General features: G+C 70.4%; 429 protein-coding genes, 14 tRNA genes, 1 other RNA gene, 4 pseudogenes and 1 CRISPR repeat array. Of the genes and pseudogenes, 272 read left to right on the top strand and 176 right to left on the bottom strand.

Annotated elements, in window-relative coordinates:
- Positions 1 to 88 precede the first annotated feature (88 nt).
- The gene (locus ACFFBG_RS09955; protein ID WP_375478139.1) at positions 89 to 424 is read right to left on the bottom strand and encodes a hypothetical protein; all 336 of its coding nucleotides are present in this window, start codon (positions 422 to 424) and stop codon (positions 89 to 91) included.
- Between the two features lie 113 nt (positions 425 to 537).
- On the opposite strand from ACFFBG_RS09955, the pseudogene ACFFBG_RS09950 reads away from it, so the two are divergent.
- Positions 538 to 713: pseudogene (locus ACFFBG_RS09950) on the top strand (tyrosine-type recombinase/integrase); the annotation flags it as partial.
- Between the two features lie 122 nt (positions 714 to 835).
- Here ACFFBG_RS09950 and ACFFBG_RS09945 read toward each other — a convergent pair.
- The 4 genes from ACFFBG_RS09945 to ACFFBG_RS09930 form a co-directional block, all read right to left on the bottom strand.
- Positions 836 to 908 (bottom strand) — tRNA-Arg (locus ACFFBG_RS09945).
- Positions 909 to 956: 48 nt separating this feature from the next.
- Positions 957 to 1046, bottom strand: a tRNA-Ser gene (locus ACFFBG_RS09940).
- 74 nt (positions 1047 to 1120) lie between these two features.
- Positions 1121 to 2509 carry an L-serine ammonia-lyase gene (locus ACFFBG_RS09935; RefSeq protein WP_375478137.1) on the bottom strand — a complete coding sequence of 463 codons (1389 nt, stop codon included), beginning with the start codon at positions 2507 to 2509 and terminating at the stop codon, positions 1121 to 1123.
- A gap of 29 nt (positions 2510 to 2538) precedes the next feature.
- Entirely contained in the window at positions 2539 to 2961 is a 423-nt protein-coding gene (locus ACFFBG_RS09930; protein ID WP_375478135.1) for an organic hydroperoxide resistance protein, read from the bottom strand.
- A gap of 18 nt (positions 2962 to 2979) precedes the next feature.
- On the opposite strand from ACFFBG_RS09930, the gene ACFFBG_RS09925 reads away from it, so the two are divergent.
- Positions 2980 to 3681 carry a siderophore-interacting protein gene (locus tag ACFFBG_RS09925; protein ID WP_375478133.1) on the top strand — a complete coding sequence of 234 codons (702 nt, stop codon included), beginning with the start codon at positions 2980 to 2982 and terminating at the stop codon, positions 3679 to 3681.
- Positions 3682 to 3695: 14 nt separating this feature from the next.
- On the opposite strand, the gene purB is transcribed toward ACFFBG_RS09925, so the two are convergent.
- The 7 genes from purB to fbaA form a co-directional block, all read right to left on the bottom strand.
- Entirely contained in the window at positions 3696 to 5135 is a 1440-nt protein-coding gene (gene purB, locus ACFFBG_RS09920; RefSeq protein ID WP_375478131.1) for an adenylosuccinate lyase, read from the bottom strand.
- Positions 5136 to 5198: 63 nt separating this feature from the next.
- Entirely contained in the window at positions 5199 to 6098 is a 900-nt protein-coding gene (locus ACFFBG_RS09915; RefSeq protein ID WP_375478129.1) for a hypothetical protein, read from the bottom strand.
- Between the two features lie 70 nt (positions 6099 to 6168).
- The gene (gene purD, locus ACFFBG_RS09910) at positions 6169 to 7401 is read right to left on the bottom strand and encodes a phosphoribosylamine--glycine ligase (protein WP_375478127.1); all 1233 of its coding nucleotides are present in this window, start codon (positions 7399 to 7401) and stop codon (positions 6169 to 6171) included.
- 100 nt (positions 7402 to 7501) lie between these two features.
- A complete protein-coding gene (locus ACFFBG_RS09905; protein WP_375478125.1) occupies positions 7502 to 8956 on the bottom strand; it encodes a PQQ-binding-like beta-propeller repeat protein in 1455 nt (484 codons plus the stop codon).
- Between the two features lie 3 nt (positions 8957 to 8959).
- Positions 8960 to 10258 (bottom strand): adenylosuccinate synthase, encoded by a 1299-nt coding sequence (locus tag ACFFBG_RS09900; RefSeq protein ID WP_375478123.1) that lies wholly within the window; start codon positions 10256 to 10258, stop codon positions 8960 to 8962.
- Positions 10259 to 10328: 70 nt separating this feature from the next.
- A complete protein-coding gene (locus ACFFBG_RS09895) occupies positions 10329 to 10769 on the bottom strand; it encodes a DUF3151 domain-containing protein (protein WP_375478122.1) in 441 nt (146 codons plus the stop codon).
- A 141-nt stretch (positions 10770 to 10910) separates the two neighbouring features.
- Positions 10911 to 11948 (bottom strand): class II fructose-bisphosphate aldolase, encoded by a 1038-nt coding sequence (gene fbaA / locus ACFFBG_RS09890; RefSeq protein ID WP_375478120.1) that lies wholly within the window; start codon positions 11946 to 11948, stop codon positions 10911 to 10913.
- 342 nt (positions 11949 to 12290) lie between these two features.
- Between fbaA and ACFFBG_RS09885 the strand changes: the two genes are divergently transcribed.
- Entirely contained in the window at positions 12291 to 13268 is a 978-nt protein-coding gene (locus tag ACFFBG_RS09885; RefSeq protein WP_375478118.1) for a sigma-70 family RNA polymerase sigma factor, read from the top strand.
- A 221-nt stretch (positions 13269 to 13489) separates the two neighbouring features.
- On the opposite strand, the gene ACFFBG_RS09880 is transcribed toward ACFFBG_RS09885, so the two are convergent.
- Entirely contained in the window at positions 13490 to 14140 is a 651-nt protein-coding gene (locus ACFFBG_RS09880; RefSeq protein ID WP_375478116.1) for an NAD(P)H-dependent oxidoreductase, read from the bottom strand.
- Positions 14141 to 14223: 83 nt separating this feature from the next.
- Here ACFFBG_RS09880 and ACFFBG_RS09875 point away from each other — a divergent pair.
- Positions 14224 to 14595, top strand: a pseudogene (locus ACFFBG_RS09875) (winged helix-turn-helix transcriptional regulator); the annotation flags it as partial.
- A 96-nt stretch (positions 14596 to 14691) separates the two neighbouring features.
- Positions 14692 to 15342 carry a DedA family protein gene (locus ACFFBG_RS09870; protein WP_375478114.1) on the top strand — a complete coding sequence of 217 codons (651 nt, stop codon included), beginning with the start codon at positions 14692 to 14694 and terminating at the stop codon, positions 15340 to 15342.
- Positions 15343 to 15349: 7 nt separating this feature from the next.
- On the opposite strand, the gene ACFFBG_RS09865 is transcribed toward ACFFBG_RS09870, so the two are convergent.
- A complete protein-coding gene (locus tag ACFFBG_RS09865) occupies positions 15350 to 15646 on the bottom strand; it encodes a hypothetical protein (protein WP_375478112.1) in 297 nt (98 codons plus the stop codon).
- 24 nt (positions 15647 to 15670) lie between these two features.
- Between ACFFBG_RS09865 and ACFFBG_RS09860 the strand changes: the two genes are divergently transcribed.
- The 6 genes from ACFFBG_RS09860 to map all read left to right on the top strand — a co-directional run bounded on the left by ACFFBG_RS09860 (position 15671) and on the right by map (position 19791).
- Positions 15671 to 17371, top strand: a complete 1701-nt coding sequence (locus ACFFBG_RS09860) for a ribonuclease J (RefSeq protein WP_375478111.1) — start codon at positions 15671 to 15673, stop codon at positions 17369 to 17371.
- A gap of 50 nt (positions 17372 to 17421) precedes the next feature.
- Positions 17422 to 17652, top strand: a complete 231-nt coding sequence (locus tag ACFFBG_RS09855; RefSeq protein WP_375478109.1) for an antitoxin — start codon at positions 17422 to 17424, stop codon at positions 17650 to 17652.
- Positions 17649 to 18077: a TA system VapC family ribonuclease toxin gene (locus ACFFBG_RS09850; protein ID WP_375478107.1), complete on the top strand. Its 429-nt coding sequence runs from the start codon at positions 17649 to 17651 to the stop codon at positions 18075 to 18077. Before ACFFBG_RS09855 ends, ACFFBG_RS09850 begins: the two co-directional genes overlap by 4 nt.
- A gap of 121 nt (positions 18078 to 18198) precedes the next feature.
- Entirely contained in the window at positions 18199 to 18459 is a 261-nt protein-coding gene (locus ACFFBG_RS09845) for a CopG family transcriptional regulator (protein WP_375478105.1), read from the top strand.
- The gene (locus ACFFBG_RS09840; protein WP_375478103.1) at positions 18456 to 18833 is read left to right on the top strand and encodes a type II toxin-antitoxin system VapC family toxin; all 378 of its coding nucleotides are present in this window, start codon (positions 18456 to 18458) and stop codon (positions 18831 to 18833) included. Before ACFFBG_RS09845 ends, ACFFBG_RS09840 begins: the two co-directional genes overlap by 4 nt.
- 85 nt (positions 18834 to 18918) lie before the next feature.
- Complete coding sequence (map, locus tag ACFFBG_RS09835) at positions 18919 to 19791, top strand: type I methionyl aminopeptidase (RefSeq protein WP_375478101.1); 873 nt, start codon at positions 18919 to 18921, stop codon at positions 19789 to 19791.
- Between the two features lie 77 nt (positions 19792 to 19868).
- On the opposite strand, the gene ACFFBG_RS09830 is transcribed toward map, so the two are convergent.
- Positions 19869 to 21167 carry a UDP-glucose dehydrogenase family protein gene (locus ACFFBG_RS09830; RefSeq protein ID WP_375478099.1) on the bottom strand — a complete coding sequence of 433 codons (1299 nt, stop codon included), beginning with the start codon at positions 21165 to 21167 and terminating at the stop codon, positions 19869 to 19871.
- A gap of 116 nt (positions 21168 to 21283) precedes the next feature.
- Between ACFFBG_RS09830 and ACFFBG_RS09825 the strand changes: the two genes are divergently transcribed.
- Complete coding sequence (locus ACFFBG_RS09825) at positions 21284 to 22522, top strand: ATP-binding protein (RefSeq protein WP_375478097.1); 1239 nt, start codon at positions 21284 to 21286, stop codon at positions 22520 to 22522.
- 21 nt (positions 22523 to 22543) lie between these two features.
- Here ACFFBG_RS09825 and ACFFBG_RS09820 read toward each other — a convergent pair whose 3' ends face one another.
- The 3 genes from ACFFBG_RS09820 to ACFFBG_RS09810 are packed head-to-tail and all read right to left on the bottom strand — an operon-like array spanning position 22544 to position 24912.
- Entirely contained in the window at positions 22544 to 23191 is a 648-nt protein-coding gene (locus tag ACFFBG_RS09820; protein WP_375478095.1) for a TrmH family RNA methyltransferase, read from the bottom strand.
- Between the two features lie 50 nt (positions 23192 to 23241).
- The gene (locus ACFFBG_RS09815; RefSeq protein WP_375478093.1) at positions 23242 to 23991 is read right to left on the bottom strand and encodes an SDR family NAD(P)-dependent oxidoreductase; all 750 of its coding nucleotides are present in this window, start codon (positions 23989 to 23991) and stop codon (positions 23242 to 23244) included.
- A gap of 6 nt (positions 23992 to 23997) precedes the next feature.
- Complete coding sequence (locus ACFFBG_RS09810; RefSeq protein ID WP_375478092.1) at positions 23998 to 24912, bottom strand: hypothetical protein; 915 nt, start codon at positions 24910 to 24912, stop codon at positions 23998 to 24000.
- Positions 24913 to 25067: 155 nt separating this feature from the next.
- Here ACFFBG_RS09810 and ACFFBG_RS09805 point away from each other — a divergent pair, with 155 nt between their 5' ends.
- On the top strand, positions 25068 to 25709 hold the full coding sequence (locus ACFFBG_RS09805; protein WP_375478090.1) for a hypothetical protein: 642 nt from the start codon (positions 25068 to 25070) through the stop codon (positions 25707 to 25709).
- A 13-nt stretch (positions 25710 to 25722) separates the two neighbouring features.
- Positions 25723 to 26391, top strand: a complete 669-nt coding sequence (locus ACFFBG_RS09800) for a hypothetical protein (protein ID WP_375478088.1) — start codon at positions 25723 to 25725, stop codon at positions 26389 to 26391.
- Here the strand turns inward: ACFFBG_RS09800 and ACFFBG_RS09795 are convergent, their stop codons facing one another.
- The 12 genes from ACFFBG_RS09795 to ACFFBG_RS09740 all read right to left on the bottom strand — a co-directional run bounded on the left by ACFFBG_RS09795 (position 26392) and on the right by ACFFBG_RS09740 (position 40220).
- Positions 26392 to 26652 carry a hypothetical protein gene (locus tag ACFFBG_RS09795; RefSeq protein WP_375478087.1) on the bottom strand — a complete coding sequence of 87 codons (261 nt, stop codon included), beginning with the start codon at positions 26650 to 26652 and terminating at the stop codon, positions 26392 to 26394.
- On the bottom strand, positions 26649 to 29240 hold the full coding sequence (gene clpB / locus ACFFBG_RS09790; protein ID WP_375478085.1) for an ATP-dependent chaperone ClpB: 2592 nt from the start codon (positions 29238 to 29240) through the stop codon (positions 26649 to 26651). The genes ACFFBG_RS09795 and clpB overlap by 4 nt, the downstream gene beginning before the upstream one ends.
- Before the next feature lie 180 nt (positions 29241 to 29420).
- Positions 29421 to 29591, bottom strand: coding sequence for a hypothetical protein (locus ACFFBG_RS09785; protein WP_375478083.1), 171 nt, complete (start codon positions 29589 to 29591; stop codon positions 29421 to 29423).
- Positions 29592 to 30115: 524 nt separating this feature from the next.
- Positions 30116 to 30514 (bottom strand): heat shock protein transcriptional repressor HspR, encoded by a 399-nt coding sequence (locus ACFFBG_RS09780; protein WP_375478081.1) that lies wholly within the window; start codon positions 30512 to 30514, stop codon positions 30116 to 30118.
- Entirely contained in the window at positions 30507 to 31724 is a 1218-nt protein-coding gene (gene dnaJ, locus ACFFBG_RS09775) for a molecular chaperone DnaJ (protein WP_375478079.1), read from the bottom strand. The genes ACFFBG_RS09780 and dnaJ overlap by 8 nt, the downstream gene beginning before the upstream one ends.
- A 92-nt stretch (positions 31725 to 31816) precedes the next feature.
- The gene (locus ACFFBG_RS09770) at positions 31817 to 32536 is read right to left on the bottom strand and encodes a nucleotide exchange factor GrpE (RefSeq protein ID WP_375478077.1); all 720 of its coding nucleotides are present in this window, start codon (positions 32534 to 32536) and stop codon (positions 31817 to 31819) included.
- Positions 32533 to 34383, bottom strand: a complete 1851-nt coding sequence (gene dnaK / locus ACFFBG_RS09765) for a molecular chaperone DnaK (RefSeq protein ID WP_375478075.1) — start codon at positions 34381 to 34383, stop codon at positions 32533 to 32535. The genes ACFFBG_RS09770 and dnaK overlap by 4 nt, the downstream gene beginning before the upstream one ends.
- Positions 34384 to 34559: 176 nt before the next feature.
- Positions 34560 to 36239, bottom strand: a complete 1680-nt coding sequence (locus ACFFBG_RS09760; protein WP_375478073.1) for a hypothetical protein — start codon at positions 36237 to 36239, stop codon at positions 34560 to 34562.
- 188 nt (positions 36240 to 36427) lie between these two features.
- A complete protein-coding gene (locus ACFFBG_RS09755; protein ID WP_375478071.1) occupies positions 36428 to 37423 on the bottom strand; it encodes a glycine betaine ABC transporter substrate-binding protein in 996 nt (331 codons plus the stop codon).
- Positions 37424 to 37507: 84 nt separating this feature from the next.
- Positions 37508 to 38293 (bottom strand): ABC transporter permease, encoded by a 786-nt coding sequence (locus ACFFBG_RS09750; RefSeq protein WP_375478069.1) that lies wholly within the window; start codon positions 38291 to 38293, stop codon positions 37508 to 37510.
- Positions 38290 to 38931 carry an ABC transporter permease gene (locus ACFFBG_RS09745; RefSeq protein WP_375478177.1) on the bottom strand — a complete coding sequence of 214 codons (642 nt, stop codon included), beginning with the start codon at positions 38929 to 38931 and terminating at the stop codon, positions 38290 to 38292. Before ACFFBG_RS09745 ends, ACFFBG_RS09750 begins: the two co-directional genes overlap by 4 nt.
- Before the next feature lie 38 nt (positions 38932 to 38969).
- Positions 38970 to 40220 carry an ABC transporter ATP-binding protein gene (locus tag ACFFBG_RS09740; protein WP_375478067.1) on the bottom strand — a complete coding sequence of 417 codons (1251 nt, stop codon included), beginning with the start codon at positions 40218 to 40220 and terminating at the stop codon, positions 38970 to 38972.
- 415 nt (positions 40221 to 40635) lie between these two features.
- Here ACFFBG_RS09740 and ACFFBG_RS09735 point away from each other — a divergent pair, with 415 nt between their 5' ends.
- The 3 genes from ACFFBG_RS09735 to ACFFBG_RS09725 all read left to right on the top strand — a co-directional run bounded on the left by ACFFBG_RS09735 (position 40636) and on the right by ACFFBG_RS09725 (position 47009).
- Entirely contained in the window at positions 40636 to 42909 is a 2274-nt protein-coding gene (locus tag ACFFBG_RS09735; RefSeq protein ID WP_375478175.1) for a (Fe-S)-binding protein, read from the top strand.
- Between the two features lie 89 nt (positions 42910 to 42998).
- A complete protein-coding gene (locus ACFFBG_RS09730; RefSeq protein WP_375478065.1) occupies positions 42999 to 45434 on the top strand; it encodes a transglycosylase domain-containing protein in 2436 nt (811 codons plus the stop codon).
- Between the two features lie 93 nt (positions 45435 to 45527).
- Complete coding sequence (locus ACFFBG_RS09725; RefSeq protein ID WP_375478063.1) at positions 45528 to 47009, top strand: glycosyltransferase family 87 protein; 1482 nt, start codon at positions 45528 to 45530, stop codon at positions 47007 to 47009.
- Here the strand turns inward: ACFFBG_RS09725 and ACFFBG_RS09720 are convergent.
- Complete coding sequence (locus ACFFBG_RS09720) at positions 46985 to 47761, bottom strand: deoxyribonuclease IV (RefSeq protein WP_375478061.1); 777 nt, start codon at positions 47759 to 47761, stop codon at positions 46985 to 46987. The genes ACFFBG_RS09725 and ACFFBG_RS09720 overlap by 25 nt on opposite strands.
- Before the next feature lie 129 nt (positions 47762 to 47890).
- Between ACFFBG_RS09720 and ACFFBG_RS09715 the strand changes: the two genes are divergently transcribed.
- From ACFFBG_RS09715 to ACFFBG_RS09660, 12 genes are all read left to right on the top strand, one after another.
- Positions 47891 to 49102 carry a hypothetical protein gene (locus ACFFBG_RS09715; RefSeq protein ID WP_375478059.1) on the top strand — a complete coding sequence of 404 codons (1212 nt, stop codon included), beginning with the start codon at positions 47891 to 47893 and terminating at the stop codon, positions 49100 to 49102.
- A 226-nt stretch (positions 49103 to 49328) separates the two neighbouring features.
- Positions 49329 to 49619: a 30S ribosomal protein S6 gene (gene rpsF, locus ACFFBG_RS09710; protein ID WP_375478057.1), complete on the top strand. Its 291-nt coding sequence runs from the start codon at positions 49329 to 49331 to the stop codon at positions 49617 to 49619.
- Between the two features lie 5 nt (positions 49620 to 49624).
- Positions 49625 to 50134, top strand: coding sequence for a single-stranded DNA-binding protein (locus ACFFBG_RS09705; protein WP_375478055.1), 510 nt, complete (start codon positions 49625 to 49627; stop codon positions 50132 to 50134).
- A gap of 93 nt (positions 50135 to 50227) precedes the next feature.
- Positions 50228 to 50464: a 30S ribosomal protein S18 gene (rpsR, locus tag ACFFBG_RS09700; RefSeq protein WP_375478053.1), complete on the top strand. Its 237-nt coding sequence runs from the start codon at positions 50228 to 50230 to the stop codon at positions 50462 to 50464.
- Positions 50465 to 50478: 14 nt separating this feature from the next.
- Entirely contained in the window at positions 50479 to 50925 is a 447-nt protein-coding gene (gene rplI / locus ACFFBG_RS09695; RefSeq protein WP_375478051.1) for a 50S ribosomal protein L9, read from the top strand.
- Between the two features lie 386 nt (positions 50926 to 51311).
- Positions 51312 to 54776 carry a replicative DNA helicase gene (dnaB, locus tag ACFFBG_RS09690; protein ID WP_375478049.1) on the top strand — a complete coding sequence of 1155 codons (3465 nt, stop codon included), beginning with the start codon at positions 51312 to 51314 and terminating at the stop codon, positions 54774 to 54776.
- Between the two features lie 316 nt (positions 54777 to 55092).
- On the top strand, positions 55093 to 55359 hold the full coding sequence (locus tag ACFFBG_RS09685; protein WP_375478047.1) for a hypothetical protein: 267 nt from the start codon (positions 55093 to 55095) through the stop codon (positions 55357 to 55359).
- Between the two features lie 62 nt (positions 55360 to 55421).
- Complete coding sequence (locus tag ACFFBG_RS09680) at positions 55422 to 55703, top strand: hypothetical protein (protein ID WP_375478045.1); 282 nt, start codon at positions 55422 to 55424, stop codon at positions 55701 to 55703.
- A 258-nt stretch (positions 55704 to 55961) separates the two neighbouring features.
- Positions 55962 to 56354: a hypothetical protein gene (locus ACFFBG_RS09675; RefSeq protein WP_375478043.1), complete on the top strand. Its 393-nt coding sequence runs from the start codon at positions 55962 to 55964 to the stop codon at positions 56352 to 56354.
- Positions 56355 to 56452: 98 nt separating this feature from the next.
- A complete protein-coding gene (locus ACFFBG_RS09670) occupies positions 56453 to 57574 on the top strand; it encodes an acyl-CoA dehydrogenase (protein ID WP_375478041.1) in 1122 nt (373 codons plus the stop codon).
- Positions 57571 to 58911, top strand: a complete 1341-nt coding sequence (locus ACFFBG_RS09665) for a PIG-L family deacetylase (protein ID WP_375478039.1) — start codon at positions 57571 to 57573, stop codon at positions 58909 to 58911. The genes ACFFBG_RS09670 and ACFFBG_RS09665 overlap by 4 nt, the downstream gene beginning before the upstream one ends.
- On the top strand, positions 58908 to 59654 hold the full coding sequence (locus ACFFBG_RS09660; protein ID WP_375478037.1) for a glycosyltransferase: 747 nt from the start codon (positions 58908 to 58910) through the stop codon (positions 59652 to 59654). Before ACFFBG_RS09665 ends, ACFFBG_RS09660 begins: the two co-directional genes overlap by 4 nt.
- Before the next feature lie 208 nt (positions 59655 to 59862).
- Here the strand turns inward: ACFFBG_RS09660 and ACFFBG_RS09655 are convergent, their stop codons facing one another.
- The 3 genes from ACFFBG_RS09655 to ACFFBG_RS09645 are packed head-to-tail and all read right to left on the bottom strand — an operon-like array spanning position 59863 to position 61092.
- Entirely contained in the window at positions 59863 to 60537 is a 675-nt protein-coding gene (locus ACFFBG_RS09655; RefSeq protein ID WP_375478035.1) for a glycerophosphodiester phosphodiesterase, read from the bottom strand.
- Positions 60534 to 60686, bottom strand: a complete 153-nt coding sequence (locus ACFFBG_RS09650) for a hypothetical protein (protein ID WP_375478033.1) — start codon at positions 60684 to 60686, stop codon at positions 60534 to 60536. The genes ACFFBG_RS09655 and ACFFBG_RS09650 overlap by 4 nt, the downstream gene beginning before the upstream one ends.
- A 25-nt stretch (positions 60687 to 60711) precedes the next feature.
- Entirely contained in the window at positions 60712 to 61092 is a 381-nt protein-coding gene (locus ACFFBG_RS09645; protein WP_375478031.1) for a hypothetical protein, read from the bottom strand.
- A gap of 115 nt (positions 61093 to 61207) precedes the next feature.
- Here ACFFBG_RS09645 and ACFFBG_RS09640 point away from each other — a divergent pair, with 115 nt between their 5' ends.
- The 4 genes from ACFFBG_RS09640 to ACFFBG_RS09625 all read left to right on the top strand — a co-directional run bounded on the left by ACFFBG_RS09640 (position 61208) and on the right by ACFFBG_RS09625 (position 64342).
- Positions 61208 to 62137, top strand: coding sequence for a hydroxymethylglutaryl-CoA lyase (locus ACFFBG_RS09640; RefSeq protein ID WP_375478029.1), 930 nt, complete (start codon positions 61208 to 61210; stop codon positions 62135 to 62137).
- A 97-nt stretch (positions 62138 to 62234) separates the two neighbouring features.
- Positions 62235 to 63026 (top strand): DUF2786 domain-containing protein, encoded by a 792-nt coding sequence (locus ACFFBG_RS09635; protein ID WP_375478028.1) that lies wholly within the window; start codon positions 62235 to 62237, stop codon positions 63024 to 63026.
- On the top strand, positions 62996 to 63982 hold the full coding sequence (locus ACFFBG_RS09630; protein ID WP_375478026.1) for a carbohydrate kinase: 987 nt from the start codon (positions 62996 to 62998) through the stop codon (positions 63980 to 63982). Before ACFFBG_RS09635 ends, ACFFBG_RS09630 begins: the two co-directional genes overlap by 31 nt.
- Before the next feature lie 201 nt (positions 63983 to 64183).
- The gene (locus ACFFBG_RS09625; protein WP_375478024.1) at positions 64184 to 64342 is read left to right on the top strand and encodes a hypothetical protein; all 159 of its coding nucleotides are present in this window, start codon (positions 64184 to 64186) and stop codon (positions 64340 to 64342) included.
- A gap of 73 nt (positions 64343 to 64415) precedes the next feature.
- Here ACFFBG_RS09625 and ACFFBG_RS09620 read toward each other — a convergent pair whose 3' ends face one another.
- Positions 64416 to 64880, bottom strand: coding sequence for a hypothetical protein (locus ACFFBG_RS09620; protein ID WP_375478023.1), 465 nt, complete (start codon positions 64878 to 64880; stop codon positions 64416 to 64418).
- Between the two features lie 101 nt (positions 64881 to 64981).
- Here ACFFBG_RS09620 and ACFFBG_RS09615 point away from each other — a divergent pair, with 101 nt between their 5' ends.
- The 4 genes from ACFFBG_RS09615 (at position 64982) to ACFFBG_RS09600 (ending at position 71610) form a co-directional block, all read left to right on the top strand.
- Positions 64982 to 66445 carry a hypothetical protein gene (locus tag ACFFBG_RS09615; protein WP_375478021.1) on the top strand — a complete coding sequence of 488 codons (1464 nt, stop codon included), beginning with the start codon at positions 64982 to 64984 and terminating at the stop codon, positions 66443 to 66445.
- Between the two features lie 75 nt (positions 66446 to 66520).
- Complete coding sequence (locus ACFFBG_RS09610) at positions 66521 to 68008, top strand: TldD/PmbA family protein (protein ID WP_375478173.1); 1488 nt, start codon at positions 66521 to 66523, stop codon at positions 68006 to 68008.
- Positions 68009 to 68178: 170 nt separating this feature from the next.
- Positions 68179 to 69606, top strand: coding sequence for a metallopeptidase TldD-related protein (locus ACFFBG_RS09605; RefSeq protein WP_375478019.1), 1428 nt, complete (start codon positions 68179 to 68181; stop codon positions 69604 to 69606).
- Positions 69607 to 69780: 174 nt separating this feature from the next.
- A complete protein-coding gene (locus tag ACFFBG_RS09600) occupies positions 69781 to 71610 on the top strand; it encodes a phosphoenolpyruvate carboxykinase (GTP) (protein WP_375478017.1) in 1830 nt (609 codons plus the stop codon).
- An 86-nt stretch (positions 71611 to 71696) separates the two neighbouring features.
- On the opposite strand, the gene ACFFBG_RS09595 is transcribed toward ACFFBG_RS09600, so the two are convergent.
- On the bottom strand, positions 71697 to 72086 hold the full coding sequence (locus ACFFBG_RS09595; protein WP_375478015.1) for an MmcQ/YjbR family DNA-binding protein: 390 nt from the start codon (positions 72084 to 72086) through the stop codon (positions 71697 to 71699).
- Between the two features lie 248 nt (positions 72087 to 72334).
- On the opposite strand from ACFFBG_RS09595, the gene ACFFBG_RS09590 reads away from it, so the two are divergent.
- Together ACFFBG_RS09590 and ACFFBG_RS09585 are read left to right on the top strand one after the other, a co-directional pair.
- Complete coding sequence (locus ACFFBG_RS09590; protein ID WP_375478013.1) at positions 72335 to 73735, top strand: hypothetical protein; 1401 nt, start codon at positions 72335 to 72337, stop codon at positions 73733 to 73735.
- A complete protein-coding gene (locus ACFFBG_RS09585) occupies positions 73711 to 75177 on the top strand; it encodes a hypothetical protein (RefSeq protein ID WP_375478011.1) in 1467 nt (488 codons plus the stop codon). The genes ACFFBG_RS09590 and ACFFBG_RS09585 overlap by 25 nt, the downstream gene beginning before the upstream one ends.
- A 15-nt stretch (positions 75178 to 75192) precedes the next feature.
- Here the strand turns inward: ACFFBG_RS09585 and ACFFBG_RS09580 are convergent, their stop codons facing one another.
- Positions 75193 to 75738, bottom strand: a complete 546-nt coding sequence (locus ACFFBG_RS09580) for an NUDIX domain-containing protein (RefSeq protein WP_375478009.1) — start codon at positions 75736 to 75738, stop codon at positions 75193 to 75195.
- Positions 75739 to 75846: 108 nt separating this feature from the next.
- On the opposite strand from ACFFBG_RS09580, the gene ACFFBG_RS09575 reads away from it, so the two are divergent.
- The 9 genes from ACFFBG_RS09575 to ACFFBG_RS09535 all read left to right on the top strand — a co-directional run bounded on the left by ACFFBG_RS09575 (position 75847) and on the right by ACFFBG_RS09535 (position 87017).
- Entirely contained in the window at positions 75847 to 77880 is a 2034-nt protein-coding gene (locus ACFFBG_RS09575) for a HelD family protein (protein ID WP_375478007.1), read from the top strand.
- Between the two features lie 128 nt (positions 77881 to 78008).
- On the top strand, positions 78009 to 79145 hold the full coding sequence (pdhA, locus tag ACFFBG_RS09570; RefSeq protein WP_375478171.1) for a pyruvate dehydrogenase (acetyl-transferring) E1 component subunit alpha: 1137 nt from the start codon (positions 78009 to 78011) through the stop codon (positions 79143 to 79145).
- A gap of 38 nt (positions 79146 to 79183) precedes the next feature.
- A complete protein-coding gene (locus ACFFBG_RS09565) occupies positions 79184 to 80140 on the top strand; it encodes an alpha-ketoacid dehydrogenase subunit beta (RefSeq protein ID WP_375478169.1) in 957 nt (318 codons plus the stop codon).
- 6 nt (positions 80141 to 80146) lie between these two features.
- A complete protein-coding gene (locus tag ACFFBG_RS09560) occupies positions 80147 to 81724 on the top strand; it encodes a dihydrolipoamide acetyltransferase family protein (protein ID WP_375478005.1) in 1578 nt (525 codons plus the stop codon).
- Between the two features lie 123 nt (positions 81725 to 81847).
- Positions 81848 to 83653, top strand: a complete 1806-nt coding sequence (locus ACFFBG_RS09555; protein ID WP_375478003.1) for a thioredoxin-like domain-containing protein — start codon at positions 81848 to 81850, stop codon at positions 83651 to 83653.
- A gap of 24 nt (positions 83654 to 83677) precedes the next feature.
- Complete coding sequence (locus ACFFBG_RS09550; protein ID WP_375478001.1) at positions 83678 to 84451, top strand: LLM class F420-dependent oxidoreductase; 774 nt, start codon at positions 83678 to 83680, stop codon at positions 84449 to 84451.
- A gap of 23 nt (positions 84452 to 84474) precedes the next feature.
- Positions 84475 to 84726, top strand: a complete 252-nt coding sequence (locus tag ACFFBG_RS09545; RefSeq protein WP_375477999.1) for a DUF2630 family protein — start codon at positions 84475 to 84477, stop codon at positions 84724 to 84726.
- A 152-nt stretch (positions 84727 to 84878) separates the two neighbouring features.
- Entirely contained in the window at positions 84879 to 85553 is a 675-nt protein-coding gene (locus ACFFBG_RS09540; protein WP_375477997.1) for a response regulator transcription factor, read from the top strand.
- Between the two features lie 6 nt (positions 85554 to 85559).
- Positions 85560 to 87017 (top strand): sensor histidine kinase, encoded by a 1458-nt coding sequence (locus ACFFBG_RS09535; RefSeq protein ID WP_375477995.1) that lies wholly within the window; start codon positions 85560 to 85562, stop codon positions 87015 to 87017.
- On the opposite strand, the gene pknB is transcribed toward ACFFBG_RS09535, so the two are convergent.
- Genes pknB through ACFFBG_RS09505 form a run of 6 tightly spaced genes read right to left on the bottom strand, consistent with a single transcriptional unit; the run spans position 87006 to position 94652 of the window.
- Complete coding sequence (pknB, locus tag ACFFBG_RS09530; protein ID WP_375477993.1) at positions 87006 to 88829, bottom strand: Stk1 family PASTA domain-containing Ser/Thr kinase; 1824 nt, start codon at positions 88827 to 88829, stop codon at positions 87006 to 87008. The two genes, ACFFBG_RS09535 and pknB, sit on opposite strands and share 12 nt — an antisense overlap.
- Positions 88830 to 88831: 2 nt before the next feature.
- Positions 88832 to 90541 carry a penicillin-binding transpeptidase domain-containing protein gene (locus ACFFBG_RS09525; RefSeq protein WP_375477991.1) on the bottom strand — a complete coding sequence of 570 codons (1710 nt, stop codon included), beginning with the start codon at positions 90539 to 90541 and terminating at the stop codon, positions 88832 to 88834.
- Positions 90538 to 91983, bottom strand: coding sequence for an FtsW/RodA/SpoVE family cell cycle protein (locus ACFFBG_RS09520; protein WP_375477989.1), 1446 nt, complete (start codon positions 91981 to 91983; stop codon positions 90538 to 90540). The genes ACFFBG_RS09525 and ACFFBG_RS09520 overlap by 4 nt, the downstream gene beginning before the upstream one ends.
- A complete protein-coding gene (locus tag ACFFBG_RS09515) occupies positions 91980 to 93221 on the bottom strand; it encodes a PP2C family protein-serine/threonine phosphatase (protein WP_375477987.1) in 1242 nt (413 codons plus the stop codon). Before ACFFBG_RS09515 ends, ACFFBG_RS09520 begins: the two co-directional genes overlap by 4 nt.
- A 2-nt stretch (positions 93222 to 93223) precedes the next feature.
- Positions 93224 to 93700: an FHA domain-containing protein gene (locus ACFFBG_RS09510; RefSeq protein ID WP_375477986.1), complete on the bottom strand. Its 477-nt coding sequence runs from the start codon at positions 93698 to 93700 to the stop codon at positions 93224 to 93226.
- A 37-nt stretch (positions 93701 to 93737) separates the two neighbouring features.
- Positions 93738 to 94652 carry an FhaA domain-containing protein gene (locus ACFFBG_RS09505; protein WP_375477985.1) on the bottom strand — a complete coding sequence of 305 codons (915 nt, stop codon included), beginning with the start codon at positions 94650 to 94652 and terminating at the stop codon, positions 93738 to 93740.
- Between the two features lie 242 nt (positions 94653 to 94894).
- Here ACFFBG_RS09505 and ACFFBG_RS09500 point away from each other — a divergent pair.
- Positions 94895 to 94977: transfer RNA gene (locus tag ACFFBG_RS09500), tRNA-Leu, on the top strand.
- 3 nt (positions 94978 to 94980) lie between these two features.
- On the opposite strand, the gene ACFFBG_RS09495 is transcribed toward ACFFBG_RS09500, so the two are convergent.
- A complete protein-coding gene (locus tag ACFFBG_RS09495) occupies positions 94981 to 96204 on the bottom strand; it encodes an acyltransferase family protein (protein WP_375477984.1) in 1224 nt (407 codons plus the stop codon).
- 226 nt (positions 96205 to 96430) lie between these two features.
- Here ACFFBG_RS09495 and ACFFBG_RS09490 point away from each other — a divergent pair, with 226 nt between their 5' ends.
- The 7 genes from ACFFBG_RS09490 to ACFFBG_RS09460 all read left to right on the top strand — a co-directional run bounded on the left by ACFFBG_RS09490 (position 96431) and on the right by ACFFBG_RS09460 (position 106779).
- Positions 96431 to 99172 (top strand): CDP-glycerol glycerophosphotransferase family protein, encoded by a 2742-nt coding sequence (locus ACFFBG_RS09490; RefSeq protein ID WP_375477982.1) that lies wholly within the window; start codon positions 96431 to 96433, stop codon positions 99170 to 99172.
- A complete protein-coding gene (locus ACFFBG_RS09485; RefSeq protein ID WP_375477980.1) occupies positions 99169 to 99774 on the top strand; it encodes a hypothetical protein in 606 nt (201 codons plus the stop codon). Before ACFFBG_RS09490 ends, ACFFBG_RS09485 begins: the two co-directional genes overlap by 4 nt.
- Positions 99771 to 100952 (top strand): glycosyltransferase, encoded by a 1182-nt coding sequence (locus ACFFBG_RS09480; RefSeq protein WP_375477978.1) that lies wholly within the window; start codon positions 99771 to 99773, stop codon positions 100950 to 100952. The genes ACFFBG_RS09485 and ACFFBG_RS09480 overlap by 4 nt, the downstream gene beginning before the upstream one ends.
- On the top strand, positions 100949 to 102508 hold the full coding sequence (locus tag ACFFBG_RS09475; RefSeq protein ID WP_375477976.1) for a Stealth CR1 domain-containing protein: 1560 nt from the start codon (positions 100949 to 100951) through the stop codon (positions 102506 to 102508). Before ACFFBG_RS09480 ends, ACFFBG_RS09475 begins: the two co-directional genes overlap by 4 nt.
- 63 nt (positions 102509 to 102571) lie before the next feature.
- A complete protein-coding gene (locus ACFFBG_RS09470) occupies positions 102572 to 104152 on the top strand; it encodes a stealth family protein (protein ID WP_375477974.1) in 1581 nt (526 codons plus the stop codon).
- 109 nt (positions 104153 to 104261) lie between these two features.
- Entirely contained in the window at positions 104262 to 104987 is a 726-nt protein-coding gene (locus tag ACFFBG_RS09465; RefSeq protein WP_375477972.1) for an NTP transferase domain-containing protein, read from the top strand.
- A gap of 46 nt (positions 104988 to 105033) precedes the next feature.
- Positions 105034 to 106779: an AMP-binding protein gene (locus ACFFBG_RS09460; RefSeq protein WP_375477970.1), complete on the top strand. Its 1746-nt coding sequence runs from the start codon at positions 105034 to 105036 to the stop codon at positions 106777 to 106779.
- 12 nt (positions 106780 to 106791) lie between these two features.
- Here ACFFBG_RS09460 and ACFFBG_RS09455 read toward each other — a convergent pair whose 3' ends face one another.
- A complete protein-coding gene (locus tag ACFFBG_RS09455; RefSeq protein ID WP_375477968.1) occupies positions 106792 to 107355 on the bottom strand; it encodes an adenylate kinase in 564 nt (187 codons plus the stop codon).
- Positions 107356 to 107825: 470 nt separating this feature from the next.
- A CRISPR array of direct repeats spans positions 107826 to 107952; the repeat unit is 23 nt; unit sequence CCGGTGAATCCCCCGCTCACCGG.
- A 119-nt stretch (positions 107953 to 108071) separates the two neighbouring features.
- The gene (locus tag ACFFBG_RS09450; protein WP_375477966.1) at positions 108072 to 108332 is read right to left on the bottom strand and encodes a DUF6191 domain-containing protein; all 261 of its coding nucleotides are present in this window, start codon (positions 108330 to 108332) and stop codon (positions 108072 to 108074) included.
- 115 nt (positions 108333 to 108447) lie between these two features.
- Here ACFFBG_RS09450 and msrA point away from each other — a divergent pair, with 115 nt between their 5' ends.
- From msrA to ACFFBG_RS09425, 5 genes are all read left to right on the top strand, one after another.
- Entirely contained in the window at positions 108448 to 109107 is a 660-nt protein-coding gene (gene msrA, locus ACFFBG_RS09445; protein ID WP_375477964.1) for a peptide-methionine (S)-S-oxide reductase MsrA, read from the top strand.
- A 9-nt stretch (positions 109108 to 109116) separates the two neighbouring features.
- Entirely contained in the window at positions 109117 to 110010 is an 894-nt protein-coding gene (locus tag ACFFBG_RS09440; protein WP_375477962.1) for a DNA-formamidopyrimidine glycosylase family protein, read from the top strand.
- A 109-nt stretch (positions 110011 to 110119) separates the two neighbouring features.
- Entirely contained in the window at positions 110120 to 110464 is a 345-nt protein-coding gene (locus ACFFBG_RS09435; protein ID WP_375477960.1) for a rhodanese-like domain-containing protein, read from the top strand.
- 84 nt (positions 110465 to 110548) lie between these two features.
- Positions 110549 to 111484, top strand: a complete 936-nt coding sequence (locus ACFFBG_RS09430; RefSeq protein ID WP_375477958.1) for a glycerophosphodiester phosphodiesterase family protein — start codon at positions 110549 to 110551, stop codon at positions 111482 to 111484.
- Positions 111485 to 111573: 89 nt separating this feature from the next.
- A complete protein-coding gene (locus ACFFBG_RS09425) occupies positions 111574 to 111969 on the top strand; it encodes an ATP-binding protein (protein ID WP_375477956.1) in 396 nt (131 codons plus the stop codon).
- Between the two features lie 74 nt (positions 111970 to 112043).
- Here the strand turns inward: ACFFBG_RS09425 and ACFFBG_RS09420 are convergent, their stop codons facing one another.
- The gene (locus tag ACFFBG_RS09420; protein WP_375477955.1) at positions 112044 to 112553 is read right to left on the bottom strand and encodes a DUF664 domain-containing protein; all 510 of its coding nucleotides are present in this window, start codon (positions 112551 to 112553) and stop codon (positions 112044 to 112046) included.
- Positions 112554 to 112596: 43 nt separating this feature from the next.
- A complete protein-coding gene (locus ACFFBG_RS09415) occupies positions 112597 to 117408 on the bottom strand; it encodes an NAD-glutamate dehydrogenase (protein WP_375477953.1) in 4812 nt (1603 codons plus the stop codon).
- Between the two features lie 126 nt (positions 117409 to 117534).
- Between ACFFBG_RS09415 and ACFFBG_RS09410 the strand changes: the two genes are divergently transcribed.
- On the top strand, positions 117535 to 118974 hold the full coding sequence (locus ACFFBG_RS09410; protein WP_375477951.1) for an NAD-dependent malic enzyme: 1440 nt from the start codon (positions 117535 to 117537) through the stop codon (positions 118972 to 118974).
- Between the two features lie 109 nt (positions 118975 to 119083).
- Here ACFFBG_RS09410 and hisC read toward each other — a convergent pair whose 3' ends face one another.
- The 3 genes from hisC to ACFFBG_RS09395 form a co-directional block, all read right to left on the bottom strand.
- Positions 119084 to 120148: a histidinol-phosphate transaminase gene (gene hisC / locus ACFFBG_RS09405; protein ID WP_375477949.1), complete on the bottom strand. Its 1065-nt coding sequence runs from the start codon at positions 120146 to 120148 to the stop codon at positions 119084 to 119086.
- A 114-nt stretch (positions 120149 to 120262) separates the two neighbouring features.
- Positions 120263 to 121990, bottom strand: coding sequence for a DEAD/DEAH box helicase (locus ACFFBG_RS09400; protein ID WP_375477947.1), 1728 nt, complete (start codon positions 121988 to 121990; stop codon positions 120263 to 120265).
- Between the two features lie 51 nt (positions 121991 to 122041).
- Positions 122042 to 122644, bottom strand: a complete 603-nt coding sequence (locus ACFFBG_RS09395) for a TMEM165/GDT1 family protein (RefSeq protein ID WP_375477945.1) — start codon at positions 122642 to 122644, stop codon at positions 122042 to 122044.
- A gap of 144 nt (positions 122645 to 122788) precedes the next feature.
- Here ACFFBG_RS09395 and ACFFBG_RS09390 point away from each other — a divergent pair, with 144 nt between their 5' ends.
- Positions 122789 to 123310, top strand: coding sequence for a DUF4446 family protein (locus ACFFBG_RS09390; RefSeq protein WP_375477943.1), 522 nt, complete (start codon positions 122789 to 122791; stop codon positions 123308 to 123310).
- 169 nt (positions 123311 to 123479) lie between these two features.
- Positions 123480 to 124403: a prephenate dehydratase gene (gene pheA, locus ACFFBG_RS09385; protein WP_375477942.1), complete on the top strand. Its 924-nt coding sequence runs from the start codon at positions 123480 to 123482 to the stop codon at positions 124401 to 124403.
- A gap of 192 nt (positions 124404 to 124595) precedes the next feature.
- Here the strand turns inward: pheA and ACFFBG_RS09380 are convergent, their stop codons facing one another.
- The 5 genes from ACFFBG_RS09380 to ACFFBG_RS09360 all read right to left on the bottom strand — a co-directional run bounded on the left by ACFFBG_RS09380 (position 124596) and on the right by ACFFBG_RS09360 (position 127404).
- On the bottom strand, positions 124596 to 124913 hold the full coding sequence (locus tag ACFFBG_RS09380) for a GroES family chaperonin (protein ID WP_375477940.1): 318 nt from the start codon (positions 124911 to 124913) through the stop codon (positions 124596 to 124598).
- A gap of 68 nt (positions 124914 to 124981) precedes the next feature.
- Positions 124982 to 125386 (bottom strand): hypothetical protein, encoded by a 405-nt coding sequence (locus ACFFBG_RS09375; RefSeq protein ID WP_375477938.1) that lies wholly within the window; start codon positions 125384 to 125386, stop codon positions 124982 to 124984.
- Between the two features lie 8 nt (positions 125387 to 125394).
- The gene (locus tag ACFFBG_RS09370; RefSeq protein WP_375477936.1) at positions 125395 to 126744 is read right to left on the bottom strand and encodes a hypothetical protein; all 1350 of its coding nucleotides are present in this window, start codon (positions 126742 to 126744) and stop codon (positions 125395 to 125397) included.
- A 5-nt stretch (positions 126745 to 126749) separates the two neighbouring features.
- Positions 126750 to 127040 carry a WXG100 family type VII secretion target gene (locus ACFFBG_RS09365; RefSeq protein ID WP_375477934.1) on the bottom strand — a complete coding sequence of 97 codons (291 nt, stop codon included), beginning with the start codon at positions 127038 to 127040 and terminating at the stop codon, positions 126750 to 126752.
- 61 nt (positions 127041 to 127101) lie between these two features.
- Positions 127102 to 127404, bottom strand: a complete 303-nt coding sequence (locus ACFFBG_RS09360) for a WXG100 family type VII secretion target (protein ID WP_375477932.1) — start codon at positions 127402 to 127404, stop codon at positions 127102 to 127104.
- Positions 127405 to 127522: 118 nt separating this feature from the next.
- On the opposite strand from ACFFBG_RS09360, the gene serS reads away from it, so the two are divergent.
- Positions 127523 to 128782 carry a serine--tRNA ligase gene (serS, locus tag ACFFBG_RS09355; RefSeq protein ID WP_375477930.1) on the top strand — a complete coding sequence of 420 codons (1260 nt, stop codon included), beginning with the start codon at positions 127523 to 127525 and terminating at the stop codon, positions 128780 to 128782.
- A 24-nt stretch (positions 128783 to 128806) separates the two neighbouring features.
- Positions 128807 to 129622, top strand: coding sequence for an HAD family hydrolase (locus ACFFBG_RS09350; RefSeq protein ID WP_375477928.1), 816 nt, complete (start codon positions 128807 to 128809; stop codon positions 129620 to 129622).
- A 69-nt stretch (positions 129623 to 129691) separates the two neighbouring features.
- Here ACFFBG_RS09350 and ACFFBG_RS09345 read toward each other — a convergent pair whose 3' ends face one another.
- From ACFFBG_RS09345 to ACFFBG_RS09335, 3 genes are read right to left on the bottom strand one after another with little or no spacing between them, the layout of a single operon-like run.
- Positions 129692 to 131134, bottom strand: coding sequence for an acyl-CoA synthetase (locus ACFFBG_RS09345; protein WP_375477926.1), 1443 nt, complete (start codon positions 131132 to 131134; stop codon positions 129692 to 129694).
- Complete coding sequence (locus ACFFBG_RS09340; RefSeq protein WP_375477924.1) at positions 131135 to 131749, bottom strand: bacterial proteasome activator family protein; 615 nt, start codon at positions 131747 to 131749, stop codon at positions 131135 to 131137.
- A 38-nt stretch (positions 131750 to 131787) separates the two neighbouring features.
- Positions 131788 to 132774 (bottom strand): NAD(P)H-quinone oxidoreductase, encoded by a 987-nt coding sequence (locus ACFFBG_RS09335; protein WP_375477922.1) that lies wholly within the window; start codon positions 132772 to 132774, stop codon positions 131788 to 131790.
- A 24-nt stretch (positions 132775 to 132798) separates the two neighbouring features.
- Here ACFFBG_RS09335 and hutH point away from each other — a divergent pair, with 24 nt between their 5' ends.
- Positions 132799 to 134385 carry a histidine ammonia-lyase gene (hutH, locus tag ACFFBG_RS09330; RefSeq protein WP_375477920.1) on the top strand — a complete coding sequence of 529 codons (1587 nt, stop codon included), beginning with the start codon at positions 132799 to 132801 and terminating at the stop codon, positions 134383 to 134385.
- A 7-nt stretch (positions 134386 to 134392) separates the two neighbouring features.
- Here hutH and ACFFBG_RS09325 read toward each other — a convergent pair whose 3' ends face one another.
- On the bottom strand, positions 134393 to 135862 hold the full coding sequence (locus tag ACFFBG_RS09325) for a cryptochrome/photolyase family protein (RefSeq protein WP_375477918.1): 1470 nt from the start codon (positions 135860 to 135862) through the stop codon (positions 134393 to 134395).
- A gap of 126 nt (positions 135863 to 135988) precedes the next feature.
- Between ACFFBG_RS09325 and ACFFBG_RS09320 the strand changes: the two genes are divergently transcribed.
- Positions 135989 to 136552 carry an HhH-GPD-type base excision DNA repair protein gene (locus ACFFBG_RS09320; RefSeq protein WP_375477916.1) on the top strand — a complete coding sequence of 188 codons (564 nt, stop codon included), beginning with the start codon at positions 135989 to 135991 and terminating at the stop codon, positions 136550 to 136552.
- Between the two features lie 85 nt (positions 136553 to 136637).
- Here ACFFBG_RS09320 and ACFFBG_RS09315 read toward each other — a convergent pair whose 3' ends face one another.
- From ACFFBG_RS09315 to ACFFBG_RS09300, 4 genes are read right to left on the bottom strand one after another with little or no spacing between them, the layout of a single operon-like run.
- Positions 136638 to 137297: an aminodeoxychorismate/anthranilate synthase component II gene (locus ACFFBG_RS09315; RefSeq protein ID WP_375477914.1), complete on the bottom strand. Its 660-nt coding sequence runs from the start codon at positions 137295 to 137297 to the stop codon at positions 136638 to 136640.
- Between the two features lie 33 nt (positions 137298 to 137330).
- Positions 137331 to 137492, bottom strand: coding sequence for a hypothetical protein (locus tag ACFFBG_RS09310; protein ID WP_375477912.1), 162 nt, complete (start codon positions 137490 to 137492; stop codon positions 137331 to 137333).
- Positions 137492 to 138319: a class E sortase gene (locus ACFFBG_RS09305; RefSeq protein WP_375477910.1), complete on the bottom strand. Its 828-nt coding sequence runs from the start codon at positions 138317 to 138319 to the stop codon at positions 137492 to 137494. The genes ACFFBG_RS09310 and ACFFBG_RS09305 overlap by 1 nt, the downstream gene beginning before the upstream one ends.
- Before the next feature lie 10 nt (positions 138320 to 138329).
- Positions 138330 to 139100: a DUF881 domain-containing protein gene (locus ACFFBG_RS09300; RefSeq protein ID WP_375477908.1), complete on the bottom strand. Its 771-nt coding sequence runs from the start codon at positions 139098 to 139100 to the stop codon at positions 138330 to 138332.
- Between the two features lie 128 nt (positions 139101 to 139228).
- Here ACFFBG_RS09300 and ACFFBG_RS09295 point away from each other — a divergent pair, with 128 nt between their 5' ends.
- Both ACFFBG_RS09295 and ACFFBG_RS09290 read left to right on the top strand, forming a co-directional pair.
- The gene (locus tag ACFFBG_RS09295; RefSeq protein WP_375477906.1) at positions 139229 to 139513 is read left to right on the top strand and encodes a cell division protein CrgA; all 285 of its coding nucleotides are present in this window, start codon (positions 139229 to 139231) and stop codon (positions 139511 to 139513) included.
- 75 nt (positions 139514 to 139588) lie between these two features.
- Positions 139589 to 140011 carry a PH domain-containing protein gene (locus ACFFBG_RS09290; protein ID WP_375477904.1) on the top strand — a complete coding sequence of 141 codons (423 nt, stop codon included), beginning with the start codon at positions 139589 to 139591 and terminating at the stop codon, positions 140009 to 140011.
- A gap of 31 nt (positions 140012 to 140042) precedes the next feature.
- Here the strand turns inward: ACFFBG_RS09290 and ACFFBG_RS09285 are convergent, their stop codons facing one another.
- The 6 genes from ACFFBG_RS09285 to ACFFBG_RS09260 form a co-directional block, all read right to left on the bottom strand.
- Positions 140043 to 140810: a rhomboid family intramembrane serine protease gene (locus ACFFBG_RS09285; protein ID WP_375477902.1), complete on the bottom strand. Its 768-nt coding sequence runs from the start codon at positions 140808 to 140810 to the stop codon at positions 140043 to 140045.
- A 130-nt stretch (positions 140811 to 140940) separates the two neighbouring features.
- Complete coding sequence (locus ACFFBG_RS09280) at positions 140941 to 141468, bottom strand: peptidylprolyl isomerase (RefSeq protein WP_375477900.1); 528 nt, start codon at positions 141466 to 141468, stop codon at positions 140941 to 140943.
- A gap of 92 nt (positions 141469 to 141560) precedes the next feature.
- On the bottom strand, positions 141561 to 142256 hold the full coding sequence (locus ACFFBG_RS09275) for a hypothetical protein (RefSeq protein ID WP_375477898.1): 696 nt from the start codon (positions 142254 to 142256) through the stop codon (positions 141561 to 141563).
- Complete coding sequence (locus ACFFBG_RS09270) at positions 142253 to 142978, bottom strand: type 1 glutamine amidotransferase (protein WP_375477896.1); 726 nt, start codon at positions 142976 to 142978, stop codon at positions 142253 to 142255. Before ACFFBG_RS09270 ends, ACFFBG_RS09275 begins: the two co-directional genes overlap by 4 nt.
- Entirely contained in the window at positions 142975 to 144237 is a 1263-nt protein-coding gene (locus ACFFBG_RS09265; protein ID WP_375477894.1) for a MurT ligase domain-containing protein, read from the bottom strand. The genes ACFFBG_RS09270 and ACFFBG_RS09265 overlap by 4 nt, the downstream gene beginning before the upstream one ends.
- 97 nt (positions 144238 to 144334) lie before the next feature.
- Positions 144335 to 146242 (bottom strand): protease pro-enzyme activation domain-containing protein, encoded by a 1908-nt coding sequence (locus ACFFBG_RS09260; RefSeq protein ID WP_375477892.1) that lies wholly within the window; start codon positions 146240 to 146242, stop codon positions 144335 to 144337.
- A 390-nt stretch (positions 146243 to 146632) separates the two neighbouring features.
- Here ACFFBG_RS09260 and ACFFBG_RS09255 point away from each other — a divergent pair, with 390 nt between their 5' ends.
- Complete coding sequence (locus tag ACFFBG_RS09255; protein WP_375477890.1) at positions 146633 to 147691, top strand: EAL domain-containing protein; 1059 nt, start codon at positions 146633 to 146635, stop codon at positions 147689 to 147691.
- A 203-nt stretch (positions 147692 to 147894) separates the two neighbouring features.
- Here ACFFBG_RS09255 and ACFFBG_RS09250 read toward each other — a convergent pair.
- The 10 genes from ACFFBG_RS09250 to dnaA form a co-directional block, all read right to left on the bottom strand.
- Positions 147895 to 147967 (bottom strand) — tRNA-Ala (locus ACFFBG_RS09250).
- A gap of 7 nt (positions 147968 to 147974) precedes the next feature.
- Complete coding sequence (locus tag ACFFBG_RS09245; protein ID WP_375477888.1) at positions 147975 to 148100, bottom strand: DLW-39 family protein; 126 nt, start codon at positions 148098 to 148100, stop codon at positions 147975 to 147977.
- Positions 148101 to 148169: 69 nt separating this feature from the next.
- Positions 148170 to 148243 (bottom strand) — tRNA-Ile (locus ACFFBG_RS09240).
- A gap of 79 nt (positions 148244 to 148322) precedes the next feature.
- On the bottom strand, positions 148323 to 149027 hold the full coding sequence (locus tag ACFFBG_RS09235) for a DUF3566 domain-containing protein (protein WP_375477887.1): 705 nt from the start codon (positions 149025 to 149027) through the stop codon (positions 148323 to 148325).
- 257 nt (positions 149028 to 149284) lie between these two features.
- Complete coding sequence (gene gyrA, locus ACFFBG_RS09230) at positions 149285 to 151762, bottom strand: DNA gyrase subunit A (protein WP_375477885.1); 2478 nt, start codon at positions 151760 to 151762, stop codon at positions 149285 to 149287.
- Entirely contained in the window at positions 151762 to 153783 is a 2022-nt protein-coding gene (gene gyrB, locus ACFFBG_RS09225; protein ID WP_375477883.1) for a DNA topoisomerase (ATP-hydrolyzing) subunit B, read from the bottom strand. Before gyrB ends, gyrA begins: the two co-directional genes overlap by 1 nt.
- Positions 153784 to 154051: 268 nt before the next feature.
- Positions 154052 to 154657 (bottom strand): DUF721 domain-containing protein, encoded by a 606-nt coding sequence (locus ACFFBG_RS09220; protein WP_375477881.1) that lies wholly within the window; start codon positions 154655 to 154657, stop codon positions 154052 to 154054.
- Between the two features lie 91 nt (positions 154658 to 154748).
- Positions 154749 to 155897 (bottom strand): DNA replication/repair protein RecF, encoded by a 1149-nt coding sequence (gene recF / locus ACFFBG_RS09215; RefSeq protein WP_375477879.1) that lies wholly within the window; start codon positions 155895 to 155897, stop codon positions 154749 to 154751.
- A gap of 7 nt (positions 155898 to 155904) precedes the next feature.
- A complete protein-coding gene (gene dnaN, locus ACFFBG_RS09210; RefSeq protein WP_375477877.1) occupies positions 155905 to 157065 on the bottom strand; it encodes a DNA polymerase III subunit beta in 1161 nt (386 codons plus the stop codon).
- A gap of 352 nt (positions 157066 to 157417) precedes the next feature.
- Positions 157418 to 158962, bottom strand: coding sequence for a chromosomal replication initiator protein DnaA (gene dnaA, locus ACFFBG_RS09205; RefSeq protein WP_375477875.1), 1545 nt, complete (start codon positions 158960 to 158962; stop codon positions 157418 to 157420).
- A gap of 481 nt (positions 158963 to 159443) precedes the next feature.
- Here dnaA and rpmH point away from each other — a divergent pair, with 481 nt between their 5' ends.
- From rpmH to ACFFBG_RS09165, 8 genes are all read left to right on the top strand, one after another.
- On the top strand, positions 159444 to 159581 hold the full coding sequence (rpmH, locus tag ACFFBG_RS09200; protein WP_331925413.1) for a 50S ribosomal protein L34: 138 nt from the start codon (positions 159444 to 159446) through the stop codon (positions 159579 to 159581).
- A gap of 37 nt (positions 159582 to 159618) precedes the next feature.
- Positions 159619 to 160011, top strand: a complete 393-nt coding sequence (gene rnpA, locus ACFFBG_RS09195) for a ribonuclease P protein component (RefSeq protein WP_375477873.1) — start codon at positions 159619 to 159621, stop codon at positions 160009 to 160011.
- A complete protein-coding gene (gene yidD, locus ACFFBG_RS09190) occupies positions 160008 to 160340 on the top strand; it encodes a membrane protein insertion efficiency factor YidD (RefSeq protein WP_375477871.1) in 333 nt (110 codons plus the stop codon). Before rnpA ends, yidD begins: the two co-directional genes overlap by 4 nt.
- A gap of 10 nt (positions 160341 to 160350) precedes the next feature.
- Complete coding sequence (gene yidC, locus ACFFBG_RS09185) at positions 160351 to 161508, top strand: membrane protein insertase YidC (protein WP_375477869.1); 1158 nt, start codon at positions 160351 to 160353, stop codon at positions 161506 to 161508.
- Between the two features lie 59 nt (positions 161509 to 161567).
- The gene (locus ACFFBG_RS09180; RefSeq protein WP_375477867.1) at positions 161568 to 162119 is read left to right on the top strand and encodes a protein jag; all 552 of its coding nucleotides are present in this window, start codon (positions 161568 to 161570) and stop codon (positions 162117 to 162119) included.
- A gap of 145 nt (positions 162120 to 162264) precedes the next feature.
- Positions 162265 to 162915, top strand: a complete 651-nt coding sequence (gene rsmG, locus ACFFBG_RS09175; protein ID WP_375477865.1) for a 16S rRNA (guanine(527)-N(7))-methyltransferase RsmG — start codon at positions 162265 to 162267, stop codon at positions 162913 to 162915.
- A 22-nt stretch (positions 162916 to 162937) separates the two neighbouring features.
- Positions 162938 to 163966 carry an AAA family ATPase gene (locus tag ACFFBG_RS09170; protein WP_375478167.1) on the top strand — a complete coding sequence of 343 codons (1029 nt, stop codon included), beginning with the start codon at positions 162938 to 162940 and terminating at the stop codon, positions 163964 to 163966.
- Positions 163963 to 165129, top strand: coding sequence for a ParB/RepB/Spo0J family partition protein (locus tag ACFFBG_RS09165; RefSeq protein ID WP_375477863.1), 1167 nt, complete (start codon positions 163963 to 163965; stop codon positions 165127 to 165129). The genes ACFFBG_RS09170 and ACFFBG_RS09165 overlap by 4 nt, the downstream gene beginning before the upstream one ends.
- On the opposite strand, the gene ACFFBG_RS09160 is transcribed toward ACFFBG_RS09165, so the two are convergent.
- On the bottom strand, positions 165111 to 165707 hold the full coding sequence (locus ACFFBG_RS09160; protein WP_375477861.1) for a nitroreductase family protein: 597 nt from the start codon (positions 165705 to 165707) through the stop codon (positions 165111 to 165113). The two genes, ACFFBG_RS09165 and ACFFBG_RS09160, sit on opposite strands and share 19 nt — an antisense overlap.
- Before the next feature lie 88 nt (positions 165708 to 165795).
- Between ACFFBG_RS09160 and ACFFBG_RS09155 the strand changes: the two genes are divergently transcribed.
- On the top strand, positions 165796 to 167016 hold the full coding sequence (locus ACFFBG_RS09155; RefSeq protein WP_375477859.1) for a pyridoxal phosphate-dependent aminotransferase: 1221 nt from the start codon (positions 165796 to 165798) through the stop codon (positions 167014 to 167016).
- A gap of 29 nt (positions 167017 to 167045) precedes the next feature.
- Here ACFFBG_RS09155 and ACFFBG_RS09150 read toward each other — a convergent pair whose 3' ends face one another.
- The 6 genes from ACFFBG_RS09150 to ACFFBG_RS09125 all read right to left on the bottom strand — a co-directional run bounded on the left by ACFFBG_RS09150 (position 167046) and on the right by ACFFBG_RS09125 (position 174783).
- Entirely contained in the window at positions 167046 to 168164 is a 1119-nt protein-coding gene (locus ACFFBG_RS09150; RefSeq protein WP_375477857.1) for an N-acetylmuramoyl-L-alanine amidase, read from the bottom strand.
- A gap of 206 nt (positions 168165 to 168370) precedes the next feature.
- The gene (gene trxA, locus ACFFBG_RS09145) at positions 168371 to 168700 is read right to left on the bottom strand and encodes a thioredoxin (protein WP_375477855.1); all 330 of its coding nucleotides are present in this window, start codon (positions 168698 to 168700) and stop codon (positions 168371 to 168373) included.
- 84 nt (positions 168701 to 168784) lie between these two features.
- A complete protein-coding gene (gene trxB, locus ACFFBG_RS09140; protein ID WP_375477853.1) occupies positions 168785 to 169768 on the bottom strand; it encodes a thioredoxin-disulfide reductase in 984 nt (327 codons plus the stop codon).
- 112 nt (positions 169769 to 169880) lie between these two features.
- A complete protein-coding gene (gene murJ / locus ACFFBG_RS09135) occupies positions 169881 to 171899 on the bottom strand; it encodes a murein biosynthesis integral membrane protein MurJ (RefSeq protein WP_375477851.1) in 2019 nt (672 codons plus the stop codon).
- Complete coding sequence (locus ACFFBG_RS09130; RefSeq protein ID WP_375477849.1) at positions 171896 to 174142, bottom strand: DUF6049 family protein; 2247 nt, start codon at positions 174140 to 174142, stop codon at positions 171896 to 171898. Before ACFFBG_RS09130 ends, murJ begins: the two co-directional genes overlap by 4 nt.
- Positions 174139 to 174783, bottom strand: a complete 645-nt coding sequence (locus tag ACFFBG_RS09125) for an NUDIX hydrolase (RefSeq protein WP_375477848.1) — start codon at positions 174781 to 174783, stop codon at positions 174139 to 174141. Before ACFFBG_RS09125 ends, ACFFBG_RS09130 begins: the two co-directional genes overlap by 4 nt.
- Positions 174784 to 174869: 86 nt before the next feature.
- Here ACFFBG_RS09125 and ACFFBG_RS09120 point away from each other — a divergent pair, with 86 nt between their 5' ends.
- On the top strand, positions 174870 to 176267 hold the full coding sequence (locus ACFFBG_RS09120; RefSeq protein ID WP_375477846.1) for a CCA tRNA nucleotidyltransferase: 1398 nt from the start codon (positions 174870 to 174872) through the stop codon (positions 176265 to 176267).
- On the opposite strand, the gene ACFFBG_RS09115 is transcribed toward ACFFBG_RS09120, so the two are convergent.
- Positions 176230 to 177513: an MFS transporter gene (locus ACFFBG_RS09115; protein ID WP_375477844.1), complete on the bottom strand. Its 1284-nt coding sequence runs from the start codon at positions 177511 to 177513 to the stop codon at positions 176230 to 176232. The two genes, ACFFBG_RS09120 and ACFFBG_RS09115, sit on opposite strands and share 38 nt — an antisense overlap.
- A gap of 128 nt (positions 177514 to 177641) precedes the next feature.
- On the opposite strand from ACFFBG_RS09115, the gene ACFFBG_RS09110 reads away from it, so the two are divergent.
- Positions 177642 to 178220 (top strand): YqgE/AlgH family protein, encoded by a 579-nt coding sequence (locus ACFFBG_RS09110; RefSeq protein ID WP_375477842.1) that lies wholly within the window; start codon positions 177642 to 177644, stop codon positions 178218 to 178220.
- Between the two features lie 27 nt (positions 178221 to 178247).
- On the opposite strand, the gene ACFFBG_RS09105 is transcribed toward ACFFBG_RS09110, so the two are convergent.
- The 3 genes from ACFFBG_RS09105 to ACFFBG_RS09095 form a co-directional block, all read right to left on the bottom strand.
- Complete coding sequence (locus tag ACFFBG_RS09105; protein ID WP_375477840.1) at positions 178248 to 178859, bottom strand: hypothetical protein; 612 nt, start codon at positions 178857 to 178859, stop codon at positions 178248 to 178250.
- Positions 178860 to 179004: 145 nt separating this feature from the next.
- On the bottom strand, positions 179005 to 180102 hold the full coding sequence (locus ACFFBG_RS09100) for an inositol-3-phosphate synthase (protein ID WP_375477838.1): 1098 nt from the start codon (positions 180100 to 180102) through the stop codon (positions 179005 to 179007).
- A gap of 68 nt (positions 180103 to 180170) precedes the next feature.
- A complete protein-coding gene (locus ACFFBG_RS09095; RefSeq protein ID WP_375477836.1) occupies positions 180171 to 180779 on the bottom strand; it encodes a PadR family transcriptional regulator in 609 nt (202 codons plus the stop codon).
- Between the two features lie 147 nt (positions 180780 to 180926).
- Between ACFFBG_RS09095 and ACFFBG_RS09090 the strand changes: the two genes are divergently transcribed.
- On the top strand, positions 180927 to 181655 hold the full coding sequence (locus ACFFBG_RS09090; protein ID WP_375477834.1) for a class I SAM-dependent methyltransferase: 729 nt from the start codon (positions 180927 to 180929) through the stop codon (positions 181653 to 181655).
- 16 nt (positions 181656 to 181671) lie between these two features.
- Here ACFFBG_RS09090 and ACFFBG_RS09085 read toward each other — a convergent pair whose 3' ends face one another.
- Both ACFFBG_RS09085 and ACFFBG_RS09080 read right to left on the bottom strand, forming a co-directional pair.
- The gene (locus ACFFBG_RS09085) at positions 181672 to 183669 is read right to left on the bottom strand and encodes an acyl-CoA dehydrogenase (RefSeq protein WP_375477832.1); all 1998 of its coding nucleotides are present in this window, start codon (positions 183667 to 183669) and stop codon (positions 181672 to 181674) included.
- Complete coding sequence (locus tag ACFFBG_RS09080) at positions 183666 to 184484, bottom strand: TetR family transcriptional regulator (protein ID WP_375477830.1); 819 nt, start codon at positions 184482 to 184484, stop codon at positions 183666 to 183668. The genes ACFFBG_RS09085 and ACFFBG_RS09080 overlap by 4 nt, the downstream gene beginning before the upstream one ends.
- Before the next feature lie 22 nt (positions 184485 to 184506).
- Here ACFFBG_RS09080 and ACFFBG_RS09075 point away from each other — a divergent pair, with 22 nt between their 5' ends.
- The 3 genes from ACFFBG_RS09075 to ACFFBG_RS09065 all read left to right on the top strand — a co-directional run bounded on the left by ACFFBG_RS09075 (position 184507) and on the right by ACFFBG_RS09065 (position 188129).
- Positions 184507 to 185808, top strand: a complete 1302-nt coding sequence (locus ACFFBG_RS09075; RefSeq protein WP_375477828.1) for an acetyl-CoA C-acetyltransferase — start codon at positions 184507 to 184509, stop codon at positions 185806 to 185808.
- A gap of 121 nt (positions 185809 to 185929) precedes the next feature.
- On the top strand, positions 185930 to 187270 hold the full coding sequence (locus ACFFBG_RS09070; protein WP_375477826.1) for a 3-oxoacyl-ACP reductase: 1341 nt from the start codon (positions 185930 to 185932) through the stop codon (positions 187268 to 187270).
- Positions 187271 to 187277: 7 nt separating this feature from the next.
- On the top strand, positions 187278 to 188129 hold the full coding sequence (locus tag ACFFBG_RS09065; protein ID WP_375477824.1) for a MaoC/PaaZ C-terminal domain-containing protein: 852 nt from the start codon (positions 187278 to 187280) through the stop codon (positions 188127 to 188129).
- A gap of 43 nt (positions 188130 to 188172) precedes the next feature.
- Here the strand turns inward: ACFFBG_RS09065 and ACFFBG_RS09060 are convergent, their stop codons facing one another.
- The 3 genes from ACFFBG_RS09060 to ACFFBG_RS09050 form a co-directional block, all read right to left on the bottom strand.
- The gene (locus ACFFBG_RS09060; RefSeq protein WP_375477822.1) at positions 188173 to 188334 is read right to left on the bottom strand and encodes a hypothetical protein; all 162 of its coding nucleotides are present in this window, start codon (positions 188332 to 188334) and stop codon (positions 188173 to 188175) included.
- A gap of 79 nt (positions 188335 to 188413) precedes the next feature.
- On the bottom strand, positions 188414 to 189310 hold the full coding sequence (locus tag ACFFBG_RS09055) for an SDR family NAD(P)-dependent oxidoreductase (protein WP_375477820.1): 897 nt from the start codon (positions 189308 to 189310) through the stop codon (positions 188414 to 188416).
- Positions 189307 to 190935, bottom strand: a complete 1629-nt coding sequence (locus tag ACFFBG_RS09050) for a flavin-containing monooxygenase (protein WP_375477818.1) — start codon at positions 190933 to 190935, stop codon at positions 189307 to 189309. The genes ACFFBG_RS09055 and ACFFBG_RS09050 overlap by 4 nt, the downstream gene beginning before the upstream one ends.
- A 78-nt stretch (positions 190936 to 191013) precedes the next feature.
- Here ACFFBG_RS09050 and ACFFBG_RS09045 point away from each other — a divergent pair, with 78 nt between their 5' ends.
- Positions 191014 to 191661 carry a TetR/AcrR family transcriptional regulator gene (locus tag ACFFBG_RS09045; RefSeq protein ID WP_375477816.1) on the top strand — a complete coding sequence of 216 codons (648 nt, stop codon included), beginning with the start codon at positions 191014 to 191016 and terminating at the stop codon, positions 191659 to 191661.
- Here ACFFBG_RS09045 and ACFFBG_RS09040 read toward each other — a convergent pair.
- Entirely contained in the window at positions 191658 to 191945 is a 288-nt protein-coding gene (locus ACFFBG_RS09040; protein ID WP_375477815.1) for a hypothetical protein, read from the bottom strand. The genes ACFFBG_RS09045 and ACFFBG_RS09040 overlap by 4 nt on opposite strands.
- 400 nt (positions 191946 to 192345) lie before the next feature.
- On the opposite strand from ACFFBG_RS09040, the gene ACFFBG_RS09035 reads away from it, so the two are divergent.
- The gene (locus ACFFBG_RS09035) at positions 192346 to 197802 is read left to right on the top strand and encodes an RHS repeat-associated core domain-containing protein (RefSeq protein ID WP_375477813.1); all 5457 of its coding nucleotides are present in this window, start codon (positions 192346 to 192348) and stop codon (positions 197800 to 197802) included.
- Positions 197803 to 197829: 27 nt separating this feature from the next.
- A complete protein-coding gene (locus ACFFBG_RS09030) occupies positions 197830 to 198156 on the top strand; it encodes a hypothetical protein (RefSeq protein WP_375477811.1) in 327 nt (108 codons plus the stop codon).
- Between the two features lie 156 nt (positions 198157 to 198312).
- Here ACFFBG_RS09030 and ACFFBG_RS09025 read toward each other — a convergent pair whose 3' ends face one another.
- The gene (locus ACFFBG_RS09025) at positions 198313 to 198873 is read right to left on the bottom strand and encodes a hypothetical protein (RefSeq protein WP_375477809.1); all 561 of its coding nucleotides are present in this window, start codon (positions 198871 to 198873) and stop codon (positions 198313 to 198315) included.
- A 319-nt stretch (positions 198874 to 199192) separates the two neighbouring features.
- On the opposite strand from ACFFBG_RS09025, the gene ACFFBG_RS09020 reads away from it, so the two are divergent.
- The 4 genes from ACFFBG_RS09020 to ACFFBG_RS09005 all read left to right on the top strand — a co-directional run bounded on the left by ACFFBG_RS09020 (position 199193) and on the right by ACFFBG_RS09005 (position 203671).
- On the top strand, positions 199193 to 200299 hold the full coding sequence (locus tag ACFFBG_RS09020; RefSeq protein ID WP_375477807.1) for a branched-chain amino acid aminotransferase: 1107 nt from the start codon (positions 199193 to 199195) through the stop codon (positions 200297 to 200299).
- Positions 200300 to 200536: 237 nt separating this feature from the next.
- Complete coding sequence (locus ACFFBG_RS09015; RefSeq protein WP_375478165.1) at positions 200537 to 201715, top strand: peptidase S8; 1179 nt, start codon at positions 200537 to 200539, stop codon at positions 201713 to 201715.
- Positions 201716 to 201883: 168 nt separating this feature from the next.
- The gene (locus ACFFBG_RS09010) at positions 201884 to 202372 is read left to right on the top strand and encodes a beta-class carbonic anhydrase (protein ID WP_375477805.1); all 489 of its coding nucleotides are present in this window, start codon (positions 201884 to 201886) and stop codon (positions 202370 to 202372) included.
- 282 nt (positions 202373 to 202654) lie between these two features.
- On the top strand, positions 202655 to 203671 hold the full coding sequence (locus ACFFBG_RS09005) for a glycoside hydrolase family 26 protein (protein WP_375477804.1): 1017 nt from the start codon (positions 202655 to 202657) through the stop codon (positions 203669 to 203671).
- An 82-nt stretch (positions 203672 to 203753) separates the two neighbouring features.
- Here the strand turns inward: ACFFBG_RS09005 and ACFFBG_RS09000 are convergent, their stop codons facing one another.
- The 3 genes from ACFFBG_RS09000 to ACFFBG_RS08990 form a co-directional block, all read right to left on the bottom strand.
- Positions 203754 to 204692 carry a glycoside hydrolase family 6 protein gene (locus tag ACFFBG_RS09000; RefSeq protein ID WP_375477802.1) on the bottom strand — a complete coding sequence of 313 codons (939 nt, stop codon included), beginning with the start codon at positions 204690 to 204692 and terminating at the stop codon, positions 203754 to 203756.
- Positions 204693 to 204892: 200 nt separating this feature from the next.
- Positions 204893 to 205729, bottom strand: coding sequence for a glycoside hydrolase family 26 protein (locus ACFFBG_RS08995; RefSeq protein ID WP_375477800.1), 837 nt, complete (start codon positions 205727 to 205729; stop codon positions 204893 to 204895).
- A gap of 11 nt (positions 205730 to 205740) precedes the next feature.
- Complete coding sequence (locus ACFFBG_RS08990) at positions 205741 to 207072, bottom strand: protoporphyrinogen/coproporphyrinogen oxidase (RefSeq protein WP_375477798.1); 1332 nt, start codon at positions 207070 to 207072, stop codon at positions 205741 to 205743.
- Between the two features lie 125 nt (positions 207073 to 207197).
- Between ACFFBG_RS08990 and ACFFBG_RS08985 the strand changes: the two genes are divergently transcribed.
- The 18 genes from ACFFBG_RS08985 to ACFFBG_RS08900 all read left to right on the top strand — a co-directional run bounded on the left by ACFFBG_RS08985 (position 207198) and on the right by ACFFBG_RS08900 (position 225077).
- Positions 207198 to 208382 (top strand): PIG-L deacetylase family protein, encoded by a 1185-nt coding sequence (locus ACFFBG_RS08985; protein WP_375477796.1) that lies wholly within the window; start codon positions 207198 to 207200, stop codon positions 208380 to 208382.
- Complete coding sequence (locus ACFFBG_RS08980) at positions 208379 to 209713, top strand: PP2C family protein-serine/threonine phosphatase (protein ID WP_375477794.1); 1335 nt, start codon at positions 208379 to 208381, stop codon at positions 209711 to 209713. The genes ACFFBG_RS08985 and ACFFBG_RS08980 overlap by 4 nt, the downstream gene beginning before the upstream one ends.
- A complete protein-coding gene (locus ACFFBG_RS08975) occupies positions 209710 to 211851 on the top strand; it encodes a glycosyltransferase (RefSeq protein ID WP_375477792.1) in 2142 nt (713 codons plus the stop codon). Before ACFFBG_RS08980 ends, ACFFBG_RS08975 begins: the two co-directional genes overlap by 4 nt.
- Complete coding sequence (locus tag ACFFBG_RS08970; RefSeq protein ID WP_375477790.1) at positions 211848 to 212186, top strand: STAS domain-containing protein; 339 nt, start codon at positions 211848 to 211850, stop codon at positions 212184 to 212186. Before ACFFBG_RS08975 ends, ACFFBG_RS08970 begins: the two co-directional genes overlap by 4 nt.
- Positions 212167 to 212682 (top strand): ATP-binding protein, encoded by a 516-nt coding sequence (locus tag ACFFBG_RS08965; RefSeq protein WP_375477788.1) that lies wholly within the window; start codon positions 212167 to 212169, stop codon positions 212680 to 212682. Before ACFFBG_RS08970 ends, ACFFBG_RS08965 begins: the two co-directional genes overlap by 20 nt.
- Positions 212683 to 212812: 130 nt before the next feature.
- Positions 212813 to 212883, top strand: a tRNA-Gly gene (locus ACFFBG_RS08960).
- 162 nt (positions 212884 to 213045) lie between these two features.
- Positions 213046 to 213276 (top strand): ribbon-helix-helix domain-containing protein, encoded by a 231-nt coding sequence (locus ACFFBG_RS08955; RefSeq protein WP_375477786.1) that lies wholly within the window; start codon positions 213046 to 213048, stop codon positions 213274 to 213276.
- On the top strand, positions 213263 to 213613 hold the full coding sequence (locus ACFFBG_RS08950) for a type II toxin-antitoxin system PemK/MazF family toxin (RefSeq protein WP_375477784.1): 351 nt from the start codon (positions 213263 to 213265) through the stop codon (positions 213611 to 213613). The genes ACFFBG_RS08955 and ACFFBG_RS08950 overlap by 14 nt, the downstream gene beginning before the upstream one ends.
- Before the next feature lie 9 nt (positions 213614 to 213622).
- Positions 213623 to 215113, top strand: a complete 1491-nt coding sequence (locus ACFFBG_RS08945; RefSeq protein WP_375477782.1) for a CoA-acylating methylmalonate-semialdehyde dehydrogenase — start codon at positions 213623 to 213625, stop codon at positions 215111 to 215113.
- Positions 215110 to 216474: an aspartate aminotransferase family protein gene (locus tag ACFFBG_RS08940; protein WP_375477780.1), complete on the top strand. Its 1365-nt coding sequence runs from the start codon at positions 215110 to 215112 to the stop codon at positions 216472 to 216474. Before ACFFBG_RS08945 ends, ACFFBG_RS08940 begins: the two co-directional genes overlap by 4 nt.
- A 127-nt stretch (positions 216475 to 216601) precedes the next feature.
- Positions 216602 to 217450 (top strand): nitrilase-related carbon-nitrogen hydrolase, encoded by an 849-nt coding sequence (locus tag ACFFBG_RS08935; protein ID WP_375477778.1) that lies wholly within the window; start codon positions 216602 to 216604, stop codon positions 217448 to 217450.
- Entirely contained in the window at positions 217447 to 218877 is a 1431-nt protein-coding gene (hydA, locus tag ACFFBG_RS08930; RefSeq protein ID WP_375477776.1) for a dihydropyrimidinase, read from the top strand. Before ACFFBG_RS08935 ends, hydA begins: the two co-directional genes overlap by 4 nt.
- 14 nt (positions 218878 to 218891) lie before the next feature.
- The gene (locus ACFFBG_RS08925) at positions 218892 to 219953 is read left to right on the top strand and encodes a TIGR03842 family LLM class F420-dependent oxidoreductase (protein WP_375477774.1); all 1062 of its coding nucleotides are present in this window, start codon (positions 218892 to 218894) and stop codon (positions 219951 to 219953) included.
- Positions 219950 to 220927 carry an ABC transporter permease gene (locus tag ACFFBG_RS08920; RefSeq protein WP_375477772.1) on the top strand — a complete coding sequence of 326 codons (978 nt, stop codon included), beginning with the start codon at positions 219950 to 219952 and terminating at the stop codon, positions 220925 to 220927. Before ACFFBG_RS08925 ends, ACFFBG_RS08920 begins: the two co-directional genes overlap by 4 nt.
- The gene (locus ACFFBG_RS08915) at positions 220924 to 221814 is read left to right on the top strand and encodes an ABC transporter ATP-binding protein (protein ID WP_375477770.1); all 891 of its coding nucleotides are present in this window, start codon (positions 220924 to 220926) and stop codon (positions 221812 to 221814) included. The genes ACFFBG_RS08920 and ACFFBG_RS08915 overlap by 4 nt, the downstream gene beginning before the upstream one ends.
- Positions 221811 to 222650, top strand: a complete 840-nt coding sequence (locus ACFFBG_RS08910; RefSeq protein WP_375477768.1) for an ABC transporter permease — start codon at positions 221811 to 221813, stop codon at positions 222648 to 222650. Before ACFFBG_RS08915 ends, ACFFBG_RS08910 begins: the two co-directional genes overlap by 4 nt.
- A gap of 95 nt (positions 222651 to 222745) precedes the next feature.
- On the top strand, positions 222746 to 223939 hold the full coding sequence (locus ACFFBG_RS08905) for an ABC transporter substrate-binding protein (RefSeq protein WP_375477766.1): 1194 nt from the start codon (positions 222746 to 222748) through the stop codon (positions 223937 to 223939).
- Positions 223940 to 224036: 97 nt separating this feature from the next.
- On the top strand, positions 224037 to 225077 hold the full coding sequence (locus tag ACFFBG_RS08900) for a putative zinc-binding metallopeptidase (RefSeq protein WP_375477764.1): 1041 nt from the start codon (positions 224037 to 224039) through the stop codon (positions 225075 to 225077).
- Between the two features lie 42 nt (positions 225078 to 225119).
- On the opposite strand, the gene ACFFBG_RS08895 is transcribed toward ACFFBG_RS08900, so the two are convergent.
- Positions 225120 to 225389 (bottom strand): STAS domain-containing protein, encoded by a 270-nt coding sequence (locus tag ACFFBG_RS08895; RefSeq protein ID WP_375477762.1) that lies wholly within the window; start codon positions 225387 to 225389, stop codon positions 225120 to 225122.
- A 268-nt stretch (positions 225390 to 225657) separates the two neighbouring features.
- Between ACFFBG_RS08895 and ACFFBG_RS08890 the strand changes: the two genes are divergently transcribed.
- On the top strand, positions 225658 to 226686 hold the full coding sequence (locus ACFFBG_RS08890) for a peptidoglycan-binding protein (protein ID WP_375477760.1): 1029 nt from the start codon (positions 225658 to 225660) through the stop codon (positions 226684 to 226686).
- 100 nt (positions 226687 to 226786) lie between these two features.
- Here the strand turns inward: ACFFBG_RS08890 and ACFFBG_RS08885 are convergent, their stop codons facing one another.
- Positions 226787 to 227242: a MarR family winged helix-turn-helix transcriptional regulator gene (locus tag ACFFBG_RS08885; protein WP_375477758.1), complete on the bottom strand. Its 456-nt coding sequence runs from the start codon at positions 227240 to 227242 to the stop codon at positions 226787 to 226789.
- Between the two features lie 185 nt (positions 227243 to 227427).
- On the opposite strand from ACFFBG_RS08885, the gene ACFFBG_RS08880 reads away from it, so the two are divergent.
- The 3 genes from ACFFBG_RS08880 (at position 227428) to ACFFBG_RS08870 (ending at position 231136) form a co-directional block, all read left to right on the top strand.
- Positions 227428 to 227724, top strand: a complete 297-nt coding sequence (locus ACFFBG_RS08880) for a GlsB/YeaQ/YmgE family stress response membrane protein (RefSeq protein WP_375477756.1) — start codon at positions 227428 to 227430, stop codon at positions 227722 to 227724.
- Positions 227725 to 227833: 109 nt separating this feature from the next.
- A complete protein-coding gene (gene serA / locus ACFFBG_RS08875; protein ID WP_375477754.1) occupies positions 227834 to 229045 on the top strand; it encodes a phosphoglycerate dehydrogenase in 1212 nt (403 codons plus the stop codon).
- Positions 229046 to 229297: 252 nt separating this feature from the next.
- Positions 229298 to 231136, top strand: a complete 1839-nt coding sequence (locus ACFFBG_RS08870; protein ID WP_375477752.1) for an acyl-CoA dehydrogenase — start codon at positions 229298 to 229300, stop codon at positions 231134 to 231136.
- Positions 231137 to 231160: 24 nt separating this feature from the next.
- Here the strand turns inward: ACFFBG_RS08870 and ACFFBG_RS08865 are convergent, their stop codons facing one another.
- The 4 genes from ACFFBG_RS08865 to allB are packed head-to-tail and all read right to left on the bottom strand — an operon-like array spanning position 231161 to position 236388.
- Positions 231161 to 232360, bottom strand: coding sequence for a DUF6986 family protein (locus tag ACFFBG_RS08865; protein ID WP_375477750.1), 1200 nt, complete (start codon positions 232358 to 232360; stop codon positions 231161 to 231163).
- Positions 232360 to 233919, bottom strand: coding sequence for a malate synthase A (aceB, locus tag ACFFBG_RS08860; protein WP_375477748.1), 1560 nt, complete (start codon positions 233917 to 233919; stop codon positions 232360 to 232362). The genes ACFFBG_RS08865 and aceB overlap by 1 nt, the downstream gene beginning before the upstream one ends.
- Positions 233920 to 233929: 10 nt before the next feature.
- Positions 233930 to 235009 carry an allantoicase gene (gene alc / locus ACFFBG_RS08855; protein WP_375477746.1) on the bottom strand — a complete coding sequence of 360 codons (1080 nt, stop codon included), beginning with the start codon at positions 235007 to 235009 and terminating at the stop codon, positions 233930 to 233932.
- Positions 235006 to 236388 carry an allantoinase AllB gene (gene allB, locus ACFFBG_RS08850; RefSeq protein WP_375477744.1) on the bottom strand — a complete coding sequence of 461 codons (1383 nt, stop codon included), beginning with the start codon at positions 236386 to 236388 and terminating at the stop codon, positions 235006 to 235008. The genes alc and allB overlap by 4 nt, the downstream gene beginning before the upstream one ends.
- Positions 236389 to 236456: 68 nt before the next feature.
- On the opposite strand from allB, the gene uraD reads away from it, so the two are divergent.
- The 10 genes from uraD (at position 236457) to ACFFBG_RS08800 (ending at position 247173) form a co-directional block, all read left to right on the top strand.
- Positions 236457 to 236966 (top strand): 2-oxo-4-hydroxy-4-carboxy-5-ureidoimidazoline decarboxylase, encoded by a 510-nt coding sequence (uraD, locus tag ACFFBG_RS08845; RefSeq protein WP_375477742.1) that lies wholly within the window; start codon positions 236457 to 236459, stop codon positions 236964 to 236966.
- A gap of 96 nt (positions 236967 to 237062) precedes the next feature.
- Positions 237063 to 237383 carry a hydroxyisourate hydrolase gene (uraH, locus tag ACFFBG_RS08840; protein ID WP_375478163.1) on the top strand — a complete coding sequence of 107 codons (321 nt, stop codon included), beginning with the start codon at positions 237063 to 237065 and terminating at the stop codon, positions 237381 to 237383.
- Between the two features lie 72 nt (positions 237384 to 237455).
- Positions 237456 to 238802, top strand: a complete 1347-nt coding sequence (locus ACFFBG_RS08835; protein ID WP_375477740.1) for an 8-oxoguanine deaminase — start codon at positions 237456 to 237458, stop codon at positions 238800 to 238802.
- Positions 238803 to 238807: 5 nt separating this feature from the next.
- Positions 238808 to 239632 carry an FAD binding domain-containing protein gene (locus ACFFBG_RS08830; protein ID WP_375477738.1) on the top strand — a complete coding sequence of 275 codons (825 nt, stop codon included), beginning with the start codon at positions 238808 to 238810 and terminating at the stop codon, positions 239630 to 239632.
- Positions 239629 to 242271: a molybdopterin-dependent oxidoreductase gene (locus ACFFBG_RS08825; protein WP_375477736.1), complete on the top strand. Its 2643-nt coding sequence runs from the start codon at positions 239629 to 239631 to the stop codon at positions 242269 to 242271. Before ACFFBG_RS08830 ends, ACFFBG_RS08825 begins: the two co-directional genes overlap by 4 nt.
- 49 nt (positions 242272 to 242320) lie before the next feature.
- Positions 242321 to 243187 carry a factor-independent urate hydroxylase gene (pucL, locus tag ACFFBG_RS08820; RefSeq protein ID WP_375477734.1) on the top strand — a complete coding sequence of 289 codons (867 nt, stop codon included), beginning with the start codon at positions 242321 to 242323 and terminating at the stop codon, positions 243185 to 243187.
- Between the two features lie 147 nt (positions 243188 to 243334).
- Positions 243335 to 244501: an ABC transporter substrate-binding protein gene (locus tag ACFFBG_RS08815; RefSeq protein ID WP_375477732.1), complete on the top strand. Its 1167-nt coding sequence runs from the start codon at positions 243335 to 243337 to the stop codon at positions 244499 to 244501.
- Positions 244502 to 244529: 28 nt separating this feature from the next.
- On the top strand, positions 244530 to 245378 hold the full coding sequence (locus ACFFBG_RS08810) for an ABC transporter ATP-binding protein (protein ID WP_375477730.1): 849 nt from the start codon (positions 244530 to 244532) through the stop codon (positions 245376 to 245378).
- 2 nt (positions 245379 to 245380) lie between these two features.
- Positions 245381 to 246256 carry an ABC transporter permease gene (locus tag ACFFBG_RS08805; RefSeq protein ID WP_375477728.1) on the top strand — a complete coding sequence of 292 codons (876 nt, stop codon included), beginning with the start codon at positions 245381 to 245383 and terminating at the stop codon, positions 246254 to 246256.
- A complete protein-coding gene (locus ACFFBG_RS08800; protein ID WP_375477726.1) occupies positions 246253 to 247173 on the top strand; it encodes an ABC transporter permease in 921 nt (306 codons plus the stop codon). The genes ACFFBG_RS08805 and ACFFBG_RS08800 overlap by 4 nt, the downstream gene beginning before the upstream one ends.
- On the opposite strand, the gene ACFFBG_RS08795 is transcribed toward ACFFBG_RS08800, so the two are convergent.
- The 6 genes from ACFFBG_RS08795 to ACFFBG_RS08770 form a co-directional block, all read right to left on the bottom strand.
- A complete protein-coding gene (locus ACFFBG_RS08795) occupies positions 247093 to 247872 on the bottom strand; it encodes an urease accessory protein UreD (protein ID WP_375477724.1) in 780 nt (259 codons plus the stop codon). The genes ACFFBG_RS08800 and ACFFBG_RS08795 overlap by 81 nt on opposite strands.
- Positions 247873 to 247885: 13 nt before the next feature.
- Positions 247886 to 248596, bottom strand: coding sequence for an urease accessory protein UreG (gene ureG, locus ACFFBG_RS08790; protein WP_375478161.1), 711 nt, complete (start codon positions 248594 to 248596; stop codon positions 247886 to 247888).
- 4 nt (positions 248597 to 248600) lie between these two features.
- Complete coding sequence (locus tag ACFFBG_RS08785) at positions 248601 to 249320, bottom strand: urease accessory protein UreF (RefSeq protein WP_375477722.1); 720 nt, start codon at positions 249318 to 249320, stop codon at positions 248601 to 248603.
- 113 nt (positions 249321 to 249433) lie between these two features.
- On the bottom strand, positions 249434 to 251173 hold the full coding sequence (locus ACFFBG_RS08780) for an urease subunit alpha (protein ID WP_375477721.1): 1740 nt from the start codon (positions 251171 to 251173) through the stop codon (positions 249434 to 249436).
- Positions 251166 to 251492 (bottom strand): urease subunit beta, encoded by a 327-nt coding sequence (locus ACFFBG_RS08775; protein WP_375477719.1) that lies wholly within the window; start codon positions 251490 to 251492, stop codon positions 251166 to 251168. Before ACFFBG_RS08775 ends, ACFFBG_RS08780 begins: the two co-directional genes overlap by 8 nt.
- The gene (locus ACFFBG_RS08770) at positions 251489 to 251791 is read right to left on the bottom strand and encodes an urease subunit gamma (RefSeq protein ID WP_375477717.1); all 303 of its coding nucleotides are present in this window, start codon (positions 251789 to 251791) and stop codon (positions 251489 to 251491) included. Before ACFFBG_RS08770 ends, ACFFBG_RS08775 begins: the two co-directional genes overlap by 4 nt.
- Positions 251792 to 251852: 61 nt before the next feature.
- Between ACFFBG_RS08770 and ACFFBG_RS08765 the strand changes: the two genes are divergently transcribed.
- A complete protein-coding gene (locus tag ACFFBG_RS08765) occupies positions 251853 to 252671 on the top strand; it encodes a tyrosine-protein phosphatase (RefSeq protein WP_375477715.1) in 819 nt (272 codons plus the stop codon).
- A 22-nt stretch (positions 252672 to 252693) separates the two neighbouring features.
- Here the strand turns inward: ACFFBG_RS08765 and ACFFBG_RS08760 are convergent, their stop codons facing one another.
- From ACFFBG_RS08760 to ACFFBG_RS08750, 3 genes are all read right to left on the bottom strand, one after another.
- Complete coding sequence (locus ACFFBG_RS08760; protein ID WP_375477713.1) at positions 252694 to 253410, bottom strand: TetR/AcrR family transcriptional regulator; 717 nt, start codon at positions 253408 to 253410, stop codon at positions 252694 to 252696.
- A gap of 4 nt (positions 253411 to 253414) precedes the next feature.
- A complete protein-coding gene (locus ACFFBG_RS08755; RefSeq protein ID WP_375477711.1) occupies positions 253415 to 254932 on the bottom strand; it encodes an MFS transporter in 1518 nt (505 codons plus the stop codon).
- 128 nt (positions 254933 to 255060) lie between these two features.
- The gene (locus ACFFBG_RS08750) at positions 255061 to 256221 is read right to left on the bottom strand and encodes a zinc-binding dehydrogenase (RefSeq protein ID WP_375477709.1); all 1161 of its coding nucleotides are present in this window, start codon (positions 256219 to 256221) and stop codon (positions 255061 to 255063) included.
- Positions 256222 to 256331: 110 nt separating this feature from the next.
- On the opposite strand from ACFFBG_RS08750, the gene ACFFBG_RS08745 reads away from it, so the two are divergent.
- The 8 genes and pseudogenes from ACFFBG_RS08745 to ACFFBG_RS08710 all read left to right on the top strand — a co-directional run.
- A tRNA-Ser gene (locus ACFFBG_RS08745) sits at positions 256332 to 256419 on the top strand.
- A 176-nt stretch (positions 256420 to 256595) separates the two neighbouring features.
- The gene (locus ACFFBG_RS08740) at positions 256596 to 256856 is read left to right on the top strand and encodes a ribbon-helix-helix protein, CopG family (RefSeq protein WP_375477707.1); all 261 of its coding nucleotides are present in this window, start codon (positions 256596 to 256598) and stop codon (positions 256854 to 256856) included.
- Complete coding sequence (locus ACFFBG_RS08735; RefSeq protein WP_375477705.1) at positions 256853 to 257248, top strand: type II toxin-antitoxin system VapC family toxin; 396 nt, start codon at positions 256853 to 256855, stop codon at positions 257246 to 257248. Before ACFFBG_RS08740 ends, ACFFBG_RS08735 begins: the two co-directional genes overlap by 4 nt.
- A 76-nt stretch (positions 257249 to 257324) precedes the next feature.
- Positions 257325 to 258083 (top strand): MerR family DNA-binding transcriptional regulator, encoded by a 759-nt coding sequence (locus tag ACFFBG_RS08730; protein ID WP_375477703.1) that lies wholly within the window; start codon positions 257325 to 257327, stop codon positions 258081 to 258083.
- On the top strand, positions 258080 to 258943 hold the full coding sequence (locus ACFFBG_RS08725; RefSeq protein ID WP_375477701.1) for an ABC transporter permease: 864 nt from the start codon (positions 258080 to 258082) through the stop codon (positions 258941 to 258943). The genes ACFFBG_RS08730 and ACFFBG_RS08725 overlap by 4 nt, the downstream gene beginning before the upstream one ends.
- Complete coding sequence (locus ACFFBG_RS08720) at positions 258936 to 259793, top strand: ABC transporter ATP-binding protein (protein WP_375477699.1); 858 nt, start codon at positions 258936 to 258938, stop codon at positions 259791 to 259793. The genes ACFFBG_RS08725 and ACFFBG_RS08720 overlap by 8 nt, the downstream gene beginning before the upstream one ends.
- 5 nt (positions 259794 to 259798) lie before the next feature.
- Positions 259799 to 262576, top strand: a complete 2778-nt coding sequence (locus ACFFBG_RS08715) for a UPF0182 family protein (protein WP_375477697.1) — start codon at positions 259799 to 259801, stop codon at positions 262574 to 262576.
- 60 nt (positions 262577 to 262636) lie between these two features.
- A pseudogene (locus ACFFBG_RS08710) lies at positions 262637 to 262897 on the top strand (helicase-related protein); the annotation flags it as partial.
- 106 nt (positions 262898 to 263003) lie between these two features.
- On the opposite strand, the gene ACFFBG_RS08705 reads toward ACFFBG_RS08710, so the two are convergent.
- Together ACFFBG_RS08705 and ACFFBG_RS08700 are read right to left on the bottom strand one after the other, a co-directional pair.
- Entirely contained in the window at positions 263004 to 265871 is a 2868-nt protein-coding gene (locus tag ACFFBG_RS08705; protein WP_375477695.1) for a fibronectin type III domain-containing protein, read from the bottom strand.
- 87 nt (positions 265872 to 265958) lie between these two features.
- Positions 265959 to 267146 (bottom strand): DUF371 domain-containing protein, encoded by a 1188-nt coding sequence (locus tag ACFFBG_RS08700; RefSeq protein ID WP_375477693.1) that lies wholly within the window; start codon positions 267144 to 267146, stop codon positions 265959 to 265961.
- A 23-nt stretch (positions 267147 to 267169) separates the two neighbouring features.
- Here ACFFBG_RS08700 and ACFFBG_RS08695 point away from each other — a divergent pair, with 23 nt between their 5' ends.
- Positions 267170 to 267817, top strand: a complete 648-nt coding sequence (locus ACFFBG_RS08695; protein WP_375477691.1) for a class I SAM-dependent methyltransferase — start codon at positions 267170 to 267172, stop codon at positions 267815 to 267817.
- Between the two features lie 139 nt (positions 267818 to 267956).
- On the opposite strand, the gene ACFFBG_RS08690 is transcribed toward ACFFBG_RS08695, so the two are convergent.
- On the bottom strand, positions 267957 to 268466 hold the full coding sequence (locus tag ACFFBG_RS08690; protein WP_375477689.1) for a TrmH family RNA methyltransferase: 510 nt from the start codon (positions 268464 to 268466) through the stop codon (positions 267957 to 267959).
- A 43-nt stretch (positions 268467 to 268509) separates the two neighbouring features.
- On the opposite strand from ACFFBG_RS08690, the gene ACFFBG_RS08685 reads away from it, so the two are divergent.
- Positions 268510 to 270099 (top strand): MFS transporter, encoded by a 1590-nt coding sequence (locus ACFFBG_RS08685; RefSeq protein WP_375477687.1) that lies wholly within the window; start codon positions 268510 to 268512, stop codon positions 270097 to 270099.
- Between the two features lie 26 nt (positions 270100 to 270125).
- Here the strand turns inward: ACFFBG_RS08685 and egtC are convergent, their stop codons facing one another.
- The 3 genes from egtC to egtA are packed head-to-tail and all read right to left on the bottom strand — an operon-like array spanning position 270126 to position 273422.
- Positions 270126 to 270824: an ergothioneine biosynthesis protein EgtC gene (egtC, locus tag ACFFBG_RS08680; protein ID WP_375477685.1), complete on the bottom strand. Its 699-nt coding sequence runs from the start codon at positions 270822 to 270824 to the stop codon at positions 270126 to 270128.
- 8 nt (positions 270825 to 270832) lie between these two features.
- A complete protein-coding gene (gene egtB, locus ACFFBG_RS08675; protein WP_375477683.1) occupies positions 270833 to 272128 on the bottom strand; it encodes an ergothioneine biosynthesis protein EgtB in 1296 nt (431 codons plus the stop codon).
- Positions 272121 to 273422: an ergothioneine biosynthesis glutamate--cysteine ligase EgtA gene (egtA, locus tag ACFFBG_RS08670; protein ID WP_375477681.1), complete on the bottom strand. Its 1302-nt coding sequence runs from the start codon at positions 273420 to 273422 to the stop codon at positions 272121 to 272123. The genes egtB and egtA overlap by 8 nt, the downstream gene beginning before the upstream one ends.
- A 227-nt stretch (positions 273423 to 273649) precedes the next feature.
- On the opposite strand from egtA, the gene ACFFBG_RS08665 reads away from it, so the two are divergent.
- Positions 273650 to 275005 (top strand): amidase, encoded by a 1356-nt coding sequence (locus tag ACFFBG_RS08665; RefSeq protein ID WP_375477679.1) that lies wholly within the window; start codon positions 273650 to 273652, stop codon positions 275003 to 275005.
- 112 nt (positions 275006 to 275117) lie between these two features.
- Here the strand turns inward: ACFFBG_RS08665 and ACFFBG_RS08660 are convergent, their stop codons facing one another.
- Together ACFFBG_RS08660 and ACFFBG_RS08655 are read right to left on the bottom strand one after the other, a co-directional pair.
- On the bottom strand, positions 275118 to 275603 hold the full coding sequence (locus ACFFBG_RS08660; RefSeq protein WP_375477677.1) for a hypothetical protein: 486 nt from the start codon (positions 275601 to 275603) through the stop codon (positions 275118 to 275120).
- Between the two features lie 55 nt (positions 275604 to 275658).
- Entirely contained in the window at positions 275659 to 276669 is a 1011-nt protein-coding gene (locus ACFFBG_RS08655; RefSeq protein WP_375477675.1) for a LuxR C-terminal-related transcriptional regulator, read from the bottom strand.
- Between the two features lie 446 nt (positions 276670 to 277115).
- Between ACFFBG_RS08655 and ACFFBG_RS08650 the strand changes: the two genes are divergently transcribed.
- From ACFFBG_RS08650 to purM, 8 genes are all read left to right on the top strand, one after another.
- Positions 277116 to 278027 carry a phosphoribosylaminoimidazolesuccinocarboxamide synthase gene (locus tag ACFFBG_RS08650; RefSeq protein ID WP_375477673.1) on the top strand — a complete coding sequence of 304 codons (912 nt, stop codon included), beginning with the start codon at positions 277116 to 277118 and terminating at the stop codon, positions 278025 to 278027.
- 97 nt (positions 278028 to 278124) lie between these two features.
- Positions 278125 to 278688, top strand: a complete 564-nt coding sequence (locus tag ACFFBG_RS08645) for an NADPH-dependent FMN reductase (protein ID WP_375477671.1) — start codon at positions 278125 to 278127, stop codon at positions 278686 to 278688.
- Positions 278689 to 278809: 121 nt separating this feature from the next.
- Complete coding sequence (gene purS, locus ACFFBG_RS08640) at positions 278810 to 279043, top strand: phosphoribosylformylglycinamidine synthase subunit PurS (RefSeq protein WP_375477669.1); 234 nt, start codon at positions 278810 to 278812, stop codon at positions 279041 to 279043.
- Between the two features lie 14 nt (positions 279044 to 279057).
- The gene (gene purQ, locus ACFFBG_RS08635; RefSeq protein WP_375477667.1) at positions 279058 to 279729 is read left to right on the top strand and encodes a phosphoribosylformylglycinamidine synthase subunit PurQ; all 672 of its coding nucleotides are present in this window, start codon (positions 279058 to 279060) and stop codon (positions 279727 to 279729) included.
- Positions 279729 to 282059, top strand: coding sequence for a phosphoribosylformylglycinamidine synthase subunit PurL (purL, locus tag ACFFBG_RS08630; protein WP_375477665.1), 2331 nt, complete (start codon positions 279729 to 279731; stop codon positions 282057 to 282059). Before purQ ends, purL begins: the two co-directional genes overlap by 1 nt.
- Positions 282056 to 282832, top strand: coding sequence for a sterol carrier family protein (locus ACFFBG_RS08625; RefSeq protein WP_375477663.1), 777 nt, complete (start codon positions 282056 to 282058; stop codon positions 282830 to 282832). The genes purL and ACFFBG_RS08625 overlap by 4 nt, the downstream gene beginning before the upstream one ends.
- 60 nt (positions 282833 to 282892) lie before the next feature.
- Entirely contained in the window at positions 282893 to 284440 is a 1548-nt protein-coding gene (gene purF / locus ACFFBG_RS08620; RefSeq protein ID WP_375477661.1) for an amidophosphoribosyltransferase, read from the top strand.
- Between the two features lie 76 nt (positions 284441 to 284516).
- Positions 284517 to 285578 (top strand): phosphoribosylformylglycinamidine cyclo-ligase, encoded by a 1062-nt coding sequence (gene purM, locus ACFFBG_RS08615; protein WP_375477659.1) that lies wholly within the window; start codon positions 284517 to 284519, stop codon positions 285576 to 285578.
- Positions 285579 to 285829: 251 nt separating this feature from the next.
- On the opposite strand, the gene ACFFBG_RS08610 is transcribed toward purM, so the two are convergent.
- Entirely contained in the window at positions 285830 to 286027 is a 198-nt protein-coding gene (locus ACFFBG_RS08610) for a DUF3073 domain-containing protein (protein WP_375477657.1), read from the bottom strand.
- Positions 286028 to 286352: 325 nt separating this feature from the next.
- Here ACFFBG_RS08610 and ACFFBG_RS08605 point away from each other — a divergent pair, with 325 nt between their 5' ends.
- The 5 genes from ACFFBG_RS08605 (at position 286353) to ACFFBG_RS08585 (ending at position 291180) form a co-directional block, all read left to right on the top strand.
- A complete protein-coding gene (locus ACFFBG_RS08605; protein WP_375477655.1) occupies positions 286353 to 286562 on the top strand; it encodes a BldC family transcriptional regulator in 210 nt (69 codons plus the stop codon).
- A 125-nt stretch (positions 286563 to 286687) separates the two neighbouring features.
- Positions 286688 to 288346 (top strand): AMP-binding protein, encoded by a 1659-nt coding sequence (locus tag ACFFBG_RS08600; RefSeq protein ID WP_375477653.1) that lies wholly within the window; start codon positions 286688 to 286690, stop codon positions 288344 to 288346.
- A 76-nt stretch (positions 288347 to 288422) separates the two neighbouring features.
- The gene (locus ACFFBG_RS08595) at positions 288423 to 288968 is read left to right on the top strand and encodes a MarR family winged helix-turn-helix transcriptional regulator (RefSeq protein WP_375477651.1); all 546 of its coding nucleotides are present in this window, start codon (positions 288423 to 288425) and stop codon (positions 288966 to 288968) included.
- A complete protein-coding gene (locus ACFFBG_RS08590) occupies positions 288969 to 290735 on the top strand; it encodes an MDR family MFS transporter (RefSeq protein WP_375477649.1) in 1767 nt (588 codons plus the stop codon). It abuts the gene before it with no gap.
- 40 nt (positions 290736 to 290775) lie between these two features.
- Positions 290776 to 291180, top strand: a complete 405-nt coding sequence (locus ACFFBG_RS08585; protein ID WP_375477647.1) for a Crp/Fnr family transcriptional regulator — start codon at positions 290776 to 290778, stop codon at positions 291178 to 291180.
- A 44-nt stretch (positions 291181 to 291224) separates the two neighbouring features.
- On the opposite strand, the gene ACFFBG_RS08580 is transcribed toward ACFFBG_RS08585, so the two are convergent.
- The 5 genes from ACFFBG_RS08580 to ACFFBG_RS08560 form a co-directional block, all read right to left on the bottom strand.
- Positions 291225 to 291301 (bottom strand) — tRNA-Phe (locus ACFFBG_RS08580).
- A gap of 17 nt (positions 291302 to 291318) precedes the next feature.
- Positions 291319 to 292008, bottom strand: a complete 690-nt coding sequence (locus tag ACFFBG_RS08575; protein WP_375477645.1) for a sirohydrochlorin chelatase — start codon at positions 292006 to 292008, stop codon at positions 291319 to 291321.
- Positions 292008 to 292084 (bottom strand) — tRNA-Asp (locus ACFFBG_RS08570). The genes ACFFBG_RS08575 and ACFFBG_RS08570 overlap by 1 nt, the downstream gene beginning before the upstream one ends.
- 44 nt (positions 292085 to 292128) lie before the next feature.
- Positions 292129 to 292201, bottom strand: a tRNA-Glu gene (locus ACFFBG_RS08565).
- Positions 292202 to 292246: 45 nt separating this feature from the next.
- Entirely contained in the window at positions 292247 to 293314 is a 1068-nt protein-coding gene (locus tag ACFFBG_RS08560) for a prephenate dehydrogenase (RefSeq protein WP_375477643.1), read from the bottom strand.
- A 145-nt stretch (positions 293315 to 293459) separates the two neighbouring features.
- On the opposite strand from ACFFBG_RS08560, the gene ACFFBG_RS08555 reads away from it, so the two are divergent.
- The 8 genes from ACFFBG_RS08555 to ACFFBG_RS08520 all read left to right on the top strand — a co-directional run bounded on the left by ACFFBG_RS08555 (position 293460) and on the right by ACFFBG_RS08520 (position 296828).
- Entirely contained in the window at positions 293460 to 293951 is a 492-nt protein-coding gene (locus ACFFBG_RS08555) for a tRNA adenosine deaminase-associated protein (RefSeq protein WP_375477641.1), read from the top strand.
- The gene (locus ACFFBG_RS08550) at positions 293948 to 294439 is read left to right on the top strand and encodes a tRNA adenosine deaminase-associated protein (protein ID WP_375477639.1); all 492 of its coding nucleotides are present in this window, start codon (positions 293948 to 293950) and stop codon (positions 294437 to 294439) included. The genes ACFFBG_RS08555 and ACFFBG_RS08550 overlap by 4 nt, the downstream gene beginning before the upstream one ends.
- Positions 294440 to 294501: 62 nt before the next feature.
- A complete protein-coding gene (locus ACFFBG_RS08545) occupies positions 294502 to 294945 on the top strand; it encodes a nucleoside deaminase (protein ID WP_375478159.1) in 444 nt (147 codons plus the stop codon).
- 25 nt (positions 294946 to 294970) lie between these two features.
- Positions 294971 to 295055, top strand: a tRNA-Ser gene (locus ACFFBG_RS08540).
- A gap of 567 nt (positions 295056 to 295622) precedes the next feature.
- Positions 295623 to 295979, top strand: coding sequence for a DUF6247 family protein (locus ACFFBG_RS08535; protein WP_375478157.1), 357 nt, complete (start codon positions 295623 to 295625; stop codon positions 295977 to 295979).
- Positions 295980 to 295986: 7 nt separating this feature from the next.
- Positions 295987 to 296217 (top strand): hypothetical protein, encoded by a 231-nt coding sequence (locus ACFFBG_RS08530; protein WP_375477637.1) that lies wholly within the window; start codon positions 295987 to 295989, stop codon positions 296215 to 296217.
- Between the two features lie 19 nt (positions 296218 to 296236).
- Entirely contained in the window at positions 296237 to 296632 is a 396-nt protein-coding gene (locus tag ACFFBG_RS08525) for a type II toxin-antitoxin system VapC family toxin (RefSeq protein ID WP_375478155.1), read from the top strand.
- Between the two features lie 58 nt (positions 296633 to 296690).
- Positions 296691 to 296828: a hypothetical protein gene (locus ACFFBG_RS08520; RefSeq protein WP_375477635.1), complete on the top strand. Its 138-nt coding sequence runs from the start codon at positions 296691 to 296693 to the stop codon at positions 296826 to 296828.
- Positions 296829 to 297094: 266 nt separating this feature from the next.
- Here ACFFBG_RS08520 and ACFFBG_RS08515 read toward each other — a convergent pair whose 3' ends face one another.
- A complete protein-coding gene (locus tag ACFFBG_RS08515; protein ID WP_375477633.1) occupies positions 297095 to 297607 on the bottom strand; it encodes an ester cyclase in 513 nt (170 codons plus the stop codon).
- A 51-nt stretch (positions 297608 to 297658) separates the two neighbouring features.
- On the opposite strand from ACFFBG_RS08515, the gene ACFFBG_RS08510 reads away from it, so the two are divergent.
- Positions 297659 to 298330: a TetR/AcrR family transcriptional regulator gene (locus ACFFBG_RS08510; RefSeq protein ID WP_375477631.1), complete on the top strand. Its 672-nt coding sequence runs from the start codon at positions 297659 to 297661 to the stop codon at positions 298328 to 298330.
- Positions 298331 to 298618: 288 nt separating this feature from the next.
- Here ACFFBG_RS08510 and ACFFBG_RS08505 read toward each other — a convergent pair whose 3' ends face one another.
- From ACFFBG_RS08505 to glnT, 6 genes are all read right to left on the bottom strand, one after another.
- The gene (locus ACFFBG_RS08505; RefSeq protein WP_375478153.1) at positions 298619 to 299218 is read right to left on the bottom strand and encodes a helix-turn-helix domain-containing protein; all 600 of its coding nucleotides are present in this window, start codon (positions 299216 to 299218) and stop codon (positions 298619 to 298621) included.
- A gap of 97 nt (positions 299219 to 299315) precedes the next feature.
- Positions 299316 to 300506 carry an NAD(P)/FAD-dependent oxidoreductase gene (locus ACFFBG_RS08500; protein WP_375477629.1) on the bottom strand — a complete coding sequence of 397 codons (1191 nt, stop codon included), beginning with the start codon at positions 300504 to 300506 and terminating at the stop codon, positions 299316 to 299318.
- Entirely contained in the window at positions 300503 to 301813 is a 1311-nt protein-coding gene (locus ACFFBG_RS08495; RefSeq protein ID WP_375477627.1) for an FMN-binding glutamate synthase family protein, read from the bottom strand. The genes ACFFBG_RS08500 and ACFFBG_RS08495 overlap by 4 nt, the downstream gene beginning before the upstream one ends.
- Positions 301810 to 302514, bottom strand: a complete 705-nt coding sequence (locus tag ACFFBG_RS08490) for a protein glxC (protein WP_375477625.1) — start codon at positions 302512 to 302514, stop codon at positions 301810 to 301812. Before ACFFBG_RS08490 ends, ACFFBG_RS08495 begins: the two co-directional genes overlap by 4 nt.
- Complete coding sequence (locus ACFFBG_RS08485) at positions 302511 to 303386, bottom strand: glutamine amidotransferase (RefSeq protein ID WP_375477623.1); 876 nt, start codon at positions 303384 to 303386, stop codon at positions 302511 to 302513. Before ACFFBG_RS08485 ends, ACFFBG_RS08490 begins: the two co-directional genes overlap by 4 nt.
- 73 nt (positions 303387 to 303459) lie before the next feature.
- Positions 303460 to 304830 carry a type III glutamate--ammonia ligase gene (glnT, locus tag ACFFBG_RS08480; RefSeq protein WP_375478151.1) on the bottom strand — a complete coding sequence of 457 codons (1371 nt, stop codon included), beginning with the start codon at positions 304828 to 304830 and terminating at the stop codon, positions 303460 to 303462.
- 293 nt (positions 304831 to 305123) lie between these two features.
- Here glnT and ACFFBG_RS08475 point away from each other — a divergent pair, with 293 nt between their 5' ends.
- Genes ACFFBG_RS08475 through ACFFBG_RS08450 form a run of 6 tightly spaced genes read left to right on the top strand, consistent with a single transcriptional unit; the run spans position 305124 to position 310358 of the window.
- Positions 305124 to 306755, top strand: coding sequence for an amino acid permease (locus ACFFBG_RS08475; RefSeq protein ID WP_375477621.1), 1632 nt, complete (start codon positions 305124 to 305126; stop codon positions 306753 to 306755).
- Positions 306752 to 307471 (top strand): M24 family metallopeptidase, encoded by a 720-nt coding sequence (locus tag ACFFBG_RS08470; RefSeq protein WP_375477619.1) that lies wholly within the window; start codon positions 306752 to 306754, stop codon positions 307469 to 307471. Before ACFFBG_RS08475 ends, ACFFBG_RS08470 begins: the two co-directional genes overlap by 4 nt.
- A gap of 7 nt (positions 307472 to 307478) precedes the next feature.
- On the top strand, positions 307479 to 307859 hold the full coding sequence (locus tag ACFFBG_RS08465) for an ethanolamine utilization protein (RefSeq protein ID WP_375477617.1): 381 nt from the start codon (positions 307479 to 307481) through the stop codon (positions 307857 to 307859).
- The gene (locus tag ACFFBG_RS08460; protein ID WP_375477615.1) at positions 307856 to 308350 is read left to right on the top strand and encodes a dimethylamine monooxygenase subunit DmmA family protein; all 495 of its coding nucleotides are present in this window, start codon (positions 307856 to 307858) and stop codon (positions 308348 to 308350) included. The genes ACFFBG_RS08465 and ACFFBG_RS08460 overlap by 4 nt, the downstream gene beginning before the upstream one ends.
- The gene (locus tag ACFFBG_RS08455; RefSeq protein WP_375477613.1) at positions 308347 to 309312 is read left to right on the top strand and encodes a PDR/VanB family oxidoreductase; all 966 of its coding nucleotides are present in this window, start codon (positions 308347 to 308349) and stop codon (positions 309310 to 309312) included. The genes ACFFBG_RS08460 and ACFFBG_RS08455 overlap by 4 nt, the downstream gene beginning before the upstream one ends.
- Before the next feature lie 41 nt (positions 309313 to 309353).
- Positions 309354 to 310358 (top strand): DUF3445 domain-containing protein, encoded by a 1005-nt coding sequence (locus ACFFBG_RS08450; RefSeq protein WP_375477612.1) that lies wholly within the window; start codon positions 309354 to 309356, stop codon positions 310356 to 310358.
- Between the two features lie 28 nt (positions 310359 to 310386).
- Here the strand turns inward: ACFFBG_RS08450 and ACFFBG_RS08445 are convergent, their stop codons facing one another.
- On the bottom strand, positions 310387 to 310947 hold the full coding sequence (locus tag ACFFBG_RS08445) for a YceI family protein (RefSeq protein ID WP_375477610.1): 561 nt from the start codon (positions 310945 to 310947) through the stop codon (positions 310387 to 310389).
- Between the two features lie 85 nt (positions 310948 to 311032).
- On the opposite strand from ACFFBG_RS08445, the gene ACFFBG_RS08440 reads away from it, so the two are divergent.
- The 12 genes from ACFFBG_RS08440 to pyrE all read left to right on the top strand — a co-directional run bounded on the left by ACFFBG_RS08440 (position 311033) and on the right by pyrE (position 322195).
- Positions 311033 to 311560 carry a MarR family winged helix-turn-helix transcriptional regulator gene (locus ACFFBG_RS08440; protein WP_375477608.1) on the top strand — a complete coding sequence of 176 codons (528 nt, stop codon included), beginning with the start codon at positions 311033 to 311035 and terminating at the stop codon, positions 311558 to 311560.
- Between the two features lie 110 nt (positions 311561 to 311670).
- Positions 311671 to 312861, top strand: coding sequence for a PP2C family protein-serine/threonine phosphatase (locus ACFFBG_RS08435; RefSeq protein WP_375477606.1), 1191 nt, complete (start codon positions 311671 to 311673; stop codon positions 312859 to 312861).
- A complete protein-coding gene (locus ACFFBG_RS08430; RefSeq protein ID WP_375477604.1) occupies positions 312858 to 314432 on the top strand; it encodes an ATP-binding protein in 1575 nt (524 codons plus the stop codon). The genes ACFFBG_RS08435 and ACFFBG_RS08430 overlap by 4 nt, the downstream gene beginning before the upstream one ends.
- Before the next feature lie 31 nt (positions 314433 to 314463).
- Positions 314464 to 314871, top strand: a complete 408-nt coding sequence (locus tag ACFFBG_RS08425; protein WP_375477602.1) for a response regulator — start codon at positions 314464 to 314466, stop codon at positions 314869 to 314871.
- Between the two features lie 152 nt (positions 314872 to 315023).
- Positions 315024 to 315284, top strand: coding sequence for a hypothetical protein (locus tag ACFFBG_RS08420; RefSeq protein ID WP_375477601.1), 261 nt, complete (start codon positions 315024 to 315026; stop codon positions 315282 to 315284).
- A gap of 191 nt (positions 315285 to 315475) precedes the next feature.
- Positions 315476 to 316387: an anti-sigma factor RsbA family regulatory protein gene (locus ACFFBG_RS08415; RefSeq protein WP_375477599.1), complete on the top strand. Its 912-nt coding sequence runs from the start codon at positions 315476 to 315478 to the stop codon at positions 316385 to 316387.
- Positions 316388 to 316451: 64 nt separating this feature from the next.
- Positions 316452 to 317315 carry an alpha/beta fold hydrolase gene (locus tag ACFFBG_RS08410; RefSeq protein ID WP_375477597.1) on the top strand — a complete coding sequence of 288 codons (864 nt, stop codon included), beginning with the start codon at positions 316452 to 316454 and terminating at the stop codon, positions 317313 to 317315.
- A gap of 52 nt (positions 317316 to 317367) precedes the next feature.
- Positions 317368 to 318537 (top strand): MFS transporter, encoded by a 1170-nt coding sequence (locus ACFFBG_RS08405; protein ID WP_375477595.1) that lies wholly within the window; start codon positions 317368 to 317370, stop codon positions 318535 to 318537.
- A gap of 132 nt (positions 318538 to 318669) precedes the next feature.
- Complete coding sequence (locus ACFFBG_RS08400; protein WP_375477593.1) at positions 318670 to 318879, top strand: RGCVC family protein; 210 nt, start codon at positions 318670 to 318672, stop codon at positions 318877 to 318879.
- A gap of 98 nt (positions 318880 to 318977) precedes the next feature.
- Complete coding sequence (locus tag ACFFBG_RS08395) at positions 318978 to 320195, top strand: 2'-deoxycytidine 5'-triphosphate deaminase (RefSeq protein WP_375477591.1); 1218 nt, start codon at positions 318978 to 318980, stop codon at positions 320193 to 320195.
- Positions 320196 to 320275: 80 nt separating this feature from the next.
- Positions 320276 to 321493 (top strand): DNA cytosine methyltransferase, encoded by a 1218-nt coding sequence (locus tag ACFFBG_RS08390; protein ID WP_375477589.1) that lies wholly within the window; start codon positions 320276 to 320278, stop codon positions 321491 to 321493.
- Between the two features lie 123 nt (positions 321494 to 321616).
- Positions 321617 to 322195, top strand: coding sequence for an orotate phosphoribosyltransferase (pyrE, locus tag ACFFBG_RS08385; RefSeq protein WP_375477587.1), 579 nt, complete (start codon positions 321617 to 321619; stop codon positions 322193 to 322195).
- A 1123-nt stretch (positions 322196 to 323318) separates the two neighbouring features.
- Here the strand turns inward: pyrE and ACFFBG_RS08380 are convergent.
- Positions 323319 to 323406: transfer RNA gene (locus tag ACFFBG_RS08380), tRNA-Ser, on the bottom strand.
- Between the two features lie 65 nt (positions 323407 to 323471).
- On the opposite strand from ACFFBG_RS08380, the gene ffs reads away from it, so the two are divergent.
- From ffs to ACFFBG_RS08350, 6 genes are all read left to right on the top strand, one after another.
- An RNA gene (gene ffs, locus ACFFBG_RS08375) (signal recognition particle sRNA small type) lies at positions 323472 to 323568 on the top strand.
- An 86-nt stretch (positions 323569 to 323654) separates the two neighbouring features.
- The gene (locus ACFFBG_RS08370) at positions 323655 to 325484 is read left to right on the top strand and encodes a DNA polymerase III subunit gamma and tau (protein WP_375477585.1); all 1830 of its coding nucleotides are present in this window, start codon (positions 323655 to 323657) and stop codon (positions 325482 to 325484) included.
- A gap of 98 nt (positions 325485 to 325582) precedes the next feature.
- Positions 325583 to 325945 (top strand): YbaB/EbfC family nucleoid-associated protein, encoded by a 363-nt coding sequence (locus ACFFBG_RS08365; RefSeq protein ID WP_375477583.1) that lies wholly within the window; start codon positions 325583 to 325585, stop codon positions 325943 to 325945.
- A gap of 11 nt (positions 325946 to 325956) precedes the next feature.
- Complete coding sequence (recR, locus tag ACFFBG_RS08360; protein WP_375477581.1) at positions 325957 to 326553, top strand: recombination mediator RecR; 597 nt, start codon at positions 325957 to 325959, stop codon at positions 326551 to 326553.
- Positions 326554 to 326560: 7 nt separating this feature from the next.
- On the top strand, positions 326561 to 327583 hold the full coding sequence (locus ACFFBG_RS08355; RefSeq protein WP_375477579.1) for a hypothetical protein: 1023 nt from the start codon (positions 326561 to 326563) through the stop codon (positions 327581 to 327583).
- Positions 327580 to 328983 carry a S8 family serine peptidase gene (locus ACFFBG_RS08350; protein WP_375477577.1) on the top strand — a complete coding sequence of 468 codons (1404 nt, stop codon included), beginning with the start codon at positions 327580 to 327582 and terminating at the stop codon, positions 328981 to 328983. Before ACFFBG_RS08355 ends, ACFFBG_RS08350 begins: the two co-directional genes overlap by 4 nt.
- A gap of 32 nt (positions 328984 to 329015) precedes the next feature.
- Here the strand turns inward: ACFFBG_RS08350 and leuA are convergent, their stop codons facing one another.
- Positions 329016 to 330758, bottom strand: coding sequence for a 2-isopropylmalate synthase (gene leuA, locus ACFFBG_RS08345; RefSeq protein WP_375477575.1), 1743 nt, complete (start codon positions 330756 to 330758; stop codon positions 329016 to 329018).
- A gap of 208 nt (positions 330759 to 330966) precedes the next feature.
- Between leuA and ACFFBG_RS08340 the strand changes: the two genes are divergently transcribed.
- From ACFFBG_RS08340 to ACFFBG_RS08305, 8 genes are all read left to right on the top strand, one after another.
- The gene (locus ACFFBG_RS08340; protein ID WP_375477573.1) at positions 330967 to 332397 is read left to right on the top strand and encodes an amidase; all 1431 of its coding nucleotides are present in this window, start codon (positions 330967 to 330969) and stop codon (positions 332395 to 332397) included.
- 119 nt (positions 332398 to 332516) lie between these two features.
- Positions 332517 to 333953 (top strand): gamma-aminobutyraldehyde dehydrogenase, encoded by a 1437-nt coding sequence (locus tag ACFFBG_RS08335; protein WP_375477571.1) that lies wholly within the window; start codon positions 332517 to 332519, stop codon positions 333951 to 333953.
- 26 nt (positions 333954 to 333979) lie between these two features.
- Positions 333980 to 334255, top strand: a complete 276-nt coding sequence (locus ACFFBG_RS08330; RefSeq protein WP_375477570.1) for an antitoxin — start codon at positions 333980 to 333982, stop codon at positions 334253 to 334255.
- A gap of 10 nt (positions 334256 to 334265) precedes the next feature.
- A complete protein-coding gene (locus tag ACFFBG_RS08325; protein ID WP_375478149.1) occupies positions 334266 to 334652 on the top strand; it encodes a TA system VapC family ribonuclease toxin in 387 nt (128 codons plus the stop codon).
- Between the two features lie 10 nt (positions 334653 to 334662).
- A complete protein-coding gene (locus ACFFBG_RS08320) occupies positions 334663 to 334884 on the top strand; it encodes a biotin/lipoyl-binding carrier protein (RefSeq protein ID WP_375477568.1) in 222 nt (73 codons plus the stop codon).
- A gap of 17 nt (positions 334885 to 334901) precedes the next feature.
- Positions 334902 to 336239 (top strand): 4-aminobutyrate--2-oxoglutarate transaminase, encoded by a 1338-nt coding sequence (gene gabT, locus ACFFBG_RS08315; RefSeq protein WP_375477566.1) that lies wholly within the window; start codon positions 334902 to 334904, stop codon positions 336237 to 336239.
- Positions 336240 to 336380: 141 nt separating this feature from the next.
- Complete coding sequence (locus ACFFBG_RS08310) at positions 336381 to 337649, top strand: aspartate kinase (protein WP_375477564.1); 1269 nt, start codon at positions 336381 to 336383, stop codon at positions 337647 to 337649.
- Positions 337646 to 338668 (top strand): aspartate-semialdehyde dehydrogenase, encoded by a 1023-nt coding sequence (locus ACFFBG_RS08305; protein WP_375477562.1) that lies wholly within the window; start codon positions 337646 to 337648, stop codon positions 338666 to 338668. Before ACFFBG_RS08310 ends, ACFFBG_RS08305 begins: the two co-directional genes overlap by 4 nt.
- Positions 338669 to 338676: 8 nt before the next feature.
- Here the strand turns inward: ACFFBG_RS08305 and def are convergent, their stop codons facing one another.
- Entirely contained in the window at positions 338677 to 339180 is a 504-nt protein-coding gene (gene def / locus ACFFBG_RS08300) for a peptide deformylase (protein ID WP_375477560.1), read from the bottom strand.
- A gap of 464 nt (positions 339181 to 339644) precedes the next feature.
- Between def and ACFFBG_RS08295 the strand changes: the two genes are divergently transcribed.
- The 3 genes from ACFFBG_RS08295 (at position 339645) to ACFFBG_RS08285 (ending at position 343309) form a co-directional block, all read left to right on the top strand.
- Positions 339645 to 342491: an IPT/TIG domain-containing protein gene (locus ACFFBG_RS08295; protein WP_375477558.1), complete on the top strand. Its 2847-nt coding sequence runs from the start codon at positions 339645 to 339647 to the stop codon at positions 342489 to 342491.
- Positions 342492 to 342616: 125 nt separating this feature from the next.
- Complete coding sequence (locus ACFFBG_RS08290) at positions 342617 to 342748, top strand: hypothetical protein (protein WP_375477556.1); 132 nt, start codon at positions 342617 to 342619, stop codon at positions 342746 to 342748.
- Positions 342749 to 342934: 186 nt separating this feature from the next.
- Positions 342935 to 343309 carry a hypothetical protein gene (locus ACFFBG_RS08285; RefSeq protein WP_375477554.1) on the top strand — a complete coding sequence of 125 codons (375 nt, stop codon included), beginning with the start codon at positions 342935 to 342937 and terminating at the stop codon, positions 343307 to 343309.
- On the opposite strand, the gene ACFFBG_RS08280 is transcribed toward ACFFBG_RS08285, so the two are convergent.
- Entirely contained in the window at positions 343306 to 343491 is a 186-nt protein-coding gene (locus ACFFBG_RS08280) for a hypothetical protein (RefSeq protein ID WP_375477552.1), read from the bottom strand. The two genes, ACFFBG_RS08285 and ACFFBG_RS08280, sit on opposite strands and share 4 nt — an antisense overlap.
- 55 nt (positions 343492 to 343546) lie before the next feature.
- Here ACFFBG_RS08280 and ACFFBG_RS08275 point away from each other — a divergent pair, with 55 nt between their 5' ends.
- Together ACFFBG_RS08275 and ACFFBG_RS08270 are read left to right on the top strand one after the other, a co-directional pair.
- Positions 343547 to 343930: a hypothetical protein gene (locus tag ACFFBG_RS08275; protein WP_375477550.1), complete on the top strand. Its 384-nt coding sequence runs from the start codon at positions 343547 to 343549 to the stop codon at positions 343928 to 343930.
- A gap of 254 nt (positions 343931 to 344184) precedes the next feature.
- Positions 344185 to 344415, top strand: coding sequence for a hypothetical protein (locus tag ACFFBG_RS08270; RefSeq protein ID WP_375477548.1), 231 nt, complete (start codon positions 344185 to 344187; stop codon positions 344413 to 344415).
- 69 nt (positions 344416 to 344484) lie between these two features.
- Here the strand turns inward: ACFFBG_RS08270 and ACFFBG_RS08265 are convergent, their stop codons facing one another.
- Together ACFFBG_RS08265 and ACFFBG_RS08260 are read right to left on the bottom strand one after the other, a co-directional pair.
- Positions 344485 to 345246: a hypothetical protein gene (locus ACFFBG_RS08265; RefSeq protein ID WP_375477546.1), complete on the bottom strand. Its 762-nt coding sequence runs from the start codon at positions 345244 to 345246 to the stop codon at positions 344485 to 344487.
- On the bottom strand, positions 345243 to 346115 hold the full coding sequence (locus ACFFBG_RS08260; protein ID WP_375477544.1) for a hypothetical protein: 873 nt from the start codon (positions 346113 to 346115) through the stop codon (positions 345243 to 345245). The genes ACFFBG_RS08265 and ACFFBG_RS08260 overlap by 4 nt, the downstream gene beginning before the upstream one ends.
- Positions 346116 to 346688: 573 nt before the next feature.
- Between ACFFBG_RS08260 and ACFFBG_RS08255 the strand changes: the two genes are divergently transcribed.
- The 6 genes from ACFFBG_RS08255 to ACFFBG_RS08230 all read left to right on the top strand — a co-directional run bounded on the left by ACFFBG_RS08255 (position 346689) and on the right by ACFFBG_RS08230 (position 352687).
- Complete coding sequence (locus tag ACFFBG_RS08255; RefSeq protein ID WP_375477543.1) at positions 346689 to 347765, top strand: DNA sulfur modification protein DndB; 1077 nt, start codon at positions 346689 to 346691, stop codon at positions 347763 to 347765.
- 198 nt (positions 347766 to 347963) lie between these two features.
- Positions 347964 to 349220 carry a DNA cytosine methyltransferase gene (locus tag ACFFBG_RS08250; protein WP_375477541.1) on the top strand — a complete coding sequence of 419 codons (1257 nt, stop codon included), beginning with the start codon at positions 347964 to 347966 and terminating at the stop codon, positions 349218 to 349220.
- On the top strand, positions 349217 to 350443 hold the full coding sequence (locus ACFFBG_RS08245) for a hypothetical protein (RefSeq protein ID WP_375477539.1): 1227 nt from the start codon (positions 349217 to 349219) through the stop codon (positions 350441 to 350443). The genes ACFFBG_RS08250 and ACFFBG_RS08245 overlap by 4 nt, the downstream gene beginning before the upstream one ends.
- 237 nt (positions 350444 to 350680) lie before the next feature.
- A complete protein-coding gene (locus ACFFBG_RS08240; protein WP_375477537.1) occupies positions 350681 to 351160 on the top strand; it encodes a glycine-rich domain-containing protein in 480 nt (159 codons plus the stop codon).
- Positions 351161 to 351275: 115 nt separating this feature from the next.
- Positions 351276 to 352106 carry an HNH endonuclease gene (locus ACFFBG_RS08235; protein ID WP_375477535.1) on the top strand — a complete coding sequence of 277 codons (831 nt, stop codon included), beginning with the start codon at positions 351276 to 351278 and terminating at the stop codon, positions 352104 to 352106.
- A gap of 167 nt (positions 352107 to 352273) precedes the next feature.
- A complete protein-coding gene (locus ACFFBG_RS08230) occupies positions 352274 to 352687 on the top strand; it encodes a helix-turn-helix domain-containing protein (RefSeq protein WP_375477533.1) in 414 nt (137 codons plus the stop codon).
- A gap of 1879 nt (positions 352688 to 354566) precedes the next feature.
- Here the strand turns inward: ACFFBG_RS08230 and ACFFBG_RS08225 are convergent.
- On the bottom strand, positions 354567 to 356813 hold the full coding sequence (locus ACFFBG_RS08225; protein WP_375477531.1) for a protein kinase: 2247 nt from the start codon (positions 356811 to 356813) through the stop codon (positions 354567 to 354569).
- A gap of 76 nt (positions 356814 to 356889) precedes the next feature.
- Between ACFFBG_RS08225 and ACFFBG_RS08220 the strand changes: the two genes are divergently transcribed.
- Positions 356890 to 358398, top strand: a complete 1509-nt coding sequence (locus ACFFBG_RS08220; protein WP_375477529.1) for a recombinase family protein — start codon at positions 356890 to 356892, stop codon at positions 358396 to 358398.
- Between the two features lie 51 nt (positions 358399 to 358449).
- Positions 358450 to 359250: a DUF2971 domain-containing protein gene (locus ACFFBG_RS08215; protein ID WP_375477527.1), complete on the top strand. Its 801-nt coding sequence runs from the start codon at positions 358450 to 358452 to the stop codon at positions 359248 to 359250.
- A gap of 233 nt (positions 359251 to 359483) precedes the next feature.
- Here the strand turns inward: ACFFBG_RS08215 and ACFFBG_RS08210 are convergent, their stop codons facing one another.
- Complete coding sequence (locus tag ACFFBG_RS08210) at positions 359484 to 359765, bottom strand: helix-turn-helix domain-containing protein (protein ID WP_375477525.1); 282 nt, start codon at positions 359763 to 359765, stop codon at positions 359484 to 359486.
- A 322-nt stretch (positions 359766 to 360087) separates the two neighbouring features.
- Between ACFFBG_RS08210 and ACFFBG_RS08205 the strand changes: the two genes are divergently transcribed.
- Positions 360088 to 361176, top strand: a complete 1089-nt coding sequence (locus ACFFBG_RS08205) for a hypothetical protein (RefSeq protein ID WP_375477523.1) — start codon at positions 360088 to 360090, stop codon at positions 361174 to 361176.
- Between the two features lie 19 nt (positions 361177 to 361195).
- Here ACFFBG_RS08205 and ACFFBG_RS08200 read toward each other — a convergent pair whose 3' ends face one another.
- Positions 361196 to 361375: a hypothetical protein gene (locus tag ACFFBG_RS08200; RefSeq protein ID WP_375477521.1), complete on the bottom strand. Its 180-nt coding sequence runs from the start codon at positions 361373 to 361375 to the stop codon at positions 361196 to 361198.
- A gap of 666 nt (positions 361376 to 362041) precedes the next feature.
- Positions 362042 to 362560, bottom strand: a complete 519-nt coding sequence (locus ACFFBG_RS08195) for a hypothetical protein (RefSeq protein WP_375477519.1) — start codon at positions 362558 to 362560, stop codon at positions 362042 to 362044.
- Positions 362561 to 363017: 457 nt separating this feature from the next.
- Between ACFFBG_RS08195 and ACFFBG_RS08190 the strand changes: the two genes are divergently transcribed.
- Positions 363018 to 363227 carry a hypothetical protein gene (locus ACFFBG_RS08190; RefSeq protein ID WP_375477517.1) on the top strand — a complete coding sequence of 70 codons (210 nt, stop codon included), beginning with the start codon at positions 363018 to 363020 and terminating at the stop codon, positions 363225 to 363227.
- A gap of 68 nt (positions 363228 to 363295) precedes the next feature.
- Here ACFFBG_RS08190 and ACFFBG_RS08185 read toward each other — a convergent pair whose 3' ends face one another.
- Positions 363296 to 364246, bottom strand: coding sequence for a hypothetical protein (locus ACFFBG_RS08185; RefSeq protein ID WP_375477515.1), 951 nt, complete (start codon positions 364244 to 364246; stop codon positions 363296 to 363298).
- Between the two features lie 173 nt (positions 364247 to 364419).
- Between ACFFBG_RS08185 and ACFFBG_RS08180 the strand changes: the two genes are divergently transcribed.
- From ACFFBG_RS08180 to ACFFBG_RS08130, 11 genes and pseudogenes are all read left to right on the top strand, one after another.
- Positions 364420 to 364551: a hypothetical protein gene (locus ACFFBG_RS08180; protein WP_375477514.1), complete on the top strand. Its 132-nt coding sequence runs from the start codon at positions 364420 to 364422 to the stop codon at positions 364549 to 364551.
- Entirely contained in the window at positions 364552 to 364881 is a 330-nt protein-coding gene (locus ACFFBG_RS08175; RefSeq protein ID WP_375477512.1) for a hypothetical protein, read from the top strand. It begins immediately after the preceding gene.
- Positions 364882 to 364884: 3 nt separating this feature from the next.
- The gene (locus tag ACFFBG_RS08170) at positions 364885 to 365097 is read left to right on the top strand and encodes a hypothetical protein (RefSeq protein ID WP_375477510.1); all 213 of its coding nucleotides are present in this window, start codon (positions 364885 to 364887) and stop codon (positions 365095 to 365097) included.
- A complete protein-coding gene (locus ACFFBG_RS08165; protein ID WP_375477509.1) occupies positions 365094 to 365258 on the top strand; it encodes a hypothetical protein in 165 nt (54 codons plus the stop codon). Before ACFFBG_RS08170 ends, ACFFBG_RS08165 begins: the two co-directional genes overlap by 4 nt.
- Before the next feature lie 153 nt (positions 365259 to 365411).
- Positions 365412 to 365579: a hypothetical protein gene (locus tag ACFFBG_RS08160; RefSeq protein ID WP_375477507.1), complete on the top strand. Its 168-nt coding sequence runs from the start codon at positions 365412 to 365414 to the stop codon at positions 365577 to 365579.
- Entirely contained in the window at positions 365576 to 367867 is a 2292-nt protein-coding gene (locus ACFFBG_RS08155; protein ID WP_375477506.1) for a type IV secretory system conjugative DNA transfer family protein, read from the top strand. The genes ACFFBG_RS08160 and ACFFBG_RS08155 overlap by 4 nt, the downstream gene beginning before the upstream one ends.
- Positions 367868 to 367997: 130 nt before the next feature.
- Positions 367998 to 368768 carry a replication-relaxation family protein gene (locus tag ACFFBG_RS08150; RefSeq protein ID WP_375477504.1) on the top strand — a complete coding sequence of 257 codons (771 nt, stop codon included), beginning with the start codon at positions 367998 to 368000 and terminating at the stop codon, positions 368766 to 368768.
- Positions 368769 to 368810: 42 nt separating this feature from the next.
- Positions 368811 to 369398 (top strand): antirestriction protein ArdA, encoded by a 588-nt coding sequence (locus ACFFBG_RS08145; protein WP_375477502.1) that lies wholly within the window; start codon positions 368811 to 368813, stop codon positions 369396 to 369398.
- 92 nt (positions 369399 to 369490) lie between these two features.
- Positions 369491 to 369862 (top strand): multiprotein-bridging factor 1 family protein, encoded by a 372-nt coding sequence (locus ACFFBG_RS08140; RefSeq protein WP_375477500.1) that lies wholly within the window; start codon positions 369491 to 369493, stop codon positions 369860 to 369862.
- A 95-nt stretch (positions 369863 to 369957) separates the two neighbouring features.
- Positions 369958 to 370497, top strand: coding sequence for an ImmA/IrrE family metallo-endopeptidase (locus ACFFBG_RS08135; protein ID WP_375477498.1), 540 nt, complete (start codon positions 369958 to 369960; stop codon positions 370495 to 370497).
- A gap of 11 nt (positions 370498 to 370508) precedes the next feature.
- A pseudogene (locus tag ACFFBG_RS08130) lies at positions 370509 to 371528 on the top strand (recombinase family protein); the annotation flags it as partial.
- Between the two features lie 655 nt (positions 371529 to 372183).
- Here ACFFBG_RS08130 and ACFFBG_RS08125 read toward each other — a convergent pair.
- Together ACFFBG_RS08125 and ACFFBG_RS08120 are read right to left on the bottom strand one after the other, a co-directional pair.
- Positions 372184 to 372260 (bottom strand) — tRNA-Pro (locus ACFFBG_RS08125).
- 51 nt (positions 372261 to 372311) lie between these two features.
- Positions 372312 to 373199 (bottom strand): metallophosphoesterase, encoded by an 888-nt coding sequence (locus ACFFBG_RS08120; protein WP_375477496.1) that lies wholly within the window; start codon positions 373197 to 373199, stop codon positions 372312 to 372314.
- 170 nt (positions 373200 to 373369) lie between these two features.
- Here ACFFBG_RS08120 and ACFFBG_RS08115 point away from each other — a divergent pair, with 170 nt between their 5' ends.
- Positions 373370 to 373828: a GatB/YqeY domain-containing protein gene (locus ACFFBG_RS08115; RefSeq protein ID WP_375477494.1), complete on the top strand. Its 459-nt coding sequence runs from the start codon at positions 373370 to 373372 to the stop codon at positions 373826 to 373828.
- 141 nt (positions 373829 to 373969) lie between these two features.
- Here ACFFBG_RS08115 and ACFFBG_RS08110 read toward each other — a convergent pair whose 3' ends face one another.
- Genes ACFFBG_RS08110 through ACFFBG_RS08100 form a run of 3 tightly spaced genes read right to left on the bottom strand, consistent with a single transcriptional unit; the run spans position 373970 to position 378722 of the window.
- Positions 373970 to 376471 (bottom strand): transglycosylase domain-containing protein, encoded by a 2502-nt coding sequence (locus ACFFBG_RS08110; RefSeq protein WP_375477492.1) that lies wholly within the window; start codon positions 376469 to 376471, stop codon positions 373970 to 373972.
- Positions 376472 to 376527: 56 nt separating this feature from the next.
- Positions 376528 to 377688, bottom strand: a complete 1161-nt coding sequence (locus tag ACFFBG_RS08105) for an ArsA family ATPase (RefSeq protein ID WP_375477490.1) — start codon at positions 377686 to 377688, stop codon at positions 376528 to 376530.
- The gene (locus ACFFBG_RS08100) at positions 377685 to 378722 is read right to left on the bottom strand and encodes an ArsA-related P-loop ATPase (RefSeq protein ID WP_375477488.1); all 1038 of its coding nucleotides are present in this window, start codon (positions 378720 to 378722) and stop codon (positions 377685 to 377687) included. Before ACFFBG_RS08100 ends, ACFFBG_RS08105 begins: the two co-directional genes overlap by 4 nt.
- An 84-nt stretch (positions 378723 to 378806) precedes the next feature.
- Between ACFFBG_RS08100 and ACFFBG_RS08095 the strand changes: the two genes are divergently transcribed.
- From ACFFBG_RS08095 to ACFFBG_RS08085, 3 genes are read left to right on the top strand one after another with little or no spacing between them, the layout of a single operon-like run.
- Positions 378807 to 379274, top strand: a complete 468-nt coding sequence (locus tag ACFFBG_RS08095) for a RidA family protein (RefSeq protein ID WP_375477486.1) — start codon at positions 378807 to 378809, stop codon at positions 379272 to 379274.
- Entirely contained in the window at positions 379271 to 380074 is an 804-nt protein-coding gene (locus tag ACFFBG_RS08090) for an NUDIX hydrolase (protein WP_375477484.1), read from the top strand. Before ACFFBG_RS08095 ends, ACFFBG_RS08090 begins: the two co-directional genes overlap by 4 nt.
- Positions 380074 to 380853 (top strand): MBL fold metallo-hydrolase, encoded by a 780-nt coding sequence (locus tag ACFFBG_RS08085; RefSeq protein WP_375477482.1) that lies wholly within the window; start codon positions 380074 to 380076, stop codon positions 380851 to 380853. The genes ACFFBG_RS08090 and ACFFBG_RS08085 overlap by 1 nt, the downstream gene beginning before the upstream one ends.
- A 100-nt stretch (positions 380854 to 380953) precedes the next feature.
- Here ACFFBG_RS08085 and ACFFBG_RS08080 read toward each other — a convergent pair whose 3' ends face one another.
- Together ACFFBG_RS08080 and ACFFBG_RS08075 are read right to left on the bottom strand one after the other, a co-directional pair.
- Positions 380954 to 381628: a Crp/Fnr family transcriptional regulator gene (locus tag ACFFBG_RS08080; RefSeq protein ID WP_375477480.1), complete on the bottom strand. Its 675-nt coding sequence runs from the start codon at positions 381626 to 381628 to the stop codon at positions 380954 to 380956.
- Positions 381629 to 381699: 71 nt separating this feature from the next.
- Positions 381700 to 381972, bottom strand: coding sequence for a hypothetical protein (locus ACFFBG_RS08075; RefSeq protein WP_375477478.1), 273 nt, complete (start codon positions 381970 to 381972; stop codon positions 381700 to 381702).
- On the opposite strand from ACFFBG_RS08075, the gene nth reads away from it, so the two are divergent.
- Genes nth through ACFFBG_RS08055 form a run of 4 tightly spaced genes read left to right on the top strand, consistent with a single transcriptional unit; the run spans position 381971 to position 385155 of the window.
- Positions 381971 to 382756 carry an endonuclease III gene (gene nth / locus ACFFBG_RS08070; RefSeq protein ID WP_375477474.1) on the top strand — a complete coding sequence of 262 codons (786 nt, stop codon included), beginning with the start codon at positions 381971 to 381973 and terminating at the stop codon, positions 382754 to 382756. The two genes, ACFFBG_RS08075 and nth, sit on opposite strands and share 2 nt — an antisense overlap.
- A gap of 52 nt (positions 382757 to 382808) precedes the next feature.
- The gene (locus ACFFBG_RS08065; RefSeq protein ID WP_375477472.1) at positions 382809 to 383459 is read left to right on the top strand and encodes an NUDIX hydrolase; all 651 of its coding nucleotides are present in this window, start codon (positions 382809 to 382811) and stop codon (positions 383457 to 383459) included.
- A 42-nt stretch (positions 383460 to 383501) separates the two neighbouring features.
- Positions 383502 to 383939 carry a cupredoxin domain-containing protein gene (locus tag ACFFBG_RS08060; RefSeq protein ID WP_375477470.1) on the top strand — a complete coding sequence of 146 codons (438 nt, stop codon included), beginning with the start codon at positions 383502 to 383504 and terminating at the stop codon, positions 383937 to 383939.
- 4 nt (positions 383940 to 383943) lie between these two features.
- Positions 383944 to 385155 (top strand): MarP family serine protease, encoded by a 1212-nt coding sequence (locus tag ACFFBG_RS08055; protein WP_375477468.1) that lies wholly within the window; start codon positions 383944 to 383946, stop codon positions 385153 to 385155.
- A 28-nt stretch (positions 385156 to 385183) separates the two neighbouring features.
- Here ACFFBG_RS08055 and ACFFBG_RS08050 read toward each other — a convergent pair whose 3' ends face one another.
- Together ACFFBG_RS08050 and ACFFBG_RS08045 are read right to left on the bottom strand one after the other, a co-directional pair.
- A complete protein-coding gene (locus tag ACFFBG_RS08050; protein WP_375477466.1) occupies positions 385184 to 386086 on the bottom strand; it encodes an alpha/beta fold hydrolase in 903 nt (300 codons plus the stop codon).
- Between the two features lie 45 nt (positions 386087 to 386131).
- The gene (locus ACFFBG_RS08045; protein ID WP_375477464.1) at positions 386132 to 386620 is read right to left on the bottom strand and encodes a phage holin family protein; all 489 of its coding nucleotides are present in this window, start codon (positions 386618 to 386620) and stop codon (positions 386132 to 386134) included.
- 156 nt (positions 386621 to 386776) lie between these two features.
- Here ACFFBG_RS08045 and ACFFBG_RS08040 point away from each other — a divergent pair, with 156 nt between their 5' ends.
- The gene (locus tag ACFFBG_RS08040) at positions 386777 to 387517 is read left to right on the top strand and encodes an oxidoreductase (protein WP_375477462.1); all 741 of its coding nucleotides are present in this window, start codon (positions 386777 to 386779) and stop codon (positions 387515 to 387517) included.
- Between the two features lie 336 nt (positions 387518 to 387853).
- Here ACFFBG_RS08040 and ACFFBG_RS08035 read toward each other — a convergent pair whose 3' ends face one another.
- On the bottom strand, positions 387854 to 388657 hold the full coding sequence (locus ACFFBG_RS08035) for an HAD family hydrolase (RefSeq protein ID WP_375477460.1): 804 nt from the start codon (positions 388655 to 388657) through the stop codon (positions 387854 to 387856).
- A 133-nt stretch (positions 388658 to 388790) separates the two neighbouring features.
- On the opposite strand from ACFFBG_RS08035, the gene ACFFBG_RS08030 reads away from it, so the two are divergent.
- From ACFFBG_RS08030 to ACFFBG_RS08000, 7 genes are all read left to right on the top strand, one after another.
- The gene (locus ACFFBG_RS08030) at positions 388791 to 389477 is read left to right on the top strand and encodes a hypothetical protein (protein ID WP_375477458.1); all 687 of its coding nucleotides are present in this window, start codon (positions 388791 to 388793) and stop codon (positions 389475 to 389477) included.
- Positions 389474 to 390619, top strand: a complete 1146-nt coding sequence (locus ACFFBG_RS08025; RefSeq protein WP_375477456.1) for a TadA family conjugal transfer-associated ATPase — start codon at positions 389474 to 389476, stop codon at positions 390617 to 390619. Before ACFFBG_RS08030 ends, ACFFBG_RS08025 begins: the two co-directional genes overlap by 4 nt.
- On the top strand, positions 390619 to 391461 hold the full coding sequence (locus ACFFBG_RS08020; protein WP_375477454.1) for a type II secretion system F family protein: 843 nt from the start codon (positions 390619 to 390621) through the stop codon (positions 391459 to 391461). Before ACFFBG_RS08025 ends, ACFFBG_RS08020 begins: the two co-directional genes overlap by 1 nt.
- Positions 391458 to 392150, top strand: a complete 693-nt coding sequence (locus ACFFBG_RS08015; protein WP_375477452.1) for a type II secretion system F family protein — start codon at positions 391458 to 391460, stop codon at positions 392148 to 392150. Before ACFFBG_RS08020 ends, ACFFBG_RS08015 begins: the two co-directional genes overlap by 4 nt.
- A 141-nt stretch (positions 392151 to 392291) precedes the next feature.
- A complete protein-coding gene (locus ACFFBG_RS08010; protein WP_375477450.1) occupies positions 392292 to 392555 on the top strand; it encodes a hypothetical protein in 264 nt (87 codons plus the stop codon).
- 60 nt (positions 392556 to 392615) lie between these two features.
- Positions 392616 to 392873 (top strand): type II toxin-antitoxin system Phd/YefM family antitoxin, encoded by a 258-nt coding sequence (locus ACFFBG_RS08005; RefSeq protein ID WP_375477448.1) that lies wholly within the window; start codon positions 392616 to 392618, stop codon positions 392871 to 392873.
- A gap of 1 nt (position 392874) precedes the next feature.
- On the top strand, positions 392875 to 393135 hold the full coding sequence (locus tag ACFFBG_RS08000) for a Txe/YoeB family addiction module toxin (protein ID WP_375477446.1): 261 nt from the start codon (positions 392875 to 392877) through the stop codon (positions 393133 to 393135).
- Positions 393136 to 393229: 94 nt separating this feature from the next.
- On the opposite strand, the gene ACFFBG_RS07995 is transcribed toward ACFFBG_RS08000, so the two are convergent.
- The 4 genes from ACFFBG_RS07995 to ACFFBG_RS07980 form a co-directional block, all read right to left on the bottom strand.
- The gene (locus ACFFBG_RS07995) at positions 393230 to 395440 is read right to left on the bottom strand and encodes an AAA family ATPase (protein ID WP_375477444.1); all 2211 of its coding nucleotides are present in this window, start codon (positions 395438 to 395440) and stop codon (positions 393230 to 393232) included.
- On the bottom strand, positions 395335 to 396459 hold the full coding sequence (locus ACFFBG_RS07990) for a BTAD domain-containing putative transcriptional regulator (protein WP_375477442.1): 1125 nt from the start codon (positions 396457 to 396459) through the stop codon (positions 395335 to 395337). Before ACFFBG_RS07990 ends, ACFFBG_RS07995 begins: the two co-directional genes overlap by 106 nt.
- A gap of 90 nt (positions 396460 to 396549) precedes the next feature.
- Positions 396550 to 396765, bottom strand: a complete 216-nt coding sequence (locus ACFFBG_RS07985) for a hypothetical protein (protein WP_375477440.1) — start codon at positions 396763 to 396765, stop codon at positions 396550 to 396552.
- Positions 396766 to 396852: 87 nt separating this feature from the next.
- Complete coding sequence (locus ACFFBG_RS07980) at positions 396853 to 398250, bottom strand: FAD-binding oxidoreductase (RefSeq protein ID WP_375477438.1); 1398 nt, start codon at positions 398248 to 398250, stop codon at positions 396853 to 396855.
- A gap of 561 nt (positions 398251 to 398811) precedes the next feature.
- Between ACFFBG_RS07980 and ACFFBG_RS07975 the strand changes: the two genes are divergently transcribed.
- The 6 genes from ACFFBG_RS07975 to topA all read left to right on the top strand — a co-directional run bounded on the left by ACFFBG_RS07975 (position 398812) and on the right by topA (position 405828).
- Complete coding sequence (locus ACFFBG_RS07975) at positions 398812 to 399069, top strand: DUF4244 domain-containing protein (protein WP_375477436.1); 258 nt, start codon at positions 398812 to 398814, stop codon at positions 399067 to 399069.
- A 67-nt stretch (positions 399070 to 399136) separates the two neighbouring features.
- Positions 399137 to 399466 (top strand): TadE family type IV pilus minor pilin, encoded by a 330-nt coding sequence (locus ACFFBG_RS07970; protein ID WP_375477434.1) that lies wholly within the window; start codon positions 399137 to 399139, stop codon positions 399464 to 399466.
- Positions 399463 to 399879 carry an Rv3654c family TadE-like protein gene (locus ACFFBG_RS07965; RefSeq protein WP_375477432.1) on the top strand — a complete coding sequence of 139 codons (417 nt, stop codon included), beginning with the start codon at positions 399463 to 399465 and terminating at the stop codon, positions 399877 to 399879. Before ACFFBG_RS07970 ends, ACFFBG_RS07965 begins: the two co-directional genes overlap by 4 nt.
- 155 nt (positions 399880 to 400034) lie before the next feature.
- Entirely contained in the window at positions 400035 to 400379 is a 345-nt protein-coding gene (locus ACFFBG_RS07960; protein WP_375477430.1) for an STAS domain-containing protein, read from the top strand.
- A gap of 174 nt (positions 400380 to 400553) precedes the next feature.
- Positions 400554 to 402896 (top strand): sodium-translocating pyrophosphatase, encoded by a 2343-nt coding sequence (locus ACFFBG_RS07955; RefSeq protein WP_375477428.1) that lies wholly within the window; start codon positions 400554 to 400556, stop codon positions 402894 to 402896.
- 157 nt (positions 402897 to 403053) lie between these two features.
- Positions 403054 to 405828, top strand: a complete 2775-nt coding sequence (gene topA / locus ACFFBG_RS07950) for a type I DNA topoisomerase (RefSeq protein WP_375477426.1) — start codon at positions 403054 to 403056, stop codon at positions 405826 to 405828.
- 481 nt (positions 405829 to 406309) lie between these two features.
- Here topA and ACFFBG_RS07945 read toward each other — a convergent pair whose 3' ends face one another.
- Positions 406310 to 406669: a VOC family protein gene (locus ACFFBG_RS07945; RefSeq protein ID WP_375477424.1), complete on the bottom strand. Its 360-nt coding sequence runs from the start codon at positions 406667 to 406669 to the stop codon at positions 406310 to 406312.
- A complete protein-coding gene (locus ACFFBG_RS07940) occupies positions 406666 to 407439 on the bottom strand; it encodes a trans-aconitate 2-methyltransferase (RefSeq protein ID WP_375477422.1) in 774 nt (257 codons plus the stop codon). The genes ACFFBG_RS07945 and ACFFBG_RS07940 overlap by 4 nt, the downstream gene beginning before the upstream one ends.
- 120 nt (positions 407440 to 407559) lie before the next feature.
- Here ACFFBG_RS07940 and ACFFBG_RS07935 point away from each other — a divergent pair, with 120 nt between their 5' ends.
- The 9 genes from ACFFBG_RS07935 to ACFFBG_RS07895 all read left to right on the top strand — a co-directional run bounded on the left by ACFFBG_RS07935 (position 407560) and on the right by ACFFBG_RS07895 (position 416550).
- Positions 407560 to 409056 carry a metallophosphoesterase gene (locus ACFFBG_RS07935; protein ID WP_375477420.1) on the top strand — a complete coding sequence of 499 codons (1497 nt, stop codon included), beginning with the start codon at positions 407560 to 407562 and terminating at the stop codon, positions 409054 to 409056.
- The gene (locus ACFFBG_RS07930; protein WP_375477418.1) at positions 409053 to 411176 is read left to right on the top strand and encodes a bifunctional MFS transporter/dTMP kinase; all 2124 of its coding nucleotides are present in this window, start codon (positions 409053 to 409055) and stop codon (positions 411174 to 411176) included. The genes ACFFBG_RS07935 and ACFFBG_RS07930 overlap by 4 nt, the downstream gene beginning before the upstream one ends.
- A 9-nt stretch (positions 411177 to 411185) precedes the next feature.
- Positions 411186 to 412067 carry a class I SAM-dependent methyltransferase gene (locus tag ACFFBG_RS07925; RefSeq protein WP_375477416.1) on the top strand — a complete coding sequence of 294 codons (882 nt, stop codon included), beginning with the start codon at positions 411186 to 411188 and terminating at the stop codon, positions 412065 to 412067.
- Between the two features lie 13 nt (positions 412068 to 412080).
- Positions 412081 to 412707: a dTMP kinase gene (gene tmk, locus ACFFBG_RS07920; protein ID WP_375477414.1), complete on the top strand. Its 627-nt coding sequence runs from the start codon at positions 412081 to 412083 to the stop codon at positions 412705 to 412707.
- A gap of 127 nt (positions 412708 to 412834) precedes the next feature.
- Entirely contained in the window at positions 412835 to 413362 is a 528-nt protein-coding gene (locus ACFFBG_RS07915; protein ID WP_375477412.1) for a MarR family winged helix-turn-helix transcriptional regulator, read from the top strand.
- Positions 413363 to 413459: 97 nt separating this feature from the next.
- Positions 413460 to 414722, top strand: a complete 1263-nt coding sequence (locus ACFFBG_RS07910) for a DNA polymerase III subunit delta' (protein WP_375477410.1) — start codon at positions 413460 to 413462, stop codon at positions 414720 to 414722.
- Positions 414723 to 414786: 64 nt separating this feature from the next.
- Entirely contained in the window at positions 414787 to 415635 is an 849-nt protein-coding gene (locus ACFFBG_RS07905; RefSeq protein ID WP_375477408.1) for a stage 0 sporulation family protein, read from the top strand.
- A gap of 16 nt (positions 415636 to 415651) precedes the next feature.
- The gene (locus tag ACFFBG_RS07900) at positions 415652 to 416425 is read left to right on the top strand and encodes a VOC family protein (protein WP_375477406.1); all 774 of its coding nucleotides are present in this window, start codon (positions 415652 to 415654) and stop codon (positions 416423 to 416425) included.
- Positions 416426 to 416476: 51 nt separating this feature from the next.
- Positions 416477 to 416550 (top strand) — tRNA-Thr (locus tag ACFFBG_RS07895).
- 7 nt (positions 416551 to 416557) lie between these two features.
- Here ACFFBG_RS07895 and ACFFBG_RS07890 read toward each other — a convergent pair.
- The 4 genes from ACFFBG_RS07890 to ACFFBG_RS07875 all read right to left on the bottom strand — a co-directional run bounded on the left by ACFFBG_RS07890 (position 416558) and on the right by ACFFBG_RS07875 (position 419377).
- Positions 416558 to 417394: a L,D-transpeptidase family protein gene (locus ACFFBG_RS07890; RefSeq protein WP_375477404.1), complete on the bottom strand. Its 837-nt coding sequence runs from the start codon at positions 417392 to 417394 to the stop codon at positions 416558 to 416560.
- Positions 417391 to 417933, bottom strand: coding sequence for a cupin domain-containing protein (locus ACFFBG_RS07885; protein WP_375477402.1), 543 nt, complete (start codon positions 417931 to 417933; stop codon positions 417391 to 417393). Before ACFFBG_RS07885 ends, ACFFBG_RS07890 begins: the two co-directional genes overlap by 4 nt.
- Positions 417930 to 418628, bottom strand: coding sequence for a DUF2993 domain-containing protein (locus tag ACFFBG_RS07880; RefSeq protein WP_375477400.1), 699 nt, complete (start codon positions 418626 to 418628; stop codon positions 417930 to 417932). Before ACFFBG_RS07880 ends, ACFFBG_RS07885 begins: the two co-directional genes overlap by 4 nt.
- A 191-nt stretch (positions 418629 to 418819) precedes the next feature.
- Positions 418820 to 419377: a GNAT family N-acetyltransferase gene (locus tag ACFFBG_RS07875; protein WP_375477398.1), complete on the bottom strand. Its 558-nt coding sequence runs from the start codon at positions 419375 to 419377 to the stop codon at positions 418820 to 418822.
- Between ACFFBG_RS07875 and ACFFBG_RS07870 the strand changes: the two genes are divergently transcribed.
- The 18 genes from ACFFBG_RS07870 (at position 419355) to ACFFBG_RS07785 (ending at position 439057) form a co-directional block, all read left to right on the top strand.
- The gene (locus ACFFBG_RS07870) at positions 419355 to 419720 is read left to right on the top strand and encodes an FKBP-type peptidyl-prolyl cis-trans isomerase (RefSeq protein ID WP_375477396.1); all 366 of its coding nucleotides are present in this window, start codon (positions 419355 to 419357) and stop codon (positions 419718 to 419720) included. The genes ACFFBG_RS07875 and ACFFBG_RS07870 overlap by 23 nt on opposite strands.
- A gap of 301 nt (positions 419721 to 420021) precedes the next feature.
- Positions 420022 to 421347 carry a geranylgeranyl reductase family protein gene (locus ACFFBG_RS07865; protein WP_375477394.1) on the top strand — a complete coding sequence of 442 codons (1326 nt, stop codon included), beginning with the start codon at positions 420022 to 420024 and terminating at the stop codon, positions 421345 to 421347.
- 154 nt (positions 421348 to 421501) lie between these two features.
- Positions 421502 to 421864, top strand: a complete 363-nt coding sequence (locus tag ACFFBG_RS07860) for an NADH-quinone oxidoreductase subunit A (protein ID WP_375477392.1) — start codon at positions 421502 to 421504, stop codon at positions 421862 to 421864.
- A 6-nt stretch (positions 421865 to 421870) separates the two neighbouring features.
- Positions 421871 to 422410 (top strand): NuoB/complex I 20 kDa subunit family protein, encoded by a 540-nt coding sequence (locus ACFFBG_RS07855; protein ID WP_375477390.1) that lies wholly within the window; start codon positions 421871 to 421873, stop codon positions 422408 to 422410.
- Entirely contained in the window at positions 422410 to 423192 is a 783-nt protein-coding gene (locus ACFFBG_RS07850) for an NADH-quinone oxidoreductase subunit C (RefSeq protein WP_375477388.1), read from the top strand. Before ACFFBG_RS07855 ends, ACFFBG_RS07850 begins: the two co-directional genes overlap by 1 nt.
- Positions 423189 to 424511 carry an NADH-quinone oxidoreductase subunit D gene (locus ACFFBG_RS07845; protein ID WP_375477386.1) on the top strand — a complete coding sequence of 441 codons (1323 nt, stop codon included), beginning with the start codon at positions 423189 to 423191 and terminating at the stop codon, positions 424509 to 424511. The genes ACFFBG_RS07850 and ACFFBG_RS07845 overlap by 4 nt, the downstream gene beginning before the upstream one ends.
- Complete coding sequence (nuoE, locus tag ACFFBG_RS07840) at positions 424511 to 425461, top strand: NADH-quinone oxidoreductase subunit NuoE (protein WP_375477384.1); 951 nt, start codon at positions 424511 to 424513, stop codon at positions 425459 to 425461. Before ACFFBG_RS07845 ends, nuoE begins: the two co-directional genes overlap by 1 nt.
- Entirely contained in the window at positions 425458 to 426765 is a 1308-nt protein-coding gene (gene nuoF / locus ACFFBG_RS07835; protein WP_375477382.1) for an NADH-quinone oxidoreductase subunit NuoF, read from the top strand. The genes nuoE and nuoF overlap by 4 nt, the downstream gene beginning before the upstream one ends.
- Positions 426766 to 426767: 2 nt before the next feature.
- Positions 426768 to 429248 (top strand): NADH-quinone oxidoreductase subunit G, encoded by a 2481-nt coding sequence (locus ACFFBG_RS07830; protein ID WP_375477380.1) that lies wholly within the window; start codon positions 426768 to 426770, stop codon positions 429246 to 429248.
- 26 nt (positions 429249 to 429274) lie between these two features.
- A complete protein-coding gene (nuoH, locus tag ACFFBG_RS07825) occupies positions 429275 to 430585 on the top strand; it encodes an NADH-quinone oxidoreductase subunit NuoH (RefSeq protein ID WP_375478147.1) in 1311 nt (436 codons plus the stop codon).
- A gap of 151 nt (positions 430586 to 430736) precedes the next feature.
- The gene (nuoI, locus tag ACFFBG_RS07820; RefSeq protein ID WP_375478145.1) at positions 430737 to 431288 is read left to right on the top strand and encodes an NADH-quinone oxidoreductase subunit NuoI; all 552 of its coding nucleotides are present in this window, start codon (positions 430737 to 430739) and stop codon (positions 431286 to 431288) included.
- A complete protein-coding gene (locus ACFFBG_RS07815) occupies positions 431285 to 432091 on the top strand; it encodes an NADH-quinone oxidoreductase subunit J (protein ID WP_375477378.1) in 807 nt (268 codons plus the stop codon). The genes nuoI and ACFFBG_RS07815 overlap by 4 nt, the downstream gene beginning before the upstream one ends.
- Positions 432088 to 432387: an NADH-quinone oxidoreductase subunit NuoK gene (nuoK, locus tag ACFFBG_RS07810; protein WP_375477376.1), complete on the top strand. Its 300-nt coding sequence runs from the start codon at positions 432088 to 432090 to the stop codon at positions 432385 to 432387. The genes ACFFBG_RS07815 and nuoK overlap by 4 nt, the downstream gene beginning before the upstream one ends.
- Before the next feature lie 16 nt (positions 432388 to 432403).
- Positions 432404 to 434329, top strand: coding sequence for an NADH-quinone oxidoreductase subunit L (gene nuoL / locus ACFFBG_RS07805; RefSeq protein ID WP_375478143.1), 1926 nt, complete (start codon positions 432404 to 432406; stop codon positions 434327 to 434329).
- Positions 434330 to 434360: 31 nt separating this feature from the next.
- Positions 434361 to 435947: an NADH-quinone oxidoreductase subunit M gene (locus tag ACFFBG_RS07800; RefSeq protein ID WP_375477374.1), complete on the top strand. Its 1587-nt coding sequence runs from the start codon at positions 434361 to 434363 to the stop codon at positions 435945 to 435947.
- Positions 435944 to 437530, top strand: a complete 1587-nt coding sequence (nuoN, locus tag ACFFBG_RS07795) for an NADH-quinone oxidoreductase subunit NuoN (protein WP_375477372.1) — start codon at positions 435944 to 435946, stop codon at positions 437528 to 437530. Before ACFFBG_RS07800 ends, nuoN begins: the two co-directional genes overlap by 4 nt.
- A complete protein-coding gene (locus ACFFBG_RS07790) occupies positions 437527 to 438561 on the top strand; it encodes a polyprenyl synthetase family protein (protein WP_375477370.1) in 1035 nt (344 codons plus the stop codon). Before nuoN ends, ACFFBG_RS07790 begins: the two co-directional genes overlap by 4 nt.
- Positions 438562 to 438709: 148 nt before the next feature.
- A complete protein-coding gene (locus tag ACFFBG_RS07785; protein ID WP_375477368.1) occupies positions 438710 to 439057 on the top strand; it encodes a hypothetical protein in 348 nt (115 codons plus the stop codon).
- A 33-nt stretch (positions 439058 to 439090) separates the two neighbouring features.
- On the opposite strand, the gene ACFFBG_RS07780 is transcribed toward ACFFBG_RS07785, so the two are convergent.
- The 4 genes from ACFFBG_RS07780 to ACFFBG_RS07765 form a co-directional block, all read right to left on the bottom strand.
- A complete protein-coding gene (locus tag ACFFBG_RS07780; RefSeq protein WP_375477366.1) occupies positions 439091 to 439222 on the bottom strand; it encodes a hypothetical protein in 132 nt (43 codons plus the stop codon).
- Between the two features lie 96 nt (positions 439223 to 439318).
- Positions 439319 to 439777: a hypothetical protein gene (locus tag ACFFBG_RS07775; protein ID WP_375477364.1), complete on the bottom strand. Its 459-nt coding sequence runs from the start codon at positions 439775 to 439777 to the stop codon at positions 439319 to 439321.
- The gene (locus ACFFBG_RS07770) at positions 439771 to 440295 is read right to left on the bottom strand and encodes a YdcF family protein (protein WP_375477362.1); all 525 of its coding nucleotides are present in this window, start codon (positions 440293 to 440295) and stop codon (positions 439771 to 439773) included. The genes ACFFBG_RS07775 and ACFFBG_RS07770 overlap by 7 nt, the downstream gene beginning before the upstream one ends.
- A 104-nt stretch (positions 440296 to 440399) precedes the next feature.
- Entirely contained in the window at positions 440400 to 440717 is a 318-nt protein-coding gene (locus tag ACFFBG_RS07765; protein ID WP_375477360.1) for an ANTAR domain-containing protein, read from the bottom strand.
- Positions 440718 to 441125: 408 nt separating this feature from the next.
- On the opposite strand from ACFFBG_RS07765, the gene ACFFBG_RS07760 reads away from it, so the two are divergent.
- A complete protein-coding gene (locus tag ACFFBG_RS07760; RefSeq protein ID WP_375477358.1) occupies positions 441126 to 445994 on the top strand; it encodes a beta strand repeat-containing protein in 4869 nt (1622 codons plus the stop codon).
- An 11-nt stretch (positions 445995 to 446005) separates the two neighbouring features.
- Here ACFFBG_RS07760 and ACFFBG_RS07755 read toward each other — a convergent pair whose 3' ends face one another.
- Complete coding sequence (locus ACFFBG_RS07755) at positions 446006 to 446566, bottom strand: hypothetical protein (RefSeq protein ID WP_375477356.1); 561 nt, start codon at positions 446564 to 446566, stop codon at positions 446006 to 446008.
- A 1-nt stretch (position 446567) separates the two neighbouring features.
- Here ACFFBG_RS07755 and ACFFBG_RS07750 point away from each other — a divergent pair, with 1 nt between their 5' ends.
- Complete coding sequence (locus tag ACFFBG_RS07750) at positions 446568 to 447704, top strand: hypothetical protein (protein WP_375477354.1); 1137 nt, start codon at positions 446568 to 446570, stop codon at positions 447702 to 447704.
- A 29-nt stretch (positions 447705 to 447733) separates the two neighbouring features.
- Here ACFFBG_RS07750 and ACFFBG_RS07745 read toward each other — a convergent pair whose 3' ends face one another.
- Together ACFFBG_RS07745 and ACFFBG_RS07740 are read right to left on the bottom strand one after the other, a co-directional pair.
- Entirely contained in the window at positions 447734 to 449473 is a 1740-nt protein-coding gene (locus ACFFBG_RS07745; RefSeq protein WP_375477352.1) for a PKD domain-containing protein, read from the bottom strand.
- A 166-nt stretch (positions 449474 to 449639) separates the two neighbouring features.
- Positions 449640 to 450197, bottom strand: coding sequence for an acyltransferase (locus ACFFBG_RS07740; protein ID WP_375477350.1), 558 nt, complete (start codon positions 450195 to 450197; stop codon positions 449640 to 449642).
- A 327-nt stretch (positions 450198 to 450524) separates the two neighbouring features.
- On the opposite strand from ACFFBG_RS07740, the gene ACFFBG_RS07735 reads away from it, so the two are divergent.
- The 4 genes from ACFFBG_RS07735 (at position 450525) to ACFFBG_RS07720 (ending at position 456261) form a co-directional block, all read left to right on the top strand.
- Positions 450525 to 453428, top strand: a complete 2904-nt coding sequence (locus ACFFBG_RS07735; RefSeq protein ID WP_375477348.1) for a protease pro-enzyme activation domain-containing protein — start codon at positions 450525 to 450527, stop codon at positions 453426 to 453428.
- Between the two features lie 362 nt (positions 453429 to 453790).
- Positions 453791 to 455233, top strand: a complete 1443-nt coding sequence (locus ACFFBG_RS07730) for an O-antigen ligase family protein (protein WP_375477346.1) — start codon at positions 453791 to 453793, stop codon at positions 455231 to 455233.
- Between the two features lie 35 nt (positions 455234 to 455268).
- Positions 455269 to 455835, top strand: coding sequence for a YdcF family protein (locus ACFFBG_RS07725; RefSeq protein WP_375477344.1), 567 nt, complete (start codon positions 455269 to 455271; stop codon positions 455833 to 455835).
- Between the two features lie 24 nt (positions 455836 to 455859).
- Entirely contained in the window at positions 455860 to 456261 is a 402-nt protein-coding gene (locus ACFFBG_RS07720; protein ID WP_375477342.1) for a hypothetical protein, read from the top strand.
- Positions 456262 to 456300: the final 39 nt, after the last annotated feature.

The following is a 456300-nucleotide window of genomic DNA, read 5'->3' as shown; positions in this document are numbered from 1 at the left end:
CCAATCGCGCCTGCTCCCACTGAACATCCGACACCAGTGGCGCACGCAATCGCACCTCCGACCGCCCCAACTACTCCGATCACAGGCCCTAGCCATCCCGGGAGTCGATATCCGTCGCCTGCGCTCGGACAACAATATATTGGCGTAGTTCCTGTGGGGGCGCGGAGCGTTGAATAACTGTTCCATTCGGTCCAGGTTCGGCCTGCGGTGATGGTTCCAGCGCGAGTACGGGAATTGGGTCGGGCACAGGTGAAGGTGGAGCGTTTTCGTGTGGATGACACATAATGGATACCGCGCGGACCCCACCCAACGACATCGTCTCCATATTGACCTTGGCGGCCAGCCAGCGCGGCGCCCAGTCGCCGAACTTGATCCGCGAGCCCTTCGGATCGACGTAGCTGCCCGTCCTGACCGAGGTCGTCACCGACTCGATCCAGTTCTGGGCGTCGATCTTGCGGGCGAAGTGGCGAGCGTGCTCCGTGCCGCGGGTGTCGCGGTCGCGCGCGCCAGCTGCCCTCGGCTCGCTTAGCGATGTAGGCCGTGACGGCTGCCGGCCTGGCTGGCATCACGCCGCATTCGCTGCGGCATACGGCCGCATCGCTGGCCATTGCGGCAGGCGCAAACGTGAAGGTCGTCCAGACGATGCTCGCCACAAGGCGGCCACGATGACCCCCGATCTATACGGACACCTGTTCGACGATCAGCCCGATTGAGTGGCCGATGCGATGGATCCGGCTCGAGCCGCTGCGGACTCTTGCGGACCAAACCGGCTGTTGTCCACTCGATCAGTAGGGAAGAACTGGCTACAGGCCGGTAAATACGGGGGTTTCTGGAGCGCGCCCGGCAGGACTCGAACCTGCAACCTCTTGATCCGTAGTCAAGTGCTCTATCCGTTGAGCTACGGGCGCTGGTGCCAACAAGACAGTTTAGCGACTGCTCGTGAGCGGACTTTTTCGCGGAGGCTCCGGGATTCGAACCCGGGATGGGCGATTAACCCAAACCGCATTAGCAGTGCGGCGCCATAGACCAGACTAGGCGAAGCCTCCAGCGCGGCCGCGTCACACAGCCACCCGGGCGAAGAGCCTACAAGGTGGGCGCCCGACGCCTCCACCGCGTTCGCTCAGCACTCGATGACGTTGACGGCTAGCCCGCCGCGGGCCGTCTCCTTGTACTTCGCTTTCATGTCCGCGCCGGTCTCGCGCATCGTCTTGATCACCTTGTCCAGGCTGACGATGTGCGAGCCGTCGCCGCTGAGCGCGATCCGCGCGGCGTTGATCGCCTTCACCGCGGCCATCGCGTTGCGCTCGATGCAGGGGATCTGGACGAGCCCGCCGACCGGGTCGCAGGTCAGGCCGAGGTTGTGCTCCATGCCGATCTCGGCGGCGTTCTCCACCTGCGCAGGCGTCCCGCCGAGCACCTCGCACAACGCTCCGGCGGCCATCGAGCAGGCCGAGCCCACCTCACCCTGGCAGCCGACCTCAGCGCCGGAGATCGACGCGTTCTCCTTGTACAGCACGCCGATCGCGGCCGCGGCGAGCAGGAAACAGACGACGCCGTCGTCGCTCGAGCCCGGGCAGAAGCGGCGGTAGTAATGCAGCACGGCCGGCAGCACGCCGGCCGCGCCATTCGTCGGCGCGGTGACGACCCGCCCGCCGCCGGCGTTCTCCTCGTTGACCGCCAACGCGAACAGATCGACCCAGTCGAGGACCTGCAGCGGGTCAGCCGCGACGTCCGGGGCGACCGTCGCGCCGTCACCGCCGAGGCGGCGGTGCAACTCCGGGGCCCGCCGCGGGACGTGCAGGCCGCCGGGCAGCGTCCCCTCGTGCGACATGCCGTGCCGCACGCAGCCCTGCATGACCGTCCAGATCTCGAGCAGCCGCGCGCGGATCTCCGCCTCCGACCGCCACGCACGCTCGTTGGCGAGCATGACCCCGCTGACCGGCAGGCCGGTCTCCACGCAGCGCGCGAGCAGCTCCGCGCCGGAGCGGAACGGGTACGCGAGCGGCGTCTCGTCGACGGTGATCCGGTCGGCGCCGGCTGCGGTCTCGTCCACGACGAACCCGCCGCCGACGGAGTAATACGTGCGCTCGCACAGCAGGCCGTCGTCAGCTCCGAATACCGCGAACCGCATGCCGTTCGGATGAAACGGCAGGCTCTCGCGCCGGTGCAGGACGAGATCGTCACGGCGCAACGCCGCCGGTTGGCGGCCGAGCAGGCGCACCTGTCCGGCGGCCAGCACGGCGGCGGCGCGAGTCGGGACGCTGGCGGTGTCAACCGTCTCCGGTTCCGCGCCTTCGAGGCCGAGGATCACCGCGCGGTCGCTGCCGTGGCCGCGCCCGGTCGCGCCGAGCGAGCCGAACAGCTCGGCCCGCACCCGGCGCACGTCGGGCAACACGCCGTCGTCGGCCAAGCCCTGCGCGAAGGTGTGCGCGGCCCGCATCGGCCCGACCGTGTGCGACGACGACGGGCCGATGCCGATAGTGAACAGGTCGAACACGCTGATGGCCACGCCGTCATTGTCCGCCGGGCGGGCAGCCGTCAGCCGACGGTGAGGGTGACGTCGATGTTGCCGCGGGTCGCCTTGGAGTAGGGGCAGAACTCGTGCGCGAGCTCGATCAGCTCGCGAACCTGCTGCGGCTCGACGCCCGGGATGGCGACGACGAGCTCGACGGCGAGGCCGAACCCGCCGTCCTCGGACGGCCCGAACGACACCTCGGCGGTGACCGTCGACTCGGACGCGTCGACGCCCTTCGTCTTGGCCCGGTTCGTGAGCGCGCCCTGGAAGCATGCGGCGTAGCCGGCGGCGAACAGCGTCTCCGGATTGGCCTTCGGCTCGGCGCCGGCGCTCGGCTGCGCCAGCTCGAGATCGATGACGCCGTCCTTGCTGGTGACGTGTCCGGTGCGGCCACCCTTGGCGGAGGCGGCGGTGGTGTAGGCGACCTTGGTCAGCGCGATAGTCATACCAGCCACACTAGGCCGATGACCGCGCCGCTCGTCCGCCGCTCGCCGGCCCACCGCGGGGTGGTGACCGCCGCCGCCGCCCTGACTCCGCGGATGCGCCGGTTGACGGTGCGGGCCGACGCCCTGCTGGGGCTCGCGATCCGGCCCGCCCAGGACGTCGAGCTGCTCCTGCGCGAGCCGAGCGGGCGCCGGGTGAAGCGCCGCTACACGATCCGGCACTCTCGGCCCGAGGTCGGCGAGATCGACTTGGACGTGCTGCTGCACGGCGCCGGGCCGGGCTCGGCGTGGGGCGCGCAGTCGGCGCCCGGCGACGAGGTCGAATTCCAGGGCCCGCGCGGCAAGCTCGAGCTGCACCCCGCGCCGTGGCACCTGCTGGCCGGGGACGAGGCAGCGCTGCCGGCGATCGGGGCGATCTGCGCGAGCCTGCCGCCCGGCGAACGGGCGCTGGCCCTAGTCGAGGTACACGACGCCGCCGACCAGCTGCCCGTCGACGCGGACGTCCGCTGGCTGTGCCGCGGCGACACCCCACCCGGCGGCGCGGCCCTGCTGACGGCGGCGCTGCGCGAGCTCGAGCTGCCGCCCGGCGCGGGCCGATGCTATTTGCTCGGCGAGACGCGCGCGGCCATCGCCCTGCGCGCGGTGCTGGAAGACATGGGCGTCCACCACGAGTCGATCTTCGTGAAGGGCTACTGGAACCTGGGCCGCCCAAAGACCGTCTGACCCCCTGGCTGGGGCTACAGGATTGGCTCGGGGCGGTAGTCGGCGGCGGCGGGCTCGTCGGCGAGCAGGGCGTCCACCCGGGCCACCACGGCCGCCACCTGCTCGCGCGCCGCGCCGGTGAATGTCAACGGCGACGCCAGCAGACCCTGCAACGTCTCCGCCGAGAGCCCCAGCCGGGAGTCGGCGGCGAGCCGGTCGAACAGGTCGTTGCGGTCGGCGCCCTTCTCGCGCATCTCCAGCGCCACGGCCACCGCGTTGTCCTTGATCGCCTCGTGCGCGCCCTCTCGTCCCCCGCCGGCGCGGACGGCCGCCATCAGGACCTTGGTCGTCGCCAGGAACGGCAGGTAGCGCTCCAGCTCGCGCTCGATCACGGCCGGGAACGCGCCGAAGTCGTCCAGCACCGTCAACGCCGTCTCCAACAGCCCGTCGAGGGCGAAGAACGCGTCCGGCAGCGCGACCCGGCGGACCACCGAGCAGGACACGTCGCCCTCGTTCCACTGGTCGCCAGCCAGCTCGCCGACCATCGAGGCGTAGCCGCGCAGCACCACCGCGAAGCCGTTGATCCGCTCGGCCGAGCGGGTGTTCATCTTGTGCGGCATCGCCGACGAGCCCACCTGCCCGGGCCGGAAGCCCTCGGTCACCAGCTCGTTGCCGGCCATCAGCCGCAGCGTCGTGGCGAACGACGACGGAGCGGCGGCGACCTGGACGAGCGCGGACAGCACGTCCCAGTCCAGCGAGCGCGGATAGACCTGCCCGACGCTGACCAGCGTGCGGGCGAAACCGAGGTGCGCGGCGACCCGCTGCTCGAGCTGCGCCAGCTTGTCGACGTCGCCGCCGAGCAGGTCGAGCATGTCCTGCGCGGTGCCCACCGGCCCCTTGACGCCGCGCAGCGGATAGCGGGCAACCAGGTCCTCGAGCCGCTCGAACGCGATGAGCAGCTCGTCGGCGGTCGTTGCGAATCGCTTGCCGAGCGTCGTCGCCTGCGCCGCGACGTTATGCGAGCGGCCGGCCATGACCAACGCGTCGTACTCGGCGGCGCGCCGGGCGAGCCGGCCGAGGACGGCCAGCACCTTCTGCCGGACGATGATCAGCGCGGACCGCACCTGCAACTGCTCGACGTTCTCGGTGAGGTCCCGGCTCGTCATGCCCTTGTGGACGTGCTCGAAGCCGGCCAGCGCGGCGAACTCCTCGATCCGGGCTTTGACGTCGTGCTTGGTCACCCGCTCGCGGGCGGCGATCGAGTCGAGGTCGACGGCGTCGACGCCGCGCTCGAGCACCGCCTGATACGCGTCGATCGCCTCGGCCGGCGCGTCGACGCCCAGCTCGGCCTGCGCCCGCAGCACCGCCAGCCACAGCGCGCGCTCGAGCACCACCTTGTGCGCCGGCGACCAGATCTGCGCCATCGGCGCAGAGGCGTACCGGCCGGCGAGGACGTTCGGAATGACGGGCTTCATGGCTGCATTGTCCCTGGCGGCCGGGCCGGACCCGAGCGCCGAGCCCGCTTGGCGAGCGCCGGTTCAGACCGAGAGCAGCCGAGGGTCGCGGGCCAGCGCTTCGACGCGGCGCAGCGAGGGCGCGTGGCCGGACGCCCCGATGGCTTGGACGAAGACGAGCTTGCCGCCGGAGCTCTGTTCGCTGAACACCCGTGTGTGGGCGCCATCATCGAGGACGCCTGCGATCCCATTGTCGAGATGCAGGGCCAGCACGGTCACCTCGACGGTCACTCCGTTGGCGCGCGCGACGTAGCTGCGCGACCACACTCCCGGCAGCGACATCGGGGGCGCGTCGCGCACCTGCACCGAGAGCGCGGACCGCTGCCGGGCGCGGGGGAACGCCGCGTGCACCGCGGCGGTGAATGCCGCCGGCACGGCGTGCAGCGTGTTGCAGGCCGACTCCGCGTCGCCGGCCGACGGGCACGGCGGCATGCTTGGCAGCACCGGCAGCAGGGAGACGCCGATGTTGCGGTCCGTGCCGCTTGGCCCGAGGCTCGCCGTGACCTCGGGGCGCACGGGTATCACGAGCACCGGGGTCGTGGCCGGGGCGCTGCTCGCCGGGCTCGACGTGGGGCCGTTGGTGGGGGCGCCAGTCGGGGCGTGCTGGCCGCGGCCGTGCACGGCTGCCACGACCACAGCCGCGACGAGCGCGCCGGCCGCCAGCAGCCGTCGGCCCCACCGCGGGCCCGATGGCGACGCCCCGTCGACGCGATCGGGCCGCTCGGGCAGCTCGGGCGCGTTGGGGTCGGCGACCCGCGCTCCGCTGGGTCCGCTAGCAGTGGGTCCGCTGGGTCCGCCGGCATTGGGTCCGCTGGGTCCGCTGCCCGGGTCGCCGGTGCGGCCGCCGAACCGCTCGCCGGTGGCGCCGTCGAACGGCTCGCCGACGACGAAGTCGACGGACGGCAACTCCTCGTCCCGGCCCACCAGGTCAAGGGTAGGCGGGGCAGTGGTAAGTGGGGCAGGGGTAAGTGGCTCAGCGCCGCATCGCCCCGGGTCAGCGCGCGCGGGCGGCGGCGAGGGCGATGTCGGTGCGGTGCTGCGCGCCGGCCAGCCCGATGCCGGCGATCAGCTCGTACGCTCGCTCCCGGGCAGCGGCGAGATCGGCGCCGGTCGCCGTCGCGGAGACCACCCGACCGCCAGCTGAGACGATCGCGCCGTCGTCACGGCGCCGGGTGCCGGCGTGGATCACGCCCGCCGCCTCGGCGCCGGTAAGCACGTCGCCGAGTCGGGGCGTTCCCGGGTAGCCGGCCGCCGCGACGACCACGGTGACCGCCGCGCCCGGCCGCCAGCGCAACGGGGGGTGCTGCGCCAAGCCGCCGGTCGCCGCCGCCTGCAGCAGTGCGCCAAGCGGGCTGTCCAGCAGAGCCAGGACGACCTGCGTCTCGGGATCGCCGAACCGGGCGTTGAACTCGACCACCCGCGGGCCGGCGGAGGTGATCGCGAGCCCGATGTAGAGCAGGCCGGCGAACGGCGTCCCGCGCGCGGTCATCTCGCGCACGGTGGGCTCGGCGACCGTCGCGACGATCTCCTCGACGAATCCGGCGGGCAGCCAGGGCAGCGGGGCGTAGGCGCCCATGCCGCCGGTGTTCGGCCCGGTGTCGCCGTCGCCGATGCGCTTGAAGTCCTGCGCCGGCAGCAGCGGCCGGATCACGGTGCCGTCGGTGATGCAGAAAACCGACACCTCCGGGCCGTCGAGGTACTCCTCGACCACGACCCGGCCGCAGGCCGCGGCGTGCGCGAGCGCCTCTGCTCGGTCCGTGGTGACGACGACGCCCTTGCCCGCGGCGAGCCCGTCGTCCTTGACGACGTAGGGCGGCCCGAACGCGTCCAGCGCGGCGGCGACGTCGGCGCGGTCCGCGCACACCCGGGCGCGCGCGGTGGGCACCCCGGCCGCGGCCATGACCTCTTTGGCGAACGCCTTGCTGCCCTCCAACCGGGCCGCCGCCGCCGACGGGCCGAAGCAGTCGACGCCGGCTGCGCGGACCGCGTCGGCTACTCCGGCCACCAGCGGCGCCTCGGGTCCGACGACGACGAGGTCGGCCCGCACGTCGGTCGCGAGCGCGGCGACCGCGCCCGGATCGAGGGCGTCCACGCCGCGCTGCTCCGCGACCGCGGCGGTGCCGGCGTTGCCGGGCGCGCAGATCAGCGCGGTGACCGTCGGATCCGCGGCGAGCGCGAGGCACAACGCGTGCTCGCGCGCGCCGGACCCGACGACGAGGACGCGCACGCCGCAACAGCCTACGGAACTCCTCGGCGTCGGAAAGTTGTCCGCGCGTCGTCGGGCGATAGGCCGCCGCAGCGAGGACAAGTTGCGATGAGGCGGGCGGTCAGCTGGTGCGCACGACTGTCAGGCCGGCGAGCGTCGGCACGAGCACGTCCGGCCCGGCGATCGCCGGCGTGGCGAACCGGCTCGTCGGGCCGACTGACACCCGCTCGCGGACTCGGCCGGTCGTCGGGTCGAGCGCGTAGAGCACCCCGCCGTCCGCGCCAACCGTCCACACCCGGCCGCCGCCTACCACCGGGGAGCCGGCCGCATCCGAAGACGCGTGCCACAGCACGCGCAACGTCCCGGCGGCCGAGATCCGCACCGCGCGCACACCGTCTGTGCACGGCACGTAGACGAGGTCGCCGACGACAGCCGTCCCGCCGAAGGATTTGCAGACGTCGGACTTGCTCACCTGCCCGCCGATGCCTCCCAGCCGGTCGCGGCGCAGCACGTAAGCGGTGCCGGCCTTGCCGGCCGTGAACACCCACGGCCCGACCAGGGCAGGCCCCTGGGAGCCGAGGTCGAGGTCCTGGTCGTTGTCGGTCGGCCACGTCGTCGGCGAAAAGGAGTCGGCCAGCCGGCCGGTGGGCGAGATCTTCAGAACGGAGTCGCTGTGGTCGTAACGGTCGCCGACGCCGGACGCGCCGTTGCCGACGGCGACGAACAGATCGCCGGCGGCGTCGACGGCCGGCCCGGGCGGCGTCCAGATGCCCGCCTCTCGACTGGTCGGGACTGTGTAAGCGACGGGCGCCCCGCTGCCGTCGAGCCGTAGGCCAACCACCCGGCCCTTGTAACCGCCGCAGTCGCCGGCGAGCCCACCGAAGGGCACCCAAACCCGACCACCGCTCACGGTCAACGCTCCGCGCTCCTGCATCGCCTTCGTCTCGACGCCGGGCAGGTCGAGGCTGCGGCTCCAACGCACTGCGCCGGTTGCCGGGTCGAGAGCGATCAACTCGTGGCGCGGCGGACCGCCGAGTTCGGGCGAGACGTACACGAGCCCGGACGTCGCGTCGTAGACGGGCGTGCCGGTGATGCCCAGCGGGTCGATGTTGCCGCACGGCCGTTCCTGCGCGGGTGATGGCTTGCCTAGGCGAACCTTCCATACCTGTCGGTATGCCGAGTCGAACGCGTAGACGGTGTCGTTCTCGGTGGCCACGATCGTGCGGCCGCCGACGACGATGGGCGAGGCGTACACCGACCCGTCGAGCTTCAGAGTCGCGAGCCGGCGCACGGCCCGGACCGCGGGCATGGCCGGGTCGTTGCCGGCGCGGTCTGGCGTGCGGTGGTACGTCGGCCAGTCGGCGACGGACGCGGTCGGCGCGGGCGCTGTCGAGCCAGCCGACGCGCTAACCGACCCGGTTCCCGACACAGAGGCCGACGCCGGCGCCGGCTGCGGCGCGCTTGCCTTCGGCCGGCTTGGGCTGCTGCTGGTGCAGGCGGCGACCAGCAGGACGCCGGCCGTGGCCGCCGCGAACGCGCCGCGGCGCAGCACCCGGCGCGAGCCCACAAGCGCCACCCGTCAGTCCAGCAGGTCGTGGATCGCCACTGTCTCGTCCCGGCCCGGCCCGACGCCGACGGCCGAGATCGGCGCCTTGATCATCTCTTCGAGCGCGGCGATGTAGTCGCGGGCGTTGCGCGGCAGGTCGTCCAGCGTGCGGGCCTTCGAGATGTCCTCGTCCCAGCCGGGGAAGGTCTCGTAGATCGGGACGGCGCGGGCGAATTCCGCCTGGGTCATCGGCAGCTCGTCGTGCCGGACGCCGCCCACGTCATAGGCGACGCACACCGGCACCTCGTCCATGCCGGTCAGCACGTCGAGCTTGGTGAGCACGAAGTCGGTGACGCCGTTGACGCGATTGGCGTAGCGCGCGATCACCGCGTCGAACCAACCGCAGCGGCGGGGGCGGCCGGTGGTGGTGCCGAACTCGGCGCCGGCGTCGCGCAGCAGCTCGCCCTTTGCGTCCAGCAGCTCGGTCGGGAACGGGCCCTCGCCGACGCGGGTCGTGTACGCCTTGACCACCGCGATCACCCGGGTGATCCGGGTCGGCGGGATGCCGCTGCCGGTGCAGGCGCCGCCAGCGGTCGCATTGGAGGACGTCACGAACGGATACGTGCCGTGGTCGACGTCGAGCAGCGTCGCCTGGCCCGCTTCGAGCACGATGGTCTTGCCGTCGTCGAGCATCTGCTCGAGCAGCAGCGCGGTGTCGGCGACCATCGGCGCCAGCCGTTCGGCGTACGAGGCGAGCTCGTCGGTGACGGCGTCCACGTCGAAGCCCTTGCGGTTGTAGATCTTGACGAGTATCTGGTTCTTCAACGCGAGCGCGCCGGACACCTTCAGGTGCAGGACGTCGCGGTCGAACAGGTCCTGCACCCGGATGCCGACGCGTGACATCTTGTCGGCGTAGGTCGGCCCGATGCCCCGGCCGGTGGTGCCGATCCGCGAGTTCCCCAGGAACCGCTCGGTCACCTTGTCCAGCGTCCGGTTGTACGGGGGGATGACGTGCGCCGAGCCGCTGACGACGAGGCCGGAGGTGTCCACGCCGCGGGCCTCAAGGCCGTCGATCTCCTCGAACAGCACGCCGAGGTCGATCACGACGCCGTTGCCTATCACCGGCGCGCAGCCGGGCGTGAGGATGCCTGAGGGCAGCAGGTGCAGCGCGTACTTCTCGCGGTGGTCGCCCTCACCGATGACGATGGTGTGCCCGGCGTTGTTTCCGCCGTTGAACTTGACGACGGCGTCGACCCGGCTGCCGAGCAGGTCGGTGGCCTTGCCCTTGCCCTCGTCGCCCCACTGCGCGCCCACGAGCACCACTGCCGGCATGCGCCTCACCTCGTCCCGGTCGGCCCGTCGGGCGGGAGCCACCGAGAAGGGTAGACGGTCTCGCAGCCGGTCAGCCGCCGAGCGCGGCGGCCGCCGCCGGGTCGCTGTCGCGCAGCAGCTGCGCGCACCGGTGCGCCTCGTCCGTCTCGCCGATGCGGTCGGCGGCGACGGCGAGGGCGTGCAGCGCGCGCAGGAACCCGCGGTTCGGCTCGTGCGACCACGGGATCGGGCCCTGGCCCTTCCAGCCGGCGCGCCGCAGCGCGTCGAGCCCGCGGTGATAGCCGGTCCGCGCGTACGCGTAGCCCTCCACGTCCCGGCCGCCGCCGGCCGGGACGCCGTCGGCGAGCGCGGCGTCGGCGAGCGCGGCGTCGGCGAGCGCAGCCCACGCGGCCGAGGACGTCGGATGCGCGGCCGCCACGGACGCCGGCGCCGCGCCGCTGTCGAGTAGCGCGACCGCCGGGTCGATGGGCAGCCGGGTGGGCGGGGCAAGCAGATTGCCGAAGCCGGTCATACCAGCGATTGTGCCCGTGCCCGGGTTGAGTGGCGCGAAATGGCTTGAGTGGCGCGGCATATCCCGCCACTCAAGCGGTTATGCGTCACTAAACGAGAAGGGCCCGGGAGCGACACGGCGGAGCGCCAGCTGGCTGGTTGGTCAGGCGGACTGGGACGTGCCTGCCGACTGCAGGGCCTCGCACGCCTGCACGACGCGCTCGGCCATGCCCTGCTCGGCCAGCTTGAGGTACGAGCGCGGGTCGTAGGCCTTCTTGTTGCCCACTTCGCCGTCCACTTTGAGCACGCCGTCGTAGTTCGTGAACATGTGGCCGGCGATCTCGCGGGTGAACGCGTACTGGGTGTCGGTGTCCACGTTCATCTTCACCACGCCGTAGCCGACCGCCTCGCGGATCTCATCGAGCTCGGAGCCGGACCCGCCGTGGAAGACGAGGTCGAACGGCTTGTCCTTGCCGACCTTCTTGCCCACCTCGTCCTGGATCTCCTTCAGGATCTCCGGCCGCAGCTTCACCGAGCCGGGCTTGTACGAGCCGTGGACGTTGCCGAAGGTGGCCGCGAGCAGGTAGCGGCCCTTCTCGCCGGCGCCCAGCAGCTCCGCGGTGTGCATCGCGTCGCCGGGCGTCGTGTACAGCTTCTCGTTGTCCGCGCCTCCTGAGCCGCCGTGCACGCCGTCCTCCTCGCCGCCGACGACGCCGATCTCCAGCTCGAGGATGATCCGCGCTTTCGCCGCCTTCGCCAGCAGCTCCTGCGCGATGTGCAAGTTCTCCTCGAGCTCGATCGCCGAGCCGTCCCACATGTGCGACTGGAACAGCGGCGGCTTGCCCGCGTCGACGCGCTCCTGCGAGATCGCGATCAGGGGGCGGACGTAGCTGTCCAGCTTCTCCTTCTGGCAGTGGTCGGTGTGCAGGCCGACCTGGATGTCGTACTTCGCGGCGACCACGTGCGCGAACTCGGCCAACGCGGCCGCGCCGACGACCATGTCCTTGACGCTCAGGCCGGATGCGAACTCCGCGCCGCCGGTGGAGACCTGGATGATCCCGTCACTGCCGGCCTCGGCGAATCCGCGCAGCGCGGCGTTCACCGTCTCCGACGACGTGCAGTTGATCGCGGGGTAGGCGAAGCCGCCCGCTTTCGCGCGGTCGAACATGTCGGCGTAGCTCTCGGGCGTGGCGATCGGCATGGGCCCCTCCTCGACGCTGGTCGGATGCCGTCGAGTATTGCGTACCCGCTCAGGCGTCCCCCAGGGTCGCCGACCGGCTGGAGAGACGTCGAATGCAGAGGCACATGCGGAAATCTAAGGGCCGAAAGTCCTGATAAGAAGATCTTTTCGCGGAGACCACTTGCAACCTCTCTCACAGCGTGCAACCATGACTTCACGCAGAGCTAACACTCTGTCCGGTGCTGGGGAGCATCGAGGTTCCAGGGGAGAGCCGCCCTCTTCGTCGGGCCGGTCGGCTGACCGGACGTGGCGCGGAGGCACGAACGCCAACGTTTCGGTCGTCCCTCTCAGCAGGAGCCCGCCATGACGCTCGCCGCCTACCTCGAACTCGGCATCGAGCCGCACTGCCTCGAGCCTGAGGCCGACATCGCCGCCGCGCCAGCTTCTCGTTCCGCCGCTGTTCCGCGCTCGGCAGCGGCCGGCCAGCGTGAGGACGCGCTCGTCCGCGACCACCTGCCGCTCGTCGGCCACCTCGTGCGCGAAGTCCTCGGCCGGGTGCCGGTGCACGTCAGCCGCGACGACCTCATCTCCGCGGGCATGTACGCCCTGGCAGCCAGCGCCCGGTCCTGGGAGTCGGAGCGCGGCGTGCCGTTCGGCCGCTTCGCCGCCATCCGCATCCGCGGGGCCATCACCGACGAGCTGCGCAGCCGCGACTGGGCGAGCCGCAGCGTGCGCGGCAAGGCCCGCGAGGTCGAGGACACCCGCAGCAACCTGGCCGCCGCGCTCGGCCGATCCCCCTCGCGCGCCGAGGTCGCCTCGGCCATGGGGGTCGACGCCCGCGACGTCACGGCCGTCGAGGCCGATGTCCGCCGCGCCGCGGTGCTCAGCCTGCAGGCGCTGACGCCCGAGGCGAGCGACGAGCTGCTGCCTGCCACCGGCGACCAGCCCGACGGGCTGTTGCTGCGGCGCGAACAGCTGGGCTACCTCCGCGACGCGGTCGCCGAGTTGCCCGAGCGACTGCAGACCGTCGTGATCGGACACTTCTTCGAGTCCCGCAAGATGACCGACATCGCCGCCGAGCTCGGCGTCACCGAGTCGCGCATCTCGCAGCTGCGCACCGAGGCGCTGGCGCTGCTGCGCGACGCGCTGCGAGCCGTCGAGAACGCCGAGCCTGTCGACACCGTCAGCGCGCCGCAAGCCCGTCCGGGCACCCGCGCCGCACTCCGCAACGCGTACTGCGCGGCCGTCGCCGCCCGCTCTGACGTGGCCGGCCGGCTGGCCGCGACAACCGTGCTCGGCGAGACCCGGGACGCCGTCGCGACGCTGAGCCGCGCGAACTAGCCAACCCTCCCCCGCACCCGCCTCCCCCGGTTGCGCCACCTCGCACGAACCAGCCGCTCAAGTCTGGGCCGCGCCGGCCGATCAACCTGACATCGATAGCGGGCCGCCCGGCCCGTGCCGAGGAGGTTCGATGTCCGGGGCACAGCCGGTCCGTCGGCGGCCGCCATGCGGCGAACAGCCGGCGTGCGTCTCCCGGCAGCCGGGAACAGCCGTGGGCGAGCTCAGGCCACGAGCCGGCCGGCGAGCGCCCGGCCGTGCTCGCGTGCGACCCGCTCGGCCTCGGCCCGCAGGCCGTCAGCCAGCTCGGTGAACTGATCGAGCGCCGGGTTCACCCCGACGAGCGTGAACTCCCGCTCGACGACCTCGAGCTCGAACTGCCAGACGTCTTCGAGGATCCGTCGCATCCAGGACGTCGCGTGGTCCCAGCCCTCACGCGGGGTGCCCGCGGCGTAGCTGCCGCCACGCACCGTGGCGAGGACGGCGGGCTTGCCCGCGGTCGCCGGGGTGGCGCCGGCGGCCATCCGCGGGTCGGTGACGATCAGGTCCACCCAGGTCTTGAAATGCTGGGACACGCCGAAGTTGTACAGCGGCACCGCGAACAGGGCCGCGTCCGCGGCAACCAGCGCGTCGGTCTCCTGCCGGGCAAGCTCGACGGCGGCGCGCTGCTCGGGCGTGCGCTCGTCCTGCGCGACGTAGGCGGCGCTGACGGCCGCGGCCCACGCGGTCGCGGGCACCGGCTCGGTGCCCACGTGCCGGCGCACGATCCGGGCGGCCGGGTTCGCTTGGCGCCACTCGGCTTCGACGAGGTCGGCGATGGCTCGGCTGTGCGAGCCCTCGGCGCGGATGCTGGCGTCCAGCCGGAACAGGGTCATGGGAACTCCAAACGCTCGGGTTTCTGATGCAACTCGTAAAACCCTAGCAGCTTGTGATTTCAATGCGCGACTAGTCTGGCGTGATGCACACGTCGACCGGCGCCGGGTCGGCCGCCGGTCCGGCGGGCGAACCCAGCGAGCTCCCGCTGAGCTGCGACACGGCCCTCGTCGCCGCCTTCGACCTGCTCGGCAAGCGGTGGAACGGCGTCCTGATCGGCACCCTCGCCGCCGGCCCGGCGGGCTTCGCCGAACTGCGCCGCGGGGTCGGCGCGATCACCGACTCGATGCTGTCCGACCGGCTCACCGAGCTGGCCGCGGCCGGCATCGTGCAGCGTTCGGTGCGCGACGGCCGTCCGCCCGGCGTGCGCTACCAGCTGAGCGCGCGCGGCGAGGCCCTGCTGCCGATCCTGACTCAGCTGGCCCGCTGGGCCGGCGAGCACCTGCCCGAACGATGCCCCGGCGCGGCAGCGGGGCCGAGCGCGGGGGGGCGGGCCGTGAGCGCCGGTCCCGCCGCACATCCGACGGCAACACCCGCTTCGTAGACTGCGCTGATGCTGCTGGCCAACCCGCTCAGCCCCGACACGCTGCTGTCGGGCTCCGGCGCGCTGCTGGTGCTCGCGATCATCCTGTTCGCCGAGTGCGGGCTGCTGATCGGGTTCTTCCTGCCCGGCGACACCATCCTGTTCGCCGCGGGCATTGGCATCGCCACCGGCGCGATCACGACCTCGCTGGCCGCGTTCCTGGTCGTCGCGCCGCTGGCCGCGATCGCCGGCAATCTCGTCGGGTACGCGATCGGCTGGCGCGCCGGGCCGGTCGTGTTCGACCGGCCGAACTCGCGGATGTTCCGACCGGAGCACGTCGAGCGGTCGCACCGCTTCTTCGAGCGGTTCGGCTCATGGACGATCCTGGTCGGCCGGTTCGTCCCGATCGTGCGCACCGTGGCCACCGTCATGGCCGGCGTGGGGCGCATGCGGTTCGACTTCTACGCCCTCTACAGCACGATCGGCGGCGTCGTCTGGGCTGACGGCGTGCTGCTGCTCGGCCACCAGCTCGGCAAGATCGAATGGGTGCGCGCCCACAAGGGTTGGATCGACTACCTCGTGATCGTGGTCGTGGTCCTCGCCCTGCTGCCGGCCGCTGTGCACTACCTGCGGGGCCGGCGCCCGGCGCGCGGCGGACCGCGGCCGCCGGCGGAACGCTGAGCCCCGGTCAGCCCTTGCAGGCCTGCCGCACCGAGGCCGGCGGGTCCAGGTGGATGCCGAAGAACGTCGCGTTCAGGTCGCACGTCTGTTTGTCGAAGCTGTCCTTGACGTGCCCGCGCTGCTGCCACACCACCACGGCCAGCACGATCACCACCACGGCGATGAGCAGCCGACCGATGATCGCGGTGATGACCAGCGACAACAGCACGCCGAGCACGAGGAGCACCACGACGGTGATCACGCCGATCTTCGTGACGTCCCCGGCGTTGATAGCCGTTGCGTTGAGCGCATCGACGGTGGCCATGAGCGCAGACGATAGCCTCGGAGGATGACTTCGGCCGGGCACGACGCGAAGGCCGGCCTGTCCTCGCCGCCGAAACTCCCCGCTGGCGCGCTGCGCATCGTGGCGCTCGGCGGCATCAAGGAGATCGGCCGCAACATGACGATGTTCGAGCACCAGGGCAGGCTGCTCGTCGTCGACTGCGGCATGCTGCTCGGCAAGACCAACTCCCCGGGCGTCGACATCACGCTGCCCGACTGGTCGGCGTTTCGCGACCGGCTGGACCGCATCGACGCGGTGGTCCTCACCCACGGCCACGAGGACCACATCGGCGCGCTGCCCTACCTGCTGCGCGCGCGCCGCGACATCCCCGTCTACGGGTCCCGGCTGACGCTCGCGCTGGTGTCGGCGAAGCTCGAGCAGCACCGGATCAAGGCCGACCTGCGCCTCGTGGTCGAGGGCGAACGGGTCGATGTCGCCAGCTGGGGGCTGGAGTTCTACGCCGTCAACCACTCGATCCCGGACGCGCTCGCGGTGGCGATCCGCGTCGGCGGACAGACCGTGCTGCACACCGGCGACTTCAAGATGGACCAGACGCCGTTGGACAATCGGCTCACCGACCTACCGGGCTTCTCCCGGCTCGGCGACGAAGGCGTGGACCTGCTGCTCGCCGACTCCACCAACGCCGAGGTCGGCGGGTTCATCCCGTCCGAGCGCGACGTCGGCCGGGTCGTCACCGACGTGATCCACAAGGCGCGCGGGCGAATCATCGTCGCCTGCTTCGCCTCGCACGTGCACCGCGTCCAGCAGGTGATGGACGCGGCGAGAGCGGCCGAGCGGCAGGTCGCGCTCGTCGGGCGCTCCATGGTGCGCAACATGCAGATCGCCCGCGAACTCGGCCTGCTCAACGTCCCGGACGGCCTGCTGATCGACCTCAAGGTGGCCGAGGAGCTGCCGTCGCGCCGGGTGCTGCTCATCTCGACCGGCTCGCAGGGCGAGCCGCTGTCCGCGCTGTCGCGGATGGCGAACCGCGACCATCAGACGGTGCGCATCGTCCCGGACGACACGATCCTGCTCGCGTCCTCGCTGATCCCCGGCAACGAGACGTCGGTCGGCGAGGTCATCAACGGGCTGTCCCGGCTGGGCGCGACGGTGATCCACAAGTCGATGGCGCTGGTGCACGTCTCCGGCCACGCGCCCGCCGGCGAGCTGCGCTACCTGCTCAACGCCGTCCGCCCGCGTAACCTCATGCCGGTGCACGGCGAGTGGCGGCACCTGCGGGCGCACGCCGCGATCGGCCGGTCCATGGGGCTGCCGGACGAGCGGATCATGCTGGCCGAGGACGGCACGGTCGTGGACCTGGTCGACGGCAAGGCGTCGATCGTCGGCCGGATCCCGGTGGGCTACGTCTACGTGGACGGCCTCGAGGTCGGCGACATCGGCGACACCACGCTCAAAGACCGCCGCATCCTCGGCGAGGACGGCTTTTTGTCCATCCTGGTGGCCGTCGACCTCGAGGCGGGCAAGGTCGTGTTCGGCCCGGAGATCACCGCGCGCGGCTTCAGCGACGACCCGGCCGCCCTCGACCCGATCACCGCCGAGCTGATCGAGGCGGTCGAGAAGGCGCTCGCCGACGGCACCCGCGACGCCGGCGCGCTGCAGCACCTGATCCGCCGGACGGTCGGCCGCTGGGTCGACCGCGCCTACCGGCGGCGGCCGATGCTCGTCCCAATGATCGTCGAGGTGTGACCCCGCCGAGATCATCATCGCAAGGCGGGTGATGCACTAGCATCAGATGCATGCGCACCACGTTGAGCATCGACGACGATGTGCTTGCCGCCGTGCATGAGCGGGCTCGTCGTGAAGGCAAGACGGCGGGAAAGGTGCTGTCCGACCTCGCGCGCAGCGTGCTCACCGCTCCCGCGGACGCAACCGACAGCGAGTTCCTCGGGTTTCGTCCATTGCCCCGGCGCGGCGGCTTGGTCACGACCGAGCTGATCGAATCGATCCGCGACGAGCTCGCTGAGTGAGCCGAGCGCTGCTCGACGTCAACGTGCTCCTCGCTTTGCTCGACCTCGACCATGTGCATCACGAGACCGCCCGGCATTGGCTGACGTCCGAACAGGATCCGTCCTGGTCGTCGTGCGCCATCACGCAGAACGGACTGGTCCGAATCATGTCCTCGCCCGCATATCCGAGCGGGGTCTCCGTGGCGGCGGCCCGCGAGCGGCTCAGCCAGGCGTGCGCCACCCGGCTGCACGAATTCTGGCCGTGCGACGTTTCGGTGCTCGATGCCGGCATCGGCAACGACTCGATTCTCACCTCGCGACAGGTGACCGACGTCTATCTCCTGGCGTTGGCCGTCGCGCACGGCGGCCGGTTGGTGACATTCGATCGATCCATCCGCATCGACGCGGTCGTCGGCGCCGGCCCGCACCATCTGGTTGCGCTGTAGTCGCGAGAGGCGGCCGTCAGGCCATCAGATGTCGCCGACCGCAGGGCGTCGCCGCTGCCGGACGATACGGCGCCCTGTTCTCACCGCCGCGATCTCGCACCTAGTGATGTAGCGTTACATCATGCAGCGCACGCAGATCTCGCTGACCGAAAGTGAGCGCGCGCTCTTGGACGTCGAGGCAGCTCGCACCGGCAGATCCATCTCCGCGCTCATTCGCGACGCGGTGAATCGCGTGTACGGCGGTGAGCGCTCCCTAGTCGATGATCTTGCCGCGATCGACGCCGCTACCGGGGCGTGGGCTGACCGCTCCGACGACCTGGCCGGCGGTGGCTACGTCGACCAGCTGAGGTCAGGCAGACGGTTGGCCGCAGATCGTTCATGACGGTGGTCATCGACACCTCCGTCTTGATCGACGTGTTGCGCGGGCTGCCCGCAGCCGCTGAGCTGTTGCGCAGAGAGCGGCAAGCCGGGCCGTTGTGGGCAAGCGAGATGACCCGGCTCGAGCTGCTGGCCGGAATGCGGCCAAACGAAGAAGCCCGTACGCGCCAGCTGATGACGAGCCTGCGCTGGGTGCCGGTCGACGAGGACGTCGCCGAGTTGGCAGGCAAGCTCGGGCGGAAGTGGCTGCCAAGTCACCGAGCGATCGATGGTGCGGATCTTGTCATCGCGGCGACCGCCTTACAGCGCAATGCGCGGCTGGAGACCAAGAACGTCAAGCACTTCCCGATGTTTCCTGGGCTCACCGCGCCCTACTGACGCTCAGGTCGCGATCTTGTGCTGTATTACCGGGCGATAGGCCGGTAAACAGCACAAGATCCGTCTTCGGCGGCAGAATGGACGGATGCTGACCGTCGACAAGCCGATCGAGCCGGGCATCGTCTCGTCGCGCCGCTCGGTGCCCGCGTCGATCGCCCGGCCGCACTACGTCGGGACGTGGCCCGGAACGAAAGCGGACCGCGACGACCCGATGGTCAAGGACGCCGACACCATCGCCCGGATGCGCGTCGCCGGCCGGATAGCCGCGGACGCGCTGGTCGAGGTCGGCCGGCACGTCGCGCCCGGCGTCACCACCGACGAACTCGACCGCGTCGGCCACGAGTACCTGATCGCGCATGGCGCCTATCCCTCGACGCTCGGCTACAAGGACTTCCCGAAGTCGCTGTGCACGTCGGTCAACGAGGTCATCTGCCACGGCATCCCGGACTCCCGCCCGCTCGACGACGGCGACGTCGTGAAGGTCGACATCACCGCGTATGTCGACGGCGTGCACGGCGACACCTGCGGCACCTACTTCGCCGGGGAGCCGGCGCCCGAGGTGCGCGAGCTGGGCGAGCGCACCCGCGAGGCGATGCTGCGCGGCATCCGCGCGGTGCGGCCCGGCCGGCCGGTGTCGGTGATCGGCCGGGTGATCGAGTCCTACGCCAAACGCTTCGGCTACGGGGTCATCCGCGACTACACCGGGCACGGCGTCGGGCCGTCGTTCCACACCGATCCGACGATCCTGCACTATGACGAGCCGCGCGCCACGACCCTGATCGAGGCGGGGATGACGTTCACCATCGAGCCGATGCTCACCCTCGGCGGCCACGGCTGGCTGATGTGGGACGACGACTGGACGGTGCTGACGAAGGACGGCTCCTACGCCGCGCAGTGGGAGCACACCATCGTCGTCACCGACGACGGCGCCGAGATCTTGACGCAGCCCAGCGATTGACCCGTCGGTGGTCACTTGCGGCGCTCAGTGGTCGCGCGGACGCGACCACTGACCGGGCCAAATGACCACTCACGACATCACGGGCGGCCGAGCGCGCGGAAGTGCCATCCTTCGGCCCGCCAATGCTGCGGATCGAGCACATTTCGCCCGTCGAGCATATTCTTCGCGCGTACCACCGACGCCAGATCGTCCGGCTGCAGGCTGCGGAACTCGGCCCACTCGGTGAGATGCAGCACGACGTCGGCGTCGTCACACGCGTCCAAGATCGACGGCGCGTACGCGAGTGTCGGATAGCTGTCTTTCGCGTTGCCCATCGCCTGCGGGTCGTACACCCGCACCGCCGCGCCCGAGCGCTGGATCGCGAAGGCGACGTCGAGCGCCGGCGAGTCCCGGATGTCGTCGCTGTCCGGCTTGAACGCAGCGCCGAGGATGCCGACCCGTCGGCCGGCCAAGGAGTCACCGCACATCTCGCGGGCGAGGTCGACCATCCTGGCTCGGCGCCGCTGGTTGATCTCGTCGACGTTCTTCAGGAAGGCCACCGCCTGATCGACGCCGAGCTCTCCGGCGCGGGCCATGAACGCGCGGATGTCCTTGGGCAGGCAGCCCCCGCCGAAGCCGAGCCCGGCGCGCAGGAACTTCTTGCCAATGCGGTCGTCGTGGCCGATCGCCTCCGCCAGCTTGGTGACGTCGCCGCCGGTCACCTCGCAGATCTCCGCCATCGCGTTGATGAACGAGATCTTGGTCGCGAGGAACGAGTTCGCGGCCACCTTCACCAGCTCGGCGGTGGGGAAATCGGTGACGACCAGCGGGGTGCCGGTCGCGAGGATCGACTCGTACGCCCGCTCGAGCACGGCGCGCGCGTCGTCGTCCTCGGCCCCGATGACGATCCGGTCCGGACGCAGGGTGTCCTCGACCGCGAAGCCTTCGCGCAGGAACTCGGGATTCCACACGAGCGCCCCGCCGGCGGCTGCGCACTGCTGAGCCAATCGGGCCGCGGTGCCGACCGGCACGGTCGACTTGCCCACCAGCACCGCGCCGGGCCGGACGTGCTCGAGCAGCGCGGTGAACGCCGCGTCGACGTAGGTCATGTCCGCGGCGAGCTCGCCCGGCTTCTGCGGGGTCCCGACGCAGACGAAGTGCAGATCGGCGAACTCCCCCGCCTCCGCGATCGACGTGCCGAAGCGCAGCGCGCCTGACTCGACGTGCTTGCTGAGCAGCTCCGGCAGCCCGGGCTCGTAGAACGGCACCTGGCCCGCGGACAGCCGGGCCACCTTCGTCTCGTCGACGTCGATGCCGAGCACCTCGTGCCCGAGTTCTGCCATCGCGGCAGCGTGCGTCGCGCCGAGGTAGCCAGTGCCGATGACCGATAGCTTCATACATCCTCTTTCGGCTGGTCGAACGGCCGATGTTAGAGGACTGTTGTTTCGCGACACGATTGCGGCGTATTCGGAAATCTCGGAAGCGCCCTAGACATCGCCATACAGTCTCCAGCGTGGATCCGGTCCGTAACCCTTATGCGCCCGGCGCGGGGCAGCGGCCGCCCGAACTCGCCGGCCGCGACGGCGAGCTTGCGTCCTTCGACGTGCTGCTCGAGCGGGTTGCTCGAGGCCGGCCCGAGCGCTCGGTCGTGCTCACCGGTCTGCGCGGCGTGGGCAAGACGGTGCTGCTCAACGCGCTGCGCTCGGCGGCGGTGCGGCGCGGCTGGGGCACCGGCAAGCTCGAGGCGCGGCCGGACCAGTCGATTCGCCGACCGCTTGCCGGCGCGTTGCATCTGGCCGTGCGCGAGCTGGCCGGCCGGCATCCGGACGAGGCCGCGCATGTGCTGGGCGTGGTGAAGTCCTTCGCCCAGCGCGCGCCGGGCGCCAAGGGCCGGCAGTGGCAGCCGGGCATCGACGTGCCGGCCGTCGTGGGCCGTGCGGACTCGGGCGACATCGAGATCGACCTGGTGGAACTGCTCACCGACGTCGCCGGGCTCGCCGGCAGCAGCGGGCACGGCGTCGCGCTGTTCCTCGACGAGATGCAGGATCTCGCCGCGGACGACGTCTCCGCGCTGTGCGCCGCCTGCCACGAGATCTCCCAGCAGGACCTGCCGCTGGTCGTGGTCGGCGCCGGGCTGCCACACCTGCCGACGGTGCTGTCCGCGGCGAAGTCGTACTCCGAGCGGCTGTTCCGCTACGCCCGCATCGACCGGCTCGACCGCGCGGCGGCCGAGATCGCGTTGCGCGCGCCGGCCCGCGGCGAGGACGCCGACTTCACCGACGACGCGCTCGACGCGATGTACGAGGTCACCGGCGGTTACCCCTACTTCGTGCAGGCGTACGGCAAGGCGGCGTGGGACGCAGCGCCGCGATCGCCGATCACCGCGCGCGATGTCGCCGTCGCCGCGCCCGAGGCCGACCACGAGTTGGCGGTCGGCTTCTTCGGCTCACGCTACGAACGGGCGACGCCGGCCGAACGCGAGTACCTGCGGGCGATGGCGGACCTCGCGGCGCACGACGGCCAGGGCGCCGACGCCGGGTCGGCGGACGCCACGATGGACAGCTCGCACACGGGGGACGCCGCCGGCGGGGTGCCGACGGCCGCGGTGGCCGAATCGCTGGGCCGGCCGGCGCAGTCGCTGTCGCCAGCGAGGGACGGGCTGCTGAAGAAGGGCCTCGTCTACTCCGGCCAGCGCGGCAAGATCGCGTTCACGGTGCCGCACTTCGGCCGATACCTGCTCGCCCGCGAATGACCTGTCGACGACCCACGGAGCTCACTGCGGCGGGTCGGCGTGCTGGCGGATCCAGGCGTGCATGGCGATGCCGGCCGCGACGCCGGCGTTGATCGAGCGCGTCGAGCCGTACTGGGCGATCGAGCAGACCAGCTGCGCCGCCTCGCGCGCTTGGTCGCTCAGCCCGCTGGCCTCCTGGCCGAACAGCAGCAGCGCCTCGCGTGGCAGCGGCGTCGTCTCCAGCGGCGTCGAGCCCGGCAGGTTGTCGACGGCGACGATCACGTACCCGGCCTGCGACGCGTAGTCCGCCAGGTCCGCCGCCGTCGGCACGTGCCGGATGTGCAGGTAGCGGTCGGTCACCATCGCCCCGCGCCGGTTCCACCGCCGGTTGCCCACCACGATCACCTCGCGAGCGTTGAAGGCGTTCGCCGTGCGCACCACCGTGCCGATGTTCAGGTCGTGCCGCCAATTCTCGATCGCGACGGCGAACGGGTGCCGCCGAGTGTCGAGCTCGGCGACGATCGCCTCGACCGTCCAGTAGCGGTAGCGGTCGCCGACGTTGCGGCGGTCGCCGTCGCGCAGCAGTTCCGGGTCGAGGCGCGGGTCGTCCGGCCATGGCTGGGGATGCGGTCCGACGCCGACCTCGGCCGCGGCGTCGTCGCTGCCGCCGTCATGCTCTGCGCGCGTCATGCTCTGGGGCCGTCATGGCGTCCATGCGGCATGACGGGCCGGACCCGCCGCTACAGACCACGCCGGGCCGCGACCGCCCGCAGCACCGGCCTCGGCAGGGTGCGCGCGGCGGCGACCAACGCCTGATACCGCCTACTGGGCACCGACACGGGCTTGCCCACCAGGGTGTCCGCGAGACCGTCGCGCACGACCTGATCGGCCGACAACCACATCCGGCCGCCGACGTTCGACATGTCCGCGCCGGCGCGTTCGTGGAACTCGGTGTGCGTGAACCCGGGACAGACGGCGGTGACCGTCACGCCGGTGCCCTGCAGTTGGATGGACAGCGCCTCGCTGAACATCGTCACCCACGCCTTGCTCGCCGAATACGTCGCGTTGCCGCCGCGCGGGACGAAGCCCGCCACGGACGACACGTTGAGGATCCGGCCCGAGCCGCGGTCGGTCATCGCCCGCACCGCGGCATGGGTGAGCCGCAGGACGGCGCGCACGTTGAGGTCGAGCTGGCGCTCCTCCAGCGCGAGATCGGCGACGCCGAACGGCCGATAGGTGCCGATGCCGGCGTTATTGACGAGCAGGTCGACGTCGCCCTTGCCCAGCCGTGCGGCTACCGCGGCGCAGCCGTCATCGGTGGCGAGGTCGGCCGGCAGCACCTCGACGGAGGCGGGCAACGCGTTCTGGGCGGCAGACAGCCGGTCGGCGTCGCGCGCGACCAGCACGAGGTGGTAGCCGCGGCCGGCGAGCTGCCGCGCGAACTCCGCGCCCAGCCCAGCCGAGGCGCCGGTGACCAGCGCGGTCGGCATGGCCGCTCAGCCGTCGGTGCGGCGCGACTTGCTGGCGGCCTTCGCGCGGGTTCGGGCCAATTCCGCGCCTTTGGCCACGGCCGCGTTGTTCGCGCGCTTCTTGGTGCGCGAGCGGTCGACCGGCGCGGTCGTCGCGAAGTCCTTCGTCGGCGAGTTCCCGCTGGACGTCTTCGACGCGCCGCGATCGCGCGACGGGCCGCCGGCCGCAGCGCCGCCGGCCGCGGGCCGGGGCGCGAACAGCCCGCGCCGGGCCGGTTGCCCGGGCCGCGGGGCCGGCCGGGAAAGCGCGAAGTACTCCGCGCTCGGCCGCAGGTTCGTGAGGATCACGGCGGCCAGCAGGAATAGCGCGGCGAGGAACGACGGGGCCTTGTAGGCGGCGGGCACGTCGCTGCCGACCGACAGCAGCGAGGAGATGCCGTAGATCGTGCCGGTGAGCGTCGCGACGAACCAGACGCCGAGCACGCCCCACCGCGCCCAGTACCGCCCGCGGTAGGCCGCCCAGGCGACCAGGGCGAGCACCAGGCCGAAGACGATGGTCGAGATCAGCAGGCCCTTCTGCGCCTGGCCGATCTGACCGTGGATGTGGTCGAGGAACTGTTGCGTCGTCAGCTTCTTGGACTTCGTGGCCTTGTTGTTGGCCTTGTTCTCCGTGTTGCACAGGCCCTTGTACAGCCAGCCTTTGACGCCGCTGCCGCCGGTGACCTTGCAGTCGTCCTGCTTCGCGACGGGCGTCGCTTGGCCGATCGTGCCGGTCAGCAGCGTGAGGGAGGCGATGACCGCCGCGAGCGCGGACAGCGCGATGGCCGAGCAGGCGAGCAACACCTGCCGTGGCGGCGTGCGTCGCGCAGGACTCGCGCCGCCGCCGGCGCCGTTCTTGCTCATGGACACTGTCCGGGGCGGTTCGGAGCTCGCGTCGGTCACCGGGGGAGTGTACGTGCGAGCTCACGACTCGGCACTCGTCGCCCACAAGCAGGCGGCAGCCGGCTGCCGCACGCATTAGAGTCCGCGGACGAAGCACATCAGCGGGTGCAGCGCCGCGAACCGGGCTGGCGAACTGGGAAGGGGAGGTCCGCCCCATGACGACACCGTCAGACCGGGACAGCGGCGCCGAGCGCCCTGGCGGCGAGGACCTGCCCGGCGTCGACCTGGGCAAGTCCGGCGGCCAGGAGGCCCCGTTCGACCCCTACCGGTTCGGCAAGCCCGACCGGCCGATCCCGCCGGAATACGCGCCGCCGGGCTACGTGCCCGAGCCGGTGCCGCCGGTCCCGCCGGCCACGCCAGCCGGCCCGGGGCCAGGCGCGCCGCCCTACGGATCGCAGCCCGGCCCGTACGGAGCGCAGTTTCCGCCGCCGTATCCGGGGGGTTACGGGGCCGCGCCGCCGCCCTACTACACCGGCTATCCGCCGCCTGCCGGAAACGGCAAGGCCACGGCCGCGCTGGTGCTCGGCATCGTCTCGATCCTGTTGTCGTGGTTCGTCTTCTTCGACGCGATCTTCATCATCCTCGGCTTGATCTTCGGCCTGCTCGGGCTGTCGGCAAGCAAGCGGCGCCAGGGCGCCGGCCGAAGCCTCGCCGTCGCGGGGCTGGCCTGCACGGCCGTGGGCCTGGTGGCCACGATCGCGTTCACCGTGTTCGCGTTCCACGTCGCGGGCAAGTGCGGCGGCTTCGACAACGGCAACGATCCGAATTTCCAGACGTGCATTCGCGACCACGTCTGACCCGGAGCGAAGAGTGACCGATCCCGAGTTCCGCGATCCCGGCCAGCAGCCGTACGCCGGGCCGCCGCCAACGGCCCCCTACGTCGGCGATCCGTACGCCCAGAATCCCTACGTCGGCCCGCACGCGCAGAATCCTTACGCCCAGAATCCATACGCCGGGCCGTATCCGGGCGGCGCTTACCCGGGCTATCCACCGCCGCCGGGCAACCCGTACGCCTATCCGAGCGCGAATCCGTACGGTTACGCCAACCCCGGCCCCGGCCGGCCTGGGACGCTGACCGCGGCCGCCGTCCTCGGCTATGTCACCGGCGGGCTGCTCATCCTGGCCGCGATCTTCGTGTTCGCGGGCGCGTCGGTGGTGAACGACGCCGAGCTCTCGACCGGGACCACGTCGTTGGGCGGCGAGTTCGTGGTCGCCGGCATCGCCAATCTGCTGGCCGCCGGCCTGTTCATCGGCGGCAGCGTCGCGATGTCTAACCGCAGCCTGACCGGGCGGGCGCTGTACGCAGTCGCGGCGGGGATCACCGTAGTCGCGTCGCTGTACTGGGGCTTCCGGTTCGCCGGACGCTACGACGGGCTCGCCGCGTTGATGTTCTACGCGTTGCTGTTCGCGGCGCTCGCCGTCGTCGGCGCGAGCCTGGCGTTCACGCCCACCGGCGGCCGCTGGCTGGCCGGGCGCTGATCAGCCGGCCCAGGCCGGCAGGTTGAAGCGGAAGTGCAGGACGAGGAACACGATCCCGTCGAGCACGGCCAGGCCGAACGCAAGGTAGGCGTTGTCGAGCGGCCGCTTCTCCTCGCGGGCCTTCGCGCCTGCGGCCGAGGCCAGCACCGCGGTCACGATGGCCAGCACGAAGCCGAACACCACGATGCCCACGCACCCGACGACGATCGCCAGCACGCCGAGCGGGTCGGCCGGCCGGGCCTGACCTGGCTCGTCGGTCACCCGGCGGTGTTCGGCGCGGGCGTGGCGTCGATGTGCAGCCCGGACCGGTCGTCCAGCGCGTCCACCCGCACGGTCTGGCCGTCCCGGATCTCGCCGCTGAGCAGCTTCTTGGCCAGGGCGTCGCCGATCGACGTCTGCACCAGCCGGCGCAGCGGCCGCGCGCCGTACAACGGGTCGAACCCGTTCAGCGCCAGCCACTCACGGGCGGCGGGCGTGACATCAAGCGCCAGCCGGCGCGCGGACAGCCGCGCGGCGAGGCCGGCGACCTGGATGTCGACGATCCGGGTCAGGTCCTCGGTGGTCAACGCGTCGAACACCACGATGTCGTCGAGGCGGTTGAGGAACTCCGGCTTGAAGTGCTCGCGCACGACCGCAAGCACCGCGTCCCGCTTCACCTCGCCGGGCAGCTCGGCGACCAGCGCCGCGGAACCGAGGTTGGACGTCAGGATCAGCATCGTGTTGCGGAAGTCGACGGTGCGACCCTGCCCGTCGGTCAACCGGCCGTCGTCCAACACCGCGAGCAGGATGTCGAAGACGTCCGGATGCGCCTTCTCGACCTCGTCCAACAGCACGACGGTGTACGGCCGACGGCGAACGGCCTCGGTCAGCTGGCCGCCCTCGTCGTAGCCGACATAGCCCGGCGGCGCGCCGACGAGCCGGGCCACCGAGTGCTTCTCGGAGTACTCGCTCATGTCGATGCGCACCATCGCGCGCTCGTCGTCGAACAGGAAGCCGGCGAGCGCCTTCGCGAGCTCGGTCTTGCCGACGCCGGTGGGGCCGAGGAACAGGAACGAGCCGGTCGGTCGGTTCGGGTCCGCGATGCCGGCCCGCGCGCGGCGCACCGCGTCGGACACCGATTGGATCGCCGGCCGCTGCCCGATGACGCGGTTGCCGAGCGCGTCCTCCATGTGCAGCAGCTTGGCGGTTTCGCCCTCCAGCAACCGGCCGGCGGGGATGCCGGTCCAGGCGGACACGACGTCGGCGATGTCGTCGGCGGTGACCTCTTCCTTGACCAGCGCGTCGGTCTGCGTCTCGGCCGCGCTCGCCGCCTCGACCTCTCGTTCGAGCTTCGGCAGCTCGCCGTACTGCAGCCGGGACGCGGTCTCGAGGTCGCCGTCGCGCTGGGCGCGCTCGATCTGGCCGTGCAGCTCGTCAAGCTGCTTCTTCAGCTCGCCGACCCGGTTCAGCCCGGACTTCTCCCGCTCCCAGCGCAGGTTGAGCGCGTCGAGCTCCTCCTGGTCGTCGGCCAGCTCGGCGCGCAGCCGGGCGAGCCGGTCGACCGACGCGGGGTCGGTCTCCTTGCTCAGCGCGAGTTCCTCCATCGTCAGCCGGTCGACAGCGCGTTGCAGCTGGTCGATCTCGACCGGTCGCGAGTCGATCTCCATCCGCAGCCGGCTGGCCGCCTCGTCCACCAGGTCGATCGCCTTGTCCGGCAGGAATCGGGAGGTGATGTAGCGGTCGGCGAGCGTCGCCGCCGCGACGAGCGCGCCGTCGGCGATCTGCACCTGGTGGTGGGCTTCGTAGCGGGCGTTCAGCCCGCGCAGGATCGCGACGGTGTCCTCGACGGACGGCTCGGCCACCAGCACCTGCTGGAAGCGCCGCTCCAGGGCGGGATCCTTCTCGATCCGCTCGCGGTACTCGTCGAGAGTCGTGGCGCCGACGAGCCGCAGCTCGCCGCGGGCCAGCATCGGCTTGAGCATGTTGCCGGCATCCATTGCGCCTTCGCCGGTCGCGCCCGCCCCCACGACGGTGTGCAATTCGTCGATGAAGGTGATCACCTGACCACCGGAGTCCTTGATCTCGGTGAGGACGGCCTTCAGCCGCTCTTCGAACTCGCCGCGGTACTTCGCCCCGGCGATCATGGCGCCGAGGTCGAGGGAGATCAGCCGCTTGCCCTGCAGCGAGGAGGGCACGTCGCGCGCGACGATCCGCTGGGCGAGGCCTTCGACGACGGCGGTCTTGCCGACGCCGGGCTCGCCGATCAGCACCGGGTTGTTCTTGGTGCGCCGGCTGAGCACCTGCACGACCCGCCGGATCTCCGAGTCGCGGCCGATGACCGGGTCGATCTTGCCCTCGCGCGCCGCCGCGGTGAGGTCGTTGCCGTACTTCTCCAGAGCCTGGAAGGTGCCCTCGGGGTCGGCCGTGGTCACCCGCGCAGAGCCGCGGACGGAGGCGAGCGCGTCGTCGAGCGCGGCCGGGGTGGCGCCTCGATTGCGCAGCACTGCCGCGACCTCGGCAGTGCTGCCGGCTAGGGCGAGCAGCAGGTGCTCAGCCGAGACGAACTCATCCGACCGGTCGCGTGCCTCTTTCTCCGCCGCGCTGAGCACGGCGAGCATGGCGCGCGAGGCCGCCGGCGCGGCGACGGAGGCGCCGGTGGCCGAGGGCAGCCTGTCGAGCAGCGCGGACAGCTCGGCTCGAACCGCGAGCGGGTCGGCGCCCACCGCCTGCAATAGCGGCCGGGCGAGGGTCTCGGCGTCGTCGAGCAGCGCGACCGCGAGGTGCGCGGGCTCGACGGCGGGGTTGCCACGCTCGGCGGCTGTCCGAACGGCGCTGTTCACCGCCTGCGTGCTGCGCGTGGTCAGGTCCATGTGTCCAGTCCATCCATCAGTGCGATTGTGTCGCCGGGACGCCAGGAGCGGCAGCCGGCCATCAGCACAACGGATGAGAACTTGAGTGTGTTCCGCTCAGGTTTGCCCGACCGCGGGCACGGCGACAGCGGCGGTGATCGAGGCGGGCGGCGCGAACGCGGTGGAGTCGAACGCCGCCAGTCAGGCCGTGACGCGGGCGCGGACTGCCTGCGGGTGGGACTTCGACCAGTTGTTGTCCAGGTCGACGGCCGGGCGGCAGCGGCCAGCGGCCCGGCGCAGCAGGTGGCCGAAGCCGACCGCGAGCACGAGATCGCCGGCCAGGACGGCCAACACGATCGCGGCGATGATCACATCCCAAGCATCGGCAATTGCGGCCCAGATTTAACGAGATCGACCCGAATGTTTCACCAGCATGGCGCGTGGACGTCGACTCTTGATCTTGGCGCAACCCCACGCGAACGCCGACCGCGACGCCGTCGACCCTGGACGGCGACGGCCCGTGCGCAACGTCAGGACCGATCTCCCGCGCTGCGGCGTGTTCGACGGGCAACAGGTGTGTCAGTCGCCGTCGTCAAACGACACGCCGGACATTACGTTCCCCATACACCCGCAGCCGGCAATGTCCGAAAAGCCCGGTACTGCGTTTGATCTTGGTGAGAATCATCGGACGCTGCGATCTGCAAGGCACGTGCTCCTCGCGCCGATGAACGCGCGCGGATCCCATGCTCATGAGCTCGGGAAACCAAGCTCAGTGTGTGGCAGGAGTTATCCGAGCCTCCGGCCGACGGTGAGACGGTCGTGTCGCGGCGAGCTACAGCCGGCACGGCACTGATTAGCCGGGTCGTGTGACTTGGGACACCTGGCAGTCGACGCGGTCAGCGTCGACGGGCCTGTGGCTGCCACACCACGAGCGCGGTCGATGGCCCTCGCCGCACCCCGAGCTCGGCCTGCGCGTGGTCCAGCTCGGCCGCCAGTTCCGCGACCTTGGCGCGCAGCGCGTCGACCTGCGACTCGAGTTCGATGATCCGCTTGATCCCGGCGAGGTTGACGCCCTCGAGCTGGGACAGCCGCTGCACCTCGCGGAGCAGCGCGACGTCGCGCGCGGAGTAGCGGCGCCCCCCGCCGCCGGTCCGGCCGGGCGTGACCAGACCGAGCCGGTCGTACTGGCGAAGGGTCTGGGCGTGCATGCCGGCGAGCTCGGCGGCCACCGAAATCACGAAGACCGGCGCGTCTTCCGGCACGTCCGACGACGGCGTCCGGCGGCGGTCAGCCATGGTGGGTGCTCCGCGCGGCGGCCGCGGCGACGGCGGCGGTGATCTGCGGTCGAGGATCGTCGGCCTGCGTGGCCGCGTACTTCTCCAGCGCGTCGCGGGCGTCGGAGCTGAGGTTCTGCGGCACCGCGACCTCGACGGTCACCAGCAGGTCGCCGGTGCGGGATCTGCCGGGCACGCCGCGTCCTTTCACCCGCAGCGTCCGGCCGGACGGCGTGCCCGGGGTGACCCGCACGGCGACCGAGCTGTCGAGCGTCGGCACCCGCAACGTCGTGCCGAGCGTGGCCTCGGCATACGTGATCGGCACGGTGAGGGTCAGATCGTCGCCGGCGCGGCCGAACAGCTCGTGGCCGGTGACATGGACCGTGACGAACAGGTCGCCTGCGGGCGCACCCACCGAGCCGGGCGCGCCCTGGCCGGCGACGCGGATCTTCGCGCCGTCGCGCATGCCGGCCGGGATGCGGACGTGCACCGTGCGGGTCTGCGTCGTCACGCCGCTGCCGGCGCACTCAGGGCACGGGTCGTCGATCAGCCGACCGGTGCCGCGGCAATCGCGGCAGGGCTCGCTGAATCCGAAGGCGCCCTGGTTGCGGTTCACATGGCCGGCGCCGCCGCAGGTGGGGCAGGTGCGGGGGGACGTTCCCGGCCGGGCGCCGCTGCCGTGGCAGGTCGAGCAGGCCGCGGGGCCGGACAGCCGCAGCGGCAGCGTCGTGCCGCGCACCGCCTCGTCGAAGCCGAGGGTGATCTCGGCTGTCATGTCGGCGCCCTTTGCCGGCGCGCTCGCCCGGCCGCCGGTCCGGCCCGCGCCGGCGCCGAAGAGGCCGTCGAAAAGGTCGTTCAGGTTGCCGCCAGCGCCGCCGGCGCCGCCGCCGCCGAACAGATCGGACATGTCGAAGCGGCCGCCGGCGCCGGCCGGGCCGCCAGGCGTGCCGAAACCGCCGAAGCCCCCGAAACCGCCAGCGCCCGGCCCCCCGCCGGCGAACAGCGCCTGCGCCTCGTCGTACTCCTTGCGCTTCGCGGGGTCCGCAAGCGTGTCGTAGGCCTCGGAGACCTCCTTGAACCGAGCCTCGGCCTTCGCGTCGCCCGGGTTCTTGTCCGGGTGCAACTCGCGGGCGAGCTTGCGGTAGACCTTCTTGATCTCCGCGGCAGACGCGTCCTTGGCGACGCCGAGGGCCCGGTAGTAGTCCTTCTCGTAGTAGTCCTTCTGGCTCATCCGGGTCACCTGCCTCTCGGGTCGTCGCTTCGGGCGCGCTGGTGGTTCAGCGGGCGGCGGTCTAGCGGTTCGGCGGTCTAGCGGTTCGGCGGTCAGCCCTGTTGGGCTGCGTCAGCGGCGGGGTCGGAGACAGCGTCGCTGTCCACCGTCGAGCCGCCGTCCGCGGCGGACACGCTGTCGACAGGCGAGGCGACCGGGGTGGTCGGGGTGGCCGGGTCCGTCACGCCGACCATGGCGGGGCGGAGCAGGCGTTCGTGGTGCTTGTAACCGGGCCGCAGCACCGTCGTGCACGTCGGAAGAGCGACGTCGTCGCTTTCGTCGTGCATGACGGCCTCGTGCAGCGCGGGGTCGAACGGGTCGCCCACCTCGCCGAAGGCCACCAGGCCGAGCTTCGCGAACGCGGCCTCGAGCTTGTCGGCGACCGCCTTGAGCGGGCCGGTCAGGTCGCCGTGCGCCTCGGCCCGGTCGAGGTCGTCGACGACCGGCAGCAGCTCGGCCAGCGCGCGGCCGATGGCGAGCTCGCCGGCGGCCAGCCGGTCGCGCTCGGCGCGCTTGCGGTAGTTGGCGTATTCCGCCGACACCCGCTGCAGGTCGCGCGTGCGCTCCTCGAGCAGCAACGCCTCAGCCTTGGGCACGGTCTCGTCCTCTGCTGGCGACGCCGCGGCCGGCTCGGCGGGCGGGGCCGACCTGTCGCCAGCCGTCCCGCCCGCCGCTGGTGTGGCTGCCGCGGCGTCTCTGTCGATCTTGCGGTTGTCCCGGATCACGACGCGTTCCGGTTCGAACTCGGTGTCCGGTCGCGATTCGGAACTCACTTGTCGTCGCCCTCGTCCACCACTTCGGCGTCCACGACACCGTCGTCAGCGGCGGTGCCGTCAGGACCCGCGCCAGGGGCGCCGGTCTCGCCGGTGGCCGCCTGAGCCGCGGCGTACATGGCGCCGCCGGCCTCGGAGGCGATTCGGGAGACGTTCTCCTGGGCGGCCTTGATGGCCTCGAAGTCGGCGCCCTCAAGCGTCTTCTTCAGCTCCTCGACCGCGGTCTGCAGCTCGCCGCGCTTGTCCTCGGGCAGCTTGTCGCCGTTGTCGGCCAGGAACTTCTCGGTGGTGAACTGCAGCGACTCGGCGGTGTTGCGGATCTCCGCCTCGTCCCGGCGGCGGCGGTCCTCTTCGGCGTGCGACTCGGCGTCCTTCATCATCCGGTCGATCTCGTCCTTCGACAGGCCCGAGCCGCCGGTGATCGTCATGCCCTGTTCCTTGTTGGTCGCAAGGTCCTTGGCCGAGACGTTCACGATGCCGTTCGCGTCGATGTCGAAGCTGACCTCGATCTGCGGGACGCCGCGCGGCGCCGGCGGCAGGCCGGTCAGCTCGAACATGCCGAGCTTCTTGTTGTAGGCCGCGATGTCGCGCTCGCCCTGATAGACCTGGATCTGCACGCTGCCCTGGTTGTCGTCGGCGGTCGTGAAGATCTCCGAACGCTTCGTCGGGATCGTGGTGTTGCGCTCGATCAGCTTCGTCATGATCCCGCCCTTGGTCTCGATGCCGAGGGACAGCGGGGTGACATCGAGCAGCAGGACGTCCTTCACGTCGCCCTTGAGCACGCCGGCCTGCAGCGCGGCGCCGACGGCGACGACCTCGTCCGGGTTGACGCCCTTGTTCGGCTCCTTGCCGCCGGTGAGCTCCTTGACCAGATCGCTGACGGCCGGCATGCGGGTCGATCCGCCCACCAGCACGACGTGGTCGATCTGGCTCAGGCTGATGCCGGCGTCCTTGATGACGCTCTGGAACGGGGCCTTGGTGCGCTCGAGCAGGTCGCCGGTGATGCGCTGGAACTCCGCGCGGGACAGCGCCTCGTCGAGGAACAGCGGGTTCTTCTCGGCGTCCTGGGTGATGTAGGGCAAGTTGATCGAGGTCTGGTTGCTGCTGGACAGCTCGATCTTGGCCTTCTCGGCGGCCTCGCGCAGCCGCTGCATCGCCATCTTGTCCTTGGTCAGGTCGATGCCGTGCGCGGCCTTGAACTTGTCGGCCAGCCAGTCGATGATCCGCTGGTCCCAGTCGTCGCCGCCGAGGTGGTTGTCACCGCTGGTGGCCTTGACCTCGATGACGCCGTCGCCGATCTCGAGCAGGGACACGTCGAAGGTGCCGCCGCCGAGGTCGAAGACCAGGATCGTCTGCTCGGTCTCGCCCTTGTCCAGGCCGTAGGCCAGGGCGGCCGCGGTCGGCTCGTTGACGATCCGCAGCACGTTCAGGCCGGCGACCGTGCCGGCCTCCTTGGTGGCCTGCCGTTCGGAGTCGCTGAAGTACGCGGGGACGGTGATCACGGCGTCGGTGATCGTCTCGCCGAGGTAGGACTCCGCGTCGCGCTTGAGCTTCTGCAGCACGCGCGCGCTGATCTCCTGGGGGGTGTAGGACTTGCCGTCGATGTCGACCTTCCAGCTGGTGTCGCCCATGTGGCGCTTGACCGAGCGGATGGTGCGGTCGATGTTGGTGACGGCCTGGCGCTTCGCGACCTCGCCGACCAGCACTTCGCCGTTCTTCGCGAACGCCACGACGCTGGGCGTGGTCCGCGAGCCTTCCGAGTTCGCGATGACCTCCGGCTCGCCGCCGGTGAGGACCGCGACGACGGAGTTGGTAGTGCCGAGGTCGATGCCGACCGCTCGTGCCATGGGAAGCTCCAATTCCTAGATCTAATGGTTCTTGGTTCGCCTGGCTCGTCCTCGATGGTGCGTCCTGGAGGAAGCCACTGTCAAAAGAACTGAGTCAGGGGCGCTCAAGTTCCCGACATTGGCTGTGACCCGAGTCACTCCACCCCGGGAAGGTTCGCAACCTGCGATGGGGCCGGTCAGCGGACGATGCCGCTGATGCTGCCGCTCATCGTGTAGACCCCCGGCTGGGTGGTCGTGAGCTGCGTCCAGCCGAAGCCGTCGTCGGACACCTTCGCAACGATCGGCTCGGGCGGCGGCAGCGTGGCCTGCGAGGGCTGCGCGGTGCTCGTCCGGCGCTCGGGCGCCGGCTGGGTGGCCGCGTCCAAGAATTTCGACCAGCGCACCCGCACCGCGACCCGGCAGGCGCACGGGATCGAGATCGTCATGGTCGACTGGCTGTGCGCCACCAACCGGGCTGGCGCGCCCACGATCGCGGTCGGGTGCCGCACCGTGAACAACTGCCAGTCCGCGTCCTGCCAGATTTTGTGCAGGTAGGGCGCGCCGGCCTGCACCAACCGGTACTCCGGAGAGCCGCCGACCATGGCCGACGGCAGCGCCACATAGCCGACCGCGTTGTTGTCCAGCCACACCTTGTAGGTCGTCGGCGGCAGTGGGTCAAGGTTCAACGCCTTGTTCAGCGACAGGTCCGCCTGCGTCTCCCAGCCGCGGGCGAGCGAGGCGTACGGCAGCAACGCGTCATAGCCGGCGTGCGCGCCATGATTGACGACCTCGACGCGGTAGTTCTGCAGGTTCGGGATAGCGGCCAAGCGGGTCGCGAGCGGCTTGTAGTAATCGACTGAGGAGACTGGGCGCGCAGCATTGCGCAGATCCACGACCGTCTGCCAGCTGCCGTATCCGACCAGCGGCGCCACGGTCAGCAGCAGCACCCAGGCGCGTCGGCGGCTCGTCGCCACGACCGCGACCGGCAGGCAGAACCAGACGAAGCGGGCGAAGTTCGAGCCCATTCCGTTCGGCACGAGCCACAACGCGACGCCCGCGAGCGCGGATACCAGCAGGGTGGTGCGCAGATGGTCCGGCGGCCGGGCGACCCACATCAGGGCCAGGCCGGCCAGGATCTGCACGGCCAACGTCACGGAGTACGGCTCCGGGCCGGGCGCGCCGAACGCGAGGGCCACCGCGATCAGCGCGAAGGCCGCCGTGCCGGCCGCATAGCCGACGATCGGCCGCCAGCTCTTGGTGCGGGTGGTGAGGAACGTGCCCGAGACGCCGAGCAGGAGAAACGCCCCGGCCACCGGCGAGGCGAGGATGCTGAGCAGCGTCAAGGCGATGGTCGGCGTCCGACGCCGCGCGCGCAGGGCCAGCAGCGCGCCGACGGCCAGCGCCGAGCCGAGCAGGAACGGCACGCGGCCGCTCCAGAGGTTCGCCGCCGCGGCGACGCACACGACCGCACCGGCCGCCGCCGGGTGCCGCAGGTCGCGGACGAGCAGCATGACGAGCGCCGTGACCGCCACGGCGGACAGCGCGCCCACCAGCTCGGTGCCGATCCACGCGCACAGGTACGGGCTGACGACCGAGTAGTTGCCCGGCGTCGCGCCACCGCCGAACCAGCTGAACCAATACGTCAGGCCGACACCGTGATTGACGGCCGACGCTCGGGCGCGAGCGGCCCACAGGTCGTTGACGTCGGGGCGCACCAGCACGAACGCCGCCGCGTTCAGCACCGCGACCAACAGCGGGGTCAGCCCGATGAGGCGAGGCAGGCGCAGACCCGACGCCGCCCGTCGGGCCGGGAGGCGCGCCAGCCGCGCGTCGGCGGCGGGTGCGGCGGTGGACGCGACAGCCATGACGCCGGTCATCGTCGCACAGCCCGCCCGCGCGCCGCCCTGCCGCTCAGTGGTCACTTCCGCGGATCAGTGGTCGTGTGCAGACGACCACTGAGAGGCGAAAGTGACCACTCACGGGCGGTCACGCGCGCGCGGGAGGCTTAGAGCCAGCCGCCCCACGCGCCAGCGGCGCGCGGGGCGGACAAGCGGTTGCGGGTCGGTCAGGACGTCTTGGCGAGGTCCGCGATCGACTTCAGGCCGTACTTCGCCGCGGTCGCGGCGGTGACCACGATCGCGTCCTTGTCCTGCGCCTGAGACTGGGTCAGCACCTCGAGCTTGCTCGGCAGCGCCTTCTGCAGCGCCGCGAACACGTCCGCGGAACTGGCGGCAGTCGAGGTCTTGTCGAAGTACTGCAGCAGCACGCCGCTGTACTCGGGGATCAGGTTGATGTCGCCGCTCTGCAGCGCCGGGATGTACTTCTCCCGGCTGCCGATGTTCAGCTTCTTGCTGACCGTGGCGCCGGCGGCGGACAGCGCGTCGGCGTAGATGTCGGCGAGGGTCTCGTTCTCCGGGAAGTTCGCCGACCCGACAGTGATCGTGACGCCCTTGGCCGGTGTGGTGGTCGGCGGGTTCAGGGTCTGCAGGTACGCCCGAGCGGCCTTGTCCGGGTCCACCTTGTTGAGCTGGACCTGGGTGTCCAGGTCGAGGAGCGCCTCGGTCGTCAGCTTGGACGAGATGAAGTCGAGAACCTGCTTCACGCCGGCCGTCGCCTTCGACTTCTCGATGAGCGGCAGCACGTTCTGCGCGTTGAAGTTGCTCTTCGGGTCGGCGAGGGCGACGAAGTTGTTCGCCTTGATCGACGGGTCGGTGGTGAACAGGTCGGCGGCGTCCACCTGGCCGTTCTTCAGCGCGTTGACGGTGATCGGTCCGCCGACGTCGGTGACGGTGAACTTCTGGAACGTGACGCCGTAATTCTTGGCGAGCCCAGGCAGGCCGTCGACTCGGGTCTTGAACTCCGGCGGGCCGCCCAGAATGAGCTTGGACGCGATCGTGCCGGTCTTCGCCGCCGGCGCCGAGGCGGTGTCGGACGAGCCGGAGCTGGAACTCGGGCCGGAGCCCCCAGAACTCGAGCCGGAACTGCCGCAGGCGCTGAGTAGCAGCGCCGAAGCTGCGGCCGCCGCGGTGGCGACCGCCAGTCGGGTGAACGTGCGGGTCAATGTGTCTCCTCATTCGTCAGCGCGGACGTCGTCGCGCGCTCATGCAGGTAGTCGGTCGTGCGGGTAGTCGGTCGTGCGGACGGATCAGGTGGTCGCAACCTCCTCGCGGCGAATGGCGGCGGAGGCCGGGTCGCTCGACTGCGTGGCCGGCGCGCCGCGCTTGCTGCTGCTGAAGCGTCCGGACACTCCCCGGGATACGGCCACGCGCTGGACAAGTGACAGGAGGAGATCGACCAGCACGGCCAGCAGCGCGACGAGCACGCCGCCACTGACCATTTGCGGGAAATCCTGCTGCGCGAAGCCGTCGTAGATGAAGCGACCGAGACCGCCGAGCGGGAAATAGGCCGCGATCGTGGCGGTTGCGATCACCTGCAGCGTGGCGCTGCGGAAACCGGAGAAGATCAACGGCAGGCTGTTCGGGAACTCGACGCGCCACAGCACCTGACTGCCCGTCATGCCCATGCCGCGGGCGGCGTCGCGCACCCCCGGCTCGACGCTGTCCACGCCCGCGTAGGTGTTGGCGAGGATCGCCGGAATGGCGATCAGCACCAGCACGATTTCGGTCGGGATGAGGAAGCCGAGGTCCGTGCGACCGAAGAAGTGCGGCGAGATGATCACTGCGAGCAGGACCAGCAGGCCCACGGTGGGGATGGAGCGCACCGCGTTGACGAACGACACGACCGGCGAGCCGCGGCCGGTGTGCCCGATCGCCAAGCCGATCGGCAGCGCGATCGCCAGCGCGATCGCCAGCGCGATGCCCGAGTACCGCAGGTGCGCGAACAGCTGGGACGGAATTCCGACGAAGGAGTCCGCGGGCCGGTCGTGCCAGTGGGCAGGGTCGTTCAGCCAGGTGAAAACGTTGGCGCTCACCGCGCCACCGCCCGTCGCCACGGCGTCAACAACCGGTTGCCCACGACGATCGCCGCGTCGAAGACGAGCGCAAGCGCCACGCACAGCACGATGCCGAGCACGATCGGCGGGTAGTACGGCACCGGCGTCGACAACTGCTTGCCGATGTCGAACAGCCGGCCGAGGTTGTCCATGCCGATCGTGCCGGCCACAGCGACCAGGCTGACATTGGACACCGTCGCGACGCGCAGCCCGGCGGCGATGACCGGCGCCGCGATCGGCAGCTCGACCCCGAATAGGCGCCGCAGCCGGCCGTACCCCATCGCGGTCGCGGCGAGCAGCGTCTCCTCCGAGACCGAGGACAGCCCGTCAGCGACCACCCGGGTCAGCAACGCGACCGAATAGATCGTCAGCGCGATCGGCACCTGTTTGGGGTCGAGCGGGCTGAGTCCGAACACCGGCGGGATGACGACGAACAGCGCGATGGACGGGATCGTGTAGAGCAGCCCGGTGATCGAGATGATCGGCGGATAGGTCCACCGGTACCGGCGGGCGAGATAGCCCAACGGCAGCGAGATGATCAGCCCGAAGACAACTGGCAACAGCGACAGATAGACGTGGTCCCAGAGGAAGCGCAGGTCGTCGGACCGGTGGTCCATGAAGTAGCCCCAGACGTGCCAGGGCGAGCTGTCGGCGCTCACGTCGCCGGATCGGCGCTCTGCGCGGCGCTGGCCGCGTGCGCGCCGCCGCCAGCGTGTTTTCCGACCTCGACCGGAGCACCGCTGTCGGCGCGCTGCAGCTCGGCGTACCTGGCGCCGGCCGTCTCGACGGCTTCTCGGCGGGTCTGCGCTGAGCGCTCTTCGATGCGGGCGAGCACCTCGGCGGCGGTCACCGTGCCGGCGAACGAGCCGTCGTCGTCCACCACCACGCCGCGCCCGCTGGGTGAGGACAGCGCGGCGTCGAGGGCCTCGCGCAGCGTCCCGCCGACGCCGGCCAGCGTGCCGCCCAGGTTGAGCAGATCGGGCGTGATGTCGCCGAGCGCTGCGTCGCGGTCGCCGCCGTCGACTGCCAGCCAGCCCTGCGGCCGGCGCCCGCCGTCGACGACCAGCGCCCAACCGTCGACCGCGACGTCGCGCGCGGCGCGGATCGAGCTGCCGAGCGCCACTGCCTGCTCGTCGGACAGCGGCAGGACGCCGCTGCGGGCGAAGCCGAGTGCGCGATAACCGCGGTCGCGGCCGACGAAGCCGGCGACGAACGCGTCCGCCGGCTGCGACAAGAGCTCAGCCGGGCTGGCGAATTGCGCGAGCGTGCCGCCGACGCGCAGCACGGCCACCTTGTCGCCGAGCTTGATGGCCTCGTCGATGTCGTGGGTGACGAACACGATCGTCTTGCCGAGCTCGCCTTGCAGGCGCAAGAACTCGTTCTGCAGCTGCTCGCGCACGACCGGGTCGACGGCGCTGAACGGCTCGTCCATCAGCATCACCGGCGGGTCGGCGGCAAGGGCGCGGGCGACACCGACACGCTGCTGCTGGCCGCCGGACAACTGGGCCGGGTAGCGCTTGGCGAACGCCGGATCGAGGCCCACGCGCTCGAGCAGCTCCTGCGCGCGGGCACGGGCCTTCTTCTTGTCCTGGCCCAACAGCAGCGGGACGGTGGCCACGTTGTCCAGGACGGTGCGGTGCGGAAACAGCCCAGCGTGCTGGATCACGTAGCCGATGCCGCGGCGCAGCTCGGCGGGCTTGACGCTGGCGGCGTCGCGGTCGTCCAGCCAGATCCGCCCCGACGTCGGCTCGATCATCCGGTTGATCATGCGCAGCGACGTCGTCTTGCCGCAGCCGGACGGTCCGACGAAGACGGTGATCTGCCCGGACGGCGCGGTCAGGTCCAGCGAGTTCACGGCGATCGTGCCGTCCGGGTAGCGCTTGGTGACCGATTCGAGACGGATCACGGGCGATCTCCTGGATGACCAGGCGTGCAGGTGTAGACGGTCGCGCTCAAGACGTCCTCCGGTGCTTGTTCCGTGGGAATCCGATGACCCCAGGGCGTCTGGATGGATTAGGCAATCACACCGCCGATGGCAATGGCCACCCAGCCAGTAGGAAAAGCGAAAATCGACACCTTGCCGTGACCGAGCCGACGGTGAAATACGCGTGATTTGCCCGGTTCGCCAGGCCGCCATCCGGCAGGCCGCGGCCGCCGAGTGCCGCGAGCCACATCCAGCGACCTCGGGTTCGGTTACTTGGACGTAATAACGAATACGCTCGCACTCGATCACGCCCGCCCACTCGCACCTGGGAGCGCACGTGCAGCACACCGTCGCCTACGGACGGATCCTCGACTGGGATTACACCTTTCCGGGCTGGCTGCGGATCGGATTGGCGCTGGGCATGCTGTTCGTCACCGTGGCGATCGCCGGGCGCCGCATCGCGTGGCTCGTGCGGCTGATCCGATCCGGACGGCCGGTGCTCGGGCGCACCGACGACATCAAGGAACGCGCCCGCGACCAGGTCATCGAGGTCTTCGGTCAGAAACGGCTGCTGAAGTGGAACGCGCCGGGCATCGCGCACTTCTTCACGTTCTGGGGCTTCGTCGTCCTCGGCCTGACGATCGTCGAGGCCTTCGGCGCGCTGGTGATCAGCCAGGACTTCGCGTTCCCGTTCTTCGGCCACGCCCGCTGGCTTGGTTTCTTCGAGGACTTCTTCGCCGTCGCGGTGCTGCTCGGCATCTCCTACTTCGCCGTGAACCGGGTGCGCAACGCGCCCCAGCGCAAGCACCGTGGCAGCCGTTTCTACGGCTCCCACACCGGCCCCGCGTGGGCGGTCCTCGGCATGATCGGGCTCGTCGTGATCACGCTGCTGCTCTACCGCGGCGCGCAGTTCAACACCGGTCATCTGCCCTTCGGCCAGTCGAAGTGGGCGTTTGCGTCCTATCTCGTGGCGAAGGCGCTCGGGACGGGGGCCTACAACCAGGGCGTCGAGACGTTCTTCCTCCTGGCGCAGATGGCCGTCATCTTCGGGTTCACAATCCTGGTGACGTATTCGAAGCACCTGCACATCGCGACGGCGCCGCTGAACGTGCTGACCAAGCGCGAGCCCGACGCGCTGGGAGGGCTGCTGCCCGTCACCGACGCAGAGGGTCAGCCGATCGACTTCGCCGACGTCGAGAACCTGTCCGAGGACACCGTCTTCGGCAAGGGCAAGATCGAGGACTTCGGCTGGAAGGGCTACCTCGACTTCGCGACCTGCACCGAGTGCGGCCGCTGCCAGTCGCAGTGCCCCGCCTGGAACACCGACAAGCCGCTGTCCCCGAAGCTCGTGATCATGAACCTGCGCGACCACCTGTTCGCGAAGGCGCCGTACATCTTCGGCAAGGAGGTGCCCGAGGGCGCCACGCCTAGCTTCACGGATGAGGGCGTCGAGCACCTCCACGGCGTGCCGGAGTCAGGCTTCGAACGCGTCCAGGGCTCCGGCATCGAGCAGGCGCTGCGCCCGCTGGTCGGCACGGCCGAAGAAGGCGGCGTGATCGACCCCGACGTGCTGTGGTCGTGCACCACCTGCGGCGCGTGCGTGGAACAGTGTCCGGTGGACATCGAGCACATCGACCACATCGTCGACATGCGCCGCTACCAGGTGCTGATCGAGTCCGCGTTCCCGTCCGAAGCCGGCGTCATGCTGCGCAACATCGAGAACAAGGGCAATCCGTGGGGGATGGCCAACAGCGGCCGGGACGAGTGGATGAACGAGCTCTCCTTCGACGTGCGCCGCGCCGAGCCCGGCACCAGGCTCGACGCCGACATCGACTACCTGTTCTGGGTGGGCTGCGCCGGCGCGCTCGAGGACCGCTCCCGCAAGGTGACGGTGGCCTTCGCCGAGCTCATGCACACCGCGGGCGTCGAGTTCGCCGTCCTGGGCCAGGCCGAGTCCTGCACCGGCGACCCGGCGCGCCGGCTCGGCAACGAATTCCTGTTCCAGATGCAGGGGATGCAGAACGTCGAGACGCTCAACTCGGTCGAGCGCGCCGGGCCGCTGAAGATCGTGGCCACCTGCCCGCACTGCTTCAACACCCTGGCGAACGAGTACTCCCAGCTGGGCGGGCACTACGAGGTCATCCACCACACCCAGCTGCTCGGCCGTCTCGTCGCCGACGGCCGGCTGACGCCGGTCGAGCCGATCGACAAGTTGGTCACCTACCACGACCCCTGTTACCTCGGCCGGCACAACAAGGTCTACACGCCGCCGCGGGAGGTGCTCGGCGCCATCCAGGGCCTGAGGTCGCAGGAGATGCATCGCTGCAAGGAACGCGGCTTCTGCTGCGGCGCCGGCGGCGCGCGGTTCTGGATGGAGGAGAAGATCGGCAAGCGGATCAACGTCGAGCGCACCGACGAGGCCCTCGGGCTCGACCCGGACGTCATCTCGACCGCCTGCCCGTTCTGCATGGTCATGCTGTCCGACGCGGTCGCGGCGAAGGTCGGCGAGGGCGAGGCGCGCGAGGACGTGCAGGTGCTGGACGTCGCGCAGCTGCTGCGCCGGTCGCTGGGCAGCCCGCCGCCCCCGGCCGACGAGGCGGCGGCCGCCGATCCCGGGCCGTCGCCCGACCCGGCGCCGGAACCCGACCCCGAGAAGGTCGCCTCGCCCTGACCTCCCTTTGGTCAGCTGGTGTGGCCCCGCGGCGGGGCCAAGACGGACGGGGCGCTTGATCCTCAGAACCGACCAGTAGCCTCGCCCGGATGGACGAGGGGCAGGGGACCGGGGATCCCGGCGACCGGCCGGCGCCGCGGCCGCGGCCCACGCCCATAGGCCCGCCAGGCGGCGGACCGGCTGATCCTGCCGGCGCGGCGCACCCGGGCGGCGCGGCCCACCCGGCAGGCGCGGCGCACCCGGGCGGCGCGGCGGAACGTGCGGAACCGGCGGGCGACGGCCTCGCGGCGCGCTACCTGCGCCGCCGGCGGCGCAAGCGGCGGGCGAAGAAGCAGCGCCTCGCCGCGATGTCGCGCAGGCGGCGGGTCGGTCGCCGCGCCATGATCAGCGGGACCTGGCTGCTCGGCGCGTTGGCCGCGTTGCTGGTGACGACGATCATCTTGTACTTCACCGTCGCCGACGTGCCGCGCCCCGAGTCGCTGCCGCTGCCGCAGGTGGCCACCATCCAGTACTCGGACGGGTCGACGATCGCCCGGATCGGGTCGGTCGACCGCAAGGTGGTCGCGCTGACCCAGGTGCCGGCCAACACACGCTGGGCGGTGCTCGCCGCCGAGGATCGCAACTTCTACAGCGAACCGGGCGTGTCGATCACCGGCACGATGCGCGCGGCCTGGACGGACCTGACCGGCGGCGACACCCAGGGCGGCTCCGGGATCACCCAGCAGTACGTCAAGAACGCCTACCTGAACAACGAGCAGACGATCACCCGCAAGCTCAAGGAGTTGATGATCGCGGTCAAGCTGGCTCGCGAGTACAGCAAGGACCAGATCCTCGAGTTCTACCTGAACACCGTCTACTTCGGCCGGGGCGCGTACGGCATCCAGGCGGCGGCGCAGGCGTACTTCGGCGAGAATGTCGAGAAGCTGACGGTTGCGCAAAGCGCCTTGCTCGCCGGCCTGCTGCGCGCGCCCGCCTACTACGACCCGGCGGCGGGCAACCGCACGGTGAGCGAGCAGCGGTGGAAATACGTACTCGACGGTATGGTCACCACCGGCCATCTCAGCGCGGCGGACGAGGCGAAGCTGGCCTTCCCCGTGACGAAGCCGCCACGCGGCACCGGGCTCGGCACCAGCGGCTGGAAGTACCTGCTGGTGCAGCGCGTGCTGGCCGAGCTGGCGCAGCACGGCATCTCCGCCGACGAGGTCAACCAGCGCGGGCTCACGATCCGCACGACCATCGACCGCAAGGCGCAGGCCGCCGCGGTGAGCGCGATCAAGACGACGTTCAAAAATCTGACGAAGAAGCAGCGCAACCTGAAGAACTCGCTTGTCGCGGTGAACCCCGCGACCGGCGGCGTCATCGCCTACTACGGCGGATCCGGCCCGGGCGTGCCGGGCTACGACGGCAAGGTCGACTTCAACGACTGGGCCGGGGTGAACGCCAACCCGCCGGGCTCGTCGTTCAAGCCCTACACGCTGGCGACCGTGCTGGCCCAGACGCTGCAGCAGAAGACCGGCGCCGACCACTTCGCCATCAACAGCGACGTGGACGGCAGCTACTGCCGACTGATTGACGGCACGAAGATCTGCAACGACCCGGGTGACAAGTCGGTGAGCCGGTCGAAGATCAAGCTGGCGCTCGCGATGAAGTACTCCTTGAACACCACGTTCGACCTGCTGGCGCTGGACGCCGGGCCGGACGAAGTCGCCACGACCGCCCACGCCATGGGCGTCGGCGCCACCGACAGCGCCGGGCACAAAACCCTCGCCGACAGCGACGGCACGACCAACTTCGGCATCGGCATCGGCGACTACCCCGTCACCCCGCTCGACCAGGCCGTCGGCTACGCGACGCTCGCCAACGACGGCATGCGCAACGTCGCCTACCTGGTGCAGCAGGCCGTCGGGTCGGACGGCTCGATCGTCTACCGGCACGCCGCCAAGGCGACCCGGGCGATCGACGCGAAGGTCGCCAACGACGTCACCCTCACGCTCGAGCCGATCGCCGCGTACTCCGGGGTCCCGCTCGCGAACGGCCGCAAGTCCGCCGCCAAGACCGGCACCGAGGGCATCGGGCCCAAGACCACCGACAACTCCGACGCCTGGATGGTCGGCTTCACGCCACAGGTGAGCGCCGCCGTGTGGGTCGGCACCGGCAAACACGAGCCGATCTTCGACGCGAGCGGCAAGCCGCTCTACGGTTCGGAGCTGCCTGGCAAGACCTGGCAGCTGTTCATGGACACGTATCTGCACGGCGCCAAGCACGAGAAGATGCCGAGCAAGCAGCTGATCTCCGCCGACGGCTCGACGCCGAAGAACACCCCGTCCCCAACGAAGACGCGAACGACGTCGTCGACGCCGGCGACGTCGTCGGCGAAGCCGAAACCGACGTTCTCGATCACCACCGGCTTCCCGACGCCGCCCGCCACCAGCAGCGCGCCGAGGACCACCTACTCGCCGCCGCCGCCTCCGCCGCCGACGACCACCGCGGCCACGTGCACCCCGACGGTTCTGCAACCCTGCTGACGCCCTGACGCGCTCTCGCTACGCCGCGCGCGCCCTCGCTACGCCGCGCGCGCACCGCCGGGGACGGGCGACGCCACATGCCAGGATGGCGCGGTGACCCGCCCGGCCCCGGTGACCCGTCCGGCCCCGCTGCCCAGCCGCGCCGACCCGACCGCGTGGCGCGCGGCGCGGGCGCTCGGCGGCGCATGGGGCCGGCACGCCGGCGTGGCGCGCTACTCGTGGTGGACGCCGCTGCGCTGGCTGATGGCGCTGACGCTTGCCACCCTGGTGCTCGGCTTCGTGCAGAAGTCGCCGTGCGCGAACGGCGACTGGACCGGCAACAAGCAGTACACCCACTTCTGCTATTCCGACGTCGTCCCGCTCTGGTCGGACGAGCGGCTCGACGTCGGCGCGGTGCCCTACCGCGACACGAGCGTGGAGTACCCGGTGCTGACCGGCGCGGTGATGTTCGTGACGGCGGACCTGACCCGCGGCGTGCACGCACTGACGTCGAGCGCGAACGAGCTGGTGACCTTCGGCGCGCTGACCGCGCTGATCCTCGCCGCCTGCGGCCTGGTGGTGACCGCGGCAACGGCGCAGGCGCAACGCCGGCGCCCCTGGGACGCCGCGATCTTCGCGCTGTCCCCGCTGCTCGTGTTCCACGCGTTTTCCAACTGGGACCTGCTGGCGATGGCGTTCACGTCGGCCGCGATGTGGGCGTGGGCAGCGCGGCGACCGGTGCTGGCCGGGGCGATGATCGGGCTCGGGACCGCGGCGAAGCTCTATCCGGTGTTCCTGCTGGTCGCGATCGGCATTCTCGCCATCCGCACGCGCAAGCTCGGCGAGGCGGCGTGGACGACCGCCGCCACGCTCGGCGTGTGGCTCGCCGTGAACCTGCCAATAGCGATCGCGTACCGGCACGGCTGGGCCACGTTCTACACCTTTAGCATCGACCGGCCGACCGAGCGTTCGACGTTGTGGGCCATCGGCCGCACCCTGGCCGTCAGCTCGTTCAACGACTCCGACGCACCGTATTGGCAGCCGCCGAGCGTGGCCGTCGCCATCGCGCTGCTCGCCGCGCTGCTGTTCGTCGGCTATCTGGGACTGGCCGCGCCGATCCGGCCTCGGCTGGCGCAGCTGGCTTTCCTGTGCGTGCTCGCCTTCCTGCTGACCACCAAGGTGTGGAGCCCGCAGTACTCGCTCTGGCTGGTTCCGCTGCTGGCCCTCGCCCGGCCGCGCTGGCGATTGAACCTGATCTGGCAGTTCAGCGAGATTGCCGTGTGGATGCTGACGCTGACCCTTCTGCTCGGGGTGAGCGTGCCGCCGCACGGCGTCGCCTACGGCTGGCTGGCGCTGGCGCTGCTGGTCCGCGACGGGCTGCTGCTCGCCCTGGCCGGGCTGGTGGTGCGCGAGATGTGGCATCCGGAGCTCGACGTCGTCCGCCTCGACGGCGTCGACGACCCGGGTGGCGGCGTTTTCGACGGCGCCCCCGACGCGCTAGGCGGATGGTCGGCTGCTTCCGGCGGATCCGCCGGAAGCCGCTGGGCGGCAACGCAGGTGGGGCCCGAGGTTCAGGTCAGCGCGGATCGCAGGTAGGCGATGTCGGCGCCCTGGCCGGCCGGGCCGCCCGGCGTCTCGACGATGACGTCGCTGCCGGCGGCGCGGCAGATTTCGGCGATGACCGCGGCGTCGATCTGGCCGGCGCCGAGGTTGGCGTGCCGGTCGGCGCCGGAGTCGAACGCGTCGCGGCTGTCGTTGGCGTGCACGAGGTCGATGCGCCCGGTGATCGCCTTGACCCGGTCGGCGATGTCAACGAGGTCCTCGCCGCCGGCGTGGGCGTGGCAGGTGTCGAGGACGAAGCCCGGGCCGTAGTCGCCGATCACGTCCCAGAGCATCGCGAGCCGGTCGAAGCGGCGCGCCATCGCGTTGTCGCCGCCGGCCGTGTTCTCGATCAGGATCGGCAGCGGAAATCCGCCGGTCTCGCCCGCTCGCTCGAAGGTCTTGCGCCAGTTGTCGACACCGACGCCCGGATCGTCCTTCGCCGTCACGTGCCCGCCGTGCACGATGAGCGCCTTCGCGCCGATGCCGGCAGCGGCTGCGGCGTGCTGGTCCAGGATTTTGCGGCTGGGGATGCGGATGCGGTTGTTCGTGCTGGCGACGTTGACGATGTAGGGCGCGTGGACGTAGACCGTCAGATCGGTCGCGCGGATCGCGTCGGCGTGCTCGTGCTCGACCGGTTTCTTCCAGCCCTGCGGATCGGCGAGGAAGAACTGCACGGCCGCGGCGCCGCTCGCCTCGGCCGCGGCGAGCGGGTCGGCGGAGTCGACGTGCGCCCCGATCACCGCCATCCGGCCACCCTACGGCGGGAGCCTCGGGCCTCGGGGCCGCCCGTAACCTGAGCTGCCGCGAATCGTTTAGTCCCGCAGAGCTTGGATAAACTAGACATGATGTCTCGTCCAACGACGGACGTGCGGGGAATGGATGAGGGAACCATGGCCGGTCGGCATGCACTGGGCTCGACGACGAGCGGGCCTCGCCCCCGATTGGCCGGCTTTGCCGGGCTTCTCGTCGCGCTGCTGGCCCTGCTGCTGATCGCGCCGAACGCAGCCTCCGCCGCGACCACCGACAACGCTCAGCTCTCCCTCACCGGCCCGGTCGACGGCAACAACCCGGCTGGCGGCTCCCAGCTCGGGGTCCACCCCGGCGACTCGATCAAGTTCACCGCCTCGGCGGCGCCCACACAGAAGGTCAAGGACGAACTCAGCAAGGTCGGCGCCGGCGGTCTGCTGAACACGCTGCTCGGCACCGTCAAGTTCCAGGTCAAGGCGGACTTCTCGCACTTCCCCGGCGGTTCCAGCAAGCCGGTCACCCTGACCGACTCCGGCTCGAAGACCTTCAAGTTCAGCAAGGCCGGTACATACTCGTTCACGTACGAAGCGCAGAAGGTCACCACGAGCATTAATCTGCTCGGCCAGAAGATCTCGAACCCCCCCGTCAACATCGACCTCAAGGGCAATCAGGCCAAGCAGGCCGGCGTCAAACTAAACGCCTCCAACCAGTACGTCGCCACGATCGTGGTCGCGAAGAAGGTGTCCGGCGGCATCTCCATCCAGCTGCCCAAAGTGAACGTCGCGCCCAGCGTCCCGGTCGTCGGCAAGCTGCCGAAGGTGTCGGTGCCCGGCGTCAACATCCCGACCGTGCCGGTCAGCGTCCCCAACCTGAACGTGCCGAACGCGAATCTGCCGAAGGTCAACATCCCGACCGGCGGGGCGAAGGGTGGAACCGGCTCGACCGGCGGCAACTCCGGCGGCCTGCCGCTGACCGGCGGCACCGGCGCGCTGCCGGTGCCGGCCAGGGTCGTCCCGAACGGCGACGGCAACGTCGAATATGGCGGCACGACCGGCGGCGCCGGCGCCAACCACTACGCCGCGCTCCCCGGCGCCGGCTCGGCCAACACCGGCTACAACGCGCTGTCACTCGGCCCGGCCACCGGCGGCGCTGCGAACAGCGGCGCCACCAACGCGGCCGGATCGGGGGCGAACGGCCAGTCCAACACCGTGGACCTCGCCGCGAACAAGACGCCGACGGCCGAACTGCCCGTGCTCCTCGCGATCATCGCAGTGATCGCCCTCGCGCTGGTCGGGGCGACGTACGCGCGGCTGTTCCTGCTTCGCCGCAACGCCTCCTGACGCTGGCTGCGGGCTTGCCCGTTGGCGGCGGCCGTCCACAGGCGTTCGCCGATTGGGAGCAGCGGCCGCCCGCCCGGTAGCCTGGACGAGTTCGACGTCTGATTCGCGGCCGGCAAGGGTGCTGCGGAGCCGGCTGGCGCTCATCACCGTGCGCGGGCCGCAGGGTCGGACGCCTCCTGCCGCGGACCGTCCGCGGCCGACAGTCCACAGGAGGACGCGCTCTCCCATGCGCCATTACGAAGTCATGGTCATCCTCGACCCCACCCTCGAAGAGCGGACAATCGCCCCGTCGCTCGACGCCTTCCTCTCGGTGGTGAAGAAGGACGGCGGCACCGTCGAGAAGGTCGACGTCTGGGGCCGCCGCCGGATGGCATACGAGATCGACAAGCACGCCGAGGGCATCTACGCCGTCGTCGACCTGCAGGCCAACCCGGCCGCCGTCCAGGAACTCGACCGGCAGCTGAACCTCAACGAGTCGGTGCTGCGGACCAAGGTCCTGCGCCCGGACGAGCGGTAAGGACGATGGCAGGCGAAACCGTCATCACCGTCGTCGGCAACCTCACCGCAGACCCGGAACTGCGTTTCACTCCGTCGGGTGCGGCCGTCGCGTCCTTCACGATCGCGTCCACGCCGCGGCAGTTCGACCGCAACTCGAATGAGTGGAAGGACGGCGAGGCGCTGTTCCTCCGCTGCTCGATTTGGCGGCAGGCGGCCGAGAACGTGGCCGAGTCGCTCCAGCGGGGCATGCGGGTCGTCGCCCAGGGCCGGCTCAAGCAGCGCAGCTATGAAACCCGCGAGGGTGAGAAGCGCACCGTCGTCGAACTCGAGGTCGAGGAAGTCGGCCCGTCGCTGAAATACGCGACCGCGAAGGTGAACCGCACCCAGCGCGGGTCCTCCGGCGGCGGCTTCGGCGGATCTGGCGGCTCGGACGCCGGCCCGTCCGGCGGCGGCCCCTCCGGCGGCGGCAACGACGATCCGTGGGGTTCTGCGCCGCCCGCGTCCGGCGGCCTCTCCGACGAACCGCCCTTCTAACCCATCTTCCTCGCGATCTTGATGCCGAGGGCGCGTCATCGCGCCGGCTGAGTATCAAGATCCATTCCTCTTCATGATCACGGAGCCAGACACATGCCCAAGCCACCACTGCGCAAGCCGAAGAAGAAGTCCAACCCGCTGACCGCGGCGAAGATCAGCTACATCGACTACAAGGACACCGCGCTGCTGCGCAAGTTCATCTCCGACCGCGGCAAGATCCGCGCTCGTCGGGTCACCGGCGTCAGCGCCCAGCAGCAGCGGCAGATCGCCAAGGCGATCAAGAACGCGCGCGAGATGGCGCTGCTGCCCTACACCTCGACCGCGCGCTGAGCCGGGAGGATCTCATGAAGCTCATTCTGACTCGCGAGGTTGCCGGGCTCGGGCTCGCCGGCGACATCGTGGAGGTCGCCGACGGCTATGGCCGCAACTTCCTCGTCCCGCGGGGCGCCGCAATCGCTTGGACGAAGGGCGCGGAGAAGCAGATCGCGCAGATCAAGCGGGCGCGCGACGCCCGCGAGATCCGCGACCTAGGCCACGCCAAGGAGATCAAGGCCGACCTGGAGAAGCTGTCCGTCTCGCTCGGCGCGCGCGCCGGAAAGGACGGCCGTTTGTTCGGCTCGATCACCGCAGGCGACGTCGCCTCCGCGGTGAAGGACGCCGGCGGTCCCGTGCTGGACCGCAAGCGCATCCAGATCGACGGCGCGATCAAGACGGTCGGCGCGCATACCGTCACCGTCGATCTGCACCCCGACGTCGTGGCGTCGGTGCCGGTCACCGTCCAGGCGGTCTGACCCCGGTTCGCCCCTTCGCCACGTTGTCCTCGCCGTCGCGGCCGCCAGCCCGCTTCGGCGAGGACAACTCGCGGCAGGGCCCGACCAACACGCCCGGCGTCGGGTTTGCCGTCCACAGCGTCCGAGGTGGTCACCGCCCGGACCCAGCGGCCCCGAAAGCGGCCGGCGGCTGAAATCCACAGCCTCGCCCACACCTGTGTCTACAGGCCGGGCGGCGATTCCCACAGCTTGCGCACACCGCCGTCAACAGGACGGCTTGGTGACCGGGGCCGCTGCCCCTAGCGTCGGACAGGCCGCCCCCGCCTTGCCTGATCCGGTTCTGTCAGACCCTTTCGGTAATTGTGGATGCGTGCGATTAGCAGGTATCCGCGGGGAGGGCGGCGTCGATGACGCTGATTGACGAGGGGTCGGCCGCGCCGCGCCCAGCGCCGAGTGCCGGGCGCGACTTCGACCGAACACCGCCGCAAGCGGTCGAGGCCGAACAGTCCGTGCTCGGCGCGATGATGCTGTCCAAGGACGCGATCGCCGACGTCGTCGAGGTGATCAAGCCCGGCGACTTCTACCGTCCGGCGCACCAGCTCGTCTACGACGCCGTCCTCGACCTCTACGCGCGCGGCGAGCCGGCGGACGCCGTCACCGTCTCCGCCGAGCTGACCCGCGCCGGGCAACTCGCCCGCATCGGCGGCGCGCCGTATTTGCACACGCTCATCTCCGGCGTGCCGACGGCGGCGAACGCCGGGTACTACGCGGCGATCGTGGCCGACCGCGCCACGCTGCGTCGCCTCGTCATCGCCGGCACCCGCATCGTGCAGTGGGGCTATGACGCGTCGTCCGGCTCGAACGACGTGCTGGGCAGCGTCGACGACGTCGTCGACCGCGCGCAGGCGGAGGTCTATGAGGTCACCGAGCGCCGCACGTCGGAGGACTACGTCCACATCGGCACGCTGCTGGAGGGCACGCTTGACGAGATCGAGCGGATCTCCGCCTCCGGTGGCGTGGGGCTCGGCGTCCCGACCGGCTTCCAGCAGCTGGACGAGATCACCAACGGCCTGCACCCGGGGCAGATGATCACCGTCGCCGGCCGGCCGGGCAGCGGCAAGGCGCTGGCGCTGGACACGCCCCTGCCGACGCCGACCGGCTGGACCACGATGGGCGAGGTGCAGGTCGGCGAGCTGTTGCTCGGCGCCGACGGCCGCCCGACCCAGGTCGTCGCCGCCACCGACGTGCTGAACGGCCGTCCTTGCTTCGAGCTCGAGTTCTCCGACGGCACGGTCATCACCGCCGACGCAGAGCATCAATGGCTCACGACGACCCGCGCGAGCCGCCGCCGACCGCCGCCCTCGCCGGCCCTGTGGCACACCCCGGTGTATTCGCGGCGCGAATCGAGTGTGGCTGTCGCCGAGCGCGTCGCCGCACCGGTCGGGCCCGGTGCCAGCCCAGCACCCGCCGTGGTGACGACCGTCGAGATCGCCCGCACGCTGCGCTGCCCAACGGCCGACGGCCGGCCCAACCACGCAGTCGCATGCGCGGCCCCGCTCGAGCTGCCGGACGCCGACCTGCTCGTCCCGCCGTACACCTTGGGCGCCTGGCTCAGCGACGCGACGAGCGCCGCGGAGGACAAGCACATCCCTGCCGAGTACCTGCGCGCGAGCGCAGCGCAACGGCGGGCTCTGCTCGCGGGCCTGCTCGACACCGACGGGCACGCGACGCGCAGCGGTTGCGTGGAGTTCGGCGTGCCGAACCGCCGTCTCGCCGAGGACGTCTTCGAACTCGTCGTCAGCCTCGGTTATCGCGCCGCGATGCGGGCCAAGCGAGTGGCTGGCCGGTCGGCCGCCACCTCGACAACGTGGACCGTGACGTTCACGCCCGCCGACCGGGTGTTCGGCCTGGACCGGAAAGCCGAACGCCAGGTCGACCTGCTGCGCGCGGAAACTCGCAGCCGGCACATCGTCGACGCCCGCCCGGTGCCCTCGGTTCCGGTCCGCTGCGTCCAGGTCGACAACGCCGACCACATGTACCTCGCCAGCCGCGCGATGGTGCCGACGCACAACTCGACGCTCGCCTTGGACTTCGCGCGGTCGGCGGCGGTGAAGCACCAGAAGCCGACGGCCATCTTCTCTCTCGAGATGGGCAAGCTGGAGATCATGATGCGGCTGTTCTCCGCGGAGGCGGGGGTCGCGCTGCAGAACATGCGCTCGGGCCACATGAACGACCAGGACTGGACGCGGCTGGCCCGTCGATCCTCCGAGCTGGCCGAGGCGCCGCTGTTCATCGACGACTCGCCCAACCTGACGATGATGGAGATCCGGGCGAAGGCTCGGCGGCTGCGGCAGCGGCACGATCTGCAGCTGATCGTCATCGACTATCTGCAGCTGATGACCAGCGGCAAGCGGGTCGAATCCCGGCAGCAAGAGGTCAGCGAGTTCAGCCGGTCGATGAAGCTGCTGGCCAAAGAGCTCGACGTGCCGGTGGTCGCGCTGTCCCAGCTCAACCGCGGCCCCGAGCAGCGCACCGACAAGAAACCGTTGCTGTCCGACCTGCGCGAGTCCGGATGCCTGCCGGCAGCGACGCGCGTGTGGCGTGCGGACACCGGCGCCGAAGAGGCCATCGGCGACCTGTACGCCCGCGGCGAGCGCAACATCGTCGTCTGGGCGCTCGACGGCCGGCTGCGGATGGTCCCGCGGATCATGACGCACGTCTTCCCGACAGGCGTCAAGCCGGTCTACCGGCTGCGCCTCGCCTCCGGCCGCACCGTGGACGCGACGGCGAACCACCCGTTCTACACCTACGACGGCTGGCGCGATCTCGGAGATCTCGCCGTCGGCAACCGGGTCGCCATCGCCCGGCAAGCGCCCGAGGCGCGCGACGCCGTCGCGTGGCCCGACCATGAGATCGTGCTGCTCGCCCACTTGCTCGGCGCCGGCTCCGACGTGTCGAACCACCCCTCGACGGATGCCGCCTGGCTCGACGGACTCGGGCTGTTCGGGCTGCGCAGCCATGAGAAGTTCATTCCGGCCGGCGTGTTCGGGCTGCCCGACCACCAGCTCCGCTCGTTCCTGCGGCAGCTGTGGGCCGCGGACGGCGGTGTGGACGTCAGCGCCGCCGAAGTGGTGCGCGTGTACTACGCGTCCACCAGCCGCCGGCTCGCCGACGACGTCGCGCGCCTGCTCACCCGGGTCGGCGTCACCGCGCGGATCACGACGACGAAGAAGGCCGGCTGCCGCGACAGCTATCACGTGCACGTCGTCGGCAGCGATCAGCAGACGATCTTCCTACGCGACGTCGGCGTGCATGGCGCTCGCGGCGCGATCGTCGAGCGCGCGTTGCCGATCGTGTCCGGCCGCGCCGACACGAATCTCGACACGGTCCCGCACGGGGTTTGGGAGCGCGTCCGCGCTGTCCTGCACGGGCAACGGGTTACACACCCCGAGTTTGCGGCGACGACGTCCACGCAATCCGGCGGCGGCACGCTGGCGCAGCACTCCCCCGGCCGGGCTCGTCTCGCCCGGGTCGCCGACGTGCTCGACGACGCCGAGCTGGACATGCTGGCGACCAACGACGTGTTCTGGGACGAGGTCGTCGGCATCGACCCGCTCGGCGAGCAGCCAGTCTTCGACGCGACGGTGCCGGGCGAGCACAACTTCCTCGCCGACGGCGTCATGGTGCACAACTCGATCGAGCAGGACTCCGACCTCGTGCTGCTCGTCCATCGGCCCGACCTGTACGAGCCGGAGACCGAGCGCGCCGGCGAGGCGGACCTGATCATCGCCAAGCACCGCAACGGCCCGACCGCCACGGTGGCCGTCGCCTTCCAGGGCCGCTACAGCCGCTTCGCCGACATGCCCAGCTGATCTCGTTTCTGGTAGGCATGAACGCCAGGCCTACGAGGCGGCGAAGATCGCCGACCGGACCCGCGAGGCGCCAAGCGCCTCGATGAGTCGCGGTCAGTTGATGCAGCGACGGATCCGGTGTCGAGTGCGCTCACGAATAGTTGTCAGCACACTCGCGATCGCCACTCCGCGACAGGACACTCGCCCCATGAGCAGCACTTCGGAACCTCCGTCCGAGAGCGCGCGCCTCGCTGCTGACGATCGTGCAGAGCCTGTCGATCCGACGGACCACGACATCGACTCGGGCGAGGTCGATGCCGGTGCGACGCGCCGTCCGATGCCCGGTCCGGGCGAGCCGCGAGCCAGCCGGACCGTCGCGGCGTGGAACGCGACGCGTGCCTGGCGCCGGCGCGCGACGCTGCCGTTGCTGACCGTCGGCGTCTTCCTCGCTATCGCGATGATTCTGTGGGCGAACGCGGCCGCCAACCGTTACCGCTTCAACCTGGCGATCGCCGTTCTCGGCTCGGTGCCGCTCGCGATCTTGTTGATCCGCGGAGTGAAGAAGGCCCAGCACGCCGAACGCGGTGCACAGCCGCACCACTGATCCCGCGCTCCTGCAGGACAACGTTTGTCGGTGCCTCTCCTGCGCTCCGAGCATGACGACAAGTGGTCACACTCATCGGCGGGGAGACAGTCGCCGATCTGGTCGAAGCTCTGCAGGAACTCGAGGTGTATCCCGAGGACGGCGGCATGGCGCAGATGGGCGGGCCGGTCGGTCCGCCTGCGGTACGGGCCCTCATGCGGCTCGAGGCCGATCTGCTGCTCGCCGATGCCGACGCGCTGGCTTCGATGTCAGGCTCCGGTCGGACGGCCGGTCAGCGGCGCCACGACGCCTTCCACCAGTTGGTCAAGCAGTTGGCCGAGCGGGTTGCCTCGCCACCGGAGTAGGCGTATCACTGCGCCATCTTCGACCGACTTCAATATTGACCGCCGCGGTCCGTCGCCATGTTCGACGACACGGCGCGGGGCGACGACCGAGCTTCCCGCCGGGTGCTGTGGCCGTGATCCCCGGGGCGCCGGCGTGACCCGCGAGCGGCCCGCGGGCGACTTCGACTACGAGGCCAACGGTCAGACGTACGGTTAGCTGCGCCGCACGGACCCGCGCATCGCCGCCCTGGTGCACAACGCCTCGGCGACGCGCGCACGGTGATCAACGTCGGGGCGGGCGCCGGCTCATATGAGCCGGTCGACCGCGAGGTGGTCGCGGTCGAGCCTTCGGCGGCGATGGCCACCGTGACGATCCATCAGTGGACCGACACCGTGCAGGGGTTGCGCGAGCTGCGTCGCGTGGCACGCGGACCGGTCGTCGTGCTGACCTTCGACGGCGACGCGCTGGACCGGTTCTGGTTGGCCGACTACGTCCCGGAGCTGATCGCGGCCGAGCGGCGCCGCTACCCGCCGATCGCGCGGATCGGCGAGGTCCTCGGCGGAGTGTGCGACGTGCTCGAGGTGCAAATCCCGATCGAGTGCGTCGACGGGTTCACCGGTGTTCGGGCCCGACCGCACGATGCGCTTGGGCCCGAACGACGTCGACGCTAGCAACGACGTCTGCTGGCGAAGTCGTCCGCGCGTCGTCGGCCTCCCACCCGACCAAGCGAGGACAACTTCCAGACGGTCGGGCTACTGTCGGGTAGCGGGTGAAACCAATCGCCTTCCCACGGCTGTCCGGAGCGCAGGTGCCCTCGCAAGATCCGGTCCTCGCCCGCCTCCCATCGTGGGCGGCTCCGTTGATCGACGCGGCGTACGCCCGGGCTGGCCGTGGCGAGGACAACGGTCACGAGAGCGACGTCGACGACGTGCTGAAGCTCTGCGCCGAGCACGGCGCCCGCCTCGCGCTGCCCGGCGGCGGCCGGACGGCTGAGCGGTTCGCCGTCCTCGCCGCGTTGGGCCGCGCCGACCTCACCACCGCCCGAGTCTTCGAAGCGCACACCGACGCGCTCGCGATCATCGCGGAGAGCGGCGCTCCGCTGGACTCGGGCAAGACATGGGGGGTGTTCGCCGCAGAGGCGGCCGGCACCCGGTTGACCGCCGCCCCAGCCGAGCAGACCAGCGCCGGCCCCGGCCCCGGCCCCGGCCCCGGCCCCGGCGACACCGTCTCGCTCACCGGCGAGAAGCCGTGGTGCTCGCTCGGCGGTGTGCTCGACGCGGCCCTGGTCACCGCGCACATCGGCGAGCAACGAGGGCTGTTCGCGGTCGACCTGCGGCGCGACGACGTGCGCGCCGACCCGCCGCACGGCTGGGTGGCCCGCGGGCTGCGCGCTGTCCCGAGCGGTTCGGTGCACTTCGCCGGGACGCCGGCCACCCCCGTCGGCAATCCAGGCTGGTACCTGCGGCGAGCCGGCTTCGCCTGGGGCGGCATCGGCGTGGCAGCCTGCTGGCACGGCGGCGCCCGCGGCGTCGCCGACACCCTGACCCGCGCCCCGCGCCGCCGCGACGGCGACGACATCGGCGCCATGCACGTCGGGGCGGTCGACGCCGCGCTCCACGCGTCGGCCGCGGCCCTGACCAGCGCCGCGCACGCCATCGACTCAAGCGCCGTCGCCGATCCGGCGATGCTCGCGCTGCGCACCCGCGCGGTCGTGGCGTCCGCCGCCGAGCAGGTGCTGCGGCACGCCGGCCACGCGCTGGGGCCCGCGCCGTTGGCCTTCGACGCGGCGCACGCCGCGCGGGTCGCAGACCTCACGCTGTACCTGCGTCAGCATCACGGCGAGCGCGATCTGGCCGCGCTCGGTCGCGCCGTGCTTGCCGCGAGCGAATGACGCGCCCCTATGACCACCTGGCGCCCGGCACCCCGGCACGCGCCTGGGACGCGCTCGTCGACGCCGCTGCCGAGCTCGCCGCGCCGTCCGCCGGCGACCGCGTCGTCGTGCTCGCCGCGCACCCCGACGACGAGACGCTCGGCGCCGGTGGACTGCTCGCCTCGTGCGCGCGGCGCGGGGTGGACGTCGCCGTCGTCGTCGCGACGGACGGCGAGGCGTCGCATCCGCGCTCGACCACCCACCGTCCGGCGGAGCTCGCCGCGATCAGGCGCCGCGAGGTGACCGCCGCGGTCGCGCTGCTCGCGCCGCGTGCGCAGCTGAGCTTCCTCGGCCTGCCGGACGGCGGTCTCGACGCGGCGCGCGGCGCGCTGCGGGCGCGGCTCGACGACCTTGCCGCCGGCGCGAGCCATCTGGTGAGCCCGTGGTTCGGCGACCGGCATCCCGACCACGACGCGGTCGGCGCAGCCGCAGCCCACGTCGCCGAGCGGCACGGCGCGCGGCACTGGCAGTACCCGATCTGGTTCTGGCACTGGGCGAGCCCCGGCCGCGACGAGTTGCCCCTCGGTCGGCTGCGCGGGCTCGCGCTCGCCGAGGACGATCTGCGCGCCAAGCGCGCCGCGATTGAGCAACACGTGTCGCAGCACTCGCCGCTGTCCCCGTTGCCGGGCGACGAGGCGATCCTGCCGGCGCCGCTGCTCGCCCACTTCGACCGCGATCGCGAGGTCTTCGTGGTCGCCGAGCCGCTCGACGCGGCCGACGCCGGCTACTTCGACGCGCTCTACGCCGGCGACGACGACCCGTGGCGGTTGCAGGAGCGCTTCTACGAGCAGCGCAAGCGCGAGGTGACGCTGGCGGCGCTGCCGCGCCGCCGATTCCGGCGAGCCTTCGAGCCCGGCTGCGCGACCGGTCTGCTGACGGCTCGGCTGGCCGAGCGCTGCGACGAGGTGCTCGGCTGGGACGTGAGCGAGCGGGCCCTCGAGCTGGCCCGGCGGCGTATCGCCGACGCGGACGGCGCGCGCGTCGAACTCGGCCAGATCCCGGCGCACTGGCCGAGCGGTGAGTTCGACCTCGTCCTGCTCAGCGAGGTCGGCTACTACTGCCGCGACCTCGACCTGCTCGCCGACCGCGTCCTCGCCGGGCTGTCGGCCGACGGCGTGGTGCTCGGCTGCCACTGGCGCCGGCCAGCGACCGATCATCCGCACACCGCCGAGGCCGTGCACCAGGTGTTCGACCGGCGGCTCGCGACGGTGGTCGACCACGTCGAGGCCGACTTCCTGCTCCGGGTCTGGAGCCGAACCGGACGCTCGGTCGCGGCCGAAGGCGGGATCGTCGCATGATCGCCGCGGTGTCGGTCGTCATCCCCGCCAGGAACGAGGAGGCAGAGATCGCCGGGTGCCTGCGGTCGGTGCTCGCGGCCGCGGCGCACCTGACCGGCGCGCGCCCGGACCTGCGGGTGCGCGTCGTCGTGGTGCTGGACGACTGCCGCGACGCCACCGCGGCGATCGTGGCGCGGACGCCCGGTGTGGACGTCCTCGCCGGGGTGCTCGGCTGCGTCGGGGGCGCCCGGCGCGCCGGCGCGCAACACGCGCTGACCGGGCTGACTGGGCTGACCGCGCAGAACCGCGCGGGCGCCGGAAGCGCGACCGTCCCGGCCGAGGCGCACTGGCTGGCGAGCACGGACGCGGACTGCCGGGTGCCGATCGACTGGCTGACCCGGATGGTCGCGCACGCGGACACCGGCGCCGACCTCGTGCTGGGCACCGTGCGGCCGCGTCCCGGGCTCAGCCCGGCGGCCCGCCGCGCATGGCTCGCCGCCCACCGATCCGACGACGGCCATCCGCACGTGCACGGCGCGAATCTCGGCATCCGCGCGAGCACGTATTCGCGCATCGGCGGGTGGAGCTCGCTGACCCACGGCGAGGACGTCGACCTGGTGCGGCGTGCCGAGGCGGCCGCCGGCGTCCGCGTCCAGCGCAGCGGCGACCTGATGGTGCGCACGAGCGCACGGCTGGTCGGCCGCGCCCCGCACGGCTTCGCCGCGTACCTGCGCGACCTCGTCGCCGAAGCGCCGCCGGCCTAGGCCGTCTTACCGCGTGACGAGATTCTGCGGCCCGCGCCGGCGATCGCGCCGAGGCGGATCGAGCGCTCGAAGGTCGCCAATCGGATAGCGCTTTCTAGGCCCGTATACGTAGAGCGCAATAGCGGGCCAGAGAACGCTACCGACGTGCTGAGCCCGGCCCGTCCACCTCGACGATCACGTTTTCCGGTCGCCGAGACGCTGCGGACGCTCAGCCGCGTCCCCGGGACCGGAAAACGTGATCGGTCGGGGAACTTGAGGCGCGCACGGCGACGGCGAGTGCGGGATCATCCGTGATCACTCCGGTGACGGCGGACTGGGCGAACAGCCGCGCGAGGCGCTCGGCGTCGTTCACCGTCCACACCCAAAATGGCAGCTGCGCCTCGCCCGCGCGGCGCAGCAGCTCCGGCGTCGCGAGCTCGTCCTCGACGAGTGTCACCGAGGCGCCGCAGCCGGCCGCCGCGGCCAGCGGATCGCCGTCGAACGGCGCCACCGCGACCAGCCCGGTGTCGATTCCCTTCGACAGCCGACGCAGCTCGACCAGCACCTGCGGGAACTCCGACGTCACGATCAGCCATTGGTCGAACCCGTCGACGGCGTCGAGCAGCGGCCGCCCCAGGCCGGACTCCATGATCTCGAGATCCAGCCCGACGCGGCCGGCGGCCAGCTCGAGCAGGGCGGCCAGCTCGACGACGTCCGGATCGTCGAGGTCCGCCAGGTCGTGCGCGAGCACCAGCCGGCCGTGCCGGCCCATCCGGACGTCGGTCTCGAGCACGTCGCAGCCGGCGGCGATCGCCGCGGTGAACGCCTCGATCGAGTTGTCCTTCAGCGTCAGGCTGGCGCCGCGGTGCGCGCACACGAGGCCGCGGTGAGCCGGATCGGTCACCCCCGACCGCCGCCAGCCTCGAGCCGCGGGGCGTCGGCGAGCAGCCGCCGGGCGTGGTCCGCGGCCGGGTGGCCGAGCACCTGGCCGGTCGGCCCGGCCTCGACGACCTCGCCGTCCAGCACGACCACTCGCTGTGCGATAGCCCGCACCAGCGGCAGGTTGTGCGTGATGCGGTCAGTCGTCGCCGTCGGACTCGCCGTCGCCGTCGCCGTCGCCGTCGCCATCGCCGTCGCCGTCGCCGTCGCCGTCGTCGTTAGCGCCCTCGCCCTCGGCCTCCACGTCGTCCTGCCGCTCGTGCGGGCCGGGGATCGAGCTGGTGCCGTCGACCGCGGTGCCGTTGTACATGCCCTTGTCGACGTCGAAATCGAGGCTGTCGCGGTCGACGTAGCTCTGGTCGTCCTGGCCGTAGTCGCCGTCGGCGTCGACGTCGATGTGCACCTGCTCCTGGTCGTCCTCCTGCTTGGCGGCGCCGCCGTCAGCGTCCTCCTGCGCGTCCTGTTCAGCGTCCGGTTGCGCGTCCTGCGGCTTCGTCTCGCTGCGCTCGGTGTCCGGCACGACGGCTCCGTTCGGTCGAAGATGGGCTCCTCAGCTCGACCGTAAGCGACGAGCGCCAAACGTCAACCGCTGGCGCCGCGACGCCGCGCACGGCGTGCGGACTAGCGTCTCGATCGTGAGCGCACTCGACCTCCCCGACCGCATCGACATCCGCGAGGTCGGCCTGCGCGACGGCCTGCAGCTCGAGGCGCCCGTGCCGACCGACGCGAAGCTGGCGATGCTCGCCGCGCTGGCGGCGACCGGCGTGCGGCGGATCGAGGTGACCAGTTTCGTCTCGGCCCGGGCGGTGCCGGCGCTCGCGGACGCCGACGAGGTCGCCAAGCACCTCGACCGCTGGCCCGACGTCCGCTTCTCCGCGCTGGTCGCCAACGTGCGCGGCGCCGTTCGGGCGATCGACGCGGGCGTCGCCGACCTCGAATACGTCGTGTCGGCGGCAGACTCGCACAGCCGCGCGAATGCCGGCCGGCCCACCGCCGAGGCCGCGGCGGTCATCGACGAGATCGCCGCGCTGGCGCACGGCGCGGGCGGCTCGTTGGAGGTGATCATCGCAACCGCGTGGGACTGCCCCTTCGACGGCCCGACCGATCCGACGCGGACGCTCGACGTCGTCCGGGCGGCGCTCGCCCAGGGCGCGGACCAGCTGTGCCTCGGCGACACGATCGGCACGGTGACGCCCCGGCGCGTGCTCGCCCTGCTGGACGCCGTGCGCGCCGCCGCGCCCGGCCTCGAGGTCGGCGTGCACTTCCACGACACCCGCGGCACCGGTCAGGCCAACGCGCTCGCGGCGGTCCAGCACGGCGTCCGCCAACTCGACGCGAGCGTCGGCGGTCTCGGCGGGTGCCCGTTCGCGCCCGGCGCGAGCGGCAATATCGCCACCGAGGAGCTTGTCTACTGGGCCGAGGACAGCGGCGTGGCGACCGGGCTCGATCTCGACGCGCTGCTCGCCGCCGCCGCGGTGACCGAGAAGGCGATCGGCCACGAGCTGCCGAGCTCGCTGTACCGCGCCGGCGGCCGCTCCCGCCCACGCGGGCCGTACCCCGGCTGACGCCGCGACCGACTGAGCGGGCCGACCGGCCGCGTCCCGCGTCGCTTGCAGGGAGTGTCTGCGCGCCACGACGGCGCCCACCCACGACACTCGAGGCATGGTCGCCGCGCATGCCCGCCCGCTGCCCGGGCCGCGCGCGCAGACTTCGGCCGCAGCGTTCGGCGAGGCGATCCGTCTGTTGCACGCGGCCGCCCGGGAGCGCGCCGACGAGCCCACCGACCTGCGCCGGCTCGAGCCGCTGCTGCGCGGAAAGACGGCCCTGCTGCCGCGCACCGTCGACCTCGCCGCCGAGAGCGCCGTCGGCGAGGTGCTGCACGCGTTGCTGACCCACGGCTGGAGCCCCCGGGAGCTGCACTCGTTCGCGGCGCGCCGCCTCGATCCGCGCGCATTGGACTACCTCGCCGACGCGCTCGCGGCGACCACGCAATGGGCCGCGCGGGTGCCCTGGGCGGACCAGTTGCGCGAGCTGCGCTTTCGGTTCTGGTGGTCGGCGGCCGAGCCGCACCTCTCCCAGTGGGCGGTCCGGCACTGCGCCCTGCGCGCGGAGGCGTTGCGGGTGGTCGTCGACGTCCTCGCACTACTGACGTCCCTGCCGCGCACCGACCTGCAGCTGCTGGCCGTGCCGGCTGCCGCGGCGGCGCGGCCCGGCGCGGTGGTCCGCGACGCGCGGATCGTCGCCCGCATCGACGCGCTGCTCGCCCGGGCGAACGCCAGCACGTTCCCCGCCGAGGCCCAAGCCTGCGCCGCGAAGGCGCGGCAGCTGCTCGAGCGGCACGCGGAGCCGATGGCCGAGCGCCGCCCGAACGGTGTCGCCGAGCTCACGCGCAGCGTCACCCGCACCGTCGGCGCGGCGGTGGGATGGCTGCGCCGGTTCGCGCCGCAATCGTGAAGCCGCGCGGCGGGCTCGTGGTCATCGGCGAGGCGCTGATCGACCTGGTGGAGACCGGCGATGACGACCCCCGGCTCGCGCGCCCCGGCGGCAGCCCGTACAACGTCGTCCTTGGCCTGGCCCGGCTCGGCCGGGCCGTCCAGTTCGCCGGGCGGCTGTCCGGCGACCCGCTCGGCGTCGTGCTGCGCAATCACGCGCTGCGCTCGGGCGTCGACCTGTCGCTCGCCGTCGACGCGCCCGAGCCGACGACGGTCGCCCTGGTCGAACTCGACGCCGCGGGAGTGGCCGCGTACCGGTTCGGCGTCGAGGGGACCGCCGACTTCCGCTGGACCGACGCCGAACTCGCGCGCGTCCCGGACACGACACGGCTGGTCCACTTCGGCTCGTTGGCCTCGTGGCTACCGCCTGGGGACGCGGTGATCGAGCGCCGGGTCGGCGAGCTGCGCGCGGGCGGGGCGCTCGTCACCTACGACCCGAACGTCCGACCCCGCCTGCAGCCGGACGCCGGCGCGGCACGGGCGCAGGTCGAGCGGGCGGTGCGGCTCGCACACGTCGTCAAGACGAGCGAGGAAGACCTCGCCCACCTCTACGGGCCGGACGCCGCGCCGGCCGAGGTGGCCGCCGGCTGGCTGGCGCTCGGCCCGGCGCTCGTCGTCGTCACCCGTGGCGGGGACGGCGCCGTCGGCGTCACCCGCGACGGCATGGTCGAGCGGCCGTCCGTGCCGGTGGAGGTCGTGGACACCGTCGGCGCGGGCGACGCCTTCATGAGCGGGCTGCTCGACGAGCTGGTCGGCGGCCGGCTCGACCGTCCGGCTGAGCTGGAGCGGCTGTCGCGCGAGGCCGTGGCGGCGCTGCTCGACCGGGCGGCGTTGGTGGCGGCGGCCACCTGCGCCCGGGCCGGCGCGAACCCGCCGCGCCGGGCCGAGTTGGAGCGCTGGGCGGAGTCGAGGGGCTGAGTCGCGCCGAACCGCAGCGCGCGCAGCCAGCGGACCGGCAGCACCCCAACTCTAAAGAAGTCTAAAAACTCTAAAGGACTCTAAAATCTCGGTTGCTACGGAAGCGGTGTTCCGTGAACCCACCGAAGCGGCCGGCCGGCACATCGGGGCAGCCGCGCTCGAGGTGATGGTCGAGGGCGCGGGCCGTCGAAGATGGCAGACGTGCAGCAGCGGCTCGACGTGGACGTCAACTACGCCAGCCAGTACCGCTTGCGGCTGATCGCCGCCGAGTTGATCTACCCCACCCGCCGCGGGTATGTGGATTTCGCGTTGCCGTACCTGCGCGAGTACCTGCGCGACCACGCGGCCACGGACGTCTGACGGTTGATCATGAGGATGACCGGTGCTGCGGGCTCGACGGGTGAGTCCGGACAACCCGCCGTCGGCCGTGGCGTCACTCGGTCGGCGGAGGGTCGGCGAGCGGCGCTCCGTGGCGCCGGTGCCCCGCGTCGAGCACTGCGCCAAGCGACACCCCTGCCAGGATCAGCGGGATGAAGATCCACAGGGCGTAGGCGACCCCCTTCGCGCCAAGGACGAGCAGCACGACCGCGTAGAGGACGAACGGCGTCACCAGCGCGGCCACGCACCGCGCCCGCACATCGCTGTGTCCGCGGACGAGCGCGAAATCGGCGGCGCTGGCCCGCCGCGGACGCGGCTGCAGCGGCGGCAATTGCAGCACCCGCGGCGCTCCGACGGCCGCGTCTGGCGAGCCGCCGGAGGACTCCTCGGTCGGTCGGGGACTGGGACGAGCGCCGGAATCAGCGTGTCGACCGCGCGGAACGTCCTCGGTGAGCACCGCGGCCGGCGCGTCGGCGACGTCTGGGTCCTCGTCCGCGCCGGGTGCCGAGTGCCGTCCCATCCGCCCAGTGTCGCAAACAGCGCATGCTCAACCGGCGCAACGAAACGCCGTCTACACTCCGGCGGCACATTTCCGCCTTGCGTTGACGAGCAGGAGACGCCGTGTCCAAACGCCTGCGCTGGCGGGTCCGGCCTTGGGCCGTGCTCGTCTGCCTCTCGCTCGCGTTGACGGCGTGCGCGACGACGATCAACGGCAAGCCGAGCGTCGGCAACGCGCCCAACGCGCACCTGAACGTGAAGGGCACCGACGGCGGCGCGTTCGACACCACCGTCCAGAACGCGCTCGCCGACATCGAGTCGTTCTGGCGGACGGAATACCCGAAGATCTCCGGCGGCAAGAGCCTGCAGCCGTTGCGCGGCGGGCTCTACTCAGTGGACGGGTTGAAGGTCGCTGAGACCAAGCAGCTGAGCGGCCCCGCGGAGCAGAACGCGTGCGCGCAGAAGAGCATCGCCTTTGTCATCGACAACGGCGCCTTCTGCACCCTGGACGACTCGATCTCCTGGGACCGCTCGCCGACCCATCTGTTCGCCCGGCTGGCGCAGAAGTACGGGCCGCTCGTTGTCGCGTTGATCTTCGCCCACGAGTTCGGCCACGCGATCAGCTACCGGCTCGGAGTGTTCAACAAGGACCTGCCGACGATCGACACCGAATCCCAGGCGGACTGCGCGGCCGGGGCGTGGGCGGCGTCGGCGCTCAAGGGCCAGGACCCGCACTTTCGCAACGTGACAGCGGCCAAGCTTGACAACGCGCTCGAGGGCTACCTCGACGGTCGGGACGGCACGCCGACCACGCTGCAGGACGTCTCACACGGCAATGGGTTCGACAGACTCTCAGCCGTCGCCGACGGCCTCGACAACGGCCCGACCTACTGCTTCTCCAGCCGTTACTTCGATCGCACTTTCACCGAGCGCCCGTACTCGGATCCGCAGGATTACAGCCAGGGCGGCAACAGCCCGCTGAGCGAAGTGCTTGCACCAGAGTCGTCCAACTACTTCGCGCAGGACCTCAACCGCTTCTGGGTCAAGGAAGCCAAGACGGTGTCAAAGACGTTCACGCCGGTGAAGCTGGCCGCAGCAGAGCATCCGAAGTGCGGCGCGGCGGCACAGAGCGAGTTTGGCTACTGCGCCGCCGACAACACCGTCTACTACAGCGCCGCGTTCGCCAAGACCATCTACGACAGCCTGCCGGGCGTCGACATCGACGACACCAACGGCGACGTGACGCTGGTCGACAACCAGCCCGGCGACTTCGCGGTCGGCGTCATGATGGCGATTGGCTGGGGACTCGCGGTACGTCACCAACTGTTCCAACGCTCCACCGAGGACAAAGCAGCGCTCATCGCCGCGATCTGCTACAGCGGTTCGTATGCGAAGGATGTCAACATCCGCCAGGATCAAATCACCGATCAGAAGATCTACCTCTCGCCCTCTGATCTGGACGAAGCCGTGTCCGCAATGCTCGACCAGGTGGGCAAGCCCGAGGCGTTCGGCGCACGCGGCACCAGCGGGCTCGACCGGGTCCAGGCGTTCGTGAAGGGTTACAAGGACGGCTTGTCCAGGTGCTGAACAGCGCGACGGCGAGGCTCGCAACCGGACGGTACATTCTGCCTCGTGCCTGTGCTCGACCCCTTGTTTCTTGCCATGCCGTTGCGCGGGCTCGCCGGCGCCGCCCTGGAGCGGGCTCGTGAGCTTGGCGCGGCGCACGCCGACTTCCGCCTCGAGCGCATTCGCACCGGCGCGCTGCGGGTCCGGGACGCCCGGCTCGACTCCGCCAGCGACACCGAGGAGGTCGGGCTCTGCGTGCGGGTGGTGCACGAGGGCACCTGGGGCTTCGCCAGCGGCATCACCCGGACCCTGGAGGCCGCCGTCGCGCTCGCCGAGCGGGCCGTCGAGACAGCCAAGATCAGCCGGGTGCTGCGCGGCGCGCCGGTCGAGTTCGCCGACGAGGACGTGCACACCGAGGTCGAGTGGGTGTCGGCCTATGACCTCGACCCGTTCGCGGTTTCGGAAGGCGATCGCATCGGTCGGTTGATCGAGCTGTCCGAGCGGCTGCTTGCCGCCGACGGGGTGGATCACGTCGACGCGTCGGTGCAGTACGTGCTGGAGAACAAGTTCTACGCCGACACCGCCGGCACCGTCACGACCCAGCAACGCGTGCGCGTCGACCCCGACTTCACCGCGGTGCATGTCGATCGCGGGGCCGGCACCCTCAGCACGATGCGGACGCTCGCCCCGCCGGCGGGCCGCGGCTGGGAGTACCTCGCCGGCTCGGGCTGGGACTTCGACGCCGAGATCGCCGAGCTGCCGGGCCTGCTCGCCGAGCAGGCGAAGGCGCCCAGTGTCGACGCCGGCCGCTACGACCTGGTCATCGACCCGACCAATCTCTGGCTCACCATCCACGAGTCCATCGGACACGCGACCGAACTCGACCGCGCGCTCGGCTACGAGGCGGCGTATGCCGGCACCAGCTTCGCCACCCTCGACAAGCTCAATACCTTGAAGTATGGAAGCTCGGTCACGAACGTGGTCGGCGACCGTACCGTGCGGCACGGTCTGGCGACGATCGGCTGGGACGACGAGGGCGTGGCCGGGCAGCAATTCGACATCGTGCGCGACGGCGTCCTCGTCGGCTATCAGCTCGACCGCCAGATGGCCGCCGCGAACGCGGGCGCGCTCGGCAACGACCGCAGCAACGGGTGCGCGTTCGCCGACTCCGCCGGCCACATCCCGCTGCAGCGGATGGCGAACGTGTCGCTGCAGCCGGCCCCGGACGGCCCGTCGGTCGACGAGCTGGTCAGCGGCGTCGAGCGCGGCATCCTGGTGCGCGGGGACAAGTCGTGGTCGATCGACATGCAGCGCTTCAACTTCCAATTCACCGGCCAGCAATTCCACCGCATCGAGAACGGCCGGCTGGCGGGCCAGCTGCGCGACGTCGCCTACCAGGCGACGACCACGGACTTCTGGGGCTCGATGGAGGCGGTCGGCGGCCCGCAGACCTATTTGCTCGGCGGCGCGTTCAACTGCGGCAAGGGGCAGCCCGGCCAGGTCGCGCCCGTCTCACACGGCAGCCCGGCGGCGCTGTTCCGCGGCGTCAACGTGCTCAACACCCGCAGCGAGGCCGGCCGGTGAGCGAGCGTCTGCGAGCGAGCAAGTGTGGCAGCGCGGGCGAAGCCAATCACCGAGCGCAGCGAGGTCAGCGGTGAGCGAGCGTCAGCGAGCGAGCCAATGTCGCAGCGTAGGCGAAGCCAATCACCGAGCGCAGCGAGGTCAGCGGTGAGCGAGCGTCAGCGAGCGAGCCAATGTCGCAGCGTAGGCGAAGCCAATCACCGAGCGCAGCGAGGTCAGCGGTGAGCACCGACCCGCGCGAGCTGGCCGAGGCAGCGCTGGCCGCGTCCACCGCCGACGGCTGCGTGGCCATCGCCACCGAGCACACCGAGGCCAACCTGCGCTGGGCCGCCAACGCGCTGACGACGAACGGCCAGATGCAGACGCGCTCGGTCACCGTCGTGGCGACCTTCGGCGAGCGCGCAGGCGTGGTCACTCGGGCGATCAGCAGCCTCGAGGAGGTCGACGACCTCGTCCGCGCCGCCGAACAGTCGGCCCGCGACAGCGAACCGGCCGAAGACGTCGCGCCGCTGGTTGCGCCCTACGACCACCCGGACGAGTGGGCCGCCGATCCGCGCGGCACCGGAGTCGAGGTCTTCGGCGCCTTCGCCGGCGAACTCGGCGAAACGCTCGGCCAGTGGCGTGCGGCCGACCGCCTGCTCTATGGCTTCGCCGAGCACCGGCTGGACAGCACCTTCCTGGCGACGTCGACCGGCCTGCGCCGGCGCGTCGACCAGCCGGACGGCCGGCTGGAGCTGAACGGCAAGTCCGGCGACCTCGCGCGCTCGGCCTGGGCCGGCGTGTCGACCCGGGACTTCGCGGACGTGGACGTCGTCGCGGTCGCCGACTCGTTGACGCGCCGACTCGACTGGGCGCGGACCTCGCTCGACCTGCCGCCAGGCCGCTACGAGACGATCCTGCCGCCCACCGCGGTGGCCGATCTCATGATCGACGCCTACTGGAGCATGTCCGCGCGCGACGCCGAAGAGGGCCGCACGGTCTTCTCGGGGCCGGCCGGCGGCACCCGGGTCGGCGAGCGGCTGTCGTCGATGCCGCTGACGCTTCGCTCGGATCCCGGCGCCGTTGGACTGCAGTGCGCGCCGTTCGAGATCGCGCGGGCGTCCTCGACGGGCGTGCAGTCGGTGTTCGACAACGGCGCGCCGGTGCCGGCAGCGTCCTGGCTGACCGACGGCGTGCTGACCGAGTTGGCGCGCAGCCGCGCGTCGGCGCTGCCCTGTGGCGCCGCGGCCCGGCCGTACGTCGACAACCTGATCCTCGAGGCCCGCGGCGCCGAGGCGTCGCTCGAGCAGATGATCGCCGACACGGAGCGCGGCCTGCTGCTCACCTGCCTTTGGTACATCCGCGAGGTGGACCCGCAGACGCTGCTGCTCACCGGCCTGACCCGCGACGGCGTGTACCTCGTCGAGAACGGCCAGGTGCGCGGCGCGGTGAACAACTTCCGGTTCAACGAGTCGCCGGTCGACCTGCTCGGCCGGGTGACCGAGGCGGGCGTCACCGAGCGGACCCTGCCGCGGGAGTGGAGCGACTACTTCACCCGCGCCGCGATGCCTGCGCTGAGGGTTGCCGACTTCAACATGTCAACGGTGAGCCCTGCCTCCTGAGCGGGCGGCCGGACACGCGCGAGACACCGCAGATGTGAGCAGTCTTGCATTTCGCCGATTAGTTCTGTAAACGCTCCCGGCGTTACGGTTGGGAACACCCTGCTGCGGCCCGCACGGGTATGCCCACGCTCGACTCGCGCGCCGCGTGGTTCACCGGCGAGGAGACATCTGCAGATGACGGCCAGCACCATTCCCGGTCTCGATAGCGCGCCGACCAGCCACAAGGGCCTGCTGGCCTGGGTGCGCGAGACGGCGGAGCTCACCCAGCCGGAGCGCATCGAGTGGGTGGACGGCTCGCCCGAGGAGTGGACGCGGGTCACCGACGCGCTCGTCGAAAGCGGCACGTTCGTCCGGCTGAACGACGACAAGAAGCCGAACTCGTTCTGGTGCGCCTCGGACCCGACCGACGTCGCGCGCGTCGAGGACCGGACGTTCATCTGCAGCCGGGACCCGAAGGACGCCGGGGCCACCAACAACTGGATGGACCCGGACGACATGAAGGCCATCATGATCGAGCGCTTCCGCGGCTCGATGCGTGGCCGCACGATGTACGTGCTGCCTTACTGCATGGGCCCGCTCAACGCGGACGAGCCGATGCTCGGCGCCGAGATCACCGACTCGGCCTATGTGGTCGCCTCGATGCACATCATGACCCGGCTCGGCACGAAGGCGCTGGAGCTGTTCACCAAGGACGGCGTCGAACAGGGCTTCGTCCCCGGCCTGCACACCGTCGGCGCGCCCCTGCAAGACGGCGCAGCCGACGTCCCGTGGCCGTGCAACGACACGAAGTACATCGTCCACTTCCCCGAAGAGCGGCTGATCTGGTCCTACGGGTCGGGCTACGGCGGCAACGCGCTGCTCGGCAAGAAGTGCTACTCGCTGCGGATCGCCTCGGTGAAGGCGCGCGACGAGGGTTGGCTCGCCGAGCACATGCTCATCGCCAAGGTGACGAACCCCGAGGGCACGGCGCGTTACATCGCCGCGGCGTTCCCGTCCGCGTGCGGCAAGACCAACCTCGCGATGCTCGAGCCGACGCTGCCTGGCTGGAAGGTCGAGACGATCGGCGACGACATCGCCTGGATCCGGATCGGCGACGACGGCCGGTTCTACGCCGTCAACCCGGAGAACGGCTTCTTCGGCGTGGCGCCCGGCACCGATTACCACACCAACCCCAACGCGATGCGCACAATCGCGAAGGGCGGATCGATCTTCACCAACGTCGCGATGACTGACGACGGCGACATCTGGTGGGAGGGCATGGGCGAGCCGCCGGCGCACCTGACGTCCTGGAAGAAGCAGGATTGGACGCCCGACTCCACCGAGCTGTCCAGCCACCCGAACTCGCGGTACTGCACGCCGATCTCGCAGTGCGACACCCGCGCGCCGGAATGGGACGACCCGCAGGGCGTGCCGCTCGACGCGATCTTCTTCGGCGGCCGCCGACGGGACACCGTCCCGCTGGCGACCGAGGCCCGCGACTGGCAGCACGGCGTGTTCATGGGCGCGACGCTGTCGTCCGAGACGACCGCCGCCGCCACGGGCGCCGTGGGCGTCGTGCGGCGTGACCCGATGGCGATGCTGCCGTTTATCGGTTACAACGCCGGCGACTACTTCGCGCACTGGATCGCGACCGGCAAGAACGCCGACGCCGACAAGCTGCCGAAGATCTTCTACGTCAACTGGTTCCGCCGCGACGCCGACGGCAAATTCACCTGGCCGGGCTTCGGCGAGAACATCCGGGTGCTGAAGTGGGCGCTCGAGCGCATCGACGGCACTGCGGCCGCGGTCGACACCCCGATCGGGCGGGTGCCCACCCCCGAGTCGATCGACACCGCCGGCCTCGACATGGACGACGAGGCCCTGCGCACCTCGCTCGCCGTCGACGCCGAGGAGTGGAAGGCGGAGATCCCACTCATCGAGGAGTGGTTCGACAAGATCGGCGCGGCGCTGCCGTCGTCGATGCGCGACGAGCTCGACGCCCTCAAGCAGCGCCTCGGCGGCTGAGTTCACGTCTCTGCGCCGCGTCAGTGGTCACTTACGCGGGTCAGTGGTCAGTCCTAGGCGACCACCGTCGCGGTAAATGACCACTGTCACCCGGCGAGGAACTGGGTCGCCAGCTTCTTCGGCGCGCGCAGCAGCCATGAGTCGGTGATCAGCTCCTCGAGTTCCGGGAACTCGATGCGGTCGAGCAGGACGAGCACCGCCGCGTAGCCGTTGAAGTGCGGGATCGTGAAGATCGCGTCCGGATTGGCCGCGATCAGCGCGTGCTTGACGCCCTCGTCGGCGACCCGGACGCCGAGGATGTCGCCCTCCGGCGCGGCCGTGCCGAGCTCGACCAGCGCCGCGAGGTCGCTGGGCCGCAACGGCCGTTCCCAGGCGAACAGCTTGTTTCGCACCTGCCATTTGGTCGTCCGACCGGCCTGCTCGACCGTCTCGGGCAGTTCCGACGCGATCCGCCGGACGTCGTCCCAGGTCGCCATGGACGGCAGCCTAGATCCGAAGCCTGACCCGGTGGTGGTGCCGGGTGCGAGGGTTAGTGTGGGACGGCTGGAGCGGTCGACAACGTCAGGAGCGGACCACCCGTGAACGAAGCCGGCACCGCGATCGACGTCGTCGTCGTTGGCGATTGTGCACACGTCGGCCTGCCACCGGCTGCCGCGGAAGACGGGCGACTCTGACGGCATCCGGCTGGGCTGCCCACCCCCATGCTGACCCGCCCGACAACACCATGACCTCGTCGCGCCCAGCTACCCGCCCGGCCCGGCTCGTCAACAGCCTGCGGCGGCAGTTCGTGCCTGGCGGCGGCGTCCGTGTGACGCCGCTCGAAGCCGCACTGGTAGTCATGCTCGCCGCGCCGCTTGCCTTCTTCCGGTTGGGCGCCGCCGCCGTGCACGCCAGGGTCTGGGCTGAGGACGGCCGGATCTTCCTACAACAGGCCGACATCGACGGGCCTTTTCGCGCCGTGACCATCAATTACGCCGGTTACCTGAACGCGGTTCCCCGGTTGGCCGCGGCGTTCGTCCACCCGTTCCCGGTTCGTTGGTGGGGAGCGGGCATACACGTCGCGGACGCGCTCGTCGTGGCGTGGGTTGCTCTCGTGGTCTACGCAGGCCTGTCCGACCATGTCCGATCCCGGTTCGGGAGAGGACTCGCTGCGCTCTATGTCGTCCTCGTGCCGGTCGGACCGGAGATCACCGGTTCAATCGCCAATATCCAGTGGTACCTCGTGGTGGGCGCGGTGGTTGCGCTGCTTTGGACTCCGCGCAGCTGGTGGGGCTGGTCCGCGATCTGCGTCACGACCTTGGCCGTCACCACCACCAGCCCGCTCGGCGCCGTGGTGTTCGGCTGCGCACTAGTGCGGTGGGGCCTGCAGCGTGGACGGGGTTCGCTGGTCGTCCTCCTGGTGACCGCAATCGGTTTCGCGGCCCAGACGGCGGAGATGCTGCACAGCCCGCAGCGCGAAGTCGCCAACCTGCTCCACGAGTACGGCGCGTCGGGCGTGGCGCGCGGGTACCTGGCCCGCGTCGCCGGTGACGGAGTGCTCGGTATGGACCGCCTGCCGGCTGGGATGGGCACGAGCGTCGTCGCGGGCGCCATCGTCGTGCTCGTACTGGCCGCCATGGTGCTGGTCGGGCTAACACGCCGCTGGTCCGGCCCTTGGGCGGTGGCGGCGCTGCTGCTCGCCCTCAGTGTCGGCACCTACCTGCTTGGCGTTCTTCTCCAACCACTCCCGCTGCCGCTGGGCAATGCGATAGTGGCCGGCCGTTACTACTCACTGCCAGCCCAGTTCCTCGTCCTCGGGCTCGTTGTGCTCGGCGTCGGAGTTCTCGAGCGTCGTCCGATTTCGCCGAAGGCGGGGCCTATGGGCGTCGGCGAGCGGGGCGCTCGCACCGCGCTGCAGCTGGCCGTTCTCGCCCTCGTCGGCGCTCTGGGATTCGGGATGATCACGACCTACAACGAGGCCGACCTCCGGGGGCGCAACAGCACGCCGACGTGGTCCCACTCGGTGCGGCTTGCGGCGCGCACGTGTCAGGAAAGCCCGCAGCGGCAGCGTGTCACGGTGCCGATCCTGCCGGTCAGCCCGATGTGGGTCGTCCGGCTGCGGTGCAGTTCGCTTCGCTCGGGATGATCATGGGACGGCACAACGCCGAGCTCCCGGCAGGCGCAGATCCCGCCGACACCGTCGCCCCGCTCACGTGGCGACGGCGGGTCGAACGCCACGTGCTGCCACCGGCCCGGGTAAGGGTGAGCGCGACAGAGCTGGCGGTCGTGCTAGCAATGGCCTCGCTCGCGGCCTTCTTCCGTCTGGGCACTTCCGCCCTGCACGGGCGGCTGTGGGCCGAGGACGGCGCAATCTTCTTGCAGCAGGCTGTGCGTCACGGCCCCCTCGCGCCGTTCAGCTACCGCTACGGCGGGTACTTGAGCACAGGACCGCGCCTCGTCGCCGCGGCCCTTTACCCGCTGCCGTTGCGTTGGCAGGGCATCGGCATGCACCTCGGCGCCGCGGTCTTTGAGGGCGCGCTGGCCGCGCTGTGCTACCTGGCCCTGCGCGGCCACGTCCCGTCGCGAGCGCTGCGCGCCGCCGTCGCCCTCTGCCTGGTGGCTGTCCCGGTCGGCTCCGAGGCCGTCGGCTCGGTGACGAACCTGCAGTGGTTCCTGATGCCCGCCGCCGTGATCACGCTGTTGTGGACCCCACGGCGTGCTCTCGGGTGGGCGGCGATCGCGGCGTGTTGCTTTCTCGCCGTCACCACCAGCCCGTTCGGGGCCATCGTGCTGGTCGCGGCGCTCGCCCGCCAGGTCCTGCAGCGCCAGGCCGGCGCCACCTGGGTGCTCGTGGTGACTGCCGTGGGGGTGGCGATCCAGTCCATCGCCATGGCCGGGGCGCCGCGGACGGGCGCGGCGGCGCAACTGCACTTCGGCGTGCGGCCGGGCTCGCTCGTGGCCGGTTATCTGCGCCGGGTCCTCGGCGACGGCGTGCTCGGCGAGGCCCGTCTGGCTCCGCAGTCGACCCAGACTTCGGTCACCGCCGGCATCGTGGTGCTGGTCGGGATTCTCGCGCTCGCCCTGCTGACGTGGCGACGGGGCCGGGACCCGGCCGGGCTGTGGGTCGTCGGCGTGCTGCTGACGTTCAGCGCGGTGACCTATGCGGTCCCCGTCATCACGAGCGGGGTCTCCACCGCGTTGCCCTACTACGGTGCCCGGTACTACGTGACCCCCGCCGTGCTCGTCGAGGCCGCGATACTGATCCTGGTGGGCCAAGTCCTGCCCCTGCGACGGCGGCAGTCGCCGGACGCGCGACCCGGCTCGGGCGCTCGGCACGTCCGACCCGTGCTGGCGGTGGCCCTGGCGGCCGCCGGCGTCGTGGCTCTCGGATACGGACTGATCTCGTCGTTCGACCAGTCGAGCGTGTTCGACCGCGACCGCGGGCCGTCCTGGTCGTCGAGCTCGCGCCTGCTCCTCCGCCAGTGCGTCGGCCGCCCGGACACCACCCGCGTCACGGCCGAGGTGCTGCCGATCGGGCACGGCTGGTTCGTACGTCTGTCCTGCGCCGAGGTCCGCGCACGCAGCTGACCGTCGGCCCGCCGGCTACCGTGCCTGCACGGTGTCGTAAAGGCACAGCGCCGCCACGCTGTGTCCGTCGGTGAGGTCCCCACGGCGCACCATGTCGCGCAGCGCGGTGTCCGAGCGCCACTCGTGCACCATGTCGGCCTCGGTCGACTCGCGCGCCGGCTCGCCGGGCGTCAGCCCGGTGGCCAGGAAGACGTCGTAGCCCTGCGAGCAGAAGCCGTAGGCCGTGTGGAGGCGGCCGAGGTGGGTGAGCCGGTCGGCGCGCAGGCCGGTCTCCTCGCGCAGCTCGGCCGCCGCCAGCTCCGCCGGGCTGCCGTCGTGCCCGGCGGGCCAGCCGCCCTGGGGGAACTCCCATTCGCGACGCCCGACCGGGTACCGGTATTGCTGCACCAGCCAGAAGCCGTCGTCCTCGCGCGCGAGCACCACCACGAAGTCGGGCTTGTCGACGACCGAATACAGTCCGCGCGAGCCGTCGGGGAACTGCACCTCGTCCTCGCGGAGGCGCAGCCACGGGTTGCGGTAGACCTCGCGGGTGGACAGCTGGCGGATCTCGTCGGTCGGCACCCGCCCAGCCTGCCCGACCGCGCCGGCCCGGCGCGCCGGCGACAGCCTGCTACTGCGGAGCGGCCGGCCCACGAATCCGCTTGCGCGCGCCCGTAGCGTTGACTGACCGTGGCCGCCGATCCCGCACTGCTCGCCGAAGTCACCCACCTCGAGCTGGCCCGCGAGTGCCTCGCCGCGATGCGCGAGTCCGCCGACCGCATCGCCGACTACGGCGTCGACGAGCTGGCCTCGCACGCGCTGGGCAAGCTGCGCGCCAGCCGGCTCGCCGCGCTCACCGCCGAGCCGGACGCGCCGCCGTTCTTCGGCCGAATCGACTGCGACCCCGACGCTGGCACCGACGGCAGCGCCGGCGTCGACGGCCACCAGGCAGAAGTGCTGCACATCGGTCGCCGACACGTGCGCGACGAGGTCGGCGACCCCGTTGTCGTCGACTGGCGCGCCCCTATCGCCCGCGGCTTCTACCGCGCTACCGCCGACGATCGCATGGGCGTGCGGCTGCGCCGCCGATTCGGTTTCCACGAGGGCGTCCTCACCTCCATGGAGGACGAGCACCTCGAGCGCGGCCAGGCGCTGGGACTGGCTTCTGACCTGCTCCGCGCGGAGATCGAGCGTCCGCGAGTCGGCCCGATGCGCGACATCGTCGCGACGATCCAGCCCGACCAGGACGAGCTGGTGCGCGCCGAGCTGGACACTTCGCTGTGCATCCAGGGCGCGCCCGGCACCGGCAAGACGGCGGTCGGCCTGCACCGCGCCGCGTACCTGCTCTACACCTATCCCGATCGGCTGCGGCGTTCCGGCGTGCTGGTCGTCGGACCCAACGCCGCGTTCCTGCACTACATCGCCCAGGTGCTGCCGTCGCTCGGCGAAGGCGGCATCACGCAGAGCACCGTGCCCGATCTGCTCCAGTTCACGGCGACGGCCGCGGAATCGGCCGATCTCGCCGTGCTCAAGGGCGACGCCCGGCTGGCCGACGTGCTGCGCCGCGCGGTGCTGGCTCACATCGCGAAACCGGCGCAGGACGTCGTCGCCATCGTCGGCACCCGGCGCTACCGGGTCGGCGCGCACCATCTGCGCCGGTATGTCGACGACGCCCGCCGAGCGCTCGACAACGGGCTGCGCTGGACGACGGCCAGAGAGCGGCTGCGGATGCAGGTCGCGGAGGACGTCCGCCGTCAGCGTGAAGACGCCGGCGGCGCGCCGTCCGACGCGGAAACCGCGAAGATCGCGCGCTCGCCGGCTGTCAAGGACTGGGTGGACGCGGTGTGGCCGGCGCTTGCTGCGCCTGCGCTGCTGGCCCGCCTCTACGACGAGCCGGGCTTCCTGCGGCGCTGTTCGACAGCCACCTTGACCGACGACGAACGCGCTGCGCTCTACCGCCGCGCGCCGACGTCGCTGCGCTCGGTGAAGTGGACGAGCGCGGACGCGGTGCTGCTCGATGAGCTGCACGGCCTGCTGCACGGCGTAGACACCTTCGTGCACGCCGTCGTCGACGAGGCGCAGGACCTGTCCGCGATGCAGTGCCGCGCGGTCGGCCGGCGCTGCCCGCTCGGCTCGGTGACCGTGCTCGGCGATCTCGCGCAGGCGACGACGCCGTGGGCGCCGGGCGATTGGCGCCGCACGCTGGAGCTGCTCGGCCACCACGCGACGATCAGCCCGCTGACCACCGGCTACCGCGTCCCAGGCGAGGTGCTCGAGATCGCCAACCGGCTGCTGCCGCACATCGCCCGCGACGTGCCGCCGGCGACGTCGGTCCGGGCCGGGGTCGCAGCGCTGCGCTTCGCGCCGCGGTCGGACCTCCTCCCGGCGACGCGCGAATGCCTCTTGGCCGAGGGCTCGCTCGGCGTCCTCGTCCCGGACGCGCAGGCCGACGCGGTGCTCGCCGAACTGCGCGCCGCCGGCGTCGACGCGCATCCGCTGGCCGACGGCGACGACCCTCGGGTGGCGGTCGTGCCGGCGTCCGCGGCGAAGGGCCTGGAGTTCGACTCGGTGATCGTGGTGGAGCCCGCCGCCATCGTGGCCGCTGAGCGGCACCGCGTCGACGGGCTGCGCCGGCTCTACGTGGTGCTCACCCGCGCGGTGTCCCGGCTGCGGGTCGTCCACGACGAGCCGCTGCCATCCGAGCTCGCCGAGGACGCCCAGTGACGGCGGTCACGGATATGGTAGGAACCCCTGCGTAGTTCGGCGGCGCCACACCCCCGGTACCAAAGACACTGCACAGACGTGTACGACCGCGGTGGCGACCCCGCCCGGCGTCCGACGCGAGGAGCGCGCTGTTGTCCGCACCCGATGCCGAGGTAGGGGCCGAGGTAGGGGCTGTCGCGCCGGAGCCGGACCTCGTCCAGCTGCTCACGCCCGAGGGCCAGCGCGTCGAGCGCGCCGACTACCCCCTCGACGTCACCGACGAGCAGATCGGCCGGCTGTATCGCGACCTCGTGCTCGTCCGGCGCATCGACACCGAGGCGATCGCGCTGCAGCGGCAGGGCGAGCTCGGGCTCTGGGCCAGCCTGCTCGGGCAGGAGGCGGCGCAGATCGGCGCCGGCCGCGCGCTCCGCACGCAGGACATGGCGTTCCCGACCTACCGCGAGCATGGCGTGGCCTGGTGCCGCGACGTCGACCCGCTGACGTTGATGGGGCTGTTTCGCGGCACCAACCTCGGCGGCTGGGATCCCGGCGTGAACAACTTCAACCTGTACACGATCGTCATCGGCGCCCAGACCCTGCACGCGACCGGCTACGCGATGGGCGTCGTGCGCGACGGCGCCGTCGGAACCGGCGACCCGGACCGCGACACCGCGGTGCTCGCCTTCTTCGGCGACGGCGCGTCCAGCCAGGGCGACGTCAACGAGGCGTTCGTCTGGTCCGGGGCGGCCAACCTGCCAGTGGTCTTCTTCTGCCAGAACAACCAGTGGGCGATCAGCGAGCCGGTCGAGCGGCAGAGCCGGGTGCCCCTCTACCGCCGGGCCAGCGGGTTTGGGTTCCCCGGCGTCCGGGTCGACGGCAATGACGTCCTCGCCTGCCTGGCCGTCACCCGCAAGGCGCTCGACGACGCCCGCAACGCCCAGGGCCCGACGCTGATCGAGGCGTTCACCTATCGGATGAACCCGCACACCACCAACGACGACCCGCGTCGCTATCGCCTGGACACCGAGGGCGAGACCTGGAAGCTGAAGGACCCGCTCGAGCGGGTGCGCGCCTACCTCGCTCGCGAGGCCGGCGTGGGACAGGCGTTCTTCGACGACCTCGAGGCCGAGGCGCGGGCGCTCGCCGAGCAGGTGCGCGCTGGCTGCCGGGCGCTGCCCGATCCCGACCCCGCCTCGGCGTTCGACAACGTCTACGTGTCGATGCCCGACGAGCTGCGCGAGCAACGGGACGAGTTCGTCCGGTTCGTCGCCGAGGTGTCGTCGTGAGCGAGCCCGTGGCAACGTCGCCCGCCCGGCAGATCACCATGGCGAAAGCGCTCAACGAGGGCCTGCGCAAGTCGATGGAGGACGATCCGAAGGTCGTGCTCATGGGCGAGGACGTCGGCAAGCTCGGCGGCGTCTTCCGGATCACCGACGGCCTGCAGAAGGACTTCGGCGAGGACCGCGTCATCGACACGCCGCTGGCCGAGTCCGCGATCATCGGCACCGCGGTCGGGCTGGCGCTGCGCGGCTACCGGCCGGTCTGCGAGATCCAGTTCGACGGTTTCGTGTTCCCCGGCTTCGACCAGATCGTCAGCCAGGTCGCGAAGTTCCACAATCGCTCGGCCGGCCTGGTGCGGATGCCGATCACCATTCGCATCCCGTCCGGCGGCGGCATCGGCGCGGTCGAACACCACAGCGAGTCCGTCGAGACCTACTTCGCGCACACCGCCGGGTTGAAGGTGGTCGCGTGCGCGAACCCGTCGGACGCCTACTGGATGATCCAGCAGGCCGTCGCCGACGACGATCCGGTGATCTTCATCGAGCCGAAGCGGCTATACCACGCGGCCAAGGGCGAGATCGCCGAGACGCCGACGACGCTGCACAGCGCGCGAGTCGTGCGGGCGGGCTCGGACGTGACGCTTGCCGGCTACGGCCCGACCATGCCGACGTTGATCGAGTCCGCGCGGGTCGCCGCGGAGGACGGCCTCGAGCTCGAGGTGATCGACCTGCGCTCGGTCTCGCCGCTCGACGTCGACACCGTCGTCGAGTCCGTGCGCCGCACCGGCCGGTTGATCGTCGTGCACGAGGCGCCGCACAGTTTCGGCGTCGGCGCCGAGCTTGCCGCCGGGGTGACCGAGCAGGCGTTCTTCTCCCTCGAGGCGCCGGTGCTGCGGGTGACCGGCTACGACACGCCTTACCCGGCGAGCCGGCTCGAGCACGACTGGCTGCCCAACCTCGACCGGGTGCTCGACGCCGTCGACAGAATCCTGGAGATCTGAGGCGGAATGGCCGTCAAGCAGTTCAAGCTCCCGGATCTCGGCGAAGGGCTCACCGAGGGCGACCTGCTCAAGTGGACCGTCGCCGTCGGCGAGACCATCGAGGTCAACGCGATCATCGCCGAGGTGGAGACGGTGAAGGCGGCCGTCGAGCTGCCCTCGCCCTACGCCGGCGTGGTCACCGCGTTGCACGCCGCCGAGGGCGAAACCGTGCCGGTGGGCACGCCGATCATCTCGATCGAGACCTCGCCCGGCGCCGATGGGCCTGCCGCTGATCGACAGCAGGTTGTCGCCGACGATCGACCGAGAGCAACTGTTGAGCACGCAGGCGGCGACGACGATCTCGTGCCCGGACTGCCTGGGGAGGGTTCGGCCGGCGCGGAACGGCAGATGACGCTCGTCGGATACGGCCCGCGCGAAGGCTCCGGCGTCCGGCGACGACGCCGGCCCGCTGCCAACGGGCCTGGCCCCGCCGGTGCGACGTCAACCCCGTCAGGCGCGTCAACCCCGTCAGGCGCGTCAACGGCGTCAAGCGCGTCAGCGGCGTCAGGCGCGTCAGCGGCGTCAGGCGCGTCAGCGGCGTCAGGCGCGTCAGCGGCGTCAGCCGCGTCGGCTGGCGCCCACGCTTCGTTCAACCTTCCGCCGGCGCGGGCGCTCGACACCGCGCCCGACCGGGCGGTGACCGCCGATCCGCTCAGCCGGCCCCTGGCCAAGCCGCCGGTGCGCAAGCTGGCGAAGACGCTCGGCGTCGATCTCGGCACGATCACGCCGACCGGCCCGAACGGCGCGGTGTCCCGCGAAGACGTCGAGGCCGCCGTCAGCCGCGCGGGTGGCGCCGGGCCCGCCGGCTGGCACTCCCAGGACGGCGAACCGACCGGCAGCCGCGAGACGCGCATCCCGATCAAAGGCGTGCGCAAGCACACCGCCGCGGCAATGGTCTCCTCGGCGTTCACCGCGCCGCACGTCACCGAGTTCCTGACCCTGGACGTCACCGCGACGATGGACCTGCGCGATCGCGTCGCCGCGCGCCGCGAGTTCCGCGACGTCAAGGTCACCCCGTTGCTGTTCGTGGCGAAGGCGGTGCTGCTGGCGGCGTCCCGCACGCCCACGATCAACGCCACCTGGGACGAACCGGCCGGCGAGATCGTGCTCAAGCAGTACGTCAACCTCGGCATCGCCGCCGCCACCGAGCGCGGGCTTATCGTGCCCAACGTCAAGGATGCCGACCGGTTGTCGCTGCTCGAATTGGCCCGGGCGATGGGCGAGCTGACCGAGACGGCCCGGGCCGGGCGGACGACACCGGCCGACCTTGCCGGCGGGACGTTCACGATCACCAACGTCGGGGTGTTCGGCGTCGACACCGGCACGCCGATCCTCAACCCCGGCGAGGCCGGCATCCTCGCCTTCGGCGCGGTGCGCCGGCAGCCGTGGGTCGTCGGCGCAGGTTCGGACGAGCGGATCGAGGCGCGCTGGGTGACGACGCTCGCCCTGTCCTTCGATCACCGGGTGGTCGACGGCGAACAGGGTTCCCGATTCCTGGCCGACGTGGGCGCCGTGCTCGCCGACCCCGGCCTGGCGCTGCTCTAGCCGCGCACAGTGGTCAGTTGCGCAGGTCAGTGGTCGCCTTTTCCTGACCACTGACGCCGTAAGTGACCACTGACGGACGCAGGCGGCGGGAACAACGGGTCCACGAGCGGCGCTGGAGTCCGCGTGGACGCGCTGCGAACCGGGCCCCGGGTGCGCGCGCCCGAGCTGATCGACGGCGACTGGTTCAACGCGGCCGCGCCCCTCACGCTCAAGGGCCTGCGCGGCAGGTTCGTGCTGCTCGACTTCTGGGCCTCGTGCTGCGGCAACTGCCTGCACGTGCTGGACGAGCTGCGTTCGTTCGAGGCCGCCTACGAACAGGTGCTGACGGTGATCGGCGTCCACTCGCCGAAGTTCCCGCACGAGGCCGAGCCGTCGGCGCTGGCCGCCGCCATCGAGCGCTACGACATCGGCCACCCGGTGCTCAACGACCCCGGCCTGGAGCTCTGGCGGCAGTACGCCGTGCGCGCATGGCCGACGCTCGTGCTGGTCGACCCGGAGGGTTACGTGGTCGCCCAGGCCGCGGGCGAGGGCCAGGTCAGCGCGCTCGCCGCTGTGGTCGACCGGCTGAGCGCCGAGCACGAGGCGCGCGGCACCCTGCGCAGCGCCGACGCGCCCCGCGCGAGCCGGAATCCACAGCCACAGCCCGGAGCCCTGCGCTTCCCGGCGAAGGCGGTCGTCCTGCCCGCTGAGCGCACCGGTCGCGCCGAGGACACGCTGCTCGTCGCCGACGCCGGCCACCATGACGTCGTGGAACTCGCCGCCGACGGCGAGACCGTGTTGCGGCGGATCGGCAACGGCGCCCGCGGCGAGCCGTTCGCGGAGCCCAACGGCCTCGCGCTGCTGCCCGCGGGCGTCGTGCCGGACGTCGACGTGCTGGTCGCCGACACCGCCAACCACGTGCTGCGCGGGATCCGGCTGGCCGACGGCACCGTCACCCGCAGCTATGACCTGCCGGCCGCGCTCGCCGGCGCGCGCACGGTCACCGGGGCGATCCCGACGGTGCTGTCGCCGTGGGACGTCGCCTGGTGGCCGGCGATCGAGCGCGCCGTGGTGGCGGCCGCGGGCGTGCACCTGCTGCTCGCCGTCGACGTGCGGACCGGTGCCACGGACGTGCTGGCCGGCACGACGGTCGAGGGCCTGCGCGACGGCCGCCCGCTCGACGCGTGGTTGGCGCAGCCGTCCGGGCTGGCGGTCGACGGCGCTCGGCTGTGGTTCGTCGACGCCGAGTCCTCCGCGCTGCGGTTCCTCGACGCCGACGGCGAATTGGGCACCGTCGTCGGCGAGGGGCTGTTCGACTTCGGGCATGTCGACGGCCCGGCTGCCGACGCGCGGCTGCAGCATCCGCTCGGCGTGACCGTGCTGCCGGACGGCTCGGTGGCCGTGCTGGACACCTACAACGGCGCGGTGCGCCGCTACGACCCGGTCGATGACAACGTGACGACGTTGACCGACGAGCTGGCCGAGCCGTCCGGCGCGCTGCTGCTCGGCGGCGAGCTGGTCGTGGTCGAGTCGGCGGCGCACCGGCTTGTCCGGCCCGTCCCTGCCGCCCGGGTCGTCAGCGACCCGCCGCAGCGCTCGCACCGGCCGCCGGCCGAGCTGGCGACGGGCGCGGTGACCCTGACCGTGACGTTCACGCCGGCGCCCGGCCGCGTCCTCGACGAGCGGCACGGGCCGGCCACAGCCCTCAGCGTCACCGCGTCGCCGCCGGAACTGCTGCTCGACGGCGGCGGCGAGTCGAGCGAGCTCGTCCGGCAGCTGCGCCTGGCGAGCGGCACCGGGGTGCTGCAGGTCGTGGCGCAGGCCGCGTCCTGCGACGACGACCCGGCCGTCGATCATCCGGCCTGCCATCTCGCCCGGCAGGACTGGGGCGTGCCAGTGGTCGTCGGGCCCGGCGGAGCGGCGTCGCTCAACTTGCCGCTGCTCGGCTGAGGCTTCTCGCGCTAGCGTCGGCACGTGACCTCTTCCATCCGCATCGCACTGCAGCTGCAGCCGCAACAAGCCGACTACGCCGCCATCCGCCGGACCGTCGCGGCCGCCGAGGACCTCGGCGCCGACATCGTCTTCAATTGGGACCACTTCTATCCGCTCTACGGCGATCCGGACGGCAAGCACTTCGAGTGCTGGACGATGCTCGGCGCCTGGGCGGAGCAGACCTCGCGGATCGAGATCGGCGCGCTGGTTACCTGCAACAGCTATCGCAACCCGGAGCTGCTCGCCGACATGGCCCGCACCGTCGACCACCTGAGCGACGGCCGGCTCATTCTCGGCATCGGCTCCGGCTGGTTCCGACGCGACTACGACGAGTACGGCTACGACTTCGGCACCGCCGGCGGCCGGCTGAACCAGCTCGGCCAAGACCTGCCGCGCATCGAGGCCCGGCTCGGCAAGCTCAATCCGGCGCCGACCCGCGACGTCCCGGTCCTCATCGGCGGCGGCGGGGAGAAGAAGACGCTGCGGCTCGTCGCCCAGCACGCGAACATCTGGCACTCCTTCGCCGACCTCGACACGTTCAAGCACAAGGTCGAGGTGCTCGCCGGCCACTGCGCCGATGTGGGTCGCGATCCGGCCGAGATCGAGCATTCGGTAGGCGCGCCGAAGGGCGACCCGGCCGAGGTCGGCCCGCCGCTCGTCGAAGCGGGCGCGGGCATGTTCACCGTCGGCGTCGGCGGCCCGGACTACGACCTGAGTGGGCTGAAGAGCTGGCTCGACTGGCGCGCAAGCCTCTGACGACCCCGCCAAGGTCAGAGGGCATGCTGGACGCCATGACGGACGACAAGTCGCTGCTCGACCACATCCACGAGCTGGTCGAGGAGGAGAAGAAGCTGCGCGCGGCGCACCACGGTCTGGACTCCGAGGGCCGACAGCGGCTCGAGCATCTCGAGCAAGAGCTGGACCAGTACTGGGATTTGCTGCGCCAGCGTCGGGCCCGCGAGGAGTTCGGCGCGAATCCCGACGAGGCGGCCGAACGCTCGGTCAACGAGGTCGAGTCCTACCTGCAGTAGCTGCCTCGGCACGCTGTCCCGACCGCCGGCTGGCGAGCACGCCGGGTGAGCCGCATCCGCGCGCTGTGATCGGGCTGAGCCGACCGGCGTCCGGCCGAATTCGTTGGCAGGCTGAGCCTGAGATTGGCCATTCTCGACACGAGGAGAACACCGTGCGCCTGCTGATCGTCGAAGACGAGGTCCGGCTGGCGTCCGCGCTGCAGCGCGGGCTCGGCGCCGAGGGCTTCACCGTCGACCTCGCGCACTCGGGCCCGGACGGGCTGCATCTCGCGCAGGAGTCGGCCTATGACGCCGTCATCCTCGACATCATGCTGCCCGAGATGTCCGGCTACCGGATCATCGAACAGCTGCGGGCGGCGGAGAATTGGGTGCCGATCCTGATGCTCACCGCAAAGGACGGCGAGTACGACGAGGCCGACGCGCTCGATCTCGGCGCCGACGACTACCTCACCAAGCCGTTCTCCTTCGTCGTGCTGCTCGCCCGGATCCGGGCGCTGCTGCGCCGCGGCGTCACGCCCCGGCCGGCGAAGCTCGCCGTCGACGACCTCATCCTCGACCCTGCCGCGCACACCGTCCGCCGCGGCGAGTCGACGATCGAGCTGACGCCGCGCGAGTTCTCGCTGCTCGAGTTCCTGATGCGCCGCGCCGGCGACGCCGTCAGCAAGGCCGACATCCTGCATCACGTGTGGGACGCCAACTACGACGGCGACGCGAACGTCGTCGAGGTGTACGTCGGCTACCTGCGCCGAAAGATCGACGCGCCGTTCGGCCGGCAGTCGTTGCAGACGGTCCGCGGCGCGGGCTACCGGCTCACTGCCGAGAGCTGACGCGCGTTGCCGCGGCCGGGCCGGGCGCCGCTGCGGCGCCGGCTGCGCTCGGTGGCCGGCACGGTCGCCCGGTCGCCGCGCCGGTGGTGGACCCGTCAGTCGTTGCGGGCCAGGCTCACGTTGCTCGCGACCGCGCTGTTCTCCTTCGCCGTCGCCACCGGCGCGGTGCTTGTCATCGAGCTGCAGCGCTACGCCCTGACCCGGGTGTTGGACCAATCCGGCAGCAGGGCGGCGGACGCGACCGGCCAGCAGTTCCACGACGGGCGCCCGCCGCGGGAGGTGCAGAACAACGTCGGCGGTGTCGCGGCCGTCCAGGTCGTCGACCAGCGCGACACCGTCGTCGCCATCGCGCCGGGCAGCGACGGCGGCCACCACCAGCTGATCACCGCAGCGCAACTGGCCGAGGTGCGCCGCGGCGACCGGCTCGAAATTCGCAGCCCGGCCTCGGGCGAGCGGCTGCGCGTGCTCGGCCGTGACGTCGGGCGCTACACCGTGCTGGTGTTCACCGACCTGGGCCGGGTCATCGACAGCCAACGCGTGCTCACCGAAGCCGCGCTCATCGGCGGTCCGCTCGCGGTGCTGCTGATGGCGCTCGCGAGCTACGGCGTCGCCGCGCTCACGCTGCGGCCGGTCGCCGCTCTGCGGCACGGCGCAGCCGCCATCACCGCGGCCGGCCTCGCCCGCCAGCGGCTGCCGGTGCCGGGCGCGAACGACGAGATCCACCGGCTCGCGGTCACGTTGAACGCGATGCTCGACCGGATCGACTCGGCGACCAGCCGGCAGCGAACGTTCGTCGGCGACGCGGCACACGAGCTGCGCTCGCCGCTCGCGTCGGCGCGGGTGCAGCTCGAGGTCGCCGCCCGGCTCGGCCAGCAGGCGGATTGGACGGACGTGATCGGCGATGTGCTCGTCGACGTCGAGCGGCTCGACCGGCTCGTCGACGACCTGCTCACCCTCGCGAAGCTCGACGAGTCGGGCAAGCTGGGGCGCCACGAGCCGGTGCCGCTCGACGAGGTCGTCGCGTCCGTGGTGGCCGGCTACCGCTTGGCGCGGGTGCCGGTGACGTGGGCCGCGCGGCCGGCGACGGTGGCCGGCGACCCGGATTCGCTGCGCCGGGTCGCGATCAACCTGATCGACAACGCGGTGCGGCACGCTGCCGGACACGCCGCGGTCGACGTGGGCCCCGCGACCCGACGCGGCAAGCCGGTGGTTGTGCTCAGCGTCGAGGACGACGGACAGGGCATCCCCGAGGACGAGCGCGAGCGGGTGTTCGACCGGTTCTATCGGGTGCAGCAATCACGCTCGCGCGAGACCGGCGGCACCGGGCTCGGACTGCCGATCGTGCGCGACATCGTCCGCAGCCACGGGGGCAGCGTTCGGCTCAGCTCGCGCCTGGACGGCGGCCCCGGACTGCGCGCGGAGGTCGTGCTGCCCGCTGCGGCGCCGCCGTCATCAGCGGGATGACGAGGACGAGGACGACGACGAACACGGCGGCAAGCCGGCGCTCGACGAGGTGCCAGTGCCTGGGCTGCTCGGTGCGGTCGGCACAGTCGGCGACGACGGCGTCGCAGGCGCCGAGGTGCACGTCGGCGCCGGTGCCACATACTTGTACACGTCCAGGGTGATCTTCTGGCTGGGGTCGTATATCCGGCCGGCCTGCGGGCTCTCCGCGGCCACCTCGCCATCCTTTTTCGGATTGGCCGTGGTGACCGTGTCGCCGCGCACGACGTTGGGGAAGTTCGCGTCGTTGAGCGTGCTCTGCGCCTTGTCGAAATCCTTGCCCTTGACGTTCGGCAGCTTCAGCTTGCCGGTCGAGACGTCGAGCGCGATGACGGTCCGCGGGGTGACAGGTGTGAATTGCGCCGTGTGCTGCTTCAGCACCGTGCCGGCGGGCGCCTGGTTGTTGACGTCGTTGCGTTTGGCGTCGAGTCCGATCTTGTGCAGCTGGTTGACCGCGTCGGTGTAGGACTCGCCTTCCACATAGGGCACCTGGACCATCTTCGGCGTGTAGAGGTGATAGGTGACCGTAGTGCCGTCCTTGAGCTTCTCGCCCGGGTTCGGCTCGACCACGCAGACCAAACCCGGCTGCACCTTCTGGTTGTCGAAGCACGGGCCGTTCGTGGGGGCGCCCCGCACCGGCGTGAAGCGCGTGCGCAGCGCCGCGTCCGCCCCGCCCGGCGACTGGCCGATCACGTCCGGCACGGCGTAGGTCTTCGGCGCGCTGTCCTTGCCGAGGAACGCGATCGCGTACGCGCCGGCGCCGATCACGAGCAGCAGCGCGATCACCACCGCCGCCCAGATCAGGCCGGTGCGCCGGGAGTTGCCCTCGGCCTCCGGCTCGTAGTCGCGCCGAACCGGGATCACCGGCGGCGGCGTGCGCGCGATGAACTGGGTGCGCTCGTCGTCGGTCATCACCGCCTCCGCGACCACCGCCTGGTTGGCGAGCCCGCGCTGCAGATCGGCGCGCATGTCGCCGGCCGACTGGTAGCGGTTCAGCTGGTTCTTCGCCAGCGCCTTCATCACGATCGAGTCCAGCGCCCGCGGCACCTCGTCGTTGCGCGCCGAGGGCAGCACCGGATTCTCGCGCACGTGCTGGTAGGCGACCGCCACCGGCGAGTCGCCCTGGAACGGCGGCACCCCGGTGACCAGCTCGTACAGCAGGCACCCGGTGGAGTACACGTCCGAACGCGCGTCCACCGCCTCGCCGCGCGCCTGCTCCGGCGACAAGTACTGCGCGGTGCCGATGACGTTCGCGGTCTGCGTCATGGTGGCCGAGCCGTCGGCGACTGCACGCGCGATGCCGAAGTCCATCACCTTCACCGCGCCGGTCGGCGTGATCATCACGTTCGCCGGTTTGATGTCGCGGTGCACCAGGCCGTTGCGGTGGCTGAACTCGAGCGCGGCGCAGATGTCGGCGGCGATCTCCATCGCGCGCCGGATCGGCAGCCGCCCCTCGCTGCGCAGGATGTCGCGCAGCGTGCGTCCCTCGACGAATTCCATGACGATGAACGGCAGCGGGGTGCCGTCGAGCGCGGCGTCCTCGCCGGTGTCGAACACCGAGACGATGGACGGGTGGTTGAGGCCGGCGGCGGCGTGCGCCTCGCGGCGGAATCGGGTGATGAACGACGGGTCGCGGGCGAGGTCGGCGCGCAGCACCTTCAGCGCGACCTCGCGGTTCAGCCGGGTGTCCCGGCCGCGGTGCACCTCGGCCATGCCGCCGTAGCCGATCAGCTCGCCGAGCTCGTACCGGTCGCCGACGATCTTGGGTTGCGTCATCGTCAGTTCACTCCGATCGACTTCAAGTAGGCCTCCATGACCTTCCTCGCGACGGGGGCTGCCGCGAGACCTCCGGCTGACTCGTCGCCGGCCACGCCGCCGTTCTCGATCACCACGGCGACCGCGATCTTCGGCGTGCCTTTGACGAGCGCGAACCCGGTGAACCACGCGTCCGGCGACAGGGCGCTCGCGCTCGTCTCGCCGACGTCGGCGGTGCCGGTCTTGCCGCCGACGACGACCGACGGGCCGAGGTCGGTGATCTTCGCCAGGCCGCCGGTGCCCTCGGGACTCGTCACGACGCCTTCCATCATCGTCACCAGTTCCGCATCGAGCGTCGGGTCCAGGACCTGGTTGAGCTCCGTGGGCTGAGTGCTGTCAAGCACCGACAGGTTCGGCCGCAGTTCCGAACCGACCAGGAAAGGCTTCATCAACGTCCCGAAGTTGGCCACTGCCGAGGACAGCATGGCAGCCTGCAGCGGCGTGATCCGCGCGTCGCGCTGCCCGAACGCCGTCTGCGCGAGGGCGGCCTTGTCCGCGGCGAGCTCCGTCAACGAGCCGATCGTCGATTGGCTGACCTGCATCGGCACCCCGAACGACGCCGCGTCCAGCCCGAACAGGCTCGCCTGGTCGGCGAGCGCCCGCGCGCCGAGCTTGTCGACGGCCAGCTGGGCGAAGGCGGTGTTGCAGGATTTGGCCAGCGCGAACGCGAGCGTCGCGGTCTTGCCGTTCTGGCAGGTCTCGCCGGCGAAGTTCTCCACGCAAGCCTCGTTGAGCTTCGGCGAGCAGACCTTCGTGTTCTTCGGGTCGAAGACGCGGTAGCCGTTCGGCGCGGCGATCTGGGTCGTCGGCGTGACGCCCTTCCTCAGCGCCGCGGCCGCGTCGATGATCTTGAAGATCGACCCGGGCGGGTACAGCTGGTTCAGCGCGTTGTCGAGCATCGGGCTGTCCTCGAACGGGTGCGCCTTGAACTCCGCGGTGGGGTCGTTCTTGACGTTCTTGCACAGCTTCTCGCGCGGGGCGATCTGCTCGGCGAACGACTTCTTCTGCCGGGCGCGAAATGCCGCGGCGCTTTCGCTCGCTCCGCGGCTGGGCTGGCGCAAAGGCTGGTAGCAGCCGTACGCGCGGCTGATCAGGTCCGCGTTGTGACTGGCCAGTTCGTTGGGGTCGTAGGACGGCGTGGAGACCATCGCCAGGATCGCGCCGGTGGTGGGTTCGAGCGCGACCACGGCGCCGCGCCGGTAGGAGCCGTCGCTCGCCTTCATCGCGTTGTAGGCGGCAACCTGGGCGGCCTTGCTCAGCGTGAGCTGCACGCTGCCGCCGCGCGGGTCGCGGCCGGTGAGCAAATTGGCCAACCGGGTGGTGAACAGCTTGGGGCTGTCGCCGCTGAGCACCGAGTTCTCCTCCTGCTCGATGGCGCTGCTGCCGTAGGTGAAGGAGTAGTAGCCGGTCGCCGGGGCGTAGACGGGGCCTTCCGGGTATTTACGGAGATATTTCAGCTCGTCGTTCGGCTGCTTCACCGACTCGGCGACGTTGCTGCCCGACACGACGATCTGGCCGCGCGGGCTGGAGTACTCGTTGAGCAGCACGCGACGGTTGTCCGGGTTGTCTCGATAGCCGCTGGCCTGCACGATCTGCACGACGTTGAGGTTGACGAACAGCGCCAGGAACAGCAGCGAGATCGCGATCGTCACCTTGCGGATCGGCTTGTTCACGCGATCGCCGCCTGCTGGGCCGTGTCGGCCGGCGGCGGCGCCTGCGGCACCGTCAGCGGCGGCGTGCTGGCCGGCCGGCGCGCGGCGTCGGACACCCGCAGCAGCAGTGCCAGGATCATCCAGCTGCTCAGCAGCGACGAGCCGCCGTAGGACAGGAACGGCGTCGTCAGGCCCGTCTCCGGCAGCAGACGGGTCACGCCGGCCACGACCACGAACAGCTGCAGCGCGAGGATGAACGACAGCCCGCAGGCCAACAGCTTGCCGAACGAGTCGCGCACCGCGAGGCCGGCGGCGAAGCCGCGGCTGACGAGCAGCGCGTAGAGCACGAGCAGGCCGATCAGCCCGAACAGGCCGATCTCCTCGCCGAAGCTGGAGACGATGAAGTCGGTCGCCGGCAGCGGCACGAGCTCTGGATGGCCGCTGCCGAGACCGGTGCCGAAAATGCCCCCGGTGCCCAGGCCGAACAGCGACTGCCGGAGCTGGTAGCCGGGGTCCATGCCCGCGGCGATCTGCGCCGGGGTCAGCGGCGCGAACGGATGCAGCCACACCTCGACCCGGGTCTGCACGCTGTCGAACAACTTGTACGCGACGTAGGCGCCGCCGGCGAACAGCAGCGTCCCGACGATCACCCAGCTCACCCGCTCGGTGGCGACGTAGAGCAGCACGATGAACACGCCGAAGAAGACCAGCGAAGTGCCGAGGTCGTGGCCGCGGACGAGCACGCCGATGCAGACGAGCCACACCGCGAGCACCGGGCCGAAGTCCCGACCGCGTGGGAAGTCGATGCCGAGCAGGCGGCGGCCGGCCAGCGCCAACACATCCCGTTTCTGCACCAGGTAGGCCGAGGCGAAGATCGTGAGCAGGATCTTCGCGAGTTCGCCGGGCTGCAGCGAGAACCCGGGCAGCCGGATCCAGATCCGCGCGCCGTTCACCTCGGAGAACCGCGCCGGCAGCACGGCGGGCAACACCAGCAGGAACAGCCCGACGAACGCGAGCGTGTACGCGTAGCGCTGCAGCGCGCGATGGTCGCGCACCAACACGAGCAGCAGGATGAACAGTCCGACGCCGAGCGCGATCCACAGCACCTGCTTCGGCGCCTGCGGCTCGTAGTCGAAACCGTAGAGATCGTGCTGCTGCTTCGCGCCGAGGTCCAGGCGGTGGATCATGACCAGGCCCAGGCCGTTGAGCAGCACGACGACCGGCAGCAGCAGCGGGTCGGCGTAGCGCGCCACCCGGCGGATGACGAGGTGGGTCAGCACGCCGGCGACAATCGGCACGGCGGCGTACGTGCCCAGCCGGGACGACAGCCGACCGTCGCGCGCGGCCTCGACGGCGGCCTCGGCGGAGACCACGACGAGCACGGCGAACACCAGCAGCACCAGCTCGGTGGTGCGCCGGGTCGGCGGTTGTGCCGCGGCATGCGCGGCCGTCGTCGCGGTCACGAGTGCCCGGGACACGGCGTGGACGAGCAGCCGGCCACTTGCGAGCTCTGCAGGTTGTTGACGATGCCGTTGGCATCGGCCCGGCTGCCTGCCGCGATGCCGTCGACCACCTGGCCACGGACCGAGGAGCTGAGGTCGCTCAGCCGCACGTCGGTGACCTTGTAGACGGTGAAGAACTTCAGCGGGCCGAACTCGGTGTTGACGCCTCGATAGATCGCGACGTCGGCGCCGGCGCGGCCGACGAAGTACTGCGTCTGCGTCCAGGCATACGTGCCGCCGAGCGCCGCGGCGATGAGCAGCACGATCGCCGCTATGAGCAGCCACGGGCGCCACGAGCGACGAGCGCGCGCCGGCTCGGCGCCCGCACGTGTCCGGTTCGCGGTCTGCCCAGCCGGCCGCGCCATTCGCGCCATCCGCGACGCGCGCTCGGCGGGGCTGCTCTCGGCGCCGGGCACGTCCGCGGCGGCCGGGTCGACGAACGCGCCGGCGATCACCGGGACGTCGTCGAGCCGGTCGCCCACTTTGGCGTTGAGGACGTCGGCGACGACCACCGTGACGTTGTCCGGGCCGCCGCCGCGCAGTGCCAGCTCGACGAGCCGGTCCGCGCACTCCTGCGGGTCGGAGATGCCGAGCGTGTCCAGAATCGTCTCGGCAGACACGATGTCGGACAGCCCGTCCGAGCACAGCAGGTAGCGGTCGCCGGCCCGGGCCTCGCGGATCGAGACGTCAGGCTCGACCTCGGCGCCGAGCAGCGCGCGCAGGATGACCGAGCGGCGCGGATGGTCCTTGGCCTCGTCGGGCGTGAGCTTGCCGGAGTCCACGAGGTACTGGACATAGGTGTCGTCATGCGTGATCTGCGACAGCTGGTTGTTGCGCAGCAGGTAGCCGCGGGAGTCCCCGACGTGCACGAGCCCGACCTGCGAGCCGACGAAGCGCAGAGCGGTGAGCGTGGTGCCCATCCCCTCGAGCTCCTTGCGCTGCTCGACCGCGTCGGCGATGCGCCGGTTGGCCTCGACGACGGCTTCGCGCAGGGCGCGCATCAAATCGTCGACTCGGCGGTCCTCGTCGAGAGGTTCGAGCGTGCTGATGACGATCTGGCTGGCGACCTCGCCCGCGGCGTGCCCGCCCATGCCGTCGGCGATCGCGAGCAAACGGGGTCCGGCGTAGACGGAGTCCTCGTTGTTGGTGCGCACCAGGCCGAGGTCCGAGCGCACCGCGTACCGCAGGTACAGAGCCATGGTTATCGCAGTTCCAGCACCGTCTTGCCGATGCGCAGCGGGACGCCGACCTCGAGCGGCACCGGCCCGTCGAGCTTGCGCTGCCCCAGGTACGTGCCGTTGGTCGAGCCGAGGTCCTCGACGACCCACATGTTGTCCTGCAGGCTGATCCGCGCATGCCGGGTGCTGGCGTAGTCGTCCTCGAGCACGAGCGTCGAGTCGTTGGCGCGGCCGATGAGCACCGGCGCCCCGGTGAGCCCGATGCGCGTGCCGGTCAGGCCGCCCTCCGTGACGATGAGCTGGCTGGGCGCCCGCGGACCGGTGCGGACCTCGCCGCCGGTGTTGCGCCCGCGGCGGCGCAGCGGCGGCGGAGTGCCGATCCGCGCCTGGCCGCTCGCGCGCAGGTCGGCGCGAATCACCCGCACGGTGGCGAGGACGAACAGCCACAGCAGCGCGAGGAAGCCGAAGCGGAACAGTTGCAGGGCCAGCGCCGAGTTCACGGCTGATCCCGCGGCGCCGGCTGCACCGGCATGAGCCTCACACGCGCTCCTGGTGGAACACGATCCGGGTGTGTCCGACCCGGATCACGTCCCCGTGCCGCAGCAACTGGCTACTGATCTCGTGGCCGTTGACCGTGGTTCCGTTGGTCGAGCCGAGGTCGTAGGCGGTTGCGACGTTGCCGTCGTACTGGACGTCCAGGTGCCGCCGGGAGATGCCCTGGTCCAGCAGCTGGAAGTCCGCGTCGGTGCCGCGGCCGATGACGTTGCTGCCCGGCCGCAGGTCGAAACGCCGGTTGCTCTGGTCGACCACGAGCGCCGCGGCTGGCGTCCGCGGCGGCGCCGACGGGTACGGCGCCGGCGGCGGCGGCGCGTATGCCGAGTACTGCTGGCCCGGGGCGGCGTGGCCGGGAGCTGCTGGACCGGGCGGCGCGAACGAGGTCTGCGGTGGCGCCAGCGCCGCGCCCTGACCCGCGCCCTGAACGGCGCCCTGACCCGCGCCCTGAACGGCATAGTCGTCCGGCTGCGCGCCCGGGACGACCGGCAGCGAGAGCGAGTCCATCGGCCGGCGGCGCGGCGGGGCGGCCGGTTCCATCCGCGACGCGACGCCGAACACGCCAGTGTGCAACTGCTCGTCCCGGGCGAGGTAGACCTCGATGTCGCCGATGGTGTCCCATCGGTTCTCGTCCAGATATTCCTGCAGGAGTTCGGCGAGGGAATTGGTGAGCTGGTTCTCCCATGGCACCAGGCGCTCGTGGTCCGAGGGCGCGAGCGTGACGCGGTAGCGATTCGGCGACAGAACCTGCCCGGAGCCCATCACGTTGCGCTTGTCCGCGGCCTCGCGCTGGAGCGCGGCGCCGATTTCGACCGGCTCGACCTGGCCCTTGAACACCCGGGCGAAAGCGCCGCCGACCAAGCTCTCCAACCGGCGCTCGAAGCGCTGCGCAAGGCTCACGGCGTCCTCCTCCGGTCGGCGGCGTCGTCGGTGTCGGTCGGGCTCGGTCAGTCGTCGGCGTGCTGCTGAAGTCTTTTCCGTCGGCTGGTCGGCGGTTGGGCGGGGGTCGGGCATAGTCGAGCGGCGCGTCGACGACGCGACCGGCCGAGTCTACCGGCAGCGCCCGTGGCGACCGGGAATTCGCGCCGCACCTGCGTGCTACCGTTGCCGCTGTCAGCTGGGCGTTCCGCGGAACGCGCGCCGGGCAAGTGGCGGAATGGCAGACGCGCACGGTTCAGGTCCGTGTGTCCGTAAGGACGTGGGGGTTCAACTCCCCCCTTGCCCACCCTCACCCGCCCGGACCCGGGCTCGCTGATGCGCTGCCACGACGTCGTGCCGCCTTCTCGCCGGCGCCGTCGACACCGGACCGGACGCACCGCCGCTCCACCAGCCGCCAATACCCCCAGCCGGCGGCCAGCGATCCGGCCAGGCCGACCACGAGCAGCGCAGCCAGACCGCCGCCCTGCCGACGCGGCAGACCCAACGGCGTCAGCACGTACTGCCACACCAGTTGCAGCAGCGGCGCGTGCAGCAGGTAGACGCTGTAGGAGAACGTCCCCACGCACACGAGGGGCCGCCACGACAGCGCGCGACGACACCACCCGCAGGCATGCCGCGACAGCATGATCAGCAAGCACGCGGTGGCGGCGCCGGCCAGCGGCTCGAGCAGCGCGTTGTTCCGCTGGGCGCCGTGGCGCACACCCAGCAGCACCACGATCGCGATCATGCCGGCGAGCGCCACGAAGGTGACCAGCCTCCACGGCGGGCAGACGCTTCGCCGCCCGGGCAGCCGGATGACGCCGTCCAGGCTGGCGATCTCCCGGGCTGCCACGCCGAGGGCGAAGCAGCCGATCAGGTTGGCCTCCGCCCACAACGTCAGCCCGCCATTGAACTGCGCCGAGATCACCGCGGCCGTCGCGACGACGGCCAGCGTTGCCGGCACGAGGCCCAGCCGCCTGCGCAGCAGCAGGATCAGCGGAAAGAGGAAGTAGCTGTGCCATTCGAGGGCGATGGACCACAGCGCGTGGTTGATCTGACCGGTCGTCCCGACGTCCTGCAGCAGGAGCGCGTGCAGCAGGACGCCTCGGGCAGTGACCGGGAGCGCGCTGTCCCAGTGGGTGCCGGTGGTCCGGCCAAGCACCGACGCCGCAAGCGCCAGCGAGATCAGCAGCGCGCCCCAGTACGGCAGCACGATGCGCACGAAGCGCCGCCGCGCGAAGAGCCAAAACCCACCGCGCAGTCGGTGCCGGTTGGCCACGGAGGAGATTGCGAGCGAATACCCGGACAACACGATGAACGCGACGACGGCGAAGTGGCCGAGCGTCATCCAGTCGGTCAGCAGCGCCAGAACGCCGTGCGCGTTCGTCGGCTCGTCCACGTTTGGGTAGATCGTCAGCCAGGCGTGATTGCACACCACCCAGAGCGCGGCCACGGCCCGCAGGCCGTCGACATAGGCCAACCGGGATTGCGATGTCGGCGGCGCGTCGGCCACGACGGGCGCCGTCAACGCCACCGCCGCAGGCCGGGCCGTCGCGTCATGGTCACGATAATCGCCACGCCCGCCCTAGCCGCGCCTCACGCAGGGCTCAAGCCGGTCCCAACACGCGCCGTGCGCGGCCTGTGCGGTGGCGAGTGCGCGCCCCGCGTGAGTGGTCGATTCGCGCTCTCAGTGGTCGGGTCTGGCTGACCACCGACGGCTATAAGTGACCACTCACGGCGCTTGTCTAGGCTGGCTCACCATGGTCACTGAGTCGGCAGGCGCCACTCCGACCGGGTCCGAGCGGAATGGCGAGCCGTTCTTCTCACTCGTCGTTCCCATGTACGACATCGGGCGCTACCTGCCCGCGTTCCTCGCCTCTCTCGACGAGCAGAGCACCGGTCTCGCCGACGTCGAGCTGATCTTCGTAGACGATGGCTCGCCTGACGACTCTGCGGCGATCGCCGAGCGGTGGCTGAGGACGAGCCACGCGAACGGCCGGCTGATCCGCAAGCCAAATGGCGGATCGTCCGAGGCGCGCAACGTCGGCGTCGCCGCCGCGCGCGGTCAGTGGCTGACCTTCCCCGACCCTGATGACGTGCTCTCACCGAACTATTTCGCAGCGGTGAGCGGCTTTCTCACCTCGGCCGAGGCGGCCGATGTCTACCTGGTCTGCGCAAACTTGATCCTGCTTGACGACGTCACCGGCCAGCTGCGGGACAAGCACCCGCTGCGGCACAAGTTCGCCCGCGGGCGGCGGGTCGTCGACCTGACCGACAGCCCGACCGACTTCCACCTGCAGTCGGCGTCGGCGTTCTACCGCCGCGGACCGATCGCCGACGCCCGGCTGACCTTCGATGATCGGGTGCGCCCGAACTTCGAGGACGGCCACTTCACCGCCCGATACCTCGACTTGTTCGACCGGCCGCGTGTCGCCCTCCTGCCGGAGGCGGAATATCGGTACCGCCAACGCGAGGACGGGAGCTCGCTGGTGCAGGGCAGCTGGCGCAAGCCGGAGAAGTATGACGATCTGCTGCGCTACGGCTACCTGTCGCTGCTCGACGACCTCAGCGCGCGACACGGCTCAGTGCCGCTCTGGGCGCAGACGATGATCGTTTATGACCTCGCCTTCTTCTTCCGGCACGACTCCCGGCCGAATTCGCCGACCGCCGGCATCACCGCGGCGCAGAGCGAGCGCTTCTGGGACCTCTATCGGCAGGTCATGCGGCACATCGACCTGGCCACGATCGAGAGCTACGACGTCGTCTGGCTGAGCGACGAGGTCCGGACGGCCATGATCGTCGGCGGCAAGGACGCCTACGTCCGCCCGAGCGCAGCGCGGGTCGACATCCGCGACCCTGCTCGCCGCCTGGTCCGCGCCTGGTACTACTACGCCGGCGAGGCGCCCGCGGAAGTGTGGCGCAGCGGGGGGCAAGTCGTGCAACCGGTCTTCGGCAAGCACCGCCCGGTGCGCTTCCTCGGCCGCACGGTCATGCGCCAGCGGATCGCGTGGTTGCCGGCGGACGCGACGCTCGCCCTCGAGTTGGCCGGCGCCGCCACGCCCCTGCTGATCGGCGGCGCCCGCGACGCCTTGGGCGCCCGGGCCGCCGAGGCGACGCCGCGCGACCTCAAGCGGGTGTCGACGAAACCCAACCCGGTGCACGGGCCGGTTTCGACGCCGGTTCGCACGCCCTTTCGCCAACCAGGGGCGGGCGCCCGCGACCAGGTGCGTGACCTGACGGCCCGGGTCCGGCCGGCGGCGCGGGAGCGCGTCAACCGGGCCAAGGCCGCGATGCTGCGCCGCTATGCGCGCTCGGCCAAGGTGCGCGCGGAATTCGCCGACTGCTGGCTGCTGATCGATCGCGACACGCAGGCCCAGGACAACGCCGAGCGGCTGTATGAGCACCTGCGCGCACACCACCCGGAGGTGAACGCGTGGTTCGTGCTCGACCGGGACAGCCCGGACTGGGACCGCCTGGCGAAGGCCGGCTTCAAGCTGATCGCGCACCGGACCCGCCGGCACACCCTGGCGCTGCTCAACTGCCGGCACCTGGTGTCCTCGCAGATCGACCACTACATCGTCGCGCCGTTGCCAGCGCGCCGATTCAACGCGAATTGGCATTACACGTTCCTGCAGCACGGCGTCACCAAGGACGATCTGTCGACCTGGATCAACTCCAAGCCGATCGAGTTGATGATCACCGTGACGCCCGACGAGCACGAGTCGATCGTCGGCGAGGCCCTGCCCTATCGATTCACCGAGCGCGAGGTCAAGCTGACCGGCTTCCCTCGGCACGACCGGCTGCTGGCCCTGGGCGAGCGGGTGCCTGCCGACGGTCGGCGTCTCGTGCTGATCACGCCCACCTGGCGGCGCGAGCTGTTGCGCGACACGTTGGGCCGCTCCAACCAACGGACCCTGCGCGACGACTTCTGGCATAGCGAGTACGCGCGGCAGTGGCGCGCGGTGATCGAGTCGGAGCAGCTGCACGCGGTGGCCGGCGAGCTCGGCTGGGAGATCGTGTTCCTGCCGCACCCGAACATGGCCGACTACCTGGACGACAGCCCGCTCGGCGACCACGTGACCGTCCGCCGCTATGCCGACGTCGACATCCAGCAGCTGCTGGCCCGAACCGGCGTGCTCGTCACGGACTACTCCTCGATGGCTTTCGAAGCGGCCTACCTGCAGCGCCCGGTCGTCTACTTCCAGTTCGATCGCGCGGAGTTCTTCAGCGGCGCGCACGCCTACCGCCGCGGCACCTGGAGCTATGAGACGGCCGGTTTCGGGCCGGTCGTCGACACCGACGCGGCGGCTGTCACGGCGATCGCGCAGCTGATGGCCGACGGGCCCGCTCCGGAACACGCGCGGCGGATGGCCGAGACGTTCGCGCTGCGCGACGGCCAATGCGCCCGGCGGACGTATGAGGCGATCCGCGCGATCGAGCAGCCGCTGCCACGACCGGCGGCAGAGCCGCTCGCGCCCCCGACACCATCGTCCGGACGTTGACCGGTCGCGCGCTCGCTCGCGCCCGGGCGAACCTGGTGGGCGGCGCGGCCGCCCGATACCGGTTGGCGATCGCCGAGGGTAGGACGCCGGCTTGGGTGCGCTTCGCGGCCGGGGGCTACCTGCGCGTGGCCGACCTGCGCCGCGCGATCCGCCCGCGACCCGCGCCGTCGGCCGGCAGGTCGCCGGCCGACGCGGGCCGCGCCGGGCCCGGCGCGGCAGGTGTCAGCGTGCCGGTGACCGGACTCCAGCTCGGCCTCACCGAGCTCGTCGTCGCCTGGTCGGCCGCCGCTGGCGACCGGCTCGAATTGGCCCGCGAGGACGCCCGCGCCGCCGCCGCTGCCGAGGTCGCTGCCGGCGGAGATATCGAGCGCGCCGGCGACACGGCGCGGGCCACGCTCGACCTCGCCCGCCTCGCCGGGCGCGGCGCTGGTCGATGGTTGGCCGAGGTGGACGGGCGGCCGCTCGGGGTCGAGGCAGTCGACGGCCTGCGCCTCGGCAGCGCCCCGCGCGCCGAGACCCGGGTCCGCGGGGACGGCGGCTGGCAGACGGTGGCGGTCGGCTGGACCGACACCGGACAGCTCGCCGTGGAGATCGAGCGGTGAGCCGACGGCCGCATGCGGTGTGGCTCGTCGACTCCGCCGACCCGTCCGGCGCCGCCGTGCTGGCCGCGCGCCGAGCTGCCGTCCTGCGCGCGGAGTTGGACAGCACGCTGGTCGCCCTCGCGGCCCCGACGTCGCGGGCGCCGGCGGGTTCGCCGCTCGCCGGCCTGCCCCGGCTTTCCGCGCTCGCCGGCGAGGCGCACGTGGCACGAGCCGACGTGGTGGTCACGACGTCGGTGCGCACCCTCGCCGCGGCGGCTCCAAGGCTGCCGAGCCGCGCCCGGCTCGTGCACTTCGTGCACACCCGTCCGGAGGTCGAGTTGCAGGCCGAGCTGTTCCATCGCCGCATCGCCACGGCCAGTCGAGTCGTCGTCCCGCTCGAGGCGGATGCCACGGCGTTCGCCCGGCGGGCCGGGCTCGAGCCACACCAGGTCCGCGCGGCCGATGACTTCGCCGACCCGGCGCCAGCGGGCGTCGCCGCGCAGGTCGACGACACCCCCGCCGACGACACCCCCGCCGACAGCCCGGCGGCCGGCAGCCCGGCGGCCCACAGCCCGGCGGGTAACAGCCCGGCGGGTGACACCGCCGAGCGGCGCCGCCCTCGCCGGCTGCTCGCCGTCGGCCGACTGCCGGCCGCGACCGCGGTGCGGGACCTCGTCGCGGCGCTCGCCTACGCCAGCGCCGACGCCGGCGCCGACCTCGCCGACTGGCAGTTGCTGGTCGCGGGGTGGGGACCTGGACTCGCCGAATTGACCGAAGAGGTCGAACGCCGGCGACTCGGCGAGCGCGTGCTGCTGCTGGGCGCACGCCACGATGTGCCGGTGCTGATGTCGCGCGCCGACTACCTGGTCCGGCTCGACGACGGCGACGCGAACGGCCTGTCCGTGCTCGAGGCGCTGGCCGCCGGCGTGCCCGTCGCCGCCGCGCGCACCGTGCCGGCAGCCGCCCGACACGTCCGCCACGGCCAGAACGGTTGGCTGTTCGACCTTGCCGATCCGCGCTCGCTGGCCGCGGATCTGCGCGGGCTTGCCCACCCGTCGCTGGCCGCCACGTTGCGGGCCGGCGCCGCCGCGCGGACGGCCGGCTCGCTGACCCAGGCCGCGCACGAGGAGCTGCGCGCGCTGTTCGGCGAAGCTCTTGCCGCGCCGCCGCCACCGGCCGGCGTGCGGGCGATGCGGTGAGCGCCACCCGGCCGACCGACCTGCGGGTCGTCGGCGGCCGTGAGCACGTCGTGATCGAGCACCTGCAGCCACGCGAGGCTACGGCGATGCTGCTCGACGCGCTGCTCGACGCCTTCGCCCGCGCCGGCGCCGGAGCGTTCCTGATCAAGAACTCGCGCTGGCCGGGGGCGACCCTCGGTGTGGCGCCCGGCAGTCGCCGGGCCGCGCTCGACGCGCTGGCCGCGCTGCCCGGACCGGGGCTGCACCTGCAGCAGCAGTATCCGGACTCGGTCGGCCGGCAGCCGGTGGCGCCGCACTCCGCAGCCGCGGTCGCGGCGATCCCGGAACACTGCCCGTCGCTCCTGCTCGCCCGGTTCTGGTCGGTCGCCGACGGGGCGCTGGAGTACGGCCTGGAACACGGCGTCCAGATCGAGTTCTGGACGCGCGACGGCGGCGACGTCGTCGCGCCGGCCGTCAACGCGGCGGCCGCCCGGGCCGACGCGAGCTTCCTCGCGCCGGCGACCATCCGCGCCGAGGGCCGCGACCGCCCGTCGATCGCGCTGTTCGACCAGACGTTCCTCGGCGAGGTCGACTTCCCGATCGACGCCGTTTACACGTGGGTGGACGGCGACGATCCCGCCTGGCGCGAGCGGATGGCACGCGCCCGCGCGGCCGAGCACGGCGTCGAGTACCACCCCGCCGCGCAGGGCGCGCACCGCTACGCCAATCGCGACGAGCTGCGCTACTCATTGCGCTCGCTGGACAGCTACGCGCCGTGGATCCGGCACGTCTACCTGGTGACCGATGCCCAGTCGCCGGCCTGGCTGCGGCGCGACCATCCGCGGCTCACCGTTGTCGACCACCGCGACATCTACACCGACGCGTCGGCGCTGCCGGTGTTCAACTCGAGCGCGATCATCAGCCAGCTGCACCACATCCCGGACCTGTCCGAGCACTACCTGTACTTCAACGACGACGTCTTCCTCGGCCGCGACGTGCGGCCCGAGACGTTCTTCCTCGGCAGCGGGCAGGCGTTGGTCTTCCCGGCCGCGCTGACCCGTCCGTTCGGGCCCGCGCACGCCGGCGAACAGCCGCAGATCAACATCACGAAGAACATCCGCAGTCTGCTGGAGGCGGAGCTGCGCCGCTCGGTGTCGACGGCGCTGCGGCACACGCCCTATCCGCAGCTGCGCAGCGTCAACTACGAGCTCGAGGACCGCTTCGCCGACGTCCTCGGCGCAACAGCCCGGCGCAGATTCCGACACCACGAGGACGTCGCGCAGGACCAGCTGTTCCACTACTACGCGCAGGCGGTCGGCCGGGCCGTCCCGACGAGCGACCTCGGTTACGCGTACCTCAACATCGGAGTCGCCGCGGAGGCGCTGCACCGCATGCGGCGGGTGCTCGCCGCCCGCGACGTGGACGTGCTCTGTCTCAACGACTCGCCGGAACCCGGCGAGGAACCGGTGTCCGACCGGGACGTCGTCGCCTTCCTCGACGCGTACTTCCCGCTCGCGTCCGATTTCGAGGCGCGCCCGGACGCGAATGCTCGATCGGCGGCCGAAGCCAACAGGTAGCGTTGCCATCGGCGACCGTGACACAACCGTGACACGACGGCGGCGGACGGAACGAGGGCATTCATGTCGGGACGGCTGCGCCGCCGCTTGGTGGACGCGCTGCCCGAGGGCATCCTGCGCCGAGCGCAGCGGATCCGCCACCGCGACGTCCGCCGGCCGGACGGCGTGGACCGCAAGGTCGCCCCCGCCGTTGTGGCCGACTACGACGCCCACGCCGAGCGCGCGGCGCTCACCCAGTCCGTCGCCGCGGCCTTCGACGCTGCCGGGGTCAGCTACGTCCAGGTGCCGGGCCAGCGCGGCCTCGTCACGCAGGTGGCGGTTTCCGCCGAGGACCGGCCGACGGCCCTCGCCGCGCTCGAAGCGTTGCCCGGCGCCGGCTGGGTGCTCCGGCCGAACCCGCGCCGGCAGCCGAACCCGGTCCTCGTGCAGGTGCACCGTGCCCTCGCCTCGCCGGAGGGCACGCCGGTCCCCACGTCGGAGACGGCGTGTGAGATCGCCTTCTGGACGACGGTCACGCACGCCGGCCGCTGGCGTTCCGGCGGTGAGCCGCACACGCCGGGCACCCGACTGGCGCCGAACGCCAACCACGTCGTCGACTACCTTTCCGCCGACGCGTGGCAGCAGGCAGTGCGCAGCCCGCGGCACTGGCCGGTCGAGGACCCGCTGCCGGAGATGTTTGAGTTCCGCGAGCCGATCGACCTCGTTTACACCTGGGTCGACGGCGACGACCCCGAATGGCAGAGCCGCCGCGCGGCCTATCCCCACTCCCCCGAAGAGCACCACGTCACCGCCGCCGATCCGGCGCGCTACGTCAGCCGCGACGAGTTGCGCTATTCGCTGCGGTCGGTGGCGATGTTCGCGCGGTGGGCACGGCGCATCTACATCGTCACCGATGGGCAGGCGCCCGAGTGGCTCGACGTCGACCACCCGCAGATCGAGGTCGTCGACCACAAGCAGATCTTCGGCGACCCGAGCGTGCTGCCGGTGTTCAACTCCCACGCCATCGAGTCCCAGCTGCACCACGTGCCCGGGCTCGGCGAGCACTACCTCTATCTCAACGACGACTTCTTCTTCGGCCGCGCCGTCACGCCCGAGCAGTTCTTCCACGCCAACGGCATCGCGAAGTTCTTCCTCGGCAAGGGCACCCTCGATCTCGACCCGCCATCGGCCCGCGACCTGCCCGTGCTGAGCGCCGCGAAGAACCAGCGCGCGCTGCTCGAGCGGGACTTCGGGGTCACCGTGCGGCACAAGTTCCGGCACGCGCCGCAGCCGCAATTGCGCAGCGTCGTGCAGGAGATGGAGACCCGCTATCCCGACCTGTTCGCGCAGGTGGCGGCGTCGCGCTTCCGGCACCCGGACGATGTGTCGATCCCGTCGGCATTCGCGCACTACTACGCCTATGCGACTGGCCGCGCGGTTCCGGCGGACATCCACTACCGCTACCAGGATCTCGCCCGGCCGGACACCGCGCGCCGGCTCGACGAGTTCCTGCGCGAGCGGCCGCAGGTCTTCTGCCTCAACGACATCGACAGCCGTCGCGAGCAGCTGGACCAGCAGCGGGCGACACTGCGGGAGTTCTTCGCGGCGTACTACCCGCTGCCCAGCCCGTACGAGAAGCGCGATGGGCGAACGGGTCAGAAGTAGCCGAGCCGGCCGTGCTCCTTTCGGCGTAGCCGCCACCATGGCCGGCGGTAGCATCGCTGCTCGTGCGCGAGCTGACGGGGAAACGGGCAGTCACCGACACGGTGCGGGCGTGAGACAGCAAGTCGCCGTGCTCGCCGCCGGCCGAGGCACCCGGCTCGGGCGCCCGCATCCCAAGCCGCTGACCCGCCTCAACGACGGCCAGACGATCCTCGGGGCGCAGCTCGACCGCATCCGGACCGCCTTCGACCGCCCGCAGGTCTACGTCGTGGTCGGCTTCAAGCTGGAGATGATCCTCGAGGCCCACCCGGACGTGCTGTTCGTCTACAACGAGGCCTACGACGAGACGAACACGTCCAAGAGCTTGCTCCGCGCCCTGCGAGCGACCGGCGACGGCGGCGTGCTGTGGATGAACGGCGACGTCGTCTTCGACCCGGCGCTGCTTGCGCTCACCATTCCGCTGATCACCGCAGACCAGTCCTTCATCGCGGTCAACACCGACCGGGTGGCCGACGAAGAGGTCAAGTACACCGTCGACGACGCCGGCTGGATCAAGGAGTTGTCCAAGTCGGTGGTCGGCGGCCTCGGCGAGGCATTCGGGGTCAACTACGTCGCCGAACGCGACAAGGCCGCACTGATCGCCCGGCTCGACGAGGTCGACACCCAGGACTACTTCGAGCGGGGCATCGAGCTCTCGATCGAGCTCGACGGCGTTCGGTTCGCCGCGCTCGACATCTCCGCGTTGCCCGCGGTCGAGGTGGACACCCCCGAGGACCTCGACCGGGCGAACGCCTCGCTCGCCAACCACTCGGATCAGAAGCGGCGCACCACCCCTTGACCGTCTTCGGCTGGGCGGATCGGCGCCGCCCTGGTAGGACAATGCGATGAGCACACCTTTCGACGTCGTAGGTCCGGCTCGACGCCTGCTCGAGCGCGCCGGCTTCGAGGCAAGCTACGCGGCCACCCTCCTGCAGGCGCGTGGCCCGGGGTTAGCGCTGACCCCGCCGCACAAGTTGCTTGCGACGCTGCGCGACGTGGTCGCCTATGGGCCGGCCGGCGCGGCGATCTCGTTCGCCGCGGCGAGCTATGGCGACCATCCGGCGATCGTCGACGAGCTGGGACAGGTGTCGTTCGCCGAGCTCGACCGCCGCAGCTCGGCGTTGGCCAGCGCGCTGCGCGACGCGGGCTTCCGCGACGGCGACGGTCTGGGCGTGCTCGCCCGCAATCACCGCTACCTGTTCGAGACGATCTTCGCCGGCGCGAAGCTGGGCGCGCGCACGCTGCTGCTCAACACCGACTTCGCCGGCCCGCAACTCGCCGACGTCTGCGACCGCGAGGACGTCACCGCGCTGGTGCACGACTCGGAGTTCACCGAGGTCGCCGAGTCCGTCGAGCCCTCCGGCGGCAAGTACATCGCCTGGTCCGACGACGAGCACGGCGACGGGTCCGACGAGCACACCGTCGAGCAGTTGATCACGAGCGCCCAATCCGGCCGCCCGCCGCGGCCGAAGAAGAAACAGAAGATCATCCTGCTGACGAGCGGCACCACGGGCACGCCGAAGGGCGCGCCGCGCGACATGTCGCTGTCGCTGGCGCTGCCGGGCGGCTACCTGTCGAAGATCCCGCTGCGCTCCGGCCGGGCGGTCGTCCTCGCCGCGCCCGGCTTCCACGCCTGGGGCCTGCTCAGCTCGATGCTCAGCCTGGGGCTCGGCAACACCCTCGTGACAGCCCGCAAGACCGACGCCAAGTTCATTCTCGACGCGCTCGAGGAGCACTCGGCCGACGCGCTGATCTCGGTGCCGATCCTGCTGGCGCGCCTGCTCGACGCCGGCGAGGACGAGATCGACGGCCACGACCTGTCGGCGCTGCGGGTCATCGCCGTCTCCGGCTCGGCGTTGCCCACCGACCTCGCCCAACGCACCATGGACGCGTTCGGCGACATCCTCTACAACTTGTACGGCTCCACCGAGGTCGCCTACGCCACGATCGCGACGCCGGCGGACATGCGCGCAGCTCCGGGCACCGTGGGCAAGCCGCCGCTGGGCACCCGCATCAAGCTGTTCGACGAGGACGAGCACGAGGTGCCGCAGGGCGAGTCCGGACGCATCTTCGTCGGCAGCTCGATGCAGTTCGAGGGCTACACCGGCGGCGGCAGCAAGACGATCATCGACGGCATGATGTCCACCGGCGACATGGGCCACTTGGACGAGCACGGCCGGCTGTTCGTCGACGGCCGGGACGACGACATGATCGTCTCCGGCGGCGAGAACGTCTTTCCCGCCGAGGTGGAGGAGCTGCTTGGCACCTACGACGGGGTCGAGGAGGCGGCGGTCGTCGGCGTCGACGACGACGACTATGGCAAGCGGTTGCGCGCGTACGTGGTGCTCGCCGACGGCGCGGACAGCTCGAAGGTCGATGAGAAGACGCTCAAGGACCACGTCAAAAGCAACCTGGCCCGATACAAGGTGCCGCGCGAGATCGTCTTCATCGACGAGATGCCGCGCAATCCGGCCGGCAAGGTGATGAAGCGCAAGCTGCCGGGCTTCGAGGACAGCGCCGACGATGCCGCTGGCGACAACTCTGACGACAACTCTGACGACAGCTCTGGCGACAGCTCTGGCGAGGGCTGAGCGCGACCTGTCTCAGTCCGGCAGCACCCTGACGATCGCGGCGGTGACGGCGTCGGCGTCCTGGTCTGCGTCGATCTCATGCAGCAGGCCGCGCTCGCGGTAGTAGTCGATGAGCGGGCGGGTCGCCTCGTCGAACACGCGCAGCCGGTTCTCCACCGTCGTCGGATTGTCGTCCGAGCGGTCCTCGGTTTCGGCGCGGGCGAGGATGCGCCGGACGAGCTCGGCGCGCGGAACGTCGAGATAGACGACGGCATCCGGCACCGCGCCGGCCGTTTCGGCCAGCTTGCGCGCCTCCACGGCTTGCTCCACCGATCGCGGGAAGCCGTCGAGCAGGTAGCCGTTCGCGGCGACGGCGGCCTGCACCCGCGGGATCAGCAGCTCGATGATCAGCTTGTCGGGGACGAGGTCACCGCGTTTCATCAGCTCGCTGACCTGCTGGCCGAGCTCGGTGTGGTTCTCCACCTCGGCACGCAGGAGGTCGCCGGCGGCGAGGTGCTCCAGGCCGAACCGCGCGGCGAGGCGCTCGCCCTGGGTGCCCTTGCCGGAGCCCGGCGGCCCGATGAGCAACAGGTTCATGCACCCACCCTGGCATTCGTCCCTGGCCGGCCGGCGGCGGGGTCGTCGGCGGGCGACGTGGTCGCCAGCGCCGATGTTCACGCAGCGTGCACGATCCGACATTTCGGACAGCCGACAACAGCTCGTCTCCGGTTCGAATTAGGCCCTCTTAGGTACGGGCACACCGGTCGGCGCAGGTCGGAAAACCGCTCAGCTCCGGTCCGCCAATGTCGCCCCGGAATGTCCAATAAGGTCTGCTGTGCGACTGGAGTGCCGAGCACAAGTCGTCATGAGGTAGACGCATGGTGACGAGCACTGCACGCATCGTGAGAGCGCTATTTTGTCCGAAATTCGCTCGTATGTCACTCGCTTCGCGGAATTACTCGCATGTAATTCGAACTTTTACCTTGACCAAACAGACTACGGACAGTCATCGTTATGCCTGTCAGCCCGGCAAAGTTGCCGGGCGGACGTAAGAACAGCTGATCAATCGCCGGTGAATCCCCCGCTCACCGGCAGGCGGTCGGCTGGCCGCGGAGTCGGCACCGGTGAATCCCCCGCTCACCGGGACGTCTCCAAAGCTTGAGGAAGCCCCCGGTGAATCCCCCGCTCACCGGGGGCTTCCGCTTTAACCCGCTGTCTTGTTCAACCCGCAGCTCTTATTTGACCCGCTGCTCTTGCGCCGTCCACCTCGAACCGCAGAGTTGTCCGCGAGACGGGCGGGCGAGCGGGACGATTCAGACGGCCCGACCGCGACGGCGAGCCGCGCGCAGTTGCGCCGGCGTCAGCTCGGCGGCTCTCTCCGGCTTGGCCGACTTCGTTTCCGACGAGTCCTCGTCGTCGGCCTTCTTGATCATGACCTTGCCCGACTCCAGGTCGATGCGCTTGCCGCCGGAGTTGTCCCCGACCTCTTCGCGGGTCGACTGCAGGCGGCGCTTCTCGTCGTCCATGTGCCGCTTGGCCGGGTTGAACAGCGTATCCAGCCCCCACTGCGTCACGGCAGGTCCACCCGATACATGTCGAGCGGGCGCAGGTCGAGCGGGCGCACGTCGAGCAAGTGCGTCGAATGCTCGATCATGGCATCGAGCCTACGTCGTGCGTAGCCTCGAACGCATGCTGTTCTCGCGTCCCAAGAGCTCGATGGTCGAACCCGAGCGCGCGCTGCGCGGTCGCGACCACTACGAATTCGATGTTCCGGACACCCACTACGTCACCGGCCGGCCGATCAAGGCGCCCTTCCCCGAGGGTTACCGGCAGGTCGTGTTCGGCCTGGGCTGCTTCTGGGGTGCTGAAGAGGTCTTCTGGCAGCAGCCGGGGGTGTGGACCACGGCCGTGGGCTACACCGGCGGATACACCCCGCACCCGGATTACGCGGAGGTGTGCTCCGGGCAGACCGGGCACACCGAGGCGGTGCTCGTCGTCTACGACCCGGACCAGACGAGCTTCGAGCAGTTGCTCGCCACCTTCTTCGAGGTGCACGACCCGACCCAGGGCATGCGGCAGGGCAACGACGTCGGCACCCAGTACCGCTCCGGCATCTACGTCGACGGCGAGGAGCAGCGCGTGCTCGCCGAGCAGGCGGTGTCGGTGTTCGGCGCGAAGCTCGCCGATCTCGGCTACGGCGCGATCACCACCGAGGTCGGCCCGCTCGGCGAGTTCTACTACGCCGAGGACCACCACCAGCAGTATCTGGCGAAGAACCCGTTCGGCTACCGGTGCCACAGCACCACCGGCGTGACGTTTCCGCTCGCCGAGCTGCCCGAGCACCGCTAGGCCGCTGCGGTGCCCGAGCTACCTGAAGTCGAGGCGCTCGCGACGTTCCTGCGCGAGCGGGCGGTGGGGCGCAGCGTGATCCGCGCGGACGTCGCCGCGATCAACGCCGTCAAGACCTTCGATCCGCCGCTGTCCGCGCTCGGTGGCGCCGAGGTCACCGGCGCCTCGCGGCACGGGAAGTTCCTCGATCTCGACGTGAGCGGGTTGCATCTGGTGATCCATCTGGCCCGCGGCGGCTGGCTGCAGTGGCGCGAGTCGCTGCCGCCCGCCCCGCCCCGGCCGGGCGGCAAGGGTCCGATCGCCTTTCGACTGCATCTTGCGCCGCCGCCGGACGCCGCGGATGACGCCCTGGACGCCGCCGTCAGCGGCTTCGACCTGACCGAGGCCGGGACGCAGAAGCGGCTGGCCGTATACCTCGTCCGCGACCCGCTGGGGGTGCCCGGCGTCGCCCGGCTCGGCCCGGACGCGCTGACGATCAGCCGCGACGACCTCGCCCGGGTCCTCGGCGGGCAGCGGGTGCAGCTCAAAGGCGCGCTCACCGATCAGACGCTGCTGGCCGGCGTCGGCAACGCCTATTCGGATGAGATCCTGCACGCCGCGCGCCTCTCGCCGTTCAAGCTGGCCGACAAGCTCACCGACGACGAGCTGAGCCGGCTGCACGCCGCGCTCGCCACGGTGCTCGGCAACGCCGTCGAGCGCTCGGTCGGGCAGAAAGCGGCGACGTTGAAGTCGGAAAAGCGCAGCGGACTGCAGGTCCACGCCCGGGCCGGGCTGCCGTGCCCGGTGTGCGGCGACACCGTGCGCGCGGTGTCCTTCGCCGACCGCAGTTTCCAGTACTGCCCCACGTGCCAGACGGAGGGCCGCGAGCTCGCCGACCGGCGACTGTCGCGGCTGATCAAATGACCCGGCGCGCGTTGCGCGCTTCTCCTGGTCCCGTCCGGTAGCGATTCGGCCAGATTTCGCAACCGCGCGGAACCAGGAGAAGCGAATCGGGTGGCTTAGGCTGGTCGTCATGCGCCCGCCCGAAGTGCCGGCCGTCGAGGTCGACGCTATTCCGGCCGACGCCGTGCTGCTCGATGTCCGCGAGGACGACGAGTGGGCGGCCGGGCACATCGCCGGTGCCACCCACGTGCCGATGAACAGCGTGCCCGGCAAGCTGCAGCACGATCCTGGTCCGCTCACCCCGGACGCCCCGATCGTCGTGCTGTGCAAGGCGGGCGGCCGCTCGGCGCAGGTCACCGGATGGCTGCGGCAGCAGGGCTACGACGCGGTGAACATGTCCGGCGGGATGCTCGCCTGGGCACGCGCGCACCGCCCGATGGAAGCCGACGACGGTGGCCCCGCGCGCGTTCTCTGACCCCGCGCACGCCGCAGTCCGTATCCGGGAAATCGTCGTGCTGTTCGAATGCGCGTCATCTCCCGGCCACATCGGCGAGTGACGATGGTCCACGTGAGACCGCGCAGCGCGCCTGCTCCGCTCCAGCCGCCCGATCGGCCGATGGTCGTCGCGCACCGGGGCGCGTCCTCGGCCGTCGCCGAGCACACCCTCGCCGCCTACGAAGCCGCGATCGCGTCGGGCGCCGACGCGCTCGAGTGCGACGTCCGCCTGACCCGCGACGGCCACCTCGTGTGCGTGCACGACCGCACGGTGAACCGCACGTCCAACGGGCGCGGCGTGGTGAGCGAACTCGACCTGGAGACCCTCGACCGGCTGGACTTCTCGTCCTGGCACGGCGACCTGCCGGCCACCGCGGACAACCTGCTCGGCGAATCGCCCTACCTCGAGGGCGTCGCCGCCGACCGGATCGAGCACGGCGGCGGGGTGCTGACCCTGGAGCTGCTTCTGGGGCTCGTGCACGACGCCGAGCGCGACGTCCGGCTGCTCATCGAGACCAAACACCCGACCCGCTACGGCGGCCTGGTCGAGCAGACGCTCGTCGAGCTGCTCGCCCGGTTCGGCTGGTCCGGCCGGCGCGGGGCGACGCAGGATTTGCGGCAGGCGGACCTGCGCCAGCCGGCCGAGCTGGACAACCGGGTGATCGTCATGAGCTTCGCCAAGACGGCCGTGCGCCGGGTCCGGCTGCTGGCCCCGGACATCCCGACCGTCAAGCTCATGCGCCAGATCAAGCCGAAGCGGCGGGACGGATCGCTGCCGCGCGGCGTGCCGATCGCCGGGCCGAGCCTGCAGGCGCTGCGCGGATGCCCGGAGTTCGTCGAGCGCGCCCATGCGCACGGCCACCCGGTCTACGTGTGGACGGTGGACGAGCCGACAGACGTCGCCTTTGTCCGCGACCTCGGCGTGGACACGATCATCACCGACCGGCCGCGCGAGGTCGTCGCCCAGCTCGACGAGGGCGCGTCGCAGGTGCCTGCTTGATCACCGAATCGACCGCCGAGGTTTGAAGCCGGCAGACCCCGGGGCAGACTGCTGCACATATCGCAAACAACGCGGGGAGTCAACGAGCGATGGGTGAATTGGCAGTACGACACGAGGCCGCAAGCGCCGGGGTGGTGCGCTCGGCGATCGCTGCCGACCTGACCCGACGCTCGATCGCGCCGGACACCGTCGACGACGTCCTACTGGTAGCGAGCGAACTGGTCGGGAACGCGGTGGTCCACACTGGGCCGACGTGGGACGGCGACGTCGCGAGCGAGCTCGACGTCTTCTGGGACGTCACATCGGACGCGGTCGTCGTCCAGGTGCTCGATTCCAGCGCAGACGCGCCCCGGCCGCGCGTCGCGAGCAACACCTCGACCAGCGGCCGCGGGCTCGCGATCGTCGCAGCGCTCGCCGACGCTTGGGGCGTCGAGCCGGCGGGCGAGGGCAAGCAGGTTTGGGCGCGGGTCCCGCTGGCCTGCTGAGGCCGTCCTGCCGAAGCCGTTCTGCGGACGGTGCGTGCTCAAGCCGCGCAGCTCAAAGCTGACCCGCTGGGGCGTCACTCGCCCGTGTCGCCGCCGGCCAGTTCGGACACGACGTCCAGGTGCCCCAGGTGCCGCGCGTACTCCTGCAGCAGGTGCAACAGGATCCGCTCCAGCGTCGGTGGCGGTGCGCCGTCCCACCGCTCGCCGGGGGCGCCGACGTCGTCGAGGTCGGCGGACGCGACGATCGCGCGCGTCCGGTCGCCCTGCGCGGTGAGTTCGGCCAGCACGTGCTCGGCGGTGGCGTCGGGTTCCACGTGCCAACGCCCGGCCTGCTCGTCACCCCATGGATCCGCCACCGGCTCGCCGCGAAAACCCCACTGCAGCCAACGCAGCTCGACCCAGCGCAGGTGCCGAGCCAGCTCCAGCGGCGTCCAGCCAGACGCGAGCCGGCTCGCCCGCTGCTCGCCGGCGGAAAGCCCGGCGATCTTGTCGATGATCCGAGCGCGGAAGTAATCCAGGTAGCCGATCAGCACCTGCTCTCGCGTGGCGGCCGCCACCGTCGGCGACGGAAACTCGGCAGTCATGACGGGCGGCTCACGACGGGTCGCTCATAGCTGGACGCCAGAGCTACCCGACCGCGGCGAGGCTGCGCAGCACCCGCAAGGCCACCGACAGCGTCGCGAGGTCGGCACCCTCGCGCTCGAGCGCCGCGGACACCGTCGCCCGAGCCCGCTCCACGCGTTCGGCGTTGGTCGCGGTCCATTCCTCGATCCGCGCGTCGATGTCCAGCTCCGCCGGGGTGGAGCGCAGCACCGCGGTGGTCATCGCCGCCAACGCCTCGTACACGTCATGCCGGGCCGCCGCGCGAGCCAGCGTGGACCACCGGTCGTCGCGCGGCAGCCCGGTCACCTTCGTCAGCAGCAGGTCGACCTGCATCCGCTCGGAGAGCGCGAAATGCAGCGGCGCGACCAGCTGGGGCGGCGTGTTGGTCGTGTGTCCGATCTCCACGATGTCGAGGATCAGGTAGGCGCTGAGCAGCTCAGCCACCTGCGTCGCCAGCCCGGCTGGCAGCCCGAGCTCGACGAGGTTGTCGACGTCGTCGGTCAGGGTCTGCAGCTCCGCGCCGCGCAACAGGCGCGCGCAGCTGGCGCCGAGCGACGCGACTGCCGGCCGGAAACGCTCGATCTCCGCAGCCACGTCGGTCAGCGGGAACCGCAGGTCGACGAACCACCGGGTGGCGCGGTCGATCAACCGGCGAATCCTCTGGTATGCCGCGTGCTGAGCGGCCACCGGCACCTGGTTGTCGAGCTCCTCGACGGCCGTCCACAGCGATGACAGTCCGAACACCTCGCGCACCACGCTGTACGCGCGCGCGACCTGGCCGACATCGACTCCGGTCTCTTCGATCGCCCGGTGCACGAACGTCGTCCCGGAGTGGTTGATCATGTCGTTGACGACCGCGGTGGTGATGATCTCGCGGTGCAGCGGATGCTTGGGCAGCTCGTCGGCGAATCGTTCGGCGAACGCCGTCGGGAAGTAGCTCGCGAGCACGTGTTGGAACCACGGCTCGTCCGGCAGCGTGGAGTCCTCGATGTGCGCGGTGAGCGTGATCTTCGAGTACGCGAGGAGCACCGCGTTCTCCGGCGAGACGAGACCGCCGTCCGCGGCCTCGCGCTTGGCGATCTCCAGGTCGTCGGGCAGGAACTCCAACGAGCGGTCCAGCTCGCCGGCCGCGGCCAGGCGCTGCATGAACCGCTGGTGCACGCCGAGCATGCGCGGGTCCAGCATCCGCGCCATGCCCAGCAGCACGTTCTGGTCGTAGTTGTCGCGCAGCACGTGCCGGGCGACGTCCTCGGTGGCGTCGGCGAGCAGCCGGTTTCGTTCGTCACGGGTGAGCGAGCCGCGCGCGACCGCCTGGTCAAGCAGGATCTTGAGGTTCACCTCGTGGTCGGAGGTGTCGACGCCGGCGGAGTTGTCGATCGCGTCGGTGTTGATCCGGCCGCCGGCCTGCGCGTATTCGATGCGCGCGCGCTGGGTGAGGCCGAGGTTGCCGCCCTCGCCGACGACCTTGCAGCGCAGCTGGTTGGCGTCGACGCGCAGGGTGTCGTTCGCCTTGTCCCCGGCCGCCGACTGCGGCTCGTAGGATGCCTTGACGTAGGTGCCGATGCCGCCGTTCCACAGCAGGTCGACCGGCGCCAGCAGGATCGCGTGCAGCAGCTCGGTCGGCGCGAGCGCGGTCGTCCCCTCGGCCAGTCCGAGCGCCTCGGCAATCTGCGGGCTGATCGGCACCGACTTGGCGGTCCGCGGGTAGACGCCCCCGCCGGCCGAGATCAGCGCCGGGTCGTAGTCCGCCCACGATGAGCGCGGCAGGTCGAACAGCCGTCGGCGCTCGGCGAACGACGTCGCGGGGTCGGGGTCCGGGTCGAGGAAGACGTGCCGATGATCGAACGCCGCCAGCAAGCGGATCTGCTCGGACAGCAGCATGCCGTTGCCGAACACGTCGCCGGACATGTCACCGATCCCGACAACCGTGAACGGCTCGCGGGAGACGTCCACGCCAAGCTCTCGGAAGTGGTACTTCACCGATTCCCACGCGCCGCGCGCAGTGATGCCCATCGCCTTGTGGTCATAGCCCACCGAGCCGCCTGAGGCGAACGCGTCGCCGAGCCAGAAGCCGTAGTCGATCGCGATGCCGTTGGCGATGTCGCTGAACGTCGCGGTGCCCTTGTCCGCGGCGACGACGAGGTAGGGGTCGTCGGCGTCGTAGCGGCGGGTCCGCGGCGGATGCTCGACCTGACGCGTGGCGCCCCCGTCCGCGCCGGTGCTGACCACGTAGTTGTCGGTGACGTCGAGCAGCGCCGAGATGAACGCGCGGTAGCAGGCGACGCCCTCGTCCAGCCAGGCGCCGCGATCGACGGCAGGGTCGGGCAGGCGTTTGCCGACGAACCCGCCCTTCGCCCCGGTCGGCACGATCACCGCGTTCTTGACCATCTGCGCCTTGACCAGGCCGAGGATCTCGGTGCGGAAATCCTCACGCCGGTCCGACCAGCGCAGCCCGCCGCGGGCCACCGCGCCGAAGCGCAGGTGCACGCCCTCCACGCGCGGCGAGTACACCCAAATTTCGAACTTCGGCCGGGGCTGCGGCAGGTCCGGCACCCGCCGCGGATCGAGCTTGACAGCGAGGGTGTCGCGCCGCTGGCCGGTCTCGTCGGTGCGGTAGGCGTTGGTGCGGGTCGTGGCGTTGATGAGGCCGAGGAACGAGCGCAGGATGCGGTCCTGGTCGAGGCTCGCGACGCCGGCCAGCAGCGCCTCGAGGTGTGCCAGCCGGCTCGTCTGACCGTCGACGAGCGGCGCTTCGGTGTCCCGGTCGGGATCGAAACGGGACTCGAACAGCTCGACCAGCTCGACCGCGATGTCGCAGTGTTCCACCAACGCCTGCTCGAGGTAACCCTGGCTGTAGGCGGTGCCGACCTGGCGCAAGTACTTGGCGTAGGCGCGCAAGACGTTCACCTGCCACCACGTGAGCCGGCTGCGCACGACGAGCGCGTTGAGCCCGTCCTGCTCGATGCCGTCGAGCCAGAGCAGCCGGATCGTGTCGATGAAATCGTCGGCGTGCTGCTGGTCGAACTCGACGCCGCGGGGCAGCCGCAGCCCGAAGTCGTAAATCCACGTGGACTCGCCGGCGCCCACGGCCAGCTCGTAGGGCCGCTCGTCGAGGACCTCGACGCCCATGGACGTGAAGGTCGGCAGCACCCGCGCCAACGACACCGCCCGGCCGGTGCGAAACACCTTGAGCCGGCGGTCCGCCGCGTCGTGCTTGCCGGGGGTGTAGAGGTCGAAGGCAAGGCCGTTGTCGGCCGGCAGCTCGGCGAGCCGGGTGAGGTCTCGGACGGCCGTCGGCGCGCGGAAGTCCTCCTTGTATGCCTCGGGCAGCCCCTTCGCGTAGGAGCGCATCACCCGCCCCGCCGCGTCGTCGCCGACGGCGAGGGCGAGCAGGTCGGCGAGATCGTCGCTCCAGCGCCGGGTGACCTGGGCGACCTCCTCCTCGACGATCCGCCGCTCGGGCGAGGGCGGCTGCGCGCCCGGCCGCACCGCGATCAGCAGCTGCATCCGGGCCAGCCCGAGCTCCACGATCCGGTCGTCGGCGCCGATCAGCTCGCCCGGCCAGTGCCCGCACACGACGTCGGTGACGCGGCGGCGGGTGTCCGGGCCGAACCGGTCGGCCGGGAAGTAGACCAGCACGGTGATGAAGTCGCGATTGAGGTGGGTGCGCGCGAACACGCCGACGGTGCCGTGATCGGCCCGATCGGCCACGAGCTGGGAGAGCCGCAGCAAGTCGGTGGTGGGCGCTTCGAGCAGCTCGTCGCGGGGCAGCGTGCGCAGCGCGGCCAGCAGCCGGCGGCTGGTGTGGCTGTCCGGCCGCACGCCCGAGCGCAGCAGGATCTCGGCGATCCGGCGGCGCACGACCGGCACCCGGCCGACGGTGCCGTCCTCGGCGCTCGCGAGCAGGCCGAGGAAGACGTGGATCATCTGCGGCTCGGCCCCGCCGGCGGGCGTCACGACCGTGACGCAGTCGTAATGCGCGCTTCGTCGCACGGTCGACACCAACGGCGACTTGAAGATCACCAGCGGCGCGCCGCTGCGGTACGCGGGCAGCAGCTCGAGAGGCGAGACGCGGGCCCGGCCGCGCAGCACCCCGGATTCGCGACGCGCGCTGCCCTGCGGCCGAGGGCTGGCCAGCTCGTTGGCCGAATACGCGGCGTGTCCCAGGATCAGGAAGTTGCCGTCGGCCAACCAGCGCAGCAGGGCGCCGGCCTCAGCGCTCGTCTCGCGGTCGAACTCGCCAGGCTCTGAGCGCAGCCGGTCGGCCAGCTCTCTGATCAGGTTGTACATGTGCGGCGCGTCCTCGACGGCGTTGAGCACGTCGTCGAGAACGTCGTCGAGGTCGTGGGCCAGTTGCTCGCGCTCGTCGGCCGGCACCGGATCGAGTTCGATGTGCACCCAGGACTCGACCAGCGCGCCGTCGGGCAGCTCCGCGTTGTCGTCGACGTCGTGCAGCACCGCCATCGCGCCGTCGGAATCGCGGCTCACGACCAGCTGCGGATGCAGCACGTGCCGCGCCGGCCGGCCGCGCCGGATCAGCTCGGCGCGCAGCGACTCGACGATGTACGGCGCGTCTTCGCAGACGATGTCGACGGCGGTGTCCGGCGGTGCTGTCCTCGCACTTCCGGACGCGCGCGGCGGACCGGCTTCGGCCGCCGGCAGGTCGGCGATCCGCAGCAGCGATTCGCCCCACGGGCGGCTGCGCCCGAAGGCGAACGCGTCCGCGGCGAGCCGGGCGAGCGCCTCACCCGGCCGGCCGGGCAGCTGACTGGCGGCATGGGCGAGGAATCGGCGCGCGAACACCGCCGGGTCGGCGCCGACGTGCGTGCCGGTCATGGGTCACCTCGTTGTGACTGGCCCCGTGCTGCGAGTGCGGGGCGGCTGGCGGACGCCTCGCTCGTCGGCGTCATTGCCTCCATCCTGTCACTGCCGCGGTCCGGGCAGGAGGTGCAGGATCGAGGGATGATCGGCGACTTGCCCCAACCAACTGGCCCGGCTCGACCGACTCGCCCGCTGCCGACGAGCGCTTCCTACGGCATCACGGTGCGCATCTATGCGCCGCCGTCGGCGTCGGTGGTCGGCGAGCTCGCGATCGCGGTCGGCGGCGCGGGCGGCCTGGTCACGGCCATCGACGTGAGCGAGTCCCGACCAGACCGGGTCACGATCGACGTCAGCTGCTCCGCGGTGAACGGCGAGCACGCGGCAGAGATCGTCGAGGCGATGCGTGGCGTGCCCACGGTGACCGTGCACCGGGTCAGCGACCGGACCTTCCTGTTGCACATCGGCGGCAAGATCTCCGTGCAGCCGAAGGTGGCGCTGCGTACCCGCGACGACCTGTCGATGGCGTACACCCCGGGTGTCGGGCGGGTGGCGCTGGCGCTTGCGCAGCACCCGGAGGACGTCGTCAAACTGACGATCAAGGGAAACTCGGTCGCCGTCGTCACCGACGGGTCGGCGGTGCTCGGGCTGGGCAACATCGGCCCGGGCGCGGCGCTGCCGGTGATGGAGGGCAAGGCGGCGCTGTTTAAGCGGTTCGCCGACATCGACGCGTGGCCGATCTGCCTCGACACCCAGGACGCCGACGAGATCGTGCAGGTGGTCCGGGCGATCGCGCCCGGCTTCGGCGGCATCAACCTCGAGGACATCAGCGCCCCGCGGTGCTTCGAGATCGAACGTCGGCTGCGCGAGCAGCTCGACATCCCGGTGTTCCACGACGACCAGCACGGCACCGCGATCGTGGTGACGGCGGCGCTGACGAACGCGCTACGGTGCGTGTCCAAGACGCTGGCCACAGCCCGGATCGCGGTGGCCGGCGGCGGGGCGGCGGGCACCGCGATCGTCACGCTGCTGCTCTCCGCCGGCGCCAAGAACGTGCTCGTCTGGGACCGAGCAGGCATCCTGGCCCCCGGCGACCCGCGCCTAGACGACGCGAAACAACGCCTCGCCGAGCAGACCAACCCGGCCGGCGTCACCGGCGACCTGCACGACGCGTTGCGCGGGGCGGACGTGTTCATCGGCGTCAGCGCGCCGAACGTGCTGGCCGCCGAATGGCTGCGCGACATGGCGGCCGATCCGGTGGTGTTCGCGCTGGCGAATCCCGATCCGGAGGTGGACGTCGACGCCGCGCAGCAACTCGCGGCCGTCGTCGCCACCGGCCGCAGCGACTACCCGAATCAGATCAACAACGTGCTCGCGTTTCCCGGCGTGTTCCGCGGCCTGCTCGACGCCCGGGCCCGCGAGGTGACGACCCCGATGCTGCTCTCGGCGGCCGACGCCCTTGCCCGCTGCGTGTCGGCCGAGCAGCTCAACAGCGCCTACATCATCCCGTCGGTGTTCGACCCGGCGGTGCCGACGGCGGTGGCGGCCGCCGTGCGCGAGGCGGCCGCCGACGGCGGGTCCTGACCAGCAGGGCCCGTCAGTGGTCACCCGTCAGTGGTCACTTCCGCAGGTCAGTGGGCGCCTACAACCGCCCACTGACAGCGCAACTGACCACTGCCGCGACGCGGACGGGTCAGCCGGCTGGCGCGAGGGCCTCGGCGGCCGCCAGGAAGGCGTCGTTCTCGGTCGGATTGCCAATAGTCACCCGCACTCCGGAGTCGGCGAACGCGCGCACGACCACCTTGTGCTCCTCGCACCGCGCGGCCCAGGCAAGTGTCGCGGCGCCGAGCGGCAGCCAGACGAAGTTCGCCTGCGACGGCGGCACGGCGTAGCCGAGGCGCAGCAACGCGTCCCGCACGCGGGCCCGCTCGGCGCCGACCTCGCGCACCCGTTCGACCATCTGCGCCTGGGCGGCCGGCTCGAGCGAGGCGAGCGCGGCGGCCTGGGCGACCGTCGAGATCGAGAACGGCACCTGGGTCTGAGCCAGCGCGGCGGTGATCGCCGGGTCGGCGGCGATCGCGTAGCCGACCCGCAGCCCGGCCAGCCCGTACGCCTTGGAGAAGGTGCGCAGCACCACGAGGTTGGGGAACTCGGCCAGCAGCGTCAGCCCGTCCGGGACGTCGGGGTCGGCGACGAATTCGCGGTACGCCTCGTCCAGGGCGACGACGACGTCCGGCGGCACCGCGCGTAGGAACCGGACCAGCGCTTCGCGGCCGACCGCCGTGCCGGTCGGGTTGTTCGGGTTGCAGACGAAGAGCAGCCGGGTCTTGCCGGTGATCCGCTCGGCCATGCCGGCGAGGTCGTGCACGTGCTCGACCAGCGGCACCTGGATCGCGGACGCGCCGCTGACCGCGGTGATGATCGGATAGGCTTCGAACGAGCGCCAGGCGAACACGATCTCGTCGTCTGCGTCCGCGACCGCCTGCACCAGCTGCGTGCACAGGGCGACCGATCCGCCGCCGACCCGCACCTGGTCGCGCCGCACGCCCAATCGCTGTGCCAGGGCGTCGGTCAGCGCGGCGGCGCCGTTGTCGGGGTACCGGTTGGCCTGCGCGGCGACGGCGGCGATGCGCTCGATCACGTGCGGCAGCGGCGGGTAGGAGGTCTCGTTGCTCGCCAGCTTGATCGCGCCCGGCACGCTGCGGCCCGGCACGTAGGCCGGGAGCCGCTCGAGCATCGGCCGCAGCGACAGGCTCATCCGGGGCCCCTGCGGAATCGCGAGTGTTCTTTGCGAGCGATTTCGTGGGGTGATCTCATCCGGGGCCGCTGCGGAATCGCGAGTGTTCTTTGCGAGCGATTTCGTGGGGTGAGCTCATCTATCCGCTTCCTTCCGACGGGCGGGTGGGTTGTACCGCTCGACCCGCGCCTTGCGGCCCTTGATGAGGGTCGCCTGCAGCGCGGCGACCACCTCCGCCTCGGCGGCGGCGGGAATCTCGACCGTCGAGTACTTGTGGGTGATCTCGATCGCGCCGATCTGCCGGCCGGACAGACTGGTCTCGCCGGCGATCGCGCCGACCAGATCCTGCGGCCGGATCTTCGCCGCGTGTCCGAGGCTGACGAAAATGCGGGTGGTCGGGCCGTGGTCGCGAGTGCGCGCGCCGCCGTTGCCGGCGAGTCCGGCGCCGTGCCCGGATCCGTGCCCGGATCCGTGTCCTGTTCCGTGTCCTGAGCCGGGCGGGCGGCCGGCGCGTGCGTCCTGATCCTCGGCACGTGCCGCCACGACCGGGATGTCGGTGTCGTCCTCGTCGACCCCGCTGGCCTCGTGCGCGAGCCGCACGGCGGCGAGCGCGATCTCGACGAGGTCGTGCTCGTCGCCCAGGGTGTCGACGACGACGCGATAGCGCTCGTTGCCGTCCGGGTCCGCGAGCGCGTCGGACAGCGCGGCCCGGGTGAGCTCGAGGCGGCGGGTGCGCAGATCGGCGACGGTCGGCAGCGTCTCGACGGCGATCTTCACCCGCGTCGCCTTCTCGATCGCCTTGAGCAGGCGATGGTGGCGCGGCTCGACGAGCGTGATCGCGACGCCGTCGCGGCCGGCCCGCCCGACCCGCCCGATGCGGTGCACGTAGGCGTCCGGGTCGGAGGGGACGTCGTAGTTGACGACGTGGGTCAGGTGGTCGATGTCGAGGCCGCGGGCGGCGACGTCGGTGGCGACGAGCAGCTCGGCGCTGCGATTGCGCACCCGGGACATGACGCGGTCGCGCTGGTCCTGCGTCATGCCGCCGTGCAGGGCCTCCGCGCGGTAGCCGCGCGCGCCCAGCGTCTCGCCCAGGGTGTCGACCTCTTCGCGGGTGCGGCAGAAGACCACGGCGGCCGTCGGCGCCTCGACGTCGAGGATTCGCCCGAGCGCGGACGCCTTGTGCTGCCGCTGCACCAGGTAGGCCACCTGGCGCACCCGGGCCGTGCCGGCCGCGGACTGGTCGCGGGTGATGCGGACGGTCACCGGGTCGCGCAGGTAGCGGCGCACCAACCCGTCGATCCGGGCGGGCAGCGTGGCGGAGAACAGGACGGTCTGCCGGCCGGCCGGCACCGCCGTCATGATCGCCTCGATGTCCTCGGCGAAGCCCATGTCGAGCATCTCGTCGGCCTCGTCGAGAACGACGGTGCTCAGGTCGGCGAAACTCACGGTCGACCGAGTGAGGTGGTCGATGGCCCGGCCGGGGGTCGCGACCACCACGTCCACGCCCGACTCGAGCGCCCGGATCTGCCGGCCGATCGGCTGGCCGCCGTAGACGGCGAGGACCCGCGCGCCGAGCGGGCGGCCGTAGCGGTGGACGGCCTCGGCGACCTGGATGGCCAGCTCGCGGGTGGGCACGAGAACGAGCGCCTGGGGCGCGGACCCGCCCGGGACGATGCGCTGCAGCAGCGGCAGCGCGAAGGCCGCAGTCTTGCCGGTGCCGGTGGCCGCCTGCCCGACGACGTCTGCGCCGCGGAGCAGGGCGGGGATCGCCTCGCGCTGGATCGGCGTCGGTTCCTCATACCCGAGCGCGTCGAGCGCCTGCTGCAGCTCAGCCGCCAGACCGAGGGAGTCGAAGGACGTCACACCGACCAGCCTCGCACGTCCGCGCCCGCCGCTTTCCGCGCTTCCCCGCGCTCAATCTCGGATCGCGGCCACCGCGGCCAGTACGGCGAACACCGCGAACACCGCGCCGGCGATCCGATGCACGAGATGTAGCGGCACTCGCCGGACGATGACGCTGCCGGCGACCACGGCCAGCGCGGCGACCAGCACCAACGCGACCCAGGCGCCGACCGCGGTGGCGATTGCGTGCGCGGCGCCGCTGCGGCGGGCGACGAGGCCCGCGGTCGCGATCTGGCTGGCGTCCCCCCACTCGGCGGCGAACAGCACGCCGAAGGACGTCGCGACGATGCGCCAGAAGGGCGCCGCCTCGCGTGCCTCCGCGAGCTCGGGATCCTCGTCGTCTTTGGCTAACGACTCACGGATCAGCAGCGCCGCGCCGACGGCGAACAGCCCGGCGACGACCGCCTCGACCACGCGGCGCGGCAGCAGCGTGAGCGCGCTGCCTGCGGCCGCCGCGATCGCGCACTGGACGGCGAACGCCGCGGCGACGCCGATCAGCACCGGCCGAGACCGGTAGCGCGTCGACAGGATCAGGGAGGCGACCAGAGTCTTGTCCGGCAGCTCGACCAGCAGCACGACGCCGAGAGCGATCAGCGCGGCGGTCACCTGGGACATAGCGGCCCATCCTGCCGGAGGACTATGTGCTCACCCGCCCTGGTCCGGCTGGCTGTGCGCGGCGCTCGCTTGCCGGCCGCTGGTGTCGTCGCGCTCGACGTGTCTGCCGGATTCGCGCAGCTTGCGGCCATAGCCTGATCGACGGTGCTCACCTACGTCGCGGTGTTCGCGCTGGTCCTCGGCTACCTCGCCGTCGTCGGCGCGTACTTCGCGCTGCGCACACTGGCGAAGCTTCGCCGCGCGACCGCCGTCCTGTCCCGCGGCGCACGCGGACCTGAGGCGCAGGCGTCGCTGATCGAGGCCACGCAACGCAACACCGAGCGGTGCGAGCTGATGGCCGAGGAGCTCGGGCTGCTTCGCGAGCAGGTCGCGACCGTGGCCGCCGCAGGTGGGCCAGGCGGCACGCCCGGCGCGCTGCGCAACGTCGCGTTGGTGCGCTACGACGCGTTCGGCGAGATGTCCGGGCGGCTGTCCTTCTCGCTCGCGCTGCTGGACGAGCAGGGCGACGGCGTCACGGTGAGCGCCATCGCCGGTCCGACGGACACCCGGGTATACGCAAAGGGCGTCAGCAGTGGCAAGGGCGAGAACGAGCTGTCGCCGGAGGAGCAGCAGGCGGTGTCCTCGGCACTGGCCAAGCGCCGGCTGCTGAGTCGCAAGTCCGCCTGACCCTTGCGGCGCCGTCCTCCCGACGCGCGCCACTGTCATGCCCTGCGCGCGCCATGACGGCCAGTCGCCATGACGCGGCGCCCCTCGTCGGACTCGTCATGCCCTGCGCGCGCCATGACGCACCACCGGCATGACAGCGCTCTTCCTCCGGCGCAATAGGGTCGACGCCGTGACGACGATCGCCTTCCTCGGCCCGGAAGGGACGTTCGCGCACGCCGCGCTGCGCCAGTTGCCCGTGTCGACGGATGCAAAGCTGCTGCCGATGTCGAGCGTCACGCACGCCATCGACGCGGTGCGCACGTCCGCCGCCGACGCCGCGCTCGTGCCCCTGGAGAACTCCGTCGAGGGCGCGGTGCCGGCCACGTTGGACGAGCTGGCCGCCGGCTCTCCGCTCGTCATCGCCGAGGAGACATACCTAAGGGTACGGTTCGCGCTGATCGGCCGGCCGGGCGCCGAGCTGCGCGACATCCGGACGGTGGCGACTCATCCGCATGCCGAGGCGCAGGTGCGCCGCTGGCTGATGGCGCAACTGCCCGCGGCGCAGGTGGCGCTCGTCGGCTCGACTGCCGGCGCGGCGGCGGCCGTCGCGGCCGGCGAGTGCGACGCAGCGGTTGGCGCGGCGGTGGCCGCCGAGATCTACGGGCTGCAGGTCCTCGCCGACGGCATTGCCGACAACGACAGCGCGGTGACCAGGTTCGTGCTGCTGACCCGCCCCACGCCGCCAGCGGCGCCGACCGGCAACGACCGGACCACGATTGTCGCCTACCTGCGCGCGGACCACTCCGGGGCGTTGCTGGAATTGCTCAGCGAGTTCGGCAACCGCGGCGTCAACCTGACCCGCATCGAGTCGCGGCCGACGAAGGGCCGGATCGGGCAGTACTGCTTCTCGATCGACTGCGAGGGGCATGTGGCGGACGAGCGGGTGGGCGACGCCCTGGCCGCGCTTCGCCGGATCTGCGGGGACGTCCGCTATCTCGGCTCGTACCTGCGCCGAGACGGCCTGCAGGGTGCGGTGCTGTCCGGCCGCGCCGACCGCGACTTCGTGGACGCGCGATCGTGGCTGGCGCAGGTCCGCTCGACCGGTCGGTCCTGACCGCCGGAACTGTACAGATCGCCAGAGTGCCGACCGCGCGCCCTTGTCCGACGAGGTCGGCGAGCAGCGCCGCTGATCGATCAGTGGATCAGCTCTTCCGGCCTGGGGGACGCTGGCCGGCATCCGCAACGTCCCCCGACCGGAAAACGTGATCGACCCAGGCCCTGACGCACTACCGCGGCAGCAGCAGGATCAGAGGTAGAGGCCGGTGTTCTGGTCGTTGCGCTCGGCGGCGACGGCGTGCAGGTCGCGTTCGCGCAGCAGCAGGAATTCCTCGCCCGCGATCTCGACCTCGAACCGGTCGTCCGGGCTGAACAGCACGCGGTCGCCGGACTCGACGGCGCGGACGTGATTGCCGACCGCGAGCACCTCGCCCCACATCAGCCGCTTCGAGACCTGCGCGGTGGCCGGGATGAGGATGCCGCCGGACGAGCGCCGTTCGCCGTTCTCGGTCGGCTCGCGAACGAGCACCCGGTCGTGCAGCATCTTGATCGGCAACCGCTCAGTCATGCTGCGTCACGCTACGGGCCGAGGTCCGATCTTGATGCAGATGGCGGTGCTGCTACCCGGAGATCGCATCAAGATCGCTCCGACCCCCCGAAGATCTTTGGCAACCGCGCCGATCTGGCGGCCTTCGCAGCCTCCTTGGCCGCCATCTTCGCGGCGAGCTCGGGGCCGTATCCGAGGTCGCCGCGCGGCATGACTTCGAGAAAGGGCTCGTCAGTGGGGTCGTCCCATACGTGCGGGTCGTCGAGGGCGCTGACGTCGGCCTCTTCCTCATAACTCCCGTCGGCCCAGATGTGCCAGACCAGAACGACGTCCTCGGTCGCCATGACCCGGTCGAGCGCTGCCCTGGCGTGCTCGACATACTCGCTGCGCGGCACGCGGGGTGGCGGCCCGTTCAGCTCCCAGAAAAACTCGTACAGGCCAACCCGGCCAGCCCCGAGCATGTCGCTCACTTCCTGCGCCACGCCGGCGACCACGGCCTCGTTCATCGCAGAGTCGGGTTTCCAGCAAGCGGCAGTTTGATCTTGTCGCTGTTCTGAGACACCGTCACATAAGGGCCCCAGGTGACCTCCTCCGGACGCGTGCCTTTTCCGTAACCAGGCATGATGCGAATGCGCCTGTTCGATCGCTCGGGATCGATGAATATCTCGCCGCCGCCAGACTTAGTGGGCTCGCGCTTCCAGTTCTTCGGGATGCTGGCGCGGACTCGGGACATCGTCATCCCTTCCAACAGTTGCGGGTCGAACCGTTTGGGGTTCTCGATGCCGACCAGGATGCGCCCACGGAACCCGGTCGCGATGCGCAGAGCCGCGACCTGCTCGCCGATTCGGCCCACGATCGGCAACCGGCGGGCCGCGGTCACGCTCGCCGCGGCCGCGCGCATCCGCAGCACGGCCTGCAACTCGGCGCTCAACGCCCGCGCCGTGTCCAGGACCGCGGCCACCTTCGCCTGCACCAGCCGCACGGCAACCGCGAATGCCTCGATCAGCTGCCGCACCCTGGCCGCGATCGCCGCCAACCGGCCCGCCTCGATGGCCTGCGTCGGAGCTTGCGCCGCCCCCGCCGTCACGATGGACGCCAGGAATCCGACGCCCTCGATCAGCCCGGTCTGCCACGCGAGGTCGCCGAGGGCGTCGAGCACCGACGAACGCGCGACGTCGAGGTGCCGCGCATATTCCTCGCACCCCTCGGCGAGCGAGTTGTAGACCGCGCCCAACCGCTGCATCCGAGCGCGCATTGCGAGGCAGACGGTCCCTATGTCGTCGGCCTCGGGCAGCTGGTCGAGGATGAACCGCACCGACGCCAACCACACCATGTCGGCCGCGTCGGTCACCGCGTCCGCCGCCCGACGCCACGCGGCGGCGCATGCTCGCAGCCGGTCCTGGTGCCCGTTCGGCCAGACGCGGCCGATCAGGTCCTCGACGATCGACCAGCCCGTCGGCGCACCGGCTCCGACGCCGGTCGCGGTGGGCGGCGAGCAGGTCATGCTGATCGCGGCGTCGCCAGGCAGCCGTGCGGTCTGCGCCGCGATCGCCGCGCGGGCGCCCGGCGAGGACGCCGCGTCCGCCGCCTCGTAATTCAGTGCGGAGAACTCGAACAGCTCGGCCAGGTTGTAGCAGGCGTTCACGGTGTCCCGGCCGGCAACGAGCGCCGCCGCCGCGGCCGGGTCGTAGCTCTGCGCCCACGCCCGGCCGGCCGGGTCGTCGCCGGCCATCCCGCCGCAGCCGTTCAACGCGTCCGACAGCCCGAAGACGGCCGTCTGCGACGGCTTGCCGACGGAGTGGAACACGAGGTTCGCCGCGTCGACGAAGTCCGCGGTTTCGACGACCAGCATGGCCGTCATTGCGCCCACATCCGGCGGTTCACCGTCGCCGCGGCCGAATAGTTCGCATGCGCGGTGGCGAGGATGGACGACAGCGTCGCGAGGGCGTGCCTCGTCTCCGCGGCCCCCGCCGACCACGCCGCGTGCGCTGCGGAATGGGCCTGCGCCGCCTCGCCGGTCCACGACACGGGCAGCGCCCGAACCCGCCGGTCGACGTCGTCGTGGGCGGCAGCCAGCCGCGCCGCGTACCGCTCCATCCGGACCACCAGCTCGGCCAACGCCGGCAGGTCGAGCGCCAAGCGGGTCATCCGCCCTCCTTCGTCGGGCGATGACGGCGTGCTGGCCACATTGATGACCTCGCAAGCTCGGTCACGACGCCGCCCGCCGAACCGCGGCGTCGACCGCCGCGTCCGCGCCGGCGTAGTCGCTGCCGGCCGCGCCCACCGCCTCGCCGAGCAAGTCCAGCGCGCCGAGCATCGCCACGATCCCGTCGACCCAGCCGTCCCAGCCGGCGCGGAACACCGTGCCGGCCGGCGACTGCCAACCGTTCGACAGAGTGTCGGCGGCCGCGGCGCGAAGCTCGGCGAGCCCGTCGCGCGCCGCCGCCGCGGCGCCCCGCACCGCCCGCTCGACCTCGGCGAGCTGTGCCGGATCGACCCGGTATCCGCCCATCGCCCGCCCCCGTTCGGTGTGTCCGGCGAGAGCGTAAGCAGTTTGAGACCGCGTCCGGACGGCCTGTGGACAACCGTGGCCGGACAATCGCCAAGGGCCGCTCAGTAACCTGAGGACTGTGATCGATCTGAAGCTGGTCCGCGACGACCCGGACGCCGTGCGCGCGTCCCAGCGGCTGCGCGGGGCGGACGAGTCGCTGGTCGACGCCCTGCTCGCCGCCGACGACGCCCGCCGGGCCGCGGTCACCCGGGCGGACGGGCTGCGGGCCGAGCAGAAGACGATCGGCCGCGAGGTCGCGAGGGCCAGCGCCGAGGACCGGCCGCACGTCCTGACCCGCGCTCGCCATCTCGCCGACGACGTCAAGACGGCCGAGGCCGAACAGCAACGCGCCGACGACGCGCTGCGAGAAGCGCACCTCGCGATTGCCAACATCGTCGAGGACGGCGTGCCGCCCGGCGGTGAGGACGATTTCGTGACGCTCGAAATCGTCGGCGCCCCGCCGTCCGTCGCCGACCCGAAGGACCACGTCGAGATCGGCGCCGGGCTCAGCGCGATCGACACCGAACGTGGCGCGAAGGTGTCCGGCGCGCGGTTCTACTTCCTCACCGGCATCGGCGCGCAGCTTGAGCTCGCGCTTGTCAACATGGCGATGGCGCAGGCGATGGACGCCGGGTTCACGCCGGTCATCGCGCCTGCGCTGGTCAAGCCGGAGATCATGGCCGGCACCGGATACCTCGGCGCGCACGCCAGCGAGGTCTACCGGCTGGCCGACGACGACCTGTACCTCGTCGGGACCTCGGAGGTCGCGCTCGGCGGCTACCACTCGGGCGAAATCCTGGACGAGCTGCCGCGTCGCTACGCCGGCTTCTCCAGCTGCTTCCGCCGCGAGGCCGGCAGCTACGGAAAAGACACCAAGGGCATCATCCGCGTGCACTGGTTCGACAAGGTGGAGATGTTCTCCTACGTCGAGGCCGCCGACGCCAAGGACGAGCACCGGCGGCTGCTCGCGTGGGAGCGCGAGTTCATGGACTCCCTCGAGCTCGCCTACCGGGTGATCGACACCGCCGCCGGCGACCTGGGCGCCAGCGCGTCCCGCAAGTTCGACATCGAGGCGTGGTTCCCGTCGCAAGCGGCCTACCGCGAGTTGACGTCGACGTCGAACTGCACCACGTTCCAGGCTCGGCGGCTGAACGTCCGCACTCGGGGCGCTGCGCAGGATCGCGGAACCGAGCCGGTCGCCACGCTGAACGGGACGCTGTGCGCGGTCGCCCGCACCATCGCCTGCCTGCTGGACCACCATCAGCAGCCGGACGGGACGGTGTACGTGCCGCAGGCGCTGCGGCCCTACCTCGGCGGCCGCGAGCTGCTGACACCATGATCAACCCGTCATGATCAACCCGTCATGATCAAGCTGTTCGCCACCGACCTTGACGGCACCCTGCTGCGCAGCGACAACACCGTGTCCGACCGGACGCGGGCGGCCCTGCGCTCGGCTGCCGACGCCGGCCTGGTCGTCGCGTTCGTCACCGGCCGCCCGCCGCGCTGGCTGGACGTGCTGGTGGAGGAGACCGGGCACGTCGGCGTCGCCGTTGGGGCGAACGGCGCGGTGCTCTACGACATGGCCGCCGAGGAGTTGCTGAGCGTCCACGCGCTCGAGCCGGAGTTGATGCGCGAGCTCGGCGCAGAGCTGCGCACCGCGTTTCCCGCCGTCAATTTCGCCGTCGAGTACGGGCACGGCTTCGCCGCCGAGAAGGACTACGTCCACGACTGGCAGATCAGCCCCAGCCACGACCGCCGCGGCTCGCCGATCGCCCGGCCGGTCATCGCGGACTTCGCCGAGATCACCGCCGATCCCGGCGTCAAGCTGCTCGCGAAGGACCGCGCCGCCGACGCCGACGAGTTCCTCGCCGCGGCGCTCGACCTGGTGGGCGGCCGCGCGACGATCACGCATTCGTCGTCGTTCGGGCTGTTGGAGATCTCCGCGCCGGGCGTCACCAAGGCCACCGGGCTGGCCGAGTTGGCGGCGCGGCACGGCGTCGGCGCTGACCAGGTCGTCGCGGTCGGCGACATGCCCAACGACATCGCGATGCTGCGCTGGGCCGGCCGGTCGTACGTGGTGGCCGACGCGCATCCGGCCGCGGTCGCCGCGGCGGACGAGGTCATCGGCAGCAACGACGACGACGCCGTCGCGAAGCTGATCGAGTCGCTGCTGCCCTGAGCCCTGACAAAACCTCGAGCCCTCGATGATCTCGGCCGGATCCCGCGTTTTCGCGCGGTTCCGCCGAGATCATCGCGAGAGTTGCTCCCGCAGCGCAACGCGATTGATCTTGCCGCTCGTCGTCTTCGGCAGCTCGGGCACGAACCAGATCCGCCGCGGGTACTTGTACGGCGCGGTTTCGGCGCGCACGAACGCCTGCAGCTCGCTCACCAGTTCGGGGGACGCCGGGCCGGGGTCTCTCAGCACCACCGCCGCGGCCACCACCTGGCCGCGCGCATCGTCGGCCACCCCGAAAACCGCGCACTCGCGCACCGCGGGATGCCCGCTCAGCGTCGACTCCACCTCCGCCGGGCCGATCCGGTAGCCGGAGCTGATGATCACATCGTCGGCCCGCGCCTCGAAGAACAGCCAGCCGTCGTCGTCGCGGCGCACCTGGTCACCGGTGTGCCACGGGCCGGCCGGCGCCGGCGACCCGTCGTAGCCGAGGAAGAACGTCGGGACGCTCGCCGGGTCGAGGACGAGCTCGCCGTCGACGACTTCCGCCCGCACCCCGGGCAACGGCCGGCCCATCGACCCAGGCGGCGCGCTCTCGCCCGGCCGCACGCCGGTGACCTGGCCGGTCTCGGTCTGCCCGTACCCGTCGGAGATCTCGAGGCCGGTCTGCGTGCGCCATGCCTCGAAGGCCGGCACGCCGAGCGGCTCGCCGGCGGTGATCGCCCGGCGCAGCGACGGCAGCGGCCCGATCGGCCCGGCCGCGGCGATCAGCCGATACTCGGTCGGCGCCATGCACAGCACCCGCACCCCTTCGGCGCGAACGGTGGCCAGCCGGCGGGCCGGGACGAAGCGCTCGTCCTGCAGCAACGCGGCAGCCCCGCCGAACCACGGCGCCAGGAAGCTGTTGCGCGCCGACTTCGACCAGCCCGGCGCGGCCGTCGACCACACCAGCTCGCCCGGGCGCGCGGCCATCCACTCGGCCGCTTGCAGCTGCTGGCCGGCGACGTAACGCTGCCCGTGCGTCACCAGCTTCGGCTCGCCGCTCGTCCCGGACGTGAACAGCACGAACGCCGGGTCCGTCGGGCCGAGCCCGGCGAACGGCGCCTGCGGGTCGCCGCCGAGCAACGACGCGGCCGGCACGTCGAGCACCGGGCAACCCGGCGCCGCAGCGTCGACCACCGCGCGATTGCGCACGTCGGCGAGCACCAGCGCCGGCCGGGCGCGGCGCAGTCGCAGCTGCAGGTCCTTGGGCCGCAGCTGCTCGCTGCACGGCAGCGTCGCGACGCCGATGCGCAGCCCGGCCAGGATCGACACGACGTATTCGACGGTGTTGCCGACGAGCGTCAGCACCGTCTCGCCGCGCGCCACCCCGCGGTCGAGGTAGGCGTTGGCAAGCGATCCGCTGGCCGCCAGCAGCTCGCCGAACGTCCACTCCCGGCGGGCGCCGTCGGCGGCCAGCGTGACGACGGCCAGCTCGCCTGCCGGCCGGCCGGCGACGACGTCGCGGACGAAGTTCACCTACAGGTACTGGCCGGTGCCGCGGCCGCCGTGCTCTTCGTCGTCGCCGGAGGCCGGCGTCAGCCGCACACCGGGCGGCATGATCATCTGACCGCCCGGGCCGACGATGACGTGCTGGCCGCCGTCCCCGCCGCCGGGCAGCGCCCGGCGGCGGATCTCCTCCAGCTGCTGGCGGGCGACCATCTGCTGCGCGAACAGCGCCGTCTGGATGCCGTGGAACAAGCCCTCCAGCCAGCCGACGAGCTGCGCCTGGGCGATCCGCAGCTCTGCCTCGGACGGCGTCTCGCCGCCGAACGGGATCGTGATGCGGTCAAGCTCTTCGCGCAGTTCCGGCGCGAGGCCCGTTTCGAGCTCGCGGATCGAGGATTCGTGGATCTCCCGCAGCCGCGCCCGGCCGGCTTCGTCCAGCGGCGCGGCGCGGACCTCTTCGAGCAGCTGCTTGATCATGGTGCCGATGCGCATCACCTTCGCCGGCTGCTGCACCTGGGCGGAGATCGCGTCGTCCTCGGTGACGTCGACGACGCCGGCCGGATCGGCCGCGCCGGCCGCCTGCGTGCCGGACGCCTGCGTGCCGGCGCCCTGCGGGTGGGCAATGCTGTCGCTGGGCTCGCTCACGTCGTCCAGTCTGCCTCGCCGCGCCGATGGACTGCCGCTCAGGGCACGCGCAGGACCACCTTGCCGATGTGCTCGCTGGAATCGACGAGCCGGTGCGCCTCGCCGGCGTCGTCGAGGGTCAACACGCGGTCCACGATCGGGCGCACCGCGCCGGACTCGATCATCGGCCAGACGTTGGCTTGCGTCTCGGCGACGATCTCCGCCTTCTGCGCCAGCGATCGGCCGCGCAGGCCGGCCGCGTGGATCGTGATCCGCTTGCTGAGCACGGCGCCGAGGTTGAGCTCGCCCCTGACGCCGCCCTGCAGGCCGAGCACGATCAGCCGGCCGCCGACCCCGAGCGCCGCGATGTTGCGCGGGAGGTAGCTGGCCCCCATGTTGTCGAGCAGGACGTCGAGACCGGCGCCGTCGGTGAGCTCCCGGACGACCTCCTCGAACTCCTCCTCGCGGTAGTTGATCGGGTGGTCGGCGCCCAGGCTGCGGCAGACATCGACCTTGCGCTTGGTGCCGGCGGTGCAGAAGACCTCGGCGCCGAACCGGTGCGCCACCTGGATCGCCATCGTGCCGATGCCGCTCGAGCCGCCGTGGACAAGGAAGCGCTCGCCCGGCTGCAGCCGGCCGGCGAGCGGACCGAACACCATCGACCAGACCGTGCACGCGGCCTCCGGCAGCGCGGCGGCGTCGACCAGTGAGACGCCAGCCGGCACCGGCAGCAACTGGCCGACCGGCACCGCGACCTGCTCGGCATAACCGCCGCCGGCCAGCAGCGCGCAGACCTGATCGCCGACCTCCCAGCCCGCGACCGTCTCGCCGACCGCGGCGATCGTGCCGGCGCACTCCATGCCGAGGTACGGCGACGCGCCGTCCGGCGGCGGGTAGTTGCCCTGCCGCTGCAGCAGGTCGGCGCGGTTGATCGCGGTGGCGGCGACCCGGATGAGGACATCGTCCGGCCCGGGGGTCGGGTCGGGCACCTCTTGGACCTCGAGGACCTCGGGTCCGCCGGGCTCAGTGATCACGACAGCGCGCACGCCGTCGACCGTACTGTGACGCCCATGCCTCGCATCACCGTCGGCGCCGGGCCGCTGACCGAAGCCGATGTCGTCGCCGTCGCCCGGCTCGGCGCCGGCGTCGAATTGGCCGCTTCGGCACAGGCGGTGATCGCGCGATCGCGGGCGATCGTCGAGGCGCTGGCTGGCGATGCCGAGCCGCACTACGGCATCTCGACCGGGTTCGGCGCCCTGGCCATGAAGCACATTCCACTCGAGCGCCGCGCGCTGCTGCAGCGCTCGCTGATCCGCTCACACGCCGCCGGCTCCGGCCCCGAGGTCGAGCGCGAGGTCGTCCGGGCGATGATGCTGCTGCGGCTGGCCACGCTCGCCACCGGGCACACCGGCGTCCGCCCGCAGACGGCCGCCGCCCTCGCCGGGCTGCTGAACGCCGGGCTGACGCCGGTGGTCCGCGAGTTCGGCTCGCTGGGCTGCTCGGGCGACCTCGCGCCGCTCGCGCACGTCGCGCTCGCACTGCTCGGCGAGGGGACGATCCGCACGTCGGGCGGCACGGCGCTGCCGGCGGCCGACGCGCTCGCCGGGCACGGCCTCGCGCCGGTGGACCTCGCCGAGAAGGAGGGCCTGGCGCTGATCAACGGCACGGACGGGATGCTCGGCCAGCTGCTGCTGGCCTGCGCCGACCTCGACCTGCTGCTGCGCACCGCCGACCTGAGCGCCGCGATGAGCGTCGAGGCGATGCTCGGCACCGCGCGGGTCTTCGGCGCCGACCTGCAGGCGCTGCGTCCGCAGCCCGGCCAGGCGGTGGCCGCCGCGAACATGACCGCGCTGCTCGCCGGCTCGCCGATCGTGGCCTCGCACGCCGGGCCGGACTGCGTGTACGTGCAGGACGCGTACTCGATGCGCTGCGCCCCGCAGGTCGCCGGGGCCGCTCGGGACACCCTCGCCCATGCCCGGACGGTGGCCGGCCACGAGCTGGCGGCCGCCGTCGACAACCCGGTCGTGCTGCTGGACGACCTGGACGACGTGGACGACGTCGACGGCTCTGTCGGGGCCGGCGAGCAGGTGCAGTCGAACGGCAACTTCCACGGCGCGCCGGTGGCCTACGTGCTCGACTTCCTCGCCATCCCCGCCGCCGACGTCGCCTCGATCAGCGAGCGGCGCACCGACCGGATGCTCGACGCGACGCGCTCCCGGGGGCTGCCGCCGTTCCTCGCCGACGACCCCGGCGTCGACTCCGGCCACATGATCGCCCAATACACCCAGGCGGCGCTGGTGTCGGAGCTCAAACGCCTGGCGGCGCCGGCCAGCGTCGACTCGATCCCGTCGAGCGCGATGCAGGAGGACCACGTCTCGATGGGCTGGTCGGCCGCGCGCAAGCTGCGCCGCTCGGTGGACGCGCTCACCCGGGTGCTCGCCATCGAGCTGCTGACCGCGGCGCGAGCGCTTGAGCTGCGCGCGCCGATCGCGCCAGGGCCGGCGACCGGCGCGGTCGTGGCCGCGCTGCGGGAGACCGTGCCCGGCCCGGGGCCTGACCGGCACCTGTCGCCGGAGATCGAGGCGGCGGTGGAGTTCGTCCGATCCGGCGCCGCGGTGGCCGCGGCCGACGCTACGCTGCCCGCTCCGCTGCGCTGACGGCCGGTCAGGGTGCGCGGGATCCTCGTTCCCGCTCCTGTGCGACGAGTTCGTCGAGATCGGCGAGCCGATCGAGGCCGCGCAGTGGCTGCGCCATCCGGTGGTTGCCGGCCAGCCGCTGCCGATTGCGGTCGAGGAAGGCCCAGTAGCCCGCCGTGAACGGACACGCGTTTTCCCCCACGCGCACCTTCGGGTCGTACCGGCAGCCGCCGCAGTAGTCGCTCATCCGGTTGATGTAGGCGCCGCCGCCGGCGTAGGGCTTCGTCGTCATGACGCCGCCGTCCGCATGCTGGGACATGCCGACGACGTTCGGCGTCATCACCCACTCGTAGCCGTCGACGAACGCGCGATGGAACCAGTCGCTCACCTCGCTCGGGCGCCAGCCGCGCTGCATCGCGTAATTGCCGAGCACCATCAGCCGCGGGATGTGGTGCGCCCAGCCGTGCTCGGACACGTTCTTCAGCACGTCGGACAGGCAGACGGCGTCGACGGAATCGTGGTCGAGCTCGGCGAACCAGCGCGGCAGGCGAGTCGTCGCGCCGAGTTCGTTGCGCCGCCGGTAGCCGCGCGGCTGGTGCCAGTACATGTGCCAGACGTAGTCGCGCCAGCCCAGCACCTGGCGCACGTACCCCTCCACCGACGCGATCGGCGCGCGGCCTTCGCGGTACTCGCGCTCGGCCAGCCGGAGGAGCTCGATCGGATCGAGCAGGCCCAGGTTCAGCGGCGCCGACAACATCGAATGGGCCAACCACGGGTCGGCGCGCAGCATCGCGTCCTCGTGCGCGCCGAACGCCGGCAGCCGGTTCGCCATGAAGTCTTGCGCGGCGGTCAGCGCCTCGGCGCGCGAGGCAGCGAACCGCCGCGGGCCGTCCACACCGAGAAATCGCATTCCCTCAGCAGCCCACCGGTCGAGGTCGGCGCGGACCTCCTCGTCGATGTCGTCCTCGGTCGGTGTCCAGCGCTCCGGAAGGCCGAGCGTCGGCTGTTTCGGCGGCGGCTCGCGGTTGTCGTGGTCGAAGTTCCAGCGACCGCCGGCCGGCTCGACGCCGTCCATGAGGACGTCCGCTCGGCGCCGGGCGTCGCGGTAGAAGTCCTCCATCAGCAGGCGACGGCGGCCCCGGCCGTCGGCCCAGGCCGCGAAGTCGGCGAGGGACGTGACGTAGCCGCGCGGGTCGAGCACCTCGACTCGCTGGCCGCGGACGAAGTCCAGCGCCGCGCGCGAGGTCGGGTGGCAGACCGCGAGGGGCTCGTCGACTTGGGCGAGCGCCTCGGCGTACGTGTCGGCGCGGACGTATTGGCACTGGTCGCCCAGTTTGGCGGCTCGGCGCCGCATCGCCGAGAGGACCAGATGCGCCTTTTGCCGGTGGAAACGACGGCGGCGAAACACCGCCTTTGACTCGATCATGAGCACGCGCTGGTCAGCGTCGTCGACGAAGTGCGGGCCGAGCTGATCGCCAAAGATCCACCGGGTCGTCACCTTGCTCTGCTTACCCCCGCGAAGCGACTTCGGCTTCCCGCACGCGGTGGTCGAAGTCGATCTCCAGAATCGACCACCTCGTGCGAAGCCGGGCGGGGACAGGTGCGGCCGTGCCAGGATCGGAGCATGTATCTCGCCACCACCGAGCAGGCGAACGCCCTGCTCGAGCGCGACCCGTTGGCGCTGCTGATCGGCATGCTGCTCGACCAGCAGATCCCGATGGAAAAGGCGTTCACCTCGCCACAGGTGTTGCGCGAGCGGCTCGGCGGCCAGCTGGACGCCCGGGCGATCGCGATGCACGACCCCGAGCAGTTCGAAGCGGTCTTCCGCGAGCCGCCGGCGCTGCACCGGTTCCCGGCGGCGATGGCGAAGCGGGTGCAGGCGCTCGCCCAGCTCCTCGTCGAGCGCTACGACGGCGACGCCGAGGCCGTCTGGACGGGCGCGGCCGACGGCCCGGATCTGGTGCGCAGGATCGGCGGTTTGCCCGGCTTCGGCGAGCAGAAGGCCAAGATCTTCGCAGCGTTGCTCGGCAAGCAGTTCGACGTCCGACCCAACGGCTGGCGCGAGGCCGCCGGCGACTACGGCGCGGACGGCGCCACCCGCTCGATCGCCGACGTGGTCGACGACGCGTCCCGCAAGGCCGTGCGCAGCTTCAAGCAGCAGCAGAAGGCCGCCGCGAAGTCGTCCTGACCGGACCTGGCGCCTGCCGGGCGCCGCCTACCTAGCCGAGCCGCGCTGCTAACCGAGCCTGCGCTGCAAGCCGATCCTGCGCTGCTCAGACGCCGGCGAAGGCGGCCGCGCGCAGCGTCTCGACGCCGCGGGTGAGCCGGTCGAGAAGCGCCTCGTCGACATCCGCCCCGCAGAACCGCAGCCAGTTGCCGACCATCCGGTGGCCGCCCTGCGTCAGCACCGACTCCGGGTGGAACTGCACGCCCTCGATCGGCAGCGACTCGTGCCGCAGCGCCATGACGATCCCGGACGGCGTCCGCCCGGTCACCAGGATCTCGGCGGGCAGGTCCTCGGCGCAGACGGCCAGCGAGTGGTAGCGGGTGGCGGTGAACGGCGAGGGCAGTCCGGCGAGCACGCCCGTACCGTCGTGCACGACCTCGCTCGTCTTGCCGTGCAGCAGTTCCGGCGCGCGCAGCACCGGCGCGCCGAACACCGCGCCGATCGCCTGATGGCCGAGGCACACGCCGAGCAGCGGCAGCTCCCGGCTCGCGCAGGCCTCGACGAATGCCATCGACTGGCCGGCGTCGTGCGGCGTGCCAGGGCCGGGGGAGATCAGCACGCCGCTCACGCCGAGCCGGTCGAGCTCGGCGGGCGTGACGTCGTCGTTGCGCCGCACCACCACGTCGGCGCCCAGCTGGCCCAGGTACTGCACGAGGTTGTAGACGAAGCTGTCGTAGTTGTCGATGACGAGGACGCGCGCGCTCACCTGGTCGAGGCTACGTCAGCGCGCACGGCCGATTCAGTGGCTCGGGACGGTGACCTGGCTGATCGGCAGGTGCGGCTCGAGCCAGGGAAACACCACGAACAGCAGCAGCGCGGCGACCGCGGCGAACAGCAGCAGCGCGCCGCCGAGGCGCGCCACGAGCGGCCCCGGCAGGTGCCGCCAGATCCAGCTGTACATCAGGACCCGCTTCCGTACAGGGCGGCGACCGACGCCGGCATCGCCGACCCGCTCGCCGCGCTCGTGCTCGTCAGCCGCGCGAACACGATCATGCGGTGCGTCGCGGTGAACTTGGGATGGCAGGTCGTCAGGGTCATCAGCGCCGCCGGCCCGCGGGCGCCGGGGTGGTTGGGGTAGGGCAGCAGCACCTCGCCGTCCGAGGGCGAGACGATCTCTCGCCCGGGCAGCCCGGTCGCCGTGTCGCGGGCGTGCTGTGGGTCGGCGCCGGCCGGGGCGCCGAGCACGCGATAGACGAACCAATCGGACTTCGTCTGCACGATCAACGGGTCGCCGGCGCGCAGCTTGTCGATGTTGAGGAACGGCTCGCCCTTGCCGACCCGGTGACCCGCGACCGCGAAGTTCCCGCGTCGCCCGGGGAGCGCCGTGCTGCCGTAGTGCGCGACGCCCTGCTCGAGCTGGGCGTCGTCGGGCACCTCGTCGCCCTGGACGATCGCCTCGGTGTAATCACGGCCGAGCCGCGGGATGTAGAGGATGGCGATGCCTTTCCCGACGGGCAGTGTCGCGACACCGCCCTTCGGGAGGGTGAGCGGGTCGACCGTGTCTTGTTCCCAGTGTTTTTCCAGCACGCTGATCTGGCGACGGTTGTCGGCGTCGGCGAACAGGTTGGTGACCCACACTTCGTATACGACGAACAACAGCGCGACGACGCCGAGCGTGATCAGCGTCTGCCCAACCCCGCGCAGCGCGAACCGCACTCGGTCGGCGCGGCGCGCGCGCGCGTCGTCGGCCGGTTGCGCGGGTGGGGGTTCGAGCGAAGTGGCCGACATAGGTCGATTGTCACCCGTCCGCGTGCGCGTAGCCGAGCGTGACCGCGCCGGTGAAGGCCGGCAGGCTCAATCGTCCACGCGGCGCGACGGTGTATCCGAGGCCGTAGTAGGTCGCCGCCTCCCGGAACAGCCGCACTCCCGGCGACTGTGCGAGGCGCGCCTGCATCGCCGCGGCCGGCCCGATCGCCTCGACCCGGAACGGGGGAGAGAAGACCTCGCCGTTGAGCAGCAGCGTGTTGCCGACGCAGCGCACCGCCGAGGTCGCGATGACGCGCTGGCCGGCGATCGTCATCGCTTCGGCCCCGCCGGCCCACAGCGCGTTGACCACCGACTGCAGGTCCGACTGGTGCACGACGAGCTGGTTCGGGTCGACGGTGCCGCTGGCCGGTTGCGCCGGCGCGTCGTCGAGGACGACGAGCAGCCCCGGCCCCGCCACGGCGGTGAGGCCGGCGGGCGCCCGCAGCGGCCCGCTGCGCGCCTGTGCGGCCGCGACCCCGGTGTTGTCCTGCCCGGCGCGTTCCTCCGCCTTGGTGACCTCGGCCTGCAGCGAGCGCATCGCGGTGTTCAGGGTCTGCACCCGCCGTTCGGCGGCGCGGACGGTGTCCACGAGATTGGCCGAGCCGGGCGCGCGCAGGTCGGTTCCGGCCGAGTCACGCGCGCTGACGGCGAAACCGAGTCCAGCGACCAGGCAGGCGACCGGCACGAGCACCCGCCAGGGCGTCCTGCGGGCCGCCAGCGCTGCGCTCCTGAGGCGGAGGCCCCGCGCGACGAGCCTCTTCACGCAGCGGCCTCCACTACGCTGACGGCATAGGTTGCAGGCGGCAGAGGTTGCGCCGCCGCGCAATCCTCGCAGACGAAGCTGACAGTTGGATGCCGACGCAACCGCGCCGGGCGAGCCTGGAGTGACACGTGCCTAAGTCGAAGGTCCGCAAGAAGCCGGACGCCCCGCTGCGCGCCACCGCTGGCGCCAGCGCGCCGGCGCGCACCCGGGCGCTCGCGCCCAGCCCGAGCTGGTACCCGATCGTGATGGCGGTCGTCCTCGTGCTCGGCCTGGCCTGGATGGTCGTGTACTACCTGACCAACAGCGGCACTTCGCCGCACATCCCGGTGATGGCCCCGCTCGGCACCTGGAACTTCGCCATCGGCTTCGGCGTGATGCTGCTCGGGCTCGTCATGGCGGTCCGCTGGCGGTGAGCCGGCCAACGTCCACACTTTGTCCACGCCTGTGATTACACACCTGTAGTTCTATCCCCAGCTGGGGACAAACCTGTGGACGACGATTCTCGGCCTGCTCAGGCCGCCTTCCGGCCGGACCCTCGGCCGACAGCCGGCGCCCTGGGCGGGTGCGTCGTCGCGGCGCTGATCGCGGCGCTGAGCTCGGACGCGCAGGGCCGGCTGCTCGCCGGCATCGCCGCTGTGGTCCTCGCCGCCTACGTGTCGGCCGACGTGCTGTTCACGCCCCGGCTCGTCGTCGGCGGCGACGGGATCGTGATCCGGTCGCCGCTCGTGCGGGCCACGCTCGGGTGGGCCGAGATCGACGACGTCCGAGCCGACGCGCGCACCCGGCTGGGGCTGCGCAGCACCACGCTCGAGATCGACGCCGGGCCCATGCTCGCCGTCCTCAGCCGCCGCGCGCTCAACACCGACCCGCACGACGTCGCGGAGGTGATCGCGGCGTTCCGCCCGCGCTGACGCCGGGCCGGCGACGCCTGGCGCCGACCCGTCACCAGGTGGCGGTGCGCACCGCCACGACGACCAGGACGAGCGCGGCCACCCCAGCCAGCCCGGCCGCCTGGATAGCGCTCGGCACGCGTCGGCCGACGTTCGGCAGGCCCCCGAGCGCCAACCCGGCCAGCGCGCCGACGACGAATCCGCCGAGATGGCCGAGCTTCGAGATGCCCGGGACCGAGAAGGTCAGGACGAAGTTCAACACGACGATGCCGACCAGCCACTGCGGGTCGAGGCCGAGCTTGCGCACCAGCAGCAGGGCGGCGCCGAAGAGCCCGAAGATCGCGCCGGACGCGCCGACGGTGGGCCCGATGGAGTTGCCGAAGGCGTAGATCGCGGCGCTGCCGCCGAGCGCGGCGAGCAGGTACACCGACGTGAATCGCCAGCGGCCGAGCAGCGCCTCGAGCGGCGGCCCGATCACCCCCAGCGCGAGCATGTTCGAGGCGATATGCAGCAGGTTGGCGTGCAGAAACGCCGAGGTGAGCAGCTGGTAGTAGTCCGAGTCGCCGTGGACGAACTCGGGCACCAGCTCCCAGCGGTTGAACAGCGATGACGGCGGGGACGCCGCCGGATCGTTGAACCCGCTCACTGATTGGATTCCCGTGTAGACGTAGGCGAGCACGTTCAACGCGATGAGCGTGATCGTGACGAATGGCGGGGAATCCAACAACCGCGCGCCGACCGCGCTGCGCGGTCGGCGCACCGACCGGGCGCCGGACTCGACGTCGTCCGGGCAGTGGAAGCCGACGGACGCCGGCCGCATGCAATCCGGGCAGATCGGCCGCTCGCAGCGGGTGCAGCGGATCCAGGCCTCCCGCTTCGGATGGCGGTAGCAGCGTGCGGCGGTCGCTGCGTCGGGCGGCTGACTCATGAGGGCGGAGACGACCCGACGGTCAGGCCGCGGGCTCCACGGTCACGGACGTGATGGTGATGTCCTCGACCGGCTTGTCGTTGCGGCCGGTGCGGGTCGACGCAATCTTGTCGACGACCGCGCGGCTGTCCGCGTCGGCGACCTCGCCGAAGATCGTGTGCTTGCGGTTGAGGTGCGGCGTGCGGCCGACGGTGATGAAGAACTGCGAGCCGTTAGTGTTCGGCCCGGAGTTCGCCATCGCCAGCAGGTAAGGGCGGTCGAAGGCGAGCTCCGGGTGGAACTCGTCGCCGAACTTGTAACCGGGGTCGCCGTAGCCCTCGCCGAGCGGATCGCCGCCCTGGATCATGAACCCGGCAATGACCCGGTGGAAGATCGTGCCGTCGTAGAGCGGGTCGTTGGACTTCTGGCGGGTGCCGGGGTGCGTCCACTCCCGACCGCCGCTGGCGAGGTCGACGAAGTTCTTGACCGTCTTCGGCGCGTGGTTGCCGAACAGCTCGATGCGGATGTCGCCCTCGCTGGTGTGCAAGACGGCGATCTGAGTGGCGGGCACAGCAGCACCATTCCTTTAGCGGGTGTCGGCCTTGAGAGGACGTCGCCTTCGAGTGGATGTCGACCGTTCATCCTGCCACGCCTGGGCTGACCTCAAAATTTGGCGGCGATGGCCTGGGCGAGGTACAAGGCGTTGCGGGAGGTATCCGAGCGCTGGGTGTAGACGGTGACGAGCACCCGGCCTTTCGCGAACACGAAGGCCCAGTCCCGCCGGCCGTCCGGGCCGAAGAAGGCTGTGCGGTAGCAGATGCCGGTCAGGCCGGCGACGAAATCTCGCTCGGTCAATTGCTCGGTGCCGGTGCGCGCGGTGAGCACCATGGCGTCGCGGGCGGCGGTCGCGGTCGGGTAGGTCGCCGGCCGGATCTCAGCCGTCGCCTCGTAGGGCGGGGCGTAGAAGTAGAACCGGCAGCCGACCGGGCGCAGCCGGGTCAGCACGACCGTCCGGTACACCCGGTCGCCCTCGATGTCGGCGACGTTGGCGCTCTTCGCGCCAGCCGGATCCTCGTCCAGCCCGGTCCGGATGTACGGGCACGCCCGCTGCGCCTCGCCGGCGCGCGGCGCGCGGCCGGGCGGCAGCGGCTGGACGGACTTCGCCGGCCGCGGCGGGCTGATCGCCGGCGCGCTGGTCGCCGTTCGGGTGCCCTCGACGACGGTGTGCGTGACCGCGGGCGAGGTCGGGGACGACGTCGCGCTGGCCGTGCAACCGGCGAGCACGCCGGCCGCCACGGCCGCGTACGCGAGTGCCCGCAGCCGGTTCGTCCGCGGGCCATTCGTTCGGGGGCAGCTCACCGCGGGCGGCCGACGGCGACCCGAGCGGCCAGCTCCGGCAACGTGTCGTCCAGCGGGGCGAGATCGACTGGCTCGCCCCGCCGGGCGAGCGCGCGCCGCAAGAGCTCGTCGGCGAACCGGGGGCTCTTCGCGAGCACCGGCCCGTGCAGGTAGGTCCCGATCACGTTGCCGCGGACGGCGCCTTCGGTGCCGTCCCGGCCGTTGTTGCCGCGGCCGGTCGAGGTGCGGCCGAGCGGCGCCGCGGCCGGCCCGAGCGTCGTCATGCCGCTGTGGTTCTCGTAGCCGACGAGCCGCCCGGCGCCCAACGTGTCCGCGGTGTCCACGGCGTTGTTGCCGATCAGCCGCTCCCGCTCGCCGCGGGTGACGACGTCGAGCACGCCGACGCCCTCGATCCGCTCGCCGTCGACGGTGACGAACTCGTGGCCGAGCATTTGATAGGTGCCGCAGATGGCGAGCACCACGACTCCGTCGTCGGCCATCGCGCGCAGGGTCGGGCCGCGGCTGGCAAAATCGGCGCCGATCTCGCCCTGCGCGGCGTCCTGGCCGCCGCCGCCCAGCAGCACGTCGGCGGCGGTCGGCAGCCGGTCGCCGACGCTGACCGGCACGACCTGCACCGGCAGGCCGCGCCACTCGAGACGACGGCGCAACACGACGACGTTTCCGGTGTCGCCGTAGATGTTCATCTCGCGCGGATAGAGGTGGACGAGGGTCAGCGGGTTCATCCGGCTACTCCGATCCGCTGCAGCACCGCGTGCAGCGTCCACATCGCGGTGTAGGTGCTGAAGACGACGACGCGCTCTCCCGGCCGCACCGCGGCGACCGCGGCTCGCACCGCCTTCTCCAGCTCCGGCTCGACCTCGTCCACCGCCACGTCGTCATAGCTGAGCCGGACGGCCATGTCGGCGGCGCGAGTGCCTGCCGTCGACCGCCGCGCGGGCAGCCGCGCCAGCGCGGTGAACTCGACGTCCCAGAGCCAGGACACGTCCCGGCCGTCGGCGTAGTCGTCGTTGATCGCGACCACCACGGCAGCTGGCGGATCCGTCTGGACGGTCCGCAGAGTCTGCCGGAAGCCGGCCGGGTTCTTCACCAGCTGCAACACGACGTCGCGGCCGTCGACTGCAAACATCTGCCCGCGGCCGAAGGCGGGCGAGACCGCTGCCAGCCCGTCGACCACGGCCTGCGGCGGCAAACCGAAAGTCAGCCCGACGGCGGCGGCGCCACACGCGTTCTGGGCGTTGTGCGCGCCCTCGGCGCGCAGGACGACGTCGTGCTCGGCGCCTTCGATGCACAGGGTCAGCGCGCCCCGACCAGGTCCGGGCAGTTCGCGCAGCTCGACCGCGGCGGGCAGCTCGGACATGTGCAGCGGGCCGCCGTAGAGCTCCTCGTCGTTGGGGAACAACTCCCGCAACCGCGGCGCGACGCCGTAGTAGGACACCTCGGCCCCGGTGGCGCCTGCGAGCGCGGCGATCCGTTGGTCGTCCCGGTTGAGCACGACGTGCCCGGTGGTCGCGGCGGCCACCTTCGCCAGCAGGCGAGCCGTCGTGTCGATCTCGCCGAACCGGTCGAGTTGGTCGCGCATGACGTTGAGCAGCAGCGCCCTCTGCGGCGGCACCCGCTCGACGAACCGCACTGCCCACGCCTCGTCCAGCTCGAACACTGCGACATCGTAGGGCAGGCTGCCGGACCAGCGCGCGTGCTCGACGGTCGCGGTGATCGCGCCGCGGACGAAGTTCGAGCCGGTGTCGTTGGTCAGCACCCGGAGCCGCTGGTCGAGCAGGGTCGCGACCATTTTGGTGGTCGTCGTCTTGCCGTTCGTGCCGGACACGACGACGACGCCGTGCGGCAGCGTCGCCATCGCCCGCGCCAGGTAGCCGGGAAACGCCTTCTCGACGACCAGACCGGGCAGGGCATTGCCGCGCCGGCCGATCGCCCGCAGGGCCAGCAGGGTGAGCTTGCCCAGCCAAACCGCGAGCAGGTTCACCGCTCCCACGCTACCGACGCCGCGGTCACGCAGGACGACCGAAGGGGCGCGCCGCCGAAGCGACGCGCCCCTTCATGATCGAAAGACGAAGGCTTGATCAGGCCTTCGGTATCGCGGTCAGCCACTTCGTGTTCGGCACGCCCACACCGGTCACGTTGTCGTAGCCCTTCACGACCTTGAGGCTGCTGTCTTCGCCGAACGTGCGGACCGAGTACAGCACCCCGTCGTCGGCATTCTCGCCGTTCGCGAAGTCGGCGCGCACGTCGCCGGCGACAGCCGGAACGCCCTTCACGTCGGTGAACGACGACTTCTTCGCATAGATCACCGGGTTCAGCAGGCCCACGCCGCGGTCGGCGTTCTGGAAGCTGAGCGCCGTCTCGCCGGCGAACAACGGCGACGCGAGGCTCGTGCCGCCGATGCGGTACTCGTCGTAGTACACGCCGTCGCTGAACGTCTGGGTCTCCCCGATCAGGAAGCCCGTGTTGGGGTCAGCGTCCATCGAGACGTCCGGGACCGAGCGGTAAGGGCTCTGCGTGACGCCCTTCTGATAGGACGGCCGGTTGAACAGCGCGGACGTGCCGCCGCCCGCGCCGTAGAGGAAGCCGAGCGCCTTCCAGCTCTTGCCGTCCGACGACAGCGTGTACTTCACGGTGCCCCAGCCGGCCTGGCCGAGCAGGGTGCCGCCGGAGATCGCCGTCGAGGTGCCGCCGACGCCCGTGACGTAGGGGTCGGACGCCGGGTAGTCGACCTGCTTGACGCCGGTTGCCGCCAGCTCGTCGCCGTCGTCGCCGGAGGAGAAGGTGAACGAGATGCCCTCCGTAGCCCCCTGCAGGAACACCTTCTCGTACGCCGCGACGGAGTCGCCGGTCTCGGCTTCCTCCACGTCGGCCCACGAGTTGCTCACGATCGAGGCCTTGTCCTCGAGCACGACCTTGGCGAGCGTGTCGATGAAGTCGTCGTCAAAGCAACTCGCCGAGGCGTAGTAACGGATCTTCGCGCCCGGCGCCATGGCGTGCACCGCCTCGATGTCGAGGGTTTCCTCGCCGTACCAGCCGGACGGGCCGCAATCGGCCTGGTTGGTGTACGTCTTGGGCACCACCTGGGTGTATTGGCCCCGGGCGTAGCTGCCGTCGCCGTGGTTCTCGGCGTAGGTGTTGATGTCGCTCACGATCGTCGGCGCGGCGTAGGCGTCGGTGATCGCGACCGTGACGCCGGACCCGTCGAGGGCGGTGTCGCCTTCGTAGGCGCTGCGCAGCTGCGGACCGGTGTAGCCGCAGGGCGAGTAAGACAGGTAGTTCCCGCCGAACTTCGGCAGTGGCGTCTTGTAGTCAGCCTGGTACTTCGCCTGCACCGTGCCGAAGTCGATCGAGCACGGCCGGGCGTTACGGAAGCCCTCCGGGGGCGGGTCCTGCTTGCTGGCCGGCGCCGTGCGTTGCGGCGTTGTGTCCAGGCCGCTCACGGTCAGCACCGCCGAGGCGAGGGAGGCGGGCACCTTGAGCGACTTGCTCGGCGCCTGCACCACCAGGCCGGCGTGCCGGTAGCGCGCGATATCGGTGGCGAAGGCCTTCTCGGCCGCGCGGACGCTCCCGCTGATGGTGACGTAGCTGTTGTCCGACGCGGGCTTGCTCACGGTCAGTCCGGCCAAGCGCAGGTACTTGGTCACCTTGGCGACGGTGGCGGCGGTCGTGCCGAAACGGCTCTTGTACTGCGCGGGAGTGAGGAAGCGGCCGTAGCTTGCCGAGCCGGGCGTCGAAATGGCGTTCGCCGCCGACGCCACCGCCGCGAGCCCGCCCCGCGGCGCGAGGTAGACCCGGCCTTTCACCTTGCTCGAACTCTTCGCGGCGCCGAGGTGCTGGGCATGCGCGGTCCAGGCGGGCTTGCTTCGGGCGATCGGCGTGGCCGGCGTCGCGGCCGACCCGGTCGCCGCAGTGGCAAGGCCGGCGGTGAACACCGCCGCGGCGGTCACACCCACCGTCGCCAGTGCGATGGTCTTGTGTTTGTGCATCAAATCTCCACTCTTAGTGCTGGCCCCCCGCTTCGCGCGGTTCGCAAACCGCGGCGGCTTCGGACAAGGTAAGAGCCCGTGAAGTAATGCGACGAGTAGATGGGTGTCCCATTCCTGCATGGCAGGAACCTGTAAGAGGGTTGACTCTCCGCCTCGCCGTCCCGTGGGTGGGCTCTTTCACCTTCTTGCCAGCGAACTTCGCCCTCCGATACCGTGGCGACACCCCCGCGACAGGCGCGTTTTCGGCTGCCGCGTTTTAGCTGGTGGCGCCGAGGAGGCGGGCATGACGCGAGACGCCGATCGCGCACGCGTCCTTCTCGCGCCGGTCGAGCTGTGACTGCCGCGCCGCAGGTCGGCAGTCCAGGGCCGCCGATTCGGACTCCGTTCGGTGTGCCGGTCGCCCGCACGCACGGGCAGCTGTCGGTGCACTATCAGGCCATCCTCGACGTCGCCCGAGGCACGGCCGCCGGCTACCAGGCTCGGCCGGATGCCGCCGAGGACAGGGTCGACACCGGTTGGCCGAGCGTAGGGTCGGCCGACGACGACGCGGCAGCCGCCCTCGTCGCGCTGGCGTTGGCCGCCTGCCCGACGCTGCCCGTCAACACCTTCTTGGCGGTGCCGGTCGGCGTGCGCGCTGCCCTGAGCATGTCCGTGCAGCGAGTGCTGTTCGGACGGGACACGTTGCGCGGCGTGGTCATCGACCTCGTCGGGCGCACCGCCGACGTGCCGGCCGAGGAGCTCGAGAGCACCGCGGACCGGTTGCGCGCGGCCGGCGCGTTGATCGGCGTCGGTGGCTACGGCGCCCCGCAGCCGGAGCTGACGAGCATCGTCCGGCTCAAGCCGAACATCGTGCGCCTCGGCCGCGACTGGGTGCGCGGCATCGACCAGACGACGGCCAAGCGGACCGCGATCGAGGTCATCGGTCAGCTGGCCGGCCAACTTGACGCATGGGTCCTCGCCGAGGGCGTCAGCACTGCCGCCGAACTACGCGTGCTCGCGAACCTGCAGGTGCCGCTGGCACAGGGGCCGTTCATCGGCACGCCGCACACGGTGTGGCCAGAGATCGACCTCAGTGCCAGAGCGGCGCTGCCAACGGTCACCGGCAACACCAACGGGGTCTTGCGCGGTCTGCTTCAGCACGCCTACACGGCAACCGACGTCGCGGCCGCCGTGTCGGTGCTGCCGGAAACCAGCGGCTTTGATGTCGTGGTGGTGCTCGACGAGCACCGCCGGCCCATCACCTTGCTCGAGCAGGACAACGCTGCCGCGTGGAACGCCTCCGAGATGCTCACGGTGAACATCAACACTTCGGTGTCTGAGGTCGTGCAGCGGGCGCTCACCCGCCCGCGCGCGACGAGGTTCGCGCCGGTCGCGTGCATCGACAGCGCCGGGCGCTATCTCGGCATCCTGCGGATGGAACGACTGATGGGCCACCTCGCCGGCGTGTGATCGTCTCGTGCCGCCCGTGGCGCGGTCATCAGCGGCGAATCAGCTCGCGCTCGGCACGACGCTGTCGGCGGCTCGCGAACACTTGGCACCCCATTCGACCGGTCCCGGTGATCAACTAGCCGGTCTGACGAGGTGACAAGCCGGTAATCATCGCCGCTGGGCCACGCAACTGCCGGACTTGTCTGACGTGGAGTGTCGAGTTGTGGAGACGAAGAGAATCGAACTCTCAACCCCCGCCTTGCAAAGGCGGTGCTCTGCCAATTGAGCTACGTCCCCGAGCCGGTCAACGCGAGCTGTCCGAGGTCGCCTCCCGCCACAGGGTGTCGGCGTCGACCTGGGCCTGCCGACGGCGGGCGGCCAACGCCGCGACCAGACTTGCGAGCGCGGCGAGCACCAGCGGCTTGTTCACCGGCCACCTCCGTCTCCTGCGGGCCGAGCCGGACCTGACGGTCACGAGGGACTCCACCGCAGCGCACCGTGGGCCTGGGAGGACTTGAACCTCCGGCCTCATCCTTATCAGGGATGCGCTCTAACCGTCTGAGCTACAGGCCCGTGCGTCGTGGCGCTTCGCGCCGCGACGACCCAGCATAGCGATGCGCACGCGGCTGTTCGCATCGCGGCCGCCCGCTGGTCAGCGTTCGGAGAGGGTGACTTCGATGCCGCCGACGAGGTCGGCGCACAGGTTGTAGACGACTGATCCGACGGTGGACAGCGCGATGAACAGCACGATGTTGACGACGCCGATGATCGCTGCCCCGCCGAACACGATGCTGGCCCGGATCGGCGGCTGGGCGTTGCCGGCCTGCAGGGTCGTCACCGCATTGTTGATCTTGTCGATGATCCCGGCGCCGTCCAGAACGCCGTAGAGCACGCCGACGACGATCATCCAGACGAAAAACAGCGCGATGGACAGCACGCAGGAGAACTTCAGCACCGTCCACGGGTCGATGTGCCGCAGCTGGAGACGGGCGCGCCGCGGCCCGCGGGCGCGCGCGGCCCGCGCCTGCTTGCTCGAGTCGCCCGTCGACTTGCCGGTTGGTCCGGCGCCGATGGGCCTCATCGGGCCCATCGAGCCGACCGTGTCAGCGGGTACCACCGGAACCGCGGCCGTCGGCGCGTCAGCCGGCGGCGTGCCACCGGCGGCGCCGGGATAACCGCCCACCGCCGCGTCCGACCCGGCAGTCGTGGTTGACGCCGCGCCCCACGGCGGCGCCGCGTTCGCGTGGTCTGCGTAGGACTCGACGCCGTAGCCGTTCGCGCCGTTCGACACCCGCGCGGCCGGCGTTGCGGCCGCGGCCGCGGCCGAGTCTGGCGGCACGGGCGCGTCCGAGGGCACGGCCAAATCTGGGAGCGCGGGCGTATCCGAGGGAACGGCCGAATCTGGGAGCGCGGGCGTATCCGAGGGAACGGCCGAATCTGGGAGCGCGGGCGCGTCCGAGGGGACGGCCGAGCCGTCGGCGTCGAGGTCGGGAGGGGTCGGCGCGCTCTGGCCATGGCGGCCCGGTTGCGTCAAAGGTCCGTCCGTTCTTCCTCGAGTCGTGCCCAGGGCACCGGTTCGTTGCGGCCTCCCGGCGCCGGCCGGTCGACCGGCGCCTACTCTTGCTCGTCCGGCTCGTCGGCGTTGCGGGTGACGGCAACCAGGTTGACGCCCTCCGGCAGGTTCATCAACCGCACGCCCATTGTCTGCCGCTGAGCGCGCCGAACCTCCGCCGCTGTCGTGCGGATGACCACTCCGTCGGAGGTGATCGCGTAGATCTCGTCCTTCGGCGAGACCGCGACCGCCCCGACGAGGCCGCCACGGGTGGACACGATACGCGCGGTGAGCACGCCCTTGCCGCCTCGGCCCTGGACGGGATACTCCTCGATCCGGGTGCGCTTGGCGTATCCGCCCTCAGTGGCGACCAAGATTTCGGCGCTCTCATCGCGCACGACCTCCATCGCCAGCAGCTCGTCGCCGGCGTTGAACCGCATGCCGAACACGCCGGACGTCGCCCGCCCCATCGGCCGCAGCGCCTCGTCGTCGGCGGTGAACCGGATCGACATGGCCTTGCGGCTGACCAGCAGCAAGTCGTTGCTGGCCGAGATCAGTGCGGCGTCGATCAGCTCGTCGTCCTCGCGCAGGTTGATGGCCACGACGCCGCCGCTGCGGTTGGAGTCGAAGTCGGTGAGCTTGGTCTTCTTCACCAACCCGTGCTTGGTGGCCAGCACCAGATACGGCGCCACCTCGTAGTTGGTCAGCGTGATGACCTCGGCGATGGCCTCGCCGGGCTGGAACGCCAGCAGGTTCGCGACGTGCTGGCCCCGGGCGTTCCGGTTGGCCTCCGGCAGCTCGTACGCCTTCGCCCGGTACACCCGGCCCTTGTTCGTGAAGAACAGGATCCAGTCGTGCGTCGAGGTGACGAAGAAGTGCGCCACGATGTCGTCGGTGCGCAGCGAAGCGCCCTGCACGCCCTTGCCGCCGCGGCGCTGAGCCCGGTAGAGATCGGTCTTCGTCCGCTTCGCGTAACCCGTCCGGGTGATCGTGACGACGACGTCTTCGCGGGCGATGAGGTCTTCCATCGAGACGTCACCGTCGTGCGGGATGATGCGGGTGCGCCGCTCGTCGCCGTGCTTGTCGACGATCTCGTTCATCTCGTCGCGGATGATCTGCCGTTGCCGGCCGGGCTTGGCCAGGATGTCGTTGAGGTCGGCGATCTTGGCTTCGATCTCGGCGGCCTCTTCGATGATCCGGTTGCGCTCGAGGGCGGCGAGGCGGCGTAGTTGCAGGTCGAGGATCGCGGTCGCCTGCAGCTCGTCGATCTCCAGCAGCTGCATCAACCCGCCGCGCGCGTCCTCGGCCGAAGGCGCGTTGCGGATCAGCGCGATGACCGCGTCGAGCTGGTCGAGCGCCTTCAGCAGCGCCCGCAGGATGTGCGCGCGATCCTCGGCCTGCTTGAGCAGGTAGCGGGTACGCCGGACGATGACCTCAACCTGGTGCTCGACGTAGTGGCTGACGAACTGGTCCAGGCGCAGTGTGCGGGGGACGCCGTCGACGATCGCGAGCATATTGGCGCCGAACGTGGTCTGCAGCTGGGTGTGCTTGTAGAGGTTGTTCAGCACCACCTTGGCCACGGCGTCGCGGGTGAGCGTGATGACCATCCGCATGCCGATGCGGTCGGAGCTCTCGTCATGGATGTTGCGGACGCCGGCGATCTTGCCTTCCCGGACCTGATCGGCGATCGAGGTGACGAGGTTGTCGGGGTTGACCTGGTAGGGCAGCTGGGTGATGACCAGGATGGTCGCGCCTTTCTGGTCCTCCTCGATCTCGACGACGGCGCGCATCCGGATCGAGCCGCGACCGGTGCGATAGGCGTCCTCGATGCCGTCGCGACCGACGATGAGCGAGTGGGTCGGGAAGTCGGGACCCGGGATGAGCTCGATCAGCGTCTCGAGCAGCTCGTCGTCGGTGGCGTCCGGGTGGTCGAGTGCCCAGGTGACGCCGGCGGCCAGCTCGCGCAGGCTGTGCGGCGGGATGCGGGTCGCCATGCCGACGGCGATGCCCTCTGAGCCGTTCATCAGCAGGTTCGGGATGCGCGCGGGAAGGATGACCGGTTCAACCGTGTTGCCCGCGTAGTTCGGGACGAAGTCGACGGTCTCTTTGTCGATGTCGGCCAGCATCGCCATGGCCAGCGGAGCGAGGCGGCACTCGGTGTACCGCATCGCAGCGGCCGGGTCGTTGCCCGGCGAGCCGAAATTGCCCTGCGGGTCGATCAGCGGGTAGCGCAGCGACCAGGGCTGTGCCATCCGGACGAGGGCGTCGTAGAGGGCGGAGTCACCGTGCGGGTGGTAGTTGCCCATGACGTCGCCGACGACGCGACCGCACTTGACGTAGTTGCGGTCGGGCCGGAAGCCCGAGTCGTACATGCCATAGAGAATTTTGCGGTGCACCGGCTTGAGGCCGTCGCGCACATCGGGCAGCGCACGGCCGACGATGACCGACATCGCGTAGTCGATGTAGCTGCGCTGCATCTCCGTCTGGATGTCGACCGGCTCGATCCGATCGAACCCCGGAGGCTCGGTGATATCCGTCATCAGATGTCCAGGAATCGGACGTCACGAGCGTTGCGGATGATGAAGGAGCGGCGTGCTTCGACGTCTTCGCCCATGAGGACCGAAAACAGTTCGTCGGCGGTGGCCGCGTCGTCCAGGGTGACCAGGCGCAGGATCCGGCGGGCAGGGTCCATGGTCGTCTCCCACAGCTCCTTGGAGTTCATCTCACCCAGGCCCTTGTAGCGCTGGATCGCGTCCTCCTTGGCGAGCTTTCGGTTCGCGTCTTGTCCCACCTTGATCAAGCCGTCGCGCTCCTTGTCGCTGAACGCGTAGTCCGGGTCACCCTTGCTCCACTTGATCTTGTAGAGCGGCGGGGCCGCGAGGTAGACGTGCCCGGCCTCGACGAGCGGGCGCATGAACCGGAACAGCAGGGTCAGCAACAGGGTGGTGATGTGCTGGCCGTCGACGTCGGCGTCGGCCATCAGCACGATCTTGTGATACCGCAGCTTGGCGAGGTCGAAGTCGTCGTGGATGCCGGTGCCCAGCGCGGTGATCAGCGACTGGACCTCGTTGTTCTTCAGCACCTTGTCGATGCGCGACTTCTCAACGTTGATGATCTTGCCGCGGATCGGCAGGATCGCCTGGAACATCGAGTCGCGGCAGGACTTCGCCGAGCCGCCCGCCGAGTCGCCCTCGACGATGTAGAGCTCGCTCTCGCCCGGGTCGGTCGAGCGGCAGTCGGCCAGCTTGCCGGGCATGCCGAAGGTGTCCAGCGCGTTCTTGCGGGCCAGCTTGCGCGCCTGCTGCGCGGCCTTGCGGGCCCGCGCCGCCTGCGTCATCTTCGTGACGATCTTCCTGGCGTCGCTGGGGTTGCGCGCGAACCAATCGTCGATCCACTGGTTGCAGACGGATTGGACGAAGGTCTTCGCCGAGGAGTTGCCCAGCTTGGTCTTGGTCTGGCCCTCGAACTGCGGCTCGCCGAGCTTGATCGAGATGATCGCGGCCAGGCCCTCGCGGATGTCGTCGCCGGTGAGCCGGTCTTCCTTGGTGTCCTTCACCATTTTCTGCGCGATGGCCCACTTGTTCACCGAGTTGGTGAGCGCCGCCCGGAAGCCTTCTTCGTGCGTGCCGCCCTCGATCGTGGCGATCGTGTTGGCGAAGGTGTGCACGCTCTCGGTGAACGACAGATTCCACTGCATCGCGACTTCCAGTGAAAGCGCCTTCTCCTTGTCCTCCCCTGAGAAACCGATGACCTGCGCGTGCAGCGGCTCCTTGTCCTTGGTGCGGTTGATGTGCCGCACGAAGTCCGCGATGCCGTTGGCGTAGTGATAGGTGATCTCGCGCGGCTTCTTCGGCGCGTTGACGTCCGCGGCCGCGGCGTTGTCGTCCTCGACGATCTCGGCGATCCGCTCGTCGCGCAGCACGATCGTCAGCCCCTTGTTCAGGAACGCCATCTCCTGGAGGCGCCGCTGGACTGTCTCGAAGTCGTACTTCGTGGTCTCGAAGATCGCCGGGTCAGCCCAGAAGGTCAGCATCGTGCCGTGCTTGCGGGACGGGCCGCCCTTCGTCAGCGGCCCGGCCGGCTTCTGGTCCACATACGGCTGGCTCCACTCGAAGCCGTCCCGCCAGATGACGAGGTCGAGCTTGTGCGACAGCGCGTTGACTACGGAGACCCCGACGCCGTGCAGGCCGCCGGACACGGCGTAGGCCTTGCCGTCGAACTTTCCGCCGGCGTGCAGCACAGTCAGGATGACCTCGGGCGTCGGCCGCTTCTGTGTCGGATGCATGTCGACCGGGAAGCCGCGGCCGTTGTCGGTGACTTGGACGCCGCCGTCGGCGAGCAGCGTGACATCGATGTGGTCCGCGTGGCCGGCCAGCGCCTCGTCGACGGAGTTGTCGACCACCTCCCACACCAGGTGGTGCAGCCCGCGCGCCGACGTTGAGCCGATGTACATGCCGGGCCGTTTGCGCACCGCCTCCAGGCCCTCGAGGACGGTGATCGAGCCACCGGTGTACTCCTCCTTCTTCGCGGGCTTGGCGGCTGCGCGGGCGGGGCTTGCCACGGGCACGTCCTTCCTGGCCGGTGTGCCGGCTGCGACTACATGGCGACGACTCGCCGGTGCTGTCGGGCTGCCTGCGTGCGGCCGGCCGGCGACTTCGGCGGTGTGCTGTCCAGCCTAGCCGATCCGGGTGTCAGAACCGGGCCGCGACGCGGCTCAGTTGTCACGTGCGCACTCGAGGGCCCAGCACGGACGGTCTCCCACGCGTCCCCCACGTCACAGCGCGCCAGCGGGCGATGAGCGCGGTGCTCCCGCTGCCCGACGGGCCGGGTCAGCCGTAGGTGTCCCGCGGCCCGCGGGCGCCGGGCACTGCGCGCGGGCCATGCTTCCAGCTAGGCCCGAGCGGGCCGGTGATGTGCAGCTTGCGCACCACCTCGTCCCCCAGCTCGGCGACCAGCCTGGCGAGCAAGGTGGCGCCGAGCAGGCGCAGCTGGGTCGCCCAGGCCGTCGACTCCGCGGTGATCCGCAGCTCGCCGTCGGCCAGGGACTGCGGCGCGCAATGCGCGGCGACGTCCGAGCCGACCAGCGCGGGCCAGTCGGCGAACACCCTGGCCTCGGCGAGCGGCCGCTGCCAGCCCCGCTCGGCGACGTAGCCGTCGAGGACCGCGCCGATCCGCTGCGGGTCGCTCGCGAGGTCCGGGCCGGGGGCGGAGTAGCCACCGCGGTTGCGGCCCGCGAGGTTCTCTCGACGGGTGCGCCGGCCGGCCACGCTGCCGCGGCGGGACGCCGGGCGACCGAGCGGACCGCGCGCGATCGCGCGGGCGTCGGCCAGAGCGGCCCGGGCCGGGTCGGTGGGACCCTCGTCCCCAGTCTCACTGTCCGTGCCTGATCCGGCGCCCTGCGTCTCAGTTATCGGCTGTTCGTCCACAGAGCGCACCGGTTGTCCACCGTTACCTGTGGAAAACGGGGTAACGCAGGTCTCGTCCGCCGGGTCAGCGCCGCTCGGCCCGGGCGGGGTCCGCGGCCTCTCAGTCACGCGTGATCCCCTCGCGGCGCACGTCGTACCGAACGCCGAGCAAGCCGCTCGGCACGTCTGCCGGCACGGCCGCGGTGACGAGCGACTGCTCGGCCTTGGCCGCGGTCAGCGCGAGCTGGTCCCGACGCTCGACGTCGAGCTCGGCGAACACGTCGTCCAGGATCAGCACCGGATCGCCACCGGGCAAGCCGTCCGCGCGCAACAGCTCATAGCTGCCGAGGCGCAGCGCGAGCGCCACTGACCAGCACTCGCCGTGGCTTGCGTAGCCGCGGACCGGCAGCTGGCCGATCCCCAGATCCAGCTCGTCACGGTGCGGGCCGACGAGGTTAACGCCGCGGTCGAGTTCCGCGACCCGCGCCTTGGCCAGCTCTGCCAGCAGGGCGTCGCGCAGCACCGCCGCATCCGGCACGTCCGCCTCGGCGTCGGCCGGCTGCGGCAGGCTCGGCTGCACCGTGGAGACATACCGCAGGCTCAACGCCGCGCTGGCCGGCGCCACGTGCGCGTAGGCGGCGGCGGCATACGGACGCAGCGCGCGCACCGCGGCGATCCGGGCCCGCAGGATCTGCGCGCCGTGCTCGGCGAGGTGGCCGTCCCAGACGTCCAGCGTGCGCAGGTCTCCGCCGCGACGGGCTGCTGCCGCGGATTTCAATAAGGCGCCGCGCTGCTTGAGCACCCGCTCGTAGTCCGCCCGGACGCCGGCGAGGCGGGGGGCGCGGGCCAGGACGAGCTCGTCGAGGAACCGGCGGCGGTCGCTGGGGTCGCCGCGCGGAATGGCGAGGTCTTCCGGCGCGAACATGACGGTGCGCAGGATGCCGAGGATCTCCCGCGGACGTGGCACCGGGGCGCCGTTGATCCGCGCGCGGTTGGCCCGTCCGGACGCGATCTCGACCTCGATCCGCAGTTCGCGCCCATCGGCCACCACCGCGGCTTGGGCAACCGCCCGGTCGGCGCCAGCGCGGATCAACGGCGCGTCGCCGGCCACTCGGTGGCTGCCCAGCGTCGCCAGGTAGCCGAGCGCCTCCACCAAGTTCGTCTTCCCCTGGCCGTTGGAGCCGATCAACACGTTGGGCCCGGGCTCGAGCGCCAGCTCCGCGCCCGACCAGCTGCGGAAGTCGGTCACGGACAGGTGCCGCACATGCATGCGCAGCTCAGCCGGGCAGCCGCACCGGCATGATCAAGTACGTGTATTCGACGTCCTCGGACTGCTCCGGACGCAGCACGACGGGTTTGGTCGAGGACGTGAACAGCATCCGCGCCGTGCCGCTGGACAGCGCGCCCAGCCCGTCGAGCAGGAACTGCGGGTTGAACGCCGTCGTGATCGGTTCGCCTTCGTAGCCGACCTCGAGTTGCTCTTCGGCGCGCCCGCTCGCGCCGGAGTCGTCGCCGCCCGCGGTGAGGCGGACAGCGGCGTCGGCGAACTCCAGACGGACCGGCGCGTTGCGATCAGTCACCAGCGCCACGCGCTTGACCGCCTCGACCAGCGGGCCGACCGGGACCTCGGCCGTCGACGCCCACTCGGTCGGCAACAGCGAGCGGTAAGGCGGGAAGGTGGCGTCGAGCAGCCGCGTGGTCGCTCGGCTGGCGCGGCTGTTGGTCGTGCCGGAGAAGCCGATGATGCCGCTGCCGGCCGGGTCGCCGGCCCCACCGCCCGCGCCGGACAGCGCGATCGTCAGCGACTCGCTGTGCACCAGGCTCTTCGCGGCGTCGGCGAGCGCGCGGGCGGGCACCAAGACGGCGATGTCGGCCGCCGTGGGGTTTTCCGGCTGCCAACCGAGTTCGCGCACCGCCAGCCGATAGCGGTCGGTTGCGGCGAGGGTCAGCTTCTCGCCGTCGATCTCGAGGCGGACGCCGGTGAGCATGGGCAGCGTGTCGTCCCGGCCGGCGGCGATCGCGACCTGGGCCACGGCGGCGGCGAACTCCGCGCCGTGCACCGTGCCGGCGGTGGTGGGCATCGTCGGCAGGCTCGGGTAGTCGTCGACCGGCATCGTCGGCAGGGTGAATCTGGCCGCGCCGCACGACAGGGTCAACCGGGAGCCCTCCACCGTGACGTCGACCGGATGCGGCGGCAGCGCACGGGTGATGTCGGCGAGCAGCCGGCCGGAGACGAGCGCCTGGCCCGGGGCGCCCGCGCTGACCTCGACGTCGACTTCGGTGGACGCCTCGAGGTCGAAGCCGGACACCGACAGCCGCTCGCCCTCGACCCGCAACAGCAGACCGGCCAGCACGGGCAGCGTCGGCCGGCTCGCCAGACTGCGCGCCGCCCACGTCACCGCGTCGGCGAGCGCGTCACGCTCGACCCGGAACTTCACGTCGCACTCCGTTCGCCTTGCTCGACTGGATTGTGTGCCAGCTCGCCGTCCACACAATCCACCGGGTGGTCGTTCTGGTCGTGCTGCCTCATCAAATTACGAGTGTCGTCCGTCGTCTTCGCCGCTGTGGACACTGGGGACAACCACTCGCCGCTGCCGGAAACGCTAGCCCGCAGGTCTGTCGTCGGTGTGGATGACAGGTGCTGGACCCGGCGCGTGTTGCGCAGGGCTCGGTGGACGGCGGATGAACCGCGCATGTGGTCCACATGATGAGCCGAGTTGTCCACAGAGATGCCCACAGGCTGTGCGTCGCGGCGGACGCCGAACCGGGCGGGCAGCACGCTCAGCACAGTCACCCGCGGGACCGCATCTTGATGCGGTTCGTGAGCTCGGTGATCTGGCTGTAGACCGTCATCTTCTCGGTCATCAGCGCTCGGACTTTCCGTTCGGCGTGCATGACGGTGGTGTGGTCACGGTTGCCGAATTTCTCGCCGATTTTGGGCAGCGAAAGGTCGGTGAGTTCGCGGCACAGGTACATGGCCATCTGCCGGGCGTTGACGAGCACCCGGCTGCGCGAACTGCCCACCAGGTCGTCGATGCTCACGGCGAAGTACTCCGACGTCACGGCCATGATCGTGGCCGCGTTGATCTCGAACGCGTCGTGGTCGCCGACGAGGTCCTTCAGCACCATCTCGGCCAGGCCCAGCTCGACCGTCTGGTGGTTGAGGCTGGCGAAGGCGGTCACCCGGATCAGCGCGCCCTCGAGCTCGCGGATGTTGCTCTGGATGCGCGAGGCGATGAACTGGAGGACCTCCGGCGGCGGGCTCATGCCCTCTTGCGCGGCTTTCTTGCGCAGGATCGCGATGCGGGTCTCGAGATCGGGCGCCTGCACGTCGCTGATCAGCCCCCACTCGAAGCGGGTGCGCAAGCGGTCCTCGAGCGAGTTCAGCTGCCGGGGGGACTTGTCGGAGCTGATGACGATCTGCTTGTTCGCGTTGTGCAGGGTGTTGAAAGTGTGGAAGAACTCCTCCTGGGTGCGCTCGGCGCGCTCGAGGAACTGGATGTCGTCGATCAGCAGCACGTCGACGGAGCGGTACCTGCTCTGGAACGCCTGCATCTTGTCATCGCGCACCGAGTTGATGAACTCGTTGGTGAACTCCTCGCTGGACACGTAACGGGTCGACAGCCCTGGCTGCAGCCGGCGGGCGTAATGGCCGATGGCGTGCAGCAGGTGCGTCTTGCCGAGCCCGGAATCGCCGTAGATGAACAACGGGTTGTAGGCGCGCGCAGGGGCCTCCGCGACGGCGACGGCGGCGGCGTGCGTGAAACGGTTGCTCGAGCCGATGACGAACGTGTCGAAGGTGTACTTGGGGTTCAGCCGGGCGTCCTTGTCGTGGTCGAAGTCGGTCCGCTTGGGCCGGTACGCGCCGGGGCGTGGCGCGACGGACAGCGGCGCGCGTCCCTCGGCGTCGGCGTCCTGGTAAGCGTCGAAGCCGGGCGAGCCGTCGGTGTCCCCGTCCGCCCGGTCGAGGTCCCGCTCGCCCGGGACGACGTACAGGCCGGTCGCGGACAGCGCGCCCTCCGACGAGAGGAAGTCCTGCTGGGCGTCGAGTCCGTCGCCGACTGCGACGGTGAGGTCGGGCGGCCGCACGGTCACCGCGACCCGGATCTCGCGCCCCAGCTCCTCGCTGAGCACCGAGGCGATGAGCGGGCGCAGCCGGTTCTCCAGGTAGTCCTTGGCGAAGTCGTTCGGCGCGGCGAGCAGTGCGGTGTCCTCGACGAGGCCGAGCGGCCGGGTCAGACCGATCCACGCTTTCTGCTGCGGCCGGATCGAAGGGTCGTCGAAACGCGGCCGAGCCCGGTTCCAGACGGTGACGAGTTCGGCGCTGTCATCCACGGGCCGGCTCACTCCAGATGTCGCTGTTAGTGCTGTGTGTGGTGCGCCGGGGGTTGGTGGCCAGCGTTGTTTCCGACCCTCTCACGGGACGTCTGGACGCCGAAATCCACAGAGTTGCCCACAGGCTGTGCACGTAGCACAACGCGACCCACGGGCAACCCGGAGGCACGAGGTGTTTTGGTGCTGAGGATGTGGTTGTCAGCGCCGGTGGGCGAACCTAACAGCGTCCTTCGGAGGCCGACAATAGGTCTCGGCGTGTCGGCGCGGAGGCACCCGCAACGGACGCGCCGGCGCCCCAACCAGACGGCGCTGGTTTGACCGAGAGGCACTGCCGTCCGTACCGTTGACGCGTTTGTGCGTCCGCGCGAGATCCTCGCCTTTCGGTGGTGGCAGCAGCGCGGCGCACTGCCGACGAGACCAGCGTTGCAGGGCACACCCACGTGACCACGCGCCTCGTCGCTGACAGGCATGGAGTCTGACCTTGAGCAAGCGCACCTTTCAGCCGAATAACCGCCGCCGGGCGAAGACGCACGGCTTCCGGCTGCGGATGCGCACCCGCGCCGGCCGCGCCATCATCACCGCTCGCCGCCGCAAGGGCCGCAGCGAGCTGTCGGCCTGAGGCCTCGGCGCGTGCCGGCTGCTCAGCCGCCCTTCCCGTGCTGCCTTCCTCGCCGCCTGCCACGCTGCCGCCGTCCATGCTGCCGGCCGCCTCGCGGATGACGCGCTCGGCCGATTTCGCCGAGGTGATCCGCGGCGGCCGCCGGGTCGGGGCCGCCACCGTCGTCGTGCACCACCGCCCCGTGCTGCGCCCCGGGCAGACCGCTCCCGTAGTCGGGCTGGTCGTCAGCCGGGCGGTCGGAGACAGCGTGGTGCGGCACCGGGTCAGCCGTCGGCTGCGCGCCCAACTCGCCGAGCGCCTCGACCAACTGCCGGAGACGAGCGGCACCGTGGTGCGCGCGTTGCCGAGCGCGGCCACCGCGACCTCGCGGACGCTCGGCGCCGACCTCGAGCGTGCGCTGGGCCGAGCGGTGCGGGCAGGACGAGCGTGAGCGCGTCGCCCGTTCACGCCCGCCCTCGGCCGGCCGTGCGGGCAGTGGTCGCGGTGCTGCGGCTGTACCGGATGGCGGTCAGCCCGCTGCGGCCGCCCGCCTGCCGCTACGTCCCGACCTGCAGCGCGTACGCCGTCGAGGCGCTCGAGACACACGGCCTGCTGCGCGGCGCGTGGTTGTCGGTCCGCCGGCTGCTGCGCTGCCACCCCTTCCACGCCGGCGGGCACGACCCGGTGCCGCCGCGCGTTGGCCGGACGGCAGCGCCCACAGCGGATCCAGAGGCGACAGCGCCCGTCGCCGACACCTCGGCTCGTGCCCGGGCCGCATAGGAGTATCTGAGTGCTCAACTTCCTGTACGTCGCGGTGTCGTGGGTGCTGCTGCGCTGGCACGACCTGTTCACGCTGCTCGGCTTCAGCGACAGCAGTGGCTTCGGCTGGGCGCTGTCGATCGTGTTCCTGGTCATCACCGCGCGGGTGCTGCTGTTCCGGCTGTTCATCAAGCAGGTGCACTACACCCGCAACATGCAGAAGATGCAGCCGAAGATCCAGAAGCTGAAGGAGAAGCACAAGAACGACCGCGCCGCGCTGAACCGCGAGATGATGGCGCTGCAGCAGGAAGAGGGCTTCAACCCGATCTCCGGCTGCCTGCCGATGCTGCTGCAGATCCCGGTGTTCATCGGCCTCTACCACGTGCTGCGGCATCTCTCGAACTCGAACGCGCTGTGCCAGTCCGCGAGCAAGGTCGGAGCTCACCTGAGCTCGAAGGCCTCGGACCTGCTGTCGTCCTACACGTTCAGCCAGAGCGAGACGTGCCACGCGTCGACGGCGCGGATCTTCGACTCGCCGCTGGCCGCGTCCTTCCACGACTCCAGCAGCATCATCACGGGGCTCGGCGGCGACCCGAGTTCGACGCGGATCGTGCTCGTCGTCCTGCTGATCATCAGCGCCGCGGCGACGTTCGCCACGCAGCTGATGGTGCGCGCCAGCGCGACCACAACGCCCGAGGGCACCGCGGCCACGATCCAGAAGTTCATGCTCTACGTCATTCCGATCGGCGTGCTGGCGTCCGGGCTGCTGTTCAACTTCCCGCTCGGCGTCCTGCTGTACTGGTTCACCAACAACCTGTGGACCCTCGGCCAGCAGGGCTACATCATCCGGTTCCACCCGCCGACGGACGAGCCGGCCAAACCGGTCGGTGAGCTGGGCAAGACGCTCGCTCCCCGCCCAGGTCAGAAGCCCGCGCGAGTGAAGCCGGTCGGCGAGGGCGGCACGATCGCGACGTCGGCCGCGAAGGGCAAGCCTTCGCTCGAGAAGCCGGCTGACACCAAGTCTGGGGACGCCAAGTCCGCGGATGCCCATTCGGGGGACGCGAGCCTGTCCGACGGCGCCGGCGGCGCGGGTGCGCGCACGGTGCCTCGGCCGGGGCAACGCCCGAACCGGCCAGGCGGCAAGCGACCTCCGGCCAAGCGCCCGACGCAGGCGAAGAAGCGTCGCTGACGGCCTCACGACTCCGACGCCCGCGGCGCACGCCCGGGCCAGGTGAAAGGACCCCCGTAATGAGTGACACCGATATCGACGCGGCCCCGGCAGATCCGGCCGCAGAAGCCGCAGAAGCTCCATCGGTCGCGGCCGCGCCTGAGTCGCGCGACCGGCTGCTCGTCCAAGAGGGCGACATAGCGGCGGACTATCTCGAACGACTGCTGGACATCGCCGACTACGACGGCGACATCGACCTTGACGTGGAGAACGACCGTGCCATCGTGGCGATTGTCGGCGGCGACCTCGACGCTTTGATCGGGCAGCGCGGCGAGACGCTGGACGCGTTGCAGGAGCTCACCCGGCTCGCGGTCCAGCAGCGCACCGGCATGCGCAGCCGGCTGATGCTCGACGTCAGCGGTCACCGGCAGATACGCCGTGCCGAGCTGCAGACGCTCGCCACCGACACCGCCGCGGCGGTGCTGTCGGGCGGGTCGCCGGTCCGCCTCACGCCGATGAATCCGTTCGAGCGCAAGGTGGTCCACGACGCGATCGCCGTCATCGACGGCGTGACCAGCGAGTCCGAGGGCGAAGAGCCGCAACGCAGGGTGGTCGTGCTCGCCTCATCATGAGGCCTTGCCCCGTGAACGCCGCCGAGTGAGCGACGACCCGGCGACTGGTCCTGCCGGTCCGCTGGAGGTGTCAGCCCAGGCGGCCGGCGTCAACTCCCCTGTCACGGCAGCCCCGCGGACCTCGGCAGCCCCGGCCGTACCGCAGATGTCAGCGGCCCCACCGGCACCGGCGGCAGCGCGGTCGGTGTTCGGCCATCGGCTCGACCTGGCTGTCGAGTACGGCGACCTGCTTGCCGGCGAGGGTGTCCGGCGTGGACTCATCGGACCGCGCGAGGTCCCTCGGCTGTGGGAGCGCCACCTGCTCAACTCCGCGGTTCTCGCAGAACTGCTGCCGCCGGACGCCCGGTTCGTGGACGTCGGCGCGGGCGCCGGTCTGCCGGGCGTCCCGCTCGCGATCTGCCGCCCTGACCTGCGCGTCGACCTGGTCGAGCCGATGCTGCGACGCACTGCTTTTCTGAACGAGGTCGTCGGCCAACTCGGTCTGGCCGCGGCCCGCGTCGTGCGCGGCCGGGCCGAGGATCGCGACGTACGAGCGTTGGTCGCGCCGACCGATTGGGTGGTGGTGCGGGCTGTCGCGCCGCTGGTCCGGCTGGTGGAATGGTGCATGCCGCTGCTGTCGCCCGGCGGGCGCCTGCTCGCACTGAAGGGTTCGCGAGCGGCGGACGAAATCGCAAGTGCTCGACAAACGCTGCGGCGGCAAGGCGCGGCGGACCCGGTGCTGCGGCAACTCACGGCAGGCTCGGAGCCGACATGGGTGGTCGAGGTTCGCCGAAGCACCGCGTGGCCGGTCAAGTGAGGAGAATGAACACGTGACTGACTTGCACGGCGATGCCCAGCCGTTCGCGGCGGGCGCCACGCCGGCGCATCCGGTTTCACGTGAAACCGCGCACCGCCCCAAACCGCACGCTGCTCCTGTTTCACGTGAAACGGCCGCCGAGGTCGAGACGTCGCCAAAGTCGGGCTTCGAGTTCGACACGCCGATTGCCCGTGAGGCAGCACAGGCGGTGCACGTCCGCAATGTGCGACAAGAGCAGTGGCCCGCGCCGCCGCGACCGCGAGTGATCACGGTTGCGAACCAGAAGGGTGGCGTGGGCAAGACGACCAGCGCCGTGAACATCGCGGCGGCCTTGGCCTTGCATGGCCTGCGAGTCCTCGTCATCGACCTCGATCCGCAGGGAAACGCCTCCACCGCGCTGGCGATCGAGCATGGCGTCGGAGTTCCGTCGATCTACGACGTGCTGCTGGGTGGTGAACCCATCGCCGACGTCATCGCGACGACCGAGATTTCACCGACGCTGCGCGGCGTGCCGGCCACGTTGGACCTGGCGGGCGCGGACATCGAACTCACCACGCAGGTCGACCGCGAGCATCGCCTGGCGCGCAGCATCGACACCTACCTCGGCGGAAAGCCGGACATCGACTACGTGATCATCGACTGTCCGCCGTCGCTCGGGCTGCTCACGCTGAACGCGCTTGTCGCCGCCCGCGAGGTGTTGATCCCGATCCAGTGCGAGTACTACGCGCTCGAGGGGCTCGCTCAGCTGCTGAACACCATCGGACTGGTGACCTCGCACCTCAATCCTCGGCTGACCGTGAGCACTGTCCTGCTGACCATGTACGACAGCCGCACCCGGCTCGCCGACCAGGTCGCGGACGAGGTTCGCAACCACTTCGGCGACCTGGTGCTGGGCGCGGTGATTCCCCGCAACGTCCGGGTGTCCGAGGCGCCGGGCTTCGGGCAGACGGTGATCACCTACGACCCGGGGTCGCGCGGCGCGATCGGCTACGTGCAGGCAGCACGCGAGATTGCGGCACGTGGAGCGGGCATGGAGGGGGGCGCGCAGTGAGCAACAAGACCCGCCGCGGAGGGCTGGGACGCGGTCTCGGCGCGCTGATCCCGACGGCGCCGCAGCCCGAGCCCGAGCCCGCGCCGGACGAGTCTGCCCGGCCGGTGCCTGGACCGCAGCCGACGTCTGGACCACAGCCGACGTCTGGACCACAGCCGACGTCTGGACCGCAGCCGACGGCTGGACCGCAGCCGCCGGCGAGAACGGTTGACGAGCAGCCTGCGTCCGTCGAGACGGCTCATCCGCTCGGCGGTCCCGTCGCCAGCCCCGTCCAGGCCGCCGAGGTTGGACCGGTGCCCGGGGCAGTGCTCGCGCACCTCCAGGTAGCCGAGATACACGCGAATGCGCGGCAGCCCAGGCAAGCGTTCGACGAAGAGGCGCTGACCGAGCTAGCGCATTCGATCCGCGAGTTCGGGGTGCTTCAGCCGGTGGTTGTGCGCGCCGATGACCACGGTTATGAGCTCGTCATGGGCGAGCGCCGGCTGCGTGCCGCGATCGCAGCCGGCCTGGAGACGATCCCGGCCATCGTCCGCTCGACCGCAGACGACGCCATGCTGCGCGACGCGCTGCTGGAGAACATCCATCGAGCGCAGCTCAATCCGCTTGAAGAGGCCGCGGCCTACCAGCAACTGCTGCAGGAGTTCGGCACCACCCATGAGGAGTTGGCAACCCGCCTCGGCCGCAGCCGGCCGCAGGTGTCCAACACCGTCCGGCTGCTCAACCTGCCGCTCGCAGTGCAGCGGCGAGTGGCCGCCGGCGTGCTGTCGGCCGGCCACGCCCGGGCGTTGCTGAGCCTGGACGACGCCGAGAAGCAGGACGAGTTGGCCGCGCGAATCGTCGCGGAGGGCCTGTCGGTGCGCGCGACCGAAGAGCTGGTCGCCCTGTCCGGCCGAGACTCCGGCGGCCCGCCACGCCGCGCGGCGGCGCGGAAATTCGTCGCCCCGGCGACTGTCGACCTTGCCGATCGGCTGTCCGACGTGTTCGACACCCGCGTTCGCGTGGATATCGGGCGGCGCAAGGGAAAGATCACCGTCGAGTTCGGCTCGATCGACGACCTCGAGCGGATCGTCGCCGTCATGGCGCCGGACCTCGCACGTCGGCGCGCGCCGGCCGGGACTGATCCCGCCGATCTGACGACGCCCGATCAGCCGAACGAGCCGTAGCGCACGACCTCGGCCAGCGGCCGCCGGCCGCGGCGCAGCGACGGCGAGCGCCGGTCTGGGGCCGGGTGGCCGAGGCTGACGACGCCCACCGGTCGCAACCGCTCGGGGATCCCGAAAGCCGCCCGCAGCGATTCCCAACGCTCGGCCGGCACGCCGAAGAAGCAGCCGGCGAGCCCGGCGTCGGTCGCCGCGAGCAGCAAGATCATCGCCGCCATCCCGGTGTCCACATCCCAGTAAGGCACCGGCCAGCGCCGTTCGTCTCGATCGGTCCAGCCCTTGTCCGGCTCGGCGTAGCGATCGAGGTAGGCCTCGCGATCGGACAGGCAGACCACGAGCGCGGGCGCGGTGCGCATTCCGGCGAGCCAGCGGTCCGGCTCGCCGGTCGCGGTCGCCGTCCAGAAGGTGTCGCGCGACGTTATGTCATCGCAGACGAGGAAGCGCCAGCCCTGAGTATGGCCCGCTGAAGGTGCCCGAATTGCGAGGTTAAGCAGCATTTCCAGCTCGGTTCGTGGGACGGGTCGATCCGGGTCGTACGAGCGGACCATCCGCCGCCGCCGCACCGCGTCACGCAACTCCATGGCGCCAGTCTCCCGCTTCGGCCCGAAGCCGTTGCGGCTGACTTGCTCGCCTCCTGAATTGATTGGTTCGGTGTGCGATCGTGACCGGGTGCCTCGCGATCTACGCCAATCCCGCAAGCTGCTCGACGTCTGCTACGACATCCGCGGCCCTGTCCTGGACGAGGCGAAACGCCTCGAAGAAGAGGGCCGCCGGATCATCAAGCTCAACATCGGCAACCCGGCCCCGTTCGGCTTCGAGGCGCCTGACGAGATTCTCGTCGACGTGATCCGCAACCTGCCGCAGGCGCAGGGCTACTCCGACTCCCGTGGCCTGCTGTCGGCGCGCACCGCGATCGTTCAGCACTATCAGGAGCAGGGCGTCGACGTCGACCTCGACGACGTCTGGCTCGGCAACGGTGTCAGCGAGCTGATCACCATCAGCCTGCAGGCGCTGCTCGACAACGGCGACGAGGTCCTCGTGCCGACGCCGGACTACCCGCTGTGGACCGCCGCCACGTCGCTGGCCGGCGGACGGCCCGTGCACTATCGCTGCGACGAGCAGTCGGGCTGGCAGCCCGATCTGGCAGACTTACGCAGTAAGGTCACGGCGCGGACGAAGGCGATCGTCGTCATCAACCCCAACAACCCCACTGGCGCTGTCTACTCGGCGCACGTGCTCGAGCAGATCGCCGACCTCGCCCGCGAACACGAGCTCGTCGTGCTGGCTGACGAGATCTACGACAAGATCCTCTACGACGACGCCGTGCACCACCCGTTCGCCCGGATCGCGCCGGATCTGTTCACCCTGACCTTCAACGGCCTGTCCAAGGCCTATCGGGTCGCGGGGTTCCGGTCCGGTTGGCTGGCCGTCACCGGGCCCAAGGCGCACGCCGCGAGCTATCTCGAGGGGATCACGATCCTCGCCAACATGCGGCTGTGCGCCAACGTCCCGGGTCAGCATGCGGTGCAGATCGCGCTCGGCGGCCGACAGAGCGTCAGGGACCTCGTCCTGCCCGGCGGCCGGCTGCTCGAACAGCGAGACGCCGCGGTGAAGGCGTTGCGAGCGATTCCCGGCGTTTCCTGCGTCCGGCCGCGCGGCGCTCTGTACGTCTTCCCGCGCCTGGACCCCGAGGTGTACCCGATCGTCGACGACCAGCGGTTCGTGCTCGAGCTGCTGCGGGCCAAGCATGTCCTCGTCGTGCAGGGCACCGGCTTCAACTGGCCGCACCCCGACCATCTGCGCATCGTCACGTTGCCGCGCACCGACGACCTGCTCGACGCGATCGGCCGGCTCGGCGACTTCCTCGCCGACTATCGAGGCGATTGCTAGAACACCCAGCTGGGACGCGGTTCGACGCGTCAGTGCGCCTCGGCCGGAATGCGCATGACGCCGGTCGGCGGGTCGTCGGCGCTCGGCAGGTACAGCCGCTGCACGGCCACCAGCAGGCCCTCGGCCACGGTGTCCCGGAACGCCGGGTCGCGCAGCAGCGAGCGGTCTCGCGGCGAGGTGAGGTAGCCGAGCTCGACCCGGACCGCCGGCATCCGGGTCAGCCGCAGCAAGGCCCAGGTCTTGCCGTGGATCCGGTTGTCGCTCATGCCGGTGCGCGCGACGATCTCGCGCAGCGCGAGATCGGCCAGCCGCTCGCCGATCGTCGAGCTGGACTCGCCCGCGCCGTAGTAGTACGTCGCGACGCCGTGCGCCCGGGGTGACGGCGCGCCGTCGACGTGCAGCGACAGCACCAGGTCCGCGCCGACGGCGTTGGCCAGCTGCGCGCGCTGCTCGTCGGTGGCGCCGTTCGCCGGGCCGTGGGTCGGCCAGGTGCGCACGCCGAGCGCGGTGAGCCGGCCGTCCAGCCGGGACACGAGGTCCCAGGTGATCTCGGCTTCGCTGAGCCCGTCCGCCTCGACGCCCGGGTCGGTGCCGCCATGTCCCGCGTCGAGGACGATTCGCTTGCCGAGCAGCCGCGGCCCGGCGTCGGCAACCGTGACCATGTCCCGCAACAGCTGCGGCCGACCCCCGGCCACGCGGCGGCCGAGCTGACGCAGCGCCCGCAGCGTGTCCGGGCCGCAGATGCCGTCTGGGACCATGCCGTACTCGCGTTGAAAGCTGCGCAACGCCTCGGCGGTGGCCGCCTCGAACACGCCATCGGCTCGGGTGAGGTGGTAGCCGAGCTCGATGAGCTGCGTCTGCAACGACGTGACGTCGTCGCCGGTCAGGGTCGCTCCGGACTCGTGCGCCAGGACGCGGTCGCCGAGGCGCCAGTGCGCGGCGGTGAGCGCGGCGTAGGTCTCCGCGCCGACCTCGCCGTTGACCGACAGGCCGCGGCGCTGCTGGAAGTGCCGCACGGCGAGCTCTGTGGCGTCGTCGAAGACCGCGGCCGACTCCGCCCGGGTGTTGTCGAGCAAGCCGATGGCGGCGAGCATGCTGCGGACCTCGGCGACGGCGCTGCCGGTGGCGCCGCGGCGCAGTGGCTGCATCGGGTCCGGGCCCTTCCAGTTCGTCGGTCATCGCCGGGGGCGACTCGTCAAGCGATCGCCGGCGATGGCTGCGGCCAGCGGAGGTCTACCGTAACGCGGCCGGAACATCGGCTCGCCTTGCGCGCGCGGTGGCGCGGGCGACGCCGGCCGCGGACAGCGCAACGGCCGACCGGCTCAGCCGGTCGGCCGCGGTGCGGGTCTGCGGATCAGTCGACGATGCCGGCCAGCTCGCGCAGGATGGCGGCCTTCGGCCGCGCGCCGACAATGGTCTTCACCAGCTCGCCGCCGGAGAACACGGCCATCGTCGGGATCGACATGACCTGGTAGTTGCGAGCGGTGACCGGGTTCTCGTCGATGTTGAGCTTGGCGATGGTGAGCTTGTCGGCGTGCTCGCCGGCGATCTCCTCCAGCACGGGAGCGACCTGGCGGCACGGGCCGCACCACTCCGCCCAGAAGTCGACGAGCACTGGCCCGTCGGCGTGCAGCACGTCGGAGTCGAAGCTCGAATCGGTGACGGTCTTGGTGTTGGCGCCCATGGCGTTCCCTTTCGTCAGGTGGTTCTCGGAGACAGAACACCGCCTGCGGTCTTCGGCATTCCGCCGGGCGCCGCTGCGGTGCGGTCAGGCGTTGGCGACGAGTTCGGATTCCTGCGTCGCGACGGCCTCGCCGCGCCCCTCGGCCAGCGCCGCGAGGTAGCGCTCGGCGTCGAGAGCGGCCTGGCAACCGGTTCCCGCGGCGGTGATCGCCTGCCGATACGTGTGGTCGACGAGATCGCCGGCGGCGAAGACGCCGTCGAGATTGGTGTACGTGCCGTGGTGGGTCAGCACGTAGCCCTCGTCGTCGAGATCCACCTGCCCGCGGACCAATTCGCTGCGCGGGTCGTGGCCGATCGCGATGAACAGGCCGGTCACGTCGAGCGGCCGCTCCTCGCCGGTCTGCAAGTCGCGCAACCGAACGCCCTCGACCGTCGTCGCGCCGTCGATGCCGACCACCGCGCTGTTCCACGCCCACGAGATCTTCGGGTCGTTGGCGGCGCGCTCGGCCATGAACTTGCTGGCGCGCAAGGTGTCGCGCCGGTGCACGACTGTGACCGAGCGGGCGAACCGGGTGAGGAAGGTGGCCTCCTCCATCGCGGTGTCGCCGCCGCCGACGACGGCGATGTCCTTGTCGCGAAAGAAGAACCCGTCGCACGTCGCGCACCACGAGACCCCGCGGCCGGACAGCTGGTCCTCGCGGTCGATGCCCAGCTTCTTGTACGCCGAGCCCATCGACAGGATGACCGTGTCGGCGGTGAACTCGCCGTCGTGCGTGCGGACCGTCTTGACCGCTGCGGTGAGGTCCAGCTCGACGACGTCGTCGGAGACGAGCTCGGCGCCGAACCGCTCGGCCTGCTCGCGGAGCTGGTTCATCAACTCCGGGCCGAGCACGCCGTTGGGGAAGCCGGGGAAGTTCTCGACCTCGGTGGTGTTCATCAGGGCGCCGCCGTACTGGGACCCCTCGAACACCAGCGGGTGCAGATCTGCGCGGGCGGTGTAGAGCGCTGCGGTGTATCCGGCCGGGCCGCCGCCGACGATGATGACGTTGCGGTGCGAACTGCTCGTCACGTGTGCTTCCTTCCCATCTGCGGCGTCCAACGATCCCGCTGCCGCCGGGATTCCCGCGCCCGGCACGCGGGCGCGCGCCGGCAGTCGGTCACCAGGGGTTTTCGTGGGGTGCTCACGCCGCGCCTCGGCCGAGTACGGCGCGCAATTCCGGCAGCCGCGTGCGCCAGACGAGCGCGCCGATCACTGCGATGCCCAGCAGGCCGCCGATGGTGAGCGCCGCCGCGGCCCCGCCGCGTCCATCACCGAGCACGGCGTGTGCCCCGCGCAGGACGCCGTAGGCGGCCCCCGCGCCGAGCGCGGACGCGATCGCGACCTGGCCGACCGTGCGGGCGACCCGGCCGAAGCCAAGCCGGCCGAGCCGGCGGGTGAGCAGGACGTGCCCGGCGATCGCCCCGACGACGTAGGACAGCGAGGTGGCGATGTTGAGCCACTCGACCGCGGGCAGCGACGGATGCTGCTCGACGTTCGTGCCCGCGGGCGCGGCGAACGCCGCGTTGGACACCAGGACGAGCACGACCTTCGTCGCGACCATGCCGACGTTGATGTAGGTGGGTGTCCGGCCGTCGCGCATCGCGTAGAACACCCGCAGCTGCAACATCACCAGCGCGAAGGGGAACAACCCGAAGGCCGACCACGCGAGCGCGGAGCCGATGAGCCGGGCGCCGGCGAAGGACGTCTCGCCGTGCGCGAACAGGGTCACCCCGAGCGCGGGGCCAAGCACCAGCAGCAGGCCGGTCACCGGCACGAGCGCGAGCGCGGACAGCCGCGCGCCGAGCGAAAGATCGCCGACGACCGCCTCGGTGTCCTGCCGCACGGCGGCCCGCGACAGGCGCGGCATGATCGCGGTCAACAGCGAAACGACGAGGATGCCGTACGGCATCTGGAACAGCAGGTCGGCGTTGGTGAACACGGTGAACCCGCCGTTGTCGTTGCCGACCTTCTGGATCACCGACACGCCGACCTGGCTGACAACGACGTAGCCGAGCACCCAACCGGCGAGCGCGCCGAGCTCCCGCAGCCGGTCCTGCTCGCCCGGCCGGGCCCGGAAGCGCCATTTCCAGGTGAAGCCGGAGCGGCGTAGGTAGGGCAGCAGCACCAGCGCCTGCGCGGCGATGCCGAGCGTGGTGCCGATGCCGATGACCAGGATCTGCGGCGTGGTCATCGCCGTCGGGTCGAGCGTCTTCGGGCCGGGGAGCGTCCAGAAGACGAACACGGTGACGATCAGCACGAGGTTGTTGAGCAGCGGCGACCACGCGCCAGGGCCGTAGACGTGCTTGATGTTCAGCACGGCCATCACCATCGCGCCCAGGCCGTAGAAGAAGATCTCCGGCAGCAGCAGCGTCGCGAAGACGCTGGTCAGCTCCCGCTTCGGGCCGGCGCCGACGAACGGCGCGACGATCCAGGGCGCCGCGGCCGTCACCAGCAGGGTCATCACGCCGAGCGCCGCCACTGCGACGGACAGCAGCCGCTGCGTGTACGCGAGGCCGCCGTCGTCGTCCTCGGCTTCTGCCTTGACCAGCAGCGGGATGAGCACGCTGGAAAGCACGCCGCCGAGCAACAGCTCGTAGATCATGTTCGGCAGGTTGTTGCCGCTGTTGTAGGCGTTGCCCACGGCGCCGGTGCCGAGCGCCGCGACGAGCAGCACGCTGCGCAGGAAGCCGGTCAGCCTGCTCGCGAGCGAGGCCAGGGCCATCGACCGGCTGGTCGCGAGCAGCCCCTTCGTGCCCGCTTCGGGCGAGGGCGCTGCCGACGGGGCACCGTCGCCAGCACCGTCGCCAGCACCGTCGCCGGCACCGTAGCCGGCACCGTCGTCGTCGGTCGGGTGGGCGGCCGCGTCGCGGCGGCGTCGCGGCTTGCCGACGTAGGTGGTGGTACCCCACCGGTGGGCGTCCGTGGCGGGGCGGCGCGTCGTGCGGTCGTCGTCGGACACGTCGAACATCACGGCGGCGGTCATCGGGTCGGACTCGGTGAACGTCCGGGGCTCGACCAGCCGGTTGCCCGCATAGTGCGTCGCCGCGCCCCAGCTGTCCCCGTCGGCTGGCGCCTCGTCGGCTGGCGGCCCATCGGTCGGGGCGCCGCCGGCGGGTGGCGGGCGGCCGCCGGTCTGCGTGCGCCCGTCGATGTCCGTCACCGAGCAGCCTTTGCCGGCTCGGCCGGCGCGGACACTCGCCTCCGAGCCGCGGCTGCGGCAGCCCGGGCGCGGCGGCGCGCCAGCTGCCGGATGGCCCGAACGAGCAACGCCAACACCAGGATGGCGCCGGCGACGATCGTGATGACCACGCCGATCGCGCCGAGCGCGGTGCTGCGCACCGCGAGCGGGACCGGCTCGCCGAGCGAGCGGCCGTCCGGGGCGGACAAATGGGCTTCGATCTGGATCCGCCCGGAGCGCTCGATCACCGTCGACAGGTGCAGGATCTTCTTGCTGTGCGCGTCGATCGTCGTGCCGAGGGGCGTGGCGGTGAAGCCGGGCAGGTTGTTGTCTGCCTGCGCGCCGAGGCTGATCTGCACCGGGTAGGCGAGCAGGTTCTCCACGGTCACCGGCAGCTCGGAGTTGCTGGAGGCGAGGGTGTATTGGCCCGACGACGGGGGGACGATGCGCACGCCGGAGAGCAGGGTGTGGACCAGGTTGAGCAGAGAATGGGCGGACACCTGGCCCACAGTGCTATCGAGCTGCCAGCCCGACGACTGCAGGCGCTGCAGCCCGACCGGCAACGCCGCGAGCAGCCCCGCCGCGGTCGGGCTCTGGCCCAGCATCGAGTCCACGGTCGGTATCGCCGCCGCGAGCCGGGTCACGTCGTCGGCGATGCCGGCCGGCAGCGCGGACCTCGCCGCTGATTTGGTGAGGTGAGCCGTGCGCTTGGGCAGCCTGCCGGCGGCAGTCAACGTCGCGAGCGCCGTGGGCCGGGCGAACGTCGCGCGGGTCGTGTCGAGGATCGTCCGGTAGGCGACAGCGGGATTGGCGTTCACGTAGCGCGGCGCCGTGATCACCAGCGGATGGGTTGCGTCGGGATGCTGCGCCGCGCGCACCGCGACCTCGGACACCAGTTGCGGAAGCGCGGCCGTGCCGGCGCCGCCCTCGCTGATCGCCGTCTGCACGCCCCGCTCGATCACCGCCGAGGTCAACGCCACGGCGACCGTCGAGTGCCGGCGGCCGAGCCGGGCGAGGCCTGCCGGGGTCGCCCCGCCGGCGCCGTCGCGCGGGGTGACGGCGGTCGTCGGCAGCACGAGGGTCCGCACGCCCTGTTGGACGAGCTGGGTGAGCGTCCGGGAATCGATGGAGGTGGTGGCCGGCCACGCGATGTCGCTGCGCACGGCCGCTCCGCCGAGCGCGTCGGACACCCGCGCGGCGGTCGCGGTGGGCACCGTGCTCGACCAGGCCACGCCGCGGCTGGACAGCGCCTGCACGTCCGGGTCGGCGACCGGCGTCAGCGCGACCTGCATGCGCGGATGATCCGCCAACATCTGGCGCAATCGGTCGAGCCATGCCGCTGCGGCCTCCCCGCCGGTTCCCGGGACGGTCGTCTTGCCGGCATGCACGCGGTAATGGCCGGTGGCCATGATCTCGAGCTCGTCGAGCAGGTCCGGGTCGATCAACAGGGTCATCGGCTGGTCGCGCGGGAGCAGCTCGGGAACCGCGAGGGCGCGGTCGAGCCGGCCGCCGGCGTTGACCGACGTCGCGAGTTCGTCGTCGAGGAAAACGGTCGAGGCGCTCAGCCGGTGCGGGCGGTCGAGCAGCGGCCACATCCAGGACACCTCGACCGGCTCGGGCTTCGCGTCGAACGCGGGCATGAACGTCGACGCCGAGCCCAGCGCGACGCCCGCTGGGTTGTGCGCCGTCAGCAACAGGGGGTAGATCTCGGCCGCGGCGCACAGACACAGTCCACCCACACCCTGAATGGCGCTCGTCGTCGTCTCGAAGGTCATGGTCGATGGCGTGTCGGGCTGCAGCGTCTGAGGCCGTTGTGCCTTCCCCGGGATGTCTGCAGCCAGATCCCCCGCTGCGCTCGGGTGGGCCAGCGCGCTGTTCAGCGTGCGCTGTGAGCCGATCGGCGACCCGCGGATCGCGCTGATCGACACGCCGGCGATCGGCTGGTCGGTGGTGTTGGTGGCCGAAAGGGTGACGGTGAACTTCGCGGGCGTCGTGGTGATCGCGGGTGTCGACGGCGAGACGTCGAGGACCTTCAGCGTGACCGCGTCGGCCTTCAGGGTGGCCGTCTTCTGGGTGGCCGGCGCGGTCGCCGTCCTCGGCGTCGCCAGCGCGGCCGCAAACAGCGGACTGAGCGCCACGACCGATCCGTAGCCGAGGACACAGGCGAGCGTCACCGACAGCGCCGCGCGCATCGGTCGTCGGGCGACCGGTGCGCGGGGGGTCACGCCGAGTCCGCGAGCAGCCTGCCCGCGGTGTCCACGAGCCCCCGCTCGTCGGGGTAGGCGAGCTGCGCGCGGATCTCGGCCAGCGGCACCCAGGCGACCTCGTCCACCTCGATGTCGGCGTCGGACAACTCGCCGCCAACACGGCGCAAGAGGTAGTGCCGCACGGTCTTGTGGATCCGGCGATTGTCGGCGACGAACCAGAAGTCGATGGTGCCGAGTTCGGCGACGATCTCGCCAGCGATGCCGGTCTCTTCTTCGACCTCGCGCACGGCGGCCTGCTCGGCTGTCTCGCCGGCTTCGATATGGCCCTTCGGCAACGACCACAGCAGCCGGCCCTGGCGGTCGGTCCGGCCGATCAACGCGCCACGCGGCTCGGCGCCGGCGAGGTCGACGACCAGGCCGCCGGCGCTGAACTCGTCCACCTGGCGCAGCCACCGGCGTGGTCGGCGACGGGTGCGGCCGCCGGCGCCTTGGCGGCCGCCGGTGCCTTGGCCGCCGGCGGCGCCTTGGCCGCCGCCTGAAGAGCCGCCGCCCGCGCCGCCGCCGCCCGCGCCGCCGCCGCTCGCAGGGTCTCCGCCGGCAGAACCGGGTCGGCTCGTCCCGCTCCCGCGCGCGGGGCGCGGTCGCGGGCTCGAAGACATCCCTCGATGGTAACCGCCGGGTCAGTACGCTGGCCGTCCGTGAGCCCGCGCGCCCCCCGACCCGATGCTGTTTCGGCTGCCCGGTGGTGACGACTCCGGTTGATCTGATCCCGCTCAGCCAGCAGGCGGTCCGCCTCGGTGCTGCCTTCGCAGCGGCCGGTCGAGAGCTGCACCTCGTCGGCGGCCCGGTTCGCGACGCCCTCATGGGTCGTCCCAGCGCGGACCTAGACTTCGCGACCGACGCGCGGCCGAGCGAGGTGCAGCAGCTCGTGGCGCCGCTCGGCTCCGCGGTGTGGACGACTGGGATCGCGTACGGCACGGTCGGCGTCCGGGTCGACGGCGTGCCGTGCGAGATCACCACCTACCGCGCCGACCGGTACGACCGGGTCGGCCGCAACCCCGCCGTCGCCTACGGGGACTCGCTCGCCGACGACCTGCTGCGCCGCGACTTCACGATGAACGCGATGGCGCTGTCGGTGACCGGCGATCTCGCGTTCACCGATCCCTACGGCGGACTCGCCGATCTCGCGCGCGGCGTCCTGCGCACGCCGGGCACCCCGGCGGAGTCCTTCGAGGACGACCCGTTGCGGATGCTGCGGGCCGCCCGGTTCGTGTCGACGCTCGGCGTGCGGGTCGCGACCGAGGTCGACGCGGCGTTGCGGACGCTAGCTCCGTCCCTCGCGCGCATCACCGCCGAACGGGTGCAGATCGAGCTCAGCAAGCTGCTGCTGGGGGCGGCGCCGCGTGCCGGGCTGGAGCTGCTGGTCGACACCGGCCTCGCGGACGTCGTGCTGCCCGAGCTGCCCGCGTTGCAAATGGCGGCCGACGAACACGGCCAGCACAAGGACGTGTACGCCCACACCCTGCAGGTCCTCGATCAGGCCGTCGATCTCGAGGACGCCGGACCGGACCTCACGCTGCGCTGGGCCGCGCTGCTGCACGACGTCGGCAAGCCGGAGACCCGGGCGTTCCTGCCGGGGGGGCGGGTGACGTTCCACCACCACGAGGTCGTCGGGGCCCGGCTGGCCCGCAAACGGTTGAAGGCATTGCGTTACTCGAACGACCTGATCGACGACGTGGCCAAGCTGGTGTTCCTGCACCTGCGCTTCTACGGCTACCGCAGCACCGAGTGGACGGACTCCGCAGTGCGTCGCTACGTCGTGGACGCCGGCCCGTTGCTGCCGCGGCTGAACAGGCTGGTGCGTTCGGACTGCACGACGCGCAACAAGCGCAAGGCGGCCGCGTTGGCCTCGGCCTACGACGCGCTCGAGCAGCGGATCGCGGCGTTGCGCAAGCAAGAGGAACTCGACCGGATTCGGCCGGACCTCAACGGCGAGGAGATCATGTCGATCCTGTCGATTTCGCCGGGGCCGCTCGTCGGCAAGGCGTATCAACACCTGCTGGCGTTGCGGATGGCGCACGGTCCGCTCGGCCACGACCGCGCGGTCAGCGAGCTGCAGTCCTGGTACGCCGCGAACTCGTGACGTAGCCCAGCGCGGTCGCCGCGAAAAGCGCCCCCACCAGGAGCACCGTCGCCGCGCTGCGCCCGTCGGCCGGCAGGAAGATCGCCGTCGCGCCGGCCGCCGCCACGAGCGCCACATTGAAGACCGCGTCGTACAGCGCGAACACCCGCCCGCGGTAGGCGTCCTCAACGCCGTCCTGCACGACCGTGTCGACGCTGATCTTCACCGCTTGCGCGGCAAAGGCGAGCAGCAGCGCCGCAGGCAGCTGCAGCGGCAGGCGGAACGGCAGCACGAGGCCGGCCTCGACAACGGCGGCGAGCGCGAGCGCGCACGCCGGGCAGCGGACCGGGCCGATCCGGCGATACGCGGACGGGGTGGCGAGCGCCGCGAGCCCACCGCCGACGGCGACCGCGACGACGACCTGGCTCAGCCCGGCGAGGCCGGTCCGGAACACGCCGTCGGCGGTGAAGTGATTGCGGAACAGCAGCACGGTGCACACCGTCCAGAGGCCGTAGCCGAGCCGGTGCGCGGCGATCGTCGCCAGCGCGTTGCGCACCGCCGGCAGCCCCGCGACGTGCCGGGCGCCGGCCGCCAGGCCGCGAGCGACCTCAGGCAACGTCTCACGCCCCGAGCGCTCGGCGGCGCTCGGGCCAAGCCGGTCGAACGCGAGGCCGATCGCTACTGCGGCCGCGAGCAGGTAACAGACGCCCGCGGCCGCGGCGATGGTCGCGTACCCGCCGTTGCCGTCGCCGGCCAGCGCGCGGGCGGCGAGCGCGGTCCCGCCGCCTGCGGCAGCGACGGCGGCGCCAGCGGTGGCGGCCAGCGCGTTGGCGGTGACCAGCTCGGCGGGATCGACGACGTGCGGCAGCGCGGCGCTGAGCGCGGACAGCACAAACCGGCTGAGCGACACCACGACGAGCGCGCTGCCGTAGAACGCCGGGCCGCTGAGCCCTGCCGCCAGCGCGGCGGCGACGACGAGCACGGCGGCCGTGCGCGCGACATTGACCCACACCAGCAGTCGCTGTCGCGACCACCGGTCGAGCAGCACGCCGGCGAACGGGCCGAGGATCGAGTACGGCAACAGGACGACCGCGAACCCCGCGGCGATGTCGGCGGGCGCAGCTTGCCGTTGCGGGTCGAACAGCACCGCGCCGGCGAGGCTCGCCTGGAAGACGCCGTCGCCGAACTGGCCGAGCAGTCGGACCGCGAGCAGCCGGCGGAAATCGCGGACCGCCCACGCGCGCAGCAGATGCCTCGCGCGTCCCACGACTCGCCACGCTATCGATTCGCCACGCGATCGGCTGGCGCGGCGGTCGGCTGGCGCGGCGGTCGGCTGGCGCGTGCGAGCCGCCGCAGGTGTGGCCGTCAGCGACCGGACCCGGGCAAGATGGCCTGGTGGCCTCGGCGGACTGGACCTCGGTGCGCGGGCTCGAGCCCGCCGCCGGCCGGCTGCTGGTCGCGACGCCGCTGCTCGGCGACCCGCACTTCGCGCGCACCGTCGTCTATCTGCTCGAGCACGACGGCGGGGGCACCGTCGGCGTGGTGTTGAACCGGCCGAGCCACACGCCGGTCGGCCAGGTGCTGCCCAATTGGCACGACGCCGTCAGCGGCCCGGCCGTCGTGTTCGGCGGCGGCCCGGTGCAGCCGGACGGCGCGCTGTGCCTCGGCGAGTTGGCGCCGGGCAGCACCGGCATCCGCGAGGTCGTCGACGGCGTCTCGACGATCGATCTCGACGGCGACGTCGCGGTGATCGCGCCGATCGCCCGGCGGTTGCGGGTGTTCGCCGGGCACGCCGGCTGGGCGCCGGACCAGCTGGACGCCGAGCTGACCGAGGGCGCGTGGTGGGTGGTCGGTGGCAGCCCGGCGGACCTGTTCAGCGAGGAGCCCAAGCCGCTGTGGCGCCGGGTGCTCGCCCGGCAGCCGATGCCGCTGCGGCTGCTGTCCACCTATCCGCTGGACGTCAGCCTGAGCTGACCGCGGCTGGGTGGCTCGAACCGGAGATCACGACGTCCCGCGGGGGAAAAGCGCGAGGTCGGTGCAGACGAGGTCGGCGACGATCAGCGCGCGCAGGTGGCCGGTCGCGGCCTCGGCGAATCGCACCCGGTAACGGCGCAGCGGCGCGCCCGCCCGGCGCTTGCGGCGCCCGGCGACATCGGCCAGTTCGACCTCGGCGAGCTCAGGTCCGTCATCTGCGCCGGTGACCGTCCAGCCGCGGAACCGGCTGACCCCGGCTACCGCCCACCGCTGGCCGGCCGGCCCGGTGAACACCGTGACGCCGGCCCGGGTCGCGCCGCGGCACGCGATCCCCACCTGCTCGTCCTTCGCGGCGCGCACGTCGACCTCGAACGCCTTGCGGATCAGCGACTGGCGGTTCTTCGCCGCGCTGAGCAACGCTTCGCCCGCGGGGTCGCGGATGACGGTCGTGAACGGGAACAGGCCGGGGCCGCCGATCGAGCGGCGGAATCGGCTCACCGCGGACAACCGGACGAGGACTGCCTCGCCGAGCGGCTGCGTTCCGTTGCTCAGCTCGAGCACCGGCCCGGTCGCGGCCGACCAGTCGGCCGGGCGGCGGACGGCGACCGAGAGCTCCGGCACGGGCGACAGGTCGAGCACGTCGCGGATCTTGCCAGCACGAGGACTGGTCCCACGAGGACTGGTCCCACGAGGACTGGTCCCACGAGGACTGCGCAAGAAACGACGTCCGCCCCCGCAGCGCCGGAGCGCCGTGGGGGCGGACGAAGCAGAACGCGCCTGTCGGCTAGCGCTCGACGGTGCCTTCGATGAAGTCCTGGACGGCCTTGCGGGCCTCGTCGTCGGAGTACTGCACTGGCGGCGACTTCATGAAGTAGCTCGACGCCGACAGGATCGGCCCGCCGATGCCGCGGTCCTGGGCGATCTTCGCCGCGCGGACGGCGTCGATGATGATGCCGGCCGAGTTCGGGGAGTCCCAGACCTCGAGCTTGTACTCGAGGTTGAGCGGCACGTCGCCGAACGTCTTGCCCTCGAGCCGGACGAAGGCCCACTTGCGGTCGTCGAGCCACGCGACGTAGTCGGACGGGCCGATGTGCACGTTGCGCTCGCCCATGTCGCGGTCGGGCACCTGGGAGGTGACCGACTGGGTCTTGCTGATCTTCTTCGATTCGAGGCGGTCGCGCTCGAGCATGTTTTTGAAGTCCATGTTGCCGCCGACGTTCAGCTGATACGTGCGCTGCACCTCGACGCCGCGGTCTTCGAACAGCTTGGTGAGCACCCGGTGGGTGATCGTCGCGCCGACCTGGCTCTTGATGTCGTCGCCGACGATCGCGACACCTGCGTCCTCGAACTTCTTCGCCCATTCGGGGTTGGAGGCGATGAACACCGGCAGCGCGTTGACGAAGGCGACCTTCGCGTCGATCGCGCACTGGGCGTAGAACTTGTCGGCCGCCTCGCTGCCGACCGGCAGGTAGGAGATCAGCACGTCGACGCGCTGGTCCTTGAGCACCTGGACGATGTCGACCGGCGACTCGTCGGACTCGGTGATCGTCTCGCGGTAGTACTTGCCGAGCCCGTCCATGGTGTGGCCGCGCAGCACGGGCACGTCGAGCTGAGGCACGTCGCAGATCTTGATCGTGTTGTTCTCACTCGCCGCGATCGCCTGCGACAGGTCGAGGCCGACCTTCTTGGCGTCGACGTCGAACGCCGCGACGAACTGGATGTCGCGCACGTGGTACGGGCCGAACTCGACGTGCATCAGGCCCGGCACCTTCTGCTTCGGGTCGGCGTCGCGGTAGAAGTGCACGCCCTGCACGAGCGAGGCGGCGCAGTTGCCCACGCCGACGATGGCGACCCTGATGGCGCCGGTGTCCGTTGAACCCATCAGGGCTCCTCCTTGGATGTTGATGCGGTACTGCTGGGTGGGTCTTGCCGGTGGGGTGGTCTTGCGGGTCAAGCAGGAGCGTCGCGGCCCGGGAGCGGGGGAGCGCCTCGGCCCGTATCAGCCCGGCCCGTCTCGGTGCGGCCGGTCTCGGTGCGCTCGGTCTCGATCAGCTCGGTGAGCCAGCGGACCTCTCGGTCGACGGACTCCAGGCCGTGTTGGTGCAGCTCGCGGGTGTAGCGATCGACGCGTTCGCCGGTCCGGCCCAGCGCGCTGCGTCGCATGCCTTCGCGCTGCTCCTCGACCCGGCGCCGTCGACCCTCCAGGATCTGCAGCCGGATGTCCGAGCGGGTCTGGGCGAAGAACGCCAGCCGGGCGCCGAAGCCCTCGTCGTCGAAGGCGTCCGGGCCGACCTCGGCCAGCAACTCGGCGAGATGCTCCTTGCCGTCGGCCGTGAGCTGGTAGACCCGCTTGCCGCGCCGCGAGCGGGCTGGCGCGTCGCCGGCGAGCGGCGCCGCCTCGCTGATCCAGCCGGCCTCGGAGAGCCGGCGCAACGTGGGATACAGCGAGCCGTAGGAGAAGGCCCGGAACGCGCCGAGCAGGCTCGCGAGCCGCTTCCGCAGCTCATAGCCGTGCAGCGGGCTCTCATTGAGCAGGCCGAGGACGGCGATCTCGAGCACTCCGGACCTCCTGCCGCCCTATCGATGCGATGTATCAACACGATACATCAGCGCGACACTCAGGCGGCGGCCAGATGGCGAAAAACCGTCCGGCCCTCGAACGGCCGGTGTCGCACCGGTGGACCAGCGCGCTCTAACCTCGGCCGGGTGCCGGATCCGATCTTCGAGCACCCAAGGCTGGTGTCGATCTACGACGCCCTCGACGCCGACCGCGGCGACCTGCTGGTCTACGCCGATCTGGCGGCCGAATTCGGCGCCCGGCGAATCCTCGACATCGGCTGCGGCACCGGCACGTTCGCGCTGCGGCTCGCCGCGCGCGGGGCCGAGGTCGTCGCCGTGGACCCGGCCGCCGGCTCGCTCGCCGTCGCGCGGGCCAAGCCGGGCGCGGATCGGGTGCGTTGGATCCATGGCGACGCCAGCTCGCTTCCGCCGCTCGAGATCGACCTCGCCACGATGACCGGCAACGTCGCCCAGGCGATTGTCGACCCGGCAGAGTGGGACGTGACCCTGGCCAGGGTGCACGCGGCGCTGCGGCCGGGCGGGCGGCTGGTGTTCGAGACCCGCGATCCGGCCGACCGCGCGTGGGAAGGCTGGGGCCGCGCGGACACCCGGCGCGTCACCGAGATCGACGGCGTCGGATCGGTCGAGAGTTGGACGGACGTGCTCGCCATCGACGGGCCGCTCGTCACGTTCCGGCACAGCTTCGTGTTCGGCTCGGACGCTCAGACCCTGACCTCGGACTCGACGCTGCGCTTTCGGGACCGCGACGAGGTCGAGGCATCGCTGACCGCGCACGGGTACGTGCTGAACGAGGTGCGCGACGCCCCAGACCGGCCGGGACGGGAGCTGGTATTCCTCGCCCGGCGCCCACGTTGACCGCGAGGCGGCGGCGTCAGCGCGCTGCCGCCTCGACGCGTTCTTCCGAGCCATGGGCGATCGGCGCCGCGAGCGCGGACTCCGGGATGCCGAACGCGTCGACCAACGTCCGGGCGTGCGGGCGGACCAAGCCGCACAGCGCGTTCACCTCGGCGATCGCCGCCTTCGAGCGGGCGGCGGTGAGCCGCCCGTGCTCCTGGAACCAGCCGCGCTCGGCCTCGATCGTCGACAGCACGAACAGGTCGCACACCCGCTCGAGCAGCTCTCGCTCCGCGGTGTCGACGCAACGCTCGATCGCCTCGACGAACGCCTGCAGCAACACGCTGTCGACGTGCGCGCGGGCCGCCGCCAGCATGTGGTCCTGCGCCGCGTTGAACACCGCGAACGGGTCCTGCGCCGACGTCGCCCGCTGCAGCCGCCGGGCCACCGTCTCCAGCAGGTGCGACTCGCGATAGTCGAACAGCGCGAGGTGCCAGGCGCGGTCGCGCAGGTCCTCCTCGTTGCCGCGACCCGGCGCGGCGTCGATCAGCCGCTGCAGGATGCGCCGGCCGCCGATCCGCTCGACGACCGTCTCGAAGGCCATGTCGGTGACGAAGCGCGCCGTGCCGAACAGATCCAGCTCGCCGAAATGGTCGCGGTAGCCGGTCAGCAGCTCCTTGGCGACGAGCTGCAGCAGCACCGTGTTGTCGCCCTCGAAGGTGGTGAAGACGTCGGTGTCGGCCTTCAGCCCGGGCAGCCGGTTCTCGGCGAGGTACCCGGCGCCGCCGCAGGCCTCGCGGCACGCCTGGATCGCCGACGTGGCATGCCAGGTGGCCGCGGCCTTGATCCCTGCTGCGCGCGCCTCCAGCTCGCGTCGGCCGGGGTGTTCGGCCGGGTCGGCGTCGCGTGGCGCGTCGAGGTCGGGCGTCGTGTCGTGCAGGCCCTCGACCAGCGCGAGCTGCGCGAAGTGCAGGGCGTAGGTCTTCGCGAGTGCCGGCAGCAGCTTGCGCTGGTGGGCGAGGTAGTCCAGCACGGCGATCTCGTCGCCGTCCGGGCCGGCGAACTGCCGCCGCTCCTCGCCATACCGGATCGCGATCGCCAGGGCGACCTTGGTGGCGGCTCCCGCGCCGCCGGCCACGCTGATCCGGCCCTGCACCAGCGTGCCGAGCATGGTGAAGAACCGCTTGGTCTTGTTCTCGATCGGCGTCCGGTAGCTGCCGTCGTCGGCGACGTCGCCGTATCGGTTGAGCAGGTTGTCGCGCGGGATGCGGACATCGTCGAAGTAGAGCCGGCCGTTGTCCACGCCGTTCAGGCCGGCTTTCAGCCCGCAGTCCTCGATCCGCACGCCTGGCGCGGGCGAGCCGTCGGACGTGCGGATCGGGACGACAAATGCGTGCACGCCCTGCGACTCGCCCTTCGTGACGAGCTGGGCGAAGACGACCGCGACGTGGCCGTCGCGCGCGGCGTTGCCGATGTACTCCTTGCGCGCGGCGGTGCTCGGCGTGCGGATGACGAACTCGTCGGCGTCCGGGTCGTAGGTGGCCGTCGTCCGCAGCGACGCGACGTCTGAGCCGTGGCCGGTCTCGGTCATCGCGAAGCAGCCGAGCAGCTCGCCGCTGATCAGCTTCGAGATGTACTTCTCGTGGTGCCGCTCGGTCCCGAGGTGCAGGATCGCGCCGCCGAACAGCCCCCACTGGACGCCGGCCTTGACCAGCAGCGACAGATCGCCCATCGCGAGCATCTCGAAGCTGGTGATCGAGCCGCCGACGTCGTTGGCGCCGCCGTACCGGCTGGGGAAGCCGAGGCGCGAATGGCCGGCCTCGGCCAGCGCGAGCAGCCGCTCGAGGGTGTGCTCGCGCTGCGCCTCGACGCCCTCGCCGATCTCCACGGCGAACCGCGGATCCTTCGCGAGATCGCGGGCGCGCTCGCGCATCGACGCCCAGCGCCCGTCGAGCAGCGCGCGCAGGATCCCGACGTCCGGCACGGTCTCGACGCTCCCACTCGGTGCCGCGCTGTCCGCTGCTGCGCTGCTCATCGTCGGGCTGCTCCTTCGCTCGCGGCGCGCGTCGGGAAGACACCCGGCGCGGGACGGGCGTCGACGTCGCGCCCCGCCCGTTGATATACCCCGGCGGCGCCGCCCCAGAGCAGGGCCGCGAGGTAGTCGGTCAGCTGCTCGCGGGTCATCGCGGCCGGGTGATCGAGCCACCACAGACTGGCCGAGCGGATGAACCCGGTCGCCGCCTCGCCCCACGGCTGCGCCGCGACGGGATCGATCCCGATCGAGCGCAGCTGCTCGCCGAGTGCGGCGGTGAGGACGTCGACGATTGCCGGGCTGACGGCTGGATCGGAATGCCCGGTGGCGGGCCGCCCGAGCCGCGCCTCGTTGAACACCCGGTTCTGCGTGACGAACCGAAACAGCTGCGGGGTGTCCTCCAGCAGCTGCAGGTAGGCGTCGATGCTGGTGCGCAGCAGCACCTGCGGGTCGCTGTGGTCCGTGACGCCGAGAACGGTCTCGACGATCCGCCGGACCACCCGGGCGCCGACCGCCCGGTAGAGGTCGTCCTTGTCGGTGAAGTATCGGTAGATCACCGGCTTGCTGGTGTTCGCGACTGCCGCGATCTGATCCATGCCGACCTCGTTGCCGTGCCGGGTCACCGCCGTCAGCGCCGCGTCGATGAGCTCCTCGCGGCGGGTGCGACGGTGCTCGGTCCAGCGCGCCGCCCGGCCGTCGACGCGCGCGGGCTCGTCAGCCTGCCCCGCGGCGCGGATCGGATCGTTGGCCGTTTCGGCGGCCGTCTTGTCCGCGGCGCCGTCGGTTTCCGGCGTAAGCCGAGCCACACCGTCTTTCACGGGACCAAAAGTAGCCGATACTGTGGTTCACGTGAACACTCGTCGCGCCGCCATCGTCGGCGGAAACCGCATTCCCTTCGCGCGCTCGAACGGCGCCTACGCGCACGCGTCCAACCAGGACATGTTGACGGCCACGCTGGACGGCCTGGTCGCCCGCTTCGGGCTGCAGGACGAACGGGTCGGCGAAGTCGCCGCGGGCGCGGTGCTCAAGCACAGCCGCGACTTCAACCTCACCCGCGAGTCCGTCCTCGGCTCCCGGCTCGCGGCCACGACGCCCGCGTACGACGTGCAGCAGGCCTGCGGCACCGGCCTGGAAACCGTCATCCTCACCGCCAACAAGATCGAGCTCGGCCAAATCGAGTCAGCGGTAGCGGCCGGCGTCGACACGACCTCCGACGCTCCGATCGCGGTGAACGAGGACCTGCGCCAGGTGCTGCTCGCGGCGAACCGGGCCAAGTCGGTTGGCGCGCGGGTCAAGGCCCTCGCCGGGATCCGCCCGCAGCAGCTGGTGCCGTCGATCCCGGTGAACTCCGAGCCGCGGACCGGCATGTCGATGGGCGAGCACCAGGCGATCACCACCCTCGAGTGGGGCGTCACCCGCGAAGAGCAGGACGAGCTCGCCGCCGCCTCGCACCACAATCTCGCCGCGGCCTACGAACGCGGCTTCTTCGACGACCTGCTCACGCCGTTCCTCGGGTTGAGCCGCGACCAAAACCTGCGCGCGGACTCCAGCGTCGAGAAGCTGGCCAAGCTGGCGCCCGCCTTCGGCAAGCTCTTCGGCGATCAAGCGACCATGACGGCCGGCAACTCAACGCCGCTCACCGACGGCGCGTCCGCGGTGCTGCTCGCCAGCGACGAGTGGGCGGGCGAGCACAAGCTCCCGGTGCTCGCGCACTTCGTCGACGCCGAGACCGGCGCGGTCGACTACGTGCACGGCAACCGCAAGGAGGATGGGTTGCTGATGGCGCCCGTCTACGCGGTGCCGCGGCTGCTCGCGCGCAACAAGCTCAGCCTCGACGACTTCGATTTCATCGAGATCCACGAGGCGTTCGCCGGCACGGTGCTCGCGACGATGAAGGCATGGGAGGACGCGGATTTCTGTCGCGCCCGGCTCGGTCTGGACGGGCCGTTCGGCGCCGTCGACCGCGCGAAGCTGAACGTCAACGGCTCGTCGCTCGCCGCCGGCCACCCGTTCGCCGCGACCGGCGGGCGCATCGTCGCCTCGCTGGCGAAGATGCTGAGCCAGAAGGGTTCGGGCCGCGGCCTGATCTCGATCTGCGCCGCCGGTGGCCAGGGCGTCGTCGCCATTCTCGAAGCCGCCTGACGTCAGCGCTCGCTGCGCGCCGCCCCCTCAACTTCATCGCATCACCCAGAGTTGTCCTCGCTAGGTCGGCCGTGCGGCCGACGACGCGCGGACAAGTCGACTTGGAAGGATCGTTAGACGTATGAGCGACCGTTATCTGACCCTCGTCAACTCGCCGGTCGGTTCGGCGGTGGCCCAGCGCGTGGGGTTGCCGCGACCGGCCAAGCTGCGCCGCTATGCCGTCGGCGAGCCGCTGCTGACCGGCCCCGCGCTGCTGGCTTCGACGTCGGGCAAGATCCCGGCCGCGCTGCGCCGCGCGCTCACCACGGCCGGCGTCGACGTCACCGAGACATTGCCCGAGGGCGGCTCGCTGGCCGCGGTCGTGCTGGACGCCCGGTCCCTCGCCAAACCGGGTGATCTCGCCGCGCTGCGCGAGGTGCTCTCGCCTGGCGTCAAGGCGCTCGGCGCGTCCGGCCGGGTGATCGTGCTCGGGCGGCCCGCCGACGGCGCCGACGTCGGCGCCGACGCCACCCGGCAGGCGCTCGACGGCATCGTCCGCTCGCTGGCCAAGGAGCTGCGCCGCGGCGCGACCGCGAACCTGCTCTGGGTGGAAGAAGGGGCGGATTCCAGCGCGTCGCTGCCGTCCGCGCTGCGCTTCTTCCTGTCCGGCAAAGCGGCCTACGTCGACGGCCAGCCGCTGCGGATCGGTTCGGGCGCCGCGTCGGCGCCGAAGGACTGGGATCACCCGCTCGCCGGCAAGACCGCGCTCGTCACGGGCGCGGCCCGTGGCATCGGCGAGGCGATCGCCGGCGTGCTCGCCCGCGACGGCGCCCAGGTGATCGTCGCCGACCTGACCCAGGCCGGCGAGGCGCTGGCCCGGGTGGCGAACCGGCTCCGCGGGACGGCGCTGCACCTCGACGTCGCCTCGCCGGAGGCGCCGCAGCGGTTGCTCGACCACCTCGGCGCGCACACCGACGGGCTGGACATCCTGATCCACAACGCCGGCATCACCCGCGACAAGCTGATGGCGAACATGAAGCCGCAGCAGTGGGATTCGGTCATCGCCGTCAACCTCGAGTCGCAGCTGCGCATCAACGCCGCGCTGCTCGACAGTGCCCAGCTGCGCGCGCAGTCGCGGGTCGTCTGCCTGTCCTCGACGACTGGGCTGTCCGGCAACCGCGGCCAGACGAACTACGGCGCGACCAAGGCCGGCGTCATCGGCCTCGTCCGTTCTTCGGCGCCGGCCTTCGCCGCGCACGGCGACTCGACGATCAACGCGATCGCGCCCGGTTTCATCGAGACCGAGATGACCGCGAAGATGCCGCTCGCAACGCGCGAGGTCGCCCGACGGCTGTCGTCGCTGCAGCAGGCCGGCCTGCCGATCGACGTCGCCGAGGCCGTCGCGTGGCTCTCCTCGCCGGGCGCCGGCGGCGTCAACGGGCAGGTGCTGCGGGTGTGCGGCCAGAACCTCGTCGGCGCCTGAGCCGGCCATGGCCGACCACGCGCTGAGCGGCGCGCCGGCGCTGCTGCCGCTGTACGCAAAGGCGGCGGCGACCGCCCCGCTGCACCGCGGCGACACGCTGCCGGACTCCAGCTACACGCTCGCCGATCAAGCGATCGACCCCGCTCACTTAGTGGCATACCAGCGGGTATGCGGCTTCGGAGTGTCCGACGTCCTGCCGCCGACCTACCTGCACGTGTTGGCCTTCCCGCTGTCGGTGGCGCTGATGACCGAGCAGGCGTTCCCGTTCCCGTTGGTCGGGCTGGTGCACGTCGCGAACTCGATCACGGTGACGCGGCCGGTGCGCTCGGCCGCGAGAATGTCCTTCCGCGTCCACGCCGCGAATCTCCGTCCGCACGCCGCCGGCCGCCAGCTCGACCTGCTCGCCGAGGCGACGGTGGACGGCGAGCTGGTGTGGTCCGCCGTCAGCACGTACCTGCGCCGCGGCAAGCCGCCGGCCGGAACTGCGAAGAAGGAGCGGCAGAACCCCACCCCCGCGCCGCCCGCCGGCGCGGTCGCGCAGGTGCGGGCGCCCGGCGACATCGGCCGCCGCTACGGCGACGTGTCCGGCGACCGGAATCCAATCCACCTGCACAAGCTCTCGGCGCGGCTGTTCGGCTTCCCCTCGGCGATCGCCCACGGCATGTGGCTGAAAGCGCGCACGCTCGCCGCGTTGCAGGGCAGGTTGCCGGACGCCTACACCGCCGACGTCGCATTCAAGCTGCCGGTGTTGCTGCCGGCGACGGTGCTGATCGGCGCCGAGCAGAAGGCTGACGGCTGGTCGCTCGACGTTCGGTCGCGCTCGGGCAAGCCGCACCTCACCGGCGCCGTCACCTTCTGACCGCGGTGGCGGCCCAGGCGACGTGGCGGCGGCTGCGGGCGGGTCAGCGTCGGTTCAGGATGCGGCGGCCGCCTGCGGTGCCGGCGAGGGTGAAGCCGAGCGCGACGCAGGCCAGCACGAAGAGCCAGAACAGGCCCTTGATGATGAAGCCGACGACGCCGATTGCGATCCACAGCAACACCAGGGCGGCCAGCACCTTGACCACGTTCATCGCGCACCTCCTGGCCGGTTAACCGGCGCCGGCGCTGATCGGTTCCCCGCCCCGTCGCCACCCAAGCGGCAGGTCAGGCGCTGGTGCGCGTCCGCCCGTCCACGCCGACCGGCGGCGTGGCCGGGGCGCCGGGGGCGCGGACAGCGGACTGCGGCTTCAACCGCTTCGCGCTGGCCGCGACGAGGCGCTGATAGCCCGGCCCGATGGCGCGCACGAGCAGGTCGAGCAGCTTCGCGTCCAACCCGACGACGGCGCGCGGCCGGTTGCCGACGACCGCGCGCAAAATAGTGCGCGCCGCAGACTCCGGCGTGGTCTTCGCCAACTTCTGGTCGAAGAACTCGGCGATCTGCGTCTGGTCCTCGCCCTCGACGGCGCCGCTGTTGCGGGCGATCGCCGTCTTGATGCCGCCGGGGTGCACGCAGGTGACCCGCACGGGGTGACCGGCGATCAGCATCTCCTGGCGCAGCGCCTCGGTGAATCCGCGGACGGCGAACTTGGCCGCGTTGTACGCGCTCTGGCTGGGCATCGCGAGCAGCCCGAACAGACTGGAGATGTTGACGACGTGGCCGTCGCCGGAAGCGATCAGGTGCGGCAGGAACGCCTTAGTGCCGTAGACGACGCCCCAGAAATCGACGTCCATGACCCGCTCGATCTGCTCGAACGTCATGTGCTCGATGTCGCCGGTGAACGCGATGCCCGCGTTGTTGAACACGACGTTGACGACGCCGTACTCGGCGGCGACGTCCGCGGCGTAGTTGAGCACGGCTTCCCGGTCGGTGACGTCCAGTTTCGTCTCGAGCACCGGCGCGCCCAGGCCGCGGGCCTGCCGCGCGGTCTCGGCGAGGCCGGTGGTGTCGACGTCGCTGATGGCGAGCTTGGCGCCCCGCCGGGCGAGGTCGCAGGCGAGCGCGCGCCCGATCCCGGAGCCTGCGCCGGTCACCACGGCCACCTTGTCCTTCAGATCAGTCATGCCGCGTGTCCTTCCCTGTCTGCGGACCGGTCGGACGCGTTTGCGCGATCGGCTTCTGTCTCTTGGGTCGTGACGTAATGCTCCACGTCGAAGCGGCGGGTGAGCTGGCGAAAGCGGAACGTGAAGCTCGGCCACAGGGTGGTGTTGTTGCCGTGCTTGTCCAGGTACCAACTCGCGCAGCCGCCGGTCGTCCAAATCGTCTGCTTCATCTGGTTCTGCAACCGCTCGTTCCAGCGCTGCTGGACGTCTGGTTTGACTTCGAACGTCGCCAGCGACTGCTCGTCCTTCGTCGTGAGAGCGCTGGACAGGTAGTTCAGATGTGATTCGATCATGAACACCATCGAGCTGTGCCCGAGGCCGGTGTTCGGACCGACGACGAAGAGCAGATTCGGGAAGCCGGCCACGGCCGCGCCCTTGTAGGCCTGCTGGCCGTGCTCGTCCCACACGTCGGCGAGCGAGCGGCCGGCGCGCCCGAGGATCCGCTCGTAGGTCGGCGAGTCGGTCACGTGGAAGCCGGTGGCGACCACGATCGCGTCGACCTCCCGTTCGGCGCCGTCGGCGGTGACGATCGAATGCTCGCGGATTTCGGCGATGCCGTCGGTGACGAGGTCGACGTGCTCGCGGGCGAGCATCGGGTACCAGGTGTTCGAGATCAGGATGCGCTTGCAGCCGATGCGCCAGTTGGGCGTCACCCGCTCGCGCAGCGTCGGGTCGTCGATCGCCTTCGCGATGTTGCGCTGGGCCAGCCACTGCGCAGGTTGCAGGATCTTGGGCTGGAAGCCGAAGCCGACCATGTACAGCTCACGGCCCCAGTAGATCGCCTCGCGGGCGGCGCGCTGCAGCAGCGGCACGTGGCGGTAGGCGAGCTTCTCCGCCTTCGGGTAGTCGCGGTCGTGGCGCGGCATGACCCACGGCGCGGTGCGCTGATAGACGTCGAGGTGCGCGACGTCGTCCACGATCGACGGGCCGATCTGGATGGCCGAGGCGCCGGTGCCGATCAACGCCACCCGCTTCCCCTTGAGATCTGCGCTGTGGTTCCAACGCGCCGAGTGGAAGATCTCGCCGCGGAAGTTCTCGATGCCCTTGATGTCCGGCAGCTTCGGCTCGCACAGTGCGCCGACGGCGCTGACGACGACGTCGGCAGTGAAGTCGCCCCCGGTCGTGTCGACGCGCCACTGCTGCGCGGCGTCGTCCCATTGCGCGAGGGTGACCTCGGTGTCGTAGAGCTGCTTGTCGCCCAGGTGGTATTTGGCCGCCACCGAGCGCAGGTAGTCCTGGATCTCCGGCTGTGGGGAGAACGAGCGCGACCAGTTGGGGTTCAGCTCGAAGGAGAAGCTGTAGAGGTGCGACGGCACGTCGCACGCCGCGCCTGGGTAGGTGTTGTCGCGCCAGGTGCCCCCGACCTCGCTGCCGCGCTCGATGACGACGAAGTCCTCGCGACCGTCCTTGGCCAGCCGGATCGCGGCCCCGAGTCCGGCGAAGCCGGCGCCGATGATCAGCACGCCGACGTGCCGACGGCTGCCACCGGCGCCGCCGGCGTCGGCGGCGGGCTCGGCCGCGGGTGTCTCGCTGGGGGTCTCGCTGGGGGTCTCGGCGGCCGGGGTGCGCGCGGGTGCCTGAGTCATGATGTCGAGCGTATGCACGAACTGAACGGGAGTCAATAGCTAGTTGGCTCACGTTCAATAACCGGTTAGGCTAGCCAGGTGACCACGGCGAAGCGCACCCGGCTGAGCCCTGACGCCCGCCGCGCGCAGCTGATCGAGCTCGGCGTCGACATGCTCGCCACCCGCCGGCTCGACGAGCTGTCGGTCGAGCTGATCGCCCAGACCGCCGGCATCTCGCGTGGCTTGCTGTTCCACTATTTCGCGTCCAAGCAGGACTTCCATCGCGAGGTGGCCCGAGCGGCCGCGCAGGAGATGATCCGACGCACCGAACCCGATCCCGAGCTGCCGCCGGTCGAGGCGCTGCGCTCGGCGCTGCACGCGTTCATCGACTACGTCGAGGAGAACCCCGACAACTACAAGACCCTCGTGCGCGGCGCGGCCAGCGGGGACGAGCAGATGCGCGCCGTCTTCGACGAGACCCGGGCGACGATGGCCCAACGCGTCATCGCGGTGATCGGGCAGTCCGGGGCCGTCCTCAGCGCCCGCGCCGAGCTGGCCGTCCACGGCTGGGTGGCGTTCGTGGAGGAGTGCGTGGTGCGCTGGCTCGACACCCGCGACTTCGCCCGGGACGAGCTGCTCGAGCTGCTGACCAAATCGCTGCCTGCGATCGCGCTGTCGGCCGCCACCGAGGACGTCCGGTCGCTGGTCGAGATCTTGACCGCCGACGCGGCGATCGGCGCCCGCTAGCCGTTGGTGGAGTCTGCGAGCCCGAGACTCGGCACGCGCTCGCCGCCGCCAAGGCGTGGCGCGCCGCCCGAGTCGAACTGCGACCATTCAAGGACGGCACCCGACGACCCCGGGGGTACCTGCCGCCCGTGGTCCGGGCCGCCCGACGCGTGCACTCCATTTCTCAAATCGGGCTTCACGCAAGCGGCTCCCCAGTCGTCGAATGGTTCCGCCAGTGTTGCCGCGCCGCCCAGGCTGGCCGCGATCGCCTCCACGAGCCGGTACGCGTCGCTGGTGCGCAGCATGATGCCCGCCCGGGCCGCGAGCGACGATGTCGGCGCACAACACATTCCACGCCACCTTGGTCTCGCTCGTGGTGACCTGGACGCCTTCAGGCCTTCTAGCTGAGAATACCGATCTAACGGATTTGTTTGCTTTCTTAGGCTGTGCCTAAGATTCGCTCGCTCGTTGACCGATCGACCCTCCGCCCAGCTGGCGGTCGGGGGTGGTTCCTGCCGGGGACCGCCGTGATCGTGTCCGGGTGTCCGGTGGGGTCCCAGCTCATGGAAAGGCCATCTCGTCATGGCTTCAGTCCGTCATGCCGCACGCCCGAAAGCGGCCGCCAATCTTCGTCGTCGGGTGCGCCGTGGTGCGCATCGCCGGGGCCGGTCGCTGATCGCGGTGCTCGCGGCGATCGTGTCGGTGGTGGCTTTGGCGCAGGCGGTGTTGCTGCACACCGCGGCGCACAGCTCGCGGGCGTTGGCGGCGGCGGCGACGGGGGACGGCGGGGATTTTGTGGCGTTGCAGGCTCCGCTGGTGGACACGACGACGGGACTGGGCGGGTTCTCTTCTCCGTTGCCGGCGAACACGTGGGAGACGATCGGGGTGGACGGGCAGGCGGGTTTGCCGTCGAGTGGGATCTCGGCGGTGCAGTTGACGATCACCGCGTTGAACTCCTCGGGCGCGGCGGGGGTGATCTCGGTGCGCCGGGGCAGCACGATCGCCTCGGTGACCGCCCTTGTGTACGGGTTCGGCGACACCGGGTCGGTGTCGAACACCGCGATCGTCGCGGTGTCGAGCACCGGGTCGATCCAGTTGGAGACGCAGACCTCGATCAACATCCGGGTTGATGTGCAGGGCTACTACACGGCCGGGGATCCGGATGCCGGCGGGTATGTGCCGATCACCCCGAAGCGGCTGGTCGACACCACCACCGGCACCGGCCTGTCCGGCGTCGGGAAGCTCGCGGCCGGCTCGAACACCGTGGTGTCCGCCGGCGGGGTCGGCGGGATCCCGGCAGACGCGTCGGCGGTGTTCGTGAACTTCCAAGCCTCGTCCGCGTCGAGCAGCGGCTACCTGGTCGCCTACGACACCGGCGGCACGGTGCCGGACACGACGTTGAACTACATGCCGTCGGTGACCACGGCGATCGGCGCGAACAGCCCGCTCAGTTCGGGCGGGCAGTTCACGATCCATGTCGGCGGCTCGTCGTCGATCAATCTGAGCGTCGATGTAGTCGGGTACTTCACGGCCAATACCACTGGGACCGGTTCGTTCACCCCGGCCGCCACCAGGCTGATCGACTCCAACGTCCCCCCGGCGACCACGATCCCGGCGAACGGCACACTGACCGTGCAGGTCACCGGGGTGAACGGCGTGCCGGTCGCGGGGGCCGGTATCGCCGCGGCGGCGGTCAACGTGCACATCCGGCACACCGGGACCGCGTCCGGTTATGACGTGATCTGGCGCGCGGACCAGACCGAGCCGACCCCGGCGTCGTTGACGTATTCGCCGTCGTCGACGATGAGCAACCTGTACACCGTCGGGTTGTCCGCAGCGGGCACGATCAAGATCCACAACGTGTCGTCGGACAGCGTGGGGTACGCGATCGATCTGGAGGGGTGGTACACCAGCGTCGCCTCCGCCGTGCCGAACAATCAGGATCAGACCCAGCAGTCGATCACCCTGCAGGCCAACCCCGCCGGCGGCGGGTCGTGGGTGACGTATGAGTACCGGATCGGCACTGTCGCGAACTTCGCCAACGTCCCCGTCGCGAACGCCAAAGACGGCAACGGCAACTCACCCTCATCCTGGCCGGTCCAGTCGAGTGGCGGAGCGTTCACCGCCTACACCTGGAACATCCGCGACACCCTCAAAGCCGCGCTCGGCGTCACGACCGCGCCAGACACGTTCGTGCAGGTCGAAGCCTGCTACGGCGCCACCAGCAGCGACCCGAACCCAGTCTGCGGGATGCCCTCGGACGTTCAGTTCGCGCAGTCCGCGTTCGGCGACGGCTACGCCACCCAGAACGTCGGACCGGGCACCCTGGCCGAACTGACCGGGGACTACGAGATCGACGCGACCGACTCCGACGCCGGCACGTCCCTCGACGACCTTTCCGTCGGCCGGTCGCTGACCACTCTCGCGCCGGCGGACGCGGGCGTGGCGCCGGGCGCGCAGCGGACCGACGCCTCCGGGGTGTTCGGGCCAAGCTGGACCGCCGAGCTGTCCGGGCCCGACGCGGGCGACGGGGACCTGCGGGTCACCGATAAGGCCAGCTCCGGGTACCTGATCTTCACCGACGCGGACGGCGGCACCTCCCAGTATCAGGCCACCACGCCGGTGGGGACGTATCCGATCAGCTTCACCGGTGTCGCGGACGCGGCCGGCGACGGCGAGACCGTCACCAAGGTCAACTCGAGCACGATCACGATGGCCGACCCGGACGGGACCGTCACCACGTGGATCAAGTCCGGGTCGGTGTGGCAGATGAGCACGGTGGTCGAGCCGGGCTCGAACTCGACCAGCGCCTACACCTACAACGCGACCAACCTGGTCACCCGGATCCTCGCGCCCGTGCCGTCCGGCGTTAGCTGCAGCACCCCGGACACCACGCTGGGCTGCCGCAGCCTGCTGCTCGCCTACGAGACGATCACCGTGTCGGGTGTCAATGTGACCCGGCTGCAGGAAGTCGACACCTCGCTGCCGCAGACCTCCGGCACCGCCAATAAGGTGGCGGTCGCGAAGTATGACTACAACTCCTCCGGGCAGCTGGCGGACGCCTACGACCCGCGGATCTCGCCGTACCTGAAGACTGCTTACACCTACAACACTGCCGGCCGGCTCGCCAGCCTGACCCCGCCCGGGGAGGCCGCGTTCACCTTCGGCTACGACAGTGGCGGCCGGTTGTCGACGGTCTCGCGGCCGGACCCGTCCGGTCCGACCGCCGTCACGACGGTCGTCTATGACATCCCCACCAGCGGTTCCACCGCGCCGATATCAATGACAGCCTCGACGACCGGCACGTGGGATGAGACCGGCGACCTACCCGTGACCGGCACCGCCGTGTTCCCGCCGACCCATCAGCCGGCCGGCACCACCGCCTCCACCGTCACCTCTAGCGACTGGCCCTGGGCCGGGATCGACTACCTCGACGTCAACGGCCTCACCGTCAACTCCGCCGGCTACGGCGCTGGGGCGTGGCAGATCGACACGAGCCAGTACGACGGCAATGGCAACGACGTCTGGGACCTCACCGCCGGCAACCGCGCCCAAGCCCTCGCGCCGACCGACGACACCGACCCCTACGTCGCGGGCCTGTCGAGCAATGTCGACCGGGCTGCCGCGCTCGCCTTCACGTCGGTCTACAACCCGCTCGACCCGTCCCAGGTGAGCGACACCTTCGGCCCCACACACCCGGTCACGTTGATAAGTGGCAGCGTGATCGACGCTCAGACTCACGTGTCGACGACCTATGACGAGGGCGCGCCGAACAGCGACGTCGACCCGAACACCGGCACCGCCTACGACCTGCCCACCACCACGACCACCGACGCCTACAACGCCGCGACTGACGCCGACACGTCGTTCCCGGACGCGAGCATCACCCACACCGGCTACGACATCGTCAACTCCGGCGACACGAGCGGCTGGACGCTCTACAAGCCCACGACCAGCACCGTCCAGATGGGATCGTCGCCCTCCTCCGCCGACCTGGTGACGACCACCCGCTACGACTCGTCCGGCCGTGTGATCGAGACCCGCTTGCCGGCGGGGCCGTCTGGGGGGACCGCGCAGTCGACGATGACCAGCTATTTCACCGCCACCGGAAGCGGCGCCTGCATCTCGATCAAGTGGGCCGGACTGACCTGCTCCGTGGGGCCGGCCGCGCAGCCGAGCAGCGGCAAGCCGCTCGCGGTGAAGACCTACACCTACAACCAGTACGACGAACAGCTCACCCAGACGGAAACCTTCGGCTCCTCCGGCACCGTCCGCACCGCCACCGTCAGTCACGACTCCGCCGGCCGGCTCCTGACACAGGCCCTCACGGTCACGCCGTCCAGCGCCGGTGGCACCGCGGTCCCGACCGTCACCGACGGATACAGCTCCACGACCGGTCTGCCGACGACCGTGAGCACCGGCAGCGGCGGCAGCCTGGTCACGCTTACGACTGGTTACAACAGTATCGGCGAACCCACCAGCTACACCGATGCCGGCAGCAACACCTCCGCGATGACCTATGACCTCGACGGACGGCTCACCTCGCTCAATGACGGCAAAGGCACGACGACCTACAGCTACGACACCAGCAGCGAACACCGCGGCATGGCCACCACCGAGGACGTCGGCGTCAGCCCCGCGCCCTCCACGTTCTCCGCCAGCTACGACGCCGCCGGCAACCTCGCGGCCGAGACCTACCCCAACGGCCTGGTCGCGACCAGACACGTCGACAACGTAGGCCAACCTACCGCCCTGGCATATGTCAAGTCCGGTTCGACCTGGATGAGCTTCGCCGACACCTACAACGCCCTCGGCCAAGTCCGTGGGCAGACGAGCCCGCAATCGAGCCAGACGTACACGTACGACGGGGATGATCGGCTCAGCACCGTCCAAGACACCTACTCATCCGCCTGCGTGACGCGGAACTACGGGTTCGATAAGGACTCCAACCGAACCAGCCTCAACTCCTACCCCTCCGGCACCGGCGGCGCCTGCTCCACTAGCACCACCCCGACCACGACGAGCACCAGTTACGACCAAGGCGACCGCGACACCAACACCGGATACAGCTACGACGACCTCGGCCGTACCCTCACCGTCCCCGGCGCCGACGCTGTGGGCGTCGGCTCCCACAATGGGTTCACTGGGAGTCTCACCGTCGGCTACTACGCCAACGACATGGTCGCCAGCCAATCGCAGAGCACAGCGTCGCTGACCTTCGGACTCGATCCAGACCAGAACCGACTCGCGACTATGACAAGCGGCGGCACCACAACCACGAGCCACTACACGGACGATGGCGACTCGCCCGCCTGGTCAACCACCAGCGGGACCACCTGGACTCGCGATCTCAGTGACATCGGTGGCAACCTCGCCGCCACCGTCGATCAAGGCGGCACGGTCACCCTCCAGCTTGCCAACCTGCACGGCGACACCATCGCCACCGCCGCCGACTCCACCACTGCGACCGGAACTGCCAGCTATAGCGAAACGACTGAATATGGGACCCCGCGCAACCCAGCCGGCGCCTATAGCAACTATGGATGGCTCGGCGGAGATGAGCGCAGCATCAACGATCTCGGGGGCGTCATCTTGATGGGGGTCCGACTATATAATTCGACTATCGGAAGGTTCCTCTCTCCCGACCCGGTGAGGGGCGGAAACGCCAATGCGTATGTATATCCGGGCGACCCGATCAATGGGCGTGACACAACCGGTCGAACTTACTTCGGAAATAATCTCGGTTCATGGCAAGTCGGGTGGTGTATAAGCAACGCTCCTGATTGCCACATGGCCTGGGACGCCAAGCAGTCGGCCGAATCTTATTCACGTTACCTGCGACGGAGCGGTTACGACGCGGACACTGCGGATGCATTCCAGCACACTGTTTGGATGGCTCTGGTATCGTATTACGATAACTACGATGATGCGATGGATTTGGGCTTAGATCACGAGTTAGACACTGACGGAGCATGGGACGCAAAGAACAGGAACGACACCGAGCGCGACTTGGACAATGATCACACAGGCGCGGTCGCTGGGGCCCATGCGCGTCATCGTCACTGGTCGAGGCAGCATTTGATGGACTATATTTGGGACCTTTATTTACAAAATAAGTTGGTATGCACTCATAATACGCGAAAACATAAGTATGCTTGTTAGCGTCTACCAGCTTAGAAAGGTAATGTCGTGATTGCCGTCTTACAAAGGCACCGTATTGCGTTGACCGTCTGTTGCCTGCTGATTGGCTTATTTGCTGAACTAGTGGGATACGGGCTAAATTTCGGTGTCGCCATGCAGGATTCAAGTCCTGATTCCGCATTGTTCGGTTCGGGTGAGTCGGTCTTGCAACTGATCATCCAGGGCCTGATGGCGCTTCTCGCTTTAGCCCTATTCGGCGCGCTCCTTCTTTCGCCATTCTCCCGTGCGCCCCGTCTCTTTGTCGGAGTTGCTATAACGTCCCTTGCGTTCTCCATAGTCCTGTTGGGCTTCCTGCCTCTGTCGTCAATCTTGTGACCGGGACACAGGTTGAGTTGTCCCGCAACCGGTAGGGATTGCAGCCTTCCCGGATGAGTAGTCGGCTGCGATCCTCTGCAGCAGCGAGAGTGTTGGTGAGATCGCAACGCTCGTCGAGCGGTAGGGCAAGTCAAGCGACTTCATAACCGCTTCTTTTCAGTCCGTCAGGCTGGCGTCCTGCCGAAGATCTAGTGGGCCGGAGGGCGCGTATTGTGCGCCAATTGCTGGAGCATCGCCCGAGTTCGCGTAGTTGACGGCCGCGCGGTGAAGCATCGTCGCGTTGGTCACCGCCGCGAAGCGTTCGATGGCCGACGCCGCGTTGCCGCAGAGGTTGTCCGTGCAGCGGACGATCCGTCGAACTTTATGCTGGCGACGTGCGCAGAGGGTTCGCCGATTCAATGGCCGGCGTCCCATCGTGGCGCCCGCCTGGCCAGCGAATCGGGTCGGTGGCGAGAGGCAGGCACCGCCAGTTCCCCAGCGGGCGGCGCGGCCCAGGTAGGTCTGGGTCGGGGAGTCGGCGTCGAGTTGGGCGGCGCTGAGGGTTGCCGCGCTGAGCGGCACGATCGACTCGGGCCAGGCGGTGGCGAGTCGAAGTTCGAGGTTGCGGGCGATGTGCTGTGGGGGCAGCGGTCGGTTGGCGATGAGTGTGGGGGGTTGCGCGTCGACGTCGTAGCCGGTCTGGGCGGCGCGGTCCAGGCCGACTGCAGCGCGGGCCAACTGGCATCGCCGGCGAGATCGGCCACGAGGCTATCGGCCAGCACGGCCCAGCGTTGCGTTGCGGGTATCGGCGCAGGCGAAGCGGGCGGCACCGTCGAGTCGCCGGTCCCGGTCGTGCCGGACGCAGGGACGGGTAGGCGTTCAGCCAGGTGCCGCTTTGCCGCGGCGTTGGGGTCGGCTGACCAGACAGTGGGGGCGTCGAACAGCTCGTCGATCCCGGTCGCGTGCGAGACGCGGGTTCTCGGCGGGGTCCTTAAACTTCGTCACGAGGAGAATTCGCAGCCGATGACAGTTGCTCGGACGGCCTAGAATCCGGCCCATGTCCTCTCCTGTGACGTCCTTTCGCGTGACGCGCAATCCGAACCCGGCCTCCGACGAGCAGCGCGCGGCGATCCTCGCGTCGCCCGGGTTCGGCCGGCACTTCACCGATCACATGGTGCGCATCGACTGGACGGCTGACGGCGGCTGGGGCGAGGGCGAGGTCGTGCCCTACGGCCCGCTGACCCTCGACCCGGCGACTGCCGCCCTGCACTACGGGCAGGAGATCTTCGAGGGGCTGAAGGCCTACCGGCAGGCCGACGGCTCGATCGCGTCCTTCCGGCCGGACGCGAACGCCCGACGTTTTCAGCGCTCGGCCCGCCGGCTCGCGATGGCCGAGCTGCCTGAGGAGCTGTTCGTCGAGTCGTTGCGCGCGCTCGTCGAGGTCGACTCCGCCTGGGTGCCGAACGACCCGGACGAGTCGCTCTACCTGCGGCCGTTCATGATCGCGACCGAGGTCGGGCTCGGCGTCAACAGCCCGTCTGCGTCCTACACCTACCTCCTCATCGCATCGCCGGCCGGCGCGTACTTCGCCGGCGGCGTGAAGCCGGTGAAGGTCTGGCTGTCCACCGAGTTCACCCGCGCGGCCCCGGGCGGCACCGGCGAGGCGAAGTGCGCCGGCAACTACGCGGCGTCCTTCGTCGCGCAGGCACACGCGACGGCGCAGGGCTGCGACCAGGTCGTGTGGCTCGACGCGGTGGAGCACCGCTGGGTCGAGGAGATGGGCGGGATGAACCTGTACTTCGTGTACGGGTCCGGCCCGGACGCGCGCATCGTCACGCCGGCGCTGACCGGCACGCTGCTGCCGGGAATCACCCGCGACTCGCTGCTGACTCTTGCGGCCGAACTCGGCTATTCCGTTGAGGAGGGCAAGATCTCGACCGACGAGTGGCGCGCGGACAACGCCTCCGGCGCGCTCACCGAGGTGTTCGCCTGCGGCACGGCCGCGGTCATCACTCCGGTCGGGGCCGTCGACAGCGCCTCGGGAGGTTGGCCGGTCGGCGACGGCAAGCCGGGTCCGATCAGCCTGCAGTTGCGCGAGCGCCTGCTCGCCCTGCAGACCGGCCACCTGCCCGATCCGCACGGCTGGCTGCACCGCCTCGGCTGATTCGTCTGGCTGATTCGTCTGGCTGATTCGTCCGGCGGCGACCCACCCAGCGCGCGCCGCGACGTACTGGCAACAAGCTGCGCGGCTGGTAGCTGCGAGTTCCCGATCCGATTCCGCGACACGGCGCGCTCTAATCTCCTTCTCACCAAATGCGATGACGACGGAGGATCCGTGAGACTGCCCAATCGAGGATTGCTCGCCCTGCTCGGCTCGACCGCGCTCGTTGCGGCCACTGCCATGACAGCCGCCACCGCGAGCGCCGTGCCCGCTGCCGCGTCGACCGGGCGACTCGCGACCGAGCGCGTGTGCGGGACGCCGAGCGCCGGCCACGCGGCCTGCTTCGCCGTCCGGCAGACGTCGGCCGCTGAGCCGAGCTCCCTGCGGGCGAACGCCGTCTCGCCGAACGCGACGCCGTCCGGCTACGGCCCGAGCGACCTGCGCAGCGCCTACGCGCTCACCGCGAGCGGTTCCAGCAGCGAGACCGTCGGCATTGTCGACGCCTACGACGACCCGAACGCCGCAGCAGATCTCGCGACCTACCGCTCCCAATACGGTCTGCCCGCCTGCACCACGGCCAGCGGCTGTTTCAAGAAGGTCAGCCAGACCGGCAGCACGACCGCGTTGCCGGCGAAGAACAGCGGCTGGGCCGGGGAGATCTCCCTCGACATCGAGATGGTCTCGGCGATCTGCCCCAACTGCCACATCCTGCTGGTCGAGGCCAAGAGCTCGACGCTCGCCAACCTGGGCGCCGCGGTGAACGAGGCGGTCAAGCTCGGCGCGAAGTTCGTCTCCAACAGCTACGGCGGCGCCGAGAGCTCCGCGGTCACCAGCTACGACAGCAGCTACTTCAACCACCCTGGCGTCGCGATCACCGCCAGCGCCGGCGACGACGACTACGACGGCGGCTCCTACCCGGCGACCTCGAAGTACGTCACCGCGGTCGGCGGCACCCGGCTGGTGCGCAGCAGCACCGCCCGCGGCTGGTCCGAGACGGTGTGGAACACCACGAGCTACACCGAGGGAACCGGATCCGGCTGCTCCGCCTACATCGCGAAGCCGAGCTTCCAGAGCGGCGTCGCGACGAGCTGCGCGAAGCGGGCGGAGTCCGACGTCTCGGCGGTCGCGGACCCGGCCACCGGCGTAGCGGTCTACCAGACCTATGGCGCCAGCGGCTGGACGGTGTACGGCGGCACGAGCGTGGCCTCGCCAATCATCGCCTCGGTGTACGCCCTGGCCGGCGTTCCCGCCTCGGGCGCTTACCCAAATGCCGACCCGTACAGCCACGTCGGCAGCCTCAACGACGTCACGTCCGGCAAGAACGGGACGTGTGGCGCGCCGATCTGCACCGCCGGCGCGGGCTGGGACGGCCCGACCGGCCTCGGCACGCCGAAGGGCGCCGCGGCGTTCGCCGCTTAGCAACAGAGCGGCGCTCGCCGCGTGACAACAGAGCGGCGCTAGCCGCGTGACCGACACCCCCCACGGAGCGGGGCGGATCCGCCGTTGCGGATCCGCCCCGCTCGCCATTCCGGGCCTGCGGTTCTATGCTCGGAAACGCATTGCCTACTAAATCGATAGGGGAAACAGATGACGGTCACCGACGAGCTGCTCGCCAACAACGCCGAGTACGCGGCGGCCTTCACCGGACCGCTGCCGCTCCCGCCGGCCAAGCACGTCGCCGTGGTCGCCTGCATGGACGCGCGGATCAACGTCTACGGGGTGCTCGGGCTCAAGGAGGGCGAAGCGCACGTCATCCGCAACGCCGGCGGCGTGATCACCGAGGACGAGATCCGCTCGCTCGCCATCAGCCAACGGCTGCTCGGCACGCAGGAGATCATCCTGATCCACCACACCGACTGCGGCATGCTGACCTTCACCGACGACGAGTTCAAGAAGTCGATCCAGGACGACACCGGCATCAAACCGTCCTGGGCCGCCGAGGCGTTCGGCGAATTGGATGGCGACGTGCGGCAGTCGATCGCGCGGATCAAGGCGAGCCCGTTCATCCCGAACAAGGACTCGGTGCGCGGATTCGTCTTCGACGTGGCGACCGGAAAGCTGAACGAAGTCGCGTAGCACTACCGACCCCTGCCCTGGCGCGTGAGATTGCTGCACCAGTCCGAGCGTCGCCGTCGCGAGCGCCGGTCGGTGGTGCTCAAGTCTGCGCATTGCCGGTCGATTCAGTACCAGGCAAGCGAATCGGGAAGTGGTTCCCGGTCGGTCGACGTCCGTCGCGTGCGGTAGCCAGCACGAGGCGGACGAGTTGGAGGGACGCCAATGGCGCACGCGAACGCCAATGGACGGCCGGCCAACCGACACCGAAACGTGCGGGCCGTGCGTCGGCTTGGGCTCGCAGCAGTGCTGATCCTGAGCATGACGGCCTGCACCACCGCCGGCTCGACCGGTGGGGGGGCCCCGACAACCGCCTCGAGCGGCGTCGCTCGGCCCGCCACCTCACAAGCTGCTCCGAGCGCAACTTCTTCCGCGGCGACCCATGGGTCGGCGCGGGTCCAGCCGGTACTGAAACGGGTCGGTGTCTCACTACCTCTGAACCGGCTCGCCGGATTCATCAAGACGACCGGCAGCGTCCCCGGCCAACTCAGCATCTACCAGCAGTGGGCAAGCAATCAGCCATTCGACGCGGTTGCCGCAACGGCAGCGATGAGCCGGGGCATGAGCATCGTCGTCAACTGGGAACCGTGGGCGCCCCAATGCGGCTGTGCCACGCAACCCGCCTGGACCGACCGCAAGATCGCCAGCGGCGCGTATGACGCATATATCCGCGCGTACGCGCAGTCAGTGAAGACGTTCACACTCACGGGCGGTCACGTGACGCTCCGTCTCGGACACGAGATGAACGGCAATTGGTACCCATGGGCCGTCGGCGCAAACGGCAACACCTCGGCCGCATATATCGCCATGTGGCGCCATGTGTACCGCGTGTTCACGGCCGAGCACGTGCCCAACGTGCGATGGATGTGGTCGCCGAACCTGACGTATCCCGGCGCCATGCCGATGAGCGCCAGCTATCCCGGCGATAGCTACGTCGATGACGTCGGACTGTCCGGATACAACTTCGGCGCCGGCGACGGCTTCAGTTGGCAGACGTTCAGCCGGCTGTTCCAGCCCAGCCTCAACGCACTGCGCAAGATCGCGCCGCACAAGCCGCTCTACCTCGCCGAAATCGGCTGCGCCCCCCACGGCGGCAACAAGGCTGCCTGGATTGCCGACATGTTCCGGCAAGTGAAGAAGCGGCCGTACGTCGCCGGCGTGACCTGGTTCGAGCAGCGCACGCAGCGCAACTGGCTCATCGAGGGCAGCTCGGCCAACGTCCGGGCCTGGAAGGCTGGCGTCGCCCTGCTCCAGCGCGGCTAGCTGCAGCGCGGCCGGCTGCAACGCGGCCGATTATCGCGCCAGTTCGCGACGTCGTTCCCACGCGGCCACTGAGTGCGAGCTGTCAGCGAGCCCGCCGCGCGATCAGGCCGAGGGCGTACTTCTGATACCAATTGCCGGCGGCTGGTCCGCTGCGGCAGGTACCGTCCGACTCGCCCGGGTGCTTGATCCACAGGTACGCATCGGCATGCTTGGCGCGAGTGCGCGCCGTCGGCAGGGCGCCGAGGCCGCGGCCGGATGGGTTGCACCAACTCGCCGAACCGGACTTCGCCGGTCCCCGCCCGTTGCGCGAGGTGTCCACGACGTAGTGCTTGCCTTTCAGCAGCGCCGAGACTCGTTCGCCGTAGCGGTCCTCGGTGCTTGTCCGATAGAAATTAGACACGTTGAGGCTGAAGCCACGTGCTTTGGCGACGTCGACTTGCCGCAGTCGATGCGCGAGGACGCGGGCAGGTAGCCAGCCAGAGTTCCCACCGTCGATGTAGACCGTCGTCGTGTGCCTCCGGGCGAGGGTGCGCACCGCGTAGCGCAGCAGCGCCAACCTCTGTTTCTGCTGCGCGCGGGTCAAGCAGGTCATCGACGCCAATGCGTCCGGCTCGATGATCACCGCTGCCCTGAGCCGGCCAATTCCAGCGGCGACCTGTCGAGTCCAGGACCGGTACGCGGCAGCGCTGCCAAAGCCGCCAGCTGAGTAGGAACCGCAGTCGCGATGCGGAATGGCGTAGGTGACCAGTACCGGCTCTGCAGAGGCCAGCTGCGCGGCGCGCACGTAGCGGTGGACCGCGCTGCGCACCGTACGGCGCGAGTTCCAATCACCAAACCACTGCGCCTGCGGCGTCTTTACCAGGATCGCAAGCTTCCGGCGCACCGTGACCGAAGCCGTCGAGGCGGCCAGTGCCGCCGACGTGCCCGGAGCTGCGTAAAGCCGAAGCTGCCGCAACGGGTTGCTGCTGCCGTGGCTCTGCGTTCCCGCGGCCGAGGCGCCGGTGCCGGTGCCGGCGAGCACCGCCCCGCCAGCGACAACAAAGGCTGCGACGGCCAGCACGAGGCATCGGCGAACGGGTCGAGGCATCAAGTTCCCTTTGCTATGGCCGCCCCCGCGACCCGTGCAGCTTACCTGGTCACCGGCGACGTCTAATGGAGTGCGTCTAATGGAGTGCGTCGATTGTAATTGCCGCCGCCACGGTCGTAGCCGACGTGAGGCACTCACCTGGCCAGGTAGCTCGACAGGCCGCTGGCGAACGCCCGGGCAGAGGCGGCTGACGATGCGATACGCCAGTCGGCTTCTTTGTCGAGGTCGAACCAGGTGACGCTGTGTACCCGCGGCCACTGCGCCAGCGTGCGCCACATTGCGGCTATCCAGCGCGCCTTGTCGCCGCCCGCAGTCGAACAGCCGACCTCGCCGATGCTGATCGGTCGCCGCGACATCGCTGAAAGCTCTTCAATAGCTTGGCGGAAAATGGCGTCGAAACTTGCCCACGACCTGCCCTGCTGGTTTCCCCAGTTGTATCCGTCGATCGCGATCTCGTCGACGGTGTCGCCGGGAAAAAGCTCGGCCATCGGAGTGCTGCCCGGATACGGCACGTTCGGAGACCAGATCCAGGTGACGTTGTCGGCCCCGGCCGCGGCGAAGATCCGGTGCACGTGCCGCCAGGCCGCGACGTAGGAGCCAGCGGCATTGCCATTGACGCCTTCGGCCCACGGATACCAGGAGCCGTTCATTTCTTGCGCGAAACGCAACCGCAGCGGGAAACCCCACGTCGCGACCGCGCGCGCCCATGAGCCGATGTAGCGGTCGAAGTCGCCGGCCACGATGCGGGCCAGGGCGTACCGGGTTTGGGACATCGCGCGCGCGGGATTCCACGGTTCCCAAGTGATCTCTGGGACGGCTCCGGCGGCACGGGTTCGGTCCGCGTCGGCGACGGGGAAGCCGGTGTTCAGCGACCAAGCGACGTACCACATGATCTGGCCGGGGGAGCTGCCCACATCTCGCACGAGTGCCCGCAGCGCGGCCGGGGAGGCGGGTGCGCCGGGCTGCGTCACACCCCAGGTGTTCAGAACCGTTCCGGGTGCCAGTACACGTCCTCCGGGCTGCCGTCGAGCAGGTGTGCCACCGCCTCGACGCCCTGGGCGAAGGAGTAGTCCTGGTTGCACGATTCGTAGCGCCACCCGCCGAAACGGCCCCGGCTGAGGATTGCCTTGCTGCGCAGGCCGGCGTCGATTCGACGCAGCTCCTCATCGCGGCCCTGCGTCGGCAACGGATAGCCCATCGGCAGCTGCGTCGACCACGTCGATTCGATCTGCGCGGGATTCATTCCGAGCCTTTCCAGCGAGGCCCGGGAGCCGGCCACTGCCGCCTCGTGCGACACCGGCCGCCAGCGCGACGAGCTCACCTCGCACAGCACGCTCCAGCGACCGTCGCCGGCGTTGCCCGGGTCGTAGTTGGACAGCACGCTCGCCCGGTACCAAGGCACGTCGACGTCCGGGCTGGCCAGGTAGGTCTTGTCCGCCAGCTCCGGCGGCGGGTCCCCGCGGACCCCGAAACCCACCGCGTGCACGGTGCTCGACACCAGCCGTGCGGTGTCGACGGGCGCGCCTTGCGAATCGGGGCCGAGGACCCCAGCTGGACCCGCCCACTCGAGCAGCTTCGTGATCGGCGCGGTGCTGATGCACGCCTCGTAGTCGATCACCGAGCCGTCGGCGAGTGTCGCGCGGTGGGCGGCGGCATCGAGGGAGACAACACTGGCGCCTAGGCGCAACCGCGCGCCGTCGACCTGTGTCCGGACGATGTCGTGCCAGAGTCGTCCGGTGCCGCCCTCGGGGTAGGGGAAGAATTCCTGCTCCCTGCGAATCTGGTCCGCGGCCAGGCCCAGCGGCGGCACGTTCCGCCGCCCCGACCCTGCGCGCATGCTTGTCCACTCGTGGGAGAGGTCTTCGAGCGGGTGCGCCCACATCTTGAAGGTGTGCGGCTCGAAGAACTGCCGGGCGAGTTCGCTGCCGAAGTTGTTGCGGTAATAGCTGGCCAGGTTGGGCGAGGGCAGGTCCGGGCGTAAATCGGTGGGCAGCTTGCTCAGCTGGGCTTGGATCGGCATCGGGATCAGCGCGCCGCCTGTCCACACGTAGCCGTTGCGGGCCACCGCGCGCATTGGCGTGCCCGCTGTCGCCACAGCTTTGTCGAAGCAGTCGAAGTGGCTGTGGATGACGTGCCCGCCCAGATCCCAGGTGAAGCCATGCTTGTCGTGCATCGATCGGGCCATGCCGCCCGGCTCGGCTGCGGCCTCGACCACGAGATGATCGACGTCGGACTGCTGGAGCTGGACGGCGGCGCCGATTCCGGTTGGCCCTGCCCCAATGACCAGGACGTCGACCTTGAATTGTGCGGGCACGGGTGAACCTTTCGCGGGGGACGCGCTGACGAGCAAAATATCGGCGCCGCAATCGTAAAGTGTAGGTAAGTGCCGCCGATGGACACCAGAGATGCAAACCCCCGATTGCAAATCAGGTGATCATCATGACGGCTGCCTCGGCGCGGCTTGACCTCCTAGCCGGGGTGCCCTATCCCCCGAGCAACCCCAATTCAGGGTTGGTCGAGGTCCGTTCCTGGCCGCGTCGGACCGCCCTCGTCCTCGGCGGGCAGCCCAGCGCTGCCGTGATGGACGCGCTGCGCAGGTTTGGGTTCAGCACCGCGGTCACCGGCATTGCCGGGTCTGAGCGAGTGGCAGGGCTGGCCGCGCCGTTCGGCTTCCTGGTGATCAGCCCGGACGTGTTCGCCGACGACGCCTCCGTCGAGTTGGTGCGCGGCCTGCACGAGTACTCGCCGTCCGCGCGGGTGATTTTGGAGTACCCCCGCGAGGGCCGCGACGCCGATGTCGTGCTGCGCGCGCTGCGGGCCGGAGTCGTGGACGTCATTGACGCTCAGGAGCCCTTCGCCATCGAGCAGACGCTGGAGGCTGGGCTCGATCTGCTCGGTCGACACCGGGAGCGGGTGCTGGCGATCGGCGCCCACCCCGACGACGTCGAAATCGGATGCGCGGGCACCCTGCTCGATCACCGGTTGCGAGGCGACCGTTTGACGATCATGACGCTCAGCCGTGGGGCCGTGGGCGGCGATCAGCAGCAACGCATGGAGGAGGCGACTGCCGCGGCGGAGGCCATTGGCGCCCAACTGATCTTCGCGGATCTGCCCGACACCCTCGTCGACGACGGCATCACGACGATCAAGGCGATCGAAGAGGTCGTGAAAGCGATCAACCCCACCGTGGTCTATTCCCACTCGGCCCGCGACAACCACCAGGACCACCGCGCGGTGTCGACGGCCACCGCCAGCGCGACCCGGCAGGTGCGACGGGTTTACGCATACCAGTCGCCCTCTGCGACCAACGAGTACCGCCCGACGCGCTTCGTCCCGATCGATCACGTGCTGCAGCGCAAGGTGCAGGTGCTGATGATGTTCGACTCGCAAAACGGGCGCAACTACCTGGAGCCAGAGCTGGTGGTGGCGGGATCGCGGTACTGGGCGCGTCAGCTTGCCGCCAACGCCCGGTACGCAGAGCCGTTCGAGGTCATCAGGTCCGTCGGCGATCTGCGACAGTCCTCCGGAGTTGGCAAACCGGCCGTCTCGGACCTGCCGGAGTTCGGGCTGCCGGCGTATGAGACCCGCACCAGCTTCGAGCGCCGGGCTGTGGCGCTGGCATGAGCGCCCCAACCGCCGCCGCGCCGTTGCGCCTAGTTCCAGGCGAACGGCCCGATTCGATGCCGCGCCGTCCGGCGCGGGGCTCCGACCAGGCCGCCCCGTACCTGGTCCGCGAGCTCGACGCCGAACTTTCGCCGAGCGAACGCAGCAGCCGCCATGTCGAACGGCTCTCGATCGGCGGTGACACCGGACAGCGCTTCGCGCGCATCCTGTCCCTGGCGTGCTCGCTGTTCGCCATGCCGATGTCCTGCGTGATCCTTATCGACGGCGACACCTCGTTCTTCGCGAAACCCGGCGAGCTGGCCGAGCCGACGGGCGCGTTCGCCCAGGCCGTGCTTGGGTCCAAATCAAGCGGCAAGAACGAACCGATGGTTGTCGAGGACGCGACCGCAGACCCGATCGTCGCTGGTTTGGCAGCCGTGACCGGGGCGCCGTACCTGCGCTTCTACGCCGGCGTCCCGCTGAACGACGAAGACGGCGTGCGCATCGGCACCTTCTGCCTGTCCGACACGGTGCCGCGGCGTCTGGACCGCCACCAGCTCGCGATCCTGGTGCAGCTGGCCGAGTGGGCGTGTCGGGAGCTGATCGACTCAACAGAGATGGCGCGAGCCCGTCAGGTGCAGAACGCGCTCTTGCCCTCGCACACGACCGCGCCCCAGGGTTATGAGCTGGCAACCGTCTGCCGGCCGAGCAAAGGGGTGGGTGGTGATTTCTTCGACCACGCGATGGTCGCCGGCCGCCTGCAGCTGAGCCTCGTCGACGTGATGGGCAAGGGCATCGCGGCGGGGTTGATGGCTGCCTCCGTCCGCGCGATCGTGCGGGCTTCGGTCGCCTACCAGGTGCAGACCGGAACTGTCGTGCGCGGTGGCGCCAATTGCGGGCTGGCCGATGTCGTCGAGGCGACCGACCGCCTGCTGCAAAACGACCTCGGCCAGACCGGCACCCTGGTCACCGGCTTCGCGGCGAGCCTCGAACCGGCCTCGGGCGCGCTCGCCTGGGTCGACGCCGGGCATGGCTTGGCCCTGATTGTGCGCGCCGACGGAACGTCTGAGCGCTTGGCCGGGACGGACATGCCGGTGGGTTTGGGACTCGAGCGGAGCTGGACTGAGCACTACACCGACCTGCAGCCCGGAGACACCCTGCTGGTCGTCAGCGACGGCCTGCTGGACCTGTTCGGCGGATCGATGGCGGCCATGGACCACATTCGCGAGCTAGTCCAAAGCGATCCCGAACCTCACCGGCTGGTTGAGCGCATCACCGAACTGACCGTGCTCGGCGTCGCGCTCGACGACGTCACGGCGGTGGCCCTACGTCGCTCGCCGCTCGCCCGATGAAAGCCGTGAGCCCGATGAATGTTGGCGACCCGCTCGGCGACAGCGCGGATCAGCAACCCGACGTCCAGATCTCGCCGCCGCCGCCCTACCCGGCCAGGCGAATCATCCGAATCCTCGTCGTGCTGAACGTGCTGCTGGGCTTGAACTACCTGGTGTGGCGTTGGCTGTTTTCGGTGCACTGGACCGCATGGTGGATCTCGGTGCCGCTGATCCTCGCGGAGACCTACAGCCTCATCGACTCGTTGCTGTTCTGTCTCACGGTCTGGCGTCTGCGGCGCCGCGAAGACCCAGGGCCGCCCTTGGCCGGCGTCAGCGTCGACGTGTTCATCACCACCTACGACGAGCCGGTGGAGCTGGTGATGACCACCGCCGCGGCGGCGAAGAAAATCCGCTATCCGCACGAGACATGGATCTTGGACGACGGGAACCGACCCGAACTGCGCGAGGCCGCCGCCAACATCGGGGTGGGGGTGATCTCGCGGTCGGAGGAGTGGACGGGCCGTAATCGGCACGCGAAGGCCGGCAATCTCAACAACGCCCTGATGGTCACTACTGGCGAGTTCGTCGCCATCCTCGACGCTGACCAGGTTCCGAAGCCCGAACTGTTGGACCACACCCTCGGCTACTTCCGCGACGAGAAGATGGCGATCGTCCAGACGCCGCAGTTTTTCCAAAACGTTCCCGAGTGCGACCCGCTCGGTAGCCAGGCGCCTCTGTTTTACGGACCCATCCAGGCGGGCAAGGACGGCTGGAATGCCGCCTTCTTTTGTGGTTCGAATGCGATCCTGCGGCGCGAGGCCCTGTTGCAGATGGGCATCCGGCGCTACGTGCAGGAGCTCGAGACGCGCATCGACTCGGCGTTGCGCACGGCCAAGAGGGTGATCACGCGGGCGTCCAACGCGCTGCCTGCCGATCAGGGCCATGTGGCCGCCGCGCTGCGCGAAGTGCTTGACGCCGCAGAGGACGCGCGCGCCGATCTTGCCGCAGGCACCGTGCTCGCCGACGCGACGGGTCGCTTCCAGGACCGGGTTCGCGCGGTCGCCCGCAGGTTGGTGGAAGCCGACCTCGCCGTATCCCAGGCCGATCTCGCTGAGCTCGCTGAGCTCGCGGCCTCGGTGGACGATCCCGGACAGCTGCCCCCGGTTGACAGCGCAACCGGGGACGAGGCGATCTTGACCGAGGCGGCGCTGGATGGGGCCGCACTGGATCGCCTTTCTCGACGCGACTGGTCACCCCTCGGGGCGATCGAGACCGTCCGCGCCTTGGTCGCCACGGTCGACGTCGACCGCGAGGACGAGGCTCAGCCGATCATGCCGTTGTCGACGATCTCGGTCACCGAGGACATGGCGACCTGTATGCGTGTGCACAGCATGGGCTGGAAAACGGCTTATCACGACGAGATCCTCGCCGTCGGCCTGGCGCCGGAGGATCTGGGGACGATGCTGACCCAGCGGCTGCGGTGGGCGCAGGGCACCGTGCAGGTGATGTTGCGGGAGAACCCGCTGCGTCAGGCCGGGCTCTCGCTGGCCCAGAAGCTGATGTACACCGCGACGATGTGGAGCTACCTGTCCGGCTTCGCGGCGCTTGTCTACATCGCTGCCCCGGTGATCTACCTCGTGTTCGGCGTGCTGCCGGTCCATGCGCTGTCGATCGCATTCTTCGCCAGGCTGATTCCATTCATGGTCGCTAACCAGCTGCTCTTCTATCTCATCGGGCGTGGCCGCCGGACCTGGCGGGGCCAGCAGTACTCGCTGGCGCTGTTCCCGCTCTGGATCAAGGCTGTCACGTCGGCTTGTGCCAATGTGTTGTACGGGCGCAGCCTCGCATTTGCCGTCACTCCAAAGGTCAGGGTCCGAGTCGAAAAGCGGCCGTGGCATCTGGTGCGCCCGCAGCTGATCGCAATGGCAGTCCTCGTGATCGCGGCCGGGATCGGCGTCTTCCGGCTAGGCGAGGGGCATGCCACCGCTCTGGGCACCGGCATCAACCTGATTTGGGTGGCCTTTGACCTGCTGTTGTTCAGTGTCATTCCCCGCGCCGTCCGCTACCGAGGGTTCGAAGCGCAATCCGACCCCTCGCCCACCGGCGACACGCCGGCCCCCCATGACCATGTCGACACCGTGCTGGAGAACTCCAAATGACCACCTTTGAACTGGACCAGACCCGCGAACCGATCACCGTGATCCGGCCTATCGGCCGACTGAACATGGCCGCGGCCCCGCAGCTGTCGACCGCGGTGGCCGGGGCTGTGAAGGACGGGCAGTCCCGCGTCGTAGTCGACCTGTCCGCCACCGAATTCATCGACTCCTCCGGTCTAGGCGCATTGGTCGCTTCGCTGAAGCGTTGCCGACAGGCCGGCGGCAACCTGCGCGTCGCCGCGGCCAACCCTCAGGTGGTCACCGCGCTCGAGCTGACCAACCTCAATCGCGTGTTCGCGCCGAGCGAGACCGTCGACGATGCCTGCGCCCAGGTCTGAGCCGGGCGTCGCTGGCGTGGATCTTCCCCGTCACGCGACAATGGAGACGACGGTTCCGGCCGAACCCGAGAGCCTGGACCAGGTGCAGGACCTGATCAGCGCTTTGTACGGCAGCACCGCCGACGACTTGGACTTCACCGACCGCATGCGTTTCGAGGGCGCCGTCGTCGAGATCGTCGGCAATGTGATCGAACATGGTCGCGCAGCCATGTCCGGGGCGTTCGTGCGAATGCACGTCGCGCTTCACCGTGACAATCGGGACCTGCGTGCGGTCATCACCGACGACGGCACGGCTGTGCCGCTCGGCGTCGACTTCGACGCGGCTGGCATGCCCGCCGCCGATGCAGAGGACGGGCGCGGACTGGCCATGGCGCGGGCACTGAGCTCGGAGCTGCGCTACGAGCGCCGCGATGGCTTCAACCGGTGGATCGTGCGGTGCAGCTGCCCGCCAGACGACCATGGCGGAGTTAACGTAAGTTCACCCACCGTAGGTTGAGCTACCACTGTTTGATGCCGGTCCACCTTCACGATCGTGACCGTGAATGGCAGGCGCTGGTCGGCCCGTAGCTCGGTCTGACGCCCCGACGCCCCGGAATCCGGGGTCTCAGGTAACCTCTGGCGAGTCCGCGGGTGTAGTTCAATGGCAGAACATCAGCTTCCCAAGCTGACAGTGCGAGTTCGATTCTCGTCACCCGCTCCGTTGAAGAACTTCCCGGTCGCCGCTAAAGCCGCGCACCAGATCCTGGCCCTCTCCTTTCCTGACATCGCCATCTCACACAGCTCGCTGCGTGCCGTCTTGGGTGCCCTTCAGCGCACTCCGCGGCTCGAGCTGTCGGTAGTACTGCGGTAGCATTTTGGTGTGAAGCTCAGCGTCAGCCTGCCGGCCGAGGACGTCGCGACCCTCGACGAGTTCGCTCGCAAGTCGGGCCTCCCCTCACGGTCGGCCGCGCTGCAGCGCGCCGTGCGCATGTTGCGCGTGCCCGAGCTGGAGCAGGATTACGCGGCTGCCTGGGACGAGTGGGAAGCGTCCGGCGACCGCGCGACGTGGGACGCCACCGCAGCCGATGAGGTCGTCGATGCTGCGCGGTGAAATCCGCTTGGTCGACCTGAGCCCCGTCCGAGGAAGCGAGGCCGACAAGCGGCGTCCCGCCGTGATCGTCAGCAACGATCGCGCCAACTCGGTTGCGGCGCGCCTCGGGCGGAGAATGGTCACCGTCGTTCCGGTCACCAGCAACACCGGACGGGTTTTCCCGTTCCAGACCCTGCTTCCGGCGCTCGCGACGGGATTGCGACGCGATTCCAAGGCCCAAGCCGAGCAGGTCCGCTCCATCGCGGTCGAACGCCTGGGAGCTGTTCTGGGGCAGGTCCCGTCGGACGTCATGGCGCAGCTCGACGACGCCCTGCGACTGCACCTTCAGCTGGGCTAGCGTGTCCCAATGGTCTCTCGTATCAGCCATTGGATCGGCGGCGCGACGCTCGCCGGCACGTCCGGCCGCGTCGCGCCCGTCTTCAACCCCGCGACCGGCCTGCAGAGCGCCGAGGTCGACCTCGCCAGCGCGGCCGAAGTGGCGGACGCCGTCGCAAGCGCGAAAGAGGCCGCCCGCGAGTGGCGCTCGGCCTCGCTCTCCCGCCGGACCGGAGTGTTGTTCGCGTTCCGTGAGCTGCTGCACGCCAACGCCGACGAACTGGCCAAGATCATCACGGCAGAGCACGGCAAGGTGCTCAGCGACGCGCACGGCGAGATCGCCCGGGCGCTGGAGAACGTCGAGTACGCGTGCGGCGTGCCGGAGCTGATGAAGGGCGGCTACAGCGAGCAGGCCGGCACCGGCGTGGACGTCTACTCCATCCGCCAGCCGCTCGGGGTGGTCGCCGGCATCACGCCCTTCAACTTCCCGGCGATGGTGCCGCTGTGGATGGCGGCCAACGCGATCGCCTGCGGCAACGCGTTCGTGCTCAAGCCGAGCGAGAAGGATCCCTCGGCCGCGATGTGGCTGGCGCAGACTTGGCAGCGGGCCGGGCTGCCCGATGGCGTGTTCAGCGTGGTGCACGGCGACAAGGAAGCCGTCGACGCCATCCTCACGCATCCCGACATCGCGGCCGTGAGCTTCGTCGGCTCGACCCCGATCGCCCGCTACATCTACGAGACCGGCACCGCGCACGGCAAGCGGGTGCAGGCGCTCGGCGGCGCGAAGAACCACATGGTCGTGCTGCCCGACGCCGACATCGACCTGGCCGCCGACGCCGCGGTGTCGGCCGCGTACGGCGCGGCCGGCGAGCGCTGCATGTCGATCTCGGTGGCGGTCGCGGTCGGTGACGCCGGCGATCGGCTCGTCGACGCGATCGCCGCGCGGCTGCCCAAGCTGCGCATCGGCGACGGCGCCGACCCGGACACCGACATGGGCCCGCTGATCACCCGCGAGCACCGCGATCGCGTCGCGAGTTACATCACGGCTGGCGCCGAATCGGGCGCGACGGTGGTGGTCGACGGCCGCGAGGCAGACGTCCCGGCCGACGGCTTCTTTCTCGGCACCACGCTGCTCGACCACGTCACGCGCGAGATGACCGTCTACACCGACGAGATCTTCGGCCCGGTGCTGTCCGTCGTGCGCGGCGCAACCTACGACGACGCGCTCGAGCTGATCAACTCCAACCAATTCGCGAACGGCACCGCGATCTTCACCCGCGACGGCGGAGCCGCGCGCCGGTTCCAGTTCGACGTCGAGGTCGGCATGGTCGGCATCAACGTGCCGATCCCCGTCCCGGTCGCCTACTACTCGTTCGGCGGCTGGAAGGGCTCGCTGTTCGGCGACACCCACATGTACGGGCCGGAGGGCGTCAACTTCTACACCCGCGGCAAGGTGGTCACCTCGCGCTGGCCCGACCCCGCGACCTCGACCGTCGACCTCGGCTTCCCGAGAACGCGATGAGCAACCCGCTGGCCGGCATCCCGGCCGACAAGGAGACCGTGCAGGCGCTCGACCGCGCGCACGTCTTCCACTCCTGGTCGGCGCAGGGGCTCATCGACCCGCTGCCGATCAAGTCGGCGCAGGGGTCGTATTTCACCGACTACGACGGCAAGACCTACTTGGACTTCTCCAGCCAGCTGGTGAACGTCAACATCGGCTACCAGCACCCGAAGCTGGTCGCGGCGATCGCCGAGTACGCGCAGACGATGACGACGATTCAGCCGGCGTTCGCGAACGACGCCCGCAGCGAGGCCGCCCGGCTGATCTGCGAGGTCGCGCCCGGCGACCTGAACCGGGTCTTCTTCACCAACGGCGGCGCCGAGGCGACCGAGAACGCGCTGCGAATGGCGAAGCTGCACACCGGCCGGCACAAGGTCCTGGCGGCCTACCGCAGCTACCATGGCGCCACCGCGGGCGCGATCAGCATGACCGGCGATCCGCGGCGCTGGGGCGCGGAGCCGGCGATGCCCGGCATCGTGCACTTCTGGGGCCCCTACCTGTACCGGTCGGCCTTCCACTCGGCCACCGCGGAAGAGGAGACCGACCGCGCGCTGCAGCACCTGCGCGACACGATCATGGTCGAGGGAGCGCAGACGATCGCCGCGATCATCCTCGAGACCGTGGTCGGCACGAACGGCATCCTGGTGCCGCCGCCGGGCTACCTCGAAGGGGTGCGCGCGATCTGCGACGAGCACGGCATCGTCATGATCGCCGACGAGGTGATGGCCGGCTTCGGCCGCTGCGGCGAATGGTTCGCGATCGACCACTGGGGCGTCACGCCCGATCTGATCGCCTTCGCCAAGGGCGTGAACTCCGGCTACCTGCCGCTCGGCGGGGTGCTGATCAACGACGCGATCGCGGCGACGTTCGACCAGCGCGTGTATCCCGGCGGCCTGACCTATTCGGGGCACCCGCTCGCTTGTGCCAGCGCGGTCGCGTCGATCAACATCTTCAAAGAGGAAGGCATCATCGACAACGCCCGCCGGCTCGGCGCGGACGTGATCGGCCCCGAGCTCGCGAAGATCGCCGACCGGCATCCGAGCGTCGGCGAGGTGCGCGGCCTGGGCGTGTTCTGGGCGGTCGAGCTGGTGCGCAGCAGGACGACCCGCGAGCCGCTCGTGCCCTACAACGCGGCCGGCGCCGCCGCGGCCCCGATGAACGAGTTCGCCGCCGCCTGCAAGGAGCGCGGGCTCTGGCCGATGACGCACTTCAACCGCACGCACGTGGTGCCGCCGTGCACCGCCACCGAGCAGGAGGTCCGCGAGGGCCTCGCGATCCTCGACGAGGCGCTCGAGACCGCCGATCGGCACGCGTCGGACTGAACCCGACACGCGTCGGACTGGACGTCAGCCGCGTCGTAGCGCCGTCACCCGGACGTTGCCGGACGTTGATCTGGCCGAAACACTCAGCCGGCAGGCTGCCTTCTTTCGCCTCGGAAGGAGCTGGCAGATGACCATCGTGCGCGCCGCCGTCACTCAGGTCGAATGGACGGGTGACAAGGAGACGATGATCAAGCGCCACGAGGAGCTCGCGCGCGACGCGGCCGCCGACGGCGTGCAGGTCATCGGCTTCCAGGAGCTGTTCTACGGCCCGTACTTCGGGATCATCCAGGACCAGAAGTACTACGCCTACGTCGAGTCGATCCCCGGGCCGACCGTCGAGCGCTTCCAGGCGCTCGCCGCCGAGCTGCACATGGTGATCGTGCTGCCAATCTATGAGGTCGCGAACGAGGGCGAGTACTACAACACCGCCGCGGTGATCGACGCCGACGGCGCGCTGCTCGGCAAGTACCGCAAGCACCACATCCCGAACCTGCCGCAGTTCTGGGAGAAGTTCTACTTCCGGCCCGGCAACCTGGGCTATCCGGTGTTCGACACCGCGGTCGGGCGGGTCGGCGTCTACATCTGCTACGACCGGCACTTCCCCGAGGGCTGGCGCGAGCTCGGGCTGAACAACGCGCAGCTCGTGTTCAACCCCTCGGCGACCAAGCCTGGGTTGTCGAATCGGCTGTGGGAGATCGAGCAGCCGGCTGCCGCCGCGGCGAACCAATACTTCATCGCCGCCAACAACCGCATCGGCCGCGAATACGAGGAGTTCGGCGACGACGCCGTGCAGTTCTACGGCCGCAGCTACTTCGTCGACCCACGCGGCAACTACGTCGGCGACGTGGCCTCGACCGATCAGGAAGAGGTCGTCACGCGCGACCTCGACTTCGACGAGATCACCAAGGCGCGCAACGACTGGCAGTTCTACCGCGACCGTCGCCCGGAGAGCTACACCCGCACGGTCCAACCGTGACAACTCTGATCAAGGGCGGGACGGTCGTGTCGTCGACCGGCTCGTCGCCGCAGGACGTGCTCATCGACGGCGAGACGGTCGTCGCGCTGCTAGCGCCCGGCTCGGCCGCCCTCGGCGTGATCGAGGCGGAGACCGTGATCGACGCGAGCGGCAAGTACGTCATACCTGGCGGTATCGACGGGCACACGCACATGGAGATGCCGTTCGGCGGCACCCAGGCCAGCGACACGTTCGAGACCGGCAGCCGCGCGGCGGCGTGGGGCGGCACCACCACGATCGTCGACTTCGTGGTGCAGGCGCACGGGCAGCGCGTGCAGGACCAGGTCGCGCTCTGGCACGACAAGGCGGCCGGCAACTGCGCGGTCGACTACGCCTTCCACCAGATCATCGGCGAGGTCGACGACGAGTCGCTCAAGGCGATGGACGAGCTCATCGGCGAGGGCATCACCAGCTTCAAGCTGTTCATGGCATACCCCGGGGTATTCCTGTCCTCGGACGGGCAGATCGTGCGGGCCATGCAGACAGCGGCCGGCAACGGCGGCCTGATCATGATGCACGCCGAGAACGGCAGCGCCATCGACGTGCTCGTGCAGCAGGCCCTCGAACGCGGCGACACCGACCCCTACTTCCACGGCGTAACCCGTCCCTGGCAGGCCGAGCAGGAGGCCACCCACCGCGCGATCATGCTCGCCGACCTGACCGGCGCGCCGCTCTACGTCGTGCACGTGTCGGCCAAGCAGGCGCTCGCTCGCATCGCCGAGGCGCGCGACGCCGGCCAGAACGTCTTCGGCGAGACCTGCCCGCAGTACCTGTACCTCTCCCTGGAGGAACAGCTCGGCGCGCGCAGCGAGGAGTGGGGCGGTTTCGAGGGCGCGAAGTGGGTCTGCTCGACACCGTTGCGTTCTCGCGCCGAAGGACATCAGGACGCGCTGTGGCGCTATCTCGCCACCGGCGACGTCACGACCGTCTCGACCGACCACTGCCCCTTCTGCATGAAGGACCAGAAGGAGATGGGCATCGGGAACTTCGCGAAGATCCCGAACGGCATCGGCTCGGTCGAGCACCGGATGGACCTGCTCTACCAAGGCGTGCACGACGGCCGCATCTCGCTCGAGAAGTGGGTCGACGTCTGCTGCACGACGCCGGCGCGGATGTTCGGCCTGTACGGCAAGAAGGGCGTGCTGGCGCCGGGCGCCGACGCCGACGTCGTGGTCTACGACCCGAACGGGCACACGTCCATTGGGGTCGGCGCCGGCCGCGAGCACCACATGAACATGGACTACTCGGCCTGGGAGGGCTGGGAGATCGACGGACACGTCGATGTCGTGCTCTCCCGCGGCGCCGTCATCAAGGACGAGACGGGCTATGTCGGCTCCAAGAGCCACGGCCGGTTCGTGCCGCGCGGCCTGTCCCAGAACCTCATCTAGGGCATCGGGCGCTCGTGGATTTCGGAGTTGTGCTGCAGAACGACCCGCCGGCGGCGCGCGTCGTGGAGTTCGCCCGGCAAGCCGAGCTGCTCGGCTTCACGCATGTGTGGACCTTCGACTCGCACCTTCTCTGGCAGGAGCCGTACGTCGTCTACAGCCAGATCCTGGCCAGCACCCGCAAGGTGCTGGTCGGCCCGATGGTCACCAATCCGGCGACCCGCGACTGGACGGTGACGGCGTCGCTGTTCGCCACGCTGAACGAGATGTTCGGCAACCGGACGATCTGCGGCATCGGCCGCGGCGACTCAGCGGTCCGGGTGATCAACGGCAAGCCGGTCACCCTCGCCACCCTCCGCGAGTCGATCGGGGTCATCCGCGCGCTGGCCAACGGCGAGCAGGCCGACTACAAGGGCACCCTGCTGCAGTTCCCGTGGTCGGTCGGCTCGAAACTGCCGATCTGGATGGCCGCCTACGGACCGAAAGCGCTGGCGCTGGCCGGCGAGGTGGCGGACGGGTTCATCCTGCAACTCGCCGATCCGGCCATCACCGAGTGGTCGATCGCCGCGGTGCGCAAGGCGGCGGCCGACGCCGGCCGCGACCCCGAGGCGATCACCATCTGCGTCGCGGCGCCGGCCTACGTCACCGACGACACCGCCGCGGCGCGTGCGCACGCCAGAGACCAGTGCCGATGGTTCGGCGGGATGGTCGGCAACCACGTCGCCGACATCGTGGCCCGGTACGGCAGCGGCGACGGAACCGGCGGCGGTGCTGGCAGCGCACCCGTCACCGTGCCGAAGGCGTTGAGCGACTACATCGCCGGCCGGCAGGGCTATGACTACAACTCGCACGGCAAGGCCGGCAACACGCACACCGACTTCGTGCCGGACGAGGTCATCGAGCGGTTCTGCCTGCTCGGCCCGGTCGAGGACCACGTCGCCCGGCTGCGCGAGCTCGAGTCGCTCGGCGTCGACCAGTTCGCGCTGTACCTGCAGCACGACGCCAAGGCCGAGACACTTGCCGCCTACGGCGACAAGGTGCTGCCGGCCGTCAACGTCCGCAAGTCCGCGAAAACATGACGGCGCCTGCCTCGGACGTCCTGCGCCGACCCCTGGAGACGCCTGCGGCCCCGGTCGCCACGGCGCGCTCGGGCGGCCTGCGCAGACGCGTCGCGCGACACGGCGTGCGCGCCCTGCTCGTGGCGGCCGCGCTCGTCGCGCTCGGCGCCATCTGGGAGGCCTACAAGGACTGGGGGCCGGCCAACGGGGTCACCGTGCTCGGCGCGCGCATCCTGCCGCGCACCGGCGACGCGTCGATGCCGCACCTGTCGCGCATCTGGCACGCGTTCGGCTCGCCTGAGGTCGGCGGCGCGATCACCTTCGGGCCGCCGAAGACCGTGCTCGACTCCGTCGTCGACGCCGGCTTCCACACGCTGCGCTGGGCCGCGGCCGGGTTCGCGCTCGGCGTCGTGGTCGGCATGTTGCTCGCGCTGCTGATGAACCGGCTGGTGCTCGCCGAGCGCGCGCTCATGCCCTACGTCGTGCTCAGCCAGACGGTGCCGCTGATCGCGCTGGCGCCGCTCGTCACCCGCTGGGGCCAGGGCTCGAAGATCGGCTCGTTCGAGTGGCAGCCGTGGATGTCGGTGTCGGTGATCGCCGCCTACCTCGCGTTCTTCCCGGTCTCGGTCGGAATGGTGCGCGGCCTGGCCTCGCCCACGGCGGTGCACGCCGACTACTTCCGCTGCTCCGCGGCCGGGTGGTGGAAGACGCTGGCGCGCCTGAAGCTGCCCGCGTCGGTGCCCTATCTCGTGCCGTCGCTGCGGCTGGCGGCCGCCGGCGCGGTGGTGGGCACCATCGTCGCCGAGATCTCGACCGGCCTGGACGGCGGAGTCGGCCGGTTGATCATCACCTACTCCCAGCAGGCCACCGGCGACCCGTCCCGGGTGTACGCGGCGGTCATTGGCGCCGCCGTGCTCGGTCTGGCGGCCGCCGCCGTGATCGGCCTGCTCGACCTCGCGCTGTGGCGTTACTCGCGTGGGACGGAGTCGCGATGACCGAACGAACGCAGCCGGACCCGGAGCCGGCGACGCCGCCGCCCGCCGGCGGGCCGGAGGTCCCCGCGGCGGTGCGCGCGCACGGGGTCAGCAAGTCCTTCGGTGGGCGCAAGGGCTCGGTGCTCGCGCTCGACGGCATCGACCTCACCGTCGCCCGCGGCGAGTTCGTCTCGCTGATCGGCCCGTCCGGATGCGGCAAGTCGACGCTGCTGCGCGTCATTGCGGACCTGATCGAGCCGAGCGGCGGCTCGGTCGAGGTCAACGGCAAGACCGCCCGACGGGCGCGGCTCGACCAGGACTACGGCATCGCCTTCCAGCAGGCCGGTCTACTCGAGTGGCGCACGGTGACGGCGAACATCGAGCTGCCGCTCGAGCTGCACGGCGTCGACCGCGCGAAGCGCAAGGCCCGCGCCGCCGAGCTGCTCGACCTCGTCGGACTCGCCGACTTCGCCAGGCATCGGCCGCCGCAGCTGTCCGGCGGCATGCAGCAGCGCGTCGCGATCGCCCGGGCGCTGGCCGAAAAGCCGGCGCTGCTGCTGATGGACGAGCCGTTCGGCGCGCTCGATGAGATGACTCGCGAGCGGATGCAGAACGAGCTCGTGCGCATCGCCGCCGAGACCGGGGCCGCCGTTGTTTTCGTCACCCACTCGATTCCCGAGGCGGTCTTCCTCTCCGATCGGGTGGTCGTGATGTCGCCGCGGCCCGGGCGCATCGAGCAGGTGATCTCGATCGATCTCGGCGCGCGCACCGACGACACCCGAGAGGCGCCGCAGTTCTACTCCGCCATCACGCAGGTGCGCGAGGCGTTGCGCGGCCGCTCGGCGCCGGAAGCCGACGTCGAAGCCGGAGTGGACGCCCGGCTGGAACGCGCGCGAGGCGCGCTGTGAGCGCGACCGGCGCGTCGACCCGAGCCGGCGCGCGCTCCGCTGCCCGACGGGGCGGCCCGCCGAATCGAGCCGGTGCGGTCGCGGCGCGGGTGGCGCCGCCGGTGCTGTTCGGGGTGCTGTTCCTCGGCGTCTGGCAACTGTTCGTGCGGGCCGCCGACATCCGCAGCTTCGTGCTGCCGGCGCCCAGCGACATCTGGTCGGCCGCTCTGGACAACAGCTCGGCAATCGCGAAGGCGGCCGGAACCAGCGGGCTGAACGCCCTGGTCGGGCTGGTACTCGGCGTCGTGCTGGGCGTGCTGCTCGCCGCGCTGGCCACCCGCGTCCCGGTGCTGGGCGGAGCGATCGCGCCGTTGGTCGCGGCGCTCGCCGCCATGCCGATCGTGGCGTTGGCGCCCTTGCTCAACAACATGTACTCGCCGCTGTCCTCGCTGCCGAGGCGGGAGGTCGTCGCGATCAGCGCCTTCGTGCCGGTGTTCGTCAACGTCTACCGCGGCCTGGCCCGGCTGACCCCGGTGCACCGCGAGCTCATGCGCAGCTACGCCGCGAGCAGCACCGCCGTGCTGCGCACGGTCCGCGTGCCGGGCGCCCTGCCGCACTTCTTCACCGGCCTGCGCGTCGCGTCCTCGCTGGCGGTCATCGCCGCGGTGGTCAGCGAGTACTTCGGCGGACTGCAGAACGGGCTCGGCTCGCGCATCACGTCCTCGGTCGGCGCGACGGACTACCCGTCCGCGTGGGCGTCCGTGCTCGGCGCCGTGGTGCTCGGGCTGCTGTTCTACCTCGGCGCCGCGCTGCTCGAATATCTGGCTCTGGGCCGGCGCGCGGCGCCGCTGACGTGACCGACCGGGTCCACCGGCCCAGCTCCACCCCAATCCGCACCATCCCCGTATACCGGCAGCGTCGCCGAGCACACCCATCCTCAGGAAGGAAATTGATGAACAGGTTCCACCGACGAGTGCTTGGCGTCACCACCGCTGGCGCCGCCGCGCTCACTCTCGCTGCCTGCAGCAGCAGCGGCACCAGTGGCGGGGGCGGCGGGGGCGGCAGTTCGAGCTCCAGCTCGTCCAGCAGCAGCGCCGGCGCCCCGGCGGCCAAGCCGGTGAACGTCACCCTGCAGCTGCAGTGGGTGACGCAGGCGCAGTTCGCCGGCTACATCGCGGCCTATGCCAAGGGCTTTTACACGCAGCAGGGCATCAACATCAAGATCGTGCCGGCCGGCACCGACACCGTCCCGCAGACGACCGTCGACGACGGCGGCTCGGCTGATTTCGCCATCGCGTGGGTGCCGAAGGCGCTGCAGTCCCGGCAGAAGGGCGCCAACATCACCGACGTCGGCCAGGTGTTCCAGAAGTCCGGAACGCGGCAGATCTCCTTCAAGAAAAACAACATCACCTCGGTCGCGGACCTGAAGGGCAAGACGGTCGGCGACTGGGGCTTCGGCAATGAGTACGAGCTGTTCGCCGGGATGACGAAGGACGGTCTGAACCCGGGCAGCGACGTCAAGATCGTCCAGCAGCAGTTCGACATGAACGCGTTCCTCGCCGGGGACATCGACGCCGCCCAGGCGATGGTCTACAACGAGTACGCCCAGGTGCTCGAGGCGAAGAACCCGGCCACCGGCAAGCTGTACCAGCCGAGCGACCTCAACGTGCTGAACTGGAACGACGTCGGCACGGCGATGCTGCAGGACGCGGTCTGGGCCAACACCACCAAGCTCCAGGACCCGGCGTTCCAGGCCACGACCGTCAAGTTCCTGACGGCGAGCTACGAGGGCTGGATCTACTGCGCTGGCCACCCGAGCGAGTGCCGCGACGATGTCGTGAAGGCTGGGTCGAAGCTCGGCGCGAGCCATCAGCTGTGGCAGACCAACGAGGTCAACAAGTTGATCTGGCCGTCGCCGCAGGGCATCGGGATGGTTGACAAAACCGCCTGGGACCGCACCGTCTCGATCGCCTCGCAGACCAAGAACAAGGACGGCCAGACGGTGCTCACCGGCGCGCCGACGGGCGAGGCGTACACGAACGCGTTCACCGAGAAGGCGCTGGCCAAGCTGAAGAAGATGGGGCTCGACACGACCGGCGCGAACTTCAAGCCGATCACCGTCACGTTGAAAGCCGGCGGCGCGTAAGCCGTCGCGACACATCGCACCACGCGGCGTCCGCCGTGTTCGCCCGTCCGTCGACGGCGCGCACGGCGGACGTCTGCGTGTCGGGGAGACTGGATCGATGCGCGCTTTCGCCTGCGGCACCTGCCGCAGCCTGGTCTTCTTCGACAACGACCGCTGCCTCACCTGCGGGTCCTCGTTGGCCTACGACCGCGGCCGGCAGGACCTCGTCGTGGTCGCCGCCGACGAGCCGCGGCGGTGCGCCAACCGGGTGATCGCCAACTGCAATTGGCTCCTCGACGACGGGCCGAGCGCGGTCGCCACCGGTTCAGCCGGCGGGCGGCTGTGCGGGTCGTGCGCCCTCACCCGCACCCGGCCCGCCGACGACGACCTCGCCGGGATGGCCGCCTTCGCCCTGGCCGAGGGCGCGAAGCGCCGGCTCGTCTACCAGCTGGACCATATCGGCCTGCCGACCACGCCGCGCGCCGTCGACCCCGAGCACGGTCTCGCGTTCGACCTGCTGTCCAGCGTGGCCGAGCCGGTCACCACCGGGCATGCCAGCGGCGTCGTCACGATCGACCTGGCCGAGGGCGACGACCCGCACCGCGAGGCGCTACGGGTGCAACTAGCCGAGCCCTACCGCACGATGCTCGGCCACCTTCGCCACGAGATCGGCCACTGGTACTGGGACGTGCTGGTTGACGGCACGCCGTTCCTCGACCGCTTCCGCGAGCTGTTCGGCAACGAGCAGCGCGACTATGCCGAGGCGCTGCAGGAGCACTACGGCAAGCCGCCTGGGATCGACTGGATGGACACGCACGTCAGCCACTACGCGGCCGCCCACCCGTGGGAGGACTGGGCGGAGACCTTCGCGCACTACCTGCACATCCGCGACACGACGGAGACCGCTGCGGCCTGGGGCGTGCGGGTCGGCGGCCCGGACCTCGACCTCTCGCTCGCCTCGAACGCCAATCTCGACGTCGAGCCCGACGAGCACGTCGCGACGTTCGAGGAGTTGGCGCAGTCGTGGATCGCGCTCGAGATGGCGCTCAACGCGCTGAACCGCAGCATGGGCAAGGACGACCTCTACCCGTTCCGCCTCACTCCCGCCGTGCTGACCAAGATGCGTTTCGTGCACGTGGTGGTGACGTCGGTCCGCTGAGTCGGAGCTCCGGGGCGCCGCGTCGGCGAACGCGCTAAGCGATCAGGCCGAGGCGGAGACGAGCGAGTCCTCGGCGAGCCGGCCGGCCAGTTGCGCCGTCGCGTTGTCCAACGCCAGCACGCCACCGAGGCCCGCGACCGCGCGCTGCGCGTCGCGCAGGGCGGCGACCGCGCCCTCGTCGACGGCCTCGGCGAGCGTCATGTCGATGCGCAGGTGCCGCCGCCCTGAGCGCAGGTGGGCGTCGATCGCGCTCGTGAGGAGCGCGCACGTCTGGGCATTCAAAGTGCCGGCGATCGAAAGCCGGGCGCGCATCGGGTCCGACGATCGCGTGGCGACTTCGAAGACAAGGCTGTTGGCGCCGGTCGAGTTCCGCGAAGCGGACACCATCGGTTCCCCCGGTACTGCTCGGCATCCCCCGACGGCACGCCTCCGCGTTCCCTTTACCCGTCTCTAGAGAGCAGCCAAACCGCCACGCCCCGGCGCCGTGGATCTCCTCCGCGTTCCGCGGTCTATGTCGGACAACCAGCTCGCGCTGGCTACAATCCGCGCGGGGATTGCGCGGGGCCGCACAAGAGGACTGATGTTCGTGTCTCGGCTTTTCTTCTCGCGCCTCGCTGAGTTCGGCGTCGGCCTGGTGACTGTCGGGCTGGTGACCGTCGCCTTGACGCCCACCGCTGACATCGCCCGCGCCGAACCGAGCGCCGCGCATGGCGCGAAGTCGACTGCGGCGGTCGCGACAGCGCCGCCGCCGCGCGCCCGCGCCGCGTTTCCTTCGGCCATCGAGCCGTTGGCCGGCTACGTCGGCGAGACGAGTTGCGATCCGCACGTGCGGCGCGGCACCGCGAAGCTGGCGAAGCTGTTGGCGACGACCTATCGCGCTTACGGCGCCGCGAGCTGGAACTCGACCTACGCCTGCGGCACCGACGGCGCGCGCAGCGAGCACTACGACGGCCGGGCCATCGACTGGATGGTGGACATCCACAACCGCAAGCAGCACGCCGCGGCGAAGGCCGCGATCACATGGCTGCTCGCCACCGACAGGGCCGGCAACCGGTTCGCGATGGCCCGTCGCCTCGGCGTCATGTACCTCATTTACGACAACCGGATGTGGGGGGCCTGGGATGGCAAATGGGCGCCCTACAACGGCTGCGCCCACCTGAAGCAGCGGACGTACGACAACGCCTGCCACCGCACGCACATGCACATCTCGCTGTCGTGGAACGGCGCGTTCGGGCGCACGACCTTCTGGACCACGCGGGTGTACGCCGCCGACTTCGGACCGTGCCGCGCACGGGACCTGAACTGGGCCTACCTCTACAAGAAACGCAACACCGCGGGCTGCGCGAAATACCCGACCATCCGGGCCAGAAAGGGCAGTTCGGCGACGAAACGCGCGTTGGTCAGGTACTCCGGCGCCGCGGTCCGCCGCGGCTGGTCCGGTCCGTCGGTGAGCGCGGTGCAACGCGCGGTGCACGTCCCGACGACCGGCAGGTTCACCGCGCGGACCGCGCGCGCCGTGCGGGCCTTCCAGCGGGCGCACCCGCGCTGCCCGGCGTCCGGCGCGATGAACCCGAAGACGTGGCGGGCGTTGCTGCGCGCCACGCGCTGACCGCTGCGACCCACATAGGTGGCCGATTGCCGCGCAGTGGTCAGCGACAACCGACCGCTGACGGGCGCGACTGACCGTTGAGCCGGTCCGAGAGCATTCGTCAGCTCTGCTGCACGCGCGCGATGATCCGCTCGCCGATGTCGCTGAGCTGGCCGAGCTGTGCAGGCGTCAGAGCGTCGATGAAGTACCTGCGGACGGTGTCGACGTGCCCCGGCGCGGCGGCCCTGAGCACGTCGTGGCCGGCGTCGGTGAGCTGGGCGAGCTGGCCGCGCCGGTCCGTCAGACAGTCGGCGCGCTCGACCCAGCCGCGCTCTTCGAGCCGGGCCACCGCATGCGACAGTCGGCTGCGCGACGAGCGGGTCAAGTCGGCGAGCTCGCTCATTCGCAAGGAGCGGTCTTCGGCCTCAGACAGCCGCACGAGGATCTCGTAGTAGGCATGCGGCAAGTCCGCGTCGTGTTGCAGCTGCCGGTCGAGCACGTCGAGGAGCACTTTGCTCGACTCGAGATAACGCCGCCATGTTCGCTGCTCGTCGGGTGTCAGCCACCGCGTCGCCATGCCCGAAGCGTACATTGTTGAGAGTTCAAGTATTTCGCGTTGTGAGCCCCTGCGGTGAGCGGCCGCTGGGCGGCGTCGGGGTCAGCGGGGAAATCTCCCCACTAGCTGGAAGAAATTTCCAAGGCGTTACGACCGATTTGGCCAGGGTAAAACCTGAGTCAACACACGCACCAAGGAGGATGCACATGCACATCATCGGTCTCATCATCACGCTCGCCGTGGTCGGGCTGCTCGCCGGAGCGCTCGCCAGGCTGCTGGTCCCGGGTCGCGACCCGATGGGCATCGGCGCCACGATGCTGCTCGGCATCGTTGGCTCGTTCGTCGGCGGGTTTCTCGCCTACGTGCTGTTCCACAAGGACAAGTCGGACGGGTTCTTCCAGCCGTCTGGGCTGATCGGCTCGATCATCGGCGCCGTCATCGCACTGCTGATCTACCGCGCCGTGCACAGCAACTCGCACAGCGGGCGCGGCCTGCGCGTGTGACGTCCCTGCGCATGTGAGCGCAGGCAACCGCCACGAAGCCCCCGCCCACACTCCGGGCGGGGGCTTCGCCTTGCCGGTATTCGATCCCGGCCGTCCCTAGACTCGCCTCATGAGTGACAGCACCGTCCGCGCGCTTCTGCTCGAGCAGATCCATCCCGACGCGGAGGAGATCCTGCACTCGGCCGGCTTCGTCGTGGAACGCGTCGACCGCGCGCTCGACGAGGACGAACTCGTGTCCCGTATGCGCGACGTCACCCTGCTGGGCATCCGGTCGAAGACCCAGGTGACGCGGCGCGTGCTCGACGCGGCGCCGAGGCTCGTCGCGATCGGCGCCTTCTGCATCGGCACCAACCAGATCGACCTCGTGGCCGCGAGCGAGGCGGGCGTGACGGTCTTCAACGCGCCGTTCTCCAACACCCGCTCGGTGGTCGAGCTCGCGATCGCCGAGATCATCGCGATGACCCGCCGGCTGACCGAGAAGAACGCGCTGATGCATGCCGGGGTGTGGGACAAGTCGGCCGACGGCGCTCACGAGGTCCGCGGCCGGACGCTCGGCATCGTCGGCTACGGCAACATCGGCACCCAGCTGTCGGTGCTCGCCGAGGGTCTGGGCATGCGAGTGCTGTTCTTCGACACCGCCGACCGGCTGGCGCTCGGCAACGCCCGACGCAGCCTGTCACTGAAGGAGCTGCTCGCCGAGTCCGACGTCGTCACCCTGCACGTGGACGGCCGGGCGGCGAACGAGAACTTCTTCGGCGACGCGGACTTCGCCACCATGCGGCCCGGGTCGCTGTTTCTCAACCTGTCCCGCGGGTTCGTCGTCGACTACGCCGCGTTGCGCGCGCACATCGAGCGCGGCCACGTCGCCGGCGCGGCGGTGGACGTGTTCCCGGTCGAGCCGAAGGGCCGGGGCGACGAGTTCGTCTCCGAGCTGCGCGGACTGCCGAACGTCATCCTCACCCCGCATATCGGCGGGTCGACGGAGGAGGCGCAGCAGGACATCGGGCGCTTCGTGGCCGGCAAGTTCCGCGACTTCGTGCGGGACGGCTCGACCGCGATGAGCGTGAATGTCCCATCGCTCGCGCTGCCGCGTCCGGAGGGGACGCTGCGGCTGATCCTGCTGCACCGCAACGTGCCGGGCGTGCTCGCCCGGGTGAACGGGCTGCTGGCCGAGCACGGGGTCAACGTCGAGGCGCAGTTGCTGGGCACCCGCGGCGACTTCGGCTACGTCGTCACCGACAGCGCCAGCGGCGTCACCCAGACGATCGTCGACGAGATCCGCGGCATGCCCGAGACCGTGCGCCTGCGCGTGATCTTCTAGCCGGCTCACCACGTGACGAGCTCCTTCGACAGTGGTCACTTACGCGCTCAGTGGTCAGCTACCAGCGACCACTGAGCCCGTAAGTGACCACTGTCGGGGCCGCCCGGTGTCAGGTCGCCGTCGTCACGGCACGCGCGACACGGTAGCCAACACCACATGGTTGCGCGCGCTTGCCGGAAGCTACCCGCGGGTAATATCCTCGTTGTTACTGGCGGGTAACCCGCCACTGGCCACGACGACGGAGAGCACGCCATGGGGCACTTCAAGAGCAACGTCCGCGACATCGAGTTCAACTTGTTCGAGGTGTTCGGAACCGACAAGCTGCTTGAGAAGGCGCCGTTCGACGATCTCGACGTCGACACCGCCCGAGGGATGATCGAAGAGGTCGCGAAGCTCGCTGAGGGCCCGCTGGCCGCGTCGTTCGTCGACGCCGACCGGAACCCGCCGGTCTTCGACCCGGACACCAACTCCGTGACGGTTCCCGAGTCGCTCAAGAAGTCCTACAAGACGCTGTACGACAGCGAGTGGTGGCGGCTGGAGACGATCCCGGAACTCGGCGGCCAGCTCGTCCCGCGCGCCCTCGTATGGGCCGTCGCGGAGCAGGTGCTGGGCTCGAACCCGGCCCTGCACATGTATCTGGCCGGCGCGCCGTTCGCCGGCATCCTGTGGAAGAACGGCAACGACACGCAGAAGAAGGTCGCCCAGCAGATGGTCGACCATGGCTGGGGCGCCACGATGGTGCTGACCGAGCCCGACGCAGGCTCCGACGTCGGCGCCGGGCGCACCAAGGCCGTCGCGCAGTCCGACGGCTCGTGGCACCTCGAAGGCGTCAAGCGGTTCATCACCTCGGCCGAGCACGACATGGCCGACAACATCATCCACTTGGTGCTGGCCCGTCCTGAGGGTGCCGGCGCGGGCACCAAGGGGCTGTCGCTGTTCGTGGTGCCGAAGTTCCACTTCGACCCGGACACCGGCGAGATCGGCGAGCGCAACGGCGCCTACGTCACCAACGTCGAGCACAAGATGGGCCTCAAGGCCTCGACGACCTGCGAGCTGCGCTTCGGCGAGAACCCGGACGTCCCGGCCAAGGGCTGGCTCGTCGGCGACGTGCACAACGGCATCGCGCAGATGTTCCAGGTCATCGAGCACGCCCGGATGATGGTGGGCACGAAGGCCATCGCGACGCTGTCCACCGGGTACCTCAACGCGCTGGAGTTCGCCAAGACTCGCATCCAGTCCGCGGACCTCACCCAGGCGGCGAACAAGGCCGCCCCGCGCGTGGCGATCATCAACCACCCGGACGTCCGGCGCAGCCTGATGCTGAACAAGGCCTACGCCGAGGGCATGCGGGCGCTCGTCTACTACACCGCGTCCGCGCAGGACCGGATCATCGTCGGCGAGCACGAGGGCGCCGACACGACGCTGGACGAGGCGATCAACGACCTGCTGCTGCCGATCGTGAAGGGCGCGGGCTCCGAGCGCAGCTACGACCAGCTCGCCCAGGCGCTGCAGACCTTCGGCGGTTCGGGTTACCTGCAGGACTACCCGCTCGAGCAGTACATCCGCGACGCCAAGATCGACACACTCTACGAGGGCACCACGGCCATTCAGGGTCAGGACTTCTTCTTCCGCAAGATCGTCCGCAACAAGGGGGCGGCGCTCGGCGCGCTGTCGGCCGAGATCACCGGCTTCCTCGAGTCGATCGCGGACGAGGGCCGGTTGAAGGAGGAGAGCGCCGCGCTGCAGAAGGCGCTCGAGGACTTCGGCGGGATCATCGGCGCGATGTTCAGCCAGCTGATGAGCGGCCAGGAGGACGTCACCAACGTCTACAAGGTCGGCCAGAACGCCACCCGCGCGCTCTTGTCGGCCGGCGACCTGATGGTCGGCTACCTATTGCTGCGGCAGGCGTCGGTCGCGCTCGAGCGGCTGGACGGCAATGGCCTCTCGGCCGCCGACCGGGCGTTCTACGCCGGCAAGCCCGCTGTCGCCCGGTCCTTCGCCACCACCGTCCTGCCCGAGCTGTCGGCCCGCCGCGCGGTCGCCGAGGCCATGGACAACTCGCTGATGGACGTTGCCGAAGAGTCCTTCTGACGCACGCGCGAGTAGCGCTGGCGCTCACGCGAGCGAGGTGAGCGCAGCCTCGTCCAGGCCGGCCAGCTGCTCGATCTCGTGCTCGTCGAGCGCGCCGCAGCGCAGGCCGCGTAGCAGGAAGCCGGCGAGCGCACGCGCTGTCGCCGGCTCGTCCAGCACGCCGCGCTCGACCCGGTCGAGGTAGCCGCGCAACCGTCCGGCCGCAGTCGGCAGCCCGTCCTGGAAGAACGCGAACGTGGCGGCGAAGCGGGTCGGCAGCTGCGCCGGGTGCAGATCCCAGCCCTGATAGAGCCCGCGCTCGAGCGAGCGGCGGACGAGGCGGGCGTGCAGCGCCCAGGCCGAGCGCACGGCGTTCCGCGAGCCGGTGGGCACGACGTTGGTCGAGCCGTCGGACACCGGGATGCCGGTGCCGGCCGCGGCGACCTGCAGCACGTCCTTCGCGTGGTCGGCCACCGGGTGCTCGAGGGACTGGTACGCGGCGGCGACGCCCAGCGCAGCGCTGTAGTCGTACGTGCCGTAGTGCAGTCCGGCGCACCGGCCGGCGCTCGCGCCGATCATCCGGGCGATCAGCGCCGTGCCGTCCGGGCCGAGCACTGCCTGCGGCGCCTCGATCTGCAACTCGAAGCGAACCCGGCGCAGCGAGTACGTCGACTCGAGCGCCGCGCAGAGCTCGACCATCGCCTCGACCTGGCGCACCGACGTCACCTTCGGCAGCGTGACCCGAAAGCCGTCGGGCAACGCGCCGTGGCCGAGCAGGGTCTCGAGGAAGACGTCCAGAGTCCGCACCGCGCGCCGGCGGGTGGCCGGCTCCAGCGACTTGACCCGGATGCCGACGAAGCGGGTCTGGTCTGCGGTCCGGGCGAGCGCAGTGGCCGCGTCTCGCGCCGCCACGTCCTCCTCGGCGTCGTCCCGGACGCCGTAGCCGTCTTCGAAATCGATGCGCAGATCCTCGATCGGCTCGGTCGCGAGCTTGTCCCGCACCCGGCTTTCCAGCGCGTCGGCTCGGGTGGCGTCCCCGACCGGCAGCGGCCCGTGCTCGTCGAGCGCGCCGATCGCCGCGCTGCGCCACTCGCGGACGGTGTGCGCGCCGAAGCGGTCGGCCGGCACGTAGACGGTGTGCACCGGCTGGCGGGCCGGCGCCGAGCCAGGGTAACGCCGGGCGCGCTCCGCGTCGTCCGCGGCGAGCAGCGTGTCCAGCCGGTCGCCGAACGACGGGTCGAGCATCAGTCGATGAGCGGGTAGGCGGCGAGGGTCAGGAAGTCGACGAACTCGTCGTCGAGGGCGACCTGCGCGAACAGCCGGCGCGCGTCGTCGGCGTGCGGGCCGGCTAACGGCTCGGCCGCGACGAGTTCACGGACCCGCCCGGCGGTGACCGGCTCGCCGGTGTCGAGGTGGACGCCGCCGTGCACCCACTGCCAGACCTGCGACCGGGAGATCTCCGCGGTGGCGGCGTCCTCCATCAGGTTGTCGATCGCCGCCGCGCCGTTGCCGGCCAGCCACGACACGAGGTAGCGCAGCCCCACGCTGACGTTGGCCTGCAGCCCGGCGGCGGTCGGCGGCGCCACGGTGGCGCGCAGATCCAGTAGCCCGTCCGCGTCTGGATGGACGTCCTCGCGGCCGCGGTCCAGCTGGTTGGGACGCTCGCCGAGCGCGGCGTCGAAGATCTCGCGGCACAGCGGGACGAGGTCCGGGTGCGCGACCCACGAGCCGTCGAAGCCGTCGTCGGCCTCGCGCTGCTTGTCCTCGCGCACCTTGGCCAGCGCGCGTTCGGTGACCTCCGGGTCGCGGCGCGACGGGATGAACGCCGCCATCCCGCCCATCGCGAAGGCGCCGTGGGCGTGGCAGGTGCGCACCAGCTGCTCGGTGTAGGACCGCATGAACGGCGCGGTCATCGTGACCGCCGCCCGGTCGGGCAGCACGAAGTCCGGCCCGGCGTCGCGGAAATACTTGATCATGCTGAACAGGTAGTCCCAGCGTCCGGCGTTCAGTCCGGACGCGTGCTCGCGCAGCTCGTAGAGGATCTCGGCCATCTCGAACGCCGCCGGAATCGTCTCGATGAGCACGGTCGCCCGTACCGTGCCGTGTGGTATGCCAAGCTCGGCCTCGGCGTGGGTGAACACGTCGTTCCAGAGGCGCGCTTCGAGATGGCTCTCCATCTTCGGCAGGTAGAAGTAGGGGCCGGATCCGCTGTCCAGCAGCGCGCGGGCGTTGTGGAAGAAGTGCAGGCCGAAGTCGACAAGCGCGCCGACCGACGGCTCGCCGTCGACGAGCACATGCCGCTCATCCAGGTGCCAACCCCGCGGCCGGACGACGATGGTGGCCAGCGGCGCGTCGTCGCGCAGGCGGTAGACGCGACCATCCGGATTCTCGAAAGAGGCGTCCCCGCGTACCGCGTCGCGCAGGTTCACCTGGCCGGCGACGACGTTGCGCCAGTGCGGGGTGTTCGCGTCCTCGAGGTCGGCGAGCCAGACCTTCGCGCCCGAGTTCAAGGCATTGATCATCATCTTGCGCTCGGTGGGGCCGGTGATCTCGACCCGGCGGTCGACGAGGTCCGGCGGCGCCGGCGCGACCTGCCAGTCGCCGTCGCGGATCGCGGCGGTCTCCGGCAGAAAGCCGAGCCGGCCGGTGCGCGCGACCTCGGCCCGTCGTTCGGCGCGCCGGCGCAACAGCTCCGCCCGAACGCTTGCGAAGCGGCGGTGCAGGCCGGCGAGGAAGTCCAGCGCCGCTTCGGTCAGCACCTCCTCGCCGCGCTCGATCTGCGGCCCTTCGACGATCACGCTCATCCTCGGCTCCTCACGCGTAGAACTCGCCTGCGTCGACAGCGGCCAATTGGTCGTCCGGCAGGAGTTCCGTCCAGCGCCGCGCCACCTTCTCGCGCGCGTCGGCGGCGACGTCGCCCAGCAGCCGCAGCCGGGAGATGCCGCCGTCCGGGTAGACGTCGAGCCGCACGCGGCGGACCGCGGGCGCCGGCGCCAGCCGGAAGCGGTGCTCGGTGTCCGCGAGCAGCCGGGTGCGCGGCAGCAGCGGGTCGCCGGTGTCGGCGTCGGACAGCGCCGCCTCGCCGGGCGCGTTGCCCACGAAGCGCGACGTGTCGATCACCGCCGCACGCAGCACGCCCGGGGCGGCAAGGCGGACGATCAGCCAGTCGTTGCCGTCGTCGCGGCGCCGCGCGGTCTCCCAACCGTCCGACATGACCTGCGCGACGCCCGGCGACAGCACATTCGCCGGCGAGCTGTAGAACATGTTGCTGCAGTCCTCGACCAGTCCGCCGTTGGCCAGCGCGGCGAGGTCCGGCCGGCCGCCGAGCCGGCGCGGGTCGGGCACGACCTCGCCGAACACCCGCAACCGGGCGACGCCGCCGTCCGGATGGATGGTCAGCCGGACGTGCGTCGCGAGGGTGTCAGCGCCGCTGACGGCGCCGAGGTTCGAGGCGTCGCCGGTCAGCGGCGCCCGCTCGACCAGCGTCGTCCAGACCGCCGCCGACACCTGCTCCGGGCCCGGGTAGCCGAGCACCGTCGCCGCCGCGACCGACGCGAACGGCGGGTAGTTGCCGCGGAAATGCGTCGTGTCGACGTCGACGCCGCGCACGATCGCCGGGACCGCCAGCCGGATGATCACCCAGTCGCCGCCGGCAGAACCGTCCGCCGAACCGGCGGCTGATCCGGCGGCCAGCAGTTCGGCGCCGCGGCGGCGGCGGGTCTCCCAGCCGTCGTATACCTTGCCGCGCGGCGCGTAGGCCAGCGGGTCGTGCCCAGCTGGCGCTGGCGAGATCAGGTTCAGCGAGTCGGCGTAGAACTCGTCGTTGACCGCGAGCACGGTCGCGCCGAGCGCCCTGCTGGCGACGTCGGGCAGCAGCCGGAAGTCCGTCGTCATGGCGTGTCCGCTCCTTCGCCGGTCGCCGCAGCGCTCGATCGCCGGACCAACCGGCCGGTGCGCGGCGCCGCAGGATCGTCGAGCGGCACCGGGACGCCAGCCAACCACGTCTGCTCGACGACCCCACGCAGCGTCTGCCCGGCGTACGGGCTGATCGGGTTGCGGTGCCGCAGCCGCGACGCGTCGACGACGAAGCTGCGATCGGGCGCGAAGACGACGAGGTCGGCCCGGCAGCCGGGGGCGATCGCGCCGCGCCCGTCGAGGCCGGCGAGGCGCGCCGGGGCAGCCGCCATCCATTCGACGAGCTCGCCGAGGCCGACGCCGCGCTCGCGGGCGGCGGTCCACATCACCGGCAGCCCGAGCTGGACGGACGCGATGCCGCCCCACGCCTCGCCGAAGTCGCCGGTGTCGAGCTTCTTCGCAGCGATCGTGCACGGCGAGTGGTCGGACACCACGCAGTCGAGCACGCCGTCGGCGAGTCCCGCCCACAGCGCGTCGGCGTTGGCGGCGTCGCGGATGGGCGGGCAGCACTTGAATTGCGTCGCGCCTTCGGGCACGTCGTCGGCGCGCAGCGTCAGGTAGTGCGGACAGGTCTCGGCGGTGATCGGCAGCCCCTCGGCCTGCGCGGCGCGCACCACCGGGAGCGTCGCCGCGCTGGACAGATGCACCACGTGGGCCCGGCAGCCGGTCCGGCGCGCCGCGTCGACGAGCGCTACGACGGCCCGCCGCTCGGCCTCGGGGGGTCGGGACGCGACGAAGTCGCGGTAGTCACGCCCGTGCGGCGCCGGGGCGGCGTCGATCACCGCGCCGTCCTCGGCGTGCGCGATCAGCAGGCCGCCGAAGCCGGCGATCGTCTGCATCGCCAGCGCCAGCTGCGCCGGGTCGAGCGGCGGGAACTCGTCCACGCCGGATGGCAGCAGGAAGCATTTGAAGCCGACGACGCCCTCGGCGTGCAATCCGGCCAGCTCGCCGGCGTTGCCCGGCACGGCGCCGCCCCAGAACGCGACGTCGACGGCGAGCTGCCCAGCGGCCGCCGCGCGCTTGACCGCCAAGGCGTCGACGTCGATCGTCGGCGGAATGCTGTTCAGCGGCATGTCGACGATCGTCGTGACCCCGCCTGCGGCGGCCGCGGCGGTCGCCGTCGCGAAGCCCTCCCACTCGGTGCGGCCGGGCTCGTTGACGTGCACGTGCGTGTCCACCAGGCCGGGCAGCAGCACCTGGTCGGCGCGCAGCTCGACGACCTCCGCCGAGCCGGGGTCGGCGTGCCCGGTGACGTCGGCGATCAGCCCGCCGCGCAGGACCACGCAGCCGGCCCGCTCGCCGGCCGGCGTCACGATCCGCTCGGCGCGCAACACCGTCGCGCTGGGTTCGGCCTCCATAGCTCAGGCGATCGTGGCACAGGCGTGTTTCCGCGCCGCGGCGGCCGTCCGGCCATAGGTTTGGCGGCGTGACCGAGCCGGTGCTGGACGTGGCCGCGTTCGACGCCCTGCCTGCCGACGTGGCGGGCGACCTGCTGCGCCCGGCGTGCGCCAGCGCCGCGTGGCTGGCCGCGGTTGTCGCGCGCCGGCCGTACGCCGACGTGCACGAGCTCTGGGCCGCCTCGGACGAGGTGCTGTCAGCGCTGCCGTGGACGGAGATCGAGCAGGCGATGGCGGCGCACGCGCGGATCGGCGAGCGGGCCGGCGGCGCGGAGCGAGAGGCGGCGTGGTCGCGCGAGGAGCAGGCCGGCGCGGCGACCTCCGGGACGGACTCGGCTGCCGCGTTGCACCGCGGCAACCTCGCCTACGAACGCCGGTTCGGGCACGTCTTCCTGATCTGCGCGACGGGCCGGTCCGCGGAGCAGCTGCTCGCCGCGTTGCACGAGCGCCTGGACAACGACGCGGACACCGAGCAGCACGTCGTGCGCACCGAGCTGGCCGCGATCGTCCGGCTGCGGATCGCCCGTGTGCTCGCGTGAGCACCCCCGCGCCGTCCGCTTCTCCTGGTTCCGTGCGGTCCGATTTCGGCCCAGAAATGAGCACCACGGAACTACGAGAAGCAGGCAGGTGACGCAATCAGCATCTCGACGCATGTGCTCGACGCGGTGGCTGGACGTCCCGCGGCGGCGGTGCCGGTCGTGCTGGATCGCCGCTCCGACACCGGCTGGACGGAGGTCGCTCGCCGGGCCACTGACGCCGACGGCCGGGTCGCCGATCTCGCCGCTGACGCCGCGGCTGGTGACTATCGGCTGCGCTTCGACGTGGAGCGGCACTTCGCCGGCGAGACGTTCTATCCCGAGGTCGTCGTGGTGTTCCGGATCGTCGACGCCGCCGCGCACCACCACGTCCCGCTGCTGCTCAGCCCGTTCGCATACTCGACCTATCGCGGATCCTGAAACCGGATCCGGAAACCGGTTCGAAATCGGGCCGCGCGACAGTGTCGGCCGAACCGCTGAGAGGATCTTCGGATGCCGACGATCGTGCTGGACGGCTGCGCGGTCGCGACGGTCGACGCCGCCGGCGCCGAGCACGCGTACGGGCACGTCGTGCTGCGCGACGGCCGGATCGCCGCGGTCGGCGCGGGGCCGGCGCCGGCGGTCGACAACGCCGAGCGCCTCGACGCGAGCGGCCTGCTGGCCACGCCCGGGCTGGTGAACAGCCACCACCACCTCTATCAGTGGATCACCCGCGGCTACGCCACCGATGACACGCTGTTCGGCTGGCTGACGACGCTCTATCCGATCTGGGCCCGCCTGACGCCGGAGCTCGTACACGCCGCCGCGTCGGCCAACCTGGCCTGGCTGGCGCTCACCGGCGCCACGACGACGACCGACCACCACTACGTCTTCCCGGCCGGCGCAGGCGACCTGCTCGAGGCCGAGATCCTCGCGGCGCGCTCGATCGGCGTCCGGTTCCATCCGGGTCGCGGCTCGATGAACCTGGGCGAGTCGCAGGGCGGCCTGCCGCCGGACTCGGTGGTCGAGACGCACGACGCCGCGCTCGCCGCGACCGCGGACGCGATCGACCGCTGGCACGACCCTGCGCCCGATGCGATGACCCGGATCGCGGTGGCGCCGTGCTCGCCGTTCTCGGTCACCGCCGAGCTCATGCGCGACAGCGCCGCGCTGGCCCGCGAGCGCGGCGTCCGGCTGCACACGCACCTCGCCGAGACGCTCGACGAGGAGCGGTTCTGCCTCGAGACGTTCGGCCGCACGCCGGCCCAGTACGCGGAGGATCTCGGCTGGCTGGCCGACGACGTCTGGCTCGCGCACTGCGTGCACCTGTCCGGCGACGCGGTCGCCCGCTTCGCCGCGACGGGAACCGGGGTCGCGCACTGCCCGACGTCCAACGGCCGGCTCGGCTCGGGCATCGCGCCGGTGCGCGGCCTGCTCGACGCCGGAGCGCCGGTCGGGCTGGGCGTCGACGGCGCGGCGTCCAACGAGTCCGGCCGGATGGTCGACGAGTTGCACCAGGCGCTGCTCGCGGCCCGCTATCGCGGCGGCCCGCAGGCGCTGACCGCCCGCGAGGCCTTGCGAATGGCGACCATCGGCGGCGCCCGCTGCCTCGGCCGAGGCAGCGAGTTGGGCTCCCTGGAGGTCGGCAAGCTGGCCGACGTCGCGCTGTGGCGCGTCGCCGATCTGCCCGGCGCCGGGGTCGCCGACCCGGTCACCGAACTCGTCTTCGGCGCGGCGACGGTGGCGCACCTGTTCGTCGGCGGCGCCCCGGTCGTGCGCGACGGCGTCCTCACCACCGCCGATGAGAGCGAGCTGGCCGCCGCCGCCGGCGCGGCCAGCGCGGTCATCGCCCGCGGTTGACGCTCATGGATCTCATCGACGTGTCCGCCTACGTCCCGGCCGCGACCGCGGCCTGGCAGCCGGGCGACGCCTTCCTGGCCGGCGGGACGTGGCTGTTCTCCGAGCCGCAGCCCGGCGTCACCCGGTTGCTCGACCTCGCGTCGTTCGACTGGCCGGCGCTCACCGTGCTGCCGGACGGCGGCGTGGAGATCGCGGCGACCTGCACGATCGCCGAGCTCGCCGCGTGGCCGGCCGCGCACCTCGGCGGGCCGCCGCCGCTGATGGGGCAGTGCTGCGACGCGCTGCTGGCCTCGTTCAAGATCCTGCACACCGCGACGGTCGGGGGCAACCTGTGCCTCGCCCTCCCCGCCGGTGCGATGACCTCGCTGACCGCGGCGCTCGACGGAACATGCGTGGTGTGGGCGCCGGACGGGTCGACGCGCACGCTGCCCGTCGTCGACCTGGTCACCGGGTCGCGGCAGACGGCGCTGCGCCCGGGCGAGCTGCTGCGCTCGGTGCAGCTGCCGGGCGCGGCGTTGGCGGCGCGCACCGCCTTCCGGCAGATCTCGCTCGCCGCCCACGGCCGATCCGCAGCCCTGGTGATCGGCCGGCTCGACGCCGCCGGCGAGGTCGTGCTCACCGTCACCGCGTCGACCACCCGGCCGGTGCAGGTCCGCTTCCCGCAGCTGCCGGAAACCGGCGCCGCCGTCCGCTCGCTCGACGCGGCGATCGGCGACCGCGGCGGCTGGCACGACGACGTGCACGGCGACCCGCGCTGGCGGGCGGCGATGACCGCGCGGCTGGTCGGCGAGGTCGTCGCCGAACTGGCCGGCGCCGGCGGCGCCCGGTGATCGAGATCGACGGCGAGCTGGCGGACACTCCGCCGCGGCCCGGGCAGTGCCTGCGCACCTACCTGCGCGAGCAGGGCAGCTACGGCGTCAAGAAGGGCTGCGACGCCGGCGACTGCGGCGCCTGCACCGTGCACGTCGACGGCGCGCCGGTGCACAGCTGCGTGTATCCGGCGCTGCGCGCGGACGGCCGCCGGATCACCACCGTCCGCGGTTTGGGCCCCCATCCCGTGCCGGCCGCGTTCGTCGCCGCGCAGGGCTTCCAGTGCGGATTCTGCACCGCTGGCATGGTGATGACGGTCGCCGCCCTTGACGACGAGCAGCGCCGCCGACCGGAGCGCGCGCTCAAGGGCAACCTGTGCCGGTGCACCGGCTACGGCTCGATCCGCGACGCGCTCGCCGGCCGTCCACGGGCCGAGACGGATGCGCGCGCGCCCGCCGGCTCGGCAATCGTCACCGGCCGCGCCGCCTTCACGTTGGACGAGCCGGCGCCGGGCGTGCTGCACATGAAGCTGGTGCGATCGCCACACCCGCATGCCCGGGTGCTGGCGATCGACGGCCGTCGCGCGCTCGAGCTGCCCGGTGTCGTCGCCGTCTTCACGCCGGGCGACTCGCCGCCGACGCTGTACTCGACCGCGCGGCACCACAGCCCGGACGACGACGCCTACGACACGCTGCTGCTCGATCCCGTCGTGCGCTTCGTCGGCCAGCGAGTCGCCGCGGTGGTCGCCGAGACGCCGCAGCTCGCCGAGCAGGCGGCCCGCCTCGTCGACGTGCGGTACGAGCCGCTGCCGGCGGTGTTCGACCCGCTCGAGGCGGTGCGCGCGGGCGCGCCGGCGCTGCACGGGGACAAGCCGTTCGAGGCCGGCATCGCCGACCCGGCCCGCAACATCGCCGCCGAGGTGCACGGCCACGTCGGCGACGTGGACGCCGCGTTGGCCGCGGCCGACGAGGTCGTCGAGCTGTCCTTCGACGTGCAGCGGCTGCAGCACGTCAGCCTGGAGACGCACGCCAGCGTCGGCTGGCTGGACAACGGCCGGCTGGTGTTGCGCACGTCGAGCCAGACGCCGTTCCTCACCCGCGACGCCCTGGCCCGGATCTTCGATCTGGACCCGGCCGCGGTGCGCGTGGTCGTGGGCCGGGTCGGCGGCGGCTTCGGCGGCAAGCAGGAGATGTTCACCGAGGACGTCGTCGCGCTCGCCGTGCTGGCGCTGCGCCGGCCGGTGCAGCTGGAATTCACCCGCGAGGAGCAGTTCGCCGCGACATCCACCCGGCATCCGATGCAGATGACGGTGACGCTGGGCGCGCGGCGCGACGGCACGCTGACCGCGATGGCGCTGCGCACGATCGCGAACACCGGCGCGTACGGCAACCACGCGCGCGGCGTGCTGTTCCACCACTGCGGCGAGGCGATCTCGCTCTACCGGTGCGCGAACAAGCGGGTGGACGCGTGGTCGGCGTACACCAACACGGTTCCGGCCGGGGCGTTCCGCGGCTACGGGCTAAGCCAGTCGGCGTTCGCCATCGACAGCGCGCTGGACGAGCTCGCTCGCCGGCTCGACCTCGACCCGGTCGACTTCCGCCGGCGCAACGTTGTGCGGCCCGGCGACCCGCTCATCTGCATCGAGGCCGAGGCGGACAACGTCCAGATCGCCAGCTACGGGCTGCCCGAGTGCCTCGACCTCGTCGAGGACGCGCTCGCCAGCGGCCGGGGCGCGCCGCCGCCGGCGGGCGACGGGTGGCTGCTCGGCCAGGGCGCCGGCGTGACGATGCTGGACACCGTCCCGCCCGGCGGGCACGACGCGCACGCGACGATCGCCGCGCTGCCGGCCGGCGGCTACGAGCTGCGCGTCGGCACCTCGGAGTTCGGCAACGGCACCACCACCGTGCACCAGCAGCTCGCCGCCGCGGCGCTCGGCTGCGACACCGCGGACATCACCGTGCGGCAATCCGACACCGACCTGGTGCGACGCGACACCGGCGCCTTCGGCTCGACCGGCACGGTGGTGGCCGGCACCGCGACCCTGCGCGCCGCGCAGTCGCTCGCCGCGCTGCTGGCCGAGCCCGGCGCGGCGGACCGCCGCGCCGCCGGGCAGGTGCTCGTCGGCGAAGGGGAATGCGACGGCCTGCGCCGCTCGGTGTCGTTCACCGTGCACGGCTTCCGGGTCGCCGTCCGGCCGGCCACCGGCGAGGTCGCGATCCTGCAGAGCGTGCAGGCCGTCGACGCCGGCACGGTGCTGAACGAGGCGCAGTGCCGCGGGCAGGTCGAGGGCGGCGTCGCGCAGGCGCTCGGCGCCGCGCTGCACGAGCACGTCGACATCGACTCGGCCGGCCGGGTGACGACCCGGGCGCTGCGCGAATATCACATCCCGGCCATCGCGGACGTCCCGCCGACCGAGGTGCTGTTCGCGCACAGCAGCGACCCGTTCGGCCCGCTCGGCGCCAAGCCGATGAGCGAGGCGCCGTTCAACCCGGTCGCCCCGGCGCTGGCGAACGCGATCCGCGACGCGACGGGCGTGCGGGTCACGTCACTGCCGATGTCCCGCGACCGGCTCTGGCTCGCGCTCGAGCAGGCGGACACGCGGCAGGCGGGCGCGCGGCAGGCGGACACGCGGCCGCAACCTGGCGGCGGCACACTCTGACGCCAGCGCCGGCCGCTCGGCCGGCGCCGGCGAGGGGAAGGAACGCGCGATGGTCCAGCTCGGGCCCAACCGGTACGGCAAGGCCGAGACGCACGTCGTGCACGTCGCGCGCGGCGGCGCGCCGGACGGCGGCGATCTCGTCACCGACCGGACGGTGTCGACCAGTCTGTCCGGCGAGCTCGCCGCCACCCACCTCACCGGCGACAACTCCGCCGTGCTCGCCACCGACACGCAGAAGAACACCGCGTTCGTCTTCGCCAAGACGCTCGGCGCCGTGCCGGCCGAGGCGTACGCACTGGCGCTCGCCGAGCACTTCGTCTCGACCCAGCAGCCGATCACCCGGGCGCGCGTGCACGTCGCCGAGGCGTCCTGGACGCGCTCCGGCGCGCACTCGTTCTGCCGCAGCGGCGCCGCGACGCGGACGACGACGGTCGTGCTGGACGCCGACCTCGGCGCCAGCGTCGTGTCAGGCGTCGAGGACCTCGTCGTGCTGAACACGACCAATTCCGAGTTCTGGGGTTTCCCGCGCGATGAGTACACGACGCTCGCCGAGACGAAGGACCGGATCCTCGCCACCGAGGTCAGCGCGCGCTGGCGCTACCGCGGCGTGGACGTCGAGTGGACCGACGCCTACGGCGCCGCCCGCGCCGCGTTGGCCGACGCCTTCGCCGACACCTACAGCTACTCCCTCCAGCAGACGCTGTTCGCGATCGGCACGCGGATCGTCGAGAGCGTCCCCGACATCTGCGAGGTGCGGCTCGCACTGCCGAACAAGCACCACTTCCTTGTCGACCTCGCGCCGTTCGGGCTGAGCAACGACAACGAGGTCTACTGGGCGGCCGACCGTCCGTACGGGCTGATCGAGGGCACGGTGCTCGCCGACGACGCGCCGCCCGAAGGCCTCGCCTGGGTCTGAGCGCGGCGAGGTTGATGCCGTTTCGAAACTTGGCACACGCGGGCGAAGCGCGCCATTAACGCGACCGAAACCCGGTCTGCCTAGCGTCCTCGCGACATGCCGGCAGCGCGTCAGCGCGGCCGCGCCCAACCACCTCCTGGGGGATCTGTGACCGACCGACGCGACCGACGCCTCGACGCCCTGCTCGACGGCCGCGACTTCGACCGGCGCGCGGTGCTGCGCGGCCTTGGCGCCGGCGCCGCCCTGCTGGCCGGCGGATCGGCGTTGGCCGCCTGCTCCTCCAGCGCGCCGAGCAGCTCGAGCGGTCCGAGCAGCTCGGGCGGCTCGACGACGTCGGGCTCGACCGACACCGGCGGGTCGTCCTCGAGCGCGCCCAAGGACTTCGGCGCGATCTCCGTCCAGCTCTCCTGGATCAAGAACATCGAGTTCTCCGGCGAGTTCTACGCCGACTCGAAGGGCTACTACAAGCAGGCAGGCTTCTCCTCCGTCAAGCTGGTCACCGGCCCGGTCGCCAGCGCCGACGCGCTCGTCGCGGCCAACAACGTGACCGTCGGGTTGTCCGCCCCGGACGCCACCGCCCGCGTGATCACCGGCCAGGGCGCCCCGCTCAAGATCATCGGCAGCACCTACCAGAAGAACCCGTTCTGCATCCTGTCGCTCGAAGAGGGCAAGCCGATCCGCACGCCCGCGGACCTGAAGGGCAAGACGGTCGGCATCCAGGCCGGCACCAACCAGACGATCTTCGGCGGCTTCCTGAAGGCCAACGGCATCGACCCGAAGAGCGTCCACGAGGTCGCCACCGGCTACACGCCGGCTGACCTGACCGCGAAGAAGATCGACGGCTACATGGCCTACCTGACCAACGAGCCGATCCTGGTGGCGTCCGAGGGCTTCAAGCCGGTCACCCTGGCGTTCGCCGACAACGGCCTGCCGCTGACGGCCGAGACGTTCACCGTCACCGACGACACCATCCAGAACAAGCCGGACATGCTCAAGGCCTTTCTCAAGGCAGAGATCCTGGGCTGGAAGGACGCCGTCGCCAGCCCCGCCGGCTCTGCGGCCCTCGCGGTCAACACCTACGGCAAGGGCAAGGGCCTGAAGGTGGCCGAGCAGACGAAGGAGGCGACCGAGCAGGCGAAGCTCATCGTCACCCCCGACACCCAGGCCAACGGCCTGTTCACCCTCACCGACGCGTTGCAGGCCGACATCATCAAGGCGCTCGGCGTCATCGGCATCAGCATCACCGCCGACAAGCTCTTCGACCTGTCCCTGCTGGACGCGGTGTACAAGGAGAATCCGAGCCTGAAGAGCTGATCCGCGCAGCACAGGAGGGCCGGCCACGATGACAGAGCAGAGCACGGCGACGGCGCTGTGCACCACGTCGCCGCAGACCGAGCCGGCCCTCGCGACCGGCGTCAACATTCAGAGCCTGACGAAGACGTTCGCCCTCGGCCGCAAGACCGTCACCGCCGTGGAGAGCGCGAGCCTCGGCACCCGGCAGAACTCGTTCCTGTCGCTGCTCGGGCCTTCCGGGTGCGGCAAGTCGACGATCCTGCGCATCCTGGCCGGCCTGGACAAGCCGACGTCCGGCACCGCGTTGATCAACAGCCAGTCGACGGCGGAGATTCAGCGACACCACGAGCTCGGCATCGCCTTTCAGGACGCCGCGCTGCTGCCGTGGCGGACTGTCACCAAGAACATCCGGCTGCCGCTCGAGGTCGCCGGCATCACGCCGGAGAAAGGGCTGATCGAGGATCTGATCTCGCTCGTCGGCCTCACCGGCTTCGAGAACGCCAAGCCGGCGCAGCTGTCCGGCGGCATGCGCCAGCGCGTCGCGATCGCCCGCTGCCTGGTCGTCAAGCCGACCGTGATGCTGCTCGACGAGCCGTTCGGCGCGCTCGACGACATGACCCGGCAGCGGCTGAACGTCGAGTTGCTGCGGATCTGGACGGAGAAGCCGGCGACGACGCTGATGGTCACGCACGGCATCGCCGAGGCGGTGTTCCTGTCCGACGTCGTCGCGGTGATGAGTCCGCGGCCCGGCCGGATCGCCGAGGTCGTGGCGATCGACCTGCCGCGGCCGCGGGTGCCCGAGCTGATGCGCACGCCGGAGTTCCACGCCTACCACGATCAGCTGTCGGAGATCCTCTTCGGCCGCGGCGGGGTCGCCGCGGGCGCCGTGGAGGGCTAGCCGTGGCGATCACGACCACCCCGCCGGAGCCGACCGCCGGCGACACCGCGCGCGAGGCGCGGGTCGTCGCCGTGCCGCGCGAACGCCGGACGGTGGCGGACCTGCCCGCGTGGGCCGGCGGCCTGATCGGCGCCGTGCTGATCGTGCTGGTGTGGTGGCTTGCCGCGGAGACCCTCTACACCGACTCGCACGCCATCCCGACGCCGTGGGCGGTGGCGAAGCACGTCAGCAGCGGCGACGACTGGAGCGCGCTGCGCTCGAACTTCACGCCGACGATCGAGGCCGCGCTATGGGGCTACCTGTGGGGCGACCTGCTCGCCCTCGGGGCCGCGGTGATCGTGCTGCTGCTGCCGCCGCTGGAGGAGGCGATCAACCAGTTGGCGATCGTCACCTACTGCCTGCCGCCCGTCGCCATCGCGCCGATCGTCGTGGTCATCGCCGGGCAGGACAACTCGCAGGCCGCGCCCATCGTGGTCGCGTCGCTCGCGCCGTTCTTCACCACCGTGGTCGGCAGCCTGGTCGGCCTGCGCGCGGCGCCGCAGACGAGCCTCGACCTGGTCACCGCCTACGGCGGCTCGAAGTTGACGCAGCTGCGGAAGGTGCGGGTCATCTCCGCGTTGCCGAACGTCTTCGCCGCGTTGAAGATCGCGGCGCCGGCGGCGTTCCTCGGCGCGGTGCTCGCCGAGTTCCTCGGCGGCGGCGGCGACAACTCCGTGGGCCAGGCGTTGATCGCCGCGCAGAGCAACAACGACGCGGCGCTGCTGTGGTTCCTCGCCCTCGCCAGCGGCGTGGTCGCCGGCTTCGGGTACCTGCTGATCGGGCTCGTCGCCCGGCTCGTCACGCCGTGGACCACCACGCGTCCAGGCGGCCGGCCGTGACCGCGACCATCGCGCCGCCGACCGGCGCGCGACCGGGCGACCCGAATGGGGTCGCCGACGGCGACGGGGCCCGCGGTGGCGCCTCGTTCGCCCGGGTGGTCGCCCGGCGGGTCGGCTCCACCTTGCTGACGATCGCAGTGTCGCTGGTCGTGCTGACCGCGATCTGGCTCGGGGTGCTGAAGTACTTCGACGTCTCGAAGTTCGTCGGCAAGGGCCCGTCGGACGTCTGGGACTACCTGTTCAGCGACACACCGAAGATCGGCGTCCGGCCGAGCACGATGTCGGCCGCGCTCGCCCGGTCCCAGGCGCTCGACGGGCTGTGGAAGACGCTCGGCGACGCCGGCATCGGTTTCGTGGTCGGGCTCGGCTTCGCGACGATCGTCGCGGCGTTGTTCGTGCTCTTCCGGCCGTTCGAGTTCGCGTTCATGCCGATCGCGATGCTGCTGCGCTCGGTCCCGCTGGTCGCCATGGCGCCGGTCATCCTGCTCATCGTCGGCCACGGCACCGGGGCGATCGCGGCCATCGGCGCGGTGGTCGTGTTGTTCCCGGCGCTCGTCAACATCGTGCTCGGGCTTCGTTCGGCCTCGCCCCAGGCGCTCGACCTGATCCGGGTCAACGGCGGTTCGGAGCGGGTTGCGCTGCTGAAGGTGCGGCTGCCGTCCGCGCTGCCCAACTTCTTCGCCGCGGTGCGCATCTCGGTGCCGGGGGCGGTCGTCGGCGCGATGCTGGCCGAGTGGCTGTCCGGCTTCGACGGGCTCGGCGGCCTGCTCAACAACTACAAGGGCGTCGCCAACTACACCGGCGTGTGGGCGATCGTCGTGATCAGCGTGCTGGCCTCAATCCTGCTGTACTCGATCGCGGTGATCCTCGAGACCGTCGTGCTCGCCAAGTGGGGCCCGGACGCCGGCAAGCGCTGAGCGCTGCCCGCTGACGAGCCGGACGAGCCGGTCGCGTTCGCGAACCGCGCTCGCCGCGTCGTCGGCGAGCACCGTCACCAGCGACGTCGTCGCGTCGATCTGCTGGGCGACGGCGAGCGGGCCCGCGACCACGGTGCGCGCCGCGACCAGCGGGCCGGTGAGCAGCGCGCTCGCGAGCACGCGTCTCGGCGCGAACATGGTCGGCAAGCGCAGCAGCTGACGCAGCACCGGCCGGCCCGCGCGGACGACGTCCCAGCGCACCGTGGCGCGACCGGGGGCGGCGTCCATCGAGCGGCCGAGCACGATCAGCTCGCGCCACTCGATGCTGGCGTCCGCGGCCAGGTCGAGCTCGACCCGGACAGCCACCCGGCTGCCTTCCGACACGACCAGCGGGCCGGGGTCGGCGACGAGCTCGGCGCCGGCGTCCAGCCTGGCTCGTTGGGTCACCGTCGCGGGCGCGCCGCCGCGGCCCTGGGCGATGCTGGCGCCTGCGGCGGTCAACGCCGCCCGGGCGTACGGCTCGAGGCGCAGGTCGAGCAAGTGCTCGTCGCCGGCGAGCGGGCCGGCCGCCGTGCCCACCAGGCACAGCCCGCAGACGCCGGGCGGCGCCGTCACCCGGCGCACCGTGAGGGGCGGCTCGCAGCGCAGGTCGCCGAGCACGCCGCCCGCGCGCACGACGGCGCTGGTGCTCGCCCGCATGTCCCGCGCTGCCTCAGCTGGCGGCGCGGGTCGGCGCCAGCTCGGCGCAGACGCCGCGCACCCAGTCGGCGACCGCCGCTGCGCCCGGGTCGCCGGCCAAGCTGGTGAACAGCGTCGGGCGCGCGCCGCGCACGGCGGCCGCGTCGCGGCGCATCACCTCGAGATCCGCGCCGACGAGCGGGGCGAGGTCGGTCTTGTTGATCACCAGCAGGTCGCTGCGGGTGACCCCCGGGCCGCCCTTGCGCGGCACCTTGTCCCCACCCGCGACGTCGATGACGAAGATCTGCCGGTGCACCAGGCCGTAGGAGAAGGTGGCGGTGAGGTTGTCGCCGCCGCTCTCGACCAGCACGAGGTCGAGGTCCGGGTGGTCGGCCTCGAGCGCCTCGACGGCGTCGAGGTTGGGCGTGATGTCGTCGCGGATCGCGGTGTGCGGGCAGGCGCCGGTCTGCACGGCGCGGATGCGCTCGTCCGGCAGCACGCCGGCCCGGCGCAGGAAGTCGGCGTCCTCGGTTGTGTAGATGTCGTTGGTCACGACGCCGAGCGTGTGCTCGGCGGACAGCGCGCGGCACAGCGCCGCGACCAGCGCGGTCTTGCCGCTGCCGACCGGACCGCCGATGCCGATCCGCGGCGCCCGAGCGCCGGGCGGCCCGGCGGGCGAGCCGGCCGGCAGGTGCGCGTGCGGGTCGCCGTGATCGTTGTGATCGTTGTGCCGCGGCGGCCGCAGCCAGTCAGGACGCAAAGAGACGCACCTCCGTCGTCAGATGGAAGTCGGCGAGCAGGTCGAGCGCAGGCGCCGCAGCGGCCGACAGGTCGTCCCGTTCGTGCTCGTCGTGCTCGTCGATCTCGTCGATCTCGTCGATCTCGTCGGCGAGGCGGGCGAGCAGCGTTTGGACGGCGAACGGGTCGAGCCCGAGCAGTCGCACCGCCCCGCCCGCCGGCCCGGTGACGCTCTGCAACGCAGCCGCCCGCGCGGCCAGATCGGGCGAGCCGCCAGCAGCTGCGACGGCCGCGCCGAGCACGAGCGGATGGTGTGGCGCCGGGCGCAGGTCGTGCCAGGGCGGGTCGAAGGCGGGCAGCATCGAGCGCAGCAGCCGCCGCAGGCCCGAGCCGAGCTGCCGGGACGCGGCGCGGGCTGCCGCCGACGGCGTCCGCGCGTCCAGCTCAGCGTCCAGTTCCAGCCACCCCAGTCTTGGCCCCGCAGCGGCCGCGGCGTCGGCCTGTCGCCCCGCCCCGTGGCCAAGATGCAGGCGGCACGCGGCGGCGGCGAAGTCGGCGGCCACCCGGCCGACGGTCGCCAACCGCCCACGGCAGAACGCCTCGACGTCGACGAGATCACCCACCAGGCCGGCCATCACCGCCGCTTCCATGCCGCCGGAATGGTTGTGCGCCCCGGCCGGCGCGCGCGAGTCGAGCAACAACAGCAGCAGCGCTCCCGCCCGCCCCCGCAAGTTGTCCTCGCTTGGACGGTCTATGGCCCGGGCTGGCGAGGACAAGTCGGCGAGCGGGCGCGGGCTGGGCGACGGAATAGGCGACGGAATGGGCGACGGCGTGAGGGGTGGCATCAGAACAGGAAGTACCGCTGGGCCATCGGCAGCTCGGACACCGGCGCCGGCTCGATCAGCTCGCCATCGACCCGCACCGCGAAGGTCTCGGCATCCACCTCGATGCTCGGCAGCGCGTCGTTCTCCGGCAGGTCGGCCTTCGACAACGAGGACACGTCCGCCGTCGCGACGAGCGGCCGCTCGGATTCCCACCGCTCGCCCAGCCCGGCTTCGAGCGCGGCCGGCGACACGAACGAGCGGCCGAGCGTCGCGGGCAGCGAGCCGAACGCGCCGAACATCGGCCGCAGCAACTGCGGCTGCGGGGTGGGGATGGAGGCGTTCGCGTCGCCCATCGTCGCCCACGCGATGACGCCGGACTTCAGCACCACGTGCGGGCGCACGCCGAAGAAGGCGGGGGACCACAGCACGAGATCGGCCAGCTTGCCGACCTCGACCGAGCCGATCTCGCCGGCCAGCCCGTGCGTCACCGCGGGCGCGATCGTGTACTTCGCGACGTACCGCCGCGCGCGCAGGTTGTCCGCCCCGCCGTCCGCGCCGCCGCCGTCGCCGGGCAACGCGCCGCGGCGCTGCTTCATCACGTGCGCCGTCTGCCAGGTGCGGATGATCGTCTCGCCGATCCGGCCCATGGCTTGGGAGTCCGAGCCGATCATCGAGATCGCGCCGAGGTCGTGCAGCACGTCCTCGGCCGCCATCGTCGACGGCCGGATCCGGGACTCCGCGAACGCGAGATCCTCGGGAATCGAGGGTCGCAAGTGGTGGCAGACCATCAGCATGTCGAGGTGCTCGTCGAGGGTGTTGCGCGTGTACGGCCGGGTCGGGTTGGTCGACGACGGCAGCACGTTCGGCTGCCCGGCCACCCTGATGATGTCCGGCGCGTGCCCGCCCCCGGCGCCCTCGGTGTGATACGTGTGGATCGGCCGGCCGCCGATCGCGGCGAGCGTCGACTCGAGGTAGCCCGCCTCGTTCAACGTGTCGGTGTGGATCGCCACCTGCACCCCGGCCGCCTGGGCCACGGTGAGGCACGCGTCGATGGCGGCCGGCGTCGTCCCCCAGTCCTCGTGCAGCTTGAAGCCGGCCGCGCCTGCGCGCAGCTGCTCCCACAGCCCATCGCTGGACACGGTGTTCCCCTTGCCGAGCAGCACCACGTTCACCGGCCACGCGGTGGTGGCGCGCAGCATCGCGTCCAGCCAGAACGCGCCGGGCGTCACCGTGGTCGCCTTCGTGCCCTCCGCCGGACCGGTGCCGCCGCCGATCAGCGTGGTGATCCCGGCCGCCAGCGCCACCGGGATCTGCTGCGGCGCGATCAGGTGGACGTGGCTGTCGACGCCCCCCGCGGTGAGGATCAGCCCGTTGCCGGCGAGCACCTCGGTCGACGGGCCGATGACGAGATTGGGCGTCACCCCGTCCATGGTGTCCGGGTTGCCGGCCTTGCCGAGCGCGACGATCCGTCCGTCCCGGACGCCGACGTCGGCCTTGACCACGCCCCAGTGGTCCAGCACCACGACGCCGGTGATGACGAGGTCGGGCGTGCCCTGTGCGCGGGTGGCGACCGCCTGGCCCATCGACTCCCGAATCACCTTGCCGCCGCCGAAGACCGCCTCGTCGCCGGCGAGCGGCCCCGGGCCGCCGCACAGGTCGCGCTCGACCTCGATCAGCAGGTCGGTGTCGGCCAGCCGGACGCGGTCGCCGGTCGTCGGGCCGTACAGCTCGGCGTACCGCGCGCGGGCCAGCTCAGCCATCGCCGCGCAGCCCCGGGACGACGGCGGCGCCGGCGAGCGGCACCAGCACGACGTGCAGCGAGATGCCCGGCTCGAAGCGCACCGACGTGCCGGCCGGGACGTCGAGGCGCCGGCCCGCCGCCGCGGCCCGGTCGAAGGCGAGCGCCGGGTTCACCTGCGCGAAGCAGTAGTGCGAGCCGACCTGGATCGGCCGGTCGCCGGTGTTGTCGACGAGCACCTCGATCCGGTCCCGGCCGGGATTGAGTTCGACCACGCCGTCGGCCGGCAGCACCTCGCCCGGGATGCCGATGCCTTGCTGACTCGCGCCGGCGCGAGTCACGAGATCGGCCCGTGCACCGTGACCAGCTTCGTGCCGTCCGGGAACGTCGCCTCCACCTGCACCGACTCGATCATCTCCGGCACGCCGGGCAGGACGTCCGCCCGGCTGAGCACCGACCGGCCGGCGCTCATCAGCTCGGCCACCGTGCGGCCGTCCCGCGCGCCTTCGAGCACGAACGAGGTGATCAGCGCGACCGCCTCGGGATGGTTCAGCCGCAGTCCGCGATCGCGCCGGCGCTGCGCCACGTCGGCGGCCAGCGTGATGAGCAGGCGCTCCTGCTCATGCTCGGTCAAGCGCACGAGGGCACCGTATGCCAATGCCGTTTCCAGGCGGTGAACCCGCCCGCCGTAGGGTCGCGGCGTGACATCGCCGCGTTGGATCCGCCTCGACGGGGCGGAGAACGTCCGCGACCTCGGCGGCCTGCCCACCGTCGACGGACGGCGCGTGCAACCCGGGCGGCTGATCCGGTCCGACAGCTTGCAGCAGCTCAGCCCGGCCGACGTCCGGCTGCTCGTCGACGAGCTGCACGTGCGGGCGGTCGCCGACCTGCGCACCGGCGTCGAAGTCGCGGCCGAAGGGCCGGGGCCGATGACCGCCGAGCCGGCGGTCGTGGTGAAGCACCTCTCGCTGTTCCCCGAGGCGGGCGACACGACGGACGCCGTGCGCGCCGACGACGAATCCGCGCCGGTGGTGCTGCCCTGGCAGTCGCGCTCCGACGACGCGAGCGAGGACGAGCGCCGGCGCGGCGTCGCCGGCGTGTACCTGCGTTACCTCGACGACCGGGCGGATTCGGTGCTCGCCACGCTGCGGCTGATCGCCGGCACGGACGGCGCGACGATCGTCCATTGCGCAGCCGGCAAGGACCGCACCGGCGTCGTCGTCGCGTTTGCGCTGGCCGAGGTCGGCGTCACCCGGGAGGCGATCGTCGCCGATTACGCGGCCAGCGGCGAGCGGATCGAGGCCATCCTGCGCCGGCTGGTCGCGCGCCGCACCTACGCCAACGACCTCACCGACCCCGATTCGGGGACGGACTACGACAAGCACCGTCCGAAGGCGCAGTCGATGCAGCGGTGGTTCGACGCGATGGACGAGATGCACGGCGGCGCCCCAGCGTGGCTGCGGGCCCACGGTTGGACGGACCGTGACGCCGCTGCGCTGCGCTCTCGCCTGCTGGACTGAGCGCCCGGGCGCTCAGTCGGGCTCACACCTCCGGAAGCAGGGCGCCCACCGTGGGAACGCCGCGCAGCATCCGGTGCTTGTACGACGCCATGGCCTTGAGCAGCTGGTCCTCGGCGATGGGCGCGACCGGCAGCTCGTCGGAGCTGCGCAGCCCGGCGAGCAGCAACGGCAGGTACCGCCGCCAGAGCTCCGGCGAGACATCGGCGGCGACGTCTGCCGCGGTGCACAGCATCAGCAACACCATGCCGAGGTCGGTCAGCTCGGTGTCGGGCCGCACGACGCCCGCGGCCTTGGCACGGTCGAGCACCTTGCCGAGCGGGGCGCTCACCCGGCTGTGCGCCTCGTCCATTTGGTCCGGAAGGTGCATGCCCATCAGCGCCTCGCGCAGGCCGCGGTCGGCCGTCTGCGCCTCTGCCGCCGCTTCCAAGAAGCCGACGAGGGCTTGCCAGGGGTCCTCGGTCGCCGCCGCCTGCTCGGCGATGAGCGCGAACTCACCGATTGCCTCGCGGAGAATCGCGGACGCGAGCTCCTGCTTGTTGCCGAAGTGTCGGTATGCCGTGCCGACGCCGACCCCTGCGCGATGTGCGATGTCGTCGAGGCTGGCGTCGAGGCCGCGCTCGGCGAAGACCTCGCGGGCGGCCGCCATCAGCAACGCGCGGTTGCGCGCGGCGTCCTTGCGCAGCGGACGGCCCGCGACGACTTCCGAGTCGTCGCGGGTCGTCCGTTCGTGAGCCGTCATCGGATCAGACGGCCACGCCGGCGGTGTTCGGGTCTACCTGCGGGATGCCCGAGCGCAGAATGCTCGCGCTCAGCACCGCGCCCACCAGGAACACCCCGGCGGCCCACCAGAACGGGACCGTGTAGCTGTGGATCGCGGCGTGCTCCTGCAGCGCGGCCAGCGCCGTCTTGCTCGGCGACGCGCCCAGCGGCGCGAGATGCGCGGTGACGTAGGCGGCGCCGGCGGACGCCGCGATGGTGTTCAGCAGCGCCGTGCCGACCGAACCGCCGACCTGCTGCGCGGTGTTGACGACGGCCGACGCGACGCCGGCGTCGTTCTCGTCCACGCCCAGCGTCGCGAGGCTGAACGCGGGCGAGAACACGAGACCGAGCCCGACGCCGAGCAGCAGCGTCGCCGGCAGCACCGCCGACGCGTAGGTCGTGTCCAGCCCGATCCGGGTGAGCAGCCACATCGCGGCAGCGGAGATCACCATGCCGCTCGGGATCAACAACCGGGGGCTGACCCGGGTGACCAGCAGGGTGCTGCCGATTGAGGCGACGACGATCAGCGTGCCGGTGAGCGGCAGGAACGCGACACCGGTCATGATCGCGCTGAAGCCCTGCGAACGCTGCAGGTAGTAGGTCAGGAACAGGAACACCGCGAAAATGCCCACGGACGCGATGAACATCGACACGTACGCGCCGCCCCGGTTGCGGTCGGTGACGATCCGCATCGGCAACAGGGGGTGGTGGATGCGCTGCTCGATCACCACGAAGGCGATCAGCAGGACGCCGGACGCGACCAGGAAGCCGATTGTCAGCGAGTTCGCCCAGCCGTGCGTCTCGGCGTTCGAGAAGCCGTAGACGAGGGCGAACAGGCCCGCCGATCCGACGATGGTGCCGGGCAGGTCGAGTCCGGGCCGTTCGCCGCCAGCGGGGCGGTCCTTGAGCAGGATGGAGGCGCCGATGAAGGTGATGGCCGCGAAGATCAGGTTGACGAACAGCGTCCAGCGCCAGGTCGCGTACTCGGTCAGGATGCCGCCGAGCAGCAGGCCGATGGACGCCCCCGCGCCGGCGATGGCGCCGAAGACGCCGAAAGCCTTGGCGCGCTCGCCGGGCTCGGTGAACGTTGTGGTGAGCAGCGACAGGATGGCCGGCGCGAGCAACGCGCCGAACAGGCCCTGCACCGCGCGCGCCGCGATCAGCATGCCGACGTCGACCGACGCGCCGCCGACCGCGGACGCCACTGCGAAGCCGACCAGGCCGATGAGCAACACGCGCTTGCGGCCGATGATGTCGGCGATCCGGCCGCCGATCAACAGCAGCGACCCGAAGGCCAGGGCGTACGCGGTGACGATCCACTGGCGGGCGTCGTTGGAGAAGCGCAGGTCGGTCTGCACGGTGGGCAGGGCGATGTTCACGATCGTGGAGTCCAGCACGACCATCAGCTGAGCTACGCCGAGCATGGCGAGAATCCACCAGCGCTTGGCGTGCTGTTCGGCCGCCGCGTCCGCGCCCGCGGACTTCGAGAGAGTGGTCGTCATCGGGGAGCTCCTGAGCGTCAGTTACCGGAGACATCTCCTCCGGTTCGGTTCACACGCTACCGCACGATCCGGAGGCGATGACTCCAGTTGCGATGACTTGCCCCACAACATCGGCGAACCACCGGCCGTCAGGCGATGTGGTCGCCGGCAGCCGATGGGTCGATGAGGATCTTGGCGTGCCGCTCCGGGTCGGCGAGCGCGGCGAAGGCGCTGTCAACGCCGGCGAGGCCCACCGTGCCGGTGATCAGCGGCTGTGGGGCGAGCTTGCCTTCGGCAAGCAGGTGCAGGCTGTCGCGGAAGTCGCGCGGAGTGTAGCCGAGCACGAAGCGCAGCTCGATCTCCTTGTTGACGCCCATCGCCGGCCGGATTCGGTCGGGCTGCATGCAGACGCCCACGACCACCACTCGGGAGAAGAACGGCGCGGTCCGGATCACTTGGTCGATCATTCCCGGGATGCCGACGCACTCGAAGACGACGGGGTGCTTCGGGGTCGCGGCGCCCACCGCCTCGGCTGCCTGCCAGACGCGCCACCAGGGCACGAGCGGCAGCCGGCGCAGCTTCTCCACCGCGCCGAGCGCAAGCTCGAAGACCGTCGGCGCGTCGACGAGATGGCGGTGCGTGGCCGCGTCGTCGAACGGGCCGTGCTCGGTGGGATCGACGACGACGTCGGCGCCCATCGCCTGGGCGAGCCGCCGGCGGCCGGCGGAGAAGTCGCTCGCGACCACGGTCCGCACGCCGCTCGCCTTGAGCATCGCGATCACGGCGAGGCCCACAGGCCCGCAGCCGATGACCACCGCCACCTGGCGGCGCGAGATGCCGCTCTTGCGCACTGCGTGCAGGCCGACCGCCATCGGCTCAGTCAGGGTGGCGACGTCGGTCGCCAGGCCGTTCGGAATCGCCAGCGTGAGCGCGTCCTGCACGAGGACGTTTTCGGCATAGCCGCCCGGCGCGTGCGGGGACAGGCCAGTCGGGTGGATCGCGCCGGCTGCGCGCAGCAGCGGGAAGGACACCACCCGCGTGCCTGGTTTCAGCCGGGCGCCCGCGCCGGCCGCCGCGACCTCGCCGCTGAACTCGTGGCCGAGCACGACTGCGTCGCCGGACCGGAACATCCCGTCGTAACCCACCTCGGCCGTGACGTCGGCGAGTTCGTCGCAGTGCCGGCGGGCGTGCAGATCCGAGCCGCAGATGCCGCAGCGCAGCACGGTGAGCAGGAGTTGGCCGCGGGCTGGGTCCGGCGTCGGCACGTCTTCGACCGCGAGCTCGGCGTTGCGACAGGTGACGGCGCGCATCGGGACACCCTATTTGGCGAGCGACGCGGCGACTTGTGCTGTCGCCGGGGCCGGACACCGGCGCCGGCACAAGATCGTCGCTGGCCTCGACAGTTAGGGTTGCGCGCAAGGGAGGGCTCGCATAGTGGCCGAGTGCGGCGGTCTTGAAAACCGCTGTCAGGTGATCCCTGACCGTGGGTTCGAATCCCACGCCCTCCGCAACTAGTGCTTGCACCAACACACGTCGACTCTCGTGCGAGCGCGGAGGCGTGCGAAAGCCATCCGGTTGAGGTCGCACCACGCCCTCCGCAACCTTGGGCCGAGGGTCGGGACGTGCTGTGCTTCCTCGCGTAACCAGTGGTACCAAAATCTAGGGCCAGCGGTACCATCAACGGGTGAGCACGAATCTGCGCCTCAGCGAAGAATTGGCCGGCGCGCTGCGTGCCGCGGCTGCGCGGAGCGGCCGATCGCAGCAGGAGGTCGTCCGGAGCGCATTAGCAAAGGAATTGGGTCTGCACCCGGAGCTGAGTCCGCTGGAACGCGCCGTGCGGGCCGGGCTCGTCGAGGCGCCCGAGCCTTTCGTCGATCATGAACCCACACTGAGGCTGCCGAAGGGGATGTCGTCGCTCGATCTGCTCGAACGGGACGAGCGATGACCAACCTCTACGTCGACACGAGCGCGCTTCTCAAACGCGTCTTCATCGAGACCGAGTCTGCGCAGGTTCGCGCGATCCTTCGCTCGCGCAATGCAGCTGGAGACCTACTGGCGTCCTCGGCGCTGGCGTGGGTCGAGGTGTCGCGTGCGCTCCTCAGGGCCGGGGTGACGGACGCCGGGACCGCGCTCAACACCGCGTGCTCCGGAATCGCGAGGCAACCGCTCGATTCGGCGACGCTCACCCGCGCGCGAACAATCGGGGCGGCGTACCTGAGATCCCTCGACGCGATTCATCTAGCCGCGGCGATCACCCTGGGCGCGGTCGAGATCCTGACCTTCGATCAGCGGCTGGCTGAAGCGGCCGAGACCGTGGGTGTGCAAGCCATCCCATGAGGTCCGCTCGGAGACCTGCGGCTACTGGCCAGCGTGGCGCTTTCCTTGACGCTACGTCAATGTGGATAGTGGTCTCGTGAGCTCTGGGGCGTCCGGTGGGCTATCGGTGACGAAGGTCGCCGAGGTCGCCGGCCTGACCCCGCGGGCGGTGCGGTACTACCACTCGATCGGCCTGCTGCCCGAGCCGCCGCGCGACGGCTCCGGGTACCGCCGGTACGGCGGCAAGGAGGTCATCGAGTTGGTGCGTGTCGCCCGGCTGCGCGCCTTGGGGATGCCACTGCCGCAGATCGCGCAGCGGGTCAGCGCCACCTCCTCGGACGACGTCTCGCTGGCCGACGCGCTGGGCGCCCTCGCCGACGAGCTCGACGCCGAGATCAAGGAATTGGTGGCCACCCGGGACCGGCTGCAGGAGTTGGCCCGCTCGGAGACCTTCGATCAGCCGGTCAAGACGCTCACCCAGGCGCTGCAGGACCAAGGGGTGTTGGGTCCGGCCGACCACCTGCGGGCCAGCGAAAAGTGGGCCGCCGCGTTGCTTGACGCAGTCCACCCGGAGGGCATGCCCGGGGTGCTCGCCGAGGCCAGCAGGCTGTTCGGCGATTCGACGGTCGTCGAGGCGGTCGGACCGCTGCGCCGACGTTTGGGCAAGCTCGGCGCACGCAGTTCGGATGCGGAAATCGCGGCGCTGGCCGCCGATGTCGCCACCGTGCTGACGTCGCGCGGTGTCGACGGCCAGGTCGATATCGGCATGGTCAACCAGTTGCTGACCGACCGGCTGAACCCGGTGCAGCAGCGGTTCATGCGCGAATTGCGGGCCAACCTGCAGGGCGCGAGATGACACTGCCTGAGGAGACGCTCCCCGAGGCGCCCGCGCCCGGGTTGCAGCGCGCCGGCGCGCGGCTGCCGATCGACGACTACACCCGGCGGCTGTGGGAACGGCGGTGGTTCGTCGCCGCGTACTCCTCCGCGTCGAACGCCGTCGGCTACGAGGGCAACTTCCTCGGCCAGGCCTGGCAGCTGCTCACGCCGCTGCTCAACATCGCGGTCTACTACATGGTCTTCGGACTGCTGCTGCACTCCAATCGGGGCGTCCCCAACTACATCGCGTTCTTGTCGGTCGGCGTCTTCGCGTTTGCCTTCTGCACGAGCGCGCTGGTCGCCGGGGCGCGGGCAATCACCGGCAACCTCGGGCTGGTCCGCGCGCTGCAGTTCCCGCGCGCGGTGTTGCCGATGTCGACCACTCTCGTGGCCTCGATGCAGCTGTTCTACTCGCTGTTCATCCTCGTCCCGATCTTGTTGCTCAGCGGCGAGCCGCTGGCGTGGCGCTGGTTGGAACTCGTGCCCGCGCTCGCCCTGCAGGCGCTGTTCTGCCTCGGCCTGGCGTTTTTCGTCGCCCGCCTCGGCGCGCGGGTCCCGGACATGACGGAGATACTGCCGTTCGTCTCCCGGCTGTGGATGTACGCCTCCGGCGTGATGTACAGCGTTCAGGTGTTCACCCGGGGCCACGCCGCCTGGGTCTCCAGCGTCATGACGCTCAATCCGGGCTACGTGTACCTGGAGCTCGACCGGCACGCGCTGCTGGTCGGCAGCGCGGCCACGCCGGCCAACTGGCTCGTCGCCATGGCGTGGGCCTTCGGGACGCTCGTGCTGGGCTACCTCTACTTCTGGCGCGGCGAGGAGGAGTACGGCAATGTCTGAGACCCTGAGCGACCAGCCGGCCACGGCCCAGCCGACCCCGCCCGAGCCGACCCCGCCCGAGCCGACCCAGCAGACCGTGGTCGTCGACGACGTCCACCTCACCTACCGCATCATCGGCGGTGCCCGGCGTGGCGGGGCGCCGGCGGCGTTTCGGCGAATCCTGCTGCGTGAAGAGGCGCCTGGCCAGCGGTCCGTGCACGCCGTCCGCGGTGTCAGCTTCGCCGCCCACCGAGGCGAGGCGATCGGACTGATCGGACCCAACGGATCCGGCAAGTCCACGCTGCTGCGCGCTATCGCCGGGCTGATGGCGCCGTCGCAGGGCGTCGTGTGGACCCGCGGCCAGGCGTCATTGCTCGGCGTGTCCGCCGCGATGATGGGCGCGATGTCCGGCGAGCAGAACATCGTGCTCGGCTGCCTGGCCATCGGGATGACCCCCGCCGAGATCGCCGAGGAGTACGACTCGATCTGCGAGTTCGCCGGAATCGGCGAGTTCGTGCACCTGCCCATGAAGACCTACTCCTCCGGCATGGGCGCCCGGCTGCGCTTCGCCATCGCCGCCGCCCGCGCTCCCGACATCCTGCTGATCGACGAGGCGCTCGCCACCGGCGACGCCCAGTTCCGTCGCCGCAGCGAGAAGCGCATCCTCGAGTTGCGCGAGCAGGCCGGCACCGTGTTCCTCGTCAGCCACGGGCTCGGCATCATCCGAGAAACCTGCACCCGGGCCATTTGGCTCGAAGCCGGAAAGATCATCCTCGACGCCGACGCCGACACGGTTGTCGCCGCCTACGAAGAACGACACGACCGAGGCGCTCGCACCACGAAGCCCGGCGCCGCAAAAGGTCGGAGCTGACCCGCATGTTCTCCCCGAGCAAACCTGTTGCCAAGCCGGCGGCCGGCGGCGCCATCACGCGGCTGATCACTGCCGGTTCCTCCGTCCAGCGGGCGCATCGGCGGGGCGCCCTCAAGCGGTGGCTCGTTCGCCTGATCGCCGTCGTGGCCGTGCTGGCCGTGCTCTGGGCGCTGTTCCTCGTGATCGTGCGAATCGCCACCACTCAGATGTGGTTCGACTCGGTGCGGCACGGCGCCGTGTACCGGACGACGGTCGAGGCGCAGATCCTGCTGTTCTGCGTCTTCGGGGTCATCGCCTCGCTGGTGAGCGGCCTGACGATGCTGGCCGTTCGCCGGATGCGGTCGCCGCTCTACTTCTCGCAAGACGACGACACGATCCGCTGGATCTTCCGCAAATACGAACCGCGGGTGTCGCGGCTCCTTGTGCTCGCGGTCGCCGTGGTCCCGGGGATCCTGGTCGGGCGGCGGGCGGCCAGCGCGTGGCAGACCTACCTGATGTGGCGGCACGCCGCTCCGTGGCACGCGACGGACCCGCTGTTTCACAAGGACATTTCGTTCTTCGTCGAGGTCTATCCCTTTCACGCTTTGGTGGTGGCGTTGCTCTCGCAGGCCCTCTCCTACGGCCTGTGGATCGCCGTGGTCGGCGGCTATTGGTACGGCGGGTGGCGGCTGCGGCGGGGGCGGCAGAAGGTCACCCGGGAGTTCATCAGGCTGATGTCGCTGTTGCTGGCCGGCTACTTGGTGCTGAAGGCCGCCAACTACTGGCTGTCCCGCTACGCCCTCACCACCTCCTCCGCGCATGGGCCGGTGACCGGGCCCTCCTACACCGACGTCCACGCGGGCTTGCCGAGCACCTACGTTCTGACGGCCGTCGCGATCGGGTGCGCGCTGGCGTTGCTCGCCAACGCAATCCTCGCCGACGGCGTCCTGCCGCGTCGCCGATTCACTCCCCGCGGCCGGGTCCGGCTGCTTGCCGGCGCCCTCGTCCTCATGCTGGTCGTCTCGGGCGTGGTCGGTGCCGCGTGGCCGGCGCTGGTGTACCACTTCCGCGAGGCGCCCAGCGCCGCGAAGCTCGACCTCAGCGAGATCACCCATAACCAAGAGGCGACCCGCGCGGCGTTCGACCTCGACCGGGACGTGACGACGATTCCCTACGACCCGTCGTCGACGACGCAAAGCGCGGCGCTGGTGAAGCTGGCGAGCACGACGGCGCAGATCTCGGTGATCGACCCGAACCAGCTGTCACCGACCTTCAACGTCCAGCAGCAACTCCAGGCCTACTACGGCTTCAAGTCGACCCTCGACATCGGCAACTACGACATCGGCGGCTACTCGCAAGACGTGGCGCTGGCCGTGCGCGAGTTGCGAGCCGGCGGAATCCCCAAACCGAGCTGGGTCAACAACCATCTCGTGTACACCCACGGGTACGGCATCGTCGCGGCGCCGACCGACAAGGTGGACCCGAAGACCGAGAGCCCGGTGTACCTGAATGGCGGGAATCCGCCGAGCCAAGAAATCCCCGTCACCCGTCCGCAGGTCTACTTCAGCCCGTCGTTCGGAGCGTCGTCCTACTCGATCGCAGGCCAGCCCGCGGGCAGCCACGAACAGCTCGAATTCGACCACCCGGGGAGCAACGGCTCGCCCAAGTCGGCTCACACGACCTATCAGGGTGACGGTGGCATCCCGATCGGCTCGACACTTCGCCGGCTGCTGTTCGCGGTCCAAGAGCGCGACCCGAACATCCTGTTCAGCTCCGAGCTCAACAGCGCCTCGCAGCTGCTCACGCTGCGCGACCCGCGGGCCCGCGTGGCGAAGGTCGCCCCATGGCTGACGCTCGACGGCGACGTCTACCCGGCGGTCGTCAGCGGCCACATCGAATGGATCGTCGACGGCTACACCACCACGGCGAACTATCCCGACTCGCAGCTGGTCAATCTGCACACGGCCAGCCGGACGTCGCTGACTGCCCTTGGCGCGTCGATCGCCCAGCCGAGCACCCAGGTCAACTACCTGCAGAACTCGGTGAAGGCCGTCGTCGACGCCTACACCGGCAAGGTGACGCTGTACCAGTGGGATCAGACGCGCCATCCGGATCCGCTGCTCAAGACGTGGGAATCCGTCTTCCCCGGCCTGGTCAGGCCGCAGGCCGCCATCCCGCCGGCTTTGCTGCCCCAGCTGCGCTATCCCACGGATCTGTTCAACGTGCAGCGCGCCTTGCTCGCGAAGTACCACGTGACGGAAGCGGCGAACTTCTACAGCGGCAACGACTTCTGGACGGTGCCGGGCGACCCGACGACCTCGTCAAGCGCATCGCTGCCGTCGAGGTACAGCTCGATGTCCGCCGACGGGTTCGGCGCGCAGCGCTATTCGCTGTCCAGCCCGATGGTGACCCTCAACGGACAACAGCTCGCCGCGTTCGTCTCCGTCAGCGCCGAGCCTGGGCCGGACTACGGCAAGTTCACCGTGCTGGAATACCCGTCAGCGTCGGGCGGCGAGTCGCCCGCCCAGGTGCAGAACGACATCGAGTCCAACACCAGCATCACCGAGCAGCTGACGCTCCAGCGCGGCGGCAACTCCAAAGTGGTGCTCGGCTCGCTGGAGGCGATCCCCGTCGGCGGGCGCGTGCTCTACGTCGAGCCGGTGTACACCCAGTCGAGCGCCGGCGGCTCGTTCCCGGTCCTGCGGCACGTCATCGCGCTGTACGCCAACGGCGACCCGTCGTTCGAAGACAACCTCCCAGCGGCTGTGCGGGACGCGATCGAATCGGCGACCGGACCGCCATAAGACCGCGTGTCCGCGGTCCGCCAGTCGCCCGTGGCCAACGCCGCTGTTGTGCCTGCGCGGAACCTCACCGAGGCGGACTACTGCATCCTGGCTGGACCCGTGGTGGAACCCGGCGGCCGAAGCCCAGGCCATCGCCGGGTGCACCGCATCGGCCAGACCAAGAAGGTGATGGTGTATCGCCTGGTCGCCAAGGACACGATCGAGGAGAAGGTCGTGGCGCTGAAGGCGCAGAAGGCCGCGCTCGTCGACAGCGTCCTCGCCGACGGCGTGTTCTCCTCGGCGAAGCTCTCCGCCGACGACATCCGCGGAATGCTCGGCTGACGGCGGCGGGCTCTTGCGCCGGAGCGTCCACCGCGCCGGCGCCCGGCCTGCGGGCGCGGCGTCAGGGCGCGGCGTCCGGGCGCCGCGTCCGGGTGCCGCCTCGTCATCACCTGGCGCGAACGGCGCAGGTCGCGCTGGCGCCGCCGGCCAGGCCGCCGGCCGCGCCGATCGTCACCCGAAACCGGTAGGCGCCCTTCGTCGCCAACGTGGCCGAGAGCGAGTACGCGCCGCCGGCAAGCCGCTTCCTCGCGACGGTCCGCCAGGTCGAGCCCACCCGGCGTTGCAGCGACACCGTCTGCCCGGCGGCGCTTGGCGAGACCATGCCGTGCAGCCGCACCGAGCGACCGTGTCGCACGGCGCGCGACGACGCGGCGATCGACACGGCGCGTCGCACGGCCGTCGACACGGCGGTCGAGACCGCGGCCGCGTAGCCGCCGTTCGCCGGCACGGCCAGCCGAAGCTGCCCGGAGTAGCGGGGACGGACGGCGAAGGCGAGCGACCCGGTCGCGCTCGACGTCGCGGTTGACAGAATTGAGAAGCCCCCGGCGCTGCCGGCCCGTCGGTACTCCAGGCGCACGCGTTGGCCGGCGATGCCGCGGCCCGCCGCCGTCGTCAGCCTGCCGGTCACCCGCGCCGCCTCCCCAAAGCCGACCGAGCCCGGCGCCGCCGGGGCGCCCAGCCGGGTCGTGGCGCGCGGCACCACGGCGGGCGTCGCCGCGGGAGCGCCGAGCCCCTCGGCGTTGGCCGCGACGACGGTGAACGTGTAGACGACGCCGTTGGTGAGCCCGGAGACCACGCACGAAGTTCCCGTCGTGGCGCACCTGCCGTTCGGCGTGCCGACCACCGTGTAACCGGTGACGTCCGCGCCGCCGTCGTAGTCGGGCTCGTCCCAGCGGACGGTGGCCCGGCCGTCGGCTGCGCTCACCGAGATGACGGGCGGGGCGCTCGGCGCGGTGAGGTGCGGCGGCTCGAACGGCGCCGGGTCGGGCGCGCGGGTCACCGTCAAGCCAGGCGCCGGCCCGCCGAGCGCGATCGCCAAACTGCTCGCGTCGTAGGCAGCCCGGTTGCCGGCGCGGTCGGTCAGCGTGAGCGACCCGACGTGCCACTCGCCGATGTCCGCGGCGTCGCCCAGCGGGTGCGTCTCGGTGTAGACGCCGGCGACGTCGTCGCCAGCGACGGGCGGGTCCTGGAAGTCGTATTCGACCTGGACGCCGCTCGGCGACACGAGCGTGAGCGCGCCGTAGTCGAAGCCGGCCGCCGGCGCGCCGCCGTCGGAGACGCCGAGGCTGACGCTGACGTCCTGGGTCGGGTCGACGCTCGTGGGCGCGATGGTCAGCGAGGTGGGGGCCGGTGGCGCGGCGTCGGAGTTCGCGGCGACGACGGTGACCGCGGCGTGCGTGCCCAGCGAGTCCGCGGCGGTGACGACCTGCTGGTTGCCGGCCTGGTCGATCAGCGTCACGCTCGCGATCGACCAGACGCCGGCCGCGGCCGAGGGCAGGACGGCGGAGAATCCCATCGTCCCGTCGAGCGGGCTCCCGACCACGGGCGTGTCGGTTGCGTCGATGGTGATGTCGTTGGCGTGGTCGACGACGCCGGTCGGGTCCTGGAACGAGACGACGGCCTGCGCGACGCCGGAGATGTCGTCGGTGAAGCCGACCTGCCCGACCACGTAGGCGTCCCCGCCGTCGTAGGCCGTCGACACGGTGCTCGGGCCGAGTCGCAGGCTGGTCAGCGTCGGCGCGGCGCTGTCCTCGCGCAGCGTCGCCCGCACCCGCGCGGTCGGCGGCGCCGGCCCGTCGGTCGCGTCGTAGAAGGACTGGTTGCCCTGCGCGTCGGAGACGTCGGCGTAGGTCAGCGTCCAGGTGCCGGCCGCGCCGCGAACCGGGAAGACGACGTGTGCGGTCCAGTAGCCGTCGGTCGCCGTGCCGGCGGCCGGGTCGCCGGAGAATCCGCCGTCGGCGGTCTGCGTGCCGTCCGGCGAGCTGAACTCCAGATTTCCGCCGACCACGCCGGACAGGTCGTCGATCGCCCGCACTGCCACCGTCACCGTCGGGCTCTCGCTAGTGGTGTCGATCGCCGTGGTGCTCAGCATGGGCGTGACGGTGAGCAACTCCGGCGCCGCGGTGTCGGCCGTGTGCGAGACCGCGACGGCGCCGCCGAGGCCGGCGCTGCGATCGAGCAGATTGCCGTAGCCGTCGTGCGCGTCGAGCGAGACGACCGTCCAGCTGCCGGCCGGGTCCTGCGGGTCGATGACCGCATCGCCCGTCCAATCGCCGTCTGCGGGCGTCCCGTCAGCGCCGGCGGGCGGGTTGAGCGCGAGCTCGGTGAGATCGCCGTGCGGGTTCTGCAGGGTCAGCGTCGCGTCGGCGACACCGGAGATGTCGTCGCTCAGATGCACGCTGTACACGACCGTCCGAGCGTGCCGGGTGGTGTCGACGCTCGTCGGCGCCGCGTCGACACCACCGACGAGCACCGGTGGCGTGGTGTCGTCCTGATGGGTGATGGTCAGGACGGCGGATGGGGTGGTCGAGCCGGTGTGGTTGCCGGCGTCAGTGAGCGACACGGTCGCCGTGTACGCACCGCCGGGCGTCTCCTGCGGGATCGGGATCGCGACGTCGTAGCCGCCGTTGGTGAGCGTGCCCGACGTCAGATCGCCCGCGTCCAGCCAGACGGCGTCGAGCGCCGCGCTGCCGGCGGCGAAGGTGATCGTGCCGCGGTTGAACCCGGTCGCGTCGGCGATCTGCAGGTGCGCGGTGACCGAGCTCTGCCCGGCCGAGTCGTCGACGGCGTGCGGGGAGACGCTGAACGCGGTCAGCGCTGGCGGGCTGGTGTCGGCCACCGCGTCGGCCGCGACGGGCGTGACGACGAGCGCGGCGGCGGCGACGGCGGTGGAAAGGGCGGCGATCCAGATGCCCGCGATCCGGTGGCGCGCGCCGACGGCCGCGACGCCGGCGCGGGTACGGACGCGAGGCATGCATTACTCCGTGAACAAGCCAGCCCCGCGCCGGATATGGTCGCCGCTTTCCTACCCGTAACTAACACGGATCTAACATCAGTCGATCTAGCTCGGCGGGCCGACCTCGCCGCGCAGCGCCAGGACCGCGTCGTAAGCGCGTCGACGCGGCCACCCGGTCAGCTGGGCCAGCGCTCGCGCGGCTGCGGCGACCGGCACCCCGTCGGCGAGCAGCCCGACGACCGCGGCCCGCGGGCCCGGATCGAGGGCCTGTTCGCCCGGCGCCGCGGCGAAGCAGACGAACGCCGGGCCGCGGCCGGGCAGGTCGGGAATCGTGTCGCCCGCCGGGTGCACCGGCGGCGCGGTGTCCCGGACGATGGTGGCTGCCGCGCTGCCACGCAGCTGCCGGGCGAGCTGGACGATCTCCGGCAGCCTGCGCACGTCGGCCGCCAGCAGAACCCGCGCGGCCGCCGGGGCGTCGCGCAGCACCTCGCGGGGATCAGCTCCCGCCGGGGCGAGCACCAGCGGCGAGTCGCCGAGGCTCGCCGCTGCGGCGGCCAGCGCGGGCGGCAGGCCGACGACGTCGAGCGCGACATCATCGGGGAGCCAGACCGTCGCGTCGGCGCTCCGCTCGCCGGGCACGGGAACCGTGCGGCCGGGCAGGTCACGGGTGCTGAGCACGAGCAGCCGCCCGTCGAGGCGATCCGGCGGGCGGTCCGCCGGCGCCTTGGACGACGCTCTGGCCGGCGCTCGGAACATCGTCCGGACAGCCGCCTGGTTCGACTGCTGGTGCGAATCGGCGAGCGCCCGCGCGCCGGCGTCCTCGGCGAGGACCAGGTCCGCGGCCGCGAGCTCGGCGGCCAGGCGCGGGTCGCGGGCCCGCGTGGAATCTGCCGCGAACAGCACGACCGTCGGCCGGTTCGGCGCGGCGGTCAGCTCGACAACGACCCGCGTTGTCGGGTCGCGCAGCGCCGCGCGCAATCCCGCCGGCAGGTCGGCGGCGCCGGCGTCTGCGGCGGACGCCAGCGTGCCGGGCAGCCGGAGCGGGCTGCGCCGGATGACCGCGGGGCCGCGCGGGTCCCACGACGAGTTCGCGGTCGCCGCGAACTCGAAACGCTCGCGCCCGGCCACGACCGCCACGAGCACCGCGCCGGCGAGCGGCTGTGCGGGATCGGCCTGCGCCCCCACGGCCACCACGCAGGTGGCGCGTTCGCTGATCTCGGCGTCAAGGCTCAGCTCGAGCGTCTTGGCGTGCGTGGCCCGGATGGCCGGGTGGCCGCAGCCGGTGAATCGCACCGCGCCAGCCTAAGGTTGCGCGGGTGCGGCAAGTGCTGGGCAACGCCACCGTCGAGCTCGCCGCCGCCGAGTTCGCCGCGCTGCGCGACCGGCACGCCGGCCTGCTGCTCGATCTCGGCGCCGGCGACGGCAAGCACGCGCTCGCCGTCGCCCGGGCGCGTCCGGACGTCCTCGTCGTGGCGTTGGACGCGAGTCCCGACGGACTGCGCAGAGCGGCAGCGCGGGGGGCTGCCAAGCCGGCGCGCGGTGGCGTGCCGAACGCGGTGTTCGTGTGGGCGGCCGTCGAGCAGCTGCCGCCGGAGCTGGCCGGCGTCGACGAGGTGCACTGCCTGATGCCGTGGGGGAGCCTGCTGCGGGCGCTCGCCGGCCCCGACCCCGCCGTGCTGCGGTCCCTCGCGTCGGCCTGCGCGCCGGGCGCCGGCTTGTTGATCACGCTGAACCTGCACGCGTGGCGCCCGCCCGTCCCGGAAGTCGGCGACGCGCCGGAGCCGACGCCCGAGACGGCGCTGGCCACGCTGGGGCCGGCGTACGCACAGGCGGGCTGGGCGCTTACCGGCGCCGACCGGCCGGGCGCAGCCGAGCTGGCTGCGCTCGGCACGAGCTGGACCAAACGGCTCGGTTCCTCCCGCGCCGAGCTCGCCGTGCTCGCACTGCGCGGCCGCCTCGCCTGAGTGTTGGCCCGCCTGAGTGTTGGCCCGCGTGAATGTTGGCCCGCGTGAATGTTGGCCCGCCTGAGTGTTGGCCTGCCTGGGAGTTGGCATCGGAGCGGGGCGGCGCGCCGGCAACGACGCCGCTCCGCAGCCAAGAAATTCAGGCGGGGAACTGGCGGCAGTACTCGTAGAGCGCCATCGCGGTCGCCGTCGCCACGTTGTAGCTGTAGGGCAGCCCCCACACCGGGATCTCCACGGTGTCGTCCAGCTCGGCGAGCTCCGCCTCGGTCAGTCCGGCTCGCTCGTTGCCGATCACCAGCGCCGTCCGCCGCGGGAATCGATAGTGGTGCAGGTCGGCGGAGTTCGTCGTCTGCTCCAGCCCGACCAACCGGTACCCGTCCGCGCGCAGCGTGCGCAGCACCGGCGGCAGCGAGTTGCGGACCTCCAGCCCGACCCGGTCCGCCCCGTCGCGGGCGATCGTGCGGTCCAGCCGGACGTGCCCGCAGACGATCATCCGCTCGACGCCGCAGCAGCCGGCGGTGCGTGCGATCGTCGACAGGTTGACGTTGCTGCGCATCGGCGCGCAGGCCACCACCAGCTCGCGCGGTCGTTCCAGGGGCGCCGGCGGCCGGTGCCGGACCTGCTCGAACTCGGCGCTCACCCGGCACATTCTGCGCGCCTCGCCCCAGCCCGGCGCGGCGTAGCCTGCGGCGGTGGCTGCCGACCGCGAGCTGGTCGACGGCGCCGTCGACCGCGACCTGGTGCTGCGTTCGGCCCGCGGACACGGTGTGCTCGCCGCGACGATCCTCGGCAGCGGGCTCGCCTCGCTCGACGGCACCGTCGTCAACGTCGCGCTGCCGCGCATCGGGCGCGACCTGCATGCGGGGCTCGTCGCCCTGCAGTGGACCGTCAACGCGTACACGCTCACGCTCGCCGGCTTCCTGCTGCTCGGCGGCGCGCTCGGCGATCGGCGTGGGCGACGGCGGATCTTCCTGCTCGGCGTCGTCTGGTTCACGGCCGCGTCCGTCGGCTGCGCGCTGGCGCCGACCGCCGGCGTGCTGATCGGCATGCGGGCCCTGCAGGGCGTCGGCGCCGCGTTGTTGACGCCGGGCTCCCTCGCGATCCTCGAGGCGGTGTTCCGCCCGGAGGACCGCGCCGCGGCTGTGGGGTCATGGTCCGGTCTGGGCGGCGTCGCGACGGCGATCGGGCCGGTGCTCGGCGGCGTGCTGGTCGGCGTCGCGCCGTGGGGCTGGCGGCTGGTCTTCCTGCTCAACGTGCCGCTCGCCGCGGCGGTGATCTGGCTGTCGATCCGCTTCGTGCCCGAGACCAGGGACGAGGAGGCGACCGGACGGCTGGACCTGCCCGGTGTCGTGCTCGCCGCGGCCGGTCTGGCGTTGCTTGTCTACGCGCTGACCGAGGGCCCCCAGCGGGGCTGGTCGGGCGGCATGATCGCCTGTCTGCTCGGCGGGTTGGCGCTGCTCGCCGCGTTCCTGCTCGGCGAATCGCGCAGCGGCAATCCGCTGATGCCGCTCTCGCTCTTCCGCGACCGTGAGTTCGCCGCGGCCAACATCGTGACGCTGGCCGTTTACGCGGCGTTGTCTGCCGCGCTGTTCCTCATCCCGCTTCAGCTGCAACGGGTGTCCGGCTACTCACCGGTCGCGGCCGGCACTGCGCTGCTCCCGGTGACCGCGGTGATGCTGCTGCTGTCGGCGCGCGCCGGTCGGCTCGCGCAGCAGATCGGGCCGCGGATCCCGATGACGGTCGGCCCGATCATTGCGGCCGTGGGCCTCGCGATGCTCACCCGGGTCGGCCGGGACGCGTCTTACCTGACCGACCTGCTGCCGGCAGTGCTGGTGTTCGCGCTGGGGTTGTCGGCGACCGTCGCGCCGCTGACCGCCACCGCGCTGGCCTCCGCCCCGGCGCATCAGGTCGGCGTCGCGTCCGCGGTGAACAACGATGTCGCCCGGGTGGCCGGCTTGTTGTCCGTCGCGGTGTTGCCGGGCCTCGCCGGCATCTCGGCGAAGGCCTATGCCGATCCCGCCGCGCTGTCGTCCGGCTTCCACACCGCGGCGCTCATCGCCGCCGGGCTGTGCGCGAGCGGCGGGGTGCTGGCCGCGCTGCTCATTCGCGGTAAGGGCGACACCGCACTCCCCACCGGGCCGGACCTCCGCACCGGGCCGGCCGCCGCCTCGGGGGACGGGCCGGGTCCGGAGTCGGGATCTGTGCCGCGGGAGCTCGCGCCGGTGACGGCGCCGCGGCCCACATCGTCCTGCGCGATCTCCGCGCCGCCGGCGCGGCCCTGACCGGCGATCGGCCGGCGCTTGCTCGGTCAACGGTTTGCAAGGTCTGTGACGCGCACCCCCTCGGCGCTCACTTCGACGAGATGCCGGTCCGGCACCAGCGCCCAGCGCGGATCGTCGTCCCACGGCTCGCTCGCGACTGCCACGCCATCGGGCTCGACGAGGTAGCTCAGCTCGTCGCCCCAGGTGACCCCGCGGATCGTCGCGCCGTCGGTCAGCAGCACAGACAGAAACGCCTCTGGATCGCGCGCGGCGACCGCGCTCAGCGTCTCGACGACGCGCTCCGGCCCGGTAGCGAAGACGTGCGCGGCTAGCACAGCCGAGTCGCACACCGACTCCGCGGCCGCCGCCGCCGAGTCGGGCAGCGCCGCGCGCGACACCCGGCCGTTGTGCGACAGCAGCCACTGGCCGTCGGTGAACGGCGCGGCGGCCGCCTCCTCGATCGGCATCCCGACGGTCGCCGAGCGGACCGCGGCGAGCACCGCGCCCGAGCGCAGCGCCGGGGCGAGCGAGGCGAACGACGCGTCACCCCACAGCGGCCGGGCCGAGCGCCACCGCCGCGCGGCGCCCGTCTCGTCGAAGAAGCCGACGCCCCAACCGTCGGCGTTAAGCAGGCCGCGCTTCTGCCGGCGCGGTGCGTAGGACTGCCGCAGCAGCCCGCACGGCGGCTCGAGCACGAGGTCGGCGAGCGAGCGCGGCGCGCCGAGCCAGGCGAGGTGCCTACACATGCGCCGGCTCAGCCATCGATGACGTCCCAGGCGAGGCGGAACCCGCAGAAGATCTGCCTGCGGATCGGCAGGTCCCAGTTGCGGAACGACGGACGGACCGCCGACGCGCCGGTGGCCCAGGACCCGCCGCGCAAGACCCGATAGTCGCCGTCTGACGCCCCCGCGCCGGGAAAGAACGGCGCGCTGTACTGGCGGTAGAGCATCGGCGTGAAGCCCGGCCACGGCTCCAGGCGCGAGGACGTCCACTCCCAGACGTCGCCGATCAACTGCTCGACGCCGTAGGCGGACGCGCCGGCCGGGTACGCGCCGACCGGCGCCGGGCGCAGCGCCGCGCCGTCGAGGTTCGCGAGCGCCGGCGTCGGCGCGGCCGACCCCCACGGCCAGCGCCGCCGCCGCCCCGCGGACGGGTCCCAGACGCAGGCCTTCTCCCACTCCTGCTCGGTGGGCAATCGAGCGCCAGCCCACCTCGCGTACGCCTGCGCCTCGTAAAAGCAGACGTGCTGCACGGGCTCGTCGGGCGACAGCGGCTCGAGCGTGCCGAACCGCACCCGGCCACCGTCGGGCGTCCAGAACTGCGGGCGCTCGAGGCCCGCCGCCAGCCGGTGCCGCCACCCGATCGGCGACCACCACCGCCGATCGGCGTACCCGCCGTCGTCGATGAAGCGCCGGTACTCGGCGTTGCGAACCGGCGCCCGGCAGATCCGGAACGCCGGCAGGTGGACAGCGTGCGCCGGCCGCTCGTTGTCCAGCGACCACGGCTCGTCGGCGGCGTCCACGCCGAGCACGAAATCGCCGGCCGGCACGAGAACCGACTCGCTCGCCAGTGCGCGGCCCGGTGGCAGCGGCGCGCCGGGGCCGAGCAGGGTCTCGCCCGAACGCAGCTGATGGGTGGCGAGCATCGTCTCGACGTGCTGCTGCTCGTGCTGCTCGATCATCGAATAGGGAAACAGCGCGTCCGCGGTGTCGTCGGCGCGAGCCAGCGCGTCCAACACCCGGCCGCGGACATCGGCCAGGAACGCCCGCGCCTGCCCGGGCGACAGCAGTGGCAGAGCCGCCCGACTCGCGCGGGGATTCTCGAACGCGTCGTAGAGCCGCTCGATCGCGGCCGGCAGCTGACCCTGCGCCGCGGCCACGCCGCCGCGCAGCAGCCACAGGTCTTCCTGCTGCCCGATGTGCGCGAGGTCCCAGACGAGCGGGCTCATCAGCGGGCTGTGCTGCATCGTGAGCTCGCCGTCGCCGAACTGGGTGAGTCCGCTCGTCCGGGCCCGCGCGGCCTCGAGGCCCCGCGCGATCGTCTCAGGCACGGGCTTCCTCCGCCAGCACCGCGAGCGGCCCGTGGCGTTCGGCGCGCTCGCGCAATTCGTCGCCCGGCGTGCGACCGGCGAAGACGAGCTCGGCATACGCCTCGACCTCGGCCCGCCCCTCGGCTGGGCACCGGTCAGCCGCCACCGCGACACAGCTTTCTGCGGCCGCGCGCAACGCCTGATCGGCGAGCCCGTCGCGGGCCGCGACAGCGCGGGCGTCGCCGACCGGCTCGACGACCTCCGCCGCCCGGTCGGCGGCCACCGGATCGTCGATCAGCGTCGCGGTGATCGTGGCGACTGCCGGCCACCAGCGATGCGGCGCCGCGTCGAGGTAGCGGATCTCGACGTACCCGCGCGGGCGGACCGGCGGGAACAGCGTCGTCAGGTGGTAGTCGATGTCGGCCAGCGTGGGTCGTCGCGGAATCGGCGCGCTGCCGTCCAACCAGGCCGCGAGCGGCACGCGGCTGGTGATCGCGACGGCGCCGTCGGCGGACAGGACGAGCATCACCGGCGCCTGCAGCGCATAGGTGGCCCACGCCGCCGCGGGGTCGGCACCAGACACCGGGTCGCTGCGGGCCGAGTCGATGCCGTGCCACGCCTGCTGGCGCATCGACCGCCAACCGGACGCGTCGCCGGCAAGGTAAGGCGAGCACGCGGCGAGCGCGGTCAGCACCGGACCCAGCCGGCGGATCAACTCCAGGCGCGGACCCCAGCCCGCCCGCGGCCCGGCGTCGAGGTTGACCTGCAGCGCCGCCGTCGCCGACATCATCGCCCGACCCGGCGTCGCGCAGCCGAGAGCGGCGAAATGCTGCTCCATCGCCGCGTACCGCAGGCTCGGATTGACCCGGCGCACTGGCCGCGCCGGATCGGCGCCGAGCGGCGCCGCGCCCAGGCCGGCCTGCGCAAGAGCCGCCTGCAGCACCCGGGCGTCGGCGCGAAGCGCGGCCACCGAGTCGACGATCCCGACGGTCGGCGGCGTGGACAGCTCGATCTGCCCGCCCGGCTCGAAGGTCACCGCGCTGCCGCCCGGCATTGCCGGCAGCCCCGCCGCGACCGTGGTGAGCCGCGTCCACGTCGGGCGCTGGGCCGGCCGGGCGAGGTCGACCACATGCAGCTCGAGCTCGAGACCGACCAGCCCCTGTGCGTCCGAGGCCGTCTCCTGCAGCGCGGTGGTCGCGATGTGCTCGCGTGCCGCCGTGACGGCACGGCGAGGATCGGCCAGCGCGCAGTCGAGCTCGTCAGCGTCCGGGCTGCTGGCTGCGCCGGGCGAAACCGGTGCGTGCGGTGCGTTCATCCGCCCCCTCCAGGTCCGGACCGGCCGCCTCGAACGGCGACCGCGGGTCGGTGCGGGGGCGGCACGGCTGACTCGCCGAAGTGAACTGCTCACCTGGTGAACTCGCGCCGGACCGTCCTCGTGTGTGCCCGTCCAGTCTTACCTCCGGGCGCCGACAACGCCACCAGCGCCGGTCGACGGCGGCTGGTGGACGGCGGCTGGTGGACGGCGGCCCATATCGTTTCGCCATGACCGACACCGCAGCTCCGACCGCGACCGAGATCGCCGATGCGGTGCGCGCCGGCCGCCTGACTGCGCGGCGCGCCGTCGAAGACGCGCTGAGCCGGATCGAGGCCGTCGACAACCGGCTGCACGCCTTCCAGGAGGTGCGCGTCTTCGCGGCGCTGCGCGAAGCCGACGAGGTCGACGCCCGCCCGGACCGCGCTGAGCTGCCGCTGGCCGGCGTGCCGATCGCGATCAAGGACAACGTGCCGGTCGCCGGCGAGCCGATGCGCGACGGCACCAGCGGCAGCGACCCGTCGCCCCAGCGCGCCGACCACGAGGTCGTGCGCAGGCTGCGCGCCGCCGGCGCGGTGGTCGTCGGGCTCACCACGGTGCCCGACCTGTGTGTCTTCGGCGCGACCGACTCCGTCTTCGGCATCACCCGCAACCCGTGGAACCCCAGCCGCAGCCCCGGCGGCTCGTCCGGCGGCTCGGCCGCGGCGGTCGCCGCCGGCGCGGTTCCGCTAGCGCTGGGGAATGACGGCCTCGGGTCGATCCGGATCCCGGCTGCGTGCTGCGGCCTGGTCGGGCTCAAGCCCGGCGCGGGCGTCGTGCCGTCCGACCTCGGGCGCGACTCGTGGCTGGGCATGGCCGAGAACGGGCCGCTCGCGACGACCGTCGAGGACGCCGCGCTGATGCTGTCCGTGCTCGCCGACCGCCCCGGCCTGGCGCGGCGCACCTCCCCGGGGGCGCTGCGGATCGCGGTGTCGACGCGCACGCCCGTCCGCGGCTTTCGGGTCGACGCCCACTGGCGGGCGGCCGCCGTCGAGACCGCCGACCTGCTCGCGGCCGACGGGCATGTCGTCAGCTCTGCCGCGCCGCCGTACGACCAGGGTCTTGCGCTGCAGACGTTTCTTCGCTGGATCGTCGGCGCGGCCGGCGACGCGGACCTGCTGCGCGATCGCAGCGAGCTGCCGGCGCGCACCCGTCGGCACGCCGCGCTCGGCCGGGCGGCGCGCACTGTGAAGCTGCCGCGCGACCGCGGTCGACGTCGCTGGCAGACGGCCGTCGAGCACTTCTTCGCCGAGTACGACCTGCTGCTCACGCCGGCGCTGGCCCGATCGCCGCTCGAGGCCGCCGCCTGGTCCCGGCGCGGGTGGACGCGCAACGTCGCCGCCAACCTGCGCTACGCCCCGTTTGCCGCGCCGTGGAACGTCGCCGGGTGGCCGGCGATGAACGTGCCGGCCGGTCTCGGCCCGGACGGCCTGCCCTTGGGTGTGCAGCTCGTCGGCAAGCCAGGCGCGGAAAGCCAGCTGCTCGCCGCCGCTCGCGAGCTGGAGCGGCTGCGGCCCTGGCCGCGGGTCGCGCCGCCGGCCGGTTGACGCGCGAGCAGCCGACCGGTCGGCTCAGCGGTCGCGCCGATCAGACCCCGCGCGGTCGCGCCGATCAGACCCCGCGCGGTCGCGCCGATCAGACCCCGCGCGGTCGCGCCGATCAGCCGCCGCGCCGTGGCGCGTCCTCGTCATCGTGTTCGCGCAGATCGACCAACGCGTGGTCCGTGCCGGCGTCGTCGCGCGCAGCGGCGTCCCGGGTGGGCCGGACCGCCGGGCGAAGCGGCGGCGGACTCGGCGCGATCACGTGCAGCCGCACGTCGGCGACCACCCGTTCGGCGGCCAGCTGGTCGCGCAGGTGCTTGATCGTCTGGTCGTACACCAACCGCCGGACGAGCCCAGGGGCGAGCGAGCCAGCGATCCCGGCCAGCCGGCCGCGACCGGCGGCGAGCTCGATCGGGTTGCGGATCTCGACGGTGATCACCCGCCGCGGCGAGCTCGACGACGTCGGTCCGGCGAGCGCGCGATCGAGGTTGCGCGCCAGCGTCGGGTCCGGCCGCGGCTGCGCGGACATGCGCAGCAGCAGGTAGCCCAGCGCGCCGAGCGCGGTCAACGTCGTGCCGGCGAACACGATCGCCAGGATCAACACGCCTGCCGACGCTACCGGCGAGCGGATGCCGCTCGACGTGGCGCCGGCGAAGACATCAGCGCGTCGGCACCGGGTCCGTGTGCCCAGCCCGGGCGGCGATCACCCCGGCTTGGAACCGGCTGCCTGCGCCGACCTGGGCCATGTAGTCGGCGATGTGCCGGCGGCAGGTGCGCACCGAGATCGAAAGCCGTCGCGAGATCGTCTCGTCCTTCTCGCCTTCGGCCATCAGCCGCAGGATGGCTATCCGGGTCTCGTCGATCTCGTTCTCGCCTTCGGCTTGCTTGTTCAGGACGTCCTCGAGCGGAGAGGCCTCGGCCCACAGCTGCTCGAACGTCGCGACCACCCAAGCTATGACGTTCGGCTCGCGGACGATCGCGAGTCCGTGCCGGCCCGACTCGCTGGTCGGGATGGGCAGGAGGGCGATCGCACGGTCGATGACCAGGCTGCGGCCGGGCACCGACGAAGCCAACCGGATCTTCGCGCCGTTGCCGGCCAGCTCGTGGAGATACGCGCGGGTGGCCCGGTCGCGCAGCGCCGTGTGCTGGTACAGCGCGCGGGTCCGGATGCCGCGCCGAGCGGAGTACGCGTTGGCGACGCGGGTTCGGCCGTCCATCCGGGTCGACGGCAGCCGGCCGGGCGCGACCGACAGCAGTTCCCGCTCAGAGCGGTCGGCATAGTGCATCAGCACGTTCGCCATCTCGCCCTGGTCGTCGATGACCTCGACGGCGGTCTCCCCCGGGCGGGCGGTGAGCAGGTCGTTCCAATCCGGCACCAGGCGCCGGATGGTGTCTCGGCGCTGCTCGACGGCGGCCCGGCGCGCGGCGAGCTCCAGATCCTCGGCCCCGAGGACGGTGGCCTCGGCCAGCATTGGGCTCACCGCAGTCAGCACGTCGTCGTCGCCGACCCGCAGCAGGCCGAACTCCGCGAGGCGGGCGGCCGACTTGTCGATCTCGTCGACCGTGCGGCCCAGCTGCTCGGCGAGTTGCCGCGCCCCGGCGTGCTCGGTGCCCAGCACGAGGCGGTACAGCGCGACTTCTGCCTCGCTCAGCTGGCCGACTTGGCCCATGTGCCGCTCTCCGCCGCTCGTCGAAGGAACGTGAGTTCGTGCCAGGCAGCTACCTGCCAGTACATCGATTGGAAATCCGCCCGAAGTGCCTTGATTCTATGGCCTAGCGGTGAGGTTTGCCGTCCTGCCGGTGACGGGCCGTGACCGAACGGTCCTGCGACGACGAAAGGGTGCCAATGCGAGCGTCCAGGCTACGACGGCTTTGCGCGGAGCTCGTCGCGCTGTGCGGGGTCGGGCTGGCTGTGGCGCCGGTGGCCGTCGCATCGTCGGTCGCATCGTCTGGCGCGTCGCCCGCGGCGTCGTCTGCCTCGACGCACAAGGTCGCGAAAGTCCCCTCGACGCAGGTCCGTCCGGCCGATTGGTGGTTCTGAACGCCGTCGGCTTCGCCACGCGCCGGTCCGGCCGCGCGCGCCGGCCGCGTCGTCGCGTTCTGCGAGGATCGAACGATGACCGCACCGGCGCAGGGCGCCTCGGACGGCGTCCCGGACGGGTTGGTCCACGTCCACAGCGGCAAGGTGCGCGAGCTGTATCGCAGCGCCGACGGCCGGCTCGTCATGGTGGCCAGCGATCGGATGTCCGCCTTCGATCACATCCTGGAGACCCCGATCCCGGACAAGGGCCGAATCCTGACCGCGCTGTCGGCTTGGTGGTTCGAGCAGCTGGCCGAAGTCCCGAACCACCTGATCGCGCTTGACGACCCGCTGCTGCCGGCCGCCTGGCGCGGGCGGGCCACGGTGTGCCGGGCCCTGGACATGGTGCCGGTCGAGGCGGTCGCGCGCGGCTACCTCGCCGGCTCCGGGGTGCTCGACTACCGCGCGAGCGGGAGCGTCTGCGGCGTTCCCTTGCCGGCCGGGCTGGCCGACGGCGCCCGGCTGCCCGAGCCGATCTTCACCCCGGCGACCAAGGCGGCGGTCGGCGAGCACGACGAGAATGTGACGTTTGACGAGGTCGCCGCGGCAGTCGGCGAGCGGACCGCCGCCGAGCTGCGGGACCTCACGCTGCGCATCTACCGCCGCGCCGCCGTCATCGCCGCGGATCGCGGCCTGCTGCTGGCCGACACGAAGTTCGAGTTCGGCCGCGACCCGGCGAGCGGCGAACTCACCCTGGGCGACGAGGTGCTGACGCCGGACTCGTCGCGGTTCTGGCCGGCCGACGACTGGCGGCCGGGCCGGCCGCAGCCGAGCTTCGACAAGCAGTACGTACGCGACTGGCTGTTGTCGCCGGCTTCCGGCTGGGACCGCGCGTCCGACGCGCCGCCACCGCCGCTGCCCGACGACGTCGTGGCGGCCACCCGCGATCGGTACGTTGAGGCCTACGAGCGGCTCACCGGCCGGCGGTTCGCCGACTGGTCGGCGTGAGGTTCGCCGCATAAGTTGAGTGATCAACTACCGTCGTCCTAGGTTGGCGACAGGCTCGGCCGACCCAGGCTTGGCCGGACTTAGGAGGGCAACTCGCATGAAGCTGCTCGTCATCATCGCCAGCACCCGGCCCAGTCGGGTGGGCAAGAAGGTCGGCGACTGGTTCGTCGGCCGGGCGCGCGAGCACGGCGCGTTCGACGTCGAGGTCGCCGACCTCGCCGAGCTCCGGCTGCCGTTCCTGGACGAGGCGGCGCATCCACGCCTCGCCCGCTACGAGCACGAGCACACGAAGAACTGGAGCGCCAGCGTCGACAGCGCGGAAGCCTTCGTGTTCGTGCACCCGGAGTACAACCACAGCTACACCGCGCCGTTGAAGAACGCGATCGACTTCCTGCAGCGGGAGTGGGCGTACAAGCCGGTCGGCTTCGTCAGCTACGGCGGGCTGGCCGCCGGCGTCCGCGCCGTGCACGACCTCAAGGCGGTGCTGGCGACGCTGCGCGCGACGCCCGTGGTCGAAGGCGTCCCGGTCCCGTGGGTCGCAACGATGATCACGGACGACGGTTTCGAGCCGACCGAGGTCGTCGCCGGCTCGGTCAAGCCGATGCTCGACGAGCTCGCCCGCTATGCGGTGGCGCTCGCGCCGCTGCGCGCTGCCCACTGACCAGCCCTTGCGAAGTTGTCCTCGCTTCGGCGTGCCGGACGCCGTTGAAGCGAGGACAAGTCGTAGGTCAGGCGGCGCCGATAGGGTGCAGGCAGCATCCGTCTGAGCTGAAGGAGCACCCGTGGCTCGCGTGGTCGTCGACGTCGTGCTCAAGCCGGAGATCCTGGATCCGCAGGGCCAGGCCATCGTCGGCGCCTTGGCCCGGCTCGGCATCGCGGGCGTGCGCGACGTGCGCCAGGGCAAGCACTTCGAGCTCGATGTCGAGGACGACCTCGACGACGCGACCGTCGTCCGGCTGGCCGACACGCTGCTCGCGAACCCGGTGATCGAGAACTTCAGCGTCCACCACGGCTGAGTAACCTTTGGGCCGTGCCGTCTCGCGTTGGTGTGGTCACCTTCCCCGGCAGCCTGGACGACCGCGACGCGCTGCGGGCGGTGGGCGCCGCCGGGGGCGAGGCGGTGCCGCTGTGGCACGCCGACCCGTGGCTGCACGACGTCGACGCGGTCATCCTGCCGGGCGGGTTCAGCTACGGCGACTACCTGCGCTGCGGCGCGATCGCGCGGTTCGCCCCGGCGATGCAGTCGATCGTCGACGGCGCTCGCCAGGGCATGCCGGTGCTCGGCGTCTGCAACGGCTTCCAGGTGCTGTGCGAGGCGCATCTGCTGCCGGGCGCGCTGATCCGCAACGCCCAACGCAAGTTCGTCTGCCGCGACCAGGTGTTGCGCATCGAGAACAACCGGACGCGCTGGACGTCTGGCTACGCGGCCGGGCAGGACGTCGTCATTCCCCTCAAGAACGGCGAGGGCGGCTACGTCGCCGACGAGCGGACCCTCGACGAGCTCGAGGCGACCGGCCGCGTGGTGGCGCGCTACCTCGGCGACGACCCCAACGGCAGCTACCGCCGGATAGCCGGAATCACCAACGAGGCCGGCAACGTGGTGGGGCTGATGCCGCACCCCGAGCACGCCATCGACCCGCTCACCGGCCCGAGCGCCGACGGGCTGGCGTTCTTCCGCTCGGTCCTCGGGGTGCCGGCCTGATGGTCGACAACCCCAGAGTCGACACCCCCAGAGTCGACAACCCCAGAGTCGACACCGTCGAACAGGCCGCGAAGACGCCCGAGCAGCCGCAGCCCTACCGCGAACTCGGGTTGGCCGACGAGGAGTACCAGCGGGTTCGGCAAATCCTCGGCCGTCGGCCGACCAGCAGCGAGCTGGCCATCTACTCGGTCATGTGGAGCGAGCACTGCTCGTACAAATCGTCGAAGGTGCATCTGCGCCAGTTCGCTGAGAAGAGTCCGGCAAAGGCGTCCGGGGTGTTGCTGGTCGGGCCCGGCGAGAACGCCGGAGTGGTCGACGTGGGCGACGGCTGGGCGGTCACCTTCAAGATCGAGTCGCACAACCACCCGTCCTATGTCGAGCCCTACCAGGGCGCGGCGACCGGCGTCGGCGGCATCGTGCGCGACATTCTGACGATGGGCGCGCGCCCGGTCGCGGTGCTCGACAGCCTGCGCTTCGGCCCGCTCGACGCGCCGGACACCGCCCGCGTGCTGCCCGGCGTCGTCGCCGGCGTCGGCGGGTACGGCAACTGCCTCGGCCTGCCGAACATCGGCGGCGAGGTGTACTTCGACGAGACCTACGCCGGCAACCCGCTCGTCAACGCGCTGTGCGTGGGCGTCCTGCGCGCCGACGGCATCAAGCTCGCCAAGGCCGACGGCCCGGGCAACAAGGTGGTGCTGTTCGGCGCGCGCACCGGCGGCGACGGCATCGGCGGGGCGTCGGTTCTCGCCAGCGCGACCTTCGACGCCGAAGGCTCGGCGAAGCGGCCGAGCGTGCAGGTGGGCGACCCGTTCGCCGAGAAGGTGCTCATCGAGTGCTGCCTGGAGATCTTCGCCGCCGATCTCGTCGTCGGCATCCAGGACCTCGGCGCGGCCGGCCTGTCCTGCGCCACCACCGAGCTGGCGGCGGCCGGCGCCGGCGGCATGGATGTGCGCCTCGACCTCGTCCCGCTGCGCGACCCGACGCTCGCGCCCGAAGAGATCTTGATGAGCGAGTCGCAGGAACGGATGATGGCCGTCGTCGCGCCGGAGCGGCTGGACGAGTTCCTCGCCGTCTGCGCGAAATGGGAGGTGACCGCGACCGTCATCGGCGAGGTCGCCGCGGTGACTCCGGACGAGGCTGCGCGCGGCGGCCGGCTGCGGATGAGCTGGCACGGCGAGCAGATCGTCGACCTGCCGCCGCGCACCGCCGCGCACGACGGCCCGGTCTACCGCCGGCCGATCGAGCGGCCGCTCGACCAGGACGCCGTGGTCGGCGTGCACGGCAAAGGCCTGCCCCGGCCGCGTCGCAGCGAGGAGCTGCGCGCGACGCTGCTGCGGATGATCGCCGCGCCGGACCTCGCGGACAAGTCCTGGGTCACCGACCAGTACGACCGGTACGTGCAGGGCAACACGGTGCTGGCGGCGCCCGAAGACGCCGGGGTGATCCGGCTCGACGACTCCACCACCCGCGGCATCGCGATCTCGACCGACGGCAACGGCCGCTACGCCCGCCTCGACCCCTACGCCGGCGCGCAGCTCGCGCTCGCCGAGGCCTACCGCAACGTCGCGACGACCGGCGCCCGGCCGCTCGCGGTGACCAACTGCCTGAACTTCGGCTCGCCCGAGGACCCGGGCGTCATGTGGCAGTTCGCCGAGGCCGTCCGGGGTCTGGCGGACGGCTGCCAGCAGCTCGGCGTGCCGGTGACCGGCGGCAACGTCAGCTTCTACAACCAGACCGGGACGACCGCCATCCTGCCCACCCCGGTGATCGGCGTGCTCGGCGTCCTTGACGACGTCCGCCGCCGCACGCCGCAGGCCTTCGCCAGCGACGGGGCTCTGATCTACCTGCTCGGCGACACCCTGGACGAGTTCGGCGGGTCGCAGTGGGCGCACGTCACGCACGGGTTCCTCGGCGGCCTGCCGCCGGCCGTCGACCTGGAACGCGAACGGCTGCTGGCCGACGTCCTGATCAACGCCTCGCGGGACGGGCTGATCGACTCCGCGCACGACCTCGCCGACGGCGGCCTGGCCCAGACGCTGGTCGAGTGTTGCCTGCGGCGAGACGCCGGCGCGCGCATCGTCCTGCCGGACGGCGCCGATCCGTTCGTCGCGCTGTTCAGCGAGTCGGCCGGCCGGGCGGTCGTGAGCGTCCCACGCAGCGAGGAAGTGCGCTTCACCGACGTCTGCACGGCGCGCGGGTTGCCCGCCGCGCGGATCGGCGTGATCGACCTGCTGGTGGCCGAGCTGGACGTGCAAGGCCAGTTCAGGATTCCGCTGCGCGAGCTGCGGGAGGCCTGGGCCGGCACGCTGCCGCGCCGCTTCGAGCGGTGAGCGGCCGGCTGCCGGCGTTGCTCGAGGCATACGCCGCGCAGCTGGACGCGCTGGTCGAGTGGCTGGTCGAGGTGCCGGACGTCGACTTCGCGCGGCCGTCGGCGCTGCCCGGGTGGACCGTGGGCGCGCTGGTCGCCCATCTCGCGCGCAGCAACGACAACCTGCCCGCGCGGCTGCGGGCGCCGGCCCGCGGCGACGTCGCGGCGTCGCTCGCCGACTATGTCCGTGGCTACCGGGCCGCGGCGCAGGAGATCGCCGCGCACGGCCGGTCCGCCGGCGAGGCCGCGACGCCGGCCGAGCTGCGCGCGGCCCTGCGCACCGGCGCGGAGATCCGCGCGGCCGGCGCTCAGGTTGCCGACCGGGCCGTGGTGGAGGGTCCGCGCGGGCTGTTGACGGCGCTGGACTGGACGACGTCTCGGGTGATCGAGCTGGTGACGCACGCCGACGACCTGTCCCGCTCGCTGCCCGAACAAGACCCGGCGCCGCTGCTGCGGCCGGCGCTCGCCGAGACCGTGCGCGCGCTCGCGCATCTGCTTGCCGCGCAGGCGCCGGGCCGGTCGGTGGAGCTGCGGATCCCGCCGTTCGTCGCGGTGCAGGCGATCGCCGGGCCGCGGCACACGCGCGGCACGCCGCCGAACGTCGTCGAGACCGACGCGGTGACCTGGTTGCGTCTGGCGACCGGCCGGCTGCCTTTCGCGGACGCGGTCGTGGCGGCGAAGGCCCGCGCGAGCGGCAACCGCGCCGACCTGACGCCGTACCTGCCCGTCCTCTGAACCCTGCGAGTTGTCCGCGCGTCGCGGGGCTCACCGCCGCCGTTCCGTACACTAGGACGCGTGGCGAGAGGCGACGGCAAGCTCACCCACGACCTCCTTTCTGACGACAAGCAGCCGCAGGACGCATGCGGCGTGTTCGGCGTCTGGGCGCCCGGCGAGCAGGTCTCGAAGCTGACCTACTTCGGGCTGTACGCGCTGCAGCACCGCGGACAGGAAGCCGCCGGCATCGCCGTCAGCGACGGCGGCTCGCTGGTGGTCTACAAGGACCTGGGCCTGGTGTCGCAGGTCTTCGACGAGTCGACGCTGACCACCTTGCAAGGGCATATCGCGGTCGGGCACACCCGCTACTCCACGACCGGTTCGTGCACCTGGGAGAACGCGCAGCCGAGCTTTCGCACCACGCCAGCCGGCACCGGCTTGGCGCTCGGCCACAACGGCAACCTGGTGAACACCGCCGAGCTCGCCGTGGAGGCTCGCGCGCTGGGCATCCGCAGCTCGCTCGGGGCCACCACCGACTCCGAACTGCTCACCGCGATGCTCGCCGCCCGCCCGGACGTCAGCGTCGAGCAGGCGGCGATGGACGTGCTGCCGCGCTTGCGCGGCGCGTTTTCGCTCGTGTTCATGGACGAGCACACCCTCTACGCCGCGCGCGACCCGCAGGGCGTTCGCCCGCTCGTGCTCGGCCGGCTCGAGCGCGGCTGGGTCGTGACGTCGGAGACGGCGGCGCTGGACATCGTCGGCGCGAGCTTCGTGCGCGAGATCGAGCCCGGCGAGCTCATCGCCATCGACGAGGACGGCCTGCGCTCGCAGCACTTCGCGGCGGCCGAGCCGAAGGGCTGCGTCTTCGAGTACGTCTATCTCGCCCGGCCGGACACCACGATCGCCGGCCGCAGCGTGCACTCCGCGCGCGTCGCCGTCGGCCGACGGCTGGCGCGCGAGCACCCGGCGCAGGCCGACCTGGTCATCCCAGTGCCGGAGTCCGGCACACCGGCGGCCATCGGGTTCGCCGAGGAATCCGGCATCCCGTACGGCCTCGGCCTGGTCAAGAACTCCTACGTCGGACGCACCTTCATCCAGCCGTCGCAGACGATCCGCCAGCTCGGCATCCGGCTGAAGCTGAATCCGCTGCGCGACGTCATCCGCGGCAAGCGGCTCGTCGTCGTCGACGACTCGATCGTGCGCGGCAACACCCAGCGCGCGCTCGTGCGGATGCTGCGCGAAGCCGGCGCGGTCGAGGTGCACGTGCGCATCTCCTCACCCCCAGTCAAGTGGCCGTGCTTCTACGGCATCGACTTCGCCTCGCCCGCCGAGCTGGTCGCGAACGGCCTGGACAACGAGGGCATCCGGGCCTCGATCGGCTCTGACTCCCTCGGCTACGTCTCGCTCGAGGGTTTGATCGCGGCCACCGAGCAGCCGAAGACGCGGCTGTGCAGCGCCTGCTTCGACGGCGTGTACCCGATCGAGTTGCCGGACCTCGTCGGCAAGCACGTGCTGGAGGGCATCGAGAAGTCCGCGCAGCGGCTCGAAGGCGCCCAGCCGGCCGACCTGTCACCGCACTCGACCCGATCGTCGGGCTGGGGCGCCGAAGACGCCTTGTCGCGGCCGTGACCGCCGGCGACACGACCGCCGGCGACACGACCGCCGGCGGCACGACCGCCGGCGGCACGACCGCCGGGCTTCGCGGGTGAGCCGCTACGCGGCCGCCGGCGTCGACATCGCCGCGGGCGAGCGCGCCGTCGAGTTGTTGCGGGACTCGGTGAAGCGGACCGGGCGTCCAGAGCTGCTGGGCGGCCTGGGCGGATTCGCCGGGCTCTTCCAGCTCGATCTCACGAGATACCCGAATCCGGTGCTCGCCAGCTCGACCGACGGTGTCGGCACGAAGCTGGCGATCGCTCAGGCGCTCGACCGGCACGACACGATCGGCATCGACCTGGTCGCCATGGTCGTCGACGACCTGGTGGTGGTCGGCGCCGAGCCGCTGTTCCTCACCGACTACATCGCCACCGGCAAGGTGGTGCCGGAGAAGATAGCGACGATCGTCGGCGGTATCGCCGAAGGCTGCGTGCAGGCCGGCTGCGCGCTGGTCGGCGGCGAGACCGCCGAGCATCCCGGCGTCATGCGCCCGGCGGACTACGACATCTCCGGCACCGGCGTGGGAGTGGTCAACGCCGACGCGGTGCTCGGTCCGGAGCGCGTCGTGCCCGGCGACGTGCTCATCGCGCTGGGGTCCTCGGGGCTGCACTCGAACGGCTACTCGCTGGTGCGGCACGTGCTGCTGGACACCGCGGGGCTCTCGCTGGCCGCCCGGCCGGCGTTGCTGGGCGGCCGGACGCTCGGTGACGAGCTGCTCGTGCCCACCCGCATCTACGCCGCCGACTGCCTGGCGCTGGCCGCCGAATGCGGCGCGCACGCGTTCGCGCACATCACCGGCGGCGGGTTGGCCGGCAACCTGATCCGGGTCCTGCCGGATGGCGTGCGGGCGGTCGTCGACCGCGCCACATGGGCGCCGCAGCCGATCTTCGAACTCCTCCGCACGACCGGCGACCTCGCCCAAGCCGACATGGACGAGACCTTCAACATGGGCGTCGGCATGATGGCTGTCCTGGCGCCTGAGCGGGCCGGCGACGCGCTCGACCTGTTGGCGGCTCGCGGCGTTCCGGCGTGGCAGGTCGGTGCCACTGACGCGGCCTCGTCGCCGTCGGCCCCGCCGTCCGTCGAACTCGTGGGAGCTTTCGCCGCGAGCTGATAGACCGCGGCCCGGCCATGCCACGGTCGAGCGCGACCTGGACGTTTCACGCGAGATGACCGCAATATGGCTGTCACGGATTATCCGGGTATTGAGAGTTGCGCACCTGCGCACCTCGACGGGACGAAAGCCCTTATGGGTGCGGGACCTGCGGCCGCTGGACGGCAGCGCCCGACTCTGCCAAGCGCGCCGGTGAGTGAACGGCAGTCAGCATCCTGCCGAGATGGCGACGGCCGTGACCGTCGCCATGCTCAGCGCTCGGTGCCGGTCCAGTCGTCGTACTCGTCCTCGTCGGAGTCCTGGGCCGGCGCGTGCGCGCCGTTCACGCCGTTCACCGAGTCCGCGACGCCGAGTTCACGCTGCAACGCGTCGAGATCAGTGAAATGCGCGTTGTACTTCAGCTCTCGGGCCACCTTTTGCTGCTTGGCCTTAGCCCGGCCGCGCCCCATGGCTCGACCCCCTCGCTCGCACGCTCATCCGCCGAGTGTCTCGCTGCAGAGCGCCATTGGCTGCCGAGCGAGGTCGTGCGGGAAAGTTGTCATCTCGTGCGGCCAGCGTACTCCGCAGCTGACCGCGGACGCATCCCGCGCCGGCTGTGGCGTATTCCCGAAATGTCCGAATCGGGACCACCGCAAACCGGACACGGACCCCCGGGGTGGCACACAGTGGACAGTTGAACGCTAAGCGATAGCTGGGCGAACTTCACCCTCGGCATACTTGGCGGGTCAGCGCGGAAATTGGACTCCGTGTGACATATCTGGAGGGACACAAACTATGACGACGGTTCGTCACCGCCCGGAGACTGAGGCACTGCTCACGCCGTCGGAGGTCGCAACGCTTTTCCGCGTCGACCCGAAGACTGTGACCCGCTGGGCCAAGGCCGGCAAGCTCACCTCGATCCGCACGCTCGGCGGCCACCGCCGCTACCGCGAGTCCGAGGTCCGCTCACTGCTTGACGGCAACACGGCCACGGTCGACGCCTGACACAGTCGCACAAGCAGCACCCGCACCATCGCCGCCCCCGAGCCCTTGCTGGGCTCGGGGGCGGCGTCATGTTCGACCGGGGTCGCTAGCGCGCCTGTGACCGCGCTCACCTAGGCTCTGCAGGCGTGCAGTCCTCGCCGGCCGGCCGGCCGTCCTATTCCAACGGGCTCGCTGACCGTCCGCTGCTCGGCGAGACGATCGATGCGAACCTGCGCCGGATCGTCGCTGAGCACGGTGCCCGCGAGGCGCTCGTCGATGTCGCGAGCGGCGCTCGCTACACCTACGACGAGCTCGATCGAGCCGTTGACGACCTTGCCCGCGGCCTGCTGGCGCGCGGTGTCGCCAAGGGCGACCGGGTCGGCATGTGGGCGCCGAGCAGCGCCGAGTGGTTTCTCGTCCAGTACGCCACCGCCCGCGTCGGGGCGATCCTGGTCAACGTCAACCCGGCCTACCGCACGTCCGAGCTCGGCTTCGTGCTCGGTCAGGCAGGGGTGAGCCTGCTGATCTCGGCGCTCGAGTTCCGCGCGAGCGACTACCGAGCGATGGTGAACGAGGTGGCCGCGCAGCTTCCGGCCCTGCGCCACGTCGTCTATCTCGCCGACCCCAGCTGGGACGCGCTGTTGGCCGCAGGTGCGGACGTCCACCCCGACCGGGTGGTCGAGCGCTCGGCGACGCTGTCCTTCGACGACCCGATCAACATCCAGTACACCTCGGGGACGACCGGCTTTCCGAAGGGCGCGACGCTCAGCTCGCACAACATTCTGAACAACGGCTTCTTCGTCGGCGAGGGCATGAGCTACACCGAGCAGGACCGGATCTGCGTGCCGGTGCCCTTCTACCACTGCTTCGGGATGGTCATGGGCAATCTGGCGTCGACGTCGCACGGCGCCTGCATCGTGATCCCCGCGCCGGCCTTCGACCCCGCAGCCACGCTGCGCGCGGTCGAGCAGGAGCGCTGCACCTCGCTCTACGGCGTGCCGACGATGTTCATCGCCGAGCTCGCGCTGCCCGACCTGGCGACCTACGACCTGTCCTCGCTGCGCACCGGCTGCATGGCGGGCTCGCCGTGTCCGGTCGAGGTGATGAAGCGGGTGATCACCGAGCTGAACATGGCCGAGGTGACGATCGCGTACGGGATGACGGAGACTTCGCCGGTCTCCACCCAGACCCGCAAGGACGACAGCCTCGATCGACGCACCTCGACGGTCGGCCGCGTCCACCCGCACGTCGAGGTGATGGTGGCAGACGAGGACACCGGCCTGCCGGTGCCGTGCGGGCAGACCGGCGAGCTGTGCACCCGGGCCTACTCGGTGATGATCGGGTATTGGGACGAGCCGGCGAAGACGGCCGAGGTGCTGCGAAGCGGTTGGATGCACACCGGGGACCTCGCGGTGATGGACGACGAGGGCTATGTGAGCATCGTCGGCCGGATCAAGGACATGGTCATCCGCGGCGGGGAGAACGTGTACCCGCGGGAAGTGGAGGAGTTCCTCTATACCCATCCGGACATCGTCGACGCCCAGGTCATCGGCGTCCCGGATGAGCGCTATGGCGAGGAGCTGATGGCGTGGGTGCGGCTTCGGCCGGGCGCGGCGGAGCTCTCCGCGCCGGCGCTGCGAGAATTCTGCGCCGGCAAGCTCGCGCACTACAAGATCCCGCGGTACGTGCACGTGGTGGACGAGTTCCCGATGACCGTCACCGGAAAGGTCCGCAAGGTGGAGATGCGCGCCGCCGCGGCGGAGCTGCTGGGCGTGCCTCCTTCGGCGGGCGGCCGACCGGCCTGAGCTTGCGCACCGCGCGATCTGGGTACATGCTTGCCTGGTAACAACTAGTTGAGTGCCACAAGCAACCGGAGTCGTGGTGACCGATGTAGCGCAGCGTCCGATCGCGGATGTCGCGCGGCGGCAACGCGTGTCGACCGTCGCAAACCATTTCATCCGCCTGATCCGGGCGTCGAACAAGGCGCGCGCGCGTTTCCTGGACGAGGTCGGCGACGCCGAGCGCTCCGCGCACATCATCCTGCGGCTGCTGCAGAACGAGGGGCCGCTGCGGGCCAGCGCCGTCGCCGAACACCTGTACTCCGACCCCTCGACTGTGAGCCGGCAGGTCGCTGAGCTCGTCAAGGGCGGCTTGCTCGAACGCGAGTCCGATCCGGCCGACGGCCGGGCGAGCCTGCTCGTCCTCACCGATGCCGCCGCCGCGCTGCTCGCCCGGCATGACGAGCTGCGAAACCAGCACTTCGCAGCGCTGCTCGCCGACTGGACCGACGAGGAGCTCGCCGCTTTTGGCGAGGCGCTGCGCCGCTTCGGCGACGACTACGTGAACGCCCAGTCCCCCTCGTGGCCAGGCGCCCGGCCGCCCGCCCAGCCGGCCACACCGACCTCGAACCCAGAAAGCGATCACTGAATGTCCGCGTCAACCGCCACGCCGCCCGTCGCCAAGCCAGCGCAGGAGGGCGGGCTGAGCCACCGGCAGATCATGACGATCCTGTCCGGCCTGATGCTCGGCATGTTCCTCGCCGCGCTGGATCAGACGATCGTCTCGACCGCCATCCGGACCATCGGCGACGACCTCGACGGCCTGTCCGCGCAGGCCTGGGTCACCACGGCCTTCCTGATCACGTCGACGATCGCGACGCCGTTGTTCGGCAAGCTGTCGGACATCTACGGGCGCAAGCCGTTCTTCATGCTCGCGATCTCGATATTCATCGTCGGCTCGGCGCTGTGCGGGCTCGCCCAGTCGATGTACATGCTGGCGGCGTTCCGCGCCTTCCAGGGCATCGGCGCCGGCGGCATCATGCCCCTGGCGCTCGCGATCATCGGCGACATCATCCCGGCGCGGCAGCGGGCCCGCTACCAGGGCTACTTCATGGCCGTCTTCGCCACGTCGTCGGTGCTCGGCCCGGTCGTCGGCGGCTTCTTCGCCGGCACCCACTCGATCCTCGGTTTCAGCGGCTGGCGCTGGATCTTCTATGTCAACGTGCCGATCGGCATCCTCGCACTGGTCGTCGTGCAGGCCGTCCTCAAGCTCGACCACAACCGCCGCCACCACGACATCGACTGGACCGGCGCGGGCATGCTCGTCGTCGCCCTCGTCCCGCTGCTGATCATCGCCGAGCAGGGCCGCACCTGGGGGTGGACCTCGGTCGGCGCGTTCTCCTGCTACCTGCTCGGCGTCGTCGGCGTCGTCGCGTTCATCGCCGCCGAACGACGCGCCGGCGATGACGCGCTGCTGCCGCTGCGGCTGTTCCGGAACAAGGTGTTCTCGGTCGGCTCGGCGCAGGCGACGTTGATTGGCATGGGCATGTTCGGCGGCCTGTCCTGCATTCCGCTCTACCTGCAGATCGTGAAGGGCGCGTCGCCCACCAAGTCCGGCCTGCTGCTGCTGCCGCTCGTCGCCGGCATCATGAGCGCGTCGCTGATCGCCGGCCAGATCACCTCGCGCACCGGGCGGTACAAGATCTTTCCGGTGATCGGGTCGGTGCTGATGGTGCTCGGCCTGGCCACCATGACGCAGATCGGGGCCGACACGGCGCTGTGGCAGACCGACCTCTACATGGCGATCTTCGGCTTCGGCCTGGGGATGAACATGCAGAGCATCGTGCTGGCCATGCAGAACGCGGTCGAGCCGCGGGACATGGGCGTCGCGACGTCTGCGGTGACGTTCTTCCGGCAGGTCGGCGGGTCGCTGGGCACTGCGGTCTTCCTGTCGATCCTGTTCTCGAGCGCGGCCACCCGGGTGGCCGGCCAATACGCGAAGGCCAAATCCGATCCGGCCTTTCAGGCTGCGGCCGCCGCGCACCCCGGCCAGCTCGAGAAGATCACCGGCAGCAGCGGGCTGAACGACACGTCGTTCCTGCACGGCCTCGACGCGACGTTGACCCACCCGTTCCTCATCGGGTTCTCGAGCGCGATGGACCTGGTGTTCCTGGTCGGCGCCATCGTGCTGGTCGCGGCCATCGTGCTGTCCGCGATGATCAAGGAGGTGCCGTTGCGGACGGTGTCCGGACAGGACGCGCGCCGCGCCGCCGAGGCTGCCGCGGCGTCGAGCACCCCCGTTGTCGACTCGACCTCGGTCTCGACGTCGGCGTCGACTTTGGCGGCCGAAGGGGCGCCGAGCGACAAGGAAACCCCGCCCGCCGCCTCGAGTGGCGCCGAACGCCCGGCGCACTAGGCTGCCCTCACGTCTTCAGCCGCGAGCGAGGGAGCACAACGTGGCCGGTAATCGGGACCTGGTGGGCACGATCAGCGGGTATCCGACCTTCGCCCACTGCGGCAAGGACGACGTGAAGGCCCTCGTGGAGGCGGGCAGCGACTTCTCGTTGCCGGCCGGCTGGCCGCTCGTGCAAGAGGGCATTCCGGCCGACGCCTGCTACGTCCTCACCGACGGCGAGGCGCGGGTGTTCCACCAGCGCGACCAGATCGCGACGGTCGGTCCGGGCGACGTCGTGGGGGAGATGGCGTTGCTGGGCGGGGGTCAGCGCCGGGCGACGGTGACCTCGTCCACGAAGGTGGCCGGGCTGCGCGTCGACAACGACCGGCTGCGGCCCTTGTTGGACAAGCGTCCGAAGCTGGCCGAGGCGTTCCGCGAGGTCTATAACGCGCACAGCGGATCCTGACGCGCGAGCCACAGCAGCGGCCTGGCGTGGCTGTCGGCCTCGTGTGGTGGCCAGGGGCGGGGTCGAACCGCCGACCTTCCGCTTTTCAGGCGGACGCTCGTACCAACTGAGCTACCTGGCCGATGCTCATCGCCCGCGTCAGTCGGCGACGGGCGAGAGTCTACCGGGCGCGCGCACCTCGTCGTAGCGCTGCCAGACCAGCCGCACCAGCGCGGGATGCACGCCCAACGGCGGCGCGACGGCGCTCCCGACTGCGCCGACTGCGGCGACTGCGCCGGCGAGGGTGCTGAGGAACTGCCCCTCGGCGAGCAGGTAGGTCGACACCGCGAGCGGATGGGCCCGATTCGCAAAGAACGCCGGCAGGTCGTCGGCCACCGTCACCGTCTCGACCGGCCGGCCGAGCCGCCGGGCGAGCAGCTGCGCCGTCTGCGCGAGCTCGGTCGCGGCCTCAGCGCGGCTGGACCCGGCGGCGGCCAGGACGACCGACGCCGCCGGGTCGGGCGAGGACTCCGCGAGCCGATCGACGAGCGCCTCGACCAGCAGCGGGTGCGGGCCGAGGTGCCGGGCGACGCGGACCGCCGGATAAGGCGAGCAGGCAGCCGGAATGTCGGCCTGCGCGTGATAGCCCGTGGACAGCAGCAGGGGCACCGCGATCGTCGGCCGGTCGTCCAAGACTTGGGGCAGTCGCGGTTCGGCGACGTCGAGGTAGCAGAGCTCGACGGGGAAGTCCGGCCGCGCGGCGGCGAGCGCCGCGACGAGGCCTTCGGTGGTGGCGATGCCGACGGGCGAGGCGGTGCCGTGAGCGACGACCAGCAACCGCTCGTGCATGGCGACCCCGACGGGACTTGAACCCGCGACCTCCGCCGTGACAGGGCGGCACGCTAACCAGCTGCGCTACGGGGCCTGAACCGGCCGTGACCGGGTGACCAATTACTCTAGGAAAGCAGGTGCCCCCAACGGGATTCGAACCCGTGCTACCGCCTTGAAAGGGCGGCGTCCTGGGCCTCTAGACGATGAGGGCGGCGGGAGTGCTCGGGTGGCGAGCGCTTACGCGAACCGCATCATGCTAGCCCCGTTGGCGGACCTGCCCAGTATAGGGGACGACCGTCGGCGTCACGCCGCGCAGCCGCACCACGCCGGCTGGGTCGCGCTCGACAGCAGTCAGCCAGCCGCCGCGCGCGCCGTGCTCGCGCAGCTGCGGCGCGTCCGCGGCCAGGACGACCTGGGTGCCCCCGCGCTGCTCCCACTCCATCCTCGCCCGGTGGCCGGCCTGCGCCAGCGGCAGGATCGACGAGTGCTGGGCCAGCGCGTCGCGCGCCTCGCGCAGATGGGCGATCGCGTCGTCGAGCGCGGTCACGAGCGCGGGGTTGTCGTCGCACCAGGTCGTGACGAGCTCCGGCCGGGTGCGCGCCACTCGCGAGCCCGAGCGATACGAGCCGGCCGCCAGGGACAGGCCGAGCGGGCCGCCGGCGAGTCCGGTGAGCGCCAGCGCCTCGGCGAGCACATGCGGCAATCCGATCACCCGGGCCACGGCGGCGTCCTGCTCCGCGGCGCTCGTCGGCACCGGCCGGGCGCCCAACCGGCAGACGAAGTCCGCAACGCGCAGCCACGCGTCGAGCCGCGTGTCGTGCTCCAACGTCAGCGCCCAGGGCGCGTCGCGGAACAGGTCGGGGTCCGCGGCGGCCCAACCGGTCTCCTCCACCCCGGCGAGCGGATGACCCCCCACGAACGCGGCCCGGGGGTGGTGCGCGCGCACCGCGGCGAGCACCGGCTGCTTCAACGTGCCGACGTCGGTGAGCACGGCGTCCGGCGACAGCAGCGCGGCGACGGACCGCAGCGCGGGCTCGACTTCGGGCAGCGGCATCGCGAGCACGACGAGGTCCGCGCCGTGCACCGCCGCGCCGACGTCGTCGGCCACCTCGAAACCCGCCGCGGCGGCGGCGGCGGCCGTCCCGGGATCGGGATCGATCCCGACTACCTCCGCGCCGGCCCGCGCCGCCGCCTGCAGCACCGAGCCGCCGATCAGGCCGATGCCCAGCACGGCGACCCGTGGGGCCCCGCCCAACCAGTCGGCCGGCCAGCCGCCACCGAGCCGGTCCGGCCGGCGGTCCGGCGCGTGCCGGTCCGGCCTCATCCCAGCGCCAGCCTGCGACGCCGCTGCTGTGCATCCACGACGCGACGGTAACGCCTGCGTGTTCGCGCCTTCCGACACGTGCGTGGGCGTGCCAGGATCGGAATCCGTCGTACGACAGTCGTCGAAGGCAGAGGGGGCGAGACAGTTGGCCGAACGTGGGTACGCGGTCGCAGCCCACCGCGACGGTTCGCGGTGGCGGCTCGATCCGCTGCCCCCCGCCGTGCTCGACGACCTCGGCGTGCTGCTCGCCGCGCTGCGCTCGCAACCGCCGGAAGGCGGCCCGTTCGTCATCGCCTGCGTGGACGAGGAGTTCTTCCTGATCGCGCGCCAGGACGGCAAGCGGCTCTCGCTGCTGCTGTCCGACCTCACCGCCGCCGTCGAGTTCCCGCTCGCCGAGCAGGCGATCGCCAAGCTCGGCGAGGACCCGCCGGCGGACGAGGAGCTGGACGAGATTTGGCCGGTCGGCGACCTCGAGCTGTTCACCGACCTGGGCCTGCCGGAGGAGGACATGGAGGAGATCCTGGACGACCTCGACGCGCTGCCCGAGGAGATGCTTGACGCCATCGCCGAGCGGCTGGACATCGTCGACGAATACGCCACCGCGAGCGATGCGGCGCTGGCCGCGACCGCGCCGTGAGCTACTTCGCCGCGGTCCTGACCCGCGCGAACGACCGCTGGCGCGGCGCGACGGCGGAGCTGTCGGACTGCGAGTCCGTCGGCGACCTGGGCGACGTGCTGCGCGACCACAGCGGCGAGGTCCGGTTGCTCCTCGTCGAACAGGACGACGAGTACGCAGCGCTGGTCCGGCTCGACGACGGCCAGGACGAGCCACGGGCGTTCCTGTCCGACGGGCACGCGGCCGACGCGTACCCGGTCGCCGCGGTGGTCGGTGAGGAGCTTGCCGAGATCGGCGGTGACGAGCTGGCCGACGACCCGTTGGCGAGCGTCGCGCCCGCGCACGACAGCGCGCCGTTCGGCGACCCGGACATCGTCGGCGACCTCGGCGTCTCCGCGGCCGACCTGTTGGCGATGTGCGCGCACCCCGGCACGTTGCCGGTGGACCTGCTCGTGGCGGTGTGCGAGAAGGCGGGCGCCGGCGAGGTCTTCGAAGACCTGCGCGGGTGACCGGCGCACCTGGCGGCGCCACCGACTCCCCGGACGGCGGCCGGCGCGGCTACCCCGCCGACGTGCTCGCCGCGCTCGATCCGGCGTTGGCGGTCGCCCGGCACGCGCTGCTCAGCGGCGACGTCCCGGTCGGCGCGGCCGTGCTGGATCCGGCCGGCACGGTGCTCGCCGCCGCTCGCAACGAACGCGAGATCGGCGCCGACCCCACCGGGCATGCGGAGGTGCTGGCGCTGCGCCGGGCGGGCGCCGCGCTGGGCGACTGGCAACTCACCGGTTGCACGCTCGTCGTCACGCTGGAACCGTGCACGATGTGCGCCGGCGCGGTGGTGCTGTCCCGGGTCGCGCGGCTGGTGTTCGGCGCGTGGGACCCGAAGGCCGGCGCGGTCGGCTCACTGTGGGACGTCGTTCGGGATCGCCGGCTCAACCATCGCCCGGAGGTCTTCGGCGGCGTCCGGGCGGCGGAGTGCGCAGCGCTGCTGACGGAGTTCTTCGCCGAGATCCGCTGACGGCCGCCCGTGTAGCCTTTCCGGCGGTGGCGTGTCCGAGCGGCCAAAGGAGCACGCCTCGAAAGCGTGTGTGGGTAACACCACCGTGGGTTCGAATCCCACCGCCACCGCCCTGAAACCCTCATCCCACAAGGGTTTCGGCGCTCCGCGCCAGTCTTCGCTCGGTCGAATGGGTTGGGGCGGAGACGATTTGCTGACTACGCCGGCTGTTCGACGCTCTCCAAGTCTGATTGCGGATCGACACGAACCCAGCAGAGACCGGAGTCTTGGCTCGGAGGCGCATTTTCCACGACGCGTTCTTTGAAATCGAACGCTGCCCTTCAGATCATCTAGGCCGAGGGATCGGCAACGTCCCGCCTCTTGCTGTGCACGTCTACGAATTGTTCTTCCTGTGCTCCGTAGCTGACGGCGAGCCCAGGCTGCGGAACCACTCGAGACGCTCGACGTCGCGTGGTTCAAGTTGGATGACCCTCCCCGAGCTCTCGGTCGGCCGCGTCACAATGCGCAACTGCAGCGGGCCCTTGCGCATCATCGTGACCCACGCCCACCAACTGAATTCGACTGACGATCGGACGCTTGGCTTTGCAGACCCTCGTCGACGCTGTGTTGGTCAACGATCGGCAATCGGCACGGCGACTGGCGAAGCGACTGAGGCGCGGGATACTCGTTCGGTGACCATGGCGACGGCGACAGTGGTGGAGCGTTCCGGGCCAGGCATCAGCGCCGCGCTTGACAAGCACACCCCGCAGGAGCGCCCCCACTTCGAGGCTGAGCTTCGCAATGCCTTGGCTCGCGCCAGTGATGACCTCGACGTGGCTCGGATCGACGAGGTGCTGCGCCGCTGGCACAGCCGCGCCACCATCGTCGCCAATCCACTGACTAACGAGGAACAAGCAATGCTGCGGCGAGCCAGGGCCGGGCAGCCGAACGGGTTGCGGGCCCGCGACGAGCATGGCGGTTGGACCCCAGCAGCCCGGTCATCGATCCGCTCGCGGATGCAGGGGCCTTGCCTTCCCCCACTGTTGCAAGCATAATGCAAGCATGCCTAACGTACTGGTCCGCGACGTCCCAGAAGAAGTCCACAGTGCGCTACAGCGCAAAGCCGAGCAGCGCCACCAGTCCTTGCAGCAATACCTATCCACCGAGCTCCGACACCTGGCCGCACGCCGCTCAATCGCCGACGTCCTCAACGACGTAGAGGACCAGCGCGGCGGCCGTGTCGGCTTCGCCACGGCCGCCGCCGACCTGGACGAAGAACGCTCCGCGCGGTGACAACTCCCTCGCGCGCCGCGTGATCATCGTCGACGCGTCCGTTTTGGCGAACGCTTTGGCCGACGACGAGAAGGACGGAGAAACCGCTCGCAGCGAGCTACGCGCCGCCGGAGACATCGCTGCCCCCGACCTCATCGACGTCGAGACAGTGTCGGTGCTGCGCAAGCGGTGGCTGCGCCGCACGCTCACCGATCAGCGTTTCGCCGCCGCCATCGCCCACCTCCAGCAACTCGGCTTCGAGCGTGCCGCGACGCTGCACCTCATGCCACGCGCCTTCGAACTGCGTGCCAATGTCAGCGCCTACGACGCCTGCTACGTCGCACTCGCCGAGCACTTGGACTGCGAACTGGTCACCGTCGATGGGCGGCTGGCCAACGCAACCGGCCCCCGCTGCGCGATCCGCGTCTTGCGCTGAAGCGCCAGCCGGACCCGGAGCACCGGTTGAAGATCCCCGAACGGGCCCCCCTCAGGCCGTGGTCGACGTAGACACCATCGACGTCGGCGCTGAGCTCGGTCAACGCGTTGCGTTGCGTGGTGAGGTCCTGTTCCTCGGTCAGTACGCCGGCGGGGCCGATCGGCAGTCCGGGCATGACAACTCGCTGATGGGGTGAGGCCGACCCGCGCGGGGTTGGCGCGGCAGGCGACAACGGCGGCAGTCGCTAGTGCCGAGATTGACCTGTTCCCTGCGGTGGCCGCCCTGCTCGATTAGGTCGACGACCCCCTGGGCGTAGTCGGCGGCGCTGATCGCACCGCCGTTCGGGTCGACGGCGACCTCGTCGCTCCAGGCACCCCGCGTTGGTTCACACGTCGCCGCCGAGCCGCTAGGGGTGACAGTGCGGTGCACTTGCGGACAGGCTGGCACGCGGCGCTGCCATGATCATCGACGGTGGCGCCGTTTGGCGAGGGCGCAGCGGATGAGGTACGGCGGTGTGGGCGGCATCCACCCGAGCTGCAGACCTTGGCCGAGGTCGTCGCGCACCGCCCAGTGCTCGGTAACCTTGGCGTCGATGACGTGCTGCCAGTGCGTCTGGCGGACCGCGAACGACCTGCCGGTGGGTGCCCAGACGCGATCGAGTTCGCCATCACCCGTATAGGTCACGAAGTCGCCGGTGTGCCGACCGCTCATCGTTGCGTCGATGACCACGAGATCGTCCTGCACGACGACGTGGTGCAGCTCGTGGGACAGGTCGGCGAACGCCGAACGCAGCCAGAGCGCGGTCGCGTGGAACCCGTCTGGCCCCCCGACACGGCACCCGGGCGGCTCGATGATGTCCTCCCGATTGACGGCGTCGCGAGCGATCACGGCCTCGAAGTCCGTCAGATCGCCGTCCGCCATGATCGACAAGCTGCGCAGCGCGACGTCACCCGTCGCAGAAGTTGTCAGGGACATGGCCGCCGCTTTCGGTAAAGTTGGACAGTAATGAAAGATAGGATGGCTTCGATGCCAGACGATGTCAACCCTGGCGCCGCACGCCGCCCGGCAACGGACAGGCGCTCCTACGACGTCAGTCGCCGACGCGAACGGGCCCGCGAAAGACGTCGGGACGTAGTGCACGCCGCCCGACACCTGTTCGAGGAACGCGGTTATACCGCCACCACGATCGTCGATGTCGCGCGCGCGGCGGGAGTTTCTCCCGAGAGCATCTACAAGAGCTTCGGCAGCAAGGCCGCGCTGCTGAAGGAAGTCTTCGACGTCGTGATCGCCGGCGACGACGAGCCGGTGGCCGTGCCCGACCGCGCGGAGGCCACGGCGATTCGGGAAGAACCCGACCTTCGCCGGAAGCTCCTCATGTACGCCGAACAGGCAGCTGTCCGGGCACAGCGCTCGGCGGCGATTCAGATCGTCATCCGCAACGGTGCCGCAAGCGACCCCGACCTGCGCCGGCTCTGGGATCAACTCGCCGAACAGCGTCTGACCGGCATGGGAATGCTGGCCGGCCATCTCGCGACCACCGGCGAACTACGAGCCGACCCCGACGCAGCGCGCGACGTCCTTTGGACCTGCATCTCGGTCGAGATCTACGACCTCCTCGTGCTCCAGCGCGGCTGGAGCCTTCCCACCTACACCGACTGGCTCGGTAGAACCCTCGTCACCCATCTCATTGGTGACTAGCCGGTGTCTCGCAAGGCTGCCGCGTGGCGCCACCCACTGGCGATCGAAATTGATCACCTCGCCGGCGATGTCGAAGTCGGCGTCGTAGTGCACGAGCGTCAGCTCGTGCGCGTCTCGGCGATCTCGTCGCGCATCTACAACTCGGCGAACTCCGCCAGGTCGAGGCAGCGCTGCGACTCGTCATGGATCTGTAGGTCCCGTCCTTCGCTGGTGCCCTCCACCTTGGCGGCATGCGCTGATCAGCGCACGGCCCGTGACCAACGAAGCCGATCCTGCGCCGTCGAGAGGTCAGTGTTCTGGCAGTTCGCCGTAGGCGACGATCGACAGGAATTTGATCGGCAGCTCGACGAGCTCCGCCGGGCCGTGCGGCGCCTCGCCGTCGAATTGCAGCGCGTCGCCCGGGCGCATCGTGAACGAGTTCTTGCCGTGCCCGTAGACGATGACGCCCTCGAGCATGTAGAGGAACTCGGTGCCGGCGTGCTGGAAGAGCGGGAACACCTCGCTGGCCTCGGTCAGCGTCACGAGCGAGGCCTCCATCCGCTTGTGCGCGCCGCGCAGGGCGCCGAGCAGCGTGTACTCGTGATGCACCCGGGTGCCCCGGCCGACGATCCGCGCGCCGTGCCCGGCCGGCGTGAACACCGCCTCGAGGTCGGCGTCCAGGCCGCGGAACAGCGCGGACACCGGCACGCCGAGCCCGGCGGCCAGCCGTCCGATCGTGGTCAGGCTGCACGACGTCTGGGCGTTCTCGATCTTGGAGAACATCGCCTTCGAGATGCCGACGACATGCGCCATCTCGGCGACCGACAGGCCAGCCGCCTGCCGGTACGCGCGCACCTGCCGGGCGATCACCTGCTCGAGGCTCTGCGCCTCGGTCTGGGTGCCGCCGATCTCCGCGGCCCGGCCATGGCCGTTGCCGGCCGTCGTCTCCGGCGTCGTCACGCAGCGAATCGTACGGCCGACTCTGCGTTTCGCCGCTGAGCTGCGCCTATCGCAGCTGACCCGCGCCCGCGTAGGGATGCGCGGTGACGGTCAGGTCGCCGTCGGCGAACCGGCTGAGCCGGAAGTCGGACGCCGGCACGGCGGGCGCCCGGCTCTCGCCGTAGAGCACCAGGTCGGCGAGCAACTCGCCCACCGCGGCGGAGATCTTGAAGCCGTGGCCGCTGAAGCCGGCCGCGATGAACAGGCTGTCCACCGGCGTCGCGGAGATGACCGGGTTGAAGTCCGGCGTGACGTCGTAGCAGCCGGCGTAGGACGACATCAAGGCTGCGTCGAGCGTGGGGAAGCGGTGCGCGAACTTGGCGACCGCCGTCTCGACGTGCGCGTCGTCGGCGCCGTTGCGGTAGTCGTCCGGGTCGGCCGGCTCGAGCTGGGCAAGATCGCTGTTGCCGAGCAGCAGCTCGCCCGACGGCTCCGGCCGGATGTACTGCAGTCGGACGAGGTCGGACAGCACCGGGACGGGGCCGAGCGGCCGGCCGGGGTCGACGAGCAGGATCGGCTCGCGGTGCACGACCAGCGGCACGTGCACCCCGTGCTCGGCGACGAGGCTCGGCGTCCATGGCCCGGCCGCCACGACGACGGCGCCGGCGCTGATCAGCTCGCCGCCCGCGGTGCGCACCCCTGCGACCCGGTCGCCGGCGAGGGCCAGCTCGGCCACCGGCGTGCCCGGCCGGATCGTCGCGCCGGATCGTCGCGCCTGCGCCGCGTAGGCCATCGCAGTCGAGTAGGCGTCGCCGTATCCGCCGCGCGGCTCGTAGGCGAACACCGCGAAGTCGTCGAGCCGCGCGTGCGGCCACAGCCCGCGGACGTCGTCGGCGTCGACGAGCCGGGTGTCGACGCCGAGCCGCTGCTGGGCGGCGACGCTGGCCCGGAACGGGTCGGCGTTCTCCGGCCCGGCCGCGGCGACGTAGCCGACCTGGGCGAAGCCGACGTCGGCGTCGAGCAGGTCACGCGCCTGCTCGAGCACCTCGGTGCCGCGCAGGGCCATCGCGGCCAGTGACGGCACGCCGTAGTGGCAGCGCACGATGCCGCTGGACTTGCCGGTGCCGGCCGACGCCAGCGAGCCGCGCTCGAGGACGACCACGTCGCGCACGCCCCGGCTCGTCAGCGCCCAGGCGGTCGCCAAGCCCTCGATCCCGCCGCCGACGACGACTACGTCGGCCGAACGCGACGCGCTCACCGCCCCGGCACCCAACTCGTCCCGGCGAGCGGCACCCGGGCCATCGCCGCCGCCTCGACGGTGAGCGCCACCAGGTCCTCGGGCTCGAGGTGCAGCAGGTGCGCCTTGCCGCACGCGCGGGCGAGCGTCTGCGCCTCGAGCGTCATCACCTTCAGGAAGTTCGCGACCCGCCGGCCGCCGAGCACCGGGTCCAGCCGGGCGGCGAGCGTCTCGTCCTGGGTCGTGATGCCCGCCGGGTCCTGCCCGCTGTGGTAGGCGTCGAAGGCGCCCGCCGTGGTGCCGAGCCGCTGGTAGTCCTCTTCGAAACGCGGGTCGTTGTCGCCGAGCGCGACGAGCGCGGCGGTGCCGATCGACACCGCGTCCGCGCCCAGCGCGAGCGCCTTCGCCATGTCCGCGCCGCCGCGGATCCCGCCCGACACCACGAGCTGGACCTTGCGGTGCATGCCCTGCTCCTGCAACGCCTCGACCGCCTGCGGCAGCGCGGCCAGCGTCGGGATGCCGACGTGCTCGATGAACACGCTCTGCGTCGCGGCGGTGCCGCCCTGCATGCCGTCGAGCACGACGACGTCGGCGCCCGCCTTGATCGCCAGGCTCACGTCGAAGTAGGTGCGCGAGGCGCCGACCTTGACGAAGATCGGCTTCTCCCAGTCGGTGATCTCGCGCAGCTCCAGGATCTTGATCGCCAGGTCGTCGGGACCGGTCCAGTCCGGGTGCCGACACGCGCTGCGCTGGTCGATCCCCACGGGCAGCGTCCGCATGCCCGCCACCCGCTCGGTCACCTTCTGCCCGAGCAGCATCCCGCCGCCGCCGGGCTTCGCGCCCTGGCCGAGCACGATCTCGATGGCGTCGGCCCGGCGGAGGTCGTCGGGATTCATCCCGTACCGCGACGGCAGGTACTGGTACACGAGGGTCTTCGAGTGCTCGCGTTCCTCGGCAGTCATGCCGCCGTCGCCGGTGGTGGTCGACGTCCCGACCTCGCTGGCGCCGCGGCCGAGGGCCTCCTTGGCGTTGGCCGAGAGCGCGCCGAAGCTCATGCCGGCGATCGTGACCGGCGTCGCCAGCCGCAGAGGGAACTTCGCGTGCCGGTCGCCGAGCACGACCTCGGTGTCGCACCGCTCGCGGTAGCCCTCGAGCGGATAGCGGGACATGCTCGCGCCGAGCAGCAGCAGGTCGTCGAAGTGCGGCAGCGCCCGCTTCGCGCCCCAGCCGCGGATGTCGTACACGCCGGTCGTCGCCGCCCGCTGGATCTCGGCGATCGTCGCCTGGTCGAAGCTCGCGGACAGCCGCGCGCCGCGTGGGTCGCTCATGGCCGCTGCTCCTGACGGGCGTCGTCGACGTGGTAGTTGTACAGCGTCCGAGCCGATCCATAACGGGTGAACTCGGCCGGCGCGGCGTCGAAGCCGGCCGCGCCGAGCAGCTCGGCGAGTTCGGCGAGGTGCTCGTCCCGCATCGGCTTGGCGACGCAGTCGGCGCCGAGCGACTTGACCCGGCCGCGCACGTAGATCCGGGTCTCGTAGACCGAGTCGCCCAGCGCGTCGCCGGCGTCGCCGCAGACGACGAGCCGCCCGGCCTGCGCCATGAACGCGCTGACGTGTCCCACGTCGCCGCCGACGACGATGTCCGCGCCCTTGAGCGAGATGCCGCAGCGCGCGCCGGCGTTGCCGTCGATCACGAGCAGGCCGCCGTGCGCTGTCGCGCCTGCGGACTGCGACACGTTGCCGCGCACGCGCACCGACCCGGACATCATGTTCTCGGCGACCCCGACGCCCGCGCTGCCCTCGACCAGCACGCGGGCGCGCTGGTTCATGCCGGCGCAGTAGTAGCCCACTTGGCCGTCGATCCGCACGTCGATCTCGGCGGTCAGCCCGACCGCGAGGTTGTGCCGGCCGTCCGGATGCGCGATCCGCCACCGGCTGCCGTCGCCGGCGCGGTGCAGCGCCTGGTTCAGCTCGCTAGTCGAGTCCGAGCGCAGGTCGACCTGCGTCTCGCTGACGGTTCCCTCGATCATCGTTTCCACGTGTAGACCTCCTCAGGCTCGGGCTCGAAGATCAGCGCGTTCTCGATGCCCGGCAGGCCGGTGAGCGCCCGGTACTCCGACGCCATCGCCACCCACTCGGTGGTCTCGGCGACGACAGCGGGCTTGCAGGCGATGGCGTCGCGCACGACCGCGAAGGAGTCGGCGGTCGTGACGAGCAAGGTGTAGAAGCCGTCGAAACGCTCGCAGAGCAGCCGCAGCGCCTTGTCCAGGTCAGCGCCGCCGGCGAGCTGATGGGCGATGAAGCGCGCGCCGACCTCGGAGTCGTTGTCGCTGTCGAAGCGCACGCCGTCGGCGATCAGCTCGCGGCGGATCGTCGCGTGGTTGCTGAACGAGCCGTTGTGCACCAACGAGATGTCCGCGCCGGCCGAGAACGGGTGCGAGCCGGCGGCGGTGACCGCCGACTCGGTCGCCATCCGCGTGTGGCCGACCGCCTGCCATCCGGTGGCGGCGTCGACGCCGAACGCGTCGATGAGCGCGGCGGGGTGGCCGGCGCCCTTGAGCACGACGCTGTCGCTTCCCCAACTCGTGATCGTGGCGTCCGGGACGGCCTCGCGCACCGCGCCCAGCAGGCTGTCCGGGTCGAGCGCGGACCGGACGACGGTGGTGGGGCCGGCCGGCACGAGCTCGGCCACCTCGCTCAGCGCGGCGAGCTGTCCCGGCGCGGCGAGCACGCCGACGGTGGTCCCGCCGGGCGGCGACACGTAGCGCGGGTCGCCGTACACGGCGACGCCGGCGGAGTCGGTGCCGCGGTCGGCGAGCTGTCGCAGCATGCCGGCGGTCAGGGTCCCGAGGCGGGGACGCAACGTGTCGTGGCGCAAGTGCAGACCGGCGATGCCGCACATGGGCGGACCATCCCTTCAGGTGTGGACTCAGCAGTGAATGGGCTCAGCAGGTATGGACTTAGCAAATATGGACTCAGACGGCGGTGAGGTAGTGCTCGATCTCCCACGGCGTGACCTGGTTGTGCCAGGTGTAGAACTCCTCGCGTTTGAGGTTCGCGTAGTACGCCGCGACGCCGGCCGCGGGATCGACCGCGTCGAGCGCGCCGGTGAGCACGTCGTCGTTCTCGAAGGCGTGCACGGCGTCTAACAGCGTTCGCGGCAACGCGGCGCCGCCGTCGCGCTCGCCGGGCGCGCCCGGGTCCAGGTCGCGTTCCAGGCCGTCGAGCCCGGCCGCGATCACCGCCGCGGCCGCGAGATACGGATCGGCCGAGCCGTCCGCGCCGCGCAGCTCGAAGCGGTTGCCGTCCGGCACGCGCACCAGGTGCGTGCGGTCGTTGCCGCCGTAGCTGGCGACCCGCGGCGGCGCCCAGGTTGCGCCGGAGCTCGTCGTGGCCGCGCCGGTGCGCTTGTAGGAGTTGACGGTCGGCGCGATGAGGGCGTGCAGGCCGGGCGCGTGCGCGAGCACCCCGGCGAGAAAGGCGTAGGCCTCGGGGGACAGGCCCAGGCCGTGCCGGTCGGCCCCGCGGGCGGGGAACACCGGCGACCCGTCGCGCCACAGCGACAGGTGCAGGTGCAGGCCGGTGCCGGTGCGGTCGGTGAACGGCTTGGGCATGAAGGTGGCGAGCATGCCGCGCTGCTCGGCGAGCATGTGGATCAGGTAGCGCAGTGTGAGGACGCGGTCGGCGGTCGTCAGGACGTCGCTGTAGGCGAAGTTCTGCTCGAACTGGCCGTTGCCGTCCTCGTGGTCGCTGGCGTAGGGCTCCCAGCCCATCTCGTCCATCGCCTCGGTGACGGCGGCGAGGTGGTCGAACATCCGGGTCACGCCGCGCACGTCGTAGCACGGCTGCGCCGCGTCGTCCCGGTCGTCTGCGACGGCCAGGCTGCCGTCGGCGGCGCGACGCAGCAGGAAGTACTCCGCCTCGGCGCCGGCCTGCACCTGTAGGCCGAGCGCCGCCGCGCGATCGACCATCGCGCGCAGGATGTTGCGCGGCGCGAACGGGTGGAGCGCGCCCTCGACGTGCGCGTCGCAGTGCACCATCGCCAGCCCCGGCCGCAGGAACGGCAGCGGCGTGTAGGAGGCGAGATCGGGCAGCGCCATGACGTCCGGGTCGCGCGGCGTCTGGCCGAGCGCGCCCGCGGCGTAGCCGGCGAAGCCGACGCCCTCGTGTTGCAGCATGTCCGCCGCGCGCGCCGGCACGAGCTTGGCGCACGGCTTGCCGACCAGCGTGCTGAAGGTGGCGAGCAGGTGCTTCGTGCCGTCGGCCTCGGCCATCTCCCGCAGCGAGCGGGCGGGCGAGACGCCGGGCGAGGGCGCGTCAGGCACGTGCCGGGTGTCGTCGAGCATTGTCATCGCGGCTTCCTCGAAGGAGCGGTGGACACGTGGGCTGCGCCCGCAGCGGCGCGGATCGCTGTTTCTTATCAGTAAACGATGCTGCCTGACAGTAGATTAGCCGACGCCGAGCACGGGCGTGCGCCGCGAGTTCCCGAGCCAGTCTCAGGCGTCGCACCGCGTTGACCGGCTTGTCACTCCGTCGAAACAAAGAGCTTGTTTCCTACCGGTGGTCAAGGTTTCCGGACAGGCGACGAGGCCGTCTCGGGTCGATCATCCCCTCGCACAGACTTTTTCCGGAGGCAGCAGTGAGTTCAAGCACGCTGTCGGGCCCGCCCCTGGCGGACGCCGACGAGAAGCGGCTCAACGAGCTGGGCTACCAGCAGGAGCTCAAGCGCGGCATGGGCGGGTTCTCGAACTTCGCGGTGTCGTTCACGATCATCTCGATCATCACCGGCGTCCTGCAGACGTTCTGGCTGGGCCTGATCGCCGGCGGCCCGCGGATCATGCTCATCGACTGGGTCGTGGCCAGCGCGTTCATCCTGATGGTCGGCTTCTCGCTCGCCGAGATCTGCTCGGCGTACCCGACGGCCGGCGGCCTCTATTACTGGTCGGCCCGGCTCGCGCGCAAACGCGCGCCGGCGTGGGCCTGGTACACCGGCTGGTTCAACCTGCTCGGGCAGGTGGCGGTCACCGCCAGCATCGACTTCGGGCTGGCGAACTTCATCGGCTTCTTCATCAAGCTGACGATCGCCCCGTCGTTTGCGGCCCGGCCGTGGCAGATCTTGATGATCTACGGCATCGTGCTCGCGCTGCACGGGTTGATGAACACCTTCGGCGTCGGGCTGGTCGCGATCTTCAACGACATCAGCGTGTGGTGGCACCTAATCGGCACCGGCGTCATCGTCGTCGTGCTGTTCGCGCTGCCGGACAAGCACCAGAGCTTCACCTCGGTGTTCACCTCCTACGTCAACTCGACCGGCCTCACCTGGTTCCACGGCTCCGGGCTGTGGATCTCCATCGTCGGCCTGGGCGTCTGCGCCTACACGATCACCGGCTTCGACGCGTCCGCCCACTTGTCGGAGGAGACGCGCAACGCCCACGAGGCCGGGCCGCGCGGGATCGTCATGTCCATCGTGGTGTCGGCGGTCGCCGGCTTCGTGCTGCTGTTCGCGCTGTGCTACGCGCTGCCGGGCGGCGTCTCGAGCACCGCCTACGGCGACCTGTCCGCAAGCGGCTCGGCCGCCTCGGCGAACTTGTTCCTCGACGTCCTGTCGCGCCACGTCGCCGAGTTGCTGGTGGTGATCGGCATCGTCGCGCAGTTCTTCTGCGGCCTCGCGTCCGTCACCGCCAACTCGCGGATGATCTACGCGTTCTCCCGCGACGGCGCGCTGCCGGGCCACAAGCTGTGGCACCGGATCAACCCGCGCACGAAGACGCCGACCAACTCGATCTGGTTCGCCGTCGTGTTCTCGTTCGTGCTCGGCGTTCCGTCGCTCAAGACGAACGCCTCCGGCGTGCCGGTGGCCTTCAACGCGGTGGTCTCGGTGGCGGTCGTCGCGTTCACCATCTCGTTCGCGCTGCCGACGCTGCTGCGGCTCATGCGCGGCTCTGACTTCGTCGTGGGGTCGTGGTCGCTCGGGCGGTGGTCGAAGCTGGTGAACGTGCTGGCCCTCGTGTGGACGGTCGTCATCTGCGCGGCCTTCCTGCTGCCGCAGGGCACCCTGCACGTCGGCGGGAAGTTCCAGTGGTCGCTGTTCAACTACGCGCCGATCGCGGTCGGCGTCGTGCTCGGCTACGCGACGCTGAGCTGGTTCCTGTCGGCGCGGCACTGGTTCACCGGTCCCAAGTGGAGCGTGACGGGCGAGCCGCTCGACGTCGAGACCGAGGTCCCGCCGCTGGGCCACAAGCACGACGACCCGATCGGAGCGCAGGCGTGACGCTCACCGATCCGTATCCGGCTCCGGACGCGACGGCGCAGACCCGCGAGCACGAGCTGCGCGGGGCCCAGGACAACGCCCGGGCGTTGTTCGAGCGCATCGACGCCGAAGGGCTCGTGCGGCCCGGCGTCGACGAGGTGCAGCTGTCCAACGAGATCAAATCGCTGGCGGCCGACCAGCTCGGCGTCACCCGCTACTGGCACAAGCGGGTGGTGCGCGCGGGCCGGAACACGCTGCACCCCTACGACGACAACCCGCCGGTGCGCGTGATCGAGGAAGACGACATCGTCTTCCTCGATCTCGGCCCGATTTTCGCCGAGTGGGAGGCCGACTTCGGCCGCACGTTCGTCCTGGGCGACGACCCGCTGAAGCTGAAGATCAAAGCCGACATCGAAGAGGGCTGGCACGCCTGCAAGGCCTTCTTCGACGCGACCCCGGAGTGCACCGGCGCGCAGCTGTACGCCTTCGCAGTCGAGCAGGCGACGTCGCGCGGGTGGCAGTTCGGCGGCTCGATCGCCGGCCACCTGCTCGGCGAGTTCCCGCACGAGAAGCTCGACGACGACGAGATCGAGTCCTACGTGCTGCCCGCCAACGACACCGTGCTGCGCTCGATCGATCCGTACGGCAGGCCACGGCACTGGATCTGCGAGATCCATTTCGTCGACCGCGAGCGCGAGATCGGCGGCTTCTTCGAGCAGCTGCTCACGATCGACTGAGGCTGAGATGACCGCTGTCGAGCGCACGAGCGTCCCGCCGTTCCGCGTCACCTCCGGCGCGTGGCGCGATCTGCCGAGCATGGCCGCCGACTACCCGGGCACGCTCGGGTTCATCGGCGACGTGTACGCCAACCCCGAGGGCTGCCCGATGGCGTCGGGGTACTTCGAGCTGCGGCACACCGAGGGCCCGCTCGACTATTACTACGACTACGACGAGATGAAGATCGTCCTGGAGGGCGAGTTCCGGTTGGAGAACAAGGAGACCGGGCAGGTGCTGATCGCGCGCGAGAAGGACGCCATCTTCTTCCCCCGCGGCTCGCGCATCCTGTTCTCCACGCCGGACCGCGGCCTCGCGTTCTACGTCGGGCACCGTTCCTTCGCTCCGTGATCGCCGACCACGCCGCCGTCCCCCGCTGGGGCGTCGAGCCGCCCGACGTGGACGTCTCCGGCCGGACGTTCGGCGTCGTCGGCGGCGACTGCTCGGTCACCCGGCGCTGGGCGCGGCAGATCGCGCGGCTCGGCCGGCCGTGCTGGCAGGTCGACGCCGCGGGGGATGCCGGTGCGCTCGACGCCGCTCTGCGCGACGCCACGGTCGGGCTGCGGGTGCTGATCGCCGGACCGGAGGCAGATGTGCTGGCCGCCGCGGCGCGGTGCCGCGCGGCCGGTCTCGCCGACGCCGAGCTGACGCTATTCGCGACCTCGGCGCGCGAGCGGCGGATCTACTGCGCGCACTGCGCGACGACGTCGATCGTCGACGCGCAGGTCGAGGACGTGGCGCCCTGTGGCGGGTGCGGCCGCTGCCTGCTCGTGTTCGCGCACCTGTCAGCGCGGTCGGGCTCGTACCTGGCCTTTCAGGCCGACGCCGAGGACGTCGGATGACGCCGGCCGCAGCGGCCGAGCTCGACCTCGCCGTCCGCGACATCGTCGACTCAGGACCGGTGCGCACGTTGACGCTCGCCGCGGCGGGCACGCTCGACGGGGTGGGCACGTCGTTGCCGGGTTCGTCGTTGCCGGGGTACGTGCCGGGCAGCCACCTCGTCGTCGACTGCGGCGGCCGGCCGAACGCCTACTCGTTGCTGGACGACGGAGTGGCGCCCGAGACGTACCGGATCAGCGTGCTGCACCGGCCGGACGGCGGCGGCGGATCGCGCTGGCTGCACCAGCGGCGCGTCGGCGAGGCGGTGCGCGCCTCGCCGCCGCGCAGCGCCTTCGCGCCGGTGGCCGCCGCCACGCATCACTTGCTGATCGCCGGCGGGATCGGCGTCACCCCGTTGATGTCGCACGTCCGCGCCGCGCACCGGTGGGGCCGGCCGTACACGCTGCTGTACCGCTATCGGGTCGCCGCGCACGTGGCCGAGCTGCGCGCGATGTGCGGCCCGCGGCTCGTCGAGCTGCCCGATCGCGGCACCTTCTCCGGGCAGCTGGCAGCCGCGCTCGTCGGGCAGCCGCTGGGCACGCACCTGTACGTGTGCGGGCCGGCGGCGTTCACCGATCTGGTGCTGGACTCCGCGCAAGCGGCCGGCTGGCCGGCTGTCCGGCTGCACGCCGAGCGGTTCACCGCAGACGTGCTCGACGCCGGCCGGCCGTTCCGGGTTCGCGTGGGCGCGGCCAGCTACGACGTCCCGGCGGGCGTCAGCCTGCTCGAGGCCTTGGAGCGCAACGGCCACTCGCTGCCGTTCCGCTGCCGGCAGGGCGTGTGCGGCGAGTGCCTCGTGCCGGTGCGAGCCGGTCGCGTCGAGCACCGCGACCTCTACCTGTCCGAGGCGGAGAAGACGAGCGGAGACCAGCTGCTTCCCTGCGTGTCCCGCGGGCTCGACGACCTGTTGGAGGTGGTGGTGTGAACACAGTGCGCAACGCAACGACCGTGCCCGACACAACGACCGTGCCCGACACAACGACCGTGCCCGATGCGCTGCCGGCGCGGGTGCGCCGCTTCCCGTTCCCGTTCGACCAAGACAGCTACCGCTATCACGCGAACGTGGAGCCGGCGGGCACGGCTATCACCACCGCCGTCGGCTCGTGGGGCGCGGAACGGGTCCACGTCGACGCCGGGTACGTCGACGAACTCGCGCAGCGCCGCGACATCCTGGCCGCCGACGAAACCCGGGTCGGCGAGCTGCCGCACATGCGCGCGGCGTGCTGGGACACGCTGATGTGGGGCCTGGGGCACCTCGCCGCCGACCACCCGACGACGATGTCGCTGCGCCGCCACGGCGACGGCTGGCTGTGGCGCAACGACCTGCTCGGCGTGCGCCAGGCGTTCCGCTACGGCGACGACAGCTCGCTGCCGACGGACCCGCTGCGCTTCATCGGCTCGCAGCTGCAGGAGGACCTCGTCCTGCTCGACCAACGCGAGGACGCCCTGTTCGCCGACGCCGGGCTGGTGACGTTCGCCGCGGACTGGTCGATGCGATTCGACCTCGGCATGGCCTTCGTCGACATCCATCGGCCGGTGCCTCGGCTGGTGCCGGAGAACATCATTCCGCGGGCCCAGCAGTTCCTGTTGCGGCTGCAGCCCGGCGCGGACTACCGGCGGCTCAACTGGACGCTGTCCGCGACGCCGCGGCTGGACGTGTCGACCGAGACCTACGACGAGTGGGGGCGCACCCGCCGCCTCGCGGTCGAGCATCCGGACGAGGCGGGCGAGCGGTTGCACCTGCGCGTCGAGGTGCAGCACTTCGTGCGGCTCGCGCCGTCGAACGCGGTGCTGTTCCCGATCCGCACCTACCTGTTGCCGTTCGCCGACGTCGCCCGCGTGCCCGAGTGGACGCGCCGCCTCTGCGCCGTGCTGACCGAGCTGCCGCAGGACATGGCCGACTACAAGGGCCTGGCCCGCTACCGGGACGTGGCCGTCGACTGGCTGCGCGCACAGGCGACGCGCTGGTGAGTTGGCCGCCCACCGCTCGCGGTGTGGGTCAGGCCGACTTGATGGCCGAGATCTCGCACTCGATGGTGACCTTCTCGCTGACCAGCACGCCGCCGGTCTCGAGCGCGGCGTTGAAGTTCACGCCGAAGTCGCTGCGGTTGATCGACATCGCGCCCTCGAGGCCCACCCGGTGATTGCCGAACGGGTCCGTCGCCGAGCCGGTGAACTCGAGCGGGAAGGTGATCGACTTGGTGACGCCCTTGATGGTGAGGTTGCCGCTCACCTCGAAGTCGTCGCCGCCCTGGTGCGCGATGCTCGTCGAGACGAACGTGATCTCGGGGTGGTTCGCGACGTCGAGGAAGTCGTTGCTGAGCAGATGGCCGTCGCGCTGGGCGTTGCGGGTGTCGATGCTGGCGGTCTTGAGGGTGATGGAGACCGAGGACTTGCTGAGGTCCGCGCCATCGACGGTGGTGGTGCCCTCGAACTCGTTGAACGAGCCGCGCACCTTCGTCACCATCGCGTGCCGGGCCACGAAGCCGAAGCGGGTGTGCGCGGGGTCGATGGCGTAGGTGCCGGTGAGTGCGGCGAAGTCGGTGATGGTTGCTGTCATGACTGCTCCATAAGTGTTGGTTGACCGGTCAACCAGACCGTACCCAGCGAGCTGATGATGTGTCAACTATGTCTATTATGGGCTCATGGACCGGCCCGAGCTCACGACGTCCACGGCGCCGCGATGGCTCGACGACCGCGAGCAAGCCACCTGGCGCGGGCTGCTCGAGATGCACGCGCTGCTGATGGCCCAGCTGAACCGCGACCTGCAGGAAGACTCGAGCATCTCCACCGCCGACTTCGCGGTGCTCGTCCAGCTCAGCGAGCACGAGGCCGGCGACATGCGCGTGCTCGAGCTTGCTCGCGCGTTGCGCTGGGAGAAGAGCCGGCTGTCGCACCAGCTGTCGCGGATGACCCAGCGCGGGCTCATCGCTCGCTCGGAATGCCAGGAGGATCGCCGCGGCGCCTTCGTCGTGCTGACCCAACGCGGCCGCGAGACCGTGGAGCAGGCGGCCCCCCGGCACGTCGAGGGCGTGCGCCGCTATCTGTTCGATCAGCTGGACGACGACCAAGTGGGCGTTCTGTCCGATCTATGCGCGGCGGTCACCGCCCGACTCGTTGAGGCCGGCTGCCCCGATTCAGCCACCGAGTGCGACGCGGCGGCTCAAGCCTGAGACCCGCCTGCCGATCCATCCAGTGAATGCGCCCTCGGGCGGCTCGCGCTGAGTACGCTCAGCCCGCGTGGCGTGACGTTGGCAATGACGCCGCCGGTCAGGAGGAACGCGTGAGCGTGGTCGAGCCCACTGCCCCTGCGTTCGTCCGGGTCACCGACGTGCCGATCCTCCTCGTCGAGGACGACCACGGCGACGCGGTGCTGGTCCAGGCATGCCTTTCTGAGGTCGGCGTGGCCGATGACTCGATCACCTGGGCGCGCACGCTCGCCGACGCGCTGCGCGGGCTCGCCGACCGGCCGGGCTGCGTGCTGCTCGACCTCGGCCTCCCCGACTCCGACGGGTACCACGCGGTCGCCGAGGTGGTGGCCGCCGCGCCCGACGTGCCGGTCATCGTGCTCACCGGCCGGCAGGAGCGTGACGGCCTGGACGCGCTGGCCGCCGGCGCGCAGGACTACCTGGTCAAGGACTCCCTCAGCGGCGACCGGCTCGAGCGGTCGATCCGGTACGCCATCGAACGCAAGCGCGCCCAGCAGACCCAGCAGCAACTGCGCGAGATCAGCCTCAGCGCCGCCGAGCAGGCCCGCCTCGAGCGCGGGCTGCTGCCGACGCCGATGCTGCGCACCGACGCGGTCAGCTGCGCCACCCATTATCGGCCGGGCCGCGACGACGCCGTGCTCGGCGGCGACTTCTTCGACGTCATCGAGATCAGCCCCGGCCGGATCCGCGCGGTCATCGGCGACGTCATGGGCCACGGCCCGGACGAAGCCGCGCTCGGCGTCCACCTGCGAGTCGCTTGGCGCACGCTGCTGTTCGCAGGCACGCCCGACGCGCAGATCCTGCCGACGCTCGCGCGGCTGCTGAAATCCGAGATGGACCCCACCTACCGCTACGTCACCGTCTGCGACGTCACGATCGAGGACGACGCGATGACGGTCCGGGTGGCCGGCCACCCCGCGCCGATTGTCTGCCGGCCGAGCGGAGTCGGCTATCTCGAGGCGCGGGTTGGCCTGCCGCTCGGCATCCACATCCCCGGCACGCCCGAGCGCGGCTGGCCAGAGGTGACCGTCCCGTTGCCGCGTGGTTCATCGGTGCTGCTTTACACCGACGGTCTGCTCGACGCCTTTTATGGGGCCGGCACCACCGGCAGCATCGGCGTCGACGAACTGGTCCGCGCTGTGCAGGCCTGCGCCACCGGGGGCGCGCCGGCCGGGGCCTGGATCTCCACATTGCTCGAAGCCGCGCCGCGCGACTCGATCGACGACCTGGCTCTCGTGGTGCTGAGCACGTCCCCCGGGGCGTGACGGGCCTGGCGACCGGAGGCCAGCCTGCCGGCGAGCAGGGCTGGCGGTTGCGCCGGCGGCTCGGCGCCGCCTTCGCGGTGTTGGCGGTGCTCCTCGCCGCGCTCAGCGCTGTCGCCGCAGTCGCCGCGGTCCGCTTCACCACGACGACCAACGAGGTCATCTATCGCTGGCAGCGCGCGTACGCCGTCGGACTACGCAGCCTGGCGGACCTCGTCGACCAAGAGACCGGCTTGCGCGGCTACGCCCTGACAAACGAGAAGCAGTTCTTGCAACCCTACGAATCTGGGCGGACCGCGACCGGCGCCGACCTGGCCTTGCTGCGCGGTTATCTCGGCGGCGATGCGCCGCTGCGCGCGCAGCTGGCCGCATACGTCTCCGCTATCGACAGCTGGCGTGCCGGCGTGGTGGATCCCGATCTCGCGAAGATTCGGGCGGGCGGCTCGCTCGGCTCGGCGGACCTGCTGGCGTCCAAGCGCGCGTTCGACGCTGTCCGCGCCCGCTCGGCGACGCTGCTCACCGGGCTGAGGCAGCGCACCGCGACCGTGCGCGCCGCGCGCACGACCGAAGGGCTCTCGTTGCTCGCCGCGGTGTCGTTCGCGCTGCTCGTGCTGATCGCAGCGGGCCTGGTCCTGTGGCGGGGCCTGCTGCGCTGGGTGCTGGCGCCGATCGACTTTCTCGGGGCGCACGTCCGGCAGGTCGCGTCGGGCGACACCGAACACCAGGTCGTCGCGTCCGGCCCGGCCGAGCTCATGTCGCTGGGTTCGGACGTGGAGGCGATGCGCGAGCAGATCGCCAGCCAACTCGCCGCCGCCGAGCGGGTGCAGGCGGAGCTGCGTCGGCGAGGCGCCGAGCTGGCACGCTCGAACGAGGATCTGCAGCAGTTCGCCTACGTCGCGTCGCACGACCTGTCCGAGCCGCTTCGCAAGGTGTCGAACTTCTGCCAATTGCTCGAGCGGCAGTACGGCGACCAGCTCGACGACCGCGCGCGGCAGTACATCGCCTTCGCCGTCGACGGCGCGAAACGCATGCAGATGTTGATCACCGACCTGCTCGCGCTGTCCCGGGTCGGCCGCGCCACGGACAACTTCGAGCAGATCGACGTCGGCGAGAACATCGACATCGCGCTGGCGAACCTGGAGGACCGCATCGCCGCCGCGAATGCGCGGATCGAGCTGCTCACCCCGATGCCGGTCGTCGACGGTGACCGCGCGCTGCTGGCGTCGCTGTGGGAGAACCTGATCGGCAACGCGGTCAAGTACCGCCGCGAGGACGTGGAACCGGTCGTGCATATCTCCGCCGAGCTCGACGAGGACAAGCACGAGTGGCTGTTCACGGCGAGCGACAACGGGATCGGCATCAACCACGAGTACGCGGAGCGGATCTTCGCCGTTTTCCAGCGCCTGCATCTGCGCGATCAGTACGGCGGCACGGGCATCGGATTGGCGTTGTGCCGGCGGATCGTCGAGTTCCACGGCGGGCACATTTGGTTGGAGGACGTAGGGTCGGCGCAGGGTGCGACCTTCCGGTTCACACTCCCGGAGAGGAATTCGGTTGCCCAACCACGTCACTGAGGTTCCGCGCCGTCCGCTTTCGGTGCTGCTGGTGGAAGACGACCCCGGCGACGTCCTGATCGCGCAAGAGGCGCTCAAGGCGGGCCGCCTGCAATCGAAGCTGGTCGTCGTCCCGGACGGCCACGAGGCGATGGCCTACCTGCGCCAGCAGAACGGCTATGGCGAAGCCGCGCGCCCGGACCTGATCTTGCTCGACCTCAACCTGCCGGGGATGTCGGGCCATGAGGTGCTCGCGGAGGTCAAGTCCGACCCGGACCTGCGGACGATCCCGGTCGTCATCCTGACCACCTCCGGCGCCCGCGAGGACGTCGTGCGCAGCTACGACCACCACGCCAACGTCTTCGTCACGAAGCCCGTCGACTTCGACCATTTCACCGAGATCGTCAAACAGATCGACGACTTTTTCATGACCGTCGCGCAACTGCCGCCGGGAAAGTGACAAAATCGGCCGTGGCCGTGGCTTTCTGAGCAGCGCCCCGGCTGAAAATAGCCGGCGCCCCGAATGGGCGGTTCCGACGCCGCATAAGCATTGGCGCACATTAGGCAAAGAAGGCGAGTTAGATCGCGGAAAGCCCGGGGAATGGTGCTGCCATGACAGCCCGCGTCGGGAGCACGTCCATCGACGGCAGCCCCATTTCCGACAACGACCTGGCCCGTATTCAGGCCGAAGAACAGCTGCATGCCCAACAGCAGCGCTCTGCCGCGCGGATCATTGCCGCCGCCTCGACTGATGTCGAGGATGCCCGCGCGCTGCTGTCGATGCTCGGCCTGGGCGCCGACGTCGTGAGCGCTGCTCGCGCCGAGTTGGGCACGCCGGCCAAGCTGCCGGGCAAGCGCAGCGCTGCGGCCTGACCGACCCCCGGCTTAGGGTCGCAGGCAACGCTCGCGCGCCGGAAAGGCTGTGCTGTCAGGGTTTTCTTCGCCTGACCGGGACGACAGGCATCCGCGCTGGTAGCGTCGCCGCGCGCAGGCAAAGGCACGCCTGCCGTCTCGGCGTAGGTGCGAGACGCGCGTACTGCAGTGCATGTCTGCTATGGACCGGGATGCAGGACCCACTTCGACACGAGGCTCTGCCCTACAAGGGCCATGAGCACTTCGTGGCGTCGTCGGTGGTGGTCCTGCGCGACGGGCTGGATCGCGACGAGCGACCGCTTTTCCTCAATGCCCAAAGCAAAGTGAACGATGTGCGCGACGCGCTCGGCCCGGACGCAGACGAGATCGCGATGGTCGCCACGGACGAGCATGGGCGCAATCCGTCGCGGATCATCACAATGCTGCACAGCTTCCAGAGCGGCGGCGATGGCCGTCGCGCGCTCGGCGTCGTGGAACTCATCTCGGCCGGTCTCAAGCCGGCGGCGGCCGAGGAGGCGCAGTTCGCCGAGAGCGTTCTGAATTCCCAACGCCTTCAGTCCTGGGCGCTGTCTGCCATCTGCCTCTACGACACCGAAAGCCTTGACGCCGGCACGCTCGAAGAGATGCGGCAAAGCCATCCGGTCCTGCGCGGCGAAGAGGCCGACAACGGCGACTACCAGGATCACCTGCTGGAGCGATTGTTCGCGCGGACGCTGCCTGCCGCGCCGGTCGAGGCGGCGGCGATCGACGTCGCCGGCCCGCGCCTGCTGCAGCTACGCGATTTCGTCCGCGACCATGCCTCAAGGTATGGAGTCGCGGTGGACCGGGTCGACGATCTCGTGCTCGCCGCGAACGAGGTCGTCACCAACAGCCTTCGCTACGCGCACGGGCATTGCCGAGTGCGCATGTGGTACGACCGAGGCTCGGCCGTCTGCGAGGTTGCCGACGACGGCGCGCTCGATGATCCGCTCGCCGGCCGGATCGCGCCGCCTCCGGACGCGGCGACGGGCCGCGGACTGTGGCTGTCGAATCATCTGTGCGACCTCGTCCAGGTGCGGTGTGCGCACGACGGCACTGTCGTGCGGCTATTCGTCGACGCCTGAGATCGACGCCGGAGGTCGAACGCCTGACGCCGATGCCTGGTGTCGCGCTTGTACGGTCGCTGACGTGACCCGACCCGAGACTGCGCGGATCGTCCACGAGACGGTGTTTGCCGGCGGGCAGCGGATCGCCTATCAGCAGGCGGGCCCCGTCGACGGTCCGGTCGTGCTGCTGCTGCATGGCCTCGCGTCCGACAGCGCGACCTGGGACAAGGCGATCGCTCCGCTGGCCGAGCGCGGCCTGCGGGTGTTCGCGCTCGACCTGATCGGCCACGGCCGGTCCGCCAAGCCGGTCGGTCCCTACCTGCTCGACGACTTCGCGGAGTCGCTCGAGGCGTTCATGGTCGCGCTCGACCTGCCCGCCGCGACGCTGTGCGGCCATTCGCTCGGCGGCGCCGTCGCCGTCCACTTCGGCTTCCGGTTCCCGCGGCGGGTGCAGCGGTTGGTGCTCGTGTCTGCGGGCGGGCTGGGCCGCGAGGTGCATCTCCTGCTGCGTGCGGCCGCGCTGCCGGTTGCGCCGCGGGTGCTCGACGCGGCGTTGCGGCCGGCTCTGCTGCGGTTCTACGCGCGCCCGCGGCTGCACCGGGCGCTGCGGTTGACGCCGGACAATCTCGTCAACCTGCGCCGAGCCGGCCGGGCGCTCGGCACGGCCGAGGGGCGGTCCTCGTTCTTCGCCGCGCTGCGCGGCGTGATCGAGCCGGGCGGGCAGCGCGGCTCGTTCATCGAGATGCAGACGCTCGCCGATCATGTCCCGACGATGCTTGTCTGGGCGGAGCACGATCCGGTGATCCCGGTGGCGCATGCCCGCGCGGCGCACGCGCACTTGCCGAGCAGTCGCCTCGTCGTGTTTCCCGGCGCGAGCCACGAGCCGCACCGGCGGGACGCGCCGCGGTTTGCGGCGGAGGTCGCGGACTTCATCGCGTCGTCCTAGTATCCGGGACGCGAATCCCGTCTCGCGAGACGGTCGACTAACGTCCCCGGGCATGGGCCGGCGGCGATGGTGGGTGCTGGCGGTCGGCACCTTCGCGCAGGCGTCGACGTCCTCGTTCATCTATGGCGTGCCGATGCTCGTCCCGGCGTTGCGCGCCGACGGCGCGAGCCTCGTCGCCGCGGCGACGCTTGTCTCGGCGCCGGTCGTCGGCGTGCTGCTGACGCTCATCGTGTGGGGCGCGGTGGCCGACCGGCACGGCGAGCGCGTCGTCATCGTCAGCGGGGTCGGCGTCGCGGCGATCGTGCTCGTCGCCGCGGCGGCCGCCCCTGGGCTGGTCGGGTTCGGCGTGCTGCTGGCGCTTGCCGGCGCCTTCGGCGCGTCGGTCAACGCGGCGAGCGGACGGGTCGTGATGGGCTGGTTTCCCGTCCATGAGCGCGGGTTGGCGATGGGCGCGCGGCAGACCGCGCAGCCACTCGGCGTCGGCCTCGCTGCCCTCGCCCTCCCGTCCCTGGCTCGCGCGCACGGCGTGCACCTGGCGCTGCTCTATCCGGCCGGGTTGTGCGCGCTCGCGGCGCTGGCGGTGCTGCTCGCGGTCGTCGACCCGCCCCGTCCCGCTCGCGGCGACGGGGTGGCGCCGGCGGCCTCGCCGTATCGCGGCTCGAGGCAGCTGGGCCGGGTGCATCTTGCGAGCACGATGCTGGTCGTTCCCCAGTTCGCGGTCGCGACGTTCACCCTCGTGTACCTGGTCGGGCAGCGGCACTGGGACGCCGCCGTCGCCGGCCGGATGATCGTCGGCTTCCAGGTCGCCGGGGCCGTCGGCCGGGTGGCGTCCGGGGTGTGGTCGGACCGCGTCGGCAGCCGGCTGCGCCCGATGCGCCAGCTCGGGGCGCTCAGCGCGTTGGTCATGCTGCTGACCGCGCTCGGCGCCGCGACCGGTTGGTGGCTCGTGGTGGTTGGTCTGGCGCTCGGCGCGGTGGTGACCGTCGCGGACAACGGACTGGGCTACACGGCGGTCGCCGAGTTGGCCGGCCAGGAGTGGTCCGGCCGGGCGCTGGGCGTGCAGAACACGGTGCAGAACCTCGCCGCGGTGCTCACCGCGCCGGCGCTGGCCCTGGTCGTCGGCGCCGCGGGCTACGCCTGGAGCTTCGCGCTGGTGGCGGTCTTCGCGCTCGCCGCCGTGCCGCTCACTCCGGTGCGGGCCGAGGGCGCCGCAGGCCGGTGACGTGCGCCGGCGGCTGCGTGACTGGATCGCCACCGCTGGGGTCGGCCTCGTTTTCCGCGCTACCGTGGGGTCACCGAGGTTCTTCGCTCGTCGGCAGCCACGTCGGCCCGCCCCGGCGACGTCGGAGCTGACATGATCACACCCCTGAGCACGGCAACACCCCGGAGCACGGCAACACCCCTGAGCACGGCGGCGGACGCGATCGAGATCTTCGCCGACGTCGACTCGTGCGGCGTGTGTCCGCATGGCGCGGCCCTGCACGACCGCGTCGCGCAGCGGTTCTGCGCCGCGACCTTGTCCGGCGCGCTGACCCGCGGCTGCATCTGCGCCAAGACCGGCTGAACGTTCGGGCGTTCGCCCGCAGATGAAGCCCTCGCGCAGTCGAGGCGCCGGTTTACACTTCGCACCGGCGAACCAGTGCCGCGCCGACAGGGGTTGTGATGGTCGAACTCAAGCTGCCCGAAGGCGCCTCGGGAGTGCTGCCCAACCAGTACCTCGAGTCGGCGATAGCGAGCGGCGCGATTCACGCGGGCGGCTACACGATCCCGCGAGAGAACGTGCAGCCGGCGAGCTTGGACCTCCGATTGGGCGAGGTCGCGTACCGCATCCGATGCAGCTTCCTGCCCGGCCGAAGCACCGTCGAGCGCAGGATCAAAGACGTCACGATCGACGAGTTGGATCTTCGTCGAGAGGGCGCGGTCCTCGAGACCAATCTGCCGTATCTCATCCCGCTCAAGGAACAGCTGATGCTGCCCCAGGGGGTGCGCGCGAAGGCGAACCCGAAAAGCTCCACGGGTCGGGCGGACGTCTTCACCCGGGTGATCACGGACGAGAGCTCGCGCTTCGACGAAGTGGCCGCCGGCTACCGCGGCGGCCTGTACCTCGAGGTCGTGCCGCTGTCGTTCCCCGTTCGCGTGCGGGAGGACCTGTCGCTCAACCAGCTCCGGCTCTCAGTCGGTTCGACCGCCCTGGACGACCAGGACGTGCGGGATCACCATCGCGACCAGCCGCTCTTGTTCGCGGACGGCTTCGCGGTGCCGGACGAGCAGCTCGCGCTGTCCAACGGCCTGTTTCTGAGTCTCAACCTGCGCGGGGCCGACGACGGCCGAGTGGGCTACCGATCGCGGGGCAGCGCGCCGCTGTTGGACCTGTCGCGAATCGGCGCCGCGGAGCCGGACGCGTTCTGGGAGTCCGTCCGCCGAGAGGACGGCGACCGGATCGTCCTGGACCCCAAGAGCTTCTACCTGCTGATGTCGCGGGAGGCCGTGTCGATCCCGCCCGGACTCGCCGCCGAGATGACTGCCTACGATCCGACGAGCGGGGAACTGCGCACCCACTACGCGGGCTTCTTCGATCCGGGCTTCGGCTTCGACGTCGCCAGTCAATTCCGCGGCTCGACAGCGGCGCTCGAGGTCCGCGCGCACGACGTCCCGTTCATGATCGAAAACGGCCAGCGGGTCTGCAAGCTCACCTTCGAGCGGATGCTCGCGGAGCCGACCCTGCTCTACGGGCAGGGCATCGGCTCGAACTACCAGCGGCAGACCGAGACCCTGAGCAAACATTTCCGCCACCCTGGCGGTGCTGCCGCGTCCTCGGCCCCGGCGGCCGAGCGCGGCCCGACGGCGGTGCAACTCGACCTCTACGACCGCACCGGCTGAGCCCGTCGCGCGCGCTCACCCGGCGGATGCCTCGCGTGTTCGGACAGGCTGCATCAGCACCTGCCCCTACCATCAGCCGCGTGCCGGGCGCCGCGGGAGTTCCATCGGGGTCGGGGTTCCGCACCCTGGAATTCTTCGCCGGCATCGGGCTCGTGCGGGCGGCTCTCGAACCGTTGGGCGCCCGCGTGGTGTGGGCGAACGACATCGTGTCGGCCAAGCGTGACGCCTACGCCGCGAACCACGACGCGGCGCACTTTCGGCTCGGCGACGTTCGGGACGTGCGCGCGATCGAGCTGCCTGCGGACATCGAGCTGGCGACGAGCAGCTTCCCCTGCGTCGATCTCTCCCTCGCCGGCAACCGCCGTGGTCTCGAGGGTTTGCAGTCGGGCATGTTCTGGGAATTCGCGCGCGTCCTGGCCGAGATGGGCGCTGGCCGGCCGCGGGTCGTCCTGCTAGAGAACGTCCACGGCTTCGCCACCAGCCACGGCGGGGCGGACCTGACGCGGGCCCTGCGCGAGCTCGCCGCGCTCGACTACTCCTGCGACGTGTTCTCCGTCGACGCACGTCACTTCGTGCCGCAGTCCCGCCCGCGGATGTTCATCGTCGGCATCCGCGGCGCCTTGCCGGCCGGAGCTCGGCGCGGCTCGCCGCCGCTGTCGAGCAGCCGCCCGGCCTGGGTCCGCCGCGTCCACGAGCGGCACGCAAACCTCGGCATGCACCATCTGCCGCTGCCCGAACTGCCGGAAGGCCCGGTCGACCTGTCGCCGATCGTGCAGCGGCTGGGCGCCGACGACGAACGTTGGTGGGACCGTGCGCGGGTCGGGGCGTTCGTCGGATCCCTGAGCGAGGCGCAGCTCGAGCGCCTGGCGTCGCTGCGTGACGCGGAAGCGGTGTCGTACCGGACGGCGTACCGGCGAACACGCAACGGCGTGGCGGTCTGGGAACTGCGCCGAGACGGCATCGCGGGGTGCCTGCGCACGACGGGCGGCGGTTCGAGCAAGCAGGCCCTCGCGGTGCTCGGCAACGGCGACGTCCGGGTGCGGTGGATGACGCCATCGGAATACGCGCGTTTGATGGGCGCCGGCGACTACCGCCTGCGCGGCGCGACGGCGAATCAAGCGCTCTTCGGCTTCGGCGACGCCGTGGTCGTCGATGTCATCCGCTGGATCGGCCAGCACTATCTGCTGCCTACGTTGCGGCCCGATCCAGCAGGCGGTCGTACCCCGGCGTGCGCGCAGGCGTGTTCTCCAGGGCTCGCTACTGGCTTAGGGCACACTTGCCTCGGACGAGATCGGTGAGCCCGGCAACGACTTTGCCCCGTGCGGGTGAGGAAGCGAGGACGCATGGCATCATGGCGAAATCGCGAGGATCGGCCCGGTCTTTCGCCCTCGGCACACCCGGCGAGCTCGGAGAGTCCCACTTTGTCAGCACTGCGCGACGACGTCATAGCCATCGTGAAGCAGCACGGTCTGGAGTATCGCGAGGAACCGTTTCTCCTGGCTTCCGGCGAGCTGAGTCACGACTACATGGACGGCAAGAAGGCTCTGGCAGAAGGTGCAAATCTCCGCCGGGCGTGTGAAGCCATTTTGGAACTGGCGCAGGACGCCGGCGTTCAGTTCGACGCCGTAGGTGGCTTGACGCTCGGGGCGGACGCCTACGCGACGGGAATCGCACTTCTCGCGCAGAAGCGTTGGTTCGTGGTGCGCAAGCAGCCGAAGGACCACGGCAAGGGCAAGCGCATCGAGGGGGCGGAGCTGGCGCCCGGCACGCGTGTGCTGCTCGTCGACGATGTGGTGAGCACGGGAGGCTCGATCCTCGAGGCGCTCGAAGTCGTCCAGGAAACCGGCGCGGACATCGTCTTGGCGGTCACCTTGGTCGACCGCGGCGATGAAGCCGAAGGCAGGTTCCGCGCGCTCGGTGTCCCGTATCGTCCGCTGATTACCTATCGCGATCTTGGGATCAAGCCGGTCGGCAAGATCACAGCTGCTGCGACTGGCTGACCACGGACCGCTGCTCCACAAATCGGCCCGGGTTTCTCAGGATTTGAGCCCTTGCAGCAGGCGAGTGGCCTGGCGCAGCTACGGCCGGCAGTTGACGCAGAACCGGCAGAGACCGGCTGGCAGTCGACGTTGCCACTCATGGATGTGGCTGCACCGGCAAGGATGGTCGTGAACCGGATCGCCCCTATCCGCTGGCCGTTGCAGTCTTCAATCGTCGCGAGAAGTGCCGTCGCCGGACGTCGATGACAGCGCTGCCAAGTGCACCGATGGCGACGCCGGTGACACCTGCTTCGATTACAGCCCGTAGAACTGCCTGTTCTGCTGCGCTCTTACAGGCCGGCGAGTACGGAACTTGGTTGCCGGCATCGATCCCATGAGCGGAGGTGATCTCTAGGTACCAGGCGGCGCACGCGCTGGAGGTCGGGCCGTCCCCAACAGGCTCGCTGCCGCCGAACTGTCGGAAGGCGCAAGCAAACAAGAAGACGCACATTCCCGCGAATCCGACGAGCACTCCTGCCACCACGGAACGGGTCGGACCGGTCGCTCTGTGTGCGGACTTCGAAACGAATATAGCGATGGCAAGTAGAACGCAACCCAGCACAAAAACCCCGAGCATGCCGAGGGCAGCGGAGGCCGACACTGTGAGACCGTCGGCGAGCCGCTCAGATTCTGGCGACATAGGCGGAGGCTACCGATCGAGAGCGGGGAACGTCTGTCGTTGTCCCCAGCAGTTCACACGCCAACGTTGACGAGTGGCCACGATGACGCGGACGTCGCCCTGGCCGCACCGGCGCCTCCGCGACGTGCTCGCCGCCCGCCTGTTCGTGTTCTACGCCTGGTGCGCCGACACCACCATCGACGAGCCGCGCACCTCGCCGGCCCGGTCGAGACCTGGTGGCCCGAGATCGGGGCTTCATCGACACCGGCATCACTTGCCGACGACCAGCTGACCGAGCCGTTCGCGTCGATCGTCTACCTGCGCCGTTGGTGGGGGCCGGAGCCGTTGTACGCAAGAAAGACGGCGGCATCCGGGAACCGGACACCGCCGTCAATAGCCGTGTGTTGGAGCTACTCAAGCCCGTGTTCGACGGTTCGAGCACTCAGAGTTCAAGTAGCAACACCCTGGCGGAGGATAGGGGATTTGAACCCCTGAGGGATCTCTCCCAACCCGCGTTCCAGGCGAGCGCCATAGGCCACTAGGCGAATCCTCCGCCGATGAGGATACGGCCCTAGCCGCCGGGTCGGCGACGTGCCGGCGCGGCCCGTAGACTCGGCCGCCGACCCCCCGTGCGGCGCTCATCCTACGAACCTCCCCAGGGCCGGAAGGCAGCAAGGATAAGCAGGCTCTGGCGGGTGCGCGGGGGGTCCCTCGCGCGCTCGGCGCGTGCGTCCGCGTCGGCTAGCGCGCAGGCGCGTCGAGGCGTGGCGGGTCGTCGGACGCGCGAACTAGTGTCGACGCGTGTCCGACGGAGCGCAGAACCTCGCGCTGTACCGCAAGTACCGGTCGGCGACCTTCGCCGACCTCATCGGCCAGAACCACGTCACCGAGCCGCTGCGCCAGGCGCTCTCCGCGCAGCGGATCAACCACGCCTACCTGTTCAGCGGGCCGCGCGGCTGCGGCAAGACCTCCAGCGCGCGCATCCTCGCCCGCAGCCTGAATTGCGCCCAGGGCCCGACCCCTGACCCGTGCGGCGTCTGCGACTCCTGCCGGGAGCTCGCGCCGAACGGCCCTGGCTCCATCGACGTGATCGAGATCGACGCGGCCAGCCACAACGGCGTCGACGACGCGCGCGATCTGCGCGAACGCGCGTTCTTCGCGCCGGTCCGCGACCGGTTCAAGGTCTACATCATCGACGAGGCGCACATGGTGACGACGGCGGCGTTCAACGCGCTGCTGAAGCTCGTCGAGGAGCCGCCGGACTTTCTGGTGTTCATCTTCGCCACCACCGAGCCGGATAAGGTGCTCACGACCATCCGCTCGCGCACGCACCACTACCCGTTCCGGCTGATCCCGGCGGGCGTCATGCGCGCGCACCTCGAGCGGATCTGCGCTAGCGAGGCCATCGCCGTCGAGCCGGCGGTGCTGCCGCTGGTGGTTCGGGCAGGGGGCGGGTCGGCGCGCGACTCGCTGTCGATCCTCGACCAGCTGCTGGCCGGCGCCGGCGCCGAGGGGGTGACGTATGCGCGCGCGGTCGCGCTGCTCGGCGTCACCGACGGCGCGCTGCTCGATGAGATGGTCGACGCGTTGGCCGCCGGCGACGCGGCTGCCGTGTACGGCGCGGTGGACCGGGTGGCCGAGGCCGGGCACGATCCCCGCCGATTCTCCGTCGACCTGCTCGACCGCTTCCGTGACCTGATCTTGCTCGACGCGGTTCCCGACGCGGGCGAGCGGGGCCTGCTCGACGTGCCGGGCGACCAGCTGAGCCGGATGTCGGAGCAGGCCCTGCGGCTCGGCGCGGCGACGCTGACCCGCTTCGCCGAGATCGTGCACACCGCGCTCATCGAGATGCGCGGGACGACCTCGCCGCGGCTGGTGCTCGAACTGCTCTGCGCCCGGATGCTGCTCCCCGACGCCGCCACCGACTCAGCGGCGCTGCTGCAGCGTCTCGATCGGCTCGAACGCCGGCTGGCCGCGGGCGCCAGCGCCGCGCCGGCCGAACCTGCTGCGCCAGCGGTCGCGCGCGAGCCCAAGGCGGTTCCGGCAGCGGCGCGCGAGCCCGCCCCCGCGGCGGCGCCACCCGCCCGCGCGGCCGCGCGCGAGCCGGCGGCCGCTCCCGAGCCCGCTCCCGAGCCGGCGGCCGCACCCGCACCCGCCCCCGCGGCGGCGCCTGTCGCGGCGGGGGTGCTCGACTCGGCCGCGCTGCGCCGGCTCTGGCCCGAGGTGCTCGACGTCGTCAAGCAAGCCAGCCGGCGCACCCGCGCGCTGCTGGACAACGCGCAGATCAGCGAGGTCGACGGCGAGCTCGTCCGGCTCGCCGCGCCCGGCGCGCTCGCCAGGATGATCGGCGAGGACAGCAACACGTCGGTGCTGCGCGCCGCGCTGACCCGGGTCGTCGGCGGCGAGTGGAAGATCGCGGTCGACGGCGCCGCGCCGGTCCAGTCGTCCGGTCCGCGAGGCGGCGGGCGGCAGCCCGGCGACCCGAACGCCCCGGCGGAGCCCGACCCGCGTGACGACCCGGACTTCGAGCCGGTCGGGGTCGGCGACCGCTCGGCCCCGACGAGCGACCCGGAGACCGAGGCGATCAAGCTGCTGACCAACGAGCTCGGCGCGCGGCCGATCGACGGCTGACCCGCTCGTGCCGACAGCGCCACACGCGCGTCGGCGGTTACCCTGACCGGGACCATCTGGCGTGGTGGACATCCGCAAGCACAGCGAAGGACGGCACGATGGCGCAGCGAGGCGGCTCGTTCGGCGGCGCTCAACCGAACATGCAGCAGCTGATGAAGCAGGCGCAGAAGATGCAGCAGCAAATGGCCGACGCCCAGGCCGAGCTCGCCGCCGCGCAGGTCACCGGCACCGCCGGGGGCAACCTGGTCACCGCCACGCTCAGCGGCGCCGGCGAGCTGCTCGCGCTGACCATCGACCCGAAGGCCGTCGACCCCGACGACGTCGAAACGCTGCAGGACCTCGTCGTCGCGGCCGTCCGCGACGCGCGCCGGGCGGTCGAGGAGCTCACCGAAGAAACGATGGGCCCCGTGACCGGCGGCCTCACCGGCGGGCTCGGCGGCCTCGGGCTGCCGGGTCTCTAGAGTCGCGCGCCGTGTACGAAGGCGCCGTCCAGGACCTCATCGACGAGCTCGGCCGGCTGCCGGGCGTCGGGCCGAAAAGCGCGCAGCGCATCGCGTTCCACCTGCTCGCGACCGAGGCGGTTGACGTCGAGCGGCTGGCCAGCACGCTGCTGCGCGTCAAGAACGAGGTCAAGTTCTGCTCGATCTGCGGCAACGTGGCCGAGGCCGACGTCTGCCGGATCTGCAGCGACCCGCGCCGCGACCTCTCGGTGATCTGCGTGGTCGAAGAGCCGAAGGACGTCGTCGCCGTCGAGCGCACCCGGGAATTCCGCGGCCGCTACCACGTGCTCGGCGGCGCCATCAGCCCGATCGACGGGGTCGGTCCGGACGATCTTCGGATCCGCGAGCTGCTGACCCGGCTGCGCGACGGCGTCGTCACCGAGCTCATCCTCGCCACCGACCCCAACCTCGAAGGCGAGGCGACGGCCACTTACCTCGCCCGGCTGCTGAACTCGATGGGCTTGGTCGTCACCCGGTTGGCCAGCGGGCTGCCGGTTGGCGGCGACCTCGAGTACGCCGACGAGGTGACGCTCGGCCGCGCGTTCTCCGGTCGCCGCCGCGTCGAGTAGCGGGTCCGTGCCGCGCCTACTGTCGCGCCTACTGCCGCGCCGCCTGCCGCATCGCCTGCCGCGCCGGCTCGGCGTCCGCCGCGGGCTCGCGACGCGGCAGGTCGCAACCCTGCAGATCGCGGCGCTCGGCGGTGTCGCGCTGCTGCTCGGCGGCGCGGCCGTGGCCTATGTGGCCTACACCGACGAGGGCGACCCTACGCAGGTGGTGCGCGACTACTTCGCCGCGCTCAGCGCGGGCGACGCGCCGCGCGCGCTGTCCTACGGCGACGTCCCGGGCGGCTCGCACGAGCTGCTCACCTCCGCGGCGCTCGCCGAACAGCAACGCATCGCGCCGCTGACCGGATTCGAGGCGCGGGCGAGCACCATCCACGCTGATCGGGCGAGCGTGCAGGTGCGCTACCGCCTCGGCTTCGCCGGCCGCCCGCAGGACATCGGCACGACGGTGGGTCTGCGCCACGTGGACGGCCATTGGCGTCTCGACCGGGTCGCCGCAACCGGCCAGCTCGCAATCCAGCAGGCCGCCGCCCGGGCTTCCTTGCTCGGCGGCGCCGTGCCTGCGGCGAGTGTGTCGCTGTTCCCCGGCGCGCTCCCGATCGGCTTCGACACGCCGTACTTGCAGCTCGACGCGGTGCACGACCACGTCGAGCTGGCCGACGCCGCGCCGCGCCTCGACGTCCAGGTCAAGGTCAGCGCGCGCGGCAGCCGCGCCGCCCGCGCCGCCGTTGGCGCCGCGTTGCGCGCGTGTCTTGACGGCCGTGGCCCGGTGACCTGCCCGCTGCCCGGCGAGCGATACGTGCCGGGCAGCCTGCGCGGGTCGCTTCGGCTCGACTTCGCGCGCGGCCTGACGGTGTCGGTGCTCGACTCTGCCGCCGGCGTGCTCGAGGTGACTGGGTCGGTGCGCCTGCGGGCGTCTTACCGGCGGCTCGACTTCGACAACGTCGAGTCGGCCGGCCACGGGTCCGTCGAACTGCCGATCCGGTCGGCCGGATACGCGGTCGCGCCGCTGCGGATGTCCTGGGAACAGACGTGAGCCACGCGTCCCGGATCGTCGGCGCGCTTGCCGGCGTGCTGGTGAGCGCGCTGCCGTGCTCGCCGGCTGCGACGTCGACCGCACGGGCGCAGCCGCACACGCAGGCGCTGCGCCCCGCGGGGCAGCGCGCCGTCCCGGCCGTGGCGCCGGGCGCGGTCCCCGGACCGTCCAGCGCGCCGGAATACTGGTTCGACGCTTGGGATGTGCCGCAGCTGTGGGCCGCGGGCGCGCGCGGGCAGGGCGTGACGATCGCCGTGATCGACACCGGCGTCAACGCCGCGCTGCCCGAGCTGCGCGGCCGAGTACTGCGCGGAACCGATCTGGGGACGGGCGGCGACGGGCGGGTCGATCGCGAGGTCGAGGCGTTCGGCCACGGCACCGCGATGGCCTCGATCATGGTCGGCCGGCCGGGAGTGCTCGGCATCCGCGGCCTCGCTCCGGCCGCGAAGGTGCTGCCGATCGCCGTCCCGCTGGCCGGCACGACCGACGCCGAGCGGCCGGACAACCTGCCGAGGGCGGTCACGTACGCCGCCGACCACGGAGCGAAGATCATCAGCATGTCGCTGGGCGGCACCCGCACGCCGGACGCTGATAGCGAGGCGTGCCCGGCCGACGAGCAGGCGGCGATCTTCCACGCGCTGCGCAAGGGCGCGGTCGTGCTGGCCGCGGTCGGCAACACCGGCCCGACGCGCAACACGGTCGAGGAACCCGGCGTCTGCCTCGGCGTCGTCTCCGTCGGCGCGGTCGACGCCACCGGGACGGTGGCGCGGTTCTCCGGCCGGCAGCCGTACCTGACGCTCGTGGCGCCCGGCGTCGACGTGCCGTCGATCGGCCGGATCGCCGGTCAGGCGTTCTCCGGCAGCGGCACCAGCCAGGCGACTGCGCTGACCGCGGCCGCGGCCGCGCTGGTGTGGTCGAAGCACCCCGGGCTGACCAACCGGCAGGTCGTCGCCAGGCTGCTGGCGACCCTCGACGGTCGGCGCACATCGCCCGACCCGGCCTACGGCTACGGCGAGCTGGACGCCGGCAGCGCGGTGACCGCCGCGGTCGCCGCCGACGCGCCGAACCCCGTCTTCGCCACCGCCGAGCCGTTCCTGCGCCGCGCTGAGGCCCTCGCGGCGGACGCGAACGGCGCCGGCCGTCTCGGGCGTGCGCCGCCGCCGGCGACGAGGCGAGGTCAGGGCGCGAGCACCGGCTTGGCGGTGGACAGCGCGAGCCGGCTGACCGACGCGCGAGTTCTGCTCGGCGGCGCGATCGCGCTCGTCGGACTGGCGGTGGCGCTGCTCGCGATCGGCGCGCTGGCCCGCCGCCGCCGCGCGCTCGAGGCGCCCCCGACCGGCAACTTGCCCGCGCTTGGTCGGCTTTCTGGCCGACGACGCGAGGACAAGTTGGCGAGTTAGGCCGAGGTTGACTCGCGGGTTGGGCGGGCGGGCTACCGGGCGGTCAGCCGACGCGCCGCCCGGTTCACCGCGCTGACGACGGCCCGCAGCGACGCCTGCGTCGTCGACTCGCTGATCCCGACCCCCCACAGCACGAGGTCGCCGATCTCGATCTCGAGGTAGGCGGCCGCCTCGGCGTCCCGGCCCGCGGTCAGGGCGTGCTCGGCGTAGTCGAGGACGCGCACGCCGATCCCGCCATAGCCGGCGTCCACGCTGGACAGCGCGTCGCAGAACGCGGACACCGGGCCGTTGCCCATGCCCGACACCGTCTGCTCGGCGCCGTCGACCCGGATCACCGCGGTGATCCGCTCGGTGCCCGAGTCGCTGGTGGACGACAGCCCGACGAGCTCGACGGCGCCGGCGGCGAGGTACTCGGCGGCGAAGATCTGCCACATGAGCGCGGCGTCGACCTCGCCGCCCTCACCGTCGGTGTGCCGCTGGATGACGTGGCTGAACTCGATCTGCAACCGGCGCGGCAGGTCGAGCCTGTGGTCGGACTTCATGATGTAGGCGACGCCGCCCTTGCCGGACTGCGAGTTCACCCGGATGACCGCCTCGTAGGAGCGGCCGACGTCCTTCGGGTCGATCGGCAGGTAGGGGATCTGCCAGCGCACCTGGCCGACCGAGACGCCCTCGGCCGCGGCGCGCCGCTCCTGCTCCTCGAAGCCCTTCTTGATCGCGTCCTGGTGCGACCCGGAGAACGACGTGTACACGAGGTCGCCGGCGTAGGGGTGCCGCTCGTGCACGTCGATGCGGTTGCAGTACTCGGCAGTGCGCCGGATCTCGTCGATGTCGCTGAAGTCGATCATCGGGTCGACGCCCTGGCTGTACAGGTTGAGCCCGAGCGTCACCAGGTCGACGTTGCCGCTGCGCTCGCCGTTGCCGAACAGGCAGCCCTCGATGCGCTGCGCGCCGGCCAGCACCGCGAGCTCGGCGTCGGCGGTGGCCGTGCCGCGGTCGTTGTGCGTGTGGACGGACAGGCACACATGCTCGCGGCGGGTGAAGTGCCGGCTCATCCATTCGATCTGGTCGGCGTAGACGTTCGGCGTCGAGCGCTCGACGGTGCACGGCAGGTTGAGCACGATCTCCCGGCCCGGCCCCGGCTGCCAGACGTCCATCACGCCCTCGCAGATGTCGAGGGAGAAGTCGAGCTCGGTGTCCATGAAGATCTCCGGCGAGTACTCCAGGCCGAACTCGACGCCGCGCAGGTGGATGTCGGCGTATTTCATGATCGCCTGCACCCCGTCGACCGCGACCGCGCGGCACTGCGCGCGGCCGTCGCCGTCGAAGCCGAACACGACGCGGCGGAAGACCGGGGCGGCGGCGTTGTACATGTGGACGGTCGCCTGCTTGGCGCCAGCCAGCGACTGCACGCTGCGCTCGATGAGCTCCTCGCGAGCCTGGGTGAGCACCGAGATGCGGACGTCGTCGGGCACCCGGCCGCCCTCGATGAGGCTGCGGACGAAGTCGAAGTCGGTCTGGCTGGCGGCCGGGAAGCCGACCTCGATCTCCTTGTAGCCCATCCGCACGAGCAGGTCGAACATCGCGTTCTTGCGGGTGGCGTTCATCGGGTCGATGAGCGCCTGGTTGCCGTCGCGCAGGTCGGTGGAGAGCCACCGCGGGGCGGCGGTGATCTGCTTCTCCGGCCAGGTGCGGTCGGGCAGCTCGACCTTCGGGAAGGGCCGGTAGCGGTGGCACGGCATGCCGGAGGGCTGCTGGACGAACGATGAGGTCATGGTCTGCTCCGAGACGATCGGGACGGGAGCGGTCGGCGCAGGTCAGCGGCCCACGGCGAGGGGCCGACCGGCCGGACTGATCGTCCTAACCCAGTGCCTCGCCGCGGCCGCGAAGGAGCAGCGCGCGCGTCATGACGAGGCCAGGTTAGTGGAGCCCGCGAGCGGAATCCACCGCGCCGGGGTCGCCGCGGAGTGGCAGGCTGCCGGCATGGCCATCTCGGGGGGCATGACCAGTCCGCGGATCCACTCGTTCGGCGACGACGCGCTCGGCGAGCACGACGCCGTCGCGCTGGCGCAGCTGGTGCGGGACGGCCAGGTCAGCCCGGTCGAACTCGCCGACGCCGCCATCGCCCGCATCCGCCTGGTCGATCCCGCCCTCAACGCGATCGCCGCCGACCTGTTCGACGCGCCGAGGTTCGCGTCGGCTGACGTCGCCGCCCGCGGCGCGCTCGCCGGCGTCCCGACGCTGATCAAGGACAACACCGATGTCGAGGGCGTCCCGACGAACCACGGCAGCGAGGCGTTCAGCGCGCGACCGGCGAGGCGCGACGGCGCCTACACCGCGCAGTACCTGAGCACCGGCATGACGCTGCTGGGCAAGTCGCGGATGCCGGAATTCGGCTTCAATGCGACGACCGAGTTCCGGACCGGCGAGCCGACGCGCAACCCGTGGCGTGCCGACCACTCGGTCGGCGCGTCGTCCGGCGGCTCGGCCGCGCTCGTCGCGGCCGGCGCGGTGCCGATCGCGCACGCCAATGACGGCGGGGGCTCGATCCGCATCCCGGCGGCGTGCGCGGGCCTCGTCGGGCTCAAGTGCAGCCGCGGCCGGCACGTCGACGGCGAGCAGGCGCGGCGGCTGCCGATCAACATGGTCTCCGAGGGCGTCCTCACCCGGACGGTGCGCGACACGGCCGCGTTCGTCGCCGCAGCCGAGGACCACTGGCGCAACCCGAAGCTGCCGCCGATCGGCCTCGTGCACGGCCCTGCGCGGCGGCGCCTGCGCGTGGGGGTGGTCGTCGAGCCCGTCACCAGGGCGCCGGTCGACGAGCCGACCCGCGCTGCGGTCGAGCGCGTCGCCGCGCTGCTCGAGGACGCCGGCCACGTGGTCGAGCCGATCGAGATCGCGGTCGACCCGCGGTTCCCGGACGACTTCGTGCAGTACTGGGCACTGCTCGCCGACCTGGCGACGTCCACCGGCAAGCTGACCTTCGACCGCTCCTTCGACCGGCGCATGACCGACGGCCTGACCGCGGGACTGCGCTCCCACCACCGCCGACGCCTGGGCCGCACGCCGGGGGCGATCCGGCGGCTGCGACGCGTCGCGGGCGACTGGGCGACGATGTTCGCGCGGCACGAGCTGGTGCTGTCCCCGGTGCTCGCGCACGCGACCCCGCCGCTCGGCTTCCTCGCGCCCGGCGTGCCGTTCGACCAGCTGATCGACCGGCTCGTCCAGTGGGTGTCCTACACGCCGGTGGACAACATCGCCGGCACGCCGGCGATCTCGCTGCCGCTCGGGACCTCCGACGGCGGGCTGCCCGTCGGCGTCCACCTGTCCGCCGCGCACGGCGACGAGCGGACCCTGCTGGAAACGGCGTTCGCGCTCGAGGAGGCGGCCCCGTTCGAGCGCATCTACGCGTGACCCGGTGCGGGTAGTTGCTCGTGACTGCGGACAGCAGCTGCGGAAATCGTTCTCCGACGCGCCGAGGAGCACGAAATCGGTTGTTGTTGACCGACTGGGCTGTCGGTAGCGTTGCCGAGATGAGCGATAAGCGGAACGTCACGAACTTCATCGACGGCTTGCAGGTCGACGCGCAGGACGGCCGACGCGCCGACCTGATCGACCCCTCCACCGGCGAGGTGTTCGGCTCGGCGCCGGTATCCGGCCAGGCCGATGTGGACGCCGCCTACGCCGCCGCCGCCCGCGCGTTCGAGACGTGGGGCGACACGACGCCGAGCGAGCGGCAGCTGGCGCTGTTGAAGTTCGCGTCCGCCCTGGAGGACCGCGCCGAGGACCTCATCGCCGCCGAGTGCGCGAACACCGGCAAGCCGATCGAGCTGATGCGCTCGGAGGAGATCCCGCCCGCGCTGGACCAGATCCGCTTCTTCGCCGGCGCCGCCCGCCTGCTCGAGGGCCGCAGCGCCGGCGAGTACCTGAGCGGCTACACCTCCTACGTGCGGCGCGAGCCGGTCGGCGTCGTCGGGCAGGTGACGCCGTGGAACTACCCGCTGATGATGGCCGTTTGGAAGTTCGCGCCGGCGCTCGCCGCGGGCAACTGCGTCGTGCTGAAGCCGAGCGACACGACCCCGGTCAGCACCGCGCTGATGGCCGAGATCGCCGCCGAGCACTTCCCGCCGGGCGTGTTCAACGTGCTGTGCGGCGACCGCGAGACGGGCAAGGCCGTCGTGTCGCACAAGACCCCGGCGATGGTGTCGATCACCGGCTCGGTGCGCGCCGGCTTCGAGGTCGCCGACGCCGCGGCGAAGGACCTCAAGCGCGTCCATCTCGAGCTCGGGGGCAAGGCGCCGGTGGTCGTCTTCGACGACGCCGATCTCGCTGACGCCGCGGAGAACATCGCGATCGCAGGCTACTTCAACGCCGGCCAGGACTGCACCGCCGCGACCCGCGTGCTCGTCGGCTCGCGCATCGCCGACGACTTCGCCGAGGCGCTCGCCGAGCAGGCCCGCAACACCGTCGTCGGCCCGCCGTCGGAGCCGGACGCGCTGTACGGGCCGTTGAACAACGCCAACCAGCTCGAGCGGGTCGGCGGCATGCTCGACCGGCTGCCCGACCACGCGAACGTGCTCGCCGGCGGCGCGCGGCAGGGCGAGCGGGGCTACTTCTGGCAGCCCACCGTCGTCAGCGGCTTGCGGCAGGACGACGAACTCAGCCAGCACGAGGTGTTCGGCCCGGTCATCACCGTCCAGCGCTTCACCGACGAGGCCGAGGCGATCCGCTGGGCCAACGGCGTCGAGTACGGGCTGTCGTCATCAGTGTGGACGAAGGACCACGGCCGGGCCATGCGGATGACGAAGGCGCTGGACTTCGGCTGCGTGTGGGTCAACTGCCACATCCCGATTGTCGCCGAGATGCCGCACGGCGGGTTCAAGCACTCAGGCTACGGCAAGGACCTCTCGGTGTACGGGCTCGAGGACTACACCCGCATCAAGCACGTCATGCACAACATCGGCGCATAGCCGCATCACGGCGATACGATGCGGTGATGCGAACGACGATCGATTTACCCGACGATCTGCTCGACATGGCCAGGTCACTGGCCCGAAGCCGTCGGCAGACGCTGAGCGAGGTGGTCGCGGACATGATTCGCCGCGGCCTCATGCCCTCCGAGCCCGCGCGCATCGTTCGCAGCGAGAGTGGTTTTCCCGTGCTCAGCGTAGGCGGACGGGTGATCACCGCCGCCGATGTGGCAGCGCTGGAAGAGGAGGAAGACGAGCACCTCTCGTCCTTCATACGACACGACGCCGATGTCGACGCCTAATTCGCAGCGGGTGCTTCTGGACAGCAGCACGCTGATCGCCATCGCGATCACCGAGCACGAGCACCATGCAGCCGCGCTGGGTTGGCTTGGCGACACCCTCTTCGCGACGTGCCCGATTACGCAGGGGGCTTTGGTACGGGCCGTCGTCCGCTCTCCGCGTGGAACAGCTGAGAGCGCGCTCGAGCTGGTCCGGGAAATCTCCGCACTCGACGAACACGAGTTCTGGAGCGACGAGCTCACATTCGCCGACGTCTCACTCGACGGCGTGATCGGGCACCGTCAAGTCACCGACGCGTATCTTGCGCAGCTCGCCCGGCACAAGGACGGGAGGATTGCGACCCTCGACCGGGCGATGGCCGCGGTGCACTCGGACGTTGCCGAGCTGGTGCCTACGTGAGCGGCCGGTCGTGAAACGCGCTGTCGTCGCCGAGCTGGTCGGCAACATCTTCTCCGTCGACGTGCGCGTCGGCGACCGGATCGCCGTCGGCGACATCGTCGTGGTGCTCGAGTCGATGAAGATGGAGATCCCGGTGCTGGCCGAGCACGCCGGAGTGGTGCGCGAGGTGGCGGTGTCCAAGGGGGACGTGGTCATGGAAGGCGACACGCTCGCCGTGATCGAGGAGTCGTAGATGGCGGTCGAGCAGAGATGACGGTCGAGCAGAAGCGCGTCGTGGCCACCGAGATCCCCGGCCCGAGGTCGGTCGAGCTGCACGCCCGCAAGAACGCGGCGGTTTCGGCCGGCGTGGGCACGACGCTGCCCATCTACGTCGAGCGGGCGGGCGGGGCGATCGTCGTCGACGTCGACGGCAACCAGCTGATCGACTTCGGCTCGGGCATCGCGGTGACGTCGGTCGGCAACGCGGCGCCGCGGGTGGTCGAGCGGGTCCGCGAGCAGGTCGCCGACTTCACCCACACCTGCTTCATGGTGACGCCGTACGAGGAGTACGTCGCGGTCGCCGAGCTGCTGAACGAGCTGACGCCGGGCGAGCACGAGAAGCGGTCGGCGCTGTTCAACTCCGGCGCCGAGGCGGTCGAGAACGCGGTCAAGGTGGCGCGCTCGGCGACCGGGCGCAGCGCGGTCGTCGCCTTCGACCACGCCTACCACGGCCGCACCAACCTGACGATGGCCCTGACTGCGAAGAACATGCCGTACAAGCACCACTTCGGGCCCTTCGCCGGCGACGTCTACCGAGTGCCGATGGCCTACCCCTACCGCTGGCCGACCGGCCCGGACAACTGCGCAGACGAGGCATTCGCGACGTTCGTCGAGATGACGCACGCGCAGGTCGGCGAGGACAACTGCGCCGCGGTGCTGATCGAACCGATCCAAGGCGAGGGCGGCTTCGTGGTGCCGCCGCCCGGCTTCCTGCCCCGGGTCGCCGAGTGGTGCCGCGAGCACGGCATCGTGTTCATCGCCGATGAGATCCAAACGGGCTTCTGCCGCACCGGCGACTGGTTCGCCTGCGAGGCCGAAGGCGTCGTCCCCGACCTGATCACCACCGCGAAGGGCATCGCCGGCGGCCTGCCGCTGGCCGCGGTCACGGGCCGGGCCGACCTCATGGACGCGGTGCACAGCGGCGGGCTGGGCGGCACGTACGGCGGCAACCCGGTGGCGTGCGCGGCGGCGCTCGGCGCGATCGAGACCATGCGCGAGGAGGATCTCGTCGGCGCGGCCCGGCGGATCGAAGCGGTGATGCGGCCCCGGCTGGCGGCGCTCGCGTCCAGGCACCCCGCTATCGGCGACGTCCGCGGGCGGGGCGCGATGCTGGCCGTGGAGCTGGTCGAGGCGGGCACCAAGAACCCGGATCCGAACCTGACGGCCGCCGTGTCGCGCGCCTGTCACGCGGAGGGCCTGATCACGCTGACCGCGGGCACGTTCGGCAACGTGCTGCGCTTCCTGCCGCCGCTGGTCATCGGCGCGGACCTGCTCGCCGAGGGCCTGGACATCCTGGACGCCGCCTTCGCCGCCTCCGCTGCCTCCTGAATCTCGCCTTCCCCCACGCGATGATCTCGGCCGGACCACGCGCTGGCGCACGGTCCGGCCGAGATCATCGGGGAACGGCGTGGGCGGTCCCGGTATCCTGGCCTTTCGCGCCGTCGTGAGTGTTTCTTGGGGTGTCCCGCAGTGAGCTTGGTCGTGCAGAAGTACGGCGGCTCGTCCGTCGCCGACGCCGAGCGGATCAAGCGGGTCGCCGAACGGATCGTCGCGACCAAGCGCGACGGCCATGACGTCGCCGTCGTCGTCTCCGCGATGGGCGACACGACGGACGAGCTGATCGACCTCGCCGAGCAGATCGTGCCGGTGCCCGAGGGCCGCGAGTTCGACATGCTGCTCACCGCCGGCGAGCGCATTTCCATGGCGCTGCTGGCGATGGCGATCAACTCCCTCGGCTACCGGGCCGAGTCGTTCACCGGCTCGCAGGCCGGCGTGCTCACGACGTCGGTGCACGGCAAGGCGCGCATCGTCGACGTCACGCCCGGCCGGATCGAGGCCTCGATCGCGCAGGGCAACATCGCGATCGTCGCCGGGTTCCAGGGCTTCTCGAAAGAGACGATGAACATCACGACGCTCGGCCGCGGCGGATCGGACACCACCGCCGTCGCGATCGCCGCCGCCTTGCACGCCGACGTCTGCGAGATCTACACCGACGTCGACGGCGTCTACACCGCCGACCCGCGCATCGTGCCGAACGCCCGCCGGCTCGAGACGGTGACGTTCGAGGAGATGCTCGAGCTTGCCGCCTGCGGGGCGAAGATCTTGCACCTGCGCAGCGTGGAGTACGCCCGACGGCACAGCCTGGCGATGCACGTGCGGTCGTCCTTCTCCACGAGGCCAGGCACCACCGTCCAGGGATCGATCGAGGAGTTGACCGTGGAACAGGCGATCATCAGCGGCGTCGCGCACGACCGCAGCGAGGTCAAGGTCACGGTCGTCGACGTCCCGGACAAGCCCGGCGAGGCCGCCGCGATCTTCCGCGAACTGGCGGCCGCCGAGATCAACATCGACATGATCGTGCAGAACATCTCCACCGGAGGCACCGGGCGCACCGACGTCTCGTTCACGCTGCCGGCGACCGACGGGGCGACCGCGCTGGCCGCGCTCAAGCGCATCCAGGGGCGGATCGCGTTCTCCGACCTGCTCTATGACGACCACATCGGCAAGCTGTCGCTGATCGGCGCCGGCATGCGCTCGCACCCGGGCGTGTCCGCGCGCTTCTTCACCGCGCTCGCGGACGCCGGCATCAACGTGGAGATGATCTCCACCTCGGAGATCCGGATCTCCGTGGTCTGCCGGGACACCGACCTGGACGCCGCGGTGCGCGCCGTCCACGACGCGTTCGAACTGGGTTCGGGCGACGAGCAGGCCGTGGTGTACGGCGGCACCGGCCGATGAAGGTCGGGGTGATTGGCGCGACCGGGCAGGTCGGCGCGATGATGCGGCGAATCCTCGCCGAGCGGTCGTTCCCGATCGACGACATTCGCTTCTTCGCCTCCGCCCGATCCGCCGGGACGACGCTGTCCTGGGAGGGCGTCGACGTCCGGGTGGAGGACGCCGCCACCGCGTCCGCCCAGGGGCTGGACATCGCGCTGTTCTCCGCCGGCGGCGCGACGAGCAAGGAACTTGCGCCGAAGTTCGCCGCCGCCGGGGCGACGGTGATCGACAATTCCTCCGCCTGGCGGATGGACCCCTATGTGCCGCTGGTCGTCGCCGAGGTGAACGGCGAACTCGTGCGTGACGCCCCCAAGGGCATCATCGCGAACCCGAACTGCACGACGATGGCCGCGATGCCGGCGCTCAAGCCGCTCCACGACGAGGCCGGCCTGATCCGGCTCGTCATCTCGACCTACCAGGCGGTGTCCGGTTCCGGCGGGGCCGGCGTGGCCGAGCTCGAGACGCAGCTGCGCGCGGCCGGCGACAAGGCGGCCGAGCTGACCTTCGACGGCTCGGCGATCGCGCTGCCGGAGCCGCAGAAATACGTCGCGCCGATCGCGTTCAACGTGCTGCCGCTGGCCGGCTCGATCGTCGACGACGGCGACTACGAGACGGACGAGGAGAAGAAATTGCGCAACGAGTCGCGCAAGATCCTCGACATCCCCGGCCTGCTGGTGTCCGGCACCTGTGTCCGGGTGCCGGTGTTCACCGGGCACTCCTTGTCGATCAACGCCGAGTTCGCCCGGCCGCTGTCGGTCGAGCGCGCGCGGGCGCTGCTCGCTCGAGCGCCCGGCGTCGAGCTCAGCGACGTGCCGACCCCGCTGCAGGCGGCCGGCCGCGACCCGGCGTTCGTGGGCCGGCTGCGGCAGGATCCTGGCGTGCCCGACGGCCGCGGACTGGCGCTGTTCGTCAGCAATGACAACCTGCGCAAGGGGGCTGCGCTGAACGCGGTGCAGATCGCCGAGCTGCTGCTGAGCTGAGGCGCTGGTCAGCTCTGGGTCGCGGCTGGCGCGTTCCACTCGAACGGCGCCATCTCGCGCAGCACCCGCCGTCGGCGGTTGCGCGGCAGGTGGTCGATATAGAGCATTCCGCGCAGATGGTCGGTCTCGTGCTGCAGGCACCGCGCGAAATAGCCGCTGCCGGCGACCTCCACCGGCGTGCCGTGCATGTCGAGGCCGCGCACCGTGGCCCGGTCAGCGCGGGCCAGCTCGTGGTACGGGCCGGGGACCGACAGACAGCCCTCGTCGCCGCTCACCTGCGCGCCCGCCGTCTCGATGGTCGGGTTGACGACATGGCCGCGGGCCCGCCCGCCACTGCCGTCCGGACAGTCGTAGACGAACACCGCGAGGCCGACGCCGATCTGCGGTGCGGCCAGCCCAACGCCCTCGGCGACCGCAAGCGAGGCGAAGAGGTCCTCGACCAGGCCGGCCAGCTCGGCGCCGAAGTCGGTCACCTCGCTCGCCGCCGAAGCGAGCGTCGGGTCGCCGACCATGACAATTTTCGGTGGAACGATCTTCGGTGGAACGGCCTTCGGTGGAACGGCCTTCGGTGGTTCGGCTGGCATGTCGTCGTCTCGCAGGCTCGGCGATGAGGGACGGGGATGAGGGGCGCGAAGTGGCGAGATTAGCAACGCCGCAGCGCCGGCGACACGAGCGCGCATCAAGCGTCACCAAACTCGCGCGTTCTCGTTGGAGTCTGCAGAACGACAGTGACGGCGGCCAGGGCCGTGGATCGACGCGCGTCGGGGGACGCATCGATCCGGCCCGGCCGCTGTCGTCTCAGAGCCGGTGCCAAGCCAGACAAAGCAGGCCATCTCCGGCATTCTGCGCTCTTGCTGCGAACAGCATAAAACTGTCTTGGCCGTAAAGCGGATGTGTGTTAGCGTCCTTAAATTGCCAGGCTGTAGGTCGTGTATTGGGGACACGCGGGCCTGTGACCTTGGGGAGCAATTCACACATGCAGTTCGCAATTTCTCGCGCCGTCAAGCGCCTGTTGATCGCCCTGCTCACCGTCTGCGCCTTCGTCGGCCTCGCGGTCTCCGCCGCCTCGCCGGTTGACGCGGCCGCCCGGCCCAGCATCAGCAAGATCTCCGACTCGACCGGCTCGACCTCCGGCGGACAGCGGATCACCATCTACGGCCACAACTTCCGAAGCGTGAAGTCGGTCAAGTTCGGCAAGAAGGCCGGCAAGTCGGTGAAGGTGCTCTCGTCCAAGAAGCTCCAGGTCACCACCCCAGGCCACGGCCGCGGAAAAGTTCGGGTCAGCGTGCGGACCGGATCCGGCACGAGCCCGTCGGTGAAGAAGGACACGTTCACCTACGCGTTCCCGCCGAGCATCACCAAGATCTCGCGCAACTTCGGCCCGACAAAGGGCGGCGGCTCGCGGATCACGATCAGCGGCCACAACTTCCACCGCGGTCTGACCGTCAAATTCGGCGGGGTCAGAGGCAAGAAGGTCAAGTACATCTCCCGCAAGAAGCTGCAGGTCACCGCTCCGAAGCACGGCGCCGCCATGGTCGACGTCCGGGTCTCGACCTCGTACGGCACGTCCAAGAAGGCGAAGGCCGACCACTACACCTTCGCCACCCGTCCGACCATCAGCTCGGTCAGCCCGAACGTCGGCTCACCGGCCGGCGGCGCGCGGGTGACGATCCGCGGCACCAGCTTCGCGCACGTCAAGAGCGTCGCGTTCGGCACGACGACGGCGACGAGCATCAGCAACCCGAACGCCACCACGCTCGTCGTCACCACGCCGAAGCGCGCCGCGGGCGCCACCAACGTCTACGTGCGCAACACCTACGGCACGTCGACGGCGTCGGCGCGCACGAATTTCCGGTTCGCGGAAGTCGGCGTCACCAACTTGAAGATCGTCGCGAGCGTGGGGAACGACGCGCTGACCTGGACGCCACACAACGGCAACCCGTCTTTCGCCCAAGTGATCATCAGGCGCAATGCCAGCACCACCGCGCCGACCTCGCCGACCGACGGCACGCTCGTTGCGACGTTGCCGGCGAGCAGAACCTCCTACACGGACACCACAGTCGGTAACGCTCCTCGATACGCATACGCCGCGTTTGCCGCCAACAGCGCGAGTGATTACGCGTCGCCGGCCATCGCGACCGCGATCCGGCCAGGTGCAATCCTGGAGCGGACATCGTCGAACGTAACCGCGGACAAACTGCCGACGGTGCAGATCGCGGGAGACGGCTCACCCACCGATCTCGACGCCTATCAGGACGCCGTCGCGTGGTCCCAGGTGATCATCGGCAACACCGTGTACGTGGGCGGCAGCTTCGCGAACGCGTACGGCGCCGGGGAAATCCCGCCGTCGACCAGCAATCCGACGGGCACGAACTTCTCGCCGACTCCGCGCGCGAACCTGCTCGCCTACAACCTCAGCACCGGTAATTTGATCACCGGCTTCGCGCCGACCACCAACGCGCAGGTGCTGTCCGTCGCGAAGTCGCCGAACGGATCCGTCCTGTACATCGGCGGGGACTTCACCACGGTCAACGGCGTGAGCCGCTCCCACATCGCAGCGCTCAACCCCACGACCGGCGCACTGATCACCGGCTTCGACGCGAGCGCAGGTGCGCAGGTGCGCTCGATCGCGGCGACCGCGTCGACGGTGTACGCCGGCGGCCAGTTCACCTCTGCCGGCGGCCACGCGCACAGCCGAGTCGCCGCGTTCGCCGCATCGACCGGCGCCGTCACGGCGTGGAACGCCAGCGCTGACAACACCGTGTACGCGATCTTGCTCGCGCCGGGCGGCACGAAATTGATCGTGGGCGGCAACTTCCTGAACCTTAACGGCGCCCCGGCATACGGCGTCGGCGCGGTCAGCGCCGCCACCGGCGCGTCGGTGCCATGGAAGATCAACGCCACGCTGCGCGACTACGGATCGAGCAATCCGGGCGAACACAATGGATCTGCCACGGACACGTTGTCGACCGATGGCACGAACGTGTACGGCGGGGGTTACAACTTCAGCAACCGGCAGGTCGGCCGCTACGAGGGCGCCTGGTCGGCCAGGCCGAGCGACGGCTCGATGAACTGGTTCGAGGACTGCCACGGCGACACCTACGGCGTGCAGCCGATCGGCAACACCGTCTACACCGTGAGCCATGCGCACGACTGCCAGCGCGACGGCGGCTGGCCCGACGAGCGGTTCGCGCGCAGCATGGCGTTCACCAACTCGGCGACGGGACAGTTGCTGCACAAGAACTACGGCAGCATCACCAACGGGCCGTACCAGGACTTCGGCGGCTTGCCGGCGCCGTCCATCATCAACTGGTTCCCGCAATTCCTCACCGGTACGGCGACCGGCCAGGGCCAGGCGGCTTGGACGATCACCGGCAATGCCACCTACGTGGTCGAGGGCGGCGAGTTCCCCGGGGTCAACAACCAGCAGCAGCAGGGCCTGGTGCGGTTTGCCGTGCCCGGCACCACGGGTGTGCCGCCGTGCAGTGGCTGCGTCGGCCCGCAGGGCCCGCGCATCTCCGACAGCACGTCGTCCAACCAGACGTGGGTGCCGACCTGCCAAGTTTCGGGCAGCACCAACCGCGTCACCTTTCCCGGGCTCTTCGACCGCGACGACCGCAACATCGCTTACACCGTCACGAGGACCGGTGGTGCGGGCGGTACTGTCACGGCAACGTTCGGCGGGCTGCAGGAATCCGAATTCTGGCGAGAACCCGCTTTGTTGTGGAATGACACCGACTACGCCGCCAACACGTACACGTACACCTTGAACGCGACTGATCCGGACGGCAACGTCGCGCACGGCGCGCCCACGCCGTGCTAGACCGGGCTGAGTGACGTGCTCCGGCCGTCTTGCGCACCTGCGCGAGGCGGCCGGTGCACGTCTGCGGGTCACGTGACCGGCCTTGCGGGCGGTCGAGCGGCTGAGAGGTTGGCCGTCCACCGGCGATGCGCGAAACCGGGCGCGTCTTCCTGGCGGTGCTGCGCCGGCCGCCGGACGGCCGGGCTGCGGCCGTCTTCCCCGTCCTGCCCGAGGGCGAGTACGAGTTGTGGCTTCGCCGGCCGAGCCGACCGCGCTGACCGTCGTCGCCACCGGCGGCGCGGCGGCCGCCGCCGACTGGCCGAGTGGGGCGACGAACGTCGGGCGAGCCCAGGCTGATGACCATGGGTCGACCTCGAGATGAGTAAATGGTCGGGGTCCTACGTAAGTACTCGAACTTTGCGGTGCTTCCGGGAATCCCCGAGATTGCTGGGCCAGAGGAACCTGTGACGCTCGATGAGCAGGCTGCTGGTGAGGCGATCGGCGCTGATTCGGTCTCATCGGAGCGTGATGCGGGAGCTCCCCGGCTTGTCATCACCGGTTCGCTACGTCGTGCGGTCACCGATCGCTACGAGGCGGGTGAGTCGGCCGCCTCGATCGCCCGGACGCTGGGCATCAGCAAGACGACGGTGCTCAGCATCCTGAAATCGGGCGGCGTGCCACTACGGCATCCCCGGCTGACGGCTAACGAATGTGCCGAGATCACCGAGCTGTACCAGGCCGGCGTCAGCCAGGTGGAGATTGCCCGGAAGTTCGACCGGGACCCGGGCAACATCTGGCACGTGCTGGAGCGGGCGGGGTTGGTGGGACGAAAGCCCTAGGCCGCAGTGTCCTCGACATGGCTGCCGTCGGAAAGGGGTAGTGGCTGCGGCTGGTCCCTGCCCTCGACGACGTCGAGCACGATCTGCAGCAGCTTGAGTGGATCGATGCTGCGGACGCCGGCTACGGTGATCCGGCCGTGGTCGCGAACAGGATCATCCTGCCATTGCGACCACATAGTCACCTCACAGAGAGTCCGGTAGTTTGCCGTTGCCGATCACAAAACGGGGAGCGGGGACATGGACGAAGAAGAAGCAAAACAGTTGCAAGCCGAGCTGTTGGCGAAGTTCAAGACTCTGCCCAAGGAACAGCAGCGGTCTCTCCACGCGGAGCAGGTTCCAGCCATGAATGACACGCCGCTAACGATCGTTGACGCAACGACGAAGCGACGTATCTGGGTCGGAATATTCGGCATTCTCGGCCTGGCCCTAATTGGTGCGCTGCTTTTGATCCTGCGGAGCTACTCAATCGACCTGAAGACGACTACTGGCGCAGGCAACAGCGCCGTCACGGCCATTACCCATCCGGATGTATCGGCCGCATGGGCTCTTGCTGCGGCCGTCGTTTCCGGAGTTGTTGGACTACTCGCACCGACGCCTGTCGGCTCCAAGTCGGACTCGTAGCACGCTGTCGATTCGAGGCAAACGGTCAAGACCAGCAGGTTCGACTCTTCGTAGCGGCGACCGTGTCGGGCGCAAGTTGTAGCTAGCGCAACCTCACTGCCCGCTGCAGAGCGCTGGAGTGTTTAGGGCCGGCCAAATCAAGCGACTGGCCCCTTAGGCCGGTCACGGAGCCTTACTCCACACGCGCAGGACTGCGAGTTTGACTCCTTGGCGGTACGCTCCACGCCTCGAATGCACCCGGTAGGGAGAGTCAAGTGCCGCAAGCCCGGCTCTGTGACTGGCTTTCCAAGACGACCAGCCAAGACCGCTGGCCGAACTGGATCTGGGCGCTCGGCGGCCGAGTGGTTGAGGACCCAGCGAGCGCCGTCGATGGCGCGGCAGCCACCGTGCGGATCGACGTCATCGGCTACCGCCTCCGTGCCGGCAACATCGAGTCCGCCGCCGAACTAGCCCTTTTCCGGCACTACGTCGTCACCGGGTACTAGTCGAGCCTGAGCAACATTGGCATGTGCTGAAGCGGGCGGGGCTGGTGGGACAGAAGCGTTAGATAAGCCTTAGCGCTCTTGTGCAATCTTTTGCTCGACGCGCGCGATTCCGAGGTCGGTAATGAGGTACTTGTCGCCTCGCTTCACTATCTCGCGTACTTCGCCGCTGGCCAGTTTCGCGATCGCCGTGCGCACACCACTCGGCGCTTTCGGAATTACCGCACACAAGTCGCGTGACTGCAGGCCGCCATCGGCGAATAGGAGATGCGCCAGGACCTCCTCCTCATTCGTGAAAGTCGTCGACTGCAGTAGTGCCGTTTCGCCATAGATGCGCATGAGCGGCTGAGGAAATCGAGACAGACTGCGGACGAGCTCGGCTAAGTCATCCGGCTTGAACGAGCCGAAAACACGGAGGATTTCGGCAAGCACCCACCGCACGGACTCCAGAATGAAGCGAGAGTCGAGTTCATTAGCAGTGTAGGTGGGTGACACATGCACCGCGCCGCGCTGGCTGCGCAGCTTATAGATCGCACGGATGACCTTGGCCAAGTGGATGGCACCCTGCGGCTCGGGGTAGCTGTGGGAGACCTGGTTGTTGTCCACGTACTTGAGACAGTCGTCGACCCCTTTCTTCAGTGAAAGGTTCTGCGAGTCGCTGGCGTAGACGATGCGGGCGGCTACCTCTGCGAACCGTCCGCCGTCCAGCTCGGTGTACTTCCACTTGCGAAGCGAAAAGGTCTCTTCGATGGAGACGGCTTCGTCGATGAGTTGCTGCGCTAGCACGGAGTCAATGGCCTGAGCCAGGCTGGTGACGACGTCGTCGGTCTTCACGACTCAGCTTTCGGCGCAGCTAAGGCTGCCAGTGCTTGCTCGCCTTGAGGCGTGATACGAATCTTGCCAGTCTGCGTAGACCTGTTAACGTGGTTTGACCGCCGGGCGGTCGTGAAGGCACTATTGACGTTGTTCGTAGCGATCCCCGCGCCGAGGTAGTCGGTAATCCAGACGACCTCACGGTTAGTGAGACCATCGAGACCAAGCGTCTTGGCAAGCTTCAAGACCCACAGGAACTGGTCCTTACGACCGGTCAACCTGACGAAGTCCGGGATGCCATCGAGCGATGACGGTATCGGGTCGACATCCTTGAAGGCCTCTGGAACCTCGGCAGGCTTCCGCGGTCGCCGCGTGCCGCCACTTTTGGGGCTGCTATTGGGCTTGCGAGCTGACTTCGACTTGGTGAAACCCTCCTTGAGCGCCGCAGCGCCCTTTGCGGTGATGTAGTACTCGCCGCTGATGTCCGCCTCGTCCGCCCAGCCGTTACGGACGACGACGTCGAAGTCGCGGTTGAGATTCTTTGGAGTTGCCTCCCGGGCGCGACGAAACAGCGGGCGGATGTCATCAAGGGTGAACGTGTCCTTGCCTTCGTCCAGGATCGAGCCGGCGAAAGTCAATATCTTCTCAGGATTGGTTCGGGCGCCGGCGGCTTCAAGTGCTTCTCGTGGGTTGGCGGCAGCCGCGCCCCGTGGGTTGGCGATCTGAGCCGGAGCGAGCCGCGTCGCCGCGGCCGGCATCATGCCGGCGTTTCCGCCAGTAGATGAGTCGATGAAGGCGATGATTTGGGCCGCCTGGTTCAGCGTTATCTCGTCCTCGTAAGACAGTTTTCCTGAAATAACTATTTTGATTGGTCTGACGATCTCGTCCACTTGCCGGTCCTCCACTTGTTTGACTCTCATTTTACGCCAATGTAGCTATGTAGTACATAACTACGCAAGCGTAAGCGATATGAGCTGGACTGACCGCAGTAGCAAGGGGGCGTCGCGCTCGATCACGATGACTTCGTCTGCCAGTCGAGGTGCGCTGGACGCGAGCAGCCCTCGACGTCGACGTGCACGCCGCCGGTGAGGCAATCGGGGCTGATTCGATGTCGTCGGAGCGTGCGGCGCGAGGCTCCCGGGCGTTGGCCACCGGGCGCTCCGACGGGCGGCATCCGATTCATCGAGGGACTGCCCGGTAGCCGCACTGACCGCGCGGATCCACAGTCGTTACGCGATCGTTATCAAAGTACGTACGTACATATGCTAGAGTACTTACGTACCGCCGGGTAGTACGCGGAACTGCTGATGCGACTCCAGGTAAGAGGCTCCAGCAGTCACCGCGACTACCCGCTTCGTGACACAACGCGATTGTACGCGGTATTGGCCGACATTGGAGGAGCGTCCCCACGTACGGGACAGGCCTCCAATGTCGGACACAACAACTAGCAGGAAGTTTTCTAGATGGCTACGGGTCCTGGGCGCAGAGGCGGGTTAACTTTTCCGGCGTTGCGCGGACGTATGGGTACACGGGACTATTTCGTGATAGTCCTGCCGCTCTCAGTGGTGCCACGCTTGCTGCCGGCTCCGGAAAGCTCGAATTTGCCGCCGGAGGCGCGTGCGCAGCGGCAACTCAACGCGCGCCGCGTGCCCGACATCGCTCGATATATCTTGAGCCATGAGGACGAGTGGCTGTTCTCAAGCCTCACTGCTTCTTACCCGGAAGACTCGGCTACATTCACGCCCGACAAGGACAATCCCGACATGGGAATGCTGCATCTAGATCTAGACGCAGAACTCCTCATAAACGACGGTCAGCACCGGCGCGCAGCCATCGCGACCGCGCTGCGAGAAGATCCCACGCTCGGGTCACAGCAAGTCAGCGTGGTCCTGTTCCCCGGGGAGACTCTTGAGCGCAATCAGCAGATGTTCTCGGATCTCAACCGCACCGTTCAGAAAACGTCGCGATCCCTCGACATCATGTACGACCACCGCGACCCGTTGAACCAGATCACACTCGCAGTGAGCGAACGCGTGACCCTTCTTCGTGGGCGCGTCGAAAAGGAAGCCATCTCTCTGTCGGTGCGTTCTGCCAAGCTGATCACTGTCTCCGCGCTTTACGACAGCCTTCAGCAGCTGCTAGGGGAAGTCAGTGAATCGACCTCAGAGCTCGCTCTAGAGCGACACGAAGAGGTGGCGGTCGAATACTGGAATCGACTCAGTAGCTGCATTCCCCAGTGGTCAGAGGTGGCAAATAACCAACTTCGTCCGGCCGAGCTACGCATGGAGTACGTATCTGGCCACAGCGTCTTCTTTTTTGCCATCGGAACCGTCGGACGAATACTTATGTCGCAGGGAGGAGGCTTGGATCTGCTCGAGCGGCTCGCCGAGATAGACTATCGGCGAGTGAACAAAGAGTGGCAAGGAATTTGCATGCTTGGCCCGGACATAGTTACCAGGCGACAAACCCGTTACGCCTTGAGGCAGATGATTCTGTTCAAGATCGGCGCTTCGCCTGAGCCGCCCGAGAAGGTGCTTTGACGCGGAGCTGTCAGGTCTAACGGTTCCCTGTGTAGGTTGAGCTGTTCGTCGCCCGCGCGCCGACAGTCGCCGACAGTCTGTGGGCCCGGTGCGCCGCCGGCTAGTGTCGGTGGCTGCTGCTAAACCACACTGCTGTAATTTAAAGGCGACGAGCAACCGACAGGGGGCCGCGATGCTGGTGGTGTCAGGAAGATGACCATGACGGCCATCGACCTCTTCTCTGGCGCAGGCGGGGGCAGCCTCGGACTTGTCCAGGCCGGTTTTGATCTTCGGTTCGCGGTCGAGATGGACCGCGACGCAGCCCTCACCCACCACCGCCATCTGCCGGGCCGGACCCTTCAGACGGACATCCGGGACTTAGCTCCGGGGAAGCTTCTCGACGCCGCCGGCGTGGGTGTCGGTGACCTCGACCTGCTGTTCGCCGGGCCGCCGTGCCAGGGCTTTAGCATGATCGGGCCGCGGCAAATCTCCGATCTGCGCAATTCACTGTTCCGCGAGGTGCTCCGGGTCGCCGAGGTCATGCGACCGCGCGCTGTCGTCATCGAGAATGTGCCGGGCCTCGTAACGCTCGCGGACGGTCACTACCTCTCCGGCATCCTTTCGGGCCTAGCCGACCTCGGCTACCACGCCGCCTGCGCCGAGCTACTGGCGGCGCAATACGGCGCACCCCAGATGCGATGGCGACTCGTCATCATCGCTTGGCGCAGCGATCTCGACATCCCCCACGGCTTCGGATTTCCGACGCCAAGTCACGGTTCAGCGGGTATCGGCGAGCTGGTCTCAAACGTCACCATCCCTGAGCAGGCCTACGCGGGCTTGATCAACACCCGTGAGGCCATCGGCGACCTGCCGGCCATCAGCGCGGGCCAGGTCGAGGACTATTACGTCGGACCGGCGCGGCTTCCGTTCCAGCAGCAAGCTCGCACGCTGCTCGGTGGCACCCCCATGAGCAGACACGAGTTGCACGACCACTACTCAGCAGCGCTCGGCCGAGACACGCTCGCCCGGCTTCAGCACCTGGACCCCGGTCAGGACTGGCGGGACCTCCCGTTCGATCTGCTGCCGGGCAGCATGAAGCGTGCGCTGCGCAAGGACCACACCCGCCGCTACCGGCGTATGACCTGGGACGGCGTCCCACGTTCGATCATCACGCGGTTCCGGGATCCAAAATCCGGCGAGTACACCCACCCGGAGCAACACCGCACCATCAGCATCCGGGAAGCCGCCCGCATCCAGGGCTTTCCTGACTGGTTCTCGTTCGCCGGAGCGAACACGAGCAAGTACACCCAGGTCGGCAACGCAATCCCCGTGCCGCTCGCTCGCGCTATCGCCGGCGAGGTCGCCGCCTGTCTCGGCGGAATGGACGGCCGAGCGCGCCTCCTAGACCCGTTCCGGCGACGCCCGAACCCGATGCTTGGCCGGTTCGGCGAGCTGGCGGAGCGCGCAGCGGCGTGACGGTTCCCGGCGACCCTGGACCGTCCCGTGGGACGCAGCGCGCGGTCGAGCGCGAGGAACGTGCGGCGCATCAGGCGGCCGAGCGAGTAGCCGCAGCTCAGCAGCGTGAGCTTCTACGGCCACACGTCGCCGAATGGTTCGGTCACCGCGTGTTCCCTGCCGTGGCGAGTGGTGCACAGGCCCGCGCGGATCAGCTCTCGCAGACCTGTCCATTCCTCTCGCGTGTTGCTGAGCGCACCACCCAGTGCATCAAGAGCGAGAACAGCAAAGGCGTCTGCACGATCAGCGCCGGCAGCAACGGCCCGCGGCAAGATTGGTTGGTTTGTCCGCACCGCGCCCTGGACGACGTCCTGCTGGACACGATGGTCAAGCGACTCTTCGGCATAGCGCCCGACGTCAAGGTCGGCATCATCCCCGTCACCAACCTTGCCGTGCCAGCAGTCCGCGACCGCCTAGTCGAAGCGGTGCAAAACCCGGCGGCTCCGAGGCAGTTCATCACGTTCCAGCAGTACTTCGGCGGCGAGATCAGCCTGCCGCGCTCACCAGCGAGTCCTGAACTGTCGTTCGATGCGACCGTTGTTGAGGTCGTGGCTGACCCCGACGGGCCCGAGAATGCCGTCCGCCTCGACCGCTACGGCGTAATCGAGATGCAGACCACCGATACGCACGGCTCCTATCGGCATGCGGTGGAGGCGTTGCGCAGCGCGCTCGACCTCCACGGCAGCGACTTCGCGGAGCAGATCGCCGCGCATCCTGAGTGGCCGGGTCGCCGGGTCGAGGGGCCCAACATCAGCAACGTCTTCAAGCGGACCTTCTACCAGGTCATGTTTAAGTTTCAGATCACTAAGCGCTCGTCTTCGGCGGGGTGCATCCTGGCGCTGCCCCGCCCTGTCTGGGACAGCTGGCTGCCGTTCCTCGGCAACCCGCAGATCGTCAACATGGGCGACGGCACGCATCAGCTGGCCGCGCCCGGCGAGATGGTCGATGCGTCGTCCATACCGGTGCCGAGCTGGATCTACGTGTTCGATGTGGACGACGAGCCGCCTGCCAGCGGCGGTCCGACGCCGATCGACGTCGACTTGATCATCGCGACCGACTCACCGACGCTCAGCCGGTTGGCGCTCGAGGTCGCACCGACGAATGCCATCGGCGACAGCCAGGACGATGACACCGTACTACTTGCTCTGCACCGGCGCGTCGGCCAGTTTCTGGCCGTCGGCTAGGGCCGTCGCGGCACGGGTCTGACCTTGACCGCGACCGTAACGCGCCGATTCTGTCGGCGGTCCGGCCTATCCTCTGAACAGCAAGAAACCCACCAGGGATTGCCGGGTGGGAACCCGCAGGTCTGATGGGCTTCGAGCTGCTTGGTAGGCACTCGGAAGCTACCGGACGCGCCCAGTGCGCCGGTAGCGGGCTCTCCGACTTGCCAGATGCGCCTCGGCGCGGAGAGCAGGACATCAATGACTCAGCTCGCAACCGATGCCGCCAGCATGTCGGCGGCTGACGCCATGCGGCGGCTCGACCAGGTCGACCTGTCCATGATTCGGATGAAGCTGGCCGACCCGAACGAAGGCAAGGGCTGGTCCTTCGACCAGCTCGATCGGGCCGAGCGTGAATACCGCCGGTTCCTAGCGCTGCACCTGATGTACCCGGAGATGGCGGTCGTGCCCTGCGGGATGGTCGACGAGGTGTGGCACGCCCACATCCTCGACACGTTCGCCTACGGGCCGGACTGCGAGAAGGTGTTCGGCTTCTTCCTGCACCACTTCCCGTACTTCGGCATGCGCGGCGAACAGGACGCCGCCGACCTCAGTGACGCGTACGAGCTGACACTGACGCGCTACGAGCTGGCGTTCGGGGAGCCGCCGGCCGGCGTATGGCGTCCCGAGGACAACGCCAAGTGCGGTCGCACCAACTGCAAGCCGCAGAAGTGCCGGTAGTTTCGATCTGCTTTCCGGAATTTGGCGCGGCTACCCATCAAGCGGCTCACGCCAGTCTGTCGCAGTTGTCACACGGCCGCTGGCGTCGAACGGCGTATGTGAGGCGGAATAGCAGATGACCGAGTCGCGTCGGGCGATCCCCGAGGAGCTGAAGCGTGCTATACGCCAGCGCTGCGGATTCGGCTGCGTTATCTGCGGCATCCCGCTCGTACATATAGACCATATTGAGGACTACAGCGTCGTGCTGACGCACGAAGAATCAAATTTGACCCTGTTGTGCCCTTCGCATCACCAGGAAAAGACGAACGGACTGTTGTCCCGCGAGGCCGTTCGCGCCGCGAACGACGACCCGTGGAACCTGCGAACGGGTGTGACGACTCCGTACCTATTGCACTACGGCGAGGAGTCGCCGACCTTCGTGATATCGGGTCAGGAATTTCGCGCCCCCGCCGGCGCTGAATATTTCGTACCGTTCATGATCGACGGCGCGGCCCTGATTCTTGTCGAGCGCGAGGCGGGACAGGCGCTGATCAGCCTGCGAATGAACGACGTATTTGACTTTCCTCAACTAATCATTGCGCGCAATGAGATCTTGATGTCAGCGGCAGCCTACGACGTCCAACTGAAAGGAAATACGCTGACAATCCGCGAAGCACCCGGCAAAATCTTGGTTGAACTCGTGTTTGACGTGTCGGCGAATAAGGTTCGGCTCGAACGCGGCACGTTCCGTCTCAACGGGGTTCAGTGGGTGATAGCGAAAGATCAGCCAATTGTCTTACCTACTCAAACGATAGGATCGATCTCGATCGGCGCGGCGAGCGTCACCTTCGGCACGCAAATCGGTCTCGGCCTCGGCATTTGTCCGCCCGACGCTTCAATCGGCGCACGCATCCCGCAGATCGATCGCTATACACGTGGGCCTGCCAAACTACCGAAACAGAAGTAGGCCGGTCTGGTCCAGCGCGTCGAGTCACCTTGCGGCACGATCACCAAGTGCATCCACCTCGGCTTCCAAACGAGCTGGCCGTTGCCCTACGAGCCACTCGGCGAGTCGAGCAGGCGGCCGTCAACGAAGCGCAGCGGTCCCGGGCGATAGCTGCGACCTCCCGCTTGATGTTGGCCGCGGTCAACGGCGGGTGGACGGTTACGGAGCTGGCAGCCGTCGTCGGGCTGAAACGCCACGCGGCGTCGAAGCGAGTGAACTTTGCTCGTCGAGCCTCTGGACCCGCGCTCGGCGTGGACGTGCCGGCCCCGCTACCGGTTCCAGAACGCCTCGCCATCCTCGAGCAGCCGCTCGGCGAGCGTGAGTGGTTCTCGACTCGTGAGGCTTGGCAATATGCCGACGTCAGCGAACACACCGTCCACAACTGGCTGCGGCAGGGACTGCTGCCGAACACTGATCGGCTCGGGGGCAGTTTTCTCATTCTCCGGGCCGACCTTGACCGCGTGACACGAGCGCCCCGCTACAACGGCCGCGGCGTGGACAGCCGGGCGCTCCTTGAACGGATCCAGGCGTCCGCGATCTGACGATCCGCGCCGTGGCTATTCGCACGCACGTGCGCAACGCTAGCCGGATGAGCGACCCCGACAACACCGGTCAGTACACGACCCACCAGTCCGACACCGGCTTGTTCAGACGCCCGGTCGACGACAAGTACCGCTCACGTTTGCGCGACCCGCAGTCGTGATTGCGCGCCGCGTATTACTGCTTCGTTCCAAGCTCAAGAGGCCACGACCCTAGGCTCGAAAGTTGTCCCGATCGGATCGGCTCGGCCTGCCCCGGACCTAGGCCGCCCACCACCGCGCACTGGGACCTGATGTGCCGCGAGCACCCCCTCAGGATCGACATGCACGACTGAGTCGAGAGAGAGCCATCTAGCCGGCGGTTGTCGCAAGCCGCTGATAGCCGCGCTGGCTCGAACTCGTTAGTGATGGATTCACTTTCTACAATGGCAACGCTGACTAAACTAGACCATGCCGCGATGACTATCTTGGTAATTCGGAGGAACTGTGTCGATGATTCTGTCGATTATCGCAATCGCTGTCTCGCTGATCAGCGCCGCCAATTCAGTCCGAACACGAAGGCACCAGGCCTACAATTCCCAACATACTTCACTGATGATGCACCATCAACTTCTTGTCACGGATCACGACGGTATTTCCCCGCACTGGGCTCGGTGGTTACGGAACCCGGAGGAAATCGGCGACTGCGCCACTTCGGTGTACTACCTGTTGGCGGCCCACCTAGGACATTACGAGAAGCTGGTGCTTGAGTGGCGGAGGCCCTTGTCTAGACTGCGTTGGAAACCGGCAGGCGGTCACACGTCGCCGAATATTGGAAACGATCTAAACCGGTGGCTCGAAGTCGTAAACGAGTACCTGCGGACTCCTCTGTACTCTCTGTACTGGGCGATTGACGGCGACACGTATGACTCGGCGCTAAGCGACGAGATAGGGTTGAGTCTCGAGGCCCAACGGAATGCAGACATCCTGGGCGACAAAGTATCGATAGATTGGTGGCATCGGGGAGTACGCCTGATGACGAGTCGCGCTCCCGATCAAACCAGATTAGAAACATTCATCGCGGCTCTTCAGGAGGTGAAAAACAGTTCACTGCCCTAGCTGTGCCCCAGTCGCGCGGCCCGATCGCCGAATCACACAGTCGACAGAAACTTGTCCTCATCTCCGATGGCACCTCTGGCCAAGACGTACGATATGGTCTGGCGTCGAGACGCACGGGCCTCCCCGATATGGTCAAATTCCGGAAAGACATCATAAGCGCGGGTTCGAAGAATGCCTTCTCCATCGGCCCATGCCAGTAGGCGCTTGGTATCAAATTCCATAGCCGGAATCTTCCTACTCACCCAACTGGAAAGCACCCACGGAAGGCTCGCCACATCTCGTCCGTCTGATCGGACAGCCAGATTCCAATCCAAGCTTGACGAAACTCTCACGCGCGTTGGCACGCTAGGGCGGCTCGGATTGGAACGTCGCTGAGTCGCGAGCACGACGAACTCAAATCGTGTCGACAGCATCTCCCGATAGATGACCGTCGGCAGCATGCTGTGTCCAGCATCAAAAATGAACCGGTCTGACACTGCATCTGCAGCCCAATATGCCAATCCGCAGACCCCCTTACCCTGATCCATGTGCAATGTGACGTCGGGCGCGACGAATCCGACCTCCTTAGCAATCTGTAGACCGAATTGAAGTCGCGGTACAGACTCACCTGCAAGCACTATGTGTCGCACTCCCGCACGCCGCATCGCCAGAAGAGTCCAGAATAAAGCCGGACGACCGGCAACGATTAACTCTGACTTTGCCGGTCCGGACAGTCCAAGCCGGGCACCGTGCCCTCCTATTGCTACAAGCCCATGCGTTATCATGATCGAAAACAATTATGCGCTTAGTATAACGGTGCGGCAATGCTAATGCGGCGATTCTGCCTAACCACATTCGGAAACCCCAAGAATTCGGCACTCGCAGATGCGACCGATTTCCACTCTTCTCGCGTCGGTTCTGCGACAAACACCCAAGCCTCCCACAGGCCGAGATGACGGGCCGCGAACTCCGAGCCATGGTCAGGTTCGCGTCGAATGGGAGGCTCTAGACCCATCCTCTCTTCTTCCCAGTGTTCCGCACGACGGTAGCCGGGGGCCTTTCGCGGACAGTAGAAAAAGAGCCGGTTCCGGTCAACACCAGACCGCCGGCCAAGTTCAGTTTCGATCGCAGCGCGGCCCTGCACCCCGAAGAACCCCTTGTTTTCCAAGGTAGCCCCCATGTCCTGGTAGCCGCGTTCCGTCCGCTCGTGGTCCGCTAGAAGAAGCGCCCGATACACCGCAGTCGGGAGTGCCCGATAGCGGAGCCGCCTCCCGAGCTCTTTCACGTAGGGCTTTCTCGAGGACTCGAGCAGGGCAAGGAGGCCCTCGTCGCCTAGGGCGGTGAACGTGTCGTCTGAGATCGCTCTACCCCGCGGGGAGCTCATCTCCGTAAGAGCCTTTCCTAAGACAGCGTCTGCGGCAATCTTCGTGCTGTGTGTATAGACCTTCAAGAATAGGGCGTACCGCTCGGCTAGCAACATCTCTACGGCAAACTTTCGGTCGACGCGCATACCAAATTTCCCCGATGTTTGGTAGACGAGTCGACGCTCGCCCTGACGAGCGCGTTCGTGAAGCCGCAACTGGCGGAAGAGGGCGGTGTCTACTCGGTGATCGAGGCCGCACCGCACTGAGTCTCGATTGATGTAATCGACAACATCAGCGCCCACCACTCCACTAACAGCTTGATACACGACGTCGTCGGCAGGATCCGGCGTCGATGGATTCAGGATTGATATAACTGCGCGCCCGACATCCGACAGGCCAAGAATCTTGCCGAGCTCGGAGACGGAACAGTCGACGAGGTTTATAAATCGCTGCAGATTCTCGTCATGTCGGACGAGAATACCAAGTTCGTCCTCGATTGTGTGACCCATCGGAATGTGGGCGACATCGTGCGTCAGCGCGTATAACCGGGCAACTCGTCTGGTATCTAATTCGATCTTTACGCCGGTCTGATCCTCGATCGCGCGCATCATGGTTTCGACACGATCTAACGTACCTATCGAATGAGAGAATCGCGTGTGGTCGGCCCCAGGGTAAACAATATTGGTCATGCCAAGCTGCTTGATGTAACGTAGTCGCTGCATTTCTCGTGTATTGAGAACCTGGAATTCTAGATCCGTGAGCCTCACGTCGCCGTAGAGGTCGTCGCGTATCACATCTTTAAAGATCAGGCCCGACTTGCGGTCCGGCGTAGACACCTTCGGAGAGCCACGTAGTAGCGCCAGTATTTCGTCAGCTTCAACCACGGCGTCCTGCGATGTTGGCCGGCTGTCGTCGTCGATCGTCAGGAGCCGAGTAAGGAAGCGAGAGGTCGCGGGTGACACTTGCGAGTTCACCGTCGACGCAGGCACCAATTGGTCGTTTTCCATTGAGTCACGAACCGATGTTGCGGACCCTTCTGACTCAACCGCCCATGGAAACATGCCCGTCAGCATTCGGTAACCAAGAACTCCCACTGCGAAGACGTCATGAAGCGCGACCGCGAGCGCGGGGTCGTGCAGTTTCGCGGGCGGGGCGAAGCGGGCCGCCCCGGCGCGCCAGAATGAGTCGGCAAGTCGAATATCTCGTGTTCCCGACCGCTTACAGAACCCAAAGTCAATTAGCGTCGCGGTCGACGACTCGGTGTCAATAATTACGTTCGCATCTTTGATGTCCCGATGGACCATACTCAGGCTGTGCATGTAACGGAGTGCGTCAAGTATCTGACGAATATAGACAAGCGCCTCTACCTCCCCGAATACTCGTCCCAGTTCTTTCCAATCTTCAATCAGGGACAGGAGTGAGCGGCCAGGCGCTTTCGTCATTACAAAGTATGGCAACGGCGCGTCTGCGTCGGCGTCGATGATGCCCGGGATTGCCTCATGGCTCAATTGGCCGAGCGCGTCCAGCTCAATTCGGAAGCGCTCACGCTTATCCGCGTCAGCAGCAGTGCATTGTTTTAGCGCTCCGGCCACGTCATCGCGGGTCACGTCATACACTCTCGCGAAGTCGCCAACACCGAGTTCGCCGAGGACGTCCCACTCACCGATGCGACCTGGCAATTCTGTCATGCTGCGCGCTCCTGGTAGGAAATTAAATCGCCTCGCTCCTTCGCGCATTCTAGAGGTAGCGAGGCCTAATATCTGCATGGCCACAAACGCAGATCTCTACCTCAGATTGTCCATCGACCACGAGCGGGCAACCGCCATCGAGCGGCAGGAGGCAGAGTGCCGGCGCTGGTGTCTTGAGCACGACCTGACGGTGCGGCGCGTCCATGTTGACCGCGGCGTAAGCGGTTTCAGTACGACGGCGCACCGTGATGGCTTCGAGGCAGCCCTCGCCGCGGTGGTGACCGGTGAGGTGTCGACGTTGGTGGTGTGGAAGCTCGATCGGCTGTCGCGTCGTGGCATCGGCCAGGTAGGGCAAGTGCTTGATCGATTCGAGCAGGCCAGCGGTCGGTTGGTGTCCGTCATGGACGGGCTGGACACGACGCAGCCGCAGGCGCGCATGATCATCGCGCTGCTTTCGGAGTTCGCCCGGGCGGAGAGCGAAACCATGGGCGTACGGATCAAGTCCGCCAAGGAAGCGCAGCGGGCCCGCGGCGAGTGGCTCAGCGGCAAGCCGCCATTCGGCTACGCGATTGCCCCGGACCGCAGATTGTGCCCGGTCGAGCCGACGGCCTCCGCCGTCCGCGAGACCTTTCAGATGATCATTGATGGCTCCAGCTTGGTGTCCATCGCTCGACACCTCAACGCGCAGGGCTTTCGGAGCTCCCATGGCGGCCTGTGGCGGGACTCCGCGCTATCGGAAGCGTTGCGCAGCCCCGCCTACGCCGGGTTCACGCCGGTGCGGCACGTCAACGAGAAGGGCCTGCATGCTGCCGGCATCCCCGACATCTACCGGGACCGAGAGACGGGCGAAGCCGTTTCGTGTCTGACGGCTGGTGCAAAGCCAATCGTCAGCCGGGCAACCCAGCTGGCTGCGCAAGCGGCCTTGCTCACTCGTCAACAGCGCCACCCGCGTGGCACAGGTCCGCGCCGGCCGGCCTACGCCCTGCTGCTCCGAGGCATGGGCAGATGTGGCGGCTGCGGGCACGCGCTCGTCACGTACGGCGGGTACCGCCGTCGAGTCTTGGACCGCGAGGGGAACGTGGTGTGCGGCGAGCCGGCCAACGCCGCCGTCGGAGTGGTGGACCGGCACGTCACCGCGGCATGGATCAATCTAGTGGCGAGCTCCGGTCCGGAGGGCGAACGGCTCCGACGAGCCGTAGCCTCCCGCTGGCTTGCGACAGCGGACAGGCCCTCACGGAACGGCTCTGGCGAACTCACCACGCAGATCGCGGAACTGACGGCGCGACTCGACGACGCTGATGCCGCGAGATACGTCCACGGAACGCTGGACGAGCGACGCCACCGCCAGGTGAGCGTTCGGCTGAGGGAACGGATCGAGACGCTAAGCGTCGCGCTGGCTGGGCAGCCACCATGCGACACCGATCAGCTGCGCGACCACGAATTCGTGGTTGATCGATGGGCAGGCGAGACGCCCGATGGGCGTCGCGCGCTTCTGCGGATGGCCTGGGACAGCGTCACGATCGCGAAGGCACGCGTACGAGGTCGCGCATTCACTCCGGGGCGGCTGTCGTATGTCGCCTGCTGATGGCCGGCGCGCAGACAACGCCCCTGGATGTGCGTACGTCAGACTGTCATGGTGTTCACTGACGCCGATGCCCATAAGTACGTTTGTCACTACACGTCGTCCGAGGCATTCTTGACGCACATTCTTCCGTCGCTTTCTCTGCGCATGTCGAGGTTCGAAAATCTCAACGATCCGCGCGAGAGCCGTGAATGGGCGTGCACGCTCATGGTGCCCGATGAACTCATGAGCAAGGATTGGGACGTTCTTGGCGTAAGTGATCGTTTTACTGCCTTCATGAAATCCAATGCAAAGCTGCTCTGTGTGACCCGTGACGATCCGAGCCTTGCCCCTGAGCGCGTCAATCACTTGTACGGGAGGGGGTACGCCCATCCGAGCATGTGGGACAGGTACGCACGTGGGCACACGGGAGTGTGCCTCATGCTTGACGTGGTCGAATTGGACAGGGCCGTGATTAAAGCATCGAGCGGTCAAGAGACTATTTACCATATGGGCGTCTCATACGAGGACATGCCTGAGACCGAAACTCTTGCTTATACGGTTTCGGCAAAATCGATAGACGAATACGGTGAGTCGGCCGTGTTCGCCGATCACCAACGCCAATTCCACGGGCCACTGTACTTCTGGAAATCACGTGACTGGGCCGCCGAATTCGAGTATCGATGGGTGCTGCTCGACGGCAGTTCGGCCGATATTTACATAGACATTCGAAGCTGCTTGAGCGGAATCGTATTCGGCGAGGCTTTCCCAGCCGGCGCAATGGACATGGTGCGACACGTTCTCGGTGGCAGCCCTACCCAGTTCGCGAAGATGCGCTATCGAAACGGGCATCCGATCGTGCTGCCGCCGAACTAAGGCCCAGCGTAGTAGCTTATGCCATCGAGCGAGATACTCTTATATGGCTTGCCATCTTGCTTCAGAATCATCCGCCCGTCGCTACTAATGAGCATTGCCATTCGGCGGCCGTCATCAGCGAACACAATAACCCAGGCATTGCCTCTGGGCGACACATCGCTTTCGTTCTCAACGCTCTCACTCACGAACTCAGCGTAGTCGGGGCCGCCCAGCGGGTAGTGCCTTTCGGGCAGCTACCGCCCGATCGCTACGCCCGGCTTCGACCGGGGCAACAGGTCGGGCACCTCAACGTCCAACACCTCGGCCAGCGCGACCAGCGTCTTCAACCGCGGGTTCGCCGGTGTGCCAGGGTTCGACTCGCCCTTCTCGAGCTTGCGATAGGTGTAGGCCGAGATGTCGGCAGCGGCGGCGACACGTTCCTGACTCAATCCCTTGGCGGTTCGGAGCCGGTGCAGGCGGACGCCGAGGTCTCTGGCGTAGCGCTCCCACCCGTTGCGGGGCGCGCCGGTTGCCATCCCCCAACCCTGAGGTCATCCTTACTTGAGCATGCGCATGTATACATGCGAAAATCGGCAGCGCGCTCGGCGGACCACCGCCGGGGCACCGGGGACGGGAGAAGTGCCATGAGTGGTGGCGGCGGCGGATTCAGCAACGACGGACTGATCGGTCAGACGGGACTGCGGCACCGGCTCTATCGAGCCATCGCGCGCATCATGCCTGCCAGCCGGTAGGTCGCGCTCACCTAAGAACGCCGCCGAGCCTTGCCTGGCGCGGCGGTGTTCTGCATTCAGAAGCACTAGGGCAATGTCTAGTGAATTGGTATACTTATAGCTAGTTATGCACGACCCGCTTCACCGCCTGTACCGCGCCAAGCTCCTCCTGCTTGCAACGTTGCTGCTGTTCGTCGGACTCGGCCTGTTGATTTTCGGCCACTGGATCCAGCACACCGACGGCTGGCGCTGGTTCGCGGATTGGCCGCTCAGCGACATCGGTTCTGGCATGTTCACTACCGGCCTGCTCGGCGTGGCGTGGCAATACGTCGATGGTCAAGACAGCGAAGTCCGTGACACCGAACGCCTCAAGCGCGTCCTGGCCGAGTCGGCACCCGCAATGCGTGACGCCGTAATTGGCGGCTTTGCATTCGAACCGGAGGATCTCGCCCGCGTCGCCACACCCGAGGTGCTCGACCAGATCGTCACCAACGGCCTGGCGCTGCGCCTCGGCGACGCCGGCTTCGCGAAGGACATCTACCAGAACGTCCGGCAGCAAGCCGTCGGCGTACCGGAGCGGTTGCACGACGCCCGGATCTCCGTCCATTTGTCGCCCCTACCTGCAGGTAGGGGCACGGCCAAAGGCCGTGCCGCGCTGTTCGTCGCCACCATCCGGTGGGAGGCGGCGCTTCATCCCCAGTACCAGACCAGGCGCTTCACCTGCGTCTCGGACATCGCCGAATTCCGCGACATCAAGCAGGAGTCAGCGGCAAACTCCGCCTGGTACGTGGGACCACGCACCGGGCTAGCCGCCGAGGATCGGCAAACCTTCGAACTTCTCGACTTCACGGTCGACGGCCAGGCGCGGGCGATTCGCCGGACGACGAAAAAGGGCAGTCAGAGCTACAGCGTCAGCCTCGGTCAAGAGGCCATGACGAGCGCCGAGCGCGTCACGATCGCGTACACGACCCGAACGCTGGTCGCGGTCCACGAGCATCTATTGCAACTCCGCGTCGACCAGCCCACGCGAGGATTGAGTGTCGAACTCGACTACGGCAGCACCACGATCGAGCACGTCAACGTGCTCGACTTCATCGCCGGCAGCGAGCCTGTGCGCGTGGCTCGAAGTGCAACGTCAGTGCCGGAGAAGGTTGTCACGGTCGAATTCGACGGCTGGGCATTCCCACGCAGCGGGGTCGCCTTCGTCTGGAGCTAGCTAGTGGACGGAGTTTGATTCAGAAGCCGCAACCGCGGCCGCTGTCGGCGGTCAAGTCCTTGGACATAGCGTAGTGTTTGATCTTCGAGGTGATCTTGGCTAGGAGGGCTGTTGCCGGGTCGGTGGTGAGCAGTCCGCCGGTGGATGGCCTCCATTCGTCGATGTCATGGGCCACGGGGCGGGCCGGCAAGCTGGCCATTCGCAAGCCTGCTCGGTGACAAGCATGGAGGCTGGGCGATGCCGCGCAGCGGCGTCTCCCTGATTTGGCCCTATTCCACCATCGGCGTGGCGCCGCGATCCCGCCTTCTCGCCGTGAGACAGTCGCGGTGCAATACGAATGTGGGCTCTATGCCACCAACCATGACATCCAGACCGATGAATAAGCGGGAGTCAGGTGGGCACCAGCACTTGCTTCGCACACGCGCAGATAGAGCTACGCGTTAGGAAGCCTTTCGGTTCTATCCCACTGGCGGAGCCAGGAATCGCCCCGGGAGTCTCGGAACTCAAAAACGAGCGCTCCTCTGCCAAGCGTATTGGCGGCTTCAGGTATGGGCCCATAAGCTCTGTCTTTCGGAGCGACGAAGTCTGCATTCATAGGGCATTCGATAGGGTCCGATCCGCTAAGGAAATAAACACGCAGACTCGTCACTACCTCATCGCTGTAATTCATGATCGTGACATCGCCATTGGCGACTGCCCCAAGGACGCCGTTAGCGAGCCGTTGTCGCTCACGGTCAAAGATTCTCTTCGCAGCACGTTGCGCGTAGATCAACGCGGTCGCCGCGGCCCCAGCGGAAAGAACTCCAGCGATCGAACCCAGCCACGCGGGGACACTGCCCCAGTCTGTCATAGCGAGATTCCGAGATCACACGATGCAAGCTGCGATCGAGTACGTGTATTGAAAAAGTTCGCGCTTCGTTGCTGCCAATTTGAGATTGGCGAGCATCAACACCAAGGCGCTAGCCCGCAACGTGTCCGCAGCATGCAGTTCTTCACGACCGCGACGTTGCCGCTTACTGATTCGAACGCCGCTAATTCCTGGCTCGGTACCCATGGTCACAAAGGTCTCCGTCTGCAGCTGCTCAGCCGTCCAACGAATGGGCTGATCGCCCGTCAAGGGGTGCACGGCCGCCAGCGTCACGGTGTTTACTTTGTTCAGCGCCGCAGCTCGGAGCGCCAGGATTTCGTCTACCGATTTGATGTACGGAGCGCAGATGGTAGCAATCTCCGACCAGGCTCCAGATCGAGGTGCGGCCTGCAACGCTCGCTGGCGCGCGCCGTATTGATACCCACCACCTGTGGCGGCGTTTCGCTCGGCCGCGGCCTCGGCGTTGAGTTGAGGGTCGTCGCACGCCTTGCGAAGCTTCTCGAACTCGGTCTTCATTCCCGCGATAGTCGACGACGCGAGGGGCTGCCTCAACGTAACGGATTTATAGTGCTGCAACAGACTGCCAGCAGCATCCAGCGCAGTCAAAAGAGAACTTGGCACCCCGCAATTGCCTTCCTACTAAACTTCGGTGTCGGCAAAGACACCGAAAGCTACCGGCCCGTAACCTGTTTGTCAACTTCCAGTATTGCAAACTGTGACCGACGCGCTCATACTCCAGCCAGCGCCCTGTGACATCAAACGTCGCAACCTATGGCGCAGAAAGCGAAGGACTATGAAACTTGGCGAACAGAGTGGGAGGTTAGAGCTAAATGTGCAAGATGTCGACGAACGGGGAATACTGTATTTAACGTCCGACATTGCTGGATCGGAACCAGCCATTCATGCTTCTTGGCGATCGAACTTTCTGCTTGCGAGCCAGGTCATTCGGCAAGCGTGCCCTAGAAATCTGTGCATGGTCGAAGATATCAATTTCTCGATTTCTGGTCCACCTGCAGAATATGCGCTACTTGGTCTGGCGCACTATATCGAGCAGGTACATAGCTCGGATCTGAACGGTGCATTGCTTAATCTTCAACTGCATTCCAAGGCAATTGACATGTATCTGCAATCGAAAGATTGGCTCGATGCCAGGCAATCCCAGCCTGCTAACTGGGAGGCCTGAAAATATCTCACAAGTGAGGTCTGCCCGAGTCACGATGCAAGCGCGGCTTGTTCATAGATACTACTTTATCACCATTGCCATGCGATCCCATGGAACAACCCGCCGTACAACTCGTAGTAATCAGCGCTGACAGTCTGCCTTCTAGGAGTTAAGCGTCGGCCGGCGCTGAATTCGCCCGGCCGTTCGAAATAAGTTAGCCGGTCGAAGGACCAGATCGTTTGCGGCCGCTCACCGAGAAAGCTGACCTCAAAGTTGGCATGTCGCGTCGGCTCATGGAACGCGCGGCTCGCTTCCGTCAGCCGGACGGCCTCGCCGGCGTCACTGTCAGGCACAACCCGGAATCGCAGGTCGTAAAAGCGCCCGCGTCGCATGGGTGTCTTATGCCAGAACTGGTGTGTGTAGCTGTCGCTAATTCGTTTCAAGCGCGCCGTGAAGTCGCCGTCGGCGATGACGCGGCCTGGAAACGAGCTTGAGATCGCCAGGTAGTCAGCCTCGTCGAACGCGGCGAACAGCCGATAGTGCTCCTGCGTTTCGTGCCACAGGCCGTCCTTGACGATCGTGCGGATTGTGACTGACTCGAAGACGGCACCGTTGTGAGACTCAGGCACGCGCACCGATAGCGGCGACTTCGGGTACCAGCCGGTGATGAGCTGCGAGCGCAGGTGTTCAAGTGCCGGTCGTTCCTGGTTGGCGACGGTGTCCGTCCCGCGCTCGATGGTCGTGCCGTACAGAGCCCGGCGCTGATCGACCCTCGCGAGATCGGCCGTCTGCGGTGTCAGCCTGAAAATCGCCATCAGCAGCTCCGGCTCCGGATCGCGCAGCGACCGGATCGCCGAGATGAAGCGCTCGCGGTGGACTTCGAAGGTCTGGTCGCTGCCGCCGAGCATGTGCAGCAAGATCGGTGCCTTCACGAGCCGCGACGGCGTGAATCCGGCGTGCTTCCGCAGTAGGGACAGCTCGGCTTCGAGTGCCCTGGCCGCTTCGGCGTCGCGGCGGCCTCGCCAGTCGCTCGGCATCACCCGCCCAGTATCGCGGCGCGGTTCCGAATTTCTTCCGACTTTCGGCGGACGGTCCGCGGCTGTCCCAGCACGTTTCTAGCGTCGAACTTGTCGCCGGTGCAGGTGCCGGCGAGCGGGCGTTCGGCCTCGCGTCACAGGTACGGCGTCCGTTGGCCATAAGCGAAAGGACCTGCATGGAGAAGCCGTTGCCGCCCGCAACCGATCCCGACTGCCCGTGGTTCGACGAGGACTGGTTGCTCGACCACCCGTTCTTCCCACTCGATCCACGCGTCGTCACCGTCAGCACCAACTCGAAGGAGAAGTAGATGTCTGAGATCCAGCAGTACCGCACCGCGTCGATCACCCGCGGCGTCAGCCGTCAGGTCGGCCGATCGCTCACCCGCATCGAGGGCAACGCCAGCGTCGACATCGCCCGCGTAGAAGCACGGGCCGACGTCGACACCGCCAAGGTGAACGCTGGCGTCGCCGTCACCCAACAGGCCCTCGCCGGCGCGCAGTACCTCACGCACCTGGAAATGACACTGGCCGAGCAGACGCCTGCGGCAATGTCGCGCCTGGCCCAGATCGGGACAGCGGGCAACTTCCTGTTGTCCCAAATCGTCATGGACACCGGCACGAAGCTGCGGCGGATCTAGTCCATGCTCGTCATCCTCCTGGTGATCGCGGGCGTCGCCTTCGCGGCGGCGCTCGCGGTCATCGGCTACCTCTACTTCGGCGGCAGCACCCTCAATCAGCCGGCTGTGCAGCGGCACCTCGTTCGTCAAGAACAACGGCTCGCCGAGGCGCGTATGCAGCGCGCCATGCAGGACACGATCAATGAGATGTTCCGGGCGGCCCGGGAGCCGCGGTGAAGAGCTGGCGGACTCGGCTCGCTTCCAGCGCGCTGTTGCTGCTCCTCACGGCCGGCGCGCTGCGCGTGGGCTACTGGCTGCTCGCGCCGGCGATCCCGTGGCTCGTCGTCGCCGGCGCGCTGGCCGCGATCTACCTGCTGATCTTCCGGCCGCCGCGCTAGCCGCATTGCTGCGAAATGGACAACGCCGCCCAGAGGTCGAGGGCGGCGTTGTTCATTTGACGGCTTGACTGTTGCCTGCGAGCAACGCATAACAACAACTAGGGATCCGTTGCTGATGAGCAACACAAGCTAAAAACGGAAAAGGAGGAGCCAATGAAGCGACACCGCGCCATCGTCATCCGTGGAGCGCAGCGCCCCGAGATCGACGCCGCCATGCTCGCGCAGATTCTGCTGGCCTTGGCGGCGGAGTGGGACAAGCCGGCTGAGGCCCCTTCGTCACCGGATGCGTTCGACGCGGCGATCGAGGACCGCGCCGAATGACGTTGTTCAGCCTGTTCGTCGGCACCGCCGCGGTCGTCCTCGGCATCATCGTCGGCGCGCGCTGGTTCAGCTACTCGAGCTGGCGGCGGACGCTCGTCAGCTACAACCTGACGGTGCCGAGCGGCTTGGAGCCCGAGCACGTCGCGACCTGGCTGGCGTCGCTGGCCGCATTGACGCACGCGCCCCGCGGCGCGATCGTGCCGTCGCCGCCCGTGGTCTTCGAGATCGACGCGACAGACCGCGGCATTCAATATCGGCTGCGGTTGCCGAAGGGCATGGTCGGCGCGGTGTTGGCGAGCGTGCGCGCTGCCATGCCGGGCGCTCGCCTGCAGCCCTTGCCCGATGGATCGGCGGCGGAAGGCGGTCGGCTCGCCGCTGCCGCCGTCGTACTTCGTGGTCGTCGGCGTCAGCTCGCCGTCGATCGTGCTACCGCCGTCAGCCTGGCGCTCGCCTCCGGCATGCAGCCTCTCGAGCGCGCCGAGCGCATCACCTGGCAGTGGATTTTCACCAGCGCCGGCACGCCGGAGCCGATCTCGGCCCAGACCGCCAGCCCTCGCGGGGAGCTGCCATGGTGGCTTGAGGGCGATGCGCCGGCCGACGCCGATGAAATCCGAGCGGCACGCCTGAAGCAGCGGCAACCGCTGCTGCACGTCGCCGGCCGCGTGGTTGTGCGAGCGGGGAGTCGGTCTCGTGCCTGGTCTCTGTTCGGCCGGGTGTGGGGACCCGTCCGACTGCTCAACGTGCCCGGCGCGCAACTGGCGCGCTCGTTCTGGTCGGCGCGGGCCGTGGCGGCGCAGGCGTTGCGATTCGCCGTCCCGCTGGTGCGCTGGCCGTTGCTCATGAACAGCTCGGAGTTGGCGGGGCTATTGGCGCTTCCACTCGGGGAAACCGCAGTGCTCGGCGTGCCGCTGCCGCTGACCAGACAGCTGCCGCCGCCGCAGGAATTGCCGCGCGTCGGCACCATAGTCGCCGACAGCGGCTACCCGGAAAGTGACCGGCCGTTGGCGATCAGCACACGCGACCGGCTGATGCACGTCGCCCTGCTCGGCCCGACGGGCACCGGCAAGTCCACCCTCATGATCAACATGGCGCTCCAGGACGCCGCCCAGGGTGACGGCCTGGCGGTGCTCGATCCCAAGGCGGACATGGTGCTCGACCTCGTCCGCCGGCTGCCGACGAGCCGCCGCGACGATCTCATCCTGATCAACCCGGCGGACACCGACCGGCCGGTCGGCTTCAACGCGCTGCGCACCGACGGCAGCGAGCAGGCCCGTGAGCTGGCGGTCGACCACGTGCTCCACGTGCTGCACGAGCAATGGAAAGAGTTCTGGGGGCCGCGCACCGACGCCGTGCTGCGCGCCGGATTGCTCGCCCTCGGCAGCACACGCGCCGCCGACGGCTCGGCGTTCACGATCTGCGAACTGCCGGCGTTGCTCACGGAGAAGCCGTTCCGGCAGTGGGTCTGCACCCAGTCGACGATCGCGCCGGCCGTGCACGACTTCTTCACCTGGTTCGAGGCGCTCGGTAGCGCCGAGCGGACGCAGGTCGTCGGGCCGGTGCTCAACAAGCTGACCGCCTTTACCCAGCGCACGCCGCTCCGCCTGATGCTCGGTCAGAGCGACGGCATCGACCTGGCGCAGGTGCTCCGCGAAGGCAAGGTGCTGCTGATGCCGCTCAGCCGCGGCCTGATCGGCTCCGAGACCTCGGCGCTGCTGTCCAGCCTGATGATGGCGTCCCTCTGGCAGGCGACCCTCGGCCGGGTGCGCGTGCCGGCCGAACACCGCCGGCCGTTTTGGCTGTACGTCGACGAAGCGAGCGAGGTCGTCCGGCTGCCGCTCGACCTGGCCGACGTCATGGCCGAGGCACGCGGCATGGGCGTCGGGCTGACGCTCGCCGCGCAGCACCTGAAGCAGCTGCCGACGCCGGTCCGGGACGCGCTGCTGGCGACCGTCCGAAGCCGCATCATCTTCCAGGTCGAGGAGGCCGACGCCTCGCTGTTGTCCCGCTCGTTCGCACCGGCACTGTCCGCGGACGACCTGCAGGCGCTCCCCGCCTACGAGGTCGCCATGCGCCTCTGCATCAACGGGCGCACCAGCCGGCCGGTGACAGGCCAGACCCGCCCGTTGCCCGAGCCGCTGCACGAGACCGGCGACATTCGCGCGGCGAGCCGGCAGCGCTACGGTGTCGACCGGGCGCAGGTCGAACAGGCCCTACGGAACCGGCGTCAGCATCAGAGCCATGTGCCCCCGGTCGGCCGACGCCCGCGCAGCGGCGGGGGCAGGCCATGACCCGCGTTGCGGCCGGCGTTGCACTCGCTGTTGCGGTCGCGTCGAGGCGCAAGCTGCGCGACCACCCTATTTTCGGCCCTGCACGGCGTAGTGCGCCAACGACTCCTATAGCTCTAAGGAGTTGCAGCTGATGGCGCGCTGCCCTGACCTGTCGCCGCGTGACCGCAGCATCCTCCAGGATCTGGACCGGGTGCGGCTGCTGACCGGCCGGCAGCTTGAGCGGCTGCACTTCGCCGAGCTGGCTTCTCCCAACGTGCGGGGGAGCGCTCGACGGCGCAGTCTCGGACGGCTCGAACGTCTGCGGCTTGCGACGACGTTGCCGCGGCGGGTCGGCGGAACGCGGGCGGGTTCGGCCGGGCTCGTCTACACGCTAGACAGCCGAGCACACCGGCTCCGAGAACTATGGGACGACGCTCCGCTACTCACACCGAACCGGATCCGCCGGCCGTGGGCGATCGGCTGGCCGTTCGTGGCGCACACCCTGCACGTCGCCGAGCTGTATGTCCGCTACCGGGAGCACGAACGGGCCGGCGCGCTGCATCTGCGACGTTTCGTCGCCGAGCCGCTGTCCTGGTTCTCCACGACGAACGGCGTGCTGAAGCCGGACGCCTACGTCATGTACGACGACCAGGCTTGGGAACACCATCGTTGGCTCGAGGTCGACCGGGCTACAGAGAGCGGGCCGACCGTCCGCCGCAAGTTGCTGATCTACGCCGAACTGCTCCGGGCCGGCCAGAGCGGCCCGGACGGCGTGCTGCCGACGGTCGTCTTCACGGTGCCGAGCGAGCAACGCCGCGCCCAGCTCCAGCGACTTGTCGACGGCATTCAGGTACCGGCTGACTACCTGGCCGTGGCCCGCTTTGACGACTTCCTTGCCGGGCCGGGACGGCCACCGCCGTGATCGGACTGCTCATCAATGACTAACGAAAGGAGATCACTTTGTATGAACGAACAGAACTACCCCGCAACGCTTGAGGCTGACCAAGAGCCAGCCGTCCCGTTGCCGGAAATCTGGGTCGGCAGTCTGGAGGACTACACCGATGGTCAGCGCTACGGCGCGTGGCTCGATGCCGGCCAGCGCACACCCGACATCGTCGCTCAGATCCGCGCCATCGTCGATCGAACACCTGACGCGCTCGGTAAGCGCTGGCGCGTCTGCGACCTGCGCGGCTTCGGCGGCTGGCAGCCAGCCGAGCACGAAGGACTACGCCAAGTCCTCGACGTCGCTCGCGGTATCGCGATCCACGGCCAGGCGTACGGTGCGTTAGCGGCACGGCTCGGGGCCGACAGCAACGCCGTCCGGCTCGACAACTACCCGAAGTCGTATATCGGCGGGTGGCCGTCGCTCACCGACTTCGTGGCGACCGTGGCCCGCGAGTCCGGCTGGTACGAACAGCTCGACCGGCTGCCGACTGGCGTGCGCCCGTACGTCCGCTTCGACCTCGATGCGCTGGCCGCGGCCGCGCAGCAAGAGTTGACCGTCATTGACCACCCCGACGGTGTCTGGGTGTACGACCCGAGGCTCTGGTGATGTTGTCAATTCTACCGTTGCCTGCGAGCAACAGAAGGCAGATAATGGAGGCATCACCAACGAACCCGGCCGGAAAGGAGCCGAGCACGCCTATGTCAGACTCACTCGGCATCACCATCCGGTCGGCCCGGGAAGCCCAGGGGCTCAGTCTCCGGCTGCTGGCGCGCCTCATCGGAGCCAACCCCACGCAGGTGCTGCGCTGGGAGAACGACGACGCCGTGCCGTCCCCGAAGGCGCTTGCCCTGCTCGCCGAACAACTTGAGCTGCGAGCCTCGGAGCTCTTCACGCTGGCCGGCGTCCCCCTACCGAGCGACCTGGCGACCCTGCCGGCAATGCTGCGGGCCGACTACGACCTGCCACCTGAGGCCATCGCCGACATTGAGCAGTACATCGACACGGTCGCCAAGCAGTACCGCGACCCCACCAAACGATCATCATCTCGAAACGAAAGGAGGGAGACATGACGAAACCATCACCACTTCAACCAGAACCGGGCCGCGCGCTGCTTGCAAAGCTGCGGGCGACGATGCCGGTCCGACCGCTCGCCTATTACGAGCACTTGATCATCGCTGAGCGGCAGGCGACACAGCTGCTGGGCCTGCTTGATCAGACCGAACCCGGGGTTTCCCTCGAGTGGCTGACCGACGGTTCGCTGCGCAATGTCGACGTCGTCATGACGCCGCGCTGGCGCATGGAGAGCCTGTCCGGCATGACAACCTGGCGCGACGGCCGCTGGGTCATCGGCATCAACAAGGGCCAACCGCAGGCGAGAAGGCGCTTCACCCTCGGCCACGAGCTAAAGCACGTCGTGGATGCCCACCGCGACAAGATCACCTATCAGAACATCACGCCCGATCAGCGGGAACGCATCGCCGACTACTTCGCCGCCTGCTACCTCATGCCGAAGATGTGGCTGCGCCGGGTATGGGCGCGTGGCATCCAAGACCCCGAAGCCTTGGCCGGCTTGTTCAAGGTGTCGGAGGCGGCGATGCGCAGACGCCTTACCTACTTGCAGTACCTGAACGACGAGCCTGACCGGGCGACCAGTACGTACTTCCGAATGACAACGCCGCCAAATCTCGGCGACGCGGCAGCGTAGGGAGCACCGACGTGGGATTGCGCAAGACCACTTACAGACCTGGCAATAAGGGCCTCGCCTACCTGCGCGTCTCGACGTCCGGCCAGGTCGAGACCGAGTTCAGCAACGAGGGCCTGAGCTTGCCGGCGCAGCGCCGCAAGGTGCACGAGCACGCCCATGAGACGCACCGAGAGATCGTCGGCGAATACGTCGAGCCAGGCGTCACGGCGACCTCGATCGAGAAGCGCAAGAGCTACCAGGCGGTCATCGAACACGTGCGTACCGATCCGACGATCTCGTTCGTCATGGTCTACGCCACCTCTCGGATGAACCGGAACTGGGAAGAAGACGCCGTCATGGGCATGACCCTGCGCAGCTACGGCGTCCGCTACCTCTCGGCGACCGAGGACATCGACGACGAGGACGCGGACAAGCGCGCCATGCGCGGCTTCCTGGCCGTGATGAACGGTTGGCAGTCCGAGAAGGCCAGCGCCGACATCCAGTACAAGATGACGCAGAAGGCGGTCATCGGCGGCACCCCCGGCTACGTGCCGATCGGCTACATGAATGTCGGCCAGCAATACGAGGGTCGGCTGGTCCACACGGTGACGACCGATCCGGAACGGGCCGAGCTGGTCACCCGCGCATTCACCCTGTTCGCCAGCGGCCAGTACACGATCCGCGACCTCGCCGACCATCTGAACGACTCCGGTATGACCGCCCGGCCGAACCGCAGTCGGCCCAAAAGGCCGGTGACCGAGGCCATCGTCCGTCGCATGCTGGCGAACCACTATTACCTCGGCAACGTCACGTGGAGCGGCGTCGAGTACGACGGCCGGCATCCGCGGCTCGTTGAACCCGGGGTATTCGAGCGCGTCCAGCAGCTCCTCACGGGGCTGCCCGGAAACGGCGCGCGCCAACGCCGCTACAACCACTACCTCAAGGGCGTGGTCTGGTGCGAGCGGTGCAAGCACCGCCTCATCGTGATGCGTGGCAAGAGCCAGACGGGCGAGCTGTACTTCTACTACGTCTGCCGCGGGCGGCAGGAGGCCGTTTGCGATCTGCCCTATCTCCGCGTCAGGCAGGTCGAGCAGGCGGTCGAGGCGCATTACCACAACGTCCGCCTGCCGGGGTCGACTAGACGACGGCTGCTCGACCTGCTCGATGACGACAGTCTGCTGATCCAGGCGGATGACCAAGTCAAGCGCGAGCACTCACTCGCACGTCTGACGGAACTGGAACGCGCCGAGGACCGGCTGCTCGACCTGGCAGCCGAAGCCGACATGCCGAAATCAAAGATCACCGAGAAGCTGCGCACAATCCGGACGGAGCGCAGCCATCTCCGGGAGCTACTGAACGAAACGAGCGAGCGCCTGAACCGCGGGCGTGACGCCCTCAGGACGGTGCTGACGTATCTCGACGATCCGCACGCGCTCTATTTGCGTGGCGGCACGCAGACACGCGTGAAGTTGAACAGGTTGATCTTCAAGAAGCTGTACGTGGACGTGGACGAGGAATGCGCGACTTTGGTGTCCAGCGACGAGCTGACCGAGCCTTTCGCGACCGTCGTCTATCTGCGCCGCAGCCCGATGCCGGATCTCGGCGTCCCGTCAGGCCATGAACATGCAAACGGCCCGGCGATCGATGAGGAGGCTCGTTGCCTGCTTGCTCATCTGTTTGCCGAGCCGAGTTCGAGTAATGAATATCTGGTCGGGGTGACAGGATTTGAACCTGCGGCCTCTTCGTCCCGAACGAAGCGCGCTACCAAGCTGCGCCACACCCCGGTGGCAACCGACCCAGCATAGCCAACGCAGGACGGCCGGTTGACCGCCGCCTCAGCCGCGCGGAGTGAGCGTCAGCAACGTCGCCTCCGGCCGGCAGGCGAACCGCACGGGGGCAAACGGGTTGGTGCCGAGGCCGGCGCAGATGTGGAACCACATGCGCTCGTCCCACTGGTGCAGCCAGCGCGCGCGGTCGCGCTCGATGCCGCAGTTCGTCACGATCGCCGGGCCGAAGGGCACCCGCACCTGGCCGCCGTGGGTATGGCCGGCGAGGACGACGTCGTAGCCGTCGCGGGCAAACGCCGCCAGCATGAACGGCTCGGGCGAGTGGGTGACGCCGATGCGGACGGCTGCGTCCGGCTCGGCGGGGCCCGCGATCAGCTCGTACCGCGCCCGGCGCAGGTGCGGGTCGTCGGTGCCGGCGAGGGCCACCCGCACGCCGCCGGCCTCGAGTGTTGTGCGCACGTGCGTGAGATCCGTCCAGCCCCGAGCCGTCATCGCCGACGCGAGCTGGGGCCACGGCATCGGCGAGCCGTAGATCTTCTTGCCCTCGGGCCAGAAATAGTGCACCGGGCTCTTCATCCGCGGCGCGTAATAGTCGTTGTTGCCGGGCACGAACACGCCCGGGAACGCGAACAGCGGCGCCAGCGAACGCAGCACGGCCGGCGCCGCGTCCAGACCGGACAGCGTGTCGCCGGTGTTGACGACGAGGTCGGGCTCGAGCCTCGCGAGCGAGCTGATCCAGGCGAGCTTGCGTCGCTGGTGCGCGGTGATGTGCAGGTCGGACAGGTGCAGCACACGGATCGGCGTGGCGCCGGGCGCGAGCACCGGGACGTCGAAGCGCCGCAGGGTGAACGCGTTGCGCTCGATGGCCGCCGCGTAGCCGAAGGTGCCTGCCCCGGCGGCTGCGACGACGGCGGCGCTGCGCGCGAGGCTCGGCATGCGGGCCAGCCTACGGACGGCGATTCGCGAGTTGTCCTCGCTAGGTCGGGCTGGGAGGCGACGACGCGCGGACAAGTGTGGGGTGGCCTCGCGAGTTGTCCTCGCTAGGTCAGGCCGGGAGGCGACGACGCGCGGACAAGTCGGGTGAGGGGGTGGTTAGCCTGCAAGACATGGCCGCGCTGAAGGACCGTCTGCACGCCGATCTCAACACCTCGATGAAGGCGCGCGACCAGCTCACGACCGCGACGCTGCGCATGGTTCTCACGGCGGTCACCACCGAAGAGGTCGCTGGCGCTGCAGCGCGGGAGCTGTCCGACGAGGAGGTGCTGCGCGTCGTCATGCGTGAGGCAAAGAAGCGCCGGGAGGCCGCCGAGGCCTTCGACGGCGCCAGCCGGCCGGAACTCGCCGCGCGAGAGCGGGCCGAGGGCGAGGTGCTGGCGAGGTACCTGCCGCGGCCGCTCGCCGACGACGAGCTAGTCGAGATCGTCCGGGCCGCCGTCGCCGAGGCGGGCGCGACAGAGCCGCGGCAGATGGGCGCGGTGATGAAGCTCGTCCAACAGCGGGTCGCCGGCCGGGCGGACGGCAAGCGGGTCAGCGACGAGGTTCGCCGGCAGCTGTCCGGCGGCTGAGCGCGCCGTGGCGAGTTGTCCTCGCTGCGGCGGCTGAGCGCGCCGTGGCGGGTTGTCCTCGCAGCGGCGGCCTATCGCCCCGCGACGCGCGGACAACTTTCGGCAGGGCGGCGGACTGTCATCCGACGTGGCGGGCTTGCGTCAGCCGCCGCCGGGGCCGGTTCGGCTGCGACCGCCGCCGGTGCCGCCAGTCCCGGTGCCGCCGCCGCCGGTGCCGCCCGTTCCGGTGCCGCCGGTGCCCGTGCCGCCCGTCCCGGTGCCGCCGGTGGTGCGGCCCGTCGTGCCGGTGCGGGGCTTCTTCGTCTTTTTCTTCGTCACCTTCGGCGGCGGCGGCGGGGTGTAGGCCGGCACCTGGCTGCTCAGGCAGACGGTGATCGTCGAGCCGGGCTGGGCGCGGTGCGGGCCGTAGTAGCCGACCGTGTCGTACGCCGCGCTCGCCGGGCAGTGCAGGTCGTCGATGGCGTCGAGCTGCTGCATCTTGAAGCCTTGATTCTCGAGGTCCTTCTTCGCCTCGGAGAGTGTCTCGCCGACGACGCTGGTCACGTCGACGCCGTCCACGCTGTCCGGGTCCGGCCAGGACCATGACTTCCTGGCGAGCGCCGGGCGCATGGCCGCCAGCCAGATCTTCGACGCGTAGGCGCCGTACGCCGCGCCGGTCTTCTCGCCGGGCAGCCCGGTCGACGGCGAGCTCGGCTGGTCGAAGTTGATCAGGCCGAGCGCGCCGGTCAGGTTCTTCGTCATGCCGACGAACCAGACAGAGGAGTTCTTGTTCTTCTTCGTCGACTCGTTCGTGCCGGTCTTGCCGGCGATCTTGCTGTCGTGCTTGGCGTACCAGCCGGTGAACGCGGCGGCCGAGGTGCCGCCGGTCTGGGTGTCGCCCTCCAGGATCGAGACTGCCTCCGCGGCCACCTGCGGCGCCACGACCTGCACCCCGCCGGCCGGCCGCTTCACGGTGACCGCGCTGCCCGCCGAGTTGGTGATGGAACGGACCGGCGCCGGCTGGTTGTAGGTTCCGCCGTTGGCGATGGCGGCGTACGCGCCGGCCAACTCGAGCGGGCTCGTCGGCACCGAGCCGAGCGCGAGCTGCTGGGCGCGCTGCTTGCCCACGATCAGCTGCGTCCACGTCTGACCGGGCGTGTCGCTCGTTTGGTCCATGCCCTTCATGCCGAGCTTGCTCATCAGGTCCGTGATCGGCTGCAGGTGGCAGTCGAGCAGATTGTCGGCGAGGGCCACGAAATAGGTGTTCGACGACTTCGCCGCGGCGGTGCGCAGCGTTTCCAAGGTGCTGTAGGAGACCTGCTCGTCGCCGTTGACCGCCTTGCTCGGCGTGAGGCAGTTCCGCGACTTGTAGCTGCCCGTGCTGCCGGCGGTGGACAGCTGCCACGTGTCCGGCACGCCGGTCTGCAACGCCGCCAGCAGGGGGAACAGCTTGAACGTCGACGCTCCGTTGGCGGTGTAGTTGGTGAAGATGGGCTGCTCGGTCTGCCCGGCCTTCGCGCCATAGGTCTTGCTCGCGGCCATCGCCAGGATGTCGCCGGTCTTCGGGTCGACCACCGGCAGGACCGCTGTCATCGCCGACGTGGCCGGCACCGCTTTCGCGATGTTCGTCTGCGCCTGCGTCTGGATCTTCGGGTCGAGCGTCGTGACGATCTTCAGGCCGCCGGTCTCCAACGTCGACTCGCTGATGCGGTCGACGTTTTCCAGCCAGCCCTGGGTGTACTCGCAGAAGAAGGCGGCGTTCGGGATCGACGTGGGGGCGCTGGCACAGCCCTGCCGCACGACCGGCGGGTTGGTGGTGGCGAGCGAGATCGGGGTGGCCTTGAGCCGGTCCGCCTCGATCTGGCCGATCTTGCCGACGTCGACCAGGTTCTGCAGCACCTGGTTGCGCCGGAGCTTGGCGGCCGCCGGGTAGACGAACGGGTCGTCGTCGGAGGGCGCCTGCAGCAGACCGACGAGCATCGCCGACTGGGGGAGCGTGAGCTGCGAGACGGGCTTGCCGAAGTACGTCTCGGCGGCGACCTCGATGCCGTAGGCGTGCTCGCCGAAGAAGGCGATGTTCAGGTAGTTGTTGAGGATCGTCTTCTTGGACTCGTGCTTCGGGCCCTCGATGTCGAGCGCGCAGCGCGCGTCTTCCATCTTGCGCTGCAGCGTCTGCGCGATCGCGGCGCGCTGCTTGGCGAGGTTCTCGCCGGCCTGGTAGTAGCGGATCTGCTTGACGTATTGCATGGTCAGCGTCGAGCCGCCTTGGGTGTCGCCGCTGCTCGTGCTGATCGCGGAGCGCAGCAGACCGCGCAGATCGACGCCGTGGTGGCTGTAGAAGCGGCGGTCCTCCGTCGCGATCAGCGCGTCCTGCAGGTATTGCGGCACCTCGCTGAGCGGCACGAGAACACGATCTTGGCTGAACAGCCTGGCGATCACGGTCTTGCCGTCGTTGGCGTACAGCGTGGTCGGCTGCGGGGGCTTGGTCTCCTGCAGGTTGCAGGTCGTGTCGAGGAACTCCACGCTGTAGTGCTTGCCGACGAGCCCGGCCCCCAGCACGGCAGGCATCGCCAGCCCGGCGGCCAGGATCCCGGTGGCGAGCAGAGCGAGCAGGAGCTTGACGATCGTCAGCAACGGCGCTGGTCGTCCGGATGCGGCTGCCACGGGGACTCAGGGTACGGGCAGCCGCTGACAATCTCCGCCTGTCCCTCCGGCCCGGCTCAGGCGTGCAGCAGCGAGCCGATGGCGCGCAGCCCGGCGAGGTCGTGCACGTCGGCGGGCAACGCCGGCACCGCGACCAGCGGCACCGTGGGGTGCGCGGCGGAGAAGCGCTTCGTCATCCGGGCGTCGTGCTCGGCGGCCGCGGCGATCTCGGCATGCACTCGCAGGGCGGCCAGGCCGAGCCGGGCCGAAGGGTCCTTCTCGCTCAGCGCGTCCGCCGCCGCCTCGGCCCGGGCCGCCGTCAACACCCGGCCGCCGGGCATCGGGGCCGGCGTGCGGGTCCGGTTGACGACGACGCCGGCAAGCGGCATGCCCTCCCGGGACAGGCGCTCGACGAAGTAGGACGCCTCGCGCAGCGCGTCCGGCTCCGGCGCGGCGACCACGACGAACGCCGTGCCAGGCGTCTTGAGCAGCTCGTAGGTGTGCTGGGCGCGCTCCCGGAAGCCGCCGAACATCGATTCCAGCGCGCTGACGAATGTGGACAGGTCGTTGAGCAGATCGCCGCCGATGACGCGGGTGAAGACCCGCGCGACCATGCCCACCGACACCGTCACGACCTTCAGGTACGCCTTCCCGCCGGCCTTCGCCGGGGCGGTCAACAGCCGCACCATGCGTCCGTCGAGGAAGCGGCCGAGCCGGTTCGGGGCGTCCAGGAAGTCCAGCGCCGAGCGCGACGGCGGGGTGTCGACGACGATGAGGTCCCACTCGTCCTGCGTCGAGCCCTCGGCCGAGGAACGGGTCTGGGCGACGAGCTGGCCCAGCTTCTCCATCGCCATGTACTCCTGCGTGCCCGCGAAGGACGACGAGAGCGATTGGTAGAAGGGGTTGGCGAAGATCTGCTCGGCGCGCTCGGCCGAGGAGTGCTCGAGCACGACATCGTCGAAGGTGCGCTTCATGTCGAGCATCATCGCGAACAGCTTGCCGCCGGCGACCCCGCGCACCTCGCGAGGCGTGTTGTCCAGTTCGGTGAGGCCCATCGACTGGGCGAGCCGGCGCGCCGGGTCGATGGTGAGCACGACCGTGCGCCGGCCGGCCTCGGCGCCCATCAGCGCCATCGCCGCCGCGGTGGTCGTCTTGCCGACGCCGCCGCTGCCGCAGGTGACGACGACCCGCGTCGCCGGGTCGCGAACGAGCGCGCCGACGTCCATCCGCTCGCTCACTGCGGCACATCCTCGAGAAAGCAGGCGGCCAAGTCCTTCAACTCCCCGAGGGCGACCGGGGGGTTGAGGTCGGGCAGTTCGACGCGTGGCAGGTCCAGGGACTCCAGGCGGACCTCGTTCTCCTCCTGGACCCGCTGGCGCTGGGCGTAGTCGGCCATCTCGACGGCGAGCGCGCCGGCCAGCGCAGCGGCGTCGCCCGCGGCGACGCCGGCCATGTCCAGTTCGGCGGCGAGCGCGTCGGCGTCCACCCCGCCCGCGCCGAACAGCTCGTCGGTGATCAGCGCCGGCCGGGCGCGGTTGACGACGACGGCGCCGAGCGTGAAGCCGAGGCTGACGAGCTCGGCGGCGGCGTCGAGCGTCTCCTGGACCGGCATCTCCTCGAGCAGCGTCACCAGATGCACCGCCGTCTTGGGCCCGTGCAGGAGCTTGATGACCCCTTCGCTCTGGCTGTTGATCGGCCCGAACTTCGTCAGCTTCGCGACCTCGCGGGTGGCGTCGAGAAACCGGCCGATCCGGCCGGTCGGCGGGGCGTCGAGCACGACGGCGTCGTACGCGGGCCGCCCGTCGACAGTCCGCACGACGGCCTCCTTGACCTTGCCGGTGAGCAGGACGTCGCGCAGGCCGGGGGCGAGGGTGGTGACGAAGTCGACGGCGCCCATCTTCTTCAATCCACGCGCGGAGCGCTTGAGCCCGTAGAACATGTCGAGGTACTCGATCATCGCCTGCTCGGCGTCGATGGCCAGTCCGTACAGCTCGCCGCCGTTGCCGACGCTCGTCAGCCGGACCTCTTCGTACGGCATCGGCGGCATGTCGAACAGCTGCGCCAGCGCCTGCCGGCCCTCGACCTCGACCAGCAGCACCCTGCGGCCGGTTTCGGCCAGCGCGAGCGCGAGCGCGGTGGCCGCGGTGGTCTTGCCGGTGCCGCCCTTGCCGGTCACGACGTGCAGCCGTGCGGCCGCCGGGAAGCCGGCCACGAGCGCGCGCGGGCTCGTTCGCGCGGCCGCGCGCGCCGCGGTCGATCGGGTGGCGCCCATCAGCCCAGCTTAAGCAGGGCGGCTGTGCGCCGGGCGGGAGGAGCGCTCGCGGAGAGCTGGGCCACGGCGCTAGCGTCGACGACTGTGACGACCCCGGGACAGTGGCGCGCCGAGTTGGCTCGACTGGGCGAGCGGCTGCCGCCGGTGGTGCCGCCGGTCGCGGCCTACCAGCCCGCGCGGCGCAGCGGCTCGCTGGTCTTCACCTCCGGCCAGCTGCCGATGGTCGACGGCGCGCTGCCGCAGACCGGCAAGCTGGGCGCGGAGGTGTCCGCCGCGGACGGCAAGGTGCTGGCCCGCCGCGCCGCGCTCAACGCCCTCGCCGCCGTCGACGCGCTCGTCGGCCTGGACGCCGTCGCAGGCGTGGTCAAGGTTGTCGGCTACGTCGCCAGCGATCCGTCGTTCACCGGTCAGCCGGCGGTGGTCGACGGCGCCAGCGAGCTGCTCGGGGCGGTCTTCGGGCCGCTCGGCGCGCACGCCCGATCGGCGATCGGCGTTGCGGCGCTGCCGCTGGACGCGCCGGTCGAGATCGAGCTGATCGTCGAGCTGCGGTGACCGGCGCCGTCGACCCGCCTGAGGCGGCGCCGGTCCACGACGCGGCCAGCGTGGTCCTGCTGCGCGACGGGCCGGCCGGCGTCGAGGTCTGGCTGCTCACCCGGGTGCGCCAGATGAGCTTCGCCGCCGGCATGTCGGTGTTCCCCGGCGGCCGGGTCGATCCGGCCGACGCCGACCTTGCGCTCACCGGCGCCGATGTGTCGGCGTTGGCGGCGCGCTTTCGCTGCGCCGAGCCGACGGCCCGCGCGCTGCTGGGCGCCGCGGTGCGCGAGACGTTCGAGGAGACCGGCGTGCTGCTCACGGTCCCGTCCGCCGATCTCGCCGCGGCGCGTGCCGACGTCGAGTCGGGCCGGGTCGCGTTCGGCGACCTGCTGCGCGACCACGGACTGGCGGCCGACGCGTCCGGAGTGCAGCCGTGGGCCCGGTGGGTGACGCCGGTTGGCGAGCCCCGTCGCTACGACACCCGGTTCTTCGTCGCCGCGCTGCCGGCTGGGGTCGAGGCCGCCGACGTCAGCACCGAGTCCAGCTCAGCTGGCTGGCTGCCCGTGGGCGAGGCGCTGGAGCAGGCGCAGCGGGGCGAGCGGATGCTGCTTCCCCCGACGCTCAAGACGATCACCACCCTGCTGCCCTTCGGCTCGGTCGCGCAGGTGCTGGCGGCGTCCGCCGACCGCGTGCTCGACGCGGTGCAACCGAGGCTGCAAGTTGGCGACGACGGCGCGGTGTCCGTGCTGATGCCCGACGGCGAGTTCATTGCGATGCCGGCGCGACCGGCCGATTCGGCACTGCCGACGGCGCCTTGATGCCGAGCCACCCGGCCTACGAGACGGTGCGGTCCGTCCTTCCGCGCGCGTCCGTACTGCTCCAGTCGAATCCGGGGCCGATGACGCTCGACGGCACCAACACCTGGTTGCTGGGCGACCCCGAGGCGTCCGAGGTCGTCGTGGTGGACCCGGGCGAAACATCGCAGCAGCATCTCGACGAGCTGCTCGCCGCCGCCCCGGCGATCGCGCTGGTGCTCGTCACGCACGGCCACCATGACCACAGCCAGGCCGCCACCGCGGTGCACGATCGCACCGGCGCGCCGGTGCGCGCGTTCGACCCGCGGCATTGCTTCGGCGCCCCGCCCCTCGTCGACGGCGAGGTGCTGGACGAAGCCGGTGTGCGGCTCGAGGTCGTCGCCACGCCCGGCCACACAGCCGATTCGGTCTCCTTCGTGCTGGATGGCGGCGCGGCAGTGCTCACCGGAGACACCATCCTCGGCCGCGGCACGACGGTCGTCGCGCACCCGGACGGCGTGCTCGGCCCCTATCTCGGCTCACTGCGCCAGCTCGAGGCGTACGGCGCGGCCCGAGTTCTGCCCGGCCACGGCCCGGACCTGCCGGCGATCGGAGAGGTGGCGGCGCACTACCTGGCGCACCGCGAACAGCGGCTGGACCAGGTCCGAGCCGCGCTGGCCGAGCTGGGCCCGAGCGCGAGCGCGCGGCAGGTCGTCGAGGTGGTGTACGCCGACGTCGACCGGGCTGTCTGGTGGGCGGCCGAGCTGTCCGTCGAAGCCCAGCTGGCGTATCTGCGCGCCTGAGCTCTGAGCTGGAACGCCTGGCGACAGCGGGGTCGACACGATCGCCGGAACGCGACGACAACAGTCAAGGCCGCGGACATGGGCTGGCCGGGGAGGCGGGTCAGCGCGCGCGGCGGGCCAGGCGTTCGCGGTCGAGGATGACGACGCTCTTGCCTTCCAGGCGCAGCCAGCCGCGCGACGCGAAGTCGGCGAGCGCCTTGTTCACGGTCTCCCGCGAGGCGCCGACCAGCTGGGCCAGTTCTTCCTGTGTCAGGTCGTGGGTGACGCGCAGTTGGCCGCCGTCGATCGAGCCGAAGCGCTGGGCGAGCTGCAGCAACTGCTTGGCCACCCGGCCCGGCACGTCGACGAAGATCAGGTCGGCCAGCATGGTGTTGGTGCGACGCAGCCGGCGCGCCACCACGCGAAGCAGCTGCAGCGCGATTTGCGGGCGCTCGGTGGCCCACTTCTGCAACGCGGCCTTGGGCAACCGGGCCAGCCGGGCGTCGGTGACGACGGTGGCGGTGGCGGTGCGTGGGCCCGGGTCGAACAGCGACAACTCGCCGAACTGGTCGGAGGGGCCGTAGATGGCGACGAGGTTCTCCCGCCCGTCCGGCGAGCGCCGGCCGAGCTTCACCTTGCCGGTCAGGACAATGTAGAGGCTGTCGCCAGGCTCGCCCTCGTGGAACAGCACCGTGCCGCGCGGCGCGTCGAAGGTCTCGAACTCGTCGGCGAGTGCTTCCACGTCGTCGGGATCGACGCCCTGGAACAGGCCGGCCCTCCCCAGAATCTCGTCCACTCGCGCTCCTCGTGTGCTCGCTCGTTGCGAGCTGTGTCACAGTCTCGACGGGAGTCTAGTGCCCGCCCTCACTACCGTGGGTGAGCCTTCACGGGTGACTGCTGCGCAGCGCTCTGCCGGCGCTGGCGGCGGCGGTTGGGCCGCAGTCGATTGCGCAAGCGGCGAAGGCCGGATTCGGCGCCTTCGCGGATGAACTGGTCGAGTTCGCCGTCGTTCGCGCTGGCGAGAAAGCCCTCGACCTCTCGCTCGACGGCGATGTGGTTCAGCGGCTCCTCGACCCGTCCCATCAAAAGCACGAAGCCCAGCAGGACGAACGGGAACAGCAGCAGCGCGAATCCGATCATGGCCGACCTATTGTGCCGCACGCGCCACCTGGCGCGCTCCGCGCCGCGCGGATCTACCCTCGACGGCGTGCCGGATCCCGAAAGCTCGTTGGCCCTGACGCGCCGCGCGCGGCGGATCAATCGCGAGCTGGCTGTGGTCTTCCCCGACGCGCGCTGCGAGCTCGACTTCAGCACGCCGCTCGAGCTCGCGGTCGCGACGATCCTTTCCGCGCAATGCACCGACAAGCGGGTCAACGAGGTCACGCCGCGGGTCTTCGCCCGCTACCGCGACGCAGCTGATTACGCGGGCGCCGACCGCGACGCCCTCGAGGCGCTGATCAGGCCGACCGGGTTCTTCCGCAACAAGACGACATCGCTGATCAAGCTGGGCCAGCACCTGGTCGAGCGCTTCGACGGCGAGGTGCCGAACCGGCTGGACGAGCTCGTCACGCTGCCGGGGTTCGGCCGCAAAACCGCGAACGTCGTGCTCGGCAACGCCTTCGGCATCCCCGGGCTGACGGTCGACACGCACTTCGGCCGGCTCGTGCGCCGGTGGCGGTTCACCGCAGAGACGGACCCCGTCAAGGTCGAGCGGGTGGTGGCCGAGCTGATCCCGAAGAACGAGTGGACGATCTTCAGCCACCGGGCGATCTTCCACGGCCGGCGCATCTGCCACTCCCGCAAGCCCGCGTGCGGGGCCTGCCCGATCGCCCGGCTCTGCCCGTCGTTCGGCGAGGGCCCGACTGACCATGAGATCGCGGCAAGGCTGGTCAAGAGCGAGGCGCAGATGCTGGCGTCGCAATGAGGGCGTCGCAATGAGGGCGTCCCAGTGAGCGTGTCCCAGTGAGCGTGTCCCAGTGAGCCGGCCGTCGACCGGGCTGCCCGAGTGGTGGGCGCCCCTCGGCGCGCGGATCGCCGAGATCACCGGCGAGGATCTGTCCCGATTCCTGCCGCCGGACGACGGCAGCGGCCGGCAGTCGGCCGTGCTGATCACGCTCGCCGATTCCGCCGACGGCCCGGCGGTGCTGCTGATCGAACGCTCTGCCGACATGCGCGCGCACGCCGGCCAGGTCGCGTTCCCCGGCGGCTCGCTCGATCCGGGCGAGACGCCGGAGCAGGCGGCGCTGCGTGAGGCGGCCGAAGAGGTCGGCCTGGACCCGGCAAGTGTGCGCGTGGTCGCGGAGCTGCCGGCGGTGTTCATCCCGGTGTCCGGCTTCGTCGTCACGCCGGTGGTCGCGTGGTGGGAAAGTCCGCACGAAGTCGCGCCGGTCGACGCCGGCGAAGTGGCCGGCGTCGTGCTCGTGCCGCTGCGCGAGCTCGCCGATCCGGCGAACCGCTTCCGGGTCCAACACCCGTCGGGCTGGCTGGGCGCGGGCTTCGAAGTCAGCGGGCTGTTCGTCTGGGGATTCACCGCCGGCCTGCTCGACCGCCTGCTGCATCTCGGCGGGTGGGCCCGCGATTGGGACGAGACACGGGTGCGGCCGCTGCCCAGCCGGCCCGCGCGCTGAGCCGGGCCGGATTGGGGCTGGCCCCGCCGGTACCGTGCTGCCATGCGACGAGGCGGGCGGACTGCGGTGCTCGCGGCGGTGTTCGCCGCTCTCGTCCTCAGCGCCTGCTCCAACCGCGAGGCGACGGTGAACAAGCGCCCGCAGTCAGGCTCGGCGACCGCGTCGATGGTCAACGGCGTGCAGCAGGTCATCCTGCGCTCAGGCGTCGACCTGCGCTTCCATCCCTCGACGATCACCGTGCATCCGGGCAAGGTGCGCGTCATCCTGATGAACACCGCGAAGCCCGGCGCCGGGCCCCCGCACAACGTCCAGGCGCCCAAGCTGCCCGGCCTGACCATCCCGTTGATCCCGGCCGGCGGCAGCGGCGAGGCGGTGTTCAACGCGCCCTCGCCCGGCCGCTACTCCTTCGTCTGCACGATCCACGCGGCGCAGGGGCAATACGGACTGCTGATCGTGAAGCCGCTGTCCGAGAAGCCGTAGCAACGTGAACATCCTCGACGTCGTCATCCTGCTGGCCGCGCTCGCCTACGCGGTCGGGGGCTACCGCAGCGGGGCGGTCGTCGGAATCTTCTCCCTCGTCGGCTTCCTCGGCGGCGCGGTCATCGGCGGCCAGCTCGCCCGTCCGTTGGGCACCCGCGTGGCCGACGGGCGGGCGCAGGTGCCGGTCGCGATCGTGTGCGTGCTCGTGTTCGCGACCATCGGCCAGCTAGCCGCGGTGTGGCTTGGCGGACGGTTGCGCGAGCGCGTCGTGCGCGGCATCGGCCGGCCGTTGGACGCCGGCATCGGCGCGGTGCTCGGCGTCGTGTCGGTGCTCCTGGTGTCGTGGATGATCGCCGTGCCGCTCGCGTCCTCGCCGTACCCCAACCTCGCGTCCGAGGCGAGCCAGTCGAAGATCGTCCGAGCCGTCAACGGGGCGGTGCCGGACGGGTTCCGACACGCCTACTCGACGCTGCGGGTGTTCTTCGACCGCAGCGGCTTCCCGCCGGTGTTCGGCGACCTGCCCAACACCTCGATCGTCAACGTCCAGCCGCCGCCCGCGCTGTCGTCGGCGGTGCAGGCGACCGTCGATCGAGCGCATCGGTCGGTGTTCAAGATCTTGGGGCAGGCGCCGCAGTGCAACCGCGAGATCGAGGGCTCCGGTTTCGTGTACGCCCGGCACCGCATTCTGACCAACGCGCACGTCGTTGCCGGCACCGACCAGGTGCAGATCGTGGTGCCAGCGACCGGCCACGGCGGCACGCGGATGGTCGACGCCAAAGTGGTCCTCTTCGACCCGGGCCGCGACGTCGCGGTGCTCGCCGTGCCGGACCTCGACGCCCCCGCGCTGAGCTTCCGGCCGCAGCAGCAGGCCGCGCAGACGAACGCGGCAGCGGTCGTGCTCGGCTTCCCGGAGAACGGCGGCTTCGACGTGCAACCGGCGCGCGTCCGGTCGAAGGGACCGGTCGGCGGCCGGGACATCTACGACACCCGGGAGATCGAACGCTCGATCTACTCGATCCGCGCGCTCGTGCGCAGCGGGAATTCCGGCGGCCCGCTGATCGACACGCAGGGCTTGGTGCTCGGCATGGTGTTCGCGACGGCGCTGGACTCGTCCGACACCGGCTTCGCGCTGGCCGACGACGAGATCGACGCGGACGCGGCCCAGGGCAAGAACGCGACGCGGCAGGTCGGGACGCAGGGCTGCACCCAGGAATAGGGACGGGTCGGTTTCGCGGGGTCGCCGGTCAGTGGGTCTTGGCCCAGCGGACGAGCTCGCCGCTGACGAAATCCGGCACCTCGTCGTGCGGGAAGTGCCCGACGCCGTCGAGCACCCGCCATTCGTAGGGTCCGCTGACGTAGCGGCCGGAGCCCTGCGCGGTCGAGGGCAGCACGCAGGTGTCCAGGTCGCCGTGCAGGTGGAGCACGGGCGCGGTGATCGGCGCGCGCACCGCGGCGGCATAGCGGCGGCCGTCTGACCGAAACACCGAGCGCAGCATCCAGCGGTAGAACTCCGCGGCGCAGTAGGAGACCGGGTGGATGCGCATCGCCTCGGCGTAGCGCTCGACGTCGGCGACATAGCCCGGCGTGCCCCGCCACCGCGGCCCGGTCCACCGGTCGTAGAGCTCGCGCACCCACAGGGAGTCGCGCGAGAGCAGGTTCTCCGCGCGCCGCGGGACCTGGAAGGTGCGCAGCGCATAGGCCGACGCGTTCCGCTGCGCGGAACCGGCGCCGGGGCGCAGTTCGGCGCGCATCCGCAGCGGGTGCGCCGCGCCCAGCGCGACGACGCTGCGCGCCACCCGCGGGTGCGAGGCGGCGATCGTCCAGGCCAGCGTGCCGCCGAGGTCGTTGCCGACGATCATCGCGTCCGACTCGCCGAGCGAGCTGACCAGCGCGGCGACGTCCGCCGCGAGCGTCGGCGCGTCGTAGCCGCGCGGCGGCTTGTCGCTCGCGCCGTAGCCGCGCAGGTCGACGGCCACCGCCCGATAGCCGGCGTCGGCAAGATCGAGCAGCTGCTGGCGCCAAGCCCACCAGAATTGCGGAAACCCGTGCAGCAGCAGCACAAGCGGCCCGTCGCCGAGCTCGGCGACGTGCAGCGCGATGCCGTTCGCGCGCACGGTGCGGTGCGTCCAAGGCCCGTCGATCAGCACGACGGAGCTGTCGGGCGCGCCGGGAAGCGGACCGAATCCCACGAGCTAGCCGCGGGAGTTCTTGAGGTAGTCGACGGTCTCTTTGGTCGTCTTGATGGTCCGCGCCGGCGCGCGCACCCGCTTCACCTTGCGGATGCCGAGATACACCAGCAGCCCGGCCAGCACCAGCAGCCCGGCGAACACGACCAGAAACGCGAGCCAGCGGTCGAGTCCGAGCTGGTTGAGGCCCTCGGCGAGCGCCTGGAAGCCGTAGATCAGCGAGAACACGAGCAGGACCGCGGCGGCGGCGAACAGGCCGACGCCGACGCCGGCGTTCTTCACCGACGAGCGCAGCTCGAGCTTCGCGAGCTCGATTTCCCCGTGGACGAGCGTGGAGACGTGCGTGGAAGCATCGGCGACGAGCTTGCCGATGCTCGGCTGGTCCGCGGGGTCCTCCGGCGCGGCGTGCGCGGGCCGCGCCACGCCGGCTGCGGACGGCTTGGCCGCCTGCGCCGGCGTCGACGGGGGATTGGGGGCTGCACTCGTCGCCGTCACGGTCGGTCGGCTCCTCGGGGCGAAGTTGGGCGCAGTTGGGCGCTTTCGCGGATTGTTGCAGTCACGACGCCCGCGTGCATCCGCGCGGCCGTGCTCGACCCGGCGGGTCGCGGCCGCGTCGTTGCTCTCGGCCCCCTCGCTACCCTGGACCAAGCCATGCCCGCCGACCCGCTCGCGCCGCTGCTTGACCTGCCCGGCGTCATGGACGGCGTCGAACGGGCCCGGGCCGCGGTCGACGGGCTGCTCGGCAACCGCACTCTGCGTCGCAGGTCGGCGGACGTGTCGGCCGAATCCTCGTTGCGCGGCGCGTGGGCCTCGGCGTGGCTGTCCGGCGTGCAGACGCCGCTCGCCGACGTCCGCTCCGGCGCGGCCGCCGGCGACCCGGTGGTGCAAGGCGCGCTGCGCGCCCAGTCGGCGATCGGCCCGCTGGCCGACACCTGGAGTCACGCTCCGCGGCAGGCGCTGGCCCGGCTGCACGCGCTTGCCGCCGCGGATCTGGCCGACGCCGACGACCTCGGCCGGCCCGCTGCGGGAACGGCCTCCCGGTTGGACACGCTGGCCGCGGTGCTGGCCAGCGGCACCCGCGCCCCGGCGGTGGTCGTGGCGGGCATCGTGCACGGCGAGCTGCTCGGGCTGGACGCGTTCGCGCCGGTGTCCGGCGTGGTTGCGCGGGCGGCGACACGCCTGACGCTGGTTGAGCGTGGGTTGGACCCGAAGTCGCTGGTCGTCATCGAGGCCGGGCATCGCGAGCTGCGCGCCGACTACGACGCCGCGCTCGCCGCGTATCGCAGCGGCGCCCCGGCAGGCATCGCGCAGTGGCTCAGGCACTGCGCGGACGCGGTGGTGGCCGGCGCGCAGGAGGCGGTCGCGATCTGCGAGGCGCTCGCCCGCGGCTGATTCGCAGCCCGCGGCTGATTCGCAGCCCGCGGCTGATTCGCAGTGGACGGCGGCGCCGCTTGCGAGAAGCGGCGCCGCCGGTGCGGCGACCCGGACGGCCGGGTTACCAAGCGTGCCCTTGCGAGTGTCGTGCGCGGTCCGCGGCGGCGATGCCGCAGATCCGCGCCGACTCACCTGTGCGTGGTGGGATCGCCGCGTGGGTGCCCGTCCGTCCAGTTCGTTCGGCGTTCGCTGGGGGCTGTACCGCCATCGACGCGCGCCGTCCGTGCTGTCATTCAAGCGCTGTGACGCACCTCACGCAAGACCCCGCGAACGGATGTGCGCCGAAACGAGTCCTCAGGCCCGGAACGGACGCCGTCGGGCGGTGAACCAGACGAGCCCGGCGGCCGCGACACCGGCCCCGACCACCGTCGCGGCGGTCGCCGGATGCTCCGGCCGCATGCCGGCGAGCCGCTCGCGGAGGGGGGCCGCGTTCGAGAACGTCAGCATCGGCCAGTCTCGTTCGCCGGCGACCTTGCGCAATGTCCGGTCGGCGTTGACGGCGTACGGGTGGCCGACGGTCTCGAGCATCGGCACGTCGGTCGCCGAGTCCGAATATGCGTAGCTGCCGCCGAGGTCGTAGCCGCGATCGGCGGCCAGCTCGACGACCGCCCGCGCCTTCTCCGGCCCGTAGACGTAGCGGCTGATCTCGCCGGTGTACTTGCCGTCCTGCACGACCATCTGGGTGGCGATGACCTCGTCGGCGCCGAGCATCGCGCCGACCGGGCTGACGACCTCCTCGCCCGACGTGCTGACGATGATCACGTCCCGACCGGCGGCCTTGTGCATCGCGATCAGGTCGACGGCTTCGACGTAGACGATCGGGTCGATGATCTGGTGCAGCGTCTCGGAGACGATCTCGCGGACCTGGGCGACGTCCCACCCGGCGCACATGGAGGTCAGGTAGGCGCGCATGCGTTGGATCTGGTCGTGGTCGGCGCCGGCCAGGGCGAACATGAACTGCGCGTAGGCGCTGCGCAGCACCGCTCGGCGGTTGATCAAGCCGCCTTGGTAGAAGGGCCGGCCGAACGCCAGCACGCTCGACTTGGCGATGATCGTCTTGTCGAGGTCGAAGAACGCCGCCGTCCGCGCCGCTGCCACGAGGAACGAGGATACGGATCGCGGGCGACGGCGCGTCGGGAGCTGTCAAGTCGGCCGTCCACAACCCGCCGGTCTGTCCACAGCCTGCCGTTCGGCCGCCCGCGCGGCCGCCGAGCGAGGTTCGCTGACCCGCATGGCGGTGCTGGGCGTGCTCGGTGGCAGCGGCGGGGTGGGCGCCTCGTCGTTCGCCGCCGCGCTGGCCGCTGCGGCGGCGCCCGCGGTGCTCGTCGATTTGGACGTCGCCGGCGGGGGGATCGACGTCCTGCTCGGCATCGAGCGCGAGCCGGGGGCGCGGTGGTCCGGCCTGCGCCTGGCCGGCGGCCGGCTCGATCCCGACACGTTGGTCGCCGGGCTCGCCCGGTGGGCGGGCTGCGCCGTGCTCGCGGCGGACACCGTCGAGCTGGACGCGGCCGCGGTCGGCCAGGTGCTCGAGACGGCGCGGGACACCGGGCGCACGGTGGTGCTGGACTTGCCTCGGCACTGCTGCGCGGCACGCGTTGCCGCGCTCGCGGTCTGCGACCTCGTCGTCGTGCTGGTCCGGGCGGACGTGCCTGGCGTTGTCGCGGCGCACGCGGCGGTCGGAGACCTCCCCGCCGCGCCGGCCGGCGCGGTCGTCCGGCGCGGGCCGGTCCCGGCGGCCGACGCCGCGCGAGCGGTCGGCGTTCGGCTCCTCGGCACCCTGCCGGCGCTCGGCTCGAGCCCCGCGGACCTGGCCGGCCGCCGGCCCCCACGCGGCCTCACCCGGGTGGCCGGCGGTCTCTTGGCCGGAGCGGGCCCGGCCGAAGCGGGCCCGGCCGGCGAACCGGCGGCCCGGCGATGAGTGACCTGGTGGATCGCGTCCGCCACCGGGTCGTCGCCGATCATCTTCCGGTCGGCGAGGCGGTGCGGCTCGAAGCGGCGGGCATCGCCGACGACGTGGCTCTTGCCGATCTGCGGCGCGCGGTCGAGGCGGAGCTGCGCGGCGCCGGCCCGCTCGAGCCGTTGCTCGCCGCCGCTGGCGTCACCGATGTGCTGGTCAACGCGCCGGACGAGGTGTGGCTCGATCGCGGCGCCGGTCTGGAACGCACGGCTGTCCGCTTCGCCGACGGCGCCGAGGTCCGCCGGCTCGCCCAGCGGCTGGTCGCCGCCGCCGGCGCCCGGCTGGACGACGCGCAGCCGTTCGTCGACGCGTTGCTGCCGGACGGAACCCGGCTGCACGCGGTGTTGCCGCCGCTGGCCGTGCACCCGACGCTCTCGCTTCGGGTGCTCGCGCGACGCCCGCTCGACCTGGCCGCGCTCGCCGCGCGCGGGGCGCTGCCCGGCGCCGCCGCACAGCTGCTCGCCGACATCGTCGCGGCCCGGCTGGCCTTCGTCGTCACCGGCGGGACGGGCACCGGCAAGACCACCTTGCTGGGCGCGTTGCTTGGCTGCGTGCCGGCGGATCAGCGGCTCGTGGTGATCGAGGACGCGCGCGAGCTGGTGGTGGCCCATCCGCATGCCGTGCGGCTCGCGCGGCGCGGCGCGAACGTCGAGGGCGCGGGCGAAGTGGGACTGCGCGAGCTCGTCCGGCAGGCGCTGCGCATGCGGCCGGACCGGCTCGTCGTCGGGGAGTTCCGCGGCGCGGAGATGATCGAGCTGCTCGTCGCGCTGAACACCGGGCACGAGGGCAGCGGCGCGACGCTGCACGCCAACTCCGCGGCCGACGTGCCCGCTCGGTTCGCCGCGCTCGGCGCTCTTGCCGGACTGCCGTCCGCCGCGGTGACCAGCCTGGTCGCCGCCGCGCTCGACGTCGTCGTGCACTTGCGGCGCGACGGCGCCGGGCGTCGGCATGTCGCCGAGATCGGCCTGCTGTCCCGGACCGGCGACGCGGTGACGGCCACGTCGGCGTGGACGGCCGCCGGCGGCCCGGGCGCCGCGGCCGACGAGCTGGCGGCCCGGCTGGCCGATCGGCTCGCGGCGCGACCGGCGAGCGGCGGCCGCTGATGACGGTGTGCTGGCTGGCGCTCGCGGCCACGCTGATCCTGACGGCGTCCGGCGGCGGCACTGCGTCGGCGCGGGTGGCGGCGTTGAGCGCCGGCCGCCGGCTCGCCGTCGGCGCTGGCCGGCCGGGCGCCCGCGCCGGCGCGTGGTGGCGGTCCTCGCCGTCCAGATCGCGGCCGACGGCGGTCGGGTCGGCGGGAGCGTGCCTGGCCCTGGTCGGCGGGATCGCCTGGTCGGCAGGTCCGGCGTTGGGCGTGGCCAGTGCGGCGGTCGCTGGCGCGGCCTGGTCGGTGGGTCGTGGGCTGGTCCGGCGGCACGCGGCGGCTCGGACGCGAGCGCAGCTGGGCTCCGCGCTCCAGGTGCTGGTGGCCGAGCTGGCGGCGGGCGCCCGGCCGGGCGAGGCGCTGCGCGCTGCCGCCCGGGCGTCGCCGGCGCACGAAGCGGTGCTCGATCGAGCGGCGGATGGCGCCGAAAGCGGAGCTGGCGCCGGGCAGCGGCTGGCCGAACATCCGGACCTGCGGCCGGTCGCGGTCGCCTGGCAGCTCAGCGAGCAGACCGGCGCCGCACTGACCGGCGTGCTCGAACGGGTGCTGGCCGACGTCGGCGCTCGCGACCGGACGCGCCGAGCGGTGGCCGTGGCGCTGGCCGGCCCGCGATCCTCGGCGCTGGTGCTAACGGGGTTGCCGCTCGTCGGCGTCGCGCTCGGCACGACGATGGACGCGAACCCGCTGAGGTTTCTGCTCGACACGCCGGCCGGGCGGCTGACGTGTTGCGCGGGCGTGTTGCTCGACGTCGCCGGCGTGCTGTGGATGCAGCGGCTGCTGGGCAGTGCGGAGCGCGGGTGAGCGGTGCCCTCGGGTGGCTGTCGCTCGCCGCCGCCGCGCTCGTCGCGCCCGGCTTCGCGCGAGACACCCGTCCCGTCCGAGCGGCGGCTGCCGTCGAGCGCGCCGGTCCGGTGGTCGCGGCATCGCTGGTGGCGGCCGCGTGCGTGCTGGTCGGCGGGCTGCCTGGCCTGGCGGTGGCGTTGATCATGAGCCCCGCGACGCTGCTCGGCCTGCGCGCCCTGCAGCGGCGGCCGGTTGCCGCTGCGGCGGACGCGTCGCTGCCGCTCGTGCTCGACCTTGCCGCGGCGGGACTGCGCGCCGGCAAACCGGTGCCGGCGGCGCTGTCGATCGCCGCGCCGGCCGGATCTGAGCAAACGGCGGCGATGCTGCGCCGCGTCGCCGGCCTGCTCGAACTCGGCTCGTCCGCGGCGCAGGCGTGGGCGCCGGCGGCTCGTGGGCCGCTCGCACCGGTCGCACCGGTCGCGGTGCGCAGCGCCGCCAGCGGCGTGAAGCTCGCGGGCGCTCTCGAAGGGCTTGCCCGCACGCTGCGCGAAGAACGCGCGGCCGGCGCAGCCGCCCGAGCCGCGCGGGTGGGGGTCGCCGCGATGGCGCCGCTGGCCGCGTGCTTCCTGCCGTCCTTCGTCTGCTTGGGCGTCGTGCCGGTGGTCGTCGGCATTGCCCGCACGGCGCTCGGCGGCGCGCTGCCGTGACCATCCTTAAGGCGCCGGACCCAGGATCTACCCGCCGGACGTCGGACAAGCCTGCGAACCGTAGGCGAACTCCCGATGCCGGGCCGGGGGACTTAGCAGAAATGTCGACGGTGTCAGCAAAACGGCACCAGGAGGCACGTCATGTACGACGACATCACCACCGGCATCATTCGCGACCGCGCCCAGACCAATCTCGCCGCCGCGTCCGCCGCTCGGCAGGCGCGCGCCGCCCGGCGTGCCCGGCGGGCGCAGCGGCGGCTTGCCAAGCCGACCGCCGAGGTTCGCCCGGTCGCGCTGGTCGGCAAGCCCACCGGCGAGCCGGTCCTGGTCAACGGAGCGGCGCGGCCGGCCCACGTTCGCGGGCTGCGCGCGTTCGCGACCTGGTTGTCCACCGCGCAGCTCTGACGCCTGGCTCTGCCTGGCGAAGGCTGTGACGTACATTTATCTGTACAGGAGGTGGTCGCGGTGAAGACGATGAGTTACACCGAGTCCCGGGCGCGGTACGCGGAGGTGCTCGACGCGGTGGCCAACGACCGCGAGGAGATTGTGATCACTCGCGCCGGGCACGATCCGGTCGTGATCGTTTCGTTGGCAGACTTCGAGTCGTTGCGCGAGACCGCCTACCTGCTGCGCTCCCCGGCCAATGCCCGACGTTTGCTCGATGCAATGGAGCGCCTCGAGGCCGGACGTGGGGTCGTACACGAGCTGGTGGACACCGACTGAGGTGCTGCTCGTCTGGGACGAGAACGCCTGGGATGACTATCTCTGGTGGCACAGCCAGGACCGTCGCGTGCTCAAACGCATCAACGCGCTCATCCAGGACATCGGCCGCACTGGGAACGCAGGCATCGGCAAACCCGAGCCGCTGAAGCACGATTTCGCCGGATACTGGTCGCGGCGAATCACCGACGAGCACCGCCTGGTTTACAAGATTGCCGCCGACGATATTCGTATTGCCGCCTGCAGGTATCACTACGGCCAGTAGCCCGTAGCCGAAACGAGGGTGCGTCGGTGGTCATGGCGGGTCCTCTCGGTTCGGTGCGCCGGCCATGCCCGCGGGGGCTTGCAGAGTTCTTGCTTCACCTTTGTTGTGCGGCTGTCGCTGCGGCTGCTCGCTCGTCCTCGCGTCGGGCTTCGGTGTCGTCACCGCGCCTGCGTAGGACGCGAGCGCGCAGTCGGTGCAGATCCGGCCGGCCGAATTCGTTCCCGTTCCTCGCCATCTCGGCGAACGCCTGATCAAGGGTGGTCGTGGCCTCGGCGAGCCGGGCCGGGTCGCCCGCGCGTTCCAGGACGTCGACGAGCAGGCCCCGCAGGTACGGGCGCAGCACGACGGACTTGCCGCCGGCGAATGCCGCCAGGGCGGCCCGCAGATCGGCCAGTGCCGACCCCGGGTCAAGCCGCTCCCGGGCCCAGTCGCGAAAGACCGAGACGTAGGCGCCAATCGCCATCAGGCCAGCCGTGGCCGAGGTCGAGACGGAGTAGCCGGCGTACGGCAGTGCCTCGTCAGGACGGTCACGCAGTACTGCGGCAAACGCGGCGCACGCCGCCGCGTTGACGTCGACCGAGGGGTGCTCATGGCCGATGTATTGCTCGTTGACCGCGAGGTCGGCGTCAGCGCCAACGTCATCGCCGAGTAGGACGCGGGTGACGGCGCGCCAACCCCACGTCGCCTCGAGCGGCGTGGACAGGAGAGCCAGCGACGTGGTGGTGTCCACGTCGGCGATCGCGTCGACAACCGCCGTGAAGTTGTGTTCGGCCTCGCGCAGTCGGCCCTGTTGAAGGACGCTGTGACCGACCAGATACCGGTGCACCAGCCGCATCAGCTCGTCATCGGTCGCCTCGGCGACCAGGGCCAGCTCCTCGGTCGCGGCGGCCGCAGCGACGAAGTCCGCGGTGCCGTCCGCGAGCGCCCATGATCCGTAGAGGGCGGCGAGCAGATCGCGATCGCCGGCCAGGCGCCGGGCGAGTTCCAGCGCGCGGCGTCGGAGCGCGGTGGCAGGTGCGAACAGCGTCGGTCCGCCGGGCAACGCGGGACCATGGACGAGGTCGTGCAGCGAGCACAACCGGATGAGGGTCGACATCTCGCGGGTCTCCGCGGTCGGCCCGGAAAGCCGCTCGACCAGGTCGAGAGCCCGCATCAGCAGCGAGTCGGCCTCCGGGTAGTTCGGCCGGGCCATCGCGGCGTCGGCCAGTCGGAGGACCAACTCGACGGCGAGGTCGATATTCGGTTCCGTGCCGGTCGCGACGAGGTGGTAGACGATGTCCTCGGCGTGGGCGAGCGGTTGACCGTCTGCGCGTTGTCTGAGGACGTCGGCGATGCGACCGTGCAGCCGGATGCGGCGCGCCGGCCCGACGTCTTCGGCGATCGTCTGCTGAACCAGCGCGTGCGTGAAGCGATGCCGTCCCGGCAGCGCAGGATCCGAGCACAGGAACCCGGTCGCGGTGGTGCTGTCGACCGCCTCGTCGACGACGTCGTCGGCAAGCCCGCTGACCTGCTCGATCAGCTCGAGGTCGAAGCCGGATCCGGCGACGGCCGCCGTCCGCAGCACTGCTTGCTCGTTCGGATCGAGCCGGTGCACCCGCTGCAGGATCACCTCGCGGACGGTGTCCGGAACTTCGGCGGGGATCTGTGCGCCACTCGTGGTGGCGCCGGTCGCCGCCGCGTAGGCGTCGGTGACCAGCAGCCGGACGATCTCGCCGACGAAGAACGGATTGCCTGCCGTCCGGTCCACCAGAGTTCGCGCAGTCACGTCGTCGAGGTCGGCGTTGGTGCGGTCGCGGACGTACTCCCGGACGTCGGAGTCCGTCAGCCCGCTGAGCGACACGCGTTCACAGCGCCCCGTCCGGGCAAGCGCGCCCAGCAGGTCCTGGCCCGTGGTCCCAGGGTCCTCGGTGGGTGCGCGCACGGTGCACACCAGCGAGAGGTTGCGGCCGGTGAAATGAGTGACCAGGTACTCGGCCATCCTGCGGCTGGCGCTGTCGGCCCAGTGCATGTCCTCCAGGATGAGCAGCAGCGGCCGCCTCTCGGCCAGGTGTTCGAGGAAGGCCGTGATGGCGTCGAATTGCTGCACCTGACTCTGCGCGATCGACACCTCGTCCTCGCCGGCTCGGCCGATCTCGCGCAGGCTCGGCAGATCGGGCACGAGCGCACGCACCGGGCCGGCCCGGTCTTGCAGGGCGGCGATCAACTCCTCCTCCGGCGTGGTCGCGGCCACGGTGGCCAGCAGCTGGATCCACGGCCACAGCGGTGGCGCCCCGTCGTGGTGCCAGCAGCGCCCCCAAGCCACCACTGCCGATCGGCTGCTCGCCCAGGTGGCGACTTCGTCCGCCAACCGACTCTTGCCGATGCCGCCTCGCCGACGACCGTCACAGCCAGCACGGCGCCATCCGACCAGGCTTCGGCCACCCGCTCCTGCACTCGTCGTAGCTCCGCTTGCCGACCGACCATTCGCAGCTGGGCACGGACCGGCGCAGTGCCCGTCTGTCGGACCGGGTCCGGCTCCAGGTCCCGGGCCGTCTCGCCGCCGGCCGCCGGTGCGGGGACGGGCGCGGCGGCGCCGGCGCCGATCGGATCGAGGTCCGGGTCCTGGGCGAGAATGCGCTCGTGCAGGTCACGCAACTCCTGACCTGGGTCGATGCCGAGCTCGTCGGCCAACAGCTCCCGGACCAGCCGGTAGCGACCCAGGGCGTCGGCCTGCCGGCCGGTTCGGTACAGCGCGAGCATCAGCGAACCCTGCAGCGACTCGCGGAACGGATTGGCGGCGACCATCTCCTCGAGTCGAGGGAGCACTGCCGCATCCCGACCGAGCAGCATGTCGAGGGTGATCGCGAGTTCCGCCGCTCGTTCCCGCGCCGAATTGAGTCGTTCGGCTTCGGCCTCGGCGAACGGTGCGCGGACGTCCATATACGCCGGGCCGCGCCACAGCTCGAGCGCACGTCCGATCAGCTCGCGGCCTTGGCGAAAGCTGCCCTGGTCCCGGCACCGCTCGGCGTCCTCGAGCAGCCGCTCGAAGCGGACCGAGTCCACCGCCATCGGGTCCACGGCCAACCGGTAGCCGGCGGTCTCGGTCAGCAGCGGCGACGGCACGTCGTGTCCGGCGGGGTCGACCGTGCGCATCGCGCTCCGGAGCCGGGAGACGTAGGTGTGGATGCTCGCCATCGGCTTGTTCGGCGCTGAGGAATCCCACACGCGTTCGACCAACGTCTCGAAGAGCACCAGCTGGCCGACGTCTACCAGGAGCGCGGCGATGATCGCCCGACGCCGGCCGGGCCCGAGCTCGACAGCCCGACCGTCCCGCAGGATCCGCATCGGCCCCAGGACAGAACTCCAACGTGTCCAATCTGCGCCCGCCTTGCTGTTCGTCGGCTGCGGCCTCGGCGCAGCCCTGGTCCGAGTCTGTCAACGAACCGGCGACGATGTCGGTCCATGCGCGGCGGGACCGCAACCGCCGCCGTCCACGCTGTCGTCGATCGGCAGGCCGTCGTCGATCGGCAGGCCGTCGTCATCACCGGCCGATTCCGAGTGGGCTCGTGCGCCCAGCGCGATCGCCAGGATCTCGGCGGCATCCGCCGCTGGGGATGCCGGTCGGGGCGGGGGCGAGTGTTCGGTGTCCACGACACGTCCTTTCTGATGGTCGTTACCTGACCGGTCGCTTTCGGTCGCTTATGACGGAGCACCGAGGCCCCGGCCCGCTCGCACGTGTCAGCTGACGAGCTCGGCCGCGGCGCGGACGATGGCGCCGAACGCGATGACGCCCGACGGGTCGTATGCCTCGGTCAGTGACGCGAGCCGCTCGAGGGTCGCGTCGTCGTACTTGCGAGCGAACTGGACGGGATCGCCCGAGGTGTGGAAGTTCGGCAGGCAGGCGCCGTCGCTCCACCGGGCAAGCGCGTCGAGGGCGGCCGCGGCGTGTTCGCGAGTGGCGTTGGCGACCGGCGGCGCCGCGATGCCGATCGTCAAGAACGAGTACGCGGCGTCGCGGTGGCTGAACGCGCTGGCACCGCCCTGTTCGCGGGCGATCGCCCCGCCGAGGTGCCGCAGCTCGACGATCACCTGGGGACATTCGGCCCCCGGGCCCGCGAGCGCGACGATCGTGTCGATCGCCTCGGCTGGCAGCGAGTGCAGCAGGGTGCCCGCGTCGTAGCTCGGCATCGGGTCGACCGGGTCGCTGTGGATCATCCCGATCGCGGCGTAGGGCATGACGCCGACGCCGCCGAAGACAACCCGGCCGGCCGATTCGATCGCGGCCAAGACGCGTCGGCCTTCGTCGGGGTCGCCGACCCACGCGAAGCGGACGGCGACGGCGACTGTGCCGGCTAAGGGCGCTGGCACGCCTGGCATCGGCGGCAGTCGGACGATCGCCACCGACGATGTCGCCTGCTCGGGCAGTGTGGCTGTCCACTCGGCCCACGCATGCAGCACCGGCGCGGTGTCGGCGCCGTCGAAGAACAGGCAGCCGCCGAGCAGCTGTGCGAGCGGGACGAGGTCGAACTCGACGGCGGTGACGATCCCGAGAGCGCCCTTGCCTCCGCGCAGACCCCAGAACAGCGCGGGGTTCTCCGTCGCGGTGGCGCGGCGCAGGACACCGTCGCCAGTGACCACGTCGAAGGCCGTCACGTAGTCGGCGGACACGCCGTAGGTGCGGGCCACCGGGCCGATGCCGCCGCCGGTGAGGAAGCCGACGACGCCGACGCCGGGCGCGGAGCCGGCCAGTGCGGCGAAGCCGAGCGGCGCGGACGCGTCGATGACTTCTGCCCACGTCAGCCCGGCCCCGGCGCGGGCCGCGCCGGACGCGCTGATCGTGAGCTCACGCAGCGCCGCGGTGTTGATCTGCACGGTGGGCTTGGCGTACTCCACTGCGCCGTGCCCGGTGGCCTGGACGCTCACCTGCACTCCGTGCTCGGCGGCGTACTGGACTCCTGCGACGACGTCGCCGGCCGAGTGCGCCACGACGACCGCGACGGGCCGATCGGCCACCGCGACGTTCCAGGGCTGGGCAAGCGCCTCATACCCAGGCGAGCCAGGCAGGTGCAGGGAACCGGCGAGGCCGGCGGCGAGCGACTCGAGCAAGGCGCTCGGGGGGTAGGTGGTGCTGGTCATCGTGTTCCTCCGTGGTGAGGGGCTCTGCGGTGTCGCATCACGGTCGCGGCCGGCGCTTGCGGAATGCTTGACGCCGCCTTGGTCACGACAGGCTGAAGGCTCCTACCTCGGGCACGGACCGTTCACCGACGAGGAGCTCCGTGCCGCGCGCCACCGGATAGCGGGCGAGATCGAGGCGTCGGCCCGGCCGCGCTCGGCGTGCGCGGTGTACGACGCTGGTGTGCTGATCGCCGCCGAGCGCAACGACCGTCGGGCGTGGGCCGATCATCGCGTCCGGCTCGAGTTGGGCATCGTGCCGATGACCACGGCTGCTGTCGTGGCACAGGCGAGCCCACGGCGAACCGTGTGGATCGAGCGCGGGAGCTCGCGGACTTCGGCGTTGCAACCACCGCCAGGGGCGGCGCGCGCGACGGTGAGCGCGACCACAGGCCATGACGGCCCCAGGCGGACGGTAGCTGCGGGGGGCGACATCAGGCCCGCCGTCGTCCACAGGCGTCCTCGTGGTCCACAGGAATAAGAAGGGCGCGGCGCCCCCCCGCCGTCCGCGGCCAAGCTCGACGCATGTCTCCAGTCGTGATCGTTCTCCTCTTCCCGTTCCGCCGCTTCCCGTTCCGCCTCTTCGCCCACGCCGCGGTCTTGTTGCGGCGACGCGCCGATCGCGCCCGGCTCGCGCTCGACGCCGGCATGACGACGGCGGAGTACGCAGTGGGCACTGTGGCTGCGGTCGCGTTCGCCGTCGTCCTCTACAAGGTCGTCCGCAGCCCCGCGGTGTCCGCGACGCTCAGCTCGATCGTCCGGTCGGCGCTGCATGCGCTCTGACCGGCGGGGTGGCCGGCGCAGTCGTCGGCGCCGCGATCGGCGGGTCGATCGAGGCCGCGACCGCGGCATGGCGACGGCCGAGCTCGCCGCGTGCCTGCCGGTGCTGTTGCTCGTCCTCGCGGTCGCCGTGAGCGCGGTCTCCGCCGTCGACGCCCGGGCGCGCGCGCAGGACGCCGCGCGCGAGGCGGCACGGGCCGCCGGCCGCGGCGACGTCGCCGCGGCCCGTCGACTAGGTGCCGCCGCCGCTCCGGGCGCGCGTCTGCAGCTCACCGTCGCCGGCGGATATGCGGTCGCCGTCGTGCGCTCTTCGGTGCGCCCGCTCGGCGGGATCGTGCCCGCGATGTCGTTCGCCGAACGCGCGGTGGCCGCCGTCGAGCCGCGGGCCGGAGCGCCGTGAGCGCGCCGGCCGGCCGGTGCCGCGCGCGGCGGCCGGCCCGGCCCCGGCGTGCTGCGGGCGAGCGCGGCTCGGCCTCGCTCTGGGTGCTCGCCGGCTGCAGCCTGCTCCTGGTCGTCGCGGCGGCGGCGACGCTGCGCGGGCTGGCGGTGCTGGCGCGCTCGCGGGCGGAGGCTGGGGCCGACCTCGCCGCGCTGGCCGGCGCCGCGCAGATCGGCGTCAGCTCGGCCAGCTGTTCCGCCGCGGCGATCGTCGCGCGGCGCAACGCCGCTCGGCTCGTCACGTGCTCGGTGTCGCTCGACCCCGCGGGGCGCAGCGGCACGGTGACGGTCCGGGTCAGCGCGACGGCGTGGCTGCCGCTGGTGGGGTCGCGGGCGGTGTCGGCGACGGCACGCGCGGGCCGGCTGCCGAGCTGACCACGGCGCCCGCCCGCCAGGCGTTCGCACGCGGCAATCGCGGAGCGGGTGGCGGCGAGGCGCCGTCCGGGCTCGCCGTTGTGGCATGCTGACCGGGGCCCGCACGCCCGGCGAAACAGACGTCGGCGGGCGGATTTAGACGAAGGTGGCAGCGAGTGGACGTGTCCGTGTCCCGCCGAGCAAATGGGGACGTCCCCGTCGTTTCGGTCAGCGGCGAGGTCGACGTCTATTCCGCCCCCGCTCTGAAGGACAGCCTGACCGGGCTGCTGAAGTCCGGCGTCAGCAGCGTGGTCGTCGACCTCACCGAGGTCGCGTTCCTCGACTCCACCGGGCTGGGCGCGCTCGTCGAAGCACGCGCGGCCACCACCGAAGCGGGCGGCTCGTTGGCGTTGGTCTGCAGCCAGGAACGCATCCTGAAGCTGTTCACGATCACCGGGCTCGACGGCGTCTTCGCCATTCACGCCACCGTCGACGACGCGGTCGCCAGCATCTCCTCTTGACGCCAGCTCCGGCCCGGCCCTCAGCCGGCGCCTGAGCCCGCACCGCCGAACCGTCCGAGCTGCGCGTTACACTCCGCCGGTCAACGCCTCGGCTGGGATTGCCCGGTGGCGTTCCTGTGCGTCGTCGGGCATCGAGCCCGGCCACAGTTCGGCGAGTCGACACAAGGGGATTGCATGGCCGCGCACCACCTCAGCACCACCGCCGGCTCGGTCGTCCGAGCTCTGCCCGGAATCACGAGCGGGCAGCGCGGCTTCGTGTTCGTCATTCTCGCGCTCGCCGTGCTGGCCCTGATCTACTCCTACGTCCTCGTCCGCGAGGTCCTCGCCGCCGACACCGGCACCGCCAACATGCAAGAGATCTCCAAGGCGGTGCAGGAAGGCGCGGCGGCGTACTTGAACCGGCAGTTCCGCACGCTGGGCGTCTTCTCGATCATCGTCTTCGTGTTGTTGCTGGTCCTGCCGGTCAGCGTCGACCACGACGAGACGACCGTGCGCGTCTTCCGGGCGGTGTTCTTCCTCGTCGGCGCCGCCTTCTCGGCCACCGTCGGCTACATCGGCATGACGATGGCGACCCGCGCGAACGTCCGGGTCGCCGCGGCCGCCCGGGGCGGCGGCAGCGAGCGAGGCTTCCACATCGCGTTCCGCACCGGCGGCATCGTCGGCATGCTCACCGTCGGCCTCGGCCTGCTGGGCGCCTCGATCGTGCTGCTCTGCTTCAACGACAACGCTCCCACCGTGCTCGAGGGCTTCGGCTTCGGCGGCGCGCTGCTCGCCATGTTCATGCGCGTCGGCGGCGGCATCTTCACCAAGGCCGCCGACGTCGGCGCCGACCTCGTCGGCAAGGTCGAGGCCGGCATCCCCGAGGACGATCCGCGCAACGCGGCGACCATCGCCGACAACGTGGGCGACAACGTCGGTGACTGCGCCGGCATGGCGGCCGACCTGTTCGAGTCCTTCGCCGTCACGTTGGTGGCCGCGCTGATCCTCGGCCAACAGGCGTTCGGCGCGAAGGGCCTGCTGCTGCCGCTGATCATCGGCGGCATCGGCATCATCAGCTCCGTCGTCGGCATCCTGACCACCAAGCTTCGGGCGAGCGACCGAAACGGCCTGGTGCCGATCAACCGCGGCTTCCTCATCTCCGCCGTCGTCTCGCTGGTCCTCGTCGCGATCACCGCGTTCACCTTCTTGCCGAGCAAGTTCAGCAAGTTCACCGACATCGCGGGCTCCGACTCCTCCGGCAACCCGGCAGTCATCGCCTTCGTCGCCGTGCTGATCGGCATCGTGCTCGCCGTGTTGATCCAGCAGCTGACCGGCTATTTCACCGACACGATCCGCCGGCCGGTGAGGGACGTCGCGAAAACGTCGTTGACCGGCCCGGCAACGGTCATCCTGTCCGGCATTTCACTCGGCCTCGAGTCGGCCGTCTACACCTCGATCTTGATCGCGCTGGCAGTGTTCGGCGCGTTCCTGCTGGGCAGCGGCTCGGTCGGCGTCGCGCTGTTCGCCGTCGCGCTCGCCGGCACCGGCCTGCTGACGACCGCCGGCGTCATCGTCTCGATGGACACCTTCGGACCGGTCAGCGACAACGCGCAGGGCGTCGCCGAGATGAGCGGCGACATCGACGAGGCCGGCGCGCGGGTGCTCACCGACCTCGACGCGGTGGGCAACACCACCAAGGCGATCACCAAGGGCATCGCGATCGCGACCGCCGTGCTCGCCGCGACGGCGCTGTTCGGCTCGTTCACCGAGGCGGTCAGCAAAGCGGTCGTCGACCACCACGCCCCGAACGGCATCGACTTCCAGATCATCTCGCCGAACCTGCTGGTGGGCGCGATCATCGGCGCGGCCGCGGTGTTCCTGTTCAGCGGCCTGGCGATCAGCGCGGTGGGCCGGGCGGCGGGCCGGGTGGTCTACGAGGTGCGCGACCAGTTCCGCCAGCACCCCGGGATCATGGATTTCTCCGAGAAGCCGGACTACGCGCGAGTCGTCGACATCTGCACCAAGGACTCGCTGCGCGAGCTGGCCACGCCCGGCCTGCTCGCGATCTTCGCCCCGATCACCGTCGGCTTCGCGTTCGGCGCCGGCCCGCTGGCGGGCTACCTCGCCGGCGCGATCTCGGCCGGCGTGCTGATGGCGGTGTTCCTCGCGAACTCCGGCGGCGCCTGGGACAACGCGAAGAAGATGGTCGAGGACGGCCTGTACGGCGGCAAGGGCAGCGACCCGCACGCCGCGACCGTCATCGGCGACACCGTCGGCGACCCGTTCAAGGACACCGCAGGCCCGGCGATCAACCCGCTGATCAAGGTGATGAACCTGGTCGCCGTGCTCATCGCGCCCGCCGTCGTCGAGTACAGCGTGGGCGATGACAAGAACAACGGCGTGCGCGCCGCCATCGCCATCGTCGCGTTCCTGATCATCGCCGCGGCCGTCATCGTGTCCAAGCGCCGACAGGTCTCGATGGGCGACGACGCGCCGGCGGCGGATCAGAAGCCGGCGACGCCCGTCAACGTCGCCTGACACCCGTCAGTGGTCAGTTTCGCAGCTCAGTGGCCGCGGTTTCGCGACCACTGACCGCGCGAACTGACCACTGACGCGGACTGGCTGGTTGGCGCGGTCCTGTAGCGTCCGCGACGTCGGGCCGAGAGCGCCCGGAGTCGATCTTCGAGGAGTGCTGGTGGCAGGCAAGGGTGGCGGCGCGGGCACCAAATTGGTGATCGTGGAGTCCCCTGCGAAAGCCAAGACGATCGGCGGCTACCTCGGTTCCGGCTATATCGTCGAGGCCTCCATCGGCCATATCCGCGACCTGCCGCGCAACGCCGCCGACGTCCCGGCCGCGCACAAGGGCGAGGCATGGGCCCGCCTCGGCGTCGACACCGAGCACGACTTCGAGCCGCTCTACGTCGTCAGCCCGGACCGCAAACAGCAGGTCAGCAAGCTCAAGGCGCTCGTCAAGGACGCCTCCGAGCTCTACCTCGCCACGGATGAGGACCGCGAGGGCGAGGCGATCGCGTGGCACCTCGTCGAGACGCTCAGTCCGAAGATCCCGGTCCGCCGGATGGTGTTCCACGAGATCACGCCCAGCGCCATCGCCGCGGCCGTCGGCAACCCGCGCGAGATCGACGACCATCTCGTCGACGCGCAAGAGACCCGGCGCATCCTCGACCGCCTCTACGGCTACGAGGTCAGCCCGGTGCTCTGGAAGAAGGTGTTGCCCGGGCTGTCTGCCGGCCGGGTGCAGTCCGTCGCGACCCGGATGGTCGTCGAGCGCGAACGGGAGCGGATGGCGTTCCATGCCGCGACCTATTGGGACGTCGTCGGCACGTTTGCCCCGGCCCAGCCCAAGCCGACCGACCCCGACACGTTCACCGCGACGCTCGTGAGCGTCGACGACACCCGGCTGGCGACCGGCCGCGACTTCGACGCAGCGACCGGCCGGGCGCCGTCGAACGTGTTGCACCTCGACGAAGCAGGCGCCCGCGGGCTCGCCGCCCGCCTCGATGGCCGGCCGTTCGCGGTGCAGGGGGTCGAGGAGAAGCCGTACCGGCGCCGGCCGTACCCCCCGTTCATGACCTCGACGCTGCAGCAGGAGGCCGGCCGCAAGTTCCGCTGGTCCGCGCAGCAGGTCATGCGCACCGCGCAGCGGTTGTACGAGAACGGCTACATCACCTACATGCGCACCGACTCGACGACGCTGTCGACCACCGCGCTCACCGCCGCGCGGACGCAGGCGCGCGAGCTGTACGGCGACGCCTACGTGCCGGCCGAGCCGCGCCTCTACACCCGCAAGGTGAAGAACGCGCAGGAGGCGCACGAGGCGATCCGGCCCGCCGGCGACAGCTTCCGCACGCCCGGCCAGGTCGCCCAGCAGCTGTCGTCAGAGGAGTTCCGGCTCTACGAGCTGGTCTGGCAACGCACGCTCGCCTCGCAGATGGCCGACGCGGTCGGCACCACGGTGTCCGTGCGCCTCGGCGCCTCGTCCGCCGCGGACGAGGCGGTGGTGTTCACGACGTCCGGTCGGACGATCACCTTTCCTGGGTTCCTGCGCGCCTACGTCGAGGACACCGACGAGACCACCGCGGAGAAGGACGACGCGGAGAAGCGGCTGCCGCAGCTCGCCCGCGGCGACGCGCTGGACCCGCGCTCGTTCGACCCGGCCGGGCACACCACCTCGCCGCCGGCGCGTTACACAGAGCCGTCGCTGGTCAAGGCGATGGAGGAGCTCGGCGTCGGCCGGCCGTCCACCTACGCCTCGATCATGCAGACGATCCAGGATCGCGGGTACGTCTGGAAGAAAGGCCCCGCGCTCGTCCCGACCTGGACCGCGTTCGCGGTCGTCGGCCTGCTGCAGTCCTATTTCTCCCGGCTGGTCGACTATGGGTTCACCGCATCGGTCGAGAACGACCTGGACGACATCGCGTCGGGCGAGCGCTCGCGGGTCGAATGGCTGCGGCGCTTCTACTTCGGCTCGACGGACGCGGTTCCCGCCGTCGTGCCCGCCGCTGCACCCGCCGCCGCGCCCGCCGCGGCGGCGCACGCGAACGACTCAGAGCGCATCTCCGCGCAGGGCGGCCTCAAGCGGTTGATCGCCACCCGGCTGGAAGAGATCGACGCGCGCGGCGTCAACTCGATCTCTCTCGCCGACGGCGCGGTCGTGCGGGTCGGCCGGTACGGGCCGTACCTGCAGCGCGGTGAGGGTGACGACGCGCAGCGCGCGTCCGTGCCCGAGGATCTCGCGCCGGACGAGCTGACGCCGGAGAAGATCGAGGAGTTGTTGTCCGCGCCGTCCGGGGACCGCGAGCTCGGCACGACGTCGGACGGCCGCGAGGTCACCGCCCGCGCCGGCCGGTATGGGCCGTACGTGACGGACGGGGAGAAGACGGCGTCGCTGTTCAAGACGATGTCGTTGGACACCGTGACGCTGGACGACGCCGCCCGGCTGCTTACCCTGCCGCGCACGCTCGGCCAGCTCGAGGGCGAGGACGTCACCGCGCAGAACGGCCGGTACGGGCCGTATATCAAGCGCGGGTCGGACTCCCGCTCGATCGGGTCCGAGGACCAGCTGTTCACGATCACGCTGGACGAAGCCACGGCGATCTTCGCCCAGCCGAAGCAGCGTGGTCGGCAGGCCGCGGCCGCGCCCCCGCTGCGCGAGCTCGGCGCGGACCCGGTGTCCGGCAAGCCGATGGTGATCAAGGACGGCCGGTTCGGGCCGTACGTCACCGACGGCGAGACGAACGCGTCGCTGCGCAAGGGCGACGACATCGCGTCGTTGACCGACGAGCGAGGCGCCGAACTACTGGCCGACCGTCGCGCGCGGGGACCAGCGAAGAAAGCGCCGCGCAAGGCCGCGAAAAAATCGCCAGCAAAGAAAGCGGCTGCCAAGAAATCGGCAGCGAAGAAGGCGTCCGCGAAGCAGGCGGCTGCGAAGGTGCCCGCGAAGAAAGCCTGACGCCAGCCGATCCTGTGCTGATTTCAGTGCCCTGGCCCTGAACTGACACGTGGTCGCCGTGGTCGCCGTGGGCGTCGCGCTCAGTCGAGCAGCGCGCTCCGGCAGTCGGTGCCGCCGACACAAGGCGGGCGAAGTCGATCTCGCTCAACGCGTGCGCGCCCTGGGCGATGTCCTCGATTGCGGCCGCTAGGAGGCGACGGTGTCGAGCGCGCGGCGCCGCTACAAGCGCCAGGCGCAGCCCCGCCGGAGTCGGACGAACGTCGACACCGACGAGCCGACGGTGAGCGAGGCGCGCGCGGCAGCGGTCAACATGCCGACAGCGTGCGCGGACCAGGGCTCGGTCCGGAACCGGCCGCCTCCATCTGTGGACGACGCGCCTTCAGTGTTCGGAAGCGTTGTGCTCATGCCAGGGTCATGGACCCCGAAAATCGCACAAGATCGCTGCGACGTGGGCGCCGCGAGCTGGTCAGCCGCGAGCTGGTCAGGCCTGCTGGAACTCCAATCGGTTCCCGAACGGGTCATTCGTGTGGAAGCGGCGCACGCCTGGCACCTCGCCGTCGGAAGACACGCACTCGCAGCCGGCCGCGGACAGCATGTCGCGCAGCCCGTCCAGGTCGTCGACGAGGAACGCCGGGTGCGCCTTGCGGGCCGGGCTGAACGGTTGCTCGACGCCGAGGTGCAGCACAGCCGCGCCGCCGACGAACCAACAGCCGCCGCGCGCGGCCAGCACCGGCGGCTTGGGGACCTCGATCATGCCGAGCGCACCGCCGTAGAACTGCCGTGCGAGGTCCTCCGCGTTCGGCGGAATGGCCACCTGGACGTGGTCATAGCCGGTGATCATCGCCGCTGTCCCACGGCGAAGATGCGGCGGAACGGGAACAGGGTCGTGCCGTCCGCCTCGGCTGGATACGCCGTGCGCAGCAGCGCCGCGTACTCCTGCTCGAATTGCGCCGCCTCATCGGCCGGCAGCGCCGCGAGCACCGGTCTCAGCCCAGTCCCGCGCACCCATTCCAGCACCGGGTCCGCCCCGCGCAGGACGTGCAGGTACGTCGTTTCCCACACGTCCACGGACAGCCCGGCGGCGGCGAGCAGTTGCGCGTAGCCCGGCGGGGAGTCCACCGCGCCGGCATGCCGCAGCACGCCGGCGAGCCGGGCCGCCCACCGCGCCGAGGCCGCGAGCTCGCGCATGAGCACATGCGACGGCGCGTCGAAATTGCCCGGCACCTGCATCGCCAACCAGCCGCCGGCGGGCATTGCGGCCGCCCATCGCGTCAGCAGTGACCGGTGTTCGGGCACCCATTGCAACGTCGCGTTGCTGACGATCACGTCGATGTCCGGCTCGGGCGTCCACTCCGCGACGTCCGCGACGCGAAAGCGGATGTTGGGCGTCTCGAGCGGCCGCGCGGACTCGATCATCGCCGCGGACGAGTCGACGCCTTCGATCCGCGCGGCCGGCCAGCGCTGCGCCAGCGTGGCGGTCAACCTGCCGGGGCCACAGCCGAGGTCGACGACCGCGCGGGGCGCCGCGCAATCGATGCGGGCAAGCAGGTCGGCGAACGGCCGCTCGCGCTCGTCGGCGTAGCGGAGGTACTGCGTCGGATTCCAGTCCATGCCCGCGCCTCCCGACGGTCGATGTCTTGACGTCAAGACAATCTACGAGCCAGATATCTTGACGTCAAGACAACTTGCGGCGGAGGCGGCCGCGCAGGGCCGACGCCCTATGCTTCGCCCGTGCACCGCGCCGTCCGCAAGCCGCGGCCGCGGCCGGTCGCGCGCACCGTCCGCAGCGCGGTAGAGACCGGCGTCGGGCTCGCGGCCGGCGTCGGGGGCGCGCAGCTCGGCCTGCTGCTCGCGGGCCGTACCGCACGCTGGCTCGGGCCGGTGCGGGTCGTCGCCGCCGCAGACCTCGCCCGGCATGCCGGCACCCAGCTCGACGTGCCCCCGCTCGGCGCCGCGCGGGTGCGGACCCATCGCGGGCCGTTGCGCGTGCGGCTCACGGCGACCGACGTCGACCCCGGGCGCGCGGACGGGCTGCTGCGCATGCCGGACAGCCCGCAGGACGCCGCCGACCTCCGCGGCCAGCTGCACGCGCTACTCGGCGATCTGGGCGCCGAGGCGGCCTTGCTCGGCCGCGCGCTCGCGATCAGATCGGCCGTGACCGCGCTCGGCGGGGCGGCTCTCGCCGGCCTCGCGGTCCGCCGCCCCGCGACGGCGACCGCCGGCGCGGCCGCGCTGCTCGGCGCCGCAGCGGCGACGGCCGCCGCGAGCGTCGACCGCGACGCCTGGCGCGACCCGGCGCTCACCGGCCTGCTGCGTGAGGCGCCGGCGATCGTCGGCGACCTGCGCACTGCGCCGCAGCGCGTCGACACCTACCGCGATCAGCTCGCCGACCTGCTGCGCACCGGCACCGGGGTGTACCGGCGCATCGCGACGCTGCCCGAGCCGCCGCCCGCCGACGCGATCCGGCTGCTGCACGTGTCCGACATCCACCTCAGCCCGCTCGCCTATCCGCTCGCGCAGGCACTGGTCGAGCAGTACGCCGTCGACGCGGTCGTCGACACCGGCGACCTCGTCGATTGGGGCACCGCTCTCGAGCAGGGCTTCGCCGCGCAGATCGGCAGGCTCGGCGTCCCCTACGTCTACGTCAAGGGCAACCACGACTCGGCCGGCATCGCGGCCGCCGTCGCAGCGCAGCCGAACGCGGTCGTCCTCGACGTCGCCGACGGGCCGGCCGAGGTCGCCGGCCTGCGCTTCGCCGGCATGGCGGACCCGCGCTTCACGCCGGACAAGACGACCGGCGACGACCACGCCGCACACCGGGTGTCCGAACGCGCGGTCGAGTTCGCGGCGAGCCTCGCCGGCCAGGACGTCGACATCGCGCTCGCCCACGACCCAACGGCCGGCCGCGCGCTCGAAGGGCTCGTCCCACTCGTCCTCGCCGGCCACACGCACAACCGCGCGGCGCGCCGCCACGGCCAGACGACCGTGCTCGTGCAGGGGACGAGCGGCGGCTCCGGGCTGCGCGGCGTGCAGCACGACCCGCCCACGCCGGTGTCGCTTTCGATCGTGTACATCGACCGCGCCGGCAAGCGGCTCTGGGGGGTGGACGAGGTCACGCTGGGCGGCCTGGGCAGCGTGACGCTGGCGATCGTCCGGCGGCCGGTCGCGGACCTCCTCGCCCCGACGGACCCGAGCGCCGCCGTGGACCCGAGCGCCGGCTCGACGTGACCGGCAACCTGCCGGACGACACGGCGCTCGGCGGCGCGCCCCGGCGGGAGAACGCGTTGCTCGAGCTGTTCCGCATCTCGATCTTCCGCCGGATGTGGGCGGCGATCACGTTCTCCAGCCTGGGCGACTGGCTCGGGCTGCTCGCCAATACGGCCCTGGCCCAGCAGCTGACCCGCGAGCAATCCGTCGCCACGCAGGGGGTCGCGATCTCCGGCGTGCTGCTCGTCCGGCTGGCGCCTGACCTGCTCTTCGGCGCGTTCGCCGCCGCGATCGCCGACAAGCTCGATCGCCGCAAAACCGTCATCGCCGGCGAGCTCACCGCCGCCGTGCTCTACGCCTCGATCGCCATCGGCTACAACCTCGCCTGGCTCTACATCGCCCAGTTCGTCATCGAGGCCGCCGGGCTGTTCACCCAGCCGGCCAAGCAGGTCATCTGGGTCGCGATCGTGCCGAAGCGGCTGCTCGCCACCGCCAACCAGATCTCCCTGCTCTCGGTGTACGGCACGGTGCCGGTCGCTGCCGGCGTGTTCGCGTTGCTGTCCGCGATCAACCGGCTGATCGGCGGCACCAGCGCGACGGACGCGAACCATGTCAACGCTGCCATCGTCATCGCGCTGCTGCTGAACACGCTGACATTCCTGGTCAGCTCCTCGACGGTTTTCCTCAGCCGCCACCGGATCGCAGGCAAGCCGGCTGAACGCGAACAGGAGCAGGGCGTCTTCACCCTGTTGCGCGAGGGAGTCGTGTTCGTTCGCGGGAACTCGCTGATCCGCGGGCTGTACGTCGGCATCATCGGCGCGTTCGTCGCCGGCGGCCTGACGGCCGGCGTCGCCCAGCTCTGGGTGAGGACGCTCTCGGCGGGCACCGCCGGCTACGCGATCATGTTCGGCACCGTGTTCACCGGCCTGGCCGTCGGGATGCTGGTCGGCCCCAAGATCATGCCGAGCTACGCGCGCAGCCGGGTGTTCGGCCTGGCAATCGGCAGCGCCGGCGTGACGTTGCTCGCCGCGTCGGTGATCCGCAACTTCATCCTGGCCGACGGCCTGGCGGCGCTGATCGGCGCGTTCGCCGGGATGGCGTGGATCATCGGCTACACGCTCATCGGCCAGGAGGTCGAGGACCGGCTGCGCGGCCGAATCTTCGCGTTCGTGCTGTCCTCGGTGCGCATCACGCTGCTGCTGACGATCGCCGTCGGCCCCGTCCTCGCCGGTCTGCTCGGCTCGCACGCGATCCCGTTCGGCAACGACGTCCACCTGCGGCTGTCCGCGCCCGGGCTGACGTTGCTGATCGGCGGGGTGGTCGCGCTGCTCGTCAGCTTCTACGCGACATCGCGGGCGACCCGGTCGCCGACGACGATGCGCGACGCCCTGCGCAGGCGGGTGCTGCACCCGAACTTCGGCAGGCCCGCAGACGACCACCAAGGCCTCTTTCTCACCGTCGAAGGCGTCGACCCGGTCGCCACTGCCGGGTACGCGGCGCTGCTCGCCGCGGCCGTGCGCGAGCGCGGGGTGGTGGTGCTCGCGACCGCCGAGCCGACCAACTCGCCGACCGGCCGACGCGTCGCCGAGCTGCTGCACGGCGCGGGCGACGGGCTGGACGCGCAGTCGATCGAGCCGGAGACCGCGGCCTTGCTGTCCGCAGCAGACCGCGCCGAGCACGTGGCGACGGTGCTGCGCCCTGCGCTGCGCCGCGGCGAGGTCGTCGTCTGCGACCGCTTCGCTCTCACCAGCGCGGCCCTGCACGGCGGGGGTCGCGGAGCGGATGTCGAGCGCATCCGCGCGATCAACCGCTGGGGCGCGGCGGATCTGCGTCCCGAGCTGAGCCTGGTGGTCGACAGCCTGCCGGTCGGCGTCGAGCGCGCGCTGTCCTTCGCCGGGGGGACGCACGATCTCGACGTCGAGGCGGTCGCGCGGACCCTGGTCGAGGCCGCCGACGCCGACCCGGACCGCTACGTCCTGTGCCATGGCGAGCTGCCGGACGCGTTGCCCGAAGTCGTGCGCGACCGCCTCGCCCGGCTGCTCGAGCAACGGGCGCCCCTGATCCCGAGCGAACCCGCGGGCTCGGGCGGCCCGGCGGGCTCGGGCGACTCGTCAACCGTGTCAAGAGGCACGACCCGATAGCGTGCAGCGGTGCAGGCAGGGCGAGCGGCGCAGAACTGGGAGCGCACCGACACCGAGGCCGTCGTGTGCTGTGTGTGCTCCCGTGCGGGCCGCCCGATCTACGACCTTGATCCGTTCGGCGTCGTACGCTGCCCGCGCTGCTCGCTTGTGTTCGTGAGCCCGCGGTTGACTCCCGACGCGCTGCAGCGGCTCTACGACGACGTCGGCTACTTCGAAGGCGCCGGCAGCGTCTACGGCGGCAGCGGCGTCAATGGCAATGGTGCCGCCGACAGTGGCGGCAGCGGCGTCAGCAGTGGCGGCAGCCGGTTCAGCCCGGCGATGGCGTTGCAGCGGCGCTGGATGGCTGGCCGGCTCGACCTCGCCGAACAGGCGTCCGGCAAGCCGGCGACCGGGGCCCGGCTGCTCGAGATCGGCAGCGCGTACGGGTTGTTCTTGACCGCCGCCCGCCGGCGCGGCTACGACGTCACCGGCGTCGAGCTGTCGGCCAGCGCCGCGGCCCACGCGCGCGAGCGCTCGGGGCTGACCGTGCACTCGACCCAGCTCGCCGAGGCGCCGCTCGACGGCCGCTTCGACGTCATCTGCGCCTGGGACACCATCGAGCACGTGCCCGACCCGGTGGACTTCTGGCGGGCGGTGCGCCGGCTGGTCGCCGACGACGGCGTGGCGCTGTTCTCCACGCCGTACTTCTCCTCCCTGCCGGCCCGGGTGCTGCGCGAGCGGTGGTGGACGCTCAAGCCGACCGAGCACATCTGGCACTTCACGCCGCGGACGCACCGCACCGTCGCCGAGCACGCCGGCATGCAGATCGACCGCTTCGTGCTCAACCCGCTCGCCCGGGCCAACTTCGGCCGGCTGGACTCGCTCGTCGGCGTCGCCCGTCCGGCTCGATGACGTCCGTTCGCACATGACGCGGGCTGGCGGGCTGTTCGTCGCGTTCGAGGGTGGCGAGGGGGTCGGCAAGACGACCCAGATCGCCGCGGCCAGAGCGTGGCTGGTCGCGAGCGGCCACGAGGTCGTCGCCACCCGCGAGCCGGGCGGCACCGCCCTTGGCGCCCGGCTGCGCGCGGCCGTGCTCGACCCCGACGGCGCCGTGACGCCGCGCGCCGAGGCGTTGATCTACGCCGCGGACCGCGCCCAGCACGTCGAGACCGTCGTCGGGCCGGCGCTCGCGGCTGGCGCGGTGGTGCTCACCGACCGCTATGTCGACTCGACGCTCGCCTACCAGGGCGCCGGCCGCGGCCTGACGGTCCCCGACGCGCGGGTCGTGACGGACTGGGCCACCGCCGGGCTGCTGCCGCGGCTGACCGTGCTGCTCGACCTGGATCCGCGGATCGGGTTGGCGCGCGCCGCAGCGCGGTCGGCCCCGGATCGGTTGGAGGCGGCGTCGCTGGACTTCCATGACGCGGTGCGGGCCGGTTTTCGCGCCCTCGCCGCCGCGGACGCGGGCCGGTACCTCGTCCTCGACGCTGCCGCGGATCCCGACGAGCTGACCGCCGCCGTGCGCCGCGCGCTGGAACCGCTGCTCGACTGACTGCCCGTAGCCACCCACCCACCGCGAGTTGTCCTCGCTTCCTCGGGCTATCGGCCGAGGACGCGCGGACAAGTTGGAGCACCGATCGCCGGCATCTTGACGTCGAGAGATGTGACAGCATGGTGAGGTGGCTGAGCCGGCGGACGAGCGCGCTGCCGGCGACGAGGTCGACGAGGTCGACGAGATCGTCACGGCCTGGCGCCGCGAACGCCCGGACCTCGACGTCGGGCCGCTGCAGGTGTTGTCGCGCCTCGACCGGCTGGCCGGCGTCCTCGGCGAGCGGCGGGCCGCGATCTTCGGCCAGCACGATCTCCGCAAGCACGAGTTCGACGTGCTGGCGGCCCTGCGGCGCGCCGGCGAGCCGTTCGAGCTGACCGCGGGCGAGCTGGCGGCGCGGACCTACGTCACGTCGGGCACGATGACCAGCCGGCTGGACGGTCTCACCGACCGCGGACTGGTCACCCGCGCCGCGGCTCGCGAGGACGGCCGGCTGGTCCGCGTCCGGCTCACCGGCCCGGGTCGGGCGCGGGTGGACGGCGCGTTCGAGGCGCTGCTCGCCGCCGAGCGCGAGCTGCTCACACCGCTGCCCCCGCACACCGTCGGCCCGCTCGCCGCCGCGCTGCGCAGCCTGCTGGCGAGCGCGGTGGACCGATGACGCCGCCGCCGCCGCCGGCCGCCGCGGCGGCCGATCCTGTGCGGTTTTCCGGGTCACGGCCCTGCCTGCGGCACAGGATCGCAGCACCAAGCGGGCCATGAGCGTCTGGGACGCGGTGATCGGCCAGCCGGAGGCGGTCGGCGCCCTGCGTGCGGCGGCGCGTTCGGCTGCAGAGATCGCCGCGGGCCGGCCCGGTGGGCCGGCCACGATGACGCACGCCTGGCTGTTCACCGGGCCCGCCGGCTCCGGCCGCTCGGTCGCCGCGCGTGCATTCGCCGCTGCGCTGCAGTGCGAGCGCTCAGCCGATCCGGCCGATACGGGCGATTCCGCCGGTCCGGTCGATCCCGCCGATCCGGCCGATCCGAACGGGTCCGACCTGCTCGGCTGCGGGCAGTGCGCCGCATGCCGGACCGTCGCCGCCCGCACCCATGCCGACGTCCACTCCGTCGTGCCCGAGGGCCTGTCGATCGGCGTCGATGAGATGCGCGCGGTGGTCGGCCGCGCCGCCCGCCGCCCGTCGCTCGGCCGCTGGCAGGTCGTCGTCATCGAGGACGCCGACCGCCTGACCGAGCAGGCCGCCAACGCGCTGCTGAAGGCCGTGGAGGAGCCGCCCGCTCGCACGGTGTTTCTGCTCTGCGCGCCGTCGCTGCATCCGGACGACGTGTCGCTGACGATCCGCTCGCGCTGCCGGCTGGTGGCGCTGCGGACGCCGGCCGCGGACGCGGTGGCCGAGGTGCTTGAACGCGGCGGCGTCGACGCCGACACCGCGCGCTGGGCGGCGGCCGCCGGCCAGGGGCACGTCGGGCGCTCGCGCCGGCTGGCCCGCGACGCCGACGCGCGCAGCCGGCGCGCCGAGGTGCTGGCCATCCCCGCGTCGCTCACCTCGCTGGCGGCTTGCCTGCGGGCTGCCGACCACCTCGTCGGCGCCGCCGAGGCCGAAGCCGGCGCGCTGTCCGCGGAGCTGGACGCGGGCGAGACGGAGTCGCTGCAGGTCGCGCTCGGCGCGGGCGCCACCGGCCGCGGAGTCGCGAGCGCCGTGCGCGGCTCCGCGGGCGCGCTGCGGGAGTTGGAGAAGCGGCAGAAGTCGCGCGCCACGCGCGCCCAGCGTGACGCCCTGGACCGCGCGCTGGTCGACCTCGCCGCGTTCTACCGGGACGTGCTGCTGGCGCAGGCCGGCTCGCCGGTGGCGCCTGCGCACCCGGATTTCGCCGACGACGTCGCCGCGGTGGGCCGCCAGGTCGCTTCGGCCGGCGTGCTGCAGCGGCTCAGCGCGATTCTGGCCTGCCGCGAGGCGCTGGACCAGAACGTGAAGCCGCGGATCGCGGTCGAAGCGCTGACCGCCGCGCTCCGGCTGCCCTGATCTCCGCGCTAAGCCGGCTCCGCTGGGCGCGAACAGCGCTGCGGACCCGGAGCCTGCGCGACCGGTGGCCGGCGCGGCTATCGTGCTCGACGTGGGCCTCATGTGCGCTGTGGTGTTCCAACCGCAGGGCCGGCTGTATTACGCCGACCCGGGACCACTCACGCCGGCGGTCGGCGACCACGTCCGCTATCCCACCGACGACGGCCCCGAGATCGCGCAGGTCGTGTGGGCGCCGCAATGGGTGTCCGAGGACGTCGGCGGCCTGCCGGTCCTGGTCGGGATGGCGAGCGAGCAGGACGAGCAAGACGCCGTGGCCGCGCGCAAGACGCGGGCGGCCGCGCGGATCGCGGCCAAACGGCTGGTCCGCGACCACGACCTGCCGATGAAGGTGGTCGGCGTCGACCACGTCGCCGCCGACAACCGCACCACCATCTATTTCACCGCCCCGCACCGGGTCGACTTCCGGGCGCTCGTCCGCGACCTCGCCGCCACGCTCGGCAGCCGGGTCGAGCTGCGACAGCTGTCCGCCCGGGACGAGGCGCGGCTGACCGGCGGGCTCGGCAGCTGCGGGCGGGAGCTGTGCTGCGCGACGTTCCTCGTCGACTTCGAGCCGGTCAGCGTGCGGATGGCGAAGGCGCAGGACCTGCCGCCGAACCCGCTGCGCATCTCCGGCGCGTGCGGGCGGCTGATGTGCTGCCTGAAGTACGAGCACCCGCTCTACGACGAGTTCGCCGCGCAGGCGCCGGCCGTCGGCGAGCAGGTCGAGACACCGGACGGCGAGGGCCGGGTGATCGGCCACGACGTGCCGCGCGAGGAGGTCGTCGTGCGCATCGCCGCGGACGGCCGGCGCACAAGCTGCGCGCTGGCCGCGGTGTGCTCGTCGCGCAAGGCCTACGACAGCACCAAGTCCTGACCGTCTGGAGAATGCGATGCCAACCCGCGACACCCCATGGCCGACCGGCACCCCGAGTTGGGTCGACCTGACCACGTCCGACCCGGCGGCCGCCCGCGACTTCTATGCCGGCCTGTTCGGCTGGCAGCTCGAGGTCGGCGGCCCGGAGACCGGCCACTACGCGCGGGCGACGACGGACAGCCGGGCGGTGTGCGGTGTCAACGGGACGCCCGCCGAGGGCCATCCGCCGTTTTGGGCTACATGCCTGGCGACTGACGATGCCGCGGCCACCGCGGGCGCCGTCGAAGCTGTCGGTGGCAAGGTCTTCGCGGCGCCGATGGACGTCATGGGCCTGGGCCACATGGCTGTGCTCGAAGCCCCCGGCGGCGGGTTCTTCGGCGTCTGGCAGGCCGGCTCGTTCATCGGCGAAGAGATCTTCAACCAGCCGGGCGCAGTCGTGTGGAACGAGTTCCTGACCCGCGACTTGGCGGCTGCGAAGGACTTCTACTCCGCGGTGTTCGGCTACACCTACGCGCCGGTCGAGGGCACTGACCAGTACTCGATGATCGAGGTGGACGGCAACGTGGTCGGCGGCATCGGAATGCTGGCGCCGGAGGCGCCGCCGAACGTGCCGCCGCACTGGCGGGTGTACTTCTCGGTCGAGGATGCGTACGCCTCGACCGAGCTGGCGGTCGGCCTCGGCGCGACGCTGCTGCGCCCGCCGACGGACATGCCCTACGGCCGGCAGGTCGATCTCGCCGATCCGCAGGGCGCCACATTCGCGCTGGTTCAGCCGCCGTCCAGCGGCTGATCGCGGTCGGGACGACCCGATAGACTTCGGCGTCGCGCCGAGCAGGCGCACGCCGCCTTAGCTCAGTCGGCCAGAGCAACGCACTCGTAATGCGTAGGTCGTGGGTTCGACTCCCACAGGCGGCTCAGCGGCTCAGCGCTGGATGAGCACAGTCGTGCCGACGCGCGCCCAGCGGTAAAACCACGCCATCATCGGGCCGGGCACGTGCACGCAGCCGTGCGACCCGCGTGTCTTGTACTTGGCCGAGCCGTAGGGAAAGCGCTGCCACGGGGAGTCGTGCACGCCGTACGCGCCGTCGTAGGGCACCCAATAGCGCACGTGATAGGCGCCGCCGGCGGCCGGATAGAGCGTGGTGTTCCGCACCTTCGCCTGCACGCGCCAGCGCCCGGTCGGCGTGCCGGCGCCGCGCGCGCTGGCGCCGGTCGTCACCGGCGTGACCCGCAGCTGCTGGCCGTGCTGACAGAACCAGGCGAGCTGCCGGCTGACGTCGACCCGCATCGTCTTGCCGTGGGTGCCACGGCATTTGTTGCCGGTGCGGCTGGACCACACGAGTGCCTTCCCGGAGCGCAGTGCGAGCACACCGGTGTCCGCGACTCGCAGCTCGACGTGCCGGCCGGCGCCCGTGCTGCGGGTCGACCAGACCACGACGCTGCCGCGCCTGAGCGCCACGCTGCCGCGCGACCCGACATTCAGCCGAGCGCCGGCGCCGGCCGCGGGTGTCTGCCAGACCACCCGGCCGGCCGAGTTGCTGACGGCGAGCCGGCCGCCGCGGGTGAGCGCCGCGGCGTAGCGGCCGTGCGCAGACACCAGCCGGTCGCCGGCCCGCAGGACCTGACCTGCGCGCAGCACGGTCTTGGTCTGCGGCGCGGCGCCAGCCGCAGGCGCGGAGACCGCCAGCGAACCGGCCGCGGCGAGCGCGACGACGGTCGCCGCCGTGGCGGCGGCAGCGGCGACGCGGCGCGCATTCATGCCGGCTCTGTACGCACTGGCGCGCCGGCGGCGGCGTCTTCCGCGGCGAGGGTGACGGCGGCGTCTCCGGCGGCGAGGGTGAAGTCCGCGAAGTCGAACCCGGGGGACACGACGCAGGCCACGAGCACTGCCTCGCCCCCGGCCGGCGCCGCGCTCTGCCACTCGTCCGGGCGCACCAGGTACTGCCCGCCGGCGCGCAGTTCGCAGCTGAAGCCGGGCACCGGCGCGTCGTCGAAGCCGCCGACCGTGAGCAACAGCGGGCCGCCGCCCTGCCACAGCCACAACTCGGCCGAGGCGACCCGGTGCCAGGCCGAGCGCTGGCCGGGCTCGAGCAGGAAGGCGACGCAGGTGCTCAGCGGCCGCGGCCCGCGCGGCGTGTCGACGGTGGCCTCATGCCGCCACGTCTCGCGGTACCAGCCGCCCTCGGGGTGCGGCCGCATGTCCAGGTCGACGGGATCCAGGTCGACGGGATTCACGGCGCTCACGGGCCGGCCCATGCCCAGGTCGCTCGGGGCGGCATCGCTCGCGCGCCGGGTCATGTCCGCCCCGCGTCGAGCACGAGGCCGTTCGCGGCCGCGGACGCCGCCAGCCCCGTGGCGGCGCTGTGCACCGCCGTCAGGCGAAGATGGAATGGCAGGCCGGGAAGTGGAACGGGCACTGGCGGGAACGCCGACAGCGAGCCGCCGAGCAGGCTCGCCAGATCGCCGAGCGTGCCGCCGCCCGTCACATGCAGCGATGTCGGGGTGATGACCAGCCCGCCGTTGGCGACGCCGAGCGTGGTCGATCCGCTGACCTTGATCGCCTCGCCGGCCGCGACGAAGCGGCCGCTGACCTGGACGGCGCCGCTCTTCCAGGACAGCTTCAGATGCCCCGGCTGGTTCGCCAGGAAGGCGTTCAGGTCGGCGAACCGAAAGGCCAGGCTCGCGGTGACGTGGTCGATCGGGATCGTCGACACGGTGCCATGGATGAGCGTCGACAGTGGCACGTGCGCGCCGAGAAGGTGTGCCGAGATCCGCTGGATCCGGACCGAGTTCGGGGGCGTGAGCCCGTCGATTCCCACGCTGACGTCGGTGTACCTGCCGGCGATGACCTGGGTCAGGAACGGAAAGCCGCCAAAGGAAACGGTCGGCTTCGTGGCAAGACCTTGGCTGCCCTGCACGATCTGGCTGACCGCTTCCGTCGAGGCGATCTTCGCGGCCACCCGGTCGGCGATCGCGAGCAGCACGACCAGCACCAACACGACGATCAGCAGCCGACGTAGGCCACGGCGTCGCCGTGGCTTCGGGGCTCGATCGGGCATCAGCGGGGCACAAGGGGCTGTTTGTCATCGAGGCGGCGGGACGGTGCGTCGGACACGCGCGGATCTCCGGCGTCACTAGGGGGCGAGACCTGATCGTGGCCTCGGACCATACCGCAGGCGCCGGGTCAGCTCGTGCCGGCTCCGTCTGCGGGTGCGGGTGCGGGTGCGGCTGTCGGCGCGGGCGCGCGGCGCATGGGCACGTGCGGGATCCCGTCCTCGAGGTATTCGGCTCCGCCCTGCGCGAAGCCGAACCGCGCGTACCAGCCGCGCAGGTGGGACTGCGCCTCCAGCACGACGGTGCGCCCGGCGCAGAGCTCGAGCGCGCGGTCCATCAGCCGCGCCGCGAGGCCTTCGCCGCGGGCGTCGACGGCGGTGGCGACCCGGCCGATCCGCGCGGCGCCGTCCGGGTCGACGAGCAGGCGCAGCGTCGCGACGACCGCCCCGTCGCGTTCGATCCACAGCTGGCGGGCGGCCGGCTCCAGATCGCGGCCGTCCGTCTCCGGGTACGGGCACGCCTGCTCGACGACGAAGACGTCGACGCGCAGGGCGAGGATCCGGTAGAGCACCGCGGGGTCGAGCTCGACCAGCCGCGCGTCGTGGATGCGCACGGTGGCCCAGGGTGCCACGGCGCCGCCGCCGGGCGTCGTGTTCGATGAGGGAATGCCGTTGGAGAAGCCCGTCATCGACCGTCCCGAGGGCGCCGAGCCCGCCGACCTGCAGATCGAGGACATCGTCGTCGGGGACGGGGCGCAGGCCTCGCCCGGTGACACCGTCGAGGTCCACTACGTCGGCGTCGAGTTCGGCTCCGGCGAGGAGTTCGACGCGTCCTGGAACCGCGGCCAGTCGATCGAGTTCCCCCTGCAAGGCCTGATCCAGGGCTGGCAGGAGGGCATTCCGGGCATGCAGGTCGGCGGCCGGCGGCAGCTCACGATCCCGCCGCACAAGGCGTACGGCGCGGCCGGCAGCGGGCATCGCCTCTCGGGCCAGACGCTGATCTTCGTCATCGACCTGCTCGCGGTCCGCTAGCCGGCGGGGGCCCCCTTGTTGGCCGCGCCGCCCAGCTCAGCTGGCCCTATCCCGCAGCTGATTTGCTCTGCTCATCCTGAGTGAGCAGCCGGCGGCGAAGTCGCGTCGCGGCACCCCGGCCCGGGGTCGCGCTTACTCGGAATGAGCAGAGCAAATCACCCCCGCACCCCCACCAGGCGGGCGGCCGGAACCGCCGGAATCGGGCGCCGGGCGACCGCCGCGCCACTAGGCATAGACTCGCCTGCGGACAGCTCGTGAAGCCGTTCACAAACCTTCCCGGAGCGCCAGCAGGGAGCGTGCGATGTCGGCTACGACCGCCGAGACGCGCCCGCAGACGCGCCCGCAGTCGTGGGTCCCCGGCGACGACGAGCGCGCCGACGTGGTGGTCGTCGGCGCCGGCCCGGCCGGCAGCAGCGCCGCCTACTGGCTGGCCGGCGCGGGCCTGGACGTCGCGCTCGTCGAGAAGACCGAGTTCCCCCGCGAGAAGGTCTGCGGCGACGGCCTGACCCCGCGCGGCACTCGCGCGCTGATCGACATGGGCATCGACGTCAGCGAGTCCAACGGCTGGCTGCACAACCGCGGCCTGCGCGTCATCGGCGGCGGCCAGCGGCTGCACCTGGACTGGCCGGAGCTGACGTCGTTCCCGCCGTTCGGCCTCGTCCGTCCCCGGGCCGACCTGGACGCGATGCTCGCCGAGCAGGCGGTCAAAGCCGGCGCCCGCCTCTACGAGCACACCACCGTGACCGAGCCCGTGCTCAACTCGGCCGGCCGGGTCGTCGGCGTGCAGGGCAGGACAGCCGACAAGCGACCGGTCGCGTTTCGCGCGCCGCTCGTGCTCGCCTGCGAGGGCGTGTCCGGCAAGCTCGCGCAGCGCCTGGACGTGCACCGCAACGACAAGCGGCCGCTCGGCGTCGCCGTCCGCCGCTACTACACCAGCCCCAAGACCCACGACGACTACCTCGAGTCCTGGCTCGAGCTGTGGGACGGCAAGCCGAACGCCTCGGACCTGCTGCCCGGCTACGGCTGGATCTTCGGCATGGGCGACGGCACGGTCAACGCCGGGCTCGGCGTGCTGAACTCGAGCACCGGGTTCCAGAAGACCGACTACCGCGCGATGCTCGCCCGCTGGCTGGACAACACGCCGGCCGAGTGGGGGCTGCGCGAGGCGAACGCGATCGGCCCCACCCGCGGCGCCGCGTTGCCGATGGGCTTCAACCGCACCCCGCACTACCTGCGCGGCCTGCTGCTCGTCGGCGACTCCGGCGGCTCGGTCAACCCGTTCAACGGCGAGGGCATCCCGTACGCGATGGAGTCCGGCAAGTTCGCCGCCGAGGCCGCGATCGACGCGCTGGCCCGGCCCGACGGCCCGGCCCGCGAGGCCGCGCTCGTCGGCTATCCCAAGCGGATGGCCGACGAGTGGGGCGCCTACTACCGCCTCGGCGGGCTGTTCGTGAAGCTGATCGGCAACCCGAAGGTGATGCAGGCCTGCACCCGGCACGGCCTGCCGCACCCGGCGCTGATGCGCTTCGTGCTGAAGCTGCTCGCGAACCTCACCGACCCGAAGGACGGCGACCTGTCCGACCGGGTGATCACCGTGCTGACCCGGCTGACCCCGCCGGTGCGATGAGCACGCCATCGCCCGCGCGGGCGGCGGGATTCGGGCTAAGGGAAGCCTTACCAACAGGGTCCGCGAACCGCCGGACTAGCCTGTGAAATCGCATCGACGCCGAGGACATCACCCGAGCCATCACGAAGGACATCACGAGGGAGTAGTGCGCTAGATGCTCGCGCCGTATCTGCCGATCGTGCTGCTGTTCGCGCTCGCCTTCGGGTTCGCGCTGTTTTCCGTCGCGATCGCCCCGTTCACCGGCCCGCGCCGGTACAACAAGGCCAAGCTCGACTTCTACGAGTGCGGCATCGAGCCGACCCCGCAGCCGCTCGGCCCGCAGCGCTTCCCGGTCAAGTACTTCCTCACCGCGATGCTGTTCATCGTCTTCGACATCGAGACGATCTTCCTCTACCCCTACGCGATCGCTAACCGGGCGCTCGGCCTGTTCGGCCTCGTCGAGGTCATCCTGTTCATCGGCTCGGTGTTCGTCGCGTACGCCTATGTGTGGCGGCGCGGCGGCCTGGATTGGGACTGAGTTTCCATGGGCTTAGAAGAGAAACTCCCCGACGGCATCTTGCTGGCGTCCGTCGAGAAGCTCGTCAACTGGACGCGCAAATCCTCGCTGTGGCCGGTGCAGTTCGGCCTGGCCTGCTGCGCGATCGAGATGATGGAGTTCGGCGGCCCGCGCTTCGACTCCGCGCGCTTCGGCATGGAGGTCTTTCGCGCCTCGCCGCGGCAGGCCGACCTGATGATCGTCGCCGGCCGGCTGAGCCAGAAGATGGCCCCGGTGCTGCGCCAGATCTACGACCAGATGCCCGAGCCCAAGTGGGTGCTGGCGATGGGCGTGTGCGCGAGCTCGGGCGGGATGTTCAACAACTACGCGATCGTCCAGGGCGTCGACCACGTCGTGCCGGTCGACATGTACCTGCCGGGCTGTCCGCCGCGGCCGGAGATGCTCATCGACGCGATCCTCAAGCTGCACCACAAGATCATGAACGAGCCGTTGGGGCCGAAGCGCGCGAAGCGCCTCGAGGGCCAGAACGTCGAACTCGTCCCGTCGTCCTACAAGCACGGCCGCTGATGTCCGGTCCCGCTAACCCGACCGGTTCTACCAACCCGACCGGGCCCGAAGAGCGGCCGATCCCGGAGGACTCCGCGCCGGAGCAGTCCGCGGCCGACATGGCCCGCTCGACCTACGAGGTGGGCAGCGGAGTCGACTCCCCTTACGGCACCCGGCGCCAGGGCATGTTCGGCGTCGCCGGCAGCGGCGACACGTCCGGCTTCCAGGGCCTCGTTCGCGAGCCGTGGACGCCGCCGGCCGCCGAACGCCCCTACGGCGGGTACTTCGACGATCTCGTCGACGCGTTGCACGACGCGTACCCGCAGGCCGCCGCGGCCATCCGCAAGGTCGTCGTCGACCGCGGCGAGCTCACCCTGCACATCGCCCGCGAGCACCTGCTCGGCGTCGCCGCCGCGCTGCGCAACGACCCGTCGCTGCGCTTCGAGCTGTGTGCCAGCGTGTCCGGCGTCGACTACCTCGGCTCGGTGAACCGGCTGCACTCGGTGGTCCAGCTGACGTCGATGACCTACCGGCGCACCGTCCGGCTCGAACTCGAGGCGCCGATCGACGACCCGCACGTGCCGTCGCTGACGACGCTCTACCCGACGGCGGACTGGCAGGAGCGCGAGACCTACGACATGTTCGGCATCATCTACGACGGCCACCCGGCGCTCACCCGGATCCTGATGCCGGACGACTGGGACGGCCACCCGCAGCGCAAGGACTATCCGTTGGGCGGCATCCCCGTCCAGTACAAGGGCGCGACCATTCCACCGCCAGACGAGCGGAGGGCCTACAAGTGAGTGACAGCGGCAACTACGCGCCGAGCAGGCCGACGACCGAGGGCCGCGTCTTCAACCTGACCGGCGGCGACTGGGACCAGATCGCCGGCGGGCTCGATCCCGAGCACGACGAGCGGATCGTGCTGAACATGGGCCCGCAGCACCCGTCCACGCACGGCGTGCTGCGGCTGGTCGCCGAACTCGAGGGCGAGACCGTCACCGACCTGCGGGCGATCATCGGCTACCTGCACACCGGCATCGAGAAGAACGTCGAGTTCCGCACCTGGACGCAGGGCGTCACCTTCCTGACCCGTGCGGACTACCTGAGCCCGATCTTCAACGAGACGGTCTACTGCCTCGGCGTCGAGAAGCTGCTCGGCGTCGAGGCGCCGCCGCGCGCGCAGCTGATCCGGCTGCTGCTGATGGAGGTCAACCGGGTCTCCTCGCACTTCGTCGCGCTCGCCACCGGCGGCATGGAGATGGGCGCGCTCACCGCGATGACCAACGGCCTGCGCGCTCGCGAGCGCTGCCTGGACGTGCTCGAGCTGGTGACCGGGCTGCGGATGAACCACGCGTACGTCCGGCCCGGCGGCGTCGCGCAGGATCTGCCCGAGGGCGCCGAGACCAAGATCCGCGAGTGGGCGCGGGAGATCCGCGGCGAGATCGCCGGCCTGCGCCGGCTGCTCGCCGGCCAGCCGATCTGGATCAACCGCCTCAAGGACGTCGGCTGGCTCGGCGTCGAGGGCTGCATCGCGCTCGGCGTCACCGGCCCGATGCTGCGCGCGGCCGGGCTGCCGTGGGACCTGCGCAAGACTGACCCCTACCTCGGCTATGAGACCTTCGACTTCGAAGTCCCGACGCAGGACGCCGGCGACTGCTTCGCGCGCTTCCTGGTGCGCGTCGATGAGATGGAGCAGTCGGTGCGCATCGTCGAGCAGGCGCTCGAACGGCTCGAGCCAGGCCCGGTGTGGGTGGACGACCCGAAGATCGCCTGGCCGGCCAAGCTCTCGCTCGGCCCGGACGGCATGGGCAACTCCCTCGAGCACGTGCAGAAGATCATGGCCGGGTCGATGGAGTCGCTGATCCACCACTTCAAGCTGGTGACCGAGGGCTTCCGCGTCCCGCCCGGGCAGGTCTACACGACCGTCGAGGCGCCCCGCGGCGAGCTGGGCGCGCACGTCGTCAGCGACGGCGGCACCCGGCCCTACCGGGTGCACTTCCGCGAGCCGTCCTTCATCAACCTGCAGTCGGCGGCGGCGTTGTCGATCGGCGGCATGATCTCCGACGTCATCGCCTCGGTCGGCTCGATCGACCCGGTCATGGGCGGGGTGGACCGCTGATGCCGGACTTCTCGCTGGAGCCGTTCGCCACCACGGAATCGACGCCCGAGCTCGCCACCAGCGCGGCCGGCGACGTCAGTGGGCGCAGCAACTTCCGCACGTCGGTCATCAACCTCGAGCGCCCCGGCGACTCGAGCGTGTTCGGCGACCAGACCCGGCTCGAAGCGGCCGAGTTGATCTCGCGCTACCCCGTCGGCCAGGGCCGTTCGGCGCTGCTGCCGCTGCTGCATCTCGTCCAGTCGGTGCAGGGCCACGTCACGCCGGACGGCATCGCGTTCTGCGCCGAGACGCTGAACCTGACCAAGGCCCAGGTCGCCGCCGTCGCGACGTTCTACACGATGTACAAGCGCTCGCCCACCGGTGAGTACCTCGTCAGCGTCTGCACCAACACACTGTGCGGGATGCTCGGCGGCGACGACATCTTCGCCGCGCTGAAAGAGCACCTCGGCGTCGGCCACAATCAGACGACGCCGGACGGCTCGATCACCCTCGAGCACGCCGAATGCCTCGCCGCGTGCGACTACGCGCCGGTCGTCACCGTCAACTACGAGTTCTTCGACAACCAGACCATCGGCTCCGCGCGCAACATCGTCAGCCAGCTGCAGTCGGGCGAGCGGCCGCTGCCGACGCGCGGCGCGCCGCTGTGCACGTTCAAGCAGATCGAGCGGCAGATCGCCGGCTTCCACGACGATCTCGCCGGTGTCGACCCGTTCGCGCCGGACGCCGTGAGCAGCGGCGTCGGCACCGAGGTCGGCGTCAAGCTGGCGATCGAGCGCGGCGACACGGCGCCTTCGTACGCAGTCGGGTCGAACGACTCGGGCTCGGCGTCGTCCGCCGACGCGGAGTCGCGCGGCAGCGCAGGCGGCCCGAGCCAGAACGACGCGCCGTTGCAGACCTCCGGCTCGGACAGCGCGAACCCGGCCAAGCCCGCGGGGAAGGAAGCGAAGTGAGTCTCACCCCGGTTCTGACGAAGCGGTTCGGCACCGACCAGCCGTGGAAGATCGACAACTACGAGCGGCTGGACGGGTACGCCGGCCTGCGCAAGGCCCTGGCGATGGCGCCGGACGAGCTGATCGCCCTGGTCAAGGAGTCGAACCTGCGCGGCCGCGGCGGCGCGGGCTTCCCGACCGGCATGAAGTGGCAGTTCATCCCGCAGGCCAAGGCCGGCGAGCCGAGCAAGCCGCATTACGTCGTCGTCAACGCCGACGAGGGCGAGCCGGGCACCTGCCGGGACATGCCGCTGATGATGAACGACCCGCACTCAATGCTCGAGGGCATCCTCATCGCCTGTTACGCGGTGCGCGCCGAGCACGCGTTCATCTACATCCGCGGCGAGGCGGTGCACGCGATCCGCCGGGTCACCGCCGCCGTCAACGAGGCGCGGGCAAAGGGCTATATCGGCGCCGACATCCTCGGCAGCGGCTTCGACGTGCAGGTCACCGTGCACAACGGCGCCGGGGCCTACATCTGCGGCGAGGAGACCGCGCTGCTCGACTCGCTCGAGGGCCGGCGCGGCCAACCGCGCCTGAAGCCGCCGTTCCCCGCGACGAACGGCCTCTACGACGCGCCGACGGTCGTCAACAACGTCGGCACGCTGGCGAGCGTGCCGTACATCGTGCTGGGCGGCGCCGACTGGTTCAAGGCGATGGGCCCGGACGGCTCGCCCGGCCCGTGCATCTACTCGCTGTCCGGCCGGGTTGCCCGGCCCGGGCAGTACGAGGCGCCGATGGGCACCACCCTGCGCGAGCTGCTCGAACTGGCTGGCGGGATGAGCCGCGGCAAGGAGCTGAAGTTCTGGACGCCGGGCGGCTCGTCGACGCCGATGTTCGGCCGCGACCAGCTCGACGTCGCGCTCGACTTCGACGCCGCGGCCAAGGCCGGCTCGCTGAACGGCACGTCCGCGCTGATGATCTTCGACGAGGACGACTGCGTCGTGCGCGCGGTGCAGAAGTGGTCGGAGTTCTACGAGCACGAGTCCTGCGGCAAGTGCACGCCCTGCCGCGAAGGCACGTATTGGTACGTCGGCATCTACGACCGGCTCGAGCGCGGCGGGGGCACCGCCGAGGACCTGGAGACGCTGCTCGACCTGTCCGACAACATCCTCGGCCGCTCGTTCTGCGCGCTGGGCGACGGCGCGACCAGCCCGGTGTCGTCGTCGATCCAGCTGTTCCGCGACGAGTATCAGGCGCACATCGACAACCACGGCTGCCCGTTCACCAGAACCGGCGCCCGCACCCTGGCCGGAGCCCACTAGCGATGACTCAGGCGCCGCCGAAAGAAGACCTGATCACCGTCACGATCGACGGGCTCGAGATCTCTGTGCCCAAAGGCACGTTGCTGATCCGCGCGGCCGAGCAGCTGGGCATCTCCATCCCGCGCTTCTGCGACCACCCGCTGCTCGACCCGGCCGGCGCCTGCCGCCAGTGCCTGGTCGAGGTCACCGACCTCGGCAACGGCCGCGGCATGCCGAAGCCGGCCGCGAGCTGCACCACCACCGTCATGCCCGGCATGGTCGTGAAGACGCAGCTGACCTCCGTCGTCGCAGACAAGGCGCAGCAGGGCGTGATGGAGCTGCTGCTCATCAACCACCCCCTCGACTGCCCCATCTGCGACAAGGGCGGCGAGTGCCCGCTGCAGAACCAGGCGATGAGCAACGGCCGCGCGGACAGCCGGTTCCGCGAGGCGAAGCGCACCTTCCCGAAGCCGATCGCGATCAGCAGCAACGTCCTGCTCGACCGCGAGCGCTGCGTGCTGTGCCAGCGCTGCACCCGGTTCTCGCTGCAGATCGCCGGCGACCCGTTCATCGACCTGTTCGAGCGTGGCCCGCAGCAGCAGATCGGGACGAGCGAAGAGGTCCCGTTCCAGTCCTACTTCTCCGGCAACACCGTGCAGATCTGCCCGGTCGGCGCGTTGACCGGCGCGTCGTACCGGTTCCGCGCGCGCCCCTTCGACCTGCAGTCCACCGACTCGGTCTGCGAGCACTGCTCTTCCGGCTGCGCGCAGCGCACCGACTGGCGGCGCAGCAAGGTCACCCGGCGCCTCGCCGGCAACGACCCGGACGTCAACGAGGAGTGGAACTGCGACAAGGGCCGCTGGGCGTTCCACTACGCCGAGCAGGCCGACCGCATCATCACCCCCCTGGTGCGCGACGAGGCAGGCAAGCTCGTCGCGACCAACTGGCCGGACGCGCTTGAGCGGGCCGCGCAGGGTCTCGCCGAGGCCGCCGACCGCGGCGGGGTGGGCGTCCTGCCGGGCGGCCGGCTGACCGAAGAGGACGCCTACGCCTACGCCAAGTTCGCCCGCGTCGCGCTCGGCACCAACGACATCGACGAGCGCTCACGGCCGGGCAGCGACGAGGAGCTCGACTTCCTCGCCGCGCTCGTCGCCGGGGTGACGCCGGCGCACGTCTCCTACGCCGACCTCGAGAGCGCCCCGGCCGTGCTGCTCGCCGGCCTCGAGCCGGAAGAGGAGTCGCCGATCGTCTTCCTGCGGCTGCGCAAGTCCGCGCGGCAGGCCGGCCTGTGCCAGGTCTGGTCGATCGCCGCGCTAGCCTCGAACGGGCTGCAGAAGCTGAACGGCGCGCTGCTGCCATGCGTCCCGGGCGCCGAGGGCGTCGCGCTCGGCGAGCTGCCCGACGCTGTGACGACGGCGCTGCGCGCCGACGGCGCGCTGATCCTCGTCGGCGAGCGGCTGGCCACCTCGCCGGGCGCGCTCAGCGCCGCGGCCGCGCTGGCGACGAGCACCGGCGCGAAACTCGTCTGGGTGCCGCGCCGCGCCGGCGAGCGGGGCGCGATCGACGCCGGCGCGCTGCCGAACCTGCTGCCCGGGGGCCGTCCCGTCGCCGACGCCGCCGCGCGCGCCGAGGTCGAGCGCGCGTGGGGCGCCGCGGCGCCCACCACGCCGGGCCGTGGCGCCGACGGCATCCTGGCCGCCGCCGCCGACGGCTCGCTGGCCGCGCTGGTCGTCGGCGGCGTCGATCCGGCCGACTTCGCCGACCCGACGCTGGCGGCGAAGGCCCTCGAGACGGCCGGCTTCGTCGTCAGCCTGGAGATCCGGCACAGCGCGGTGACCGAGCGCGCCGACGTCGTGCTGCCGGTCGCGCCGGCCGCCGAGAAGGCCGGCCGGTACGTCACCTGGGAGGGTCGACGCCGCCCGTTCGAGCTCGTGATCAAGGGCACCGGCGCGCTCTCCGACGGACGGGTGCTGAACGCCCTCGCCGAGGAGATGGACATCGACCTGAAGCTGCCGACCGTCGACGCCGCCCGGGCCGAGCTGCTCGCGCTCGGCGTGCACGGCAGCCGGCCGCCTGCGCCGAGGGTGGCGGCAGCTTCGGTGCCGACGCCGGCCGCGGGTTCGGCGCTGCTGGCCACCTGGCCGGAGCTGATCGACGCCGGCCGGCTGCAGGACGGCGACGAGCACCTCGCCGGCACCGCGAAGCCGGTCCGCGCGCACCTGAGCCTGACCACCGCCGAGCAGGTCGGCGTCGCCGACGGCGAGCTGCTCGCGGTCAGCACCGACGCCGGCGTGCTGGTGCTGCCGGCCGAGATCGACGCGCTGCCCGACGGCGTGGTCTGGCTGCCGACCAACGCCCGCGCCGCCGCGGTGCGGGCCACGCTCGGCGCGGTCGCCGGCTCCACGGTGCGCCTCACCGCGTCCGAGGCGCCGCCCGTCGTGGGCATCAACGGCAGCCTCAACGGCGACAGCACCAGCGGCAGCAACCAAGGAGGCGGCCAGTGAGCGCACTTCTCGCGTCCGGGCAGAACGTGCCCGACGTCGGCACCCTGCCGTTCTGGCTGATCCTGATCAAGGTGCTCGGCGTCTTCGTGTTCCTGCTGGTCATGACGCTGTTCTCGATCGTGTTCGAGCGCAAGATCGTCGGCCGCATGCAGAACCGCATCGGCCCGAACCGCACGGGTCCGTGGGGCGTGCTGCAGTCGCTGGCCGACGGCCTGAAGCTGGCGTTCAAGGAAGAGATCATTCCCGTCCTCGCGGACAAGCCGGTGTACTTCATCGCGCCGATTATCTCTGCGGTGCCGGCGTTCGTCGCCTTCTCGGTGATCCCGTTCGGGCCCGAGGTGTCGATCTTCGGCCACCACACGCTGCTGCAGCTCACCGACCTGCCAGTCGGCGTGCTCGTGACGTTCGCCTGCTCCGCGCTCGGCGTCTACGGCATCGTGCTGGCCGGCTGGTCGTCCGGCTCGACGTACCCGCTGCTCGGCGGCCTGCGCTCGGCGGCGCAGATGATCTCCTACGAGGTCGCGATGGGCCTCTCGCTCGTCGCGGTGTTCCTGTTCTCCGGGACGATGTCCACCTCGGGCATCGTGTTCCAGCAGCGGCACGAGTGGAATGTGCTGGGGCTGTTCGTCTCGTTCGCGGTCTACGCGATCGCCGTCGTCGGCGAGACGAACCGCGCGCCGTTCGACCTGCCGGAGGCCGAGTCCGAGCTGGTCGGCGGCTACCAGACCGAGTACTCCTCGTTCAAGTTCGCGATGTTCTACCTCGCCGAGTACATCAACATGGTCACCGTGTCCGCGCTCGCCGCGACGCTGTTCCTCGGCGGGTGGCGCGCGCCCTGGCCGCTGTCGCTGTGGCACGGCGCGAACGCCGGCTGGTGGCCGATTCTGTGGTTCACCGGCAAGGTGGTCGCCGGCATCTTCATGTTCGTCTGGCTGCGTGGCACGCTGCCCCGGCTGCGCTACGACCAGTTCATGTCGTTCGGGTGGAAGGCGCTCATCCCGATCAACCTGGTCTGGATCCTCACCATCACGGCGGTGCACGTGCTGCGCGACCGCGGCTGGGAGTGGTGGCGCGCGATCGCGGTGCCCGCCGCCGTCGTGCTGCTGATCGTGGTGGTGCCCGGGCTGATGATCTGGGAGAAGTCCCGGGCCGAGCGCGCCGGCGAGCGCGCGGCGGACGAGGAGGACGACCGACTGCAGCCGGAGACCTTCCCGATCCCGCCGCTCGATCTCCTCGTGCCGAAGCCGCCGCGCGAGCTCGCCGCCGTCAGCGTGGGGAAACCAGCAGCGCCACTCGCCTCGTCGGCGACCCTGCCACCGGGAGGAACCGATGACTGACCTGCCCGAGCGCACCGGCGCGACTGCGCTGCCGGCCTCGACCGGCGGCGATGTGGCGCCGGCCGGCGAGCGGCCGGCGGTCGCGCACTCGCCGACGCCGACGGCGAGCCCGCTCGGCTTCGCCAAGGGCTTCGGCCTGACGTTCGCGACGATGTTCAAGAAGGTCTACACCCAGCAGTACCCGTACGACTTCTATCCGACCGCGCCGCGCTACCACGGCCGGCACGTGCTGAACCGGCACCCGGACGGCCTGGAGAAGTGCGTCGGCTGCGAGCTGTGCGCGTGGGCCTGCCCGGCGGACGCGATCTACGTCGAGGGCGGCGACAACACCGACACCGAGCGGTACTCGCCGGGCGAGCGGTACGGCGCGATCTACCAGATCAACTACCTGCGCTGCATCTTCTGCGGGCTGTGCATCGAGGCGTGCCCGACGAGGTCGCTGACGATGAGCAACGAGTACGAGCTCGCGCTCGACAACCGCCAGGAGCTGATCTACACCAAGGAGCAGCTGATGGCGCCGCTGCTGCCCGGCATGGAGGCGCCGCCGCACCCGATGCGCCTCGGCGACGACGAGAAGGACTACTACACGATCGAGGTGCAGGCGCCGATGCAGCAGGGCGAGCCGCAGAGCACCGCGAACGTCGCCGGCAAGCCGCTCACCGGGCACGCGATCGAGGTCGGCCGGCACGGAGGCCGCGGATGACCGCGACGACCATCCTGGCCGGCAACGCGCTGGTCAACGGCGAGGTGCCGCTCGGCGAGGCGATCGCGTTCTGGATCCTCGGGCCGGTGTCGCTCGCCGGCGCGATCGGCATGGTGCTGTTCCGCAACGCGGTGCACTCGGCGCTGTCGCTGGTTGCCACGATGATGAGCCTGGGCGCGTTCTACGTGATCCAGCAGGGCCCGTTCCTCGGCCTGGTGCAGATCATCGTCTACACCGGCGCCATCATGATCTTGTTCCTGTTCGTGCTGATGCTCGTCGGCCGGGATTCCTCCGACTCGATCGTCGAGACGCTGCGCGGGCAGCGTTGGGCGGCCGCGCTGTTCGGCGTCGGCTTCGCGCTGCTCGTCGCGTTGTCGGTCGGCCGGGCGTTCAAGGGCGTCAAGCCGACGAACCTCGACAAGCCCAACGCGGGCGGCGCGAACGTCAACTCGCTCGCCGAGCTGCTGTTCACCAAGTACCTGTTCGCCTTCGAGGTGACGTCCGCGCTGCTGATCGTCGCCGCCGTCGGCGCGATGATCCTCGCGCACGTCGAGCGTGACGGGCCGAAGCCGACGCAGAAGTCGCTGGCCCGCGAACGGATCCGCTCCGGCCGGCCGCAGCCGCTGCCCGGGCCCGGTGTGCTGTCGACCGGCAACTCGATCGGCACGCCGGCGCTGCTGCCGGACGGCACCGCGTCGCGGGAGTCGGTCATGATCGGGCAGGAGGACTTCCACGACGTGCCGGGCTACAACCCGCGCGCCCTCGACCCGTCCGACTACTCCGACAGCGAGACAAGATCATGACGCCGACGTACTACCTGGTCTTGTCTGCTGCGCTGTTCACGATCGGCGCGGTCGGGGTTCTCGTGCGCCGCAACGCGATCGTCGTGTTCATGTCGATCGAGCTGATGCTCAACGCCGTCAACCTGACGCTCGTCACGTTCTCCCGCATCAACGGCGATCTCGAAGGACAGGTCATGGCGTTTTTCGTCATGGTCGTCGCCGCCGCCGAGGTCGTCGTCGGCCTCGCGATCATCATGGCCATCTTCCGCACCCGCAGGTCGTCGTCGGTCGACGACGCCAACCTGCTGAAGTACTAGAGAGGCACCGACCTTGATCGGAGCGACCGGCGTCCAGTCGGGGGTGTGGCTGCTCGTCGCCATCCCCGCGCTGTCGGCTGCCATCTTGCTGCTGACCGGCAAGCGCGCGGACAAGTGGGGCCACTGGCTCGGCGCGCTCGTGCCGGTCGCGTTGTTCGTCTACGCCGCGGTGCTGTTCTTCTCGGTCAAGGGCCAGACGAACCGCGAGGTCGACCGCCACCTGTTCAGCTGGGTGCCGGTCGGCGGCTTCCACGTCGACGCCGGCATGCTGCTCGACCCGCTCGCGCTCGTCTTCGTCCTGCTTATCACCGGCGTCGGCTCGCTGATCCACATCTACGCCGTCGGCTACATGGCCGACGACCCCGGCCGCCGCCGCTTCTTCGGTTACTTCAACCTGTTCATCTCGGCGATGTTGCTGCTGGTGCTGGCCGACAGCTACCTGCTGCTCTACGTCGGCTGGGAGGGCGTCGGCCTCGCGTCCTACCTGCTGATCAGCTACTACTTCAACCGCAACTCGGCCGCGACGGCCGGCAACAAGGCGTTCTTCGCCAACCGCGTCGGCGACGTCGGGCTGTCCATCGCGATCATGCTGATGTTCGCCTACTTCGGCAGCACCTCCTTCGCCGGCGTGCTGCCGCACTTCGGCGGCGACATCGACCCAGGCTTCGCGCCGGGTATGCACGCCTCGACGGGCGTCGCCACCGCCATCGCGCTGATGCTGCTGCTCGGCGCGTGCGGCAAGTCCGGCCAGTTCCCGCTGCAGACCTGGCTGCCGGACGCGATGGAAGGCCCCACCCCGGTGTCCGCGCTCATCCACGCGGCCACGATGGTCACCGCCGGCGTCTACCTGATCGCCCGCTCGAGCGCGATCTTCGACGCGTCCCAAGCGGCGCGCACCGTCGTCACGATCATCGGCGCAATCACCCTGCTGTACGGGTGCATCGCCGGCTGCGGGCAGGACGACCTGAAACGCGTGCTCGCCAACTCGACGGTCAGCCAGATCGGCTACATGTTCCTGGCCGTCGGGCTCGGCCCCGGCGTCTACGCGATCGGCATCATCCACCTGCTCGGCCACGGCTTCTTCAAGGCATCGCTGTTCCTGTCGGCGGGCTCGGTCATGCACGCGATGAACGACCGCATCGACATGCGCCGCTTCGGCGGCCTGTGGCGGGTCATGCCGATCACCTTCTTCGTCTTCGTCTGCGGTTATCTCGCGATCATCGGGATGATCCCGTTCACCGGGTTCTTCACCAAGGACAAGATCATCGAGGCGGCTTTCGACAAGCACGGCGCCTCCGGCTACGTCCTCGGCATCTGCGCGCTGCTCGGCGCCGGCATCACCGCGTTCTACATGACCCGCGCGCTCGTGATGACGTTCTTCGGCAAGCGCCGCTGGGAAGACGGCGTGCACCCGCACGACCCCGGCCCGCTGATGACGATCCCGATGCTCATCCTCGGCCTGCTCGCGCTCGTCGGCGGCTTCGTGCTGATCGTCGGCGGCGGCGTGCAGCACTGGTTGACGCCGTCGGTCGGCAAGCCGATCGAGGCCGGCGTGCACACCATCTCGCCGGTGGTGCTCAGCGTGCTGACGCTGGTGGTGATGGCGCTCGGCGTGGCCGGCGGCGTGTTCGCGTTCCGCCAGGTGCCGGCCACCCAGCCGCAGGGCGTCTCGCCGGTCACCACGCTCGCCCGGCGCAACCTCTACGCCGACGCCGCGAACGAGAACCTGCTGATGAAGCCGGGCCAGTGGCTCACCCGAGCGCTGGTCTACTTCGACAACCGGGGCGTGGACGGCGCGGTCACCGGCCTCGCCGCCGGCTTCGGCGGCGGCTCGGCCCGGGTCAAACGCGTGCAGACGGGCTTCGTGCGCAGCTACGGGCTGACGATGCTTGGCGGCGCCGTCGCGATCGTCGCCGTCCTGCTGGCGGTGCGGTTCCAATGAGCGCTCGCGCGAACAGCCGGGAGACCAGTCGATGAGCGCTCCGCACAGCCCCACCATGCTGATCCTGGTGCTGATCCCGCTCGTCGGCGCCGGCGTCGTCTACGCGCTGCCGAACGCGCGCGCCAAGCTCGCCAAGCAGGTCACCCTCGCGGTGTCGCTGATCGTCGTCGTCTACACCCTCGTCGTGCTGTTCAGCTTCAACACCGGGCACGGCGCGAGCCGCTTCCAGTACGTCGGCAGCTGGACGTGGATCAAGGCGTTCGGCGCGCACATCGCGTTCGGGGTGGACGGCATCGCGCTGGTGCTCGTCACGATGGCGGTGCTGCTCGTCCCGGCCGTTGTGCTGGCGAGCTGGAACTCCCTCGACAGCAAAGCCGGCGCCGAAGAGGCGCCGCCGGCCGACGACGCGAAGCCGGCCAAGCGGCGCAGCGTGAAGAACTACTTCGCGCTGCTGCTGCTGCTCGAGTTCTTCATGGTCGGCGTGTTCACCGCGATGGACGTCTTCCTGTTCTACGTGTTCTTCGAAGCGATGCTCGTGCCGATGTACTTCATCATCGGCAGCTTCGGCGGCCCGCGCCGGCAGTACGCGGCGATGAAGTTCTTCCTGTACTCCCTCGTCGGCGGCCTGCTGATGCTGGCCTCGGTGATCGGGCTCTACCTGACCAGCAACACCGGCTCGTTCTCCATCTCGACGCTGATCGCGCACCCGCTGCCGAATGACGCGACGCAGAAGTGGCTGTTCCTCGGCTTCTTCATCGCCTTCGCGATCAAGGCGCCGCTGGTGCCGTTCCACACCTGGCTGCCGGACGCCGGCGCCGAGGCGCCGGCCGGCGGCGCGGCCCTGCTCGTCGGCGTGCTGGACAAGGTGGGCACGTTCGGCTTCCTGCGCTACTGCCTGCCGCTGTTCCCGGACGCGTCGCGCTACTTCGCCAAGCCGATCCTCGTGCTGTCGGTGATCGGCGTGCTGTACGCGGCGTTCCTCGCGATCGGCCAGCGGGACATGAAGCGGCTCGTCGCCTACACCTCGGTGGCGCACTTCGGCTTCATCGGCCTGGGCATCTTCGCGTTCACCACGCAGGGCGGCACCGGCGCGGTGCTCTACATGGTCAACCACGGCTTCTCCACCGGCGCGCTGTTCATCGTCGTCGGCCTGCTGATCGCCCGCGGCAAGAGCCGCAACGTCGACGACTACGGCGGCGTCGCGAAGGTCGCGCCGGTGCTGGCCGGGCTCTTCCTGCTCACCGGCCTGTCCGCGCTCGCGCTGCCCGGCCTGTCGACGTTCATCAGCGAATTCCTCGTGCTGGTGGGCACGTTCACCCGCTACAAGGGCTTCGCGATCATCGCGACGACCGGCATCATCCTGGCCGCGATCTACGTGCTGTACCTGTACCAGCGCACGTTCCAGGGCGTGGTGAGCGAGAAGGTCAAGCGCTTCCGCGACGTCAACGCGCGTGAGATCTTCGCGGTGGCGCCGCTGCTCGCGCTGATCGTCTTCCTCGGCGTCTACCCGAAGCCGGTGCTCGACGTCATCAACCCGGCGGTGAAGGACACCTTGACCAACGTCCATCAGACCGACCCGACCCCGAAGTACGGTCCCGTCGCGGAGGTGCACAAGTGAGCGCGACGTTGCTGGCGGCCGCTCCGACCGCGACGATCACCACCCCCTCGGTCGCCTACGTCGCGCTGCTGCCGATCTTCATCGTGCTGGGCGCGGCGCTGCTCGGCGTGCTTGCCGAGGCGGTCGTGCCGCGCGCCGAGCGCTTCAACGTGCAGGTCGGCCTGACGCTCGCCGGCCTGCTGGGCGCGCTGATCGCGGCGGTCGCGGTGCGCAACCACACGACGACTACGCCGACGCCGCGCGGCACCGACCTGCCGTTCGCCGGCTCGCTCGCCGTCGACAAGACCGGCCTGTTCATCCAGGGCACGGTCGTGCTGCTGGCGATCATGTCGACGCTGTTGATGGCCGAGCGCAGCGTCGATGTCGGCAGTTCGATCGTCGCGTCGTCGGCGCAGATCGTCGGCTCGCCGGAAGACCGCCGGCTCTCGCGCACCGACCGGGTGCAGACGGAGATCTTCCCGCTGCTGCTGTTCTCGGTGTCCGGCATGTTGATCTTTCCCATCGCGAACAACCTGATCCTGATGTTCGTGGCGCTCGAGATCCTGTCACTGCCGCTGTACCTGATGGCCGGCATGGCACGGCGCAAGCGGCTGCTGTCGCAGGAGTCCGCGGTCAAGTACTTCCTGCTCGGCTCGTTCGCGTCCGCGTTCTTCCTCTACGGGCTCGCGCTGCTCTACGGCTACGCCGACTCCGTCGACCTGCCGAACATCCTGACCGCGGCGCGCACCTCGACGAGGTCCGACGTGCTGCTCTACGTCGGGCTGGCGTTGCTGCTCGTCGGCCTGCTGTTCAAGGCGGGCATCGCGCCGTTCCACTCCTGGACGCCCGACGTCTACCAGGGCGCGCCGACGCCGGTGACCGCGTTCATGGCGGCCTGCACGAAGGTCGCCGCGTTCGGTGCCATCCTGCGGGTGCTCTACGTCGGCTTCAGCTCCACCGCGAACGACTGGCGGCCGGTGGTGTGGGGCGCCGCGATCGCCTCGATGGTCGTCGGCGCGGTGTTCGGCCTGACCCAGACGGACATCAAGCGGATCATCGCGTACTCCTCCATCGCGCACGCCGGCTTCATCCTCGTCGGGGTGGTGTCGTTGACGAAGGACGGCATCTCCAGCGTGCTGTTCTACCTGCTGACCTACGGCTTCACCACGCTCGCCGCGTTCGGCGTGCTGATGCTGGTGCGCGACTCCGACGGCGAGGCGACCCGGCTGTCCCAGTGGTCGGGGCTCGCGCGCAAGAGCCCGGTGGTCGCGGTGGTGATGACGATCCTGCTGATGTCGATGGCCGGCATCCCGCTGACCTCCGGGTTCACCGGCAAGTTCTTCGTCTTCCGCGCGGCCTACCACGTGGCGGCGCCGCTCGTCGTCATCGCGCTCGTCTGCTCGGCGATCGCGGCGTTCTTCTACCTGCGGATCGTCGTGTTGATGTTCTTCGCCGAGCCGCCGGAGAACGGCCCGACGATCGCGATCCCGGGCTGGTCGACCACGGTGGCGTTGACGTTCGGCGTCGCGGTGACGGTGGTGCTGGGCCTGTTCCCGCAGCCGGTCATCGACCTAGCGGGCAAGGCTGCGAAACTGCTCGGATGACCACTGCCGCGCTCGGCGTCTCCTTCGACGACCCGGCGCTCGAGCGGTCGGTCCGCGCCGGGCTGGACGCGGTCGAGTCGGCCCTGCGCAAGGCGGTGCACTCCGACGACGAGTTCGTCGCCAACGCGGCGGGATATCTGGTCGAGGCTGGCGGCAAGCGGTTCCGGCCGCTGCTGTCGGTGCTGGCCGCGCACTTCGGCGACGCGTCCCGGCCGGAGGTCGTCGACGCCGCCGTCGTCTGCGAGATCACCCACCTGGCCACGCTGTATCACGACGACGTCATGGACGAGGCGCTCGTCCGGCGTGGCAGCCAGTCGGCGAACGCGCGCTGGGACAACTCGGTCGCGATCCTCACCGGTGACTTCCTGTTCTCCCGCGCGTCGAACATCCTGGCCGATCTCGGTCCGTGGGCCGTCCGGTTGCAGGCGCAGACCTTCGAGCGGCTGGTGATCGGCCAGATCAACGAGACGGTCGGCCCGCGGCCCGGCGCCGACCCGATCGAGCACTACCTGTCCGTGCTGGCCGACAAGACCGGCTCGTTGATCGCGACGGCCGCCGAGTTCGGCGCCCACTTCGCCGGCGTGGACGCCCCGGTGATCGCCCGGCTGCGCGACTTCGGCGAGCAGATCGGCGTCGCGTTCCAGATCAGCGACGACATCCTCGACATCGCCTCGGAGTCCGTCGAGTCGGGCAAGACGCCCGGCACCGATCTGCGCGAGGGCGTGCCGACGCTGCCGGTGCTCTACGCGTTGCGCGGCGGCGAGGGTCGCGGCGCCGAAGGCGGCGAGTTCACGACCAGCGCGACGAAGGCGCAGCGGTTGCGGACGCTCGTGTCGCACCCGTTGGTCGACGACGCCGAACACGCTGAGGCCTTGGCCCTGCTGCGATCCTCGCCGGCGATCGAGCAGGCCCGGACGACATTGCGCGGTTACGCCGACCGCGCCCGGGCCACCCTCGACACCTTGCCGGACGTGCCCGCCCGCGACGCGCTCGAGGCGCTCACCCAGCTCGTCATCGCCCGCACCGGCTGATCTGCGCGCTCTGTCCGCCGGGTGCTTCGTGACGAGGTGTGTCACGGGCGTAATACAGCTCCAGCTGAATACTATGACGCTGGACCCCGCGATGAATTCGTTGCTTTGATCCAGTGGGTGGCGCCGCCGGAATGGGTATTCGTGGGGTGTGAGCACGGACACCGCGATCAACCGGCCCGCTCGACCCCGTCCGCGGCCGCGGCCGTCCTCGCCGGACGCCGTTCCGGCGCACGAGTTGCTGGCTCGCGCAGCAGCGCCGGCAGCCACAGCGGCGCCGGCAGCGCCGGCAGCTCCGGTAGCAACGGCGGCTGCTGGCAGTGGCCGGCACTCGCACGCGCGCAGTCGCGATCTGGACGCCCGTTCCGGCGCGGCTCAGCTCGACCGGTTCCGGACAGTCGTCCTCAGCGACCCGGTCCGCTCGGTGCTGATCTGGGTCGCCGCCTTCACGCTGCTGTTCTTCGCCCTCTACCGGATCAACGAGGCCATCAACGGCTGACCCGCGCCGGCCCGGCCGGCCCGGCTCGCTAGCTCAGCACTTGCACTTCGTCCAGGGCATGTCGATCAGGAGGACGATCGCCAGCACGACCAGGGTGACGGCGACGGTGACCCAGCCCCAGAACCGCACGCTGCGCGGGTCGCGTCCCCACGGATCCGGTTTCACGCCGATCAGTCTGCCGGATGCGCTCGCCACCCGTGCTGTCGGAGGCGTCAACCGGCCGTCCCGCCGCTTCGCGCAGCGGTGGTCGGCCAAGGCCGCTCACCGGCCGATGTACGGCGTCCCGTAACACCGCACCTTCGCCAGTGGTGCAGTCAGCCGCGCGGTCCACGCCGTGTTCCCGTCCACCGCGAGCACGCACTCGATGTGCGCCTGAACCCGCCGCGAGTTGCTCTTCGCGATCAACTCGTAGTCGGCGACGTCGCCGCTCATCACCACCGTGCGCGACCACGGCAGGGGCACGTGCCGGATCACCCTGAGCAACTTTCCATCGTCGAGCGGCTCGGCGTACACGATGCTCGCCGGCCCTGTCCCCGTGATGCGGTAGGTGACCCGGTGCACGTGCTTGCCGCCGAACCGCATGCCGTGCAGGTTGAGCGTCACCATGATCACCAGTGCCACCAGCACGATCAGGCTGAAGAATCGCCGCAACCCGCGCCACGCCGCTCCGAGCGCCACCTTTGATGACGTCAGCGCGGATCGTCGCTCGGTGCTCAACACGAGCGTTTCACGATCGCCTTGAACCAGGCGCCCGACTCGTACAGGAACTGCTGGCGCCACACGCCCCAGTCCAGGAACCGGCGCGTGCCCATCACGTACACCTGTCCCTTGAAGCAACGGTCGAACAGCCAGCGCGATCGGCTCACGTGGTAGATCGGCGTGACGACGATGATCGAGCTCCACCGCATCCGCACGGCCATCCGGGACACCGCCTGCGCCTCGCCCTGGGTGGTGGCCGGGCTGGGCATGAAGCAGGTGACGTGCACGTCGCGCAGTCCGGCGCGACATAGGTTGCGGTCGTACGCCGATCCGGGGGCGGACACCAACAGGTTGCTCGCGTACTTCTGCTTGCTCAGCGTGATGCCCATCTGCAGCGCGCCGCCGTAATCCGGGGAGCCCAGCACCACGATCGCGTCCACGTGCCGCGGCTTGTCGGTGGACGGGTCGACGATGAGCAGGTAGCCGGCGACCAGCCAGGCGACCACGAGGGCGCCGACCACGTTCAGCAGGCGTAGCAACCGAGCGCTCCGAGGGATGGGACGGTGTCACGCACGCCAAAGCGCGACCGGCCCGGCGAGCGTCGGTCAGCCTAGCCACCGCACTTGAAGGGCCCACACCATGATCACCGTCGACCCCCGGCAGGGCTCACGCCGGGCGCTGGTACCGGCACGTCGTCTGCCGCCGCGATGGCGCCGGAGTCGGCAGCTCGCCCGTCTCGATCACGTCCTCGGCGACGTCCCGGGCCTTGCGGTTGACGAGCTGGGCTCGACGTGCTCAGGCGCCGGAACGCCTCGTCGGCGTCGATCTTGTGAAGCGCCATCAAGATCCCCATGGCCACGCCGATGCGCCGCGACGCGCGCAACGCGGCCTGCAGGCCCTCGATCTCGCTGTCCCGCACCCGTAGTTGGTCGACGAAGTCGTCGCGTTCCGCATCCTGCATGGCAGACCCCTCGACGCAGCACGGCCGTTGTAGCTCAGGACGGCGCGGGGTCTGGGCACCGGTACGGGTTCAATCTAGCCCGCGTGGACACCGCCGCCGAGCCGGGCGGTCGGGGTGCTGGCGCGGGGTCCGGCCAAGATTAATTTGGGCTCAAATAACAGGCCGATAAACAATGCCAAGTCCCAGGTGCGGGCCGCAGCTGAATTACTACCGCTAAAGCAGTAGATAACTACTACCGCTAAAGCAGTAGTTTATGAGAATTGCGACGCAATTGCGACATTCCTGGGCAACTCAGCTGCCTCGATTTTCGCTGCCGTGTTGCGTCTGATAGGTCTGGGCCGCATTCTCGTGACCGCCGGCGGAGTTACTACCGGTTCGCGGGATATCCGCGCGAACCGGGGGACACTCGTGCCGACTTTGAAGCTGTTCATGCTGCGCTGGGTCGTTGTGGCCAGCCTGGCCTTGCTGTCGATGGTCTTCGTCGCAGCGCCGGCCGCCCTTGCAGCGCCCCCGGCCAATGACGCGTTCTCCTCTTCAGTGACGCTTGCCGGGGGCGCCGGCAGCGCGAGCGGCACAAACGTCGACGCCACCAAAGAAACCGGCGAACCCAACCACGCAGGCAACGTCGGCGGCAAGTCGATCTGGTATCGCTGGGTCGCCCCGAGTAGCGGCACCATCACCTTCAACACGTTCGGCAGCGGCTTCGACACCCTGCTCGCGGCCTACACCGGCAGTTCGGTCAGCGCGCTGACGGCCATCGCTGCCAACGATGACGCCGTCGCCGGCTCGGCTGGAGAAAGTCGGACGAGCTTCGCGGCCGTCAGCGGCACTGCGTACCTGATCGCGGTCGACGGCTACTCCGGCGCGAGCGGCAACGTCACGTTGTCGTGGGAACCGCCGCCGGCGAACGACGCGTTTGCGACGCCCATCCAGCTATCGGGCGTGAGCGGATCGATCTCGGGGTCGAACACGGGCGCCACGAAAGAGGCATCCGAGCCCGACCACGCAGGTGTCGCCGGCGGTTCCTCGCTCTGGTACCGGTGGATCGCGCCCAACAGCGGCACGGTCAGCTTCGACACCCTGCCCAGTGGGTTCAACACGCTGCTCGCGGTCTATATCGGCCAGAGCGTCGACAGCCTGACGTCCATCGCCAGCAACAACGATGTCTCCGCTGACAGCACGCGCAGCCGGGTCTCTTTCAGTGCCACGGCTGGCTCGGTGTATCGCATCGCCGTCGACGGCGCGGGCCGCGCCTCAGGGTCGGTGGTCCTGAACTGGGCCGGTCCGGCGCAGGCGAATGACGCCTTCGCGGCCGCGACGGTGATCTCCGGCGCCAGCGGCAACGTCGGCGGGACGAACGCCGGCGCGACGAAGGAGACCAACGAGCCCAGCCATGCCGGCAACCCCGGCGGGAAGTCGATTTGGTACCAGTGGACGGCGCCGAGCAGCGGCACAGTTTCCTTCGACACGCGAACATCGTCCTTCAACACGCTGCTCGCGGTGTACACGGGCAACGCGGTCAACGCCCTCACGCTGGTCGCCGGCAACGACGACCTGGCAACCGGCACGGTGCAGAGTCAGCTGACGTTCTTCGCGAACGCCGGAACGGTCTACCGCATCGCGATCGACGGTTTCAACGCCGCCCAGGGCTCGACGTCGCTCACCTGGGGACCGCCGCCGGCCAACGACGCGTTCGCAACCCCGACGGTCGTGTCCGGAGCGAGCGGCACCAGCGCCGGCAGCAATGCCGGTGCGACGAAGGAGACCGGCGAACCTCAGCACGCAGGCAACGCGGGCGGCGCGTCCATTTGGTATCAGTGGACCGCACCGAGCGCCGCCGCCGTCTCGTTCGACACGTTGACGAGCAACGTCGACACGTTGCTCGCGGTGTATACCGGGTCAGCCGTCAACAACCTCACCCTGGTCTCAAGCAATGACGATGCCGCCGCGGGGCTGCGCCAGAGTCAGACAACCTTCACCCCGACGAGCGGCACGGTGTATTCCATCGCCGTCGACGGTTACAACGGCGCAGCCGGACCGATCACGCTCCGCTGGGGCGCACCGCCGCCGGCCAACGACCTGTTCGCGTCAGCCAAGCCGATCTTCGGCGGCGCCGGCTCGGTCAGCGGCACGAACTCCACCGCGACGAAGGAGTCCGGCGAGCCAAACCACGCCGGCAATGCCGGCGGAAAGTCAGTCTGGTATTCGTGGACGGCGCCGGGGAACGGCACCTTTACCTTCAAGACCGCAGGCTCGTCATTCGACACCCTGTTGGCGGTGTACACGGGCAGCTCGGTCAGCGCGTTGACATCGATTGCCAGCAATGACGACAGCGGATCGGTGCAGACCAGCAAGGCGTCGTTCACAGCGGTCTTGGGCACCGTTTACCGCATTGCGGTGGACGGGAAGTCCGGCGCCGCCGGCAAGATCACGCTGGCCTGGTCGGCGCCTGCGCCCGCCAACGACAACTTCGCCGCGGCCCGCGTCCTCTCCGGGCGCGGTGGCGCCGTCAGCGACAGCAACGTCAACGCCACCCGCGAGGCCGGCGAGCCACAGCACGCCGGCGAGGACGGCTCGACGTCCGTCTGGTACCGGTGGACCGCCCCGACAACCGGGAACTACACGTTCGAGACAACCGGCAGCTCGTTCGACACCCTGCTTGCGGTCTACACCGGCGCCGCGGTCGGCTCGCTCACCCCGATCGTGAGCAACGACGACGCCGACGCGACAGTCAGCACCAGCCGGGTCACGCTTGCCGCCACGGCGGGCACCGTCTACAGCATTGCCGTCGACGGATATCAGAGCGACTTCGGCGCCATCATTTTGACGTGGACGCCGCCGGCGCCCGCCAATGACGCGTTCGCCTCGGCCACGACGGTGACGGGCGCGAGCGGAACGTCGTCCGGGACGAACCTCGACGCGTCGAAAGAAGCGGGCGAGCCCGATCACGCAGGCACGCCCGGAGGCAAGTCGGTCTGGTATTCGTGGACCGCGCCGAGCACCGGCAATTTCTCGTTCGCGACGACGGGCAGCGACTTCGACACCGTGCTCGCGGCCTACGTCGGCACGGCCGTCAACGGCCTCATGCCGGTCGCAGCCGACGATGACGACGGATCATTGAATACCAGCCAGGTCATCATTGCTGCGACGTCAGGAACGGTCTACTCGATCGCGGTCGACGGCTACGGCGGCGCGTCCGGAGCAATTTCGCTGTCGTGGACGCCAACGCCGAGCAACGACGCTTTCGCGACGCCGGTTGCTCTTCCCGCTACTAGCGGGAGTGTCAGCGGGACGAACGTCGGGGCGTCCAAGGAATCGGGCGAGCCGGACCACGCCAACGAACCAGGTGGGCATTCGGTGTGGTTCCAGTGGACGGCGCCCAGCAACAAGTCGGTCTCCTTCGACACGTTGGGCAGCGCGTTCGACACCGTCCTCGCGGTCTACACCGGATCGTCCGTGGACAACCTCACCGAGGTCGTGAGCAACGACGACGCGGCTGGCGCCGGGTTGCCGCAGAGCAGGGTGAGCTTCGTCCCCACCGCGGGTGCGGTGTACAGCGTCGCCGTGGACGGCGCCAATCGCGCCACGGGCGCCGTCAAGGTGACAGTGACCCCGGCACCCGCGAACGACGCCTTCGCCGCGCCGAAGTTGATCTCCGGCGCGAGCGGCAGCAGCACAGGGTCCAACGTCGCCGCGAGCAAGGAGCCGGGCGAGCCGAACCACGCCGGCCAGCCCGGTGGCAGTTCGGTCTGGTACCGGTGGACTGCGCCGAGCAGCGGATTGGCCACCTTCGACACGTTGACGAGCAAGATCGACACGTTGCTCGGGGTGTACACCGGCTCCGCGGTGGGCGCGTTGACGACGATCGCGAGCAATGACGACGTCAGCGGCTCAGTCACGCAAAGCCAGCTCACGTTCGCGGCCACCAGCGGCAAGGTCTACTACATCGCCGTCGACGGGTACGCCCGTCAGGCGGGCGCCATCGCCCTGCATTGGTCGCTCGCCCCGACGCCGGCCACCACCCTCGCCTACGACGATTTCCAGCGCTCCGTCACATCGGGCTGGGGCGCCGCTGATGTCGGCGGCTCGTGGTCGGTGTCACCCTCGGCAAGCTTCGGGGTCAGCGGCGGCGCTGGCACGATCGCGCTGGGCGCCGGCGTGTCCGGCAGCGCCGCACTCGGTTCGACCAGCTCGATCACCAATGACACGAGCGTCAGCTTCGCCTTGGACAAGGCGCCGACCGGTTTGGGCTACACGTTCAGCGTCGTCGGCCGACGGATCTCCGGGCAGGGCGGCTACCGCACGAAGGTCCTGGTGTCCTCGACCGGCGCCGTCAGCATTCAGTTGAACAGATACAACACGACGGGGACGACGTCGCTCGGCTCGGCGTCGACCGTCAGCGGGCTGACCTACACCGCCGGCACGCAGTTGCGCGTGCGAATGCAAACGGTCGGAGTGAACCCGACACAGATCACCGCGAAGGTGTGGTCGACGACTGGCGCCGAGCCGACCACCTGGAAGGTCAGCGCGTCGGACAGCACACCCGAGCTGCAGGCGGCGGGCAACCCTTCGATCAATCCGTCGTATGCGAGTAATGCGACAAACGCGCCGATCACCGCCTCGGTCGACACGCTGCGAGTGACGACGCAGCTGGCCGCAGACGACTTCGGCCGATCGACGAGCTCCGGTTGGGGCACGGCCGACGTCGGCGGTTCATGGACGACGAGCCCCGCGGCGTCCGCCGCAGTCGCCGGTGGCGTGGGCAGGATGAGCCTGGGCGCCGGGGCGACCGTCAACGCCTACTTCAGTCAGTTTGCGCTGCAGACCGACGCAGCCGTCACGTTCTCCCTGGACAAAAAGCCAACCGGGGGTGGCACGTCCTTCACGCTGGCCGGTCGTCGGATTTCCGGTCAGGGCGCCTATCGGGCAAAGGTGCTGGTCGCGCCAAGCGGCGCAGTGAGCATCCAGCTCATTCGCTACACAACGTCCGACGCCGTGCTGACATCTGCCACGACTATCTCCGGGTTGACTTATACCGCCGGCACTCCACTGCGTGTGCGGCTGCAGACCCTCGGCTCGGGCACGACGACCTTGAACGCGAAGGTGTGGGCTGCCAGCGCTGCCGAGCCCGCGGATTGGCAGGTCAGCGCGACGGACACCACTGCCGGACTGCAGGCGCAGGGCACTGTCGCGATTTCCTCGACGAACTCCAGCAGTTCGACCAATGCGCCAATCACGGTCTCCGTCGACAATCTGCGAGTCAACCTGCCTTCATAAGCCGAGCGTGATCAGGCGGCGCAGGTCGATGGCGATACGATCGAGGCGTTTCCAGTGTTTCCGTGCCTTCTTGCCAGAGCACGATAGACACCTGAGAAGCGGTGTTTAGGTCGCGTTCGATACCCGTGCTCGACGGCTCGCTGCTCGTCCGAAAGAGAGAAGTGGCTGATGTCTGCTCGCCGTCCGATGCCCTTTCCCGCCGTTGGCTCCGGAGAATCGGCGGAGGTGGAGCGGCGGTTTCCGCGGCGGCTGTTGCTGACCGGCGGGATCACGGCGGCGGCGTTGGGAGTGGTGGAGTCGCGGCCGTCGAGCGCGGATGCCGCGGCGGGGACGACCGCCTGGCAGCTCGGCGGGAACACCGGCGTCGCGACGAACGGCAGCAACTTTCTGGGGCCGACGAATGCCGGGGCTCCGTTGATCTTCAAGACGACGCCTTCGGGATCGTCGACGCCGAGCGAACGCCTGCGGATCACGCCGGGCGGCAATATCGGCGTCAACAACACCTCGCCGACGGCGAAGTTCGACTTGGCGAGCTCGGCGAACCCCGTCCTGCGTGCGAAGTCGACCAGCACCTTGTCCTCGGCAGACGCGATCCTCGGCACGGCCACGAACGCCAACGGCGTGCACGGCGTGTCCAACGGCGGCAACGGCGTCGTCGGCACATCGACGTCCGGTGAGGGCGTCTACGGCACGTCGACGGACGGCTATGGCGTCTACGGCGTGTCCAACGGCGGCAACGGCGTCGTCGGCACGTCGACGTCAGGCGAGGGCGTCTACGGCACGTCGACGGACGGCTATGGCGTCTACGGATACGGATACTCCCGCGGCATCTACGGATACGGATACACATCCGATGGCGGAACCGCATCCGGCGTCTACGGTTACGGATACTCATCCGGTGGCGGAGCCGCATACGGCGTCAACGGTTACGGAGGCTCGGCTGGCGTCAACGGGTCCGGGGGCACGACCGGCGTCAACGGGTCCGGGGGAACGTACGGCTCGTATGGCTATTCCGCCGCAGGCGCCGGTGCGTACGGCACTAGCAACAACGTTGGCGTTTGGGGCCAAGCGACGGCATACGGGGTGTACGGCTACGCGACGGACACCGGTACGAGCACGACCTACGGCGGCTATTTCAAGTGCTCGAATGCGTCTTCATACGCGATCTGTGCCGTTGGCAACGTCGAGGTGTTCGGCACCCTCTCCAAGTCCGCCGGGTCGTTCAAGATCGACCATCCGCTCGACCCGGAGCACAAGTGGCTGTCGCACTCTTTCGTCGAGTCGCCGGACATGATGAACGTCTACAACGGCAATGTGACGTTGGACGGCAATGGCGAGGCGAGTGTCGAGCTGCCGGATTATTTCACTGTGTTGAATCGCGACTACCGCTATCAGCTCACGGCGATCGGCGCGGCTGGCCCCGACCTGCATATCGCGTCGGAGGTTGCGGACAACAAGTTCACCGTGGCCGGTGGGAAGCCGGGGATGAAGGTGTCCTGGCAGGTCACGGGCATCCGGCAGGATGCCTACGCCAAGGCGCACCCGATCGTGGTCGAGGAGAACAAGGCGAAGGAGCACCGCGGAACTCGGCAATTCGTTCCGGCTGGATCCAAGGCGAAGGCGATGCACCTCGGGCCGACGCCACTCAAAGCGGCTGAGGCGAAGCCGCTCGCCGTTCCGCATCGACTCCAGCCGGGCCGCCGGAAGTAACTAAGTAAGTCCGGCCGCCCGACCGGGGGTCAGTGGACCGTCACTGTGGTGCTGGTTGTCGCGCTGCGGCTGTAATTGTCGGTGACTTTCAGCGTGACGGTGAACGAACCAGCGGCGGCGTAGGTGTGGGTCACCGTCGAGCTTGTCGTGGTCGTCGTGCTGGTGCCGTCGCCGAACGTCCACGCGTAGCTGCTGATCGAGCCGCCCGGGAATGGGTCCGTCGAGCTGCTTGCGCTGAAGCTCGCGGACGTTGCGTGGGTGATCGTGGTCGGCGGCGTTATCACCGCGGTGGGGCTCATCGGCTTGAACACGCTCGACCCCTTGGGCGCGCCGACGCCGGACGGGCCGTCGTACCCGGTGGCCGCGTCGCATTCCTTTGTGCCGGCTGGATTGAGCGCCGTCCCGGCGTTGTTCCAAGCGCAATCCAGCACGCCGTAGCCTTCGGCGTTCGGCGAGGTGCCGCCGAATAAGTAGCTGGCGCAGGCGCCCGCCGGCGTGCCGTCACAGATGCCGTTTCCGCCCGACGTGACGTCGAAGAGCGACGTGGTCGCGGCGGACTTTTGGTGTCCGTACAACGACAGCGAGGGATAAGCGACCCCGCCGCTGCCGCCGGCCAGCGCCCACATCGCGGCGATCAGCGGTGACGCGAGCGATGTGCCGCCGTACGTCGCCCACCCGGACGACTGATACGTGTCGTAGATGTCGTAGCCGGTGTAGGGGTCGGCCAGCGCGGCGATGTCGCCGGCGTCACGGAAGGTTCCGCAGCCCGTCTGGCTGTAGCCGCTGACGGACCGTTGCCACTTCTGGGCAGCGACCTGGGTGCTGCACCCGCCGCCACTCGCGCCGAGCGAATATTGCGTGTTTGCGCCGGCGACGTCGGAGGACCCGTTCTCGTTCCACACAGTCTCGCCCGAGCGAGTCGCGTCTGAGTTCAGATAGAGCGTCGTCCCGCCCACCGCGACGACCGTGTTGAGCGACGACGGCACTGACGGAGCGCTACTCGAGGTGCCGCCGACGTTGTAATTGTCCCAGTCGAAGAGCCCGTGATCGCCTGTCGAGGCGGTGATCACGACGCCGGAGTGCTTGTAGGCGCTGGCGATGCTCGAATCGATGGCGCCGGACTCGGCGCCGCCGTAGGAGTTCGTGATCTCGGTGGCGCCCAGGCTCACGGCCTTGTTCTCGGCGGCGGCAAGATCGGTGAACGCGCTGGAGTTCGCCTCTACGAGGATGATCTTGCAGTTGTTGCACAACCCGCGAACGGCGTCGAGATCCAGGCTCTCTTCACCCGCCCAGCCCGCGTCGGCGGTCGGCAGCGTTGTCGTGCTGCCGGTTTGCGAGACCTTGCGGAAGGACGTGGACGTCTCCGCGGGCAGGCCGTAGTGCGAGTCGAACGCGTTCAGGTCGGCGAGTGCGTTCGGGTCGTCGTATGCGTCGACGATTCCCACCACTTGATTGGTGATCGGCGCGGTGTTGCTCACCCCGTAAGCCTTGGCCAGATCGTTGGGGGTGAATCCGCCTGCCGGACCGGTCGTGTACGAGGAATTCGCGGTCAACCGCCGCGCCCCGGCGGTGCCGGCCGCGACCTTCTTCAACTTCATCGCGAAGCACGAGGCATGGTGCGCCTTGGGCGCGGCGCAGACAGGCACCGCCCGGTAAACCTGGGCGCTGGCCGCGGACACCGACGCCGGCACAGCGGCGAACGCCGCGATTGCCAACGCGGCGCCGGCAGCGGCCGTCAGGCAGACAGACGTCGACTTTGAAATGCGCACAATTCCCCCGGAGTTGTGACGAATGGGTGCGCCATGGCGAAGTGAGCATCAGCGTTAGGGCGCGTCGAGAGCGTAGGGCAATCACCGGGCCGCGGCAACTGACGCTGGCAAGGCGATGTCAAGCATCAGACGAGGTGCTCGGAACGCGACACTCGCTGGCCCGGCTTTACCGGTCCGGCGTCACATCGCTGCTGCTCAACGGCTGGAGAAATGATGTGTCGACAATGCTGTCGACCCGCTCGCGGTAGGTGGCTCCGCGCTGCTCGCGCTGCCACCGCCAATGTGTGGTCACCTTCGCGCGATAGTTCTCGAAATCGCCGATGATGCGAGCGGGGTTCCCGCCGACGATGACGCCCGCGGGGACCGATCGGTGCACTACGGATCCGGCTGCAATGACACAACGATCTCCGATCTGCACTCCCGGCATGATGATGGACCGAGCGCCGATAAAGCAATCCGAACCGATAGCGATCGGCGCATAGCGGAACGGACGGTCGCCGTCCTTTTTGAAAAGCCAACCGCCACCGTCATGCGTGACGAAAAGGACCTCGCTGCTCACGGTCACCCGGTCACCAATTGTGATGAGCCACGGTTCGGAACTGACTCGGAATGAGAGAATACGACAGTCTTGCCCGATCGACGCGCCGAGCGACCGGGCCGCTTTAGAAGAGCCGCGAATTCTGCGCAGCGCAACCCACTTGATTCGGTCGGCAATTGTCGTCATAACCAAAGACTACTCGGGCCGGGGTGATCGACTGAGTAAACAAGCCGAAACTTACAAGCGAAGTTCCAACAAGCCGCCTTTCGCAACGAAATAGACATGTCGGGCTAATCGCGATCGCTGGCACGGGCCCCGTCTCCTTGGATCAACCCTTCGCGCACTGGCGCTCTCACGCCGAGTGGGCGGCGGGAGTCGTCGTCTGCGTGCCGGAAACACTTCTCAAGTGTTTAGGACTGGTATTCCTCAGCTCGCACTTAAGCCGTTCCGCATGCGCGGGACGAGTGTCATCGGGGGAGTGTTCTGATGTTTGTTCGCCGGGCGAACTTTCGCGTGGGGTTGGTTGTCGCTGCTGTCGTCGGCTCGCTGGCGGTCGCAGCCGGCCTCGGATCGTCCGGGGCGTCGTCGGCGCCCCTCGTCAGTGGAACGTTGAAGGCGGCCGGTCCGGCCATCACGGTGCCAAAGCAGGTGGCCTCGAACCAGGCGTCCGATCTCGGCCCGGCGGCGGCCAGCCAGAAGATCAGACTGGTGCTGGGCCTCACCCGACCTCACGCTGCCGAGGAGAAGGCGTTCCTCGCGACCCTGCAGGACCGCAGCTCGCCGAACTATCACAAGTACCTGACGGCAGCGCAGTGGAACGCGCGGTTCTCGCCCTCCACGGCCAGCGAGCAGAAGGTCGTGGCCTGGGCCAAGGCGCAGGGTCTGACGGTGACGCAGCGCTACGCGAACCGCCTGCTTGTGGACGTCAGTGGCAATGTCGCGACGATCGACAAGGCGCTCGGCGTCGCCGTCGAGAACTACCAGCTCGGCGCGAAGTCCTTCTACTCGAACAAGGCGTCAGTGGCCCTGCCGTCGGCCATCTCGTCGCTCGTCACGTCCGTCGGCGGGCTGAACAGCCTGCAGTCGCTGTCGCCGAACAACCCGCAGGCGCGTTCGAACTTCAAGCCGTACTCGGCCGGCCCGGCGAAAGCCGCTGCGGGCAGCGGGCACGCAAACGGCAGCCTCGCCGCGCTGAAGACCGCATTGGCCAAGTCGAAGGCAAAAGCGAAAGCCAAGGCTAAAGCGACGCCCAAGTCAGGCGTGCAGCCGGCCACCACCAGCGGCTTCTACGACCCGAGCGACATCTACAACTCGCAGGCCTACGACGTCGATACGCTCAACACCTACCGCCGGTGCTGCAACCCGACACACGCGGCGAATGTGACGCCGCCGGCAACCAGCATCGCGATCAGCACCGTCGGCACGCACGCGGGCAGCGACTTCAGCGGCTTCCAATCCCAGTATCCGTACCTCGCGTACCACTACCAGGAGTACTACATCGACGGCACGCCCAGCGGCGGCGACCTCGAAGGCACGATGGACCTCGAATGGGCCACCGCGATGGCCAACAGCTTCGGCTCGTACATCGACACCGCCATGGTCTATCTGTACAGCGGAGCGAACGCGCAGACCTCCACGTTCACCGACATCTGGAATCAGATGCTCTCCGACGGCCACGCCCGCACGATGAGCACGAGCTGGGGCTGCGCCGAGTCCTACTGCTACGACACGGGCACGATGAACACCGACGACGGCATCTTCAACTCGATGGTGGGCCAGGGTTGGACCCTCGTCGGCGCCTCCGACGACAAGGGCGCCTACGCGGACTGCTCGCACGTGAGCGTCGAGTTCCCGCCGTCCGACCCAAACATGGTGTCGGCGGGCGGAACCGACCTGCAGGCTGTCGGCAGCTTCTCCTCGGAGACCGCGTGGATCGGCAGCACGTCCAGCGGCAGCTGCGCCAGCAACGGCGGTGGCGGCGGCGGTGGGTGCAGCACCTACTTCTCCCTGCCGAGTTGGCAGTCGGGGAAGATCAACGGCGTCTGCTCGTCTGGGCGCGCCGAGCCGGACGTGTCCCTGAACGCGGGCATCGGCCAGAACATCTATTACGGCGGAACGCTGCGGGCGAGCGGCGGCACGAGCATCGTCGCTCCGGAGTTGTCCGGCATATTCGCGCAGACGAATTCCTGGCTCGGCGCGTTGGGCAATGTCTGCTCCGGCAGCACCGCCTGCCCGACGATCGGCAACCCGCTGCCGCACATCTATATATCCAACAGCGCGCGGCACAATCCCTTCTACGACATCACGTCGGGGTGCACGACGAACGACGCTGGCGGCGGCTACTGTGCGATCGCCGGCTACGACAGGGCCACTGGGCTTGGCTCCATCAACGTCTACCAGTTCGTCCGGGCGCTGGCGTACTGGGCTGTGCCCGAAGCGACTGCTCCGTCGGTCGCGTTCAGCGGCCCGGGCAGCGGTTACCACAACGGCGGCACGATCAGCTGGACGGTGACCGACGGCGGCTCACCGGCGACCGGCGTTGAGGGCTACACCGCCCAGTGGGGCTCCGACCCTGGTGACCCGACCACCGAGCCGCACGGTGGCAGCGGCAATCCGTTCTACAGCGGGCCGGCAAGCAAGCTGTCGACCACGGGCTCGGCGACCGTCGCCTCTGGCGGCACCGGCTGCAACACGCTCTATGTGCGGTCGTGGGACAACATCGGCGACTCGTCGGTGTACAGCTACCCGTCGTGTTACGACGCCACTGCGCCAACCATCACCTCTTCGGTGTCGAACAAGCTGCTCACCGGGCAGGAGTCGTCGTTCAACCCGCGGGTCCAGACATCGTGGGTGGCGACAGATGCCACTAGCGGTATCAATGGCTACTACGTTTACCGCAGCACGGACGGCGGCTCATACACCTCCCTCGGCTACCAAACGGCGAATTCGATCATCGAGTACCTGCCCACGCATCACCACTACCGGTACGAGATCTACGCGCGGGACAACGCCGGAAACAACTCCGCACCCAAGACATCCGCCAACTTCTACCTGCACGAGGCGGAGGACACGGACAGCAGCCTGATCTACTCGGGCGGATGGGGCTCGCAGAGCCTCTCCGGGGCGAGCGGTGGGAGCGTTAAATACACCAAGGTGGCTGGCAAGACCGTGAAGTTCACCTTCACCGGCACGAGGTTCGCGTGGATCAGCTCTTATGGCACGGACCGCGGATCGGCGACGGTATCGGTGGATGGCGGAACGGCGCAGACGGTGAACACGAACCGCAGCGTGACAACGCGTGCCGACGCCGTATTCGCCGGCAGTTACGCGTCTGGTACACACACCGTCACGATCACGAATCTCGCCACCAGCGGGAAGCCGCGGATCGACATGGACGCGGTGGTCTGGATCAGCTGATATGTGACGCCGTTCCAACCAGCGTTGGCGAGGTGCCCGCGGAGATCTTCCGTGGGCACCTCGCTTCGTGCGTAGACTCGCGTGTGCCGCATGGCCAAACGGAGAACCAGTTGCGCGCTGCGCAATCCGTGACATCTGTCACCTGCGCCGCGCCGACGTGTGTGGCCCTCGTTGTGCGCTCCGGCCGGCTTCACCGTACCGTTCGTCAGGGGCCCATCTCATTCGCAGTTCTCGAGACGGCTCTTGGGTGCATCCGATTCTAGAGCCAGAGCAGGGCCACCCTGCGACGCCTGATATATGCGGTTAGGAGAGGTGCAGTGGGGGAGTGGACGGCGGCAGTTGCCGTAGTCGGGGCATGTGCCGTGTTTCTGCTCGCACTGTTTTGGACGTTCTCGCTGACACCGATATCGCGCCTTCGCGTTCTCGGCTGGATCAACATATTGCAATGGCGCGTGCCTGCCTTGCTCCAGACGACGACGCAGGGTGCGTTCACCGTGCTGTTCCTGCCGGCGGCGCTCATGAACTGTCGCGCTGCGTTGCGAATACCGGTCGTTCGCCTGGTTGCCGCGTTGGCCCTGATTGATGCGCTAGTCATCGGGTTTTCGCCGAGCGTCGGCGAAGGCATTCGCGGCACACTGCCGGTCATCAACCTGTTCGTCGCACTGGTCTTTGCTCACCAGCTCTGGGCTGCCGGCCGGAATCCGCTCACCGCAGTGATGACCTCGTTGTCGCCACTCGTCGTGCTTTCTGCAATATCGACGATTGTGTTCCGCCTGTCGCCTGCCATCGAGCACAGTTATCTGACGTCGTGGCTGGGCGGCCGCCTGCTAGGACAGGGCGCGACGCTGATTTACACGACGCTGCCGAACAACGTGGTGCTCAGCTACAAAGCCGGCGGCGTGTTCTTCGTCAACGGAAACCAGGCCGCGCTGTTCCATGGCGTATGTCTGCTGGCTTATAGCGCGTGTGCCTTCCACGGACGTCGCCGGCTGTGCACCGCAATGGCGGTGCTGTGCGCAACCGCCGTGGTGGCCACTGGGTCGAATACCGGAATTCTGTTATTGATCCTCGTGCCGATAGCATTGGTGGTCCTCCGACAGATTGTGCGGTCGCGGATCAGGCTGGTCTGGTTGTCGCTGGGCACCGTCGTGGTCATCGGCGGCGTCGCCTTGGTCGCGTCGGTTCTGAGCCTGCTATCTGGCGGTCAGGACACAGCTACGGGTCGGATTAACGACGCGGACGACACGTTCGCGGTTCGCGAGCGCATCTGGGGAGTCGGGCGGCACCTCTTCGACGCGCACCCGTTGAGCGGTTTGGGTTGGGGCGGCTGGTCCCGCTCGTTCGCCGAGGCACCCGAGTTCACGCAGTTCGTGCGGGTGTTCCCACCGCACAATTTGATCATCGCCGCATGGTCGGACAGCAGTTTGCTCGGCGCGTTCGTTTTGGTGGTAATCATTGTGACGTTGCTGGTTCAGGGCCTCCGACGCCTGCCGTCGCGACTGGGCACTCCGGATGAGTGGCCAACACTCTTGGTCATCGGCATGGTGATCTGGATCACGGCCCATGGAATGGGCGATAACACGTTCGTATATGGCACCGAGCACACCACGGTTATCTACGCCGCCGCCATTATCGTTCTTCTCTGCGGGCGGCCGCCGCTCGTCGTGGACAGTGCCGCAGGTGCGTTGCCGAATAAGTCAGACTCGCCGCGTGGGCTGAGCGAGAAGATCCCACGTGGGCCGAAGCCAGGCCGGGTGCCGGCAGTCGCAACCGACTATCGCGGTGCGAATGCGCGTAGCCGTTGAGCTGGCTGTCAGAACAAGATCAGTCGCGTCGGCAAGTGCCTCGCCGTTCGTTCCGAGGGCCGCTCCTAGCGAAGGCGGTGGTGCGCCTTCTGTTGATTCTCATCATCGGGTGGTCGGTGGCGACGTATTTCTTAGTTGTCCGGCCCAGCCTGCAATCTCCGCCGCGGCATGTCGACGCGGTCGTCGTGCTCGGTCCGGCGAGCGTCGCAGGGGCCTTGAATCTAGGTATCCAAGACGTGCGTCGAGGTGCGGCCACCACGTTGGTCATCTCGACGGCGGAAGCCGGTTTCGACAATCATCTGTGCAACGTGCTCTTGCGGCCCGGCGCACGCACAGTATGTTTCTTCCCCCACCCGGCCACGACGGCCGGGGAAGCACAGTTCGTGTCCGTGTTGGCCCGGCGGTCGAAGTGGTCGAGTGTGACGGTGATTACCGGTCGCTACCACGCAGCGCGGGCGGCGTTCCTCTTGCGGCGGTGCTTCGCTGGTCGGGTTTACGCGGTAGGAGCAGATCGTGGGCTGCGGTGGTCCACCTGGATAAGGCAGATCTTCTACGAGTCAGGCGCGTGGCCGAAGGCGCTCGCGCGTCACGACTGCTCCTGACGGCAAGAGGAAGTGAATCCAGCAATGGCCGTCGTCAAGGCCGCGTTGCGGTCGTGGACCGTCTGGCTAGCCGTCGTGGCGGTCGCCGGCGTGCTCGTCAACGTCGCGTCCGTGGAGGTGAGCGCGGGTCGTCGCCACCATGCAGTGTTCCGATTGGCCGGGCAGGGCACTGTGCGCATCGTTGAGTATCGCCACAACCTCGACGGCAAGGCTGAAACCCGCATCGTTGCCCGCATCGCCCTGCCGTGGACCGTGGCGCGGGACTTCGCTTCGGCAACCGCGGATTTCGGATTTTCCGCGAGGTCGTATTCCCACCTGACAGCTGTGCCGCTGTCCTGCGAACTCGTGGTCGACGGCCGGCTTGTGTGGCATGACTCCGTATTCGCGCGGGACGCGCAGGTCGCGTGTTACGCAAGCGCGCTATAGCGACAGAGAGCCCTCTACGGCCGCCGATGCGGCGCGGTG

The organism is uncultured Jatrophihabitans sp., from assembly GCF_964251945.1.
Lineage (GTDB): Bacteria > Actinomycetota > Actinomycetes > Mycobacteriales > Jatrophihabitantaceae > Jatrophihabitans.
The sequence above is the reverse complement of the archived record's forward strand: the minus strand, read 5'-3'. Positions and strand labels throughout refer to the sequence as shown.

Excerpts from the sequence above, each read along its gene's own strand:
- ACFFBG_RS09930 (WP_375478135.1), bottom strand. The coding sequence starts at position 2,961 with ATGACTATCGCGCTGACCAAGGTCGCCTACACCACCGCCGCCTCCGCC.
- ACFFBG_RS09925 (WP_375478133.1), top strand. The coding sequence starts at position 2,980 with ATGACCGCGCCGCTCGTCCGCCGCTCGCCGGCCCACCGCGGGGTGGTG.
- purB (WP_375478131.1), bottom strand. The coding sequence starts at position 5,135 with ATGAAGCCCGTCATTCCGAACGTCCTCGCCGGCCGGTACGCCTCTGCG.
- ACFFBG_RS09900 (WP_375478123.1), bottom strand. The coding sequence starts at position 10,258 with ATGCCGGCAGTGGTGCTCGTGGGCGCGCAGTGGGGCGACGAGGGCAAG.
- ACFFBG_RS09895 (WP_375478122.1), bottom strand. The coding sequence starts at position 10,769 with ATGACCGGCTTCGGCAATCTGCTTGCCCCGCCCACCCGGCTGCCCATC.
- fbaA (WP_375478120.1), bottom strand. The coding sequence starts at position 11,948 with ATGCCGATCGCCACGCCCGAGAGCTACGCCGACATGTTCGACCGCGCG.
- ACFFBG_RS09885 (WP_375478118.1), top strand. The coding sequence starts at position 12,291 with ATGACGCTCGCCGCCTACCTCGAACTCGGCATCGAGCCGCACTGCCTC.
- ACFFBG_RS09880 (WP_375478116.1), bottom strand. The coding sequence starts at position 14,140 with ATGACCCTGTTCCGGCTGGACGCCAGCATCCGCGCCGAGGGCTCGCAC.
- ACFFBG_RS09870 (WP_375478114.1), top strand. The coding sequence starts at position 14,692 with ATGCTGCTGGCCAACCCGCTCAGCCCCGACACGCTGCTGTCGGGCTCC.
- ACFFBG_RS09865 (WP_375478112.1), bottom strand. The coding sequence starts at position 15,646 with ATGGCCACCGTCGATGCGCTCAACGCAACGGCTATCAACGCCGGGGAC.
- ACFFBG_RS09860 (WP_375478111.1), top strand. The coding sequence starts at position 15,671 with ATGACTTCGGCCGGGCACGACGCGAAGGCCGGCCTGTCCTCGCCGCCG.
- ACFFBG_RS09855 (WP_375478109.1), top strand. The coding sequence starts at position 17,422 with ATGCGCACCACGTTGAGCATCGACGACGATGTGCTTGCCGCCGTGCAT.
- ACFFBG_RS09845 (WP_375478105.1), top strand. The coding sequence starts at position 18,199 with ATGCAGCGCACGCAGATCTCGCTGACCGAAAGTGAGCGCGCGCTCTTG.
- ACFFBG_RS09840 (WP_375478103.1), top strand. The coding sequence starts at position 18,456 with ATGACGGTGGTCATCGACACCTCCGTCTTGATCGACGTGTTGCGCGGG.
- map (WP_375478101.1), top strand. The coding sequence starts at position 18,919 with ATGCTGACCGTCGACAAGCCGATCGAGCCGGGCATCGTCTCGTCGCGC.
- ACFFBG_RS09830 (WP_375478099.1), bottom strand. The coding sequence starts at position 21,167 with ATGAAGCTATCGGTCATCGGCACTGGCTACCTCGGCGCGACGCACGCT.
- ACFFBG_RS09820 (WP_375478095.1), bottom strand. The coding sequence starts at position 23,191 with ATGACGCGCGCAGAGCATGACGGCGGCAGCGACGACGCCGCGGCCGAG.
- ACFFBG_RS09815 (WP_375478093.1), bottom strand. The coding sequence starts at position 23,991 with ATGCCGACCGCGCTGGTCACCGGCGCCTCGGCTGGGCTGGGCGCGGAG.
- ACFFBG_RS09805 (WP_375478090.1), top strand. The coding sequence starts at position 25,068 with ATGACGACACCGTCAGACCGGGACAGCGGCGCCGAGCGCCCTGGCGGC.
- clpB (WP_375478085.1), bottom strand. The coding sequence starts at position 29,240 with ATGGACCTGACCACGCGCAGCACGCAGGCGGTGAACAGCGCCGTTCGG.
- ACFFBG_RS09780 (WP_375478081.1), bottom strand. The coding sequence starts at position 30,514 with ATGGCTGACCGCCGCCGGACGCCGTCGTCGGACGTGCCGGAAGACGCG.
- dnaJ (WP_375478079.1), bottom strand. The coding sequence starts at position 31,724 with ATGAGCCAGAAGGACTACTACGAGAAGGACTACTACCGGGCCCTCGGC.
- dnaK (WP_375478075.1), bottom strand. The coding sequence starts at position 34,383 with ATGGCACGAGCGGTCGGCATCGACCTCGGCACTACCAACTCCGTCGTC.
- ACFFBG_RS09760 (WP_375478073.1), bottom strand. The coding sequence starts at position 36,239 with ATGACCGGCGTCATGGCTGTCGCGTCCACCGCCGCACCCGCCGCCGAC.
- ACFFBG_RS09745 (WP_375478177.1), bottom strand. The coding sequence starts at position 38,931 with ATGGACCACCGGTCCGACGACCTGCGCTTCCTCTGGGACCACGTCTAT.
- ACFFBG_RS09730 (WP_375478065.1), top strand. The coding sequence starts at position 42,999 with ATGGACGAGGGGCAGGGGACCGGGGATCCCGGCGACCGGCCGGCGCCG.
- ACFFBG_RS09720 (WP_375478061.1), bottom strand. The coding sequence starts at position 47,761 with ATGGCGGTGATCGGGGCGCACGTCGACTCCGCCGACCCGCTCGCCGCG.
- ACFFBG_RS09715 (WP_375478059.1), top strand. The coding sequence starts at position 47,891 with ATGGATGAGGGAACCATGGCCGGTCGGCATGCACTGGGCTCGACGACG.
- rpsF (WP_375478057.1), top strand. The coding sequence starts at position 49,329 with ATGCGCCATTACGAAGTCATGGTCATCCTCGACCCCACCCTCGAAGAG.
- ACFFBG_RS09705 (WP_375478055.1), top strand. The coding sequence starts at position 49,625 with ATGGCAGGCGAAACCGTCATCACCGTCGTCGGCAACCTCACCGCAGAC.
- rpsR (WP_375478053.1), top strand. The coding sequence starts at position 50,228 with ATGCCCAAGCCACCACTGCGCAAGCCGAAGAAGAAGTCCAACCCGCTG.
- rplI (WP_375478051.1), top strand. The coding sequence starts at position 50,479 with ATGAAGCTCATTCTGACTCGCGAGGTTGCCGGGCTCGGGCTCGCCGGC.
- dnaB (WP_375478049.1), top strand. The coding sequence starts at position 51,312 with ATGACGCTGATTGACGAGGGGTCGGCCGCGCCGCGCCCAGCGCCGAGT.
- ACFFBG_RS09685 (WP_375478047.1), top strand. The coding sequence starts at position 55,093 with ATGCCCGGTCCGGGCGAGCCGCGAGCCAGCCGGACCGTCGCGGCGTGG.
- ACFFBG_RS09665 (WP_375478039.1), top strand. The coding sequence starts at position 57,571 with ATGACGCGCCCCTATGACCACCTGGCGCCCGGCACCCCGGCACGCGCC.
- ACFFBG_RS09660 (WP_375478037.1), top strand. The coding sequence starts at position 58,908 with ATGATCGCCGCGGTGTCGGTCGTCATCCCCGCCAGGAACGAGGAGGCA.
- ACFFBG_RS09635 (WP_375478028.1), top strand. The coding sequence starts at position 62,235 with ATGGTCGCCGCGCATGCCCGCCCGCTGCCCGGGCCGCGCGCGCAGACT.
- ACFFBG_RS09630 (WP_375478026.1), top strand. The coding sequence starts at position 62,996 with ATGGCTGCGCCGGTTCGCGCCGCAATCGTGAAGCCGCGCGGCGGGCTC.
- ACFFBG_RS09620 (WP_375478023.1), bottom strand. The coding sequence starts at position 64,880 with ATGGGACGGCACTCGGCACCCGGCGCGGACGAGGACCCAGACGTCGCC.
- ACFFBG_RS09610 (WP_375478173.1), top strand. The coding sequence starts at position 66,521 with ATGCCGTTGCGCGGGCTCGCCGGCGCCGCCCTGGAGCGGGCTCGTGAG.
- ACFFBG_RS09605 (WP_375478019.1), top strand. The coding sequence starts at position 68,179 with ATGTCGCAGCGTAGGCGAAGCCAATCACCGAGCGCAGCGAGGTCAGCG.
- ACFFBG_RS09600 (WP_375478017.1), top strand. The coding sequence starts at position 69,781 with ATGACGGCCAGCACCATTCCCGGTCTCGATAGCGCGCCGACCAGCCAC.
- ACFFBG_RS09595 (WP_375478015.1), bottom strand. The coding sequence starts at position 72,086 with ATGGCGACCTGGGACGACGTCCGGCGGATCGCGTCGGAACTGCCCGAG.
- ACFFBG_RS09590 (WP_375478013.1), top strand. The coding sequence starts at position 72,335 with ATGACCTCGTCGCGCCCAGCTACCCGCCCGGCCCGGCTCGTCAACAGC.
- ACFFBG_RS09565 (WP_375478169.1), top strand. The coding sequence starts at position 79,184 with ATGGCGAAAGCGCTCAACGAGGGCCTGCGCAAGTCGATGGAGGACGAT.
- ACFFBG_RS09560 (WP_375478005.1), top strand. The coding sequence starts at position 80,147 with ATGGCCGTCAAGCAGTTCAAGCTCCCGGATCTCGGCGAAGGGCTCACC.
- ACFFBG_RS09545 (WP_375477999.1), top strand. The coding sequence starts at position 84,475 with ATGCTGGACGCCATGACGGACGACAAGTCGCTGCTCGACCACATCCAC.
- pknB (WP_375477993.1), bottom strand. The coding sequence starts at position 88,829 with ATGACGCAACCCAAGATCGTCGGCGACCGGTACGAGCTCGGCGAGCTG.
- ACFFBG_RS09515 (WP_375477987.1), bottom strand. The coding sequence starts at position 93,221 with ATGGCTCTGTACCTGCGGTACGCGGTGCGCTCGGACCTCGGCCTGGTG.
- ACFFBG_RS09490 (WP_375477982.1), top strand. The coding sequence starts at position 96,431 with ATGGTCACTGAGTCGGCAGGCGCCACTCCGACCGGGTCCGAGCGGAAT.
- ACFFBG_RS09470 (WP_375477974.1), top strand. The coding sequence starts at position 102,572 with ATGTCGGGACGGCTGCGCCGCCGCTTGGTGGACGCGCTGCCCGAGGGC.
- ACFFBG_RS09460 (WP_375477970.1), top strand. The coding sequence starts at position 105,034 with ATGAGCACACCTTTCGACGTCGTAGGTCCGGCTCGACGCCTGCTCGAG.
- ACFFBG_RS09455 (WP_375477968.1), bottom strand. The coding sequence starts at position 107,355 with ATGAACCTGTTGCTCATCGGGCCGCCGGGCTCCGGCAAGGGCACCCAG.
- msrA (WP_375477964.1), top strand. The coding sequence starts at position 108,448 with ATGCTGTTCTCGCGTCCCAAGAGCTCGATGGTCGAACCCGAGCGCGCG.
- ACFFBG_RS09435 (WP_375477960.1), top strand. The coding sequence starts at position 110,120 with ATGCGCCCGCCCGAAGTGCCGGCCGTCGAGGTCGACGCTATTCCGGCC.
- ACFFBG_RS09430 (WP_375477958.1), top strand. The coding sequence starts at position 110,549 with ATGGTCCACGTGAGACCGCGCAGCGCGCCTGCTCCGCTCCAGCCGCCC.
- ACFFBG_RS09425 (WP_375477956.1), top strand. The coding sequence starts at position 111,574 with ATGGGTGAATTGGCAGTACGACACGAGGCCGCAAGCGCCGGGGTGGTG.
- ACFFBG_RS09420 (WP_375477955.1), bottom strand. The coding sequence starts at position 112,553 with ATGACTGCCGAGTTTCCGTCGCCGACGGTGGCGGCCGCCACGCGAGAG.
- ACFFBG_RS09415 (WP_375477953.1), bottom strand. The coding sequence starts at position 117,408 with ATGACCGGCACGCACGTCGGCGCCGACCCGGCGGTGTTCGCGCGCCGA.
- ACFFBG_RS09410 (WP_375477951.1), top strand. The coding sequence starts at position 117,535 with ATGATCGGCGACTTGCCCCAACCAACTGGCCCGGCTCGACCGACTCGC.
- hisC (WP_375477949.1), bottom strand. The coding sequence starts at position 120,148 with ATGAGCCTGTCGCTGCGGCCGATGCTCGAGCGGCTCCCGGCCTACGTG.
- ACFFBG_RS09395 (WP_375477945.1), bottom strand. The coding sequence starts at position 122,644 with ATGTCCCAGGTGACCGCCGCGCTGATCGCTCTCGGCGTCGTGCTGCTG.
- ACFFBG_RS09380 (WP_375477940.1), bottom strand. The coding sequence starts at position 124,913 with ATGACTGAGCGGTTGCCGATCAAGATGCTGCACGACCGGGTGCTCGTT.
- ACFFBG_RS09370 (WP_375477936.1), bottom strand. The coding sequence starts at position 126,744 with ATGCTGGTCGTCGAAACCGCGGACTTCGTCGACGCGGCGAACCTCGTG.
- ACFFBG_RS09365 (WP_375477934.1), bottom strand. The coding sequence starts at position 127,040 with ATGACCCGCTTGGCGCTCGACCTGCCGGCGTTGGCCGAGCTGGTGGTC.
- ACFFBG_RS09360 (WP_375477932.1), bottom strand. The coding sequence starts at position 127,404 with ATGGGCGGATACCGGGTCGATCCGGCACAGCTCGCCGAGGTCGAGCGG.
- ACFFBG_RS09350 (WP_375477928.1), top strand. The coding sequence starts at position 128,807 with ATGATCAAGCTGTTCGCCACCGACCTTGACGGCACCCTGCTGCGCAGC.
- hutH (WP_375477920.1), top strand. The coding sequence starts at position 132,799 with ATGCCTCGCATCACCGTCGGCGCCGGGCCGCTGACCGAAGCCGATGTC.
- ACFFBG_RS09320 (WP_375477916.1), top strand. The coding sequence starts at position 135,989 with ATGTATCTCGCCACCACCGAGCAGGCGAACGCCCTGCTCGAGCGCGAC.
- ACFFBG_RS09310 (WP_375477912.1), bottom strand. The coding sequence starts at position 137,492 with ATGTACAGCTGGATCTGGCGGCACCTGCCGGGGCCGCTCGTGGCGCGC.
- ACFFBG_RS09305 (WP_375477910.1), bottom strand. The coding sequence starts at position 138,319 with ATGTCGGCCACTTCGCTCGAACCCCCACCCGCGCAACCGGCCGACGAC.
- ACFFBG_RS09285 (WP_375477902.1), bottom strand. The coding sequence starts at position 140,810 with ATGCGGCCGGCGTCCGTCGGCTTCCACTGCCCGGACGACGTCGAGTCC.
- ACFFBG_RS09270 (WP_375477896.1), bottom strand. The coding sequence starts at position 142,978 with ATGAACCCGCTGACCCTCGTCCACCTCTATCCGCGCGAGATGAACATC.
- ACFFBG_RS09260 (WP_375477892.1), bottom strand. The coding sequence starts at position 146,242 with ATGCACAAACACAAGACCATCGCACTGGCGACGGTGGGTGTGACCGCC.
- gyrA (WP_375477885.1), bottom strand. The coding sequence starts at position 151,762 with ATGACGGATATCACCGAGCCTCCGGGGTTCGATCGGATCGAGCCGGTC.
- recF (WP_375477879.1), bottom strand. The coding sequence starts at position 155,897 with ATGCATGTGCGGCACCTGTCCGTGACCGACTTCCGCAGCTGGTCGGGC.
- ACFFBG_RS09180 (WP_375477867.1), top strand. The coding sequence starts at position 161,568 with ATGAGTGACACCGATATCGACGCGGCCCCGGCAGATCCGGCCGCAGAA.
- rsmG (WP_375477865.1), top strand. The coding sequence starts at position 162,265 with ATGTCAGCGGCCCCACCGGCACCGGCGGCAGCGCGGTCGGTGTTCGGC.
- ACFFBG_RS09160 (WP_375477861.1), bottom strand. The coding sequence starts at position 165,707 with ATGGAGTTGCGTGACGCGGTGCGGCGGCGGCGGATGGTCCGCTCGTAC.
- ACFFBG_RS09150 (WP_375477857.1), bottom strand. The coding sequence starts at position 168,164 with ATGCAGCCACTGCGCCGCGGCGCCACCGGCAGCGCCGTCGCCGAGGTC.
- trxA (WP_375477855.1), bottom strand. The coding sequence starts at position 168,700 with ATGGGCGCCAACACCAAGACCGTCACCGATTCGAGCTTCGACTCCGAC.
- ACFFBG_RS09125 (WP_375477848.1), bottom strand. The coding sequence starts at position 174,783 with ATGTCTTCGAGCCCGCGACCGCGCCCCGCGCGCGGGAGCGGGACGAGC.
- ACFFBG_RS09100 (WP_375477838.1), bottom strand. The coding sequence starts at position 180,102 with ATGGGTTCAACGGACACCGGCGCCATCAGGGTCGCCATCGTCGGCGTG.
- ACFFBG_RS09085 (WP_375477832.1), bottom strand. The coding sequence starts at position 183,669 with ATGAGCAGCGCAGCAGCGGACAGCGCGGCACCGAGTGGGAGCGTCGAG.
- ACFFBG_RS09070 (WP_375477826.1), top strand. The coding sequence starts at position 185,930 with ATGAGCGACCGTTATCTGACCCTCGTCAACTCGCCGGTCGGTTCGGCG.
- ACFFBG_RS09065 (WP_375477824.1), top strand. The coding sequence starts at position 187,278 with ATGGCCGACCACGCGCTGAGCGGCGCGCCGGCGCTGCTGCCGCTGTAC.
- ACFFBG_RS09055 (WP_375477820.1), bottom strand. The coding sequence starts at position 189,310 with ATGACTGATCTGAAGGACAAGGTGGCCGTGGTGACCGGCGCAGGCTCC.
- ACFFBG_RS09050 (WP_375477818.1), bottom strand. The coding sequence starts at position 190,935 with ATGACTCAGGCACCCGCGCGCACCCCGGCCGCCGAGACCCCCAGCGAG.
- ACFFBG_RS09040 (WP_375477815.1), bottom strand. The coding sequence starts at position 191,945 with ATGCTGCGCACCAGCGACGCGTACCGGCTCGTGGAGGCGATCGCGGCC.
- ACFFBG_RS09020 (WP_375477807.1), top strand. The coding sequence starts at position 199,193 with ATGTCCTCTCCTGTGACGTCCTTTCGCGTGACGCGCAATCCGAACCCG.
- ACFFBG_RS09015 (WP_375478165.1), top strand. The coding sequence starts at position 200,537 with ATGACAGCCGCCACCGCGAGCGCCGTGCCCGCTGCCGCGTCGACCGGG.
- ACFFBG_RS09010 (WP_375477805.1), top strand. The coding sequence starts at position 201,884 with ATGACGGTCACCGACGAGCTGCTCGCCAACAACGCCGAGTACGCGGCG.
- ACFFBG_RS08985 (WP_375477796.1), top strand. The coding sequence starts at position 207,198 with ATGACGGCTGCCTCGGCGCGGCTTGACCTCCTAGCCGGGGTGCCCTAT.
- ACFFBG_RS08980 (WP_375477794.1), top strand. The coding sequence starts at position 208,379 with ATGAGCGCCCCAACCGCCGCCGCGCCGTTGCGCCTAGTTCCAGGCGAA.
- ACFFBG_RS08975 (WP_375477792.1), top strand. The coding sequence starts at position 209,710 with ATGAAAGCCGTGAGCCCGATGAATGTTGGCGACCCGCTCGGCGACAGC.
- ACFFBG_RS08970 (WP_375477790.1), top strand. The coding sequence starts at position 211,848 with ATGACCACCTTTGAACTGGACCAGACCCGCGAACCGATCACCGTGATC.
- ACFFBG_RS08965 (WP_375477788.1), top strand. The coding sequence starts at position 212,167 with ATGCCTGCGCCCAGGTCTGAGCCGGGCGTCGCTGGCGTGGATCTTCCC.
- ACFFBG_RS08950 (WP_375477784.1), top strand. The coding sequence starts at position 213,263 with ATGCTGCGCGGTGAAATCCGCTTGGTCGACCTGAGCCCCGTCCGAGGA.
- ACFFBG_RS08945 (WP_375477782.1), top strand. The coding sequence starts at position 213,623 with ATGGTCTCTCGTATCAGCCATTGGATCGGCGGCGCGACGCTCGCCGGC.
- ACFFBG_RS08940 (WP_375477780.1), top strand. The coding sequence starts at position 215,110 with ATGAGCAACCCGCTGGCCGGCATCCCGGCCGACAAGGAGACCGTGCAG.
- ACFFBG_RS08935 (WP_375477778.1), top strand. The coding sequence starts at position 216,602 with ATGACCATCGTGCGCGCCGCCGTCACTCAGGTCGAATGGACGGGTGAC.
- ACFFBG_RS08920 (WP_375477772.1), top strand. The coding sequence starts at position 219,950 with ATGACGGCGCCTGCCTCGGACGTCCTGCGCCGACCCCTGGAGACGCCT.
- ACFFBG_RS08915 (WP_375477770.1), top strand. The coding sequence starts at position 220,924 with ATGACCGAACGAACGCAGCCGGACCCGGAGCCGGCGACGCCGCCGCCC.
- ACFFBG_RS08905 (WP_375477766.1), top strand. The coding sequence starts at position 222,746 with ATGAACAGGTTCCACCGACGAGTGCTTGGCGTCACCACCGCTGGCGCC.
- ACFFBG_RS08900 (WP_375477764.1), top strand. The coding sequence starts at position 224,037 with ATGCGCGCTTTCGCCTGCGGCACCTGCCGCAGCCTGGTCTTCTTCGAC.
- ACFFBG_RS08895 (WP_375477762.1), bottom strand. The coding sequence starts at position 225,389 with ATGCGCGCCCGGCTTTCGATCGCCGGCACTTTGAATGCCCAGACGTGC.
- ACFFBG_RS08890 (WP_375477760.1), top strand. The coding sequence starts at position 225,658 with ATGTTCGTGTCTCGGCTTTTCTTCTCGCGCCTCGCTGAGTTCGGCGTC.
- ACFFBG_RS08885 (WP_375477758.1), bottom strand. The coding sequence starts at position 227,242 with ATGGCGACGCGGTGGCTGACACCCGACGAGCAGCGAACATGGCGGCGT.
- ACFFBG_RS08880 (WP_375477756.1), top strand. The coding sequence starts at position 227,428 with ATGCACATCATCGGTCTCATCATCACGCTCGCCGTGGTCGGGCTGCTC.
- serA (WP_375477754.1), top strand. The coding sequence starts at position 227,834 with ATGAGTGACAGCACCGTCCGCGCGCTTCTGCTCGAGCAGATCCATCCC.
- ACFFBG_RS08870 (WP_375477752.1), top strand. The coding sequence starts at position 229,298 with ATGGGGCACTTCAAGAGCAACGTCCGCGACATCGAGTTCAACTTGTTC.
- ACFFBG_RS08865 (WP_375477750.1), bottom strand. The coding sequence starts at position 232,360 with ATGCTCGACCCGTCGTTCGGCGACCGGCTGGACACGCTGCTCGCCGCG.
- aceB (WP_375477748.1), bottom strand. The coding sequence starts at position 233,919 with ATGAGCGTGATCGTCGAAGGGCCGCAGATCGAGCGCGGCGAGGAGGTG.
- alc (WP_375477746.1), bottom strand. The coding sequence starts at position 235,009 with ATGACGACGGACTTCCGGCTGCTGCCCGACGTCGCCAGCAGGGCGCTC.
- allB (WP_375477744.1), bottom strand. The coding sequence starts at position 236,388 with ATGGAGGCCGAACCCAGCGCGACGGTGTTGCGCGCCGAGCGGATCGTG.
- ACFFBG_RS08835 (WP_375477740.1), top strand. The coding sequence starts at position 237,456 with ATGCCGACGATCGTGCTGGACGGCTGCGCGGTCGCGACGGTCGACGCC.
- ACFFBG_RS08830 (WP_375477738.1), top strand. The coding sequence starts at position 238,808 with ATGGATCTCATCGACGTGTCCGCCTACGTCCCGGCCGCGACCGCGGCC.
- pucL (WP_375477734.1), top strand. The coding sequence starts at position 242,321 with ATGGTCCAGCTCGGGCCCAACCGGTACGGCAAGGCCGAGACGCACGTC.
- ACFFBG_RS08810 (WP_375477730.1), top strand. The coding sequence starts at position 244,530 with ATGACAGAGCAGAGCACGGCGACGGCGCTGTGCACCACGTCGCCGCAG.
- ACFFBG_RS08795 (WP_375477724.1), bottom strand. The coding sequence starts at position 247,872 with ATGCGGGCGAGCACCAGCGCCGTCGTGCGCGCGGGCGGCGTGCTCGGC.
- ACFFBG_RS08780 (WP_375477721.1), bottom strand. The coding sequence starts at position 251,173 with ATGGCTGAGCTGGCCCGCGCGCGGTACGCCGAGCTGTACGGCCCGACG.
- ACFFBG_RS08760 (WP_375477713.1), bottom strand. The coding sequence starts at position 253,410 with ATGACGGCTCACGAACGGACGACCCGCGACGACTCGGAAGTCGTCGCG.
- ACFFBG_RS08755 (WP_375477711.1), bottom strand. The coding sequence starts at position 254,932 with ATGACGACCACTCTCTCGAAGTCCGCGGGCGCGGACGCGGCGGCCGAA.
- ACFFBG_RS08750 (WP_375477709.1), bottom strand. The coding sequence starts at position 256,221 with ATGCGCGCCGTCACCTGTCGCAACGCCGAGCTCGCGGTCGAAGACGTG.
- ACFFBG_RS08735 (WP_375477705.1), top strand. The coding sequence starts at position 256,853 with ATGACCAACCTCTACGTCGACACGAGCGCGCTTCTCAAACGCGTCTTC.
- ACFFBG_RS08725 (WP_375477701.1), top strand. The coding sequence starts at position 258,080 with ATGACACTGCCTGAGGAGACGCTCCCCGAGGCGCCCGCGCCCGGGTTG.
- ACFFBG_RS08720 (WP_375477699.1), top strand. The coding sequence starts at position 258,936 with ATGTCTGAGACCCTGAGCGACCAGCCGGCCACGGCCCAGCCGACCCCG.
- ACFFBG_RS08715 (WP_375477697.1), top strand. The coding sequence starts at position 259,799 with ATGTTCTCCCCGAGCAAACCTGTTGCCAAGCCGGCGGCCGGCGGCGCC.
- ACFFBG_RS08705 (WP_375477695.1), bottom strand. The coding sequence starts at position 265,871 with ATGCCTCGCGTCCGTACCCGCGCCGGCGTCGCGGCCGTCGGCGCGCGC.
- ACFFBG_RS08690 (WP_375477689.1), bottom strand. The coding sequence starts at position 268,466 with ATGTGCCGGGTGAGCGCCGAGTTCGAGCAGGTCCGGCACCGGCCGCCG.
- egtC (WP_375477685.1), bottom strand. The coding sequence starts at position 270,824 with ATGTGTAGGCACCTCGCCTGGCTCGGCGCGCCGCGCTCGCTCGCCGAC.
- egtA (WP_375477681.1), bottom strand. The coding sequence starts at position 273,422 with ATGAACGCACCGCACGCACCGGTTTCGCCCGGCGCAGCCAGCAGCCCG.
- ACFFBG_RS08665 (WP_375477679.1), top strand. The coding sequence starts at position 273,650 with ATGACCGACACCGCAGCTCCGACCGCGACCGAGATCGCCGATGCGGTG.
- ACFFBG_RS08655 (WP_375477675.1), bottom strand. The coding sequence starts at position 276,669 with ATGGGCCAAGTCGGCCAGCTGAGCGAGGCAGAAGTCGCGCTGTACCGC.
- ACFFBG_RS08650 (WP_375477673.1), top strand. The coding sequence starts at position 277,116 with ATGACCGCACCGGCGCAGGGCGCCTCGGACGGCGTCCCGGACGGGTTG.
- ACFFBG_RS08645 (WP_375477671.1), top strand. The coding sequence starts at position 278,125 with ATGAAGCTGCTCGTCATCATCGCCAGCACCCGGCCCAGTCGGGTGGGC.
- purL (WP_375477665.1), top strand. The coding sequence starts at position 279,729 with ATGGTCGACAACCCCAGAGTCGACACCCCCAGAGTCGACAACCCCAGA.
- ACFFBG_RS08610 (WP_375477657.1), bottom strand. The coding sequence starts at position 286,027 with ATGGGGCGCGGCCGGGCTAAGGCCAAGCAGCAAAAGGTGGCCCGAGAG.
- ACFFBG_RS08605 (WP_375477655.1), top strand. The coding sequence starts at position 286,353 with ATGACGACGGTTCGTCACCGCCCGGAGACTGAGGCACTGCTCACGCCG.
- ACFFBG_RS08590 (WP_375477649.1), top strand. The coding sequence starts at position 288,969 with ATGTCCGCGTCAACCGCCACGCCGCCCGTCGCCAAGCCAGCGCAGGAG.
- ACFFBG_RS08575 (WP_375477645.1), bottom strand. The coding sequence starts at position 292,008 with ATGCACGAGCGGTTGCTGGTCGTCGCTCACGGCACCGCCTCGCCCGTC.
- ACFFBG_RS08560 (WP_375477643.1), bottom strand. The coding sequence starts at position 293,314 with ATGAGGCCGGACCGGCACGCGCCGGACCGCCGGCCGGACCGGCTCGGT.
- ACFFBG_RS08535 (WP_375478157.1), top strand. The coding sequence starts at position 295,623 with ATGGCGACGGCGACAGTGGTGGAGCGTTCCGGGCCAGGCATCAGCGCC.
- ACFFBG_RS08530 (WP_375477637.1), top strand. The coding sequence starts at position 295,987 with ATGCCTAACGTACTGGTCCGCGACGTCCCAGAAGAAGTCCACAGTGCG.
- ACFFBG_RS08515 (WP_375477633.1), bottom strand. The coding sequence starts at position 297,607 with ATGTCCCTGACAACTTCTGCGACGGGTGACGTCGCGCTGCGCAGCTTG.
- ACFFBG_RS08510 (WP_375477631.1), top strand. The coding sequence starts at position 297,659 with ATGCCAGACGATGTCAACCCTGGCGCCGCACGCCGCCCGGCAACGGAC.
- ACFFBG_RS08495 (WP_375477627.1), bottom strand. The coding sequence starts at position 301,813 with ATGAGCGACCCACGCGGCGCGCGGCTGTCCGCGAGCTTCGACCAGGCG.
- ACFFBG_RS08490 (WP_375477625.1), bottom strand. The coding sequence starts at position 302,514 with ATGATCGAGGGAACCGTCAGCGAGACGCAGGTCGACCTGCGCTCGGAC.
- ACFFBG_RS08485 (WP_375477623.1), bottom strand. The coding sequence starts at position 303,386 with ATGTGCGGCATCGCCGGTCTGCACTTGCGCCACGACACGTTGCGTCCC.
- glnT (WP_375478151.1), bottom strand. The coding sequence starts at position 304,830 with ATGCTCGACGACACCCGGCACGTGCCTGACGCGCCCTCGCCCGGCGTC.
- ACFFBG_RS08465 (WP_375477617.1), top strand. The coding sequence starts at position 307,479 with ATGACCGCTGTCGAGCGCACGAGCGTCCCGCCGTTCCGCGTCACCTCC.
- ACFFBG_RS08455 (WP_375477613.1), top strand. The coding sequence starts at position 308,347 with ATGACGCCGGCCGCAGCGGCCGAGCTCGACCTCGCCGTCCGCGACATC.
- ACFFBG_RS08445 (WP_375477610.1), bottom strand. The coding sequence starts at position 310,947 with ATGACAGCAACCATCACCGACTTCGCCGCACTCACCGGCACCTACGCC.
- ACFFBG_RS08440 (WP_375477608.1), top strand. The coding sequence starts at position 311,033 with ATGGACCGGCCCGAGCTCACGACGTCCACGGCGCCGCGATGGCTCGAC.
- ACFFBG_RS08420 (WP_375477601.1), top strand. The coding sequence starts at position 315,024 with ATGACAGCCCGCGTCGGGAGCACGTCCATCGACGGCAGCCCCATTTCC.
- ACFFBG_RS08415 (WP_375477599.1), top strand. The coding sequence starts at position 315,476 with ATGCAGGACCCACTTCGACACGAGGCTCTGCCCTACAAGGGCCATGAG.
- ACFFBG_RS08405 (WP_375477595.1), top strand. The coding sequence starts at position 317,368 with ATGGGCCGGCGGCGATGGTGGGTGCTGGCGGTCGGCACCTTCGCGCAG.
- ACFFBG_RS08400 (WP_375477593.1), top strand. The coding sequence starts at position 318,670 with ATGATCACACCCCTGAGCACGGCAACACCCCGGAGCACGGCAACACCC.
- ACFFBG_RS08395 (WP_375477591.1), top strand. The coding sequence starts at position 318,978 with ATGGTCGAACTCAAGCTGCCCGAAGGCGCCTCGGGAGTGCTGCCCAAC.
- ACFFBG_RS08365 (WP_375477583.1), top strand. The coding sequence starts at position 325,583 with ATGGCGCAGCGAGGCGGCTCGTTCGGCGGCGCTCAACCGAACATGCAG.
- leuA (WP_375477575.1), bottom strand. The coding sequence starts at position 330,758 with ATGACCTCATCGTTCGTCCAGCAGCCCTCCGGCATGCCGTGCCACCGC.
- ACFFBG_RS08340 (WP_375477573.1), top strand. The coding sequence starts at position 330,967 with ATGGCCATCTCGGGGGGCATGACCAGTCCGCGGATCCACTCGTTCGGC.
- ACFFBG_RS08335 (WP_375477571.1), top strand. The coding sequence starts at position 332,517 with ATGAGCGATAAGCGGAACGTCACGAACTTCATCGACGGCTTGCAGGTC.
- ACFFBG_RS08330 (WP_375477570.1), top strand. The coding sequence starts at position 333,980 with ATGCGAACGACGATCGATTTACCCGACGATCTGCTCGACATGGCCAGG.
- gabT (WP_375477566.1), top strand. The coding sequence starts at position 334,902 with ATGACGGTCGAGCAGAAGCGCGTCGTGGCCACCGAGATCCCCGGCCCG.
- ACFFBG_RS08305 (WP_375477562.1), top strand. The coding sequence starts at position 337,646 with ATGAAGGTCGGGGTGATTGGCGCGACCGGGCAGGTCGGCGCGATGATG.
- def (WP_375477560.1), bottom strand. The coding sequence starts at position 339,180 with ATGGTCGGCGACCCGACGCTCGCTTCGGCGGCGAGCGAGGTGACCGAC.
- ACFFBG_RS08295 (WP_375477558.1), top strand. The coding sequence starts at position 339,645 with ATGCAGTTCGCAATTTCTCGCGCCGTCAAGCGCCTGTTGATCGCCCTG.
- ACFFBG_RS08290 (WP_375477556.1), top strand. The coding sequence starts at position 342,617 with ATGCGCGAAACCGGGCGCGTCTTCCTGGCGGTGCTGCGCCGGCCGCCG.
- ACFFBG_RS08275 (WP_375477550.1), top strand. The coding sequence starts at position 343,547 with ATGGACGAAGAAGAAGCAAAACAGTTGCAAGCCGAGCTGTTGGCGAAG.
- ACFFBG_RS08255 (WP_375477543.1), top strand. The coding sequence starts at position 346,689 with ATGGCTACGGGTCCTGGGCGCAGAGGCGGGTTAACTTTTCCGGCGTTG.
- ACFFBG_RS08250 (WP_375477541.1), top strand. The coding sequence starts at position 347,964 with ATGACGGCCATCGACCTCTTCTCTGGCGCAGGCGGGGGCAGCCTCGGA.
- ACFFBG_RS08240 (WP_375477537.1), top strand. The coding sequence starts at position 350,681 with ATGACTCAGCTCGCAACCGATGCCGCCAGCATGTCGGCGGCTGACGCC.
- ACFFBG_RS08235 (WP_375477535.1), top strand. The coding sequence starts at position 351,276 with ATGACCGAGTCGCGTCGGGCGATCCCCGAGGAGCTGAAGCGTGCTATA.
- ACFFBG_RS08230 (WP_375477533.1), top strand. The coding sequence starts at position 352,274 with ATGTTGGCCGCGGTCAACGGCGGGTGGACGGTTACGGAGCTGGCAGCC.
- ACFFBG_RS08225 (WP_375477531.1), bottom strand. The coding sequence starts at position 356,813 with ATGACAGAATTGCCAGGTCGCATCGGTGAGTGGGACGTCCTCGGCGAA.
- ACFFBG_RS08220 (WP_375477529.1), top strand. The coding sequence starts at position 356,890 with ATGGCCACAAACGCAGATCTCTACCTCAGATTGTCCATCGACCACGAG.
- ACFFBG_RS08210 (WP_375477525.1), bottom strand. The coding sequence starts at position 359,765 with ATGGCAACCGGCGCGCCCCGCAACGGGTGGGAGCGCTACGCCAGAGAC.
- ACFFBG_RS08205 (WP_375477523.1), top strand. The coding sequence starts at position 360,088 with ATGCACGACCCGCTTCACCGCCTGTACCGCGCCAAGCTCCTCCTGCTT.
- ACFFBG_RS08200 (WP_375477521.1), bottom strand. The coding sequence starts at position 361,375 with ATGGCCAGCTTGCCGGCCCGCCCCGTGGCCCATGACATCGACGAATGG.
- ACFFBG_RS08195 (WP_375477519.1), bottom strand. The coding sequence starts at position 362,560 with ATGAAGACCGAGTTCGAGAAGCTTCGCAAGGCGTGCGACGACCCTCAA.
- ACFFBG_RS08190 (WP_375477517.1), top strand. The coding sequence starts at position 363,018 with ATGGTCGAAGATATCAATTTCTCGATTTCTGGTCCACCTGCAGAATAT.
- ACFFBG_RS08180 (WP_375477514.1), top strand. The coding sequence starts at position 364,420 with ATGGAGAAGCCGTTGCCGCCCGCAACCGATCCCGACTGCCCGTGGTTC.
- ACFFBG_RS08175 (WP_375477512.1), top strand. The coding sequence starts at position 364,552 with ATGTCTGAGATCCAGCAGTACCGCACCGCGTCGATCACCCGCGGCGTC.
- ACFFBG_RS08170 (WP_375477510.1), top strand. The coding sequence starts at position 364,885 with ATGCTCGTCATCCTCCTGGTGATCGCGGGCGTCGCCTTCGCGGCGGCG.
- ACFFBG_RS08160 (WP_375477507.1), top strand. The coding sequence starts at position 365,412 with ATGAAGCGACACCGCGCCATCGTCATCCGTGGAGCGCAGCGCCCCGAG.
- ACFFBG_RS08155 (WP_375477506.1), top strand. The coding sequence starts at position 365,576 with ATGACGTTGTTCAGCCTGTTCGTCGGCACCGCCGCGGTCGTCCTCGGC.
- ACFFBG_RS08150 (WP_375477504.1), top strand. The coding sequence starts at position 367,998 with ATGGCGCGCTGCCCTGACCTGTCGCCGCGTGACCGCAGCATCCTCCAG.
- ACFFBG_RS08145 (WP_375477502.1), top strand. The coding sequence starts at position 368,811 with ATGAACGAACAGAACTACCCCGCAACGCTTGAGGCTGACCAAGAGCCA.
- ACFFBG_RS08140 (WP_375477500.1), top strand. The coding sequence starts at position 369,491 with ATGTCAGACTCACTCGGCATCACCATCCGGTCGGCCCGGGAAGCCCAG.
- ACFFBG_RS08120 (WP_375477496.1), bottom strand. The coding sequence starts at position 373,199 with ATGCCGAGCCTCGCGCGCAGCGCCGCCGTCGTCGCAGCCGCCGGGGCA.
- ACFFBG_RS08115 (WP_375477494.1), top strand. The coding sequence starts at position 373,370 with ATGGCCGCGCTGAAGGACCGTCTGCACGCCGATCTCAACACCTCGATG.
- ACFFBG_RS08100 (WP_375477488.1), bottom strand. The coding sequence starts at position 378,722 with ATGGGCGCCACCCGATCGACCGCGGCGCGCGCGGCCGCGCGAACGAGC.
- ACFFBG_RS08085 (WP_375477482.1), top strand. The coding sequence starts at position 380,074 with ATGCCGAGCCACCCGGCCTACGAGACGGTGCGGTCCGTCCTTCCGCGC.
- nth (WP_375477474.1), top strand. The coding sequence starts at position 381,971 with ATGGCCGACCTATTGTGCCGCACGCGCCACCTGGCGCGCTCCGCGCCG.
- ACFFBG_RS08075 (WP_375477478.1), bottom strand. The coding sequence starts at position 381,972 with ATGATCGGATTCGCGCTGCTGCTGTTCCCGTTCGTCCTGCTGGGCTTC.
- ACFFBG_RS08060 (WP_375477470.1), top strand. The coding sequence starts at position 383,502 with ATGCGACGAGGCGGGCGGACTGCGGTGCTCGCGGCGGTGTTCGCCGCT.
- ACFFBG_RS08040 (WP_375477462.1), top strand. The coding sequence starts at position 386,777 with ATGCCCGCCGACCCGCTCGCGCCGCTGCTTGACCTGCCCGGCGTCATG.
- ACFFBG_RS08030 (WP_375477458.1), top strand. The coding sequence starts at position 388,791 with ATGGCGGTGCTGGGCGTGCTCGGTGGCAGCGGCGGGGTGGGCGCCTCG.
- ACFFBG_RS08025 (WP_375477456.1), top strand. The coding sequence starts at position 389,474 with ATGAGTGACCTGGTGGATCGCGTCCGCCACCGGGTCGTCGCCGATCAT.
- ACFFBG_RS08020 (WP_375477454.1), top strand. The coding sequence starts at position 390,619 with ATGACGGTGTGCTGGCTGGCGCTCGCGGCCACGCTGATCCTGACGGCG.
- ACFFBG_RS08010 (WP_375477450.1), top strand. The coding sequence starts at position 392,292 with ATGTACGACGACATCACCACCGGCATCATTCGCGACCGCGCCCAGACC.
- ACFFBG_RS07990 (WP_375477442.1), bottom strand. The coding sequence starts at position 396,459 with ATGCGGATCCTGCGGGACGGTCGGGCTGTCGAGCTCGGGCCCGGCCGG.
- ACFFBG_RS07980 (WP_375477438.1), bottom strand. The coding sequence starts at position 398,250 with ATGACCAGCACCACCTACCCCCCGAGCGCCTTGCTCGAGTCGCTCGCC.
- ACFFBG_RS07975 (WP_375477436.1), top strand. The coding sequence starts at position 398,812 with ATGTCTCCAGTCGTGATCGTTCTCCTCTTCCCGTTCCGCCGCTTCCCG.
- ACFFBG_RS07970 (WP_375477434.1), top strand. The coding sequence starts at position 399,137 with ATGGCGACGGCCGAGCTCGCCGCGTGCCTGCCGGTGCTGTTGCTCGTC.
- ACFFBG_RS07955 (WP_375477428.1), top strand. The coding sequence starts at position 400,554 with ATGGCCGCGCACCACCTCAGCACCACCGCCGGCTCGGTCGTCCGAGCT.
- ACFFBG_RS07945 (WP_375477424.1), bottom strand. The coding sequence starts at position 406,669 with ATGATCACCGGCTATGACCACGTCCAGGTGGCCATTCCGCCGAACGCG.
- ACFFBG_RS07940 (WP_375477422.1), bottom strand. The coding sequence starts at position 407,439 with ATGGACTGGAATCCGACGCAGTACCTCCGCTACGCCGACGAGCGCGAG.
- tmk (WP_375477414.1), top strand. The coding sequence starts at position 412,081 with ATGACGCGGGCTGGCGGGCTGTTCGTCGCGTTCGAGGGTGGCGAGGGG.
- ACFFBG_RS07910 (WP_375477410.1), top strand. The coding sequence starts at position 413,460 with ATGAGCGTCTGGGACGCGGTGATCGGCCAGCCGGAGGCGGTCGGCGCC.
- ACFFBG_RS07900 (WP_375477406.1), top strand. The coding sequence starts at position 415,652 with ATGCCAACCCGCGACACCCCATGGCCGACCGGCACCCCGAGTTGGGTC.
- ACFFBG_RS07890 (WP_375477404.1), bottom strand. The coding sequence starts at position 417,394 with ATGAATGCGCGCCGCGTCGCCGCTGCCGCCGCCACGGCGGCGACCGTC.
- ACFFBG_RS07885 (WP_375477402.1), bottom strand. The coding sequence starts at position 417,933 with ATGACCCGGCGCGCGAGCGATGCCGCCCCGAGCGACCTGGGCATGGGC.
- ACFFBG_RS07870 (WP_375477396.1), top strand. The coding sequence starts at position 419,355 with ATGCCGTTGGAGAAGCCCGTCATCGACCGTCCCGAGGGCGCCGAGCCC.
- ACFFBG_RS07875 (WP_375477398.1), bottom strand. The coding sequence starts at position 419,377 with ATGACGGGCTTCTCCAACGGCATTCCCTCATCGAACACGACGCCCGGC.
- ACFFBG_RS07865 (WP_375477394.1), top strand. The coding sequence starts at position 420,022 with ATGTCGGCTACGACCGCCGAGACGCGCCCGCAGACGCGCCCGCAGTCG.
- ACFFBG_RS07860 (WP_375477392.1), top strand. The coding sequence starts at position 421,502 with ATGCTCGCGCCGTATCTGCCGATCGTGCTGCTGTTCGCGCTCGCCTTC.
- ACFFBG_RS07855 (WP_375477390.1), top strand. The coding sequence starts at position 421,871 with ATGGGCTTAGAAGAGAAACTCCCCGACGGCATCTTGCTGGCGTCCGTC.
- ACFFBG_RS07850 (WP_375477388.1), top strand. The coding sequence starts at position 422,410 with ATGTCCGGTCCCGCTAACCCGACCGGTTCTACCAACCCGACCGGGCCC.
- nuoE (WP_375477384.1), top strand. The coding sequence starts at position 424,511 with ATGCCGGACTTCTCGCTGGAGCCGTTCGCCACCACGGAATCGACGCCC.
- ACFFBG_RS07830 (WP_375477380.1), top strand. The coding sequence starts at position 426,768 with ATGACTCAGGCGCCGCCGAAAGAAGACCTGATCACCGTCACGATCGAC.
- nuoI (WP_375478145.1), top strand. The coding sequence starts at position 430,737 with ATGTTCAAGAAGGTCTACACCCAGCAGTACCCGTACGACTTCTATCCG.
- ACFFBG_RS07815 (WP_375477378.1), top strand. The coding sequence starts at position 431,285 with ATGACCGCGACGACCATCCTGGCCGGCAACGCGCTGGTCAACGGCGAG.
- nuoK (WP_375477376.1), top strand. The coding sequence starts at position 432,088 with ATGACGCCGACGTACTACCTGGTCTTGTCTGCTGCGCTGTTCACGATC.
- ACFFBG_RS07800 (WP_375477374.1), top strand. The coding sequence starts at position 434,361 with ATGAGCGCTCCGCACAGCCCCACCATGCTGATCCTGGTGCTGATCCCG.
- ACFFBG_RS07790 (WP_375477370.1), top strand. The coding sequence starts at position 437,527 with ATGACCACTGCCGCGCTCGGCGTCTCCTTCGACGACCCGGCGCTCGAG.
- ACFFBG_RS07765 (WP_375477360.1), bottom strand. The coding sequence starts at position 440,717 with ATGCAGGATGCGGAACGCGACGACTTCGTCGACCAACTACGGGTGCGG.
- ACFFBG_RS07740 (WP_375477350.1), bottom strand. The coding sequence starts at position 450,197 with ATGACGACAATTGCCGACCGAATCAAGTGGGTTGCGCTGCGCAGAATT.
- ACFFBG_RS07720 (WP_375477342.1), top strand. The coding sequence starts at position 455,860 with ATGGCCGTCGTCAAGGCCGCGTTGCGGTCGTGGACCGTCTGGCTAGCC.